The sequence below is a fragment of the Pantoea brenneri genome (genome assembly GCF_038594305.1).
GTDB classification, from domain to species: Bacteria; Pseudomonadota; Gammaproteobacteria; order Enterobacterales; family Enterobacteriaceae; genus Pantoea; species Pantoea brenneri.
This window is the reverse complement of the sequence record NZ_JBCGBG010000001.1, coordinates 294192-755564: the sequence shown is the minus strand read 5'-3', so window position 1 is coordinate 755564 and position 461373 is coordinate 294192. Positions and strand designations below refer to the sequence as shown.

Here is a 461373-nt window from a genome sequence, read left to right as displayed (position 1 = left end):
CCGACCTGTTTACCGCTACTACCGCGGCTAGCAGCTCTACAGCATTTAGCGCTACCACCTCTGGCAGCACCGTGGCAGGAAAATATGCGATTAATGTGACTCAGCTGGCACAGGCGCAGGTCCTGACCTCATCAGTGCAGAGCAGCAACACCGCCGCTCTGGGCGATAGTTCAGTGGCCAGTCGCAGCATTGCGATTACCTTAAAAGATGGCACCAGCAAGAGTGTGACGCTTTCCAGCGATCAGACTTCGCTGACCGGCATGCGTGACGCCATCAACAGCGCCAATGCTGGTGTCACCGCCAGCATTATTAAGGTATCGGACGGCAGTTTCCGCTTATCCATGAGCGCCAATAAAACCGGCAGCGACAATGCGGTGGCATCCATTGCCGTTACCGGCGACAGCACATTGCAGGGGATCATGGGTTTTGATGCATCTGCCAGCAGCAATGTAATGACAGAGAGCGTTAAGGCGCAGAATGCCCAACTGACCGTGAACAACGTGGCGATTGAGAACAGCAGCAATCAGATCAGCGACGCACTGGAAGGGATTACCTTAAATCTGACTGCGCAGACGGTTGGCGATCAGACACTGACGATTACCAAAGATACCTCAAAAGCTTCCAGCGCCATCAGCAGTTGGGTAGATGCCTACAATTCGTTGCTGGATCAGTTCAATACCCTGACTAAATACACCAAGGTTGATACCAATACGGATTCGCAGGACTCCAGCAATGGCGCACTGCTGGGTGACAGCACCCTGCGCACTATCCAGACCCAGTTGAAAGGCATGCTGACTAACGCGCAAAGCTCATCATCCTACAAATCACTGGGACAGATTGGCATAACCACCGATCCCCAGACGGGTTCATTGAAAATTGATTCCACTAAGGTTAGTGCCGCGCTGGATAAAGATGCCGCTGGCGTTAAAGAGATGATCGTGGGGGACGGGAAAACTACCGGCATTACCACCAAAATCGCTACCAACATCACAGGATGGTTGTCGTCCAAAGGGATTGTTCAGGCCGCCACCGATGGCGTCAGCAAGACACTGAATAACTTAACCACCCTTTATAACACTACTAGCGATCGCATTGACGCTGATATCGCACGTTATAAAACACAGTTTACCCAGCTGGATCTGGCCATCAGCAAACTCAATGCGACCAGTACTTATCTGACGCAACAGTTCGATACTTCAAATTCTTCAAGTAAATCATAGGAGTGACCATGTACAGTGCTACAGGCACCAAAGCCTATGCAAAAATCGGCGTGGAAAGCGCCGTGATGAGCGCCAGCCAGCAGCAGCTGGTGGTGATGTTGTTCGACGGCGCGCTCAGCGCGCTGATTCGCGCTCGTCTGTTTATGCAGGATGGCAATATTGAAGGCAAAGGTAATTCCATCTCTAAAGCCATCAATATCATTGAAGGAGGTCTGAAACAGGGCCTCAGTGAAAACAGTGGTGATGAGCTGGCAGATAACCTGCTGGGTCTTTACAACTACATGACGCGCCGCCTGCTGCAGGCCAACCTGCACAATGATGTTGAAGCTGTCGAAGAAGTCGAAGGCTTACTGCGCAACATCGCGGACGCGTGGAAAGAAGTGGTTCAACCTAACCTGATTCAGGACGCCGTTTAATGATTATTGCACCGCATCTGATTGCCGTTTACCAACAGTTACTCGATCTCAGCCAGGGAATGCTGCGTCACGCGGCGCAGGGCGAATGGGATGAATTGATCAGCCGGGAGATGGAGTATGTCAGCGCGGTGCAATCATTAGCGCAATCGACAGAGGCTGCCGCCCCATCGGTTCAGGTTCAGGAGCAACTGCGCCCGGTACTGCGCCATATTCTGGATAACGAAAGTGAAGTGAAACGCCTGTTGCAGGCGCGCATGGATGAACTGGCTTCGCTGGTCGGCCAGAACAGCCGCCAGAAATCGGTGCTTTCCGCCTACGGTAATCAGGGCGGTGTGGTGATGGTGCCACGCGAAACCCTCTCCTGATAATCTGCCCTCTCTCGCCGCGTTGAGATTTATTTTTCAGCGCGGCGCCTCTTTTTTGCCGCTTACTCCATACTTGATTCTCATCATCCCCCTGGAGTGCAGTAGATGCAAAACCCGACGTTATTACAGTTTTTCCATTGGTATTACCCGGATGGCGGCAAACTGTGGCCGGAAATCGCCGAGCGTGCCGCCTGGCTCAGTGAAATTGGCATCACCATGGCCTGGCTGCCGCCCAGCTATAAAGGGGAATCAGGTGGCTATTCTGTTGGTTACGACAGCTATGACCTGTTTGACCTCGGTGAATTCGATCAGAAAGGCAGCGTTGCCACCAAATATGGCGACAAGCAGCAGTTACTGGCAGCCGTCGAGGCGCTGCGCAGCCACAACGTCGGGGTAGTGCTGGACGTGGTGCTTAACCATAAAATGGGTGCCGATGAAAAAGAACAGATCAGCATCAACCGCGTCAATCCGGACAATCGCGACGAAATTTATGACGACGTGGTCGAATGCGAAGCCTGGACTAAATTCACCTTTCCGGTGCGCAACGGAAAATATTCAAAATTCGTCTGGGACCACAAATGCTTTAGCGGCGTAGACCATATTGAAAACCCGGATGAAAACGGCGTCTTCAAAATCATTAACGATTACACCGCCGAAGGCTGGAACGATCAGGTCGATAATGAGCTGGGCAACTTCGACTATCTGATGGGCGCGAACATCGATTTCCGCAACAAGGCGGTGAGCGAAGAGCTGAAGTACTGGGCGCGTTGGGTGATGGAACAGGTGCCATGCACCGGCTTCCGGCTTGATGCGGTGAAACACATTCCGGCCTGGTTCTATAAAGACTGGATCGATCACATTCAGGAAGTGGCTGAAGAGCCGATGTTTATCGTCGCTGAATACTGGTCGTTCGAAACCGATAAGCTGCAGGAGTATGTGCATCAGGTGGAAGGCAAAACCATGCTGTTTGATGCCCCACTGCACATGAACTTCCATCAGGCCTCCACCGCCGGCAGCGCTTACGATCTGAGCCAGATCTTTGCTAATTCGCTGGTGGTCGCCGATCCGTGGCATGCGGTAACGATCGTCGCCAACCACGACACGCAACCGCTGCAGTCGCTGGAAGCGCCGGTAGAAGCCTGGTTTAAACCGCTGGCCTACGCGCTGATTCTGCTGCGTGAACAAGGCGTGCCAACCATTTTCTATCCCGATCTGTTCGGTGCCAGTTATGAAGATACCGGCGGCGACGGCGAGAAACATAAGATTGAGATGCCGGTGATCCCGGAGCTGGAAGGGTTGATCCGCGCGCGCCAGCAGTATGGCTGGGGCGCACAGACCGACTATTTCGACCATCCCAACTGTGTCGCCTTTAGCCGCAGCGGCACCGAAACCCAGCCGGGCTGTGTGGTTATCATGTCGAATGGCGATGCAGGCGAGAAAAGCGTGGCGATGGGCGAAGGCTATGCCGGTAAGGTGTGGCGTGATTATCTGGCGAACCGCGAAGAGACCATTACCGCAGATGAACAGGGTAATGCGGTGTTTGTCTGCAACGCCGGCAGCGTCAGCGTCTGGGTGGTCGCAGACTAAGACTTAAAACAGAGGATCTGGCAGGGCTGACGCCCTGCCAGCGTCACTTATTGCGCTAATGCCGCCGCATTGTTTTCAGTGATGCGGGTATGCAACAGCTGAGGCTCAATATTCTGAATCACACTGGCCTTGGGTTGCTTCGCCACTTCGTCCAGCGCCTGCTGGCACTCCACGGTTGGACGTGCCACTTTACGCAGCGTCAGCCCGTCATAATTCAGTTCACCGTTATCAACCACCAGCGGCATCACCCGAACCTGACGCGTGACGTTGACATAATCGCCGCTCAGCAAGGTCAGTTTGCCCGGTTTGGCGATAACCCGCTGCCATTGACGGCAATCCAGTGTGCTGCCATCCGCATTGATAATCAGGCTGCCTATCGCCTGACCGCTAATCAGGCCACGCTGCGGACCGACCGTTTGCCAGTTACCCTGCAGATTAGCCGGTGCCGGCGTTTGTACCGCACTGTCATAGTCGTTGATTTGTGCACATCCGCTCAGCGCCAGCGCGGCAATCAGCATCCACTTTTTCATGTTTAATCCCTAAGATCGCATCAATGGCGGCTACGTTATAATTTTTCCCCTGAGGTGCGCAAGGTATCTGGCTGATCCAACCGCGCCCGGCGCGGTTTTTTTAGCGCTGCCGCGCAACTCAGGCAAACTCAGCCGATGCTAAGCGACATTTATCCGCTAACGCGCCAGTCTGCTTGCGCGCGTCCTGACAAGTCAGGCACAACCCGCTACACTGACGCGCTGCAACTGACTTTCAGGAACCTGGCTATGAAAACTCCAGAAGCGTATTACGCGCAGGCGCGCGAAATGTTCTTTACCGCCCATCCCGATTTCCAGGCGGCGCTTGATGAGCTGACCGAAAGCGATGCCCGCGCTGCCAATCTTTCCCTGCGCCAGCTGCGTGAATGGCACGCTGAACGCATCTATGCGGCCTTTTTACGTCAGAAGAATCTGGATGGAATGATTTTTTCGATTCAACTGGCTGAACCAGACAAAGCCGTGGCGGCTGAGGCAATCGAGACCTATCTCAAATCACATGCTGAATCACTGGGGATGAGCTGGGAAGAGTTTTGCATCAAAAACGAACTCTGATCGGGCGGGACTGGAAGGTGTATTTTTTATACACCTCCAACCAGTGGTTTAACCACCGATAAAGTTGTACAAGTACGAGGAAAGTGTATAACTTCATCGTACGACTTCGGTCGTGATTGTCCTTGAACGAATAGTGCTTTTGCACTGCCTCTGGAGGTGTTGCTGGATTTCCACCTCCAGAGGCGAATTTTTTTCCCGTCGCTACTCTTCTTCTGCCATCTTTCCTTTAACTTCCACATACTGTGCCACCGCCAGCAGACGATTAATGTGCGTCAGCAGCAGGTCAACGTCGGACTGCAAAAACTCGGTCGATGAACGTGAAGCCGTGACAATCGCATCCTGTACCGTCTCGGTGATGGTCAGCGTATTGTCCTGTTTGGCCTGCACCAGCAACGCAGCGACCAGCAGCGATTGCGCTTCGAGCTGAGCGGTCAGCTCTTTCGCGTCGACGTCCATTTTTGCCAGTTTTAGCAGAATATCAATGACCAGTTGTCGCATCGCACTTCTCCTGATGTATGGAGTGCCATTATGTCGCGATGATGCCGCAATAAGCCAGACCAGGATGCAGTCCGGCATAACATAAAAAAAATTAGCCGTAATCGGGCGCATCGCCTTGCCACTGTTTTTATTTACAGTATTATATCTCTGCGATTTTGCCCTGAATGGATTGCCATCATGTTTGTTGAGTTGATTTATGACAAGCGAAACGTAGCCGGTTTGCCGGGTGCTCGCGAGATGATTCTCGAAGAGCTGGAAAAACGGGTGCATCGGGTGTTTCCTGACATTGAAGTTAAGGTCAAGCCGATGGAACGTAACGCGATTGATACTGATTTGAGTAAGAACGATAAAGCGACGATTGCGCGGATAGTTGAAGAGATGTTCGACGAAGCGGAAATGTGGCTGGTGGCCGATTAATCCTTTAACGGCCACCGCATCAGTTAGCGGGAGGTCAATTAACTCTCCTGCTCACTGTGATTAATTTCGATTTCGATGTCCTGAATGGCGGCATCCAGATCTTCCAGCATCTTACCCTGCTTGTTGAGTAGTGCATCGATACGATCGGCGTTCACCTTATCTTTGTATTCACCCGCATCGAAGGCTAACCAATGAGTTGAAAGGGTCTCGGTGTTGGTTTGCGCGTAGTGTCGCATCTCTTTTAGCTGAGAGGTCACGTCACGTAGATAATCGTTTTTGGTCTTGGTTTCTGTTGAATCGCTCATGCTAAATGTCCTTCTGGTCAGTTATCCAAAGTGATTTGGCGTAGCGGTTCATCAACCGGCCAACCTGCGGGCGCCTTTCCTGCGAAAATCTCGAAAGAAAATGTCGCCCGGAGATTTAAATCTAGTCGATAATAGCGAAGCCGCACTAAGAATAATCGGAAGTTACGGTTTACGGCCGGAATGCGTCGCAGGCCCCTCACTTTCAATCACCACTTCCTTCACCTTATCGACCGTTTTGATCGCGGTGCGGTCCGGTATCGCATCGAGCTTATGCTGTAGCGCACTCACCTGATTGGTTAGCAAATCCACCCGCGCATCTCGTTTTGCGGCGACATTGCGGTAATCCTTGCGAATCTCCTCCACCCGCTTGTTGGCGGCATTATTGACGTAAAGAAACAGAATAGTCATCAGCACGCAGATCATCGAACAGCCGAGCATCACGCCGCCGAGAATAATCTTGCGTTTGAGGAGCATGGGTGTAACCGGACTATTTATCGTAACCATCGCTGCGATCCTCCAGAGTTGAGATAAGGCGATCGACTTCGTTGCGGAACTTATCGCTATGATCGGTCTCGGTCATGGCCAGCAAAATACCTAATGCATTTTTGATCAGCCGAAGATCGGTCTCGAGCATGGAGATACGCCGCAAATTTTTGTCGTGTCGTTCGCGTAGTTCATCGTTCTCTTCACGTATCAGTACGTTGCTCTCCTTCAGCAACACCACCTGCTCTTTGTAACTGGTTATAATTTCGCCGCCGGCCCGATTGCTGGTTACGATTGACGCAATGCCCGCCAATAACGGTTTCCAGAACAGTGCCGCCGCGCCCCCACCCAAAACCAACGCACCCATACTGGTAATTAAACTACTTTCCATGCCGCACCCCTCTACCCGGTAAGGTCACTGGAACACCACGGCGTGCTACAACAGGCACGTCCCCTGCCTGAAATTTAAGATTGCTTAAATACCAGGGTTAAGTATACTTAAGTCATTCTTAACCTGAATGTCAAGCAGATGAAAAACGAAACGCTGGGCGACCGTATTCGCCACCGAAGAAAAAACCTGGGGTTAACGCAGAAGCAGTTGGCGGAGCAGGTAAAAGTGTCCCATGTGGCGATCTCACAGTGGGAAAAAGAAGAGACGTTACCGCGCGGTGAGAATCTGTTGCGGCTGGCGGAATCGCTGGGCTGCGCACCGGCCTATCTGATAGATGGCGATGGTCCTGTTTTCAGCGAAAGTGGATTTGCCGGGCTGCATCAGATTCCCTTACTGAATCAGCGCGACGTGGTGCCGTGGCTGAAGGATGCCGGTACGGTGAAATGCGATTTTCTGATGCATAACGATATGGCACTTTCTCAGCGCAGTTTTGCCGTGCGGGTTGGGGAGCTGGCGATGGCGCCTGCCATTTTGCGTGATGATGTGGTGATCATTGATCCGGCGGTATCACCGATGCCGGGTGACAGCGTACTGGCGCTGCAGCAGAACGTTGCGCTGCTGCGCACTTACCGGCTGCGCGAGCCGGAAAACGGCATTACACAGTTTGAACTGGCACCGGTTAACGTCGATTTTCCTTTGATGCACTCTGGTCGCGATGGCCTCAGGCTGGCCGGCACGCTGGTCGAACTGCGTCGTTACCGTCAGCACTGAATAAAAAAACCCGCTGCGATGCGGGTTAATTACTTCAAATTACACACTTTACTACGGCAAATGACGACAAAGGTCAGGCAACTTACAATGCGTCAGTCAGCTTATCCACCACCACATTACCGTGCAGATCGGTCTGCGTGATGCGATAGCCGACACACCATGAGCGGCGGGTGCTCAGTTTGTCGAACAGGGTCACGCCGCCTTTTTTGACACCGTGCGGGTTAACGATGGTCCATTCGGTCACGTCTTCCTGTCCGCGATTTTTCAGGCTCACGGTGCCGTTTTTAATCAGCTGATCATCAGCTTCAATCTTTAAATAGTCTCGTAACATAATTTCAATCTCCTGGTAACGCTGGTCACTATATGCTTTTTACTAATCCGTTCAATCGAATTTATTAATCGATTAATTTGTGACCTGCCGCACGTGAGATAACAGATTTGTCCATTCACGCGTCTGCCTGGCACGGTTAGCATGGTCCCGCTGCACACAGACACGCAACGAATAATGCCGTGCACCACACGAGAGAAAACTCCGATTCAGCCCGCCTCGCGCGGGCTTTTTTTATTTCAGACCGCTCCGTCCCGTCAGGTTGACGACGGCTGGTCTAGACTTAAGACACTGAACAAAAGGAGTTAGCCATGTTTAAACATAAAACCAATGAAGAACGTAAACACGAAGGTGAAGTGAGCAAGAGCCTGCCGGAAGCGGCACCGCACGTAGGCAATGCGTATGAAGAAGACGATCATCCTGCTACTGACGCGCCGAAAGATCACGGCGAAGTGCCACGCAAGAATGACGACAGTCAGGATGATAAAAAAGATCCGTATAAAGCAAGTTGATACGCCGCAACGCGCCCCGTTCAGGGGCGCACCGCTATCGTGACCACGTTAGAGCTTATCGAGATAATTTTCCGGGAATGGCACGCCAGAATGTTCCAGTCGCGACAGCTTCTGCGTGATGTCGTTTCTTATCGTCTCATCGCCGTCCTGCCAGTACGACTTTACTACCGCTAACACCCGTTCAGCGGTTTGCTCAGTGAATCCGGACGGTTCGTCAGCCTGCAGCACCTGATGAATTTTCTCATTCATCTCTCGAAGATTGATCATTTCGCCCTCCTGTCAGAAAAAAGATAAGTATAGTTCAGACCACCCTGAGCGGGATTCGCGCAGTGGCGGGCTAAACAATTTTCACGCCGCACGCTGCTTGCGGATCGTCCTGTAAAGGGCAGTGAGATGAAGGCAAAAGTGACGGGATTTGAACCGATGAAGAAAATAATATTGCTGCTCATGTTGAGCATTACTGCTGGCTGCGTCGATACCGGCCGGGTCGGCTTACATCCGCATCTGCAAACCGCCTATTTTAATGCGCATCCTTATCAGGTGCAGTCCTGCCTGTTTTCAGCCGCGATTAATCAGCGTCTTTCGCTTGAACGGGATGATCCCCTGCCCGGCGGCGCGCAACGCTATAACCTTGAACAAGGTGATGGAACCGTTATCGCCTGGATCGAAACAGACAAATTCAATCACAGCGAAACCAGCGTGAATTTTTTTATGACGCCCAGGCGGCAGATATCCGCGCTGCGGTAGCGACGATGATTGCTGAGTGTAAGAGCGCTGTCTGAGTTCCCTACGCTATCAGGCCTGTTGCTGGTGGATCAGCGGCTGTCTGCTAAGAAATCGTAAGGGTACGATCAAGAATTTAGCTTTTTGTGCTTCATTTTGTCAGATTGCTCTGATAGGTTAGGCCGGTTTATTCTTTGGTGTGTTGTTACTCTGATGATTTATGACTGTTTTTTATACTATGACGAAGACCTGCTGCTGGAGATGCGTTTAAACACCCTTCAGCATGTGGTTGACCGCTTTGTCATTGTTGAATCGCTTTATACCTTCACCGGCAAGAAACGCGAGAAACTCCATTTCGATATCGAAAAGTTTAGCCGCTTCCGCGATAAGATTATTTATGTGGTGAATGATGCGGTACCGACTTTTCATCAGCAGGCGTTTAAATCAAACAGCTCTATGGTTAACGCGGGCGAAACTGACCCGTGGGAAAATGAAACCATTGCACGTAATACCATTATGCGCGGCCTGAAGGACGCCAAAGACGACGACATTATTATTGTGTCAGACGTCGATGAAATTCCGTTACCCGAGGCGATTGAGCAATTCAGCCACCATCATTTATGCACCACGCTGCATCAGCAATATTTCAATTTTAAATTTAACGTGCGGGTGTTAAATGATGACGGCACACCGCGCTGCGCCACCCTGGCAAAAATGGTGACCTATAAAACCCTGTGTCAGTTCTTTGAAGGACAACCGGAACTGCTGCGCAACGTAAAACGCCGTGGGACGTCGATCCGTGAAAACTGGCTTCGCTGGAAGTGGCTCAACTTACGCACCCGGGTGATTAAACAGGGCGGATGGCATTTTTCCTGGGTGATGAGTGATGAACGAATCAGTGAAAAAATGTCCTGTATTTCTCATACGGAGCATGACCGACCGGAATTTAACAATCCGGACCACATCCGACGCTGTGTCGAGAACAATATTGATATCTGGAACCGCCCGCGCAAAATGCAGATTCTGCCGGTGACAAGTGAGCATTTCCCACAGTGGCTGGTTGATAATCAACACCGCTTACGTCATTTAATCAAGTAACGCCGCGCCGCATTCAGCCGGCACTCGCTTCAGTGACTGCGCAGGTCCGGCTGCATTGCCAGGGTCACCGCTACCGCCTTACGCACACAGGCCGTTTTCGCAGGCGGCAGCACAGAATCTTTGCCGCCCTGCCGCGTCCATTATTTCTTTTCGCAATCGTAGCTGCCGCGGATCTTTATCTGACTCTGACTGGTGCGGACGATCTCAGCATCCAACAACGATTTCCCCTCACGGGTCACCAGATCCATATCGATCATGCCTGGCGCTTTGGCGTTTTTGACCCGCCAGTGCAACTTCACGTTATCGTAATCGTCTTTAGCCTTGAGAAAGGTGGTGCTCTTAATCTTCGCACTGTTGCCGTTAACCGTAACCGTCCCCTTCTGGTCGGCTTTCAGGTCGAAAGGCCCACATTGCAGCGCGGTAAATGCAGAAGCAGAAAGAGAGGTCAGTGAAAGTAACCAGATGAACGTTTTTATCATTGTCGCGGCGACCTGCTGATGGCTGATGAAATCGGAACGGCGCGGCGGGCAGTGGGTATGCGCACACTGTCGACGCGATCCTTGTCTGCCAGCAGTATAACTGATGAATATCATTGCAGCTGACGCGGTTACACATCGACTCGCCACACGATCCGCTACAGCATCTGGTTCGCCCGACTGCCGTCAGCTCGCAACAATAGCTGTGAGCAGGTCAGCGCGCTTAGCGCCCTGCGTGTGGATTACTCGCCTGAGATTCACAATACGCCTCAAGGAGTTAGGCTGTGTCTTATCTTGCTCTCTATAATAAATATCTTAGGAGCATTATACTGCCTATATTTCTAAGTTAATAAATGTAGTTATCAGTTTTCTTAAGCATTTAACATAATGTATATATTCTTTTCAAACTGGACCCACCTGTTACACTGCCGCAGCGTTGAGTGTAGTTGTCAGCCTCGAATCGGTGCAAATAGGCACTACTACTGCCCACCAATCGAGCTCACCCATTTTAGGTTATGATCTGCTCCAAAGCACTCGTGGTATAATTGCCTCTTTATGCGCCGAAACTGCCTTTAATAGGCTCTGTATGGATAACCAGTAGTATGGAACGATATCTTAATAAAGATAGGGAAATTCTTAAGGTGATAAAAGTGTGAAGGTAAGAGAAGCTATACATGAACTATCTCGAGGGTTAGTGACTAATCTCCATAAATCATGCCGCAGACTATTCATATAATGACATACTTCAACTACAGAAGTTTTTTACTAACCTGCATGCTAATTTTCATAATGTTTTTTCATTATTCTGCCCCTTTAGGGTATTATGGTTTTAAACGTTACTTATCTTTATTTAATATGTTTGGAATCCAGAAATGACACTTGTAACTAAGAAGAATATGGACATTCAGGCTTTGCGCGCAATAGCCATCATTATGGTTATATTGCAACACTACAGGAATCGGTTACCCTCTCCAGAGTGGTACACGCAAAGTTTTAATTATGTAAGCTATTGGACTGGCGTTGACATTTTCTTGGCGATCTCAGGTTATCTTATGTGCAAAACCTTATCCAGAGATATTAATAAAGGAGGTTCAACAACAGATGCTTTTATAGGTTTCTTCAAGAGGAGATTGTTTAGACTTTTCCCTTGCTTGCTGCTATGGGGTGTACTATCAATTATTTTTTCAGTCAGTGTGGGTTTTTCAGTAGAAAAATCGTTTATAAAGTTTTACACTTCAATTCTTGGATATTCGAACTTAAATTTTTATCAATGTGCTATTGCCAATGTTGATTGTGATCAGATGAATGCTGTTACATGGTCCCTATCTTTAGAGTGGCAATTGTATATATTACTTGCAGTGATAATGATATTTTTAGGCAAATCTAATCTCATTTTAAAATTCGTATTTATTATTATTGCTGCAACCTTCTTGCCTGTAAGCCCCACTTATATTTTATCAATTGGCTGGTGGATCCGGCCACAGGCTTTTTTATAGGCGCCATTATTTTCTTGGCTCAAAATAAAATAAAACCAGTTTCACCCCGTTACCGAACAGTAATAGCTATTATTGCTCTCACTGTTCTTTTTGATTGCTCCTCTCCATTTTAATTATCATTTGACCCTACCCATCATAGGTATCAGTGGTGCATTATTATTATTATTATTATTTCTAATGGGCGGAATTACTATTTTAAAGAATGGTTACCTTTACAACGCTCTAGATTGGATAGGAGATAGATCTTATAGCATCTATCTTTGTCATATCCCATTAATGCATCTTACAAGGGAGACATTGAACAGTTTTCTAATAGAGACTCCCTTTTATCAGAATGAGGTATTTTATTTCCTGATTTTTATATCCATTACAACAGCAAGCTCTAATCTTTCATATAAATACGTAGAGACTTATTTTATTAGTAAGATGAATAAGTTTAATTAATCTGGCACGTTTAGAAAGAACCCAATCATGGCGGAGGAAAATCCGCCTCGATTTTAATTCTCTACTCGACATAGCCCTCCTCATAGCCCATGTCAACCTTAAATAAATATTGATATTGAGGGCTATTTAGATTTAGATTTAGATTTAGATGCTGAACGATATGCCTTAAAAACCTCAGCCATTCTTATCTTTTTAAAAGTTATATTACTTATAAAGATATTAAAAAAGAACATTACGCTTCATCATAAGAGAGCCTGTAATATTACATGACTCCTTACCAGTCTTAATATAATACTCACATAATAAAAAATAATGCTATACATACTTATAATTCAGAAGGTAGGGTTAAGAATGGCACCCCGATATTCCTCTGCACTATGTAATAAATAATGGCATGTACTTTTGATAACATTCTGAGTTTGAACATAAGTCGTCATTCGCATTAAATGCTTAACACTTAATTGCTGAGCATGTGAAATAAAAATGATAAAAGTATAGCGACTTTTCTAACTTAAATTTTAAGTTGGATCAGACTTGCATCACTGACTTGGAATTAGACAGGTACTACTACTACTACTACTACTACTACTACTACTACTACTACTACTACTACTACTACTACTACTACTACTACTACTACTACTACTACTACTACTACTACTACTACTACTACTACTACTACTACTACTTTAGTATGCATCTACAATTATTTTAAGTGTTGATACTATATGCATCAATAAGTTAAACGCGATTTAAACACTAACCCAATAGAAGTTAATTGGTTTTACCAATATTTTTATTGAGGCAGTAACTATAAAGAAAAACACACCCTCATTCAGAACCGCCTAATGGTTTATTATAAAAATGAAGAATACTCATTCGTGACAAACTTACATAACCTCTTTGAATATCATCCGGATTTAGATTGCCTCGCAATACTACTTCATAAGCTGCAACCACTTCTGTTAATTAGAGATGTCCATTACCTCCTTATGATATACACATCATATATTTCGGCCATACGTAATACTACTAACTGATGGACTGGTGTGCAGCGATATCTGAAGCGGAAATCATAAAGTTAGTACCTGAAGTATGACGCAGTCTAACTTTTATTAAACTGTACTATTTACCGAGCGTTAAAACACTTGTTATTCCTCAATGCCATGTCTGTGGATGCTTATTAATAATTAAATTTATTTTTGCAGGCCAGAATTCTGAGCAAGAGTTTATCTATTTTTTTAAAAATATTGATTTCCCTACGTTTTTCAAAGCTTCCATGTAAGCTAAGTTTAACGCACCAAGTTCATTATAGACAAATGAAACCAAAGAAAAACTTTTCCCATTTAAATCATAATTGATCAATAATTTATGCATGTCCGGAGTTAAATTTGACAGAGGGTTTTCACCCGCTTCCATCAGCAACTTTATGATTTCGTGTTTAGAGTTAATCTCGGCTTTAAGTGTATTAAGGTGAACGATAGAATTTTCCATTTGCATAGCTCATATCATAATAGTCAACCCCTTAATTATACAATTAAGAAAGTTCTTATTGAAGGTATAAAAACTCACAATGCTGTGAGAAAAACTCACAACCTTTCTTATCCATTGAATTAACTTACTTTTATGAGTCAGACCACCTAAAAACACCCATAATTTATCATCATTATGGTAGGAGATCGTAAAAACCTCCTTAGTCGGAGGCCTTTGTGAAAAGACACCTAAGATGTATTATATGACTAAAATTGGCTGCACTTCAGTCGATGGCTAAAGATAATGCGAACGGACGTTTTTCTGCACCGATTATGGCTGTTTAAAAAGTCTCTCACGGTAATTGTATTAGCTGGTGGCGGGGGTAACTAAGTTTTATAAAAGTTCAATAAATCGGCAGTTTTTAGTTGTGGAGTAACAGCGCGGGGAGAATTGAACTCACCATCTACTTCAACCTATCGCCGGATCGGCAGAAGTCATTTTACTCGGTTAAACTACGGCGCTGTACTCCACTGCAGCTAGCTTACTTTCGTAATGAGCCAACCTCAATAGCAGCTGCTGATTTATTCCATGATTATCATCATACCAAAACATCCCTGCATCGTTTTTGTAACACTAGATGCGAGTGATTTTATCCGCAATTGAAGTGGTGACCTGACCCCAGCCTTAGATGCAACGATCAGTTAGTAATGTCGGTTTGATTACCTTCTAATTTTCTCTTTCTCCAGCCCGCTGCAAATTCAGATTGTGTCTGGTAATTCAGCGACGAATATGGACGGCACTCGTTATAATCCTGCCGCCAGTGATTAATGATTTCCCTGGCGTGAACAATATCGCTGAACCAGTGTTCATTCATGTATTCATCCCGAAAACGGCCGTTAAAGCTCTTAATCAATCCGTTCTGCTTTGGCTTCCCCGACTGGATTAAGCGCAACTCAACACCATGCTCGAAGGCCTATCGATCGAGCGCGCGATAGGTAAATTCCGGGTCCTGATCGGTTCTAATCATCGCAGGATAGCCGCGAAACAATGTAAATATATCCAGAATGCGTGTCACCCGAGCCTGTAATACCGAATGCAGTGATGATAGTCAGGCACTCCCTGGTGAAGTCATCCACACAGGTCAGGCACTTAATCCGACGGCCGCTCCCCAGTGCATCCAGGGCAAATCCATCGGCCAGGTCAGGTTCGGTGCATCCGTGTGCAGAAGAGCAAGCCGCTCAGTCGCCAGGCTTAAAAAGTGACGCTGAAATAGCATGCCTACAGCAGAGTTCCCGGGACGAAACCCCGGCTTCGGCCTCGCGGAGGATACTGATGATCTGTTCGTCGGAAAATCGCTTTTTCATGGGGATGTCCTCACGTGACTGATGAAGACATTACTAACATAGCGGTGTGTTAATCAACGGGGTGCAGGTCAGAGTCACTCGGACAGAAATGGACCGGCGCACAGAGGCGGGCAGGACTTCATTACCGGAAAGCCTATCAGTCCCGTCATACGTTCGCATGCTGGGCACTCTCAGCAGGCGCAAACCCGAACTACGTCGCTTCGCAAATGGGTCACTCCGATGCGCAGATGGTGTACCGGGTTTATGGCGCCTGGATGTCAGAGAACAATACGGACCAGCTATCACTCATCAACACGAAAATGAGCGATCTTGTGCTACATACGTGCCCCACTAAAGTGGTAGTATGATAAACCTTAATAGTTTCAGACAGTTAACCGCCTAAACCTGCATATTCATAATATCGCTATACGCCGACACCAGCTTGTTCCTGACCTGAATCCCCATCTGCATAGAAATAGACGATTTCTGCAGATCGACCATCACATCGTTCAGCGCGATACCGGGTTTCCCCATCTCAAAATCCTGCGCCTGGCTACGGGCGGTGGTTTGCGTCTCGCTGATCTTATCCAGCGCAGCTTTCATGGTGGCGCCAAAATCGATCTGGTTAGGGGCTTCGTTGCTGCGGTTGCTCGCCTGCAGCGAGGTGACCTGAAGCTGTTGCAGTACGCCGTCGATTGCCTGAATGGACATTAACGATACCTCATATAAAAGAGTGGGGTTTTTCTGTGTTCAAAAATCTAACACGTTGTCAATGAGACAAAGGCGCTAAATGACAGCAAAAAACCCGGCTTATCCAGCCATCGAATTTTTGGTTTCAACAAATAATGCCTGGCATTGAAGTGGAAATTTTATCTACGCAGGTCAGGGAGTCTGTTTTGCCATCTCAACTAACCCGGTCAATTACGTCAGGCAGGAATCGGTCATGAATGCGAGTGCAGCCGCCACACAAGATCAAGAAAAGAAAGGCTTCGGTGACCTTCTCGCTCGCCTGCGCGCAAATCCGCGTATTCCTTTAGTCGTCGCCGCCGCCGCCGTTATCGCTATCGTGATTGCGATGGTGCTGTGGGCCAAAGCGCCCAGCTACAGCGTTCTCTATAACAATCTGTCGAATGAAGATGGCGGTGAAATCGTCACGCAGCTGACGCAGATGAATATCCCCTATCGCTTCGCCGAAAATGGTGGTGCGCTGATGGTGCCGGATGAGAAGGTGCATGAGCTGCGTCTGCGTCTGGCACAGCAGGGTCTGCCGAAAGGCGGCTCAGTTGGTTTCGAACTGCTGGATAAAGAGAAGTTCGGTATCAGCCAGTTCAGCGAGCAGGTCAACTATCAGCGCGCGCTGGAAGGCGAGCTGGCTCGCACCATCGAATCGCTGGGTCCGGTAAAAACCGCCCGCGTCCATCTGGCGATGCCTAAACCCACCTTATTTGTCCGTGAGCAGAAAGCACCGTCGGCATCAGTCACCTTAACCCTGCAGCCTGGCCGTGCACTGGATGAAGGTCAGATTCAGGCCATCGCCCACATGGTTTCCAGCAGCGTGGCGGGTTTACCGCCGGGTAACGTTACCGTGGTCGATCAGACCGGTCGCCTGCTGACCCGTTCCGATAGCGTCGGCCGCGATCTGAATGATGCTCAGCTGAAGTATGCCTCTGATGTTGAAACGCGTTATCAGCAACGTATCGAAGCGATCCTGAATCCGATTCTGGGCCAGGGCAACGTGCATGCGCAGGTTACCGCGCAGATCAACTTCGACACCAGCGAGCAGACGGATGAGAAATATCAGCCTAATGCGAATCCATCTGCTACCGCGATTCGCTCGCGTCAGACCAGCACCAGCGATCAATCAGGCAGCCCTTATCCGGGCGGCGTACCGGGCGCATTGTCCAACCAGCCTGCGCCAGCCAACACCGCGCCGGTCAATGCACCCGCAGCTAACGGCCAGAATGCCAACGGTCAGAACGCCAATGGTCAGAATGCTAACGGACAGAATAATGCCGGCCAGACCACCAGCACCGCCGCGGCCAGCGGCACGCCGACCAACTCACGCCGTGATGATACGGTTAACTATGAGCTGGACCGCACTATTCGTCATACCAAGCTTAACGTCGGCGATGTCCAGCGTCTGTCGGTGGCGGTGGTGGTCAACTATCGCGAAGACGATAAAGGGAAAGCGGTTGCGCTGAACGAACAGCAACTGAAGCAGATTGAAGACCTGACCCGTGAAGCGATGGGCTACTCCCAGACCCGCGGCGACAGCGTGAACGTGGTGAACTCGCAGTTCAATACCACCGAACCGACGACCGGTGATCTGCCCTTCTGGCAGCAGCAAGCGTTCTTTGATCAGCTGATGAATGCCGGTAAATGGCTGTTGGTTGCTCTGGTTGCCTTCATTCTGTATCGCAAGCTGGTCCGTCCGCATCTGGTGCGTAAGCAGGCTGCGGAGAAAGCCGCTGCAGAAGCTGCTGCTGCCCGTGCCGCTGAACCGGCAGAAGAAGAAGCCTATAGCGTTCAGCTCAGCAAAGATGAGCTGGATCAGGAACGTAAGTCTAACAACCGCATGAGCGCAGAGGTGATGAGTCAACGCATCCGCGACATGTCTGAAAACGATCCGCGCGTTGTTGCGCTGGTGATTCGCGAATGGATGAGTAAAGAGCTATGAGTCTGACCGGAACCGAAAAAAGCGCCATCCTGATGATGACTATCGGCGAAGAGCGCGCAGCGGAAGTTTTCAAACACCTGAACCAGCGTGAAGTGCAGCACCTGAGCGCCGCGATGGCCAACATGCGTCAGGTCTCGCACAAGCAGCTGACGGAAGTGTTACGCGAGTTTGAAGCCGATGCCGAGCAGTTTGCGGCGCTGAGCCTTAACTCCAACGATTACCTGCGTTCGGTGCTGATCAAAGCACTGGGCGAAGAGCGCGCCTCCAGCCTGCTGGAAGATATTCTCGAAACCCGCGAAACCACCAGCGGGATGGAGACGCTCAACTTTATGGAGCCGCAGGCGGCTGCCGACCTGATCCGCGACGAGCATCCACAGATCATCGCCACCATCCTGGTCCACCTCAAGCGTGGTCAGGCGGCGGATATTCTGGCGCTGTTCGACGAGCGTCTGCGTCACGATGTGATGCTGCGTATCGCCACCTTTGGCGGTGTCCAGCCAGCGGCGCTGGCCGAACTGACCGAAGTGCTCAACGGTCTGCTGGACGGTACCAACCTCAAGCGCGCGAAGATGGGCGGCGTGAGAACCGCAGCCGAGATCATCAACCTGATGAAGACGCAGCAGGAAGAAGCGGTTATCGAAGCAGTACGCGACTTCGACGGCGAACTGGCTCAGAAAATTATCGACGAGATGTTCCTGTTCGAAAACCTGGTGGAAGTGGACGACCGCAGTATCCAGCGCCTGTTGCAGGAAGTGGAGTCCGAGCAGCTGCTGGTTGCACTGAAAGGTGCCGAACAGCCGCTGCGCGAAAAATTCCTCAAAAACATGTCAGCCCGTGCGGCCGATATCCTGCGCGACGATCTGGCCAACCGCGGTCCGGTGCGGATGTCGGCGGTGGAAAACGAGCAGAAAGCAATCCTGCTGGTGGTGCGCCGCTTAGCCGAATCGGGCGAGATGGTGATTGGTGGTGGCGAGGAAACCTATGTCTGATGCATTTTCTGCCCGCCCATGGCAACTGTGGCAGCCGGCCGATCTAGGCCGCTTCGACCAGCCTGAACCGGAGCCGCTGCCCGAGATCACCGAATTTGATTCCGGGGTTGATGAGCAGCAGCAGCTGCTCGAACGCCAGCAACAGCAGATGCGTAAAGAGGCGCAGGCTCAGGGCTACAACGAAGGTCAGCAGCAGGGTTTTGCCGAAGGTCAGAAAAGCGGTTATGAAGCCGGTTTTCAGCAGGGTCTGGCAGATGCTCAGCAGCAGCACGCGCCGTTACAGGCGCGGATGCAGCAGCTGGTCACTGAGTTCCAGAACACGCTGGAGTCGCTGGACAGCGTTATCGCCTCGCGCCTGATGCAGCTGGCACTTGAAGCCGCCCGCTCGGTAATTGGCCAGGCGACTGCGGTCGATGGCAGCGCCCTGCTGCGTCAGATTCAGGGATTACTGCAGCAGGAACCGATGTTCAACGGCAAGCCGCAGTTGCGGGTGCACCCGGACGATCTGCAACGTATCGAGCAGACGCTCGGCCCGACGCTCGACCTGCACGGCTGGCGTTTACTGGCGGACAGTACCCTGCATCCAGGCGGCTGTAAACTCAGCGCCGAAGATGGCGATCTGGATGCCAGCGTGGCGACGCGCTGGCAGGAACTGTGCCGCCTTGCCGCGCCAGGAGAAGTGTAATGACCACTCGGCTCAATCGCTGGCTGGGCGCGCTCGACGCGTTCGAAAAGCGAATTGCTCAGGTTCAGCCGGTTCGCCGTTACGGGCGACTGACCCGTGCCACCGGCCTGGTGCTGGAAGCGACTGGCCTGCAGTTACCGCTCGGCGCGACCTGCATCATTGAACGTAATGATGGCAAAACCATCAGCGAGATCGAAAGCGAAGTGGTGGGATTCAACGGACAAAAACTGTTGATGATGCCGCTGGAAGAAGTGGATGGCATTTTACCGGGCGCGCGGGTGTACGCACTGCAGAACGGTGAAAACCCGCAGGCCGGTAAGCAAATGCTGCTGGGTCCGCAGCTGCTGGGCCGGGTACTGGACGGCAGCGGACGCCCGCTGGATGGCCTGCCGTCACCGGATACCGGTTACCGCGCGCCGCTGATCACCCCGCCGTTCAACCCGCTGCAGCGTACCCCGATTACCGATGTGCTGGACACCGGCGTTCGCGCCATTAACGCCCTGCTGACGGTAGGACGCGGCCAGCGTATGGGCCTGTTCGCCGGTTCGGGCGTCGGTAAAAGCGTACTGCTCGGCATGATGGCGCGCTACACCGAAGCCGACGTGATTGTGGTCGGGCTAATCGGCGAACGTGGCCGCGAAGTAAAAGATTTTATCGAGAATATTCTCGGTGCCGAAGGCCGCGCGCGTTCGGTGGTGATCGCCGCGCCGGCTGACGTTTCGCCGCTGCTGCGTATGCAGGGTGCCGCCTACGCCACCCGCATCGCCGAAGATTTTCGCGATCGCGGCAAACATGTGCTGCTGATCATGGATTCCCTGACCCGCTACGCCATGGCGCAGCGTGAGATCGCGCTGGCGATCGGTGAACCTCCGGCCACCAAAGGCTATCCACCGTCGGTGTTCGCCAAGCTGCCGGCGCTGGTGGAACGCGCCGGTAACGGCATCGACGGCGGCGGCTCGATTACCGCCTTCTATACCGTGCTGACCGAAGGCGACGATCAGCAGGACCCGATTGCTGACTCGGCGCGCGCCATCCTCGACGGTCACATCGTGCTGTCGCGGCGGCTGGCAGAAGCCGGTCACTATCCGGCGATCGATATTGAAGCCTCAATCAGCCGTGCGATGACCTCGCTGATTGATGAAAACCACTATGCGCGCGTACGCCAGTTCAAGCAGTTGCTGTCCAGTTTCCAGCGTAACCGCGATCTGGTCAGCGTGGGCGCCTATGCCGCAGGCAGCGACCCGATGCTGGATAAAGCGATCAAACTCTATCCGCAGATGGAAGCCTTTTTGCAACAGGGCATTTTCGAACGCAGCGATTATGACGACGCCTGCCTGCATCTGCATGCGCTGTTCGGCTAATCGACGCGATTAACGCGAGGTAACGGCAATGAAAACTGCAAATGCCATCGACACGCTACGCGATTTAGCGGAACAGGATCTGGAACGCGCCGCCATCTATCTCGGCGATATGCGTCGCGGTCAGCAGGCTGCCAATGAGCAGCTGACCATGCTGCTCGACTACCAGGACGAATATCGCAACAAGCTGAATGACGATATGTCGACCGGGATTGCCAGCACCCGCTGGACCAACTACCACCAGTTTATTCAGACGCTGGAAAAAGCGATCGATCAGCACCGCAACCAGCTCAATAACTGGAACCAGCGTCTTGAGCAGGCGCTGATCAACTGGCGTGAGAAACAGCAGCGGCTGAACGCCTATCAGACGCTGATCACCCGGGCAGCGGAAAATGCATTACGACAGGAAAACCGTCTCGACCAGAAACGGATGGATGAATTTGCCCAACGGGCCGCTTTGAGGAGAGGCGAATGATTACGCTGCCAAACATTGCCATGAAAGCGGCGGTGAAAACCGACGCGGATACATCAGTTTCAACCGATGCAGCTGCCGGCACCGATGCCCTGCCGCACGACTTTCTGACCGCGCTGGGAAACCAGTTGCTGAGCCTGGCGAAACAGCAGGGAAAAGCGGCGCAATCGGCTGATCTCAAAACAGAAAGCGACACCGATGCGCAGCCTGGCGCACCACTGAATGCCCTGATCGCCGCACTGGATAATCCGGCGGCGCTAAGCGCACTGTTTAAGCCGGAAAATATTAAAGCCGGCACAAAATCAGCCGATGATAAAGACAAGTCAGAAGCCGCGCCCTTAAGTGCCAGCGATATGCAAAATGTGCAGGCGCTGTTCGCCATGTTACCGACCACGCCGGCCGCCACCAGCGCAGCCGTCAGCCCGGTCAGTGAGGCGCAGGGTGAACTGGCTGTCCAGAACGACAGCGCGCGCAAAAGCCTGACGTCACTGGCACAGATGCTCACCGGCAGCGATCAGGCGAGCAAAGAACCCGGCGCGGAGAGTTCGCCTGGGGTTAAAACCGCCGCGCTGAATGCGCCCGCGGTGAGTAGCACAGCCAGCCAGAGCAGCACGGCTGCGGTGAACAGTAACAGCCTCAGCCCCGAGCAGACGCTGGATAGCAGTTTTCAGCAGGTGCTGAGCAATTTAACCCGACAGGACGATCAGGCCGCCATCAAAGCCAGTGCCAGCGATAATTCGCTGATCGCCAGCACGCCGATCTCCAGCGCCAGCAGCCTGGCGCCGCCGGTAATGGCGTCGTCGACCACCAGCACGCCCTCGACCCCGATGCTGAATGCGCAGCTGGGCAGCGATGAGTGGCAGCAGGCGTTAAGCCAGCAAATTGTGATGTTCAGCCGCAACGGTCAGCAAAACGCCGAATTGCGCTTACATCCGGCAGACCTGGGCGCCATCCAGATCAGCCTGAAACTGGATAACGACCAGGCACAAATTAATCTGGTTTCCGGCCATAGCCACGTCAGAGCGGCGCTGGAAGCCGCGATTCCGCAGCTGCGCAGTGCGCTGGCAGAGAGCGGAATCCACCTGGGTGAGAGTCAGGTCAGCAGTGACAGTTCCGCGCAAGGCCAGAACTTCCAGCAACAGCAGGAGGCGCGCCGCGATGGACAGCATGGCCGCTTCTCTCTCGCTCAGGATAGTGACACCGACATCACGCCGATTGCCGTTCCCGCCGCTCTTCAGGCGCGGGTAAACGGTAATGGCGCGGTCGACACTTTTGCCTGATAGCGACAAACGCTGAAGGTAAGCGTAAAACCCGCGTCTTTTCTTCCCATTGTTTGACTTAAGACGCGGGATAATCTGTCCAAGTGAGCCGAGAGGCTTGCCCATAATTCACAGGAAGTAACTGCAAACATGTCTGATAACGCGAAAGCTAAAGGCCGCAAACGTAAACTCTTAATTCCGGTGTTGCTCATTGTGACGCTGGCCGCTTGCAGCGTGGCAGGCTATGCAGTCTGGCGAATGATGAATAAACATGAGGGCGATAAGCCGGAGGTGGCGAAAGTCGAACCGCCTCCCGCCCCGGTCTTTTTTGCACTTGATACATTTACGGTTAACCTGGTCAATCCCGACAACGATCCTGACCGCGTGCTGTACGTAGGCTTTACCCTGCGTCTGGCCGATGAGGATACACGGCGTCGGTTAAATGACTATCTGCCTGAGGTGCGCAGTCGTCTGCTGCTGCTGCTCTCGCGTCAGAGCGCTGCGGCGCTGGCGACGGAGCAAGGAAAGCAAGCGCTTGTTGAACAAATCAAACAGGCGCTGGCACCACCACTGGTAAAAGGTCAACCTCCGCAGGCCGTGAACGATGTGCTGTTTACTGCCTTCATTTTGAGGTGAATCAATGGGCGATAGCATTCTCTCCCAGGCTGAAATTGACGCCCTATTAAACGGCGACAGTGGCAGCGCGGAAGAAGAAAAGAAACAAAACGGGCCGGAAGGCGATATTCGTCCTTACGACCCGAATACCCAGCGCCGCGTGGTGCGCGAGCGTTTACAGGCGCTGGAGATTATTAACGAGCGTTTTGCCCGTAGTTTCCGTATGGCGCTGTTTAACCTGCTGCGTCGTAGCCCGGATATCAGCGTCGGCGCGATCAAGATTCAGCCGTATCACGAGTTTGCCCGCAACCTGCCGGTGCCGACCAACCTGAACCTGATCCACCTGAAGCCGCTGCGCGGTACGGCGCTGGTAGTGTTTTCACCCAGTCTGGTGTTTATCGCGGTTGATAACCTGTTCGGTGGCGATGGTCGCTTCCCGACCAAAGTAGAAGGTCGCGAGTTTACCCATACTGAGCAGCGCGTTATCCGTCGCATGCTGAAGCTGGCGCTGGACGGTTACAGCGACGCATGGAAAGCCATTTATCCACTGGACGTCGAGTATGTGCGTTCAGAGATGCAGGTGAAATTCACCAACATCACCACTTCACCGAACGACATCGTGGTTAACACGCCGTTCCAGGTGGAGATTGGTAACCTGGTGGGTGAATTTAATATCTGCATTCCGTTTTCAATGATTGAGCCGCTGCGCGAACTGCTGGTCAATCCGCCGCTCGAGAACTCGCGCCAGGAAGATAACCACTGGCGTGACAACCTGGTAAAACAGGTGCAGCACTCAGAGCTGGAACTGATTGCACACTTTGCCGAAACCTCGCTGCGTCTGTCACGGATTTTGCAGCTGAAGCCCGGCGACGTGCTGCCGATTGAGAAACCGGAACGCATTATCGCCCATGTCGATGGCGTGCCGGTCTTAACCAGCCAATATGGCACGATGAATGGCCAATATGCCCTGCGTGTCGAACACCTGATTAACCCGATTTTGAATTCGCTGAACGAGGAACAGCCCCATGAGTGACAGTAATAAGCCGTCTGACGATATCTCTGCGGACGATCTGTGGGCTGAAGCAATGAATGAGCAGACCGGCAGCAGCAGCGCCCCGCAAACCGATGACGTGTTTAAGTCATTCGAGAGCGGTAACGTTTCTGGCTCACTGCAGGATATCGATCTGATCATGGATATCCCGGTCAAACTGACCGTGGAACTGGGCCGTACCAAGATGACCATCAAAGAGCTGCTGCGTCTGGCGCAGGGTTCAGTGGTGTCGCTCGACGGCCTGGCAGGCGAACCGCTGGATATTCTGATCAACGGTTACCTGATTGCTCAGGGTGAAGTGGTGGTGGTCAACGACAAATATGGCGTGCGCATCACTGACATTATTACTCCGTCCGAACGTATGCGTCGTCTGAGTCGCTGAGAATGACTAGCCAGAATCAAAGTCTGCAACCTGCTGCGCCACACGCTCAGCCGATTTCCACCGGCTCAATGGTGGTGCAGGTCAGCAGCATGTTAGCGGTGATTATTTTATTGATTCTGGCCTGCGCCTGGCTGGCACGCCGCTTTGGCTTCGCGCCGAAGAAGGTGAGCGGCCAGGAGCTTAAACTGACCGCCAGCGTGCAGGTCGGCCAGCGTGAGCGGGTGGTGATTGTCGATACCGCCGATGCCCGTCTGGTGCTTGGCGTGACCGCACAGCAGATTACCCATCTGCATACGCTACCGCCGGGTGCGCCGCTGGAGAATACGCCAGCACAGGCTGCCCCACAGGATTTTCGTCAGCTGTTACAGAACCTGGTTAAACGTCCCGGAAAACCCCAATGATGCGTCGACTGCTTCCTTTATTGCCACTGCTGTTGCTGGCACCGGTTGCCCATGCCCAGCTTCCGGGCCTGGTGAGTCATGCGCTGCCAAACGGCGGCCAGAGCTGGTCGCTGCCGGTGCAGACGCTGGTGTTTATCACCGCCCTGACCTTTATTCCGGCGGTGCTGCTGATGATGACCAGCTTTACCCGCATCATCATTGTGTTTGGTTTGCTGCGTAACGCATTGGGTACGCCCTCTGCACCGCCGAACCAGGTTCTGCTGGGGCTGTCGCTGTTTCTGACCTTCTTTATTATGGCGCCGACCTTCGACAAGATTTATCAGGACGCCTACCTGCCGTTCAGCCAGGACAAAATCAGCATGGATGTGGCGATCGAGAAAGGCGCCCAGCCGCTGCGTGAGTTTATGCTGCGTCAGACCCGTGAAGCGGATCTGGCCCTGTTCGCTCGCCTGGCGAATACCGCGCCGATTGCCGGCCCGGAAGCGGTGCCGATGCGCATCCTGCTGCCCGCTTACGTGACCAGCGAGCTGAAGACCGCTTTCCAGATTGGTTTTACCGTGTTTATCCCGTTTCTGATTATTGACCTGGTGGTGGCCAGCGTGCTGATGGCGCTGGGGATGATGATGGTGCCACCGGCGACAATCTCACTGCCGTTTAAGCTGATGCTGTTTGTGCTGGTCGATGGCTGGCAACTGCTGGTCGGCTCACTGGCGCAAAGCTTCTACTCCTGATCCCCCCTATTCCCGGAGCACAACATGACACCCGAATCAGTAATGGTAATGGGCCAGGAAGCGATGCGCGTCGCGCTGATGCTGGCCGCCCCGATGCTGCTGGCCGCGCTGGTCAGTGGATTGCTTATCAGCCTGTTGCAGGCCGCCACTCAGGTCAATGAACAGACCCTGTCGTTCATTCCGAAAATTCTGGCGGTGGCGACCACCGGCATTATTGCCGGCCCGTGGATGCTGAATCTGCTGCTCGACTATATCCGCACCGTCTTTTCCAACCTGCCTTACATCATCGGCTGATGATTACTCTCGACAGCAGCCAGCTGGTACATTGGGTGAGCCAGTTCTTCTGGCCACTGGTGCGTATTCTGGCGCTGCTGGCCTCTGCGCCGCTGCTTAATGAACGATCTATCAGTCACCGGGTCAAAATTGGTCTGGCAGTGATGATCACCTGGCTGTTAATGCCGCTGCTGCCGCCGGTTAACGTGACGCTGTTTTCGCCGGCCGGCTTCTGGCTGCTGATCCAGCAGATGCTGATTGGCATTGCGCTTGGCTTTACCATGCAGTTTGCTTTTGCCGCGGTGCGGACCGCCGGGGAAGTGATTGGCTTACAGATGGGCCTGTCGTTCGCCACCTTTTTTGATCCCGGCAGCCGCCTCAACATGCCGGTACTGGCGCGTTTTTTAGACATGCTGGCGATGTTACTGTTCCTGACCTTCAACGGACACCTGTGGCTGATCTCGTTGCTGGCGGACAGTTTTCATACGTTGCCGATTGGCGGACATCCACTGAATGCCAATGCGTTTATGGCGCTGGTGAAGTCGGGCGGATTAATTTTCCTTAATGGCATGATGTTAGCGCTACCCTTAATCGTTTTGCTCCTCATGCTAAATCTGGTACTAGGTTTGTTAAACCGTGTTTCACCACAGTTATCAATCTTCGCAATTGGCTTCCCGATCACCTTATCAGTAGGCATTTTGACTATCAGTATGCTGATGCCACTGCTCGCCCCGTTCTGTGAGCATTTGTTCGGTGAAGTGTTTGATTTACTCGCCCTGTTCCTGACAGAACTATCCCGTCCCTGAACATTAAGTTTCTAACTATCTTTGCTTACTGATACTTAAGTAACGCAAAACCATCCGTGCATTTTTCAAACCATATTTTCCAGAATGCAACTAAGGAAATTCTGATAAATGTGCTGAGAGTCTGAAAATAATTCTTATTAAACCGGGCTTCGCGTATTTTAGTTGGGCGGTTCACAGCAGCGGTTAGACTGTGAATTTGTTGATAAAAAAGGCAATTCATTGAATTTGAACAAAAAAAATTCTTTAGTGATTTTTCTTGTTAAAAAATGTTTTTTCCGGCATTGTCAACACACGCTGAGACATCACACTTTCGTAAAACAAATGTTTTTAAGATTTGTCCTATCAGAAAACTCCGGGTTTTCAGCGATAGTGACAGCGCTCCCAAAAACAGAGTCTTACTTAACCTCCGGTTTTTCACTGGCATTCCCCGCCATAACCGGAGAATGTGTGACGTCAAAGCAGCACAATATTTTTGCAGAACGGGTCAGGGATGAAGACTTTTACAGGCGTTTGCCTGTTACCACACTGCACGAGCAGAATAAAAAAGTGCCTTAGAAATCTCTCTCGTACCGCAACGCGTAATTCATCGTTGATTTAAACGGATAACAAATTGGTGAGGGTCGCTATTATGCCAACGATTATTATGGATTCCTGCAACTACACACGCCTGGGATTATCGGACTACATGTCTTTTAAAGGAGTTAAGAAGAAAAATATCACTTCTGCCTCCGATATTGAGCAACTACAGCAAAAATGTGAACAATTAAAACCTGGTGTCGTCTTTATTAATGAAGACTGCTTTATTCATGAACCCGACTCCAGCGAACGTATCCGCAGCATTATTACGCAGCACCCTGATACGCTGTTCTTTATATTCATGGCGATAAGCAATATCCATTTTGAGGAATACCTCTACGTTCGTAAGAACCTGATTATTACGTCAAAATCGATAAAGACATCGACTCTGGATTCGTTACTTAGCACCTATTTGCAGAAAAAACTCAATCAGTCTGCGCGTATCTCTTCAGGAATGGATGTTCATCCATTAACGCTGAGCCAGACCGAGTCAAATATGCTGAAGATGTGGATGTCAGGTCATGACACCATTCAGATCTCAGATAAAATGCAAATAAAGGCGAAAACTGTTTCGTCACATAAAGGTAATATTAAACGCAAAATCAAAACCCATAATAAGCAGGTTATTTATCATGTGGTGCGTTTAACTGATAACGTCACGTCGGGTATCTACGTTAACGTAAGATAACGACCCGCAATGAAAACCGGCCAGGATGGCCGGTTTTTTTTTGCCTCAAACTGGGAGCCAGATCTCACTCCTGCCGCTAAGCCTTTCCGCTCTTTTGCCGATGTTAAGCCTTATAACAACAGCCTCAAGAGAGCAAGGATATGAACACTGCATTGGTTAATGATGGACAGAACACCTCGGGTATATGGCAGAACCTCCGCCTTGTCCCGCTGTTTAGCCTGATCTTCGGCGGCATTCTGCTGCTGTTTGCACTCTGTATTGGTGTCGCCAGTTACTTTCTTATTTCAGGTAATCACTCGCTCAGTGACGCCACTGACGAAATTCAGGTGCGGATGGGTATCTCGAACAGTTCAAACCACTTACGTACTGCCCGTCTGACGGTTATTCAGGCCGGCGCCGCGGCGCGTATCGGTGAGATGGATGAGTTTCGCGCTAATCTCGCGTCGGCAGAGAAACGTATTCAGCAGGCTAAAGACGGGTTTAAAGTCTACGCCGACCGCAAGGTGAAGTCGCCCGAGGATGTCGCGCTGGATGCCACGCTGCAGGCACGCTTTAACGACTATATTGAGAAAGGCCTGATACCGATGATTAACGCCGGTAAGCAAGGCAGCTTCGAAGGCATTATCGCGCAGGAAACCGACGTTACCCGCAAACTGGACGCCGACTACAATGCGGTGCTGCTGAAGGCGATCAAAATCCGTACCGACCGCGCCAATGCGATCACCGCCGAAGCCAACCATCAGTCGCGTATTGGCTTTATTGCGATGGCGGTGGCCTTTGGCGCTGCGCTGCTGCTGGTGCTGCTGACCTTTGTCTTCCTGCGTCGGGTGGTGATTAATCCGCTGCGTCAGTCGGTGTCACGCATTGAGCGTATCGCACAGGGCGACCTGACGGCACCACCGCTGCCACATGGTCGCAGCGAAATAGGCACCCTGATCCACAATCTGCAGTTAATGCAGCAGTCGCTGGTAAAAACCGTCGGCACGGTGCGTGAAGGTGCCGTCGCCATTTATCAGGGCTCCAGCGAAATCTCTGCTGGCAATACCGACCTCTCCTCGCGTACTGAACAGCAGGCGGCAGCACTGGAACAGACGGCCGCCAGCATGGAACAGCTCACCGCCACGGTGAAGCAGAACGCCGAAAATGCCCATCACGCCAGCCAGCTGGCCGCCGATGCCTCCGGTAAAGCCCGCAGTGGCGGCGACCTGGTCAGCGGCGTTGTAAAAACCATGACCAACATTTCCGGTAGCTCGAAAAAGATTGCCGAGATCACCAACGTCATCAACAGCATCGCCTTTCAGACCAACATTCTGGCACTGAACGCGGCGGTCGAAGCCGCTCGTGCCGGTGAGCAGGGTCGGGGATTTGCGGTGGTCGCGAGTGAGGTCCGTAATCTGGCACAGCGCAGTGCGCAGGCAGCAAAAGAGATTGAGTCGCTGATTGCCGAGTCGGTCACGCTGATTAAAGATGGTTCGCAGCAGGTCGGCGCTGCCGGTAACACTATGGGCGAGATTGTCGAAGCGGTACGTCGGGTCACCGATATCATGGCAGAGATTGCCGCCGCCTCTGACGAACAGAGCCGTGGGATTCAGCAGGTCAGCCAGGCCGTTACCGAAATGGATAATGTCACCCAGCAGAACGCCTCGCTGGTCGAAGAAGCCTCTGCGGCGGCTGCATCGCTGGAAGATCAGGCCGGTAAACTGACTCAGGCGGTATCGGCTTTCCGCCTGCAGGATACGCCGGTGCTGGCTGGCACCGCCAGCCGCGCCACCGCGCCGGTGAAAACCCCTGCCCTTGCGCCTCGTCCGGCACTGGCAAGCGGTAATGATAACTGGGAAACGTTTTAAGCGCAGTTGGAGTGCAGACAGAGAGTGCCGACAGGGAAGTGCAGAATTAATAGAGCAGTGATGCCGTCGGGTCAGTGACGGCGGTCTGGCTTTGCCTCCTCCCCGCCACGGGGAGGAGGATCGCATCAGCAGTGGCGCGACGTGCCGGCCGGTTTATTCTGTGCTGTAAGGCTCAACAAAAATCCCCTCCGGATGACCATCCTCGTTAAAAAACCAGATGCCTAACGGGTAATCTTCCAGCGCCACCAGAAACATGGTGCCTTCATTAAACGGCTCCATGGCCAGAATAGTTCCGACGCGGCGCGGGCCACCATCGGTTTTAACGCTGACGCGGTCATTCACCTTCATTTCGGTTCTCCTGATTATTTCCTGTTGCACAGTCTAAACGAAGAACCGCAGTGATGCCGAGCGTTAGCGACGGGCAATCACCCATACAGCGTGCACGATACCCGGAATGTAGCCACACAGCGTCAGCAGGATGTTCAGCCAGAAGGCACCACCGAAACCAACCTGCATAAAGACGCCAAGTGGCGGTAACAGGATCGCGATAATAATTCTTAAGATGTCCATAACCATTCCTTTAGGTATTGATAAAAATCAACTTTATCACGAACTATAGCCGATTCTGCTCTCAATGAGCGAAAAGTCAGGTAAATCTGAGTAAGCCTGCGTTTTTTCAATTCCTTAACACTTCGCCGCAAGACTTCTGACGCGCGCCCGCCTTACACTCTCCCTACTGCGCCAACCCCATAGGGGCAGTCAACCTAAAAGTAACAAGGATTTTGCCCGCGCAGCGCGGGCTTTTTTTTGCTGTGATCGCCCCCTCACCTCTTTCTGCACCAGCCACTATACTGATCATTCTGTCCGCGCGCGGGAGTCAGAAAATGACAGGCGAAAAACAGCATACCGAACCGTCTCAGTCAGCGATGAATGTTGATGTTGATCGTTTGCTGGAGGCGTTACAGGCCGGGAATGCCGCTGAGATGCACGAATCTATGGCGCAGCCGCCAGTGGCTGATGAGCGACCAGCACCGCAGCTGTTGCAGCGCGGAACTGAACTGGCCGACGCCTTTGAAATGGATATCTGTGACTGTCGTTCCTGTGAGGCAAACCGCTGAAAACGATTTCAAAAAAAATACCCGGCGGGATGGCCGGGTAAAAATTTCAATTCGTTACACCAGGGAATTCTTAACACCCTTGCAGACTACGCCTTCCCTTTTTTAAGACAAGTCTCTGCTATGCACATTTCTGCAACGAAACGGTGAATAAGGCGGCATATGTTACCGAAAACACCGCAGCAGACAGCGACTTAGCCGCTGCACACTTCATGCATCCCGCCGATCCACAACGTTTCGATTTAAGATTATTCCTGGATTTATCCGGCGGGCGCTTAAGAAAAAAGTGTGAGCCATATTCAACTATAATATTGAAAAATCGCCGCTTTAGCCGTGCTGACAGGAGCTGACCGATGCCCGATCTTCAACAGCCGTTAATGATTATTACCGATCTCGATGGTTCGCTGCTCGACCACCACAGCTATCGCTGGGATGCCGCCACGCCGTGGCTGACCACCCTGAAACAACATGACGTCCCGCTGGTGATCTGTTCCAGCAAAACGGCAGCCGAAATTATCCCGCTACAGAAGAGGCTCGGCATTGCCGGTGCGCCGTTTATTGCGGAAAACGGCGCAGTGGTCCAGAGCGGGGAGCAGCGAACTCATCTGCCCGACAATAGCCTGACCTATGAGGCGATCTGTAGCCGGCTGGCGGCGCTGCAAACGCAGTACCGGTTTACCGGCTTTCATGACTTTACCGATCAGGCGGTCTCATCAATGACCGGCCTGAGTGAAGCGGATGCCGCCCTGTCACGCCAGCGCGATGCTTCTGAAGTGGTGGTCTGGCGCGACAGTGACGAGGCTTTTGACCGTTTCCGCGCCGCGCTGACCGCTGAAGGACTGGCGCTGGCCCAGGGCGGCCGGTTCTGGCACGTCATGCCAGCCGGCAGCGGCAAAGGCGAGGCGGTGCGCTGGCTACTGGCACAACAGTCTGGTTCCGCCTTTACCACTATCGGACTGGGCGACGGGCCTAACGACGCGCCGATGCTGGACGCGGTCGACTACGCCGTCGTGATTAAAGGCTACAGTAAAACACCGGTCACCCTCAGCCGGACCGATCAGCAGCAGGTCTACCATACGGCGCACTATGGCCCTGAAGGCTGGCGTGAAGGGCTGGACTACTTTTTGACTCAACCTCTGTAAGCTGCCCACGGGCATTAAAAGGATGGTGCGATGAGTGATTTTTTTCAGAACGGCGTTATTACCAATTTTCATAATCTCACCCACCGCAGCGTGGAATCACTGGAAAAGGAGATGGTGCGCTTTGCCCGCAAACGCAAGATGGGGCTGATCCTGCCCTCGCTGTTTTCTGAACTGGAAGGACCGGCGCTGACTAAGATTGTCGATGAGCTGGCGAAGGTGCCGTACCTTGATGAGATCGTGATTGGCCTCGATCGCGCTGACCGCGATCAGTTTCTGTTTGCCCGCGAGTTTTTCTCACGCCTGCCGCAGCGGCACCGCATTCTGTGGAATGACGGCCCACGTCTCAAGGCGATTGATGCCGAGCTGGATAAAGAAGGCTTATCGCCTACTAATCCAGGCAAGGGACGCAACGTCTGGTTCTGCACCGGCTATACGCTGGCTTCTGACCGCACCAGCTGCGTCGCGCTGCATGACTGCGATATCGTCACCTATGAGCGCGGCATGCTGGCTCGCCTGCTCTATCCGGTGGCTAATCCGGCGTTTCAGTATGAATTCTGCAAGGGCTTCTATGCCCGCGTCGCCGACGGGAAGCTGAACGGCCGCGTCGGGCGTCTGCTGGTCGGTCCGCTGCTGCGTTCGCTGCAAAAAGTCTATGGCCATTCGGAATACCTCGATTATCTCTCCAGCTTCCGTTATCCACTGTCGGGTGAGTTTGCGATGCGCACGCACGTGCTGAACGGCATCAAAATTCCGGGCGACTGGGGTCTGGAAATTGGCGTGCTTTCAGAGATCTATCGCAACTACACCACCCGTCAGTCCTGTCAGGTGGAAATTGCCGATAACTATGACCACAAGCATCAGCCGCTGGCGGAGGAGGATGGTACCGGCGGGCTGAAACGCATGAGTAGCGACATCGTGCAGTCGCTGCTGCGCAAGCTGGCCACCATGGGCGTGCCGCTGACCAGCGACTCGTTCCGGGTGCTGAAAGCCACCTACTACCGTAATGCGCTGGATATGATGGAGATCTACAACCACGAGGCGGCGATGAACGGGCTGAAGTTTGATCAGCACGTCGAGGAAGCCGCGGTGGAAATGTTTACCCAGTCGATTCTGGAAGCCGGTCAGGCATTTATTGAACGGCCAAACGATAAGCCGTTTATTCCGAGCTGGAGTCGGGTGCAGTCAGCTTTCCCGGATATTCTGCAGCGCATCTATCAGGCGGTAGAAGAGGATAACGACGGCAACGTCTGAGGAGAATCAGGCACAGGGAGTGTGCCGGAAAAGGTAAAGGGAATGCGGTATAGCGGGGCCTGTCAGATCTCGCGACCTACAGGCCTGATCGCAGGCCGCTTAACTGGCAAGCTGTCGGGCGGGATTTGAGGCGCTAAGCTCTTCGCTGCGAAATGCTTCACGACGTACCGCGTAGCCATCATACCAGCGACACTCGACCATTCCGCTGGCGTAGCCGGTCACCACCATCGTCTGTCCGTCTTTCTTGTGCTGAACTTCTTCACTGATTGCAAAAACCATGTTGCGCCCTCCTCATTGACCCTGTGGTTTGATTATTTTCTTTATAGCAGTCAAAAAAGGTTTCTGCCTGTTAAGGCACGCAAATAAGCGGCAAATTCAGAATTAAACAGTTGGATATGTTGAAAATAAAAAAAGCGGATAATAATTATTATCCGCTTTGAATGGGGTTCAGGCTGGAATCAGATTTTGCAGCCTTCGCAATCCGCTTCGTCGCTCAGATCGTCCGGCACTTCGCTGGCCTTTTTCTCTGCTTTCGCTTCAGCCTGCTCAAGTTGCGCGTCGATATCAAATTCAAACATGTCGTCGTTCATCGTCATTCTCCTGACCGTAATTACAGTGCGCTTTATACCGATTTCCCGCGCAGTTTGGCAATAAGGTTCACCACCAACAGCACGATCGACCCAATGATAAAACCGAGCACCAGATTGGCGCCGTTGCTCAGCAGCATGGCGATCCAGCCGCTGAAACCGCTGCTGACTTCTTCAATCAGATGATGCAGCGGCGCAATGCCATGTACCACAATGCCGCCGCCGACCAGGAACATCGCAATGGTGCCAACCACGGACAGAATCTTCATCAGCCACGGTGCCGCTGCCAGCAACACGCTGCCGATGCCCTGAGCGATAGGTGAGGACTTCTCGCGCAGCCAGAAGCCGAGGTCGTCGATTTTAACAATCGCCGCCACAATGCCGTAAACGCCAATGGTGACCAGAATGGCGATGCCCGCCAGAATAATCACCTGATTGAGCAGCGGCGATTCCGACACGATCCCCAGGGTGATGGCCACAATCTCTGCTGACAGAATAAAGTCGGTGCGCACCGCGCCTTTAATCTTCTTCTTTTCAAACTCCGCCGCATCCTGCTTTGCCAGCGACTCGAGGCGCTGCTGACGCGCTTCCGGCGATTTATGCTGCTTGTCGTGTTGCAGACTGTGCATCACTTTTTCCACGCCTTCGTAGCAGAGATAAGCGCCGCCGATCATCAGCAGCGGCGTAATCAGCCACGGTGCGAAAGCGGAAATAATCAGCGCCAGCGGCACCAGGATCAGTTTGTTCAGAAACGATCCTTTGGCGACGCCCCATACCACCGGCAGTTCGCGGTTGGCTTTTACGCCGGTCACCTGCTGGGCATTCAGCGACAGATCGTCACCCAGTACACCAGCGGTTTTTTTCGCCGCCACTTTCCCCATGACGGAAATATCGTCCAGAAGTGTTGCAATATCATCAAGTAAAGTCAGTAAGCTGGTTCCCGCCAAAATCGTATCCTTAGTCTGGTTCGTTATGTTGACAACATGGGCAGCGCTCGATTTCCGTCACCGTCATCTCGGCGATGCCCTCACAATCCCACTCTACCCGCACCGCTTCACCCGCCGCGCCTTCAGCATGTAAATACTTACTGACCGGGCTTTCTGTCATGCCGGTGATCTCTTCCGTGGCGATCAGCCTGTCGCCGAGGTAAACGCGCGCGGTCGCTTTGGTGTTCACCATGCGCTCGTCGCGCAGCTGGTAGAGGCGTTTAACCGTCAGTTTAATGCTGCTCATGTCAGGCTCCTGGCCACGGAGAAAGCGCAGATCTAACCAATTATGTTGCTGATTAGCAAGGCTCACTCTTCGCAATAATGATGAATACCCTGATGGTCAATCTCGGCACTCTGCGTCATTGCCAGCAGCCACTCTTCCAGCCGCTCCAGCAGATCGCCATCCGCCAGCCGCAGTTTGCCGCGCAGGGCGCACTCCCAGATGATCAGGACCTTCCAGCCGCTCTCCTGTAGCTGACGCACATAACGCCGGTCACGTTCGACATTGCTGTTGATCTTGCCGGTCCAGAATTCGGTACGGGTGGCCGGCAGTTTGAAAAGATAGCAGTGATGCCGATGCCAGAAGCAGCCGTGCACAAAAATAATTGCCTGCTGCTCCAGCAGTACAAAATCGGGTCGGCCCGGTAGATTTTTATCCTGTACCCGATAGCTGAATCCGCGATCCTTCAGCAACAGCGCCACACGCTGCTCAATAGCAGTATCCTGCGCGCGAATGGCACGCATATTTTTGCTGCGTGTTTCGCTGGAGTGAACGTCAGCCATAAATTCTCCTTTTTTGCTGGTCCTTCAACTTTAGCCTGCGCCACGAAAAGCGAAAGCAGCAGAGGCTCGCTATCAGATTGCTGCCGTAAAAAATGTCCCTCCGGCCAATCGGTCCGGTGGCACACGCCGCCAATTTCCTCGCTGCGTCAGGAGTGATAGCATAGGCGGCTCACTGTTAAGGAAAAACGCATGCACCCCGCCGCCATTGCTGAACCACTCTCTGCTGCTCTTTCACCGTCTGATGCGTCTCAACTGTTACAGCAAGTGCTCGACATCTATTCGGTCCGGGATGTGACCACCCGACTGCACCAGGCCGGCTTTCTCAACTGGACGCCTGCGTTGCTCAACCGGGTGCGCCAGGGCAAAAGCGCGCTGCCGCCGCTGTGTGACGCTGAACTGGCGCTGCTGCAGGACCTGCTGCCCAGCCGGCCGGCTCATTATGACGCGCCTGAGTTTCGCTTTATCGATCTGTTCGCCGGTATTGGCGGCATTCGTAAAGGCTTTGAGGCTATCGGCGGCAAATGCGTATTCACCAGCGAGTGGAATAAAGAAGCGGTCCGCACCTATAAGGCCAATCACTATAGCGATCCGCTCGAACATCACTTCAACACCGATATCCGCCAGGTAACGCAGCCGGAAGGCCTCAGCGATGACGCCGACATTTACCGTGCGATTGATGCGGCGATCCCCGATCATCAGGTGCTGCTGGCCGGTTTCCCCTGCCAGCCATTTTCGCTGGCTGGCGTCAGCAAGAAAAATGCGCTGGGCCGCGCGCACGGCTTTGAGTGCCAGGTTCAGGGCACGCTCTTTTTCGATGTCGCCCGCATTCTGGCGGCGAAAAAGCCACCGTTCTTCGTGCTCGAAAATGTGAAAAACCTCAAGAGCCACGATAAGGGCCGGACCTTCGCCATTATCATGGAGACGCTGGATGAGCTGGGCTATGAAGTGGCCGATGCCGCCGCCAGCGGCCCGGATGCGAAGGTCATTGATGCGCGCCATTTTCTGCCGCAGCACCGCGAACGCATCGTGCTGGTTGGCATCCGCCGCGATATCAAAGGCTGTCAGGATTTCACCCTGCGCGATATCAAAAAGTTCTTCCCGCCGCAGGTGCCGAGCCTGCAAAGCCTGCTGGAACCGCAGCCAGATGAGAAATATATTCTGTCACCGGTGCTGTGGCGCTATCTCTACCAGTACGCCAAAAAGCACAAGGCTAAAGGCAACGGCTTCGGCTTCGGGCTTAACGATCCGCGTAATCCCGACTGCTGCGTGCGTACTCTGTCGGCACGTTACTACAAGGATGGTTCGGAAATTCTGATCGATCGCGGCTGGGATAGCGCACTGGGCGAAGCAGAGTTTCATCATCCGGCCAATATGGCGCGCCGTCCGCGCCGACTCTCACCGCGCGAGTGCGCCCGCCTGATGGGCTTCGACGTACCGGGCAGTGAACCGTTCCGTATCCCGGTGTCGGACACCCAGGCATATAAGCAATTTGGTAACTCGGTGGTGGTGCCGGTATTTGCGGCGGTCGCTCAGCTTTTGCTGCCCCATATTCGTCAGTTACGCGCTGATTAAGGTGCGCGGTTTCCGTTAAGAAAACCGATTCTGCTGTTCTGCCGTCATCCGGCCGGATTGTCACAAAGATGTCACGTAACCCCTTAATACTGCGCTTTTTCTTATTTCGGGTTGCGTGATGTCACTGCTTACTTTATTGCCGCTGCGCGGTCGTAATCGCCGGTTTTCCCTTACGCTGCCGGGCTGGCTGACCAGCCTGCGTGGCCATTTCATTCTGTTCGTGGTGCTGTTCTGCCTGCTGCAATCGGCCGGTATTGTGCTGCTGACCGCCCAGGTTAGCCAGGCGCAGCGCAGCCTGGCGCAGACCCATGATTTGCGCGAGCGGCTGGCGCTGCTCGATCGCGCCCGCATCGAACTGCTGACCGCCAGTGATGACAGTCATCGGGCGGGAATTTATCTGATGCAGGACCAGCAGAGCGGATCGGTCGACAGCTGGAAAAGCCTGGCGGAGAGTGCGAACGCCTCGCTGAGCGAGGCCGAACGGCTGTTCAGTCGCTACCAGCCTGCGCCTGACAGTGCGCTGCAACAGAGCTTTATTCTGCTGAGCCAGGGACTAACCGAGCAGCTTAAGGGGCTGGCCGCCAGCAGCACCGACGCCTTTTTTATGGTGCCAATGCAAGCCTACCAGCAGCAGTTTAACGATGCCTGGTTCGGCGAGATCAGCCAGGCGAATCGCCAACTGGCCGCCGTCAATCGCAGTTCGCTGGCGAGCTTAACCGGCACCCGCAATGTGTCGCTGCTGGTGACCGGGCTGCTGTCCGGACTGCTGGTGGCGGGCGGCGTGCTGCTGCTGCGCGGGGTGATTACGCCATTGCAGCAGGCCAGTCGCCAGCTCCAGGCTATCGCCACCGGCGATCTGCTGGCGTCTGCCGCCCCACTCCGCAGGCAGTCGCGTGAGACGTTACAGCTGTTCAATGCGATGGATGAGATGCGCCAGGGCCTGCGCCACATCATTCATGAGATTGACGTAGTGGCCGTCAGCGTGGCCGCCGCTGCGGGCGAGATGCAGCACGCTAACCAGCAGGCGCGCAAGCAGCATCAGGCGCAGAATGCCAGCTTCAGTCATCTGTCACAGCGTCTGCATCGGGTCTCTGAAGAGGTGGAGAACAGCACCCGCTTCTCGCTGCAGGCCACCGATCAGGCGCAATCCGCCGACCGCTTAATGCAGCAGTGCGCCGGTCAGGTCGATCAGATGGAAAGTCAGATGCGGCACATCGTGCAGGCTTCGGGTGACATTGCCGGCATAGTCGATTTGCTGGATAGCCTGTCGCTGCAGACCCGCCTGCTGGCCCTGAACGCCGCCATTGAATCGGCGCACGCTGGCATCTATGGCCGCAGCTTCTCGGTGGTGGCAAAAGAGATTGGCTTACTTTCGACCAAAAGCGGTCACTCGACGCGCCAGATTGATCAGCTAATCCAGCATACCCGACACCATGTTGATAGTGGCTTCAGCAAAGTGAAGTCGCTGGAAACGCTGTTCGGGCAGATCGGGCAGGCGGTCAGCGCAGTAGTGACGCGACTGAATGAGCTGCAACACAACGCCAGCGCGCAAAGCGCCCGGGTGTCGCACATTGCTGCCGAGGTGGAGGCGCTCAATCAGCAGTTACAGGCCAGTGAAGGATTAAGTGTGCAGCAGAGCAACGCGGCAGATGCGCTGCACCAGCAGGCCAGCCGGCTGGCGCAGACGGTGCAGCAGTTTCGCCACGGCGGTGAGGCGGGATAAAATAAAAAACCCGTCAGGCGACGGGTTTGCATTTACTTCTTCTTCTTGCCCTGCTTCTTCAGCAGCAGGCGAATCTGTTTCACTTCCGCACTGGTCAGCCCGTCGGGTGACGCTTCGGTCAGATCCTGATTATCAATCGCCGGATGCGGATGCGTTTCCAGACTGGCCTGCAAACGCTGCACAATTTCCTGGCTCATCGAAATCTGGTTCTCCAGCGCCAACTGTTTAATATTTTCTTTCAGTGCGGGATCAATTTTAATCGTCAAATTAACGGTTTCGGTCATCGTGCTGCTCCTTTTTGTTATTGCTTCCACGCTACCGGATGACCGTTTCGATTAACATACTGTCACAAAAATTTAATATTCGGTCCGTAATGGCGTGAAGTCCCGCAGCACGCCTTCGTCCATCCCGGTCAGATTGCCCTGCAACTCCGCATACAGCTTGGCCATATAGCGCACCAGGAAGTCAGCATTATGTTCCGCCAGCATCCGCCCGGTCTCGGTGTGCATGGTTTCCGGCAGCCGCAGCAGCTTCTTCTGGAAGTGATCCAGCGTCCATTTCACATCATTCAGCTCGCGATCTTTTCCCAGCGGATCGGCACTGTCGAACAGCGGACGATTCAATGCCCCGGCGGTATAGAACACCCGCGCCAGGCCAATGGCACCGAGCGACTCCAGCCGGTCGGCATCCTGAACGATTTTGGCTTCAAGCGTCTGCGGCGGGATGCCGGCGCTGAAACTGTGGGTTTTAACGGCGTGCATTACCGCCTCAATCAGCTCTGCAGGGAAGTCGGTAAAGTCCTGTTGCAGAATACGCTGCGTTTCCGTGGCGGCGTAGGTCGAAGCCAGATGGCGTTCAGGGTGATTTTTCGGCAGGTTGACCACATCGTGAAAATAGCAGGCGGTTAACACCACCAGCGGATTGGCGGCGCTGCCTGCCATGATCCGTTGTGCGCTCATCCATACGCGGCGTAAGTGCGCAATATCATGGGCACCGTCATCGTGGATCCAGTTGGCCTGAAACCAGCTTTCATAGCGAGATTGCCAGAGTGTGAGTGACATAATTTATCTCCCTGTAGTATTCAATCGCAAAACTGCGTCGCGATCGGTGCGCAAACGGCAAGCCATCATAGCGACTGGCTAATGACACTTTTCTTTCAGTGCTGAGGAAAAGAGCGGCGCTGCCAGGGTTTTCCGGCAGGAAAATGAGATCTGGATCATTTTTATAGCATCTCTTATACAAAATAACCGCAATTTCAGCGCTTTTCGGGCTTTCCTTATCGGATCGTCGCTAAGCGAATTAGTTTAATGGGTGTAATGTTTGTTCCAGCAGAAAAAAATCTGGCTGGCCGCATTGCGCGCGATCAAATTCCTTAAATAACGGAAAAACTGTCAATAATCACAGGTGAACAATTCCGAAAAGGTTCCTATTTTTACCGTTATAACGTACTGTATCCGGGCTATTCAGCGCTTTATGGACGTTGCATGATAAGCTTTGGTGCGGTTTTTGCATTTTGAGGTTTTTTAACACCAAAAGCGGCCATTGTCGCCTGAAGACCCATCGACAAATTATTAAGCAAAATGATTTATACCCTTTATGATAATCCTCTGAAGTGCAGCAAGGGGATGTTTACAGCAGTAACCGGGTTCTACTAATAAAAAGAGGTAATCCATGAAAGAACGGCCGATTCTTTTTTCCGAACAGCGTGTTCGTGCCCTGTTGGTTGGCCAGCAAACGCAAACCCGGCGCATTATGAAAACTCAGGCTTTCGGCCCGGGACAGGATCATCACGAAGGTGTGCATGCTTTCGATGTGAGTGCTAACCATCTGCATGGCTACAAAATGATGTCGATGACGGATATCAGTTATCACTGTCCGTATGGCAAACCCGGCGATGTGCTGTGGGTGCGTGAAACCTGGCGTGGTCCGCTGGTGCCCGAAGATGCGCTGGCAGAGTATGAGCGCGATCCGACGCCATTCCGCCAGCCGGCTTATTGCCAGTATCGCGCGGACAGTAACGAGCTGGGACAGCATATAATGAGCAGTCCGGAAGCCGAGCAGTTTGGCTGGCAGACCGCCATCCACATGCCGCGCTGGGCCAGCCGCATTAACCTGGAAATTACCGGGGTGCGGGCCGAGAAGATTCAGGACATCAGTGAAGATGACATTATGGCCGAAGGGGTGCAGACCGATTCGCACTTCCTCAACAATTTCTTCACTATGAACGTTAATTCGGAATCGCCTAAAGAGGCGTACCGTAAAGCCTGGCAAAAGCAGTACGGTGCCACCAGCTGGGAAGTAAACCCGTGGGTCTGGGTGATTGAGTTCCAGCGCATTGAGCGTAAGTAACACCTCAGGCCTGCGCTTTGCGGGCTGAATCACAGACAACGGCTGCGCTAACGGGTTGAATAGACAGCCTTAAGCCCTGCAGCCAGATCGATGGTGCCAGCATGCTGTTTTCGATGCTGGCATTTTTATATCTGGCGCGCCAGGATAGCGAGATAGTCCGGTTCTGTGCGGGAGTGACGATGTTTAAATGGCCGTGGAAAACGCATAACGACCCTGCACTGGGCGCGCTGCCGTGGCAGCCTGGTCTGGCGCAGCCGATTTTTACTCTGCTCAGTGAAGAGGAGCAGCAGGCGCTGGTGCACCTGGCGCAACGTTTCCTGCAACAGAAAAAGCTGGTGCCGCTCGGAGGGGTTCAGCTGGATGAGTTGCGCAGCGTGCGCATCGCCCTGCTGTTCTGTCTGCCGGTGCTGAAACTGGGGCTGGAGTGGCTGGACGGCTTTCACGATGTGCTGATCTATCCGGAGCCGTTTGAAGTTGACGATCTCTGGCAGGACGAAGCGGGTCTGGTGCACAGCGCGCCCGCGGTGCATGCCGGTCAGAGCTGGACCCAGGGTCCGGTGGTACTGAACTGGCTCGATATTCAGGACTCGTTTGATCTTTCCGGCTACAACCTGGTGATCCACGAAGTGGCGCATAAACTGGATGCCCGCGGCGGCGGTTATACCAGCGGGATTCCAGTGATACCGCTGCGTGAGGTGGCGCTGTGGGAGAAAGATCTGCGGGCGGCGATGGCGGCGATTGAAAGCGAAGTTGATCTGGTGGGCGAACAGGCGGCGAGCATCGATCCCTATGCTGCCAGCGACCCGGCCGAGTGCTTTGCCGTGCTGTCGGAATATTTCTTTACCGCGCCGGACCTGCTGGCCGAGCGCTTCCCGGCGATGTACCAGCATCTGCGCCACTTTTATCAGCAGGACCCGCTGACGAGAATCGTCGCCCTGTCAGCGCAAACTGCTTAAATCGCGATCGCTTTGCGCTAAAGCTAGCCAGTTGAATGATAATGTATTTTTTGCTGTTGACACCTTCGGGCGACGCCGTTAATATTCGCCTCGTTCAAACGATTCCTCTGTAGTTCAGTCGGTAGAACGGCGGACTGTTAATCCGTATGTCACTGGTTCGAGTCCAGTCAGAGGAGCCAAATTTAGAGAAGCCCGCTCAGGGAAATCTGAGCGGGCTTTTTGCATTTTATCTGGCGGTTCTTTTTTCTCAGACGTCCACTCTCCTGCAACAAACACTCTTCGGGACCATCGCCTTCTGCTGACAAAAGACGGGTCATGCCATTTCAATGGAATTTTATTGCTCCACGGGAGATGCCGTTATCCAGCTACTGATACCAGGAAAATGCCAATCCCCTTGATAAGCAATACAAGCTGACCGATGGCTACGATAAACAGCACCGCCCTTTGCCGACCAGTCACAGTAATACCGTCATACTCTGATCTCAGCCGTTCATGGCATCATACAGGCATTGAGTATTGATCGGCTGCTGTTAGCTGCCGCGACGTTAAGAATAAGACTGACACAAAATAGGCGCTGATTTTTGAAAAAGGATATTCAGATAGACGGGATGATAAAGATCGAGGTTACTAACAAATTAAGGCTCCCATGAAGCGCGCAGCCGCGACTACCGGAATGACGTGCCGCCTGCCGGCAGCACGTCTCATCTGCATCCTCAGAAGAAACCCAGTGGCTCAATGCTGTAACTGATCAGCAGGTTTTTGGTTTGCTGATAGTGATCGAGCATCATCTTGTGGGTTTCACGTCCGATACCCGATTTTTTATAGCCGCCAAAAGCGGCATGCGCCGGATAGAGGTGATAGCAGTTGGTCCAGACTCGCCCGGCTTTGATCGCCCGGCCCACGCGGTAAGCGCGGTTGATATCGCGCGTCCAGACGCCAGCACCCAGGCCGTAAATCGAATCATTGGCGATGCTGACCGCTTCGGCTTCATCTTTGAAGGTGGTAATGCCAATCACCGGGCCAAAAATCTCTTCCTGGAACACCCGCATGCTGTTGTTACCTTTCAGTAAGGTCGGCTGGATGTAGTAACCACTGGCGAGCGCGTCGTCCAGCTTCTCAACCCCCCCGCCCACCAGCACCTCTGCGCCTTCCTGCTGGGCAATCTCCAGATAAGAGAGAATCTTATCGAACTGCTGCTGTGACGCCTGCGCCCCGACCATCGTCTCGGTGTCGAGCGGATCGCCCCGCTTGATGGTTTTGACGCGTTTCATCACCGCCGCCATGAACGGCTCGTAAATGGACTCCTGCACCAGCGCCCGCGAGGGGCAGGTACAGACTTCGCCCTGGTTAAGGAAGCCCAGCACCACGCCTTCAGCCGCTTTCTCAATAAAACTCTCTTCCGCCTGCATGATGTCTTCAAAGAAGATGTTGGGGGATTTGCCGCCCAGTTCGACCGTTGAAGGGATCAGGCTTTTCGCTGCCAGCTCCAGAATATGGCCGCCGGTGGCGGTTGATCCGGTAAAGGCGACCTTGGCAATGCCCGGATGGGACGCCAGCGCTTCGCCCGCCTCTTTGCCGAAACCGTGCACCACATTCAGTACACCGGGCGGCAGTAAATCTTTAATCAGATCGACAAACAGGGTGATCGACAACGGCGTCTGCTCCGCCGGTTTCAGTACCACGCAGTTTCCGGCACCTAACGCCGGTGCCAGCTTCCATGCGGCCATCAGCAGCGGGAAGTTCCACGGAATGATTTGCGCCACCACCCCCAGCGGCTCATGGAAATGGTAGGCCGCGGTAAATTCATCAATCTCTGCTGCGCTGCCCTCCTGCGCCCGCACGCAGCCGGCAAAATAACGGAAATGATCGACCGCCAGCGGCATATCGGCGGCCAGGGTTTCCCGCACCGGCTTGCCGTTATCCCAGGTCTCGTTTACCGCCATGTATTCCAGATTCTGCTCCAGCCGGTCAGCGATTTTCAGTAGCAGCAATGAACGCTGTTGCGGTGACGTTTTACCCCAGGCATCGGCCGCTGCCGCTGCGGCGGCGACCGCATTATCCACATCCGCGCGGTCAGAACGCGGAAACTCACCTGCCGCTGAACCGTTTACCGGTGAAGTGTTGGTGAAGTAGTTGCCATTCACCGGCGCGACGAATTCACCATTGATAAAGTTGCCATAATTCTTTTGTAGCGTGATCAGAGAACCCTGTTCTCCGGGGGCGGCGTAACGCATGGTCATTCTCCTTACAGGTGACGAGATGCAACAATGATGAAACTTATTATTAACATGAAGGATCATTGCCAGCCTGTCAGATCTGTTGCCCGGAAACTGTGACCGCCCCGAAGGAAAAGCCGCATCGGCTGCCGCTACAGATAATTCCGACTTTTCCCGGTTGCGCTTATAAATAAGAAACTTGTCAGCAGGATGGGGTCAATATGAGGAAGAATTCATACTCGAGGTAAGCATGCTGGCTTCGGCTTTCACCTTAATGCGCGCAAAGGCAAACTTCGTGCATCAGTTCATCCGCAATCCGCGCAAGATGGGCAGTATTACGCCCTCATCCGATGCGCTGTGCCGCACCATGATCGAGTCGGTGGAATGGAATAATCAGCTGCGTATCGCCGAGCTTGGCGCAGGAGACGGTGTGTTGACCCGTCGGTTACTGGAACGAATGGCACCGGAAGCCACGCTGGATGTGTTCGAAATCAGCAGTATGCTGGCGGAGAAGCTTAATGCGTTAGACGATCATCGTATGACGGTACGCACCTGCTCCGCGGAGTATCTCAACGGCCAATATGATGCGATCTTCTCCGGCCTGCCGTTGTTGTCGCTGCCGCCTGCACTGCGTGAGGCGATTCTGCGCGCGGTCTACGCTGCGCTGGGCCCGAACGGAGTGTTTGTGCAATTTCAGTACACTTCGCTGACCCAGCCTGACCTGTCACGCTATTTTACCTGGGAGCGGCAACGGGTACTGAAAAACGTGCCGCCCGCCTGGGTTTATCGCTGTACCCGCCACTACGCTCCCTGAGCCTGCTCAATTGACGGGCGCGTCTGTTGCCAGAAGGTGGTTAACAGTTCACGCGCCCAGTCTTTTCCTTCCATCACACCAGCCACCTCACCACTGCCGTCCGGCAGACAGGCGCGCATGATGGTTGACGAGAATTCGGGATGAAACTGCACTGACAGCGCCTGCGGTGAATAACGAATAATCTGGCAACCATCGCGCTCAGAGGCGGCTAATACCTGTGCCTGCGACGGCGGCATCAGCACCGACTGTCGGTGCGACAGCCAGGCGCTGAAGGTCGGCGGCAGTTTCCGTAACAGCGGGTCGCGCTGCGCCTGGGCACCGCAGGTGACCGGCAGCAGACCGCGTTCCCAGCCATTCGGGTTATCTGCCACCTCGCCACCCAGCGCATACGCCATCAGCTGATGGCCGTAGCAGACGCCCAGTAACGGCAACGACGCGTCGATGGCCGCTCTGATCCACGCGGCGCTGCGTTCGCTCCAGTCGGCATGGTCAGTGACCATCGCCCACGATCCGCTGAGGATCGCCGCAGAAATCTGGTCGAAGGCCGGCAACGCCTCGCCCAGATGCGGACGGACGATCAGATACTCATCAGGTTGTAACTCTAACGCGTCAATGAACCAGCGTGGTTGTTCACCAATCTGCGCGACGACGTTAGCGGGCGGGACTTCAAGCTGAATCAATGCAATGGGCAAGGCGGGCGTGTGGGTCATACCGAATCGGGTCCTGTTCAAGAGGCGTTTCGGAAAATCAGTCTGACAGCAACGCGCAAAAAAGTCTTATGATTTTATTTTTCTCAGCGCGACAGAAAATTTCTAACCGCTGCTGCCTGAAATGCCCTGGTTCGTGCCATCATTAGCCAGCTAAGCAAAAAAAGTTAAGGATATTATTGTGGCGGTGCGGCATTTTTTTCTGGTTCTGATGGTGGTGTGTATCTGGGCCTTCAACAACGTGGCGGTGAAATGGGGCTTACTTGAGCTTCCGCCGCTGTTTCTGACTTTTATGCGTTTTGTGGTGGTCGCCATTGTGCTGGTGCCGTTCTGCCGCATCACCCGACAGCAGCTACCCTGGCTGTTGCTGCTGGCCTTTACCTTCGGCTTTATGCACTTCTCGCTGCTGTTTGTCGGTATGCGGTACACCGATGCCGGGACCGGCGCAATCGTGGTTCAGCTCGGTACGCCGATTGCCATGCTGCTGGCGATGGTGGTGTTAAAAGAGAAGCTGAAGCTGGTGCAGCTGGCCGGCATTATGATCTCGCTGAGCGGCGTGGTAGTGCTCTCCGGCAGCCCGACCATTCCTACGTGGTGGGTGCTGTGCCTGCTGTTGTGCAGCGCAACTGGCTGGGCGGTCAGCAACCTGATTGTCAAAAAATCACCGTCAATTAAACCGCTGACCATGACCGGCTGGATCGCCTTCCTCGCCATCCCGATTGTCGGTGTTGCCAGCCTGGTGATGGAGTCGCATCAGCTCTACGCCCTGCGTCATGCGGGCTGGCACGGCTGGTTTGCCATCCTCTACAGCGCCATCGCCTCATCGATTGTCGCCTATACGCTGTGGTATATGCTGCTGAAGAAATACAACGTTAACCTGATCATGCCCTACTCGCTGCTGACGCCGGTGCTGTCAGTGCTGATGGGGATTGTGGTGCTGGGTGACAGCCTTAACAGCTTCAAAATTATTGGTGCCTCGCTGGTGATCCTCGGCACGGCGATTGCGGTGATCAATCTGCGTAATCTGCGAATGCATGCCCGCTTCCCGCGTCTGCGGCGACGTTAATCACGCGTGCTATGCTTGAGTGATTGTCACTCGTCAGGAGCACAGCACATGGACCATCAGCTCGCCACGTCCCTCTGGCAGCAGATGTGGCAGGGATTGCGTGGCAACGCCGCAGCGCATCCGTTACCCACCTTTGTCGATAACGCCAGTTTCCCCGCCGCCTTTGCCGTCAGTGAACTGGCGGCCACCAGCATCGGCCTCGCCACGCAGGCCACAGCCGCCCTGATCAATACCAGCCGCCCGGTTGAGGTGAATGTCCGGCTGGCGTCGCGCTGGTTTCAGCACAGTTTTATGCCGCTTAATCGCCCTGCACCCGCAATGTGGGATGCCTTTGCCGGCGATTATGCCAGCCGCGATGGCTGGATCCGCCTGCATACCAACGCCGCCCATCATCGGCAGGCGATGGAGCGGGTGCTGGGCCAGCACGCTGACCGTCGCTCGCTGGCGCGTGAGGTGCAGCGCTGGTCCGCCGGTGAGCTGGAGCAGGCGATCGTTGATGCGGACGGCTGCGCCGCGGAGATGCGCAGCACTGCCGCCTGGCAGCAGCATCCGCAGGGCCAGGCCGTGGCTCAGGAGCCGCTGTTCGCCTGGCAGACCACCGATCAGGCCGCCGCGCCGCAGTGGCAACTGCCCGAGGCACGTCCACTGCTCGGCATTCGGGTGCTGGATCTGACGCGAATTATTGCCGGCCCGGTCGCCACCCGCTTTCTGGCCAGCCTCGGTGCCGATGTGTTGCGTATCGATCCGCCAGGCTGGCAGGAACCGTCGCTGGATGAGGAGATCACCTGTGGCAAGCGCCGGGCGGTGCTCGATCTGACGCGCCTTGCCGATCGCGAGCAGTTTAGCCACCTGCTGCGTGAGGCCGATGTGCTGGTACACGGTTATCGGGCGGATGCGCTGGAACGGCTCGGCTTTGATGCCGCTACCCGACAGGCGCTGGCACCAGGGCTGGTTGACGTCAGCCTGAATGCCTGGGGCTGGCAGGGTCCGTGGCGCAACCGGCGCGGCTTTGACAGCCTGGTGCAGATGGGCTGTGGCATTGCCGAACAGGGAATGCAGTGGCAGCAGAGTGATAAGCCGACGCCCTTGCCGGTGCAGGCGCTGGATCACGCCACCGGTTATCTGCTGGCAGCGGCAGTACTGGAGGGATTACGTCAGCGGCTGGCTAACGGATATGGCAGCCAGGTGCGGCTATCGCTGGCGCGCACCGCCTGGCTGTTGCAGCAGCATCCTGCGGCACCGGGCAGCGATCAATCAGCTATCCTGGCGAAGACAGAGGATAATCTGCCATTTTATGAGTTAACGCAGTGGGGGCTGGGCGTGAGGTTGCGGGCGCCATCCTGGCTGCCCGGCACCGCACAACTCTGCGCGACGCCGGGCTGTCTGCCGGGTACGCACCCGGCATCATGGTAAATCAGGCATCCTGCTGGGAGTCGGTGCTGTCGAGCAGTTCATTGTACATCGCCTGAATCGCCTCACGGCTGAGGGCGGCCAGCGTACGGTAAAACGCGGTGGTAGCGTGCGCTTCAACCTTACCGAGGAAAGTGCCGCACCACGGCAGCAGATACTCTTCAAACAGCGCCAGCTGGGCGCTGCTCTCATCTTCCGCTGACTGATCTTCCAGCCATGACGCCGCCAGCAGCAGTACGCCAAAATGATCGGCAGGCGCATCGCTCAGCGGCATGCCGCGTGAGGTCAGAAATGCGCGCACCTCCGGTTCGGTTTTTCCTTCCGGCCACTGTGACGCATACGGCGACACCTTACAGTCGCTGCCAACAAACAGCGCATTGTAATCGGCGGCCAGCGCCTGCGGATCGCTGTTCTGTTGCAGACGGGTCAGCAGTTCGTCCTGCTCCAGCGGCCACTGCGCCTGCAGTTTTCCCTCACGCAGCAGGGTAAACAGCGGCACCAGCAGCGGGTCCTGCGGCTGACGATTGAACAGTGAGCCGATCACGCGGCACAGAATGGAAAACTCATTCATGAGTCAGTTTCCTTGAGGCAAAGTAAATTAAAAGTCAGCCAGTTCAGCAATATGTTTGCCGGTACGCTGCTCGAGAAAGTCGAGCAGACGCCGCGGCGTGACATTTAACACCCGATCCTCTGGAAAATCCACTTCGCGGGTGATGCGCAGGCAGTGTTCAAAATGGCCGAGCGTAAAGGCGGTGTGTGAATCTGAGCCAAACGCCAGCCGTCCGCCTGCGTCACGCACCGCTTCAGCGATTGCACGGCAGTTAGGTTCACTGCCCGGACGCGAATGGGTAAAGGAGGAGTTATTGATCTCCAGCGCCACATCGTAGTGGGCTGCAGCCCCGGCGATTGCCGGGATATCCACCGGGAATTTCGGGTTACCCGGATGGCTGATGATATGCACCAGTCCCCCCGCCATCGCCGCAATCATCGCGTCAGTATGGTGTTTTCGGTCACGCGGCGCGTAGACCGGCTCATGAAAGCCCGCCACGATCAGGTCCAGCGCATCCAGCATCGGACCGGAGCAGTCAATCTCGCCCTGCTGGTTTTTAATATTGGCTTCAATACCGCGCAGAATCCCGACGCCATCAATCACCCGCGGCCAGATGCGCATATTGATGAAGTGCCAGTAATGCGGTGCATCGGCCATATCAGGCCCGTGATCGGTAATGGCAAACAGTTTCAGTCCCGTTTGCCTGGCCTGAGTGACGTAATCGTGCAGCGTACTGTAGGCGTGCGTACTGGCGATGGTGTGCATATGCAGATCTACCGGATACATCATCTTCTCCTGCTGATAGCCCCTGATTGGGCAGGGTAATTAGTAGCCACGTTGACGATCGACCCGCCCCTGCGGTGTTTCTCCCGCCTGATGCTGGTGAATCGCCCGGGCGATATAGTCAATAGCTTCGTCGATTAAGGTTACCGCAGCATTATGCGGCGTCAGCGTGACGCGCGGGTGAGACCAGAGCGGATGCGATTCCGGCAACGGCTCGACCTGGAACACATCCAGCGCGGCGGCTTTCAGCTGGCCGCTGTTGAGCGCCGCCAGTAAATCCGCTTCCACCACCTGTGCACCGCGTGCGATGTTGAGGAAGAAAGCGCCGTGCGGCAGCTGCTGGAAAAAGTCGTGATTGATTAGGTTGATGGTTTCCGCAGTGCTGGGCAGCAGGTTGATTAATACCCGGGTCTCTTGCAGAAAATCGTGCAGCGCCTCACGGCCGGCAAAGCTGGTTACGCCCGCGATCTGCTTCGGCGACCGGCTCCAGACCCGCACCGGGAATCCCCAGGGTTTAAGCGCTTCCGCCACGCTCTGCCCCAATACCCCGGCACCGAGAATACCGATGGTGAAGCTGTCGCGCGGATAAGCGGGCAGCGGCTGCCAGCAGCGCTGCTGTTGCTGTAACCGGTAATCGTCAAAGCGGCGGAACCAGCTCAGCACGCTGTGGACCGCATACTCCTGCATCTGCCGCGCCATACCGGTATCTTCCAGCCGGAACAGCGGCACCGTCTCCGGCAACATATCCGGATACTGCTGTAGCTGGCGGAGAATTTCATCAACCCCGGCACCCAGCGCAAACACCCCGCGCAGCCCGGCGCGCCCTCGCAGCATCTCTGCTGGCGGAGAACGCACCAGCGCATAATCGGCCGGACCCTCATCGCCCGGTTGCCAGGCGCGTACCCGCGCCTGCGGCAGACGCTGTTGTAAACCGTTAATCCATGTCGCGGCGGGTTGCGACGGGTGATACCAGATGATCTCCATCCTGCTCTCCTTTTTTTCTTTCAGCGTCAGGGAAAACCGGCATCAGGGCAAGCAAAAACCGGCTGGAAAAAACGCTTTTTTCAGTAAAAATTATTCACGTGGCTTCACATTTCCGGTTGGCTTCAGGGTGAAGCGGGCAGATAAGGTCTAAAGTTGGTCGTGTGGTCAATGCGTTACACGCGGCCGCGTTTCGGACAAGGAGAAAAACCGATGACAAAAATTGAGGTAAACGCCACTGAACGGCGTCAGCGTTATGCACCCCTTCTGCTCACGCTGCTGCTGAGCGTACCTGCCTTCACCGTTCACGCCGACGACACGTCGCGTATGCTGAATAATCAGCCGCAGCCGCCGGATGTCCGTTTAGGGCCACTGTTTAATGCCGTACAGCAAGCAAAGTTCTTCCCCGATCAAAAAACCTTTGCTGATGCAGTGCCAAAATACGATCCGGCATCAATTCTGGCCGACTGGCAGATGCAGAAGAAACAGCGCAACTTTGATCTGAAACGCTTTGTTGCCGCCAACTTCACGCTGCCCACTCAGGGCGATAAATATGTGCCGCCTGCCGGGCAGAATCTGCGTGACCATATCGACGGCTTATGGCCGGTGCTGACCCGCACCGCCAGCAGTGCCGGTCAGTATGACTCGCTGCTGCCGTTGCCGAAACCGTATGTGGTGCCGGGCGGCCGTTTCCGCGAAGTCTATTACTGGGACAGCTACTTTACGATGCTCGGCCTGGCGGAAAGTGGCCACTGGGATCGGGTGCAGGATATGGTGGATAACTTCGCCTCGCTGCTTGACCGTTACGGCCACATTCCGAACGGCAACCGCAGCTACTACCTGAGCCGTTCGCAACCGCCTTTCTTTAGCCTGATGGTGGACCTGCTGGCGAGCCACGATGACGGCAAAGCCTATACCCGCTACCTGCCACAGCTGCAGAAAGAATATGACTACTGGATGGCCGACAGTGACAAACTGGCCGCCGGCTCAGCCAGTAAACGCGCCATCAAACTCAGCGATGGCACGGTACTGAACCGCTACTGGGATGCGCGCGATGTGCCGCGTACCGAATCCTGGATGGATGATGTGACCACCGCGAAGAAAGCGCCACAGCGCGACAAGGCGGAGCTTTATCGCGATCTGCGTTCTGGCGCGGCATCGGGCTGGGACTTCAGCTCCCGCTGGTTCACTGATGCCCACAATCTGGCGACCATCCGTACCACCCAACTGGCACCGGTCGATCTCAACAGCCTGATGTTCCATCTGGAGCAGACGCTGTCGAAAGGCTATCAGATGAATAAGCAGGACGATCTGGCGAAGCAGTTTGCCGACCGTGCGGAGAAGCGTCAGGCCGCGATTAACCGTTACCTGTGGGACAGCAAACAGGGCTGGTATGCCGATTACGACTGGCAGAAAAAACAGGTGCATTCGCAGCTGACCGCCGCCACGCTGTTCCCGCTTTATCTGCGGGTTGCCAGCGATAAGCAGGCTGAAAGCACCGCCAGTGCGGTGGAAAAACAGCTGCTGAAACCGGGCGGACTGGTGACCACCACCGTCAATAACGGTCAGCAATGGGACGCCCCGAACGGCTGGGCGCCGCTGCAATGGGTGGCAGTGGAAGGTCTGGAACACTACAACCAACCTAAACTGGCGAAAGAGGTCGGGCTGCGCTTCCTGCAGAACGTGCAGAACACCTATGACCGCGAACACAAGCTGGTTGAAAAATATGTCGTTGAAGGCAAAAACCTCGGCGGCGGTGGTGGCGGTGAATATCCGCTGCAGGACGGCTTCGGCTGGACCAACGGCGTCACGCTGAAACTGCTGGATAAATATTGCCCGAAAGATAAAACCTGTAACAGCGCCCACGATATTCCTCAGGCGTCTGCCGCTCAACCCTGATGTTCTCTGGAGACCGTCGGCCTTGCCGGCGGTCTCTGCCCTCGCCTTTTAGCGAAATTTACTTGACGTTCTTCGATTGCCAGGCAAAATTGCAGCGAACTTACAAACGGTAATAATTCTCACTCTGATAATGAGAATGCTTATCGAGACTATTATTCACCTGCTGAACCTCTGCCATGAAAGGAATTTCAATGAGATTGCCCTCGCCGCTGAAAGGTTATGTCCCGTTCTGCACCCTGGCGCTGACCGCGCCGGCCCTGAGTTTTGCTGCTGATATGGTGGTCACAGCCCAGCCGCAGGAGCAAGCTGACTCCCCGACACAGGGATATCTTGCCACGACCAGCCAGGGCGCGATGAAAAGCGATCGTCCACTGATCACCACGCCACAGTCGGTGTCGGTGGTGACGCGCCAGCAGATGCAGGATCAGGGCGCGCTGACCCTGAATCAGGCGCTCGGCTATACCTCCGGCGTATTTACCAACTTCGGCGGTGCCGCGACCCGTTATGACACCATTGCCCTGCGCGGCTTCCACGGCGGCGATGTTGATAACACCTTCCTCGACGGATTACGGGTGATGAGCGACGGCGGCAGCTTCAACGTGTTGCAGGTCGATAACGCCTTCCTGGAACGGATCGATGTGATTAAAGGCCCCTCTTCTGCTCTGTATGGTCAGACGGTACCGGGCGGGCTGGTCAACATGGTGACGAAGCGTCCTCAGTTCAGTGAAGAAGGCCATATCCAGTTACAGGCGGGTAATAACGCCACCACCGGGGCGATGTTTGATTACACCAACGCGATTAACGATCAGTGGGCGTTTCGCCTGACCGGTGTGACCCGCAACAGCGATACGCAGTACGACCATACCCGTGAAGAGAAGTATGCGCTGATGCCACAGCTGATGTGGCAACCGGATGAAGATACCCATTTGATCCTCAAAGCCTATCTGCAGAAAGATCCGTCCGGCGGCTATCACGGCTCGGTGCCGGGCGACGGCAGCCTGAGTGAGCATAACGGCTATAAGCTGAGCAACGGTTTCTATGAAGGCAACAGCGATCTGGATCAGTTCAAGCGCCGTGAACAGATCTACAGCTACGATTTCGCCCATCGCTTTAACGACGTCTGGTCGTTCTCCTCCACCGGCAGCTACAGCCATTCCAACGTCGATCTCGATCAGGTTTATCAGATTGGCTGGAGTGCGGTAAATCCTGACCTGCTGAATCGCTACTATTCCGGTGAGCGCTCCTCTCTGGCCGGCTGGGCTACCGATAACCGGCTACAGGCGGAGTTCGCTACCGGGCAAGTGGAACATCGGGTGGCGATCGGTGCGGAGTATCATCGCTATAAGAATGAGATCAGCAGCGCGGCCGGCGGTGCCTCACAGCTCAATGCGGTGACCGGCGAACAGGTTGGCGCAATGCCGGCCTACAGCTGGAGCGATGAAACCCGCCGCTACTATCAGACCGGCCTCTACCTGCAGGATGAGATGAAGCTGGATCGCTGGCATCTCGATCTCTCTGGCCGCTATGACCGGATCGTCGCTAATAACAGCGGCAACGATCGGCGGCAGGATGACCACATCAGCGGCCGCGCGGCGCTGCTTTACGCGTTTGACAACGGTATCTCGCCTTATGTCAGCTGGAGCCAGGCGATCACCCCAACGGCACTGACCGATCCTGATAACAACCTGCTGAAACCAACCACGGCAGAGCAGTATGAAGCCGGGGTGAAATATCAGCCGAACGGCACCCGCGATCTCTATACGCTGGCGGTCTATGACCTGACGCAGAAGGATGTGGCTAACCGTAATGTCCAGGACGGCACCTATACGCCGTCCGGTAAAGTGCATTCGCAGGGGATTGAACTGGAAGCGCGTAATCAGCTAACGCCACGTCTGAGCACCGTCGCCAGTTACACCCTCAATCACCTGCGCTTTAAAGATTCAGTTGATGGCAATGAAGGTCACACGCCTTACGTGACGCCGAACAGCATGGCGGCCCTGTGGGGTCATTATCAGTTTGATTATGGCTTAAGCGCGGGCGCGGGCGTGCGTTACATCGGCAAACAGTGGGCAGACAACGAAAACACTACCCGTGTGCCGTCAGTTACCCTGTTTGATGCTTCGGTGCGTGCCGATCTCGGGGTCTGGAACAACAGTCTGAAAGGCGCGTGGCTGCAGGTTAACGCCAATAACCTGACTGACCGTAAATATGTGGCGGGCTGCTACGGCACCGGCTATTGCTACTGGGGCGCGGAACGCAGCGTGATGGCGACGATAGGTTACGATTTCTGATCGCCAGTGACTCGTCCTGATAAAGGTCGACACTCTTCACAGCCTCTAAAACGCCTGATGCATCGCATCGGGCGTTTTGTATTTCAGCGACAGATGCGGCCGCTGACCGTTATAGATCCTTACCGACTCCGCCACCATCTTTACCGCCTGACCGGGATCTGCCGGACGGTTGAGCAGCAGTTCGTTTTAAGTATGCCGTTGACCCTCTCCGCCAGCGCATTCTGGTCGCGGTCATAGCCATCCGCCATCGGGCAGGTGAGCCCGTGCTTTTCATGTACTGACTGATACAGCGTGGAGCACTGTGCTTTTACTTCGGATTCAGCCAGCTGCTGCTCAGGCTCTTTGATGCGCTGTTCCAGCGTAAGGGAAGGAATTTCGTTATGTGTCCTGCGTGGAGGCCGCGCTGCTCCGGAGTTTGCCAGTCCAGCTGGCCATATTTACGCAGCCACTTCAGAACGGTGGAGCATCCCTGTATACCGTAGCGCTCCAGGGCCTGACGATACGTCACCTCGCCTTTTTCAACCGGCTCGACGCGGCCAGTTTAAAAGACAAAGAGTCGTCCCGCTGAGTGCGTTTAACATACTGTCTCATCACATTCTTCTTAAAACCTGTAGAAATTGTGTCAACGCTCTTCAGGACGGGGCACAGATAACAAAAAGGCCCGCGCAGAATGGCGGGCCTTTAGGCGATTAAAGTACAACAGGGATTATTTTTCATGGTAGCGATGCAGCGCCGGATAATATTCCATGCCGTAAAGCTGGCTGAGGGGAAACAGCAATTCAATGTTGATATCGCGTTCCGCCGCAACCGGCGCCGATCCGCTCAGCAGTTGTTCAAACCAGGCTTTCAGTTTCTGTTTCATGGTATGCGCTCCGTCAGGGTTGATGAGACGAGTAAACCCGCTCTGGCGCGTAAACTGAACCAAAAATTTCTGCGCTGCTATGCCAGAAATTAACTATACCTTCCGCCCGGCCGTCGCTTTAGCCGGCAATTAAGGTGACCCAGTTAGCCCCTTTGCCGACGGGCGCTTCCGCCACTCGCCTGAGTTCGCCAGTGGCCGCATCGATGGCATAACTGCCGATCACCGCACTCTTCTCGCCGCTGGCAATCAGCCATTTTCCGCTGGCATCAATCGCAATACTGCGTGGCTGCTTTTCAACCCGCCAGCTGCCGATCAGCGTCAGTGCCCCGGACGCCGGATCGACCTGATAGCCGCTCACCGTGCTGGAAGTCCGCTCGGTGACATACAGAAACCGGCCGTCGGGCGTGATTTTAATGTCCGCTGCCCAGATGCGCGGCGTCGGATCGCTGTAGCCCGCCGGACGCTGTTCGCCATGCTGCAGGCCATATTTCCCGGCAACCGCATTCGGCCAGCGCTTCAGCTCACTCAGTGATCCATCGGCCGCGCGCCTGTACTGGGTAATGGTGCCGCTCATCTCAGCCAGGTTATACAGGAAGCGGTTATCCGGGGAGATCACCGAATGGCGCGCGCCGCTGTTTTTCTCGCCCTGAACATAGCCGGTACCGATTGGGGTGATAGCGCCATTGTCTGCGAAGCGATATTGCAGCACCCGATCGGCGCCGAGGTTACCGACGTAAAGCGAATGGTTGCTGACATCAGTGATCACCGAATGGGCATGCGGTCCGGTCTTAACCCGGCCGGTCACCTGCGGTGTCACCACGCCCTGCGCATCGATTCGGTTGCTGGTAACGATATCACTGTCATACGAGGCGGCGAGCAGGTAGTGCCCGCTTTTGTCGGTGGTGATCCACGGAAAACTGGCTTCAACCGGCGTTACCGCCAGCCGCTGCAGGTCGCCCTGCCGTGACATCACCCGCCAGCTGATGATCGAATAAGGCGGGCTGCGCAGCGCGCCATACAGCCGCTTGCCATCCGGGCTGGCAGCCAGCGGCATAATCTTTTTTCCGGCTGGCGTATCGCCGCGCCACTGCAGGCTGCCGGTGGTGTCATTGAGGTGATAGCGGGAAACGGTGCCGGAGTCGGCGTTCGAAACATAAACAAAGCTTGTCGCCCACAGCGGACTACTGCACAGCAGCGGCAGCAAGGCCAGCGCCGGTTTGAGACGGATCATAGGGTCACCTTTAGCATCGTTATTATTATCTGCTTCAGTCGGCAGGAGAGTAACGCTAACGGCGGAAATGCCGGCTGGCTTTGTGCAATTGACTGAAGATTGACTCAGAAGCCTGGAGATGTGACGGGGATGGGGTTTTTGACGATGGGGCAGCTCGCCGTAACGCCTTCCCCGGCTCAAGGGAAGGCGTTATCGGCTGCACTAGCCTGATTTGGCGATCATCCGGCGGTAGTTATTCAGCCATTTGCCGCTGTTGAGTCGCCACCAGAAAAAGACGCCGCGTACCGTCCAGTCGAGAAACATCCCCAACCAGACGCCGATGACGCCCATTCCCAGCTCAATGCCGAGCAGATAACCGGCCACCACGCGCGCGCCCCACATGCTGAACATCGAAACGTACATGGTGTAGCGTGCATCGCGCGCGCCCTTCAGACCGGCAGGCAGCACCCACGAGGCGGCCCACAGCGGCATAAACAGCGCGTTAAGCCAGATCAGCTGTTTCGTGACGTTAATCACTTCCGGATCGCTGGTGTAAAAGCGCGCCAGCAAACCGGCCAGCGGCACCGTCAGCAACGCCATCGCGGTCAGACAAATCGTCGCCAGCCAGAACACGTGCCGCACCTGCCGCTCCGCCTGAAACACCTGATTCTTACCCAGTCGGGTGCCGGTAATGATGGTCGACGACGAACCGAGCGCATTGCCCGGCAGGTTAATCAGTGAGGCGATGGAAAAGGCGATGAAGTTACCGGCGATCTCACTGGTACCCATTCCGGCGACGAACACCTGGGTCAGCAATTTCCCGCCGTTGAACAGCACCGACTCGATACTGGCAGGCACGCCGATGCCCAGTACCTCCATCAGAATGCTGCTGTTCCAGCGCCGGAAATAGCTCGACAGGGTAATCTTCAGCGAGGCGTTGAAGCCAATCATCAGCACGTAGATCACCGCAATCGCCCCGATATAGCGGGTGATGGTCAGCCCCAGTCCGGCCCCGATAAAGCCTAAGCCATCCCAGGAGAAGCAGCCGTAAATCAACACGCTACTGATGATGATGTTGAGGATGTTCATCCCGCCGTTAATCAGCATCGGAATTTTGGTATTGCCTGCACCCCGCAGCGCGCCGCTGCCGATCAGGGTAATGGCCGCCGCCGGATAGCTCCAGGCCGAGGTCTGCAGATAGCTCAGCGCCAGCTCTTTCACTTTGGGATCGGCGGCACCGGCTATCGCATCGATGATCAGATGCCCCCAGAACTCGATAGCGATGACCAGCACAAACGACAGCACCGTCATCATCCCCAGCGACTGTCGCGTGGCGGCACGGGCGCGTTTGCCGTTGCGTTTTGCCAGGCTGAACGCCACCACCACCGTGGTGCCGAGGTCGATGGCGGCAAAAAAGGAGATGATCACCATATTGAAGCTGTCTGCCAGGCCTACGCCCGCCATCGCCTCTTTCCCCAGCCAGCTGACCAGGAAGGTGCTCAACACGCCCATCAGTAACACACAGGCGTTCTCGAAAAAGATAGGCACTGCTAATGGCGATATCTCACGCCAGTAGAGCGTGCGGTAAGCGCGACGTTTCGGATACCACGCCGTGCGCTTGATCGCCTGCATCACTGCTACGCCGGGATTTTGCAAAGGATTACCAAATCAGAAGAGTCGGGACAGGAGATCTAATGATGATAGTGGGCAGAGAAATATGCAAAGTCTTTCCTGCCCAAATTAATCATCGTTACAAACTTTTTATTCCGCCGACGGCAGGTGCTGCTGCGCCGCCCAGATAAGCACTACGAACCTCTTCATTGTTCAGCAGTTCTGCCCCGCTGCCGCTTAAGCGAATTTCGCCATTCACCATCACATAACCGCGATTGGCCAGCTTCAGCGCATGGCGCGCATTCTGCTCCACCAGAAACAGCGTCATCCCCTGCGCCGTCAGCTCGCGCAGAATAGTGAAGATTTGCTTAACCACAATCGGCGCCAGGCCGAGGCTGGGTTCGTCCAGCAGCAGCAGCGCTGGCCGGCTCATCAGCGCGCGGGCAATCGCCAGCATCTGCTGCTCACCGCCGGAGAGCGTCATCGCACGCTGCCGACGCCGCTCCAGCAGGCGCGGAAACAGGCTGTACATCCGCGCCAGATCCTCTTTCTGATAACGATTGCCGATGGCAATGGTGCCCATCTGCAAATTCTCCTCCACGGTCATGTCGGCGAAAATACGGCGTCCCTCCGGTGCCTGAGCGATGCCACTGGCTGCAATAAAATGGGTCGACTTCTGGCTGATCGGCTGACCGCGAAAATAGATTTCCCCGCTGGCGATGCGCGGCTGACCAAAAATCGACATCAGCAGGCTCGATTTACCCGCGCCGTTGGCCCCAATCAGCGCCACTGTCTCACCCGCATTGACCGTCAGCGAGACGCTTTTCAGCGCCTGTAACGGGCCATAAAACAGATCGACTGCCTCGAACTGCAACAGCGGCTCAGCCATGGTTTTGCTCCTCCTCGTCATCGCTGCCGAGATACGCAGCAATCACCCGTGGATCGTGGCGAATTTGCTGCGGCGTGCCCTCGGCAATAACTTCGCCGTGGTCCAGCACCACAATGTGATCGGAGATACTCATCACCATCGGCATATCGTGCTCAATCAGCAGTACGCTGATGCGGTGATCGGCGCGCAGACGATGCAGAATGGCACTGAGCGCCTCGGTTTCCACCGGATTCAGCCCGGCTGCGGGCTCATCCAGACAGATCAATTCCGGCTGGGTACACATGGCTCGCGCAATTTCCAGTCGCCGCTGCTGGCCGTAAGAGAGCGTCCCGGCCAGCCGGTTGGCGCTGGTCGCCAGGTCCACCGTTTCCAGCCAGTAGAAAGCGCGATCGAGCGCGCGGTTTTCCGCTGCCCGGTAGCTGCGGGTATTGAACACCCCCGCCAGCAGGTTACGGTTCACCAGCATGTGCTGCGCCACCAGCAGGTTCTCAATCACCGACATCTCACGAAACAGCCGGATATTCTGGAAGGTGCGCGCCAGTCCGGCACGGTTAACCAGATGCGCACCACCAAACATTTTGTACCAGAGGCGGGACCCGAGCTGAGCCGGATTAAGCCAGTCAGCGACGTGAATTTTTTCACCCAGCACCTGAATCACATCGGTCGACCGCTGGTTGGCGTTGAGCTGTATTCGCCCCCCGCTGGCGCGATAAAAGCCGGTCAGACAGTTAAACACGGTAGTTTTACCGGCACCGTTCGGCCCGATTAAGGCGGTGACCGATCCGCGTTCAACCTTAAGGCTGACCTCGTTTAGCGCCCGGATACCGCCGAAGCGCATCATCAGCTTTTCGACCTGCAAAATGGCATCACTCATGGCGGGCTCCCTGACGCAGCGGGACACCGACCCGGCTGGTGCGCACCAGTCCACGCGGTCGCCAGATCATCATCAGCACCATCAGCATGCCAAACAGCAGCACGCGATATTCGGCAAAACTGCGCAGCAGTTCCGGTGCCACGGTCAGCACAAAGGCCGCCAGTACCACCCCCAGCGTCGATCCCATGCCACCCAGCACCACAATCGCCAGGATCAGCTCGGACTCAAAGAAGGTGAACGAAGTAGGATTGACGAATCCCTGATAGCTGGCGAAGAAGACGCCGGCGATACCGGCCGTCGATGCCCCCAGCATAAAGGCCGACAGCTTGACCAGCACGTGATTCAGCCCCATCGCCCGACAGGCGATCTCATCTTCACGTAACGCTTCCCAGGCCCGGCCGATCGGCATACGCGTCAGGCGATGCTTGATATACAGCACCAACAGCACCACCAATACCAGCACCGTGTAGATGAAGATAAACTTCATGTTGGGGTTATAGCTAAGGTGGAAAAACTCGTGGAACGGCACGCCGCCTTCGCGCGCACGGCGGCCAAACTCCAGCCCGAGAAAGGTCGGTGCCGGCACCGATACGCCATTCGGTCCACCGGTAAACGACAGCCAGTTATTCAGCACCAGCCGGATAATCTCGCCAAAGCCAAGCGTCACAATGGCCAGGTAGTCGCCGTGCATTCGCAGTACCGGAAATCCCAGCAGCGCCCCGGCACAGGCCGCCATCAGCGCCGCAATCGGCAGCATGCTCCAGAATCCCAGTCCAAGATATTGATAGCCTAACGCCAGGCCATAAGCACCGATGGCATAAAACGCCACGTAACCCAGGTCCAGCAATCCGGCCAGTCCGACCACGATGTTCAGCCCGAGGCCGAGTAGCACATAAATCAGCCCGAGTATGGCCACCGTCAGCAGATATTTGGTTGAAAACAGCGGGAACAGACAGGCGGCGATCAGCAGCAGCGGGAGGATCCAGCGCAGCCGGGAGCGATAACCGGGTTCACGCACGTACACCCCGCCACCTTCGCCGTCAAACTTGCGCAGCAGTGCTTTACCACTGCGGGTTTGCAGAAACAGGCTGAACAGCAGGCGACCCGCCATCACAATGCCCACCAGCACCGCCACCCGCAGCGGTTGTATGCGGAACTGGTAGCCCTCCAGCACAATGCCAACGATCGGGCCAAATACCACCAGTGCGATTAACCCGGCCAGCACCGTTTCCAGCAGCGCCTCGGCCACATTCACTCCCTGATTGGTTTGATTCATCTCAGCGTCCTCACACTTTTGCCACCAGCGGGCGACCCAGTAATCCCTGCGGGCGGAAGATTAAGATCACCACCAGTAACGCGAAGGAGAACACATCTTTGTAATCGGAATTCACCAGCCCGGCGAACTGCGCCTCCGCCACGCCGAGCAGCAGGCCGCCCAGCATCGCGCCCGGCAGCGAACCGATACCACCCAGCACCGCCGCGGTGAACGCTTTGATGCCAATAATGAATCCGGCGTAAAAATCGAAGGTGCCGTAGTTCATCGTCACCAGCACGCCGGCCAGACCGGCCATCGACGCGCCAATCATAAACACCAGGGAAATAACCCGATCGGTATTAATCCCGAGGATCGCCGCCATCCGCCGATCCTGCTGCACCGCCCGACAAATGCGTCCCAGCCGGGTGTACTGGATAATCCAGGTCAGCAGCGCCATGCCGCAGGCCGCCGCCAGCAGGATGAATACTTTGGTCCAGGTAATCTGCACCACGCCGCTTGCCAGCTCCAGCCGCAATACGCCGCTCAGCAGCGTGGGCACGCCCTGCTGGTTGGGCCCCTGGCTGAGCTGCACATAGTTTTGCAGGATCAGTGACATGCCGATGGCGGAGATCAGCGGTGCCAGCCGGGTGGAGTTGCGCAGCGGACGATAGGCGATGCGCTCAATGGTCCAGCCATAAACGGCGGTAATAACGATGGTGAACAGCAGCGTTCCGAAGATCAGCAGTGGAAAAGAGTGAATACCGAACGCGGAGAGCAGCGCCAGACCGATGGCGCACAGATAGGCGGACAGCATATAGACCTCGCCGTGGGCGAAGTTGATCATGCCGATAATGCCGTAAACCATGGTATAGCCAATGGCGATCAGGCCGTAAACTGCACCCAGCGTCAGGCCATTCACCATTTGCTGTAAAAAGAAGGCATCCATAGCAAAAGTCTCACTGCGGGAGCCCGTCGCACCGGCTCCGGAAAAGGTATACCTGAGTGACGCGTTGCCGCGTCCTCCGGCTGTCGCCCGACTGTTTCAGGCTGTAATCGCGGGGATTACAGCCTGGCGGTTTACTCAGAGCTGATGATATTTTCCTTTGTCATCCCACTGATACACCACGTAGTCAGAGACTTTTAAATCCCCTTTGCTATCCCAGGACTTTTTGCCCATCACGGTATCAACGCTATTGGCTTTGAGCCATTCGCTGGCTTTTTCGTTATCCTTGCCGGCGCCTTTGTAGGCAGCAGCAATCGCCTGAATCGAGGCATAGGCGTAAAGGGTATAGCCTTCAGGTTCGAAGCCGCCGGCACGGAATTTTTCAATCACCGCTTTGCCATCGGCAATCTGGCGTGGATCGTTGCCAAAGGTCATATAAACCCCTTTGGTGTATTGCGGCCCGCCAGCGGCGGTCACCATCTCTTCGGTCACGATGCAGTCACCGGAGAAGAAGTCCGCTTTCACTCCCTGCTCACGCATCTGACGCACCAGCGGCCCCGCTTCCGGGTGGCAACCGCCGAAGTAGACCACGTCGGGTTTTAACTGGCCGATTTTGGTCACCAGCGCGTTAAAATCTTTCTCGCCGCGCGATAAACCTTCATACATCGCCTCCTTGACGCCGCGTTTCTCCAGTGCGGCTTTGGTGGCATCTGCCAGCCCCTGGCCGTAGGTATCTTTGTCGTGGATCACCACGACTTTCTTCGCCTTCAGTTTGTCGAGGATGAAATCCGCGGCAATCGCACCCTGCTGGTCATCACGTCCACACATGCGGAACAGAGTTTTCATGCCCCGCTCGGTAATTTTAGGATTGGTGGAGCCTGGCGTAATCGCCAGTACGCCTGCTTCGTCATACACCTCTGAGGCAGGCATAGTGGAGGAAGAACAGAAGTGACCGACCACCGCATTCACTTTGTCCTGATCCACCAGTCGGTTCGCGACTGACACCGCCTGCTTCGGTTCACAGGCATCATCGCCCTGAACCAGCACAATTTTCTCGCCGTTAATGCCGCCCGCCGCGTTGATATCCGCCGCAGCCTGCGAGGCACCTTTCCAGTACTGCGCACCATAGGTGGCATTCGGACCGGAGAAAGGTCCGGCGACGCCAATTTTAATATCGGCGTGTGCCGATAACGCGGTCATTAAACATCCGGCCATGACGAGCTTGATAGGGAACTTGATCACTTTCACAGACATGCGGTCATCCTCAACAGGGTTAAGAGCCAATGCCAATCAGGAGAAATCAGTTTCTGAACAGAGAGTGGAGAGTGGTATTACCGGGTGCGGCCAGCCGCGCCACGGAAGATTTAAGCAATAATCTCGCCATAAAACCTGCGGCTGTGAAAATAATCCGCACGGCGGGTGAAGGCGACCTGCCACGTTAGTGAGGGTCACCGATCACTAACAATAGAGCGACGCGGCCAACACACCAGCACCAGGTTGGTGCAAAATGCGGTCGATCACAGATTCTTCACCAATCTCTGCAACAAACCCGCTAAGCTTGGGCAAAACGCGGTAACAAATGGAAGGAGAAACCATGCCGACACAACGGAAAAACCTGACCAGCCAGCAAGCGCTGGATGAACTTGAGCGCCTGTATGAGGGCGCGGTCGATGCGCTGCGCACGGCAATCAAAGCCTTCACCGAGGATGGCTCGCTACCGGATGCCGCCAAACGCGCACAGGGATTGTTTGTTTACCCTGAGTTGCGTATTAGCTGGCACGGCGAAGGGCCTCAGCAGAACCGCACCCGTGCATGGGGACGTTTTACCCACACCGGCAGCTACAGCACTACCATTACCCGCCCTGCGCTGCTGCGGCACTATATTGCTGAACAACTGGCGATGCTGGAGAAAGAGTATCGGCTGGAGATCGAAGTCGGGCCTTCCAGCCAGGAGATCCCCTATCCTTACGTGATTGACGGTTCCGATCTGTCGCTGGATCGCACCATGAGCGCCGGTATCGCCCGTCACTTCCCGACCACCGAACTGTCGCAGATTGGCGATGAGACCGCCGATGGCCTGTTCCATGCCGACGCCCGCTTTCCACTGTCGCACTTCGACGCGCTGAGAACCGACTTCTCACTGGCCCGTCTGCGTCACTACACCGGCACTGCCGTCGATCATTTCCAGCCGTTTGTGCTGTTCACCAACTACACCCGGTATGTTGACGAGTTCGTGCGCTGGGCGATTGAGCAGGTACGCGATCCCAACACGCCGTATGACAGCCTGGCCTGCGCCGGTGACGTGGTGCTGACGGCCGATACCGCCAACAGCGAGTCGATGCTCTCCGACCTCGCCTGGAAGAAGCATCAGATGCCCGCCTGGCATCTCACCTCGCCTGACCGCCGCGGCATTACGCTGATCAATATCGGCGTCGGCCCGTCGAATGCCAAAACCATCTGCGATCATCTGGCGGTGATGCGCCCGCACGCCTGGCTGATGATTGGTCACTGTGGTGGCTTGCGCGAGAGCCAGCGGATTGGTGACTATGTGCTGGCGCACGCTTATCTGCGCGACGATCACGTTCTCGACAGCGTGCTGCCGCCGGATATCCCGGTGCCGAGCATTGCGGAAGTGCAGCGCGCCTTGTATGACGCCACCAAGACGGTGAGCGGCATGCCGGGTGAAGAGGTAAAACAGCGCCTGCGTACCGGCACCGTCGTCACCACCGACGACCGCAACTGGGAGTTGCGCTATTCAGCCTCGGCACTGCGCTTCAACCTGAGTCGCGCGGTGGCGGTCGATATGGAGAGCGCCACCATCGCGGCGCAGGGTTATCGCTTCCGCGTCCCTTACGGCACCCTGCTCTGCGTCTCGGATAAGCCACTGCACGGTGAGATTAAGCTGCCGGGCCAGGCGAACCGTTTCTATGAAGGGGCTATTTCGGAGCATCTGCAGATCGGTATTCACGCGGTTGAGTTGCTGCGTGCCGAAGGCGATAAGCTGCATTCGCGTAAATTGCGGACGTTTAATGAGCCGCCTTTCCGGTAGGGGTTTGAGGTTCGCTGCGCGAACGGGGCTGGGAGAAGGTTTCGTTCGCTGGCTGGCTGTGGCAGTTTCAGTTTCGCCGCTGCCGGCGACCGACAAGGGGGCGCCAGTCGCCGCGCCCCCTTGACCCCGGGCTCCGGCCTGCTTCACCGCCGCTTCGCGGTCCCTTCGCCTCTTCCGGATTTCTCACGGAACACCGGGACGCGCCATCCATGGCACGATCCCGCCTCTTCGCGACCTCCCTGTCGCTCGTCCTGAAATCCCTCATTGGCTCAGCGGTTCTGACGGCCTCCCAACCCCTCGCTGTTATTTCTGCTTTTTATGTCGGGTACTTTATCGCTGTCGGTTTTTGGGATTGCCTCTGGCTTTCGGCTCAGCAGACAAAATGTTATTCAACCCACCCGCTGTTATCTCTTTTTTATGTTGGGTATTTTATCGCTGTGGGTTTCTGGGATTATCTTTTCTATCGGGTCGGCAGACAGCGCGGCTTTATAAATCGCAGCGGTTGTTTCGTCTTTTTCAAGTTGGGTTCGTCATCCCGGTAAATATTGAGGTTTGTCTTTGCAACGGGCCATCAGACAGCACGGCAATAGCGAAATGAAAAGATAATTACAGACGGGGGGTTTGTGAGAGGCGTCCGCAGCGCTGAGGAACAACCGGAGGCCAGGAGAGCCGACAGGAGGTCGGCGAAAGGACGGATCGCGCCACGGATGGCGCGTCCGGCCGGTCCGTCGGCCGCAGGGAATGACGAAGGGACCGCGCACAGCGTGGCGCGCAGGCCGCCGGACGCCGGGATTGTTAAGGGGCGGGCGTCCGCCCCTTGACGCGTCCGCCTGCTCAGGCAATCTGAAACTCCCCACTGCCCGGCGGGCGTAACCTTACTCTATGCCAGCCCGCAGCAAGGCGTAATCTGCTCGATTTCAGGTCTACGCGAGGCGAAACCTTACCCTATGCCAGCCCGCAGCAAGGCGAAACCTGCTCGATTTCAGATCAAAGCAAGGCGTAACCTGCTGAATGTCAGCCCGCTGCACAGCGTTAAACCACTGCCAGCCGGCCCCTGCGCATTCAGGCGCTCAGCCACCCCAACTTAATCACAAACAGAATCGACAGGATCACCAGCGCCGCGTTGACCTCTTTGGTGCGGCCACTCAGCAGCTTCACCAGCGTCCAGGTAATAAAACCAAACGCGATACCGTTGGCGATCGAATAGGTCAGAGGCATCGCCAGCGCCGTGACGGTTACCGGTGCGGCAGTGGTGATATCTTTCCAGTCAATCTCCGCCAGACCCGAGGCCATCAGCACGGCGACAAACAGTAAGGCAGGCGCAGTTGCATAGACCGGTACGCTGGAGGCCAGCGGTGAGAAGAACAGCGCCAGCAGGAACAGGACAGCGACCACAATTGCCGTCAGACCGGTACGGCCGCCCGCACTGACGCCAGCCGCAGATTCCACATAGCTGGTGGTGGTCGAAGTACCCAGCAGCGAACCAAACAGGGCGGCCGCACTGTCAGCGATTAGCGCCCGGCCCATCTTCGGCACGTTACCCTGCTCATCCGCCAGACCGGCACGTTTGGTCACGCCCAACAGCGTCCCGGTATTGTCGAACACATCAACAAACAGGAAGGCGAAAATCACGCTTACCAGCCCGACGTTAAAGGCACCGGCAATGTCCAGTTGCATAAAGGTCGGCGCGATCGACGGCGGTGCAGAGAACACGCCGGCAAAAGGTGACAGGCCGATACCCATCGAAATAAAGGTCACCAGTAAGATACCGATCAGCACTGCGCCGGTTACACGACGCGCTTCCAGCACCACAATCACGATAAACCCCAGCATGGCCAGCAGCGGCCCAGGCTTAGTCAGATCGCCAATCCCCACCAGCGTAGCGGGGTTATCGACCACAATGCCCGCCCCTTCCAGCGCAATCAGCGCCAGGAACAGCCCGATACCGGCACCAATACCGGCGCGCAGCGGCAGCGGAATGCTGGCAATGATCCATTCGCGGATTTTAAAAATCGACAGCGCAAAGAAGATTACCGCCGACAGGAATACCGCACCCAGCGCCACCTGCCAGGTGTAGCCCATGTGCAGCACCACGGTGTAGGTAAAGAAGGCGTTCAATCCCATGCCCGGTGCCAGTGCAATCGGGTAGTTAGCGATCAGCCCCATCAGAACGCAGCCAATCGCCGCCGCCAGACAGGTGGCCACAAATACCGCGCCTTTATCCATGCCGGTGGCACCCAGAATGCTCGGGTTCACAAACAGAATGTAAGCCATCGCCAGGAAGGTGGTGATGCCGGCGATAATCTCGGTGCGAACCGTAGTGTTGTGTGCTTTGAGTTTGAATAATTTTTCTAACATCATCATCTCTCGATACAGGAGACGTCACGAATGTGCGTTCTCACTTGCCAAAGGGGTTTGCATGCTGATTATTCTGTTTCCGGTACAGCGAAACGGGCTGCTGCATACTCGCTAGCCTGAATTCGGTGAAAAAACGTTTATTGACCCACAGCCCAAAGCAATTGCCATGCCATAAGCCGACGCAATCGATTACCTGGCGCGCTACAGAAGGGCTAAGACAATTCCGAACCAAAACAAGGCGCGATTATGGTGCAATGCACTGATTGTGCGCAATCGTTTTCCTGCGGCGACATTGACCGCCTGAAAAACTCTGCGCCAGCGCACGATTCCGCACTCTGCCAGGCGAAGCTGGTCACGTTTCAGCAGGCTCATACAGCAACCGTTGTTAGCCTGTGTACACTCCAGAATTAACTCTTTCGTAACATTGGGGCCGCGCAATGAAGCCAGCGATTTTGGTGGTGGATGATGATCTTGCCGTCTGCGACGTGTTGCAGGACGCGCTAAGTGAACATGTGTTCAATGTCTACAGCTGTCATCAGGGCAAAGAGGCCCTTACGATGCTCCATCAGCACCCGGAGATTGGGCTGGTGATGCTGGATATGATGCTGCCGGATACCAATGGCCTGCTGGTGTTACAGCAGTTACAGCGCCAGCGGCCCGATGTGCTGGTGATTATGCTGACCGGAATGGGATCGGAAGCGGAAATGGTGGTCGGGCTGGAGATGGGCGCGGATGATTATATTGCCAAACCGTTTAATCCGCGGGTGGTAGTGGCACGCGCGCGGGCGGCCCTGCGCCGGGGAGGACGCCTGCTGCCGGCCGAACAGGAACAGGAAGGCTGGCGCTTTAACGGCTGGCAACTCGACGAGAGCCGCTGCCAGTTATTTAATCCGCAACGTGAACTGGTGCCGCTGACGCAGGGCGAATATAGCCTGTTGCGTGCGCTGGTGCGTCATGCCCGCAAGGTGCTGACCCGCGATCAGCTGCTGGAGCTGACCCACAGCGAAACGCTCGACGTATTTGATCGCACCATCGACGTACTGATCATGCGGCTGCGGCGTAAGATCGAAACCAATCCACATCAGCCTAACCTGATCCGCACCATTCGCGGCCTCGGCTATGTCTTTTCCGCTGATGTGGTCAAACCCGATACGCTGGCGCGCACCAGCCAGATTGCCTGACTGACCGCGCCGTGCCTGCCCTGCTCACGGTAGCCAGTGCGCATAATCGTTGCACAGCAGCCAGCGCGGCGTCTCATCCTCCAGCAGTGGATTGAAACGTGCCAGCGGCGTCAGAAACACGTTGTCATTTTCATCATCATTCGGCATCGACACCTCACCCACCAGTACGTCCCCGAAGCCGTTCTCGCCCCAGAAACTGTGCCAGATGCCCGCTTCCAGCGTCACGCTTTCACCCGGTGACAGCCGCAGTTGCGAGCCGGCAACGTGCGACTGACGCATGCCGTCGAGCGTCACCGCGACCGCCGAATGTGCCAGTCCGTCGCCGTCGCGGTTATGTATTTCGATAATCAGATTGCCGCCGCCGCGATTGATAATGTCTTCCATTTTCTGCGGATGATAGTGCATCGGCGTCCGCTGGCCCTCACGCACGTGCATCACCTTTTCGGCATAGGGTTTGTGCCACGGATGCCCACCCGGTGAACCGTTACGCAGAGTGAACAGCGTCAGACCGGTGTGCAGAAAGTCAGCCGCGCCAAAGCTGGTCAGATCCCAGCCCAGCCGCAGCGCCAGAATCTCCTGCGCCTGCTGACGATCCTGAGCGCGCCACTGGCTGAGGCTGAAATCGGCCCACGGCGGCAGATGCACATTCTGACGCATCAGAAACTCGCGGGTCAGTTGCAGATAGTGATTCACCTGTGATCGCTGCATTGTGGCCTCCTGTGGGCGGCACCCGACGGTGCCGCCGGTGGCTTATTTCACCGTCCAGCCCTGATAGCTGCCGATGTTGTTACGATCGATCAGCTTCACCGGAATCAGCACCGGCTTATCGGGTGCCGGTTTGCCCTGCAGAATGTCATAGCCGATCTCAACCGCTTTGGCCGCCATCACCTGCGGGTCCTGCGCCGGTGTAGCGACGAACAGCGAGTTCTTACGTTTCAGCGCCTCTTCACCGTCCGGCGATCCATCGACGCCGACAATAAAGAATTCGTTACGTTGCGCCTGTTTGGCCGCCAGATCGGCACCAATCGCCGTCGGATCGTTGATGGCGAATACCGCATCGATCTTCGGATTCGCCGACAGCAGACCGGTCATCACTTCCAGCCCGCCTTCGCGGCTGCCTTTGGCGTTCTGGTTGTAAGAGAGCAGCTTGATATCCGGATGGCGTTTCAGCTCGGTCATACAGCCCTCAACGCGGTTCTGTACCGCCGAAACCGGCGGCCCGTTGATGATCACCACGTTGCCTTTGGCTTTCAGACGGTCAGAAATATATTTACACGCCATCACCCCGGCCTCGGTGTTATCGGAGGTGATGGTGGCGTTGGCACCATCGGCCGCCACGTCAACCGCCACCACCACGATGCCGGCGTCCCGCGCCCGTTTCACCGCCGGGGCGATGCCTTTGGAGTCGGCAGCGTTGAGGATGATCATATCGACTTTCGCCGCGATAAAGTTATCGATCTGGCCGACCTGCTGACCGAGATCGTAACCGCTGGAGACCAGCGTCACGTTGACCTTATCCCCCGCCAGTTCCCGCGCTTTCATCTCCGCACCTTTGGTGATCTGCACGAAAAACGGGTTAGCCAGATCGCCGACCGTCACGCCGATAGATTTGAGTTCTTTTGCCTGAGCCATGCCGGTACTGAACAGCGTCGCCGCCAGCAGTCCGGTTACAATCGGATTAAAACGCATAGACCTTCTCCTGCGGTTATCAAAGTGCCAACGACTAAATGGCGTTTTTATGGCGGCGGACGCGCGGCTGCGCATCCCCCTTTCCAGCCTTAACTCACGTGATGACGGGTGCGATATTTGTCGATCAGCACCGCAATAATGATCACCGCGCCCTTGATCACCAGCTGCCAGAAATAGGAGACGCCCATCAGCGTCATGCCGTTATTCAGGGTGGCGATAATCAGCGCGCCAATCAGCGTACCGGTAATGGTGCCGATGCCGCCGACGAAACTGGTGCCGCCGAGGATCACCGCAGCGATTGCATCCAGCTCATAGCCGACGCCGAGGTTACCGTTGGCGCTGTAGAGCCGTGAGGCGCTCATCAGTCCGCCCAGCCCCGACAGCAGGCCGCTCATGCCGTAGACAAAAATCAGCACCATGCCGACCTTGATGCCGGTCAGGCGGGCAGCCTGCATGTTGCCGCCCACCGCGTAGATATGTACCCCAAGCGTGGTGCGGCGCAGGATAAACCAGCAGATAGCGATGACAGCGAATGCGATCACAATCAGCCACGGCACCGGGCCGAGATAGCCGTTGCCGATCCATTCAAAATTGATATCGGAGTTGATTACCGTGGTGCCGTCCGCCAGCAGATAGGCCGCTCCGCGCAGCGCGGTATAGGTGCCAAGCGTGACGATAAACGGCGGCAGCCCTGCCCACGCCACCAGCACACCGTTGAACAGCCCCATCACCAGTCCGGCACCCAGCGCCATCGGAATGGTCATTGAGGCCAGCATTGGATCGAGCGACGCCACCAGCGCCACCACTGCGGTAGTGCCCAGCATTGATCCGACCGACAAATCGATGCCGCCGGTCAGGATGACAAAGGTCATGCCCGCCGCCAGCACGATATTGATTGAGGCCTGGCGGGTAATGTTCAGCAGGTTCGCTTCGGTAAAGAAGTTCGGCGTAACAAAGCCAAACACCGCCACGATCAGGATCAGAATCGGCAGGATACCGACGGTTTGCAGCAGATCGCCCATCAGCGCGCGTTTCAGCGTCGGGGCTTTGGTCCGGGCCAGTTGTGTCATGATGGTATCCTTATACCTCGAGCGGTGACGCGCTGTGCGCACCGGTTGCCAGCGTCATAATATTTTCCTGACTGATGTTGCTGCCTTCCAGCTCACCCACGATGGTGCCTTCGTGCATCACGTAAACGCGGTCGCTCATCCCGACCACCTCCGGCAGTTCGCTGGAGATCATTAAAATCGCCACACCCTGCCGCGCCATCTGCTGCATCATGCGATAAATTTCGCTCTTCGCGCCGACATCGACGCCACGCGTCGGCTCGTCGAGGATCAGAATGCGCGGGCCAATCGCCACCCAGCGCGATATCAGCAGCTTCTGCTGATTACCGCCGGAGAGTCCGCCAGCTCGGACCTGGGCATGCGGCACCCGGATATTGAGTGAAGCGATCGCCTCATTGGCAATCGACTGTCCTTTGCGACGGTCTAGCATGCCGTAGCTGGCATCACGTTCCAGCGTGGCCATCACGATGTTTTCCTGCGCCGCCATCTCCAGAAACAGCCCCTGCTCTTTGCGGTTCTCGGTCAGAAAACCGATCCCGCGCGCAATCGCCTCACGGGGTGAGCGAATCGTGACCTTCTCGCCGTCGATCCAGATCTCGCCGTCTTTCGGTGGGTGTACGCCAAATATCAGCTGCGCCAGTTCGCTGCGCCCCGCACCCACCAGCCCGGCCAGCGCCACGATTTCACCGGCCCGCACCGCCAGACTGCTGGGATGAATTTTGCCGCCGTCGGTGAGGTGATTCACCGCCAGCCGGATATCGCCGAGCGGAATAGTACGGTCCTTATTGAACAGATCGCTGAGCGGCCGCCCGACCATCATCCGCACCAGTTCGCTGGCGTTGAGCTGTTCGCGGGTCAGACTGCCGACATACTGGCCGTCGCGCAGCACGCTGACCCGGTCGGACAGCTCATAGACTTCGGCCATTCGATGACTGATGTAGATGATCGCCATCCCTTCGCTGCGCAGCCGTTTAATCAGCGCAAACAGCTGTTCGGTCTCACGGTTGGATAGCGCCGCGGTTGGCTCATCCATCACCAGAATGCGGCTGTTACGTTGCAGCGCACGGGCAATTTCTACCTGTTGCTGCTCGGCAATGCTCAGCCGGCTGACCAAATCCCAGGCGCTGAACTGCGCGCCCAGCCGGTCGATAACCCGCTGCGCCTGCTCCGCCATCTGCCGCCGCTTCACCAGCCCACCGGGCGCAATTTCGCTGCCGAGGAAGATGTTCTCCGCCACCGTCAGATTGGGCGCCAGATTGATCTCCTGATAGATCAGGGTAATCCCGGCGGCCAGCGCCTCTTTGGGCCCCTTCAGCGCATAGGGTTTACCTTCGATTAAAATTTCCCCGCTGCTGGCGGTATAGGCACCGGCCAGAATCTTCATCAGCGTACTTTTACCGGCGCCGTTCTCGCCCATCAGGGCGTGAACTTCGCCGGGATAGACGGTGAGATCGACCCCTTTCAGGGCATAAAAACTGCCGAAGCGCCGGGTGATCTCCCGCATTTCCAGTATCGGTGTGGCTGTCATCGGCCAGCTCCTGCTGATTATGAAGAGCCGCCAGTTAAGCAACGCCAGATAAACGGAAAATGTCAGGACCCGTTCATATTTGTCATATTCGTCCGCCTGTGCGCTCCTATACTCGGCCCATCGTTGCAGTGATGATGAGGTCGTGGGATGCAGCGCAGTTATCCGTGGCAGGCCGGGGCGCGCGGCCGCCTGTTACTGTTCAATCTGCTGGTGGTGCTGGTCACGCTGATGGTGAGCGTGGTGGCGATCTTTGGCTTTCGTCATGCTGGCGCGATTCAGGAACAGGCCCAGGCGCAGACGCTGGCCGACATGAACGGCAGTCTGGCGCTGGCGCGCGATACCGCCAACGTGGCCACGGCGGCGGTGCGGCTGTCGCAGGTGGTCGGGGCGCTGGAGTACCAGAGCGAATCACAACGCCTGAAACAGAATCAGCAGGCGCTGCAGCATTCACTGACGCTGCTGGCCAGTGCGCCGCTGGCAGCGCGCCAGCCGGAACGCATCGCCCGCATTCGCGCCCGCAGCCTGATGCTGGAACAGACCATCAACCAGTTACTGCTGACCGGCCATCAGCGCCACCTGCAACGTAACACCATGCTGAGCGACCTGTGGCAGGCGCAGCTGTTGCTCAGCCATATCGACCAGCTGGTTCGACGTGAACAGCAGACTCAGCCAGACGCCGCGCTGCGCCAGCAGACCGAGCGGCTGATCGGGATCGCCATTCGTACTCCCTCGCCCGTCGCGGTGATCGATCAGTTACAGCAGGTGATGATGCAGTGGCGCGCGGTGCCGTTGCAGGGCGTCACCGGCGAGAAAGTGCAGCGCCTGCTGGCGACTCAGCAGCGCCTGCTGCCGCTGGCCGATGCGCTGGAACAGAGCGATCTGGCGATTGCCTACGCCACCTATCGCATCAAAGCGCTGGTGGCGATGCTCAATGAGGACATCAGTGCCTCGGTGCAGCAGGTGGCGTTGCAGAGTGAGGCGCGGACCCTCGCCACCCACCGCGAGCTGGATTCGATAATCGGCTTTATTACGCTGTTTGCGCTGCTGGCGCTGGCGATCACCGGTTACGCCGGCATCTATATCTACCGCAATCTCGGTTCCAGCCTGACGGCGATTGCCGGGGCGATGACCCGGCTGGCGCAGGGTGAACAAAACGTCAGCGTGCCGGGGCTGCAACGGCGGGATGAGCTGGGCGAGCTGGCGCGCGCCTTCAACGTCTTCGCCCGCAATACCGCCTCGCTGGCCCACACTTCACGCCTGCTGAAAGAGAAGAGCAACCAGCTGGAATCCACTTTTCTGGCGATGCGCGACGGGTTTGCGCTGTTTGATAACGACGGTCAGCTGGTGGTGTGGAATGCGCAGTATGCCGAGCTGCTGGGCATTCCGCCGCGTGAACTGCACCGGGGCGTGCCGTGGCAGCAGCTGCTACAACCGCTGGCGGTTGATCTGCATGGACCCGGTGAACCGCAGGAGATCCGGCTGGCCGATGGGCGGACGCTGGAACTGCGCTTCAGCCCGATCCCCCGGCGCGGCATGGTCAATACGGTGCTGGAACGCACCACCCGCAAAGCGCTGGAAGAGGCGTTGCTGCACAGCCAGAAGATGAAAGCGGTCGGTCAGCTGACCGGCGGCCTGGCGCACGACTTTAATAATCTGCTGGCGGTGATCATCGGTAGCCTGGCGCTGACCGAAGGCCAGCTGACGCCTGGCCCACTCGCCAGCCGGATTGAGCGGGCGCGCCAGGCAGCCGATCGCGCTGCCCAGCTGACCCAGCGTTTGCTGGCCTTCTCACGTAAACAGGCGCTGTTTCCACGCGCGGTCTCGGTGGTGACGTTGGTGGATAATCTGCAGGGGCTGTTGCAGCACTCGCTGCTGCCCGGTCAGCAACTGGTTATTGATGCGCAGCGTCCCGGCTGGCCCGCCTGGATCGATGCCAGCCAGCTGGAAAACGCGCTGATGAATCTGGTGGTCAACGCCCGGGATGCGATGCAGCAGCAGAGCGGAGAAATCCGCATCCGCATCTGGAACCAGCGGCGACTGGAGCAGGAGGAGAAACGTGACCGTGTCACAATTGAGGTGATTGACCACGGTTGCGGCATGTCGGCCGCGGTGCGCGAGCAGGTATTTGAGCCGTTCTTCACCACCAAAGCCACCGGCAGTGGCAGCGGGCTGGGGCTGTCGATGGTGTATGGCTTTGTCCGCCAGTCCGGCGGTCAGATTGAACTGGAGACGGCACCGGGACAGGGAACCACGGTGCGGCTGCTGTTGCCGCGCGCGCCAGAGATGCCGGCCACCGCCCCGCTCCCGCCGGTCCAGCCGACGCCACCCGACGCGGCCAACGATCGGCTGGTGCTGGTGCTGGATGATGAACCGGCGGTGCGCCAGACGCTGTGTGAGCATCTGCACCAGCTAGGCTACCTGACGCTGGAGTGCGGCGACGGTGAACAGGCGCTGGCGCTGCTGCGTCAGACGCCCGATATCGATCTGCTGATCAGCGATCTGATGCTGCCGGGCGAGATCAACGGCGCTGAGGTGATCCGCCAGGCGCAGCAGAACTGGCCGCAGCTGGCGACCCTGTTGATCAGTGGTCAGGACCTGCGCCACCAGCCGGTCACCTTACCGCTGTGCGAACGGCTGGCGAAGCCCTGGCAGCAGGCGCAGCTGGTGCAGGCGCTGCAGCGCGCCTGGCAACGCAGCGAACGGCTTAATCGCGCCCAGCAGGCTGCCACAGCGGCACCGGTGTCCCGCTGATATAGCGCTTGCGCAGACGACTGGAGAGCGCATCCATCGCCATCACCACCACCACCAGGATCAGCGTCAGGAACATCACCACGTCCCAGTTCCACAGCCGCATATTCTCGGCATACACCAGGCCGACGCCACCGGCGCCGACGAAGCCCAGCACCGCCGCTGAGCGGGTATTGGACTCAATCTGATAGAGGCTGAGCGCCAGAAACTGCGGGAACGACTGGGTAAAAATGCCGAAACGGTGCTTCTGCAGACTGTTGGCACCGACGGCACCCAGGCCGCGGCTCGGCGAGCGCTCAACCGATTCGTGCCCTTCGGCATACAGTTTGCCCAGCAGCCCGACATCCTGCAGGATAATCGCCAGTACCCCGGCCAGTGGCCCCATGCCGACCGCCCGGACAAAAATCAATCCCCAGATCGCCATGTCGATGCCGCGCAGCAGGTCAAACAGCCGGCGCATCACAAAGGCAACCGGTCTGGTCGCCCGGCTGTGCATCACGTTGCGCGCCGCCAGAAATGACAGCGGCAGCGCCAGCAGCGTGGCGGTCAGGGTGCCGGCAAACACGATGCCCAGCGTAATCCCGACCTGCGAGAAGTAGTAGCCAAACGGCCAGTTGGCAAAATCCTGCCAGACAAACATCCGCAGAAAGTAGCGCCCCAGTTGCTGACAGCCGTTCAGCAGGCGCGACCACTCAATGCCATAAAACGAGAAGAAGAACAGATAGTAGAGCAGCAGCGCCAGCGCCAGCAGGCCAAGGCGGCGCAGATAGCGCGGTTGCGCGGCAAACAGCGCGCGGTGCTGCGCTCTGAGATGCGTGATATCCGGTACGACGCTGATCATGCGGTTTCTCCTACGACGCGACGGCGCAACTGGCCGGAGAGCGTATCCAGCAGCGACACCACAATCAGGATCAGCAGCAAGGTCATGCTCACCTGGTCGTAGCGATCGAGTTTGATATTGGTCATCAGCTCCTGGCCGATGCCGCCCGCGCCCACCAGCCCGAGGATGGTTGAGGAGCGGAAGTTGATCTCCAGCCGCATAAAGCTGTAGGAGAGAAAGATCGGTTTCACCTGCGGCCAGAAGGCGAAGCGCATCCGCTGCAGGGTGGTGGCACCACAGGCCGCCAGGCCGCGCACCGGCTTGTCAGACGCCGATTCAATCGCCTCGTAAAACAGTTTGGTCAGGCTACCTATCGTGTGCAGCGCCAGCGCCAGAAAGCCGGGGATTGCGCCGATGCCAAACGCCATCACGAACATCACCGCCCACGCCAGCTCCGGCATGGTGCGCAGAAAGGCGACAAAGGCGCGGATAGCCAGTCGCAGGCTGGCGGGCGTACGGGTATTGTCAGCGGCAAAAAAGGCCAGCATTGCCGCCAGCGCCACTGCCAGCAGAGTGGAGGCCAGCGCCAGCTGCAGCGTTTCCCAGATCAGCGGCAGCTGGATCGGCAGACGGTAGCCCCAGTAAGCCAGCGACCCTTCGGTTTTGCCATCCGCGAACAGCAGCGGCAGATGCAGCACCGGCATAATTTCATGCAGATAGTCGAAGAAGTGTGGCAGCGACTGCCAGACGGTCAGCAGATTGAACTCCGCCACGTTGCCCGCCGCCAGATAGAGGGCGACCAGCAGCAGTGACCAGAGCAGCGTGTCGCGCTTCTGCTGGTGTCGGATGCGTTGGTAGTAACGTTCGAATTCGGTCAAGAGGGGGATCTCCGGAGCTGAAGCAGCGGGACGCCGGCCGGTTTGCCGCGTCCCCCTTCCCCGGATAGTCAGGGAAGGAGGTAATGAGATTGCCGCCGCCGCGTTAGCCGCGGCTGCCTTTCATCAGGTCGCGCTTCATATCAATGATGTTCTGATAATCTGCCACGGTGGCATTACCGATATGCTGCTCACCGCCAACCGCTTTGACGAAACAGGCGTGATCTTCTTTATCCAGCTTCTTAATCGCCGCCACCACTTTGGCTTTAAAATCCGCCGGCAGTTTGTTGCTGACCAGCACCGGACCGTTGGGGATCAGCGGCGACTGCCAGATAATGCGGATCTGCTTCATCAGATCCGGATGGTCCATACGGATCAGACGGCCAAATGCGCCGGAGGTATAGCCGCTGTTGTAATCGCCGACCAGTGAGGTCCAGGTCACTGCGCCGTCGAACTGGTTGTTCAGCACGCCGAGAATGTCCTGCTCATGGCCGCCGGAGAAGGTCACGCTGGAGAAGGTATTGTTGTATTTATCGTCTACCGTGCCGCCAAACTGTTTCTTAAAGGTCTGGTTAGGCATCAGAAAGCCGGAGGTCGAATCGGGATCGGCCATGCCAAACGATTTGCCTTTCAGGTCTTCCAGTTTTTTATACGGGCTGTCCGCTTTGACGATCACCACCGAGTGATAGCCGCGTGACTGATCTTTGTCATCCACCACAATGCCGACCACATCGACCGCTTTCGGGTCCTGCAGGTAAACCGAGGCAAACGAGGCCGGTGACATGCTCAGCACCATATCAATTTTGCCGCCCAGCAATCCCTGGATCACCCCGGAGTAGTCAGAGGCGTTACGCATCTGCGTATCCACGCCCAGCTCTTTATCAAAGAAAGTCTTCACACACTGGTTATCACCAATCTGCTGGGTGGCGTTTTGTCCGCCCAGAATGCCGAGGTTGAGTTGTTTCGGCGCATCCGCTGCGTTAACACCAAAAGCCATTACACCCGTCAGTAGCGCTAAAGAAGTCAGTTTCATTCGAGGTTGTTCTCTTGCCGTGGAAGTTAGTGGATCTGATTAAGTTCATCGCCGTACAACTGATGCAGCAGGCTGTCGGTAAGCTGCGACGGATGGCCATCGAACAGCACCACCCCGCGCTGAATACCAATCACCCGGGTGCAGTAACTTTTTACCAGTTCGATTGAGTGCAGGTTCACCATCACGCTGATGCCCTGCTCGCTCACCTGACGCAGCACATCCATGATGCGTTTGGTGTTTTTCGGGTCGAGTGACGCCACCGGCTCATCGGCCAGCAGGATTTTGGGGTTCTGCATCAGCGCCCGGCAGATCGCCACGCGCTGCATCTGACCGCCCGACAGGTTTTCCGCGCGTTGCAGCGCCTGCGGCAGCATGTTCATCCACTGCAGCAGTTCAATCGCGTGGGCGCGGTCATGGTCAGAAAAAATTTTAAAGAACGATTTCAGCGTACTGGTCTGGCTCAGTCGGCCCAGCAGCACGTTGGTCAGCACATCGAGACGCGGCACCAGACAGAAATCCTGAAAGATCATGCCGCACTGGCTGCGCCATTCCCGCAGCTGGCGGCTGCTGAGTGCGACCACGTTGCGGTCCGCTTCGCCCTGATGCAGGCTGATAATCGCGCCGGAGCTGGCGGCAATGGTGCCGTTGAGCATGTGCAGCAGGGTCGATTTCCCGGCGCCGGAACGGCCAATCACCGCCACCAGTTCCCCGGCGTGCAGATCGAAGCTGACCTTATCCAGCACCTTGCTGTCGCCGTACGCTTTGCTCAGACTCTGCACCGACAACACTTTTTGTCCGCCGAGACTGGCCGGTGGCAGGTCGTTATCGACCACCGTTTTCAGAAGTGCCTGTGCCATATTGTTCTCCGTCATCACTGATTACGTTCTGCCGGTTATTAAGGCGTGGCGGCATGAAGGCGGCATGACAGTCAGATGATCAAACTGTGACAGGCCAGCCGGAGCCCGATGACAGGATCAGACCATCGCGCGCAGGCTGAACCGCCTCTGGCAGCGGGTGATCGGCTAACCAGTTGTCCATCTCGTGACTGAGGTGGGTTAACCAGGCCTGACGCGGCTGAAGCCGGTCGATGATCGCCAGCGCCAGGTTGAGATCGTTGTGATTGCGCGGCGCGGTCTGCGGCGGATCGTTACAGTCGATCACCAGCCGATCGAGCAGCTGACCGCGCAGAAAATCTTCGGTATCGGGCGGCAGGCCACAGGTATCGCACAGCCAGGCCAGCCGGCTGCCCTGCCAGTCGAACAGGTAGCCATGGGTCAGCCGTGAATGCTGCAACGGCAGCGGCGTGACCTGCAGTTCACCAAACGACTGGGCAACAAACGGGGTTAATGAGGGCCGGAAATCGAGCAGGCCGGGATGCTTAAACAGGTCATCGCTGCCGCGCGTGTCGGGCGGCCCCCACACCGGAATAGAGGCACCCTTGCCCCAGCGCAGCGCAAACAGCCCCTGCACGTGATCCATATGGTAGTGCGTCAGCAGAATGCGGGTCAGCTCACCGGGCCGGAAACGCGTGGCCAGCAGCGGCAGGCCGGCGTCGAGCAGGATGCGCTCGTTGCCCGCCTCAATCAGCGCACTGCACGGTGCACGATGATAACGCCGGTCCTGCTGCGCTCGCTGACAGGCGCGGCAGTTGCAGCCAAACAGTGGCGCGGCGGTGACCCCGCCAGTCCCCAGAAAAGTGAGCTTCATTGATACGCCTCCGGTCGCTGAAGTCGATGCCGGACTGTCTCCGCGCTGCCAGCAAAGGTCTGTTTCATTGATGCGCCTCCAGCAGCTGTCGAAGTTGCTGTACCGTGCGGTCCAGCGCCCCGTCATTATTGAGCAGCAGACACCCGTCCGGCTGGGGCTGGGCAGCACGCGCCAGCCGCCGGGCGATCGCCGCGTCATCTTCCCGTCCTCGCTGACGCAGCCGCACCGCCAGCACCGACGGTGTCACCTGCAGACAGAGCGGCAGCAGCTGCGGCCCGAATCGCGCCTGTGCCTGCGCCAGATGCAGCCGCGAGCCGTTAACCACTACGTTCTGACCGCGCTGCAGCCAGCTTTCCACTTCAGTACCGATGCCGTAATGAAACCCGTGCGCCTGCCAGCTGACCGCGAACAGCCCCAGCGCGGCACGCCGGGCGAACTCCGCCTCGCTCAGCGCCACATGGTTTTCACCGCCGGCATCGGCGGCGCGGGTGATGTAGCGATGGGCAATCAGCAGCCGTGCCGGCGGGGCATCGCGCAGCGCATTCAGCAGGCTATCCTTGCCCGATCCGGACGGCCCGATTAACCAGATAAGGCGCGCCATTAATAGACCTGCCGGCCTTTGCTCCAGACGTGGCGCACGTGCGGGTGACCGTGGGCGGTATGCGCCAGCACCAGATCGGCGCGGCAGCCTTCTGCAATCACGCCGCGATCTTCCAGTCCCAGCGCCCGCGCCGGATTACAGGTCACCAGCGCGATAGCCTGCGCCATGCCAAGGCTGTTGCGCTCATCCGCCGCCAGCCGGAACGACGCATCCAGCAGGCTGGCCGGGTAGTAATCTGACGACAGGATATTCAGCACCCCGTGTGACGCCAGCTCCCAGGCGGCGACGTTGCCGGAGTGAGAGCCGCCGCGCACGATGTTTGGCGCACCCATCAGCACCTGCATATTGCGATAACGCGAGGCGCGGGCCGCCTCCAGCGTGGTCGGGAACTCGGCGATACGGCTGCCCGCCGCATGTGACTCCTCAACGTGCGCCGCGGTGGCATCGTCGTGGCTGGCGATGGCGATGCCATGCTCACGGCACAGCGCAGCAATCGCCTGGCGGTTAGGCTGAGACCAGGCAGCCGCCAGCGTGAGCTGGTCATGCTCGAACAGGTTCATCTCCTGATCGTTGAGCTGATATTTGCCCTGATAGTACTCGCGATATTTTTCCAGCGAAGCGTACTGACGCTGCCCCGGTGAGTGATCCATCAGCGATACCAGCGCCAGTTCCGGCGTCCCCATCAGCGCCTCAAACAGCGGCACGGTGGTCGGATGCGGCAACTCACAGCGCAGGTGCAGCAGATGCTCGGCGCGGTTCAGCCCTTTACGGTTGCTGTCGCGGATGGCGTCGATCATCTTGCTGAGATTCTCCAGCCGGTGGCCGCCGTCGCGCACGTCTCCGACGCCAATCGCATCCAGCACGGTGGTAATGCCGCTGGAAACCATCAGCGCATCGTGGCTGCTCATCGCCGAATGGGCCGGCCAGTCCACTTTGGGCCGGGGAGTGAAAAACTTGTCGAGGTTATCGGTGTGCAGCTCCACCAGCCCCGGCAGCAGCCAGGCACCCTCGCCGTCCAGCGCGCCCGGTTGCTGACTGGCGGTTTCGCTGAAGCTGCTGATGCGGTCGTCACGGAACTCCAGCGATCCGGCGACCACCTCGTTTTCCAGCACCAGTCGGACGTTATTAATGATCATGCTTGTGCTCCTGTGGCGATCGGTTGCATCAGGTGCAGCCGATCGGCCACCCGGTCGCGCACCGCTTCATCGTGGAAAATGCCGACAATGGCGGCACCGCGGGCGCGCGCCTGTTCAATCAGTCCGACCACCGCGTCACGGTTAACACTGTCGAGTGAGGCAGTCGGTTCATCCAGCAGCAGCACCGGATAGTCGGCGATAAAGCCGCGCGCGATGTTAACCCGCTGCTGCTCACCGCCGGAAAAGGTCGACGGGGCCAGCGACCAGAGACGCTCCGGCACGTTAAGCCGGCTCAGCAGCTCACGGGCGCGCTTTTCACAGAAGGCGCGCTCGACGCCGCGCTCCAGCAGCGGCTGCATCACAATCTCCAGCGTCGGCACCCGCGGAATAACCCGCAGGAACTGGCTGACCCAGCCGACCGTATCCCGCCGGATGGCGATGATCTGCCGCGCCGTCGCCTGCGCCATATCGATCAATTCGCCCTGATGCTGCAGCCGGATATGGCCGCTGTTGGGCTGATAGTTGCCGTACAGCGCCCGCAGCAGAGTCGATTTACCGCTGCCGGAGTGGCCCTGCAGCACCACACATTCGCCCTGACTGACCGTCAGGCTGGCGTTCTGCAATACCGGCAGCGCAGCGCCGTTCTGGTTATGCAGCACAAAGGTTTTACACAGATTCTCAACCTGCAACATGGGGGTGTGAGTCATCATTTAATTGAGCACCGAAGAGACCAGCAATTGCGTGTAAGGATGATGGGGATCGTCAAGCACCCGATCGGTTAATCCGCTCTCCACCACCCGCCCCTGCTTCATCACCAGCAGCCGGTGCGCCAGCAGTCGCGCCACCCCGAGATCGTGGGTGACAATCACCACCGCCAGATTGAGTTCCCGCACCAGCGTGCGCAGCAAATCCAGCAGTCGCGCCTGTACCGACACATCCAGCCCGCCGGTCGGCTCATCCATAAACATCAGGCGCGGCTGGGTCACCAGGTTGCGGGCAATCTGCAGACGCTGCTGCATCCCGCCGGAAAAGGTGGTCGGCAGATCGTCGATACGGTTAGCGGCAATCTCTACCGCCTGCAGCCAGCGGCTGGCTTCGGCACGGATATCGCCATAGTGGCGCTGGCCGACCGCCATCAGCCGTTCGCCGATATTGCCGCCGGCGCTGACCTGCGGCCGCAATCCGTCCAGCGGATGCTGATGCACCACGCCCCATTCGGTGCGCAGCAGACGACGGCGATCGCTTTCGCTCATCTGATAGAGGTCGCGTCCCTGATAAAGAATGCTGCCCTGTTGCGGCGTCAGACGCGCCGACAGGCTGTGCAGCAGTGTGGTTTTGCCGGAGCCGGACTCGCCGACAATGCCCAGCACTTCGCCCGGATAGAGATCAAAACTGACCTGTTCGAACCCTTTGCCCGGCGCATAAAGATGGGTGAGCTGGCTGACCGCAAGCAGCGGCTGATCACTGTGCATGTTGCTGTTCCTGCTGCTGATGGCAAAAGTCGGTGTCGGAGCAGACAAACATCCGCGTTCCCTGATCGTCCATCACTACCTCGTCGAGATAGCTGTGGCGCGAGCCGCACAGCGCACAGGGTTCATCCCACTGCTGAACGGTGAATGGATGGTCGTCGAAGTCGAGACTTTCTACTTTGGTATAGGGCGGTAAGGCGTAAATGCGCTTTTCGCGGCCGGCACCGAACAGTTGCAGGGCCGGCATCATGTGCATTTTCGGGTTATCGAATTTGGGGATCGGCGACGGGTCCATGACATAACGATCGTTGACCCTGACCGGATAGGCATAGGTGGTGGCGATATGACCGTAGCGGGCAATATCTTCATACAGTTTGACCTGCATGATGCCGTACTCCTCCAGCGCGTGCATGGTCCGGGTTTCGGTTTCACGCGGCTCGATAAAGCGCAGCGGCTCCGGGATCGGCACCTGGAAGATCAAAATCTGGTCCTCTTCCAGCGGCGTTTCCGGAATGCGATGCCGGGTCTGGATCAGCGTGGCATCGGCGGTACGTTCGGTGGTCGCCGCCCCGCTGACCCGCTGAAAAAAGCGACGAATCGACACCGCATTGGTGGTGTCATCCGCACCCTGATCGATCACCTTCAGCACATCCTGATCGCCAATCACGCTGGCGGTGATCTGAATGCCGCCGGTGCCCCAGCCGTAAGGCATCGGCATTTCCCGTCCGGCAAACGGCACCTGATAGCCAGGGATCGCCACTGCTTTGAGGATCGCGCGGCGGATGGTGCGTTTGGTCTGCTCATCCAGATAGCCGTTGTTATAACCGTGGAGTTCAGCCATGGTTGCGCTCCTGATGATCCTGCCGCAGCCGTTTCAGCAGTTCCAGCTCGGCCTGGAAATCGACGTAGTGCGGCAGTTTGAGGTGGGAGACGAAGCCCGCGGCTTCGACGTTATCGGCGTGCGACAGCACAAACTCTTCATCCTGCGCCGGGCTGGTGATGCGTTCCTGCTGCTCACGGCTCTGCAGCGCCCGGTCAACCAGCGCCATCGCCATCGCTTTGCGTTCGGCGCGACCAAACACCAGACCGTAGCCGCGGGTGAAATGCGGCGCGCTGTCGTCGCTGTGGGCGAAGCCGTTGACCATTTCGCACTCGGTCAGCAGCAGTTCACCGATCTCCAGCTCAAACCCCAGCTCTTCCGGGCAGATGCTGACGCTGAGATAGCCGGTACGGATCTCACCGGCAAACGGGTGGGTGCGACCATAGCCGCGCTGGGTTGAATAACCGAGCGCCAGCAGAAAACCTTCATCACCGCGCACCAGTTGCTGTAACCGGGCGGCGCGTGAGGCAGGAAAGCTCATCGGCTCGCGGGTGATATCGGTCGGTTCGCTGCCGTCATCCTCTTCACGCACCGCCAGCCCTTCATTGCTCATCATGCAGAACATGTGCGGACAGGCGGCGTCCAGTGCCCGATCGTCGCGTGGCGATGCCGGCGTTTCACCGTTGGCCAGCAGCGTAAAGTCGAGCAGACGGTGGCTGTAGTCATAGGTCGGTCCCAGTACCTGGCCGCCCGGCAGATCTTTGTAGACCGCCGAGATACGCCGCTCGATACGCATCGATCCGGTCGCCAGCGGTCGGCTCTCCGCCAGTCGTGGCAGCGTGGTGCGATAGGCGCGCAGCAGGAAGATCGCCTCCACCAGATCGCCGCTGGCCTGCTTGATCGCCAGCGCCGCCAGTTCCGGATCGTAAATTCCACCTTCAGTCATCACCCGATCGACCGCCAGACCGAGCTGCTGTGCCACCTGATCGCAGCCCAGTTCGGCGACATCCCGATCGCCGCGCCGCAGATCGGCCTGCAGTTGATGGGCGTGGGCAATCGCCTTTTCGCCCCCTTTTACCGCAACATACATCAGCACACCTCCACAAGCGTGGTGCGCGGCACCGCCATCATCGCTTCGCCACAGGTAAAAATCAGATCGACGCCCTGCGGGAACGGATGTGGTCGGCTACGCAGATAGGCCAGCACGCTTTCCGGCAGCTGCGGCGCAATGGCGCGGGTTTCACGCAGGCCCGGTCCGGAGAGACGCAGCGTCAGGCCGCCATTCAGCGACGGCACTTCAATAATCAGGGTGGTGCTCTTTTCCGGCGCCAGATTATCACCGGCGGCAAAATGGGCCGGATCGGGATGTGAGCTGGCATGACTGAGCGCGAAAGGCGCATCCTGTTGCGCAGTAATCGGCGCGCCGGTATGGAAGCGCAGGTTATTGCGCAACTGTTCGTTATCGATCTGCGCATCCAGCCAGACCGGGCTTTCCTGATCGACCAGCGTCAGTAACAGTGCGGTGGCGGCAGGCGACAGTGCGCCCCAGCCCTGTTGCAGCGGCAGCGACACCATCACGCCAGGTTCGCTCATCGCCTTGAGGATGCGACGAAATGCGCGCTGTGCATCCGCCACCGGATGGTTAAAACTTGCCAGTAAAGTCATCAGTTATCTCCGCGTACCAGCGTAAAGAAGTCCACTTTGCTGCTGGCAATTTCACGCGCGCGCAGCTGACGCTGCTCATCACGCCATGCCGCCAGCGGGGTAATAATTTTCTCTTCCAACAGCGTCCGGGTTTCCGGCTGCTGTAACAGGGCATCGAGTAAGGCGCAGCGCTCGGCATGGGCTTTGTCACGTCCCAGGATGTAGCTGTAGCCCAGCGTGCCGTCGCTGAGCTGCACCACCGCGCGCGTCACCGTCGCATCCCCCATCACAAAGCGTTTACCGGTCGCGCCCATCCGCGCCTGCAGCCGGGTCAGGCCGATCTCTGCCGGACGAATCAGGGTGAACGCTGGCTGGAGGTTAAGCGCCTGCCAGTGCGCGTTAAGCTGTGCCGCGCTGCTGTGTGCCAGCACTGAAAGCCAGCGCTGGCGGGCCGTTTGCTGTTCCATTAATGCTCCAGAGTCAGTTCAATCATGTCGCCGCGCGTCAGGCTGACCGAGTATTCGGCCATCGCACCGTCACGGGTTTTATTCAGCGTCCGCACGCAGAGCAGCGGCGAATGCAGCGCGATTTCCAGCTGCTTGCACTCTTTCGCCTGCGCTCGCCGGGTGCTGATGCGGGTCTGGGTACGCACCAGCTGTTTGCCGGTGTGCTTATCGAGGTAATCGTGCAGCGAACCGCTGTTAAAATGCTGCAACTGCGGCCACCAGCTGAGATCGGCAAGGAAATGGTTGATGACACACAACGGCACGCCGTTGGCACGTCGCAGAGTGCGCAGGTGAATGACGTTGTCGCCCTCTTTGACGCCCAGTGCGCTGGCGACGTCCTGGCTGGCCGGACGCAACACCGCCAGCAGCCGCTCGCTGGTCGGGTGGCTGCCCTGCTCCATCAGGTTCTGACTAAAGCGCGCCTGAGCGTGCAGCGGATAGTCATAAGGCCGCATCAGCACCAGAATGCCGACGCCATGACGGCGTTGCAGCAGCCCTTTGTTCACCAGTTCATCCACCGCCCGGCGTAGGGTATGGCGGTTAACTTCATAGTGATCGGCCAGTTGTTGCTCGGAGGGAAGATAGTCGCCACAGCGGTAGCGTTGCTGTAGCGCCTGTTCGAGTTGTGCAGCGACAACCTGATAGACAGTGGTCGGATGTCTGGATAACTCCATCACGATGAAATCCTCACGGGTTACAGAGTGGGGACGCAGCGAAAAGTCACTGCGGGATGGCATTACCTTGACCGGATCAGATGACAGAACCGTGACGGAGGAGTGAAGGAGAGGTGAATTTGGGTGATGTGGGGCACATCAAAAAACCCATCACCCATAAGCCTGACTGGATTAAATCCCCTCAAGCCATCTTTTCCTTTCTGTCACAGCTGCTCCTGCTTCCCTCACCTTCACCGCAAAAACCATCGCCGGCTTCACTGTGCGTGAAGGTTTGTGTGGAAGACCCGTTACCGTCTGCTAGTTTTTAAGCTGTACTCCTGCTGCAGAGAAAAAATAAAAATGATAAACAGCCTTAAACTTTCTGGCGATTTCCGCCGCAGTTTTCTGCGTGAAGTGCTAGTGCCGCTGGTGGCGATTCTGCTGCTGACCTTTGGCGGCGCGGGCACAGCGTTGTTCATTGGCACCTCGCTGACCAACGCCGAGGCCCGGCAACAGCAGCAGCGGATGATTGAAGCCTCTTTCTCCCAGAGCCTGGACGAACATCTGCGCCAGCTACGCAGCCTGTCGCGCTGGCGGCCGCTTCAGCAGTATCTGCTGGATCAGGATACCGCGCCGGGCTGGCTGGATGAGAACATTGGCAACTGGCTGTTTGAGATGTTTGGCCATCAGCTGATTCTGGTGCTGGACCCGCAAAACCAGATTGTCAGGGTATGGCGTGATGGCCAGCCGGTCGCGCCACAGCAGGAAGCCACACTGATTAACGACATCCTGCAAAGCCCGGTGGTTCAGAGTCGGGGCCGTGAGGATAAGGTCGATTATGCCCGCTTAGCTGGTCGTGCAGCCGCGCTGGCGGTCGGTAATATTCAGCGCGACAGTGATGCCCTGCCGCGCTTCCGGCTGGTCAGCCTTAAGTTCCTCGACGATGGCTATCTGGCCAGCCTGGCCGAACGCAACCAGCTAAAAGGACTGCACTTCTCCAACGGGACGCCGCAGCCCGGAACCGAAGCGCGCTACCTGCTGATTGCGCAATCCGGTGATGCGGTCGGCTACCTCAACTGGGTGCCAGCCCGTCCCGGCGCGCAGATGTTGCGCACGATCGGCCCGTCAACCGGTCTGGCGGTGCTGGCGATCTCCCTGCTCTGCCTGTATATGGTGCGTCGCCTCTGGACCTCGTCGATCACTCTGTCGCAGTCGATGCTGAAGCTGGGCGCGTCTGAGGCGCAGGCGCAGCATCTGGCGTTTCACGATGTGCTGACCGGTCTGCCCAATCGTGCGCTGGTAGAAGATCGTCTGACTCAGGCTCTGGCGCTGGCCACGCGTCACGATCAGCGGGTGGCGCTGCTGCTGATCGATCTGGATCGTTTTAAAGCGATCAACGATACCCATGGCCATCATGCCGGTGACGAGCTGATCATTGCCGTGGCGCAGCGCCTGAGCCGGATGGTGCGCGCCAGCGATACCGTCGGGCGGATCGGCGGCGATGAGTTTATCGTGGTGATGCCAGAAGTAGAGATGCTTTCCCAGGCGCAGGGGCTGGCGCAGCGCATCATCGACCAGCTCAGCCAGCCGTTTACGCTGTTTGGCAGTGAGGTCTGGAGCGGTGCCAGCATCGGTCTGGCGCTGGCCCCCAAAGATGGCGTTGATCGGCTGGAATTAATGCGCAAAGCGGACATTGCGCTGTACGAAGCCAAAAGCGGCGGACGCGGCAAATATCGACAGTTTGAACGGGCGATGGATGAGTCGGTACGTACCCGTCAGACCATCGCCGCTGACCTGCGCAGCGCGCTGCAACGCCAGCAGGGGCTGGAAGTCTGGTATCAGCCGCTGATGGACATTGGCGGTCAGCAGATGGTCGGCGTCGAGGCGCTGCTGCGCTGGCATCATCCGACCCGTGGCCTGGTGGTGCCCGGCGAATTTATTGCGATTGCCGAAGAGACCGGGCTGATTATTCCGCTCGGAGAGTGGGTGCTGGCGGAAGCCTGCGCCACCCAGCAGCGTTTTCCCGGCCTGATGGTGGCGGTCAACGTCTCGCCGGTGCAGTTTCGTGCCACCGGCTTTGTTGAACGGATGACTGAAATTGTCCGGCAGCACGGCGGCGATCCGATGTGGATTGAGCTGGAGATCACCGAAGGAGTGTTGATCGAAGATGAGCAAGAGGCGCGCGCCATCATTATCGCGCTACGCGAGGCGGGTTTCCGCATCGCGCTGGATGATTTTGGTACCGGCTACTCAAGCCTGAACTATCTCAGCCACTTCCCGGTCGATAAGATCAAAATTGACCGCTCGTTTACGCAGTCGCTGGGCGTAGCGGAGAATTCGGTCGCCATTATTGAGTCAGTGGTTAAGCTGGGACATGCGATGGGCCTGATGGTGACCGCCGAAGGCGTTGAGACGCCAGGCCAGATGTCAGCGCTGGCAGATGCGGGCTGTAATCAGCTACAGGGTTATCTGTTCAGTCACGCGGTTCCGGTCGATCAGCTTGCCAGTCTGGTTGAGGCCAGCCCACAGCGCGATGCGCGGCAGAGCTGACCGACTGCGGGCCGCTGTGGGTTATCCACCGAGGCTATCCAGCAAGGCAGCCGAACTGGCAACCGCGCCAAAAATCCCGCCCTGCATGTGGATCATACTCAGCGCCGCTTCATGATGTCGCCGCTCGGTGGCGGCGCAGCAGTCAGACAGCACCAGACATTCAAATCCGCGATCGTTGGCTTCACGCAGCGTGGTGTGCACGCAAACATCAGTGGTGATGCCGCTGAGGATCAGATTGCGGATGTTGCGGCTGCGCAGGATCAACTCCAGATCGGTGGCGTAAAACGAACCTTTGCCCGGTTTATCAATCACCACCTCGCCCGGTAGCGGCGCCAGTTCCGGGATAATCTCCCAGCCGGGTTCGCCTCGTACCAGAATACGACCGCACGGCCCGGCATCACCGATGCCCGCCTTCATCCGTCGCGATCGCCAGTGCTTATTGGCCGGCAAATCGCTGAGGTCCGGCCGATGCCCTTCGCGGGTATGGATGATCGGAAACTGTCGGGCGCGCATCGCCGCCAGCACCTGCTGCAACGGCGCAATCGGGGCACGGGTCAGCGCCACATCGTAACCCATAGTATCGACGTAGCCGCCAACGCCGCAAAAGTCAGTTTGCATATCAATCACCACCAGCGCGGTATCGGCCGGGCTGAAACCGCCGTCAAACGGCCAGGCGTAAGGCACAGAGTTGACGCTGTAATCAGGCATTTTTATTCTCCATCACCGGCTGCGGCGCACGCGCCCGGCTAATCAGGCTGTAACTGAGGGCGGCGGTCACCAGGCCAATCACCGCCTCACCAAATTGCGGAAAGGCCAGATGAGCGATGACCGCGCACAGGCTGCCGATCGCCCAGGCCGCAAAGGCGGTAGCGCGAAAACGCTGTGACGGTCGCTGCTCGCTGATTTTCGCCATAAAAATCAGATCAACAATCATCACTGCGCCAAACGGCGGCACCACAATCCCCAGCAGACTCAGCCATTCAAGGAAGTAAGACCAGACGCCGGCCAGCGCCAGCGCCCCGCCAATCGCGCCCAGAATCAGCGTCCAGAGGCGCATTTTGCTGCTGAACAGATGGCTGAAACCCACTGCGCCGTTATACAGGCAGTGGGTGCAGACCGAGCCGAGGTTGATGAACACGAACAGGCAGGCCACTACCGATAAAAAGGCGCTGTGTCCCATCAGCATCGGCAGAAAGTTGCCGCCATTGGTCAGCGGATCGACCGCCGCGCCGACCGCGACGATCACCACCCCAAACAGATAGGAGATCACATTCGCCACCGGAAAGGCTGAGAATGCGGCGATCACCGCGGAACGGCCATTTTTCGACCAGCGGGTAAAGTCGGCGGTCATGGTGCCGGAGTCGGCAAAGCCAGCTACCACCATGGTGACGGCGGTACCCATACTCATCGCGCCCGCCGCACTGGCGCTGCCCTGCCAGTGGGTGACGGTTGTGAAATCATGCTGCTGGCTAATCAGCCAGAGCGCCACCCCGCCCAGCACCACAAACAGCGGCGCGGCGATCATCCCCAGTACCGACAGCGCACGCACCCCGAGAAAGGTAATGGCGGTATAAAGCACCATGGCAAAGGCGGTAACCGCCAGCGCATTCCAGCCAAAGGTCTGATTAATTACCGTGCCGGTCAGCCCGGTCTGAAACGCGTACCAGCCAATCACCACGGTCGAGAGAAAGCCGGAGACCAGAATGTAACCTTTACTGCCAAAAGTGCGGCGCGCCTGTAAGGCAAAGTTCATCCCGCTGTTACCGGCGTACCAGCTCAGCGCGCCGACGTAGGCGAACAGCACCAGATTACCGAGCAGAATGGCGATCAGCGCCGGCCAGAAGCCCAGGTGCCAGGTGATGATGCCGCCGAATAGCGCATTGGTCAGGATCATCGGAAAGCCGAACCAGACTGCCGAGACGGAACGGGTGGAGTGACGGTGCGTTAGCGGCACCGGCTGATGTTCAAATTCCTGTTCTAATGCAGGTGCAGAGGCGTTTTTCATTGGGCGATTCCAGGTTGGAGGTGGTTCCACGGCTGAATGCGCTCGAAAGCCGCGCTGGCAGCCAGCACTAAAGCATCATCAAGATGCCGTCCGACAATTTGCAGTCCCACCGGCAGGCCACTGGCGGTGAAACCGGCCGGCACCGAGGCCGCTGGCTGGCCGGTGAAGTTGAACGGGAAGCAGAACGACAGCCAGTGATCGCTGCGTACCATGCGGCCATCGATGATTTCCGGCCCCTGCATACCGAGCGCGAACGGCGGCACCGCCAGCGTCGGGGTGATCAGCAGATCGTAGCGCTGCATAAAACGCCACAGGCTATTGCTGACCGCTTTGCGGGTGGTGATGGCGTCGGTAAAGGTTTCGGCCCGCCAGTCGCGCTGTAGCATGGCGACCAGGTGCGGCGACATCCGATCGCCCTGCTGCTCCATCATCCTGCGCATCCCACTAAGATCGCTTTCCATCGCCACCAGCGCACCAAATGCCGCCGAGGGATCGCTGAAACCAGGATCGGCCAGCTCCAGCTCTGCGCCGATTTCCGCCGCAAAACGCTGCGCGGCGCCACTGACCACGGCGCGGACCTCAGGATCGACCGCCACGTAGCCAAAATCGGCGCTAAAGGCGATGCGCAGTTTTTCGACCGGCTGATCGGGCGCGCCCAGCCAGTCAACGTCGCTACAGGGAATCGAGTGGCGATCGCGCATATCCGGGCCAGCCATCAGCGACATCATCAAGGCGGCGTCGCGTACCGTGCGCGTCATCGGGCCAATGTGCTCCAGCGATTCCCAGCTCGAGACGCCCGGATAACGTTCATCGCGACAGCCGGGCCACAGCGGGACGCGTCCCATTGAGGCTTTGAACCCGTAAATGCCGCAGTGAGCCGCCGGAATGCGCACCGAGCCGCCGCCATCACTGCCAAGGGCGATCGGACAGAGCCGCGCCGCCACTGCCGCGCCCGATCCGGCACTGGAGCCGCCAGGTGTCTTCGTCAGATCCCACGGATTGCGGGGCGACGGGAACAGAGGATTGTGTCCGACGCCGCTATAACCAAACTCCGGCGCGGTGGTTTTGCCCAGCAGAATGGCATCGGCTGCCAGCAGTCGCTCGACCGTAATATCGTCGTCGTCAGGAATAAAATCCTGATATGCAGCCGAACCCGAGGTGGTACGTACGCTGGCGGTGCAGATCAAATCCTTTACCGCCAGCGGCACGCCTGCCAGCGCACCCAGCGTTTCACCGCGCGCCCTGCGGGCATCCAGTGCTTTTGCCTGTGCCAGCGCCCGATCCGGCGTCGGCGTACAAAACGCCTGAATGTCAGGCTCCCGCCGCGCCATACGCGCCAGCGCGGCCTGAGTCAGTTCGCTGGCCGAAACGTCACCGCTGCGGATCATCGCCGCCAGGGTGGTCGCATCTTCATCTAATAAGGAGTCAAACATGGTCTACCTCGCCAGTAACATCGCTGATGAGTAAGTGCAGGAAGCGTGCCAGAAAGCGGTGAACGGACCGGTCTGAAACGGGGATGCCAGACGGGATACGGACTGGGATACAAGATCGAATTCTTATGATGGCCTGAGACCACTAACGGATGCGGGGGCGGATTTTTTCAGCACGGCGATAGCGCACGGATGCGCGATAACGGGGCGCATTGCTGAGATGAAGTGCGGCAAGGGTCGCAAAATAAGGTCGATGCGCAGCAACAGCGACTATCACTCTGGAATGGATAACCCTAATTTTCATATGGGTGTTTGACGAGTCCGGGCAGCTACTGAAAAATCGCGGCTTAACGGCTTAAGGATTTACAGGCTGCATGCAGGGATGATAAGTGCGCATAGACGAAGAGGTTTTTCTCGAACACTACGACATCAGGCGAAAAAGATTCATTTTCGACCGGCGGGTTCATCACAGCTACGTGTTTGTTGCCGGTAATAAGTCTTACACCGTTATCGCTGGCAACCTGATTGATGAACATATCTTTACTCGTATCGGATATCGGATGCCACAAGGCATCTCCTTTCCGGTTAACGGCCTGGCTGAGGTCTGTTTTGACGTATTCGATGGTCTGGAGTGCCTGGGTGATTTTCGCCACATTAGCCTTGCCGGATTGGGCAGTGCTGTCGTTTTAAAGAACGTAGTACTGGCGTTAATTGCACACCATGAAAGCTGCTGTATTGGCGGTTTTGTTTTCCAGGCCGCGTCAGGAGAGATCGTTGACCGCAATCGTCCGACACCCCTGGAGGAGATTTACGATGCCATGCTTGGGTTAAAAAATGAACTACGCTACAATCGCCGAACAGGGTTGCCGAAGAAAGCACCGCAACCTTTAATCCCGGAATTTTTCCAGGCTTATAAAATAGTGACTACAGGGAGAGCTTGTTATGTCGTATTACGATAAACACGATGATACCACCGCTTTGGATCCGACTGAGGTCGGGAACCGGGAGTTAAAGGCACTGTTGATTGCTGAGTGGATGGCCAGACCCGATCTGCCCGCCATTAAAGCCCAGTTAGCTCAGGCGAAAAAACGCTCCTCCTCTGCCCTGGTGCGCCGCAAGTTGCAAGAGCTGCAGGTGCGCGAAACGCAGGAAATTTAGGCTCGCGCTTCGCGGTGAAAGGCCCGTTATCCGGGCCTTTCTGTTTTACCGGCTTCGGATTCAATTCCACATTCTGACGACTTCCCGCCATCCGCATTACAGTCACCTACTCAGGAAAATCGGTGTCCACCGACGTCTGTTTCCACGCTTCAATCTGCGCCAGACGTTCTTTGAGCTTACTGGTGACTGCCTCATAGCCCCATGCGCCCATTACCAGATGACGTGGCGGATTATCATGTTCGGTAATCGCAATCATCGCCTGAGCGGCACGGGCAGGATCGCCTTTCTGAGTGCCGCTGTATTCGGCGGTAGCTTTCATCCGGGCGGCAGCGGTATCAGCATATTCCGGCAAGGTGCTTGGGGTCTGATGCAGCGAGCGGCCGGCCCAGTCGGTGCGGAATGGACCCGGCTCGACGCAGGTGATGTGAATACCCAGCGGACCCGCTTCCTGTGCCAGCGAGTCGGACCAGCCTTCCACCGCATGCTTGCTGGCCGAGTAGTAACCGGAGCTGGCAAAGCCGATAAAGCCCGCCACTGAGGTGATGTTAATGATGTGCCCGCTGCGCGCCTTGCGCATCGCCGGCAGCACTGCCCGGGTCAGGGCAAACAGACCGAATACGTTGGCATCGAACTGAGCGCGGATCTCCTGCTCCTCACCCTCTTCCACCGAACTCTGGTAGCCATAACCGGCATTATTCACCAGAACATCAATGGTGCCGAACGCATTCAGCGCTGCCTGCACCGCCTGATCGATGCTGGATTGCTGAGTGACATCCAGCGCCACCGCCAGCGCATTGTCATGCCCTTCAACCAGATCGGCGACTTTCGCGGTGTCACGTGCCGTGACCACCACCCGGAAACCGCGCGCGATAGTCTGCTGCGCCAGTTCGCGACCAAAACCGGTAGAGCATCCCGAAATAAACCAGACAGGGCTTGTATCAGTAGTCATGGTAAGACTCCCGTTAGTTATGCTGAAGAAGGGGGAATACCCGGACGCGAGTGCGCCCGGGGAGAAAAGCGTAAGGGTAGCGGCGCAACATGGCCCGGCTTAACCCTTAATGCTTTTTATGCAACAGCTGACTGGCGGTATCACTGATGATTTGCGCCGCGCCACGGTCACCTTTCGCCATCGACGCCATAAAGGCTTTTGCCTGCTTAAATGTGATGTGCGGCGGCAGCGGAGCGACTTCCGGATCGGTTTTCACCTCCAGCAACACCGGGCGGTCGGCGCTCAACGCACGCTGCCAGGCGGCAGCCAGATCGTCAGGGTTGTCGACAAAAATGCCAGTTAATCCCAGCGACTCAGCAAACTCGGCGTATTTTACATCCGGCAGCTGCTGCGAAGCGTCAAAGCGCGGATTGCCTTCCATCACCCGCTGTTCCCAGGTCACCTGATTAAGATCCTGATTGTTGAACACGCAGACGATCAGACGCGGGTCGGCCCACTGTTGCCAGTATTTCTGAATGGTGATCAGCTCCGCCATGTTATTCATCTGCATTGCGCCATCACCGACCAGCGCCACCACCGGTTTTTCCGGGTGAGCAAACTTAGCCGCGATGGCGTAAGGCACAGCGGCACCCATACAGGCCAGCCCGCCGGAGAGCGAGGCGCGCTGTCCCTGTTTGACCCGATAATCGCGGGCAAACCAGTTGGCGCACGAGCCGGAGTCAGAGGTGACAATCGCATTGTCCGGCAGCTGTGGTGACATCTCCCACACGACGCGCTGCGGATTGACCGGATTCGCCGGTGCCATTGCTCGCTCTTCCATCAGCGTCCACCAGTCACGTACCTGAACCGCAATATCTTCCTGCCAGCTTCGATCCTGCTTATGCTCCAGCAACGGCAGCAGCGCGCGCAGGGTTTCGGCGGCATCGCCATGCAGGTTGACTTCACAGGGATAGCGCAGGCCGAGCATCGCCGGATCGATATCGATCTGTACCGCCCGCGCCTTGCCCTCTTCCGGCAAAAATTCGGTCCACGGGAAGCCGCTGCCAATCATCAACAGGGTATCGCAGTTTTTCATTAAATCTGACGAGGGTTTGGTACCGAGCAGGCCAATCGATCCGGTAACAAACGGCGCGTCGTCCGGCAGCACATCTTTGCCCAGCAGCGCTTTCGCCACGCCGGCACCCAGCACGTTGGCGGCCTGCACCACCTCAACCGCGGCGTTGCGCGCGCCGGCACCAATCAGAATCGCCACTTTTTTACCGGCGTTCAGTATGTCGGCAGCCCGTTGCAGATCCGCTTCATACGGAACCACTTTCGGCCGCTGATAGCCGCTGCCCGAATGGGTGAAGCCGTGCAGATGCTGCGGCGCCTGCCACTCTTCATCCTGGATATCTTTGGGGATGATCACCACCGCGACGCCGTTCTGGGCCTTCGCAATACGCACGCCGCGATCGATCAGGTGACGAACCTGAGCAGGCGCGGCCGCTTCCTGGACGAAATTCGCCACGTCCGAGAAGATGCGATCCAGATTCATCTCCTGCTGATAGCTGGCTCCCCGGGCCGTGGCTTCCGCCTGACCGGCAATCGCCAGCACCGGCGCATGGTCCATTTTGGCGTCATACAGACCGGTCAGCAGATGGGTTGCGCCAGGCCCGCCGGTTGACAGGCAAACACCCATTTCACCGGTGAACTTGGCGTGACCGGCCGCCATAAATGCGGCCATTTCCTCGTGGCGCACCTGAATAAATTCGATGCCATCACCCTTCTCATTGGCGCGCTGAATCGCCCCCAGCACGCCGTTAATACCGTCGCCAGGGTAGCCGTAAATCCGGGTGACGCCCCATTCTTTCAGGCGCTGGACAAAAAAATCACTGGTTTTCATGCTCATCGTCGCGTTTCCCTTGGTTGTCCTTGCAGACTTAAAGCGTAGTAGACGATGCCGCATTGCCGTTAGTTGTTCGCCATTGCCGGGTATCGCTGACGCAAATCACTGAATATTTGCGCCATATCCGCCGTTTCGCCTATTTCTTCCACCGCGCGGAATACCTGGGTTTTCAGGAAGTGCCGCCAGCTGACCGGCGCTGCGGCAAGAAAAACCGTAAGCAAGTGATACCGCTGCGCTGTCCAGAGCGATTCAAAGCGCTGACGCGCCGCGCCGTGCTCAAAATGCTGGCTCGCTTGCTGTGGCATCGCGGCGCGCAACCGGGCTGTCTCCTGCAGATCCAGCTGATCATCCACTATCGCCACGCCATACTGTTGCCGGGCCGCGTTAAGGCTGAGAAAGCCGCAGCGCACATCCTGTAGCACCGCTTGCGGGTCGCGCTGTGACGGCAAACCATAACCGCCTGCGCCCGGCCCGCGCACTTCCACCACGTCGCCCGGCTCTGCGCTGATCACATCGGTATTGCCGTGGTTAATCACTCTGCCGTCACGCAGAGTGCGGAAGTGCGACAGCGCCCCGCTCTGCCCGCCGACCACGCCGGCGGAGGCAAATACCGACCGGTTGCGGTTACGTGCGGTAATAGTGGTATTGGGCGAGAAAACTTCGAATGCCATTTCGGTGGCTAATCCGCCGCGATACTGGCCTGCACCGGCGCTGTCCTGGGCCAGTCCATAGCGGTGAAAACGAATCGGTACTTCCGCTTCATTAATCTCAATCGGGGTATTTTTCAGGAAGGCGGAGAGGCCACCCGAGCCGTCTGGTCCGTCATGACGCGGCGTGCCGCCTGCGCCACCGCCGACCGGACCGAGCGAGGCAACCACGCTGCGGTTTTGAGTCTGGGTGCGGATATTCATGATCGAGTTGCCGCCGGGCGAGTTAGCCGGCAGACGGTCCGGCATTGCCAGCGAGAAGACGCCGACGGTAGCAATCTGCGACAGCGCGCAGGTCAGTGAGCGCATGCCCACCGCCGCCGGTGCCTCACAGTTCATCACCGTGCCCGGCGGCAGTATCGCCCGGGTCGGCCGCAGCGTACCGGCGTTGAGCAGCAGCGAACGATCGAGCGTAGAGAGCACATAGGTCACGCCGACCAGCGCCAGCGGATGCCGCTCACGGCCGCCGGTCGGCATGTTCAGCGAGGAGGCCAGTTGGGGATCGCTGCCGGTGTAGTCCAGCTCCAGCCGATCGCCCTCTACCCGCAGCGTAATGGCGATGCGACAGGGATAACCGCCTTCGCCATCTTCATCGGCGTAGTCGGCATAAAAATAGTCGCCGTCAGGAATGGTGGTGATAATGCTGCGCGCCTGCGCTTCGGCGTAATCGAGAATCCCTTCAATGCCCTGCAGGAAATCATCAACGCCAAAACGGGCAATAATGTCGTGAATTTTGCGCTCACCCACGTTAACCGACGCCAGCTGCGCTTTGAAATCGCCCCAGTTCTGCTCTGGTGCCCGCACGTTGAGCCGCATGATGCGGGCCACATCGTCGTTCAGTTCGCCGTTGCTGACGATTTTCAGCGGCGGAATGCGGATCCCCTCCTGCACGATATCGGTCAGCGAACGCGACAGCGAAGCCGGTACTGCCCCTCCGACATCGGTGTTATGAATGTGGCCAACCACGAAGCAGACAATTTCGCCCTGATGAAACACCGGCTTCCAGATATGGATATCGGGCGAATGGGTGGCGACGTTACCGGCGTAGGCATCATTGGTAATGCAGATGTCGCCCTCGGCGTAATCCTCAATCAGCGCCAGCACCGGCGCATAGTCGATGCCGCTGTACCAGGGTGCGCCAAAGCTGCGCGGTGAGGCGAACGCCAGGCCAGTGCGGCTGACAATCTGGCAGGAGAAATCTTCAGTCTCTTTGACAAAAGTCGAGTGCGCGGTGCGCATCAGGGTAAACGCCATCGCATCGGCGGCGGCCGCGCAGTAGTTGGCGAGGATTTGCAGGTTACGTCCGTCAATTGCCATATTACGCCTCGCTCGCAGTGATCAGCAGGTTACCAAAGGGGTCGACTTTGACCCACATGCCGGGCGGCACGCAGGTGGTGCAATCATCCTGGGCGACGATCACCGGGCCGGTCAGCCGATGCCCGGCGCGCAGTTCCGACCGCAGCACCACATCCACCTGATGCCACGCGCCATCAATCCACGCCGTCACCTGCTTCAGCACCGCGACCGGTTCGGTGGCGGCTGGCAGGCGATTAATTTCTGGTTTTGGCACCGGCGAGGCGATCACCAGCCGCAGATTGATCAGCTGCACCGGCGCATCCGCGTCACAGTGACCGAACAGCTGCTGATGCTGACGATCAAACGCCTGATGCAGCGCCGTGACGTCAGCCGTCGTCAGCCAGGTCGCCTCCAGCGGCACTTCAATCTCAAACGACTGGCCGCGATAGCGCATATCCGCGCTGAATTGCAGCTGGTACGGCATCTCGCTGCCATGCTCCTGCACCAGCCAGCCACAGGCACGTTGCTGTAACGCCTGCGCTTCGCTGGCTAAGGTGTCGGCCAGCGCTGGCGTCAGGTCACTGTAAAGAGTGCGGATAAAGTCATTGCGGATGTCGGCCACCAGCCCACCGAGCGCCGAAAGGACACCAGGCGTGGGCGGCACGATCACCCCTTTCATGTTCAGCTCGCGTGCCAGGAAGCAGCCCATCATCGGCCCTGCGCCGCCAAAGGCGAGGAACCAGAATTCGCGCGGGTCGAGGCCAAACCGTGACAGCAAACCGCTGGTATCGCTGTACATGCTGGAGATCGCCAGCTGGATGGCGGTCTCTGCCGTTTCATGCACCGTCACCTTGAGCGCATCGGCCAGTGGCTGCCAGGCCGCGCAGGCGGCGGCTACATCTACGCTCACGGCGTTATAGCCGAGCGCGCCGTGGCCCATCATGCCGCAGGCGGCAAAGGCATCGGTGGCGGTAGGCTGCGTCCCGCCGCGCTGGAAGCAGACCGGTCCCGGCAGCGAACCGGCGCTGTCCGGTCCCATCTGCAGCACGCCCTGGCCGTCGATCCATGCCAGTGAACCGCCGCCCTGCCCGACCGAGGTCACGGCAACCGACGGGATAAAGATCGGGAAATCACCAATGATTTCGCCGTTGCCCTGCGCCACCTTGCCATCCACAATCACCGCCACGTCGGCACTGGTGCCGCCGATATCGAGGCTGAGAATTTTGTCGAAACCGCAGGCGCTGGCGAGATAACTGGCCCCGATCACTCCGGATGCGGTCCCGGAGAGTACCATCTGTACGCACTCGCGTTTCGCCTGCTCAATGCCCATCACGCCGCCATTCGATTTGGTAATGCGCGGCGGGGGCTTCACCCCGAAACGCTGCAGCGCCTGCTCAAACGATTCGAGGTAGTTGATCACCATCGGCTGGACATAGGCGTTGATGGTGGCGGTGATGGTGCGTTCGTATTCACGAATGATCGGCCAGATATCGGCCGAACAGGAGGTCAGCAGCTCGGGTGCAACTTCGTCAATAATCGCTTTAACGGCAGCTTCATTGTGCCGGTTGCGGTAACTGTGCAGCAGCGAAACCACAATGCCCTGACAGCCCGCCGCCCGCGCCTGCGCGATCGCATCCAGCACGCTTTGACGATCGACCGGTTGCAGCACGTTGCCGTGACAGTCGCTGCGTTCGCGGATAGCAAACACCCGACCGCGGCTAATCAGCGGTGCGGGACGCCGCGAGAAGAGGTCATGGATATGCGGAATTTTCAGCCGTGCCAGCTCCAGCACATCGCAGAAGCCTTCGGTGGCAAACAGCGCCAGCCGAACGCCGCGGCGCTGGATCACCGCGTTGATTCCGACCGTGGTGCCGTGGGTAAAATAGCCAATCTCTGTCGGTTCAATGCCATCACGCTGCTGAAACTGCGTCAGCCCGTTGACGATTTCGCTGCCCGGCCGATCCGGGCGCGACAGGACTTTGAGGGTATGAATCTGATTGGTTTGCTGATCAAGCACGGCGAAATCGGTAAAGGATCCGCCAATATCCACGCCAACGCGGTATCGCATCTCAGGGTAACTCCGGAGTCAGGAAGGAGGAAATTCCATCAGCGTCTGCGGATCTTGCACCACACGCCAGCCGAGTCGCTGGTAGACCTGATGGGCATCACGGGTTGACAGCATCCAGCGGTGCACCGTTTGCAGTTCGGGATGTTCACGGACGCAGGCGGCCAGCCAGCTGCCCAGCCCGTGCCCACGCCAGTTTTCATCGATCATCACATCACACAGCCAGCCAAAACGGGTGTAGTCAGTAATCAGCCGGGCGAAACCGATCTGCGCCTGCTGGTGATAGAGGCCAAACGGCAATGATCCGGCAATCGCCCGCTCGGTTTTGGCCCGCGGCTGACCCTGCGCCCAGTAGGACTTTTCAGCCAGCTGGCGATGGATCCAGTCAAGGTCCAGCTGCTGGCGCGCGGTGGACACGGTGAACGCATCACGTTGCCAGTGCTGGTCAGCAATGATTAATGAACTCATGACAACTCCTTGTATCGGTTGAAAACAGTGTAAAAGGGTTTGCGAAACGGTTAAGACCGTAGCGTGCATCAGAAGGTGTTGTAGCGCCTGAATTTCAGCGGCGAAAGAAATTTTATGCTGTGCGCCGGATTCCCGCTGCTGGCATGACCGGCCATCAGTTTCACTGTGGCGCGTCGACGCAGAAAACAGGGCTAAAATGACGGACGCGTTGGCGGGGGAAATCAGAACGGGAAATGCGGGGTTAAATAACAGGCACGTTGGCGAAGGCAAATCTGAACAAGGAACGCGGAGAATATGCCGTTAAGCCGCAGTCATGACCAGCGGCGGGATCGTTACTGACAGTGCAGCCGCCCCGCCTTCCCCGGTGATGAGGGAAAGCGGGGATGAGCGATCACAGACCGCCCGCTACACACCAAACTCGACCGAATTTTGTTTACCGATCAGCGATCGCAACGGCACGCTGCTTTTCATGATCGGTGACTTAATAACGATATAGCTGAAGTACTTATCGATGCCGATCTGTGCGTCGAGCATCTTCTCAATCACTTCCTGGTAATGTTCAATGCTGCGGGTAATAAAGCGCAGCAAATAGTCGTAACCGCCGGTGATCAGATGGCACTCCATCAGTTCATCCACGTCGCGCATCGCACTTTCGAATTTCATAAAGTCTTCGCGACGATGACCGGAGAGAGTCACTTCGGTAAATACCGTTACCGAATCGGTGATCCGCGTCAGGTTAATATGCGCTTCATAGCCGGTGATAAAGCCCGCCTGTTCCAGACGCTTGACCCGTTGCAGACAGGGGCTGGGGGAAAGGCCTACCGCATCGGCGAGGTTAACGTTGCTGATACGGCCATCTTTCTGGAGTTGCACCAGGATATTGATGTCGATGCGGTCAAGTTTCATTAAGCCGTTCATAGCACCCCTCATTGTCAGAGCCTATCCCAGTAGGCGTAATTGTTGCAGGCAGTCTGGGCACGAACAGCGCGGAACAACCGGAGCGTACCAGGTAGTACGGGAGGATTGTGAGCACTGCCCAGGTTCAGACTGACAAATGAAATAGCCTAATGGGATAGGCTCTTAATCAAATGTGCAGAACCTCCCGAAGGTATAACACGCTTTACGGTAAACGCGCCAGCGCTAAGCAGTGGTTATACCAGCGGGAGATTTTCAAATTACTTTAACAATATCAATGAGGAAGCTCGACTTACCCTAACCGTCCCGTGGCACGGGCCAGGGCAATATCGAAGATATGCAACGCTTCTTCCAGTTGCGAGTCGGTGGTGACCAGCGGCGCCAGAAAGCGAATAGTATTACGATGCAGCCCACACTTAATCAGCAGCAAACCTTCCTGGCAGGCGCTATCCAGGATCTTCTGCGTCAGTGCCGCGTCGGGCCGTCCGGTCTCAAAATCCAGAATCTCTACCGCCTGCATAAAGCCGACGCCACGCACGTCACCGATGCAGGCATATTTATCCGCCAGCTGCCGCAGACGCGCATTGAGCTGTTCGCCAAGCTGGCAGGATCGCTGCAGCAGGTTGTCCTGCTCGAACAGGTCCAGTACCGCCAGCGCCGCGGCACAGGCCAGCGCATTGCCGCCATAGGTGCCGCCCAGCCCGCCGGGAGTCGGCGCATCCATAATCTCTGCTTTACCGACTACGCCGGAAATCGGCAGGCCGCCGCCCAGACTTTTCGCCAGAGTAACCAGATCGGGTTTGATGTCGAGATGCTGGAAGGCGAACATCTTGCCGGTACGGCCAAAACCGGTCTGCACTTCATCACAAATCAACAGAATGCCGTGCTGAGCGGTGATGCGCCGCAGCGCCTGCATAAACGCCGGACCGGCCGGCAGGAAGCCGCCGTCGCCCTGCACCGGCTCGATAATAATTGCCGCCACCCGCTCCGGCAGGATCTGTACCGCAAACAGCTGATCCAGCGCTTTCAGGCAGTCCACTTCACTGATGCCATGCAGCGGATTAGGAAACGGCAGGCGATAGATATCGCCAGGGAACGGACCAAAATTCTGTTTATAAGGCGCAGACATGCCGGTCAGAGTGACACCCAGCAGCGTGCGGCCATGAAAGGCGCCATCAAAGGCGATGATGCCGGGGCGCTGGGTATGCGCACGGGCGATCTTCACCGCATTTTCTACCGCTTCGGCACCGCTGGTGAAAAAGACGCTTTTGTACGCGTCGTCACCGCCCACCAGCTTGTTCAGCCGCTGGGCCAGCGTAATGTAGCCCGGATAGGCGACCACCTGAAAACAGGCGTGGGACACCATGCCCAGCTGACGGGTGACGGCGTTGACCACCGCCGGATGATTATGACCGACATTCAGCACGCCAATGCCGCCAACAAAATCGAGATAGCGATTGCCTTCTACATCCCACACTTCGCTGCCTTTGGCTCGTTCGATCACCAACGGATGTGCGGTGACCACGCCACGCGGCACGTTCTGCTCGCGTGCATCCAGTAACAGGCTGTTATCGGAGTATGCTTGCTGCTCTGCCATGACATTCTGCATTTTAAACCCTCATCCACGTAACGTTCGGTTGGCTCAAGTATCGCAACCCGTTGGTTTCTTACGCTGCCGTAATTCCGCAGGCAGCGGCATTTCCTGTCAAAATCCTGCTGCATTCAGCAGGGAAATTTCTCTGCCAGCGCCTGACGGATCAGCGCGACAAATACCTGAATGCCATGCGGAATCAGCGCATCATTAAAGTCATAGGCAGCATGATGCAGTGGCTTACTGGGGGCCGATCCCAGCCACAGATACGCGCCGGGACGCGCCTGCAGCATGAAAGCGAAATCTTCGGAAGTGAGCGCCGGCTGCGGTGCGACGTCAGTCGGGATGCCCGCCTGACTCAGCGCCTGCAGACAGAACTGCGCTTCGGCGGCACTGTTGATGGTCGCCGGGTAATAGCGGTGATAGCTGACCTCGGCACGCAGGCCGTGCGCGGCGGTGATGTGTTCTGCCATCTGGCGCAGCCGCGCTTCCAGCGTCGCCTGTGCCGCCGGGTTGAAGGTGCGAACCGTGCCGGTAAGGCTGGCTTCGGCCGGGATCATATTGTGCGAGAAGCCGCCCTGCATCCGGGTGACGGTTAACAACCCGGTTTCGCAGGGATCGAGCGCACGCGCCACCAGGGTATTGAGCTGCACCACCAGTTCACTGGTGGCCAGCAGGGTATCGCGTGTCAGGTGCGGTTGTGCTGCATGACCGCCACCGCCGAACACCCGGATATCAAAGCGATCGGCCGCCGCCATAATCGGCCCGGGCCGGGTTTGCACCGTGCCCAGCGGCAGTTGCGGCCAGTTATGAATGGCATAGACGGCGTCACAGGGAAAACGACTGAACAGCCCGTCGTCGATCATCGCCTTCGCCCCGGCCAGTCCTTCTTCGGCTGGCTGGAAAATAAAGCAGACGCTGCCATCAAAGGCGATATCGCGTGCCAGGACCTCCGCGGCCCCCAGCAGCATCACGGTGTGACCATCGTGACCGCAGGCGTGACTGACCTGCTCCACCTGACTTTTCCACGCCGCCTCCCCCTGATCCTGCATCGGCAGCGCATCCATATCGGCGCGCAGCCCGATCATGCGGGAGCTGGTGCCCTTTTTCAGCACCCCGACCACGCCGGTTTTACCGATGCCGCGATAGACCTCAATACCCTGCTGCTCAAGAAAGGCGGCCACGATATCGCTGGTGCGTTGCTCCTGAAAACCGATCTCCGGATGAGCGTGCAAATCACGGCGCAGTGCGACTAAAGCGTCCATTTTAATATCCTCGCGAGCGGTCAATCAGCCCGTGCAGCGGCTCCCCGCGCTGATAGCGCCGCAGGTTATCCAGCAGGGCGACAATGGCACTTTCGTTTTGAGTCTGGCTGGCGATGTGCGGCGTCAGCCAGATCGCCGGATGACGCCAGAAGGGGTGCGACGGCGGTAACGGTTCCGGATCGGTGACATCAATCACCGCCGCGCGAAGCTGACCGCTCTCCAGTGCCAGCAGCAGATCGTCATGATTGAGCTGCGGACCGCGGCCAGCCTGCACCAGCGCGGCACCGTGCGGGAGCTGGTTAAACAGCGCGCTATTGAGGAGGCCGTGAGTCGTGGCGGTCAGCGGCAGCAGGCAGACCAGGATATCGCTGTGTGCCAGAAATTCGGCCAGTTGGTCGTCGCCGTGCCAGCAGCGTACGCCGCTATACTGGCGTGGGGTCCGGCTCCAGCCGGCGCAGTCAAAACCCAGCGCCACCAACTGTCGCAATGCCGCCTGGCCCAGTTCGCCCATTCCCATTACCCCAACCCGCCGCTGCGCGGCTGGCAGCGCACTGTGCGCCTGCCACTGTTGCTGGCGTTGCTGCTGGAAATAGCGCGGCATATCCCGATGCAGGCCCAGCACCGAGAAGGTGACATATTCAACCATGCCCTGCGTCAGGCCCGGTTCAATCATCCGGATGACCGGTAAATCGGGTGGCAAGATGGTCAGGTCAAACTGATCGGCCCCTGCGCCAACTGAAAACAGCAGTTTCAGATTGGGGAAACAGGCGGCTATATCGTCGGGTGGCTGCCAGGCGATCAGCGCATCAACCTGATCCGGTTCACCGGTTTCGGGCCAGATATGCAGCGTAATGTCTGGCGCATGTTGTGCCAGCCAGCGCTGCCACAGCCGGCCACGTTCCGGCTCAGATTTATAGACGAGCTGCATCAGGCCATCGCCTGCGTCATCAGGCCAAACGCCTGCATTCCCTGCGGCGTCCACGGTGTGCCGCGTACCATGGTGGTCGGCGCGTCAACCTGTTCCACTCCCAGAGTGCTGAGCCAGGCGGCCAGCGGCAGGCTGGCATCGGTATCAATGCGCAGAAACTGCCCCTGCACGCCCTGCATCAGCGCGGCGACCAGCGTCTGCGCCAGCGGGAAATCATCGGCAATCACCGGACCAATCGCCCAGCCGTGACCAAAGCGGCGCAGGCTGGCGAAACCGTGGATCTGCCGATCGGCATCCTGTAACAGTACGGTCTGCGTGTCGCTGAGCAGATGATCAAACAGCGCCGGACGGTGCATCCCGTGCGCCTGATAATCCAGCGCCACCAGCGACGATTTGTCGGCTGCGCTGGCGCGGCGCAGTTCCAGTCCGGCAGGCACGGTGACCTGCGGTACGCTTAACAGTGCGCGGGTCTGATGCTGGCGGATCTCACCGCAGCTGACAAAACCGAGTTTTTCATACAGTCCTTTGCCCATTTCCGTAGCGTGCAGACGCACGTTGTAGCCGGGCAGTTTTTCCAGTTGCGCCAGCATCAGCTGTTTGCCGAGCCCCCGTCCCTGCTGCTGATTGTCAACGATCACCAGACCGACGGTGGCCGCCTGTTCGCCCCAGCGCCACAGCACGGCGCTGGCAATCAGTTTGCCCTGCTCCTCAATCACCGTGCCCTCACCTAGTTGCAACGCCAGCTGCCAGTCTTCGCGGCGATGCGGCCATTTCAGCGCCTGGGTCATCGCGTAGCAGTTATCGAGGTCATCTGGCGTCATTGCACGTAGCGTTATGCTCATCGGGTCTCCTTACATCATGCCGGGGGTTTCTAAGCCGCTGCCGTCAACCAGACGGCTGTAGCGATAAGGTCTGGGATCGACGATCGGGGTGGCGTCAGTGGCGAGATCGGCGGCCAGCCGTCCGGCACCCGGCCCGATGCCGAAGCCGTGCGCGCTATAGCCGGCTGATAACACCAGCCCGGGCAGTTTTGCCACGGTCGAAATCACCGGGATCGCGTCCGGGGTGCTGTCGATCATGCCGCCCCACGACTGTGCCAGCCGCAGATTAGCCAGCGCCGGATATTCCCGACGCATCGCCGCCAGCCCCTCTTCGACGATATGCGCATCCGCCGCCGGATCGAGAATTCGCATCCGCTCAAAGGGCGACATGCGGTCAAATTCCCAGCGTCCCATCGCTTCCGGACCACGGAAGAACGGGGTAATGCCGAGGTTGAGGGTGAGATTTTTACGCCGGCTTTTAAAGGTCGGATAGAACTGACGGGCATAGCGCAGCCCCTGAGCCCCCGGCTCCAGCCGTCCCCGCCCGGAGACTGACACGGTGTAGCTGCCATCCAGCTGTGGCCGACAGGCGAAGCCCGGCGTGTAGAGCGGCATGGCAATCGCCTGCTCAATTGGCTGGGTGCGGAAGGCGGTGCCGATTACGTTGCCGAGCGGCAGATCGATACCGTGACGACGGCAGAACATCGAAGTCCAGGCACCCGCGGCACAGATTACCCGGCTGGTTTTAATCAGGCCGCGCTCGGTCCAGACGCCGCTGACCCGGCCTGCGGCAATATCCAGCCCACGCACCGCACATTGCTGGAACACCAGCGCGCCGTGCTTCTGCGCTCCCATCACCAGACCAGGTGCGGCAAGACGCGGTTCGGCATGGCCGTCGGTCGGGGATGAGACACCACCACGCCAGGCGGTGGTGCTGCCAGGCGTCATCGCTTTCGCCTGTTCGGCAGTCAGGATGTCGCTGCGGACACCGTAGCTTTTCGCCATCTGCCCCCACTTCTCCCATGCGGCGATATCCGCTTCAATCCGGGTGGCGTAAACCAGACCGCTGCGGCGAAAACCCAGCTCTTCACCGGTTTCGGCGTTGAGTTCACCCCAGCGTTGCAGGGCATAGATAATCAGCGGCAATTCACGCTCATCACGGTTTTGCTGGCGACACCAGCCCCAGTTGCGGCTCGATTGCTCTGCCCCCACCAGTCCTTTTTCGATTAACACCACCTTCAGTCCCTGTTTTGCCAGCTCCCAGGTGGCGGCAGCCCCGGCGATACCGGCGCCAATCACCACCACATCGGCGGCCTCGGGAAAGTTTGCACTGTCCTGTACATAACGAATCGGTGCAGGCATAGCATTGCTACCTCTGTTATTGGTTATCAGGCCGGGCGCGATCCGGTAAACCGGCCGCCGGCCCTGCTCCGCGCCTCTGCCACCGTGGGCAGAGACCTCTGTCAGATGCGCTTCGCTGCGTCTCTACCGCTGTGCGGCGAATGACGTAACGGGGCCTACTCCGCTTTCAGCACCTCTTCATGCTCATCCAGCCAGCCCTGACGCAGTTCCGGTACGGCCCGCTTCAGGCGCTCAAAATAAAGCTCACTGGTCGGCTTATCGTAATCGTTGCGCGCCAGCTGCGTGACGATACGTCCGCTCTTCATCACCACGATTTCATCACACACCGCGCGTACCGCATGCATATCATGGCTGATAAAGATCACTGAGAGACCCAGTTCGCGGCGCAGCTCGCTGATTAAGTCCAGCACCGCTGCGGCCACTACGGTATCCAGTGCCGAGGTCACCTCATCACACAGGATCAAATCCGGCTCAGCTGCCAGTGCGCGCGCCAGATTCACCCGCTGTTTCTGCCCACCGGACAGCGCCCATGGGCGACGCCACAACACGCTGCGCGGCAATTTGACCAGATCCAGCAGCTGCCAGAGCCGCTGTTGCCGGGCCGCACCGCTCAGACCGTGAAACAGGGTCAGCGGCCGCGACAAAATGCGTTCGACGCTGTGCGCCGGATTGAGTGCGGTGTCCGCCATCTGAAACACATACTGAATGCGACGCAGCTCGTTGTCAGGACGTTTTTGCATATCACCGGCAATGTAGTGGCCGTTGAACAGAATATGGCCGTGACTCGGCGCGTTCAGCCCGGCGATGGCGTGTGCCAGCGTGGTTTTACCTGACCCCGATTCGCCAATGATGCCGATTGCCTGCCCCTTCCACAGCTTGAGGTTGATCTCTTCCAGAATGCGTACTTTCGGGTGGCCGTCACTGCCGCGCGGACCGTAACCTGCATTCAGGTCGCGCACCTCCAGCAGTGGCTGAACATCAGCCGCCGCCGGGCACCAGTTGCTGGGCCGCTCTTTCTGTCGTGCCGCATCCATCAGTAACCGGGTGTACTCTGCCTGCGGCGCGCCAATCAGATGGGCGGTGGTGCCGTACTCCGCCATCTGGCCGCGCAGCAGCACCAGAATCCGATCGGCCATCTGCGCCACCACCGCCAGATCGTGGCTGACGTAAATGGCGGTGACACCACGCTGAGCCACCACGCGGCGGAACGCTTTAAGCACCTCCACCTGGGTGGTGACGTCCAGCGCGGTGGTCGGTTCGTCGAGGATCACCACGTCCGGATCGCCAATCAGCGCCATCGCCGTCATCAGGCGTTGCAGTTGCCCACCGGAAACCTGATGCGGAAAGCGGTCGCCAATGGTGTCCGGGTCGGGCAGCGCCAGTTCGCGAAACAGGCCAATCGCCTTGGCCCTGGCCGCTTTACGGGTCATGGTGCCGTGGATCACCACTGGCTCGATGACCTGGTCAAGAATCTTCATGCCGGGGTTAAAGGATGCGGCGGCGCTCTGGGCAATATACGAGACTTTATTACCGCGAAAGGCGCGTAGCTGGCCCGGCGACAGGCTGTTGACGTCAGTGCCCGCCACGTGAATATTGCCTTCGGCGATGCGGCAGCCGCTGCGGGCATAGCCCATCAGCGCCATGGCGATGGTGGTTTTTCCCGAGCCGGATTCGCCAATCAGCGCCAGCACTTCGCCTTTCTGAACGGTAAAGTGAATGTCGGAGACCAGATCGATCTCTTCGCCGCGATCGGTCTGCGCGGTAACACGCAGCTTATCCACCGAAATCACCGGCATTGCAGTATGTGGCGTCACGTTCATGCTCCCTCCTTCGCCAGCGTCATCGGACGCATCGCCTGCAGGCTGTCGATAAACAGGTTGGCCCCGATAGTCAGGCTGGCAATCGCCAGCGCCGGCATCAGTACCGCGGGCGAGCCATCAAACAGTCCCTGGATATTTTCGCGCACCAGCGTGCCCCAGTCGGCATACGGTGGCTGAACACCGAGGCCAAGAAAACTCAGGCCGCTCAACAGCAGCACGATGTAGACGAAGCGCAGGCCAAAATCGGTCAGCATCGGGTGTACCATGTTAGGCAGAATGTCATGAATGGCGATGTACCAGCGGCTTTCACCGCGCAGTCGCGAGGCGCGGACGTAATCCATGCTGCGCAGCGTGCTGGCCATGGCGAAAGCGATGCGGAATGCGCCCGGCCAGTAGGTGAAGACCGCAGTCAGGATCAGCATCGGCAGCGACGAACCGAACACCGCGACAATCATCAGCGACAGCACTTTGCCCGGCAGCACCAGCAGCGCATCGTTGACCCGTCCCAGCAGCTCCTCCAGCCAGCGGCCAGCTACCGCCGCCAGCAGCGCCAGCAGCGTACCAATCAGGCTGGCCAGCAGCGCGGCGCTGAGTGCCAGACCGATGGAGAACTTCGCGCCATACAGAATGCGGCTCAGCATGTCGCGCCCGAGGTAGTCGGTGCCCAGCAGGTTATCCGGCGTCAGGCCGCCCATTAGCGGTCCACCGCCGATATCATCAATGTTGTGCGGTGCCAGCTGAGTACCGAATGCCGCCATCAGCAGCCAGAACAGTGACATCAGCAGTCCCAGTCGTCCCGACCAGGAGAGCGACTGAAAAAAACGCACCGGAAGCAGGAGTGTATTCATGCGCTTCTCCATTTTGGGTTAAATGCGATGGTCAGAACATCAGCCGCCAGCAGCAGCACCAGATAACAGGCAGCAAACAGCATGACGCAGAGCTGCACCACCGGCAGATCGCGGTTGCTGACCGCGTCTACCAGCTGACTGGCGAGGCCGGGATAGCTGAAGATGGTTTCGATAATGATTACGCCGCCAAACAGATAGGAGAGACTGAGTGAAATGGCGTTGGCAATTGGCCCGACCGCATTGGGCAGTGCGTGACGGAGCACCGCCCGCAGTGGCGATACGCCCTTCAGCAGCGCCATCTCCAGATAGGGACTGTCGAGCTGATTGATGATTGCCGCCCGCGTCATACGCGCCATCTGCGCCACCAGCACGCAGCACAAGGTCAGCACCGGCAGTGCGTAGGCCTTGAGGTAGCTCAGCAGATCGCTGTCCGGGCTGCCGAACGACATCGCCGACACCCAGTGCAGCTTGACGGCAAAAATCAGTACCGCCACCGTCGCCACCAGAAACTCCGGCACTGCGACCGTCGCCATGGTGCCGATCACCAGCACCCGATCGAGCCGTGAACCACGGTTCATCGCCGCGATGATGCCGATAATCAACGCCAGCGGCACGCAGATCAGGGTGGTGATGGCCGCCAGTTCAAAAGTGGCCGGAATACGCTGCGCCACCAGCTGCGAGACCGGCAGATGGCTGGCAAACGAGGTGCCGAAGTCACCCTGCAGCATCCCAGCCAGCCAGCTGAAGTAGCGCATCAGCAGCGGCTGATCTAAGCCCAGTTGCTGACGTAACGCTGCGACCGTTTCTGGCGTGGCGTTCTGCCCAAGGATCATTTGCGCCGCATCGCCCGGCAGCAGGCTGGTGATAAAAAACACCACCGCCGAGACGATAAGTAAAGTCAGGATGCCGGCCCCCACGCGCCGGGCAATCAGCAGCATCATGTATCGGTTCATCGGCGTACTCCTTATGACGAGCCTGGCCCACCAGGCGTAATTGTTGCTGGCAGTCCGGACACGGACTGCGCGGAACAACCGGAACGTACACGTAGTACGTGTGGATTGTGAGCACTGCCCAGCTTCAGACTGACAAATAAAATCGCCTGACTGGATAGGCGCTAAGCCAGGATCAGGCGGTCAGCCAGGCAAACTCATGGAAGCGATAACCCATCATCATGCCCGACGGCCAGGCCTCCACACCTTTCACCTTTTTGTTGTAACCGTCGGTCGAGCTGATAAAGGTCGGGATAATGGTGCCGCAATGGTCATAAATCAGCGCCTGCATATCGCCATACATCTGCTTGCGCTTCGCCTGATCGCGCTCGCCACGTGCAGCAATCACCAGCTGATCGAACTGTGCGTTCTTCCAGCCTGATTCGTTATTCGGTGCGCTAGAGAGATAAAACTGTGAGAACAGCATGTCGAGCGTCGGACGCGGGTTTATCGAGCCGTATCCCACCGGATCTTTGGTCCAGTGCGAAGACCAGTAACCGTCATACGGCACGCGTCGCACTTTGAAGTTGATACCCGCCCCTCGCGCCACCTGCTGAATCAGCTGGCCGCCTTCGTTGGCGCCTTCAATATTCGGGGTGGTAATGATCTCCACCGTCGAACCGGTCATGCCGGCTTTTTTGATGTGGAATTTCGCCTTTTCGACGTCGAGTGGCCGCGGTTTGAGATCGGCGTTGTAGAGCGGGTGCCACGGCGGAACCGGCGTGTCATTGCTGACGTCGCCGTAGCCCTGCAGCACGGTTTTGACCAGCATTTCACGCGGTTGCAGGTATTTCATTGCCAGCACGAAATCTTCGTTGCTGCCCGGCTTGACGTCGGTGCGCACAATCAGGTTGGTGTACATGCCCGATTTACTCTCCAGCACGCCGAAGTCAGCGGTGGCCTTGATGCGTTTGCAATCGGCTGCCGACAGGGTGGAGACAATGTGCAGATCGCCCGACATCAGCGCATTGACCCGCGCCGCATTGTCGGTAACACCAATCAGCTCAACCTCATCCAGATGCGGTAAGCCGGGCTTGTAGTAGTTGGGGTTTTTGCTGCCAATCGAGCGCACGCCCGGCATAAAGGCTTTGCAGATGAACGGGCCGGTACCGATGCCCTTGCTGAAATCTTTGGTGCCATCCTGCACGATCAGAAACGGCGGCGTCGCCAGCATGTAAGGCACATCGAAGTTGGCGCTATTCAGCTCCAGCAGCACCTCATGATCGCCAACTGCGCTGATGGTTTTGAACTGATCGGCCAGCTTGAAAGCGTTGGAGGCGACGGCCGGATCTTTATGGCGGCTGAGCGAGTAGACCACATCTTTGGCGGTAAAGGGTTTGCCGTCGTGGAAGGTAACGCCCTGCCGCAGTTTAATATGCCAGCTGATGCCGTCACTGGACTCCAGCGATTCAGCCAGCGCCGGCTGCGCCATCAGGCTTTTATCCAGCTCGGTCAGGCCGCTGTAAAACATGTACTGGCGGGTGTAGTCGCCGCTGTTGTTACTTTTTGCCGGATCAAGGGTGTCCGTGGCGGAGGCGTTCGACATCGCCGCCCGCAGCTTGCCGCCTTTGACCGGCTTATCATCGGCCAGTGCCGCGCCGGAGAAACCGATCAGGCCGCTGCTCATCACTGCGCCGGCTGAAAGAATTTTCATCAGGCTACGGCGTGACAGCGATCCTTCAGTGATCATTCGCGTCAGTGCCGGATTGACCGCGTCAGGCTCTTTATTATCAAATTTGCTCATCTGTACACCCTCAATAAACCATCAAGCGAACGTGAAGTGACTCTTCCGGTGGCCGGAGGTGGCCTGAACCCGGCGGGAATTTATGACAGGCGATCCTTTGCTTTGTAATAGAGCCCGGCGAGGGGCAAAAACCATGGCTTGCCGTGATAACCGGGCAGCGCTGGCCATGACGCGCGCTGCCAGGGATTTTCAGTCTGTTTTTCGGCCAGCAGATCGGCCATCACCCGCCCCATCCACACCGACATCTGGGTGCCGTGGCCGCTGTAACCCAGCGAATAGAACAGGCCATCCTGCTCACCGGCATGCGGCAAACGATCGGCTGTCATATCGACCATGCCGCCCCAGCAGTAGGCCAGTGACGTATTGCTGAGCTGAGGAAACATCTGCGTCATGGCCCGACGCAGGATCTCGCCGCTGCGCGAATCGGAGGTCGGGTTGCTGACCGCAAAACGCGCCCGGCCGCCGAACACCAACCGACGATCGGCGGTGCTGCGAAAATAGTTACCGATGTTGAGTGACGTGACGTAGGTGCGATCGTGAGGCAACACCCGGCGCAGCAAGTCTTCATCCAGCGTCTCGGTCACCACGATAAAGCTGCCGACCGGCACGATGCGGCGCTGAAACCACGGAAAAGGCCCGACGTTGGAGCAGCCTGTTGCCATCAGTACTTTATCGGCCAGAATCACGCCCTGATCGGTATGCACCCGATGCTGATAACCACTGAGTCGCTCCAGCCGGGTCACCGGATGATGCGGGTAAATTTTTGCTCCGCTTCGGGCGGCGGCGTTGGCCAGTCCGACGCCAAACTTGCCCATGTGCATCTGTCCGCCGCGTTTTTGCAGCAGGCCACCGTGAAAATCATCGCTGCCGATCTCCTGCCGGACGGCCGCTTTGTCGAGCAGCTCAATCTCCGGGTCCACCGTGCGACGCATCAGCTCGGCGGCTTCACGCAGCCCGGCGAGGTGGGTCGCTTTGCTGGCCAGCTTGAGCTTGCCGCACAGGCGAAAATCGCAGTCGATCCGTTCGTCCCGCACCAGCTGTTCGACGTAGCTGACCGCGTCATCAAAAGCCCGATAGAAGCGACTGGCCTGTTCCAGCCCCTGACTCGCCACCAGCGCGGCAAAGTTATGCGCCACCCCGGTATTGCAGTGCCCGCCATTACGCGACGAGGCCTGACTCATCACCTCGCCACTCTCCAGCAGCACCACGCTGAGGCCGCTGCGCGCCAGGCTGAGCGCCGCCGAGACGCCGGTAAAACCACCGCCAATCACCACCACATCCGCCTGTGATGGCAGCGGGTCGCTGGCGGCCCCGCTAAAGGCCGGCGCGGTGGCTTGCCAGAACGATTCCAGTTTCATGGCGCTATCCTCAGAGTCCAACGACGCCTGGCAGGCCGCCGATGTCTTTAATTTCGGTGTACTGGTAGTACGGATTGGCCGGTTCGTGACCGCGGTTGACCCACACTTTGTTTTTGATGCCGAGATCGTGCGCGGTCATCAGGTCGTAGCGGAAACTGGAAGAGACATGGAGGATCTCATCCGGGCGACAGTCGAGCTTCTCCAGCATGTACTCGAAGCCTTTCATCTGCGGCTTGTAAGCCCCCGCCTCTTCTGCGGTGATGGTCATATGGATCGGCGCACCGAGACGCGGCACGTGATGCGGGATCAGGTCGTTCATCGAGTTAGTCAGCAGCACCAGCGGAAACGCCTCCGCTACTTTTGCCAGCCCGGCCGGCACGTCGGGATGCGGTCCCCAGCTGGCACAGTCGGTATAAATAAAGTCGCTGTCGGCTTTGTCCCAGCTGACACCCCACTTTTTACAGGTGCGCTGCAGGGCGTTGCTGACCACGTCGTAATAGGGTTTCCAGGCGCCCAGGACCTCATCCAGCCGATAGCTGGAGAAATCGGTAGTGAACGCGTGCATCTGCTGCGGGGCGATGCGGTCGCTGAAGCGACGCTGCGCGGCACCGGCCATGTCGAACAGAATCAGCGTGCCGTAACAGTCGAACGTGATGTATTTCGGTTTAAACAGTGCCATGTAACAACCTCGTCATTGTCAGTTGCGCTTAGAAATCGATGAGTACGCTTTTCTGGCGCTGGCAGGCCTGAAATGCCTGACGCCCTAAATCTTTCCCGATGCCCGATCCCAGGAAGCCACCGGTTGGAATAATGAAATCGCCGGAGCGGCCATAGCGGTTGATCCAGACGGTGCCGGCGTCGATGGCGCGCATCGCCCGCATCGCACGTGGCAGGCTGAGGGTGTGAACCCCCGCGCACAGGCCGTAAGTGTCGTGTGCCGCCAGCGCCAGACCCTGCTCTTCATCGTCGAACGGCTGGATGGTCAGCACCGGACCAAAAATTTCCTGCTGCACTGCCGGATTGTCCTGGCTGACGTGGCTTAGCAAGGTGGGTTGCCAGAACCAGCCGCCGTCGGTATCCGCGAAGCGTTCACCGCCCACCAGCACCTCGGCACCCTGCGCTTTGGCGGCTTCAATCACTGAACAGACCTTGTTGCCCTGACGTTCATCGATCAGCGGCGCATAGCGACTGCCTTCGTGCCAGGTCACGCCCGGAGTCACTTCACGGCACAGCCGCGCCAGCCGTTCAGTCAGTGCATCGGCAATGCCGCGCTGGACGATTAAGCGGGTGCCCGCCACGCAGGCCTGGCCGCCGTTGGCGGTGAAACCCCGCAGAATGCGCTGCGCCAGGATGTCCGGGTCACCGGCATCATCAAACACCAGCTGTGGACTTTTACCGCCAAGTTCCAGCGTGACCGGTTTCATGCCGAACTGCGCCGCATCGCTCATGATGCGCGCGCCGGTCAGGGTGGAGCCGGTGAAGGAGACTTTGCGCACCAGAGGATGTTTCACCAGCGCACTGCCGGTCACCGCACCACTGCCCTGCACGATGTTGAGGATCCCGGCCGGTAAGCCAGCCTGAATCGCCAGCTCGGCCATTCGCACGGTGGAAAACGGGGTCAGTTCAGAAGGTTTGAGCACCACGGCATTACCGGCTGCCAGCGCCGGTCCGCATTTCCATGACGCCATCGACAGCGGGAAATTCCACGGGGTGATGGCCCCAATCACGCCATAGGGTTCGGCCACCAGCATACCGAGACTGCTGTCGCGGGTCGGAAACAGGTCGCCGCTGTATTTGTCGGCGCATTCGGCATAAAAGCGAATCGCTTCGGCGGTGAACGGAATTTCGTGCAGTACCACATCACTGATTGGCCGGGTCGACCCGAGCGCTTCGAGCTGAGCCAGCAGCGGGTCCTGCTCGATCAGATCGGCCCAGCGCCGTAATACCCGACCGCGCTCACGCGGCGGACAGCCGGACCAGCCGCTGGTTTTCAGCGCCTGATGAGCCACGGTCACGGCATGGTCGACATCCTGCGGCGTGGCGTCATGCAGCGTGGCGTATACCTTGCCGTCGGAGGGACGCTTCACCGCAAAGGGCGCGCCCTGGCTCTGAAGATGCTGGCCGCCAATATAATGACCAACCGGAAGGGAAACTTTTTCAGGGTCGAAACTTAACATGGAAGAATCCTTATTTGTTACACCCGTCATTCGCTGGCTTATTAGCGTTTTAAACGTCACTTAGTTATCGCGTTAATAAGCTAATGCAGAAAGTATGCCAGCCGGGCAAAAAATAAAAATGCGTTTAAAACAGCGCAAAAAAATTTTCTGCCGTATTGGCGGAGGAATTTTTGCGGAATTGCCGAACAATTAAACAGATGATTTACTTCACAAAATTTATGCACTCTGCGGGTGCAACGCGCACGGAAATTGCACCATTACGGGTATCGCTGAGTCAGCGTTGCACCCGACGACAGAATTTCGCCTTCAATTTATCGACACAGTTCACATCATTGATAAATTTCCAGCTTTTTCAGAGTGCAGATAAATCAGAGCGCAGATAAATAAGTCAGCCGGTGAGAAAACATTCAGCAAAAAAAACGCCAGCCCGAAATGCAGGCTGACGCGTTTTTATTCACTGCTTATTCAGAGGCTGCCGATATGAAATGTTTTTTGTTCCAGGTACTCATCAATTCCATATCGCGAACCTTCCCGGCCAATGCCGGATAATTTCACCCCGCCAAACGGTGCCACTTCTAATGAAATTGCCCCGGTATTGAAGCCGACCATGCCGAACTCCAGCGCTTCCGCCACCCGCCACGCCCGGCGGATATTTTCAGTGAAGAAGTAGGCTCCCAGCCCATACGGCGTGTCATTAGCCATCGCAATTGCCTGCTCTTCATCATCAAAAATAAACAGCGGCGCGACCGGGCCGAAGGTTTCTTCATGGGCGATACGCATGCTACTGGTCACGTTACCCAGCACCGTCGGTTCAACAAAGGTACCGTTGTTGCGGCTGATCCCGCCGGTCAGCAGCGTGGCACCCTGACTCAGAGCATCGTCGATGTGTCCGTTCACTTTCTCTACTGCCCGGTTGTTGATCAGCGGGCCAATGGTGGTGCCTGGCGTAAAGCCATCACCGACTTTCAGGGTGGCGACCGCCTCCAGCAGTCTGGCGCTAAAGCGTGGATAGATGTCGCGCTGCACCAGAATCCGGTTGGCACAGACGCAGGTCTGGCCGGCATTGCGGAACTTGCTCACCATCACCCCGGCCACCGCTATCTCAATATCGGCATCGTCAAATACGATCAACGGGGCATTGCCGCCCAGCTCAAGGCTCAGGCGTTTGATGCTGTCAGCGCTTTGCTGCATCAGCAGTTGTCCGACCCGGGTAGAGCCGGTAAAGGAGATTTTGCGCACCGTGCGGCTGGCAGTCAGCGCTTCACCGATTTCGGTCGGCAGACCGGTAAGCACCTGCAGCACGCCAGACGGGAAGCCGGCACGCTCCGCCAGTACCGCCAGCGCCAGCGCTGAGAGCGGCGTCAGTTCAGACGGTTTGACTATGATCGGGCAGCCGGCGGCCAGCGCGGGGGCGACTTTGCGGGTGATCATCGCAATCGGGAAATTCCACGGCGTAATGGCGGCTGCCACGCCGACCGGCTGTTTCAGCACCAGAATACGGCGGTCATCGCTGGGGGCCGGAATGGTGTCGCCATAGATGCGGCGCGCCTCTTCAGCGAACCATTTAACAAAGCTGGCACCGTACAGCACCTCACCTTTGGCTTCTGCCAGCGGTTTGCCCTGCTCGGCGGTCATGATAATCGCCAGATCGTCGGCATGATCAATAATCAGCTGGTGCCATTTTTCCAGCAGCGCCGCACGCGTGGCATTGGGCGTCTTTCCCCAGGCAATGCGGACCGATTCGGCATGCGCAATCGCCTGCTCAGTCTCGGTTTTTCCCAGCGCTGGAATAGTGGCGATGGTTTCGCCAGTGGCAGGATCGGTAACCGGCAGTGTGACGCCCTGCTGTGCGCCCTGCCAGCGTCCGGCGAACAACGCCTGCTGGCGCAGTAGATCGCTATCTTTCAGTTGTAGTCGCGACATAACATCCCCTTGTGATCGGCTGATTCCACTTTATCGCGGCGGGTCAGCGCAGGATGTTGTTGTCAGAGAGGAGAAAGTGTCGGAAAGGAATTTTTCGCCGCGAAAAGAAATTTTATGCCGTGCGGCGAAATGCGCACCCCAGCGGATGCGCATCAGCGTTAAATCTGGAAGTCGATTACCGGTTCATCTTCATTACCGTAGGAGAGTGCCTGACGTTTGATCTCTTCCAGTGACAGGTTAGCGTTGCACAATTCAAGGAATTGCCAGACATAGTTACGCTGTAGCTGCCCGCGCTTGAGGCCGAGCCAGACGGTGCTGGCATCGAACAGGTGCGTCGCCTCGACCCGGACCAGGTCATCGTTCTCTTCGGTTTCACATGCCTGATCGGCCAATATCCCGACGCCTAAACCGAGTTTAACGTAGGTTTTCACCACGTCGGAGTCCTGTGCGCTGAGCACAATATCGGGTTTCAGTCCGGCCGACTGGAAAGCCCGATCGACGCGTGACCGTCCGGTGATCCCCTGACGATAGGTGATCAGCGGATAGCGGCTGAGGGTGCTGAGCGATACCGGCTGATTCTGCACCAGCTCATGCTCTTTCGGCACCAGTAAAGCGTGGTGCCAGCTGAACCACGGGAACGCCGCCAGGCTGCTGTTATTGACCAGCATTTCACTGGCAATGCCGATATCCGCCTCACCCGCCAGCAGCATGCTGACAATTTCCTGCGGCGAACCCTGATTCAGTTCCAGCCGGACGTTGGGATAGAGCTGACGGAACGCCTTAATGATTTTCGGCAGGCTGTAGCGCGCCTGAGTGTGGGTGGTAGCGATAGTCAGTATGCCGCTGGTTTCATTGGTAAAAACATCGGCCAGCCGACGCACTTTGCCGGCCTCATCGAGAATGCGCTCGGCGATGGTCAGTAATGCTTTTCCTGGCTCCGTCATGCCCAGCAGGCGTTTGCCACGCCGGATAAAAATTTCGACGCCCAGTTCATCTTCAAGGTCACGAATATGCCTGCTCACACCCGACTGGGACGTAAATAGCGTATTGGCGACTTCCGTTAAATTAAATTCACAGCGTGCCGCCTCGCGGATGATTTTAAGTTGCTGGAAATTCACGGTATTTACCTCCCTTTACGTAATCTGATTTGTTGATGGTAAGAACTATTATTGATAACAGGAAATACTAAAAAAGTTACTTATATGACAATAGGGAATAAAGGGGTGGGATTGAGGGGGGCGTGTTCGCTGCGCGAACGGGGCTGGGAGAAGGTTTCGTTTGCCGGCTGGCAGCGGGTATGCACTGAGCGGGTTTCGCCCGCCTGGCCCTGGGTTCGCTGCGCGAACGGGCTATGAGCAGGTTTCGTTCGCCGGCTGGCTGCGGCAGTTTCAGTTTCGCCGCTGCCGGCGACCGACAAGGGGCGCCAGTCGCCGCGCCCCCTTGACCCCGGGCTCCGGCCTGCTTCACCGCCGCTTCGCGGTCCCTTCGCCTCTTCCGGATTTCTCACGGACCGTCGGGACGCGCCATCCCTGGCACGACCCCGACTCTTCGCGACATCCCTGTCGCTCGTCCGGAAATCCCTCATCTGCTCAGCGCTTCAGATGGCCTCCCTAACCCCTCGCTGTGATTTCTTTTTTTCTTTGTTTGGTGCTTCGTCGCTGTAAGGAGTGAGCACCACAACTGTCAGCGCTTCTTTTAAGTTCAGAGGCGTTAACCGTCAGGAAAAAGAAAGTATCCATACAGCCACCAGATGTAATCCCTGCCACCAGCCAAAACCAGTCCATCTACAAGAAAGAGGATTACAGACGAGGATTTTACCAGAGGCGTCCGCAGCGCTGAGGAACAACCGGAGGCCAGGAGAGCCGACAGGAAGTCGGCGAAAGGACGGATCGTGCCAGGGATGGCGCGTCCGGCCGGTCCGTCGGCCGCAGGGAGTGACGAAGGAACCGCGCGCAGCGTGGCGCGCAGGCCGCCGGACGCCGGGACTGTTAAGGGGCGGGCGGCCGCCCCTTTACGCGACCGCCTGCTCAGGCAATCTGAAACTCCCCATCGCCTGGCGGGCGTAACCTGCTCAATGTCAGCCCATAGACATGTGAAACCCTGCTTTATGCCAGACCAGCCAGACGTCACTCTGCACAGCGCGCCCCCTGCTACAAAGCGCACCGCCGCCAGGCGTAATCCACCAGCCACCAGACGATACTAAGCCCTGTAACAAGAAAGAGAGATTACAGACGAGGGTTTCACCAGAGGCGTCCGCAGCGCTGAGGAACAACCGGAGGCCAGGAGAGCCGACAGGAGGTCGGCGAAAGGACGGATCGTGCCACGGATGGCGCGTCCGGCCGGTCCGTCGGCCGCAGGGAATGACGAAGGCACCGCGCGCAGCGTGGCGCGCAGGCCGCCGGACGCCGGGACTGTTAAGGGGCGGGCGTCCGCCCCTTGACGCGTCCGCCTGCTCAGGCAACCTGAAACTCCCCATCGCCTGGCGGGCGTAACCTCACTCAATGTCAGACCGCAGCAGGTCTAACTAACCCACCAGCCACCTGCCAAAACCAGTCCATATACAAGTCAGAGAGATTACAGACGGGGATTTACCAGAGGCGTCCGCAGCGCTGAGGAACAACCGGAGGCCAGGAGAGCCGACAGGAGGTCGGCGAAAGGACGGATCGTGCCAGGGATGGCGCGTCCGGCCGGTCCGTCGGCCGCAGGGAGTGACGAAGGCACCGCGCGCAGCGTGGCGCGCAGGCCGCCGGACGCCGGGATTGTTAAGGGGCGGGCGTCCGCCCCTTGACGCGACCGCCTGCTCAGGCAACCTGAAACTCCCCGTCGCCTGGCGGGCGAAACCCGCTCAATGTCAGACCGCAGCAGGTCTAACTAACCCACCAGCCACCTGCCAAAACCAGTCCATATACAAGACAGAGAGATTACAGACGGGGATTTTAGCAGAGGCGTCCGCAGCGCTGAGGAACAACCGGAGGCCAGGAGAGCCGACAGGAAGTCGGCGAAAGGACGGATCGTGCCAGGGATGGCGCGTCCGGCCGGTCCGTCGGCCGCAGGGAGTGACGAAGGGACCGCGCGCAGCGTGGCGCGCAGGCCGCCGGACGCCGGGATTGTTAAGGGGCGGGCGTCCGCCCCTTGACGCGTCCGCCTGCTCAGGCAACCTGAAACTCCCCATCGCCTGGCGGGCGTAACCCGCTCAGTGTCAGACCGCAGCAAACGCAACATTACTCAGTGTCAGCCCGCAGCAAGCGAAACCCGCTCAATATCAGACCGCAGCAAGCGTAACCTGCCCCATTAACTCACCAACATCAACTCACGCTCTTCGCTCATCGGCTTATTCAGCAGCGACAGCAGAATATTTTTTACTGCCTGCGCCGACGGCGACAACGGTAAACGGGCGGAGATATTCAGCGACAGCGGCAGGCTCAGTGACGGACTGTTGATCCGCGCCATCCAGGCATTGGTTGAGCCAACCAGCGAACGTGCGGCGGATTCCGGTAACACCGTGACGCCCATACCGCTGGAGATTGCCGCCGTCAACGTAGAGATCGATTCGATTTCGCCGATGATACGTGCACTCAGGCGACGCAGTGAAAACGCCTCATCGACACGTTTGCGCACTGCACTGTAGTCGCGCGGCAGGAACAGGCTCATCTGTGCCACATCAGCCAGATCGACACTGGCACCCGGACAGTCGGTGGCACCGACCAGATACAGCTCCTCTTTCATCAGCGGCATGCTGTTAATTCCGGCGGTCGGCGCACGATCGTACAACACCGCCATATCCAGCTGACCGTTCATCACTTTCTCATTCAGCGAGCTGCCGCTGTTTTCATGCAGATAAACCAGCACTTCCGGGAACTGATCGCGTACCGTCTGCAACAGCGGCATGGTCAGCGATGACGCCGCCGTACCCGGAGCCAGCCCAATCGAAACCTGACCGCTTAACACCTGGCCAGCATTGATCACCGCGGTTTGTGCCTGCTCACACTGGCGCAGGATGGTCCGTGCATGCGAGTAAAGAATCTTACCGGCTTCGGTCGGTGTGACGCCGCGCTTGGTGCGAATCAACAGTTGTTGATCCAGTTCGTTCTCCAGCGTCGCAACCTGCTGACTCAGCGCAGGCTGGGCGATGTGCAGCACTTCTGCCGCCTGAGTCAGACTGCCGATATCGACGATTTTAACAAAGTACTTCAGTCGTCTTAAATTCATCTTGCCTCCGTCACTAACCCCGAATAGCTAAATTGGTCTGAGCCAACCGCGTTGTTGCTAAGGAAATTGCAAGATGCAGGCCAGGTTTCATCCGGGCAGCCATCAGCCCAACCAGAATTTTCCTAACGCGCCGGAAAATAAGCGTTTCTGATTACCTCATAAGAGTTAATAAGCGGCGGCGATAGGCTGTCCGGCGACGAAACGGCCAGTCACGCACCTCGATAGTGCAGACGCTGCGAGTCAGGCGTGCATAAAAGTGATGACCTGCAGATCCGTTTTAGTGCAGCGGTAAGCGGATAAGGCACGCACAGCCTGGCTTCAGGCGCTGGCGTGGCGGCTCAGCGTGTAAACGTTATCAGTGGGATTTCTTATCGTTGGCGGGAATTCGCCGGGATCGGACTGAACATTGCCCTCTCTGCCAGGCAGCAGAGAGAGCAATGCATGCGCCAGGGTCCGGCGGCGCAGTACCGGTGGCAAATCAGCGTTTTTTACGGTTGCGATGCATATCAATCGAGACCGCAGCGACAATGATGATCCCTTTGATGATGTCCTGAATATAGGCATCGACACCGACAAAGGTGAATCCGCTTTTAATCAGGCCGAGGATCACTGCACCGATCAGCGTACCGGTGATGCGGCCGACGCCGCCCATCAGGCTGCTGCCACCGATTACGGCTGCGGCAATCGCATCCAGCTCATAGGACATCCCCATGCTCGACTGTCCGCTGCTGACACGGGCCGCCAGCACCACACCGGCCAGGCCAGAGAGCGCACCGGCAATGGTATAGACGATGATCAGGTACTTATTAACCTTGATACCCGAGACTTTGGCGGAGGTCATGTTACCGCCGATGGCGTAAACATATTTACCGTAGCGGGTATGCTTCAGGGCGATATGAAACAGCAGCGCCACCACCAGGAAAATCACCACCGGCATCGCGCCCTGGCCGATAGAGGTAAAGCCATCAGAGAGGAAGCTGATCGGGTTACCCTGAGTGTAATACTGTGCCAGACCGCGCGCCGACACCATCATGCCGAGAGTGGCAATAAACGGCGGGATACCGGTGCGGGTGATCAACACGCCATTCACCAGACCACACAGCAAGCCGACCCCGATACCGGCGGCGATCGGGATCACCGCCGGCATATTCACCAGCGACGGATACATCGGCGACAGGCTGTCCGAGGTTTGCGCCAGGCTGGCGGCGACGACGGCCGTCAGGGCGATAACCGACCCGGATGAAAGGTCGATACCGGTGGTAATGATCACCTGGGTCACGCCTACCGCGATAATCCCGATAATCGCCACCTGCAACACAATCAGGATCAGACGGTTGGTGTTGAGCAGGAAAGACTGGTCACGCACGTACCAGCCGAACATTTCAAAAATTAACGCTATCCCCACCATCACCACAAAAATGCCGGTATCTTTCGGCAATTTGTGACGCAGACTGGCGAAAAAGGAGGGTTGCTGCGGAGCTGCCGGGGTGGCAGTGGCTTTCATATTGCTCATAGTTGTCTCGCGCCTCACTCGGATGCCAACGACAGAATGGTTTCCTGATCGGCTTCTTCTTTATCGAGGATGCCGGTTATACGCCCGCCGTGCATCACCATTACCCGGTCGCTCATGCCGAGAATTTCCGGCAATTCAGACGACACCATAATGATGGCTACGCCACGGTTGGCGAGTTCACTGATTAAGCGGTAAATCTCCGCTTTTGCCCCGACGTCGATACCGCGCGTCGGTTCATCCAGAATCAGGATCTTGGGTTGCGCCAGCAGCCAGCGGGCAATCAATACCTTTTGCTGATTGCCGCCGCTGAGGTTGTTGATGATCTGATCCATGGTCGGGGTTTTGATGTTGAGTCGCCGGATTTGATCCATGCAGTCCTGCGCCATCTTCACATGGCTGACAAAACCACTTTTCCCGCTGTACTCCGGCATGTTGACGATGCTCATGTTCTCCATCACCGATAGCACCAGAAACAGCCCGGACTTTTTGCGATCCTCGGTGAGAAACGCCATCCCCTTCTCAATCGCGGTGGACGGCGAGTCGATATTGACCGGCACACCATCAATTAAAATTTCACCGCTATCGAAGCTTTCCATGCCGAACAGGCTTTCCATCACCTCGCTGCGGCCCGCGCCTACCAGACCGGCCACGCCGAGGATCTCGCCACGGCGAACGCTGAAGTTGATATCGGTGAAGCGGTCTTTACAGCTCAGATTACGAACCGTCAGCACATCTTCGCCGATATCGTTGTTGAATTTCGGGAACAGCTGGGTCAGTTCACGCCCGACCATCTGGGTGATTAATGACTGGCGGGTGTATTTCGCCGTCTGGTCGCTGCCAATCCAGCTGCCGTCGCGGAAAATACTCACTTCGTCGGTGATGGCGAAAATCTCATCCATCTTGTGACTGATATAGATGATGGCTTTGCCCTGCTCACGCAGGTCACGGATGATGGTAAACAGATGCGCAACTTCCGTTTCAGTTAACGCGGAGGTGGGCTCATCCATAATGACGATGTCGGAATCCCACGAAACGGCTTTGGCAATTTCCACCATCTGCTGCGATGCGATACTCAGATCGCCGACCATACGATCGGCTTTCAGGCGGATGTTCAGTCGGTTCAGCAGCGTCTGCGTCATCTGGTTCAGGCGGGCGTGATCGACAAAGCCAAACTTCATCGGTTCACGACCCAGCCAGATATTCTCGGCCACCGTCATGTACGGCACCAGATTCAGTTCCTGGTGGATCATCGAGACACCGGAACGCAAGGCATCCATAGTGTCCTGAAACTGCACCGGCTCCCCTTTAATGCGGATGGTGCCCTTATCGGGACGATACATCCCGATAAGGCACTTCATTAAAGTGGATTTGCCCGCGCCATTTTCGCCCATCAAGGCATGTACCGTTCCCGGACGCACCCGCAACGAGACGTTGTCGAGTGCCTTCACCCCAGGGAAGAACTTGCTGATGCCTTCGGCTTCAAGCGCAAAAGCGGTCATACATCACCTCCGTACAGCTGGGTCGGGAACGATTATTTCAGATTACGCTGGGTAAACTGGTCCATATTTTCTTTGGTAATCAACTGGTAAGGGATATTGATAACTTTCTGTACTTTTTCGCCCTTCGCCAGTTTCACCGCAGCCTGAACCGCGCCTTCACCCTGGCCCTGAGCATCCTGGAACACGGTGGCGATCATCTTGCCCTGCTTCAGCATCTGCAGCGCATCTGGCGTGCCGTCGACGCCAGCAATCAGGATTTTGTCCGGATTCTTGCCCAGCGCCTGTAAGGCACCGATTGCCATTTCATCGTTGTTCGAGGCGATGGCGTTGATGTCGTTGCCAGCGGTCATCCAGTTGCTGACCACATCCACCGCGTCGTTACGCATGAATTTTGCGGTCTGCTTCTGCACGATTTTGATGCCGGGGAATTTTGCGGCGACTTCTTCTACCCCTTTGGTGCGGTCACGGGTCGATTCATTCGCCAGGTCGCCCATCAGAATGGCGACGTTGCCTTTGCCGTTCATCGCTTTGGCGAGTGCTTCCATTTGTAAACGTCCGGCCAGTTCGGAATCGGAACCGACGTAGGCCATTTTGTCGGTCAGCTCAGCCTGTGGACGACGGTTAACGAAGATCAGCGGGATACCGGCTTTACTGGCCTGATCCATAATCGGCTTCACCGCGTTGGTGTCGACCGGGTTGACGATGATGGCGTCAACGCCCTGACCGATGAAGGTCTGAACCTGTTGCAGCTGTTGGGAAACGTCACCTTTGGCATCTTCTACCTGACCTTTAACGCCATCTTTCTGCATCTCTTTCTGCATTGAGGTGCGCAGGATGGTGAGAAAGTTGTCGTCAAACAGTGCCATAGAGACACCAACCGAGAGATCTTTTGCCATGACGGCGGCAGGCAACATGCAGGCTAACAGTGAGGCGACAATCGTTTTTTTTTAATGTTCATAGGGACCCTTCTTATTTGTTAACTTGCTCAGTGGCTGACACTGCGAATGAAAAATATCTTTTACATTCATCCAACCGGGCTGGCGTCTGTTTCGGTAAATTTGAGGTAAGACTTCCGCTTCTGGCTATTTTTGTGACCGACCACTCCTTTTCACAATCACTTGATTCACAAACAGTTAATTTCAAAATGACGTTTTACTTTTTCAGAAAGGTTGCGTCCGTGATGATAAGCAGTTTATTTATTCCATATAATCACGTTTTGAAATTTTTATCATAAAAGCACTGAAATGATTGTTTTAACATCGCCAAATAACAAAACTTTGACACGCATCTAACATCTGTGGAGAAATGCCTTTAAATTGAGATCCTGTTGGCAGTTTGAAAAGTCACCGAAAACCCTAAAAAAACGCCGATCCGCTGCTTTTACGAGCATCTGAACGCAATTCATCAAAGAGAGCTTTGACAAGCTGAACCCACGCCGCTAATATTCGCCCCGTTCCAGCAATTCCTCTGTAGTTCAGTCGGTAGAACGGCGGACTGTTAATCCGTATGTCACTGGTTCGAGTCCAGTCAGAGGAGCCAGAATTAGAAAAGCCCGCTCAGGGAAACCTGAGCGGGCTTTTTGCTGTTGTCTTTTTATGGCGGCAGCGTGCCGCAGCCGTGCTGCTTCATCAGCGCCTGCGCGGCATAGCCGGACAGGCGCGGTGGCGATTACTTCAGCGCAATCCGCACGATTTCGTCAGTGCCTTTGGTAGACGAGTCCTTATTAAACTCGGCCTTCAGGGTGACGTACAGCGTGGCGTTATCCGGTCCAATCAGCAGGCTGTTAGGGTTTTTATCAAACGACCAGCTCTTTTTCACCGCGTAGGTGGTGGCGTCCAGTTGCAGCACTTTTTTCGATTCACGCTGACTGATGTAGAGTTCATTACGCTGCGGGTTGAACTTAATGCCCAGCGCATCGCCTTCGATACGTTTGATCACCTTCCCGCTCCGTTCGTCGAACACCAGCGTGGTTTTGGCTTTGGAATCGTCAGTGACAAACAGACGGCCGGTAGCCGGATCTTCCGCCATATTAAGGAACAGGTACTCTTTGCCATCACCCGCGGTCAGGCGTTTTTCGATTTTGTGACTGCGCGGATTGATGACCAGGATTTCGCCGGAACCGTTGGCGGCATAAATACGTTCGGTCAGCGGGGAATAGATGATGCCGGTGACCCATTTACCGGCATTTTTAATCTCGGTTTTCAGCTTAAAGGTTTTGGTATCCACCACCGAGATATAGCCAGGATCGGCGACCCGGCCGACGTATAACTCGTTGCCGTGCCACAGCACTTCACGCGCACCGGCAGGATAACCCTCTTTGCTGATCTTGCCGGGGAATACCAGCCGCTGCAGCACTTTGCCGCTCTGCGCATCCACTTTGGAGAGCGCGCCATCCAGCGAGTTGGTGGTATAGAACACGCTGCCCTGCTGATCGATGGCGGTACCGAAATTTTTCAGGTCGGTATGGGTTTCGCCTTTGGTATCCAGCGTGGCTGGATCGAGGCGATAGATCATGCCGCCATTCACATCCTTAAACGCCTGAGCACTGGCAACAAACAGCGCTTTGGACGCCGGCGAATAGGCCATCTCGTACAGACCCTCTCCCAGCGCGCGTTGCGTTATCGCCGTATCAACCGGTTTTGCTGCTTCAGCAGCAGGCGCGTCAACTTTTTTGGCCGGCGCCTGACAGGCGGTCAGGCTAAAGGCCGCGGCAACGGCCAGGGCAACAGCGGCTTTGCGCGGACTAAACAACGATTTCATGCTGAACTCCATCAAGGGATGAATCGCGCCGGTCCAGTGTGGCCGCGCGGAAGAATGAGAATCATACGCATTAACAACCGGTAATCAACTTAACCGGCAGATTGCGGCCCGCATTTCCCGCTTGATTGATGTCCGATTCGGCTTTTGTTGCCGCTATTTAGCATCAGTCGCCCCTTTTTACAGCCCTGAAAACCTGTAAACATCCGTTACTATCCGGATTAAAATGCTTTTATCTGTTTGATTATCAAAACCTTTACATCTTCTTACACTTGGTGTTGATTCATTCCGAAAAAATATAAAGCAAATGATTATCATTGGCATTCGCAAATCATCATTCCCTGCTGATTTCACCAGGGTAAAGGCGCGCGAAGCTCACTGAAAAAGCGTAACGGCTTAAAAATAATAATCATTGCTTACGGAAACTATTATGTCTTTAAACGGCATGGAATCAGGCTTCAGGAAAACCTTTCGCGTTTCGTTGCTGGCAGTGGCGGTACCGGCGCTGTTCACTCCCCGGCTGGCACAGGCGGCTGAGGAGTCACAGCAGGATCTGGTGGTGAAGGCCGCCCCCGACGATGACAACCGCAGCTCTGAGCAGGACTATGCTGTTCAGACCACCCGGGCTGGTACAAAACTGCTGTTAACGCCGCGAGACGTCCCGCAATCGGTCAGCGTAGTGACCCAGCAGCGGATGAAAGATCAGGATCTGCAATCGGTTAACGATGTTCTGACCAATGCCACCGGTATCTCGACTAATCTGATCGACAGTGAACGTTCTGAATACTATTCGCGCGGCTTTAAGGTGAGTAATTTCACCTACGACGGCATCCCCACTTCGGTCAACGATGCGTGGAACTACGGCGATGCGGCCTCTGATACGGCGATTTACGATCGCATCGAAATCGTCCGTGGCGCTACCGGGCTGATGAGCGGAGCAGGCAGCCCTGCCGCCTCGATTAATATGGTACGTAAACATGCCGACAGTAAAACCTTCACCGGTACGCTGGATGCCAGCTACGGCAACTGGAATAAGCAGCGTTATGTGGCGGATCTCTCAGCCCCGCTAAACAGTGATGGCAGCCTGCGCGGCCGGGTCGTCACCGGCTATACCGATCAGGACAGCTGGCTGGACCGCTATCATAAAACCAAAAAGTTTGTTTATGGCGTTATCGATGCCGACCTGAGCGAACGAACTACCCTGTCGCTGGGTTACGATTATGAAGATAACAACACCGGCAATCCCACCTGGGGCGGTCTGCCGATGTTTTACAGCAACAACGCTACCACCCACTACGATCGCAGCCTGAATTCAGCGGCCAACTGGGCGCGTTACAACACCAATGCCCGCAAAGTTTTCGCCGATATCGATCACAACTTTGATAACGGCTGGAACGTTCACTTTAACGGGACCCACGCCGAGAATACCTTCAGCGATAAGCTGCTCTACGTAATGGGCAGTGCCGATCAGGATAGCGGCGAAGGCACCACCGGTTTCGGCAGCATGGACCGCGGAAAGCGTAAGGTGGATTCCTTCGATGGTTTCGCCAGCGGTCCGTTTGCGCTGTTGGGCCGTCAGCACCTGTTGATGGCGGGCATCAGCTACAGCCGCCAGCATAACGCGACCTGGAGTCAGGATGGGGTCAGCAATGCCGGGGCAGGCGAAATCACCGCTGAAGATATGGGCATCTTCAACAACAGCTGGAGTGGCAATATTGCCGAACCTGAATGGCAGGGCTGGTATCTCAATGCGAACGACACCATCCGTCAGAAATCGGCTTATAGTGCAGCACGCTTCTCGCTGACCGATCCGCTGTCGTTGATTATTGGCGCGCGTTATACCCAATGGAGCACCGAGGGCAGCAGCGGAGATATGACCAAAAACAACACCACGCCTTATGCCGGCCTGGTGTACGACATCAACGATACCTGGTCCGCGTATGGCAGCTATACCGCGATCTTCCTGCCGCAAACCTATCGCGATACCCGCGGGAAATATCTGGCGCCGGTCACCGGTAAAAGCTACGAGACCGGACTGAAATCGGCGTGGTACGACGGCCGGCTGACTGCAACCGTCGCGATCTTCCGCATTGAGCAGGACAACGTGGGTCAGGCGCTTGACGGGGTGTATCTCAGCGGCAGCGAGCAGGCTTATGCGCCGGCGAAAGGCGCAGTAAGTAAAGGTGCCGAGTTCGAACTGAACGGAGCGTTGACCGATAATCTGCAGCTGACCTTTGGCGCAACCCGCTATGTCGCACGGGACAAGAGTGGCCGCTTCAACAGCTATCAGCCGCAAACGTCCTTTAAATTCTTCACCCGCTACCAGTTGCCAATGCTGCCCGATCTTACGCTCGGCGGCGGCCTTAACTGGCAGAACCGGGTGTTCGAAGATTCCACCAACGCCAGCGGCGATAGCGTGCGCGTTTACCAGGGCAGCTATCCGCTGGCCTCGCTGTTTGCCCGTTATCAGATTAACCGGCAGGTTGCGCTGCAGGCTAACGTCGATAATCTGTTTGATCGCGAGTACTACAGCTATATGAACAGCTACGTTTACGGTGAGCCGCGCAACATCAACGTCAGCGTTTCCTGGCAGTTCTGATCCGCCGGGGTAGATACGCGCGTTGCCTGGTTTGCAGGTTTAAAAACGGCCGCAGCGCATCAGGCTGCGGCGGTTGTGGCGTCAGGGTTGCTGTTTACAGCGTCAAAAAGTCACAAAAGATCACGTTAAGGGGTAAAATCCGCTGCAATGCGCATCATTCCCGCGCGGGTCTCGCCCTGCCCCTGACTGCTGCAGGGAAGCATTATCTCTGCTGTGTTAACTGCGGAATATCACCCAGCGCGGCAATTGCCCGATCGCTATAACCGGCCTGCTGGAGCGGCTGCACAACTTCAGCAGCCAGATCCGGCACATAGCCAATCAATACCTCGCCCGCAGGCTGCAGGGTCACTTCATCTAACGCGGCGGGTAACAACACTGACTCCGCCCGCCCGATTTCCACCGTGACGCCATTAGCCGTTACCGTTAGCGGCTCACCGAGATTAGAGAGAATGCGCGCGCGATTGAAACTCAGGCGTTGTGGCTGGCTAAACTGCCAGCGTTCCAGCGCAAAATAGGGCCCGGCACAGCAAAACAGTCGGGTCAGATCCGCGCTATTCAACGCCAGACCGGGCTGAGGTTCACAGCGCAGTTCCGGCCGCAGCTCCTGTAACAGCGCATCAATATTCTTCTCCCACTCCGCCTGGCTCAGACGCGAGCCGTCTTCCATTTTCCACGGCATGGCGTGCTGCTGAATGTCGGAGGTTTGTTCGATTTCATAGATCAGTGTGTCGGGACCAAAGCTGTGCAGCATCCCGCCGGGAACGTAAAAAGTATCACCGGTTTTTACCGCCACCCGATGCATCACCGCATCGTAATCCTCTGCCAGCAGCGCCGCTTTGAGCCGATCATTATTCACACCCGCACGCACCCCTAACAGGCAGGTGGCATCCGGCGCCGCCGACAGAATATGCCAGGCTTCGGTTTTGCCATTCGGCTGCTGCTCCAGCCGCTGTGCCGCTTCATCATTGGCGTGCAGATGCACCGGCAGCATTCCGCTGCCATCAATAAATTTGCTCAGCAGCGGGAAGTGCGGACCGCGCCAGCCGGGTGCGACGATTTCATCGGGATAACGGGTGATCAACTCGCGCAGGCTGGTGCCCGCCAGCTCGCCGTTGGTTACTGAGGCGATCATGCCGTCGACATCGCTGATCTCCCAGGTTTCGGCCACCCGTGAGTCAGGCAGTCCAGCCTTACCCAGTTGCTGCCTGATGCGCTGACCGCCAAAAATATGGCTGGCGATTGGCGTGGTCAGCTTCAATGGATACGCTTTCATCATTCCCCCTTAGCCTTAATCAGATCACTGCGACACCACCGGTAACCGCAATGGTCGCGCCGGAGATATAGCTCGCTTCGTCACTGGCCAGCATCACCCAGGATGAAGCCAGCTGCGCCGGCTGCCCCATACGCTGCAACGGCACTTCACCGCCAAAGCTTTCCACCTGCTCGGGTGGCATGGTGGCCGGAATTAACGGTGTCCAGATGGGGCCAGGCGCCACGGCGTTGGCGCGAAAGCCTCTATCCGCCAGCAGCGCAGCCAGGCTGCCTGAGAAGTTAACGATTGCCGCCTTCGTAGCCGAATAAGCGATCAGCTTCGGCTTAGGCTGAATCGTTACTGTTTACGACAGTAAGTCTAGCAGCCCTTACTAAAGCGCAAGGACGATGACGTGGTGTAACAGTTTGAGTGGTCAACTATTTTAGTGCTAAGCGTGACTGCGCCGGGCAAAATTGAACGGCTTGAGTGCCAAACTGATTACGCTTTCTGCAATCGCGCGCAAAGGGTTAAAAAGGCCATTGCACCTGCGGCAGAAATCAGTAAACTGCGCGCCATCAACCGATTCCTCTGTAGTTCAGTCGGTAGAACGGCGGACTGTTAATCCGTATGTCACTGGTTCGAGTCCAGTCAGAGGAGCCAAATTAGAAAAGCCCGCTCAGGGAAACCTGAGCGGGCTTTTTGCTTTGGTGTCTGAATCGGATTCGGCATCTGCCTCGGCTCTCAGCTGACGTAACGCTTTGCCATAAACAGGAAGGCTACTGCTTTCTTAGTCTGTTTCGCTATCGGGCAGCGGATAGATCAATTCGATTTCAGGAGCATCCGCTAAATGCCGGCCTGACCGGGCCATCAAATAGCCTCCGATCTGTTCCGGACTCAGGTCGATAGCCATCATATCCGGGTTGCGGAACCATTCATCAGGCCAGTAGATGAGATCGGAGGGATTAGCGTCAAAATTCTTTTCCAACAGTGAAATGGCGAAATGCTGTTCAGCATCCTTACCTTCTGCGTTACAGATAAAATTGATTGTTTGCACCAGCTCATCCCAGCTCAAATCCGCGTAATATTTTATCGGGTTAATCGCGATACGGGTAAAGTCGCTGGCATCCATCGATGAAGAAAAATCTCTGAAGTCTGAATAGCCATAAGGATGGGTTACCTGAGCGTTCCAGTCAGCGATCATCATCGTTAATTCACTCTCCTGCGGGTCTGTTCCGGCATCAATTTTGGCGAGTATCTGCTGAGCCTGGCTGGCCAGCTGTGCGATTTTTTTTCGGCTTACGCTGGCGGGTTTCATACGTTCAGGTAGCGGCATTTTTACTCCTTTAAAATAGCCTGCAATAAAACAGCGTGATCAGCGGATTAGGTTACTCAAAATTTAACAGTCCCGATAGTGATTCAGATATACCGACTCCGGTTTGTCTGTGTGGTATCGGCATGCCAGCGTCATTGAGTCACATCACCACCCACAGTCGATTCCCGGCATGGCTCATGCCATACAAATGCGCGTCTGCTGCTGATCAACAGATGATTACTGCCCCGCCGGTGCCTATGTTTCGCCTGACACCGCTATCAACCGTAGCGGTGGTCACCTTTCACATGCGCCACCTGTGTAGAGAAAGGGGGTGCCGCATCGGTTGCCGCCAGTCAGCTCAGCATAAAATCATTCATAAACTGTCTGCGTGAGCCCGTTAAGCGCTCTCAGCTTAGCAAGCCAGGTACGGGCGTAGCCCTGAACGCATTCACTTTCTTATCCAGCAAAACCTGACTCTCACTGCCTGAATCCAGTACGGTATTTTGCAAAGAGGCTTTTTCGATCTGTACTGCGATAACCTCCAGAGCGACCAGCCCTTTTGTTGCCAGCAGTGCACTCACCTGAGTTGAGAAACAGGATCCGGTGGCCGCACTCTCCGCCGGTGAAGCTTCAGTGGTCGCGACAATATGGTTATCAGAAATATAATTCCTCTCACCCGACACCAGCCGGATTATCACCGGTGTTGCGCACTGCGGGATGATATGCTGAGAATCAATCGTTTCCGAAATATGATTAGCAATAATGGAGTTATTGTTACCGCTGATATAAAGCAGACCATACAAATCATCCAATCCATTATTATAATCCTGCATCGGTCCCCAGGGTTCACGCTCACGGAAAAAATGGTTAGCCGTGATCAGGTTTTCTGAACTATTGCCTTCCAGAACCAGCATTCCCGGATAAAATGAATGAAGTCTGTTGCTGGATATCGAAGAGCGAACTACCCCAGAAAAATGTACGCTGCTTTTGCCGCGCGGGAAAATATTATTGGCCGTAATCAGCAGGCCGCCAAAATTTTCTGCATAAATGGAATAGCCTCTGTAACCCGCACCTATCAGATTATCGGTAATTTTTGATGCCTGTCCCGAACCGCGCAACTCAATACAGTTCCCACATTCAGCGATGAAATTATTGTGTATCGCCAGCGCATCAGCGTTAAAAATTGTCACCCCATGCTCTAAATAGACCAGACCCATACCGCTGATACGGAAAGAGTCTTGCGCGCTCGCGATATAGATACCCGTTTTACCGTTCAGATAACTATTTTCGGGATCATCATTGCCTGATCCATCATCGACAAAATGTAAGCCATCAATACAAAAATCAGCAAACTCGACCGAACTTATGCGTGGCTCACCGCTACGTTCGACATAAAAGGCAGCACCGGCAGAGGGGTCAGCTCCGGCTGCGGGAGAGAGATTAACGCATAGTCGGCTTCCCCCCGGCCACACTTCATGCCAGTTCGCCCACTCACTTTCGGGCGTATTAAATCGAATACTTGAAGAGGTGAAACCATGCCCCGAACCAATAATCTTCAGATAGCTAATATCAATTAACACCTGGGTAAGAAGCGGATAATCGCCGGGTGGAATATAGATAACCGCGCCGGGCTTCCCGCCTTGATTGAGATCCGTTTCGGTTTGTCTTTTTTTAATATCAGAAATAATACTGTTTATAACCTCACCAATATCCTGATAAGGGTTACCTTCCTTCCATTCTGTAACATCGTAATAGTTTTGGCTTGTCATGACTAATTCCTTCGGTGACAGTAATAAGAAAAAATCGGCAGTAATTTGAGTTATGGCTGTGCGTAAGGGGAGTGATAACGGGTTATTTTTGCCTGTGCGCCAGAGAGCGTTATTTCAGTCAGTGAGCTGCATGAATAATAACGTCGCGTTCCACACACACTCCCCTGCTGAGCGAAAACTTCCACTATTCCGGCATCAAAACATAATGTCACATCGCCCACCTTGGCCAGCGGAGCCTGATAACGGCCGTCATCCCGATCTTTTTCCAGCAGACTCAGAGTGTGTCCATCGTGCGCCAGAATAATCTGCTGCCCGGTTTGACCGGTCAGGGTCAGGCAAAAATGCGAGGTTGGGGTAAAGGTAATTATGCAGGACTTACAGGCAGTACTGCCTGACCAGTGACTCCACGCATCCAGCCGTTCTTCACTGATGATCAGCGATGCTGGCGGCAATACCGGTGTCATACAGAGTTGTTGCCGGGCATTAAGATGAAAACGACGCGGCAGAGACATTTCGCCGGAATAGGCAGAATGAACACTCTTTTGTGTCGCCCAGTTGTATAACCAGGCAAACCCTGTGCGACTGTCGCTTTCACCCCAGGTCTGCAGGGCATAGAAATCGGTGCCGAAATCCAGTATCTGCAGCGGTTGCGCTGAGGGAGTGAAATAACCGTGCCGAAAATCACCCGTTTGTGCAAATAACAGATTATGTCGTCCGGTTGTCGGCTCGGTGTAACCCACAATACCGATAATCAATACCCAGATGCCGTCAAGGCAGAAAAAGTCCGGGCATTCGACGCAGCGGCCCCCATTTTCCCGAAAATAAGGGGGAGCGGTGTAGAGCACATGATGGAATTGCCAGCTGTCACTGTCTTCGGAGTGAAACAGCAGCATGGCTGGATCGCCGTTCACCGACGCGCCCAGGATCATATAAAAGGTCGCGTCCGCTTCCTCATACCAGACTTTCGGATCGCGGAAATCACAATCGACGCCTGCTGGCAGCGCTGTTAATACTGTTTTTATCAAAGCAGGCTTGTCGTAAGCAGGCTGCGGGACCGCCATTTTCTGGATTTCTCGATAACCGCGATAGAGATCGTAAGCCGGAAGCCTTTCGGTATACCAGAAACGCGTTTGCCCCTCGGCATCGATGAAAGCGCTGCCAGAAAATGCGCCGCCCGTTGCCCCAAGCGCGGATAAATTCTGCTCTGGCTGAAGGAAAACCGGATAGTGACGCCAGTGGTAAAGGTCCTGACTCACCGCGTGGTTCCAGTGCATCGGCCCCCATTGAGTACTATGCGGATGGTATTGGTAAAACAGATGCCACTCATCACCTTTCCGATGCAGACCATTAGGGTCATTCATCCAGCCGGTACGTGGAGAAAAATGTAATGCCGGGCGTAAGTCTTCCTGCTGATAGTGCTCTGCAACTGCGCGGTCATCTCGCAGGCAAAGGTCGTTATTTTCGATATCAATAAAGCTGATGCCCTGCTGAGGGAGCGTGTCAGGGTGCCAGCTGTAACACAACGAAATTTCACTGTGCTCCGGTAACCACTCCAGAGAGACAATACCCTGCTGCCATGCGGTCCAGGTAAAGTATTGATAATACGGCGGAGCTGTTTCTATTTTGAAAAGCACCGCATTTTCCATGTGGATAGCAAATAGGGGCTGACCGGCCGGCTTTGTTTGCTTTAGCCATAAATCAAGCCGCTGACCTTGCTTAACATTAATGGACAGGGACATTTTTAAACTCCTGCGATTGAACCGAACCTTTTTCAAGCTCGCGTTTTGCGAGATCGACTTTAATTTTTTCCAGGAAGAGGTTATCCAGTTTGAAGTAGCGCACCATAAATGCGCTGATGAAATAACTCACCATCGGCAGTAGTGAGAACATGATAATAATGCCCTCAAGGGTCTGCGCATTTTGTTGCGGTTTGTTAGCGACATAGCCGGTATAGGACAGAATCCAGGCGACGATTGCTCCAGCGACCGCCAGTCCCATTTTCAGCATAAACAGATTACCGGCAAACGAAATACCGGTGAGCCGTTTGCCAAATTTCCAGTCACCGTAGTCATCGACGTCTGACATCATTGCCCACAGGATAGGTCCGGACTGAATTAAATGCAGAATATTAATGATCACAAATAGCGTAAGCAGTGGCGTCAGCGATTTTGGGTCAACAAACCACAGCGCGAAAGAGAGAACACCAAGGATAATATTAATAATGCGGAAGAGCTTAATTTTATCAAACCGGTCAGTCAGTGGCTTAGCTATTACGCTTCCCAGCATATTACAGGCGACACCAAGCGCCATAAAAAAGGTAATAAATCCAACGGAGGCCTGCATTACATAGGTGGCATAATAAATAGTTACAGCTCCCCGAATAAAGGCCGGGAAGACATTAAGAAAGGTAATCGTAATCATCAGCAGCCATTGGTCATTTTTAGCAATGTCTTTCAAATCTTTCATTAACGAATCATCAGACTTAATTGAAACAACGCGCTCTTTAATACTGGCAAAACAGAACAGGAACATCAGCGTCGCGGCGCACCCCATGATCACCATGGTCAACTGAAAGCCTGAAGCGCGGTTACCGTTACCCAACCAGTCGGTTAACGGTAAAATGGAGGAAGAGACAATCAGCGTCGCCAGGCCATTCAGGAAGAACCGCCATGATAAACAGCCCAGTCGCTCTTTTTGATTCAGGGTGATCACCCCCGCGACTGAGCAATAGGGAATGTTGATCGCGGTATAGATCAGTGACATCACCAGATAGGTCACCCAGGCATAAATAATTTTTCCGTTCATGCTCAGGTCAGGTGTGGTAAACATCACGATGGCGCCCAGGCCAAAGGGTACCGCCATCCATAACAACCACGGGCGGAACTTACCCCATCGACTTTGCGTACGATCGCAGATTGCGCCCATGATCGGATCGCTGAAGGCGTCAAAAATACGGATGACCAGAAATAGTGTTCCAACGACACCAGGCGCTAATCCATATACATCGGTATAAAACCACGTCAGATAGAGCGCCAGTACACTCCAGATCATACAGGATCCCGCATCCCCCATCCCGTAACCGATCTTCTCTTTCAGACGCAGCTTTCCATAAGCGCTTTGTTTTTCCATTACCGTTGCGGACATAAAATCACCTCAATAATGCACAGCTCTAAAAATTAAACACAGAGCATTATCGCCAGCCCCTGTGCGGATGACTGAATAAAAATTTTCGACTCGTTTAAACAGGATTAAGTGGGAAAAGCAGAAATCAGACAGCCGTGATATTAAGCGCGATACTGCTCTCACGTATAATTAACCGTGAGACAATTTCATACATTTCGATACTCTCCTGCTTATGGGTATTATTCACCATCTGGAATGCCAGGTGGGCAATCTCGCCAATCGGTTGAGCCACGCTGGTTATTTTTTTGGTCTGCGCCAGCAAGGTATTGTCAAAACTGGCGATAGCAATATCCTGCGGGACAGCCACCCCTCTTTCCTTTAAGCCATCGATAACATAACTGGCAGCAACATCGTTATAGATCCAAAGAGAAGAGCATGCTTTTTTCCGGTCAGCTAATATCCCGATAATATCGTCCAGTATCCGAATATGGCCGGATATTTTTTCACCTTCGCCTTTCGCTATCCAGAATTGATTCTCTTTAGCGAGTGTTAAACCCTGACTGGTGATTTTCTTACTCCAGGCAGAGACTTTTCGATTATCGACGCCCTCCTGAGCAATAAAACCAAAAGTGGTATGCCCGGTCTGGATAAAATGCTCCGCAATAGCCTCTGCACCTTTCCTTTGATTGATAGAGACAGAATTAAAAAAACGAGAAACCTGCGTTACCACTGCCACCGGAATGCGGGTTGCGGTCAACCATTCCGCAAGTTCGCTTTCGGCCTCTGTCGGCACCCATAGCAGACTGTCGATCCCCATTCCGATTAGGCTGTGAATAATCTGCTTATCCTGTTGAGGCTGATTCTGATGGGTCTTAATAATTACCGATTTCCCGATGTATCTTGCCTCCTCTTCAAAGGTTGCCAGTAACTCAGAAAAGTGAGGATTCACCAGGTTTGGTAGCACCACGCCAATCAGCCCGGAACATTTACCACTCAGCTGAAACGCACTTTTGCTGGGGACATAGCAAAGGTAATCCATTGCATCACGTACTGCCTGGCGTGTTTCCGGCGTCACGCTGGGATGATGGTTCAGCACACGCGATACGGTCGCCGTAGACACTCCTGCTTTTTTTGCTACGTCTTTAATGGATGCCATGATAATGAGATGCGTCGTTTAATCAGGCGGTCACTATAAAGTGTGATGAAGGTCAAAAATGTAAGCCAGTTCACATGTTGCTGCGTTACATAAATCCCTGCTTATCCACTCAATTTAGCCTGAATCACGCTTTACCTTAAAAGAGAGACAACAGAGTATGTCATGGTTAGCCCGTTCCGCATTTGCTGGCGGCCAGGCAACACGCAGCCCCACAGCGGGCTGGTTAGACGGCGAGCACAACCGGCTGGCGTTCTGATCGCCCGCCATCCACCATTCGTCACATCAGGCAAAATTGGTTATTATCCGCCTCCCCTCACCTGCCGGTAGTCCGATGTCTGAGATAGTCGATAGTTTTGTTGCGCCGCCGTGTCATGACCCGATTGAGATCCTCTATCAGGATGAGCATCTGCTGCTGATCAATAAGCCCGGCGGGCTACTGAGCCTGTCCGGCAAAAATCCGCTGAATCTTGATTCGGTGCATCACCGGCTGGTGAAAAGCTTCCCCGGCTGCACGCTGGTCCATCGACTGGATTTCGGTACTTCCGGGTTGATGGTGATTGCCCGCAACAAGGCGATCAATGCGGCGCTCTGCCAGCAGTTCAGCCAGCGCAGCGTGCGCAAAATCTATAGCGCGCTGTTGTGTGGCCATCTGGCCGATGACGACGGAGTGATTGAGGCGGCGATTGCCAAAGATCCGGCGCGCTTTCCGCGGATGACGATTTGCGATCGCCACGGCAAGCCGGCACGTTCACATTATCAGGTGGTTGAGCGCGTTGATTACGCGCAGCAGGATGGCAGCACGGTGCCGGTTACGCGGGTGGTGCTGACCCCGGAAACCGGGCGCACTCATCAACTGCGGATTCACTGCCAGCTGCGCGGTCATCCGATTCTGGGCTGCGACCTGTATGGCGGGCTGCTGTTACCCGGCAGTGAAAAGACGCCGCGACTGATGCTGCACGCCAGCGAACTGCATTTTGTTCATCCGGTCAGTGGCGAAGCGATTCACGCCCGGCACGCCACTCCGTTCTGACCCGGCTGAGACGCAGCAGCGCCAGCTCTGGCCCGGCTGGCACTGCGCAACATCCGCTTTAACGCGGACTTACCACATCAGGTCATCCGGCACTTTGAAGTCTGCATACGGATCGTCCTCATCCTGCGCTTCCTGACTCAGCGCGCTGTTCAGTACGATGCTGCTGGCATCGCGCTGCGCAATTTTATCCGCCACGCTGGCCGGGATAATCGCATACTGATTCTCGCCGCCGTTCTCTGCCGCCAGACGGGCAATAGCAAGACGGCCGCTGATCAGCTGCGCCTGGGTCAGCTTATCGACATTAATTTTTTTAATCAGGTTGTTATCGGTGAAGTTAAAGCCGATATTGCCTTTTGAAATATCAATCTTATTCATTTCAATTAGCTGCTTGACCTGCGCTTTATACTCTTTGGATAAAACGGCTTGTTTCTGCTGCTCATTCAACTGCCTGTCGCGCTCAAGCTGCGCTTTTTTATTTTCTTCGACCGCCGCTCTGGCTTCACGCGCCTGAACCCGTGATTTCTTAGCGGTACGCTGCACTTTGTCCATCTTCTTGCTGCTGACTAATCCCGCTTTCAGCATCTGCTCTTGTAAGGTGAGTTTGGTCATTTTGGTTTCTGAGCCTGTTACGAAATTTCAGCGATTATACCTGTAAATTCCCGGCCTGTGTCAGGTTGCGGGCGTTGATCGCCGCGCACAATCTTCGGCGCTGCCTGCCGCGCCGCGCTGTCGGTTAAACGCATCCTTCTGCCGCTGTGCTACCATTCTCCGGTCAAAATCACCCTGTTGAGCACTATGTCGGAATTAACCAAACGTAAAAATGACCCTGAAGGGCTGAAGAAACGTATTATCGCGGGCGCACTGAAAACCTTTGCCGAGTTTGGCATGCAGGGCGCACGGCTGGAGCAAATTGCCGAACATGCGCAGACCACTAAACGGATGGTGGTGTATCACTTCGGCAGCAAAGAGCAGCTCTATATTGATGTGCTGGAACAGGTTTATCAGCAGATCCGCCAGCACGAAACCGGCCTCAACCTGGCGGCGATGGAACCGGAACTGGCCATGACCCGCCTGGTCGAAGCCAGCTTTGATTACCATGTCGCCCACCCCGACTTTATGCGACTGGTGTGCAGCGAGAACCTGTTACGTGGCCGCTATATCAGCCAGTCAACCCAGATTAAAACCCTTAATCGCAGCGCGCTGGACGTGCTGGATGACATTCTGGCCCGTGGTCAGCAGCAGGGGCTGTTTATCGAAGAGGTGCAGACGATAGACGTGCACCGCCTGATCAGCAGTATCTGCGTGCACCACGTCTCCAACCGCTACACCTTTAATGCGTTGTTCAGCCCGGATAACAGTGAAGAAGAGAGTATTCGCCGTAATCGTCAGCTGGCTGTAACCGCAACGTTACGTTATATCCGCAAATAATCTGGCGTCGTTCCGGCTTGGCTTAGTCATAGTCTACGCTTAGTGAATACCGTCATAAAATCGCCATAAAAGGAATGCTGTTGTGAGCAGAGACGCCCACCTTTATCCGCTTCGCCACACCGACGTTAATCCCAAAGATGACGTGCTATGGAACTGGGCGCAAAACGCACAGATCGGTAGCCGCCATCAGGTGCAGCGTCCCGCCAGTGAAGCAGAACTTCAGGCACTGCTGCGCCAGTCACAGGGCCAGATCCGGGTGATTGGCAGCAAGCTCTCCCCTGGCCGTATGCTGCACGTCAGCGAACAGGATCTGCTGCTGGATCTCAGCGCATTCAGCGGTCAGACTGCCAGCGATGAACATAGCGTGACCTTTGGTGGTGCGACCCCGCTCGATCAGGTTTACCGCACCCTGACCGGGATGAACCGGATGCTGGCATCGTCGCCAGGGGTGATTGCCATTCAGACGCTGGCCGGTGCCATGGCGACCGGTACTCACGGTCAGGGTCTGCAGCAAAGTTCGATTGCTGATGAAGCGCTGTCGATTCGCATGGTGCTGACCGATGGCAGCGTGCGGGAGTTTACGCGCGGCGAACCTGATTTCCCGGCGGCGCAGGTTTCACTTGGCGCGCTGGGTATCGTGACTGCCGTGACGCTGCGAACCGAACCGTTTCGCATCTTCACCTGCTACAAAAATGCGGTTTCTGCCGATACGCTGGAGCAGGATCTGCTGCGCTGGAATGATGAATATCCGCTCAGCAAAGCCTGGTGGTTTGTCGACGATAATCGGGTCCACGTCTGGAACGCTCACCAGGCGAGTGACGACGAACGTCTGCGCTATGAACAGCAGGATCGTCAGGTGGTTGAGCATGAAGGTCAGGCTGATGACAGTCTGAACGACACCATCGATCAGACGCTGGCGCACATGCATCGTGATACCCAGATCCAGGGCAAAGGCGGTAAGCAGTTTCGCACCGTGACCCGTTTTCGCGATTTCACCGATGTTACCGGTGACATCTACCAGCTGTTTTGCCGCGGCATCGCAGTGCCGCAGATCAATGTCGAAATCGGCGTACCGCTGGCGAAAACGCCTGCCATCATCAGCCGGATCAAGCAGTGGTATGCGGCAAACCGTCCGCATATGCACTACCCGATCATCCTGCGCTGTACCGGTGCCTCCTCTGCCTGGCTGAGTCCGGCGTATGACCAGCCAACCTGCTTCTTCGGCTTCGTGGTGTACTACGCGGATGACGGCTCGCTCTCGCCCGACGGTCTGCATTTTTTGACCGAAGTAGAAAAACTGCTGGCCGATGAGGGCGGACGCCCGCACTGGGGCAAATATTACGACGAAGAACGCTATCGCTGGCGTGAGATCTACCCGCAGTGGGATGCGTTCCGTACCCTGCGCAGCCAGCTCGATCCGCAAGGCCGATTAGGCAATGACTACATCGCCCCACTTTTTGACTGAATTAATAAGGGAAAATATGTTTGCCTGGGTAACGCTGTTAACTCAACCCGACTATCTGGTGGGCGTGAAAGCGCTGCACCATTCGCTGAAGCAGAGCAACAGCCAGTGGCCGCTGGTGGTGATGACCACCTCAGCGATTTCCGCCGAAGATTGCCAGGCTTTGCAGGCCGAAGGCTGCGTGATAGCGCCGGTTGAGCCGATCTACCCGCGCGCCGATCTGGATCAGCATTATGCTTCGGCGCAATTTGGCGAAGTGTGGACCAAGCTGCGTGCCTGGCAGCTGACTGATTATCAGCGCGTGGTGTTTCTCGATGCCGATATGCTGGTGCTGCAGAATATGGATGAGCTGTTCACGCTCGATCTCGGGGATAACCTGATGGCGGCGTGTCACGCCTGTCGCTGCAATCCGAACCAGATTGCCTCTTATCCGGCGGACTGGCAGCCCGAGCAGTGCCATTACACCTGGCAGGCGCGGGGTGAAGCCGCGCCTGCCAGCCTGGACTATTACCTGAACGGCGGTTTTCTGGTGCTGACGCCGGATAATGCGGTTTACGAGGCACTGGAACAGCGGATTGCGGCGATTGATGACCTGAGTGCGTATCCCTTCTCAGAGCAGGACCTGCTAAACGAGGCGTTCGCCGGCCGCTGGAAACCGCTCTCTTACGTTTATAATGCGCTGAAAACCTTACCGTTCCAGCACAGCGCGATCTGGCGTGACGACGAGGTGAAGAATCTGCACTTCATCCTGGCGAAGCCGTGGAAACGCGACCTGAATCAGCCGGAAAGCCAGCGCGACCGCTACTACGCGCTGGATAAGCTGTGGTGGGAAAAAAGCGGCCTCGCCTGATCTCTACCGGGCAGGAAGTCACCGCTTCCTGTCCGCTTAGTCCCCCACCGTCAGCGCTACACCGTCATCCAGCGACGCTCCAGCGCAGACAGCGCAATCGCCTCCAGCACCTTCTGCACCTGTAATCCTTCCGCAAAATCGGGCCACATACGATCGCCTGCCGCAATGCCGTTAATTAAATCGCGGATCTCAACCGTCTTCTGATCGTTGAAGCCGATGCCATGTCCGGCCGACACGCAAAAGTTGGCATAATCGGGGTGCGCTGGCCCGGTCAGCAGCGTTTTAAAGCCCTGCCGTCCGGCCGGTTCATCGTGAATATAGAGTTCCAGTTCCGCCATGCGCTCCTGGGTATAGCGCAGCATGCCTTTGGTGCCGGTGACGACATAGGTCAGCCCCATCTTGGCACCACAGGCGATGCGGGAGGTTTCAATTACGCCATGCGCCCCGTTGTGGAAACGCAGCAGCGCACTGGCCTGATCTTCGTTTTCCACCGGCAGCTGACGGCTGAGATCTTTCGGGTCCGGGCGTGAAGTGATGACCGTCATCATGTCGCCACTGACCTCGGCGATATCCCCCACCAGATAGTGCGCCATGTTGACGATATGCGCCGCCAGATCGCCGAGCGCGCCGAGACCGGCCAGCGCTTTCTGACAGTGCCAGTCGAGCGGCGTCTGCGGTTTTGCCAGATAATCTTCGTTATGGGTGCCGTAGAAATGCACCACCTCACCAATCTCGCCATTGGCAATAATCTCTCTCGCCAGCTGGCTGGTGGGGTTTTTCATATAGTTAAAGCCGACCAGGGTTTTGACGCCGGCGGCCGTGGCGGCGGCCACCATCTCTTCGGCATCAGCCACACTCAGCGACAGCGGCTTTTCGGAGTAGACGTGCTTACCGTGGCGGATCGCCTCCAGCGCCATCTCTTTATGCAGGAAGTTGGGGGCGCAAATGTCGACCACATCGATAGCCGGATCGCGCACCAGCTCGCGCCAGTCGCCGGTCGAACGGGCGAAACCAAAGGTTGCGGCCTGGCGGGCGGCCAGGTCCGGGTTCACTTCCGCCAGCATCTCCCGCACGATCTCGCCTTTCAGCGCAAAAACGGTGGGTGCCTGGGCATAAGCAATGGCGTGACAGCGACCAATATACCCACTGCCGATCATGCCGATTCTGACTTTGTTCATCTCAACTCCATACACGCATCATAAGGTTGAAATGAAATCTAAATTTCATTTATGCCGTTTACAAAGCCAGAATGAAATAAATGTGACGATGGTGGAAAACAATCCGCCAGAACCACTGATTACGCCGCCTGACAAGGACTGCTCTGCGGCAAAACACCTCATAAAAACCTCACTTTTGCCGGCCCGAGCTTTTTTACTTAGCGGCGGGAAACCGGCGAAAAGCGGACATTTCAGACGCGACCACCACCGGCAGTGGCGACTATTTCAGCAGTCAGGCGATTTTGTGAAAAAGAGCTTTGACATGGCCCGGACGGGCCGTTACTATGCGCCCCGTTCCAACAATTCCTCTGTAGTTCAGTCGGTAGAACGGCGGACTGTTAATCCGTATGTCACTGGTTCGAGTCCAGTCAGAGGAGCCATATTTAAGAAGCCCGCTCAGGGAAACCTGAGCGGGCTTTTTGCTTTGTGTTATTAGTGAATCAGTAACAAACTCAGTGGCTATCCATCAAATAACGATGCGCTTTGGACGCTGCACTAGCGGCCTTGAAAATATAGCGCTTGTCATTCTTCAGTGGTTTCAGCCAGGAAGCAATATCGCTTTAATGCTGACCCCTCCAGCGATCCCCAGATCCGCCATCAGGTACGCGCTTCCCGGCTTGGCGATCAACTCCTCAAAAGCCTAACTCGCACTGCCAAACTTCCCTTTCATTTCACGATTCAGGCGGCTTTTGCCCCAGTCCAGTGAACCAGCTCATGCAGACCGGTGGCGTGAAAATTGGCCGCATCAGAAAAAAGGTAACGCTCCGGCAACCATGTAAACATCCCGTAAAACCCGGCCACCTGATTTTAGATATCTTTCCTTAACGTGTCGTGATGTTCGCGAAGTCAGCTCCTGGCACGAGGCGGACTGACATACAGGCCAATATCCATGAGGAGCGGAAGTTATTTCTCTGCTTACCTAAACGACATAATGCAGTGTAACTATCAGATCATGCTAAAGTATTAGCAAAATACAGGCGTTCTAAAATAAATCCTCTTATCCAGAAGCCATTTTTATAATGAAAACATTTACTAAAAAAGTTAGCGTTTTTCACTTCAGTCCTTTTCGTTATCTGTTTGCTGCTCGCCTTCTTACCGTTTTGGGCAATGGTATTGCACCGATTGCATTAGCGTTCGCAGTGCTTGATATTGGCGGATCGGTATCTGATTTAGGTCTCGTTGTTGCGTCCCGCTCCATTTTTAACGTTTTATTCTTGTTGATCGGGGGCGTATTAGCGGACCGCTACTCTCGTAACAAGGTATTGGTATCCTCCTCTGTTATTGCGGCAGTTTCACAAGCTATTGTCGCATGGTCTGTGTTGGACGGATCAGCAACTGTGATGAGTCTGGCATTACCTGGAGCTTTGAATGGAGCAGCAGCTGGCATCGCGTTACCTGCCTCCTCCGCGCTGGTCCCCCAAACTGTTCCAGTGCAGAATTTGCGAGCAGCGAATGCATTAATTCAGCTTGGTATTTATGGCGGTACGATTATCGGCACTTCGCTTGGTGGGATCCTAATCAGTTCTGTCGGACCCGGTTGGGGACTGGCAATTGATGCGATTGGTTTCGCAGCCTCTGCACCGCTTTATTTCTTAATTCGTATTACATCAATCAAAGCATGCCCACCATCAGGTAATATCCTGCAGGACTTAAAAGAAGGATGGGAAGAATTCACAAGCCGAGCCTGGGTATGGGCAATTGTGGTCCAATTCACCATTATCAATGCAGCATTTAGTGGCGTAATGATGGTACTTGGCCCTGTGATTGCTGATGCTTCTTTTGGGCGAGCTAATTGGGGAATTATGGTTGCTGCGCAAAGCGTTGGCCTTATGACAGGTTCGTTCTTCGCCCTAAGATGGCGTCCACGACGCGATCTTTTTATTGGTGCAATGCTAGTAGCACTATGCTCAGTGCCAATTTTTATGCTTAGTCAACCTGCTTCTGCAGCGTGGCTTATTGCAGCTTTTTTTATTGCTGGCGTAACGTTCGGTCTATTCGGAGTCTCCTGGGCTCATTCATTACAAACTCATATTCCTCAGGAAAAATTGGCTCGCGTGTACGCCTATGACGCTGTAGGTTCGTTTGTGGCCATTCCCTTAGGTGAACTGGTCGCTGGGCCGCTGGCAATTCATTATGGCAGGAGTAATGTGCTTCTGGTTTCAGCGATAGCAGTAGTCATAGCAACTTTAGGAACCTGCCTGGTCCCTGGGATTAGACAGCTCGACAATTTTTCACAGGTGAATTCGAAAAAAGCCACCAGCTCCTCATGACAATATTCAAAAAATTACAAAATATGAAATGTAGATTATTGCTTGAGACTATATAAAACGATGAAACATTCCCAAGGGATTAGTATTCCCTGAACGCTTAAATCTCCGTTTTTGGCACACAGCGGTTGAGCTATCGAATCGGAAGGTCCGCTGTGAGCGAGAAGCGGACGTAAGTTGTACTCACGTTTTCGATTATGCCATCTTATTCATCTCGTATCGTTCAAAAAATGCGGCAACACTTTTGATAATCAAGCTATGTAATGACACATTTAAGGAATCATTATGCCTGGAATAACGCTCACATTGTCTGGTTGCAAAGATCAAAAATTAACCAAAAAGTGTGTACTTTTAGCTACTCAAATCACATGCGAGATATTGAAGAAAAACAGCTTCGAAACCATGGTCATAGTAAGACATGTGGACGATGATGACTGGTTTATTGATGGCAAGAGTCTGGCTGAATGGGGAAAAAATTCGTTCAGACTTGAAGTTACTGTCGTGGATGAAACCTGTAGCAAAGATCAGAAAGCAGCGTATCAAAAAGCAATTTACAACGCTATGGAACAAGCTATTGGTAACCTACATCCTCAGTCAAATGTGCATGTTATTGATTGTAAAGCTGCTTCATATGGATACACAGGGATAACGCAAGAATACAGATATCAGCATAAAGATGAGTTTTACTAACCAAAATTTCTTTTCTATCACCGTTAATGTGGCGCATTTTGATTGTGGACTTAAGGCGCTAACGTCCGCTTCTGGCACAGAGCAGACCGTCAGAGCTCTTTGACCACCATCACGCTTCGAGCCGACTTTTAGATGCTTGTTCTGAACACCCGTCTTTTGCAGAGAACCTCGTGGCACGATCAGCGATGAAGCGAAGTTTTAAACCTGTTTTACGTAACGAGCAACTATTGGTGGTCATTCTTGTGGTCTTGACAGAAAGATAACTCAGCTTTATCTTTCTTATCAGACAGTTACTGGCAAAGGCGAGTCCAGTCTGAGCAGCCATATTTAAGCAGCCCGCTCAGGGAAACCTGAGCGGACTTTTTGCTGTTACTGCCACTTAGCCTTTGGCAAAGTTCGCCTGGATACGCTGTTGCAGATAATCTTCAGCACTGATCGCCGGATACTTCGCCTGCGGGCCGAGGATCTCAACGTCTTTATTCGCCTGACAGAAGAAAGCCAGGCTGTAGCGCGCGCCCTGATATTCCCCCGGTAGCGGGCTTCTTACCCGATGGAAGTTTGACGGCAACTGGTCGTCACTCCAGCGCATCAGCATGTCGCCAATATTGCAGGTGATCACCTCTTCACGTGGTTCAATGCTGGTCCACTGCTGACTTTCGCGATCTTTGCCGGGACAGACCTGCAGGCCGCCCTGGCCGGGGCGCTGGAACAGCAGCGTCAGGCAGTCGAAATCGGTATGCGCACCGGCGCGCCACATCCCCTGCTCCGACTGTTCGGTGGCATAGTAGTGCAACATTCGCAGCGTGCTCTGGTAGGTATTCCGATCGGGATTGTGCGCCTGCTCGAAGAAGTGCTCAGGAAAACCCAGCTTAAGCGCAAAGCAGGAGAGCAACTTCATCCCCAGCTGCCAGCATTGCGACTCAAAGCTCAGCATGGTTTGCTTAAAGGCGGGCAGCTCCTGCTCTGTCGGCCACAGCGAATCCATTAACGGACGGGTAATCTGATAGGACTCTTTCTGGTCCGGGGTTTTGGTCGAGGGACGGACCTGCGACTTATTTTCCCAGCCGGCGTTGCGCGCCAGCGGATAGCGGGCTTTGACCGCTTCCGGCAGCGAGAAAAAATCCTCCGTCATGCTGAATGCCTGGCGGATATCGTCGAGGGCAATGCCGTGATTGCTGACCTGAAAGAAACCGATCTCTACCGCTGCCTGCCACAGTTCATCGGCAATCTCATGTTTACGCTGTTCGAAATCTGACAGGTCGATGCAGCGCACCTCGCGGGCAAAAGTCTCTTCACCCATTGCGCCCATTGCCGCTTCTTTCTCCAGTTCCTGCAGTGCATAACCTTGTGTCCGGGTTGATTGTGTCATGGTATTTTTCCTATACAGAAGAGGGTTAACCGGCGGCACGCTGTTGCAGCGTCCGGACGGCTGACATTGCCTGATGGCGCATGGCATCCAGATCGAGACCAGGAATGTGATCGTTTTCGACAATCACCCGGCCATTGATCATCAGCGCCTTTAACGAAGCCCGACCGCCGCAGGCCACCGGCCCAATTGCCATGTCATGCAGGCCGAAATAGCGCGGATCATCCAGCCGGTACACGGCGATATCGGCCAGCATCCCGACCTGCACGGTGCCGCTCTGCGGCAGACCGAGGATCTGCGCCCCGCCGGCGCTGCCCCAGCGCACCACATCTTCAATGGTTGCCGCATCGCCACCGCCTTCAAAAGTTCCACCGTCATAGCGTGGCGTGGCGAACATGCCTTTTCTGGCGCGCTGCAACAGCCACGCCGCATGCGCTTCACTCTGCATATCGGCTGCCTCGTTCGATGCCGCGCCGTCCACGCCCAGGGAAACCGGCACGCCCGCCTGCTCCAGCGCCAGCAGATCGGCAATGCCGCTGCCCAGTCGTCCGTTACTTTGCGGGCAGTGCGCAATACCGGTCCGGCTGTCACCCAGCAGCGTGATCTCCTGCGGCAACAGCTTCACCAGATGGGCAAACCAGACGTCATTACCCAGCCAGTCGTGTTCAGCACAAAACTGCACCGGCGTCATGTTGAAGCGGTCGCGCGCCGCATCCAGATAATCCACCGTTTCCGACAGGTGACTGTGCAACCGGATACCCAACTGACGCGCCAGCCTGGCCATTTCGCGCAGCTGCGCGCCCGGCGCTGAGTGCAGCAGCGTGGTCGGAGCCATCACCACCCGACACAGCGAGGTCGGCCGCGGATCGTGGTAGCGTCCCACCAGCCGTTCTATGTCGGCCATATAGTGATCAAAATTCTCCGGGCGCAGCGCCTGCGGTAAATCCTGCTCAATCGTCCGTCCCTGAGTCGCACCACCCCGGCACAGCACAATCCGCATGCCCAGCGCCTCGCCTTCACTGAACAAAATGTCGGAAGGATCAAACGGCATATCTGGCCAGTAGAGATAGTTATGATCGGCGACCGTGGCGCAGCCGGATCGCAGTAACTCGATCAGGCCGATACGAACCGCCAGCCGGAACGTCTGTTCGTCAAAGGTGGCGCGAAAACGATACGGCGTGGCGCTTAACCAGGCGGTCAGGCTTTTGTTCAGCCCCTGCGGCTCACCTTTCAGCAACGACTGAAACAGGTGGTGATGGGTATTGACCCAGGCGGGATAAACCACGCAGTCGCGGGCATCAATCAGCCGCTCGTCCGGCAACGCGGTCAGCGACCCAATGGCTTCGATCACGCCTTCGCGGATGCGAATATCGGGTCCGGCATGACGTGCCCGCTCGCCCGGCAGGCCGGTCAGAATGGCGTGCGCGTTTTTAATCAGTAATGATTGAGATGACATCGCAACGTTCCTCACGGTTTAACCTGCATCTGCTGAACAAACTCAGTGGTATAAGCCTGTTTCCAGTCGGTATCCGCTTTAAGCAGGCTGGCTTTGACCATAAAATCGCGGGTTTTTTGCCAGCGATCCTGCGTCATGGTGCCCCAGCCGGCTGTCGCGGCATCGCCACCATCAATCAGATGGTGCTGTTTGATCTGCGTGACGCCCCAGGCCAGCAAATCATCGGTCATTTTTGGATTCTCTTTTTTAATCAGCGCGTTGCCTGGTGTCGGATTAGTGAGATAGCTGACCCAGCCCTCCATTGAGGCACGTACAAATTTCGCCATCGCTTCGCTGCGGCTGCTGATCTGGTCCGGACGGGTAATCAGAATGCCGCCGTAGGGCGGATAGCCGTGCTCGGAAAACAGGAAGAAATTCGATTTCACCCCGGCCTTTTGCGCCTGGAAAACCTCAGAGCTGACATAAGCCTGCTGTGCCACATTCTGATCGGCGATAAACGGCTGGATATTGAAGGTATAGGGGCGCACCTGCCCATCGCTGAGCTGATACTGTGCCTTGAGCCACGGCCACCAGGTGGCTTGCCCGGAACTGGAGACCAGAATGGTTTTGTCTTTCAGGCCGTCGAGGGAGGTGACGGAGGCGTGGGTCAGCAGTCCCTGCGGATCATACTGAAACGGGGCGGCAATCGCTTTAGCCTGAAAGCCACGCTGCACCGCTTCAAGTAACTGCAGGTCATAACCGATGATCACATCGGCGCGCTTCGATAACAGCAACTGCATGCCGTTGATCTGCGGTCCGCCGGACTGAATGCTGACGTCCAGCCCGTAGCGCTGATAGATGCCGGTCGCCAGCGCCTGATAATAGCCGCCCTGCTCAGCCTGCGCGTACCAGGAGGTGAGTAAGGCAATCTTCTCTGCGGCATCGGCCGGCAGGATGAATGCGCCAGAAATCAGCGTGCTCAGCACGCAGCCAGACAGGGGAATGCGGGATCGTAACTTCATTGCTCCTCTCCTAATCGTCACCGGAGGGAGGCTGAGCAAAGGCGACTCAGCCCCCAGCCGGTTCAACATGAACCGCGAAATGGTGGCTGAGCAATGTCCCGCGCAGTTGCCTGCACTGACCGCTTCTACTCACAGTGAGTTATACAAAAAGGATGCCAGGTTAGCCGATCGGCGCGGCTTAAGGGCTGAGCGGCGATCGGCGGAGGCGGCGCTGCAACCTTTGATTCATTAAGGAGCAACCAGCACCATACTGGTGCAGCGTCAGGGCCGCTGGCGTCCGGGCGTCTGAATCTGGCTGAACAGCATCTCCAGCTGTTTGAGCATCATCGACGCCGCCAGCGACAGCTGCCTTGCCGGGGCGACGCACAGTGACAGGGTGAAGGTTTTGAGTTGCGGATCGGTCAGCGGAATAAACTGCAGTTCGTCGCTTTCCACCTCATCCATGATATCGAGCCAGCAGAGAATGCCGATGCCGATTTTCTCTTTGATCAGCGAGCGGATCATGTGGATATTATTGGAGACCGCCACCTCGTTGATCATCTCGCCATGGATGTTGATCAGCGCCTGCACCGGTTCAGCCAGCATCAGCGGGGCAGAAGGCAGGATAAACGGATACTCACTGCACTGGTTAAACCGCACCCCGCTTTTGCTGCTGAGCGGATGGCCGGTCGGGACCACAATCCCCAGATCGATCTCGGCAAAGGCTCGCACCTGCAGTTCGCGTGACGATTGCGGGTTCAGCATCACCCCGAAATCGGCATCGCCCGACATCAGCGCCTGCTGAATATCGACGTTGTTCATGGTGGTCAGGGTGAAAGAGATGTTCGGATAGTCGAGATGCACCTGTCTGAGCATTGACGAGAAAAACTGCCGGTTAATCGCGTCGATGGTGGCGATGCGCACATGGCCGCGTCGCAGTCCACGCAGGTCATCCAGTTGTTCGCAGACCCGTGAAAAATCCTTTTTCCAGTTACTGGCGGCGTGCAGCAGCAGTTCGCCCGCTGCGGTCAGCCGCAGGCCGCTGGGGTGACGCTCAAACAGCGGCATCGCCAGCTCTTTCTCAACCCGCAGGATTTGCCGATCGATCGACGACGCCGCCACGTGCAGGCTTTCAGACGCCTTGCGAAACGATCCCTGACGGGCCACTTCAGTGAAATAGAGCAGAAATCGGGAGAATGCAAACATAGGGAGTGCTCTCTTTTATGCAACGGGATGTGCGAATCAAAGCGCTGGACGCAACAGTTTTATCACAATAACGTAGATTTCATGGCAACGGGAACAATCGTTTCATCACTCAGCTGGCTGCAGTTGCGCAGCGCTGGGTGATAACACCGCCGGTCAGGCGGCAGCGACGATGACCTGCTTTTTTATCACTGCTCTCTTTAAGCACAGACGGTAAATAATGATGAAAGAGTCCGGACTTATTCCAGTCACGATCAGCGCTGTCAATATTAATGGTGTCGGCAATCTTTCATTACAGCTTATTGCCCGGCGCGGTGGTTTATTACCGGCTTATTTACCGGGCGCGCACATTGACGTTTTCATTCCGCAAATCGGGCCGCGCCAGTATTCACTTTGCAGCGAAAGCCACGGCGGTGAATATTACGAGATCTGCGTGAAGCGGGCAGACCTCTCCAGCGGCGGATCGCATTATATTCATCACCATTTACGGCCTGGCGATGCGCTGGAAATCTCAGCACCGCGCAATCATTTCCCGCTGCCCGACGCGGGACGCTATCTGCTGTTTGCCGGTGGAATCGGTATTACCCCACTGTTGCCGATGGCGGAACAGCTTGCCCGACAAGGGTTTGACTATGAACTGCATTATTTTATCTCGTCGCCAGAACAGGCGGCGTTTGTGCCGCGATTAACCGCACCGCGATTAGCAGACCAGGTTTATTTTCATCACAGCAGCGCAAACGATTCTCTGCGTGTGACTACGCCGCCGTGTTTATCGCAGCCCGATCCACAGACCCGGATAATAGCCTGCGGCCCGGACGGCTTTATTCAGCGTCTGCAGCACCTTATGCAGCAGCATGGCTGGCAACCGGATCAATTGATTTTTGAGCGATTCAGCAATGCAGCGCTAAATAATAGCGCCAGCGACAGCGCCTTTTATATCCAGCTCAATTCTACCGGCACCCGCTATTTAGTCAGCCCGCAGCAGACTATTGCCGAAGTCTTATTAAGCGCCCGGGTCGATATTATGCTGTCGTGCGAACAGGGAATATGTGGTTCCTGCATCACTGAGGTAATCGACGGTATTCCCGATCATCGTGACTGCGTGCTGACTGCCGAAGAGAAAGCGGAGAATACGCAGATAACCTTGTGCTGCTCCCGATCCAGAACGCCGGTTCTGGTGCTCGACCTTTAATCTCAGCGCGGAGTCTTATCATGTCTGTTGCCCGGTCCGATGCACCGCTTGCTGGCCTTGCCAGCGTTCGCCTCCCCGCCTGGCTGCTGCCGGCGGACTGGCCGCGTGAAGCCGGTGAGCCGGTGCTGGCCGATCTGCGCTTTGCGGCTGGCAAAATTACTGCGCTGACGCCAGCCCGGCCCGATCAGAGCGATCTGTGGCCGGTGGATGGCGCACTGGCGCTGCCGGGGCTGATTGAACCGCATGCGCACCTCGATAAAACCTTCACCCTCGCCCGCAGCCGTCCGTCAAAACCGGGCCTGCTGGCCGCCATTGAAACCCTGCATCAGGATCGCCAGCACTGGACGGCGTCGGACCTTCAACAGCGTGCCGGCCGGGCTTTCGGCTGGGCGGCCGCCAACGGCGTGACCCGTTTGCGCAGCCATATCGACTGGTTTGACCATCGCCCTCCGCTGGCCTGGACGGAACTGGCTGGCATGGTACCTCCCGGCATCACGCTGGAACGGGTGGCGCTGGTGCCGCTGAGCCTGTTCGCCGATGCCGGGAGCGCTGACCGCATCGCCCGCGCGGTGGCGCAGAGCGGCGCCGGTTGCCTGCTGGGCGGCTTTATCCACTCCTCAAACTGGGACCCGGTGGCGATGACCCACCTGATGCGCAGCGCCGCCCGCTGGCAGCTGGATCTGGATTTGCATATTGATGAAGAGCTTTCGCCAGTGGCCCACGGCCTGAGCTGGCTGGCGCACTACCTGGCTGAAAACAGCTTCAGCGGCCACATCTGTTGCAGCCACGGCTGCGCGCTGGCGTCCGGCAGTGAACTGCAGGCGCAGCAGGTACTGCGGCAACTGGCTGCCCACGCCGTCACGCTGATTGCCCTGCCGATGACCAACCTGCTGTTGCAGGATGCGGTAACCGGACGCACGCCGCGTCAGCGCGGCATTACCCTGCTGAAAGAGGCGCAGACGGCCGGCGTTCCGCTGCTGATCGGCTGTGACAACGTTCAGGATGCCTTTTGTCCGGCAGGCAGTTACGACCCGCTGGATACCCTGAGCTGCGCGCAGTTCGCTTTGCAGCTGAGCAACGTTTTTGACCAGCATTCGCGGCTGATTTGTGATGCCGCCGCCCTGACCGGCGCGCACTCAGCCCCACCGCCGCTGTCACCGGGCAGCGACGCTACGCTGGTGCTATTCCCGGGCAGCGACAGCGCCAGCTGGCCGTTAAACAGCGCAGCCCGCCAGGTTATCCATCACGGCAGGCTGACCCATCAACGTATCTGGCAGCAGGAGATATCCCATGAGTCTTGAAGAGGGTGCGGGCAAACCGCTCGCACACTATGCCGCCTGGCGTCGGGCCGGTGATTTTATCTTTCTCTCCGGCATCATTCCGGTTAATCCGCAGAGCGGCACTATCGTGCGCGGCTTTAAGGATATCCCGGTTGAAGTCCGTCAGTTAGTTGGCGAAACCGGCGAGTTCTCGACCGACGCCAGACAGGGGCCGATCCTCGCGCAGAGCTGGTATGTGCTGGAAAGCATTCGCCACACCGTGCAACAGGCGGGCGGACAGATGAGCGATGTGATCAAGCTGGTGCAGTACTTCCGCAATCTCGATCACTTTCCCTGCTACAGCCGGGTCAGAAAGCTGTTTTATGACGGACAACCGCCGGTTTCAACCGTGGTGCAGGTCAGTGAAATGCTGCCGAGCGCCGAGGTGCTGATTGAAGTGGAAGCCACCGCCTGGTTACCGCTACCCCCCTAATCTCCGACTACGAGGCACAGCATGATTAACGGTTATATTCCTGCAGCGCGTTTTCTGCCTTTTCTGAGCTGGACGGCCATCGCGGCTCTGCCCGACAAAGCCAACACGGTGATTGTTCTGCCGACCGGCGCGATTGAGCAGCACGGTCCGCATCTGCCCTGTTCGGTCGACAGCGTGATCGCCTCCGGCGTGGCGGGCCATGCGCTGGCCAGACTGCCAAAAACCATCCCGGCTTACGCCATTCCGCCGATCACCTACGGCAAATCGGATGAACATCTGAATTTCCCCGGCACGCTGACCTTAACCGGCGACACCCTGCTGCAAACCGTGCTGGAAATCGCTGAATCGCTTTACCGCGCTGGCTTCCGCAAGCTGCTGATGATCAACGGTCACGGCGGACAGCCGCAGGTGCTGCAAATGGCGGCACGGGAAATGCGTCTGCGTCACGGCGATATGATCATCATCCCGCACGACGTGTTTCGGGTGCCGAACGTCGAAAACCAGTTCCTCAGCGCCCGGGAGCAGAAAATGGCGATGCATGCCGGTCACAGCGAAACCGCGGTGATGCTGGCGCTGGCACCGGAATGCGTCCACCCCGACCAGGCGGTGGCCAGTTATCCGCCGGAATTCCCCTGCCCGACGCTCTCCTCCGGTCGCCCGGCAGCCGCCTGGGTCTCTTACGATTTTGGACCGAGCGGCGTGATTGGCGATCCGACCGGTGCCACCGCAGAACAGGGTCACGCAATCCTTGATTCGCTGGCCGCAAGCTGGGCGCAGGCGATCACCGAAATCCACCAGATGAGCTGGCCGGTGCGCAGCGAACCCACCTGGGGAAAACAGCACTGGAGCGGTTTTGTGCAAACCGGCTTTACTCCTCCGTCTTCTTTGGCCTCTGAATAGTGGAGTAGTTACGATGAAAATTGGGCGTAAATCGACTTTCTCCCTGCTTGCTCTGATGCTGGCCGGGGTCTCTGCTTCCGGCATGGCGGAAGAGAAGTTTACCTTCCTGACTAACTGGTACGCGCAGGCGGAGCACGGTGGCTTTTATCAGGCTCAGGCTAGCGGGCTGTACAAAAAAGCCGGGCTGGATGTCAGCATCAACATGGGCGGGCCACAGGTGAACGTGATGCAGCTGATGGCGGCCGGACGCGCAGACTGTACGCTGGGTGACAACGGCCAGGCGCTGGAGACCTGGGAGGCTGGGGTGCACGCCGTCACGGTCGCTACGGTGTTTCAGCATTCACCGACGGTATTTATCAGCCATGACAAAGTCGACCAGCCTCAGCAGCTGAAAGACAAAACTTTCCTGCTGGCCACCGAGGCTTATAACTCGTTCTGGCCGTGGGCAAAAAGCGAACTCGGACTGGAGAAGGTGAAAATCCGTCCCTACACCTTCAGCGTCCAGCCTTTCCTCGCCGACCGCAATCTGGTGCAGCAGGGATACGTCACCTCTGAACCGTTCTCGATTGAGAAAGGCGGCAAACCGTTTTACGTCTACATGCTGAGCGACTGGGGCTACCCGCCGTATGGCAACTCGATTATCTGCATGGCCGACACGGTTAAACAACGCCCGGCTGCGGTAGCCGCCTTCGTTAAAGCCTCCATGCAGGGCTGGAAAACTTATCTGCAGGACCCGACCGCCGGCAATGCATTGATCGCCAGAGATAACCCGCAGATGACCGCCGACCAGATCGCTTTTGGTATCGCGCAGATGAAGAAATATCAGCTGGTGACGGGCGGCGACGCACAAACCGGCGGTATCGGCATCATCACGGAATCGCGGCTGAAAAAGAGCTGGGACATGCTGGTTAAAAACAAGCTGATCGACGCGGAGAAAGTGCCGTTCGGCCAGACCTATACCCTCGATATGATTAAAGACGCGAAGGTTATGCCATGAATACTGTCCCCAACCTCACCGTGATGCGCGACGTTCGCGCAGCCACGCCGCAGGCAGAGCCGGCGATCGAAGTGCTGTCGGCAGAGAAGATTTACAGCAACGGCACCCGCGCCCTGCTGCCGGTCAATCTCACCATTCATCAGGGCGAATTTGTCACCCTGCTCGGTCCGTCGGGCTGTGGCAAAAGCACCCTGCTGAAAATGGTCGCCGGGCTGACCGAGCCCAGCGACGGCAAACTGGTGTTGTGGCGTCGTGACAGCCGGGAAAGCGCCCAGGTCCCGCTCTCCTTCGTGTTCCAGGAAGCGACGCTGATGCCCTGGAGCACGGTGCAAAACAACGTCCGTCTGCCGCTGGATCTGGCGGGCGTGCCGCGGGCCGAAGCTAATACCCGCGTTGCCGAGGCGCTGGAACTGGTCGGGCTGGGTAAATTTGCCCGGGTCCTGCCGCGTGAACTCTCCGGTGGCATGCAGATGCGGGTCTCGATTGCCCGTGGGCTGGTGACGCGCCCGAAACTGCTGCTGATGGATGAACCCTTTGGCGCGCTCGACGAAATCACCCGCAATAAACTCGACAGCGACCTGCTGCGGCTGTGGCGTGAACAGGGCCTGACGGTGGTGTTCGTGACTCACTCAATTCACGAAGCGGTTTTTCTGTCGCAGCGGGTGATCATGATGGCTGCCCGGCCGGGCCGGGTGGTGGAAGATATCGCCATCAATGAGCCGTTCCCGCGCAGCGAAGATTTCCGCGTCAGTCCGGCCTTTTCACGTTATGCGAAGCAACTGCAGGATAGCCTGCTGCAAGCCAGCCAATCGGGAATGGAGTAATACCATGCAGACGCAAAAATCTTCTCCGTGGATGGCTAATCCCGGCTTTCGTAAAGTGTTTTATCCCACCGTTGTGGCGGTGGTCGTGGTGCTGCTGTGGCAGGGATGGGTGAGCTATTTCAATATCCCGCAGTTTCTGGTGCCGTCACCGCTGGTGATGCTGCAAAGCCTGTGGACCCACTTCGGCTCGCTGATGATGGCGCTGCTTTTCACCCTGAAAATCACCCTGATCTCGTTTTTACTCTCGATCATCATCGGTGCCGCCGTGGCTTTCGTGCTGGTGCAGAATCGCTTTGTCGAAACCGCCCTGTTTCCCTACATCGTCTTTCTGCAGGTGACGCCGATCGTCGCCATCGCGCCGCTGATTATTATCTGGGTCAAAGACACCACCCTGTCGCTGGTGGTCTGTTCAACGCTGATGGCGGTGTTCCCGATTATTTCCAACACCACCCAGGGATTGCGCAGCGTTTCGCCGGGGCTGCTGAGCTACTTCAGGCTGAGCCGCGCCAGTCGTCTGCAGGTGCTGATTCGTCTGCGCATTCCGTCCGCGCTGCCCTACTTTTTTGGTGCGCTACGAATTTCCAGCGGGCTGTCGCTGATCGGAGCGGTGGTTGCCGAGTTCGTGGCGGGCACCGGCGGGAATAATACCGGGCTGGCCTACCAGATCCTGCAAGCGGGCTATCAGCTGGACATTCCGCTGATGTTTGCGGCGCTGCTGCTGATCTCCCTCGCCGGTATTGCGCTGTTTGGCATGATGTCGTGGATTTCCCGTCGCTCCCTCTCCGCCTGGCATGAGAGCGAAGCGGTTCAGTCTCATTAACTCCCTATTTTCAGGCAGGAAAATTATGCACAGCGAACACCGTCAGCACGCGCTTGCCCTGATACAGCAGGCGCTTCCCGATCTCGACTGGACTTTGCAGGCCGCCAGAGTTAAACGCCTGTCACGCGATTTTCACTGGTTCAGCCCGCTACTGAAACGGCAACTGGAAGATAAACAGGCCGATGCGGTGGTCAGACCGCGCAGTGAAGAGGAGCTGAGCCTGCTGGTCAAAGCCTGCGTCCGCCATCAGCTACCGCTGATCCTGCGCGGCGGAGCAACCGGTAACTATGGTCAGCTGGTGCCGCTGGCGGGCGGCATTCTGGTCGATATGACCGGCTTTAATCAGCTGTGTGAACTCACCCCTGGCGTGGTCCGCGCGCAGGCCGGGATGCGGCTGGCGGAGATTGAAGCCCTGACCCGTCCGACCGGCTGGGAACTGCGCTGCATGCCTTCGACCTATCGCCTTGCCACGCTGGGCGGGCTGTACGGTGGCGGCTTTGGCGGCATCGGCTCAATCAACTATGGCCCGCTGGCCGCCGCCGGAAACGTACTCAGCGTGAAAGTGATGACCGTGGAAGCGGAACCACGCATTCTGCAGGTTCCGGCACCGCAGGCGCTGCTGCTGCATCACGCTTACGGCAGTAACGGTATCGTGCTGGAGGTTGAACTGGCGCTGGCACCGGTACATGACTGGATAGAGCGGCTGGACGTGTTCGACGACTTTACCGACGCGCTGGATTACGCTAATGCCTTCGCCCGCTCACCAGGACTGGTGAAACGTCAGCTGGCGTTATTCGCCGCGCCGATCCCCGGCTACTTCACCCATCTCAGCGGCCATTATCAGGCGGATCAGCATGCGGTGATCAGCGTGATTGGGCAGGAAAGTGACGGGTTAGCGGCGGGCCTGCTGGAAAAATATCGCGGAAAGAGTGCGCTGCGGCAGTCTGCCAGCGCCGCTCGCGATGCGAATGCGTCACTGATGGAATATTGCTGGAACCACACTACCCTGCACGCGCTAAAAGTTGACAATACCCTGACCTATTTACAGACCGCGTTTAACCCGGCCTGTTATCGCCAGCAGATTATCGACATGGCCGCTCTGCTGGGTGATGAGGTGATGTCGCATATTGAGTTTCTGCGTGACGCTGACGGCAATCTGACCGCCAGCGGCCTGCAACTGGTGCGCTACAGCAGTGACGCGCGACTGAACGAGATCATGAACGCTTTTCGCGCCAACGGCGTCCGGATCAATAATCCGCATGTTTATCAGATTGAAGAAGGCAAACAGGGAGAGATCAAACCGGCGGTGGTCTCGGTTAAACAGTGTCTGGACCCGGATGGATTACTCAATCCCGGCAAACTCAAAGGCTGGGAACTGCGCGATACGCTGGTGCTGGATGACGATCCGCTGGGGTTGCGCCGCCCTTCACCCTGAGCGCGCCCTGATCAGCCGGCTGCAACGGCATCGCTGTCATCGCTGATATAAAAAAACCCGCTTATCACTAAGCGGGTTTTTGCCTTTCAGTGGTTAATCGCAAGCCATCAGAGCTCGAACCGATCCAGGTTCATCACTTTGGTCCAGGCAGCGACGAAGTCCTTGACGAACTTCTCTTTGGCATCGCTGCTGGCATAGACTTCTGCCGACGCGCGTAACACCGCATTGGAGCCGAATACCAGGTCAGCGCGGGTGGCGGTAAAGCGGACTTCACCGGTCAGGCGATCGCGTCCTTCGAACTGCTCGCTGGAGCCATCAATGGCTTTCCATTCAATGCGCATATCCAGCAGGTTGATGAAGAAATCGGTGTTCAGTTCACCGACGCTGCGGCTGAAGACGCCGTGCTGGCTGCCGTCATAGTTGGTTCCCAGCGCGCGCATCCCGCCAATCAGTACCGTTAATTCCGGCACCGTCAGCGTCAGCTGCTGTGCTTTATCAATCAGCAGGTGCTCGGTGGTGGTTTTGCCGTATCCGCGACCGTAGTTACGGAAACCGTCAGCGCGAGGTTTCAGCAACTCAAACGATTCGATATCGGTCTGATCCTGACGCGCATCGACCCGGCCCGGGATAAAGGGCACCTCAATCTCAACGCCGGCCGCTTTCGCCGCCTGCTCAACCCCGACCACTCCGGCCAGCACAATGACATCGGCCAGCGAGACTTTATTGAATTCCCGCTGCAGCGCTTCCAGCTTCGGCAATACCCGGGCCGCATTGGCGTTAACGTCCCACTCGCGTTGCGGCAGCAGCGCCAGGCGCGCGCCGTTGGCACCGCCGCGTTTGTCACCGCCACGGAAGGTTGAGGCTGACGCCCAGGCAACCGAGGTCAGTTCACTGACGCTCAGGCCAGCGGCCGCAATCTTCTCTTTCAGCTGCGCGATGTCGGCGCCGGTCGGATGATAAACCGGTGTCGGCAGCGGGTCCTGCCAGATCAGATCTTCTTTCGGCACTTCCGGACCGATATAACGCGCTTTTGGCCCCATATCACGGTGCGTCAGCTTGTACCAGGCGCGGGCAAAAGCTTCATTGAAGGCCTGCGGATCGTTGTAAAAACGACGCGATATTTTCTCGAATTCCGGATCGAAACGCAGGGTCAGATCGGTGACCAGCATGGTCGGCTTACGTTTCTTCGTCTGGTCAAACGCATCAGGAATGATCTCTGGCGCGTCGATCGCTTCAAACTGGATGGCACCGGCCGGGCTGCGGGTCTGCACCCACTCATATTTGAACAGGTTCTCGAAGAAGTAGTTGCTCCACTGGGTCGGCGTCTGCGACCAGATCACTTCCAGACCCGAGGTAATCGCATCGGCACCCACGCCAGTGCCGTGGCTGCTTGCCCAGCCCAGACCCTGTGCTTCAATCGGTGCGGTTTCCGGATCAACGCCTACATGCTCGGCCGAACCGGCACCGTGGGTTTTGCCCAGCGTATGGCCACCAGCGATCAGGGCAACGATCTCTTCATCGTTCATTCCCATATTGCCGAAGGTCGCACGAATGGCCGGAGCGGCTGACGCCGGATCGCCGCTGTGTTCCGGGCCTTCAGGGTTAACGTAGATCAGCCCCATTTCGGTCGCGCCGAGCGGTGAATGTGCCAGCGATTCCGGATGACGGTGTTCCAGCCAGGTGCTTTCATCGCCCCAGTTGACGTCCATATCCGGTTCCCAGACATCTTCACGTCCGGCACCAAAACCAAAGGTGCGGAAGCCGGAATTTTCCAGCGCCACGTTACCCGCCAGGATATACAGGTCGGCCCAGGAAATTTTCTGACCGTACTTCTGCTTCACCGGCCACAGCAGACGGCGCGCTTTATCCAGGCTGACGTTATCGGGCCACGAGTTTAACGGAGCGAAGCGCTGCTGGCCGCGGCCTGAACCACCGCGACCGTCTACTGCGCGATAGGTACCGGCGCTGTGCCAGGCCATACGGATGAAGAGACCGATGTAGCTGCCCCAGTCGGCAGGCCACCAGGCTTGTGACTCAGTGAGCAAGGCTTTGAGATCGGCTTTTAGCGCAGCGTAGTCTAATTTGGCAAATTCTTTACGGTAGTCGAACGACTCGCCCAATGGGTTAGAGCGGGATGAGTGCTGGTTCAGCAGGTCGACACGCAGCTGGTTAGGCCACCAGTCACGGTTGGACGTGCCGCCGCCTGATGTCTGATTGGCCTTTCCTGCATGAAAAGGACATTTACCTGCCGCTGCTTCGCGATCGGCTTCGACAATAGGCTTTGCATCTTTTGCATCTTCATCAACAGAATTGCTCATGGTCACACCTCTTTTATGTATTCTCAGCGCTACTCTATAGTGGCTTTTGAAAAAGGCACACCTGTCTCATCCTATACCTTTGATAGCCTGACCCTTTGAATATGCTTAGCTGAAAAAGGTTTTAACGATTAAAAAGAACCGCGCCGGTCAGTTCAGGCGAAGCGGTTAAAAATACCATTACCCTTGTCGCCAGGGATCGCGTCTGCCAAATAATAATCAGCAGCGTGACGGCGATCATGATTGGCAAAAGTGGCGCTATCGCCTGCTGATTCAGGCTGAAATGCCGGGCCAGCACCTGCGGTGTTGAAATCAGATCAGGGATAAAAGAGGATGCGGAGAGCGGCAGGGATCACTACAGAATGAGATGAACAGCGCCTTATCACTAAGGCGCTGGGTCGGGATCGATATTAACGCCAGCCGAGTTCCGGCGCGACATACTTCAGTATCGCCTCAATCACATGCGCGTTATACGCCACCCCAAGCTGGTTCGGCACGGTCAGCAGCAGCGTATCGGCTTCAGCAATCGCTTCATCCTGCGCCAGTTGCTTAATTAACTGCTCCGGTTCAGCGGCATAGCTGCGGCCAAAGATGGCGCGGGTTTTTTCGTCGAGGAATCCCACCGAATCCTGGTCGCTACCGCTGCGGCCGAAGTAGGCGCGGTCCATGTCATTGACCAGCGCAAAAATGCTGCGGCTGACCGAAACCCGTGGCTCTCGCTGATGGCCGGCGGCTTTCCACGCTTCACGGTAGGCACGGATCTGCTTCGCCTGCTGGATGTGGAACGGTTCGCCGGTTTCATCATCTTTCAGGGTCGAACTTTGCAGGTTCATGCCCATTTTTGCTGCCCACTCTGCAGTGGCGTTGGAGCCGGAGCCCCACCAGATGCGGTCACGCAGCCCTTCAGACAGCGGTTCAAGGCGCAGCAGGCCCGGCGGATTCGGGAACATCGGCTGCGGATTCGGTTTGGCAAAGCCTTCACCGCGCAGCACTTCCAGAAACTCTTCGGTATGACGACGCCCCATATCAGCGTCGGTCTCGCCCGCTTTTGGCTCAAAGCCAAAATAGCGCCAGCCATCCACCACCTGCTCAGGCGAGCCACGGCTCAGGCCGAGCTGCAAACGGCCGTTGGAAATCAGGTCGGCTGAACCGGCATCTTCCACCATATAGAGCGGATTTTCATAGCGCATGTCGATCACGCCGGTACCGATTTCAATATTTTTGGTACGGGCACCGACCGCCGCCAGCAGCGGGAACGGCGAACTCAGCTGGCGGGCAAAATGGTGCACGCGAAAGTAAGCTCCGTCTGCGCCCAGCTCTTCGGCTGCAACCGCCAGGTCAATCGACTGCAGTAACACATCCTGCGCCGAACGGGTGGCTGACTGTGAAGAGGGCGTCCAGTGACCGAAGGATAAAAAGCCAATCTTTTTCATCTGTTACTTCTCCTGGCGGGCAAAAGTGGCCCACACATGCTAAGGCGGTTTTCGATAGGCAAAGGTTACGCCGTCGTCGTCGCCACTGATAGTCAATATCTTTCAGCGCCATATTCAGGATTTTCGACATAGCTAAGAAAAATAACGTCTTTGTCTTTGCGCAGCGTTTATTTCACTGTGGCTCTCTGTTCCTCTTCTGCCAGGCCGATCATGCAAAAAAGCCGTGCCGCTTACCTTCATCCGCAGCAGCGCGCCCTGCTGCAACAGCTCTCGCGCAGCTGGTTATGGCGCACTGAACTGCCCACCTGGCTGCTGATCGTCGCGGTCTATGGCGGCTGGTTCGGCACGCTGCTCGGCTGGCAGATCCTCGGACGGCTGCCCGCTACCCTGCTGCTGACTGGCTTCACCGCCTGGTATATGTCGCTGCAGCATGAGCTGATCCACGGCCATCCGACGCGCTGGCCGCGGATCAATCAGCTGTTCGGCATCCTGCCGCTGGCGGTGTGGTTTCCGTTTGGCCTCTACCGCGATTCTCATCTGGCCCATCACCGCAATCACACCCTGACCGAACCGGATGACGATCCGGAAAGTTACTACCTGTCCGCCGCACGCTGGGCGCAGCTGTCGCCGTGGCAGCAGCAGCTGATCCACCTGCGTAATACCTTTTTTGGCCGTCTGCTGCTGGCTCCGTTGCTGGATATCTGCGGCACTTTCAGGGCGATGTGGCAGGCGTTTCGTCACGGTGAGCGGGCCGCCATCGGCATGTGGCTGCTGCACTGGAGCCTGCTGGCGCTGCTGTTTTACGGCATGGCGCAGTGCGGCTTCTCCCCGCTGTGGTATCTGCTGGCGGTCAGCTATCCGGCGCTGGCGCTGACCAAAGTGCGCTCATTTTATGAACATCGCGCGGCTGACGATCCGCTGGCGCGTTCGGTTAATAATGAGGCGGCGCTGCCCTGGCGGATCCTGTTCCTGAATCTGAACTACCATTCAGTGCATCACGATCTGCCCGGCGTGCCCTGGTATGGTCTGCGTCGCCTTTATCTGCGCGACCGTGAGCGCTATTACCAGCGCAATCACGGTTTCCGCGTGGCGGGCTACCGGGTCTGGCTGCGTCAGTTCTGGGCGCGGCCGGTCGGGGTCAATGCCCATCCGGGGCGTTCTGAAGAGGCTCGCCATGACTGACCTGCTGGCATTACCGATGTACGACATTGATCGCCCTGCCACTGAGGCGCTCAGCCAAGCGATAGTAACGTTACTGGCGCAGCACGGCACGGCGGCGCAGCCAGTCTGGCCCGACGATCTGCTTACCCACTGGCAGGATGATCGGCTGCTGCTGAGTCAGACCTGCGGCTATCCGCTGGTGACGCGACTGCCTGCGGTGCAGCTGGTCGGCGCGTTTCACTACAGCGCGCCAGGCTGCAGCGGACCCGATTATCGTAGCTGGCTGGTGGCGCGGGATAAGGGCGCGACGCTGAGCGATTTTCACGCCCGCCGGGCGGTGGCCAACGGCCTCGATTCACACTCCGGCTATAACGCGCTGCGCCTGGTGGCGGCCCTGTCGGGCGTGCTGTTTTCACGGCTGGTGCTGAGCGGCGGGCATCGTCAGTCACTGGCGGCGGTGCGTCAGCATCAGGCGGATATTGCCGCCATTGATTGTGTCAGCTGGGCCCTGATCGCCCGGTACGCGCCAGAGGAACTACAGGGATTGCACATTATCGACGAAACACCGCCTGCGCCTGGGTTGCCACTCATCACTTCGGCCTCCACCTCGGCGCAGCAGCGCCAGACGCTGCAGTCGGTGCTGGGCGAACTGGTGACGAGTCCGGCGTGGCGTGAAGTCTGTGCGGCCAGCCTGATTAGCGGATTCAGCCCGCTGCAGCGCCAGGATTATCAGACGATAATCCGCTTTGAACAGCAGGCGGCGGCGCATGGGGTGGCCCGGCTTTGAGCTGAAAGAAAGGCGGCTTCCCTGCCGCATCGCCCTATTTACGGGCGGCAATGATCTCATCGGCCACGTTGCGCGGTGCCTGCGCGTAGTGGCTGAACTCCATGCTGTAGGTGGCGCGCCCCTGGGTCAGCGAACGCAGGCTGGTGGAGTAGCCGAACATCTCCGACAACGGCACTTCGGCGCGAATAATCCGGCCGCCAAAATGCTCATCCATGCCCTGCACCGCGCCGCGCCGTGACGACAGATCGCCCATAATCCCGCCGGCGTACTCTTCCGGCGTCTCCACTTCCACTTTCATTACCGGCTCCAGAATCGCCGGATCGGCCAGTTTTGCCGCCGCACGGAAACCGAGAATCGCTGCCATGCGGAACGCCATCTCCGAGGAATCGACCTCATGATAGGAGCCAAACGTCAGGGTCGCTTTGATATCGACAATCGGATAGCCCGCCAGCACGCCGCTGTTCAGCGCTTCGCGGACCCCTTTCTCTACTGACGGGATATATTCGCGCGGCACCACCCCGCCTTTGGTGGCATCCTCAAAGACAAACCCGCTGCCCGCCGCACCCGGTTGCAGGCTCAGCACCACATGGCCGTACTGCCCTTTGCCGCCCGACTGGCGCACAAACTTGCCTTCAACATCCTGCACCGCCTTGCGCAGCGTCTCACGGTAGGTAACCTGCGGCCGCCCGATATTGGCCTCTACGCAAAATTCACGTTTCAGACGATCGACGATAATCTCCAGATGCAGTTCGCCCATACCGGAGATAATCGACTGGCCTGACTCCTCGTCGGTGTGCAGCCGGAACGACGGATCTTCTGCCGCCAGCCGCTGTAACGCCAGCCCCATCTTCTCCTGGTCCGCTTTGGTCTTCGGTTCTATCGACAGCGAAATCACCGGTTCAGGAAACTCCATCCGCTCCAGAGTAATTATGGCGTGCGGATCGCACAGGGTTTCGCCGGTCGTCGCCTCTTTCAGCCCGACGCAGGCGGCAATATCCCCGGCGCGTATCTCGTCGATCTCATGGCGGGCGTTGGCGTGCATCTGCACGATACGGCCAATGCGCTCCTTCTTGCCTTTGACCGCGTTAAAGACGCTGTCGCCCTTGCGCAACACGCCCGAGTAGACCCGTACAAAGGTCAGCTGCCCGACAAAGGGATCGCTCATCAGCTTAAACGCCAGCGCCGAGAACGGTTCGTCATCATCAGCGTGCCGTTCGGCGTGGTTTCCGGCCTCATCCACGCCGCTAATCGCTGGCACATCGGCCGGTGACGGCATCAGTTCGATCACCGCATCCAGCATCCGCTGTACCCCTTTATTTTTAAACGCACTGCCGCACAGCATCGGCTGGATCTGGTTGAGTAGCGTGCGCTGGCGTAAACCGGCAATCACCTGCTGCTCGCTGAGATCGCCCTGCTCCAGCCAGGCTTCGGTCAGGGTTTCATTGGCTTCCGCCGCCGCCGCGACCATTTTTTCACGCCAGCTCTGCGCTTCGGCCAGCTGATCAGACGGAATTTCACCATAGCTGAAGGTCATCCCCTGGCTCTCTTCATCCCAGTAGATGGCCTGCATGCGGATCAGATCGATCACCCCGACGAAATGCTCTTCGCGACCGATGGGAATCACAATCGGCACCGGATTGGCTTTCAGCCGTGACTGCATCATGGTGACCACGCGGAAAAAATCGGCGCCCTGCCGATCCATTTTGTTGACGAACGCCAGCCGCGGCACATGATATTTATTTGCCTGCCGCCACACCGTCTCCGACTGCGGCTGTACGCCGCCCACTGCGTCATACACCATTACCGCGCCGTCCAGCACCCGCATTGAGCGCTCGACCTCGATGGTGAAATCAACGTGGCCCGGGGTGTCGATAATATTGATGCGGTGCGGCTCAAAGCGCTTATCCATGCCCGGCCAGAAGCAACTGACCGCGGCAGAGGTGATGGTTATGCCGCGCTCCTGCTCCTGCGCCATCCAGTCGGTTGTTGCAGCGCCATCGTGCACTTCCCCCAGCTTGTGGCTCATTCCGGTATAAAACAGAATGCGCTCGGTGGTGGTGGTTTTACCGGCATCGATGTGCGCGGAGATGCCGATGTTGCGGTAACGTTCGATCGGAAGGGATCGGGGCATGATGTATCCTTAGTCAGTTTGACGGAAAGAGGTGCACACTTTTCAGGCACCCATGTCAGCAAGCTTAGACTAATGGTACGACTCCATACGAACAGATTGAGCTATAATTAACCGGATCATTCCCCTGACAGGAACGTTATGCTGAGTAATCACCCTGATACTGAACAGTTACGGTTAGAAAATGTGTTGTTTGCGCTGGGCAATCCGCTGCGGCTGGCTATTGTTGATGCGCTGGCGCGTGAAGGTGAACAGCCTTGCGGCCTGTTGCGTGGTGAGGTGGCGAAATCGACCATGACCCATCACTGGCGGGTTCTGCGTGACAGTGGCGTGATCTGGCAACGGCCGCTGGGGCGGGAAAATCTGATTTCGCTGCGCCGTGAAGATCTTGAACATCGCTTTCCAGGCTTACTCACCAGCGTGCTGACGGCTATCAGTCAGGATGCCTCACCGCACGGACCGGCTGGCAAGCCCGGCGATGACGTTTTAAGGTAACGGTTTTTACTTAAAGGGAAATTCTATGCGCATTCTGATAGCAGGTGCCGGCGCGACCGGTGGATATTTTGGCGCGCGACTGGCCCAGGCCGGCCAGGACGTGACCTTTCTGGTGCGCGAACGGCGTTACCGCCAGTTGCAGCAAAAGGGACTGGTGTTGCAGACCCCGAGCGGCACCGAAACGCTGCAGCCGCAGCTGGTGCAGGCGGCTTCTCTGCACGGTCACTATGACCTGATTATCCTGACGGTAAAAAGCTTTGCCCTCGAGCAGGTGATGCAAGATATTGCACCCGCCGTCGGCCCGCAGACGCTGATTATGCCGATCCTTAACGGCATGCGGCACATTGAAACGCTGCAACAGCGCTTTGGCCGCGAAGCGGTGATCGGCGGGTTGTGTAAAATCAACGCTACGCTGGGCGATAACGGCGAAGTGATCCAGATGACGCCGCTGCATCAGCTCTGTTACGGCGCGCTCGACGGTAATAACGATGCGCGCCTGCTGCGGGTCGATGCTGCACTGCGCGACAGCCAGGTTGATACCCGCTTCAGCGACAACATCATGGATGAGCTGTGGGAGAAATGGCTGCTGCTCAGCACGCTCGGCGCGGTGTGCTGTCTGGCTCGCGGCGATACTCAACAGGTGCTGCGATCCCACGGCGGTGAAGCGCTGTTACAGGCTGTTTTTAGCGAGATCCTGACGGTAATCAGCGCTGCAGGTTATCAACCGCGCCCGGCGGTGACCGCCAAAATCTTCGAGCTGCTGAACAATCCAGCCACACCGATAACCTCCTCCATGTACCGCGATTTATGCCAGGGATTCGATATTGAAGCCGACCAGATCATCGGCGATCTGCTGCTGCGCGCCAGTCACTATGGCCTGAGCACGCCCTTATTGAATGCGGTGTATGTCAATCTGCAGGTCTATCTGCAGAACCGTTAAGCGCCAGCGGGCCGCATCACGCCGGCCCGCCACTTTTCAGCGGCCCTGAATCCGCTGCTGCACCCCGGAAAGGCGCATCAGGCGCTGCCACGCCGCATCAATCTGATCAGGCAGTATCACTTCCGCGAAGAATCCTTTCCCGCGCGGTCCGTAGCCCTGCTCATCGTTTCGCAGCCGCTGCACCTCTCCCATCAGCAGGGAGATAAAGCGCTCCAGCGACCACATACCCTGCGGCGCGGCGCCGGTGATGCGCGGCTGGCCCGCCTCCAGCCTCAGTTGCGGAATGAAAACCGGCCAGTTGATAAAGCGGGGAGCCGCCGGCCGATCGCGCCACTGCCAGCGGAAGGTGGCGTCAGTACGCCGCTGCAGTAACGGGTCCTGAATCAGAATGACCTGCTGCGGCTGTATGCCACGGCTATCCAGTAACCGCTGGCTGAATGCCGCATTTTCGCCGCAGTTGCGCGATTCCCCTTCCAGCAGCAGCTGCTGTTGCGGCAGATCAGCCAGCCGATGCGCGATAGCCGCCAGCATCTGCGCCTCGCTCTTTCCCTGAGTCTCAAGCGGGTGAAAGCGCGGATCTGCCGCCATCGCCTGCGCTAACAGCGGCGTGGCGTGGCCGACGCCGCCACTGATCAGCAGCGGCAGACCGGAGGTTTTCGCCAGCGCCACCGCGCCCTCAATATTTGGCAGCACCGCATGGCCCGCCAGAATCAGCAGATCGGCGTCGGGGTGCTGCGGATCTGTCAGCTGATCAAGCGCCAGCCAGTTGGCGATCAGGTTGATGTCATCAATATCATGGTCAGTAAGCTGCATATTTTTCTCCTTATTGCTGAGCAGTGTAGCGCGCAGCAGCAGCGCTGCAGCCGGAAAATTTGCTACAATCGCCGCTTCATCTACTGGAGAGATCAATGACTTCCCGCTCTGTGACCCTTGATGATGTCGCTCAACTGGCTGGCGTCTCTTACCAAACCGTTTCACGGGTGCTTAATCGTTCTGAACAGGTCTCGGTCCGCACCCGGCAACGGGTCGAAGCGGCGATGCAGCAGCTCAATTACGTGCCGAACCGGGTCGCGCAACAGCTGGCGGGTAAAGCGACCCGCACCCTGGGTCTCGCCACCAGCGATCTGGCGCTGATGGCCCCGGCACAGATTGCTTCGGCGATTCAGCGGCGCGCAGCGGCAGCGGGCTATCATCTGGTGATCGCTATGCAGAGCGGCAATGACGCGGCGGCGACCATCAATGAACTGCTGGCGCAGCGGGTGGATGGATTGCTGATCAATCTGCCGCTGCAGGCGGAGGAAGCGCAGCAGATCCAGGCGCTGTGCGCTGCGAAACCGGTGCTGTTTCTGGACGTCGAGCCGCAGGCGGCCGTGGCGCAGTGTCAGTATCCGAATCATCACGGCGCGCGGGCGGCGGTAGAGCATCTGGTGGCGCTGGGACACCGGCAGATCGGCTTGCTGAACGGTCCGGAGCGGTCCGTGTCGGCGCGTCAGCGTGAAGCCGCCTGGCATCAGGCGCTGGCCGATCATCAATTAACGCCGCATTGTTCCCTGCGCGGCGACTGGAGTGCGCAATCAGGTTATCAGGCGCTACTGGCACAGTTACCGAATGCCTTACCTCAGGCGCTGCTGGTAGCGAACGATCAGATGGCGCTGGGCGCGATGCGGGCGCTGCATCAGCACGGCGTGGCGATTCCGGGGCAGATTTCGGTGATTGGCTATGACGATACCGCCGAGAGCGCGTGGTATCAGCCGCCGCTGACCACGGTGCGGCAGGATTTACAGCAGCTGGGCGTACTCAGCGTTGAGCAGCTGCTGGCGCGGTTACAGGGCGAATCAGTCAGTGATGAAGCGCTGGAAACCACGCTGGTGATCAGAGAAACCACCGCACCACCCGCCGATTCACACCGCGATCTCACTGCGCTGGCGCAGCAGCTTCAGGCGATTGCCCGCCAGCTGACCGAAAAATAATGCCTTCCTGCCGCCAGGCAAATGATGCTGCAGCGTCGATCCCGGCGATAAAAAAACCCGCCCTCCTGACGGGGAGCGGGTCTCTGTTAACCGAGCGGAGCGTTCACGCTCTGTTATCAGCCTCAGGCTTTCGGGTGTTCGCCGACGCCCATGGCTTTGATCTTTTTCGACAGCTCACGACGCTCTTTCGACAGATCGGCGTTTTTGATGATGTATTCATCAACGCGGTCTTCATAATCCACACGCATGCTGGCGATAATTTCCTGAATCGCCTCGACGCTCATGCCGGGTTTGATGTACTCGCTCAGGTTGTCTAACAGCAGGACGCGCTTCTGGTTGTCACGAATTTTCTTCTCGTTATCGACAATTTCACGCTGCAGTTTGTTTTTGCGGCGGAACATACGCACGAACTCCAGGACGTCCTGAAATGATTGCTTGGCATTTTCCATGATGGCACCTTTCTTTGAGCCTGCTGACGCAGGGAGAGAGACAAAACGATCAGCTTAGCGGCTAGCCAGCCTTATACGCAATTTTCACAGCTAATTTCGGACTGGCCCTTATCTTAGCGCAAAGAAACCCGGTTTCACATTAAGTCATTGTCTGAGGTGATTATTTGCGCAGCGCCATTCGCATCAAATCGGTCATCCGCTCCAGCTGTTTTGCCAGCTCAAGGCTTAACCAGACGTAACCGTAAATCGGCGTCTCCTCCAGTCCTTCACTGCCCGCCTCGGCAATCAGCCGCCGCAGCTCGCCGCTGATTTCGGTCAGCTCATGGCTGTTAGCCAGCACCTCGTCGGTTTCGCCTTCAATCGCCATCACCGACAGCGCACGCAGCGTGCTTTCGGTCATCTGCTGGGTTCGGCGTAATGCCGGGGCGTTAAGCAGAATCAGATGGCTCCGACGCGAGGCCCACCAGGCATCAATCTGCATCTCGATGGTGTACACCATATTACGGTTTATGGTCTGAATGGCTTCAAGCACCGATTTCGGGATGCGCGTCTCTTTGCTTGACGGTTCCAGCAGCGCCCGCATTTTGATCACGCTGGTCAGCAATTTGCCCAGCGGCTTGTTAAGGCGCGGCTTATCCACCAGGTTGGGCGAGAAACCGGCGTGGTAGATTTTCGCCATCTCCGCCAGCGTGTCCGAGAGCTGGATTCGCCAGTGAATGTAGGCGCGCTGCGCCCAGATGGCGGTAAACAGCAGCGCCATCAGCGAGCCAAGAATCACATCGCCGCCGCGCCACAGCGCCATGGTGAAATCGCCGGTGGGCGCGCCGACCACCACGCTGAGGGTGATGCCGATCAGCAGCGCCATATACGGATGTTTACCCAGCGTCAGGTAGCCGCTGATAAACATCGCTACGCCACACCAGGCCAGCATCATCGGCATGGAGATCAGCTCCAGCTTCAGGGCAATCAGTCCTGAGATCGACCCCGCCACCGTGCCGCAGATGCGCTGCAGCGCGCGCGGAAACACATTCCCCCAGGTTGAGATCGGCCCCATCACCACCACCAGCGTAATCAGCGGCCAGGTGCCTTCCGGAATATCCGTCGCCCGGACAAAAATAAAACAGAGCAAAAAGGCGATAGCGATGCGCACGCCGTGAACGGTGCGGTAATGGCGGTAGAACCAAAACTCAAGTTTTGATATGGGCTTATCAGATCGCAAATTGGTTTTCCGGTTGAGGGATCATTTCGTGCGCTATCTTAACCCCTGATGTTGCTAAGGCTTAGTGCGCCATCTACATTTCAAAACAGTTTTGACGTTCCCTTACAATTATCAACATCGCCTTTACATACGGCCCCGAACTCAAAAAACAAATTGCCAACAATTTTTAACCTTTAGCTTTTGTTAGTAACACTTGAGAAGGAAGCACGATGCGAAAAAGAGCAAAAACCCTGCCGGGCGTTACGCGGCGGCAGGTTCTGACATGGTCGACGCTGGGCGTAGCAGCGACTGTCAGCCAGGTCGCCGATGCCGTTTCGCTGAAAGGCAGTCCAGGCTGGACGCCATTCTCCGATAATCCTCCAGAAACTTACCCACAACAAGGCTGGCTGTTTTTTACCGATGCCGAAGCCAAAACCATCGAGGCGATAGTTGACCGGCTGATCCCGGCCGATGATCTTAGCGTGGGCGGCAAAGAGGCGGGCTGTGCCGTCTTTATCGATCGTCAACTGCACGGCTCCTACGGTACTTTTGAGCGCCTTTATATGCAGGGCCCCTTTCAGCAAGGCACCACCGAGCAGGGCGATCAGTCGCCGCTGGTGCCGCGTCAGCGCTACCGCCAGGGCATCGCCGCACTTAACCGCTACGTTCAGCAGACCTCAAATAAAAACTTCACTGACCTGACGCCGCAACAGCAGGACGAACTGCTGCAGGCGATGGAAGCCGGTAAGGTGCACTTCAGCGATTTCGATGCGCAGTCCTTCTTTCTCGAAGTGCTGAATAACACCATGGAAGGCTTCTTTGCCGATCCGGTGTATGGCGGCAACCGTGAGATGGTGTCGTGGAAGATGCTCGGTTTTCCGGGTGCGCGCTATGACTATCGCGATTACATCGAACGGCATAACGAAAATCTGCACTTCGAGCCGATCAGTATTGCGCAATGGAAGGCAAAGGACTAATCATGAAAAAACTTCCCAAAACCGATGTAGTGGTAATTGGACTCGGCTGGGCCGGATCGATTATTGCCAATGAGCTGGCCGATGAAGGCCTCGACGTGGTGGGCATTGAACGGGGTCCGTGGCGCGATACCGCTCGCGACTTTAATATCGGCACCGTAACCGATGAGCTGCGTTATGTGATGCGCGAAGAGCTGATGCTGCGCACCCGCCAGAACACCTGCACCATGCGTAATAATCCGTCGCAGACCGCGCTACCGATGCGGACCTGGGGATCATTTCACCCCGGCAACGGCACTGGCGGCGCAGGCAACCACTGGGCTGGCATCACCTTTCGCTTCCAGCCGGAAGAATTCCGCCTGAAAAGCCATCTGATCGAGCGTTACGGTGCCAGTGCCATACCTGATGAGCTGGTGCTGCAGGACTGGGGCACCAGCTGGGAGGAGATGGAGCCGCACTATATGCAGTTTGAACGTGTGGCCGGCACCTCGGGCCGCGCCGGCAACCTCAACGGTGAAAAACGGCCGGGCGGGAATCCCTTTGAGGGCGCGCGCTCCGGCGACTATCCGACACCGCCGCTGCGTCAGCCTTATGGTCCGACCCTGTTTGCCGATGCGGCAAAAAACCTTGGCTATCAGCCGTTCCCGGTGCCCTCTTCGCTGGTCTCTGAAGCCTATACCAATCCGTATGGCGTCACCATGGGGCCCTGCACCTTCTGCGGTTTCTGCACTAACTACGGATGTGCCAACTACTCCAAAGCCAGCGCCATCACCACCGTACTGCCGGCGCTGATGCGCAAGCCTAACTTCACCGCCTATACCAACAGTGAAGTGTTGCAGGTGCTGACTGACTCTACCGGCAAAAAAGCCACCGGCGTCACCTACATCGACTCGTCGGGTGATGAGTGGGAACAGCCGGCCGATCTGGTGATCGTCGCCGCCTTTACCTTCGAGAATGTGCGCCTGATGCTGCTGTCGGGCATTGGCGAGGCCTACGATCCGGTGACCAACACCGGCACCACCGGACGCAACTACGCCTATCAGACCGCCAACAACGTCACGCTGTTTTTCGATAACAAAAACTTCAATCCGTTTATCGGCGCTGGCGCGGTCGGCATGGGAATCGACGAATTCAATAACGATAACTTTGACCACAGCGGCCTCGGCTTTTTTGGCGGCGGCAGTATCCGCGTCACCCCGATTGGCGCGGCTCCGATTGGTTATCGTCCGTTGCCACCTGACACGCCAAAGTGGGGATCGAAATGGAAACAGACGCTGAAAGATAACTATCTCAGCACCATGTCGATCGGCTGTGAAGCCAGCAGCTATACCACCCGCACCAACTATCTGTCGCTGGATCCTAACTACAAAGATCCGCATGGCCGCCCGCTGTTACGAATCACCTTCGACTTCGCGCAGAACGACCTGAAGATGGCGCAGTACTGCACTAACAAGGTGGCTGAGATCGCTAAGGTGATGAACCCGCGCGAGATGATCGTTAAACCGATGACCGGCCACTGGAGCAGCGTGCCCTATCAGTCCTCTCACGTGGTAGGCGGCTTCATCATGGGTGCCGATCCACGGACCAGCTCGGTGAATAAACATCTGCAGGTGTGGGATGTGCCGAATCTGTTTGTGGTGGGCGCTTCCGCCTTCCCGCAGAATCCCGGCTATAACCCGACCGGCACGGTGGGCGCTCTGGCCTTTAAAGCGGCGCACGATATCCGTCGCTACTACCTGAAACGTCCGGGGGAGATGATTAGCGCATGAAAACGTTACCGCTTCTCTCCGCCGCCGCGTGGTTACTGGCCTGCAGCTTCAGCAGCCAGGCGCAACCGGAATATGATCAGATCGCCCGCGGCAGTTATATCGCCACGCTGGGCGACTGTACCGCCTGTCACACCACCGATGAGAAACAGCCTTTCGCCGGTGGCGTTAAGTTACAGACGCCGTTTGGGACGCTGCTCGGGGCGAATATCACCCCTGACCGTGAAACCGGGATTGGCGACTGGAGTTATGATGATTTCCGCCGCGCCATGAATACCGGTGTCGGCCATGACGGTAAGCGTCTGTATGGCGCGATGCCGTTTACCGCCTACACCAAAATGTCGGAAAAGGATCTGCAGGACCTGTGGGCATGGATGCAGACGCTGCAACCGATCCATCATCCGGTAGAAACCAATCAGCTACCCTTTCCGTTCAATATCCGTACCAGCCTGATGGTGTGGAACTGGATTAACTTTGATAAGGGCGAATTCAAACCGAATCCGGACAAATCGGCGGAATGGAATCGCGGGGCCTATCTGGTTGAGGGACTCGGCCACTGTGGCACCTGCCACTCACCGAAAAATCTGCTGGGCGGCGACAAAAATGGCCGCTTCCTTGGCGGCAGCGAGGTCGAGGACTGGTATGCGCCGAATCTGGACGCCAGCGATCATACCGGACTCGGTAAATGGACCCAGCAGGATATCGTCAGCTACCTGCGGACCGGCGTGAACCGCTATGCCATCGCTTCCGGTCCGATGGCCGATGCGGTGCGCCATTCAACCCAGCACTGGCGCGAGGACGATCTCAATGCGGTGGCGGTTTATCTCAAGGATGGCGAGAAAAAAGCCGACGAGAAGCCAAAACCGCTGGATGCTAATGATGACAGGATGAAGCTTGGGGCGACGATCTATGAAGCCAAATGCTCGGCCTGCCACAGTCCGGGTGGCCGTGGTGAGAAGAATATCTTCCCGCAGCTGGCGGATAATCCGCTGATCAATCAGCCGAATGCGACATCACTGATGCATGTGGTGCTGGCGGGCAGTCGCGGCGTGGATACCGATGCACGGCCAACGGCTCCGGCGATGCCCGCCTTTGCCGGTACGCTAAGTGATGACAATATTGCCGCGGTGCTCACCTACATTCGCAACAGCTGGGGCAATGCTGCCACGCCGGTTGAGGCCAGTGAGGTGAAGAAGATGAAGGAAGCGTTGCGTTAAGCAGTCAGGGGGCAGCCTGAAGGCTGCCCCCGATTACGCGGCCAGCAATGCCGATCAGAACTTCTGCTTGAGATAATCGGTAATGCGGGTAATGACGCCAGCAGGCTCAACTGCGCTCAGCGCCACCAGCGGATAGTGGGCAATCTGCTGATCTTTATCCATTACCTGAATTTCACCAATCACCTCATTGGCTTTCAGCGGCGCTTCCAGATCGCTGCGGTTAATAATGTATTTCGCCTTGACGTTCTGCACTTCACTGCGCGGCAGCGACAGGTAGACATCATTCGCGGTACCCACTTCGACCTGATGCGGATTGCCGTACCAGACATTCTCGCTGCCAATTTTCTTACCAGCATGGAACAGCTGTACGGTATCAAAGGTATTCTGACCCCATACCAGCAGTTTGCGCGCCTGCTCTTCCCGCCCTTTTGGACTCTTGCCACCCATCACCACGGCGATCAGACGATGTTTGCCCACCACGTTAGAGGCGATGATATTAAAGCCTGCGGTTTCGGTGTGGCCGGTTTTCAGCCCGTCCACATGCAGGGCGTTATCCCACAGTAAGCCGTTACGGTTGTTCTGGGTGATGCCGTTCCAGGTCAGGGTTTTCTCACTGTACATGGCATAGAAGTCAGGCTCGCCGTCGATAATCGCCCGCGACAGTTTTGCCATATCCAGCGCGCTGGAGAACTGGCCCGGCGCGTCCAGCCCATGCACCGTTTCGAAGTGCGTATTTTGCAGGCCCAGCTTGTCGACATAGTGATTCATCATTTTGACGAAATTGTCTTCGCTGCCCGCCACATAATCTGCCAGCGCCACGCAGGCGTCATTACCGGAATCGATGATTACTCCCCGGCTTAAATCACGTACGCTCAGCTTGTCGCCCGGCTTAAGGAACATCAGCGATGAGCCTTTAAATACCGGATTACCGGCTGCCCAGGCATCTTTGCCGACGGTGACCATATCATCGCGGCTGATTTTCTTTTGATCGATAGCGCGATCGACGACGTAACCGGTCATCAGCTTGGTCAGACTGGCAGGATTGCGGCGCTCATCCGGATTACCGGCGGTCAGGACCTGGCCGGTGGTGGCATCCATTAACACCCAGGACGCCGCATCAATCGCCGGTGGCGTCACGGGAAATGGCATGTCGTCAGCCTGTGCCAGCGAAGCCCAAAAAACAGTAGCGGTAACGGTAATCAACAGACGCCTTTTCAACACTTCATCCTTACCTGCACGGGAGAAAAATTCATATATGAAACGAAACGGAAACAGCCGCACGTTTTACGGCAAAACCGTTGTGAAGGTTTGAATAAATTGAAAAAAAGTATGAACTGCGGCGGCTAAGACACCGGCTGGCTGTTCGATGGATCACGGCGCGCGGTGAAAGCTGTTTACTTAATGACCATTTACCCGTACCTTTTGTACGGTTAAAAAAGGAACATCGACCTGAGGGATAAGGTTATGTATTACGCTGATGAGATTATCGATTTTCTGCAAACCAACAGGATACTGGCGCTGAAATTTGATCACGCCTTAACCGATGTGAATAACGCGCTCTCTGCTCAGAGGGAACTTATTGGAAAAGGTGCAAAACGCGCTTTGTATTACACATTACTAAATGATTATTTCCCTTAAGTTTAAAGGGTGGCAGGACACAGACTAACCATAAGGAAACGGTTATGTACTATAATAAAAACGTTATCAGTTACTTGAAGTCAAATAATATCCTCGCGTTAAAACTTGACCGCACATTTACCGGCGTTGGAAAAGCTGTATCTGATCAAATTGATATAATAGGCGCAGGCGCAAAGCGTGCACTGTTTTACACATCGTGCTTTACTGAGGAATATCAGGATGTTTGTCAGAAACAAAAAAATGAAGATCTAAGATTCATCGGAGGTATTTATAAGCTAGTGGAGCATGGCGATATTATATTTGATATGCTCAAAATATATTTTGAAGAAATATTCAGGCATAAAACCAGTAGTCAATTAGGAAAGATAAAAGAATCTCTGATGGCAGTAAATATTCACATTGCAGTAAGTCAATTTACAAAATACGGATTTATTTTGGCCGTGTCTGCTGCAGTAGCTGCTGGCATGAAGCTCAGCCTCGATATGAGTGTACTGGCTGGCCGAAGAGCTGGCGTTGCCATTGCCATAGCTGGGATGTATGGAGTTGTTCAGAAAGCAGCTGATAGCGCAAACCGCCTGCGTTATGCCTTACCTGAATATTATTCAGCATTGTATGCCAATGAACTGGAAATGATGTTTTTCTTGATTGAACCTCTATTCGAAAGATCTGATGCGCTTCTTAGTGCGTGGGCATCTGATGACGAAGTTTCCCGAATTATTACTAATATGATTCGGTAATAAAATTATGAAAAATTTAATGACGAGGTTTTTTAAAAGAATATTTAAATCTTTATTTTTTGTCTATGCACCGGTCATTCTCGTTCTTGCATTTGCATTATTTTATCTAAAATTATTTCCTGATGGGCCTTTGTGGCCTATACCAGTTTTTGTAGTACTGGTAATAATTTACTTCCCCCTGATTGTTAAATGGTAATATTCCATTTAACGAAAGCCTGATTACCTTTAAGGATAAAATAACATGTCTGCTCCCGCACATTTATGGCTTAACGATGAAAAGGGTTCTCCAATCGTCGGTAGTTGTCAGATGCCACTGCGTTCAGGCTCTATTGAACTCAAATCATTCTCCCACGGCGTTACTATTCCGGTCGATCCTAACTGGGGAAAACTTACAGGCACACGCATTCACCAGCCTGTTACGATAGTGAAAGAGTTTGATCAAACAACTCCACTTCTATACAGAGCTGTCTGCGAAGGCCGAATCATGAAGAAGGCGATAATCAGGATGTACCGGATAATTGATGCAGGAATTGAGACTGAATATTTTAATATCATCCTGGAAAACGTGAAGGTCACCACGGTATCGCCCTATCTTGCACCCAACGGCATGAGCAGCACGCATCTGGAAACGCTGGAATTACGCTATGAAGCGATAACCTGGAAATATACCGAAGGTAATATTATCTATCGAGACACATGGAACGATCGTGCTATAGGCTGACCGGTAAAACAGGTTCATTTTTGTCCCCTGACACTTCTCAGGCAGTTGTTATGCCTATCCCCGGGTGGTGCAGCAACTGCGCTAACCGCTCAGGCGCTGCCGCTCCACCAGCCGCGGTTTTGAGCCTCATTCCCGCTTTGTCAGAACCGTACAGCCTGCCCCCGCTACCATCCGAAACTTCAGGCCGGTCGGATTATGGTTTACCATATAGGTTGTGAAGCCTGATGCTGCCTGGGTGATTTTGCTCTGCACCGGCACATGCGCACCAGCAGTCAGGCGCAGATGAAGAAAAGCATCAAGCGAACGGGAAGAGTGACAACTTGCTGTTCATCAGTTTAGTGAATGAAATTAAGCGGATATGAAATTTGAATAACGATCGCGTCCAGGCCACCTTCCTCTTCCACGATTACGAGACCTTCGGCACCAGCCCTTCACGCGATCGGCCGGCACAGTTCGCCGGTCTGCGTACCGACAGCGATTTTAATCCGATTGGTGAGCCGCAGGTGTTTTACTGCCGTCCGCCGGATGACTATCTGCCGCAGCCGGAAGCCGTGATGATTACCGGCATCACGCCACAGGTGGCGATGGCGCGCGGTGTGACAGAAGCGGAGTTCGCTGAACGCATTCACGCCCTGTTTACCACCGAACAAACCTGCGTGGTCGGCTACAACAACGTGCGCTTTGATGATGAAGTGACGCGCAATATCTTCTACCGCAACTTCTACGATCCCTATGGCTGGAGCTGGCAGAACGGCAACTCGCGCTGGGATCTGCTCGACGTGATGCGGGCCTGCTATGCATTGCGCCCGGAAGGGATCAACTGGCCGGAAAATGAAGAAGGCTTTCCCAGCTTCCGGCTGGAACATCTGACCAAAGCCAACGGTGTGGCGCATGAAAATGCCCATGACGCGATGTCTGATGTCTATGCCACGCTGGCGATGGCCCGGCTGGTGAAAGAGAAGCAGCCTAAGCTGTTTGAGTTTTTGTTTACCCACCGTAACAAAAACAAGCTGATGAACCTGATTGATATCCCGCAGATGAAGCCGCTGGTTCACGTCTCCGGCATGTTCGGCGCGGCACGCGGCAACACCAGCTGGGTAGTTCCGCTGGCCTGGCACCCGGATAACCGCAATGCGCTGATTGTGGTCGATCTGGCCGGTGATATCTCACCGCTGCTGCAGCTGGATGCCGAGACCCTGCGCGAGCGGCTCTATACGCCGAAAAACGATCTCGGCGATCTGCCAGCAGTGCCGGTTAAGCTGGTTCATATCAACAAATGTCCGGTGCTGGCACCGGCTAATACGCTGCGTCCGGAGGATGCCGCCCGGCTGGGTATCGATCGTCAGCACTGCCTGGCGAATCTGGCGCTGCTGCGTCAGCAACCAGAGGTGCGTGAGAAGCTGGTGACGCTGTTTGCTGACGCTGAACCGTTTACCCCGTCGGACGATGTTGACACCCAGCTGTACGATGGCTTTTTCAGCGATGCCGATCGCGCGGGTATGAACATTATTCGCCAGACTGCACCCGCTAACCTGCCGGCGCTGGATTTAACTTTCGACAGCGCGCGCGTGGCGAAACTGCTGTTCCGTTATCGGGCGCGTAACTTCCCCGGCACGCTGGATGATGCGGAACAGCAGCGCTGGTTGCAGCATCGGCGCGAGGTGCTCAATGCTGAGCGGGTGCAGGCGTTTTTGCAGGAGCTGGAGTCACTGGCGAGTCTGCATGAAGCCGATCCGGAGAAGCTGGGACAGTTAAAAGCGCTCTATCTCTATGCGCAGGAACTGGTTTCTTAGCCCCGAAACTGCCCGGCAGTTTCTGCTGCCGACTTCGGTCGGGACCGCAACTGTTCGCGGTCCCGGCACGTTGCCGCATTACATCATTACCCATACCAGCCAGGTCAGCGCAAAACCACACAGTCCCATCATTGTGGTCAGTATTGTCCAGCTGCGTAACCCATCAGCCACCGACAAACCAAGATAACGGGTGACCACCCAGAAGCCGGAATCATTGACGTGTGACAAGCCCAGCGCACCAAAACAGGCTGACAGGGCGACCAGCACCAGTTGCAGCTCGCCAAGCCCCGTCACGGCAGTACTTAACAACCCACAGGTTGTGACAATCGCCACCGTTGCCGACCCCTGTGAAGCGCGCAGCGCCAGTGAAAGAATAAACGCAGCCGGGATCAACGGCAGATGAATCGTCTGCAATGAACTGGCCAGCGCTTTGCCTACGCCTGATTCCACCAGTACCTTGCCGAATGCTCCCCCGGCGCCTGAGACTAAAATCACCCCGGCAGCGGTGGATATCGCGTTATTTGACAGCGTCTCCAGCTTCTCTTTGGTCCAGCCACGACGCAGACCCAGCAGCCATCCTGCAAGCGCCAGGGTAATCAGCAATGCCACAGCTGGCGATGCCACTAACGTCAGAATCTTCAGTGGCAGGCTATCGGGGGTAAGATGCGGCGGCAATAACGTACCCAGCATGATCAGCAGAATCGGCAATAAGATTAAGCCCGAAATCAGCAAGGCGCCCGGCGCATCTTTACCGCTGGCAGATGTCGTCTGGGCGGTGGGTGCAGTAAGCTGCAGCTGCTCCAGTACCTGAACAGAAAGATGGTATTTTTTAAGATTTAGCGCCTTAGCCACGAAATAACCGGCAATGCCTGTCGGTATCGACAATGCTATCCCGGTCATCATTAACCAGCCAGGATCGGCATTCAGCAAACCGGCGGCGGCGGCCGGTCCTGGATGAGTGGGCACCGTAACATGCACCATCAGCATCATACCTGCCATTGGCAAACCAAACTTCAGCGGCGATACGCGCATCACTTTGGTAAAACCATAAATCAGCGGGACCACGATAATAAACCCGACGTCAAAAAACACCGGCAATCCCAGAATAAAGGCTACGGTGGTTAACGCCGCGACCATGCGCTGTGGTCCGCACAGCTGCGCGAAGCGGTTTGCCAGCCGATCAGCGCCGCCAGATGCTTCAATAATCGCGCCGAGTATCGCCCCCAGTACAATTATTGCGGCAATGCTGCCGAGCAGGCTGCCCATCCCGCCCAGGATCACTTTCATAATGTTTTCAGCCGGGATACCGGTAGTGATGGCGACAAACAGGCTGGCAATCAGTAACGCAATAAAGGGATGGACTTTGGCTTTGATTACCAACAGCAACAGCAGAATCACGCTGACCAGCGCGATGGATAACAGCAGCGTAGTGGACATCGGCAGACCTCTGATTAATTATAATTTTCAGTAAGTTATATTTTTATTGATTGAACACTGGTGTGATTAAGCTGCAGCAGGACTCACACCGTTTGTCTGACAATCGGTGTGAGTGGCCGTGCAGATGATTAACGGCGTGTACGCCAGCGGGCAAACCAGCCGAGGCCAGCGGTGGTGCTGGTTCGCGGGAAGTATTCGCAGCCGACCCAGCCCTGATAGCCGACCTCATCCAGCAGGGTAAACAGCCACGGGTAGTTAATTTCCCCCTCATCCGGCTCATGGCGATCCGGTGCTGAGGCGATCTGTACGTGACGATAGCGCCCGGCGTAGTGGCGAATCAGATGGCTGAGGTTGCCATCCACTAACTGCGCGTGGAACAGGTCGAGCTGGGTAAACACATTGGGCCGATCGATCTGCTCCACCATTTCCAGCGTCTGATACTGACTGGAATAGAGATAGTTCGGCTTAGTGGTCGGGTTCAGTGCCTCAATCAGCAGGTTGATGCCGTGCGGCGCAAAGCGTTCAGCGGCATAACGCATCGCGCTGATAAAGGTCTCAACATAGCGCTGGCGATCGGCTCCCGGCGGCACCGTGGCCGCCATGATATGCACCTGCGGGCAGTTGAGCGCCAGCGCATACTGCAGAGCGCGATCGATATCCGCTCTGGCTTCCGCTTCACGGCCGGGAATGGCGGAAACGCCCCACTCACCCGCGGCAACGTTGCCAGGCGCGGTATTGAACAGTACCAGCTGGAGCTGATTCTCATCCAGCCACTGCTTCAGCTGTTCTGCGGGATAGTCATAGGGAAACAGAAACTCCACCGCCTCAAAACCGGCCGCCGCTGCGGCAGCGAAGCGTTCAGCAAACGGCAGTTCGGTAAACTGGGTCGACAGGTTAGCAGCAAACTCAGGCATTATCGGCTCCTTAACTCGGCCACTTCGGCGTCATTGAGATAACGGATGGCGCGGTCGCCAAGGGTAAAGATCAGCCGGGCCGTCTCTTCCAGCTCCTCGGTGTTATCTGCCGCTTCACGCAATGATTTCCCCACTACCACCGGCCCATGGTTGGCCAGTAAAAAGGCGCGGTAGCGCGGTGCCAGCTGCGCCAGATCTTCCGCCAGCCGCTGATCGCCCGGCTTGTAGTACGGCACAACCGGTACATCTCCGACCCGCATCACCACATACGGCGTGAACGGACGGATGCAGTTTTCCGGGTCCAGCCCCTGTAAACAGGAGAGCGCCGTCAGGTAGTGACTGTGCAGATGCACCACCGCTTTGCAGTCGGGATTGTTCAGGTAGAGCGCGCGGTGAAACGCGATCTCTTTGGACGGTTTATCGCCAGAGAGCCACTCACCGTCAGGCGTGACTTTAGCGAGACGGTCACCCTGTAACTCACCGAGGCAGGAGCCGGTGGGCGTCGCCAGCAGATTGCCATCTTCCAGCCGCACGGACAGATTGCCGGCCGAGCCGGTGGCGTAGCCGCGCTGAAAGAAGGAGACGCCGAGCCGGACCATTTCGTCACGCGCCTGCTGCTCGGCTAAAGAGAAAGATTCAGACATGGGAAAACTCCGTTTGCGCGCGGCGGAAAAAGTCTTCATCGCCAAAGTTACCGGACTTCAGCGCCAGCGACAGCGGCTGCTGAATATCACGCACCCACGGCACGCCAGGCGAGATGGTCGGGCCGATATGAAACGCCGTAACCCCCAGGCTCTGGGCCACCACGCCGGAGGTTTCGCCGCCCGCCACGATAAAGCGCTGCCAGCCGCGCCGCTGCAGCTCACGGGTCACGGCGGCAAACAGCTGCTCGACCGCCTCACTGCTGCGCCGGGCACCATATTGTTGCTGAATCAGCTGCAACTGCTGCGCGTCAGCGGTAGCAAACAGCAGCGGCGCCAGGGCCTGATGACTGTTGGCTGCTACCCAGTCACACAGCTGCAGGGCGTAGCCGTCAGCATCCTGCAGACAGCGTTCGACCTGCACTTCCTGAGCGGGTGCCAGCTGGCGATAGACACTGACCTGGCGTTGGGTCATCTGCGAGCAGGAGCCGGAAAGCACCACCGCACGATCGCCCTGCGGTCGTCCTGCCTGCTCCGCCGCCGCTGCATCCACTCCGGCCATCGCCCACTGGCGCGCCAGCCCGATTGCCAGCCCGGAACCGCCGGTCACCAGCCGCAGATCGCGTAGCGCCTCGCCCTGGGTCAGCAAATGTTGTTCATTCAGCGTGTCGATAACTACATAGTTAATGCCCTGCTCCCCCAGCTGGCCCAGCGCCTGACGCACTGCCTCCGCGCCTTGATCGACCTGCGCGGCAGCGATCAGCCCGGCCTGACCGTTGGCCTGCGCCGTCATCAGACGCAGCAGGTTGCTGTCGTGCATTGGCGTGACCGGGTGATGGCGCATGCCGGAGTCCGACAGCAGCCGATCGCCGACAAACAGATGCCCCTGATACACCGTGCGCCCGTTCACCGGCAGCGCCGGACAGATCACCGTCAGGCTTTCGCCCAGTGCGGTCAGCAACGCATCGGTCACCGGGCCGATATTGCCCTGCGCGGTGCTGTCGAAGGTGGAGCAGTATTTAAAGTAGAAGCGCTCACAGCCCTGCTGTTGCAGCCACGCCAGCGCCGCCAGCGACTGCGCTACCGCCTGCTCTGCCGGGCAGGATCGGCTCTTCAGGCTGATCACTATCGCCTGCGCCCCGACGGCCCGATCGCCGGCCGGTACGCCGTTGAACTGAATGGTGGTCAGGCCGTTTTGCGCCAGAAAACTGGCGATGTCGGTCGCACCGGTAAAATCGTCGGCTATCACTCCAAGACGCATCAGGTATTCTCCTTACCCTGTGGCAGGCTGATGCCGCTGAAGATTTTAATCACCGCGCTGTCATCTTCACGGCCATAACCGGCGTTGCTGGCTTCGGTAAACATATTGAGCGCGGTCGAGGCCAGCGGCAGCGGGAAGTGCAGCGATTTGGCGGTATCAGCCACCAGGTTGAGATCTTTGACGAAGATATCGACCGCCGACTTCGGACTGTAGTCACCGTCCACCACGTGCCGCATGCGGTTTTCGAACATCCACGAGTTACCGGCGGCATGGGTAACCACCTGATACATGGTCTCCAGCGGAATGCCCGCCCGTGCTGCCAGCGCCATCGCTTCTGCCCCGACTGCGATGTGTACCCCGGCCAGCAGCTGATGAATGATTTTGACCGTCGAGCCGAGGCCGATGTCGCTGCCCACCCGATAGACTTTGGCCGCCACAGCATCCAGCACCGGTTGCAGCTGCGTAAAAGCCTCTTCGCTGCCGGAGGCCATTACCGTCATCTCACCGCTGGCGGCTTTTGCTGCCCCACCGGAGACCGGCGCGTCGAGCATCAGCAACTGATGTTGTGCCAGCCGCTGTTCAATCTGCTGCGCATCCTGCGCTGAGAGGGTCGATGACACCATCACCGCCGTGCCGGGCCGTAGCTTCGCGGCCAGGCCATCGTCACCGAACAGAATGGCGTTCACCTGCTGCGCATTCACCACCAGCAGCAGCACCGCGTCGAGCTGGTCAGCAAACCGGGCGGCGGAGGATTGCGCGTCACGAGCGCCCGCCTGGCGCAGGGTCTCCAGCGCGGCGGGATTCAGATCGACGCCCCAGGTGTTAAGACCGGCGCGGATACAGGATTGCGCGGCGCCCATGCCCATGGAACCTAACCCGATAACACAGATATTTTCGACTGGCACTGTCGGCCTCCACTGTTAAATTAAGTGATTATTTGTTTGTTACTGTTAATCCTGCCAGCTTTACCCCGGCAAAAACGTGTTGCAACTCACAAAAAAACATCTGTGATGTGATCAGGAACAATTCTTAACATCCACCATAACCCCTGACATACCCCGCTTTGCAGGCATTATCACCCGGCTTAACAACGGGCGCAGGCTGTTATTTTCTGTTCTTCCCGACCGGCAGATGCTCTACAATGTGAAAAAATGATAAATCTCAGGGAGCGAATATGATTCCGGTTGAACGTCATCAACAGATTCTGGCGCTGGTGGCCGATCGTGGCGTGGTGAGCATTGCTGAACTGACCGAGCGGCTGGGCGTGTCGCACATGACTATCCGGCGTGATGTGCAAAAGCTGGAGGAGCAAGGCGCGGTGCTGTCGGTGTCAGGGGGAGTACGTTCGGCGGATCGGCTGGCGGCCGAACCGTCACATCTGACCAAAAGTGCCTTGTACAACGATGAGAAGCGGGCGATTGGTCGCTATGCCGCTCAGCACATCCCGCGCAATAGCTGCATCTATCTGGATGCCGGCACCACAACGCTGGCGCTGGCGCGGGAAGTGGTGGATCGGGACGATTTACTGGTGGTGACCAATGATTTTATGGTGGCTAACCTGCTGATGGAAGCCAGTCACTGCCGGGTGATCCACACCGGCGGTACGGTCTGCCGTGAGAACCGTTCCTGCGTCGGCGAGTCGGCAGCGCGCAGCCTGCGTCATCTGGCGATCGACATCGCCTTTATTTCCGCCTCCTGCTGGGGGCCGCGCGGGCTGTTTACGCCGGATGAAGATAAGGTGACGGTGAAGCAGACGGTCAGCGAGGTGAGCAGTAAGCGGGTGCTGCTGAGCGACAGTTCGAAATACAACAAGATTGCGACCTTTCTGGCCCTGCCGCTGGAGAAGTTTGATCTGGTGGTGACCGACAGTCAGTTGAGTGAGGCGGGACGGATGGCATTGAACGCCGGACACTGGGAGCTGGTGCTCGCCAGTTAAGACTTTCGCCGCCCTCCCGTTTTTAGCGCGGGAAGGCGGCGAGGTTTAGCGCGATTAAATCTCTTCGCTGAACTGCGGCACCGGGTTACGGAAGCTGCGGGTCACGAACGCCAGATAGATAATACCAATGGTCGCCCAGATCAGACCCAGCACCATTGAACTCTCTTCCAGGTTCACCCACAACGCACCGACCGTCAACGCACCCATCAGCGGCAGAACCAGATACTGGAAGTGATCTTTCAGCGTACGGTTACGCTTTTCACGGATCCAGAACTGGGCAATCACCGACAGGTTAACGAAGGTGAAGGCCACCAGCGCACCGAAGTTAATCAGCGCCGTTGCGGTCACCAGGTCGAAGTTAATCGCCATCAGCGCAATCGCACCCACCAGCAGCACGTTGAGCGACGGGGTACGCCACTTCGGATGGACGTAACCGAAGAAACGCTCCGGGAACACGCCATCACGGCCCATCACATACATCAGACGTGAGACGCCGGCATGCGCCGCCATACCGGATGCCAGCACCGTGACCACCGAGAAGATCAGGATGCCGACCTGCAGCGCTTTACCGGCAACAAACAGCATGATTTCAGGCTGAGAGGAATCCGGGTCCTGGAAGCGCGTGATGTCCGGGAAGTAAAGCTGCAGGAAGTAGGAGGCGATGATGAAGATCACGCCGCCAATCAGCGCGGTCAGGAAAATCGCACGCGGAATGGTACGTTCTGCATCTTTGGTCTCTTCTGACAGTGAGCTGATGCCATCAAAGCCGAGGAACGAGAAACAGAGTATCGTCGCTCCGGTGATCATCGGCACCACGTGCGCGTTCTCAGACCAGAACGGTTTGCTGCTGACCAGCGTACCGGCACCAACGCCGTTCGCCACGCCGTAGATGACCATCGCCGTAATCCCGACCATGACAATCACCTGCAGTACCACGATCACGCTGTTAAAGTTGGCGACAGTTTTGATGCCCTTGAGGTTGGAGAGCGTCATAAAGCCGACCAGCAGCACCACGAAAATCCACGAAGGGATGCCGGGCACCAGCGATTCGAAATAGTTTTTCGCCAGCAGGATGTTGATCATCGGCATGAACAGGTAGTCCAGCAGCGATGACCAGCCGACCATAAAGCCGACGTGCGGACTGATCGCCTTCTGAGCGTAGGTATAAGCGGAGCCCGCAGAGGGGAAGCGGCGTACCAGCTTACCGTAGCTCACGGCAGTAAACAGAATCGCAATCAGCGCGAAAGCGTAAGCCGTCGCGACGTGACCGTCGGTCAGCCCGGAAACGATGCCAAAGGTATCGAACAGGGTCATAGGCTGCATGTAGGCTAAGCCCATCATGACGACCGGAAGTAACGTTAGCGTTTTTTTCAGCTGTGCACGCTGTGGTGCAGCGGAGGTGTTAAGCGACATGCTTCAGTCCCTCCTGCGCGACAACCTGACTGGGTTGGGTCACAGGACAACTGCGCATTAAGCGACAGGGAGTAAGGTTGGTGATCAACGCGGCGCCGTAGTCATCACGAAAACGCGCACCAGCCTGAGCTGGCAGTGTGGAAAACATCCCCATCTTTGTATCCTCAATCTCACGCTAACGCGTGTTTTCAGTGTTTATCTATCCGGGTGCGTGCCCGGCCTCGGTTAAGTCAGCGAAAAACTATTTGTTAAAACAGGATGCAAAAAAAATAACCGGCGCGGTAAGCGTCGGTTATGGTCTGATTTTGCAGGCCGCGTATTCTGCCTCATCCCAGGGCCGAAATACAAGCCACCGGGGCACCGGATGCAAAAAAAAGGTTATCAGGCGTTTTTCAGCATCCAGTCAATCTCCGTTGCGGTTATCAGCCGTTCGAACTGCATCAGTTCATAATTCTTGCAGCTATACCAGACGCTGGCAAAGCGTTCGCCGAGTAATTTTTGCAGCGGATAGCTGTTGTTGAACTCATACAGAGCGTCACTCTGCCGAATCGGCAGCGCCAGACCCTCGGCGTGATGGCCGTTGCCGGTCACCGGCTGTGGCAACGGCAGCTGGGTATCCAGACCGTGCAGCATCCCGGCAAGTATCGCCGACACCACCAGATAAGGATTGGCATCCGCCCCCGCTACCCGGTATTCGATGCGATGATTATCGATATCGCCGCACGGCACCCGCAGCGCCACGGTGCGATTGTTATGGCCCCACGACGCCTGCAACGGTACGTAAGCCTCCGGCACAAAGCGGCGATAGGCGTTAACGTTTGGTGCCAGCAGCGCCATCGAGGCGGGCATCAGGTCGATCATTCCGGCCAGCGCGCGCTTCATCAGCGGCGAGTCACTGCCGTCATCACAGGCGAAGGCGTTGTGATCGGCGGCATCCAGCATACTGATGTGGACATGCATGCCGCTGCCCGCATACTCCTCATACGGCTTGGCCATAAAGGTGGCGGTCATAGCGTGATTTTCAGCCACCTGACGGATCAGCCGTTTCAGCTGCACCGCGTGATCGCAGGCGCGCAGTACGTCGCCAGTATGATGCAGGTTGATTTCGAACTGACCCGGCGACGCTTCAGCCAGCGCGCCATCGGCCGGAATACCCTGCTGACGCGCCAGATCGTCAATATCACGCAGCACATCGGCGAAATGATCGAGATTATCGACCGAATAGACCTGGCTCTGCATATTGCGTTCATCGCTGCCCGGCGCGCACGGCGGCTGGATGAAGCCCTCGGCATCGCGCTTTTTATCCACCAGATAGAACTCCAGCTCTACCGCTACCACCGGAAACAGGCCTCGGTTACGCAACTGTTGCCACAGCCGGTTAAGGACATTTCGGGGTTCAACGTCAAAGGGAGTGCCATCTTGGTTGCACATGGTGAGCAGCAGTTGCGCGATGTGCTGAGGATCGGAAGCGGAGGGAACTAAGGTGCCCGCGACAGGCAGACAGAGGTTGTCAGGTTCGCCCAAAGACTGGCCGAGTCCGGCTTCTTCCACCGTGTTGCCGAGGATATCCATGGCGAACACTGAGGCGGGGAAGTAACAGCCCTTTTCCAGCTTTGGCAGCGCTGAGACGGGAATGCGCTTACCGCGAAAGACACCGTTTAAATCGTTTAACAGAATGTCGACATACTGCGTTTCAGGATGGCGCTCCAGCCAGGCTTTCACCTCAAGCTGGAACGCGCTGGTTCGTTTCTCTTCACTGTGAAGCGTGAAGTCTTCCACTTCTACCAGGTTAGTCATGATCTCACCCGCCCCTATTCGGTTTGCGCAATGCTCAAAATAACAGCCACTCCTCTAACATAGCGCCAACATAAAAAGTGTGCAAATGTAACAAATCTGTTTGAAGAACAAACAGCAGATTGCTAGATTGACAAAATATTGCACACTTAACCGCCAGACGTGCCCTTTCGGTAGATATTTCGAACAGCGATGCGAGGACGTGAGATGGGCATTATTTTTGACAAACCCTTGATTGGCGTAGTGATGTGCCAGAGCCACATCGGTGGCCATCTGACGCAAACGGTGCACAACAAATACCCCGACGCGGTGATCCTCGCGGGCGGCGTTCCGCTTGCCCTGCCCCACAGCCTGATGAACGCTCCCCACCTATTAGAAAACGCTATGACGGTGCTGGATGGTCTGCTGCTGACCGGCAGTCCGAGCAATATCGAACCCTGGCATTACGGTGAAGCCGGTGAAGAGCCGCACGCCGATCCGGGTCGCGATCGTCTCGCCTTCCAGCTGATTACCTGGGCCACCAGCCGAAAGATGCCGATGCTGGGGATCTGCCGTGGAATGCAGGAACTGGTGGTGGCTAACGGCGGTGCGCTGTGGCGCGATCTCAGCCAGCAAAAACAGTTCCAGCGCCATCATGAAGATGAGACCCAGCCGCTGGATCAGCAGTACGCCCCGGCGCATCCGGTGACTATTGAAGCGAATGGGCTGCTCAGTTCCCTGCTCGACAGCACGCAGCCGCTGCAGGTTAACTCGTTGCATCATCAGGGCATACGCGAACCGGGCCCGCAGCTGCGGGTTGAAGCACGCGCGCCGGACGGGCTGATTGAAGCGGTCAGCCTGCGCCATCATCCCTTCGCGTTGGCGGTGCAGTGGCACCCGGAATGGCAGGCGGATCGCACAACCGGCTCGCGTCAGCTGTTTGACGGTTTTATCCAGGCCGCAGTTCGCTTTCATAAGGAAAAAGATCATGAATGACGCCACGCTGGCACCCGGACGCCGGCTGTCGCAGATCCGTCAGGCGCTGGGTTTGTCACAGCGCCGCGTGGCTGAACTGGCGGGCCTGACCCACAGCGCCATCAGCACCATTGAGCAGGATAAAGTCAGTCCGGCCGTCAGTACCTTACAGAAGCTATTAAAGGTATACGGGCTCTCCCTGTCGGAATTTTTCTCAGAACCGAAAGCCGACGCCACGCCTAAAGTGATTGTCCGTCCGGACGATCTGCTGGAAATCGGCAGTCAGGGCGTCTCGCTGAAGCTGGTCGAAAATGGCAATCCGCAGCGCTCGCTGGGCATGCTGCTGGAAACCTATCAGCCTGGCGCCAGCACCGGCGAAAAACTGCGTCATCCCGGTGAGGAGACCGGCACGCTGCTGGCGGGCGAAATCACCTTAGTGATTAACGGCCAGAGCTTTCACCTGTACGCCGGTGAAAGTTACGTGATTGATACCGGCCTGCCGCACAGTTTTACCAATACGTCTGACGAACCCTGCCGCATTGTCAGTGCCCATACGCCTGCCAATTTCTGAGCGCATCAAGGAGGTAGTTATGAATTACGTGGAGAGTTATTACGCCGCGACCGCCAATCCGCACGCGCCGTGGCCGACGTTGCAGGAGAGCATTCAGTGTGATGTCTGCATTATTGGCGGCGGCTTCACCGGCCTGTCGGCGGCGCTGCATCTGACCGAAGCGGGTTACGAGGTGGTGGTGCTGGAAGCAGCGCGCATCGGCTTTGGTGCCAGCGGGCGCAACGGCGGTCAGGTGGTCAATTCCTACAGCCGCGATGTGGACGTGATCGAACAGCGTTACGGTAAAGAGAGCGCACGGATGCTGGGCAGCATGATGTTTGAGGGAGCAGAGATCATCCGCGATCGTATAGATCGTTACGCCATTGCCTGCGACTACCGGCCCGGCGGCATTTTTGCGGCACTCAATGCCCGCCAGATGGCGCACCTGCGTAAACAGAAAGCGTTATGGCAGCAGTATGGCAATCATGATCTGGAGTTGCTGGATGAGCGCGGGATTCGTCGTGAAGTGGCGACCGAGCGCTACGTCGGTGGGTTGCTGGATCGGCGCGGCGGCCATCTGCATCCGCTCAACCTGGCACTGGGTGAAGCGGAAGCGATTCGGCGGCACGGCGGACGTATCTATGAACAGTCCGCCGCAGTGAAAGTGGCCTACGGCTCGCCAAATCGGGTAAAAACCGCGCACGGTGAAGTCACTGCAAAATTTGTGATTTTCGCCGGTAATGCCTATCTGGCCAGTGAAGTTGAGCCCCGTCTGAGCGGTAAAAGCATGCCGTGCGGCTCGCAGATTGTGGCCACCGAGCCGCTGTCACCCGATCAGGCGCTGTCGCTGCTGCCGAATAATCATTGCGTGGAAGATTGTAATTATCTGCTCGACTATTTTCGTCTGACCGCCGATAACCGGCTGCTGTATGGCGGTGGCGTGGTTTACGGCGCGCGAGAGCCGGGCGATATTGAGGCGCTAATCCGGCCAAAGCTACGCCGCACCTTTCCACAGTTGCAGAACGTAAAGCTGGATTTCAGCTGGAGCGGTAATTTTCTGTTAACGCTGTCACGTATGCCGCAGTTTGGCCGGCTGGAGAATAATGTCTATTTCATGCAGGGCGACAGCGGCCACGGCGTGACCAGCACCCATCTCTCCGGCAAGCTGATCAGCGAAGTGCTGCGCGGCGATGCCGAGCGTTTTGATGCCTTCGCCCGCCTGCCTCACCTGCCGTTTCCCGGCGGACGACGTTTCAAGGTGCCACTGACCGCCATGGGCGCGGTGTGGTACGCCATTCGCGATCGTTTAGGGGTTTGATGTAGCGCCAGGCCCCTGCCCGGCGTGCTTAGCTGAAAAGCGGGATCGGGGCAGGCTCTGGCGTGCTTTCGCAGGCTTTAAGTATGTTGTAACTATGAGGTGGCCGGCGTGGTCTGCCTTGATGGCTGTTCCGGTGACGTGCGGCCGGAACAGCAGCTTCCGCTTTACTCCAGCGGCATTTTAACCGGATCGTCGTAGCGATATTCAAAGCCCAGCTCGGTGCAGATGCGCGAGCCATCAATCAGTTTGCCGCTTTCGTTAGCGGTTTCCGGCGCGAAGTGTGGCGGTTGCAGCCCCAGCTGACGGGAGACCGCCGGGTAAAAGGTATCACGCGACGGATGTTTTGCGGCGCACAGGTTATAGACCCGTCCCCCTTTTGGCGTCTGCAGCAACAGCGTAATCGCCTCAACCACGTCATCCAGATGTACCAGGTTAACGCCCTGTGACCCATTCGCTACCTGTTGCTTACCGGCCAGAAACCGGCCCGGATGGCGCTTCGGTCCCACCAGCCCGGCAAGGCGGACGATATCGACGCTGGTGCCCGGCAGATCGTGCAGCCAGTTCTCCAGTTTAACCAGCGTTTTGCCGGCCACGGTTTCGGGCGTCAGCGGAGTGGTTTCGCGTTTGATGCCCGATCCGCTGCCGTACACCGAGGTCGAGCTGGTAAAGATGATGCGCGGAACGTTATAGACCAGCGCGCTGTCCACCACGTTCTGGACCGCCTGCAGATAGGCTTCGCCCCCTTCCGCCGTGCGGCTGGCGGGTAACGTCACCACCAGCGCATCGACGTTGAACAGCGGCTCGACATCGGCGGCATCACAGATAAGTTCCGGCGTCAGCTCCAGCTGGAAGGCTTCGATGCCGCAGCGGCGTGCCGCATCCACCCCATCCGGCGTGGTTTTGCTGCCGGTTACCTGCCAGCCTCGTGCGGTTAACGCCGTGGCCAGCGGCATGCCCAACCAACCCAGCCCCACAATTGCGACCTTCTTCATTTTGACTCCTGGCGTAAAACATCAACCCTGACTTCAACGTAGTTTGCCCCCGGATTGCAAATCAGAACAACCTGTTTCAGTGCTTTCCGAACCACCTGGTTAAAAAAGGGTTGCCAATCGCGGCCATCTTCGCTAGGTTAAACCTCACAAATGAATACTCATTCATCTACGGAATTTTTTATGACACGCGTTCAGTTCAACCATCACCACCACCATCATCCTGACTAGTCTTTCAGGCGATGTGTGCTGGAAGACTTTTAAGATCTTCCAGTGGTGCGAACGCAAGAGAACCCCCGGAAGATCGTCTTCCGGGGGTTTTTTTATGGGCTGAAGCATATCCACCAACCAGGACAGGAATAATAGCCTATCCCATCAGGCTATTTTATTTGCCACTCTGGCCCTGGGCGGTGCTCACCATCCTTACGTACTGCGTGTACGTTCCGGTTGTTGCGCGCTGTCCGTGACCAGACTGACTGCAACAATATACGCCTACCGGAATAGGCTTAAAGAGGACAGGAACCATGTTAGATAACACCCGTTTACGCATAGCTATGCAAAAATCCGGCCGTTTAAGTGATGATTCACGCGAACTGCTGGCGCGCTGCGGCGTTAAAATCAACCTTCAGCAACAGCGCCTGATTGCGTTTGCGGAAAACATGCCGATCGATATCCTGCGGGTGCGTGATGACGATATTCCTGGCCTGGTGATGGATGGCGTGGTCGATCTGGGGATTATTGGCGAGAACGTGCTGGAAGAAGAGTTGCTGTCTCGCCGTGCCCAGGGTGAAGACCCGCGCTACTTCACGCTGCGTCGCCTCGACTTCGGCGGTTGCCGTCTGTCGCTGGCGATGGCGGTTGATGATGAATATACCGGTCCGCAATGCCTCGATAATGCCCGCATCGCCACCTCTTATCCGCACCTGTTAAAGCAGTACCTCGATAAAAAAGGCGTCAGTTTCAAAACCTGTATGCTGAACGGTTCCGTTGAAGTGGCAACCCGCGCCGGGCTGGCAGATGCGATCTGCGATCTGGTCTCGACCGGTGCCACGCTGGAAGCCAACGGTCTGCGCGAAGTCGAAGTCATTTACCGCTCGAAAGCGGTGCTGATTCAGCGCGACGGCGAGATGCCTGCCGCCAAACAGGAACTGATCGACAAGATGATGACCCGTATTCAGGGCGTGATTAAAGCGCGTGAATCGAAGTACATCATGCTGCACGCGCCAAGCGAGCGGCTGGAAGAGGTCATCAGCCTGCTGCCCGGTGCCGAGCGCCCGACCGTGCTGCCGCTGGCCGGTGATGTCAGCCGCGTGGCAATGCACATGGTGAGCAGCGAAACCCTGTTCTGGGAAACGATGGAAAAACTGAAAGCGCTGGGTGCCAGTTCGATTCTGGTGCTGCCAATTGAGAAGATGATGGAGTAAGCCATGGCCTTTTCTACCCCGATTGACTGGCAGCAATGCAGTGCAGAACAGCAGCAGGCGCTGTTGTTACGTCCGGCTATTGCCGCCTCAGAGAATGTGACCCAGACGGTACGTGACGTGCTGGAGCAGGTAAAGGCGAACGGCGATGAGGCCCTGCGCACCTTCAGCGCCCGCTTCGATAAGGCGCAGGTTGATAATCTGCGCGTTACGCCGCAGCAGATCAGCGACGCCAGTGCCCGGCTCAGCGATACGCTGAAACAGGCGATGGCGGTGGCGGTAGCCAACATCGAAACCTTCCATAATGCGCAGATCCTGCCGCCGGTCGATGTTGAAACCCAGCCGGGCGTGCGCTGCCAGCAGATTACCCGCCCGGTTCAATCGGTCGGGCTCTACATTCCTGGCGGCTCTGCGCCGCTGTTCTCTACCGTGCTGATGCTGGCAACGCCAGCGCGCATTGCCGGATGCGGGCGCGTGGTGCTCTGCTCACCGCCGCCGATTGCTGATGAGATCCTTTATGCTGCCCAATTGTGTGGCGTTGAAGAGGTGTTTCAGGTCGGCGGCGCGCAGGCGATTGCCGCCCTCGCCTTTGGCACCGAAACGGTACCGCGGGTAGATAAAATTTTTGGTCCGGGCAATGCCTGGGTGACGGAAGCGAAGCGTCAGGTCAGTCAGCGGCTGGACGGGGCGGCAATTGATATGCCGGCCGGTCCATCAGAGGTGCTGGTGATTGCCGATGCGGGTGCCACGCCCGCCTTCGTCGCCTCGGATCTGCTGTCCCAGGCCGAGCATGGTCCGGATTCGCAGGTTATCCTGCTGACGCCTTCGCGGACGCTGGCCGACGCGGTCGCTGACGCGGTTGAACAGCAGCTGGCGCAGTTGCCACGTGCCGCTACCGCGCGTCAGGCGCTGGAGAGCAGTCGTCTGATCGTGGCGCGCGACCTGCAGCAGTGTGTAGAAATTTCAAACCAGTATGGCCCGGAGCACCTGATCCTGCAGACCCGCCAGCCGCGCGAGCTGGTGGAGTCAATTACCAGTGCTGGTTCAGTATTCCTCGGCGACTGGTCGCCGGAATCGGCGGGTGACTATGCGTCGGGAACCAATCACGTGCTGCCGACCTACGGTTATACCTCGACCTGTTCCAGCCTGGGTCTGGCTGATTTCCAGAAACGCATGACGGTACAGGAGCTGACGCCGCAGGGCTTCCTTAACCTGGCCGCCACCATTGAAACGCTGGCTGCCGCCGAGCAGCTGGATGCCCACAAAAACGCTGTCACCCTGCGCGTTGCCGCACTGAAGGAGCAAGCATGAGCCAGAATATCGAGCAACTGGCGCGCGCCAACGTTCGCGCGCTGACGCCTTATCAGTCGGCACGCCGGCTGGGTGGTAATGGTGATGTCTGGCTCAATGCCAACGAGTTTCCGCTGCCGGTGCCGTTTGAGCTGTCGCAGCAGACGCTGAACCGCTACCCGGAATGCCAGCCCAAACTCGTGATTGAGCGTTACGCGGCCTATGCCGGCCTGAAACCGGAGCAGGTGCTGGTCAGCCGCGGCGCCGACGAGGCGATTGAACTGATCATGCGGGCGTTTTGTGAGCCGGGCCAGGACGCGATTCTGTTCTGCCCGCCGACTTACGGCATGTACAGCGTCAGCGCGGAAACCATCGGCATTGAGTACCGCACGGTGCCGGCGCTGGCCGACTGGCAGCTTAACCTGCCTGCCATTGCGGACCAGCTGGAGGGCGTTAAGGTGGTTTACCTCTGCAGCCCGAATAACCCGACCGGCAACCTGATCAATCAGGATGATATCCGTCAGCTGCTGGCGATGACCGCTGGCAAAGCGCTGGTAGTGGCAGACGAAGCCTATATTGAGTTCTGTCCGCAGGCGACGCTGACCGGCTGGCTGAAAGATTATCCCAACCTGGTGATCCTGCGCACCCTGTCGAAAGCCTTTGCGCTGGCTGGCCTGCGCTGTGGCTTTGCGCTGGCGAATCAGCCGGTAATCGATCTGTTGATGAAGGTGATTGCCCCCTATCCGCTGGCGACGCCGGTGGCGGATGTGGCCGGTCAGGCGCTGAGCGAGCAAGGCATCGCCCTGATGCGTGAACATGTGGCACAGCTCAACGACAATCGCAGCTGGTTACTGGCGGAACTGGCGAAGCTGGCCTGCGTCGAGCAGGTTTTCGCCAGTGAAACCAACTACGTGCTGGCGCGGTTTACCGATTCACCAGAAGTGTTTAAAACCTTATGGAATCAGGGCATTATCCTGCGTGACCAGAACAAAAATCCGGGCCTGTCGGGATGCCTGCGCATCTCCATCGGCACGCGTGAAGAGTGCGGACGTGTGATCGCCGCGCTGCAAGCCTTATCTGTGGAGCAAGCATGAGCCAGAAGACCCTTTTTATTGACCGCGACGGCACCCTTATCTCTGAGCCGCCTGAAGATTATCAGGTGGATCGCATGGACAAACTGGCCTTTGAGCCGGACGTGATCCCGGCACTGCTGGCGTTGCAGGCCGCCGGTTACCGTCTGGTGATGATCACCAATCAGGATGGACTGGGCAGCTCAAGCTTCCCACAGGCGGACTTTGACGGCCCGCACAACCTGATGATGCAGGTGCTGACCTCGCAGGGTATCGCGTTTGATCAGGTGCTGATTTGCCCGCACCTGCCGGAGGAAAACTGTGACTGCCGCAAGCCGAAAACCAAAATGGTGGAAGCCTGGCTGGCCGAAGGCGCGCTGGATACCGCCAACAGCTACGTGATTGGCGATCGCCTGACCGATGTGCAACTGGCAGAGAACATGGGCATTCAGCCGATCCGTTACGGTGCCGAAGGGGAAAACTGGCAGACCATTCAGCAGCGTCTGACCCAGCGCGATCGCCATGCGCTGGTGCAGCGTAATACCAAAGAGACCCAGGTGCGGGTCGAGCTGTGGCTGGATCGCGAAGGCGGCAGCAAAATCAACACCGGCGTCGGCTTCTTTGACCACATGCTGGACCAGATTGCGGTGCACGGCGGTTTCCGCATGCATATCGAAGTGAAAGGCGATCTCTATATCGACGATCACCACACGGTGGAAGATACCGGGCTGGCGCTGGGTGAAGCATTGCTCAAAGCGCTGGGCGACAAACGCGGCATTGGCCGGTTTGGCTTTGTGCTGCCGATGGATGAATGTCTGGCACGCTGTGCGCTGGATATCTCCGGCCGCCCGCACATCGAATTTAAAGCGGAATTCAACTATCAGCGCGTCGGTGACCTGAGCACCGAAATGGTTGAGCACTTCTTCAGTTCCCTCTCCTACGCCATGATGAGCACCCTGCATCTTAAAACCAAGGGTAAGAACGATCATCACCGCGTCGAAAGCCTGTTTAAAGCCTTTGGCCGCACCTTGCGCCAGGCAATCCGCGTTGAAGGTAATACGCTGCCGAGCTCGAAAGGAGTGCTGTGATGAACGTGGTGATCATGGATACCGGTTGCGCCAACCTCTCGTCGGTAAAATGGGCGATTGAACGTCTGGGGTATACCCCGGAAGTCAGCCGCGATCCCGATGTGGTACTGCGCGCCGACAAACTGTTTCTGCCGGGCGTCGGTACGGCGCAGGCGGCGATGAATCAGCTGGAAGAGCGTGACCTGATCGATCTGGTCAAGGCCTGTACCCAGCCGGTGCTGGGTATCTGTCTCGGCATGCAGCTGCTGGGACGCGGCAGTGATGAAAACGGCGGCGTGCCGACGCTGGGTATTATCGACCAGCCGGTCTCGCTGATGGACACGCACGGTCTGCCATTGCCGCACATGGGCTGGAACCAGATTACCGCGCAGGCGGGCAATCACCTGTTCCGCGGCATTGATGAAGGCTGCTACTTCTACTTCGTGCACAGCTACGCCATGCCGGTTAACGCCAGCACTATCGCCCAGTGCCACTACGGTGAAGCCTTCACCGCGGCGGTGCAGAAAGATAACTTCTTCGGCGTACAGTTCCACCCGGAACGCTCGGGCAAAGCGGGCGCGCAGTTGCTGAAAAACTTCCTGGAGATGTGATGATTATCCCCGCGTTAGATTTAATCGACGGCAAAGTGGTCCGTCTGCATCAGGGCGATTATGGCCAGCAGCGCGATTACGGCAGCGATCCGTTGCCGCGTTTGCAGCAGTATACGCAGGAAGGCGCCACGGTGCTGCATCTGGTGGACTTAACCGGCGCGAAAGATCCGGCAAAGCGGCAGATTGCGCTGCTGAAAACCCTGCTCGACGGCGTCGACGTGATTGTGCAGGTCGGCGGCGGCATTCGTCATCGTGACGATGTGAAGGCGCTGCTGGACGCCGGAGCCAGCCGCGTGGTGGTCGGTTCGACTGCGGTTAAACAGCCTGACGAGGTAAAACGCTGGTTTGCCGAGTTTGGCGCAGAGGCGATTGTGCTGGCGCTGGACGTGCGCATTGATGCTGATAACCGCAAAGAAGTGGCGATCAGCGGCTGGCAGGAAGCGGCGGGCGTCACGCTGGAGCAGGTGATCGCCGATTTTCAGCCAGTCGGCCTGAAACATGTGCTGTGCACTGATATTTCCCGCGACGGCACCCTGAGCGGCTCAAACGTTGCACTTTACCAGGAAGTGACCGCTCGCTTCCCGCAGATTGCCTTCCAGTCCTCGGGCGGCATTGGTGAACTTAACGATATCGCGGCCCTGCGCGGCAGTGGCGTCCAGGGCGTGATCGTCGGACGTGCGCTGCTGGAAGGTAAATTCACAGTTTCGGAGGCTATTTCATGCTGGCAAAACGGATAATTCCCTGTCTTGATGTACGTGACGGCCAGGTGGTGAAAGGCGTGCAGTTTCGCAATCACGAGATCATTGGCGACATCGTGCCACTGGCGCAGCGTTATGCCGCCGAAGGTGCCGATGAGCTGGTATTTTATGATATCACCGCCTCATCCGATGGCCGGGTGGTTGATAAAAGCTGGGTATCGCGGGTCGCTGAAGTGATCGATATTCCGTTCTGCGTGGCTGGCGGTATCAAGACCCCGGAAGACGCCGCGCGCATTCTGGAGTTCGGTGCCGACAAGATTTCGGTTAACTCACCGGCGCTGGCCGATCCCTCGCTGATTACCCGGCTGGCTGACCGCTTCGGCGTACAGTGCATTGTGGTCGGCATTGATACCTGGTTCGATGAAGCCAGCGGCAAGTATCAGGTCAATCAGTACACCGGCGACGAAGCCCGTACCCGGGTGACGCAGTGGGAAACGCTGGATTGGGTGCAGGAAGTGCAGAAGCTGGGTGCTGGCGAAATCGTGCTGAACATGATGAACCAGGATGGCGTGCGTAACGGTTATGACCTGGTGCAGCTGAAAAAAGTGCGTGAAGTCTGTCATGTACCGCTGATCGCCTCTGGCGGCGCAGGCACCATGCCGCATTTTCTCGAGGCATTTACCGATGCCAACGTCGATGGCGCGCTGGCGGCCTCGGTGTTCCATAAGCAGATTATCAATATTGGTGAGCTGAAAAGCTTCCTGATCGACAACGGAGTGGAGATTCGCGCGTGTTAACCGAACAACAACTGGCCCAGCTCGACTGGGACAAAACTCAGGGCATGATGCCGGTGATTGTGCAGCATAACGTCTCAGGCGAAGTGCTGATGCACGGTTATATGAACCAGCCGGCGCTGGAAAAAACCCTGGCCGAAGGCAACGTGACCTTTTTCTCGCGTACCAAAAACCGGTTATGGACCAAAGGCGAGACCTCCGGCAACTTTCTGCAGGTAGTCAGCATCACGCCAGACTGCGATAACGATACGCTGCTGGTGCTGGCGAATCCCATCGGTCCGACCTGCCATCTCGGCACCTCCAGCTGCTTCTCCCCGGCCGCTACGGAGTGGACCTTCCTCTATCAGCTGGAGCAGCTGCTGGCGTCACGTAAGAGCGCCGATCCTGAAAGCTCCTACACCGCCCGGCTCTACGCCAGCGGCACCAAGCGCATCGCGCAGAAAGTAGGAGAGGAAGGCGTTGAAACCGCCCTGGCGGCCACGGTTAACGATCGCCATGAGCTGACCAATGAAGCCTCCGATCTGATCTATCACCTGATGGTGCTGTTGCAGGACCAGGACTTAGACTTCAGCGCGGTAATTAATAACCTGCGCGCCCGTCATCAGTAAAATATGCAATAAGCTGCTCAAAATCCGGCTGAGTCGACGATTTTGAGCAGCATCCTTCTCAAAAACAACTCTGCCAGGGATGGGATTTGACTATCTCGATCAGCGCATTGAGAGCTGGCAACGATGAATAAAACACTGTCGCCCCTGGAACGAGAAGCCATTATGCTCACGCTGTGACAGCAGTTTATTCAGGAAGAGCTGACGCAGGGCGAGCTACCCAAGCTGCTTCGTAAAAAAGTGTTGGGGTTTTCTCAACAACGCTACGCGCTGCTGGCAGGAATTAGCCGACGGACGCTGTCCGATATTGAGCAGGATAAAGGCAACACCACCTTAACTACGCTGAATCGCGCCTTTAAACCGTTCGGTCTCAGGACAGGTCTATTACCGCGTCAGCCAGCCGCATCTGCTGCAAACCCTGATCCAGCAACGCACTGCGCCAGGAGAGCACCATGACAACCCATGAAAAACTGATCGCCCTGCTCGACCAGCACCTGGCACGCTATCGACTGATGGAACATCAGGCTACCGGTAAGTGCGAAGCGGTGGCGGCGATCCGCGGTACCGAGGTCGGTCAGGGTGCCAAAGCGCTGGTCTGCCACGTCAAAGGCAATGGTGTTAAGCAACATGTCCTGGCGGTGCTGCCCGCCGATCGTCAGGCGGACCTCAGCAAAGTAGCTGCCGCAGTGGGTGGACGTCGCGCCTCGCTGGCCAGTCCGGCAGAAACCGATGCCCTGACCGGCTGTGTGTTTGGCGCTATCCCGCCATTTAGCTTTCACCCCGCTTTAGCCCTGGTGGTTGATCCGCTGCTGTTTAAACGCTATCCGGAGATCGCTTTTAACGCCGGTCTGCTGGATCGCTCGGTGATCCTTAACACCGAAGATTATCGGGCGCTGTGCCGTGCTAACGTCGTGAAAATAATCCAGTAATTGCCATCAATGCGGGTCAACGTTACTCTGCGTTAACCCTCATCACGACAAAAGAAGACCTTAATATGGCAATGAACCGCTTTTCTACTCGTCTGCGTCAGACGCTGATGCTGGCTGTAATGGCTGGCAGTACCTTTGGTGCGCAGGCAAAAATCGACCAGGTACGCTTCGCCGTTGATCCCACCTATCCTCCGTTTGAATCCAAAACCCCGCAGGGTAAACTGGTCGGTTTCGATATCGATCTGGGCAATGCGCTTTGTGCCCAGATGCAGGCGAAGTGCGTCTGGGTTGAGAGCCAGTTTGACGGCATGATCCCGGCGCTGAAGGCGCGTAAGTTCGATGCCATCCTGTCGGACATGGGCATTACGGAAGAGCGTCTGAAGCAGATCGATTTCACCGTGCCACTGTACGACACCCACACCCAGCTGATTGCCCGTAAAGGTGCTGGCGTGCTGCCGACGGCGGAATCCCTGAAAGGCAAAACGGTGGGTGTTGAACAGGGAACGGTGCAGGAGCGTTATGCCCTGGCGAAATGGCAACCGCATGGCGTGAACGTGGTGCCGTATGGCGATCAGGCACAGGTCGAGAGTGATTTAGTTGCCGGTCGTCTGGATGCGGTGTTTACCGATGCGGCGCAGGCGGCAATTGGCTTCCTCAAACATCCGCAGGGGAAAGATTTCGAGCTGGCAGGCCCGATTGTTCAGGATCCGATTATCGGTCCCGGTACCGCTATTGGCCTGCGCAAAGGTGACGCGGAGCTTAAAACCGCGCTGGATAATGCCTTTAGCGAGATCAAGAAGAATGGCACCTTCGACCAGATCCAGAAGCGCTATTTCGCCACCGATATCTCTATTCAGCAGTAACGGCGCGAGCCGGCTTTTCCGTCATTGACTGCGATCCGGCACTATACTCTAACCTTTTCGGGACGGCGCACTGTCGTCCTTCGCCGACTACAGGACATTAACACGGTATGCATCAACAACATCATCCTCTGTTAAGCGCCTCTTTAGGCACCCAACGTGAAATCATCAGTTTCCATTTTGCTGAAAACCACTCGCGTCAGGTTTATATCCAGGCTGCGCTGCATGGCGACGAGTTGCCGGGCATGGCGGTGGCGTGGTTTTTAAAGCAGCGGCTGCAGGCGCTGGAGTCAGCCGGCCAGCTGAGAGCCGCTTTCACACTGGTGCCGGTCGCCAATCCGCTGGCACTGGGCCAGCACTGGCACGGCACTCATCTTGGTCGTTTTCATACCTTATCGGGACAGGATTTTAATCGCCGCTTCCCCTCGCTGGGCGAGACGCTGGCAACCGGGCTGGCCGACAGTCTGACCCAGAGCGAAGCGCAGAATAAAACGCTGATCCGTGAGGCGATCGATCGTCACTACCGCGATACGGTGCCAAAAACCGAGCTGGATGCACAGCGTTTTACCCTGATGCGCATGGCCAGCCAGGCGGATCTGATGATTGATCTGCACTGTGACTGGGAAGCGGTGCCGCACCTTTACACCACGCCGCACGCCTGGCCGGATATCGAGCCGCTGGCGCGCTGGTTAGGCAGTGAAGTACAACTGCTGGCGCAGATTTCAGGCGGCGAACCGTTTGATGAAGCCTGCTGTGAGCCCTGGCTGACGCTGGCCGAACGTTATGGCAAAGATTTCCCGATGCCGCGCGGCTTGCTGCCGGTCACTCTCGAACTGCGGGGTGTGCGCGATGTCTCACCGGAGCAGGCAGAGAAAGATGCTGATGCGATTATTTCGGCGTTGCAGGAAGGCGGCTATATCGGTTACAGCGAACCGGCGGTGTCGGTGGAAGTGGCGGCCCCGGTGATTGGCGGCGATGAACTGGTATCGGTGACCACCGGTGGCGAAGATGTGGTGGCAATTGGCGAAAACGGTACCGGCCTGAGCGCGCCTGAGGTGGTCGAAGCAGCCGATGAGCAGAGCATGATTAAAGAGCGCTACAGTGAAGGTTCAGCTACACCCTCGCCTGCCCTGAAGAATCTACCGACGCCATTGGCGGCCTGTGAATACATTCATTCGCCGGTTTCCGGTTTGATCCTGCACCGCAAGCCACTGGGCGCGCGGATTCGCGCTGGCGAAGTGGTGGCAGAAATTGTTGATCCGGTCACCGATCAGATCACGCCATTAATGGCTGAGCACGGTGGCATTCTGTATGCGAGGCACTGGGTACGGTTTGCAACGGCTGGCATGCTGGTGGTGAGACTGGCGGGCGAGAGTGAGATTCGGAGCGGGGATTTACTGGTGGGATGAAATCAAAAATTTGCAACTGATGAGATGCTTAATTGATACCCGGGGAAAAGCATTTCAGTTAAAATTGGTCAGTACTTAAAATGGCTTCCACACCTTCCTGTAATTTTACAGGAGAGTGGGCCAATTAATGTTGCATGTATAAAAGTATTCTTTTGACATGTTAATGTGTAAGACCTGAAGCAAGGCACTTAATGAGATATTTGATAAATCGACAAAACCACCGCATGACGGTAAAAATCTAAACATACAAATTCTCCGGGCTATAGCTATTATAATGGTTGTAATGCAACATTATAAAATCAGGATGCCAACAGAGAGTTGGTATCTTGAAATGTTCAGGTATATTCAGTTGTGGCCCGGAGTCGACATTTTTCTGGCAATATCTGGATATTTAATGTGTAAGTCTTTAAAAAATCAATCCAGCGGAAAAGGTGATTTTGTTAAGCATCTCAAGTCATTTTTATTAAAAAGATTTTTTAGATTATATCCTGTTCTGATGGTGTGGGGCACTTTGACCGTGCTAGCCTGCTTTTTCACAGCTGAACGGTTTTATACAAACCCGCTAAGCGAGTTTAAAACCTTTTTGACTTCATTGATGGCTGTATCGAATATATACCTTCATCACTGTGTAACAAACGGCTATATCTGTTCGAATGGCTCGGGAGGTGTAACGTGGTCTTTATCGTTAGAATGGCAGTTATATTTCCTTATAGCATTGATCTATATTCCGCTCAGCAGGAATATAAATATATTAGCTTTTATATTCACCATAATATGTATTCTCTCGATATTTATTCCTGCCGCCGAACCACAAAATATGGCCTATGCCTGGTGGATTAGACCAATACCGTTTTTTATTGGTGCCATTATTTATCTATATAATGACAAAAAAATACCTATCAACCCTTTATTATCAAAGTTATTATTTTTAATTTTTTTCATTACCCTGATAGCATCACCTTTATTAGTCGCGACACAATTCGTATCCTTATCAATAGGGTTGTCCGGAGCATTTTTATTTTATATATTCCTAAATAATATCACTATTAAAAGATCCCTGATTACACATATTTTAAACTGGCTTGGCGACCGGTCGTACAGCATTTATTTATGCCACATTCCTGTAATGTTAATTCTTGCCACCTTTTATGAATACATAAGCAAAACGTTAAATATGCATCCTGGTTACTTAACATTATTAATTGCCTATATTGGGACTATGTTATCAAGTGCTCATATAACATATGAATTGGTAGAAAAAAAAGGAATCGCAATAAGACTTAAATTAAATAATATAAAAAAAGGGCATAGCCCTTTTTTTTATATTTAAGCAAACCTAACTCTTAAACTACAGTTTTGCATTTGCGCTTTTGTATAACCCAACTGAAACCCAAAACTTCTTCAGGGATTTTTGAACTATGGGATCAATGTATTTTATCAGCACATATGCAATCAAAAACACCAGTAAAATTGCAATTATTGTCATGGTGTAATAACCGACATATTCTTTAAAAAATGCATATTTCCCCCACCACTTTCGTTCAAAGATAGCATGTGACCAAAAACCTAAATCTGCATGAATCAAGTATAAAGGATAGGTCATAGCGCCTAAAAATCGTACGAGAGGATAGTAAACACCCAAAGAACTAATATTTGAACCTATCCACACTAATACGATTAGGAAAAAACATGTAAACAGTATTGAAGCATGATCAAAATGGACATTGAAACTGTCTATCCATAGTTGATGCTTGACCATATTATTATAAACTAACACACTAGAAAGCAGCATTATTAACATATGAATAGGTTTAATACTCGATGTTCTAAGTTCAAAAAGCATTATTCCTAAAATGAAGTGTCCTGCATACTGTGTTATTAGCAAAGTTGACAAAAGAGCATTTTTAAATATAAACGAGTTCAGATAAGAAATAATAAGCCAAATAGCACAAACTAATAGCCTTTTCTTATCCCATAAATTCAAGCTCATTAATAGTGCAACTAAAATATAAAATGTAACTTCGATAGTTATAGTCCAGTAAACTGCACTAAAATATTCTTTCCCAAAAATTTTCGGAAAAAAAGATAGGCTATATAAAAGTGAAACGATTCTTTCTTTAGCGTCAATCATCGGCAGGCTTACACTAAACAAAAAAACAATCAATGCACAAGCGATGAATAAAGGAACAATCCTATTAAAACGTGCTATTAAAAAACCTCTGGCAGTACGGTTCTCTGAGGAGAGTGTTATTACAAAACCACTTATTAAGAAAAAAAGATCAACCCCATATTCTCCAAAGGAAAAAGCTTCAACAGCATAAGCTCTGGGAATAGACCCTTGCAATGGCGCAATAAATAAATAGTGATAAAACATTACCATAAGAAAAGCTATAAATCTTAACCCGTCTAAAGCCTCTATTCTATGTTTAGTATTTTTCATGTTTGCAAAAACAATAGGGTACATCAAAGAAATATAAATTATATTAATGCTTAAGTAAAGCAACTAATGGTATAAAAAAACCCGCGAAACGAGACGCGGGTTTGATTTAATACTTGTACTAATCTAACCACTCAGTGTGGAACACACCGTCTTTATCAATGCGCTTGTAGGTATGCGCACCAAAATAGTCACGCTGCGCCTGAATCAGGTTGGCAGGCAGCACTTCTGAACGGTAGCTGTCGTAGTAAGCAATCGCCGCAGAGAAGGTAGGCGTTGGGATACCGTTCTGAATCGCGTAAGAAACAACATCACGCAGCGCCTGCTGATACTGATCGGCGATATCTTTGAAGTACGGCGCCAGCAGCAGGTTAGCGATGCTTGCATCTTCAGCATAGGCATCAGTAATTTTCTGCAGGAACTGGGCACGGATGATGCAGCCAGCACGGAAAATCTTGGCGATTTCACCGTAGTGCAGATCCCAGTTGTTCTCTTCTGAAGCCGCACGCAGCTGTGAGAAGCCCTGCGCATAAGAGACGATTTTACCGAGGTAGAGTGCGCGACGCACTTTCTCGATAAACTCAGCTTTATCACCGGTAAAGGCTTGAGCTTGTGGACCGCTCAGGACTTTGGAAGCCGCAACACGCTGCGTTTTCAGCGAGGAGAGGTAACGGGCAAACACTGATTCAGTGATCAGCGATAGTGGCTCGCCCAGATCCAGTGAACTCTGGCTGGTCCATTTACCGGTACCTTTGTTCGCTGCTTCATCCAGAATCACATCAACCAGATAGTTACCTTCTTCATCTTTCTTGGTGAAGATATCTTTGGTTATATCGATCAGGTAGCTGCTCAGCTCGCCGTTGTTCCACTCGGTGAAGGTTTCCGCCAGCTCTTCGTTGTTCAGACCCAGTGCACCTTTAAGCAACGCGTAAGCTTCTGCAATCAGCTGCATGTCGCCGTATTCGATGCCGTTGTGCACCATTTTCACATAGTGACCCGCGCCGTCCGGACCGATGTAAGCTACGCAGGCTTCGCCATCTTCTGCACGTGCCGCAATCTTGTCCAGAATTGGAGCAACCAGCTCATAGGCTTCTTTCTGGCCGCCCGGCATGATAGATGGGCCTTTCAGCGCGCCCTCTTCACCGCCGGATACGCCGGTACCGATGAAGTTGAAGCCCTGGTCTGACAGCTCTTTGTTACGACGAATGGTGTCTTTATAGAAGGTGTTACCGCCATCGATCAGAATGTCGCCTTTATCGAGGTGTGGCGTCAGTGAGGCGATGGTTTTGTCGGTCGCTTCCCCTGCCTGAACCATCAGCAGGATACGACGTGGTTTTTCCAGCGATTCGACAAACTCTTCAACGGTGTAAAAAGGAGCAAGCTTCTTGCCCTGATTCTCCGCGATGACTTCATCCGTCTTTTCGCGTGAACGGTTAAAGATAGAAACAGTGTAACCGCGGCTCTCAATGTTAAGAGCCAAGTTGCGGCCCATCACTGCCATACCTACAACGCCGATCTGTTGCTTGGACATTTTTTACTCCTGTCTAATGAAATCATTGATACATTTTTAACACTTAGCTTATTAAAGCTCAACGTGCAACTTGTAAATAATTCATAAAATTCAAACTTCAATTAATTACTAACGCCGCTTTATTTTTCTCTTATAGAACACGGCAAGATCAATTATAGCTGCTAGCACATGGCGATGGATAAAACTTAAATCGTTTTTCCTTCTGACACCATCGCTCCACTGATTAGCTATAACAAAATCTATTAGCTCGTGTCTCTTTTTCCAGTCAAATAAGGATTTAAAAATATCAATTAATGAAGGAGTGTATTTTTTTGATACATAGCCTCCTAAACCAAATGTTTCATTATGATTTAAATTACTAAATGCATTGTTAAGAGAGTCATTGACACCAGTTATTAAATCACCCCAAATCTTTAAAGATAAAGGCCTTAAATCATCACTTGATATAATATATAGCGAAGTACCTTCGGCCCATTTTTTTATTGAAAACAAGATACCATCCTGGAAATCTTTCGTGAATGATTCCCACGCCTGATTCTCGCCTTTATCAATTTTCCTAACGGCTTTAATACTGTCTCCGTTATTTTGGTAACCTATTACGCTACCCGATGGAGAGTTAGAAATCATTTCAATCGGTGCGACTGAGTCTAAATAGTGAGGCAACTCCGGTGAAATGTTCAAATCAGGGCCGTATGCATATTTTTTACTATTATCAGGTTGTTGGTTTAAGAATTTTGCGAGTCCTAAATAGATACCATGAAATTTAACCTTAGGTAAACACAATGCTATGTTATCTTGAATCGTTCCCCGCCAACCTACATCAACAACGCAAATGTTTTCCGATAAATCATTAAGGCCTTTACTATTTAGATATGCTGTCAATAATTTTCTTTTTTCATCTCGATGGCTAATGATAATTTCTTTAAAATCATTATCCGAAAATAAAGACTGTATTCTCGAATCCTGCCATGGATATCGAATAACTTCTTCTGACGGGATATTATACTTCCCGAGTAACGTTTCAAATTTTGCTTTATCAATACTTAGCGTTTTGAAAAAAGCTTCCATTGATTGTGAGGAGTAGAGATTCCATATGCGCATCATTTCTGTTGTCGTGACTTCGGTGATCGATGCAGCAAAAGTAGCCAGACGACTTACTTCCAGAATATTAAATTCTGGGAAATTCACTTCGGGAAGATCAATTTTTAACCTGGACAACAGTAAGTTAAAAGCCTGAATAAAAAACTCACCTTCACGGGTAAAAAAATATATTTTTTTGCAGTCGCATTCTAACGCTTTTTCAAGAATGAATAACGAATAACCTAAAATGAAAGGAGATACTTTAATACCCAAATTAAAGTTTTCATTATACTTTTGATAAGAACTATCGCTTTCTGTTAATGAATTTTCAATGCCATTAATGGCATTTTCAAAAAGCTTACTCTTATCATGGAATAGAAGCTCCAGTTCTACTCTCTTGTTGTGCGCTTCCGGAGGAAGAAAATGAATGCAATTAACACCCTTTTTTCCCGGTTGTGTTACATCAGACCACTCATTATCGCCAATATGTAACCACTCAGTCGCATTTATTTTTAGCTCATCCTGAACATAGTCAAAAAGTCTGCCAGATCTTTTATTAAGCTTAATGTCTGCAGATGAAAACCCATCCGAAACGTAGGCACCAAGACCATTCTTATCTATTAGCTTTTTAAGACGATCCCCGGACATATAAAAATCAGAAAGGAATAAAGTCTGCTCCGATGGGTTATTTTCCAATAATTCGATAATACTTTTATCGGGCGATGTCAGGGACATTTCCAGATTAAATTCATATTTACAAAGTTCACTAACAGCTTCTTGCAAATTTTCTTCTGAAAAGCCCTTCAAAAAAAACTGGCACCACTTGTAAATAACATCTTCAAAAAGATACTCATCATCATATCCACTAAGTGCTGTCTCGCGGCCGATTTCCCTCTCAATTTCCACGCGCTTATCAAAAATAATTTTTATATTATTTATACCGTGAAATTTTATAAATTTAAAATACAGGTATTTTGCAGTTGCATATTTAATAGTATCTGGATGGCATTTTCTTCTTAATAAAGTATCCCAGACATCAACTGTTTTTAACTTGAATTTCATTATCATATTACCTTTTCACAATTCGGTATAATTTTTTCAATGGGCCTTGCAATCCTATAGGCAACAACATTGCTAATTTTCTTAATCGGGATGGGGATACTATGTGCAATGCTGCAAGAGTAGCTTGACGTGTTATTGCGGCCTCAACCAGCCTCCCCTGATACATTCTTTGAACAGGTTTCGAGTCTGGGGTTCCCCCTGCTAAAAACTTCTCCAGTGCAGACGAAAACTGCTCAGTCTCAACAGACAGGTTTCGGGATTCCATGAAATCTACACCGGCTTTTGACATCATTGCACATCGAGCCGGGTCAGCTAATAACTCAATAAGAGCTTCAGCCAGACTTTCGGGAGTCTGCTTAGCTAACAATGTAGCTGAATCAGGCAAATCATATAAATTATTATCACGCCACAATTCAACTACAGGTAGACCTGATGCCATCATTTCAAATGGTATACGAGAAGGATTAGATGAACTCAGACACAAACCAACAGTACACTTATTATATAAATCATTGCACTCTTTAAGGTTAATTAATCCTAAATTCTGATGTTCAAACCATACATTTTCTTTAACATCCGAGCCATATAGATATATTTTCACATCAGGGACTCTATGCTTAACAATCCCAAGTGCTTCTATACCTATCCTTGAACAACGGCGAGGTTTATCTGGTTGATAAATAAAACAAATGGCCTTTTCTTTTACTACCAGAACATCCTTTTTATAAATATCAAGATTTGCACCAAACTCAAAATGATAACCTTCAACATTGAAGCGTTCCTTCAGAGTATGCTTTAGCCAGCGGCCAATAGTTATTGGCGTAAGCCCATACTGGTATGAGTTCTCGGCCATTAAATAAGCATCACCCATCGGATTAAACCAGGCTTCATAATCCTGTACCAGATAAGCTTTCTTACAATTGAAAGGAAGTGAAGCTACGAATGCTGCGGAATACCACACGGTTGCAATTGCCACATCCGATGCAATAGCGTTTTTCCATCCGTATACAACGCTGTTAAAATGCATATTAAAAAGAGATAATATTTTGTCCGCAGGATTCCCAATACCATGTTCATCTTCCAGGTAAATGGTGCAACTATGCCCTTTGCTTTCAAGATAATGTGCATGCTGCAGAATAGTACGGTGCCCGCCTGATCCTTTTATCAAGCTAGGAATAAACCATGAGATGGTGGACATAATAAATTCAGGTCCTAATAATGATGTAAATTACGAAAAGCAAACCAATGCCCTTCATCGATAATTAAATTAAATTTTTAAGCTCAGATATAGTATTATCTCTTTCAATAATCATTTTTTCCATTTGCTGCATAGCGTCCCATCGTTCTTCAACGAGCTTTTGCTGTGATTTAATGACTAATTCAAGTTCATTTATAGCTTGCATACGCTCTTCCAGCATCCTACCCTGATCAACTATAGTATCGTCTCTTTCTTTAATCATGCTATTCATATTTTTAATAGCATCCATACGTTCTTTCAGGAGAGCTGACCAGGTCTGATCATTTAATAAAGGGATTATATTATCATGCTCACCCAAATTATTTTTCAGATTAGATAGCTTTATCAACCAGTCAATGATGTCATGATAAATAAAGAGAGTAAAAACGAGTGGTTTTTCTTGACTACCCAAAAGCTCTTTATAAGATACATTTAAAATATCTATACCTCTTTCAAGCCCTTCTGATAGATACTTTTCGCAGTTAATTGTATCTCCAGACGTATAAAGCATCATAGCAATATTATAATATGCCTGAAGAACTTTCGTACCTATAGTTGGACTAAACTTTTCGTATGGATAACTGAGCGCTGCAAGGTACAAATTTAACGCTTCGTTTTTCTTATTCTGCAATTTTGAAATTTCTGCGCCCAAAACTGAAAGTGATATTAACCATCTTATTTGATGCGGCGATTTTTTTTTGATTTGATTAACGACTTTTATATAATTATTAATTTCAGTAAGAACGAAGGGTATGCTATTTTTTTCTGAAAAAGCTTGATATCCGAGAATAGCAATAGCAGCGGCATAGTCAGGCAATTTACTATCATATTCTCTTAAGATTTTTTTAGCATATCGCTTTAGTGCAAATCGGTTCCTGTTTCTGGTTGGAAACTCGACTACTGCTTTGAGCAACCATGGATTAAGATAATCTCTTTCAAACATAATTAAGTTCTTTGGTGGAGAACTATATGAATATGTTTTTTCAATATATTCGAATTTTTGGATATCTATTAGAGGGTTTTTCATTGCAACAAAATAGCCATCCAGACTACCTTGGACTATATCACAACCGCTGGTGTTATCAGGAACCTGACGATCTTTACTTATATATGCAACTTCTAATTCGAACAACCGGTCTGGTGCCAAATCCTGAAAGTCATCAGATCTAAATATTATACGACCGCCCGGACATAAATTCTCTGTATATCTCACAAGAGAACTTAAATCAGTTATATCGTTTTCTTTATTTAAGACGAATATACAGTCAAAATACTTCTTTTTTTCCTTATCATTGACTTTGTTAATGTCGTTTATGATTCGGATGCCTTTAAAAAATGCCTCTGCACTCCTGAATTTTTTGATATCTTTAAATATACACCTTTGGGATAAGATACTAGCGAAAAAATCACCCCCCTCATATATTAAACATACATTTTCATGAGGTCTCACATATTGAGTCAATTCAACAATACTGTGTTCGGTTTTTTTATCATCTATATCGTAGGATTTTAAATTTAACGAAATCAGAGGAATACACAACTGGCCGAGAGCATGTAATTCCAAAAGTTCAGCTGTTACATCATCATATCTAAAACCAGATGATTTTATCATCGTGTGAAAACAAATGAAGTCAGATGTCTTCTGCATATCTTCATCTACAGTTATCAGTAGTTTTTTTACATGGTTTAAACTATGCAGACACCTGGAGATAAAGTCATTAAAGGCTATATTATCTATAACAGAACTATAGTTAACTACCATAAAGTCATATTTATAGCCTGCATTGAAGTTGCCGGCACTTAATTCTTTAACATTTAATACATTATAACCAGCTGATAAAAAATAACTCGAGAATTCACTGCTACAGTTAACAAATACGTAACTACCAACACCATAAATTTTATCAATGAATTCAGGATTCAGCATTTCATCACCACTTTGCAATCATTTTTAAATCAGTAATACCACCAAAGAAGTAGATATCCCTCAGCACGTGAACATGAAAAAAAGCGGCTTCATCGCGCCAATGAAGTATACGTTGTGAAAAATAGTCGGGCGTTTCTTCATATGTTACAGACGCCTGAATTTCATATAAATTGCTGCCAAGGGTACAATCAAACTCAAGATCGACAAAACCTTTATACCCTTTCTCAAATTTTTTCTGCCAAAATAAACCATCCTTAATGCCAGAGCTTATTTTGTACATATCCTGATTAAGTGTCCCCCAGGAATATATTTTCACACCTTCCTTGTTTCTTATGCGCACACCAATATTAAGTTTATCTGTGCCCTGATGAACGGAGAAATGAACTCTTATAGTTATTTTTTCTCCCGGATTGAAAACATTGCTAATTTCATTAGCTGCATTAAATAATTCAACACCATCTACAATAGCTTCGCCTTCCCCGAAAGAAAGTTTATCAGAGCGTAATACGTCAGACACTAACAGCTCAGCTTCGTTGTTATCATCCTCTAACTCGGAAGCATGCTCATTAATAGCAACAGATTCAGTTTCTAACTTCGTTCTTTCTGCAATATCGTTAGCTAGATTTGAATAGAATTTATTTTCTTCGTCGTGCAACAATCGCCTATACTCGAGCAGCACTTCTGAAGATAAACCAGTCATTAACTGTTTTCCACGATCTAACAGAACTGATTTATTAGTTAAAGTCCTGACTGACTCTTGATCATGCGATACAAAAAGAAGTGTTACACCATTACTGGTTAATTTTTCAATCTGTCGAAAACAACGTTTCTGGAAAAGCGCATCACCTACAGCTAAGGCTTCATCAACAATTAAAATATCAGGCTCAAGCTGAACCTGCACAGCGAACGCCAACCTAACCATCATTCCGCTCGAATAGGTTTTTACAGGCTGTTCAAGATGTGTTCCGATATCAGCAAAGCCAGCTATAGCATCGAATTTATTATCTATTTCTTTTTTCGATAAGCCTAAAACTGCACCATTGAGATATATATTTTCCCTGCCTGTAAATTCAGGATTAAAACCCGATCCTAATTCAAGTAAAGCTGCAATTCGCCCATTTGTTGTTACTGTCCCTGTAGTGGGTGTTAAAGTGCCGGTAATAATCTGCAGTAATGTGCTTTTACCTGAGCCATTACGCCCGATAATCCCTGCTGCCTCACCCTTTTTTATTTCGAAATTTATATCTTTAAGCGCCCAGAACTCATTATAGAAACTTCGGCTTTCGCGACCTAGCATGTTATCAAATCTAGGAAATATAAATTGCTTAAGACGATCGCGAGGATTATCGTATATTTGATAACATTTGCTTACATTATTAACAATGATTGCACTTTCGTTAGAGGACATCAGCAAACCCTTTTCTTACCTTTTGGAAAAAAGCATATCCAACAATACAAACAATCCCGCCAATGAGCAGGTTAATTATTAGCATCGTCCAGTCAGGGTTGACCCCCCAAAAAACCACCTTCCTTGCTTCTTCAATCATAAACGCTAAGGGGTTAAGCATAATTATTTTCTGAAAAGCGGCAGGTAACGCTGAGATAGGATAAAAGACTGGCGACATAAACATAAGCACACTTATAACAATACCAATAGTTTGTGCTATATCTCTAACAAAAACACCTAATGCGGAAAGAATCCAACTCAAACCTAAAATGGCGAGCATTAGTGGCAAAACAATGATAGGAAGAAGGAGTATGGTCAGATGTACCTGCTGTTTAAATACGATTATCGCCAGTAAAAGCACGGCAAAACTTACCAGAGCATGAAACAAAGCAGCAAAGAAATTAATAAATATGAGTATTTCGAGTGGAAATACTACTTTTTTGACATAGTTTACATTTGACGTAATCAACCCAGGGGCTCGTCCAATACATTCTGAAAATAAATTGAATATTATTAGCCCAATAAAAAGCACGATAGCAAAATCTGTCTTTCCAGCATTTGGATCTGTACCCCAACGTGTTTTAAAAACTACCGAGAAAACGAATGTATATACTACAAGCATCATTAATGGGTTAAACAGTGACCACGCTAACCCAAAAAAAGATCCTTTATACCTCCCCATTACTTCTCTCTTAGTCATTTGCCATATAAGGTCTCTGTTATGATGAAACCCTTTAAGCATATTTTTTAGAGCGGATAACATACTTATTCCTGTTAGACGTTAATTTATTTACATAATGCTTTTTTATAAACTTCGAGTGTTTTACCGATTATTATTTCTTTAGAAAACTTCCTTTTTATAATCTCTGAAGATTTAAATCCATAACTTTTTCTAATGCCTGGGTTTTGCGCTAAAAATTTCAAACTTGCACTCAATGCATCAACCGAATGTTGCTTGAGAACGACTCCATTGACTTTATCTTCAATGATGCTTTTGCAACCCGGCATGTCTCCTACAATACATGAACGACCAATTGAGCAAGCTTCTAATATTATGCGTGGTATTCCTTCTGCATATTTAGTTGGAAGAACCATCACATTGCACTCTTTTAAAAGGTTTTCAACGTCGTTCCGCATCCCTAACCATTTTAAAAGCCCTTCATTCTCCCATTCTTTGACTTGTTCTAAAGGAATTCGATCAGGGTCCTCTTCATCAATAATTCCGGCCACGAGTAATTCCAGACAAACACCCTCTGCTTTTAGCTTTTTGACACTTTCAACCAAAATCTCAAGACCTTTTGATTTAAGCAGTCTGCTGGCAAAGAGAATGGTAAAATCGCCATCTTTTTTTTCTGGATGATATTTAAATTTGTCAGTGTCAATTCCTGCCCCATCAATCACATATAAATTACATGGGTTGATAGAAACAACTTTCTGTAAAGTATTTTTGTCCGAAGCATGTTCAAAAATTATCTGCACTTTATTATTTTTATATATTACTGTTTTGTATAGCAATGTTACTATTTTTTTTAGTAAGTTATCTTTCAGGAAAACTCTACCCAGACCAACTATACTTATTATCTGAGGGACTGATTTAAACCTCGCAATTATTCCCCCGATTAAGTTAGGTTTAATTGTGATAGTATGTATCAGGTCAGGTTTAATACTGTTTAATAGTTTCATTACAGCTATTAAATTTTTAACATTAGAAAAAATATTTATTGAGAATCTATCTATATTAACATTCCAGCACTTGATTCCTAAATGCTCTAACCTTTTTTTTATGTTTATATCGGTAAAGCAGGTTATCAGATGAACTTCATAACCATCATCTACAAGCTTGTTAACACGGTCCAGCCAGTGAAGTTCGAAATACCAAGCCGTGTTAACAAAATACACTATCCTCATCAAAGCCTCAGATCATCATTACTTTAGACCACGCTACCGCCCTTGGCTTTAGCTACCAAATCGCTCATTTACAGCCATGTGTGCGGCTTTTAATCAATTGCCGGTTTATTATTCGGTTAACTCGATGATTATAATAACATCGTTAATTTTTTTGGGAAATCCTAACACTGACTCCAGGTCTATGAAAGAGACCTGGAACATATAATATTTTGTTTTAAAAATGCAAAAAGCCTGTCATTTGACAGGCTTTTGTTGTTTTAAACTCAACTACTTAAACCCATTCGGGTTCTTGCTCTGCCAGTTCCAGGTATCACGCATCATCTCGTCGATGCCGCGCGTCACGCGCCAGTCGAGTTCGCGGTTGGCCAGCGAGGCGTCGGCCCAGAAGGCCGGCAGGTCGCCATCGCGACGCGGTTTGATCTCGAAAGGAATCGCTTTGCCTGACGCCTTCTCAAACGCTTTGATCATCTCCAGCACCGAGAAGCCTTTACCGCCGCCGAGGTTGAAAGCGGTATAACCTTCAACCTTGCTCAGATGGTCCAGCGCTTTCAGGTGCCCTTCCGCCAGGTCGACCACGTGGATGTAGTCACGCAGGCAGGTACCATCTGGCGTATCGTAATCACCGCCAAACACACCCAGCTTCTCCAGACGGCCAATCGCAACCTGAGCAATGTACGGCAGCAAGTTGTTCGGAATGCCGGCAGGATCTTCACCGATTTCACCCGACTCATGCGCGCCGACCGGGTTGAAGTAACGTAAGGCGATCGCCTTGAACTTCGGTTCGGCTTTGGCGAAGTCACGCATCACCAGCTCGATCATCAGCTTGGAGGTGCCATAAGGACTGGTGGTGCCGCCAATCGGCGTGGTCTCAACGTACGGTACCGGCGCATCTGCACCGTATACGGTCGCGGAAGAGCTGAAGATAAAGTTCCAGACGCCCGCTTCGCGCATCTCTTCCAGCAGCACTACGGTACCCGCGACGTTGTTCTCGTAATACTCGAGCGGCATGCGGGTTGATTCACCCACCGCTTTCAACGCAGCGAAGTGGATCACGGCAGAAATGCTGTTTGAGGCGAACAGGTCACGCAGACAGGCGCGATCGCGGATATCACCTTCAACGAAGGTCGCTTTCTTACCCGCCAGCTTCTCGACGCGGTTAATGGCTTCCCGCGAGGCATTGCACAGGTTATCCAGTACCACAACGTCATCACCGCGCTGCAACAGCGCCAGCACCGTGTGGGAGCCGATGTAACCCGCTCCACCCGTTACTAAAATAGCCATGTGAACTCCTTTCTCTCTGCCGCGGGGTGCGCGGCGAATCTGTTAGTGTTGTTTGGCGAGAATCTTCTGAATCGCTTCGCGGAAATCACGGCCCTGAGCGTTGCTGCGCAGTCCGTAAGAGACAAACGCCTGCATGTAACCCAGTTTACGACCGCAGTCGAAGCTGTGGCCGGTCAGCAGCGAGACATCTACCGTTTTGTGCTTGCTCAGGCTGGCGATCGCATCGGTCAGCTGGATACGGCCCCACGCGCCTGGCTCAGTGCGCTCCAGTTCTGCCCAGATATCAGCAGAAAGCACATAGCGGCCCACGGCGGCCAGGTCAGAGTTCAGCTCAGCAGGATGCTCTGGCTTCTCAACAAAATTAGTGATGCTGCTGATGTCGCCTGGGTGATCAATCGGCTCTTCAGTGGTGATCACCGAGTACTCAGAGAGATCGGAGGTTGGCATGTGCTGCGCCAGCACCTGGCTGTGGCCGGTCTCTTCAAAACGGGCCACCATCGCCGCAAGGTTATAACGCATGTGGTCAGCGGTGGAATCATCCAGCAGCACGTCTGGCAGCACTACCACAAATGGATTGTCGCCAATCATCGGGCGGGCACACAGAATAGAGTGGCCAAGGCCCAGCGGCTGTGCCTGACGCACGTTCATGATGGTCACGCCTGGCGGGCAGATAGACTGCACTTCGCTCAGCAGCTGGCGCTTCACGCGCGCTTCAAGCAGCGCTTCCAGCTCGTAGGTGGTGTCGAAGTGGTTTTCCACCGCATTTTTAGAGGCATGGGTGACCAGCACGATCTCTTTAATGCCTGCAGCTACACACTCGTCAATGATGTACTGAATCATCGGTTTGTCGACGACAGGCAGCATCTCTTTCGGAATGGCTTTAGTCGCAGGGAGCATATGCATACCGAGACCCGCAACCGGGATTACTGCTTTAAGCTTGGTCATATTTATTCCGTTTAATAAAATGAAGATGTGGGTCGATTATGCAGGATCGGCCAGAACAGCAAGTATAATCTTTATCTGAAAATCGGACACTAACTCTCTGTCACACCATGGAAATTCGGCATTTTGCCCATTGCCAGCGATAGCAGAAACTGAATAAAGACAACCAGTAAACGTGATCGGCGTCGGCTGTTTCGGCTGTCGTTGCGCAACCGGCTGAGACCAGCGATAAATGAAAACGGGCGACCCTGAGGTCGCCCGTTACTGTCACTGCTGCTGGCTTACAGCCAGCCTTCAAACCACTCAGGCATCACGAACAGATTGAAGTGATTGACCAGCATCATTACGCCGACAAACACCGCTGAAACCGCGACCCACTGGCGGGCATACGGCATAAACCGAATGCCAATCACCGGCTTGATAAAGAACGGATGCGCCAGCGCCGAGATCAGAATCTGCGAGATGGAGAGCGTCAGCGCCACGTAGAGCACGTTCGGCCAGATAAAGGTGGTCGCCAGCACTGCCAGTACCACCAGGCTTGCCACGATGTTCCAGTAGAACTCGACATTGGTGCGCCCGTTAGCCTGCGAAATCGCCCCGGTCAGGCCACCCATCGGCCGCAGCATGCCAAACAGCAGCATCAGCGGAATCAGGTGATAGACCTGCTCATGCGCCGGTCCATACAGCACCCGGACAATCACCGGTGAGAAGATGCCAATCACCAGGTACATCGCGCTGCTGAACAGCATGATCCCCAGCGTGCCTTTGAGGAACAGTTTCTTCAGCTGTTCGGCATCGTGCTGTTTCTCGGCGAAACGCGGCAGCGCCAGGCGGTTAATCACCGGCGTGACCAGTTTCAGCGGTTGCAGCACCAGCTCTTTCGCCAGCGAGTAGACCCCCAGCATTTCAGCGCCCATTACCTTACCGACCACTAACGCATCGGCCTGGGTACGCAGCTGATTAATGGTCTGCGAGCCCAGCTGGTAGCTGCCGTAACGAATGGCACCAAAGAAGGTCGCTTTATCGAACTCCCAGGTCGGACGCCAGGACTTCTCACCCAGCGCAATCATGCACAGGATGCGGGTAAAGGCGTTGATAAACAGACCCAGAATCGCCGCGGCCACCGTCAGTGAGGTGAACTCCAGCATCGCCACCACGCAGAGAAAGGCAAACAGCTTGGTGCCCATCTCAATCTTCGCCAGCGAGACCATCCGCTTGGTTTTGATGTAGTGCGCCTGATACTGCGACAGATGTCCCAGCACCAGGAAGTTGAGGCTGGTCAGCATAATCAGCCCGACCAGTTCAGGCAGATGATAGAACCAGGCGACCGGGAAGGCGATCAGCAGCATGATCAGACCGGTACACAAACTCAGCGAGACGTTGACCCAGTAGATGGTGCTCTGCTCGCGGCGGGTGATGTTCTGGCGATGCACCAGATAGCTGCTCATCCCCATATCCTGCAACACCCCGGCCACCGCCAGAATGGCGTTGATAATCGCTAACAGCCCCAGCTCGTGGGTTTCCAGTTTGCGGGCGAGAAAACTGAGCTGCGCCACCTGCAGCACCGCAGAAAAGCAGGTGCTGCCGAACAGCCAGATCGCCTGTGACTTAAATCCACTCACGCCAGTCGCTCCAGAATCTGTGCCAGTTCGCCGTAGGCGATATGCTGATTGAATTCAGTTTCAACTTTATGGCGCGCCGCCGCGACCACCGGGGCGACGTCAACTTCACCCTGCGACAGCTTCAGCAGCGTTTCGGCCAGCGCCTCAGGATCGTCTTCTTCCACCAGCCAGCCGGAAACGTTGTTCTCAATCAGCTCCGGGATACCGCTGTGGAAAGTCGAGACCACCGGCAGACCAACCGCCATCGCTTCCATCAGCGCCACCGGGATGCCTTCCATATCGCCATCGGACGCAGTTTTGGACGGCAGCAGGAAGATATCCGCTTCACTTAAGGCGCGGCGGATTTCGTCCTGCGGCTTGAAGCCCGGCATGCTGACGCAGTCTTCCATCCCCTCGCGGGCGATGAAATCACGCATCATCTCATCCTGATCGCCGTTACCAATAATGGTGTACTGGAACTGACCGCCCCGCTGTTTCAGGATCGCACTGGCTTTCACCGCCACATCCAGCCCTTTCTTCTCGGTCAGACGAGCCACCGAGACGATACGCAGCGGTGAGTGAAACGCCTGGCGCGGCTGGAAGTTAAACTTCTCCGGCTCAATCCCCATGCGCGTAACGTGAATTTTTTCCGGCGGACAGCCCATCTCGATCAGTTTGTTCTGCCACAAATGGCTGATCGGTAACATCAGCTCACTCTGGCGGAACAGATTAACGTAATCGAGCTTGTGCTCTTCCAGAATGTGACGACGGGAAATGTCCGCCCCATGAAACACGGTCGCCTGCTTGCCCTTCAGCACACCCAGCTCACGCAGCTTGTTCGCCAGCGCGCCGGCATAGCCGAAGTGCACCAGGAACACGTCCGCGGTAAAGGTCTGGGTGGCGTTGGCGACGATCGACGGCAGCAGCAGCTTGCTCGACTGTGCGCCATAGCGGCGCACGTTAAGCGAACGAAGCAGCGACGGCTTAGTGACCTTCGGCAGCACCAGCCGCAGACGCTGGTTCAGCTTATCGACAATCGAGACCTTCTCTTCCGGCAGCAGATAGTGCGTCTTTGCCGCCAGGCCATACTCATCAAAGGCGGCATGCCGGTTGACTAAATCACCGGGAAACACCGAAATAATCTCCACCTCGTAACCAGCATCAATAAAATGGGTCACCTGATTTAGTACGAATGTCTCAGAGGCAACCGGGAAACGCATGGTGAAAAAAGTCAGTTTCATCACATTACCCTAATACTTTGAGAATCTCTGCAGTGATCCGGTTGCCAATTTCCCTTTCATTCGCAACGGCCGTGTCGACCTTTTGCTTGATGTTGTCGTAATCGGCAAGGACCGTCTGGACCTTGTCGATCAGCGAGCCATCCATCAGGCTTTTCACATCGGTTGCCATCTGCGGCAGACCTAACTGGTTCATCACACCCATCGACTTGTGCTCGTAGTTAATCGCCACGGCCGGGGTGCCAAAGTTCATGGAAATAATCGCGGAGTGCAGGCGGGTACCGATAGTCAGATGACAATGACTCAGCAGGATGCCCAGCTCCAGATCGTTAAACTCGTCCATGATGACATGATAATGCTCAGGTTGTGCCACATGGTCACGCAGCGTCAGCGCCACCATACGGTCATCCTTAGCGTAGCTGTCGATGCCGGTACAGGTCGAGAAGGCGACCACCTGATAGCCGTCGGCGATCATCGCGTTGATCACCCGGCCAAAGGCGGCTTCGTACTCTTTCTGGGTGACGCCCAGACGTTTATCAAACGGCGCCAGTTCACGCACGGTGATAGCGATGGTTTTGCGACCGCTGATAATGCCCTGCCAGTGCAGCAGGTTATGGCTTGGGTTTTCCACTTCACGCGCCCGTACCAGGAAGGCGGTATCCACCCCGGCGGCCACTTTAGAGCTGGTGACGCCATCGCGCTTCATCAGATCAAGGCTGACTGACTCACGTAGCACCAGGCTGTCGACGCGATCGAACACGAAGTTGGCCAGCGCATTAACGCGTGGGTTCTGGAACGGGCCGACGGAGTGACCAATCAGGTAGATCGGTTTTTTCGCCATCAGCGCACACAGCGCGTGGTCAAACTGGGTCACACCGTACAAATCGACGAAGAACGACCCGCCAACCTGAATAATCGCATCATACTTCGCCAGGCTTTCGGTAAACGCTTTCAGATGTGGCGGCACGGCGAACGACTTATACAGGCCGCCCTTGCCCAGATGCGCCATCATAATGTCGGGCATCAAGCGGTTCGCCACTTTACGCTTAAACGAACCGACCAAACCTTTGGCTGACTTGCTATTGTGCAGAAACAGCGAATCCTGCTGAATATCCTGCTGGAGCAAATAACCGGAGCTGGTTGGATAACGGCTAATCACATCAATGTCTAAATCACTGCGAGCAGACTTCATTGAATCAATCAGTCCACGAAGAATCGCGCCATCCCCACGATTCCCACACGTATGGTTACCCACCAATAAAATTTTCATAACAACTCCGAATGAATTTTTTTAATTCTGCAAGCCGCCCAGATCCGCAACGGGCAAAATGAACTCTGTTTAAATAACTGCAATACGGGATAACGCACCCAAAGGGTCCTGCTCCTGTTAAGACCGGCCGCCTCCTTTATGGCGGCCGTCATGCATCGGTGATAACTGAATCTGTTACGACTTGATGGCGAAGTAAGGCAGCGCAACCTGTTTACCGTTGATCACCACCGAGACAAAACCTTCCGGCTTGCTGGTATCAACCTGATCGGCCGACAGCGGCCGCGACGCCATCAGCAGGTCGCCCTGCTCGTTGGCACCGACGCCGGCTTTGCCGTTGTGCAGGCTGAAGCGCTGCGGTGCCCGTTTGGTGGCATCGCCGGCTGGCGGATTACCTGGCTGCATCCGGGCATTCACCCGCGCGCAGCGTCCGGTGACAAAACGGTCTTTACCGGTAGTTTTCACCAGCACCGCGGCCGCCGGGGTCCAGCCCGCCAGTTTGATAAAGATCCGTACGTCGGTGTCATGCTCAGCCACATAGCGCACGTCGACCACCGGCGAACTGCCTTCGGCAGACCAGCTCGCTTCCGAGCGCCCTTTCTTGCGCTGAACGTGGATCACCGCGCGGCCACCGGTGGTTTTGTCGCTGATCAGGTTCATCAGCGGCTGATCGCCACTGCCGTTGCTGAACTGCGCCTGACCAAAAATTTCAATCTCCCACGAATCACCCACCGTCGGTGAGTAGAGGCTGCCGAGATCGAACCAGGTTTCCTGATTGGTGTTGTTCTCTAACCGCCAGCGCGAGGTGATGTAGTTGTACTTCAGGCTGCCATCCAGCGCGACGCCGTACGACTCAACGCGGGTTGAGCCCATCTCCCAGATGCTGAGCAGACGATCGCCCTGGCTGGAGTTGTCAATCCAGCTGCCTGACTGCAGGCTGGTCTGACGCATATTGAGTCGGGTGTTGTGTGCGATCAGCGGATTCTTACAATCCTCAAGGCTCAGCGCATCGACGATCCACTGACCGTTCGAGATGTCGCCCGGGTTGTCGCAGTGCTCAATCCAGCCGTTGTGAATAATCGACTGACCGCAGCGCGGCAGGTTCAGTACTTTACCGCCACGGCAGTGCTGGGCATTGAAGTTAGATAACTCAATCGCGGTACTGTGGTCCCACTTGCCCTGCTTCTGCCCTGACCAGCCGGATTTGATCACGTCGCCGCTGCAGCGCGAGGCGTACCACTGGTCGATTTTACAATCCAGCGTGTCCTGCAGGCTGATGGCGGTACCGCCGACAAAATTGAAACGCAGGCAGGCGCCACGGAAGTACTGACCGCCAGGACAGGTATTGTGGAAGAAGCCCTGTTTGTTCGGGTTCTTGTCACTGTTACCGTTGAAAATCAGGTTGGAAAGCTCAACCCGGCGCGCATTCATCGAGAAGATGAACTCTGACTTACCGTCAGAGACCACGGTAGTGGCCGGGAAATAGCCGAAGTTGACCATCGCGCCTGACACGCGGAAGAAGTTGAGATATTTATCGCCAAAGTCGCAGACTGAGACAAAAAAGGTCCCGGCCGGGAACTGGACGCAGATTTGCTGGTTAGCCTGCTGCGACCAGGTAAACATCGCCATGATCGCCGGCGCGGTGTCGGTTTTGCCGTCGGCAATCGCACCGAAATCAAACAGGGTTAAGCGGTTGAAATCCTCAACCACCCGACGCCAGTGGAAACCCTGGCCGGCAAAGTTAACGCCGCCATCATCCTGCGCTGGCTGGAAGCTGCCGACAAACTCGCCGCCGCCGACTTCGAAGCCGTCGTGCCAGCTTTTCAGCTTCACTTTGGCCCCTTCGAACAGCGGACGGGTTTTACGTAACTCTTCCACTGACGGGATTTCACCAATCAGTTGGTAACCGGCCGGCTGCGCCAGACGCTGGCTGAAATCAGCCGCGCCAGGACGGCTGACGTCGGTGATGTTAAACAGCATCTGGCCGTTATTGTCTTCAACCGCCATCGAGTGCGACGGATCGGCGATCAGTGCCGCATTGTCTTTAATAAACTGCGAAAAATTGCCTTTATTCAGCGCCACCGGCTGGGCGATCTGCGACACGTTGCCGCTGGCATCGCGCAGGTAGACCGGGATCTGGTTGCCCGGTTTGCTGGCGTCGGTGCCAGCTTTACCGATCCACAGTTTGCCTTCAAAGCCCTGCCAGAACTGCGGCGGCATGGCGTAAACGTTTTCCGGCGTCAGGATCGGCACATCACCTTTCGGTACATCAGTGGCATCGACCGGCTTCAGGGCGATACCGTTACTTTTAGCAGCGTAGCTGGAAAAGGTGCTCACGGAGAGAGCCCCCACCAGAGCGGAGGCGGCGGTCTGTAAAACTTCTCTTCTTTTCATGCATCAATTCCCGTAGTCAATAAGGCCGGATAATCGGCCATGGCGGTGTCCCTGAGGCACGTCGCAAGGGTGCTTTTCCAGCACCGAATTACACCAACGCCAGCCAGCTTTGCTTGATTTGATTTCCGTCGAATTTCAGCGCGGTCTGTTTTGTTTTTTCGCTCATGGCATAGAACAGGGCGTCATCGCTGGCGAGTTGTTCCATCCGCGCCAGAAAGGTGCTTTTGTCATTCATCGGCACCAGGAAGCCATCTTCACCGTGATTGATGATTTCCTGCGGTCCGGTCGGGCAGTCATACGCCACCACCGGCAAAGACCAGGATTTGGCTTCCAGCAGCACCAGCGGCAGGCCTTCATAGCGTGAGGTCATCAGCGCCATGTCGCTGTCGCGGTAGTAATCGTTAATGTTGCTGACCTTGCCGACAAAGTTCACGCTGTCGGTAATGCCCAGCACCGCAGCCTGATCGTGCAACTGCTGACGCAGTTCGCCGTCACCGGCAATCACCAGCGTCCAGTCAGGATGGGAACGGGCAAAGTCGCGCCAGATATCCAGCAGCAAATCGAAGCCCTTCTGGTTATCCAGACGTCCCACGGCCAGCGCCTGACGATGACGCGTCTGGCGTTGATAACCTTTGTAGACCACCGGATTCGGGATTTGCTTGCTGGGAATGCGCCAGCGGTTGAACACCTGATGATCTTTATCGGTCAGAACAATCACGCGGTCGTAGTAGCGCAGCAACAGAAACTTGAGGAACTTGATCGGTTTGCTGAAGGAGTTAATGGCGATATGTTCGCAGGCGTAGGCTTTGCCACGCTTTTTCTTCATCGCCAGCAGGTTCCAGAAGGCGAACATCACGCTGAGGCGACCCATGCTGATCAGGAAAACGGTGTCGAAACCCTCTTCATGAATGCGGGCCACCGCGCTCTTAATCGGGTTGCTCTGCCCTTCAAAGCTGACGATCTGTTTGACGTGCTCAAACGGATAGAAGGTTTTTCCGCTGCCTTCCAGCGAGTAAATGGTGACGTCGTGCGTTTCGCCAAGACATTCTGACATGAAGTTACAGATGTTCTCGGTGCCCGCATACGAGTAGGCATCTTTGATCACCAGGACGATTTTTTTCATGAAACGCTATCCACCTCAAATAATAAAGACAATCCTGCCGATTGGCTTAACGATGCTTCAGGGTAAACAGCACGCCATTCACCATATACCAGCCGTAATAGTAATAGATTTTTAAAGGATTGTTTTTATAGATAATTCTTAATAATTCGAGGTGCCATTTCGCCGCTTTGTTCTTATTGCGGGAAAGGGAATCACCTAATTCGTAATAATTGACCAGAATGGTCTGAATCACGCGTGCCTGCTGATAGCGGGTGAACAGTTCATACAGGAAAAGGAAGTCTTCGTGACCCTTACGCTGGAAGAAGATGCCCTCTGGCGGACGACGGAAACAGACCGACGAGAAGCAGACGCGATACTGCTTCTTAACGAAGTTCTCCTGCTGCAGATAGGGCTTGCTGTAGGTGATATCGTGCTCAGCGTTGCGGGTTTTGTAGTGATATTCGGTGATGACAAAGTTGTCACCCGCGGCGATTGCCGCCACCTGCTGCGCCAGCTTGTCAGCGTGCCATTCGTCGTCACTGTCGAGAAACGCGATGATCTCTTCGCTGGAGGCCCGCAGCCCGACGTTACGGGTTTCGGCGGCGCCCATGTTGACGGCGTTGTCCAGAATGGTAATGCGCGGGTCCTGACACTGTTCCCGCACCCAGGCGAGTGAATCGTCGGTCGACTTATCGTTGATCAGGTAAAGGTGCCAGTCGGCATAACTTTGATTGATAACCGATTGCACGGCGCGTAATACCGTCTGACGTGCGTTATACATAGGCATGACAATGCCGACGGTTCCAACGTGATTATTCATCTTTAACCCAGAATAATAAGCAAAATAGAGAGAGAGCTGCTCCTGGCATCAGGAGCAAAGAGAAGCTGGCTGCGCATCAGGAGAGCGCTTTTTCACCGCCAAAACGCGCCCGGACCTTGTCTTTGACCCGGTTCATAAAGTAAGCGCGATTGTCCTGGTTGGTGAGGAAGAAGTAGCGGGCAAAGGTCAGGCTCGCCATCAATCCCTTGCCGTCCATCTTGTAGCGCAGCGGCAGCTTAAAGGCTTTGTAGGTGTGGATGTCACGCGGGGTCAGGTGCGGTTTCATTGCGTCGAGCCAGAACATCGAGTAATTCACCGACTCGCCTTTGTGTTTCGAGCCGAACTTCGTCACCAGATGGTAGTTGGCCAGCGGCGCAGCGATCATCACGAACTCATAGCCCATGCGATCGGCACGAATGCAGAAGTCGTAATCCTGATGGCGGATATAGCGGGTATCGAACTGAATTTTTGCCGCATCTTCGCGCTTCAGCACGATGGTACTGGTCTGGATAAAGCCGTAGCAACCGAACAGGTACTCTGCCACGGTTTCATTTTTACCCGGTGGCTGCATCGGCATCACTTTCAGAAAAGCGCCATCCTGATAGATGTTCACCTGGCTGAAAATCACCACGTTCTGCTTGCCCTGGGCCTCCAGCTGAGCAATTTTTTCGCTCACCTGACGCAGCTTATCGGCGTGCCACTCATCATCGGCGTCGAGGAAACTGACGTAATCGCCGGTTGCCAGCTCAATACCTTTGTTGCGCGCGCCTGCGCCGTTGAGTTTAACCTCGGAGAGCACCAGGTTAATGTTCAGGTCCTGATAGCGCTCGCTGCGCACCACTTCAGCCAGAGCGGCCGCATCGGCGGACTTATCATCAACGATGATCACTTCAAAATTGCGATACGTCTGCGCTTTAACGCAATCCAGCGTCGTCACAATCGATTCTGACGCATTATAAGCAGGAATTACGATGGAGAAGCGAATGTCCTTCATTGCCAGCACCTCATTAAAAACAGTTCCAATTTCAAAGATATAACGTTTGGACGTAGCAGGGTAACCGGTGATGTCCTAATTTGTCGGCGAGGTTTCGATCGCCACTTTTTTCTTATTGCTGCTGCCGATGAACGGTTTTTCCACATACAGATAAGTCAGCTTCGCCACGTAAAACGACACCACAAAAAACAGCGTGGAAAGCGCGGTATAAAGAACAAAATCGTGCTGCAGCGAAGGCAGCGGCAGCTGCTTGATAAAATAGAGCACCACGCCGTGCATCAGATAGAGGCTATAACTCACTTCGCCAACCGACATCAGGGTCTTATTTTCCAGCAGGCCAAAAAGCGCATTGCCGCTGCTGACGATGAAAAACACCAGCGCCAGGCAGCAGAGAAAGATCAGGTAGAAGAACTCGCTGCTGGTAAAGAACAGCGCCACCACGGCGAGCACAATCGCCAGTCCCGCAGCCCGAGCTGAGTTGCGGCCCGCTACCCAGCGGTCGCGGTACTGCCAGGCCAGATAGCCCATCGCAAACCCGAGCACCGGACGGGGATCGGTATAGGCGGTGCCCCACAGCCGCAGCGCCACCGCAATCACAAAAATCACCCCAATCGACCCGAGGATCAGCAGCGTTTTGTAGCGGCCGCCGGTCACGCGATTAAGCAGGTAATTCAGCGGAATCGACAGATAGAGCAGCCATTCCAGCCGCAGCGTCCATTCGACGCCAGAGTTAACATTGGCGGTCATAAACGACCCGATGTGGTAATTGCCGACAAACAGCAGCCACAGCATCGCCTGCTTCAGCGACGTCAGGTCCGGCACCAGGTCGCCCTGTAACCAGCCAATCGTCATCACTACCAGTCCCGAAAACCAGAACATCGGCACGATGCGGCGCAGGCGCGATTTCATCAGTTTGTGGGTCAGCTCGCCGGGCGTCAGACCGTCGTTATCCAGCCAGCGGTAAAACAAAAAGGCGGAGATCATAAAAAACAGCGCCACGCCAAACTTGCCGCTGTTGACAAAAAAGTTGCCCTGCGAAATCAGGGAAAAATAGTCTTTATCAAATATCCAGTCATGATCGCGTGCGTAGACATAATGCGCGAAGTGCGAAAAAGCCACGATGCTGGCCAGCAGCGCACGCAATCCGGAGATGCTTTTAATCCCGCTTTCGTTGTAAATGCCACGATGGAAAGAGAATGCGCGCAATACCAGCAGCGCCAGTCCCAGTGAAAGCACCATCATCAGTACGTACATTCCGCCCTGCTCCTGAAGTCCATAAAATCATAAAGTTAGCTGGTGGTTTTAAACACGCTGTCAAATTGCTGGCTTAGCAGCTCAAAAGTTTGTTCAGCTTTCTTTTTATAAAGTGTTTTGGTCGGGTGAATACAGTCGGCAGACATTTCGCTGCGCCAGTCATCCTGCTGCTTAATCAGCTGATACTGACGAACAATCGGCACCTGCTGCTGCTGCGCCACCTGATTCAGCTGCCAGACGTAAGGCCAGACGTTCCAGCGCTCGGCCCGTCCACACAGCGGATTCGGCTGTTGCAGCACCACCTGCTTGTGATGCGCTCGGGCGGTTTTAATCAGGCTGGTCAGGGTACGATTAAAATCCTCAGGACTTTCTGCCCCGGCCGGCCGGTTTTTCGCCGAGTAGATGCGCGCATCGTTAATGGCGTAATTGATCAGGATGATACGCGCATCGGACTGCGCCATGCGCTGCTCCCAGCTGACCGGCGACCTGATCAGCTCAGTGAGCTGGGCACCGGGCGAGCCGTGATTCTCGATGCGCACCGCCGGACCATATTTCTGCTGCAACATCTGCTGCAGATAGCTGATTTCGTTCTCTTTGCTGATGATATTGCGGCCGCCTGACGAGGTCACACCGGCGGTGGTGGAATCGCCATAGGCCGCGATAACAATCGCGGCCGGCGCGCTCGCCGCCTGTACCAGCAGCGGCGAAGCGATCAGCAACAGCGGCAGACAGCGTTTCATCGTCAGCCCCCGTTTCATCAGTGAACCAGTTTAAATTCGCGTGCCACCTCGTACCCCACCACAGCCTGTTTCAGGGAAATGGTGTTGTAGTAGAGGTAGTACATCTGGAAGAAGACAAACATGGCAAACATCGCCGGCTTCCAGACCCGTTTCGACTGGTAGATCAACAGCGTCAGAATGATCGGCTCCACCTGCAGCAGGTAGTTCGACAGACGCGCGCCGGAGGAGTAGTTGTAGAAGAAGATCCTGATGCCGCCGCCGATGGCAAAGGTGATGATCAACAGGTAGTTCATCCGCCAGGCATCGTAGTTATCGCGCTTGAGCTGGTTGCTCAGCATGAAATAAACAAAGATGAACACCAGCGCGACGTTTTTCAGGTTGGAGACCGAGAAAACGCTACCGGTGGTGGCCGCGGACGAGTTGTCGTTGTTGTAGTTGGCTGCCCTCTCCCCGAGTGCCCCGAGGTGACCGGCGATGATCGAGACGAAGCCCATTCCCCCGACTTTGGAGGCCGGAATACTCAGCACGATAATCACAATCGGCCACCAGCGGCGTTCACGCATGAACAGGAACGGGATCAGCGTCACCACCATCACGGCGGTGTTGTGACTAAGGAATGACAGCACAAAGAAGCCGGTCGCCAGCCAGTAGCGCTTCAGGTAGAGCGCCCAGATCACCCCAAGGAACAGGGCCGAGCTGAGACCAAAGCGAATCTGGTTCATATCTTTGTTAATGAAGATATGCGCCGAGTAGAGCGCCAGCGCCATCACCGGATACGGCGACATCTTTTTAAAGAAGATCGCGTTGGTGCCCACCGCCAGGATCGAAAAAACGAACAGGAAGGTGCTGGCGTTATGGGAAATCAGGCTGGTCAGGGTGGCGATAGCAAAAATCAGCGGCTCGTAGCGGAAGAACGCCACGGTATTGAAGAAGCCGTTGACCTGAATACGCCGGATAAAATCTTCAAAGAAGTTGCGGTATTGGTAGTCATCCATCCCGGTGCCGAGACCGCGTATGCCGCCGAACACAATCAGCGTTACGGTCGCGATGCAGAGCAGATACGTCAGAAGATGGTTGGTTCGTTCGTCTTTTTTCAGCAGGAGTTCAACCAGCGAAATCACCAGTAAAAACCCTGATACATACCAATATGGAGCCATGGTGTGATTCCTTAATTCCACAAGTTCTCATGCCAACAGTCGGCGACGCTGATTGCCTTCCCGGCTGACGTCTCAGCGTGCCCGGCGCGCCGGCCTTTCAGGGCGTGCGACAGGCTGATGCCATGCTGGTGATGAATTCTGTTGAGTGACGCTCGCCATGCGATTTATACCTTCATCGCTTTTGTTGGTTATATACAGAATCACCTGTGTAAATTGATGCGTGTCGTCATTCAAAGGTGCGATAAAAAGGGGCGGTCAGACCGCCCCTGCAACTCAGTGATTAGCTTTTGGTTGGTTTACCGTATTCGTAATCGTAATAGTCATAACCATAGCCATACGCATTGGCTGCTTTACGCACCACGGCGTTGAGGATCACACCTTTAATCTCAATACCGTTCTGGGCAAAGCGTTTGAAGCTGACATCCACTTCTTTGGTGGTGTTGGTTTCGAAACGCGCCACCATCAGCGAGGTGCCGGCCAGCTTACCGATAATTGACGCATCGGTAACCGCCAGAATCGGTGGCGTATCGATTAACACCAGGTCGTAGTTCTTGCTCGCCCAATCCAGCAGCTCACCCATACGACGATGCATCAGCAGTTCAGACGGGTTCGGCGGAACCTGGCCACGAGGCAGGAAGTCGAAACCGTAAACGCCCTGCTGAATCAGCGCCGGGCTGAACTCAGTTTTACCGGACAGCACGTTGGAGAGACCCGATTTGTTTTCCGCGCCCAGCAGTTCGTGGGTATAACCACGACGCATGTCGCCATCGATAAACAGCACGCGCTGACCCGCTTTCGACACCAGAGTCGCCAGGTTGGCACAGATAAAGGTTTTACCAATACCCGGGCTGGCACCGGTGATCATCAGGATGTTGTTTTTGGCTTCCATCATCGCGAAGTGCAGGCTGGTACGCAGGCTACGAATCGCTTCGATGGAGAGGTCAGTCGGGTTACCCAGCGCCAGCAGCGTTTCGTGCGGATCGGTTTTCACCTTGTTACCGCGACGCGCCAGGGCTTCGGTGTCCTTCTTACGCTGCCACTCTGACAGGGGAACGCTGGCGTAGACATTCATGCCCAGCTCTTCCAGCTGATCCGGGTTTTCAATGCCGTGATGCAGCAGCGCTTTCAGCAGTACCAGGCCGACCGACACGAACAGACCTAACAGCAGGCTGGCGGCGATAATCAGCAGTTTCTTCGGTGCTACCGGCGAGTTAGCGGTTTCGGCGCCATCGATGATGCGAACATCACCTACGGTGCTGGCTTTGCTAATGCCCAGCTCTTGCTGACGGTTCAGCAGCTGCATGTAGATCTCCTGACCGGACTGCACGTCACGGGTCAGACGCAGGATTTCCTGCTGAGTCTGTGGCATACCAGAGATTTTCTTGTTCAGCTGTGCCTGCTCACCTTCCAGCGTTTTGCGTTTTTCCAGCAGCGCGCGGTAAGTCGGGTGATCTTTGGTAAACAGCTGAGACACTTCGGCTTCACGGAACGTCAGTTCGTTCAGCTGGCTCTGCACGCTGACCGAAGAGTCGAGTGCTGATTTCGCTTCCAGTGACAGGTCAACCGATTCGTTCTGACGACGGAAGGTGTTCAGCTTGTCTTCCGCTTCATCCAGTTTGGCGCGAACCTGCGGCAACTGGGTGCGTAAGAACTCCAGGCTCTTCTCCGCCTGCTCAGACTTGCGCTCAACGTTCTGCAACAGATAGTTGTTGACGATCTGGTTCAGCACTTTGCTGATCTGCTCTGGATCTTCACCCAGATATTCCAGGCCCAGCACGCCAGTGTCTTTACCTTTGTCAGCAACGGTCAGGTTAGACAGGACCGAACGGATCGCCTGCAGGTTGTTCAGCTTGGTCACGGTGAAGCTGGTGCCTTCATCGGCGTGAATCTCGCTCACCAGCATGGTGATGTCGCCGTGCGACTCCAGCTGACCCACTTTACCTTTGAACAGCTCATCGCCATCTTTCGACACGGTGTAGCTGTCCGGACCGGTTACTTCCAGTTCAACGTTACGCTTGTCGATAGTGCGTGGGATTTCCAGCCGCGAAATCGCGATGTTTGACGGCTTGTTGCCCATCAGGCGTGACAGACCTTTACCGATTACCGGGAAGTAGTTCTGCTCAACCACGGTATCCAGACCCAGATCGTCAACGGTTTTGCCGATCACCATGCGCGATTCAAGAATCTCGATTTCAGTATCTGAAGCAGGTGTCGGTGGCAGAATGCTGTCCAGTTCGTTCAGAACGGTGCTGGCATTCTTCTGCTCAACCTGGACTAAGGCATCGGCGCTATAAATCGGTGTCGCAAACAGTGTGTAGAGCGTGCCCGCCAGCATAAAGAAAGCGGTAACGGCAACAATGATCCAGCGATGATCAATAAGCTGTCCCACAAGATGCGCCAGATCCCATCCATTCGAATCCTCTCCCGGCGCGGTTCTAACCTTGTTTTTTATATTCATGGATAATCCCAACTATCGGCTTAATACGTTGACCCATTTCTGGGTAGCGTTTTCCAGTAACCCGTAAACCTCTTCAAAGGCCTCACGGCTTTTTCTGTACGGATCCGCAATTTCTTTCTGATTGAGCCAGTGCCCAAGCAGCATGGTTTTGCCACGCGCGGCCGGGTCAATGCGGTTCACCTGTTCAATCTGACGCTTCTCCATCACCAGAATCAGGTCAACGTTGCGGCACATTTCTGCCGTCAGCTGTTGTGCCTGATGTCCTTCCAGCGACAGGCCATGTGCGGCCGCTACGTCGCTGGCAGTCTGATCGGCCGGACGCCCTACCAGGGCACCCAGACCGGCAGAACTGACCCGGATATTGGGAAGCGCGCGTTTAAACAAGCGCTCTCCGGTTGGAGAGCGGCAGATGTTGCCGACGCAAACGACTAACACGGACGTAATCATGGTGAAACCTTAGTTTGACCAGTTGCGGATACGCAGTGCGCTCTCGCTCACATCGTTGATACCCGCAATGGTTGGCAGTAATTGCGAGATCACACGGTTCCAGCGCGTAAGCGGCGTGGAGGTGACATAGACGATGTCGTACGGTTCCAGTTGGAATTCAGTACCCATGACCATTGATGCCGCATCTTTGGTATTCAACTGATAGATGTTGGCAATCTTGTTGCGATCGGTGCCGCGCAGTGGACGGATAACGAACACGCCGGTGGCGTCAGAGGTGGTTTGATCCATCCCGGCCGCATTGCCCAGCGCTTCAGCCAGCGTCATGCCGCTGCGATCCATTTTCAGGGTCGCCTGCTGCTTCACTTCGCCCATCACAAACACTTTCAGATCGTCATTACGCGGAACGTAAAGGATATCGCCTGGATAGAGCAGATGGTTCTGGCTCAGATCGCCGTTCTGCATCAGAGCCTGCAGTGAGACGCGCTGTTCGCGACCGTTGTGCGTCAGCACCACGTTGCGCCAGTCTGCATCCGCTGCCAGACCGCCTGCGGCGTTGATGGCATCCAGAATCGTCAACGGTACGTTGGTAATCGGCTGCTGACCTGAAGTGGTCACCGAACCGGTCACGTAGGTCTTCTGCGATTTGAACGAGGCGATGCTGACATCCACCTGCGGGCTTTCGATGTACTGCGCCAGGCGACGGGCGATTTCGTTACGCACTTCACCTACGGTACGGCCAGCGACGCGGACTTTACCAATGTATGGGTAGAAAATCGTACCATCGGAATGTACCCAGTTACCGGTGTCGCTGGCGCTACGGTACTGACCGGCCGGCGTGGTTAACTCAGGGTGATCCCAGACGGTCACGGTCAGCACGTCGCCGATGCCGATACGGTATTCATAGTTCTGAATTTCGTTCTGCAGAGAAGGGTTCGCCTGAGCCACCAGAGGCTTAGGACGCATTTTCTCTACCAGCGTTGGGGTTAACGGAAAGACGTTGACGTACTTATCGATGTCAAAGTTGCTGTCCTGCTGCTCGATGACATCTTTTCCCGATGTGGAAAGGCGCTGACCTGGTTCGATCGTACACCCGCTAAGAAAAGTGGCAGATACCAGCAAGGGTATCAATTTCATTTTGATTGTAATCATTTAGATCTTCGCTATCAGTTATTGATTGATAGAGGCGAATACGCCGCTGTGTAAGCGTCCAACAAAAAGTAAAACTAACTTAATTAAGCACTGAACCTGTCGTTCATTATCCTTTGCTCCAATTGTTATAAGTAGTAACCATCCATCAGGGCGGAATAACAGTAGCAGAGGATTACGCAACGGTAATGACAATCTACTTTCTCCCTGACGATGGCCGCTAACAACGACACGCCTGACAACGGCACCGAACCACGAGAGCGCGCGGTTAACGCGCTCTTATCGCCTCACAATCAATACGCACCGTCTCGCTTCAACACCACACCGACTGTTTTAAACAGAATGGCGATGTCATTCCACAGTGACCAGTTTTTCACGTACCACGAGTCGAAATAGACGCGGGTTTCGTAGTCAACATCATTACGACCGCTGACCTGCCACAATCCCGTCATGCCTGGCTTTGCCATCAGGTAATAATCAACATCACCGGCATAACGACAGAGTTCATCTTCAATAACCGGACGGGGACCGACCAGGCTCATGTCGCCGCGCACCACGTTCCACAGCTGCGGCAACTCATCAAGACTGGTTTTACGGATAAAATGGCCCACTTTGGTGATGCGCGGATCATTTTTCAGTTTGAAATCTTTGTCCCACTCCGCGCGCGCCACCGGGTCGGTACGCAGCACTTCTTCCAGCACTTCTTTAGAATTAATCACCATCGAGCGGAACTTCAGGCATTTGAATTTACGGCCATTCATGCCAACACGCTCGTGTCCATAAATCGGTGGTCCACCGTCACGGCCGACCAGGAAACCCAGCACCAGCAGCGCTGGCATCAGCATCAGAATAATCGACAGGGCACCGACGATATCAAAGGCGCGCTTCAGGAAACGCGAGGTGCGTTTCGCCAGATTGTTCTGTACGCGTAAAATCATCACTTCGTGACTGAAGATATACGCCATATCGGTGCCATACAACGGCACGCCGCGTAATGTCGGGATGACCGATACCGAACGACAATTGTGCATCGCCAGCGATTTCAGCCATTTATCACGGTACTGGCTCTGCTCGAACTCTACCGCCACGATAAACTGGGTTTCGCTGTTGGTCAGGCTCCACAGCTCCTGCTCATCACGCAACACCGGTACGCCGTCGAGAATGCTCTGCGGACAGGTGCCATCCACGTCGTAGAAGGCGATAACGTCAAAACCCATCACCTCTTCGCTCTGCAGAGCCTGCCAGGCTTCGTGGGCATTTTTGCTGCTGCCGATAATAATGGTTTGCTTTTTCCACATCCCGTAATGGTTAAGCACCCGCTTAGAAAGCGCGCGGCAGGTCGGGATGAAAATAAGCGCCAGTACCCAGGTCAGTAACCAGACAAAACGCGACATCTGCCACTGCGACAATGCGGTAATCGACAGATCAATAACCGAGAATATAAGAATGGTACGAAAAATTTCTTTTAATTCGAACCAGAAAGGTTTGCGGTATGTATAGTGGCGCAGCCTTACCCAGAACCAGCCAATACAAATTACTGACAGGCAGATGTGGGTGGCAATTTTTAAATTCATTTCTTTTTCAGAAATATCTGCCAGTGGCGAATCAGACTGCATATTAATTAGCATCATCGCCACAAAGAACGCTGCGTTGAAACAAATTAAGTCTGAGCAAGCCAGCATTAATTTGGTGATAAGACTTTTAAACGTAAATTCTGTATCGCGCATATTTAACTCTTTATTTTATTTCCTTAAACCCGCCACGTCTCTCACCTGTATATTTATTGAGCGGTATAAATTCTCAGGGCTGAGCCGTTTCTGAGGGGAGCTCCTGCGGCCTTTACGCCAACGATCTTAACCATAAAACCAGCATTATTGTGATTAATTCCAACAGATTACTCTGACTTTAATCGACCTTAACGGCGCTCAATTAATAAACGATAAACGCGATTCAGGCACGCTACCGCCCTTGGCTGTCGCTGCCAATACCGCTGTCATCATTCATATTGCTCTGCACGGGGCGTCGTATTGACGCTTAATGCATCAGTTATCGGACGAGATCACAATTCACAACATTTGACGTCGATGGGTCACGCGAATTACGACATGGGCGCAGACTTTTGCAAACTCGTTGCTATACTAGTTATTACTGGCTTGTTTACAAGTAGGCCCCGCCATCCCTGGACTATTTTAGGAAAAAGACTACCAGCCATTAGTATTGACGCCACAGCAGCAGTGCAATCCTTTCTTCATAATTCAGATTAATGCCATGTCGCCATTAGGATAAATCGCATAAGCAATACAGCGGGATATCCCTGCATTTGAAAATATTACCCGTCATCTGTGCTGCTAACTCAGTGTGGATTTAATCAAATCATCTTCAACGCAGAGACAAAATTATTGCGGCTAAATTGCTGCCAGCGGTTGCTCACCGCCGGTTCCGGCATTTGTACCGGGCGTCACACTCCACTATCATCAGACAAAATTCAATTAAAGACATTCAGGTGAATAACGCATGCTGGAGGTTATTGCAGATCCGTCGCTGTGGGCAGGATTAGTCACGCTAATCGTTCTTGAACTGGTTTTGGGCATCGATAACCTGGTGTTCATCGCCATTCTGGTTGAGAAGCTGCCTGCGACGTTGCGCGACCGTGCCAGGGTGATTGGCCTGCTGCTGGCGCTGGTGTGCCGTTTACTGCTGCTGGCCTCGCTCTCCTTGCTGGTTACGCTGACCCAACCGTGGGTGACGCTGGCCGGTCACGCGTTTAGCGCGCGCGATCTGTTACTGCTGTCAGGCGGGATTTTCCTGCTGTTTAAAGCCACAACGGAGTTAAATTCGCGCCTAGAAGGCCATGATGATGACGCCGGTCAACAAAAAGGCGGCGCTAAATTCTGGCCAGTGATAGCGCAAATCGTGGTTCTGGACGCCATTTTCTCGCTCGATGCGGTGATTACGGCAGTCGGAATGGTGAATGATTTACCGGTGATGATGATTGCGGTGACCATCGCCATCCTGCTGATGCTGCTGGCCAGCAAACCCCTGACCCGCTTTGTCAACAGTCACCCGACCATTGTCATCCTCTGCTTAAGCTTTTTACTGATGATCGGCTTCAGCCTGGTGGCGGAAGGCTTTGGCTTTGCGATTCCGAAAGGCTACCTCTATGCCGCCATCGGCTTCTCGGTGCTGATTGAGGCGCTGAATCAACTGGCGCAGTTTAACCGTCGTCGGGTGCTCTCGGCCGGCCGGCCGTTACGTCAGCGCACTGCCGAAGCGGTACTGCGACTGCTGCGCGGCGAGGCGGAACCGGCAGAGCTGGATGTCAAAACCTCCTCACTGATTGCCGACAGTGACGCCACGATGCTGTTCAACCGCCAGGAACGGGTGATGATTGCCCGGGTGCTGGGACTGGGACAGCGCCACGTTAACAGCATTATGACTTCGCGCCACGACGTTGAGCATATCGACCTGAGCGACGATCCGGCTGAGATCATGGCGCGCCTTGACCGTAATCAGCATACCCGGATTCTGGTTACCGACCACTCCAGCGAACCGCTCGGCGTGGTTCACGTTATCGATCTGCTGCATCAGTCGCTGCATAACAACTCCCTCGATTTGCGGGCGCTGATTCGCCAGCCGCTGGTGTTTCCTGAACGCCTGACGCTGCTTCAGGCGCTGGAGCAGTTTCGCCAGGCGCATACCCATTTTGCCTTTGTGGTGGATGAGTTTGGATCGGTTGAGGGGGTGGTCACCCTGAGCGACGTGATGGAGACCATTGCCGGTAATCTGCCGAATGAGGCGGGCGAAACCGACGCGCGCTACGATATTCAGGTTCAGGGCGAAAACCACTGGATCGCCAACGGGCATATGCCGCTGGATGACCTGGCGCTGTATGTGAAATTACCGCTGGAAGCACAGCGGGATTACCATACGCTGGCTGGCTTACTGATGGACCGGCTGCAACATATTCCGCAGGAAGGGGAAGAGGTGCAGCTGGGTGACTATCTGTTGCGGACGCTGCAGGTAGAAAATCACCGGGTGCAGAAAGTCGAAATTCTGCAACAGCCGGCGATGGACTATCAGGTCTGAGGCGCTGCGCCGGTTACGGGCGCAGCAGCTTCTGCATATTCTGTTTATTGTCGCTTTCCGGCTGACGCTCGATCCATTTGTCTAACCGCGACTTCGCCTCGTTCTGCAGCCGGTCGCGCAATACCTCATCCACCGGCAATGAATATTGCAGATCGTTCCAGCTGCCGTACATCCGCAGCGGGATTGGTTGATCGGAGAGCGCGGCCACCAGCTCTTCATCGCCTTTCCAGCCGCTGATCTTCAGCCCCAGCGTCACGTCGAGCTGCTGCTGCACCATGTTCACTTTGCCCTCTCCCTGCAGCGCCAGATGCTGACCGTTGCCGCTCAGCTGGCTGAAGCTGAGTTCGCCGCGGTTCAGCGCCAGCTGGCCGCTGATCTGATCGATGCCCTGATCCGGCTGGTCGTCGCTGCTGACGCGATTACTGGCCCGCGCCACCGCGCGGCGCACCATCTGCTGCAGATTGAGCTGTGCCAGTTTGAGATGGCTGGCGCTGATCGCCGCCCTGCCCTGCCAGCTGCGCTTCGCCTCGGCCACGCTCAGCGTGTCACCCGCCAGGTTGCCGTTCAGGCTCACCGTTCCCTGCAGGCTTTCCGGCAGTTCAAAGGCTTTAAGCAGCGGCTGAATGTCAATCTGACTCAGCGCGGGCTGCAGGCTGATGTGGGTCACTGGCTGACGGATATCAATGCTGCCCGGAATCGAGAAACTCCCCTGCCCCAGACTGCCTTTCAGGGTGTTAAGCGTCATCAGGCCGCGTTGATTGGTGGCATCAATGGCCAGCCCGGTCAGTGGTAATCCGCGCCACAGCGCCTTATCGGCCTGCACTTTGAGCGCCAGGTCAAGGCTGTTAAGGGGTGAATCTGCGTTACTTGTCTCGCGCGGCTGCGCAATCACCGGCGAACGGGCTACCGTCGCCCGCTGTGCGCCCGGCGCGTCAGCCACCGACGTATCGGTCAGTAAATTGTCCAGATTCAGGTTACTGGCTTTGAGGTCGAGCGCCAGCCGCTGCGGCATTGCCAGGCGACCATCGGCCTGACCGGTCAGGGTGCTGTCGTTGGCGGTTAGCTGCAGATTGCGCAATGCGAACTGCTGGTTATCGGCGTTCCAGTCAGCCTGGACACTCAGCGTACCTTTGATCCCCTGCGCCGGCATATCCGCACCGGAGAGGGTGTAATCGAGCTGCTCTATCTGACCGCTGAGGCGGTGCGGATACTGCGCCGCATCCAGCTGGCCTTTCAGGTTAACGGTGGCGTTGCGCTGATTGCGCGTCAGGCTGGAACTCAGGGTCAGCGTGGCTTGCTTACGCGCATCCTGTTCCAGATTGAGATTGAAATCGCGGAAGTTATATTCGTCGCCGCCCGGCTGTTGCCAGATCAGCAAACTGTCGGCTACCCGCAGCTGGGCGATATCAAAAGACCAGCCGGTGGACGGCGCAGAAGGCTCGGCGTTACGCGGTCCCTGCGGGGCGTTTTTCGCCGGTTGCGCGGCGCTGTCGGGCGTAACCCGCACCACCGCATTTTTCAGCATCACCTGGGTCACGCTCAGCTGATGTGACAGCAGTGGCCAGAGATCGACATCCAGTCGCATATTGTCCGCCGTCACCAGCGGCTGGCTGGCACCGGGCGCGGTCAGGCTCATGCGGCCGGCCAGAATGCTGAGCTGCGGCCAGACGTGCCAGCGCAGATCGCCGCTGACCTGAAGCTGATAACCACTGCGTTGTTCAACCTGTTGCACCATGTAGGCACGAAAGTCGTTGGGATTTACCAGCAGCACCAGTGCGGTCATTCCCGCTACGACCACCACTAACAGGATGGCCAGCGTGGTTATCACTCTCTTCATTACATCCTCAGTAAATCAGTCTTTGTCGATACGGCTCGCGTCAGCGCCCTGCTGACCACGGTATTTTGCATCTTCACGTCGGTTATAGGGACGCGCCGCCGGCCCGGAAAGCGGTTCGAAGCTCAGCGCACCGATTAACATGCCAGGACGCAGCGCCAGCGGCAGTTTACCTGAGTTATAGAACTCCAGCACGATGCGCCCCTGCCAGCCGGGATCGATACGGTGCGCGGTGACATGCACCATCAGACCGAGTCGCGCCAGCGAAGAGCGTCCATCCAGCCAGCCAACCAGATCGTCCGGCAGCGTGACCGACTCCAGCGTGACCGCCAGCGCCAGTTCACCGGGATGCAGGAAAAAGGCTTCGCCGTCCGGCAGCACGATTTCATCGCTCATGACCCGGTCCAGCGCCGCGCTCACTTCATGTTTCGGACCACTGAGATCGATATAAGCCGCAGTGTGGCCGCTGAACGTACGGAACTGATTGCCCAGCCGCACATCGACTGTGGCACCATTAATCCGCTCGACGGGCGGGCGTGGCTCAATGGCCAGCTTGCCATTATCCAGCCAGGCTTCAATATCGCGGTCGCATAATCTCATTGCGCTAACTCCATGACGTAAGTGTAGCGAACAGGCGCCATACTGCGTGCCGCCTGTGCGCATCACATCCAGACAGACGTGAATTATTCAAAAAACTGATTGATTTTGGCTTTAAGAATATCAATAGCAATGCGGTTTTTCCCGCCGCGCGGCACAATGATATCGGCGTACTGTTTTGATGGCTCGATGAACTGCAGGAACATCGGACGCACGGTTTTCTGGTACTGGCTCATCACCGAATCCATCGAACGGCCACGCTCATTCACGTCACGCTTCATGCGGCGCATCAGGCAGATGTCGAGCGGGGTATCAACGAAAATCGAGAAATTCAGTTCCTGACGCAGACGCGCATCGGTTAACAGCAGAATGCCTTCAAGGATAATCACCTTTTTCGGCTTCAGGTGCAGGGTTTCTGCGGTGCGGGTATGTTCAACGTAACTGTAGACCGGTAACTCAATATCCTGGCCGGCTTTAACCGCCTGCAAATGCTGCAACAGCAAATCATGATCCATCGCGCTTGGATGGTCATAATTGGTTTTAACCCTCTCTTCCATGGTGAGGTGACTTTGATCTTTGTAATAAGCATCTTCCGGGATAACCCCGATATGCTCGTCACCTACCTGATCACGGATTTCACGATAGAGCGTGCTGGCAATTAAACTTTTACCGGATGCGGAAGCGCCGGCAATGCCTACAATCACGCACTGATGAGACTTGTCAGTCATACTTTTTTAAGACCTGATAACTGGAGCCTGCCACTGGTCACGCATTACGCGTCCAGATGACGGGCCGAAATGGAGAGGGTGTGTTCGCGCTAAGTATAGGGATTTCGGCGTTTTGATGCCAGAGAAATGGCGCGGGTGACTTTTCAGACTTTCTCCTTTGGACGTCACTCATTTCACCGATAAACTAAGCACACACTGTAATATAAATAAAACCGCCTGTGCGGCGCGCTCAACGCGTGTCTGCCGGGTACGATCGATCCCATCAGGAGTTGTATGCTCTGGAAGACTTTGACCTATTTTGGCGACAGCATGCTGTTGATTCCGACAGCGGTGCTTATTGCGCTGATTTTGCCGTGGAAGAGTGATAACCGCCGGACGGTGCTCTATTGGGTGGTCGCCTTTGGCCTCGCCGGACTGCTGGTCAGCCTGTCAAAAATTTTGTTCCTCGGCTTTGGTATTGGCAGCGCACGCTTTAATTTTACCGGCTTCAGCGGCCATAGCGCGATGTCCGCCACCCTGTGGCCGGTGATGCTGTGGCTGATTTCGGGCCGCTGGTCCGCCCTGTGGCGCGGTGCTGCCATTGCCGTCGGCTATATGATCCCGCTGATGGTGGGCTTCTCGCGCCTGGTGATCCACGCCCATTCCAAAAGCGAAGTGGCGACCGGCCTGCTGCTCGGCTTCACCCTGAGCACCGCCTTCCTGATTTCGCAGCGTCGTACCGCGCTCAAAGGGTTCAGCTGGCCGCAGGTTGGCGCCGCGCTGTTAGTGCCGTTTGTCCTGTTAAGTCATGGCCGGGTAGCCACCACCCAGCAGTTCCTCGAACGTTTTTCCGCCAGCCTGGCCGGCCTGGAAAAGCCTTACACCCGCGCTGACCTTTTCCGCCAGTAATCAAAGGCTAACTTTCTCTGCCCGTCAATTCGCCGAATAACGGGCAACTTTGATTTCCCCCCTTTTTTCTTGACTGAATGTGCTAGCATGCTGAAAGAGAATGACTGGTGCATATTTCGCCGTTGCGGAACCCCTGCACCCTGCCGGACGTCTGCATGACCATAGAGATCCCCTACCTGCACAATCGACCGAACAAGCGCTGGATCTCTGCGCTTTTACTCGGCTGCTCGATGTTTGTCCTGACGCTGTTCTGCCTTGAACTGATCGTGGTCAGCGGTAAAATTTCGCCCCTATGGTTTCCGACTGCCGCCATGACGGTGGTGGTTTTCCGCTGCCCGTCACGCCAGCTCCCGCTCTACCTGGCGGCCTGCGTGCTCGGCACCGCCTGCGCCAATGCAATCATCATCGGTCCGGCTCTCTCCAACATCAAATTTGCCCTGCTTAACCTGCTGCAGGCGGGTCTGGGCGGAATACTGCTGCGGGCGTTACTCGATCGCCGAGCACCACTCAGTTCACTGCATGACTGGGCGCGACTGGTGCTGTCAGTGGGGATCGTTACGCCGGTGATCGGCGGGCTGATGGCGCTGTGGGTGCTGCAGGTCAGTGGTCACGCCTCGTTTCCCTTCTTTTATACCTGGGTGATCTCCGAGATTATCGGCATGCTGGTGCTGGGTCCGATGCTGCTGTTGCTGCCGTGGCCGGTGCGCCGTACCCAGCTGCGCGAACTGCGTCTGACTGAATTCTTCCTGACGCTGGCGGTGACGCTGGTGGCCAGCTATCTGGCCCTGCGCTATCTGCCGTGGCCGTTCACCTTTATTGTGGTGATTCTGTTCTGGTGCGCCGTCCGCCTGCCCAAGCTGCAGGCGTTTGTGCTGTTTTTCCTGAACGCCAGCTTTATGTCGATGCTGCTGGCCTTTGGCCTGGTCAGCGTGGTGAACAATAACAGTGCGCTGGGACCGGTCTCCAGCTGGCTGCCGTTCCTGCTGGTGCTGATCCCCAGCCACATCATGTCGCTGGTGATGGATGCGTTTCGCCGTGAGAAGAATCACATCAGCGAGAGCGAAACCCGCTTTCGTCACGCGATGGAATATTCGGCGATTGGCATGGCGCTGGTCTCCCCTCAGGGCGGCTGGCTGCAGGTGAACCATTCGCTCTGCCAGACGCTGGGCTATCCGGAAGAGGAACTGCGGCGGCTGACCTTTCAGCAGATTACCCATCCTGACGACCTCAGCAACGATTTGCAGCAGCTCAGTAAGCTGCTCAGCGGTGAGATCTACACCTACACGCTGGAAAAACGTTACTTCCGCAAAGATGGCGAGATTGTCTGGACCCGGCTGACGGTGTCGCTGGTGCGCGATCCCGCCCATCTGCCGCTCTACCTGATTGCCCAGATCGTCGATATCTCCGAGCTGAAACAGAGCGAGCAGGTCAACCGCCGGCTGATGGAGCGCATCACGCTGGCCAATGAGGCGGGCGGCATCGGCGTATGGGAATGGAACCTGCTGACCGGCGAAATGCTCTGGGACAAGCGGATGTATGCGCTGTTTGGCCTGGCACCGCACGAGTCACCCAGCTACGATTTGTGGATCCACCTGCTGCATGCTGGCGATCGGGAACATGCGGCGCTGACGGTGCAGCAGGCGATTGAACTGCGCAGCGCCTTCCATATGGAATACCGGATTGTTAACGACGACGGCCAGCGCTGGGTGCGTACTCAGGCCAACCGCATCCTGAGTAAAGAGGGACGGATTGAGCGGATGCTGGGGATTTGCCAGGACATCACGCCATTACGCAACCTGAACGAGGCGCTGTTCCAGGAGAAAGAGCGGATGGCAATCACCCTCGACTCAATCGGTGAGGCGGTGATCAGCACCGATGAAGCGATGCGCGTCGCCTTTATGAATCCGGTGGCCGAAAAGATGAGTGGCTGGTCGCAGCAACAGGCGGCTGGCAAACCCCTCAGCGAGCTGCTGCACATCACGCAGGGCCGCAACGGACCAGAGATAGACATTCTGCTGCTGTGTCAGCTACCGCGTGAGAAAATCACCCCGGATCTGGATCAAGATCTGGTGCTGCATACCCCGGATGACGGGCATATCGACATCCATTACAGCATTACCCCGCTGCGCTCTGAGGCCGGACTGGAACAGGGTGCGGTCATGGTCATTCAGGATGTCAGCGAATCGCGCCAACTGATGAAGCGCCTGAGCTACAGCGCGCTACACGATACCCTGACCCGCCTGCCGAACCGCGCCAGCTTCGATCATCAGCTAAAACGGCTGCTGTATGATGCAGCAGAACATCAGCATCACCACGTGCTGGTGTTTATCGATCTCGATAAATTTAAAGCGGTCAACGATAGCGCCGGTCATGCGGCGGGCGATGCGCTGCTGCGGGAACTGTCAGACCTGATGCTGCATCATCTGCGCAGCAGTGATTTCCTGGCACGGCTGGGCGGCGATGAGTTTGCGTTGCTGATGCCCGACTGCCAGGTTGAGCAGGCGTGCGAAGTGATTCAGCGCATTGTCACCACGGTCAATGATTACCGCTTCCAGTGGCTGGGCCGCCTCTATCAGGTCGGGGCCAGCGTCGGCGTCACCCAGATTTCGCCGGACAACTGCCAGAGCAGCGATGTGCTGTCTCAGGCCGATATTGCCTGTTATAACGCCAAACGCAGCGGACGTGGCCGCTATGTGGTTTATGAGCAGCACCGGTTGCCGCTGGCGGGCAATCATCAGGGCCTCGACGCCGCGATGATCGATTCGCTGCAGATAGAGCTGCCGGCCTGGGCTGTCGCCCCGCCGAATACGCCACAGTCAGCCTTTCTCTGGCTGCTGGAAGTGCAGCTGTTAACCCCGGATGGCCTGCTGATTGATGAAACGCTGCTGCGCAATAATCTGCCGGATGAAGGACTGCGGCGTCAGCTGGATAATAAAATCCTTGAGGCCTTCTTCCAGCACGATGTGCAGGGGCTGAATGAAAAAGGCATTGCGGTGGTTCTGCCGCTTAGCGCCCAGGCGTTGCTCGATGCCGATTTTATCCAGCAACTGTGTCGCCGTTTTGTGGCGGCCGGCCTGAGTGACAGCCGCTGTGGCTTCGCCTTCCCGGCTGCCAGCGTGTTAACTCAGGGCGATCGGCTGCACAGCGCACTGCTGCAGCTGCGTCAGAGTGGCTGCCGCATCGTGCTGCAGCACTTTGGCCGTAACCTCGACGCCTTCAATCAGCTCAGCGATGAGTGGGTCGACTGTCTGGTGCTGGCACCTGAACTGGTCTCCAATGTGCATAACAATCTGATGGATGAGATGTTGCTGACTATCATCCAGGGCCAGGCGTCGCAGCGCAACATTGCCCTGCTGGCCGGTCCGGTTTCGGTTCCGGCGGTGCTGACTACCCTCGCCAGCCTGGATGTGGATGGCGTCTGGGGCAGCGCGGTCGCCGAACGTCAGCCGCTGAGCGTACTGGCCGAGGCGCGCTTTTTTGCCATCCGTTAAATCCACCGTTGAGCGCTTGCTACCCTGCTAAAGCTGCGCTAAAGTCGCCCCCTTTTTTCCGGCATGGGGGCAAAAATGTTCATAGGATTCGATTACGGCACGGCTAACTGTTCCATAGCCGTCAGTGAAAATGGCGCGCCGCGTCTGTTAACGCTGGAAAACGGCCAGCGCCTGCTGCCGTCGATGATCTGTGCGCCTACCCGTGAGTCGGTCAGTGAATGGCTCTATCGTCATCATCAGGTGGCGACGCCCGACAGTGAAACCACCGCTCTGCTGCAGCGCGCCCTGCGTTTTAACCGCGAAGAAGATATCGACGTACAGCCCAACAGCGTGCAGTTTGGTCTGACCGCGCTGCAACAGTACATGGTCGATCCGGAAGATGTCTGGTTCGTAAAATCCCCCAAATCCTTTCTCGGTGCCAGCGGCCTGAAACCGCAGCAGATCGCCCTGTTTGAAGACCTGGTCTGCGCCATGATGCTGCACATTCGTCAGCAGGGCGAAAGTCAGCTTGATCAACCGATCGATCAGGCGGTGATTGGTCGTCCGATTAACTTCCAGGGCTTAGGCAGTGAAGAGGCCAACCAGCAGGCACAGGGTATTTTACTGCGTGCCGCGCAGCGGGCCGGCTTCCGCGACGTGGAGTTTCAGTTTGAGCCGGTAGCGGCCGGTCTGGATTTTGAAGCCACCCTCCAACAGGAGAGCCGGGTGCTGGTGGTTGATATCGGCGGCGGGACCACCGACTGTTCGATGTTACTGATGGGACCGACGTGGCGCGACAAAGCCGATCGCCGCGAAAGCCTGCTGGGCCACAGTGGCTGCCGCGTCGGCGGTAACGATCTCGACATTATGCTGGCGTTCAAAACGCTGATGCCGCTGCTCGGTCTCGGCGGTAATACCCAGAAAGGCATCGCCCTGCCCGCCCTGCCGTGGTGGAATGCGGTTGCGATCAACGATGTTCCGGCACAAAGCGAATTTTACAGCGCCGCCTGCGGTAAGTTACTGCGCGATTTAGTCCGTGACGCGGAACAGAGTGAGGTGGTCGCGCGCCTGCTGAAAGTGTGGCAGCAGAAGCTGGGTTATCGTCTGGTGCGGGCTGCCGAAGAGAGCAAAATCGCGCTGTCAGATCGCGCGGAACATGCGGCGTCGCTCGACTTTATTGCCGGATCGCTGCAGGCCGATCTCAGCGTCAACCTGCTGCAGGAGGCGATCAATCAGCCGCTGGAGAAAATCCTTGAGCAGGTCCAGCTGGCGCTGGCCACCAGCCAGATCAAACCTGACGTGGTCTACCTGACCGGCGGCAGTGCCCGCTCGCCGCTGCTGCGTGCGGCATTGCAACAGGCGCTGCCTGACACGCCGATTGCCGGCGGCGATGATTTCGCCTCGGTGACCGCAGGCTTAGCCCGCTGGGCAGAAGTGATGTTCCGCTAAGCGTGATCGCGCAGCAAAAAAAACGGCGCCCAACGGCGCCGTTACTGTTTTGACTGCGGATCAGAACGCGATATTGGCGCTGATGCCGCCGATAAACGCATCTTTCACTTCGCTGACCGCGCCAGGCGCCACCACATATTGCAGATTCGGGCGCAGCGACATCCAGTTGGTCACTTTGGCGTTGTAATAGACCTCGTAGTTATACTCCGAGCCGTCCTGAATCGGCAGATAGGTCGGGCTGTCAAAACTGCTCTCGCCGTTGGCCTGATTCTGCTGACGCAGCGAGCGGGTGTAGTCGCTATTAACATGAATACGCGCCGCGCCTACGCCAATTTCATCATCAGGACGCGCATCAAACGGCCCTTTCCAGGTAAAGGCGATCGACTGGTAGTTGTCGGTTTTTGAGGTTTTGTGATCGTTCATCACCGCCTGAACCCGCACGCCCAGACCGCGATTCACATCGCCATCCTGCGCCGTCAGCTGTTGCTGCAACAGCAGGTAGCCGCCATAGGCGTGATCCTGATCCTGATACGCGCCGTTGCGCCAGCTGCCATAGACATCGCCATTGGCTGAAGAGTAGTAATAGCCGATGCGGTAGTTACCCGGCAGCTTTTGCGCGCCCAGCGTCGGTTTCCAGCCCAGTTCGACCGGCACCAGATTGCCTTCAGAATTGCTGGTATCCAGACGGAAGCCGTCGCCGCGATCGTAGTTAGCCCGGTTCTGGTTATAGAATCCCACCTGGAAGAAAACTTCCGGGGTGATATTCAGTTTGATCCGGCCGCCCCACTGGGATACCGGCCAGTTAAACCAGCGGTCACCACGCCAGTTACCCGCCTGACCGCTGCCCAGCGCCAGGTTCTGGAACAGGTTGCCGTCGAAGTTATCAAAGTCCTCACCAACCGTCACCCGGCCAGCTTTCAGGTCGACCACATCGTTAAACAGCCCTTTGCGCAACCAGAACTGGGTCAGACGCCAGGTCTGGCCACGACCATACACTTCCTGCACCGAAGAGAGCATGCCGGTGCGCTTGTCCGCCACCTGTTCGGACAGGTTTTGTCCGTCACGGTTGGTGATAGTCATCTGGAATTCCGCATCCTGCCAGTCCAGCAGTTTTTCCAGATCGAAATTGGTGCCGAAGCTCCACTGATCGCTGTAACGCATGGTGGTGTTGGTATCGGCCCCGCCGCCTAAGTTGGCCGCGCTTTCCATGGTGTAATTTACGTCAAATTTAATGCCGTCGTTCTGCAACTGCGTTCGGTAACCACCCCAGTCACCAAACATCCACTCTGAATCAGCGCTCAGCGCGTCAGCGGCCATCGCATGACCGGTTAACATCGCCAGGATCAGGGTGCCGGTTGCCACACGGCGCAGCGGAAAACGCTGCTCTGCTTGTTTATTTTTCATCATGCTTATTCTTATGTGAGTTACGGGGGAATGACCCGCAGAGAATAGTGCTGAGAAAAGTTCAATTTTTGTAAATACGTGCGCACGAATAGTCAACTAACCAGTTTATTCGCGCAAATGTGAGCTGGATCTCAGTGTGGTTACTCTTGCAGCAGCGGAGGCGAAGCGTGAATGGATGGGGGCGAAACGGGGCGCAGCGGCCCCGTTCTGTTAGCGGCTGGCGTCGGCCAGCTGTTCAATCTGTTCCGGCGTCAGCGTCAGCCGGGTTGCCCCGACCAGATCGTCGAGCTGGGCCAGCGAGGTGGCACTGACAATCGGCGCGGTGATGCTGGGACGGGCAATCTGCCACGCCAGCGCCACCTGCGTCGGTGAAACCTGATGCGCTTCAGCGATTGCATCCAGCGCTGCCAGGATCTTCAGGCCGCGCGGGTTGAGGTATTTTTCCACCACACCCTGCCCGCGCTGACTTTTGCTGGCATCGGCCGGCTGGCGGTATTTACCACTCAGGAAACCGCTGGCCAGTGAGTAGTAGTTAATCACCCCTAACCCGTGGTGGCTGACCACCGGCTCCAGCTCTGATTCGTAGGGCTGGCGATCGTAGAGATTGTATTCTGGCTGCAGGGTTTCATATCGCGCCAGCCCTTCCGCTTCGCTGATTTCCAGTGCCTGCTGCAGGCGAGCCGCACTGTAGTTGGAGGCACCAATTGCCCGCACTTTGCCCTCTTTAATCAGGCCATCAAAGGCGCTCAGCGTCTCGGCCAGCGGCGTGTCCTGATCGTCACGGTGCGCCTGATAGAGATCGATATAATCGGTTTGCAGCCGACGCAGTGAGTCTTCCACCGCCTGGCGGATATACTGCGGTTTCAGTCCGGTTTTCTCCGGCGAAAGCTCCATCCCAACCTTGGTGGCCAGAACGATACTGTCGCGTTTGCCGCTTTTCTTCAGCCATTCGCCGATAATGGTTTCTGATTCACCGCCTTTATTTCCCGGTGCCCAGCGTGAATAAACATCGGCGGTATCAATAAACCACAGCCCTTTTTCCACCAGCGCGTCCAGCAGCGAAAACGAGCCAGGCCGATCCACGGTCCAGCCAAACACGTTGCCGCCAAACGTCAGTACCGGCACCGAAATGCCGCTGTCGCCTAACTGTCGGGTTTTATTCTGACTCATCATCTGCTCCTTAGTGGTGTATCGAAACGGTCTGTCACTGAGCATAGCAAAGCGAAACGGTTTCTTTATGACGATTGTGGTGTGATTAATGCCAGAAAAGGCATACTTACCCGGCCCTGACAGATATCCTTATTTCCTTCAACTTTTGCCCGTCAGAGGCGACTACAATCTGACGTTTGCAGGCTACCCGTTTGATGCCTGCGCCTGGGACTACATCACTGCTGGAGAGCAAGCAAAATAATGAGCACCCAACATCCTGTTATGAAAAAGAGCCTGATTGTGCTGGTGGTGATTGCCGCGGCCGTCGGCGGATATTACTGGTGGCAGCACGCTGCTGAGCCGCAGACCGACCAGCAGAGTGGCGCACGCACGCCGCGCGGCAAAGGCGGCGCTGACGGCGCCCGTCGTCCTCTCGCCCCGGTTCAGGCCGCCAGCGCCACCAGCCAGAGCGTCCCGCAGTACCTGAGCGGATTAGGCACCGTCACCGCCGCCAATACCGCGACGGTGCGCAGCCGGGTTAACGGCGATCTGGTGGCGATACACTTTACCGAAGGCCAGCAGGTTAAGGCCGGCGATTTGCTGGCAGAAGTCGATCCGCGTCCGTATCAGGTGGCGTTAACTCAGGCCCAGGGCCAGCTGGCAAAAGATCAGGCCACGCTGGCGAACGCCCGCCGCGACCTGGCGCGCTTCGAAAAGCTGGCGAAAAGTTCGCTGGTGTCACAGCAGGAGCTGGATACGCAGCGCTCGCTGGTCAGCGAAACCCTCGGCACCCTGAAAGCGGACCAGGGCAGCGTCGCCAGCGCCCAGCTTAATCTGACCTACAGCCGGATTACTGCGCCGATCGACGGCCGGGTCGGTCTGAAGCAGGTGGACGTCGGCAACTACGTTACCAGCGGCGACACCACCGGCATTGTGGTGATCACCCAGACCCAGCCGATTGACGTGGTGTTCACCCTCGCCGAAAACAACATCAGCCAGATTCTGAAGGCGCAGAAAAGCGGTGAGCCGCTGCCGGTCGAAGCCTGGGATCGCAGCAATCAGGCGCTGATTGCCAGCGGTAAACTGCTGAGCCTCGATAACCAGATTGATGTCACCACCGGCACCATTAAGATCAAAGCGCGCTTCGATAATCAGGACGGTGCGCTGTTCCCCAATCAGTTCGTTAACGTCCGGCTGAAGGTCAATACCCTGCAGGATGCGATTGTTATTCCGGCCGCCGCGCTGCAGATGGGCAATGAAGGCCACTTCGTCTGGGTGGTCAACAGCGATAATAAAGTCAGCAAGAAAAGCGTGATTGCCGGCCTGCAGGATAGCCAGAAAGTGGTGATCAGCGCCGGGCTGGAAGCGGGCGAACGGGTGGTGACCGATGGTCTGGATCGCCTGACCGAAGGCGCGAAAGTTGAGATTGTCGCGGCGCAAAGTACCGCACCGCGCAGTAGCCGTGCGGCGCTGCCGTCGAAGGGAGAGCGTGAGTAATGCAGGTAATGCCTCCCGATCACAGCGGTGGACCGTCGCGCCAGTTTATTCTGCGTCCGGTAGCCACCACGCTGTTGATGATTGCCATTCTGCTGGCAGGCGTGCTGGGCTATCGCTTCCTGCCGGTTTCGGCGCTGCCGGAAGTTGATTATCCGACCATTCAGGTGGTTACCCTCTATCCGGGTGCCAGTCCGGACGTGGTCACCTCATCCATTACCGCGCCGCTGGAGCGTCAGTTCGGCCAGATGTCGGGCCTGAAGCAGATGGCGTCGCAGAGTTCGGGCGGCGCATCGGTGGTGACGCTGCAGTTCCAGCTCAGCCTGCCGCTCGACGTGGCGGAACAGGAAGTGCAGGCGGCGATTAACTCCGCCACCAACCTGCTGCCCAACGATCTGCCCAATCCGCCGGTCTACAGCAAAGTGAACCCGGCCGATCCGCCGATCATGACGCTGGCCGTTACCACCCGCAGCATGCCGCTGACCCAGGTTCAGGACATGGTGGAAACCCGGGTGGCGCAGAAAATTTCTCAGGTCAGCGGCGTCGGGCTGGTGACCTTGTCCGGCGGTCAGCGTCCGGCGGTGCGGGTCAAAATGAATGCCCAGGCGCTGGCGGCGCTTGGCCTGACCAGCGAGACGGTGCGTACCGCCATCAGCGACGCCAACGTCAATTCGGCTAAAGGCAGCCTGGATGGGCCGACGCGCTCGATTACCCTGTCGGCCAACGACCAGATGAAATCGGCGGAAGATTACCGTCAGCTGATCATCAGCTACAACAACGGTGCGCCAGTGCGGTTGGGTGACGTCGCCACCATTGAGCAAGGCGCAGAGAACAGCTGGCTGGGTGCCTGGGCCAACCGCGACGCCGCGATTGTGCTCAACGTGCAGCGTCAGCCGGGTGCCAACATCATTGCTACCGCCGATAATATCCGCGCCATGCTGCCCGCGCTGACGGCGGCGTTGCCAAAATCGGTCGAGGTCAAACTGCTGACCGACCGCACCACCAATATCCGCGCCTCGGTCAGCGATACCCAGTATGAGCTGATACTGGCGATGGCGCTGGTGGTGATGATCATCTACCTGTTCCTGCGCAATGTGCCCGCCACGCTGATCCCGGCGGTTGCGGTGCCGCTGTCGCTGATCGGCACCTTTGCGGCGATGTATTTTCTCGGCTTTTCGATCAACAACCTGACCTTAATGGCGCTGACCATTGCCACCGGGTTTGTGGTCGATGACGCGATTGTGGTGATTGAGAACATCTCCCGCTACATCGAAAAAGGGGAAAAACCGTTAACCGCGGCGCTGAAAGGCGCAGGCGAAATCGGTTTTACCATCATCTCGCTGACCTTCTCACTGATTGCAGTGCTGATCCCGCTGCTGTTTATGGGCGATGTCATTGGCCGCCTGTTCCGCGAGTTTGCGGTGACGCTGGCGGTGGCGATTCTGATCTCGGCAGTGGTCTCGCTGACCCTGACGCCGATGATGTGCGCCCGGATGCTGAGCGCCGGGTCGCTGCGTAAGCAGAACCGTTTCTCACGCGCCAGCGAAGCGATGTTTGAGCGCATCATTGCCGTCTACGGTCGCGGGTTACGCCGGGTGCTTAATCATCGGTGGCTGACCTTATCGGTCGCGCTCGGTACCCTGGTGCTGACCGTCCTGCTGTGGATGATGATCCCGAAAGGCTTTTTCCCGCAGCAGGACAACAGCATTATTCAGGGCACGCTGCAGGCGCCGCAGTCCGTCTCCTACGCCAGCATGGCCGAACGCACCCGCGATGTGGCTTCAATCATCATGAAAGATCCGGCGGTGCAGAGCATGACCTCGTTTGTCGGGGTGGACGGCACTAATGCCGCGCTGAACAGCGCTCGGCTGCAAATCAACCTCAAGCCGCTCGACCAGCGTGAAGATCGGATCCCGGTGATTCAGCAACGGCTGCAACAGCAGGTGAGCCAGATTCCGGGCGTGCAGCTGTGGTTGCAGGCGGTACAGGATCTCACCATTGATACCCAGGCGAGCCGCACGCCCTATCAGTTTACGCTGCAATCGGGTTCGCTGGCTTCACTCACCACCTGGGTGCCGGCGCTGCTGGCCGAGCTGAATACCCTGCCGCAACTGCGGGATGTCAGCAGCGACTGGCAGGATCAGGGACTGGAAGCCTATATCAATGTCGATCGTGCCAGCGCCAGCCGGCTGGGTATCAGTATGGCGGACGTGGATAACGCGCTGTATAACGCCTTTGGTCAGCGCCTGATCTCTACCATTTATACCCAGGCTAATCAGTATCGTGTGGTGCTGGAGCAGGACAACCGCGCCACGCCGGGCCTGCAAAGCCTGGAGAGCATTCGTCTGGCCAGCAGCGACGGCGGCAGCGTGCCGCTGAGCACCTTTGCCCGTATTGAACAGCGTCATACGCCGCTCAGTATCAACCATCTCGATCAGTTCCCGTCGGCGACCTTCTCGTTCAACGTGGCTGACGGCTATTCGCTGGAAGATGCGGTCAAAGCGGTATCGCAGGCAGAAGCGCAGCTCGGTATGCCCGCCGAAATGATGACCCAGTTCCAGGGCAGCACGCTGGCGTTTGAAGCGGCGCTGAGCAGCACCGTCTGGCTGATTGTGGCGGCGATTGTAGCGATGTATATCGTGCTCGGGGTGCTGTATGAGAGCTTTATCCATCCAATCACCATACTGTCGACGCTGCCAACCGCGGGCGTCGGGGCGCTGCTGGCGCTGATGCTCAGCGGCAACGAGCTGGATATTGTGGCGATCATCGGCATCATTCTGCTGATCGGTATCGTGAAAAAGAACGCCATCATGATGATCGACTTCGCGCTGGCGGCTGAGCGTGAACAGGGGATGCAGCCTTACGATGCTATCTATCAGGCCTGCCTGTTGCGTTTCCGGCCGATTCTGATGACCACGCTGGCGGCGCTGCTCGGCGCATTACCGCTGATGCTCAGCACCGGGGTCGGCGCGGAACTGCGTCACCCGCTGGGGATTGCGATGGTCGGCGGTCTGATTGTCAGTCAGGTGCTGACGCTGTTCACCACGCCGGTGATCTACCTGCTGTTTGATCAGCTGGCGCACGCCACCCGCCGTCGCCTCGGCCGCACGGAGGCCGCAGAGTGAAGTTTTTTGCCCTGTTTATTCATCGGCCGGTCGCCACAACCCTGCTGACGCTGGCAATTGCGCTGGCCGGCATCCTCGGTTTTCGCCTGCTGCCGGTGGCACCGCTGCCGCAGGTCGATTTTCCGGTGATCGTGATTTCGGCCTCGCTGCCGGGTGCCGCGCCGGAGATTATGGCGTCGTCGGTCGCCACGCCACTCGAGCGCTCGCTGGGCCGCATCGCCGGCGTCAGTGAAATGACCTCAACCAGTTCACTCGGCAGCACCCGCATCATTCTGGTGTTTGATTTTGATCGTGACATCAACGGAGCCGCGCGCGATGTTCAGGCCGCGATTAACGCGGCGCAAAGCCTGCTGCCTACCGGGATGCCGTCGCGCCCGACGTATCGCAAAGTGAACCCTTCAGATGCGCCGATTATGATCATGACGCTGACCTCGGACAGCTACAATCCGGGTCAGCTGTATGACTACGCCTCAACGCAGCTGGCGCAGAAACTGTCGCAAATCGAGGGCGTCGGCGACGTCACCGTAGGCGGCAGCTCGCTGCCTGCGGTCCGCGTGGCACTGAATCCACAGGCGCTGTTTAATCAGGGCGTGTCGCTGGATGCGGTGCGCACCGCCATTTCCAACGCCAATCAGCGACGGCCGCAGGGCGCACTGGATGATTCGCAGCAGCGCTGGCAGTTGCGTACCAATGATGCGCTACAGACCGCCACTGAGTATCAGCCGCTGATAGTGCATTACAACAACGGCGCGGCGGTCAGGCTGTCGGACGTGGCGACAGTCGAAGACTCGGTTCAGGACGTGCGTAATGCCGGGATGTCACGCGGTAAACCGGCGGTGCTGCTGCTGATCCGCAAAACGCCTGAAGCTAACGTCATCGATACGGTGGACCGCATCCGCGCCGAAATGCCGCTGCTGCATGAGGTGATCCCGGCCGCCATCGACCTGCAGATCGCTCAGGATCGCTCACCCACCATTCGTGCCTCGCTGCATGAAGTGGAGCAATCGCTGGTGATCGCCGTGGCGCTGGTGATTCTGGTGGTGTTTGTTTTCCTGCGCTCGGGTCGCGCCACGCTGATCCCGGCGGTGGCGGTGCCGGTTTCACTGATTGGCACCTTCGCCGCGATGTACCTGTGCGGCTTTAGTCTCAACAACCTGTCGCTAATGGCGCTGACCATCGCCACCGGCTTTGTGGTCGATGATGCGATTGTGGTGCTGGAGAACATCGCCCGCCACGTCGAGGCGGGCATGAAGCCGTTGCTCGCAGCGCTGAAAGGGGTACGTGAAGTCGGCTTTACCGTACTGTCGATGAGTCTGTCACTGATCGCGGTCTTCCTGCCGCTGCTGATGATCGGCGGGCTGATTGGCCGCTTCTTCTCCGAGTTTGCCATCACCCTGTCGGTGGCGATTGTGATCTCGCTGTTTATCTCAGTAACCCTGACGCCGATGATGTGTGCATATCTGCTGAAACCGTCGGCACCCGGCAGCCAGCCCCGTCGGCATGGATCGGGCCGGCTGCTGCTGGCGATTCAGCAGGGCTATGGCCGCTCGCTCAATGTGGTGCTGAACCATGCCCGCTGGGTGCTGCTGCTGTTTTTCGCCACCATCGCCCTCACCGTCTGGCTGTTTATCAGCATCCCGAAAACCTTTATGCCGGAGCAGGACACCGGCCGGCTCTCCGGTTTTATCTCGGCCGACCAGAGCATTTCGTTCCAGGCGATGCGCAGTAAGCTGCAGGATTTTATGGAGATCGTCGGTGCCGATCCGGCGGTAGAGAGCGTGGTCGGCTTTACCGGTGGGATGCGCACCAACAGCGGCTCGATGTTTATCTCGCTGAAACCGCTGTCAGAGCGCAAAGAGAACGCGCAGGCGGTCATCGCCCGGCTGCGGGTTAAACTGGCAAAAGAGCCGGGTGCTAACCTCTACCTGAATGCGGTGCAGGATCTGCGGGTCGGCGGCCGTGAATCGAATGCCGGTTATCAGTACTCGCTGCTGTCGGACAATCTCGACGACCTGCGCAGCTGGGAGCCGAAAATCCGTCAGGCGTTCGCCGCCCTGCCGCAGCTGGCGGACGTCAACTCCGATCAGCAGGATAAAGGCAGCGAAATGGCCCTGACCTACGATCGTGAAAGTATGGCGCGACTGGGTATTAACGTCGCTGAAGCGAATGCCTTGCTGAATAACGCCTTTGGTCAGCGCCAGATCTCTACTATTTATCAGCCGCTTAACCAGTACAAGGTGGTGATGGAGGTCGATCCACGCTATACCCAGGATATCAGCGCCCTGTCGCAGATGTTTGTTATCAACAGCGAAGGCAAAGCAATTCCACTGTCGTGGTTTGCGCACTGGCAGCCCGCCAACGCCCCGCTGTCGGTCAATCATGAAGGGCTTTCTGCCGCCTCGACCATCTCGTTTAACCTGCCGGAAGGCGTGTCGCTGTCGCAGGCATCCGAGGCAATTGAGCGCACCATGACCTCGCTCGGGGTGCCTTCCAGCGTACGCGGCAGTTTTGCCGGTACAGCGCAGGTATTCCAGCAGTCGCAGAGCAGCCAGCTGTGGCTGATGCTGGCGGCCATTGGCGCGGTCTATATCGTGCTGGGGATGCTGTATGAGAGCTATGTCCATCCGCTCACCATTCTGTCGACGCTGCCGTCGGCCGGGGTTGGCGCACTGCTGGCGCTGGAATTGTTCGATACGCCGTTCAGCCTGATTGCGCTGATCGGAATTCTGCTGCTGATCGGCATCGTGAAAAAGAACGCTATCATGATGGTAGATTTTGCCCTTGAGGCACAACGCAACGGCCAGCTCAGCGCGCGCGAGGCGATTTTTCAGGCCTGCCTGCTGCGCTTCCGGCCGATTCTGATGACCACGCTGGCGGCGCTGTTTGGCGCGCTGCCGCTGGTGCTGACCAGCGGTGACGGCGCGGAACTGCGACAGCCGCTCGGCATTACCATCGCCGGCGGCCTGGTGATGAGCCAGTTGCTGACGCTCTACACCACGCCGGTGGTCTACCTGATGATGGATAAACTACGGCGTAAAAAGCGTCCGCTGGCGCTGGCGCAACAGCAATAACGGGGTGTGCGACGCCGCAGCGTCGCGCGAGGTGAAGAACGAAGCGACGCGATTTCGGGACTGAATGATGAGTACACAGAGCGCAAACGTCCGCTGGCAATTATGGATAGTCGCCATCGGCTTCTTTATGCAGACGCTGGATACCACCATTGTCAACACCGCTATACCGGCGATGGCGCACGATTTAGGCGTCAGTCCGCTGCATATGCACTCGGTGATTGTCTATTACGTGCTGACGGTGGCGGTCATGCTGCCGGTCAGCGGCTGGCTGGCAGATCGCTTCGGCGTGCGTAACATCTTCTTTAGCGCGATTGTGTTGTTCAGCCTCGGATCGCTGCTGTGCGCGCTCTCTACCACCCTCGACCAGCTGGTGCTGTCGCGGGTAGTGCAGGGAATTGGCGGCGCGATGATGGTGCCGGTCGGTCGCCTGACGGTGATGAAAATCGTGCCGCGCGAGCAGTACATGTCGGCGATGACCTTTGTCACGCTGCCGGGGCAGATCGGGCCGCTGCTGGGTCCGGCGCTGGGCGGCGTGCTGGTGGAGTACGCCAGCTGGCACTGGATTTTCCTGATCAATATTCCGGTCGGCATTGCCGGTGCCGTCGCGACCCTGATGCTGATGCCTGACTACGCGATGCAGACCCGACGATTCGACTTCACCGGCTTTATCCTGCTGGCGGCTGGCATGGCGACCTTAACCCTGGCGCTGGATGGTCAGCGCAGCAGTGGCGGTTCACCGTTGCTGCTCGGGGCGATGATCCTGATCGGCATGTTCTCGCTGCTGTTCTATCTGATGCATGCGCGCAGCAATGACAATGCGCTGTTCAGCCTGAAGCTGTTTGATAACCGCATCTATTCGATTGGCCTGCTCGGCAGCTTTACCGGCCGCATCGGCAGCGGCATGCTGCCGTTTATGACGCCGATTTTCCTGCAGGTCGGCATGGGCTACAGTCCGTTTCACGCCGGGCTGATGATGATCCCGATGGTGCTCGGCAACATGGGGATGAAGCGCATTGTGGTGCGCATCGTTAACCTGTTTGGCTATCGCAACGTGCTGGTGGTTTCGACCATTGCACTGGCGCTGGTGGTGCTGCTGTTCCCGCTGGTGGCGATCATGGGCTGGGTCTGGCTGCTGCCGCTGGTGCTGTTTCTGCAGGGGATGGTCAACGCCATTCGCTTCTCCTCAATGAATACCCTGACGCTGAAAGAGTTGCCCGATGAACTCGCCTCCAGCGGCAATAGCCTGCTGTCGATGATTATGCAGCTGTCGATGAGTATCGGCGTGACGCTGGCGGGCTTACTGCTGGGTGCGTTTGCCCAGGATGCCGCCAGCGACAGCAGTGCGGAACACCAGATGTTTATTTATGCCTACCTGTGCATGTCGCTGATCATTATCTTGCCCGCGCTGGTGTTCTGGCGTGTTCCGCAGCAGGTAAGTAAAAACGTCGACTTACGACGCCGGAGAAAGTCATGAGGGTTAACCTGCGCCTTGGCATTGGCGCCAAACTGTTTATGGCGATCTTCTCGACCTGCATGCTGGTATTGATCACCATGCACTGGGGCGTCCGTCTGAGCTTCGAGCACGGCTTTGTTGACTATATTAAACGCGGCAACGAGCAGCGGTTAAGCCTGCTGAGTGACGCGCTGGCCGATCAGTATCAGCAGCACGGCAACTGGGATTTCCTGCGCCACAACGATCGGCTGGTATTCAATATTCTGCGATCGCTGGAGCAGAATCCCGACAGCAATAATCAGCTACCGCCGCACGGCTGGCGCACCCAGTTCTGGATCCTCGATCAGCAATATAAAGTGATGGTCGGCCCGCGCTCACCGGTTCCGCCCGAGGGGTCGCGGCGTAATATCACCACCAGCACCGGCAAAGTAGTTGGCTGGGTGATCGGATCGCCGCCGGAGCGGCTGACGCGCAGCACCGACATCAACTTTGATCAACAGCAGCGGCGTACCAGTTGGTATATCGTCGCGCTGTCGACGCTGCTGGCCGCGCTGGTCACCTGGCTGATGGCGCGCGGCCTGCTGGCACCGGTCAAACGGCTGGTTGACGGCACCCATCACCTGGCGGCCGGTAATTTTGCGACCCGGGTTGAGGTGGGCAGTCAGGATGAGCTCGGCCAGCTGGCCGGTGACTTCAACCTGCTGGCCAGTTCGCTGGAAAAGAATGAAAGCATGCGCCGCGCGTTTATGGCGGACATCTCGCACGAGCTGCGCACCCCGCTGGCTATTCTGCGCGGCGAGCTGGAGGCGATGCAGGATGGCGTGCGTAAACTGACGCCGGAAGCGCTCGCCTCGCTGCAGAGCGAAGTGGTGGTGCTGACCAAGCTGGTGGACGATCTGCATCAGCTGTCACTCTCTGATGAGGGCGCCCTCGCCTACCGCAAGCAGGCAACCGATCTGGTGCAGTTGCTGGAGGTGACCGCCGGCAGCTTTGCTGAACGCTATCGCGCCTACGGCTTAAGCCTGAAACTCAACTTACCGGATGAAGCGCCGTTCTTTGGCGACCCTGACCGGCTGATGCAACTGTTCACCAACCTGCTGGAAAACAGCCTGCGCTATACCGACAGCGGTGGCCGGGTCGAGGTTAAACTCTGGTATGAAGCCCCTTACTGGCGCATCGATCTGGAAGACAGCGCGCCTGGCGTTGACGGTGAACATCAGAGCCAGATTTTCGAACGCTTCTTCCGCACCGAAGGGTCACGTAACCGTGCCAGCGGCGGGTCGGGACTGGGGCTGGCGATCTGTAAAAACATCGTTGACGCACACGGCGGGCGCATCGCTGCAGAGCACTCTGATTTAGGTGGACTGAAAATCGCGCTACACTTGCGCTACGTTCCCTCTGTGTAAGCGCTTATGAGCCAGGAAAACCACGACCCGCTGATTCTGGTGGTCGAAGACGAACCCAAACTGGCGCAGTTAATGATCGATTATCTGCACGCCTCTAACTATCGCACTCACCATATTGCCGATGGCAATGCGGTACTGGACTACGTTCGCCAGTCGCCGCCCGATCTGATGCTGCTGGATTTAATGCTGCCCGGCACCGACGGGCTGACGCTGTGCCGCGAGATCCGCCGTCATTCTGAACTGCCGATCATCATGGTTACCGCCCGTACTGAAGAGATTGATCGGCTGCTCGGGCTGGAGATCGGTGCAGATGACTATATCTGCAAGCCGTTCAGCCCGCGCGAAGTGGTGGCGCGGGTGAAAACTATTCTGCGACGGGTTAAACGCGCCACGGAAGCGGTGCCGGACAGCTCTCTGCTGACGGTTGATGAGGGCCGTTTCGTGGCCAGCTGGCGCGACCGGCCGCTGGATCTGACGCCAGCGGAATTTCGCCTGCTGAAAACCCTGTCGCTGGAGCCGGGCAAAGTCTTTTCGCGCGAACAGCTGCTCAACCACCTGTATGACGACTATCGGGTAGTGACCGATCGGACCATCGACAGCCACATTAAAAACCTGCGCCGCAAGCTGGAGAGCCTCGACAGTGAACAACCCTTTATCCGCGCCGTCTATGGAATGGGTTATCGCTGGGAAGCTGACGTCTGTCATTTGATCTAGTTTGATCCCGATCAATTTACATCCGTTTTCTCCCTGCCTACAATTCCGCACCTTTAGCAGGGCCATCAACCGGCCCTGCCGCTGTCGCCTGAGGCGGCATACTGACCTGACATCAGTGAGAACCCGATGAAACCCGAACTGCTTTCCCCTGCCGGCACGCTGAAAAACATGCGTTACGCCTTCGCCTACGGTGCCGATGCGGTCTACGCTGGCCAGCCGCGCTACAGCCTGCGGGTGCGCAACAACGAATTCACCCATGAAAATCTCGCCAAAGGGATCGATGAAGCGCATGCGCTGGGCAAAAAGTTTTATGTAGTGGTCAACATTGCCCCGCATAACGCCAAGCTGAAAACCTTTATTCGTGATTTAACCCCGGTGGTGGCGATGCAGCCCGATGCACTGATCATGTCCGATCCGGGCCTGATCATGCTGGTGCGGGAGGCCTTTCCACAGATGCCGATTCATCTGTCGGTGCAGGCCAATGCGGTTAACTGGGCGACGGTAAAATTCTGGCAGCAGATGGGGCTGAGCCGGGTGATTCTCTCTCGTGAACTGTCGCTGGAGGAGATTGCCGAAATCCGTCAGCAGGTGCCGGAGATGGAACTGGAGGTGTTTGTCCACGGCGCGCTCTGCATGGCCTATTCCGGTCGCTGCCTGCTCTCCGGCTACATGAATAAGCGCGATCCCAATCAGGGTACCTGCACCAACGCCTGCCGCTGGGAGTATAAGGTGGCTGAAGGCCAGCAGGATGAAGTGGGTAACATCGTCGGTATTCACCAGCCGATCCCGGTGCAGGATGTGACGCCAACCCTCGGCGTAGGTCAGCCGACGGATAAAGTCTTTCTGCTGGAAGAAAAGATGAAACCGGGCGAAGTGATGAGCGCCTTCGAGGATGAGCACGGCACCTATATCATGAACTCCAAAGACCTGCGCGCGGTGGCGCACGTCGAGCGTCTCAGTCAGATGGGCGTTCATTCGCTGAAGATTGAAGGCCGCACCAAGTCCTACTATTACTGCGCCCGCACCGCTCAGGTCTATCGCCGGGCGATTGACGATGCCGCCGCCGGTAAACCTTTCGATCCCTCACTGCTGGAGACGCTGGAAGGGCTGGCGCACCGTGGCTATACCGAAGGCTTTTTGCGTCGCCATACCCACGACAGCTACCAGAACTATCAGCAGGGCTTTTCGGTCTCCGATCGTCAGCAGTTTGTCGGTGAATTCACCGGTGAACGACGGGATGCCTGGGCGGAAGTGGCGGTGAAAAACAAGTTTATGCTGCACGATACGCTGGAGATCATGACGCCCGCCGGGAATCTGTTGTGCCAACTCGATGCGCTGCAAAACGGCCGCGGCGAGGCAATTGACGTTGCGCCGGGCGACGGCCACCGCGTCTGGCTGCGGGTGCCGGAGGAGGTTGATTTGCGTTTCGGCCTGCTGCTGCGCAACTTCGATCACGGTCAGGACACCCGCGATCCGCATGCAAATCGTTTACCATCTGAAACATTTTGACGAAGTTAGAACAGGATCACAGACCCCTGCGCGCCACTGCCTTATAGTCCCGCCTGCTGCTAACGAGTAACAATAATCAGCAGGTTATTACTGGAACCACCTCATTCACCCGCCCGGCTCCCCCGTGCGGGTTTTCTTTTTTCTCACTTTCGCCAATAATTTTCAGCTGTCAGCTGTGTTATAACCCCCCTCTCACTCTGGTGATCTTCAAGGAACAGATAATGGATAAAAAATCGCTTACGCTGCTGATCCTGAATGGAAAAGGCGCAGGCAATGACGATCTGCGTGCCGCGATCGGCTCGCTGCGTGAAGAAGGCTTTGATATCGCAGTGCGCGTGACCTTTGAAAAAGGGGACGGCGACCGCTACGTCAAAGAGGCGATTGCGCTGCAGGCAGAGACCGTGGTCGCGGGCGGCGGTGACGGCACCATCAATGAAATCGCCACCGCGCTGGCGGCGTCTGAGGCAGACCATCGTCCGGTACTGGGCATTCTGCCGCTCGGCACCGCCAACGATTTCGCCACCAGCGTCGGCATTCCCGAAGAGATGGAACCGGCGCTGCGGCTGGCGATCCAGGGCAAAGCCAGCACCATCGATCTGGCACGGGTTAATCAGACTCACTACTTCATTAATATGGCGACCGGCGGTTTTGGCACCCGTATCACCACTGAAACGCCGGAAAAGCTCAAGTCCGCCCTCGGTGGCGTTTCCTACTTTATTCACGGTCTGATGCGGATGGATACCCTGAAGCCCGATACCTGTGAAATCAGCGGACCTGACTTTCAGTGGCAGGGCGATGCGCTGGTGATCGGTATCGGCAATGGCCGTCAGGCGGGCGGCGGACAGCGCCTCTGTCCGTCGGCGCTGATCAATGATGGCCGGCTGGATGTCAGCATCGTTACCGCGCAGGAGTTGCTGCCTACCCTGCTGCATTCGCTGACTGGTGATGATGACAATCCGGGTATCGTCACGACCCAGCTGGAGTCGCTGACCATCCGTTCGCCGCATGAAATGACCTTTAACCTTGATGGCGAACCGCTGTCCGGGCGCGAGTTCGTGATTGAAGTGCTGGCGGGCGCGCTGAGCTGTCGCCTGCCGCCGCAGTGTCCTCTGCTGGCCTGATACGCAGACAAGGGGGCGAAAGCCCCTTTTTTTGGGCAAATGTAAATGCTTTGTGATTGCCTTCACAACTCTGCCCGGCCAACTTGTATGGTAGTATTAAAGCGCGTATTTTTTCATCATTGAATGCTGACTGAAGGCTACCAGGATGAAAATTGTTAACGCTGAAGTATTTGTTACCTGCGCAGGCAGAAACTTTGTCACCGTCAAAATCACCACCGATCAGGGCCTGACCGGGATTGGTGATGCCACGCTGAATGGCCGCGAATTACCGGTCGCCTCCTACCTGAAAGATCACGTTTGCCCGCAGCTGATTGGCCGCGATGCGCATCAAATCGAAGATATCTGGCAGTACTTCTATAAAGGCGCTTACTGGCGTCGCGGTCCGGTCACCATGTCAGCCATTTCGGCGGTGGATATGGCGCTGTGGGATATCAAAGGCAAAGCCGCCAACATGCCGGTTTACCAGCTGCTGGGCGGCGCATCGCGCACCGGCGTTATGGTCTATTGCCACACCACCGGTCATTCGATTGATGAAGTGATGGACGACTACGCGAAGCACAAAGAGCTGGGATTCAAGGCGATTCGCGCCCAGTGCGGCGTGCCAGGCATGAAAACCACCTACGGCATGGCCAAAGGCAAAGGTCTGGCCTACGAGCCGGCGACCAAAGGCAACTGGCCGGAAGAGCAGCTCTGGTCCACCGAGAAATACCTCGATTTCACGCCAAAACTGTTCGCAGCGATCCGCGACAAATTTGGCTTCGATGAACATCTGCTGCACGACATGCACCATCGCCTGACGCCGATTGAAGCGGCGCGTTTCGGTAAGAGCGTGGAAGATTATCGCCTGTTCTGGATGGAAGATCCGACGCCGGCTGAGAACCAGGAGTGCTTCCGCCTGATCCGTCAGCACACCGTGACGCCAATTGCGGTCGGTGAAGTGTTTAACAGCATCTGGGACTGTAAACAGCTGATTGAAGAGCAGCTGATTGACTATATCCGCACCACCATCACCCATGCGGGCGGCATTACCGGCATGCGCCGCATCGCAGATTTCGCCTCACTTTACCAGGTGCGCACCGGTTCACACGGTCCGTCCGATCTCTCGCCCATCTGCATGGCGGCGGCGCTGCACTTCGATCTCTGGGTACCGAACTTCGGTGTGCAGGAGTACATGGGCTTCTCTGAGCAGATGATGGAGCTGTTCGAGGCGAACTGGACCTTCGATCAGGGCTACATGCATCCTGGCGATAAACCGGGTCTGGGCATTGAGTTCAACGAGAAGCTGGCTGCGAAATATCCCTATGAACCCGCCTATCTGCCGGTGGCCCGTCTGGAAGACGGTACGCTGTGGAACTGGTAAGGAGAGCCTGATGAAAAGTGTGGTGATTGAACAACCGGGCGAGCTGGTGCTGGCTGAACGTCCTCTGCCGCAACCGACGGCCGGTGAAGTCCGGGTCAAAGTGGCCTATGCCAGCATCTGCGGTTCTGATGTGCATATCTGGCACGGCCACAACCCGTTCGCTAAATATCCGCGGGTGATTGGTCATGAGTTTTTCGGCGTGATTGATGCGCTGGGTGAAGGCGTCGATCCGGCCCGGCTGGGCGAGCGCGTGGCGGTCGATCCGGTGGTCAGCTGCGGTCACTGCTACCCCTGCTCGGTGGGTCGCCCCAACGTCTGTACCTCACTGCAGGTGATTGGCGTGCATCGCGACGGCGGCTTTAGCGAATATGCGCTGGCGCCGGCCAGCAACGCTTATCATCTGCCGGATGCGATCCCCGACCGGCTGGCCAGCCTGGTCGAGCCGTTCACCATCGCGGCTAACATCACCGCTTTCCTGCAGCCGCAACCGCAGGATGTGGCGCTGATTTACGGGGCCGGTCCGATGGGACTGACCGCCATCCAGGTACTGAAGGGCGTTTACAACGTCAGAGAGGTGATGGTGGTGGATCGTCTGCCGGAACGGCTGGAGCTGGCGCAGCAGAACGGTGCCGATCGGCTGTTTAACAACAGCGAGATCCCGCTGGCGGCGCAGCTGGAAGGCATTCAGCCGACGCTGATTATCGACGCGGCCTGCCATCCCACCATTCTGGCAGAAGCGGCCGCCCTCGCCTCTCCGGCGGCGCGCATCGGTCTGCTGGGCTTTTCCGGCGAACCCTGCAGCATTACCCAGCAAAGTCTCACCAGTAAAGAGTTGTCGCTGTTTACCTCACGTCTCAACAGCCACCGCTTTCCGCAGGTGATTGACTGGATGGAAAAAGGGTTAATCCAGCCAGAGAAGCTGGTCACCCACTATTTCCCGTTGCAGGAGATTGAACGCGCCATGACGCTGTTCGAAAAAGATCCGCGCACCTGCTGCAAAGTGATCCTTCAAATGGGTTAATGCCCACTGAACACCAGGTGTCCTCAGCCGGTGCGTACCCGCCGGCTTATTACAAAGAGAAAACAGATCACGGAGTTTTTATGTTCAAGAATCTGCGCTGGACCCTCGTTTTGCTGTTGTTCCTGGTTTACATGATCAATTACCTCGATCGTGTTGCCCTGTCACTGACGGTGCCGCTGGTGGAAAAAGATCTGGCGATCAATGCTGAGCAATTCGGCATGATCTTTGGCAGCTTCTTCTTCGGTTACGCGCTGTTTAACTTCGTCGGCGGTCTCGCCACTGACCGGTTTGGCCCGAAAATCGTGCTGGCCGTCGCGGTAGGCGCCTGGTCTATCTTCTGCGGCATGACTGCGCTGGCGACCGGCTTCTGGTCGCTGCTGATCCTGCGCGTGCTGTTCGGCATGGCTGAAGGCCCGATCTGCGCCTCGGCGAATAAAGCGATCAACGGCTGGTTTCCCAAAAAACAGGCAGCCACCGCGATGGGCTTACTCAGCGCCGGTTCGCCACTGGGTGGCGCGGTTGCCGGTCCGATCATCGGTTATCTGGCGCTGGCGTACGGCTGGCGTCCGGCCTTCATCATCGTCTGCTGCATCGGTCTGGTGTGGATGACCTTCTGGCTGTTCTTTGCCGCGGACAACCCGGCAAAAAGCAAACGGGTCAGCGAAGAGGAACGTCTCTTAATTGAACGCCTGAAAGCGGCTAACCCTAACGATGAAGCCGATCTGTCAGAAACTGCCCATCCGTTTGGCTACTACCTGCGTCAGCCAATCATCCTGGTGACCGCCTTTGCCTTCTTCTGCTACAACTACATCCTGTTCTTCTTCCTGAGCTGGTTCCCGGCCTATCTGGTGCAGGCCCATGGTCTGGATATTAAGTCGATGAGCATTACCACCATGATCCCGTGGATTGTGGGTTTCGTCGGCCTGGCGCTGGGCGGCTGGATCTCCGATAAAATCTTCAACATCACCGGCAAACTGTTGTTGTCACGTAAAATTGTGCTGGTGGTCTCACTGCTGGCGGCGGCAATTTGTGTGGCGCTGGCAGGTACGATAAAAGAGGTGGTTCCTGCGGTGATGATGATGTCGGTATCGATCTTCTTCCTCTACATTACCGGCGCAATCTACTGGGCGATTATTCAGGATGTGGTGCACAAGAGTCGTGTCGGCAGCATCAGCGGCTTTATCCACCTGGTCGGCAGCCTTTCCGGCATCATCGGACCGATTGTGACCGGCTTTATCGTCCAGCATACCGGTAAGTTTGACAGCGCCTTTGTGCTGGCCGGCGCTGTCGCTGCGCTGGGTGCCTTCCTGGTGCTGTTTGTGATCCGCAGCCCGAAGACCCAGGATAAGCCAGTTTCGGTGTAATCCTCATCACGCAACATGATCACTGATTTCGGGGCGCCTCGCGCCCCGTTTGCCATAAGGACGGACTATGTTACAGATCGATCGCCTGCCCGCTGAGATCCAGCGCCCTGCCTATGACCGGGCCCAGCTTAAAACCCGTATGGTGCATATCGGCTTTGGTGCCTTTCACCGCGCGCATCAGGCGCTGTGCAGCGATAAGCTGGCCGCCGAACACGGCAGTGACTGGGGTTACTGCGAAGTTAACCTCAACAGCGGCGAACTGATTCAGGCGCTGCGTGAACAGCAGTTGCTCTATACCCTGACCGAAATGGCGAATGATTCGCTGCAGACCCGGGTGATCGGCGTGATTACTGCGGCGCTGCACGGCAAAGGCGACGGCATTGAGGCGGTGATCAACGCCATGTGTCAGCCCGAGGTGGCAATTGTTTCGATGACCGTGACCGAGAAAGGCTATTGCCATCAGCCAGCCAGCGGCAATCTGAACCCGGATCATCCCGATATCGTGCATGACCTCGACAATCCGCAGACGCCGCGTTCGTTGCCAGGCCTGATTCTGGCCGCCATTAATCGCCGTCGGCAGCTCGGCCTGCCGCCCTTCAGCGTGATGTCGTGCGATAACATGCCAGAGAACGGCCACGTCACCCGCAACGTGATTGTGCAGCTGGCACAACGGCAGGATGCGGCGCTGGCGGAGTATATTCAGCAGCAGGTGACCTTTCCCTCAACCATGGTTGACCGGATTGTGCCGGCGATGACGGAGGCGGCGTTTGACGCGCTGGCCGGGCGGCTCGGCTCCCGTGACCCGGTAGCGGTTGAAGCGGAACCGTTCTTTCAGTGGGTCATCGAAGATAATTTTGTCAGCGGTCGTCCGGCGTGGGAAAAGGCGGGAGCAGAACTGGTCAGCGACGTATTGCCGTATGAAGAGATGAAACTGCGCATGCTGAATGGCAGCCATTCGTTTCTCGCCTACCTTGGCTACCTTGCCGGCTATCAGCACATCAGCGATTGCATGGCCGATCCGCACTTCCGCGCCGCTGCCCGTTCACTGATGGTCGATGAGCAGGCACCCACCTTGCGCACTCAGGGCGTGGACCTTGAAGCCTATGCCGATTCGCTGATCGCCCGCTACGAAAACCGCGCCATCAAACATCGTACCTGGCAAATCGCCACTGACGGATCGCAAAAATTACCGCAGCGCCTGCTGGACAGTCTGCGCTGGCATCTGAGCAATAACAGCCGCTGTGAACTGCTGCTGCTCGGCGTGGCTGGCTGGATGCGCTATGTCGGGGGGACCGACGAACAGGGTCAGCCGATTGAGGTTCGCGATCCGCTGAAGACGACGCTGGCAGAATGTGTGGCCAGCAGTGAAGAAGGTGAAGCGCGCGTGCGTGCGCTGCTCGGCCTGCGCCAGATCTTCGGCGACGATCTGGCAGACAACGCCGATCTGGTCGCCCGGCTGACCGCCTGTTATCAGCAGCTGACTACCCAGGGTGCGCGTGCGACGGTGCAGCAGTACATGACCCGCGCCTGATGCGATGATGACAAAGCACTGGCGCAGACGCAGCGTGCTGATTAGACTGACCCTTTCCCTTCGGGCTGGCACCAGCCAGCCGTAATATGGATATTGCTGCATGTCGATCGCCTATACCATTACCACCAGCGAACCGGTGAATCAGCAGATTTACCGGTTTTTGCGCAAAGATATCGTGACCTGTGTGATTCAGCCGGGTTCGCTGCTGTCGGAAAAAGAGGTCTCTGCGCGTTTTAACGTCTCACGCCAGCCAGTGCGCGAAGCGTTCATCAAGCTGGCCGAAGCCGGACTGGTACAGGTATTGCCGCAACGCGGCACCTTTGTGCGTAAAATTTCCGCCAAACGGGTGGCGGACGGCCGCTTCATCCGTGAAGCGGTGGAAGTCTCAGTGGTGCGCCGTGCGGCGCTGGAGATTGGCGACCCGGCGCTGATGATGCTGGAACACAACCTGCAGCTGCAACGCATGGCGGCTGAGCGGCATGACAGCCAGGCGTTTCTCAGCCTGGATGATGAGTTTCACCGGCTGATTGCCGAAAGTATTGATTGCAAGCTGGCGTGGGAAACCGTCGAGAACATTAAAGCGGCGATGGACCGGGTTCGTTTTCTGACCCTGAGTGAGGTTTCACCGCCGGAAAGCCTGATTCAGCAGCATGAGGAGATTTTTGCAGCGTTGAAACATCACGACGCAGACGCCGCCGAAGCCGCGATGCGCCGTCATTTGCAGGAGATGATTTTCTCAATTACCCCTATTGCCGAGCGCAACAGCGCATGGTTTGAAGCACCCTGACCCGGCAACGGTGCCGTCCCGCCGCCTCAGCGCGGGATGGCACATCCACCGCTACCACCACTGATGAAAATGGTGCACCGGCCCGATTCCCGTACCGACCTCCAGTGAATCCGCCTGTAACAACGCCTGCTGCAGCCAGGCTTTCGCTTCGGTGATCGTATCAGCCCAGTCGGCGTGACGCGGACGCAAAGCCGCCAGCGCCGCTGACAGCGTGCAGCCGGTGCCGTGAGTATGACGGGTATTAACCCGCGGCGTGCTGAACCGCTGCTGGCCCGAAGGGGTGATCAGCCAGTCCGGGCTGTTATCAGCCGTCAGGTGACCGCCCTTGATCAATACCGCCTGACATCCCGCCGCCAGCAACGCCTCGCCCTGCGCCCGCATCTGCGCTTCGCTCTCCGCCACCGCGCACCCCAGCAACGCTGCTGCTTCCGGCAGATTCGGCGTAATCAGCGACACCTGTGGTAACAGCAGTTCGCGGACGCTGGCAATCGCATCGGCGGATAACAGCGGATCGCCGCTTTTCGCCACCATCACCGTATCCAGCACCACGAAAGGAATTGCGCTACGTCTCAGCCGTGCCGCAACCTGCCCGACGATGGCGGTTTCCGACAACATGCCAATTTTCGCGCTGTCGATACGCACATCGTCCAGCACCGAATCAAGCTGGGCGGCCACAAAGTCAGCATCGATTCGGTAGACCGACTGGACGCCATGGGTATTTTGCGCCACCAGCGCGGTGATCACGCTGGTGCCATACGCGCCCAGCGCGGAAAAGGTTTTCAGATCGGCCTGGATCCCTGCCCCGCCGCTGGGATCGGTCCCGGCGATGGTCAGTGCATTAATGCGTTTCATGGTCCACCTCCAGCGTCCAGAGCGCATCAAGAAACGCCGTGGCAAAACTGCCGGGGCCGGCTGAGCTTGCCGCCGCCTGTTCACCGGCCCGCGCCATCACCTGACAGGCACTGGCGACGTTGAGCAGCCGATCGCCGCTCAGACTGCTGAAGCCAGCCACCACCGCCGACAGCGCACAGCCGGTACCGACCACCCGCGTCATTAACGGGCTGCCGCCGCGAATGGCAAAGGTGCGCTGACCGTCGGTGGCGTAATCTACTTCGCCGGTCACAATCACCAGCGTCTGATAGTCGCGAGCCAGCTGCCGGGCGGCCTCCAGCGCTGCATCCGCCTGATGCAGGCTATCCACTCCGCGTCCGCCGCTGGCCTGTTGCGCCAGCGCCAGGATCTCTGAGGCGTTACCGCGGATCACCGCTGGCTGCTGGCTCAGCAGCCGCTGGCAGAAGGTGGTGCGCAGCGTCAGCGCTCCGACCGCCACCGGGTCCAGTGTCCAGGGCGTTCCCGCCTGCCTGGCGGCCGTGACCGCCGCCTGCATCGCCTGCTGGCGCTCAGCGGTCAGCGTCCCGACGTTAATCAGTAAGGCATCGGCAAAGCCGCTGAACTGCGCGGCTTCCTCCGCATCAATCACCATCGCCGGTGAAGCGTTGAGCGACAACAGAACATTGGCGGTGAAGTTTTGTACCACGTCGTTAGTCATGCAGTGCACCAGCGGTGACTGACGGCGGAAACGGTGCAGAATGGGCGCGAATTGCGCAGCAGAAAGGTGTTGAGATTGATCTGTCATCATAGCTCCCAACCGGCGAATAAGAAGGCGAATGCGGTCAGGCATCAGACTTCCCTACGCTGGCATTATCCAGTTCAGGTCAGCGGGTTTTTCTCAGCCTTCACGTGGAAGGGCACCCCGAGTCATGTTGATTACATTTCTTTATTAATTAGTGAGTTATGTGAGTTTGCTTTTTGTCTACGGTTGTTTTTACGAATCTCACTACTGAGCATTGTACCCCAGTCTGTACCCCATTTTGTACCCCACAGGAAAGCAAAAAGCTTGATTCTTCTTCATCCATATAAAACGGTTATAGATAGAATCTATGGACAGAATTAATCATTATTATCGCCAAATGAAGTTTTGAATCATGTTTAGAAAATGAAGTAGATGCCCTACTTTATTAATTACTTACCGCTATGTAATTACCTTCAACAGAAATAATCTGTAGAGACAATAATTAACTGATATTTTCTCATGAAACAAGGTTTTTTTATGACCTATACTAAAATCTGGAAGCCAAATTTTATACACGTAGGCATTAAAATGAAAGTAAAAGAGAATTCAGAAATTGAAATATTATCTAATCTAAAAAGCCTGGAAGAAGAATATGATGAAATGATGTATTTCAACAATTCCCCACCAGATATGAGTATTGTTGCAACAAAATGGATGCAACAATATCTTAGCAAAAGAAAAAATAATGGAGAATAAAAATTGAAAAAAAGGGAAATACGCACCAATAGAAAGACGCTGAATAAATCAGTACGTAAAAAAACAATTGCATCAGAAATATCACTGACTTTTGATCAGTATGAAAACATTCTATGTAGCGATATGACCTCAGCACGAATATGTAACATATTAAAAGTGCGATTACCAAAAGGATACATAGAGAAGCTAAGAAATAACAAACTCACGAAATACAAAAATTGGTATCAAAAAATAAAATTTAAGCATTTACACAGCCCTCGGCGAAACAACTAATCTCTCCCCCCAAAAAAAAGCCGACTCACTCGCATGAATCGGCCTTTCTAAATTTATCAATATGGAGCGTGTAAATAATTAACCCTACATTTATTTTACCAAATTTAAGTGTGTATCTGCTGAGTATGGTTCAGGAAGAACATATATTTTATGTGATATAATTAATAAGTGTGCTAATGGAAAAAATATTAGAAACGATTAATGATTCTATCCTATATTAAGTATGCTGTCTGATAATACAATATAGCGTTAACAATAGCAAACAGCATATCAATTACTGAAAGATGACATTCAAGCTGGGATGGCAATATTTAAACTGTAATAAAAAAGCACCAGAATCTTTCGGTTATAATACTTTTGAAAATGGCATTAATGCCATCAACTAATGAATTGCAAGTTAAGAATGCAAAAGAAATAGCTGATGGTAATAAAGGAACAAGACATACATTATAAACTTATTTAATCATATCCGCTAATTAATAAAAAACATAATTATATTAGACTTGGTGGTTATAACAGGATTTTTTATGGCAGGCAAAAAACAAAATTTTAACAATGCTGAATTTAAAAATATAGCTGGTAACTTTAGTAGTTACAATGATCTTACATTAAATGGAAAAAAAATTGTTAATGAGATTATTACTAAGTGTTCTGGTAAGAAAGGATATCCACACAAGAAGGTATATTATGTACTTTTTAATATTTATGAAGTGAATACAGACACTATTAAGTACTCGTTAGATTACTATTCAGCTAAGTACAAAGAGGATTCACTACCAACTATTAATACTGTCCGTAAGTTTCTTACAATCATTAAACAGTTATCTGTAGCATTGGTCACAGCACATAAGAAAGGCGTAAGACTGTTTAAGGCAGCTCAGGATGGACACTATTACTTAACGCCAGTCGATAAGTACGAAATTGATAAGATATATGATAACGGGTCATCAGCACAGGAAATTATTGCAATACTTCAGAATATGATTGATGATTCTGCGAAATAATTGCTTCGCAGAATTATAGCCTTACTTCGCAAGATGAGTACAGATACGACCAAAAAACACCATGTAAACACGCTAATTCATTGATTTTATTACGGTATAATGTACCTTTCACTATCTTGCGACCTTATATTAATATTAACCGATACTCCGTTAATTCAAAGAATAGTGTCTTACTGATATTCAGCCTCTGAAGAGACTAACTTCGCTTCGCTCGTCAGCCTCTTAAAAACCAAATATTAGATCGTAACGTTGCGATTTTCTCGCGGTACTCGAAAAGACGCAAGGCGTTACTTCTCGCTTTGCTCGATTGGTGTTAGTACAGCAAGTGAAATACCTAAAGTGAATTGGTAAGTACGACGTGCCTTGTCAGTACTGGCCCGAGCGAAGCGACCCCGATCCGATTAATCCCCTTTCATGATGGTGCTGAGGACAAAACGCACAGGAAGCCCCTGAAGTGGAAGTAGCTAAAAACAGTAATCACGTATCTAATCTGTCAGAAAACGCCTCAGAAATGCACTGAGAGCGTTAAATTACAGTTGATTAAGTACTACCATTACTTCTCCCAGCACATCAAAGGAAGATAGTGAATCCTGATTGACGGTCATCGCACTGTATTTGATGTTATCACTGCTTAAATTGTATCCATCTGGCACCACTTGGACTCGTTTGTACAGGTAGTTTCCTTCTTTGTGGAGTGCTGCCACTTTACCATCCCGTAGCTGCTTTTGGTTCTGGTTTATAAGCAAGACGCTACCTACCATGAATGTTGGCTCCATTACATCAGTCTTAACGCGAAGGGCTGCAAGGTTTGCCCTTTTATCCCGCAAATCGGGGAAAGCATTCGAGTCCAGTAAAAGGAAATCTTTGCCATCAATAAAAGGAATTTTTAGCAGTTTTTCGACTTGGTCTGTGCTTGTCGTTTTTGAAAACTCTTTTCCCGTCGCCAGCCATTCAACCGACACGTTTCCTGCCTTAGCCAGTAGAATAAGATTTTCTAAAGTTGGGCTTGAAACAGCCTGAAGATAGTTATGTACAGTACTGTACCCTATGCCTGCTTTTTTGGCGAAATCTCGTCCTGTACCAGAAGGTACTATTGATTTTAGCCTTTCACTGAACTGTTCAACGCTTTCTTTTTTGCCAGACATGCACAACCCACCACATTAAAAGGAACTTTGTTCCTTATTTTTATTTGACGAATTCCTTTTAATGATCAATCATGTTCTCAATGTTAGTAACGAGTGGTCATTATGAGTATTCATAATCAATCAGAATCGCAGATAAAGGAGCAAAATGCCAGTACTGAGAACTGGCACAGAGCGGATATTTTGGCGGCTATCAGGAAACGAGGAGGAACATTGGCACAGCTTTCGAGAGACAACGGATTACATGAAAGAACACTTTATAACGCTCTTGAGCGAAATTGGCCTAAAGGTGAGGGAATTATTGCCGCTTATATAGGAGTAGCTGTAAACGTTATATGGCCTGAGCGGTATAGAAAAGGGGAAAATTAGTGCAAAAGGTTATAAAGGTTGGTATTTACTCAATTTGGGGCGTTTGTTTATTGCTTGCAGCAATAGAGAAATTTGGTGATTTTTTCGCTACTGGTGTTGGTTTCTGGTCGGTACTGATGCTTTTCGTCGCGGGAGCCAGCCAGCTTGGGGCTGCTCTTATCGCTATTGGATGGGCTGTGCTGGCATTTGGAACGCTGAGATCTAAGTACTTACCCTATAAATTCGTTAATAATTATACGGTGCCGGTACTAATCATTGTACTTGCTTTCGTGGCAAGTACTGCCAGATCGTCAAGTGACGAAGCCAGAGCACAAAAACTCGGCTTTGAAGACGGCAAAGAATTTGCTACCGCTCGCGAGAATAACATTAAAAACCCTACAGATTACGCAAAGTACTTAGCTGAACAGAAAGCTAATACGGAAGAAAAGGCCGCTCATGAGGCATCACTTGCAGTAGAGAAGGAACAAAAAGCAAAAGATGAAGAAGCTGAATGCCTACAACTTGATAATCCAGAGTGCTATATCTCGAAACATGAACGTGGGGATTATATGTGTGCAAAAGCTGTCGAGGATTCAGCTAAGTACGAATTTAAATGGACTGATGGATTTACAGAACCAAAATTTTCATCTCTTAGCTGGCACGATAGAAGCAGGAGATTAGTGACTCTTTACGGGCATCGGGCACAGGCTCAAAACGGTTTCGGTGCGTTCAAAAATATTGAGTACTCCTGCACATACAACGCTGATACTGGTGAAGTATTAAGTACTAATCTTCAATAAGGAAAGATAAGTGAAGAAATATTCAATTGCAGTACTCTTATTATGTTGCTCGATGTCTTCTAAAGCAGCAGTACCTGACGGAAAAATAGAGAAACCATTTGAATTTAATAACGAAGTTGTTTGTCTAAAAGAAATTCAGAAACAAATCACTCCTTATCTCAAATCATTTGAAGAAGAAAGTGGGGTTAAGTACAAATACAATGTTAAATCCGGTCTATCTTACAAGGACACTGTAGGGCTACGCTTACAGATAAACCGTGTAGATTCGGGGTTGAATGTGCGTGTAGCCGATCTTGATTACTACTGGTTACAGGAACGCGGCAGCATGTGCGAGCCAGCGTACATGGTACTTGATCGCTCTCAATGATTGCTGTGTTAAAAAAGGTCGCGTAAGCGGCCTTTTGGGACTTTATTTCTGAGGGTAACTTGCTGAAGTGAAACTGTCTGTCATCAGCAACATTTGATTCGCTTTAAGGGTTGTGAATGGAAATGCGACATAGTCCAAATTTCCTTGCGTCATATTGAAATATAAATTTTCGTCATTAATTTTTAACTTAGATGCATGTGCCGGATATGTCCCTTCATCTTTAAAAGTAATTAAAAAAGCCATAGGGAAGAAGTGCATACAGCTACAGTGGCATAGATGACCGTTGTTAAAAAACGAAGTTTGCTGAGCAGTTATCTGTGTTCTGTTAGGATAAAACCAATAATAGAAATCATGAGTATCTTCTATTTTTTTATTTTCCCCTAAAACAAATCTTCTTAATGGTGTGTAATATTCACTATCAATAAGAGCATTTTTGCATAATTGTACGGATGTTGCTGCGAGTAGATGACCCACCATTGCACGCAAAAAAGGTTCTGCATTCAAAGGCGTCGAGATAATGTTTCCGTAAAAATGAACACCAGCTAAATATTGCCTAATTAAACTTATGAAGTTCTCGATGGGAAGTTTGATCTCACGATCCAAACTCCCAAGTATGTTGCCATTACAATTCTTGCATATGGTTTTAAATGTCGCTCCGGCGTGGGCATTTATTGGTTTTATTTCATCAGAGGAATAATGTTCAGACACTGTTTTCTGAAACATTGGTTGAATAGTCGTTGCACAACGAGGTGGAACATGATCCTTACTTAATAGACCATATGAACCGCAAATGACGCAATACCCCTCACTCATTCTTGCATGTCTCAAACGTTCGGAAATTTTACCCATAAGAAACCTCGGAATAGCAATCTTGACTAATTTTATCGCAAATAGGTAACATATGCATTTCTATATTAATCTCCTTTACAGCCTTCGCGTTTAAGAATGTGGCTAAGGTACTCGCCTTTAGTGCAAAAAAATAATCAAAACCCTGGCATCTCGATTTTTGACAAAAAAGTTAAAGGGATTGTTTACTGAGATAAAAGTACAGCCAGCTTTTTTCCGTTTGATTTAAAATTTCGTTCGCGTTATCAGGTTCAACCCTGCCGACAAAATACCATCTACTCAGATCTCAGTGCCGAACTTTCCACTAACCCTGTATTGCCTAAAAACAGAACGAACAAGAATCTCTTTTGGGTACTCCCTAACGATACTCACTTTTCTCGTCTCGTTTAGTATCATTTAAATGTTGAATAGTCTTAAATGATACAGTATCATTGAATTAATACAAATGATACTCATCAACAAGTGAGGGCAGGAAAATGATTTTTGGGTATGCTCGTGTTTCCGACCGGAGCCAGAATATGGATCGCCAGTTGGCAGTACTGGGACCTGTTTGTGACAAAATCGTCACCGAGAAAGAGTCAGGTAAGTCCACCAGCGAAAGACCTGAATTATTGAACCTGCTTTCACACCTCCGCGAAGGTGACACGCTCGTGACTCACTCCATTGATCGCCTTGCACGTAATACCCGCGATTTGCTGGAAATGATTGATAACCTCGTTGCTCGCGGGATCACTGTTCAGTTCCTTGCTAACTCAATGAGTTTCGATAACTCCCCACAATCTCGCTTAATCTTAACCATGATGGGAGCCGTTGCAGAATTTGAGCGGGGAATGATCGCATCACGTCGCAATGAAGGAATTGCCCTTGCTAAAGAGGCTAAGAAGTACAAGGGCAAGCAAAAGAACAAAGAATTGCACCGTAAAATCATTGAGATGCTTCAGGCCGGAAAGAACACACCGGACGAAATCGCTAAGTTGTGCGATTGTGGCAGGGCTACAGTGTTTCGCGTGAAAAAAGAAATGCTCGCCAATATCAGCGGCATTGAACGCTGATATAGCTGAAGTGGGAGAATAAAAAAGGCTTGCAGTTTATAGCTGTTCAAATCCTCTCGATATCCTCAATAAGTCTATAAACAATTCGGTGTCACTGTATCAAAGGTGATCGCTCAGGCGGTACCGAACTCGCTCATAAAGCGGTTCATCGCCAGTAACCAGTTTGGGTCGCCATACTCCTTTTTGAAGCACCGTTGATCGTCAGATATATAACATCTCGCACTGGCTTTCTCGGTGAACACGTAATCAAAAAAAATCGTTTTAATGGCTGGTTTCTCTCTGTACATCATTGCAGGCTGGAAACAAAATATAAGCTACGTCTGCCATGTAATATCTCAACAGTGTATTGATTTGTGTGTTGCGATTTTTTTTAGGTATTACGCTGAACAAGCAATGATGACCACAAGCCCCACTCACGCTTTAGGAGCATGTTTGCTAAGTAGTGATTAAGGGTGTTAAATCGATACAATGATAGCCACTCTTCTTATAAACAAGACGTGTCATTGCTTGATGTGACTTCACACGTGGACTAAAATTGGCCGTTCATGAAAATTTATCATTTAATTAATAGACTCTGGTTTTTTAGTTTTATATGATACATTTTGCAATTTTTTGGTCAAAGGTAATATATGATGAATAAAATAGATATAAGCAAACTAAAAATCGTCCCTACAAAGCAGTTAGCAAATGAGGCACTACAAAAAAACAGAAAGACACTGTCTAAAACGACTTGGATTTTGAGAGAGAACATAAGAGCTGTCGATTTTTACTGTTATTTTAATGTAAGGTTTGGCTCCCCTAATGGATTATTTACAGCCTTAAAAAACAAACATGATTCCGATAATTTAATTCATTGGGATTATACCTTTGATTGCGAAGGACATAGGATTAATTTAATTTGTAAAAATTACTATATTGAAATCATGAAAGAGATATCTTTCGAAAATGAAACTGAAGCCAAGGAATTATTCATTGAGCAACTTCGTAATGACTTTAAAAACTATGGTCGTCAGCTTTCTGAGTTTAGAAAAAGTTTAGAACCGTGGTTGGTTTTTGTTAATCCTTTCAAACGATTAAAGCAAGTAATAGAAAATCAGCTAACAAAACTTGAAGAGTTAGATATTAGCAGCATTAAACCTAACAACATATCAGACCCCAGAATGAAAGCCACAAAGGAAGATCTCGAACACTGGCAAAAAAATGCGGAACAGATAGGTAAGAAATATGTTGAAGCTACTTCACTGGGCCTATCAATAAGCATGTTGCTTCCTGTATATGCTGAGTCTTTTGTGAATTTTTTAATTTTCATTTTGGCTAAACCAGAAATTAAAAATAACGTTGAACAGTACAACAAAGTACTAAGAATGCGAATTAATGAGCGAGTTAGTTCTTTACACATTAACTGCATCGGATTTTACCAACCTGTAGATTATAATGAGATTGACGCATGCAAGGCTTTTCATACGATTATGAATAAGAGGAATGAAATTCTTCATGGAAATATTAACCCTATGAATTATGCATTCGACTCTCTTTATTTTGACTATAGAACACCATTATTTGAAAACTTCCGAGATATTGAATTTGACACTTATAAAGCTTCAATCCGAGGAATAGAATTTGAAAAGTTAGAGTGTGATTATCAGCATGTACAAGATTTTATATCCTATATTTTGCTTTGTCTTGACGAGAAAATATTAAGCCATGTTAAAACTATAATTGATACAGTTCACCCTGGATGGAATAAAAAGACCAAAAGGTTGGGTGTGTTATTTGCTAATTATGGAGTGGAGGGTGTAATGATGTATGGAGATGATATTAATTTTTGTTGAATGATAATGTTATCTTTTATTTAAATACACTTTTTATAATATACAATAGGAAATATAATGGCTACAGATTTAATTACTACTCAGTTGATTACTGTCGGTGGTACCATTGGCGGTGCTTTACTCACAGGAATTGTTACGATTGCAAGCCAACACATTAGCAAAAAAAGCAAAGAAAATGAAATAAAACAACAACTCACCTTCAAAATTATCGAAGAAGACTTAAAAGAAAGAAAGTCATTAATTAAACCAATATTACAATATATTGACTCCTTCAACTTACCTGAACATCAAGAATTTTACGATGATAGTGGTGAGTGGCTTGAAAGAGCAATGATTCGTTCTTATCCTAAAATAAAGAAAGAGATCAGTAACTTCATGTTGAATTACACTTTATATATGAATGATAAGATCCGTGAATGCATATGGGATTTAACAACAGCTATAAATAAACTCTCTGAAATAGAGGGGCACTTATATGACACATCAAAGAGTTCTGAAGAAAATGATGATGCTGTATATATGAACTGCAAACGTGAACCTACAGAAATCTGGACTAACTTGCAGAATCTGAGAGATATTCTTTGCACCGAGATAAACATTCTAAAAATAATATAATTTCTCAACCCCCTCTTTTAAAATGTATCATATGGCAGAAGTGATTCTGCTATTAACCATCGCAGCTTTAACCATATATTAATAATAAACATATTCTTTTTGCAAAACTTACAACCGTCATACTATCCACTTTTCCTTCCACTTGACATATTTGACAATATAAATCTTTTAATTATACCTCTCTTATGAAACCCAATTTGTTGTATAATTAATTTAGAACCAACCAAAATTCATTCAGGATTTATTGTCTGACCCAACAAATCCCATCAATAACATAACAAACGGACGATAGTGGGAACGTATGTAAGTAGCGTTTGGTTATCCCTCCACTCTTCTCATGGCCTACTGTTTGTTGAAGATGCAGGATGTTCTTTACCCATCCAGCCATCGCAGTAGAGCAAACAGAATGACGAATGCTATGCAAAAGCCTCCGCTGTCCAAAATCGTCTAAGTACGGAATGCCGAGCTGATCACGCACAGCAGCAAATTCTTTACCGATTTTCGTCATGTTCGTACCTGCCACTTCTGAAAAAATCCGCTCTTTCCACTGGCGACCAACGTATTCCATGAAACCCCATTCGATCAACTTAGGGTGGATCGCTACTTGTCGAGTGGCATTTTCTGTTTTCCCCTGCCCTCCTTCTGCAATCAGAAAATAATACCGCTGGCTATCCTCATCATATTTGATTTGTGATTTTTCCAGTTTGGCAATTTCACTCCTCCTGGCTCCAGTATACGCCAACAACAATGTAATCCACTTCAGCCAACTATCTGGCTGCTTAAGTGCCCACTCTACAAACTTCTTCATCTCCGTCGAACTGTATGCACCAAATCTGGCTTTTGATGGTGCCGCTACTACGCCATCAGTTGGCGACTTAGATAAAATATCTTTGCTATCGGTGAGAAATGTTTTGAACAAGGATTTGTAGAGCTTAAGATGCTTATGGATAGCCTCAACACCTACAAGCTCATCAGGTGACACGTCATCACAATCTATCAACTGCTGAACATTCATTGAGCGATATGGTTGGACAACACGCTTAGGTAAATTCTCAACAACTTCCATCACCTGTCTAATGTCCTGTTTAGTGATCGCAGTTACGTCCGTAGTTTGCCCCAACGCTACAAACAATACTTCAATGTAACGTTCATACGCCATTGAGATCGATTTAGTCCAATTACGCCCCTTTTCGTCTTTGTACATAGCCCAAACATCAGAGAGAGTTAACACGTTTTCCGGCTCGACTTGTGCCGGTGACTCCTCGATTTCAGCAGGAACAACAATCGATAGGCTGGGTAACAGTGGAACTTTCGCAGCCCTACGTTCTGACAAAATCAGGTTTGACACAAATTCATCAAGCATCGAGATCGGAGTTGCTAATGATTTAACAAAAGGAAGATGTGGAGTGATGCGAACCATCAAAGCAGCGGCTTCACGATAGCTGTCAGTGAGGAGTGATTTTTTATACATCCGACCATTTGAAAGCCGGATCTGTAGGTAGTAGTTACCGTTTCGTTGAAAGGTGTATGGAAGGGTTTTGTACCTCATGATCACGCTCTTTTTGTACCTTAGGTGCACTACACACGGACAAAAAGAAATGTAACCACATGAATACTAATCGGAATCTTGGCAACCTACGCTGGCATTATCCAGTTCAGGTCAGCGGGTATTTCTCAGCCCTTTCCTGACGGAAAGCGGCACCCCGAGTCGTGTTACAGCCTGCAGCATAAGGAGGTGGCGTCGCGAAAGCAAGCCACAGTCGCGTCAGCCATCCTCGCGCCGGTGACACTTCACATGATCCTGATCAATTCTCGCCGCAGCAAAAACAGGCTTAATGCTGCGGGCCATAAAACTACCCCTTTCGAGGTAGCCATTTAAGCCAGAGATCAGGTGCTGCCGATCGCGGCATCGGTTTCCGCCCTTAAACGGTAGCCAGCCATAATAATTAGCCTGCTTACAGCATCGCCGAAAAAAACACCTCATTTCATGGAGTTAAACTACTCCAGGAGTGGAACTTCATACTATTCAGGATGTATGATGCGATTGTCAGCGCTTATTCCTCACCGCCATCGATGGCAGGACATTACTATCGAACGTCACGGTGCTATCGCACCAAATGGCAGACATTATCTTTCCACCTATATTTCCGCCCGCTGTCTGCGCTGCGGCAAAATAATTCATCGTGTCTATTACCGGGATATCAGCGATCAACAGGCGCGCCGCTGGCTGGGATAACTGTCCTGACGGCGAGCGGTTCAGACACCGTTAAAGTTAACAGTTAGTTAGCAATTTGTTAGTCTGGTAATTAATCATCGTCTGACCAGACTCTCTCTATGCCACTGCTGTTTGAAAGCTTAAGCCATCAAATCTATCTGTCCGCACCGCTGTTTATTCTGATCCTGCTGGGCTACGGCCTGACGCGACTGGGTAAATGGCCTGCCAGCATCAGCGAAGGGATGAACCGCTTCGTGTTCAACGTCGCGCTGCCCTGCATGCTGTTTGGCGTGATGAGCCATTTTTATCAAAGCCCGCCGGTTGATGCGCGGCTGCTGCTGGCCTTCTTTGGCAGCTGCCTGCTGGTGTTTATCGTCGGCCGGATAGTGGCCAAAAGGCTGTTTAAGCTGGATGGCGTTGCTGGCTCGGTCTTCGCGCTGGGCGGCATCTTTTCCAACAACGTGATGCTCGGCATTCCGGTGGCGACGGTACTGCTGGGGCCCGCGTCCCTGCCCTCGGTGGCGCTGGTACTGGTGTTTAACAGCCTGATCCTCTGGACCCTGCTGACGGTCTCGGTTGAGTGGGCGAAACAGGGCAGCTTTTCGCTGCAGGGGCTGGGGCGCACCGCGATCGGCGTGCTAAAGAACCCGCTGATTATTGGCATTCTCAGCGGTACCGGCTGGAGTTTTTTGCAGCGTCCGCTGCCGCTGCTGGCTGCTGAACCGCTGCGGATGCTGGGATCGATCGCCGCCCCGCTGTCGCTGGTTACCCTTGGCATGAGCCTCGCCCATTACCGGGTGCGGGAAGGACTGAAAGAGAGTTATACCCTCTGCCTGCTCAAGCTGGTGCTGCAACCGATGACGGTGTGGGCCATCGCCTGGCTGACCGGCCTGCCGCCGCTGGAGAGTAAAGTGGTGGTGCTGCTGGGATCGATGGCGGTCGGGGTCAACGTCTACCTGATGTCGCAGAAGTTTAATGTGATTACCGGCCCGGCTGCCGCCAGCATGCTGTTTTCGACGCTGTTTGCTGCGGTGACGACGCCGCTGTGGATGATGCTGATGACGCTGGCGGGATATTAAAAAAAAAGCCCCTCAACATCAGTCGAGGGGCTGTTGCGTGGCTATCGCAAAACTTATTCAGCCGCTTTGGTACGAATCAGGTAATCAAAGGCGCTCAGTGAGGCTTTCGCACCCTCGCCGCTGGCGATGATGATCTGCTTGTACGGAACCGTGGTGCAGTCACCCGCCGCGAACACGCCTTTCAGGCTGGTTTCGCACTTGGCATCAATGATGATTTCGCCCATTTTGTTGCGCTCAACCGCGCCCTCCAGCCATGGAGTGTTAGGCAGCAGACCGATCTGAACGAAAATGCCGGACAGCGCCAGTTCGTGAGTAGTCTGGCTGGTACGGTCGATATACTGCAGACCGGTTACCTTGCTGCCGTCACCTTTCACTTCGGTGGTCTGGGCATTCAGGATGACATCCACGTTTTTCAGGCTGCGCAGTTTATCCTGCAGCACCTGATCAGCGCGCATTTCACCGGCAAACTCCAGCAGCGTCACATGTTCAACGATACCGGCCAGGTCAATCGCCGCTTCAACGCCGGAGTTACCGCCGCCGATCACTGCGGTGCGCTTGCCTTTAAACAGCGGGCCATCACAGTGTGGGCAGTAGGTGACGCCTTTGGTGCGGTACTCTTCTTCGCCCGGCACACCCATGTTACGCCAGCGTGCGCCAGTTGCCAGGATGATGCTGCGTGACTTCAGTACCGCGCCGGAGGCAGTTTCAACCGCATGCAGGCCACCCACAGCAGCCGCCGGGATCAGCTTGATCGCGCTCTGGCTCTCAATCACATCGACATTATAATCATCGACGTGAGCGCGCAGTGAGCCCGCCAGTTTTGCCCCTTCGGTTTTCGGCACAGAAATATAGTTTTCGATATCAACGGTGTCCAGCACCTGACCGCCAAAACGCTCGCCCATCAGACCGGTGCGAATGCCTTTACGGGCAGAATAGATGGCTGCTGCTGCGCCCGCCGGGCCGCTACCAATAATCAGCACGTCGTATGCGTCACGCTTGTTCAGCTCTTCTGCGGCACGTTTATCGGCGTTAGTGTCAACTTTGCTGACGATTTCCGCCAGGCTCATGCGGCCCTGACCAAACTCTTTACCGTTGAGGTAAACCGCCGGCACGCCCATCACGTTGCGTTCCTGAATTTCATTCTGGAACAGGCCACCGTCAATCGCGGTGTGGCTGATGCGTGGATTCAGCACCGCCATCAGGTTCAGCGCCTGTACCACGTCAGGGCAGTTATGGCATGACAGCGAATAGTAGGTTTCGAAATGGAAATCGCCATCCAGCGCGGCAACCTGATCCAGCAGGCTTTGCGCTTCTTTTGACGGATGCCCACCGGTCTGCAACAGCGCCAGCACCAGTGAGGTAAATTCGTGACCCAGTGGCGAACCGGCAAAACGCGGACCGCTGTTCGAGCCTGGGTTAGTGATTAAAAACGACGGCTTGCGGACCTGACGATCGTTCTCTTCGCGGAAGCTGACTTTATCAGACAAGCCTGCGATGTCGACCAACAGCTCACGGATCTCGGTTGATTTGGCACCCTCGTCCAGAGTGGCAATCAACTCAACAGGTTTGGTTAATTTCTCAAGGTAGGCCTTGAGTTGCGTCTTCAAATTTGTGTCGAGCATAGTGATATCCTGGTCAAAAAATCGGGTGCCGTGGCACCCGATGAGAGAAAGATCGAAAGGCCGAAGCGGGATTAGATTTTGCCAACCAGGTCCAGAGATGGAGCCAGTGTTGCATCACCTTCTTTCCATTTCGCCGGGCACACTTCGCCTGGGTGAGAAGCAACGTACTGTGCCGCTTTCACTTTACGCAGCAGGTCAGAGGCGTCACGGCCGATACCTTCAGCAGTGATTTCGATCGCCTGGATGATACCTTCCGGGTCAACGATGAAAGTACCACGGTCAGCCAGGCCTTCCGCTTCACGCATGATTTCGAAGTTACGGGTCAGCGCGCCAGTCGGGTCGCCGATCATTGCGTACTGGATCTTGGCGATGGTGTCTGAAGAACCGTGCCAGGCTTTGTGGGTAAAGTGGGTGTCAGTTGAAACGGAGTAGATATCTACGCCCAGTTTCTGGAACTCTTCGTAGTGATCGGCCACGTCGCCCAGTTCGGTCGGGCAAACGAAAGTGAAGTCAGCCGGGTAGAAGAAGAACACACTCCATTTACCTTCAACGTCTTTCTCGGTTACGTCGATGAACTCGCCGTTTTTGAATGCTGCGTTTTTGAACGGCTTGATTTTGGTATTGATAATAGACATCTGATGGCCTCCGTTGAATTATGTGATGTACGTTACAGAATTTTCGGGCCAACATCTAATATGCAGTCGTTATCAATCAAATAAACGAAAGCTATCAAACGCGGAAAGCGGGATGCTCTCTGGCCCGCGAGGCAGTGTACAGGGAATGTCGGGACAATTAACCCGCTTTATACTTTTCAAATCTTTTCGGCCAATCGCTGCTAGCTTTGTAAGACCAGAGATAAAGGGAGCTGACTTGTGGAGATTCGTCCGTTTACTGAAGCCGATCGGCCTTTTTTGCGTACGCTGTTTCTGGCGGCGCGGCGGCATAACTGGCGCTGGCTGGATGGCAGCGACTGGCAGCTGGAAGATTTTGATGGCGTTATCCTCGGTGAAACCGTACTGGTAGCCGACTGTGACGGGCAGCGCGTCGGATTTGCCGGCCTGCTGGAGAATGATAATTTCCTGCATAGCCTGTATGTCGACCCCGACTGGCAGGGCCGCGGTGCAGGCAGTGCCTTGCTGGAAGCGGTTCAGGCGCGCTTCACCTCGACCGGCGCGCTGAAGTGTCTGACGATGAACAAAGCGGCGCAGGCATTTTATCTGAAGCATGGCTGGAAGATGATTGCGCAGGGCGAAGGGGAACAGGGAGGCTATGTGCTGATGCACTACCCGCTGGCGTCTGAATACACCAGCGGGTCGGGTCGGGCTTAAAGTGCGCGGAAGGCGATGTCGCCAGGAATGACCTCGCCCTGCCAGTAAAGCTGGGCGGCGACCCGTCCGGCAAGCTGGCGGTAGAGCGCGGTGAATTCACTGTCCGGCCGGCGGATTACCGTCGGCTGGCCCGCATCCAGATCTTCACGCAGGTTAATGTGCAACGGCAGCTGGGCCAGCAGCTGCGTGTGGTAATCAGCCACCAGCTTTTGCGCCCCGCCAGTGCCGAAAATCGGTTCGTGGAAGCCGCACTGGCTGCAGATGTGCAGGCTCATGTTCTCGACTACGCCCAGCACCGGCACGCTGACTTTTTCAAACATCACGATGCCTTTGCGGGCGTCGATCAGCGCAATATCCTGCGGCGTGGTGACCACCAGCGCGCCGGTCACCGGAACATTCTGCGCCAGCGTCAGCTGGATATCGCCGGTGCCCGGCGGCATATCCAGCACCAGATAATCCAGCTCCGGCCACATCGTCTCGTTCAGCAATTGCATCAGCGCTTTACTGGCCATCGGCCCGCGCCACACCATGGCGTTATCGTCAGTCACCAGATAGCCAATCGAGTTAGTGGCCAGCCCGTGCGCCATAATCGGTGCCATATGGGTCCCATCGGGCGAGGTAGGACGTTCATGTTCGGTGCCCAGCATGTTGGGCACCGACGGGCCATAGATATCGGCGTCGAGGATGCCGACGCGCGCGCCCTCTGCGGCCAGCGCCAGCGCCATATTGACGGCGGTACTGGATTTGCCCACGCCGCCTTTACCGGAGCTGACGGCGATAATATTTTTCACGCCGTTAACGCCAGGCTGGTTTTTCACCCGCTTCAGGGTGGCGATATCATGGCTTAAACGCCAGTCAATCGCGCGCGTGCCGGTCAGGCGCAGCAGCTCGGCGCTGGTCTGCGCTTTCAGTTCTTCAAAGGCGCTGGCCCAGGCGAACGGCATGATCAGTTCGATATGCAGCTTACCGTCCAGCTGTGCCACGTGATGCAACGCTTTCAGCGCAGTGAGATTCTGTTGCAGCGTCGGATGCTCAAAGCCTCTCAGTACGCCGACCACGATGGCGCGCAGGGCTTCAGGCGTATGCGGTTCCCGGGATTGTACTGTCATCCCCCACTCCTTTTTTATGCTGTTCTTACGCTGTGCTTCAGCGATGTATTTTCAATGATATCAGATGGCCACTGTTTCGCGGCGACTGCCGGTGGCGAATCCCTTGTGTTTACGCCAGCGGAGCCTTCGGTTACCATCTAAGCCCGTTTTTTCAATCAACAGAAAGCTACGCAAACTATGACTCAAGTCGCTAAAAAAATTCTGGTAACCTGCGCGCTGCCTTACGCGAACGGATCAATCCATCTCGGCCATATGCTCGAGCATATCCAGGCAGACATTTGGGTGCGTTACCAGCGAATGCGTGGCAATCAGGTTTACTTCATCTGCGCTGATGACGCGCACGGCACGCCGATTATGCTGAAAGCACAGCAGCTGGGCATTGCGCCAGAGCAGATGATTGCTGAAATGAAACAAGAGCATGAAGCCGATTTTGCCGGTTTCAACGTCAGCTATGACAACTATCACTCGACCCACGGTGATGAGAACCGCCAGCTGTCGGCGCTGATTTACGGTCGCCTGAAAGAGAACGGTTTTATTAAGAACCGCACCATTTCTCAGCTTTACGATCCGGAAAAAGGGATGTTCCTGCCGGACCGTTTTGTTAAAGGCACCTGCCCGAAATGTAAGTCTGCCGATCAGTACGGTGATAACTGTGAAGTCTGCGGCGCGACGTACAGCCCGACCGAACTGATTGATCCGAAGTCGGTGGTCTCCGGTGCGACGCCAGTGCTGCGCGACTCGGAACACTTCTTCTTTGATCTGCCATCGTTCAGCGCCATGCTGCAGGCCTGGACCCGTTCCGGTGCGTTGCAGGATCAGGTCGCTAACAAGATGCAGGAGTGGTTCGAATCAGGCCTGCAGCAGTGGGATATCTCACGTGACGCGCCCTATTTCGGTTTTGAAATCCCGGATGCGCCAGGCAAATATTTTTACGTCTGGCTGGATGCGCCTATTGGCTATATGGGCTCGTTCAAGAACCTGTGCGACAAGCGTGGCGATATCGACTTCGACGAATTCTGGCGTAAAGATTCCACCACCGAGCTGTATCACTTTATCGGTAAAGATATCGTCTACTTCCACAGCCTGTTCTGGCCGGCGATGCTGGAAGGCAGCGACTTCCGCAAACCGAACAACCTGTTTGTCCACGGTTATGTGACGGTCAATGGTGCCAAGATGTCGAAATCACGCGGCACCTTTATTAAAGCCAGCACCTGGCTGCAGCATCTGGACGCTGACAGCCTGCGTTACTATTACGCGGCAAAACTCTCTTCGCGCATCGACGACATCGACCTGAACCTGGAAGATTTCGTTCAGCGCGTCAACGCTGACATCGTCAATAAAGTGGTTAACCTGGCATCACGTAACGCCGGCTTTATCACCAAACGCTTTGACGGCAAGCTGGCGGCTGAACTGGCCGATCCGGCGCTCTATCAGACCTTTGTTGATGCGTCAGAGAAGATCGGTGAAGCCTGGGCGAGCCGCGAATACAGCCGCGCAATCCGTGAAATTATGGCGCTGGCCGACCTGGCAAACCGCTACGTTGATGAGCAGGCACCGTGGGTAGTCGCGAAGCAGGAAGGCCGTGACGCCGATCTGCAGGCAATCTGCTCAATGGGGATTAACCTGTTCCGCGTGCTGATGACCTGGCTGAAGCCGGTGCTGCCGTCGCTGAGCGCGCGCGCAGAAGGCTTCCTTAACTGCGAACTGAGCTGGGATGCGATTCCACAGCCGCTGCTGGATCATCAGGTTGCGCCGTTTAAAGCGCTCTACAGCCGGATTGAAATGGCGAAGGTCGAAGGCCTGATTGAGGCGTCGAAAGAGGATGCCGCAGCGGCCAGCGCCCCGGCGGTTAGCGGTCCGCTGGCGGATGCGCCGGTTGGTGACACCATCACCATCGACGATTTCGCCAAAGTCGATATGCGGGTAGCGCTGATTGAGCAGGCGGAGCTGGTCGATGGCTCAGACAAGCTGTTGCGTCTGCAACTCGACCTGGGTGGCGAGAAGCGTCAGATCTTCTCCGGCATTCGTGCGGCCTATCCCGATCCGTCCGTGCTGGTCGGCAAGATGACCATCATCGTTGCTAACCTGGCGCCGCGTAAAATGCGCTTTGGCATCTCCGAAGGGATGGTGCTGTCGGCGGGACCGGGCGGTAAAGATCTGTTTGTACTGTCGGTAGACAGCGGTGCGGTACCGGGCATGCCGGTTAAATAATCCCTCACGCTTCACTCCCCTTACGCCAGGTTGCCGGTGTAAGGGGAGATTCTGCTTTATCTCTGCGATTTCAGCCGTCACGTTTTCCCCCGCGCCGCTTCCCCCTGCTTTGCTGATATCCCGCTAAACCTGCTGATCCGGGCATCGGTCTGTCGGGCTTTTATGTGATCGCTAGCACGCTAAGCGGTTAATGCGTATGATGAACAACAGTGAAAACAGGAGCCTGTCATGCTCACCGTGCTGTCTGTCTGCGGGCGCTACCTTCGTGCCTTTATCATCATTTATCTCTGCTTATACAGTGGCAACGGCATCGCCTCGCTGCTGCCGATCACTATTCCTGGCAGTATTCTCGGGATGCTGATTCTGTTTGCCCTGCTGGCGTCGCAAATCCTGCCGGTCAACTGGGTGAAACCGGGCTGCCATCTGATCATCCGCTATATGGCGCTGCTGTTTGTGCCAATTAGCGTCGGCGTCATGAGCCATACCGATATTCTCAGCGCCCAGTTTGGTCCGATCGTCATCTCCTGCGTCGTCAGTACCTTTGTGGTGCTGGCGGTGGTCGGCGTCAGCGCCCACCAGTTGCACAGCCGTCGTCCGCTCCGGGAGCCAAACGATGAGTGATATCTGGTGGTCTCTGCCGCTGACCCTGGCGGCGTTCTTTCTGGCGCGCAAGCTGGCGCTGACCCTGAAAATCTCGCTGCTCAATCCACTGCTGGTGGCGATGGCGATTATCATCCCGATCCTGCTGCTGCTGCAGTTGCCCTACTCGCGCTACTTTGCCGGCAGTCAGATTCTTAACCAGCTGCTGCAACCGGCGGTGGTCGCCCTGGCGCTGCCGCTGTACGAGCAGATGCATCAGATTCGCGCCCGCTGGAAGTCGATCATTGGGGTCTGCTTTATCGGGAGCCTGACCGCCATGATATCGGGCACCGCTATCGCCCTATGGCTGGGCGCCACGCCGGAAATTGCCGCCACCATTATTCCCAAATCAGTCACCACGCCCATCGCAATGGCGGTCTCCGGATCGCTGCACGGCATCCCGGCGATCAGCGCCATCTGTGTACTGATCGCCGGCGTGCTGGGGGCGGTGTTTGGGCATATGCTGCTGAACCTGCTGGGCGTCAAATCGAAAGCGGCGCGCGGTCTGGCCATCGGTAACGCCTCCCATGCCCTCGGAACCGCCCGGGCGGCTGAAGTCGATTATCAGGAAGGGGCGTTCAGTTCACTGGCGCTGGTGATTTGCGGCATCATTACTTCTTTGCTGGCACCGTTTATTTTTCCGCTACTGCTGCACTGGTTTGGCTAAAACTTTGCGATAGATCTCGCAAAGTTGAAACATGCAACACAGGTTGCATTGTCAGAGCGACGGGGATCACATATAAACCGGTGACTGGCATATCGTCCTGCTGAATTTAATGAGGCTCTCATGCATTCACGTTTCCTCTCCGCCTTCGAGGCGTTGCCGTCAACTCTGCAAACCGCGCTGGCTCCGCTGCTGGACGCGCCTGACTTTCAGGCAGTGCTGCGCGCCGACCAGATCGCATCGCTGCAGCAACAGACTCAGATGGACGCCGATGCGCTGGCGCTGGCGCTGCTGCCGCTGGCAGCAGCCTGTGCGGTGGCCACGGTGTCGCACTTTAACGTCGGGGCGATCGCCCGCGGCACCAGTGGTAACTGGTACTTCGGCGCCAACATGGAATTTGTCGGCACCCCACTGCAACAGACGGTGCACGCTGAGCAGAGCGCGATTACCCACGCCTGGCTGCGCGGCGAACGCCGGCTGGAAACCATCACGGTTAACTACACCCCGTGCGGCCATTGCCGTCAGTTTATGAATGAACTCAACAGCGGTACCGGGATTCGTATTTCGCTGCCGCAGCGCGCCATCAGTACCCTGGCCGATTATCTGCCAGACTCCTTTGGCCCGCGCGATCTCGACATCACAACCCTGCTGATGGATGCGGTCGACCACGGTTACAGCGCTGAGGGAGATGCGCTGGTGCAGGCCGCCGTGGCCGCCGCCAATGCCAGCCACGCGCCGTACAGCCAGTCACACAGCGGCGTAGCGCTGGAAACCGAGTCCGGCACCATTGTGACCGGTCGCTATGCTGAGAATGCCGCGTTTAACCCCAGCTTTCCGCCGCTTCAGGCCGCGCTGGTGCTACTGAATATGCAGGGCGGGCACAGTGGTCAGATAAAAAGAGCGGTGCTGGCAGAAGTAGAAAATGCCACGCTCAGCCAGTTTGCCGCCACGCAGGCAACCTTACAGACTGTTGGTTGCAGTGAGCTGCTGTCGGTGAGATTGCACAAAGGATAACCCACTGTCAGAAAGGCCACAGTTTTGTGACCTTTTATGAACAAATGCTGTACTTCTGCGGGAAATTTCATAGGATCTGGCGCCAGAATTCACGTCATGACAAATTACTCTGAATAATTCGGGTTGCAGGATGGCAGCAAGTACGTGAATGATTCGCAGCGGAGACCTGCCGCTGCACTGCTCCTGCAGCCTGAGCTATAACGGGTAAGTAAACTGGCGCTACCTTTCCGGCGTGACGCCAGACAACACTGCAACCGGAGCATCACTGCATGGAACTCGACTACGAAAGTAAACGTCCGCTCTACATCCCTTACGCTGGCCCGATTTTGCTGGAATTCCCCCTCCTCAACAAAGGCAGTGCCTTTAGCATCGAAGAACGTAACGAATTTAATCTCAATGGTCTGCTGCCGGAAGCGGTAGAGTCGATTGAAGAACAGGCGCAGCGTGCCTGGCGTCAGTTCCAGGACTTCAAAAACAATAACGATAAGCACGTCTACCTGCGTAACATCCAGGACACCAACGAAACGCTGTTTTATCGCCTGCTGGACAACCATCTCGAAGAGATGATGCCGATCATTTACACCCCAACCGTCGGCGCCGCCTGTGAACACTTCTCTGAAATCTATCGCCGGGCACGCGGGGTGTTTATCTCTTACCCGAACCGCGACCGCATCGAAGATATGCTGCAGAACGCCACCAAACAGAACGTGAAGGTCATTGTCGTCACCGATGGCGAGCGCATCCTGGGTCTGGGTGACCAGGGCATCGGCGGCATGGGCATCCCGATCGGTAAGCTGTCGCTCTACACCGCCTGTGGCGGTATCAGTCCGGCTTATACCCTGCCGGTGGTGCTGGATGTCGGTACCAATAATCAGCAGCTGCTGAACGATCCGCTCTACATGGGCTGGCGTCATCCGCGTATTACCGGCGAAGAGTACGACGCTTTCGTTAATGACTTTATTCAGGCGGTTAAACGTCGCTGGCCGAAAGTGCTGTTGCAGTTCGAAGACTTCGCCCAGAAGAACGCCATGCCGTTGCTAAACCGCTACCGCGATGAAGTCTGCTGCTTTAACGACGACATTCAGGGTACCGCCGCGGTTACCGTGGGTACGCTGATCGCCGCCAGCCGCGCAGCCGGTAGCCGCCTGTGCGAACAGAAGGTGGTATTCCTCGGTGCCGGTTCCGCCGGCTGTGGCATCGCCGAACAGATTATTGCCCAGATGAAATCGGAAGGCCTGAGCGATGAAGAAGCGCGCAGCCGGGTGATGATGGTGGATCGCTTTGGTCTGCTGACCGACAAGCTGCCTAACCTGCTCGACTTCCAGAGCAGACTGGTGCAGAAGAGCGAAAACCTTCAGCACTGGGATGTCACCAGTGACGCGATTTCGCTGCTCGACGTGGTGCGCAACGCCCATCCGGATATTCTGATTGGGGTATCGGGTCAGCCAGGGCTGTTCACCGAAGAGATCATCCGCGAGATGCACAAACACTGCAAACGCCCGATTGTGATGCCGCTGTCGAACCCGACGTCACGCGTTGAAGCCACGCCAGCCGATATCATTGCCTGGACCGACGGTGCAGCGCTGGTGGCTACCGGCAGTCCGTTCTCGCCGGTCAGCTGGAACGGTAAAACCTACCCGATCGCCCAGTGCAACAACTCCTACATCTTTCCGGGAATTGGTCTGGGTGTTATCGCGTCAGGTGCCAGCCGCGTCACCGACACCATGCTGATGACCGCCAGCCGGGCGCTGGCCGACTGCTCGCCGCTGGTGAATGATGGTGAAGGTCCGGTACTGCCGGAAATCAAAGATATCCAGGGCGTGTCGAAAATCATCGCCATGGAAGTCGGCAAAGCGGCGCAGCTGGCGGGTGTCGCCGTCGTCACCTCCGAAGATGTGCTGTCGCAGGCGATTGCCAACAACTTCTGGCTGCCGCAATACCGTCATTATCGTCGTACCTCGATCTAATTGTGCGCTGCCGGACCGATTCTGGTCCGGCAATGCTCAAAAAGAGACCAGCCAACCGGCACTAACTTGCTTCGCTGCGGCGGCTCAAGTAGCCTTGTGCCATCTCAAATTTCTGACATCGAGTCTCCAGGCGCATGCTGAAACGCGTTTTCATTGGACTGCTTTTCATCATCCTGCTGATGGTGGCGACGGCGCTTGGCCTTGATCGCTGGATCAGTTGGAAAACTGCGCCCTTTATCTACGAGAATGTCTCTTCGCTGCCGCACCGCCAGGTGGGTGTGGTGCTGGGCACCGCTAAATATTATCGTACCGGGGTGATCAATCAGTATTACCTTTATCGGATGCAGGGCGCGCTCAACGCCTATAACAGCGGCAAAGTGAACTACCTGCTGCTGAGCGGTGACAATGCGCTGCAAAGCTACAACGAACCGATGACCATGCGTCGCGATTTAATCAAGGCAGGCGTCGATCCGGCGGATATTGTGCTGGACTATGCCGGTTTCCGGACGCTGGATTCGATTGTTCGCACCCGCAAAGTGTTCGATACCAACGACTTCATTATCATCACCCAACGCTTCCACTGTGAGCGGGCGCTGTTTATTGCCTTGCAGCTCGGCATTCAGGCGCAGTGCTATGCCGTGCCTTCGCCGAAAAACATGCTCAGCGTGCGTTTCCGTGAGGTCGGTGCGCGGCTGGGCGCGCTGGCTGACCTGTTCCTGCTGAAGCGAGAGCCACGCTTCCTTGGGCCGCTGGTGCCGATTCCGGCGGTGCGTGAAGTGCCGGAGGATGCACAAAGTTATCCGGCGGTCACGCCGGAACAGCTGCTGGAGCTGGAGCAGAAGCTGCGTAAATAGCTCACGCACTGCGGGCTTGTTTATGCTGTGCTGACACTTGTTACTCCAATGCTGTGGTCTGGTAGTCACGTGCCTGGCTCAGGGAGCAGTTTCAGGCGCTCAGAAAGTCGCTTCAGACGGCTGACAGACCTGAACTAATTTCTGATTTGCCCTTGTTCCCTGAGCAGTCCCGGTCTCACCGCTGAGCAGGCTTCAGGCAGCATACGCCTTGTGCAAAGACGCAACAACGCCAGCACTTTTTCCCATAAAAAAAGCGACCCGAAGGTCGCTTTGTTTTTTCTGACGTCATCGCCTGCGCATTATTTTTTGCGCGAGTATTTCAGCGAGTCGAGCGCCACGGCGAAGATGATGATGCCGCCTTTGATGATGTACTGCCAGTAAGGGTTGACGCCGATATAGGTCAGGCCGTAGTTGATTACGGTGAAGATCAGTACACCGGTCACCACGCCCGCCACGCTACCGACACCGCCGGCGAAGGAGACGCCGCCGACCACACAGGCAGCAATCGCATCCAGCTCATACATAAAGCCGAGGTTGTTGGTTGCCGAGCCGATACGACCCGCTTCCAGCATCCCGCCGAAGGCGTAGAACACACCAGACAGCGCATAGATCATGATCAGGTTCAGTGGCACGTTAACGCCGGACACTTTCGCCGCTTCCGGGTTACCACCGATAGCAAAAATGTTTTTACCGAAGCGGGTTTTGTTCCACAGCACCCAGACAAACACAATCGCAATCACCGCGTAGAAGGTGATGAAAGAGAGCTTGAAGTCACCGAAGCGTAAAAAGCCCTGAGCGAATTTCGAGAAACCGGTATCAAAACCGGCAATCGGTGATGCGCCAACGAAATCGTAATAGAGCGAGTTGATGCCGTAGACGATGATCATGGTGCCCAGAGTGGTGATAAATGGCGTCACCTTGAGGTAAGCAATGATCACGCCGTTCACCAGACCAATCACGCCGCCGATGATGCAGACGGTGAGGATCACCAGTGGAATTGGCACCGTATCCAGCGTCGGGAACACCTTGTTAGCGTTGTCCATCGCCTGCAGCAGCGTGGCCGCGACCACCGCTGCCAGACCGACCTGACGACCGGCCGACAGGTCAGTACCCTGGGTAACAATCAGCCCCGCCACACCCAGTGCAATAATAATGCGCACCGAAGATTGGGTCAGAATGTTACTCAGGTTCATTAAACTTAAAAATGAGGGGTCCTGGAAAATAATAATAGCCAGCAATACCAGCAGAACGACATAAATGCCGCCCTCTTTTAACCAGGTTAGCGCATTCTTTTTTGTAGTCGCTTTCATGTTAACAGCCCTTGCTTCATTAAAGGTGTAATGACGCTAAACGCAATATTTCGTTCTGCGTGGTGGTTTTGGTATCAACAATGCCGGCTACCAGACCATTACTCATCACCAGAATACGGTCGGTAATGCCTAACAGCTCCGGCATTTCGGAAGAGATAATAATGATGCCCTTTTCTCTTTTCGCCAGCTCAGCAATCAGCTGGTAAATTTCGAATTTTGCCCCGACGTCAATCCCGCGTGTCGGTTCATCAAGCATCAGGATTTCAGGCTGGGTCAATAACCAGCGACCAATAATCACTTTTTGCTGGTTACCACCCGAAAGCGAACCAATCTGCGTATGATGGCCTGGCGTTTTTACCCGCATTGAATCGATAACCCATTGGGTATCACTCTTCATGCGTTTATTATCCAGCAGCCCCATACTGTTTTTATATTTTTTAATATTGGAAATAAGCGAGTTAAAACCAATATCCAGAAAAGCATAAATCCCGGTCGAACGACGTTCTTCCGTTACCAGCGCAAAACCGTGGTTAATGGCTTCGTTGGCGCTGTGATTATTAATCGGTTTACCGTGCAGTTTAATGGTGCCGCCCGATTTTTCGCGAATGCCAAACAGCGTTTCGACGATATCGGTACGTTTGGCACCCACCAGCCCGGCAATGCCGAGAATCTCCCCTTTACGCAGATCAAACGAGATGTCGCGAATCGATGGCTGACGCAATGACGTCAGGTTACGCACCTCAAGAATGGTTTCACCCGGCACGTTGGTGCGGTCCGGAAAACGCTGGTTCAGTGAACGGCCGACCATCATCGAGATGATCTTGTCCATATCCAGCCCGTCCAGCGGCTGAGTAGTGATCCACTGTCCGTCACGCAGAATGGTAATTTCGTCACACAGCTGGAAAATCTCTTCCATCTTGTGCGAAATATACACAATGCCGCAGCCGCGATCTTTCAGTTTACGAATAATAGTGAACAGATGATTAACCTCTTTCTCGGTTAACGAGGAGGTTGGCTCATCCATAATCACAATTTTCGCATCATAAGAGAACGCTTTGGCAATTTCAATCATCTGCATTTGCGACACGGAAAGATGCGCCACTTTGTCGCGGGGATCGATATCAATATCCAGCTCGTCAAAGATCGCCTTGGTGTCGTTATACATTTTATCCTGATCGACAAAGAAGCCTTTACGGGGATAACGCCCCAGCCACATGTTGTCCATCACGGTACGCTGCAATACCAGGTTTAATTCCTGATGCACCATCGACACGCCATTTTCCAGCGCCTCTTTGGAGCTTTTATAATCGATCTCTTTACCCTGAAACAAAATACTGCCGGTATCTTTCTTATAAATACCAAACAGACATTTTAATAAAGTGGATTTACCGGCGCCGTTCTCGCCCATTAATGCATGAACAGAGTGAGGCCGCACTTTTAAATTCACATTATCTAACGCTTTAACGCCGGGAAATGATTTACTGACATTGGTCATTTCCAGCAGATATTCTCGCTGCGCGGTCGTATTATCACTGGCCATAATTTACCTGGCTAAAAAACGGTGGTGACGTAAAAAAGGCGCGACACTCGCCGCGCCCGTAATCGATATTATTTCTGGAACTGTGAGAGGTTTTCTTTATCAACCGGTACGTAAGGTACGCGGACGATTTTGTCGACCATCTTGAAGTTAGTACCTTCGGTGGCGGCTTTGCCGTCAGCCAGGTTTTTCGCCATATCCAGCGTCGCTTTCGCCTGGTTTTCCGCATCGTTCAGCACGGTACCGGCCAGTGCGCCCGATTTCACCAGCGCCAGCGCTTCTGGCAGTGCATCGACGCCGAACACCGGGATGGAGCTCATGTTGTGCGCTTTCAGCGCTTCAACCGCACCCATCGCCATCGCATCGTTGTTGGCAATGACCACTTCGATTTTTTTGGCGTTCGGGCCTGACAGCCAGGCATCCATCTTGTCTTTCGCCTGCGCGGTATCCCACATCGCTGTGTCCATCGCTAACTGCTGAGTTTTCAGGCCATCTTTGTTCAGGGTATCGATAACATATTTGGTACGCGCTTCAGCGTCCGGGTGGCCCGGCTCGCCTTTCAGCAGCACGAACTGAATCTGACCATCTTTGTTCAGATCCCAGGCTGGGGTCGCTTTCCAGTGCTTCTCAATCAGCTGACCCTGGATGATGCCGGACTCTTTAGAATCGGTACCGACATAATAGGCTTTGTCATAACCGGCCAGTACTTTGGCGTTCGGCTCTTTGTTGAAGAACACGACCGGCACATCATTTGCGCGCGCTTTGTCTACCACTACCGCTGCTGCAGCCGGGTCAACCAGGTTAATCGCCAGCGCTTTCACGCCTTTCGCCATCAGCACGTCGATCTGGTCGTTCTGTTTAGACTGGTCATTCTGCGAGTCATTCATCAGCAGCTGAACGCCACCGATGGTTTTCGCTTCTTTCTCGATGTCTTTGCGTACCATCGACATGAAGTTGTCATCATATTTATAAATGGTCACGCCGATACGGGTGTCAGCTGCGTGAGCGGTTGCACCAAACATCATGCTGGCAACCAGTGCTGTGAGCGTGAAAACCTTCTTATTCATGGTATCTCCGGTTTTTTTATGCAGGGTCTTTTTAGCTCTGCCGCGCTTCAGAGGCGGGAGAACAATCGGTAAAACTGATCGGCGACGCGGAATAGACACAACGTTACGCTAAGCCGCTGGACCGCCGTCCAAAATCTGACTTCCCTGTACGCAAACGCTTCCGTGAATATAAATATGTTGTGAACCATTTCATCCAGCGACTGAGACGGTGCCTGATGCGGTTAAGCGGGCGTTACATAATGTTTCAGTCCGGTAAGACGTTGCCATCATAGTGAGGGCAATGTTAATTAACTGTGAATGTAATCACAGATTGAAAACGGTTACATGGCTGAATCGCCTGAATTAGTGACGGACTCCACATTTTGCCGTTGCGCCACTGAATGACGGCGCACCAGCGTCGGCATAAAGATGTGCGTTGCGGTGTCATCCAGCAGCCCTGCCGCGCCCTGCAACGCCAGCTCTGTCGCCAGTTTTGCCATAGAAACAATGGGATAGCGAACGGTGGTCAGTTGTGGATCGGTGTAACGTGAAATCGGGATGTCATCAAAGCCAATGACAGAAAAATGCTGTGGAACCTGAATGCCGTTGTCTTTCAACGCAGTGAGTGCGCCCGCTGCCATGCCGTCGTTATAGGCAAACACCGCGCTCAGATTGAGGTTACGTCCCAGCAGTTCGACCATGGCGGCTTCACCGCCCTGCATATCTGGCTCGGCGCTGGCGATCCAGCTCTCCTGAGGCCGCATGCCCTGCTCCGCCATCGCCTGCAGCCAGCCTTCGCGGCGCTGGGCGACATCTTCAATCGGGTGGCTGGAACAGAGGTAGCCGATCCGGCTATGTCCCTGTTGTAACAGGGTTCTTGAAGCCATCAGCGCGCCGGTAACGTTGTCGAGGCTGACGCTGCGATGTTCAAAACCCGGTACTATACGGTTGATTACCACCATGCCCGGTACATGTTGCATAAACTCAGCCAGCTCCTGGTCTGAAAGCGTTTTCGCGTGCACCACCAGCGCACTGCAACGCTGGCGGATCAATACCTCAATCGCGTGGCGCTCTTTTTCTTCCTGATGCCAGGAGTTGCTGATTAACACATGCTTGTGCACGCGCTGCGCCACGGTATCGACCGCTTTGACCAGCGCGCCGAAGAAGGGATCGGAGACATCCATCACCACCACGCCGATGGTATCGCTGACCTGGGTGGCCAGCGCCTGGGCATTGGCGTTTGGACGATATCCTAGTGCATCAACGGCCTGTAACACGGCGTCACGGGTATCAGAGGTGACGGCGCTACTGTTATTGAGTACGCGCGAGACGGTCGCCACCGACACGCCAGCCTGACGGGCAACATCACGAATCGTTATCATGCAGCAGTTCCACAGAGGAAGAATAAGGCATCACGCCGGGTTGAACACCGGCGCTATTTTGTCAGGGGCGGGAGGCAGGCAGCGTGAATTGCGTCACATCAATGAAAACGGTTACATACAATTCTGCAACCTTTGTGATGGCGGTCATTATCTGGCGTTGTCAGTAACCGCTGGTTTACCGGCGGCCAGCAGCGTCAGGCGCCGCCATAGCCACTCCAGCGGACCCTGGGCGAAGTAATGTAACCAGATGAGTGAAAACAGAATGTTAATCAGCCATACCGCGGGTACCATCATCACCAGCTGCAGGCGAGTGAAGTGCATGAACAGCCCAAAGCGATAGAACAGCGTGGTACAGATCAGGGTCTGTAGCAGGTAATTGGTTAACGCCATGCGGCCAACGCACTGAATCGCATAGCTAATACGCCAGCGACTAATCCGCGACCAGTAACCGAGACAAAGCGCGGCATAGCCCAGGCTGATCAGCGGGCTGGCCAAATCGCGCGGGGTTTGCAGATAAAAGCCGGTCCAGCGAAACTCCCAATGTAACAGCCATTGCGCCGCGACCCCGGCCACCGCAATCGACAGCCCCATTGTCAGCAGCAGCGCTGCCGCCTGACGGTAATGCTGCGCTGAAAATTCGCCCGTCAGCCAGCCGCTGCGTAGCAGTGCGCCGCCAATCATCATCAGGCCGGCCAGCTGCCAGCCGTACTGCGCTGCCAGCGCCATCAGACCTGACGAGAGATGGTCGAGCCGGTTACTCACCGCTTCCCAGCCGCCGGTCAGTTTCCAGTATTGTTCATATTGCAGATCGGCCGCGCCCGGCAGCCAGGATCGGGTCGCCTGATGATCGGAAATCGATCCGAACACCAGCAATACGCCACAGCCCACCAGATAGAGCAGAATACCGGTGTTCATCAGGCTGCGGGTCGAAGGCACATCCCGCAACACCCGCCACACCACCAGGCCGATGATGCCGTAATCCAGCAGGATATCGCCTTCCCACAGCAACACGCCGTGCAGGAAACCGATAAATACCAGCAGCGTCAGGCGTGCCGTCAGCCAGCGACTGCCGCGCGGCAGCTGCATTTGCAGGCCCGCACCAAACAGCAGCGCAAATAGGGTCAGGAATTTGAGTTGAGCCAGCGCGTCAGAAACCGCCCATGTCCAGGCGTCGGACAGCGTGACGCTGCCCTGCCAGGCAGGATTCAGGTAGGCGGCTGACGGCAGACCGAAACCGACAATATTAAGCAGCAGGATGCCGAGAATGGCACATCCACGTATGAAATCCAGCGCAAGATAGCGTTGCATGCGGCACCCTGAATTGACGATGCGGGCCGCTAAGTGCGCCCGCCGTTGACTCAACTATGGCGTACCGCGCGCAGAAATTCCTGGCGGGTGTTTTGACTGGACTTGAACAGACCACCCAGCGAGGTGGTCGTGGTGGCGCTGGTGGCATCTTTGACGCCGCGCGCTTTTACGCAGTAGTGCACCGCGTCAATCGATACCGCGACGTTGTTGGTACCCAGCAGCGTTTGCAGCGCGACCAGTACCTGCTGCGTCAGACGCTCCTGCACCTGCGGGCGCTGGGCAAAGAACTGCACAATGCGGTTAATCTTCGACAGACCAATCACCGTATCTTTCGGGATGTAAGCGACGGTCGCTTTGCCGTCGATGATCACGAAGTGATGTTCACAGGTGCTGGTCAGGGTGATATCACGCACGGTCACCATCTCATCAACCTTCATTTTGTTTTCAATGACGGTGATTTTTGGGAAGTTGGCGTAGTCGAGACCGGAGAACACCTCATCAACGTACATTTTGGCAATGCGGTGCGGGGTTTCGATCAGGCTGTCATCCTGCAGATCGAGATTCAGCAGCTGCATAATTTCGGTCATGTGGCCTGCAATCAGGCTCTTACGCGTTTCGTCATCGAGGTCGCGCGTCGGTGCACGTAACGGCGTTTCCAGGCCACGCGCTAACAGCGCTTCATGGACCAGGGCAGCTTCCTGACTTAAGGTGCTCATCGTACTCTTCTCCGGCTGGTGTTGCGCCCGCCGGTTAATGCCTGCGGGCCCTGTTACTGAGCGCGTATTGTGAAACTTTCTTTGCGGGGAATCCAGCAATCAATCAGATTGGTGATCAACCCGCATCAGGCTGCACGTCGCCAGACCAGCAGACCGGCCCATACCAGACTGACTCCGGCTACCCACAACGCCGGTTCCAGCCGGTGCAGCAGCGCAGTGGACAGAAACGACAGCAGCGGGCCGACCAGCTGCCCGACCGCATAACCGGTGGTCAGTAAACCGGCCATGTAACGCAAATGCTGCGGCGCCAGTTCACGTGCATAGAGCAGCGACAGCTGCACCACGCTGAGAAAGCCACCACCGACCAGCAGCGCGCCGATCAACAAGCCACTGAAGCCCGGCAACAGCGCTGCCGCCAGTACGCCCAGCGCCTGCGCCCACAGCACCAGCGCCAGCCGTGCATGGCTGCTGCCCCAGCGCCGCGTCATAATGCCAATCACAATCCCGACCATCGCCGCTCCGCCGAATATCGGCCAGACGAACTGCGCGAATGCCCCATCAGGAAAGCGTGCCGCCGCCATCTGCGACAGAAAGGTGGCAGGCAAAATGTAGCCGAAGCCCGCCAGGCTGTAGCTCAGCACCAGCCGTTTCAGATTGCGGTTCAGCACCAGCGGTTCAGGTGCCTGATCCGGACGATGCAATTCGCCCCGACGCGGCAGATTACGGCTAATCAGCGCAATCAGCAGCAGCGCCAGCACGCCGTAAGCGGCCCATGCCAGCGACGCTGATACCTGGAAGCTGTGTAGTACCACTGCCAGTAGCCCGCTGACAAAAATACCGCAGCCGGGACCGGCAAACACCGCCGCCGATAAGCCGGCCCGGCCATGCCGGTGCAGCTGCTCATTGCTCCAGGCGGCCACCAGCACCATCGCCCAGCCGCTGGCCCAGCCAATCAGGAAGCGAATCGCCCCATGCAGCCAGGGACCGCTGACGCAGGCCGAGAGCAGCGTCAGGATCACCGCTCCCCAGACGCCAGCCAGTAACCGCAGTTCTACCCGGCGGTGTGCGCGCATCGCATCGAAGGAACCACACAGGTAACCGAGGTAGTTTAACGCCGCCACCAGGCTGGCACTGGTCAGCGTCAGCTGGTGCTCCTGAATCATCAGCGGTACCTGTGGCGTAAAGGCGAATCGCCCGATGCCCATCGCCACAAATAAGGTTAAAAATGTGCTAAGCGCGACGCGTACCGCCATTGCTGAACTCCTGTCGTGATGGCCTGGGATCTTTTCTGACTTGCTTACAGCATGCAGGATGTTTAAACTCACGGAAAGTGAATAATATTAACCAAGTTGTTTACGGGAAGAGAAGATATGGATTTAGTTCAGCTACGTATGTTCTGTTCCGTCGCCGAAAGCGGTTCGCTGGCGCGCGCGGCAGAACAGCTGCATCGCGTGCCCTCTAATCTGACCACGCGGCTGCGTCAACTGGAAGAAGAGTTAGGCGTTGATCTGTTTATTCGTGAGAAGCAACGCATTCGCCTGTCGCCAATGGGTCATAATTTCCTCAATTATGCGCAACGTATCCTGGCGCTGAGCGACGAAGCGATGAGCATGACCCGCACCGGCGAACCGGCCGGTAACTTCGCGCTCGGCTCCATGGAGAGCACTGCCGCCACGCGGCTGCCCGGCCTGCTGGCAGCCTATCACCAGCGGTTTCCGAAAGTGGCGCTGTCGCTGATCACCGGCACTTCTGGCGAGATTATCGATCGGGTGCGTGAAGGCACCTTAGCGGCAGCGCTGGTTGACGGTCCGGTTTCGCATGACGATCTCAACGGTTGTATCGCCTTTCGCGAGGAGATGGTGCTGATTACCGGTCTCGATCACGCGCCGATTAACAGCGCACGCGACGTGCAGGGTGACACGCTGTTTGCCTTTCGCAACAGCTGCTCCTATCGGGTGAAGCTGGAGACCTGGTATCGCGACAGCCAGACCGCGCCCGACAATGTGATGGAGATTCAGTCCTATCACGCCATGCTGGCCTGCGTGGCGGGCGGCGCGGGGGTAGCGATGATCCCGGCCTCGGTGCTGAAGCAGATGCCGGACCGCTCACGGGTGCAGGCGCACACGCTGCCGCCGGGCTACCGCGATACGGCAACCTGGCTGATGTGGCGACGCGACGCGTTCACCCCGAATGTTGAAGCCCTGAAGTACCTGATTATTGAACAATTTGACGATCGTCCGCTCAACGACGAGCTGATTCACCCCTTAGCGGCGGCGGAATAAGCGTTCCGCGCTATGTTTAAGAGCCTGGTGGGCCAGGCGTAATTGTTGCAGGCAGCCTGAACACGGACAGCGCGGAACAACCGGAGCGTACACGGAGTACGTGAGGATTGTGAGCACTGCCCGGGTTCAGACTGGCAAATAAGATAGCCTGGCTCACCAGGCTCTGAATCATCACCACCAACCGGACGCCCCTGCGCGTCACAATCTGACTGGAAGAGGGATTGCATGAATATGATCAAAACCCGTGCCGCTGTTGCCTGGGCTGCTGGCGAACCGCTGAAAATTGAAGAAGTGGATTTAATGCCGCCGCAGAAAGGTGAAGTGCTGGTACGTATCGTGGCGACCGGCGTTTGCCATACCGATGCCTATACCCTGTCCGGCACCGATCCTGAGGGCGTTTTCCCGGCGATCCTCGGCCATGAAGGTGGTGGCATCGTTGAAGCCGTCGGCGAAGGCGTCACCAGCGTCGAAGTCGGCGACCATGTGATTCCGCTCTACACGCCGGAGTGTGGCAAATGTAAATATTGCCTGTCTGGCAAAACCAACCTCTGCCAGGCGATTCGTACTACCCAGGGCAAAGGTCTGATGCCCGACGGCACCACCCGCTTCTATAAAGACGGTAAGCCGATTTTCCACTATATGGGCACCTCCACGTTCTCTGAATACACGGTGATCCCGGAAATTTCACTGGCGAAAATCAGCAAAGAAGCGCCGCTGGAAGAAGTCTGCCTGCTGGGCTGTGGCGTTACCACCGGCATGGGCGCGGTGATGAATACCGCCAAAGTGAAGGAAGGCGATACCGTGGCGATCTTCGGTCTCGGCGGCATTGGCCTGTCTGCGGTCATCGGTGCCAAAATGGCGAAAGCCGGTCGCATCATTGCCATCGACATCAACACCAGTAAGTTCGATCTGGCGCGCAAGCTGGGTGCCACCGATCTGATTAACCCAAAAGATTACGATAAGCCGATTCAGGAAGTGATCGTCGAGCTGACCGATGGCGGCGTCGATTATTCGTTTGAATGTATCGGTAACGTCAACGTGATGCGCTCCGCGCTGGAGTGTTGCCACAAGGGCTGGGGCGAATCCGTGATTATCGGCGTGGCCGGCGCGGGCGAAGAGATCTCGACCCGTCCTTTCCAGCTGGTGACCGGTCGCGTCTGGCGCGGTTCGGCGTTTGGCGGCGTTAAAGGCCGTTCACAGCTGCCCGGCATCGTGCAGGATTATCTCGACGGCAAGTTTGCGCTGAATGATTTCATCACCCACACCATGCCGCTGGAACAGATTAACGACGCCTTTGATTTGATGCACGAAGGAAAATCGATCCGCTCGGTAGTGCACTTTAACAAGTAATCAGGAGGCGTTATGGCATCCACTCTGGAGCTTCTGGAAGAACATCGCATTTTTGGCGGCTGGCAGCAGCGCTGGCGTCATCAGTCGGCGGTGCTGAACTGCCCGATGACGTTCAGCATCTATCTGCCGACCCCGCACGGCGATGCGCCACCGCCGGTGGTCTGGTTTCTGGCAGGGCTGACCTGCAATGATGAGAACTTCACCACCAAAGCCGGGGCGCAGCGGGTTGCCGCCGAACTGGGCCTGGTGCTGATCATGCCGGATACCAGCCCACGCGGCGATCGGGTGGCAAATGATGAGGGCTACGATCTCGGTCAGGGCGCGGGCTTTTATCTCAACGCCACACAGCAACCGTGGGCCAGCCATTTTCGCATGTTCGATTATCTGAGCAGTGAGCTGCCGACGCTGATCGCTGATAACTTCAAGGTCAGCGAGCGTCAGTCGATTATGGGTCATTCGATGGGTGGACATGGCGCGCTGATGCTGGCGCTGCGTCTGGGCGGCCGCTTTGCCTCGGCATCCGCCTTTGCGCCGATTGTGAATCCAATGGATGTGCCGTGGGGACAGAAAGCGTTTCAGGCTTATCTGGGCGACGATCGCGCCGCCTGGCGTGAATATGACAGCTGTCAGCTGATGGCGCAGGTCTCGCATCGGCTGCCGATGCTGATCGATCAGGGCGACAGCGATCAGTTCTTAGCCGATCAGCTGCAGCCGGAGCGGCTGGAGTCGGTGGCGCAGGAGACGGGCTTCCCGCTGACTCTGCGTATTCAGCCGGGTTACGATCACAGCTACTTCTTTATCGCCAGTTTTGTTGAAGATCACCTGCGCTTCCACGCGCAGCATCTGCTGGCCCGCTAATCTTCACCTCATCTTCCCGCGCCGGGAGGATGAGGTGCTTCTCCCTTGCTGCTGACCGCCCTCTCGCACCTGATTACACCAGCGCGTCGTGCACCAGTCCGTCGATCATCACCTGCGGCATTCCGCGACTACAGTGCTCAATCCGTCCTTCAACGCCATACACCTGAGCCAGCGTGGCCGGGGTAATCACCCGATCCGGCTGACCTTCGGCGACCAGGCTGCCCTGTTTCAGCATTAATGCATGCTGAGCGTGGCGCAGCGCGATATTGATGTCGTGCACCACCACTACCGTGACCATGTTGCGCAGTGCGGTTTCGCGCCGCACCAGATCCATCACGTGGAACTGGTAATTCAGATCGAGCGCGCTAAGCGGTTCATCCAGCAGCAGTAGCGAGGGGCGACGGATCAGTGACTGCGCCAGCCCGACCAGCTGCTTCTGCCCGCCCGACAGCTGATCGAGGTAGCGCATCGCCAGATGGGCAATCCCCAGCTGTTGCAGCAGATGCATCACTTCCGCTTCGCTGTTAGCGCTGTGCAGGCCACCGGAGGCGCGTTGCGCCACAATAATCGACTCCAGCACGTGCAGATGCACCCCGGCCGGCAGCGACTGCGGCAGATAGACCACATGCTTTGCCCGCTGTGCAAACGGCTGGGTCATCAGGTTTTCGCCGTTGAGCCACATTTCGCCACGGCCTTTATTCAGGCCGGCCAGCGCCCGCAGCAGGGTCGATTTGCCGCAGCCGTTTGGCCCGAGCAGCACGGTAATCTCACCGCGCGGCAGCGGCGCGATATTCAGGTTTTCAATCACCTTGTGCTTAGGATAACCGGCGCTAAAACCGCGTAAGGTCAGACCCTGTTGCATCAGACTGTCCCCCGATGACGCAAAATAATACTCAGGAAGAACGGCACGCCAATCAGCGAAGTGACAATGCCGACCGGAATGATCACGCCGGGGATCAGGTTCTTCGAGGCGACTGACGCCAGCGACAGCACCAGCGCCCCCACCAGCGCACTGGCCGGCAGATAAAAGCGGTGATCCTCACCGAACATCATACGGGCGATATGCGGTGCCACCAGGCCAATAAAGCCGATCGGGCCGACAAAGGCCACCGCCAGCGCAGAGAGAATACTGATGCGCAATAAGGTCGCCAGCCGCAGGCGGCGCACGTCAATGCCAAAGCTCACCGCGCGGTCTTCGCCTAAGCGCAGCGCCGTCAGCTTCCAGCTGCTCAGCAGCGAAAACGGCAGCAGGATGGCCAGCGCCACGGTCAGCACGCCCAGTTTCTCCCACGAGGCACGCGCCAGGCTGCCCATGGTCCAGAACACCAGACCCTGCAGCGTATCTTCGCTGGCGATAAACTGCATCATCGAGACCAGCGCATTAAAGGTGAATACCAGCGCGATACCGAACAGCACCACACCGGCTGACGACACCTGCGTCCAGCGGGTCACCGCATCCAGCATCAGGGCGGCAAACAGCGCAAACACGAAGGCGTTGGCGGAAATCAGCCACTGATCCGGGACGCCGGGAATGCCGATGCCGAGAATGATTGCCAGCGCGGCGCCAAAGGCTGCCGCAGACGAGACGCCAAGGGTAAACGGGCTGGCAAGCGGGTTATTCAGGATGGTCTGCATTTCTGCCCCTGCCAGGCCGAGTGACAGGCCGACCACGATCGCCATCAGCGCATACGGCAGACGAATGTCCCAGACGATAACCCGGGTTCCGGCATCGACGCTCTCCGGGCTAAGCAGGGTGTTCCACAGCGTTTGCAGTGACAGGCCCGCCGGACCGAGGGTGAAGTCGAGGATCAGAGAGGCGAGAATCGCCAGCAGCAGCACGCCAATCCACATCATGCGACGCCGAAGTACCTGATGATAGTTTTGCACGCTGTGTTCAGGCGATTCAGTGCCTGTCAGCAGCGAAGATTCTGTCGTCATGTTTAACCCTGTTGTGACTATCCGGTCAGAAAACGCAGCCACAATAGTGCAGGTGATAATAATTATCAATTCGTGAGCATAAGCGAGGCGTGAAAAAAGCAGAAAAAAGCGCGCTAACAGGCAGGATACTGACTCAGGGAAAATACGCCTTTCGCAAAGACGCCAAAGCGCCATCCGTGGCAGGCTCAGCGCGCGCGATTACGCACCTCATCCCTGAGGTGCGCCGGTAGCCGGGCCAATGCGTTGCGTTTTTGTCCCTGGCCCGCGCTGCTTTGCTACAGGCGTATGCTCCCGTCGCTTTACGTTTTACTGCGGTCATCCAAAACGACGGAAGGCACCACGCTTCAGCGCAGCATTAATCTTTATGGATCGGGAATTCCATTTCGCTGTACTTCACAAAACGGCTGCCGCGCGTCAGCTTGTAACCGAACCAGATAATCAGGAACAGCGGAATACCGATGTAGGTCGCCGCCACGCCGTACCAGTCGATGCGGTCATTGAGGAACGCCTGGTAGTTCTGACCGAGGGTAATGATCAGGCAGAGCACAAAGGCGAAGATCGGACCCAGCGGGAAGAAGCCGGAACGGTAAGGCAGCGCGTTCACGTCATGCCCTTGCGCCACATAGCCGCGACGGAAGCGGTAATGGCTGATGGCGATACCGAGCCAGGCGATAAAGCCGGTCATGCCCGAGGTGTTTAGCAGCCAGAGATACACTTCCTGGTTGCCAAATTTTGAGGTCAGGAAGCACAGCCCCGCCACCACGGTGGTGGCCCACAGTGCATTGCGCGGCACGCCGCCTTTTGACAGCCGGGCAAAAATCCGCGGCGCTTTGCCTTCGCTCGCCAGGTTGTAGAGCATGCGGGTGGAGGCATACATGCCGGAGTTACCGGCTGACAGCACCGCCGTCAGGATCACCGCATTCATCACCGCCGCCGCCGACAGCAGACCGGCATTACGGAACACCAGAGTGAACGGGCTGACGCTGATATCGTTGATATCATTGTGCAGCAGCTGCGGATCGGTATACGGCAGGATCAGGCTGATAATCAGGATGGCGAACACATAGAACAGCAGGATACGCCAGAAAATCTGCCGCACCGCCCGCGGGATGTTTTTGGCCGGATCTTCAGATTCGCCCGCCGCGATACCGATCAACTCGGTGCCCTGGAAGGAGAATCCGACAATCATCGCCACGCCAATCATCGCCGCAAAGCCGCCGGCAAACGGTGCGTCACCGACCTGCCAGTTCTGCCAGCCTGCGTGCTCTGCACCGCGCATGATGCCGGTGATCATCAGCACGCCCACCACGATAAAGATGATCACGGTCGCTACTTTGATCAGCGAGAACCAGTATTCCGCCTCGCCAAAGCCCTTCACCGAGATGTAGTTCATCAGGAACATCAGGCAGAGGAACAGCGCACTCCAGATCCAGCCAGGCGTGTCGGGGAACCAGTAGTTCATCACCAGTTGCGAGGCGACCAGGTCAACCGCAATGGTCACCGCCCAGTTGTACCAGTAGTTCCAGCCGAGCGCGAAACCAAAGCCCTCTTCAACGTACTTTGCGCCGTAGGTGGCGAACGAACCTGATACCGGCATAAATGCCGCCAGTTCACCGAGGCTGGTCATCAGAAAATAGACCATCAGTCCGATCAGGATATAGGAGAGCAGCGCGCCGCCAGGACCTGCCTGAGCAATGGTCGCGCCGGACGCGACAAACAGGCCGGTACCGATTGAACCGCCAATGGCGATCATCGTCAGATGACGCGCTTTTAACGCACGTCGTAACGCAGGTTGTTGTGTTGTATTTGAGTCATTATGCATGTGTAAACGCTACGCTGGGTAAAAATGAGGCGCGATTGTAGCAGCTAAGCCTGCGCTGTATAGCGAATGCCGCGCTGTTATAAGTTACGTTCATGATCGCGCCAGAATTATTAGTAATCACTCGCGACAATAGGATAAAAAACGTGTCAGTGCCTTCGAGATATGTTTTTGCCGGTGGTGAATGCGGTACAGAGTGCGGGTCAGACGCGGCAGCGGCAGCGCCAGTTCGACCAGCGTGCCGGCGTCCAGCAGATCGCTAATCACCCGTCGTGACAGGCAGCTGATGCCCATTCCGTGGCGCACCGCATGTTTGATCGCCTCGGAGTTGCCCAGCTCCATGCCCAGCTGAAAGGTCGGCAGATGCGACAGCAGCAGATAATCCACAATTTCACGGGTGCCGGATCCGCGTTCACGCAGGATCCACGGCGCTGCCGCCAGCGTTTCCAGCGTCACCGGCTGTTGCAGAATCGCCGCATCCGGTGCGGCAAACACCACCAGCTCATCCTCCAGCCACGGTTCGCTCACCAGTTCGGTCATGTGGCAGGGCCCTTCAATCAGCCCGACATCAACCCGGAAATCGGATACCGCATTGATCACATCCTGACTGTTGCCAACGCTCAGCTCCAGCGGCAAACCGGGAAAATCACGCCGGTAGGCCGCCATCATGCCGGGCAGCAGATAGTTGCCGATGGTGCTGCTGGCAAAGATGCGAATCGCCCCGTTGTCCTCTTTGAACAGCTGCTCAATTTCACCCGCCTGCTCCAGCAGACCCACCGCGCGCGGATAGAGCAATCGCCCATGCTCATTCAGCACCAGCCGCTTGCCTACCCGATCAAACAGCTGTACCCCGAGCTGGTTTTCCAGATCGGCCAGCGCGGCGCTGACCGCCGACTGCGATAGGGCCAGCAGTTGCGATGCCTGGGTGGTCGATCCGCTTTTTAACACTTCCGTGAACACTTCTATCTGCCGCAACGTAATGTGCATCGGCACTCCTTAAGTCATTTATTGCCTGATGAGATAGATCACCACCGCCAGCCAGATCAGCGCAATCAGCGCAATCCCGCCAGCAATCTTTTTGCCGCGCGAACGCTGGGTTTGCGCCCGCTGGCTGCTGCTGATACGCACCTCACTCGGCAGCAGGCGCAGCAGAATCATTACCCCGGAGGGAATAATCACCGCATCATCCAGTAATCCGACAAACGGGATCACATCCGGAATAAGATCGATCGGGCTGATGCCATAGGCAACCAGTCCCAGCATCGCCAGTTTGTTCCACCACGGGGTACGCGGATCGCGAAAGGCAAACCACAGCACCACCACGTCCCGTTTGATCAGCGTCGCCCATCGGCGCAGACGCGAAAATAGCATGATTGCCGCCTTATCGTTTATTCTGGTCAATTATAAATATATTATCAATTTCACTTTTAAGCCAGTCAGCGCCATGATCGGGTCTCAATCAGAGGGAGGGACCACTATGGCTGATCTGAGCATGACTAAAACCCACAATCCGATTCCGCGCTGGCTGCCTGGTTTGCTACTGACCGCGCTGATTGCCGCTGCGGCCAGCTGGCTGGCTGGCCAGCCGGCGATTGCCTCGTGGGGGCTGGGATCGCTGACGCTGGCAATTGTGCTGGGCATCATCATCGGCAACAGCGTCTACGCGCCGCTGGCCGCACGCTGTGACACCGGGGTGGTGCTGGCCAAGCAGAAACTGCTGCGGCTGGGGGTAATTCTGTTCGGCTTCCGCATTACGCTGCAACAGATTGCTGACGTCGGCGTCAGCGGTATCCTGATTGATGCGCTGACCCTGAGCAGCACCTTCTTTATTAGCTGCCTGCTGGGGATGCGCCTGCTGAAGCTGGATCGCGATACCGTCTGGCTGATTGGTGCCGGTAGCAGCATCTGTGGCGCGGCGGCGGTACTGGCGACCGAACCGGTGGTCAAAGCGGCACCGTCAAAAGTCGCGGTCGCCATCGCGACGGTAGTGCTGTTTGGTACCCTGGCGATTTTTAGCTATCCGCTGCTGTGGCTGCTGGTGCATACCCTGCTGCCTGGTGTTGATCAGGCGCAGTTCGGCGTATTTACCGGATCGACCATTCATGAAGTGGCTCAGGTGGTCGCGGCCGGACACAGTATCGGCCCGGATGCCGAGAACAGCGCGGTGATTGCCAAAATGCTGCGGGTGATGATGCTGGCCCCGTTCCTGCTGTGTCTCAGTGGCGTGCTGCGCCGCCAGAGCCCGGCGGCGACCGCATCGCGTCCGGTGACCTTCCCGTGGTTCGCGCTGCTGTTCATTGCCGTCGCGCTGTTTAACTCGCTGCACCTGCTCCCCGCTGGCCTGGTAGCGATGCTGAATCAACTGGCTGGCTTGCTGCTGGCGATGGCGATGGCTGCGCTGGGATTAACTACCCGTTTCAGCGCGTTACGTGAAGCGGGCGTGAAACCGCTGCTGCTGGGTGCCATGGTCGCTGTCTGGCTGATCGTCGGTGGCGGTGCCATCAATCTGCTGGTGCAACATTTCATGGGCTAACCGCATCGGGTATCATGCCTGCTCGTCAGTGCATAGCCCCTTCAGGAGAACGGCATGAAATATATCGGCGCACACGTCAGTGCGGCAGGTGGTGTGGATCAGGCAGTCATTCGCGCCCATGAAATAGACGCCACCGCCTTCGCCTTGTTTACTAAAAATCAACGGCAGTGGAAAGCCGCCCCGCTTTCCACTGAGGTGATTGATGCCTTTCGCGCCGCCTGCGAGAAATATCACTTCAGCTCGCAGCAGATCCTGCCGCACGACAGTTTTCTGATCAACCTCGGCCACCCGGTGGCCGAGGCGCTGGAAAAATCCCGTGCCGCCTTTATTGATGAGCTGCAACGCGCCGATCAGCTCGGCCTGACGCTGCTGAACTTCCATCCGGGCAGCCACCTGCATCAGATCGATGAGCAGGCCTGCCTGAAACGCATCGCCGAATCGATCAATATCGCCCTCGACCAGAGCCGTAACGTCACAGCGGTGATTGAAAATACCGCTGGTCAGGGTAGCAACCTCGGTTTCCGCTTTGAGCATCTGGCGGAAATTATCGACCAGGTTGAGGATAAGAGCCGCGTCGGCGTCTGTCTGGATACCTGCCACGCCTTTGCCGGCGGCTATGATCTGCGTACCGAAGCGGACTGCGTCGCCACCTTTGCTGAATTTGAGCGCATTGTCGGCTTTCGCTATCTGCGCGGCATGCACCTCAACGATGCGAAAAGCACCTTTGGCAGCCGTGTCGACCGCCATCACAGCCTTGGTGAAGGCAACATCGGCAAAACCGTATTTAGCTGGATGATGAAGGATGCGCGTTTTGACGGGATTCCGTTGATTCTCGAAACCATCAACCCGGATATCTGGAAAGATGAGATTGCCTGGCTGAAGTCAGAACAGCAGGGATAAAAAGGGAGCCTGCTGGCTTAATGCCGATCGGTTAAGGGACCGGTGATAACGCAGTCTGGTGCAGGCAGGGGCTGGCGGTCCTCGCGCCTCTGCGCGGTCCATTCACTTCATTCCTCTGCCTGACGGACCGCCGGGGATGGCACATCCTGTGCCGCCCCGCCTTTCACCCGCGTCCTGCGGGCTCTCCTGGCCGACTCATTCTGTTCAGCGCTGCGGATTGTCTGCCCCTGCCCGAACCCAGCCTGCTTAAAAGGGCACGAGAGTAGAGGCCTGAGCGCCCTGCTGCTGAAAGGGCTATCCGCAGCGCTGAGGCGTGACGCCGGGCCAGAACTCCACGCCGGGAAGCGTGGAGAGTTCGGGGCCGGCCAGGTAAGGCCGATCCCCGAACGGTTCGTCGGCACGACGTCAAAGCCGAAGGTACCGCGCAGCGGCGCGAGGACTGCCCGGCAGCAGCAGAGGCGCTCAGGCCCGCACTCCGGCACGCTCGCGTAGAAAAAAAGCTGCCACGTTTGACCGCGACAGCCTTTGCAAATTTAACCTTAACTGCCGAACATCAGTCGCGCAGGCGCCCCTTTTTTGCTTATTGCTATGCGACGCTATACTGCCTGAACCAGGCCAGTTTCCGGGCCAACGCTTTACGTTGTTCAAAAAACGCTCCCGGCGTTTTATCTCGGCGGCGCAACGCTTTACTCCAGGCGTATTCATCCATCGCGTTAACATTATTCACCGTCTGAAAAAGCAAACAGGGAGCCAGATGGCTCCCTGTTTATTTAACGTCAGCAAATCAGGCTTTCGCCAGCTGCTCTTCCGGACGTTTCAGTACCGCATAGCTCAGACCGGCAATCGCCGTACCGACCACAATCGCCACCAGATAACCGACCACCGGCGTAATCGCACCCGGGATCAGCAGGACAAACAGTCCACCGTGTGGTGCCATCAGTTTGGCCCCCACCGCCATTGAGATAGCGCCGGTGGTCGCGCCGCCGATGATGCAGCAAGGCAGAACGCGCATCGGGTCACGGGCCGCGAACGGAATCGCACCTTCAGAGATGAAGCACAGGCCCAGTACCAGCGCCGCTTTGCCCCCTTCCTGCTGACCTTTGTTGAATTTACGACGGGCAACCAGCGTCGCCAGACCCATCGCCAGCGGTGGCACCATACCGGCCGCCATAATCGCCGCCATCGGCGCATAAGTCTGTGAACTCAGCAAACCGACACCGAATGCGTAAGCCACCTTATTGACCGGGCCGCCCATATCGGTACACATCATGCCGCCCAGAATCGCGCCCAGCAGCACCGCATTAGCGGTACCCATGTTCGCCAGCCAGTGCGTCAGGCCGTTCATGATGCCGGCAACCGGTTTACCCACTACATAAATCATCAGCAGGCCGGTGATCAAACTGGCAAACAGCGGAATGATCAGTATCGGCTTCAGCGCTTCCATACTCTGCGGCAGTTTCACTTTGCCGCTGATCAGCTTCGCAGCGTAACCGGCGATGAAACCAGCGATGATCCCGCCGAGGAAACCGGCGTTAATGCTGGTGGCGATCATGCCGCCAATCAGGCCTGGGGTCAGACCCGGACGGTCAGCAATCGAGAAGGCGATAAAGCCCGCCAGTACCGGCACCATCAGCGCAAAGGCGCTGCCACCCCCGATTTGCATCAGCGCGGCAGCCAGCGTGCCCTGCTCTTTAAATGCGGTGATACCAAATGCAAAGGAGAGCGCGATACTCAGACCGCCCGCTACCACCATCGGCAGCATGTAAGAAACACCGGTCAGCAGGTGACGATAAGCGCCTGCGCCCTCTTTCTTCTCATTCTGGTTGTCGCTGCTCTGTCCACCCGCTGCTTTATACGGTTTCGCTTCAGCAACCGCTTTATCCAGCTCCTGAGCGGTTTTCTTCAGCGCCAGGCCGGTTGAGGTGCGGTACATCGGCTTACCGGCGAATTTCGCCAGGTCGACTTCGATATCAGCCGCCACGATCACCAGATCGGCAGCTGCCACTTCTTCAGGGGTGATGGCGTTACCGGCACCGACAGAACCGCGGGTTTCAACTTTTACCCACCAGCCGCGACGGGTCGCTTCAGCCTGAATCGCCTCTGCGGCCATAAAGGTATGCGCCACGCCGGTCGGACAGGCGGTAACCGCAACCACACGTTTCTGCGCGCCAGCCTGAGCTGCCGCAGGCGCACCTGCTGGTGCCGCAACCGGCACGGCGGCCTGCCACGGTTTAGCCTCGGCTTTGGCGCGGTTGAGGAAGGTTTCTGGCTCACGGATCGCCAGCTGAACATCGCCCTGCCACAGCGGTTTGCCATTCAGCGCCGCGTCGTCCGGTACGTTTTTCCCCAGCACGATGACCTGCTCGGCCTCGGCGGGATGATCAGTCAGCGTCAGGCCAGCCGCCGCAGCGGCGGCAGCCAGGCGCTGTTGCGCCATATAAGCGGAAGCCAGTCCCAATGAAGGATCTTTTATCAGCAGCGTTTTCATTATCGCTCTCCTGCTGTCAGTTAACGGGTTGTAAGTCGACGCGCGCCATCATTGCGGCCAACTGGGTACGATCGGAAACGCCAACGTTGCTCTGGCTGACGGCCATTGCCGCCACTGCCGTGGCAAGACGCAGCGTGTGTTCACTGGATTCACGCATTAACAGGCCATAAATCAGCCCGCCGACCATCGAGTCGCCGGCACCCACGGTGCTGACCACTTCGCACACCGGCGGTTTGGCAATCCATTCACCTGAGGCGTTGACCCACAGCGCACCTTCAGCACCCAGCGAGATCACCACGTGGGCGATGCCCTGCTCACGCAGCTGGTGCGCAGCATCAATCACATCCTGCAGGGTCGGCAGTTTGCGACCGGCCCAGATTTCCAGTTCACGACGGTTGGGTTTAACCAGCCAGGGCGCGGCTTTCAGCCCGGCCACCAGCGCGTCGCGGCTGCTGTCAAAAATAATGCACGGACAATGGGTACGCAGCTCGGTCATCCAGCGGGTAAAGGCGTCAGGATCGACGCCTTCCGGCAGGCTGCCGCTGACGCAGACCATATCGAACTGGCCCAGCCAGGTGAGTGAGTCGCTGGTAAAGCGATCCCAGTCCTGACCGTTGACCTGAAAACCAGAGAAGTTCAGGTCAGTGACATCGCCGGTCTGCTCAGTCAGTTTGACGTTGATTCGGGTACGGCCCGGCACCACCTGAAAACGGTTAGCGATGCCCAGCTCGCTGAACAGCTGTTGAAAGCCATCCTGGTTCTCTTTGCCGAGGAAGCCGCCGACGGTGACGTCAATACCCAGATCCTTCAGCACTTTCGCAACGTTAATACCTTTGCCCGCCGCGTGCAGACCGGTGGTTTTCACCAGATTGACTTCGCCGCGTTCAATTTCAGGGGTATAGCCCACCAGGTCATACGCCGGATTCAGCGTGATAGTCGCGACACGTCTGCTCATGCTGCCCCCTCGCCAAGTCCGCTGGTGATTGCTTCTTCAATCGCATTCAGCGCCTGTTGTGCATCTTCACCGCTGGCGGTAAAGCGCAGGCGATGGCCTTTCTTCACGCCGAGCGCCACCACTTTCATCAGGCTGCGGCCGTTAGCGGGTTTGCCGCTGCCATCGAGGTTGGTGACGGTAATGTCGCTGTTGAACTGCTTGATCACGCTGACCAGCGCGGTGCCCGGACGGGCATGCAGACCGTGTTCGTTACGGATGGTGAACTCGGCGGTCAGCACCTCGGCCTGCTCGTCAACTTCACTGGTGAGCAGCGCATAGACGCCTGCGGCATCGGCTTTCAGCAGACGGTCTGCTTTGCCTTGCTGCAACAGGGCGCTGAGGTAACCCAGCACCTCCAGCGGACGTTCATCGACGGCGGCGACGCTGATTAACAGCGCAGCGGATTCGCCCTGATGGTCAAACGGATGGGCCGCCCGGCTAACGGCGACGCCGCTGCGCAGGTTGCCGAGGCTGCTGTCGCTCAGCCAGATCCCCTGCCCGAGACTCAGCGGCGCGTTAGAGACCACGTCAGCGACGTAGCTGGCATCAACCACGCCCGCTGACTGCAGCCGACCGGCGTTCATCGCCTGTAAGGTGATCAGGTCGCTGGCGGCGACATTCAGGGTAATTAATGAGGTGTCGAAGCTGAATTCGGCGGCCTGTTTCTCGCCCATCAGCAACGCACGGAGATCTTCAGCAGAGGCGGTTTTGAGCTGTTCAGCGATGCTGTCATCGCTCAGAACGTGGGTTAACTGACGCAGCAGCGCCAGATGCTCATCCGATTTGGCGGCAATCCCGATCGCCACATAGGCAGTCTGATCGTCACCCCAGCTGATGCCCTGTGGAAACTGGAACACCTGGACGCCGGTTTTCAGCACCAGATCGCGGGTATCGGTGGTGCCGTGCGGAATCGCGATGCCGTTGCCAAGAAAGGTGGAGGTTTGCTGCTCACGCGCCAGCATACCGTTGACGTAGCCTTCGGACACATTACCGGCAGCGGTCAGCGCTGCGGCAACCTGGCGAATGGCCTCTTCTTTGTTCTGGGCGCTGGCTCCGGTATGGATGGCCTGCAATTCGAGCTGGAACATAATTCTCCTCGCTTGCTGAGATTGAATCGTTTCAGCCAGTGGAGAAATTATTACGCCATCTGTCGCAAAACAGGTGGCGTGGTCACCGCTGAAACGTTTCAAGGATTGTGGTACAGCACCTTTCAGCAGGCAAGAAAATGCGCAAACGGCGTAGCAGATTTTTGATGTTACGCACATTTCATCGACGTTTTAAGATTTTGCTGCCTGCCAGCTGACGCGGTTGCTGTAAGCCTGGGATAAACTTAGTCAGCATTTCAGCAACGTCAGCGCGTCAGGGCGCGGTGTCCGCTTCCAGCTGCAACAGATAGATCATCGCCTGCTGGCGCGAATCGCCGCACATGCTGTGCGACGGCTGCAGGCCGGCACAGACCGCGGGACGCAGGTCAGAGCCAAACAGTTTGCAGCGTAAGGCGTCGTCGAGCTGAACGCAGGGCGTGTTGGCGGGTTTGCCGTTGGGCATGCCGGGAATCGGCGAAGAGATGGAGGGCGCCGTACAACAGGCACCGCAGTGGCTACGGCATTGCATGCTGCGCTCCAGCAGAGAAAGTCGCGGCGACAATAGCAGTCCGCCGCCACAATTACCACGTCTGCCGCCGCCCGGGCTAAAATTTCATTCTCGCCATATTGCCAGTTTTCACCGGCGCGAGTAACGTGGCGCGCACTTCACTTCAGAGATAGCGAGAACAGCAATGCCAAAAGCGAATGAAATCAAAAAAGGAATGGCCGTTACCCACAACGGAAAACTGCTGCTGGTTAAAGATATTGATGTCCAGAGCCCAAGCGCACGCGGTGCCGCCACCCTGTATAAGATGCGCTTCACCGATGTACGCACCGGTATGAAGGTCGAAGAACGCTTCAAGGGCGATGAGATTATTGATGCGATTTCGCTCAGCCGCCGCAGCGTCACCTTTTCTTATATAGACGGTGACGAGTATGTCTTTATGGATGACGAAGATTACACCCCTTACAGCTTCAAAAAAGAGCAGATCGAAGAGGAACTGCTGTTCATTCCTGAAGGCGGCATTCCGGGCATTCAGGTGCTGACGATGGAAGGACAGGTGCTGGCGCTGGAGCTGCCACAAACCGTCGACATGGAAATTGTCGATACGTCGCCTGGCATCAAAGGTGCCTCGGCCAGCGCCCGTACCAAACCGGCTGGCATGAGTACCGGCTTGGTGGTTCAGGTACCTGAGTACCTCAGTAACGGCGACCGCATCCGCATTCATGTCGCTGAACGCCGTTATATGGGCCGTGCCGACTAACCGCACTTCCTGAACGTTGCCGTGGCGCTGACTGTTATAAAGTAACATCTTCCACGGCAAATACTGACAGGAGCCTGATTGATGACGCGGGTAAATCTGATAACCGGATTTCTGGGCAGCGGCAAAACTACGCTGTTATGCCATCTGCTGGCCGCAAAGCCCGCTAACGAACAGTGGGCGGTGCTGGTGAATGAATTTGGTGAGATTGGGGTCGATGGCGCGCTGCTGGCCGATCGCGGTGCCATCCTGAAAGAGATCCCCGGCGGCTGCATGTGCTGCGTCAATGGCCTGCCGATGCAGATCGGGCTGAACCGGCTGTTGCAGAACAAGCCCGATCGGCTGCTGATTGAGCCGACCGGGCTGGGCCATCCGCGCCAGTTGCTGCAGCTGTTAAGTTCGCCGACCTACCACGCCTGGCTACAACTCAACGCTACCCTCACCCTGCTGGATGCGCGCCAGCTTGCCGATCCGTGGGTCGTCGCCAATGAAAATTTCCGCGATCAGCTGGCGGCGGCTGACATCATTATCGGCAACAAGCAGGATCGCTGGCAGCCGGAAGATCATCAACGCCTGGCGGACTGGCAGCGTGATGCGCTGGATCAGCGTCCTTTTATCGCCACCGAATTTGGTCAGATTCCGCTGGCGCTGCTCGATACGCCGCGCGGTCAGCCGCGTGAGCTGCCGGTGCCACAGCATCATCACCCAGCCGCCGTACCGACCAGTGGCGTAGCGGTCATGCGGCTTGATCATCCGGCGCGCTGGCGTCGGGCGCTGAATCAGGGACAGGACTACAGCGCCTGTGGCTGGCTGTTCGACGCCGAAACGCAGTTTGACCGGGCGGCGCTGCTGGAATGGGTGCGCCAGGCGCCGGGCGATCGAATTAAAGGGGTAATGCATATTGAGGCAGGATCGCTGACGATTAATCGTCAGGGCGACGATCTGCAAATTGAAACGCGATCGCAGCCGCCCGCCGACAGCCGTATTGAGATCATTGATTCGCAGCAGGCTGACTGGAATAGACTACAATCGGCGTTGTTGAAGTGCCGTTTACGCTGACAAGGGTATTGTCGGCGGTTATTTTTTTAATCATGAGTTTAACTATGCGCGTAACTCGCCTTATTACCATCCTGCTGCTTAATGCATTGGGTGTGGTGCTATTCCTGTCGTGGTATCTGCCGCCTGAACATGGTTTCTGGTTCGGTATCGATAAAGCGATTTTCTTTGGCTTTAATAGTCAGATGATCATTCACTCCGGCTTTGCGCTGCTGGTGGCGATCACCAACTATCGTGGCTTTGATGCCGTCTCGCTGCTGGCGATGGGCCTGCTCTATCTGTCGATCTGGCGCGGTGAAACCCCGCAGGCGCGGCGTCGTATGCTGGCTATCGGCATCACCATGCTATTAACCGCGGTGGTCCTTAACCAGCTCGGTCACCTGCTGCCGGTGAAACACTCCAGCCCGACGCTGTTCTTCGAAAACGTACATCGGGTCAGTGAGCTGACCGGTATTCCGGCTAAGGATGCATCGAAAGACAGTTTCCCTGGCGACCACGGCATGATGCTGATGATCTTCGCCTGCTTTATCTGGCGTTATTTTGGCTTCGGTCGTTTTTTAATTGCGGCGGCGATTGTGGTTATTTTCTCGCTGCCTCGCGTTATGGCTGGCGCGCACTGGTTCACCGATATTGCCGTGGGTTCACTGTCGGTAGTATTAGTCGGATTAAGCTGGTGGTTATTAACCCCGGCCAGTGATGCGCTGGTAAATTGGTTTTATCGCAAATTACCGGGCAAATATAAGCCGCTAAGCTGAATGATAAGCGCGGGCGTAATAATGGCGTTATTCTTAACCGCCCGCGCTTATAAAAAAAGCCAGTACATTATTAGCATGCTAATTAAATCCATTAAAAGAAAAGGTTATGACCGGCTTGATTGGTTAAATAAACGCCACTTCTGATTGTCCATAAAGAAAATTCCCAAACAGCAGGCTATAGGCGGAATTAGCGCCCTTTTCACCCCCTGCTCTCACCATCATTTCCCCACAATTGTTGCTAAAGTAGTCAGTGTGTTAAGGTTTGATTTCACATCAGAAAAACCTATAAGAATTTAACGGAAAGCACTCGCCACGGCGTCTGTAATCGGTTAACCTCAGTCGCTGTGGGGTAACAGCAGCAGCAAATTCGCTTTTTTTTACAGTAAAAATGTGTCCATTAACACATTTTAGTAATTAAGGAATTGTCTTAGTCTGTTTCGCTTATTAATCTCCCTGTTTTGTCATCTGGCTGGCGACAATCTTGTCGTAAGGACATCGAAGGAAAACCCGAATAATGGTCAAGTCTCAACCAATACTGAGATATATCTGGCGAATCGTGCCTGCAGTGGCACTGGCAACTCTCCTCTCAGCTTGTAGCAGTACCCATAACGGTCAAAACGCGAATAACGAGAATCATGAAGTTAACAACCACAATGGTTTTTTACTTCAGGCGTCTCAGGATGAGTTTGAAGAAATGGTGCGTAACGTTGACGTTAAGTCACGCATCATGGATCAATACGCTGTCTGGAAAGGCGTGCGCTATCGCCTGGGTGGCGATACCAAACGCGGTATCGATTGTTCCGCCTTTGTACAACGCACCTTCCGCGATCAATTTGGCTTAGAACTGCCGCGTTCTACCTCAGAGCAGCAGGGCACCGGTAAAGAGATTTCACGCACTAAACTGCGTCCTGGCGATCTGGTACTGTTCCGCGCCGGCTCCACTGGCCGTCATGTTGGCATCTATCTCGGTAATGATAACTTCGTTCACGCTTCCACCAGCAGTGGTGTGATGATCTCCAACCTGAACGACGATTACTGGAAAAAGCGTTATCGTGAAGGGCGACGCGTATTAAGTCGTAACCCGACCTGATTACCGACTTTGATCTCCTTCTCAGCCAGAGAATATGAAACGCTGCTTACGCAGCGTTTTTTTTCGTCTGTTGCCATTGCCCGCCTCAGACTGATGGCTTAAAAACCATTGCCTTTCAGAAGAATAACGAGACATTCCCCGCCTTCTCGTTATATTCTCGGTCGCTTACACCGAAGCAGTCGTGCGCAATAACATAATAATAATTTTATCAGAGGAAGCACCTCATGCCACTGTCGGGGGCGCTGATGCGCCATGCAACCTATCCTCGTCGAATCGCATGGAGTAGCGCGATGGTCGGCTGCCTGTTCTTTTTACTCTTTACAGCGCTGTCGTTTAACCATCTCTGGCATAAGCGCGATCGACAGCACCAGCAATTAGTAGAGAATAGTCGAACGGCCCTGCAGCAAACGCTCTCTTCTCTGATTAACAGCACGCTCAGCCCTCTGCTTCCGTTTACGCAAACTCCCTGCCAGACCATCAACCGTGAACTGACCTCACGCGCCGCTTTTGCCGGTAATCTGCGCGCCATTCTGCTGATTAATGACGGTAACGCGTTTTGCTCCTCTGCCACCGGCAGCTTTAGCCTGCCGCTCAGCGTTATTGCGCCGCAGAGTGATACGACGCGCGACATCGATCTGCAACTGATGCGCGGCACGCCGCTGCAGCCCAATAAACCGGCGCTGGCGCTGTGGATCAGGAATCCCGGCAGCGTTCAGTCCGGGGTGTTCGCCACCCTCAATATCACACTGAATCCCTATCTGTTGCTGGCGTCGCGCCAGCCGGAGATTACCGGCATGGCGCTGGTGGCGCAGCGCACGGCGTTAACCAGCTGGCAGCCCGGCGTGGTGGAAAACCACGGGCTGCCACCGCCGTTACTGCAGCAGTCCCTGGCCGGTTACCCGCTGCAGTTTGTGTTATATGGCTCGACCCTGTCGCTCAGCGATTATCAAAATATTCTGCTAAGCAGCCTGCTGCTCTCCCTGCTGGTGACCGGCGGCTGCTGGCTGCTGCTGTCAGCCTATCAGCGCCCCGGAAAAGATCTGATACAGGGGATGAAGCGTGGCGAGTTTCATATTGAGTATCAGCCGCTGGTGACCTCACATGATGGTCAGCCCTACGGCATGGAAGCGCTACTGCGCTGGACTCACCCGACCGAGGGGCCGATCCCGCCGGATGTGTTTATCAGCTACGCCGAAGCGCAAAACCTGATTATTCCGCTGACCCGCCATCTGTTCCAGCTGGTGGCGCGTGATGCCCACCTGCTCTGTCACACCATTCCCCGCCATGCCAGCCTCAGCCTGAATATTTCTCCGCTGCACCTGGCGGATAGCTGTTTTCGTCAGGACGTGCTGCGCTGGCTCGACACCATGCCCGCGGCCCACTTCACTTACGTATTTGAAATCACCGAGCGTGCGATGGTGCGCGATGAGAATGTCGGCGAACTGTTTGACTGGCTGCATCAGCAGCAGATTAATATTGCGATTGATGATTTCGGCACCGGACACAGCGCGCTGATCTATCTGGAGCGCTACGCGTTTGATTACCTTAAAATCGATCGCGGTTTTGTGCAGAGCATCGGGACCGATACCCTGACCTCACCGGTGCTGGATACGGTGTTGCAGCTGGCGAAAAAGCTCAATCTGAAAAGCGTGGCGGAAGGCGTCGAAACCGGAGAGCAGGCCGCCTGGCTGATCAATCGTGGCGTGACGCATCTGCAGGGTTACATTTTTAGCCGTCCGCTGCGTCCTGAAACGCTGATAGACTATTTTCAGCGTCACAATGCCTGACGCGCGGAATCGAAAAAATCACAGGAGAGCGTAAACGTGGTGCTGCTTCGTGCTGGATTATTATTGCTGTGCGGCGTCCTGAGCGGCCCGCTGCTGGCCGCCAGCATTCAACAGAGCTTTGCCTTTACGCAGGCCGGCGAAGCGAAATATCCGCCGGACTTCAGCCATTATGATTATGCCGATCCGCAGGCACCCAAAGCCGGCAGCATCACCATGGCGGTGGTCGGTACCTACGACAACTTTAACCGCTATGCCTCTCGCGGTAATCCGGGCATCTACACTGAAGCCTTGTATGACGGGCTCTATACCAGCTCGGATGATGAGCCCGGCAGCTACTATCCGCTGATTGCCCACTCTGCCCGCTACGCCAGCGACTTTAGCTGGATCGAAGTCCGCCTTAAACCGCAGGCCCGCTTCCAGGATGGCAGCCCAATCACCGCTCAGGACGTGGCCTTTTCCTTTGGCAAATTTATGACTGAAGGGGTGCCGCAGTTTCGCGTCGCCTATCGCGGCGTGACCGTAAAAGCGCTGGATAGGCTGACGGTGCGAATTGATGCGCAGCAGCCGGACAAAGATCGGATGCTGGGATTACTGACGCTGCCGGTGCTGGCTGAAAAATTCTGGCACGATAAGAACTTCAACGAACCCCTGAGTTCGCCGCCGCTGTCGAGCGGGCCTTATCGCATCACTAAATGGAAGCTCGGCCAGTTCATTGAATACAGCCGGGTAAAAGATTACTGGGCAGCCGATCTGCCGGTTAACCGCGGACGGTTTAATTTTGATCGTATCCGCTACGACTATTATCTGGATGACAACGTGGCGTTTGAGGCTTTTAAAGCGGGCGCGTTCGATTTACGGGAGGAAACCTCCGCCAAAAAATGGGCCACCCAGTATCGCGGCCGTCATTTCGACGATCGCAGCATTGTGAAAGAGACGTTGCCCAATCAGGCCGCGATTGATACCCGCTGGCTGGCGTTTAACAATCAAAAACCGCTGTTTCACGATCGCCGGGTCCGCCAGGCGCTGACGCTGGCGTTTGATTTTGAGTGGATGAACAAGGCGCTGTTCTATGGTGCTTATCAGCGCGCCAGCAGCTATTTCCAGAATACCGGGTTTGCCGCCAGCGGTGTGCCCGATGCGCAGCAGCAGGCATTGCTGGCTCCGTGGCGGGCGCAGTTGCCGCCTGAACTGTTCACCCAGCCTTATCACCCGCCCGTTACCGACGGCAGCGGTTACGATCGCGCCCGTCTGCTTCAGGCGTTTTCCTTGCTGAAACAGGCGGGCTGGCAGATTAACCATCGCCGATTGGTGAACCAGAAAACCGGTCAGCCGTTTAGCGTCGAACTGCTGTTACGCAGCGGTACCAGTACGGAATGGGCGCTTCCGCTGCAGCACAATCTGGCGCGGCTCGGTATCACCCTCACTCTGCGCCAGGTGGACAGTTCACAGTATCTGCGGCGGCTGCGTGAGGGCGACTATGACATGATCGCCACCGCCTATTCTGCTATGCCGATCCCTTCCTCCAGCCTGCAGATTTACTGGCAGTCGGACTACATCGCCTCGTCGTGGAATACCGCGCGGGTTAAAGATCCGCTGGTCGACCATTTCGTCAAACAGATTGTGGCACATCAGGGCGATCTCCCTGCCCTTCGGCCGCTGGCACAGGTACTGGATCGCATTCTGCTGTGGAATGCCTATATGATTCCGATGTGGTACAACGCAGAGCAACGGCTGGCGTACTGGGATAAGTTTTCCCATCCGGCCGGCAAACCGGCTTACAGCCTCGGGCTGGAAAACTGGTGGTATGACGTGAACAAAGCTGCCCGGCTGCCGGCCAGCAAACGCTAAGGAGTGGACCGTTGGCAACTTACTTTCTGCGCAGGCTGTTGCTGATTATTCCCACTCTGTGGGCGATCATCACCCTTAACTTTTTTATCGTACAGATTGCACCGGGCGGTCCGGTCGATCAGGCGCTGGCCAATATCCAGTTCGGTCAGACCACGGGTCTGGCGGGCGGCGGTGCCGACAGCGCGGGGTCCCGCGCCAGCCTGAATGCACTTAACCCGGCGGATAATCAGTATCGCGGCGCGCGCGGGCTGGATCCCGAAGTGATTGCGGAGATTAAGCAGCGCTACGGCTTTGATAAGCCGATCTGGCAACGCTATGGCGAAATGCTGTGGGACTATGCCCGCTTTGATTTTGGCGACAGCCTGTTCCGCAGCGCCTCGGTGCTTCAGCTGGTTAAAGAGAGTTTACCGGTGTCGATCAGTCTGGGTCTGTGGAGCACGCTGATTATCTATCTGGTGTCGATCCCGCTTGGCATCCGTAAAGCGGTACGCAACGGCAGCGCTTTTGATATCTGGAGCAGCACCTTCATCATTATTGGCTACTCGATTCCGGCCTTTCTGTTCGGCATCATGTTAATCGTGCTGTTTGCCGGCGGCAGCTATCTCGACTGGTTCCCGCTGCGCGGCCTCACCTCACCGCAGCATGACAGCCTGCCCTGGTACGGTCAGGTGCTCGACTATTTCTGGCACATCGCACTGCCGGTGCTGGCAACGGTGATTGGCGGCTTTGCTACCCTGACCATGCTGACAAAAAACGCCTTTCTGGATGAGATCCGTAAACTGTACGTGGTCACCGCCCGCGCCAAAGGGGTGCCGGAGCGCCGCATTCTGTATCATCACGTGTTCCGCAACGCGATGCTGCTGGTGATTGCCAGCTTCCCCGCCACCTTTATCAGCATGTTCTTCACCAGTTCAGTGCTGATCGAAGTGATATTTTCACTTAACGGCCTCGGATTGCTCGGCTATGACGCGACCCTGCAGCGCGACTACCCGGTGATGTTTGGTACGCTCTATATTTTCACCCTGATCGGCCTGTTGATGAATGTTCTCAGCGACTTAACCTATACGCTGGTCGATCCCCGTATTGATTTCGAGGGCCGCTGATGCGCTTATCTCCCCTGAATCAGCAGCGCTGGCAGCGCTTTCGCCATAACCGACGCGGTTACTGGTCGTTGTGGATCTTCCTGTTTATTTTCCTGCTGTCGCTGGCTGCCGAGCTGATCGCCAACGACAAGCCGCTGCTGGTGCATTATCAGCAGCGCTGGTATTTGCCGGTGCTGTTTGACTACAGCGAGACCGATTACGGCGGCGTGCTGGCAACCGCCGCCGATTATCAGGACCCCTGGCTGCGGCAGCGGATAGATCAGCAAGGCTGGGCGATCTGGGCGCCGATCCGCTTCAGTGACAGCACCATCAATTTTGCCACCCAGGTGCCCTTCCCTTCCCCGCCTTCGGCGCAGAACTGGCTGGGCACCGACGCAACCGGCGGTGATGTGATGGCGCGCCTGCTGTACGGCACGCGTATTTCACTGCTATTTGGCCTGCTGCTGACGCTGTTTTCCAGCGTGATCGGCATGGTGGTCGGCGCGGTGCAGGGCTATTTCGGCGGCAGGGTTGATCTGATTGGACAACGGCTGATTGAAGTCTGGTCCGGCATGCCGTCGCTGTTTCTGCTGATTTTGCTCTCCAGCGTGATTCAGCCTGGTTTCTGGTGGCTGCTGCTGGTGACGGTGACCTTTGGCTGGATGAGCCTGGTCAGCGTGGTGCGGGCCGAGTTCCTGCGCACCCGCAACTTCGACTATATCCGTGCGGCACAGGCGCTGGGCGTCAGTGACAGCCGGATTATGCTGCGCCACATGCTGCCGAATGCGATGGTGGCCACCCTGACCTTTCTGCCGTTTATTTTGTGTGGATCGATTACCACGCTGACCTCGCTCGATTTCCTCGGCTTCGGCTTGCCGCTCGGTTCGCCGTCGCTGGGGGAACTGCTGCTGCAGGGTAAAAATAATCTGCAGGCGCCGTGGCTCGGCCTGGCGGGCTTTTTCTCACTGGCGATCCTGTTATCGCTGCTGATTTTTATCGGCGAAGCGGTACGTGACGCCTTCGATCCGGGCAAAGGAGTCTGAATGGCTGCGCCACTGCTTGCTATCAACCATCTTTCGGTCGCCTTTCGTCAGGGCGAGCAGCTGCATCGGGTGGTGGATGAGGTTTCATTACGCGTTGAGGCCGGTGAAACGCTGGCGCTGGTGGGCGAATCGGGTTCCGGCAAAAGTGTCACCGCCCTGTCAGTGATGCGGCTGCTGCCTCCCTCGACGGTCGCCTGGCCAGGTGGGGAGATCCTGTTCAACGGTGAGGATCTGTTGCGCGCCAGTGAGCAGCGGCTGCGCGGCATTCGCGGCAATCAGATCGCGATGATCTTTCAGGAGCCGATGGTGTCGCTGAACCCGCTGCATACCGTGGAGAAGCAGCTGTACGAAGTGCTGTCGCTGCATCGCGGTATGCGGCCTGCGGCAGCGCGCGGCGAAATTCTCAGCGTGCTGGATCGGGTCGGGATCCGCCAGCCCGCCGCCCGGCTGCACGATTTTCCGCATCAGCTGTCGGGCGGCGAACGTCAGCGGGTGATGATCGCTATGGCGCTGTTAACCCGGCCAGCGCTGCTGATAGCTGATGAGCCGACCACCGCGCTGGATGTGACGGTGCAGGCACAGATTCTGACCCTGCTGCGCGAGCTGCAACGCGAATTCAATATGGGGATGCTGTTTATCACTCATAACCTGAATATTGTGCGTCAGCTGGCGGATAGCGTCAGCGTGATGCGTCAGGGAAAGGTGGTTGAGCAGAATCGCTGTCGGACGCTGCTCAGTCAGCCGCAGCATCCCTACACCCAACAGCTGCTGGCGGCAGAGCCGGAAGGCAGGCCATTGCCGCTGCCCGCCGATGCGCCGGTGATCCTGCGGGTCGATCAGCTTCGGGTCAGCTTCCCGTTGCGCCGTGGCCTGTTCCGCCGCCAGGTGGGTGAAAAACGGGCGCTCTCTGCGCTGAGCTTTACGCTGCGGCGCGGCGAAAGTCTCGGGCTGGTGGGCGAGTCCGGTTCAGGTAAAAGCACCACCGGCCTGGCGCTGCTGCGGCTGATTGAGGCCGGCGGCGAGGTCTGGTTTGACGACCAGCCGCTGCATCAACTGTCACGGCGGCAATTGCTGCCGCTGCGTCGGCGCATTCAGGTGGTGTTTCAGGATCCGAACTCTTCGCTCAATCCGCGGATGACGGTGCAGCAGATTATCGCCGAAGGGCTGGCGGTGCATCAGCCCGAGCTGACGGCACAACAGCAGGAACAGCGGGTTATCGCGGTGATGCAGGAGGTCGGGCTGGATGTGGAGAGCCGTCATCGTTATCCGGCTGAATTCTCCGGCGGTCAGCGGCAACGCATCGCCATCGCCCGGGCGCTGATCCTTGAACCGGAGATGCTGGTGCTGGATGAGCCGACTTCGTCGCTGGATCGCACGGTACAGAAACAGATCCTGACGCTGTTGCGTCGGTTACAGCAGCAGCGTCAGCTGAGCTATCTGTTTATCAGTCACGATCTTGAGGTGGTGCGCGCCCTGTGCCACCAGCTTATCGTGCTGCGTCAGGGGGAAGTGGTGGAACAGGGGGAGTGTGAAACGCTGTTTGCCTCGCCCGCGGCGGAATACACCCGCGAACTGCTGCGCTCAGCGCAACTTAGCGAGGGATAAAGGTTTCGGCAATCGCCACGCCCTGATTTTTCAGGCAGCAGTTGGTGGCACTTTCGTCGCGGCGCTGGATAAACAGGCAAGGCTGCCCTTCGCACTCGGCGACTTTACAGTCGACCTGGATGTCAGCCAGCACCTCTTTCAGCTGCTGCAGGATCTCCCAGGCCGGAATGCCGTCGTGGCTGATTAACCGCAGCGCGATAAAATCCTGATCGTCCAGCGTGGTGTCATCCGCTTCGATGGCACTGTGATGATCGCTGGTCCAGCGAAAGCGCTGTGGTAAGCGATGCACAATCGAAAGTTGCAGCATAATTATCAATGTCCCCAGGAGTTTTACTTCGCCATCCCCTCAGTGGCTGACGCCCGCTTTGCCAGCATCAGTGTCCGGACGTCAAGGCCCGGCTTCTCATTTCCCACTAAAGCGAATCGCTGAATTTATTTTTTGCGAGTGGTATCGCAATTCAGGCTATATGTACCGCGTTCGGCAGCACTTAACAATCATTTTAGACGCAATGTGGTTACTTTATTAGCTAAATATTTTCACAATATAGAAACAAAGTGGCGCAACAGATCGGGCCGTGCGGGATAACCGGGACGGCCTGATCGATTGAACGCGCTTAATGTGTGGCGTGACGGGGACGGGAAGCGTAGAAGAACAGCAGCAGAGAGAGCGTGGCGCACAGGGCAATAGTGCCAACCATCGGCCAGGCACTGTTAAAACTGACCAGCGACAGCAGCGCGCCGACAAACGCACCCACGCCGAAGCGCAGCGTGCCGGCCAGCGAGGAGGCGGTACCCGCCATATGCGGGAACTCATCAAGGATTACCGCCATCGCGTTCGATGAGACCATCGACACGCAGCCGATAAACATCGCCACTCCCATCACCAGCGGTAAAAAGCCGAGATCAAAGGCGCTGACGATCAGCAGCCAGATGCCCATGCAGAACTGAATCAACAGACCCAGACGGAACATCGCCACCGGGCCAAAACGGCGCACTGCCCGGCTGTTAATCAGGGTTAAGATGAACAGAAACACCACGTTAAGGCCGAAGTAATAGCCAAAGTTTTGCGGTGAAACGTGGTTCAGCTCGATATAGACAAAGGGGCCGGCGTTGAGAAAGGTAAACAGCCCGGCAAACGAAAATCCGCTCGACAGCATGTAGCTGAAGGCGCGTTTGTGCCGGAACAGGATCACGAAATTTCCCAGCGTGGTGCGCAGATGGAAACGCTGTCGCTGCTCGGGTTTCAGGGTTTCCCGAATCTGCGTGGTAACCAGCACGGTGGTGACCACCGCCGCCGCCGACAGCGCCCAGAAAATGGCGTGCCAGTTCCAGATCAACAGCAGCCAGCCGCCAATAATCGGAGCCAGCAGCGGCGCAATGGTGGTAATCAGCATCACGAACGACATCATGCGCGAGAAATCCTCTTTCGAGTAACTGTCACGCATCAGGGCATTGATCACCACGCTGGCGGCGGCGGCCGATAATCCATGCAGAAAACGCATGGCGATAAGCTGATCGATGGTCTGCGACAGCGCACACGCTGCGGCAGCAACGGCAAAAATCAGCGTGCCGAGGGCAATCACCGGCTTGCGGCCGTAGCTGTCGGCCAGCGGGCCGTAAATCAACTGGCCGATGGCGAACCCGAGGATGTAGAGGTTGAGCGTCATCTGCACGCTGCCGGCAGAAACGCCAAACTCACGCGCAATTTGCGGCATCGCCGGCAGATACATGTCAATCGACAGTGGCATCAACATCGCTAACAGACCGAGGATTACCACCAATCCTACCGGCGAATTCTTTTCCTTGCGCACAGCCTCTCCTGCCCTTGCTGATTAAACCGATCGGCCGCTGCGCGCTTGCAGTCAGCCTGCTCTGTTATTTTGCCTGCAGCTCTTTCGGCACGCCGATACTGGCGATCTCTTCGGCGGTCAACGGCCGGTATTCACCCGGTTCCAGATCCGTATCCAGCGAAATATCACCGATTCGCTCGCGATGCAGACCCACGACCCGATTACCGACGGCAGCAAACATCCGTTTCACCTGATGGTAACGCCCTTCGCTCAGGGTCAGCAGTACCTCTGTTGGGGTAATCACCTCCAGCTGCGCCGGTTTAGTCAGGCTTTTTTCATTGTGCAGTTGCACGCCAGCCGTAAACTGCGCGGCGGTATCGTCGCTGACCGGCGACTCCAGCGTCACCCGATAGGTTTTTTCGCAGTGATGGCGCGGCGAGGTAATACGGTGTGACCACTGGCCGTCATCCGTCAGCAGCACCAGCCCGGTGGTATCAATGTCGAGACGACCGGCGGCGTGCAGTTTGAAAGCCATCGGCTCTTCGATAAAATAGATAATGGTCGGATGATCGGGGTCGTCGGTTGAACAGACGTAACCCTGCGGCTTATTCAGCATGAAGTAGCGTGGCCCGGTCTGCATCTGCAGTACGTTGCCGTCATATTCGACCTCGTGGTCGGGCAGCAGTTTGAAAGCGGTGTCGCGCACCACTTCACCGTTGACGGTGACACGCTGGCCACGGATCTCGCGATGGGCGATGGCACGGCTGATTTCCAGTTGCTGAGAGATGAATTTGTCGAGTCGCATGAATTCGTTTTGCCTGTTACTGCGGAGGGAACCTGAAACGGCCTGGTTAACCGTTGAAAATGTACGGGAAGTATAGCGTGATCCGCGCCCGCCTGACAGCGCGTTTACCGCGCTTTCGTGGCATAATTACCCTCAGTTTGCCAAAAGTGATAGCCATGTCTTTTACCTTACGCCCCTATCAACAGGACGCGGTCAATGCCACCGTTGCGCATTTCCGTCGTCATCACCACCCTGCGGTTATTGTGCTGCCGACCGGTGCCGGAAAAAGTCTGGTGATTGCCGAGCTGGCCCGGCTGGCACGCGGCCGGGTGCTGGTGCTGGCGCACGTGAAAGAACTGGTAGCGCAGAATCACAGTAAATATCAGGCCTACGGGCTGGAAGCCGATATCTTTGCCGCTGGCCTGCAGCGAAAAGAGAGTCAGCGCAAAGTGGTGTTTGGTAGCGTGCAGTCGGTCGCCCGCAACCTGGACCAGTTCGACAGCGCCTTTTCACTGGTGATTGTCGATGAGTGCCACCGCATTGGCGATGACAAAGAGAGCCAGTATCAGCAGATTTTTAACCATCTGCGGCAGCACAATCCGCAGTTGCGGTTGCTCGGCCTGACCGCCACCCCGTTCCGGCTCGGTAAGGGCTGGATTTACCAGTTTCACTACCACGGCATGGTTCGCGGCGATGAAAAGGCGCTGTTTCGTGACTGTATTTACGAGCTGCCGCTGCGCTACATGATTAAACATCAGTTTCTGGTGCCGCCGGAGCGGCTCGATATGCCGGTGGTGCAGTATGATTTCAGCCGCCTGACGGCACAGTCCAACGGCCTGTTCAGTGAAGCCGATCTCAACCGCGAACTGAAACAGCAGCAGCGCGTTACGCCGCATATCATCCGTCAGATCGTCGAGTTCGCTGAAGAGCGACACGGCGTGATGATATTTGCCTCTACGGTCGAGCACGCACGTGAAATTCTGCAACTGTTACCCGACAACAGCGCCCTGATATCAGCGGAGACCCCGGCCAAAGAGCGCGATGCGCTGATTGTGGCGTTTAAGGCGCAGCAGCTGAAGTTTCTGGTTAACGTGGCGGTGTTGACGACCGGTTTTGATGCGCCACACGTTGATCTGATCGCCATTCTGCGCCCGACCGAATCGGTCAGCCTGTATCAGCAGATTGTGGGCCGCGGCCTGCGGCTGTCGCCGGGCAAAACCGACTGCCTGATCCTTGATTACGCCGGTAACCCGCACGACCTGTTTACCCCGGAAGTGGGCGCGCCCAAAGGTGCCAGTGATAATCAGCCGGTACAGGTGTTCTGCCCCGCCTGCGGCTTTGCCAATACCTTCTGGGGCAAAGCCACCGCCGACGGCATGGTGATTGAGCATTTTGGCCGCCGCTGTCAGGGCGTGCTGGAAGATGACGACGGTGAGCGCGAGCAGTGCGACTTCCGCTTCCGCTTCAAAAGCTGCCCCGACTGCGGCGCAGAAAATGATATCGCCGCCCGGCGCTGTCACCAGTGCGACAAAATTCTGGTCGATCCGGACGACATGCTGAAGGCCGCGCTGAAATTAAAAGATGCGCTGGTGCTGCGCTGCGGCGGAATGACGCTGGAACAGGGCCGCGATGCCAAAGGTGAATGGCTGAAAGCGACCTATTACGATGAGGAAGGCACCAGCGTCAGCGAACGTTTCCGCCTGCAGACGCCAGCCCAGCGCAAGGCGTTTGAACAGCTGTTTATGCGCCCACACCAGCGCGCGCCGGGCGTGCCGCTTGGCTGGCAAACCGCGGCCGACGTGCTGGCGCTGCAGCCGTTACTGCGCCATCCCGATTTTGTGGTAGCGCGGGCCAAAGGCCAGTTCTGGCAGATCCGCGAGAAGATGTTTGACTATCAGGGGCGCTTCCGTCGCGCCAATGAGCTGCGCTAATGAGTGCTATCGGGTTCGGCTAACCGGATACCGAACCCGGCTGGCGGGTATATCGTTTGCTACCACCTGGCATAACGGCTATACTGCCGCCCGCTTTTGCATGTGCATCAGCGGTATTGAATAACCTGCCTGTTACTGGGTCGCCTGTAGCAGGAATTAAATAAAGAGATATATTAATGCTCACTATCAATGCAGTAGAACGTAAAGAGCAGGGTAAGGGTGCGAGCCGCCGCCTGCGTACAGCAAACCGTTTCCCGGCCATCATCTACGGTGGTTCTGAAGCGGCTGTTGCCATCGACCTGGATCACGACTCCGTAATGAACCTGCAAGCTAAGCCAGGTTTCTACGACGAAGTGCTGACCCTGTCTGTTGACGGTAAAGAAACCAAAGTGAAAGTTCAGGCTGTTCAGCGTCACCCGTTCAAGCCAAAACTGTTTCACATCGACTTCGTTCGCGCTTAATCGCGAGCTTCGTTGAAAGCAGAAGGGCCGGTTGCGAAACCGGCCCTTTTCTTTTGGCGCGGCCAGGTGAAAACGGTGGCGCGCAGGTAAAGCCGGGCTCAGCCCGGCTTTTTTATTTGCTGCTGGTCCGGCGCTGAAGCTGATCGCGCAGGTTCGGCGGCGTGCCTTTGATGGTCAGGGTATCGGTGGCCGGATCCCAGAAAATGCGCTCACCTAACAGCATCGCATCAAAATTCAGCGTCAGTCCCCCGCCGCTGCCGGCAAATTTAGTTAACTGCCGCAGCGTGCTGCGGTCGGCCGGGAAGCTCTCTTCCAGCTCGTAACCCTGTTCCTGGGTAAATGCCTGGAAGGTTTTTTCGCCCAGCGGCGGCAGCTCGCCCGACAGATCTTCCAGCGCAATTTCTTCACCCGCCTGCAACTGCTCGTTGCAGTAGCTGTAGACCTGCTGACGGTAGTTCTGACGCTCCTGCTTATCGAGATTCGACTCGCTGCAGTAATCATCCACCGCCTGTAACAGACCGCGGTTCTGCGCTTTGGTGTCTAAGCCCACCTCAGCACCGAGGAAATCCATAAAGAAGTCAGCCACTTTACGTCCGACGCGGCCACGCAGGAAGGTCAGGTAACGGGTTGATTCCGGGTTAGTTTCCCATTCGGTCAGGTCGATACGCGCCACAATATCGGCATGATTAATGTCGAGATAATGGGTACTGCTGATGTCCATCTGCTCGTTAACCCGCATGCTCGACTGGCTGTTGAGCACCGCAATCAGCAGATAATCCACGGCCAGATAGCGATAGTGAACAAACAGCACCACACCGCCTTCGGCAAACGGATATTTTGCCAGCTCATCGCGCAGGCGACCGGTGGCCGCGCGGCTAAAAGCGAGAAAATCATCGTTGCCCTGGCGACAATTACGCAGCGCGTCCGCCAGTTCACTCTCTGGGGTAAACAGGCCATAGGCTTTGCTTTTCGCGCTGTAAACCCGGTGCAGCTCCTCCACCATGGCGTTAACCGTGTTGGTGGCGGGTAACAGCGAATCGCGTAGCACCAGTTCAAGCTGGTTTTCATCGCGTTTAATTAACTGATGCAGGGCAATCTGGTCGATATCCAGACTCATGGTAGACTCTCCTTTTAGCACAGGCGCGTATTCAAACACCGCCGGCATCGGCTTTCAACTCAATGCGTAAAGCGAACAGTGCGCTTTCGATAAAATTGCGGAAAAAAGGTCGCTGTTCCGGTAATATATCGCCTTTTGAAATGAGCTCAGATAACGATATGCCACAATCTTCCCGTTACAGTGATGAACGCGTGGAACAACTCCTCGCGGAAATGGCCCAAATCCTGCAAAAGGACAAAGCCCCGACCGATCTCTCCCTGATGGTACTGGGAAACATGGTGACCAACCTGATAAACAGCGATGTCGCCCCTGCGCAACGTCGTTCACTGGCCCGATCTTTCGCTGATGCCTTGCAGGCGTCGGTACGTGACGATAACGCCCATTAATTTGCTGATTTGATCTCATAATATGGTAACCAACCGGCAGCGCTACCGCGAAAAAGTCTCCCAGATGATCAGTTGGGGGCACTGGTTTGCTCTGTTTAACATCCTTTTCGCGCTGATTTTAGGCAGTCGCTACCTGTTGGTCGCTGACTGGCCTTCTTCGCTGGCGGGGCGTATCTACGCCTATAGCAGCTGGGTTGGCCACTTCAGTTTTATCGTCTTTGCCGCCTATCTGCTGATCATCTTCCCGCTAACCTTTGTGGTGATGTCGCAACGGCTGTTGCGGGTGATCTCGGCGGTGGTCGCCACCGCCGGGCTGACGCTGGTGATGGTCGACAGTGCGGTATTCAGCCGCTTCCACCTGCACCTCAATCCGGTAGTGTGGGAGCTGGTGATCAATCCCGACCAGAGCGAGATGGCGCGTGACTGGCAGCTGATGTTTATCAGCGTCCCGCTAATCTTCCTGGTACAGATGCTGTTTGCCACCTGGAGCTGGCAGAAGCTGCGCAGCCTCAATCGCCGTTCATTTGGTAAACCGGTTGCCGCGCTGTTTATCAGCGCCTTCTTTGCCAGCCATCTGATGTATATCTGGGCCGATGCCAACTTCTATCGCCCGATTACTATGCAGCGCGCTAACCTGCCGCTCTCCTATCCGATGACCGCCCGTCGCTTCCTTGAGCGACACGGCTTACTGGATGCGCAGGAGTATCAGCGCCGTCTGGTACAGCAAGGCGATCCGGAAGCGGTGTCGGTTGAATACCCGCTGAGTGAGATTACCTTCCGCGACGCCGGGACCCGCAATAACCTGCTGGTGCTGACCGTCGATGGCCTGAACAACGCCACGCTGGCAAAAGCACTGCCGCAGCTGAATCAGTTTGCCAGTGAAAATGTGCGCTTTACCCAGCACTACAGCGCCGGTGATACGCCGGAAAAAGGGCTGTTTGGCCTGTTTTACGGTATCTCTTCCAGCTACATGAACGGAATACTGGCGTCCCGCACGCCGTCCGCCCTGCTTGGTGCGCTCAGCACCCAGGGCTATCAGTTTGGCCTGTTCTCGTCAGAAGGGTTTAATCCCCCACTCTATCGCCAGGCGCTGCTGACCGACTACTCGTTGCCTGCCAGCAACAGTCAGCCGAATGCCAGCACCGTCACCCAGTGGCAGAACTGGCTGGACAGACAGCACGATGCCAGCAACCCGTGGTTCTCGTGGGTGGCGCTGAATGGCCCGAACGTCACCGGTGACAACGCGAAAGCACGTCAGCGCAGCTATCTGCGTCAGGCACCGGCGGTTGATGAGCAGATTAGCGCGGTGCTTAACACGCTGCAGGCGCGTGATTTGCTGAAAAATACCGTGGTGGTGATTACCGCCCAGCGTGGACTGGCGCTGGAAGGGAATCCTGACAGCGCCGGTAATCGCGAAACCCTGCAGGTGCCGCTGGTGATTCACTGGCCAGATACTCCTGCGCAAACGGTGGATCGTCTTTCTGACCATCAGGATGTGATGGCGACGCTGATGCAGCGCCTGCTGCATGTCCGCACCAACCCGGTTAACTATTCACAGGGTGAAGATCTGTTTGCCGCGCGCCGTCGTCACGACTGGGTTGCCAGCAGCGAAGAGAACAAGCTGGTGATTACCACGCCGCAGGTAACGCTGGTGTTGAACAATAACGGCAGCTACCGTGCCTATGATGCCCAGGGCAAGGCGTTAAAAGATCATAAACCGGAGCTGGCGTTGCTGTTACAGGTGCTGACGGAAGAGAAGCGATTTATCGCTAACTGATTAATAATGAGGCAAATAGTTGGCTGGCGTCTTGCATTCATGGCGAGAACCAGTAGACTGATTGTCCAGAGTTCGGCACGTAGCGCAGCCTGGTAGCGCACGGTCATGGGGTGTCCGGGGTCGGAGGTTCAAATCCTCTCGTGCCGACCAAATTCCCTGAAGAAGCAGCCCAAAAGGCTGCTTTTTTTGTCGGTTAAACCGCCCGTCAGCAGAGTATCGCTTCCCTCCCCTGCGCTGTTCAGATCACCCACAATTGGCTTTTGCTTTATCAACGCCCTCTTCCCCAACAGAGAGTGACGCCCTGCGGCGGTTGTCTTTTTGCTGCTGTCCGCTGAACTGACCTCAAGCCGGCACCGCACAGAACCTGTTCCGCAAAATGCGCGATGATCGCCGCCCTTGCTGAACGGCCCCCGAAATAATCATGTTGATTTTGGTTAGGGTGGTGATCACCTGAAGCTGTACAGCGCCACTTTTGTCACAGTTGCCGCTGTGGGCAGGATGCGGCACGACTACCTAGCTGGTCAGCAATAAAGCAGAAGCGGCGTGGCGTGGCGTGGCGTGGCGCAGGACAGTGTTCTGCTCTGCCGCATTCAGACGCGGCAAAAACGTCACGCAAAGCGAAATAGCCGCGTTTTTGTCATCAAACGGTCACGTAGCTCGCGCTCTGAGGATTCCCATCTATACTGAAAAGCGTGTGGGTAACGATAGGAGAGTTCATGACAGTAATCGAAAAAGACGATCCAACCGAAGCACCAGAGTCCGGCGATAAGCAACAAACACCGCCAGACAAGAAGTAACCCACTAAGGCCGCGCCAGACGCGGCCTTTTCTATGGCGGTTGCCGCTAAGCTCTGTCAGATGTCGCCCGATCGCCCGGCTCATCCCGCATAACCTCCCGTTCAGCCAGACAACATCCTGCACGCTTTCAGGCAGTTACCTGTTGCAGCGAAATCCAGTCTGCCTCACAAAATAAGCACAACGCGACGCCAATTCATCAAACTGAAACAAAAATGTCACAGAAATTGCCTACTCTGGACTCCCCTGAAATTGATGGATAATTTTTATGGCGATCAAAGCGAAAAGCCTGAAGGATGCAGAAGCATTATTGCATTCAGGCATTAGCAAAGTGGAACTGGCGTACGACATTGGCAGCGACGATTTCTTTCGTCTGGCGAGCCACTGGTGCGACCGCGGCGCTCGCATCAGCAAAGGTCACCACCATTTTGTCGTTTCACTGAAAAGTTTTGCCATTCCCCCGAACGACTGATCCCTGCGGTCGGCTTGCCCCGGCTTCCTACGCCTGATTTAATGCCCTTTTGGCTTTGATTACGGCACCGCATGCGCTATCCCGACGTTCCGCTGCCGCCTCCTGCAGGCGGCTTTATCCTTTCTCAGCATCTGAGCGACAGCGATCCCTGGCTGGCGGTGAGCCGCTTTGATCCGCAACACTACAGTGATGCGCTTGCTGTTGCGTGGGGACTACCGCTGCCCGATCGCCTGCAGCGGGCGGTAAATAAGCGCCGTGCCGAATATCTCGCCAGTCGGCTGCTGGCCCGCTGTGTGATGGCGCGTCTCGGTATTGATGATTTTATTCTGACCAACGCCGCCGATCGTTCGCCCTGCTGGCCCGCCGGCGTGCAGGCTTCGCTGTCGCACAGCGCAGGCGTAGTGGTGCTGGCAGCAACCCGTCAGCCCGGTGGTGTCGGTGTGGATGTCGAACAGTTGATGTCAGACGCAACGGCCAATGAAACCGCTGACCTGCTGATGAATCCTCAGGAGCAGCAACTGCTGCGGGCGCTGCCCATCAGCTTCAACGCTGCCGCCACTCTGCTGTTTTCTCTGAAAGAATCACTTTATAAGGCGCTGTGGCCCCAGTTGCATCAGCCGATGGATTTTCAGCAGGCGGCGCTGGAAACGGTCGATCTCCGGCGTCAGTGCGCCACTTTACAGCTCACTCATCATTTCAGCGATCGCTTCACAACAGGGACCCGCTTGCAGGCGCAGTTTTTGTGGCAGGACGATCAGGTGATTACCCTGCTGACGCAGCAGGCATAAAAAAACCGGCTAAGCAATGCGGCTTAGCCGGGGTAAACACATGACGACAGAAGAAGTTTCAGGATGGCAGAGAGCCTGCTCTCTGCTGAATTCCAGCATAACGTGGTAGCCGCGCAGGCCGCCAATATGCCTTTTTGCTAAGCTTTGCCAGCCTGCATCAAAGCCCGGTATCGGTGCGTTCTACCGAGTCCAGCGTGGCCAGATCGCGTTCGCTGCCGGTCAGTTCACTCAGCTGCCCTTCTCGCATCTCCAGCAGTCGATCGGCGTGAATAAAGTAGTGATCATCGTGGCTGATGGCGAATACCGTTTTGCCGGACGCCTGCAACCACGGCAGCAGTTCACGATAGAAGATACGACGGAAATGCGGGTCCTGATCGGCGGCCCATTCATCCAGCAGCAGCACATCCCGCTCTTCAGCCACCGCCAGCAGCAGTGCCAGCCGTTTGCTCTGCCCTTTGGAGAGCTGCAGATTCAGCACTTTATTACCTTCGATCTTCAGTTTGTCCTGCATCTTCAGCCGTTCCAGCCACTGCTGCACTAACGCCGGGTTCGCCGGAATGCCTTCGTGGCTAATCAGCCGATCAAACAGATGCACATCAGTGAATACCGCCGAGAAGTGTTTACGCCAGTGATCGAGCCCGTCAGCGTCAATCGGTTGACCATCCAGCAGCAGACTGCCGGACTGCGGCTGATACAAGCCGGTCAGCAGCATCGCCAGGGTAGATTTACCGCTGCCATTGCCGCCAATCAGAAACACCAGTTCACCGCGGCGCAGGGTAAGGTTGATCGGGCCGACCTTAAAGCCATTTTCACCGTAGTGAAAACAGACATCCCGCAGCTCCAGCGTCTGCCAGTCAGCTTTGGACGGAGAAGCGTGGAATTCGGGCTGATAAGGTGCCAGATCAAAGGCATTGAGTTTGCGGAATGCCACCTGCGCGCTGAGCAAGGTGGGCAAAGCGCCGACTGCCGACAGCAGCGGCGTGCGCAGAAACAGCAGCGTCAGGGAAAAAGTCGCCGCCACCGCCGTGTTGGCCCAGCCGAGGCTGTTGGCCATAAAAAAGACCATGCCGATGGCGCCCAGCGTCATGATATTCGACCAGTTCACCGCACTGAGATGATAGGTATCGGCCCGCACAATATGGTGTCGCCAGGCGGTGGCATCTTCCTGATAGACGCTTTCATAGATCTGTCGGGCGCGCTCACGGTTAAGCTGCAACTCTTTGCGTCCGTCAATCACCGTCTGGTAGTCACGATAGAGGTGATCTTCGATTTCACGCAGCTTCGCCATGTGCTGATAAACGCGCGACACCAGCATCCAGCCACCCACCAGCGTCACGGCCAGCCAGCCGCTGGTCACCAGCAGCATTTTGGGTGACAGCCAGGCCAGATAGATCGCTGAACCCAGAGTGATGATGACGCCCTGAATCAGCTCCGGCAGACGCACAAAGGCCAGGGTAATGGCACGCACATCGCTGGTCAGACCCGCCAGCAGTTGCGCGCTGCCGAGTTGCTCAATCCGCTCCACCCGGGTATCAAGAATGCGTTTGATAAATTCACCGCGCATCCGCCAGACAAACTGATGGCCCAGCATCGTCAGCGCCAACTGGGAGGCCAGCGTAACCGCCATCAGTACCACCAGCTGCAACAGAAACTGCGGCAGTACCGCATAGGAAGTATTGATCGCGACGATCATTTCGCGGTTGATAAAGGCGATCATGCCAATACCCAACACTGCGCTCAGCAGCGTCAGCGCAATAACCCCGATAAAAGGCCAGCGAAACTGGCGAAAAACAACGCTTAACAACGTCATGCAGGCAATCCAGCAGTCAAAAAACAGCCTGCAGTGTAATGTGATGCAAAATGATAGCAATAGTTATTCGCACTGCGCCGCGCACCGCATGGTGAATTAAAAGGCGCGGCGGAAAGTCAGGTTATAGCGCCACGCGCCGACCAACGGGTGCACGCCCGGCTTGAGCGGCAGGATGCCGTGATAACGCAGGCGTGACGGCCCGCCCCACACCACAATATCGCCATGCTCCAGCAGCACCCGCTGGGTGGTGTCGCCACGTTCAAAACCGCCAAACTGGAATACCGCCGGTAATCCCAGCGAGACCGAGACGATAGGCTGACGCAGATCTTTCTCATCTTTGTCCTGATGCAGGGTCAGCTTCGCGCCAGGTTCATAGCGATTGAGCAGGCAGGCATCAGGGTTAAAATCGGGAAAGCCCGCTTCACGCGCTGCGGCCTGCGCCAGACTGCGAAACAGCGGCGGCATCGGTGGCCACTTGCGCCCGTTGAGGTTATCCTGCTGCTGATACTGATAACCGCGTGAATCCACTGACCAGCCGAAGTCGCCGCAGTTGGTCATCGCCACCGACATGCGGTGACCGCCCGGCGTAATGCGATGCGCAAACGGATTCTGGTCGGCGATGGCCAGAATCTGCTGATACAACGCTTCAGCCTCATCGCGCGCCCGGCGGCGCAGGATCACCGCGCCGTCAGCCAGCGGTTCCTGCCACGGTTGCTCTTCGCTAAACAGATCTAACATCAGGGTGCTCCTGTCGACTCGGGTTTAATCAAAAAGGCGGCAAACTGCGGTGACATCCAGCTCACAAAACCATCGCCTTCTTTACTGATCAGATAGACCGCCAGCTGCTGCTGGATTGCCAGCGCTTTGGCTTTTTTACTGCCCAGAACCATCAGGCCAGTATCCCAGCCGTCGGCCTCCAGCGCGGTGGTCGCGATCACGGTAGCCGAAACCAGTTTATGCTCAATCGGTCGGCCGGTAAGCGGGTCGATCACGTGAGAAACGCGCTTGCCGTCCAGTTCATAATAGTTGCGATAGCTGCCCGAGGTGCTGATGCCGTGTCCCTGTAGATCGACCCGCGCCTGCACCGCATTCTCACGGTCGGTCGGCTTCTGAATGGCGACCCGCCACGGCTGGTGCTGGGCGTTAAGCCCGCGGCTCAGCACTGCCCCGCCAACCGACACCAAATAATTATTAATCCCCAGCTGCTCCATCAGGCGCGCCAGATGATCGGTGGCAAAGCCCTCGCCTACCGTTGAGAGATCAACATACAAGCCAGGCAGATCCTTTTGCAGCCACTGGCCACCCGCGCCCTGCACTACCCGCAGATGCTGCAGACCAGTCTGCGCTTTGGCCGCCGCTATTTCCGCCTCATCCGGCGTATGGCTCGGCTGTTTTGTCGGGCCAAAGCCCCACAGATTGACCAGCGGTCCGACGGTGATATCCATCGCCCCTCCGGTTTTAGCACCAATGCGCAAGGCGAGCGTGACGATGTCCGCCATATTCTCGCTGACCGGCTGCGGCGTCAGCGCACGGCTCTGATTAAAGCGCGACAGCACCGAATCGGGCTTCCAGGTAGAGAGTTCGGCGTCGTCACTGTCGAGCTGCTGCTGAATGCGCTGCTGCAGTGCAGCTTTGCGGCCACTGTCGACGTCGGCCAGGCTGACCCGCCAGACCGTGCCCATGGTTTTGCCTTCCAGCACCATTGATGACGTCGCCGCTGGCTTATCACAACCGGCTAACAACAGGATGGCAAACGGCAAAGACAGCAGATTAATCTGATATCTCATTAATCCTCACTTGTAAAAATTTATCTATTCCTGCTACAAAGCATAAATCGCTGGTAAAGAGCGTAAAAGAGGGTTGAATCCTTCAGTCAATGACGCCAGTATCAACCGGTCATCTACTATGCATCCGCCCGTAACCGGGCGATTTACGTTTAACGGTTTGGTTTAATTAAGGAGCAGCAGATGATCTACGTGATTCTTGCCATCGCCCTGGGCCTGTTCATTTACAGCAGCTACAAAGTCTGGCATCAGCGCCGCCATCGTCACATGGCGCTGTCACGGCCGCGCCATTAACCCGCAGCGCTGCACCTGAACGGGGCAATGACCCTCTCAGCGTGCGCGGCAAGTTTACCAGAAGCGGCGGCAGGGCCGTGGCTATCAGAGCGGTAAAGCTGGCATGAATTCTGCACTGTTGAAACAGTGTTTATCTCTGAGAGGTGCAGAATGAAAACGTCACAGAACCTGCAGGCAGCCTGGCATCAGTGGCTGAGCTTTTCAGCCTTTTCTCTGGCGGGCGTGGCATTTGAAGGTGCCCGATTTGGCAGTGTGGTCTCACCGGTCACGGCAGTTGCGAAAGCGAAAAAGTGGCGAACGGCAGATGAGATAAAGGAAAAGGATTAATGACTCAGGTGCGCAGCCAGCGCTGCGCACCTGCACAAATCAGAACTGGTAAACCAGACCCAGTGCCACCACGTCGTCGGTATTAATACCGGCCTGGTCGGTGAACTCGTTGTCATCCAGCAGGTTGATTTGGTAATCCACATAGGTGGACATGTTTTTGTTGAAGTAGTAAGTCGCGCCTACATCAATGTATTTCTTCAGGTTTTGTTTACCCCAGCCCTGCACATCGGTGCCGCGTGAGGTGACATACGCCAGTGATGGACGCAGGCCGAAGTCGAACTGATACTGTGCCACCAGCTCCCAGTTTTCCGCTTTATCCGCATAACCAAACACCGGCGAATCGCTGCTACCGAAGCGGGTTGCGTTGTAAGACTTGGTGTACATCGCTGCCAGATAGATGTTGTTGGCATCGTATTTCAGACCGCCGGTGTAGGCTTCTGCTTTGTCGCCACGACCGAGGATACCCGCCTGGTTGCCGTTCTGATCGTTGGTACGGTCAGACTGGAAAGCCGACGCACCGATACCAAAACCGGAACCGAGATCGTAAGTGGTGCTCAGACCCCAGCCGTCACCGTTCTGGCCCAGCACATCACGACCGTTTGGTGACTCATCACCATTGCCGTTTTTGCCCTGATACTGCACCGCAAAGTTCCAGCCATCGACCAGGCCGAAGAAGTTGCTGTTGCGGTAGGTCGCCATACCGTTGCCGCGCTGGAACATAAAGTTATCCGAGCCATAGGTATCACCACCGAACTCTGGCAGCACGTCGGTCCATGCGCCGATGTCATAGGCTACGCCGTAGTTACGACCGTAATCGAATGAACCTGCATCGCCAAACTTCACACCGGCAAAGCCGACGCGGGTATAGCTGTCAGCTGTACCTTCAGATTCTGCATTGTTCAGCGCCGCCTGATACTCCCACTGGCCGTAACCGGTCAGCTGATCGCTGACTTCGGTTTCGCCTTTAAAGCCAAAGCGGACGTAAGACTGATCGCCATCAGAACCATCGTTATCAGAGAAGTAGTGCAGACCATCGACTTTACCAAACAGGTCTAATTTGTTGCCGTCTTTATTGTAGATTTCAGCTGCGTTTGCTGATCCTGCTGCGACCAGCAACGCAGGGATCATCAGGGAGAGAACGCGACGTTTCATTTTATTACCCTCTGTAATGTGCCTTTATTATTTGCCACTGCGAACTGAATGATTAAAAATTCAGCCGGCAAGCCATTGTTGTTTTATAACGGGCAATAATCCATCACGAAAATGCTACTAAATTTCCAAAACTGTTTCATAGTTCGAAACAGTTATTTCTGAATGTAAGTTTTGGGGAACTAATAACCAGCACATATCGATAAAAAATATGGCACAAAAAGCCAATCGAATTTCGCCTCGTTTGTTATCAACACGTTACATCGGAATGCTCTGAAGCACTGAATGATAAAACTTATGCGTCATCAGGTAATACAATAGATCCCGCTATCATCATTTATTTCATTATTACCTTCATTCACCCCGAATGAGATGTTTACCCTAATTTCCCGCCGGACATGTTTGTCCGGCATTTTTTTTGCCTGCGATCCGCCGTTGCGATTCGTTTTATGTAAACATGGTTTCCGGCGATTAATTAACTTTATTATTTTGCCGCACAGAAGGTTAATTTCCGCACTGCCTGCCGCTTATCTGGCGATATATCCGCCCACTTAATTTATCACCGTAACTAAGCACACTGCGATAATATCCGGACCGTGATTTTAGCGTTCGCGCATTGATTCTTTAACTTTATTCAGCGGTTTAAGCAGGTAATCCATCACCGATTTCTGACCCGTCTTAATTTCAACATTGGCCACCATACCGGGCACGATCGGGAATTTACGGCCGGCACGGTTCGTCAGTTCCGCTTTTTGGGTGCGAACATAGACCCGGTAGTAGTATTGATCCCGCTTAACCTCATCCTGCAGCGTATCCGGCGAGACGATTTCGACCTCACCCGGCAGATCGCCATAGATAGAGGAGTCGTAGGCGGTGATTTTGACGATTGCCGCCAGGCCGGGACGGATGTAAGCGATATCGCGCGGATTAATGCGGGTTTCAATCAGCAGCTGATCTTCCAGCGGCACAATCTCCATCAGCTTGCCGCCCGGCTCCAGTACCCCGCCCACCGTGGTCACCTGAATATCCTTAACGATGCCGCGCACCGGTGAATAGAGCGTGGCGCGCGTCAGCTGGTCCTCTTTCCCCGCCGCCACCTGCAGCTGCGCATCGAGTTCAGCATTGTTTTTCACCTGCTCTTCGTGAGCGCGCACCAGATAGTCATTGCGCGCCTCGTCAATTTTGCCGCGCAGGTCGCTGACCTGGCGACGCAAACGGATCACCTCGACCTGACCGGCCGCGCCTTTAGCGACCAGAGGCTCGGTCAGGCGCAGCTCATCCTGCACCAGCTTCAGCGACTGCTGCAGGTTGCTGATGGTTTCCGTCAGGTTGCGCCGCCGGGATTCATACAGCTGCCTTTCCCGCGTCACCAGCTGCGGCTCCTTCAGGGTTTCCGCGCTGAACTGCAGCGGCGTGCCTGATAGCTCCGCATCCAGCCGCTCCGAGGAGGCGCGCAGGGTGCGCACTTTCGCCTGCGCTTCACCGAAGTTGGACTGGAAGCGGGTTGGATCCAGCGTCGCCAGTATCTGCCCTTTCTCGACAATATCGCCTTCATGCACGTTGAGCTGTTTGACGATGCCGCCATCCAGGCTGTCAATAACCTGTGCGCGGCTGGAAGGGGTCACTTTGCCGGTGCCGACGGTTACCTCATCCAGAATGGCGAAGTGCGCCCAGATCAGGAATATCGCCAGCGCTGCCGTGCAAAGCCAGATAATAGCGGACGTACGGCGTTCATGGCGCGCCAGATCTTTATCAATCATCACCAGGCTCATGCAGCATCTCCTTTATTCGGCCCTGCCGCCGGTTGGGCGGCCGGAGTCGTGGCGCGGCGCAGGATCTCGTCACGCGGCCCATCGGCCACAATCCGGCCGTTATCCATCACCACAATGCGGTCGACCATCTTCAGCAGCGCCGGACGGTGCGTGACCAGTATCAGGGTGCGCCCGCTGATCCAGCCCTGAAGCTGACGGATCACATGCTCTTCCAGCTGCTCATCCATGGCGGCGGTCGGCTCATCCAGCAACACCACCTGCGGCTGACGCAGGATCAGCCGGCTCAGCATCACCATCTGACGTTGCCCGCCGGACAGGCCGCGCCCGCCTTCATTAATAATACGATCCAGACTGGCCGCATCCTGCTGTACCAGCGATAGCGCGCCGCTGATGCGCAGCGCCTGTAACATCTCCTGTTCGCTGGCGTGCGGATTGCCCAGCATCAGGTTTTGCCGCAGCGTGCCAAAAAACAGTCGCGAATCGTGTGACAACCAGCCGAGCTGGCGGCGGAGATCGATCGGATCGATGCGTTCAATATCCACGCCATCAACAATCACCTTGCCCTGGCTCGCCATCGCCTGACCGGCGAGAATTTTGAGCAGGGTTGATTTTCCGGCACCGACTTTACCCAGAATGGCAATCTTCTCGCCCGGTTTGATCTGCAACTGCTGCACGTTGAGGACGTTCTTTTCATTCTCTTCGTCGTAGCTGTAATGCACGTTACGCAGATCGTACTGGCCGGTCAGCGTCGGACAGTGCGCCAGGGTCGCCGCGTCGGGCTGATCGAGCGGCTTCTTCAGCAGCTCATCCAGCCCTTTCATCGCCATTTTGGCATGCTGCCAGCGGGAAAAGACCATGGTGAGCTGCATCAGCGGCGCGATGGTGCGTGACGACAGCAGACTACAGGCGACCAGGGTGCCGGTGGTGATTTGCGAATCGAGAACCAGATAGACGCCGAACACCAGCATGCCGGCATAGGTGAGCTGCTGCACCGTGGCGGCCCAGCCGGTCAGCCGGGCGCCCCATAAGCGTTGCTGATTACTGATAGCGGCGCTGACCTCATGGGTCTGTTCCCACTGGCGCTGGAAATAGGGTTCCGCCTGCAGCGCTTTAATATCTTCAATACCTTCAATGGTTTCCACCAGCACCGCATTACGCAGTGCCCCTTCGCGCAGCCCCTCCTTCGCCAGCCGCGCCATCGGGATCTGCACCAGCATGCCAGGGATCACGATCAGCGGTATCGCCGCCAGCGGAATCAGCACCAGCCAGCCGCCGATAAATGACATGATGATCAGGAACAGGATAACAAACGGCAGATCGGCGGCCGCACCCACCGTGGTGGAGGTCAGCAGTTCACGTACCTGATCGATTTCACGCAGCTGCGAAATGAACGAACCGGTCGATTTGGGTCGTGCTTCATTGCGAATGCTCATCGCCCGGGCGAACAGCATGGCAGAGACTTTCAGGTCGATGCGCTTGCCCATTAAGTCGGAGACCTGGGTACGCATCAGGCGGATCAGATACTCAATCGCCGCCGCGATCAGCACCCCGACAAACAGCACCCACAGCGTGGCCTGCGACTGCGCCGGGATCACCCGATCGTAGACCTGCATTGAGAACAGAATGCCGGCCAGCGCCAGCACGTTGCTGATCACCGACGCCAGCGAAATCTCGGTGATGCGCCGGCCCATGCCGCGAAAGTTCTTCCAGAACCAGTGCGGTTCATACGGCTGGACGAATTCATCGATGCGCGCATCGCGGCCGCGCGCTGCGACGCCAATCACCCCGACCTCGCCCTGTGCGCGGGCCAGCAGTTCAGACAGCGCGCCTTCACGCACCACGTCGCCGCCTTCGCTTAGCCAGTAGCGTGCGCTGCCGTCCGGGTCGATTCCTTCCAGTACCGCCACGCTGCTGTTTTCCAGTACCAGCACTACCGGGGTGATCTCCTGACGCCAGCGCAGCTTATTTTGCGGCACCATGGTCAGATGCAGCCCGAGCAGCCCGGAGAGCCGTTCCAGCTGCTGCGCCACCGGCAGATGTTCAAACCAACGCATCTGCTGGCGCAGTGTTTTGCCGTCGGCAGGTTTACCGAACCGCGCAGCCACGCGCAGCATGGCGGCAATCCAGTTATCGGTATTCAGGTTTTGTGCGCTCATGGTTAATGCCTTTTAATGCGAAAGCTCGCTATTGCAGCGAAGGAAGGAGATCGCCGCTGCTGCGCTGACGATCGATACCCAGGATATCGAGCAGATTGTCGATCGCAGCGGCATAGCGCACGGTGGCATCCCAGCCATCGTAAAGCGCGGTGATGCGTGAACTGTCCGCCTGAAACACATCCTGTTCCACGCTCAGCAGATCGTTCAGGCTGCGCTTACTGAGCCGGTACTCATCGGCATAGACATTGCGGGTATGGTCGGCGCTTTCCAGCTGCACTTCACCGGCTGCCTGGCGTTGCTGCGCGCCAATCATGTCGGCATAGGCGGTGGAGGCATTCTGATTGATAGTGAGTTTGGCCTGCTGAACCGCCGCCTGCGCCGCTTCACGATCGCCCTCGGCGGACTGGGTTTTAGCATTGACCATGCCGCCCTGGTAGAGCGGCGCTTCAACCTGCAGCTGGACCTCATCGTCCCAGTAAGACTGGCGATCGTTTTCGTAGCGGGTCCGGCCAGCCTGAACTTTGATAGTTGGCCAGTGGCCGGACTGCGCCTGACGCACCCGCTCGCGCGCGGCTTCCTGCTTCGCCTGGGCGCTGCGCACCGCGGCGCTGTTGGCGTAAGCGATTTTATCGAGGGTGATCTGCTGATTGAGTAACGCCTGCGGCAGTTCAGGCAGGGCCGCCGGCACCACGCCGGTCAGCACCGTCAGCTGGGCTTTGGCTGAACGCAACTGCGCCCGATACTGCTCCAGCGTGGCATGCATCGCGGCAATACGGGTTTCCGCCTGTAACACGTCCGACTGCGAGTTGAGTCCGGCGTCGGCGCGCAGGCGGGCGATATCACGTACCCGCTCCAGTGAGGCGATATTGGTGTGGGCGGTTTCCGCCAGCGCCTGATAACGTTTGACTTCGAGATAGGCCTGCAGCGTATCTTCTGCCACGGTGGTCATTGAGTCGAACAGGCCAAACAGGTAGGCCTCTGACAAGGCGTGCTGCTCGTCGATAGCACCGCCGGTGCGGCCAAAATCGTACAGGAGCTGGCTGAGCATAATGCCGCCGGAGCCATTGTTATTCAGGCTGCCGGCGGAATCGGTCTGATGCGATCGGCCTGCCGCGCCCTGTAGGGAAATCTGCGGATACCAGGCACTTTTGGCGGCGTCGAGATCGCCTTCGCCAACGTGGATTTGAGCCGCCGCTTGCGAGATTTTCGGATTACGGGCGAAGGCGCGGAGAATGGCGTCACGCAGCGTTAAGGTGGCTATCTGTTCTTCGCTGGGGGCGGCACGCCAGTTAAATTCAGCTTTGGGCAAGGGGGCGGCAATGGCCGCAGGCAACACTACGCCATTCAGGGCGCATAACAAAAAGGTCAATCGCACTTTGTTCATTATGTTTACCAACAGGGGTTCTTATCAGCATGGTGTTTTCCCGGTGAACAAAGAGTGCAAAACGGTGCGCCGTTGCGGGCTTTCGCCTCGTCAGACTGCGTCAATTAATTTATGGTTCGTAAGCCAGACGCTAAACGACCTTTAACATTATTAGATCATATCCCGCGCTTCTTCCTGCTAAATATCGATGAAATAATTAATTATTTTCTCAATCGCGCAAAATTTAATCGATGATGTTACGCCTGCCAATACAGACGGGATTAACAAACCCGTCCGGAAGGCAGTACGTTAACTAATGTGTTTCAGGTCAGACTAGCGGATGAACGGCGGGGTGTTGCCATAAGTGGTCGGCGAGCGTGTAAGGGGAATCGGTCACCAGATTGCTGTCGTGCGGCGCAGCAACAGCGGCAGACGCCTTCGCCGCCGGCAGCGTTTCGGCTGCCGCTGTCGGGCTGAGGTTATCCAGTAGCTGATCGACCGACAGCAGATTCAGCGTGGCAGCAGCGTCAGTATGTGAGGCCACCGTCACGGTCTGGCTGGCACTGGCCAGATTGCCGGCACTGTCTTTGGCGCTCACCGTCATCTGATATTCACCATCATCCAGCGGCGCCAGCTGTCCGCCCAGGATGGTCAGCGCCCAGCCGCCGTCTGCTTTCACGCTGGCGCTGTAGTGCTGATCGCCGAGGGTTAACTGCACCAGGCTGCCTGGCTCAAGGTGGGTCGAACTGCCCTGAATCAGATGCCAGCTGTTAACATCCGCAGCGTCAATCACGTTGTCGTCGAACGGCGTATCCAGCGTCAGGGTCGGACGCTGATGAGTAGCCACGGTGAACAGGCTGCTGTTGGTCTGGGTGTCGCTGTTGCCATACTCATCCCAGCGATGATAGGTGACGGCGACCGGTCCCTCCGGCAGCGCCTGCAGATCGCTGGCGCTCAGGGTCACCATCCCCTTCGCGTCCGGCTGGTAGGTTTTGCCATTGATCACCAGCTCGTTAGCGCCCTCAACATAGAGGCTGAGATCGTGCTGCGCTTCCTGATAGTTGAGGATCATATCGCCGCCGATATCCATTTCGACATAGATCGGGATAAAGCCGGTTTTGATATTCAGCTCATGGCTGGCGTCGGTATAGTTGTTGGCACCGTCAATCGACCAGGCGCGGATCTCGCCGATATTAATAAAAGCCTGCACATCCGCCGCCGGGATCACCACCTGCCAGTGTCCATCCTCACTCAGCGTGGCGGCATAATCTTTCTCGTTGGCGCCGGTGATCACCAGCCGATGGCCTGGCATCACGGTCGACAGCGTGCCGCTCAGCCGTAAATCCTGCTGGGTTTCCGCCAGATTGATCACATCATCCGCCGTCACCTTATCAAAGCTAATCTGCGGCAGGCTGCTCAGGTGGGTGATCAGCGTCAGCGGGTGAGATTCAGTGGTGGTGTTGCCATTCGGATCAACCGCACTAACCATCAGACTGTAGACGCCATCCTGCTGCGCTTTGAGATCGCTCTCGTGAAAGGTGCCGGTCCATTTGCCGTCGCCGCCAACAATCGCCGTGGTGGTGATGCTGCCCAGCGTCAGAGTTACCCGTGAGCCAGCAGGCAGATGGGTGCCGCTGCCGCTGATGTCGACGCCATACACACTCTCCTCAATGTTAACCGCGTTATCGCCGCTGATGGTGTCCACCGTCAGAGTCGGCTTAAGGCTGCGGTCGGCATAGAGACCAAAATCGACCGTGGTGTCGGTGCTGTTACCGGCTTTATCGGTGATGGTCAGCGTCAGGGTGTGATTGCCGTCCGGCAGCCCGTTCAGCACCTCGGCGGGCATCGAGGCGTTCCAGTAGCCCCACTGATTGACGGTGCTCTGCCAGCTCTGATCGTTGAAGGTCAGGGTGACGGTTGATCCCGCCTCCCCCACCGCCTGACCGCGCAGATGGACCGGGTTTTGCACTTCCCAGTTGGCGATCACCCCATCGCTGGCGATCGGTTCATACGGCCGCAGCGTGGCGGGCGGCTGAGTATCTGCGGCCGCGGTAACCGCCAGCGTCGTCAGCCCAATCGCCGGACTGAGCGCGCTGTCGGTGAAGAGATCGGCAGACGGCGTTGCGATGGTGGACGTCACTGCCGGAGCCAGGCTGCGCGCGGTGTTATCGGGAACGGCAAATTCACTCACCGCCGCCTGAAAAATGGATTCGAGCCGGACGGCACGAAACGTATCACGCTGGGACATAGGTAACCTCAATTCAGAACAGAAACGCAGGCGCAAACCATCAGATAAACTGATCGTTAAGGTTGGCGCAGTTATGTCAGGCAAGCGTAAGCTGCCCGTTTCCGCTGGTCGGAACCGGTTACCCGCAGGTAACAAGGATTAATGAATAGGCTGCTAAAAAAGCCGCTAAAGAATTTTAGATGTCAGATTTTTTGCATTAACCGGCGTGGCGCCGTTTGCTGCCCCTACCCTAATCTTTCACTCTGCTGATGAATAGTGGCGAAAATCTGGAAAATGGAATTATCACGGCCGGAAAATAAAAAATCAGCGGGCGCTCACACACCCGCTGATTCCATCAGGTTTACTGATATTTTAGCCGCACTACACGATATGCACCTGCAGGTTATGTTGCACCAGCACATCGCCCAGCGTGTTATCGCTGGTCAGCGCCGAATTGTGATAAACCTCGAAGGTTTGCCCCTGCACGGTACGCTCGCCGGTTACCGCCCAGATGCCGCCATTGCTGTTCGCCAGCGTCACCTGGCTGCCATCGGCACCCTTGATGATCAAATCATCACTTTGCTGGTCGGTAATGCTCAGTGCTTCATTCAGATCGAGTTTCACCGAGTTCGTCCCGGTTTTACCGAGGTCGAGTACTTCAATGTGCTCGACTTTCAGGCCCAGCGAGGTGAGATCCAGATTCAGATGCTCCCCGTTCAGCACCAGCGTATCGGTGCCTGCGCCGCCATCGATGTGCGTAAAGTTGAGATCACTGACCGTCACGGTATCAGCCCCACTGCTGCCGGTAACCGCTGCACCTTCCACCGTGCTGCCATCAGCCAGCGTGATCACCACGCCACCAATGGTGTAGCTGGCCTCCCCGCCTGGCGCAGCGGCGGCAACGGTTTCCGGTGCGGAAGCGCTTTCACTGCTGCTGGCCGGCGCGGTGATATCCGCGTCGGTGGTCAGGGTCGAGACCACCGCAGCATGGGTGACGTTTTCCTCACTGCTGTTGGTGTTGTGCTGCGTTTCACCGCCGGCACTGGCCACCGTGGCGCTGTCATCGGCCACCGGGAACAGTGCCACCGATTCGGTGGCGGCAGTCGTAATCGGCAACAATGACCCTAACAGCAGAGTATTGGTGGTCGAATAGCTGTTGCCTGCCACATCAGTGATGGTGATTTTTGCCAGCGTACCCAGCGACAGCAGCAGGCCGCCAACCGACAACAACGACGGCGCGAAGTTAGCGGAGTAACGCCCCAGCGCATCGGTGGTGGTATTGATCGTCGGTCCGTTGCTGCCGTTGGCGAGCAGCAGCGTGACGCTGACTTTCGATCCCTGCGCCGCATTCAGCGAGCCGCCCTGCACCGTCAGTCCGGTCAGCAACGACGTCACGATGCTGAGCACCGGATCGGCGCCCACCAGCGGTGAATTGTGTGACAGTGCGGTAAAGGAGCTGCTGCTGGTGACGGTATTGCCGCCAATATCAGCCACCGTTACGGTCAGCGGATGACTGCCATCAGAGATCCCTTTCAGGGTGGCTGACGGTACGCTGATGCTCCATGCCCCATTCGCGCCAATGGTGGTGGTGAGGATATTGCCCGCGAGGTTAACCGTTACCGTGCCGCCGGCGGCATTGGTGCTGGTGCCGCTGATGGTTTCGGCGGTATTGGCTTCGGCAATATTCAGGTAACCGTCACCGCCAAAATAGCTGCCCAGACTGACCGTCGGCGTGGTGTGACTGACTACGCCGAGTGCGGCCGAGCCGCTGCCGCTGCTGCCCGCGCCATTGGTGACGCTGGCGGTGACGGTGTACTGACCATCGGCAATTGCCGCCAGGCTGGCCGCCGGAATCGACAGGCTCCAGTTACCGTTGCTGTTCACCGTGGTGCTGTAGGTCTGTCCGCCCAGCGCCACGCGCACCACCGATCCTTCCGCATTGGTGGTACTGCCGCTAATGGTTTGCGCCGTTTTGACATCCACTGCGCTCAGCGCATTGTCACCAAACAGTGAGGTGATGGCGACCGTCGGCGCAGTATGCGCAATCACGCTCAGCGCACCGCTGCTGTTCGCCACGTTGCCATAGGCGTCGGTGCCGGTCACGGTCACAGTTTTGCTGCCGTCGGTGATTGCCGCCAGATCCGCTTTTGGTACGCTGATACTCCAGCTACCGCCGCTCACCACTTTAGTGGTGTAGGTCAGCCCGTTCAGCGTGGCGCTGACGGTTGAACCGGCCGCCAGGCTTGAGCTGCCGCTGATGGTCTGATTGGAGGCCAGATCCGCTGCGCTCAGCACGCCATCGCCAAACACCGTGTTCACCGACAGCGTCGGCTGAATCAGCCCCAGCGAGACACCGGCACTGGTGCTGCTGGTGTTGCCCACCGGATCGGTGACCGAGGCGCTGACCGTGAAGTTGCCGCTCAGCAGCGTCGAAAGAATGGCAGGCGATACGGTGGCAGAGAAGGTGCCATCCGGGTTAACCAGCGCGGTGGCGGTGGTATTGCCAATCGCCAGCCGGACGCTGCTGCCCGCCGCCACGCCTGATACCGTACCGCTGATGGTCTGCGTCACCAGCGATTCTGCCAGGTTCAGCACGCCGTCACCAAACAGCGGGTTAAGCGTCACTTTCGGCAGGTTGTGAATGCCGACCAGCGCGCCCGCCGAGGTGCTGCTGGTGTTGCCCGCGCTGTCTGTAACGCTGACGCCGACGGTGAGATTGCCATCGGTAATGCCCTGCAACAGCGTTGGCGTCAGCGAAACGTTGAAGTTGCCACTGGCATCGGTGGTGGTGGTGAACTGCTGCGATCCGACAGAGACCACCACACGCGAGCCCGGTTCTGCCCCGCCAACCACGCCGCCGATCACCTGGGTGATCAGCGCATCCGCCACGTTAAGCAGGCCGTCGCCAAACAGCGGATTAACGGTGATGGTGGGCAGCAGCGTATCGACCCGGATCCCGGCACTGGTGCTGGCGGTATTGCCCGCCGGATCGGTGACCGAGGCACCGACCGTCAGGTTGCCCTGCGCCAGCGTGCCCAGAATATCCGGCGTGACCGTCGCCGTGAAGGCACCGCCTGCGCCGACCGTGGTGGTGAGCTGGCTACTGCCAATGTTCAGCGTCACGATCGATCCCTGCGCCACATTGTTGACCACACCGCTGATCACCTGGCCGGTGGCGATGTCCGCCAGGTTCAGCACGCCATCACCAAACAGTGAGGTCAGGCTGATCGACGGCGTCTGGGTGAAGATGCCAATGGTCGCGCTGTTAGAAGCGACGTTACCGGCCCGATCGGTGACGCTCACGCCCAGCGTCAGGTTGCCATCCAGCAGTGAACTGAGATCGCCGCCCGGCAGGTTAACGCTCCATGTGCCGCCCGCCTGCACCGTGGTGGTGTAGGTATGGCTGCCAAAGGTGACGGTGACCTGTGAACCGGCGGCGGCGTTCTGAATCACCCCGCCGACTACCTGACCGGTTGCCGCTTCAGCAATGTTAAGAAGATTATCGCCACCAAACAGCCCGGCCAGGGTACCAACGACCGGCACGGCATTGACAATCGCCGTCACGGTTTCCGGGACGCTACGGACGTTACCGGCCGCATCGGTCAGGGTGACGTTCAGCGCCAGATCGCCATCACTCAGCAGCCCCAGTACGGAAGGCGGTACCACAATCGCCCACTTACCATCCTGGCCCACGGCGGCTGACAGCGTGGTTCCGCCCAGCACTACCGAGACCGTCGCGCCAACCCCTGCCGAGGTGGCCACGCCGCTGATGGTTTGTGCCACCGTGGTATCGATGGCGCTCAGCGTTCCGTCGCCAAACACCGAATCGACCACCAGGGTTAGCGCGCTGTTGACCAGTTTATTCACGGTCAGAGTGGCGTCAGTCTGGTTACCGCTGACGTCATTAACCCGCACGCCAAACACCAGCGCGCCATCATTCAGGCTCGACAGCACCTGTGGATCGACATCGAGACTCCAGCGGCCATCTGCACCGACCACCGCCGTGGCAATCGGTGCGCCATCGCCGAGGTAAAGGCCGACGGTCTGCCCTTCAGCGCCCTGGGCACTGCCGGTCAATACCTGGCTGAGCAGCAGATCCGCCGCGTTGATCAGGTTGTCGCCGAGGAAGGCGTCAATCAGGATCAGCGGTGCCGTGTTGTCCACCGTCACCGTTTCATTGACGGTGGTAACGTTGCCCGCCGCGTCGGACAGTTGCGCCGTAATCACCGGTGCAGAACCATCCTGCAGCGCCTGCATGTCGCTGGCCGGTACGGTAGTGGACCAGTTGCCGTTGCTCTGTACGATGGCGTTATAGCTTTTGTTATTGAAGGTGACGACCACCGTGCGCCCGACTTCGGCGCTATCGGCGGTGCCGCTGATCACCTGACTGGTGGCGCTTTCACTGCCGTTGACCCGATTGTCGCCAGCAAAGGTGTTGAGCGTCAGGGTCGGTGGCGTCAGATCGATCTGCACGCTGCCGCTGGTGGATACCGAGGTCGTGCCATTGTTAGCGATGACCGTAATGGCGACGCTGCCGTCAGCATTGCCGAAATCGCTGACCGGCAGGGCGACGGTCGACCAGCTACCGTTGGCGTTCAGGGTGGTGGAATAGTTGATGTCATTAATCACTACCGTGACCGAGCCGCCCGCACCAAGATTAGCCGAGGTGCCGCTCACCACTACCCCGCCCGCCTGATCGGCGGTACTGATGATGTTATCGCCTGAAATAGTACCCAGCGTCACCAGCGGTCCTGGAGGTGGCGTGAGATTGACGTTTAAGGTCAGATCCTGGCTGGTGGTGTTGCCCGCCAGGTCGCTGACGCTTAACACCAGGGTCGTCGTCGGCTGGCTGAAGGTGGCCATCTGTTCTGGCGTCAGGGTCAGGCTCCAGCTGCCGTTCGCGCCGACCACCGCCGTTCCGAGCGCCGTCGCGCCCAGCGAGACGCTGAGTACGGTGCCCGGTTCGGCACCGGCAGCCGTGCCGCTCAGCAGCTGCGGCTGGATGCTCTCGCTATAGCTGAGCGCGCCATCGCCGGCAAAGGTGCCGACAGTCAGCACCGGCGGCGTGGTATCAACCACCAGCGAACTGCTGATGGTGCTGCTGTTACCGGCCGCATCGGTTGCCGTCACGGTGACCGGATAGCTACCGTCAGTGAACACCGAGAGATCCGCGTTGCTCAGCGGCAGCGTCCAGTTGCCACTGGCATCGGCCAGCGTGTTGTACACCGCATCACCCATGGTGATCCGCACCGTCTGATTAGCACCGGTTTCGCCGGTGGTGCCGCTCAGGGTAAAGCCCGCTGCAACATCGGCGGCATTGATGTAGCCATCGAGGAACTGAGCATCAACGGTCGGCTGCGGTGCAGTGAGATCGGCGGTAAAGGCCAGCTCCGTGGTGCCGGTGTTACCCGCCGCGTCGACCACGTTAACCGTCAGTGTATGCGCGCCATCACCCAGTGAACTCAGCACGTTGGCCGGAATGTTAACCACCCAGTTACCTGCACCATCCACCGCGCCGTTGTAGCGCGAACCGTTCAGATCGACGGTGATGCTCACGGCCTGATTATCACCAATGCTACCGGTGGAGCCGGTCAGCGTAACGCCCGCCGCCGCTTCACTGATATTCAGCACGCTGTCAGCGCCAAATGCACCGTCGTTAAAGGTTGGGGTCGGGGCCGTGACCTCGGTCACCACGTTGAGCGCCGTGCTGTCGGTGTTACCGGCCAGATCGCTGGCGGTGACCGTGATGGTGTGGCTGCCGCTGGTAAAAGTTGCCAGTTGCGCAGGCGTCAGCGTCAGCGACCAGCTGCCATCGGTCTGTACTGTCGCGGTCAGCGGTTGATCGCCATTAAAACCTGAAATCAGCACGCTGACCGTCTGTCCGGCACCGCTAAGCCCGGTCGAGCCGCTCAGCACCTGCTCGCTTGCCGCATCAGCCGCACTGAGCGCACCGTCGCCAAACGGCAGATTAAGGGTAACGTCCGGCAGGTTATTCACCGCGACCAGCACGTTGCCGCCCACGCTGGCGCTGTTGCCGTTAACATCGGTGACCGTCACCGTGACCGGCCAGTTACCATCCGGCAGCGACTGCAATACCGCCGGTGGCAGATCCAGCGTCCAGCGGCTATCGCCGTCGCTCAGGGTGGCGGAATAGACGGTGCCATTAACGGTAACCTGCACCGACGCCGGATTGGTGACGTTGATGGTGCCGCTCAGTGCACCGCCTGCCGCCGCCTCGTCAGCGTTGATACGGCCATCAGTGAATGGCGTATCCAGCGTAGGCGCAACAAGCGGCGTCGTGGCGGTGATAAAGCTCTGGGTCGCTTCCGTGCTGTTACCCGCCCGATCGGTGGTGGTCACGGTAAGGGTGTGCTGCCCGTTGCCGAGAATAGCGATGTATTCCGGCGTCAGGCTGGCGGTCCAGTTGCCATTTGCATCGACCGTGACCGACAACGGAATGTTGTCGTTTCCGACCGTCACGCTGACCGTCTGACCGTCGTCCACCGCGGTGGTACCGCTGATAACCTGCACCGTTGCCGCTTCGCTGCTGTTGATCACATTGTCACCAAACAGCGTGGTGGCGAAGGTCGGCGTTACCGGCGGCGTCAGCAGAATTTCAATCCCGGCTGTAGCCTGCGCCGGGTTACCGGCGGCATCAACGGTGGAGACCACCACCTCGGTCAGGCCGTCTGGCTCACTGCTCAGCGCGCCAGGTGCCAGATAGAGCGACCAGTTCCCGTCCTGGCCCACGGTGGTGCTGAAGGTCTGCTCACCGACCTGGATCGTGACAATGGTGCCTGGGGTCACACTGCTGCTGCCGTTCAGCGACAGCTCGCCGGCCGCATCGGCGGCGCTCACCAGCCCGTCGCTAAACGGCGCCGCCAGGCTGATGGTCGGCAGGGTATTAAAGGCGACATCCAGCGAGGTAGTGGTATCGGTGGTGACGTTACCTGCTGGGTCGGTTACCGTCACGCTGATGGTTTGTGAGCCATCGGCTAACTGCTGGAGATCGGCGGCCGGAATGGTGACCGACCAGTTCCCGCCCGTTCCGGCGGTGGTGGTGTAGGTCACGTTGTTTAAGGTGACCGCCACCGGCAGACCTTCTGCGGTGTTACCGGTGATGGTCAGATCCTGCAACGACTCCGCCAGGTTCAGGCTGCTGCCGGCACTGAGCGCAATGTCCGTCACCACCGGCAAGGTGGTATTGACCGTGACATCATGGGTTGCCGTGGCCGGGTTGCCGGCCACATCGCTGGCGCGCACGCTGAAGGTCTGGGTGGAATCTGCCGGCAGGCCGTTGAAGACCGTCGCGGGCACGGTCACCGTCCAGTTGCCGTTCGCGTCGAGCGTGGTGCTGTAATCGACATCGTTGAAAGTGACTGTGACCGCGGTGCCACCAGCCAGCTGGGTGCTGGTGCCGCTGACCACCACGTCGCCGGTCGCTTCAGTGGCGTTGATCACATCATCACCGGCCACCACGTTGACGCTGAGCGTCGGCTGGGCCTGATCGCTGGCGACCACCACCAGACTGGTGCTGCTGCTGGCCGGGTTACCGGCGACATCAGCGGACACCACCACCAGCGCCTGCTCACCATCCGGCAGAGTAGCGATATCGGCCGCCGGTACGGTCACCGTCCAGCCGCCACCGGCCGCGACCGTGCCACTGTAGTCGATATTATTCAGCGTGACCGTCACCACCTGTCCCTCGGCAAGGTTGGTGCTGGTGCCGCTGACGGTCAGATCCTGCCCTGCTTCAGCCTGATTGAGGTAGTTATCACCGCTGACAGGCCCGATGGTCAGGGTCGGCAGCGTCGCGCTGTCGGCATCACGGGTCAGCGTCTGGCTGATGCTGGTCTGGTTGCCTGCGGCATCGGTCAGCGAGACCCCGACCGGATAGCTGCCATCCGTCAGCCCCTGCAGCACGCTGGCGGGCAGCGTCACCTGCCAGCTGCCGTCTGACAGCACCTGGGTCTGGTAATCCACATTCTGGAAGCTGACGGTGACAATCTGTCCGGCATCAGCAACCGAGGCGGTACCGCTGACCGCCACATCCTGCAACAGCTCCAGTGAGTTGATGGTGTTGTCGCCGCCAATCGCATTCACGTTCAGCGCTGGCGGGGTGAAATCGACCGTGACGCTGCTGGCGAGTGAGCCACTGTTGCCTGCGGCATCACTGACGTTGACCTCCAGGGTATTAATACCGTCGCTCAGGGTCTGCAACTGGGCTGGCGTCAGGGTCACCGTCCAGTTGCCCTGGGCATCAACCACCGCTGAATAGCTCTCGCCGCCCAGCGTCACGCTCACCGTCTGGCCTGCGCCCAGTAATCCGGTGGTACCGCTCAGCGTCTGGCTGGAGTCAGCTTCATTGCGGCTCAGATAGCCATCGCCGAATGGCGTGTCAATGCTGACCGACAACGAGGCGGTCGCCAGATTGATCTCTCGCGTTTCGGTGACCGGGTTGCCCGCGGTATCACGCACGGTGACGGTGACGGTATAGAGACCGGCCGGAATATCCGTCAGTGCGCCCGCCGGCAGCGTCAGGCTCCAGTTGCCCTCTCCGTTGACGGTGGTGGTCCAGACCTGGTTATTCAGCGTCAGGGTAACCAGCTGCCCTTCACCGGCGTCGCTGCTGCCGCTCAGGATAACCGGTGCCGTACTTTCGGCGATGTTGATGATGTCATCACCCGCCACCGCATCAAGGGTTAACACCGGTGGCGTGCGATCCACCACGACACTGCCGTCGGTGCTGGCAGTGTTGCCTGCCGCATCCTGTACCGTCACGGTGTAGCCGACGGTCTGTTCCGGCAGATCCGCCAGGGCGACCGCCGGGACAGAAACCGTCCAGTTGCCATTGTCGTCGGCCGTCGTGGTATAGGTGTTGCCGTTCAGCACTACGCTGACACTCTGGCCGTCTCCGCTGGCACCGGTGGTCCCGCTGAGGGTTTGCGCACTGGTGATGTCGCTGCTGTTGAGCGTGCCGTCACCAAACGGACTGGTGATGGTCGGATCGGGCAGATTGGTGGCCAGTACGTTGAGCGTCGCCGCGCTGCTGAGCGTCGCGCCTCCGCTGTCGGTAGCGGTCACCGTCAGGGTGTAGGCACCATCCGCCAGACCGGCCAGCGCGTTGGCCGGTACGATCAGACTCCAGTTGCCGTTGGCCGCGACCTGCGCGGTGTAGCTGACATCGTTAAGCAATACTGTCACCGTGCCACCCTGCGGCACATTGACCGAGCTGCCGGTTACGATCAGCGGCTCAGCCAGTTCCTGGGCATTCAGGTAGTTATCGCCACTCAGTGCATTGAGCGCCAGGCCGGAAGCGTTGCTGTTAACGTCGAAGGCCAGGGTGTTGGTGGCGGTGTTGCCCGCCACGTCACTGACGGCCACCGTGAAGCTGGCACTGCCGTCATTAAGCGCACTCAGCGCGCCCGCCGGTACGGTCAGGCTCCAGGCGCCGCTGGCCTGCACCGCGGCACTGTAGACGTTGCCGTCCAGCGTCACGGTCACCAGTTGCCCTGGCTCGACGTTGCTGACGGTGCCGGAGAGACGCTGATCGGTCAGCCGCTCTGCACCATCCACCACGTTGTTGCCGGCAAAGGTATCCAGCGTCAGGGTTGGCAGGCTGACAGGATCGACTTTCAGCGCCAGACTGGTGTTACTACTGGTGCTGTTGCCGGCGGCATCGCTGGCGGTAACGGTCAGCGGATAGTTGCCGTTGCCCAGCCCGCTGTAGATAGCGGCGGGCAGATCGAGACTCCAGTTGCCGTTCGCGTCCGCCGTGGTGCTGGCGCTGCTGCCGTTGAAGCTGGCGACGATCAGGGCATTGGCTTCGCTGCTGCCGGTCAGCGCCAGCGGCTGCTGGCTCTCTGCGGCATTAATGATGCCACCTGACGGCGTATTCAGGCTCAGCGGCGGAGGCAGCGTATCAACCGCAACCGTCCCGCCCGCCTGGCTGCTGTTACCGGCCACATCGCTGACCACCACGGTATACGGTGTTTCACCCTGCGGTAACGCTGACAGCACTTCAGCCGGAATCGTCACCTGCCAGTTGCCGGCCTGATCGACCGTGCCGCTGTAGCTGACGCCATCCAGCGTCACGCTGACCGCCTGGCCATCGCCGCTGACGCCGGTCGTGCCGGTGATGGTGCCGCTGGTCGCCGCTTCCGCGCCATTAAGCACCCCGTCCCCGAACGCGTCGCCTGGGGTGGCAACCGGCAGCGCGGTGGCGATCACCGTCACCACCGTGTCGGTAGTCGCCAGTGGCGTACCGTCGGCATTCGTGACGGTGGTGGTCACGGTCAGCGGGCCGTCGGCGACATTAGTCAATGTGCCAGCCGGTAAGGTCAGGTTCCAGCTACCGTCGGCCGCCACGGTGGTGGTGACGGTGGTGCCATTCGCGGTCACCTCTACGATGCTGCCTTGTGGCAGACCGCTGGTGCTGCCGCTGACCAGCACATCGCCAGTCAGTTCACTGGCGTTGAGGTAGTTATCGCCGGTGATCGGGGCCAGTGCAACGGAAGGCTGGGTATTATCCACGTTGAAGTTAAGCGGGCTGCTGCTGGTGTTGCCGACCGCATTGATCACGCTGACGTTCAGGGTCTGGCTGCCCTCCGCCAGACCGGCCAGCGCCCCAGCCGGCAGCACGATGCTCCAGCTGCCGCTGGCTTCGACCACGCCGCTGTAGTTGCTTCCATTGAGAGAGACGGTGACCTGCTGTCCTGCTTCCACGTTGGTGGAGGTGCCGCGCAGGGTAATCGGCTGCAGCTGTTCGGCAGCGCTGACAACGCCATCGCCGGAAAAGGCATCACTGTCTACGGTCAGCGTTGGCTGGAGTTCAGGTGCGTTCACCACATTCAGATCGATGGTCTGACTGGTCTGGTTGCCATTGGCGTCGGTGGCGGTGACGGTTACCGGGTTGCTGCCAGACGGCAGCCCGGTGAGATTGTCCGGCGCGATTTGCAACGACCACTGACCGTTGGCGCCAACGGTGGTGCTGTAGAGCGTATCGTTAAATTCAACCGTAACCCGATCGCCATTCTGACCGGTGCCGCTGATCACCAATGGCTGCGTCAGATCATTGACGCTCAGGGCGTTATCGCCGCTGATCGGATCGACCACCAGCAACGGTGCAGCGGTCGCAACGTTCAGCGTGCTGCTCTGGCTGCTGCTGTTGCCCGCCGTGTCGCTGACGGTCACCACTACCGGATAGCTGCTGCCGTTAGTCAGGCCCGCCAGGGCGGCTGGCGGCACGTCCAGTGACCAGTTACCGTCGGCATTGACCGTGCCGGTATAGGTTACGCCGTTCAGCGTCAGGCTGACCCGATCGCCTTCACTGCCGGTTCCGCTGAAGCTGATGCCCGCCGCCTGTTCTGCGCCGTTCAGCACCCCATCACCGGCCGGTGAATTGAGGCTGAAGTCCGGTGCGGCAGTATCGACGGTCAGCGGCAAGGCGCTGGTATTGCTGTTGCCACCGGCGCTGGTCACCGTGACGTTGAGATCGTAGCGGCCATCGGTCAGCACCTGCAGATCGGCGCGGGGTACGGTGGCGGTCCAGCGGCCATCGTCAGCAACAATGGCATCGTAGGTGACGCCGTTCAGAAGCAGGCTCACGCTGCTGCCCGGGGCGACGGTGCCGCTGATCGGCAGATCGGCGTCAGCTTCTGCGCCGTTAATAATGCCATCGGTGGCAATCGGATTAACCACCAGCGTTGGTGTGCCGGTATCGACCGTCAGCGGCACCGTGGTGCTGGCACTGTTGCCGGCCAGATCGGTGGTAGTGACGGTGATCGGATTGCTGCCCTGCGCCAGCGCTTGCAGCGCCGACGGCGGCAGAACCACGCTCCAGTCGCCATTCGCCGCCACCGTTGCCGGATAGCTGCTGCCGCCCACGCTAACGCTAACCGCCTGGCCCGGCGTCGTGGTGCCGGTCAGGGTTTGCGCCGCGCTGGCTTCTTCACTGTTGAGTATGCTGTCAGTAAACGGCGTATTGATGACCGGTGCGGTCAGCGGCGTGGTGGCGACCAGCAGCGTCTGGCTGCTGGAAACCTCGCCTGAGGTCACGGTTACCGTGGTGGTGCCCTGCGCCAGATTAGCCAGATCGCCGGCTGGCACGGTGATCGTCCAGGCCCCGGTTTCGTCGGTGGTACCGCTGTAAACGGTGCCGCCCGGCACCAGCGTAACGCTGACCACGCTACCGACGGCCAGGTTGGTTGAACTGCCGCTGAGGGTCAGATCGCTCTGCGCTTCGATCGCGTTGAGCTGATTATCCTCGGCGATTGGCGCAATCGACAGCAGCGGTGCGTTAGTGGTGATGACGGTGAACTGTCCGCTGGCAGGCTGCGCCGGGTTACCGGCGACATCGAGGATCGCCACGGTAAAGGTTTTCTCCCCGGCCGCGCCCAGCGATCCGGCCGGTAGCGTGACGCTCCAGACGCCATTTGCCTGGACCACACCATCGTAAGACTGACCGTTAATCGCCAGCACTACCGGCTGCCCGGCCGGTACGCCGGTGACGGTGCCGGTAACCTGAATATCACTCAGCTGTTCGGCACTATCGACCTGATTATCCGCCGTGACCGGATCAATGGTCAGCGCCGGTGGGGTCGCCGCCAGCACGGTAACATCCGACAGCACGCTGCTGCTGTTGCCGTACGTATCGCTGATCGACACGTTAACCGGATAGATAGCGTCTGCCAGCTGGCTGATTACCGCAGCCGGCACCGTGACGCTCCAGTTGCCGCTGGTATCGACCGTCGCGGTATAAACCGTGCCGTTAAAGTCGACCGACACCGCATCGCCTGCGCTGCCGCCACGGCCATCGATGGTCAGATCCTGACTGTGCTCAGCGATGTTGATATAGCCGTCGCTGGCTGGGGTTGAGACTTCGAGCAGCGGTGGCGTGGTGGCAAAGGTCACTAAATCCGTCGTCTGGCTGACGTTGCCATCACTGTCGGTGGCCACCACCGTCACTGCCTGGGCACCGTTCGGCACCAGAGCCAGATCGGCAGCAGGAACAGTGATACTCCAGGTCCCCTCCTGCGCCACCACGGCGCTGTAGGTCTGGCCGTTGAGCGAGACGCGAATAATATCGCCTTCATCACCGCTGCCGCTGACGCTCAGCGGCTGCTGCGCATCGGCAACGTTAATCACGCCATCATCGGTGAGTGGGTTGACGGTTAAAGCTGGCACTGCGGTAGCTACCCGCAGTTCGGTCGAGAGGTCACTGCTGTTACCGGCCGGATCGGTGACGGTAACGCTCACCGGATAGGTCTGGTTAGTGAGTGCGCCGAGATCGGACACCGGCACCGACGCGGTCCAGTTACCGTTGCCATCCACCGTGGCGGTGTAGGTTTTGTCGTTCAATACCACCGACACCGTATCGCCCGCCGTGCCGGTACCGCTGAACAGCAGCGGCTGCGTCAGATCGCCGTTGCTGAGCACACCGTCACCGCCCGGTGCCGCCACCGTTGCCTCAGGCAACTGGGTACTGACCGCCAGCGGCTGGGTTTGCGTAATGATATTGCCGCTAGCATCGGTCAGGCTGACGTCGAGACGGTAGCTGCTGCCATCCGCCAGCGCCTGCAGCGCGTCAGACGGCACGGTCACCGTCCAGTTGCCGGAGCCATCCACGGTGGTGGTATATGTCTGGTCATTCAGCGTGACCGAAACCAATTCCCCCGGCGCAGCGCCGGATCCGCTGACCGGCAGCCCGGCCGCCACTTCACTGCTGTTGAGAATGCCATCGCCACCGGCCACCGGTGCCACAATCAGGTTCGGCAACCGGGTATCGACGCTGAAGTCCAGCGTGTCCTCAACGCGGTTGCCTGCTTCATCAATCACCGTGATATTGAGGCTGTTGCTCCCCTGTGGCAGCAGGGCGAGATCGCTGGCAGGCACGGCCAGGCTCCAGCTGCCGTCAGGATTGACCGTGGCACTGTAGGTTTTACCGTTCAGTTCCAGTTCGACCTGTTGACCCGCCGCCGCTTTGCCGGTGCTGCCGCCGATCGCCAGATCGCTGCTGGCGTCGACGCGGTTGAGAATGCCATCCGTGAGCGCGCTGTCGTTAAGCGTGATCTGTGGCTGATTGCTGACCACCACGTTGAGCTGCGCTGAATCGGTCAGCAGGGTGTTATTGGCATCGATGGCGGTCACCGACACTGCCTGGACGCCGTCAGTAATATCGGTCAGATCGCTGGCCGGAACGGTGACGCTCCAGAATCCGTTGCTGCCGACCACGCCGCTGTAGGTGCTGCCGTTAAAGGCCACCAGCACCGACTGTCCTGCGGCGACGCCAACTGCTGAACCGGAGATCACCAGATCGTTGCCAGCCTCCTGCTGGTTGAGGAAGCCATCGCCGCTCAACGGTTCGCTGATGGTCAGAACGCCCGGCTCACCTGGCGCGGGTGTAATGTTGATCTCGCGGCTGTCAGTGGCAGCGGTCCCTGCCGCGTTGCTGACGCTCACCGTAAGTGTGGTGCTGCCCGCGGCCAGCGCGCTGAGCGCCGCAGACGGAATCAGAGCGCTCCAGTTCCCCTCAGGCCCGACCTGTGTAGTGTACGTTGCGCCAGCCAGCGTGATGGTGACCGTCTGGCCCGCTTCGACATTACTGGTGCTGCCGGTCAGGGTCTGATCGACCGCTTTTTCGCTGTTATCCAGCAGATCGTCTGCGGCAAAAACGTTGACCGTAATCGCTGGTACGCCAGGTTCAGGCGAAGCTACTACCGCGATACCGCGGCTTTCACTGGCCCCGGTACCTGCCACGCTGGAGACCGTAGCGCTGATGGTGGCGCTGCCGGCAGGCAGTGCGGCCAGTGCGCTGGCTGGCAGGGTCAGGCTCCAGTTACCGTCCGTATCTACCGCGGCGCTGAAGGTCTGATCGCCAACGGTGACGGTGACAATCTGACCGGCTTCAACGTTAGTGGTGCTGCCGCTCAGCAACTGGTCGCTGGCTTTTTCGTCATTGCTCAGCACATCATCGACCGCAAACGGATTGATGGTCAGAACCGGTGCATTCGGCACGGTGACCGGGGCTTCAACCGTGATCGGCAGGCTGTCACTGGCGGTGATGCCTGCTGCGTTGCTGACCGTGACCGACAAGGTGGTGGAACCGCTCGCCAGCGCGCCAAGCGCATCGGCCGGAATGCTGATATTCCAGCTGCCATCGTCGCCGACGGTGCCGCTGTAGGACTCTCCGCCCAGCGTCACGGTAACGATCTGGCCCGCTTCGACATTGGTGGTGGTACCAGACACCGCCTGCGCGTCCAGCTTCTCTTCGTTGCTTAACAGGTTATCGTCGGTAAACGCCGCCACGCTCAGGGTCGGCGTACCCGGCGCGATCACCGGGGCTTCTACCGCGATATCACGGGTTTCGCTCACCGTGGTGCCGGCCAGATCGCTGACCGATACGCTCAACGTAACGCTGCCAGCGGCTAAGGCTGCCAGCGTTGAGGCCGGAATGGTGACGCTCCAGCTGCCGTCTGCGGCCACGGTGGTGCTGAACGTCTCACCGCCGAGCGTTACCGTGATCGGCTGACCGGTTTCAATGTTGCTGGTGGTGCCGCTCAGCAGCTGATCGCCGGTTTTCTCACTGTTGCTGAGAATATCATCACCGACAAACGGGTTGATGGCGACGGTTGGCTCGCCCGGTAAGGTGACCGGTGCCGTGACGCTGATGGGCAGCGTGTCGTTGAGCGTGGTGCCGGCAGCGTTGCTGACCGATACCGTGATGGTGGTCTCGCCAGCGGCCAGCGCCGTCAGTGCCGCGGACGGCACCGTCAGGCTCCAGCCACCGTCAGCATCGACGCTGGCGCTGTAAACCTGGCCGCCAAGCGTCACGATGACGACCTGCCCCGCTTCAATGTTGCTGGTGGTGCCGCTCAGGATCTGATCAACGCCTTTTTCTTCGTTGCTGAGCAGGTTATCACCGGCGAAATCGTTGATGGTCAGGGTCGGGATGGCCGGACCGGTGCCCGCTGCCTCAACCGCGATATCGCGTGTTTCATTGACGGTGGTTCCCGCCAGGTTCGTGACGGCCACAGTAATGGCATTCGAACCGGCGGGGAGATTGCCCAGCGCCGCCGCCGGGATAATCACCTGCCAGTTGCCATCGACATCGATGATGCCGATATAGTTCTGCCCGCCGAGGTTCACAATCACCTCTGAACCCGCTTCGACATTGGTGGTGCTGCCGCTGAGCGTCTGGGCGGTGCCCTTTTCAGCATTGCTAAGGATGTCATCTCCGGCAAACTGACCAATCGAGATGGACGGTTCGCCCGGCTGGACAACCGGGGCGTCAATGATGATCGGCAGCGCGCTGGTCGCGGTGTCGCCGGCCGCATTACTGACCGATACGGTGATGGTGGTTTCACCGGCTGCCAGCGCCGTTAGCGCGGCGGCAGGCACGGTAAGGCTCCAGCTGCCATCTGCGCCCACGCTGGTGCTGTAAGTCTGACCGCCCAGCGTCACCGTGACGGTTTGTCCGGCCTCAATGTTGCTGGTGCTGCCACTCAGCGTTTGATCGGTGGTTTTTTCGACATTGCTTAGCTGGTTATCGCCGGCGAAATCAGCCAGCGTCACGCCGGGCGCGCCGGGCGTCACCGGAGTTTCCACGTTGATATCGCGGTTTTCGCTGGCTTCAACGCCGGCCTGATTAGTGACGACAACCGAAATAGCGAGGCTACCCGCAGCCAGCCCATTCAGTGCCTGGGCCGGTACGCTAATACTCCAGCTACCATCGGCACCCACCGCAGTGCTGTAGGTCTGATCGCCGAGCGTGATGGTAACTACCTGCCCCGCTTCCACGTTGCTGGTGCTGCCGCTCAGGGTCTGGTCACTGTTTTTTTCGTCATTGCTCAGGATATCGTCGCCGGCAAACGGGTTGATGGCGATAACTGGCGCGCCTGGCTGGGTGAGCGGCGCGTCAACGCTGATCGCCAGGCTGTCGGTGGCTGGCGTGCCTGCCGCGTTGGCCACGCTGACGGTAATGGTGGTGCTGCCCGACGCCAGTGCCGCTAACGCTTCAGCTGGCACGGTGATATTCCAGCTGCCATCGGCTGCTACGCTGCCGCTGTAGTTCTGGCCGCCGAGCGTTACGGTGACAACCTGACCGGCTTCGACGTTGGTGGTGGTGCCGCTCAGGGTCTGGTCGGCGGTTTTTTCGGCGTTACTCAGTACGTTATCACCGGTAAACGGGTCGATCTCCACCCCCGGCGTACCCGGCTCGGTGACCGGGGCCTGAACCTGAATCGGACGGCTTTCGCTGGCCTGGGTACCCGCCTGATTGCTGACGGTGGCGGTAATCGTCTGCGCGCCCTGCGTCAGTGCCGCAAGCGTGGCGGGAGGCAAAGTGATGCTCCAGCTTCCGTCGGCACCGACCGTGGCGTTGAAACTTTGGCTGCCCAGCGTAATGGTGACGATCTGGCCCGCCTGAACATTGCTGGTACTTCCGCTCAGCGTCTGGTCAGTGGTTTTCTCACTGCCGCTCAGCACGTCGTCACCGGCAAACGGGTTGATGGTGATTGTCGGGGCATCCGGCGTGGTATCGGGTTGCTGGACGGTGATCCCCAGACTGGCCGCGGCGGCGGTGCCGGCGGCGTTACTCACGCTGACTGAAATGGTGGTGCTGCCTGCCGCCAGCGCCGCCAGGGCACTGGCCGGAATACTGACGCTCCAGCTGCCATCGGCACCGACGCTGGCATTGTAGGTCTGACCGCCGAGGGTGATGGTTACAATCTGACCTGCTTCAACGTTGCTGGTGGTGCCGCTCAGCAGTTGGGCGGTTGATTTCTCCGCGTTATCCAGCACGTCATCGCCGGCAAATGGATTAAGGGTAATGGTCGGCGCGCCAGCCGTCGGGGGATTACCCGGCGTGCCGGGATCGACACCGTTGTTGTTATCACCACCGCCGCCGCCGCCACCGCCACCCCCTGCGCCAATCGCCAGACCGGCCAGGCCCAGCACGCCGAGACCGCCGGCAGTAATCACACCCATTGACGAGTTGGTGTTATCCGCCAGCAACAGCGGCTCTACGCTGTCGAGCGATTCATAGGTCGGTGTCACCGCGTTAGAGGCCAGTTCGGCCCCTTCTGCCGTTTGCGGAAACAGGGCGTGTTCCGGTGGATTAACCCCATCATCAAAAACCAGTTCGCTGTGTTCGCCTTCGGCATCATCAAAGAAAAATTTCTGATAGCGGACAGTACTGCCATCACGCATATGCAGAACAAGATCGTTTCCCTGGCGTTCGTACTGCGCCACCATTGCGCGCGTGCCGCTAATGCGGACCACGCTGGGTTCGGTGAGGTTAATGGTTTGTGATGAACCGCCTGTACTCTGCGAGATAAGCGTGCCGTTTTCGCGCGAAATGATATCGACCCGGCCCTGCGTGAGTTCTGCCATTTGTAACCTCTACTCCACCAGATTGGCTAATATACTGAATCTAAAAACATAAAATATTTTTATGCTTATAGTATTCACACATTCCTTCACCTTCTGTCAGACAGAAAGTGTCTTAGCCTGGTGTATGTAAAGGCAGTAAAGCCAGGTGACGCTACACGCTGAGGAAAATTCCCGGCGCGGCGCTATTTTTATTGGATTATTTGTGTGTAGTTATACGCAAAACGCAACGGTTTCGCCTGCTTAATCTTTAACGTAAGGGAGGTAAAAATCAATTTTAATGTGCAGATTTTATTATGTTTTAACATTCTTTCCATAAGCAACACTTGCAATAAGGCTTTCAGCAAATTTGCTTTATCGTTGTTTTTACATGTCAATTTGTTGCGGGAAGTTTCTATGACTGGGTTTAAAAGGTTAAAAAATAACCTCCACCTGAACTTTAGAGCGGAAAAAAGAATTTCTTAATTAAGCGATTCAGCCATCATTTATCGCTGGCCCTGATCGCCAATTTCGCTGACAAGTGGTTGAAAAATGGCGATCAAATTTGGCTTAAGTCACGTTACGTGCTGCGAGATTAACCAGGAAAGTTCTGGAAAAAATCCGCGCACCGCTAAAAGTCGGTAAACTCGCGGTTTTGTTACGCATCTGCCGCTGCACCACACCGGTAATAAATGGCGCGGCGGGTGCCAGTTTTCATGGCCGCAATGCTACACTTTTCCGCTTTGCCACTGATGAATCTGACCTATGACTGCACTGGACGCTGCACAGCAAAATAAACCCGATAGCCGCCTGAACTGGGGCACCCGCACGGTGTTTTTAATCAATGGTTTAGGCATGTCAGCCTGGGCACCGCTGGTGCCGTTTGCGCGCGACCGCCTGCAGCTTAACGGTGCCTCACTGGGCGCGTTACTGCTCTGTCTGGGCATTGGTTCGCTGGCGGCGATGCCGATCACCGGCACATTAGTTGCGCGATTTGGCTGCCGGCGGGTGATGTGTCTTTCGACAGTGCTGGTGCTGGCAATGATGCCGCTGCTGGCCACGGCTGATTCCCATCTGGTAATGGCCGCAGCTCTGATGTGTTTTGGTGCCGGTCTGGGCATGCTGGATGTGGCAATGAACTACCAGGCAGTTCAGGTCGAAAAAGCGGCCGGCAAGCCGATGATGTCTGGCTTTCACGGTTTTTTCAGCCTCGGTGGCATTCTGGGCGCCGGCGCGGTGAGTCTGCTGTTAAGCCTGAGTTTTACGCCGCTGAGCGCCGTGATGGTGATCATGGCGGTGATGCTGCTGCTGTTACTGTGGCGTCTGCCCGGCTTAATGAACCAGCGTTTGCATCAGCCCGATCAGCCCTGGCTGGTGATCCCACGTGGCTGGGTCGCCTTTCTGGGTGCGCTCTGCTTTATCCTGTTTCTGGCGGAAGGAGCGGTGCTGGACTGGGGCGCGCTGCTGCTGTTGCAGAACCCGGCCATGTCGCCGACCCATGCCGGTCTGGGCTATGCACTGTTCTCAACGGCGATGACGCTGGGCCGGTTTGGCGGCGATAAAATCATTCACCGCTTCGGTCGTTATCCGGTGATGCTGACCGGCGCGCTGACGGCCGCTGCGGGCATGAGCCTGGCAGTGTGGCTGCCGTGGCCGGAGATGGCGCTACTGGCTTTTCTGCTGGTCGGTTTCGGTTTATCGAATACCGTGCCGATGTTATTCAATGCGGCGGGGAATCAACAGGATATGCCGGCAAACCTGGCGATTTCTGCCATGACAACGCTGGGATATGCGGGTATTCTCTCAGGTCCGGCCTTAATCGGATTCATATCACAATGGATCAGCCTCAGCGGCGCATTTTTATTAATCGCGCTGTTGCTGTTAGCTGTGGCCGCCAGTGCGCGAAAAGTTGCGCGATAATTCAGGTATCAGACACGCTATGTTGCCTTATAAGTTTCCCCTGACATCCGGCAATGTCACCCGCTTCTTTGTGGTTTTCAATCTGGTGCTGCTGTTGGCGCTGGGCTTTATGGTGCATAACTCGGTCAATGCCTGGCTGACCAGCAAACGTTACGCCATGACCGATCTGGCGCGCGACGTGCAGAAACGCATCGACGCCTATCGTTTTGCCACCTGGCAGATTTATGAAAACCTTTCAACCAGCGCCGCGGGTGCCGCACCCAGCGCCAATCTGCAAGAGACGCGACTGCGTCCTGACGTCTATTATCTGGAAAAAACCCGCCGCAAAACCGAGGCGTTAATTTTTGGATCGCATGACAGCAGCACGCTGGACATGACCATGCGGATGTCGAACTATCTCGACACGCTGTGGGGCGCCGAAAATCCGACCTGGTCGATGTACTTTCTGAATGGTCAGGATAACAGCCTGATCATGATCTCTACCCTGCCGCTGAAAGATATGGCGACCCGCTATAAAGAGAGCGCCATCAGTTCCATGGTGGATGCCCGTCGTGCGGAGATGTTGCAGCAGGCTAATGCGCTGGATGAACGCGAAAGTTTCTCGGCGCTGCGCCATCTCGCCTTTCAAAACGATCACTACTTTACCCTGCGTACCACCTTTAATCAGCCCGGCCATCTGGCGACGGTGGTGGCCTTTGATCTGCCGGTCAACGATCTGATCCCACAAAACATGCCACTGGAAAACTTCCAGCTGCGGCAGGACAGCTCGGTGAGTGCCACCACCACGGATCAGCAGGAGACGGAAGATACCCAGATTTCGCTGGTAAATCCGAATGTGGAAATCGCCGCGACGCTGCCCAGCACCTCGCTACAGCTGGTCTATCGGGTACCGATTAGCCGGCTGATTATCGATACCCTGCATAACCTGCTGTGGCCACTGCTGATCAACCTGCTGCTTTTCCTGCTGTCGCTGGCCGGCATGGTGCTGCTGCGCCAGCAGTCACTGCGTCCCAGCGAGAACCAGAGCGCTGAACTGGACTCGTTGCGGGTTCTGAATGAAGAGATTGTGGCCAGCCTGCCGGTCGGCCTGCTGGTCTACGACTTTGCCAGTAACCGTACCCTGCTGAGTAATAAGATCGCAGAACACCTTCTGCCACACCTTAATTTGCAGAAGATCATTAATATGTCCGACCAGCATCAGGGCGTGCTGCAGGCGACCATCAATAACGAAGTGTATGAGATCCGCCACGCCCGCAGCGTGTTGTCGCCACATACTCAGCTGTTTATGATGCGCGACCAGGATCGTGAGCTGCTGGTCAACAAGAAGCTGCAAAAAGCGCAGCAGGTACTGGATCGTAATCACCAGATGCGTCAGCAGCTGCTGCATAACCTTGGCCATGCCCTGAATCAGCCGCTGGAGAAAATCGTGGCCCAGCTGGTGCAGCTCAGCCAGCGTGACAGCGATGAAACGGTGCTGGACGTGCTGGATGAGAGCCAGGGTCTGGCGCGACTGGTTGACGATATTGTGCTGCTTAACCGACTGGAGGCGCACGACTGGTCACCGGATGCGACGGTGTTCAGCCTGCAGGAACTGCTGGATGAGATTGCGCTGGAAAGCCTGCCACTGATGCGCCGTAAAGGGCTGTCGCTGGTGGTGAATAACCATCTGGCGAACGACGAGATGCGGTTTGGCGATCGCCGGGCACTGCGTAAAGTATTGATTACCCTGATGCACTATGCGCTGACCACCACGCGCTGGGGCAAAATCACGCTGGAGGTCAAAGCGGCCGATAAGCAGGCCGACCGGCTGATGATTGAACTGGTCGATACCGGTGCTGGCCTGACGGTCGATGAACTGGCGAATGTCGACTTCCCATTCCTCGGTGATACCAGCCAGGATCGCTATGGTCAGGCGTCAGGTATGGCGTTCTTCCTGTGTAAACAGCTGTGCAAGCAGATGGGCGGCAGCCTGGATATCGTGGCAAAAGCCGATATCGGCACCCGCTACAACATGCAGTTGCCGCTGGTGCTGGAACAGAAAACTGAAGAGGAAGAGGAAAAAATTCTTGATGGCGTCACCGCACTGGTGGAGATCGCTGTGGAAGACGTGCACAAAATCGTCTGCCGCCATCTGGAAAACTGGGGTGCGCGTTGTCTGACACCAGACGAGCGTATTTCCGGTCAGGATCACGATGTGCTGATAACCGATGATCCCACCAAACTGAGCGGCTGGTCACTGCTGCTGGCCGGGGATGAACCCGGTCATCACGCGCTGAATGACCAGCAGTATCGGGTTAATTTCAATCTCAGTAATGCGCTGCTCGATGCATTGCTGGCGCTGATTGAGAAGCAACTGTCACACGATGTGATGGAAGATGACGCTGAAGAAGAAGCGGCCACGCCATTGATGAGCGGCGGCTATTTCCAGCTGTTTACTGAGACAGTACCGGTTGATGTAAAGAGACTGTATACTGAGTCGGCGGAAAAGGACTACGCCTCGCTTGCTCAGACAGCGCATCGCCTTAAGGGCGTGTTTGCCATGCTTAATCTGACTCCCGGCAAACAGCTTTGTGAAGAGTTAGAACACCACATTAAAGCGTGTGACGATTCAAACATTACAAATACCACCAGTGATATTGACGCTTACGTCAATCAACTGCTGCAGCAAGGTAACCAATAAGATGAATAACTTAAACGTAATTATTGCCGATGACCATCCAATTGTTCTTTTCGGTATCCGAAAATCTCTGGAACAAATTGAATGGGTTAACGTTGTAGGTGAGTTCGAAGACTCAACAGCACTGATCAACAATCTGTCTAAGCTGGATGCGAATGTCCTGATCACCGATCTCTCTATGCCCGGTGAGAAGTATGGCGATGGCATCACGCTGATTAAATATATTAAACGTCACTATCCGGATCTGTCGATTATCGTTCTGACCATGAACAATAACCCGGCAATTCTGAGCTCGGTACTGGATCTCGATATTGAAGGGATTGTACTGAAGCAAGGCGCGCCAACCGACCTGCCGAAAGCGCTGGCCGCGTTGCAGAAAGGCAAAAAGTATACGCCGGAAAGCGTAGCGAAACTGCTGGAGAAGATCAGCGCTGGCGGTTACGGCGACAAACGCCTGTCTCCGAAAGAGAGCGAAGTGCTGCGTCTGTTCGCTGAAGGCTTCCTGGTTACCGAAATTGCCAAGAAACTGAACCGCAGTATTAAGACCATCAGTAGCCAGAAGAAATCAGCCATGATGAAACTGGGCGTGGATAACGATATCGCGCTGCTGAACTACCTGTCGTCTGTCAGCCAGACTCAGGTCGAAAAAGACTAGTATCACGAGGCGGTGCCAGCGGCACCGCCTTTACTTCTGCCCTCTGCTCTATCCTGCCCGCGTTTTACGTACCCGCTCCGCATAGATCGCCAGCGTTACCTTCAGCACATCCAGCGTCACCGGCTTCGACAGACAGTTATCCATGCCTGCATCCATACAACGCTGCTTCTCTTCAGCCAGCGCATTCGCGGTAACGCCAACCACCGGGAACAGATGTCCCAACTGACGAAGCCGCTGCGTCAGTCGGTAACCATCCATGTTCGGCATATTGACGTCGGTCAGCACGATATCAATCTCATTGCGGCTCAGAACGTTGAGCGCATCGACGCCATCCTGCGCCGTTTTGACCTGATACCCCAGCGTACCGAGCTGTTCTGACAGCAGCATGCGGTTGATTGGGTGATCGTCCACAATCAGTACCATGATGTCATCGTTATGCACTTTCTCTTCCACCGGTCCGGCCAGCAGCAGCGCGTCTGCCGCGTCGCTGTCCAGCGCGATGCGATAGATGCGCGCCAGCAGCGTCGGTACTTCGTGCAGCGTGGCGGTAGAATGGATCCAGCGTCCCGGCTGGCGTTCACGCGGCATATCGACATGCGATCCGTCAAAGGTCACCAGCGCCCGCAGCGGCAAGTCAATATCCAGTTCGTGGTCGGTCATCACCACATCGTCCGGACCGGGCTTGCCGTGGTACTCAGCCACCTGAATGCCCTGCTGACGTAACTGGCGCGCAATAAATTCCGCCAGGTATTCGTTGCACATCGCCAGCCAGATTTTCTTATCCTGCATTCCTTCCAGCAACGGCAGCGCAGGCTGCTGTCCTTTGTAGATCGGGATACGCACGATGAACTGACTGCCCATACCCGGCTCAGAGTCGACCTCAATATCGCCGTCCATCATGTTGATCAGCTTTTCACAAATCGCCAGCCCCAGTCCGGTACCCTGGAAATTACGCTGTACACCGTTGCCCACCTGGAAGAACGGATCAAACAGCCGCGGCAGTTCTTTAGCCGGAATGCCGACGCCGGTATCACGAACGCGGAACGCCAGATAACCCTCGGCAACGTAGGCATGCAGGATGATGCAGCCGGTATGGGTGAACTTGATTGCGTTGTTCAGCAGATTCGAGATCACCTGCTGCAGACGCAACGGATCGCCATCCAGCACCTGCGGCACGTCATGTTCGATGAAGCAGTAGAGCGTCAGCCGTTTTTTCACCACCAGCGACAGATAGTTGCCGACGATATGGGTAACAATTTCACGCGGGGCAAACGGGCGTGGCTCAATCTTCAGCTGTTCCGACTCAATTTTAGAGAAGTCGAGAATATCGCTGATGATTTTCAGCAGCAGGCTGGAGGAGTTATTCATCGCGGTTACCAGCGAATCAATGCCGCTTGGCAACTGCTTGGTCTGCAACAGGTCGAGGTTACCGATAATGCCATACAGCGGCGTACGCAGTTCGTGACTGACGGTGGCGAGGAACATCGATTTCGACTGGCTGGCCTGCTCGGCGGCGTGCGCCATCTCCTGCAGCGACTGTTCCATTCGGACGCGCGCCGAGACATCCACCAGCACGCAAATCGCCACATTCTCATTGCGATAGCGTGAGTGAACAAAGCTGATTTGCAGGTTGGTGTTACTGCCGGTCAGCACATCGACAAAATTCACCTGCTGACCGCCAATGATTTCGTTCAGCCGCTGACGATCTTCCTGGGTCAGCAGCGTCAGATAGTTGTGCGCCAGTTCATTACTCAGGATATTGGTGCCGTCGCTGGTGCGTAAAATACAGATACCGACCGGCGCTGAGGCGACAATCTTGCGGTTAAATTGCTCATGCTCTTCCAGCCGGTGCGCATTCTCTTCGGCGGGCAGAAACATCCGCCGCTCAAACAGCCAGGCGAGCGTAAACAGCATGACGGCACTGAAGATATTCAGCAGCAGCGCATTAATCATCATCAGTTTTAACTGATCGACCACCACGTCAGTGGGAATCGACCAGACGATGTTGAGATCGGACGGCGGCAGCGGTTTTTTCAGGACCAGTTGACGATAGCCGTTGAGGTAGCCAAACCAGGTTTTATCGTCAGGCAGATCATCCAGCGAAAAACCGAGACCGCCACGGCGTGAATTGATCAGCGGACGGTAATTTTCATCAGTGATAGAGGCAATAACCGGCAGGCTGCCGGGCTGAATAAACTCATCCAGACGGATATTTTGCTCAACGCCCAGCAGCGCCTGCAATTTGTTGGCGACATAAACCGGCACCACCATATAGAAGGTGCCCACGCCTGGCTGCGTGGTGCTGTTAATCCAGTACATCGGATTACGGCGCTCTTCTTCATTGCTGTTGCGGTAACGCAGCACGTTTTCGCGCAGGGATTTCAGACTGCGTTCACGATCGGCATTGCTGCTGCCGATAGTAAAGTCGGCCAGGCACTGATTTTCACCGCCGATAAAGAACACCCGATTCAGCTCGTACGACGAAGCGAAGTTACTTTTCCAGTAATTAATGTAGTAACTGAGCGAATCCAGCGAGTTACGCCAGGTATTGCTCATCGAGGTACAGTCTCCGTCGGAAAACAGCGGGGTAAACTGCGGCTGGGTCGATTTGCCCGGCATCATGCCGGTCAGCACATCCAGCCCGCTGCTGGCATTGGTCAGACGGTTCTCGGTGATATATTTCAGCTCTCGCATCATGTCGGCTGAATGCCGGACATACCACTCGATTGAGCCGTAATTGCTGGCGAACTCCTGGCGGACCTGGGTCTCTTTTTCATGCAACACGCTGATGATGTAAAAGGCGGTCAGCACGGCGCCCAGCGTCCAGATTAGCAGCGCCAGCGCGCGAAAAAGATAGCGCGAGATGCGAAGCGTGGTGCGGAAAGAGACAGGATATTTCAAGTGGAACTCGCAGTTGGCAAGGTTAGTCGCATCGTCATTTTTTAATGCCCATACACTAGCTTTATCGGGCAAAAAAAGCCAGTCGGACGCGGGCTTAGCACCCGGTTTGGGAATCTTTTAACGGCGCGTTGCTATCGTTTCTGAAGCCGCACCCGGCACGAAGACGGCGAGCAACGTCACACTCTGCGGCGATCCCTGAAACAGCCAGCCCGGTTTTCAGACCGCAATACCCGATATTCCCCATTACTGCCGCCATTAAAGCGCCAGCGCACAACCGCCAACCCGGAAAGGCCCGCTCCGCCCGTCTCCCTACCCATCACAATCAGCAGCCACCATAACCGCCAGCGCACAATCGTCTACCAAGAAAGGTCCGCTCTGCCCGAAGAGCAAAGCGTCCGCGCCACGGAAGGCGCGGCCGATCCGCAGGGAAGCGGGTTTCCTTAGCGATCGGGCAGTGCGGGCCTTTCGCCTCACCCCACTCACCGCAGCGCCCCTTTACCTGTTATCCACTCAGCCCTCTTTCCCACAGCTGCCAGCGCACAATCGCCTACCAGGAAAGGCCCGCTCTGCCCGAAGAGCAAAGCGTCCGCGCCACGGAAGGCGCGGCCGATCCGCAGGGAAGCGGGTTTCCTTGGCGATCGGGCAGTGCGGGCCTTTCGCCGCACCCCACTCACCGCTGCGCCCCTTCACCTGTTATCCACTCAGCCCTCTTTCCCACAGCCGCCAACCCGGAAAGGCCCGCTCTGTCCGAAGAGCAAAGCGTCCGCGCCACGGAAGGCGCGGCCGATCCGCAGGGAAGCGGGTTTCTTTTGCGATCGGGCAGTGCGGGCCTTTCGCCGCACCCCCACTCACCGCAGCGCCCCATCACCTGTTATCCACTCAGCCCTCTTTCCCACAGCCGCCAGCGCACAGCCGCCTATCCGGAAAGGCCCGCTCTGCCCGAAGAGCAAAGCGTCCGCGCCACGGAAGGCGCGGCCGATCCGCAGGGAAGCGGGATTCCTTGGCGATCGGGCAGTGCGGGCCTTTCGCCTCACCCCACTCACCGCAGCGCCCCATCACCTGTTATCCACTCAGCCCTCTTTTCCACAGCCGCCAGCGCACAATCGCCTACCAGGAAAGGCCCGCTCTGTCCGAAGAGCAAAGCGTCCGCGCCACGGAAGACGCGGCCGATCAGCAGGGATGCGGGATTCCTTGGCGATCGGGCAGTGCGGGCCTTTCGCCGCCCCCCTCTCACCGCCGCTCCACTTTCCACTTCACCACCCGTCACCTTTCCCACCACAATCAGCAGACACCACAGCCGCCAGCGCACAATCGCCTACCAAGAAAGGCCCGCTCTGCCCGAAAAGCAAAGCGTCCGCGCCACGGAAGGCGCGGCCGATCCGCAGGGAAGCGGGTTTCCTTTGCGATCGGGCAGTGCGGGCCTTTCGCCACACCCCACTCACCGCAGCGCCCCATCACCTCCGCTCCCCTTAATGCTTTACAACCTCGTCCGATCACCCAAAAAAAACGGCAGGCCGGGTTTCCCCTGACCTGCCGTTTCGACAACGTACTCAGCTAGCGCCCGAAGAATTACTCTTCGTCGTCTGCCGCCGCGTCATCTTCATCATCGATATCCGCTTCTGGCGCGATCTCTTCGTCATCAAGCTCCGCTTCTGGCGCGATATCATCCTCGCCTTCAGCTACGCTACCGTCGATTGAATCCAGCTCTTCTTCTTCAACCGGTTCAGCAACACGTTGCAGCCCGACCACGTTTTCATCTTCAGCCGTACGAATCAGAATCACACCCTGGGTATTACGACCCACGACGCTGACTTCTGAAACCCGCGTACGTACCAGCGTACCGGCATCGGTGATCATCATGATCTGATCGCCATCGACAACCTGCACCGCACCAATCACCGGGCCGTTACGATCGGTAACCTTGATTGAGATAACACCCTGCGTCGCACGCGACTTGGTTGGGTATTCGCTGTTAGCAGTACGTTTGCCGTAACCATTCTGCGTCACGGTGAGGATTGCACCCTCTTCACGCGGCACAATCAACGACACCACGCGATCGCCTTCGGCCAGCTTGATGCCGCGCACACCGGATGCGGTACGGCCCATCGCACGGACCGCGGTTTCCGCGAAGCGCACCACTTTACCGGCAGCCGAGAACAGCATGGCTTCGTCGTTGCCGTTGGTCAGCGCCACGCCGATCAGCTCGTCGTCGTCACGCAGATTGACGGCGATAATACCGGCACTGCGCGGACGGCTGAACTCTTTCAGCGCGGTCTTCTTCACGGTACCGCTGGCGGTCGCCATGAAGATGTTGAAGCCTTCGGTGTACTCGCGTACCGGCAGAATCGCGGTAATGCGTTCGTTAGCTTCCAGCGGCAGCAGGTTGACGATCGGACGTCCACGTGCGCCACGGCTCGCTTCCGGCAGCTGGTAAACCTTCATCCAGTAGAGACGGCCACGGCTTGAGAAGCAGAGGATCGTGTCATGGGTGTTAGCAACCAGCAGACGATCAATGAAGTCTTCTTCTTTGATACGCGCGGCCGACTTGCCTTTACCACCACGACGCTGCGCTTCGTAATCGGTCAGAGGCTGATACTTCACGTAGCCCTGATGCGACAGCGTCACGACCACATCTTCCTGATTGATCAGGTCTTCGATATTGATGTCGGCAGTATTGGCGGTGATCTCGGTACGACGCTCATCACCAAACTGATCGCGCATCAGTTCCAGCTCTTCGCGAATCACTTCCATCAGACGCTCGGCGCTTGACAGGATATGCAGCAATTCAGCGATCTGATCCAGCAGCGCTTTATACTCATCCAGCAGTTTTTCATGCTCAAGGCCGGTCAGTTTCTGCAGACGCAGATCCAGAATCGCCTGAGCCTGCTGCTCGGTCAGATAGTACTGGCCGTCACGAATACCGAACTGCGCATCCAGCCACTCCGGACGTGCGGCGTCATCACCGGCACGCTCCAGCATCGCGGAAACGTTACCCAGATCCCATGCCTGTGCCACCAGACCCGCTTTCGCTTCCGCCGGGCTTGGTGCACGACGAATCAGCTCAATGATCGGATCGATGTTAGCCAGCGCAATCGCCAGACCTTCAAGGATATGCGCACGGTCACGGGCTTTACGCAGTTCGAAAATGGTACGGCGGGTCACCACTTCACGACGATGGCGGACAAAGGCTTCCAGAATCTCCTTCAGCGCCATAATCTTTGGCTGGCCCTGATGCAGTGCCACCATGTTGATGCCGAACGAGGTCTGCAGCTGAGTCAGTGAATAGAGATTGTTCAGCACCACTTCGCCGACCGCATCACGCTTGATCTCAATCACGATGCGCATGCCGTCTTTATCGGATTCATCACGCAGCGCGCTGATGCCTTCGACACGCTTCTCTTTCACCAGCTCGGCGATTTTCTCAATCAGACGCGCCTTGTTAACCTGGTAAGGCAGCTCATGAATGATGATGGTCTCACGGCCGGTTTTGGCGTCCGCTTCGACTTCGCCACGTGCACGGATATAAATTTTGCCGCGCCCGGTACGGTAAGCTTCTTCAATGCCACGACGACCATTGATGATGGCAGCGGTCGGGAAATCAGGTCCCGGAATATGCTCCATCAGCCCTTCAATGCTGATGTTCTCATCTTCAATGTAAGCCAGGCAGCCGTTGATCACTTCACGCAGGTTATGCGGCGGGATATTGGTTGCCATACCCACGGCGATACCGGAGGAACCGTTAACCAGCAGGTTTGGAATTTTGGTCGGCAGAACTTCAGGGATCTGCTCAGTGCCGTCGTAGTTAGGGACAAAATCGACGGTCTCTTTTTCCAGGTCAGCTAACAGATCGTGGGCGATTCTGGACATGCGGACTTCGGTATAACGCATCGCCGCAGCGGAGTCGCCGTCGATGGAGCCGAAGTTGCCTTGACCGTCCACCAGCATGTAACGCAGGGAGAAAGGCTGGGCCATACGTACAATGGTGTCGTAAACGGCGGAATCACCATGCGGGTGATATTTACCGATAACGTCACCGACGACGCGGGCAGATTTTTTATAGGGTTTGTTCCAGTCGTTACCCAGTTCGCTCATCGCAAAGAGTACGCGACGATGCACCGGCTTCAGGCCGTCACGCACATCGGGTAAAGCTCGGCCAACGATGACCGACATGGCGTAATCGAGGTAAGAATTCTTTAACTCTTCTTCGATATTGACCGGTGTAATTTCTCTCGCAAGGTCGCTCATGGAGCCGCTATCCCTCTACTTAATCCCGGATTTTAAAGGTGCGAAAGTATATCACACTGCAATGCTCTGGTGAACGTTAACCACCGATTTCAGCCGCTTTTCCTTACGCCTGAAAGGTGTGCCATAACCGGTTAAGCGTTTATACTGATGGCACATTTTGTCAGGAGTTACGATTCAATGAATGCACAACCGCAGAATCATCAGCAGAACGTCGATGCGCAGGAAATTGCCAAATTTGAGGCCGTTGCCTCGCGCTGGTGGGATCTGGAGGGTGAATTTAAACCGCTGCACCGGATTAACCCGCTGCGACTGGGCTATATCGCCCAGCGCAGTAACGGTCTGTTTGGTAAAAAAGTGCTCGACGTCGGCTGTGGCGGCGGCATCTTAGCCGAAAGCATGGCGCGTGAAGGCGCTATCGTCACCGGGCTGGATATGGGTGCTGAACCGCTGGCCGTAGCGCGTCTGCATGCTCAGGAGAGCGGCGTAACGCTCGACTATGTCCAGCAGACGGTAGAAGCTCACGCCGAACAGTATGCTGGCCACTACGATGTGGTGACCTGCATGGAGATGCTGGAGCACGTGCCCGATCCGCGCTCGGTGGTTCACGCCTGCGCGCAACTGGTGAAACCTGGCGGCGAAGTCTTTTTCTCTACCCTGAACCGCAATCCAAAAGCCTGGCTGCTGGCGGTGTTTGGCGCTGAATATGTGCTGCGCATGGTGCCGCGCGGGACCCACGACGTGAAGAAATTCATCCGTCCATCTGAACTGCTGAGCTGGGTAGATGAAACCGCGCTGCGTGAACGTCACATCATCGGCCTGCACTACAACCCGCTGACCAATCGCTTCAGGCTGGCACCGGGCACCGACGTCAATTATATGGTGCATACCCACCGCGCCGTTTAAGCGCCCTGCCCGTCGGCAATCCGGCGGGCGACGTGCTGCGCTTGTTGGCCGGATGGCTCAGCACCTCGCTGCGCCTGCCCGGCTCCCGCTGGGCTCTGCATCCTCCTTTATTATGCTTATCGGGCTGATCTGTCGCCTATGCCTCTGGCTGTTGACAGGCGATAAGCTAGTCGGATAAGCCACAGCCGACCGGCCAGACTGGCGCTGCAGAAACCGATCGGCATCATTCTGTTGTCTGCCAACGGGTTAGGCTGGGCACATACTGAGCGGTTAAGATTTTCTCTTTTCCCGCATTTCCTGCCACACAACCGCTAGCGGGTTTTGGCGGTTTTTCACCCTTTCCAGGACCTGGCGCAAAGGATTGAATAAGAAATACGCGTCCGATCAAATTAAGAAAAAAAAGTAGGATCGGGTTGACATGATGGCGGGCCTTATAAGACGCGGGCCAGGAAATATCGCAGAAATTACAACCCCTCCTGACATCATTTTTTCCTCTTGTTAAGCGGCAGTAAAATACTAAAATATGCCTCCATATTGTTATGGCTTTTGCCAACACCCCCTAGATGTTGTGTTTATCCACAAATTATTCACAATGAATATGCTGTGTATAAACCGGGATTTCTTTTAATTTTTGGATACTCACGCAAAGGTAAAAACGCGACATGAACCAAAGTCTGCTCGTTACTAAACGCGATGGCCGCCAGGAGCGCATTGATCTCGACAAAATTCACCGTGTACTGGACTGGGCAGCCGAAGGGCTGAACAACGTCTCGGTATCGCAGGTGGAGCTGCGCTCCCACATTCAGTTCTATGATGGCATCAGAACATCTGACATTCATGAGACCATCATCAAGGCCGCAGCAGACCTCATCTCTCGCGAAGCCCCGGATTATCAGTACCTCGCCGCACGCCTGGCGATCTTCCATCTGCGCAAAAAAGCCTACGGCCAGTTTGAGCCGCCGAAGCTGTATGACCAGGTGGTTAAAATGGTCGGCATGGGCAAATATGACCGCCACCTGCTGGAAGATTACAGCGAAGAAGAATTTGCTCAGATGGACGAGTTCCTCGACCACTGGCGTGACATGAACTTCTCGTATGCCGCAGTGAAGCAGCTGGAAGGCAAATATCTGGTGCAGAACCGCGTCTCGGGTGAAATCTACGAGAGCGCGCAGTTCCTCTATATTCTGGTCGCCGCCTGCCTGTTCTCGGGCTATCCGCGCGACACGCGTATGGATTACATCAAGCGTTTCTATGATGCGATCTCAACCTTCAAGATCTCGCTGCCGACGCCTATCATGTCCGGCGTGCGGACGCCAACGCGTCAGTTCAGCTCCTGCGTCCTGATTGAGTGCGGCGACAGCCTCGACTCTATCAACGCCACCTCCAGCGCGATTGTGAAATATGTCTCTCAGCGTGCCGGTATCGGCATTAATGCCGGTCGTATCCGTGCGCTGGGCAGCCCAATCCGCGGTGGTGAAGCATTCCATACCGGCTGTATCCCGTTCTATAAGCACTTCCAGACGGCGGTCAAGTCCTGCTCACAGGGCGGCGTTCGTGGCGGCGCAGCAACGCTGTTCTACCCGATGTGGCATCTGGAAATCGAAAGCCTGCTGGTGCTGAAAAACAACCGTGGCGTTGAAGGCAACCGCGTACGCCACATGGACTACGGCGTACAGCTCAACAAGCTGATGTACCAGCGCCTGCTGAAAGGGGAAGATATCACCCTGTTCAGCCCGTCTGATGTGCCGGGCCTGTATGATGCGTTCTTCGCCGATCAGGATGAGTTTGAACGCCTCTACACCAAATATGAGCAGGACCAGAGCATCCGCAAGCAGCGGGTTAAAGCAGTCGATCTGTTCTCACTGATGATGCAGGAACGTGCCTCTACCGGCCGCATCTACATTCAGAACGTCGATCACTGCAACACCCACAGCCCGTTTGACGCCAGCATTGCGCCGGTTCGCCAGTCTAACCTGTGCCTTGAGATCGCGCTGCCGACCAAACCGCTGGAAGACGTTAACGACGAAAACGGTGAAATCGCCCTGTGTACGCTGTCGGCGTTCAACCTTGGCGCGATTGACAGCCTCGACGATCTGGAAGAGCTGGCTACCCTGGCAGTACGTGCACTTGATGCGCTGCTCGATTATCAGGACTACCCGATCCCGGCCGCCAAACGTGGCGCGATGGGCCGTCGTACCCTGGGTATCGGCGTGATTAACTTCGCTTACTACCTGGCGAAACACGGTGTGCGTTACTCCGATGGCAGCGCCAATGGCCTGACCCATAAAACCTTTGAAGCCATTCAGTATTACCTGCTGAAAGCCTCAAACGCGCTGGCTAAAGAGCAAGGTGCCTGCCCGTGGTTCAACGAAACCACCTATTCGCAGGGCATCCTGCCAATCGACACCTACAAGAAAGATCTCGACACCATCAGCAACGAGCCGCTGCATCTGGACTGGGAAAGCCTGCGTGAAGAGATCAAAACTCACGGCCTGCGCAACTCAACGCTCTCTGCACTGATGCCGTCTGAGACCTCGTCGCAGATCTCCAATGCCACCAACGGCATTGAACCGCCGCGCGGTCACATCAGCATTAAAGCCTCGAAAGATGGCATTCTGCGTCAGGTGGTGCCGGAGTATGAGCGTCTGAAAGATCGGTACGAACTGCTGTGGGAAATGCCGAACAACGACGGCTACCTGCAACTGGTGGGTCTGATGCAGAAGTTTATCGACCAGGCGATCTCGTCTAACACCAACTACGATCCGTCGCGCTTTGCCAACGGTAAAGTGCCGATGAAACAGTTGCTGAAAGATCTGCTGACCGCTTACAAATTTGGCGTGAAAACGCTCTACTACCAGAACACCCGTGACGGTGCTGAAGATGCGCAGGACGATCTGGCACCTTCTATCCAGGATGATGGCTGCGAAAGCGGCGCATGTAAGATCTAACGGGCGGGCGGGAGAAACTCCCGCCCCACTCCTTTCACGGGGCGGCTTCGCTTCGTTCACTTTTGGACATTTTTTATGGCTTACTCCACTTTCTCACAGAACAAAAATGACCAGCTGAAAGAGCCGATGTTTTTCGGTCAGTCGGTAAACGTGGCGCGCTTCGACCAGCAAAAATATGACATCTTTGAAAAGCTGATCGAAAAGCAGCTCTCCTTCTTCTGGCGTCCGGAAGAGGTCGATGTCTCACGCGATCGCATCGACTATCAGGCGCTGCCGGACCACGAAAAACACATCTTCATCAGCAACCTGAAATACCAGACCCTGCTGGACTCGATTCAGGGCCGTAGCCCGAACGTGGCGCTGCTGCCGCTGATCTCCATTCCTGAACTGGAAACCTGGATCGAAACCTGGGCATTTTCCGAGACTATCCACTCGCGCTCCTACACCCACATCATCCGCAACATCGTTAACGATCCGGCGGTGGTGTTTGACGATATCGTCACCAATGAGCAGATTCTGGCCCGTGCCCAGGATATCTCACGCTATTACGACGATCTGATTGAGATGACCAACTACTGGCATCTGCTGGGCGAAGGCACCCATCAGGTCAACGGCAAATCGGTCACCGTCAGCCTGCGCGCCCTGAAGAAGCAGCTCTATATCTGCCTGATGAGCGTTAATGCGCTGGAAGCGATCCGCTTCTACGTCAGCTTCGCCTGTTCATTCGCCTTCGCTGAGCGCGAACTGATGGAAGGCAATGCGAAAATCATCCGCCTGATCGCCCGTGACGAAGCGCTGCACCTGACCGGCACTCAGCACATGCTGAACCTGCTGCGCAGTGGTGAAGACGATCCGGAGATGAAAGAGATTGCGGCGGAGTGCCGTGAAGAGTGCTTCGAACTGTTTAAGAAAGCCGCTCTGCAGGAAAAAGAGTGGGCGGAATATCTGTTCAGCGGCGGTTCAATGATCGGCCTGAACAAAGATATTCTCTGCCAGTACATTGAGTACATCACCAATATCCGCATGCAGGCGGTCGGGCTTGATCTGCCGTTCCAGACGCGCTCTAACCCGATCCCATGGATCAACTCATGGCTGGTCTCTGACAACGTGCAGGTCGCGCCGCAGGAAGTGGAAGTCAGCTCCTATCTGGTCGGTCAGATCGATTCAGAAGTGGGCGAGAACGACTTCGACGACTTCCAGCTGTAATCATGAGCCGTGCCGTTGTTATTTTGCGCAGCTCCGGTGCCCGACTGGAGAGCGCAGACGATCACCCTAATCTGCTGACCCTGCTGGAAGCTAACAACCTGTGCGTGGAGTTTCAGTGTCGGGAAGGCTACTGTGGCTCCTGCCGGATGCGTTTGCTGAAAGGCGAAGTGCACTACCCGCAGAGGCCGCTGGCGTTTGTTCAGCAGGACGAGATCCTGCCCTGCTGTTGCAAAGCCAAAGGCGAGATCGAGCTTGAGTTATAACTGAAGCGGCGTTCCCCGGACTTACAGCCACCTGGGTTAAGTTGGTCAGCATTCTGAAACAAAACGGGCGCCTCAGGTGCCCGTTTTGTTTTCACTGAAATCACTGCCTGACCGTTTCAATCACATCAATCCAGCCGTGACCGGTAGTGACTTCACTGCCGTGCAGCCAGCGTCGCAACATATTCATCGCCATCATCGCCACCACCTTCTGCCGCGTCTCCAGATTATGCCGGCCGGTACTGAACTTCACGCGCTGGCCCCAGCTGCCTGCGGGCGCATGCAACGCCACCGCAATCTCCTCCTGCTGCAGGTCGCCAACCGAGAGCGCCAGCGTCGCCTGTTGCTGCGTCGCCAGTTCACGGGTTCTCGCCACCTGTTGCGTCAGCGTTTCCTGCTGCGGCGGCAGAATCTGTGCGCCACGCAGCGGCACGCCGGCTGCGGCCAGCTGCCAGTTAAGCAAGCCGGCGGTGTACTGCTCACTGAGCGTCAGCTGATAATCACGCTGCTGTAGCTCGCGGGCCAGCAGTGCCGGCAATCCCGCGGTGCCTTCATAAAGGGTGCACTCCGCCAGCTGCAGCCGCACCTGCTGCCACACCAGCTCCATCGCCACCCGCTGACTGGCCGGACCGGTCAGTTTGATCTCGATGATCGGCATTGAGGAGCGGTAACCCATCACCACGCCCTCCGGTAAGCTCAGCGGTTCGAGTTCCGCCGCGAGGTCGCTTTCGCCACGACCAAAAGTGGTCAGGCGCAGACAAATTGGCGGCTCGGGCGGGGAAAATCGGGCTTTCAGACGCGGAATGATCTGCTGCTCAACCATCACTTTAAATTCAGACGGCACGCCAGGGGTGAAGAACATCCAGCAGCGGTTCAACTGCAGGGCGAAGCCGCAGGCGGTGCCGACCGGATTATCAATCAGCTCGGCATTGGCCGGGATCTCCGCCTGTTTGCGGTTGCTGGCCGCCATCACCCGGCCGCGACTGGCGAACCAGGCTTCCATTTGCGTCAGCCACGCCTGTTGCAGCTCCAGCTCAACACCGCAGGCCTGCGCCGCAGCCAGCGCGCTGAGATCGTCACTGGTCGGTCCCAGCCCACCATTAACAATCAGCACATCCGCCTGCTGGCTGCGCGCCTGTAGCGTGCTCACCAGCGATTCAAGGGCATCGCCAACCGTGGTGCGGCTGGTCATCGGTAAACCGTGCTGGAACAAAATATCGGCCAGCCAGGCCGCATTGGTATCGACGATTTGGCCGTGCAGCACCTCATCCCCGGTTGAAAGCATCTCTACTCTGATCACGTTGGTTCTCCTTATGCCGGTCGCTTTACTGTAGGAAGTCCGCAGATGAAACACAATCAGCATCGCTGACCGCTGACCACCAACGGCGCTGACGGTCTGACCGCGAGGGAGTCGCACGCTGGCGGCACGGCGGGGAGATAGCTGATAGCGGGAGTCGACAAGGCACGGCGGAAACGACAACAAAAACGGCGGGGATCGCCCGCCGTTTTTATCATCAGTATGCTGTTACGGTGCCGTCAGAGGTAATCAGCGACGCGCCAGCAGCAGGCCGAGTACCAGACCGGCAGTCGCGCCGATACCGATGCCCTGCCACGGTTTCTCATGCACGTAATCATCGGCACGGTAGGCCGCTTGTTTAGCACGATAGTAATAGCTGTCGGACGCCTGGCTGACACGGGCTTTAACGTCATGCAGCGCCTGTTCCGCTTTGGTTTTAAGCTCGATATATTTTTGATCCGCCGGATCACCTGATGACTTCAACACTTCTTCCAGCGTTTCGGTCAGCAGCGTAATATCATCATCCAGGTTGGTTTCGAATTGATCAGTCTGATTTACCATCATTTCCTCCGTGTGAATTGCAAAGCAGTCCATTAACTATAGCCCCAATCTGGCGCTCTGCCGGTTTACCGCACCAGGAATCACCTGATAATTCATTTGCTAACGCCATCCAGACCAGCAGGATAACAGCTGTGCTTTCGCAAAGAAGTGTAAGACGCCGCGGCAAACACCGAATTTCGCTTCGCTTCTTTGATTAATCTGATAAATTTTCTCCGGACTGAATTTTCACGTCACCCGACTGTCGTACCCTCCTGTTGCCTGTGATTATCGGGCCATAAAAGTGCATTTCGCACGACAGTCACGACAAACTCGAACAGCTAAGGAATGATCTCTGGCATGAATCGAAGAATGTTTATGAAAGCGTCAATGGCCTTCTCCGCCGTCAGCGGCATGACCGGCCTGTCAACGCTGTTTGCGCAATCCGCCTGGGCAGAAGATGGCATTGCTGACGGAACCGCAGTACGCTTCGATTTCGACGTATTGAAGAAGAACGCGGCCGCCCTGGCGAAGCAACCCTGGAGTGGCGCGCCAGGCGCGTTGCCGCAGACGCTGGCGACACTGACCCCGCAGGCGTATAACGAAATTCAGTATGACGCCAACCATTCACTGTGGAACAACATTCCCGACCGTGAACTTGACGTTCAGTTCTTCCACGTCGGGATGGGCTTTAAACGCCGTATCCGCATGTTCTCAGTCGACGGCGAGAGCCGCCAGGCGCGTGAGATCCACTTCCGTCCTGAGCTGTTCAATTACAACAATGCCCACGTTGATACCAAACAGCTGGAAGGCAAAACCGATCTCGGCTTTGCCGGTTTCCGGGCGTTTAAAAAGCCGGAACTGGCGCGCCGTGATATCGTCTCCTTCCTTGGTGCCAGCTACTTCCGTGCCGTTGACGAAACGTTCCAGTACGGCTTATCCGCCCGTGGTGTCGCCATCAACACCTTCAGTAACGGTCAGGAAGAGTTTCCGGATTTCACCGCGTTCTGGTTTGAAACGCCGAAAGCGGAAGACACCACCTTTACCTGTTACGCGTTACTCGATGGGGCCAGCATTACCGGTGCCTATAAGTTCATCATCCACTGCGAAGATAAACGCGTGGTAATGGAAGTGGAAAACCACCTGTTTGCCCGTAAAGAGATCCGTCAGATTGGTATCTCGCCAATGACCAGTATGTTCAGCTGCGGCACCAATGAACGCCGCATGTGCAACACCTACCATCCTCAGATTCATGACTCCGATCGCCTGGCAATGTGGACCGGAAAAGGCGAATGGATTGCCCGTCCGCTGAATAATCCGCAGCGCCTGCAATTCAATGCTTATGAAGACGAGAACCCGCGCGGATTTGGTCTGTTGCAGCTTAATCACGATTTCAAAGATTATCAGGACGTGATTGGCTGGTATGACAAACGTCCGAGCCTGTGGGTTGAGCCGGTCGGTAAATGGGGTAAAGGCGCGATCAATCTGATGGAGATCCCGACCACCGGTGAGACGCTGGATAACATCGTCTGCTTCTGGCAGCCGGCTGAACCGGTGAAGGCAGGCAGCGAGCTGAACTTCTCCTACAAACTCTACTGGAGCGGTCTGCCGCCGGTTCGCAGCGGTCTGGCGCGCGTCGATGCTACCCGCACCGGTATGGGTGGTTTCCCGGAAGGCTGGGCACCTGGCGAACACTTCCCGGAAACCTGGAGCCGTCGCTTCGCCATCGACTTTATTGGTGGCGATCTGCAGGCTGCGGCGCCGAAAGGCATTGAACCGGTGATTACCGTTTCATCCGGCAGCGTGAAGCAGGTTGAGATCCTCTACGTGGAACCGCTGAAAGGCTACCGTATTCTGTTTGACTGGTATCCAAACAGCGATTCTACCCAGCCGGTGGATATGCGTCTGTTCCTGCGCAGCAAGGAGGAAACTCTGAGTGAAACCTGGCTTTATCAGTACTTCCCGCCCGCACCGGACCAGCGCAAATATGTTGATGACCGGCAGATGACGCCTGGCTAAGTCCGAAAGGCGAGGCACTGGCCTCGCCTTTTTTAACCTGCCGTGGCGGCTTTCTGCATATCAATGTGTGGAATGCCATCTTCAAGGTAAGTCTCACCGATCGGTACAAAACCGTGCTGGCCATAGAACGCCTGCAGATGTGCCTGCGCGGAGAGAAACAGATCCCGTCCCGGCCAGTGCTGCTGGCAGCTCGCCAGCGCCTCGGCCATCAGGCGTTTGCCCAGCCTGGCACCGCGCACGCTATCGGATACGATTACCCGGCCGATCTTTACCGGACTGGCCGCATCGGCCGGGGCCAGCAGCCGCGCATAGGCGACCAGCTGGTTGTCGTGCATTCCAAGCAGATGACGGTTGTCACCCTGTAGATCGTCGCCATCCACATCCAGATAGGCGCACTGCTGTTCCACCACAAACACCGCGCAGCGCAGTGCCAGCAGCGCATACAGCTCGGTAGTGGTTAGTTCACGATGATGTTTATCCATCCAGGTTATGTCCATAGGGTCTCCTTGTCAGCTTACTCACTTTAGCGGATCGACCTGTGGCGGAACAAATCTCCGCCGCGCGCAGGCAAATTGCGGGCAAAAAAAATCAGGCCCGCAGGCCTGATTGTCTGGTAAGAGTCGAACTTACATCAGCGGCTGGGCCATCTGTACCAGCGTAATCAGTGGCTGTGGGTAAACCCCTAACAGCAGCACCAGAATCGCTGAAATCAGCACCACTACACCGCCAGCGGTAAAGGCCCAGTTAGCAGGCGTATCGCGGGTATGCAGTTCCGGCGGGCTGAGATAGAGGCTCACCGTGACGCGCAGATAGTAGTAGAGGCCAATCGCACTGCCCGCTACCACCGCACCAGTTAACCACCACAGGTGCGCGCTGACGCCTGAGGCGATAACGTAGAATTTACCGATAAAGCCGAGCGTCATCGGGATACCGGCCAGCGACAGCATCATCACCGTCATCACGGCTGACAGGATCGGACGATGCCAGAACAGACCACGATAGGAGTAGAGCGAATCGGCATCCGGACCACGATACGGGCTGGACATCAGGCTGACCACGCCAAACGCGCCGAGGCTGCTGAACAGGTAACCGGCCAGATAAACCCCGGCCGTTTCCAGCGACAGCTGATGATCTTTCACCGCAATCAACGCCACCAGCAGATAACCGAGGTGGGCGATAGAAGAGTAACCCAGCAGACGCTTGATGTTGCTCTGCGAAATCGCCATCAGGTTACCGAACAGGATCGAGACAAACGCGATCACGCCCAGTACCGTCCGCACCGCTTCACTGTCGGTCACCGGCGCGTACATGAACAGACGCATAATCACGCCGAAGATAGCAATCTTGCTGGCGGTTGCCAGGAAGGTTGAAACCGGCGCAGGCGCACCCTGATAAACATCCGGCGTCCAGAGATGGAACGGCACCAGCGAAAGCTTGAAGCCGAGACCGATGATCATCATGCCCAGACCCACCAGTAACAGCGGCTCCTGAATCATGCTGTCGGTCAGGCTCTTGCCAAGCGTCACGAAGCTCAGGTTACCGGAGTCTGCGTAAATCAGCGCAATACCAAACAGCAGGAACGACGAGGCCGCCGCCGACAGGATGGTGTATTTCAGCGCCGCTTCCAGCGAACGTTTCTGGCGGAAAGCGTAGCCAATCAGACCAAACAGCGGCAGTGACAGCAGCTCAATCCCGATGAACAGCGCCGCCAGATGGTTAGCGCTGGCCAGCACGATGCCACCGAGTGCCGCAATCAGCACCAGCAGATAGAACTCATCTTTGTTGTCGGGGAAATCTGTCAGCCAGGGATAAGCAAAGGTACAGGTTGCCAGACTCGCCAGTACCACCAGCGCGGTATAGAAAATGGAATAGCCATCAACCCGCAGCAGCGGCGTGACATCCATCGCCCCGACCTGGCCGACAAAGTAGAGTGACAGCAGCGCCAGGTTCAGGCCCACCACCGTTAGCGTGGCGTTAACGAAGTGGTTGCGTCGCCAGGCAATGGACAGCATCACAACCACCACCGTCAATCCGACGATTAACAGCGGCAGCAACGCGATCAATTGTTGAGGAGTTATTGTCATGGCGAATTACGGCCTTGTAGTTGAAATTGAAGCGGTAAACCACTGCTGAATATTGCTCATGGCAGCGTGCGAAGTATCCAGAATCGGCTGTGGATAGACGCCCAGCAGCACCAGCAGCACCACCAGAACCCCGATGGTCAGAAACTCACGCGGCGACATGCCCGGCAGCGGATCTTTCGATTTCGCTTCGCCATAGTAAGCGCGCTGCATCATCACCAGCGAGTAGACCGAGGCGAACACCAGGCCAAAGGTGGCGATGACGATAATCACCGGCACCACCTGGAAGCTGCCGGTCAGAATCATAAATTCGCCGACGAAGTTACCGGTGCCCGGCATCCCGAGGTTAGCCACGGCAAAGAACAGCGACAGGCCAGGGATCCATTTAATCCGTGACCACAAGCCGCCCATCTGACGCATGTCACGGGTATGCAGACGCTCGTACAGCTGACCACACAGGATGAACAGTGCCGCGGCTGACAGGCCGTGCGCAATCATCTGCACTACCGCACCCTGGAACGCCAGCTGGCTGCCGGTGTAGATCGCAATCAGCACAAAGCCCATGTGCGAGATTGAGGTGTAGGCGATCAGACGTTTGATGTCGGTCTGCGAGAACGCCATCCAGGCACCGTAGAAAATACCGATGATGCCTAACCACATGGCAATCGGCGCAAACTCGGCGGAGGCGTTCGGGAACAGCGGCAGGCTAAAGCGCAGTAAACCGTAAGCCGCCGTCTTCAGCAGAATACCGGCCAGGTCGACCGAACCTGCAGTCGGTGCCTGACTGTGTGCATCCGGCAACCAGCCGTGCAACGGAACCACCGGCATTTTCACCGCGAAGGCGATAAAGAAGCCCAGCATCAGCAGATACTCGACACCGCTCGACATTGGCGTTTTCAGCAGCTGTTCGTAGTTAAAGGTCCAGACGCCGGTGGCGTTGTAGTGGACGAAAACCAGTCCCAGAATCGCAATCAGCATCACCAGACCTGACGCCTGGGTATAGATGAAGAATTTGGTGGCGGCGGTAATACGGGTTTTACCGTCAGAGGCTTTATGACCCCAGAGCGCGATGAGGAAGTACATCGGCACCAGCATCATTTCCCAGAAGAAGAAGAACAGGAACATGTCGATGGCAAGAAACACCCCGATCACGCCACCCAGAATCCACATCAGATTCAGGTGGAAAAAGCCCTGATACTTTGAAATCTCATTCCAGGAACAGAGCACCGCCATCAGGCCGAGCAGGCCGGTCAGTACCACCATCAGCAGCGACAGACCGTCGATGGCGACATGGAAGCTGATGCCGAAGCGTGGGATCCACGGTACGGAGAAACTTGACTGCCACTGCGGAATGCCCGCTGCCTGCGTCAGTGAATAGCCTCCCTGCAACCAGAGTTGCAGCGAAAGCGCCAACGTCAGCCCCATGGTGATCAGTGCGATCCAGCGTGGCACCTTCGCGCCGAGGCGCTCGGTCAGCCAGCAAATCAGACCACCGACGAAGGGTATGATAATTAGCCAAGGTAATAACACGGCACACTTCCCTTTTCTTTGTCTTAGTTCGGGCTATCTTACTTGCCATTTTGGCTCCAGGCAGTGCTCGCAATCCTCACATACTTCAGTATGCTCCGGTTGCTGTGCGCTGGCGGTAACCAAACTGGCCGCGACGATAACGCCCTTGCTCAGGACAATTTTTGACATTCTCAATGGGCAGATTAGCTAACCTGCCCCGCTCATCAATCTTTAAATCACCAGCATCAGGGCCAGCACGACCACGGCACCGACACTCATCGACGCAACGTACCAGCGCAGGTACCCGTTTTCACTGACCACCAGACCTTTATTGGCGATACGTGAGAACAGCGCGGGCAGGTTCATCAGGGCATTCAGTGGATCACGTTTCAGCAGCCACGCAATACCGAGGTAAGGTTTGACGAACACTTTGTCGTAGAGCCAGTCGAAGCCCCATGCAGCGAACCACCAGGTACCGAAGAAACGGCCCGGCGCACTGTTAGCGATCTTCGTTACCAGCTCACGTTTGCCCAGCCACAGCGCGGCAGCGATCAGAATGCCGACCACAGCGACCACGCCAGAGGTGATTTCAAGTCCCACTTTACCGGCTTCACCAAACTCATTGGCAGGCAGTACGCCAGCCAGCGGCGGCGTAATCAGCGCGCCGATGAAGGTGGAAAGCAGCAGCAGCACAATCAGTGGCAAATGATGGGTAATGCCTTTACCGGCATGCGCATGAATTTTCTCTTCACCATGGAACACGATGAAGATCATGCGGAAGGTGTAGATAGAGGTCAGGAAAGCGCCCACCAGACCGGCAACCATCAGGTTGATGTGACCGTTGGCCAGTGCGCCAAACAGGATCTCATCTTTACTGTAGAAGCCCGCGGTAATCAGCGGCAGCGCCGCCAGCGCCGCGCCGCCCACTAGGAAGCAGGTATAAACCAGCGGAATGCTCTTACGCAGGCCGCCCATCTTAAAGATGTTCTGCTCATGGTGACAGGCCAGGATCACTGAACCGGAGGAGAGGAACAGTAACGCTTTAAAGAAGGCGTGCGTCATCAGGTGGAAAATCGCCGCATCCCATGCCTGGACGCCCAGCGCCAGGAACATGTAGCCAATCTGGCTCATGGTGGAGTAAGCGAGTACGCGTTTGATATCGGTTTGCACCAGCGCGGCAAAGCCAGCCAGCACCAGGGTAATCGCCCCGATAATGCCGACCAGATGCAGCACTTCCGGCGTCAGCAGGAACAGACCATGACTACGGGCAATCAGGTAGACACCGGCGGTCACCATGGTCGCGGCGTGGATCAGTGCCGAGACCGGCGTCGGACCGGCCATCGCATCTGCCAGCCAGGTCTGCAGCGGTAACTGCGCCGATTTACCGACCGCGCCGCCCAACAGCATCAGCGTCGCCCACTGCAGCATGTGGTTGTCTGCGGCAAAGTGCGCCGGTGCCAGTTCCATCATCTCGCGGAAGTTCAGCGTGCCCAGCTCGTTGTAGAGAATGAACAGCGCGAACGCCAGAAACACGTCGCCGACACGGGTGATGATGAACGCTTTCATCGCCGCTTTGCCGTTGTCCGGATTGCTGTAGTAGAAGCCGATCAGCAGATAAGAGCAGAGCCCTACCCCTTCCCAGCCGAGATACATCAGCATCAGGTTATCGGCCAGTACCAGAACCACCATGCTGGCGATAAACAGGTTGGTGTAGGCGAAGAAGCGCGAGTAGCCCTCTTCACCGCGCATGTACCAGGAGGCGAACATGTGGATGAAGAAACCGACGCCGGTGACCACTGACAGCATGGTCAGCGACAGGCCGTCCAGCGTCAGGTTCACTTTCATATCAAAATTGCCGACATGCATCCAGGTCCAGAGCGCCTGAGTATAAGCCTGCTGGCCGTTGGCGAAGAAGTCGATGCCGACCATCACCGTGGTCAGCGCCGCCAGTCCTACCGATCCCATACCAATAGCGGCCGACAGATTTTCTGACCAGCGACCACGGGAAAACGCTAACAGCAGGAAGCCGATTAGCGGAAACAGTACTGTTAAATAGAGAAGATTCATCCGCGCATCTCGCTCACAGTGTCAATGTTCAGCGTCTGACGACGACGATAGAGCTGGAGCAGCAGCGCCAGGCCAATACTCGCTTCGGCGGCGGCCAGACTGATCGCCAGGATATACATCACCTGTCCATCGGCCTGCCCCCAGTAGCTCCCCGCAACCACCAGCGCTAAGGCGGCGGCGTTAATCATGATCTCCAGGCCAATCAGCATAAACAGCAGATTGCGGCGGATCACCAGCGAGGTCAGACCAAGGACAAACAGCACGGCAGCAAGTATCAATCCATGTTGTAACGGGATCATGCATTCTCCTTTTTCGCTTGCGCGGCGTCAGAAACGCGGTTGCTGAGAACTTCACCCTGACGATCTTCACGACCGACGTGGAACGCCACTACCAGACCCGCCAGCAGCAGCATTGACGCCAGTTCAACCGCCAGCACGTAAGGACCAAACAGGCTGATGCCGACCGCTTTCGCGTCGATAATGGTGCCGTCAATGCCCTGATCGTTAGCGGTCAGGATGGCGTAGACCATGACTACCAGCAGCAACAGCGAGACCAGGCCAGGCCCAATCCATAGTGACGGACTCAGCCACTCGCGCTCCTGCTTCTCAGTCTGTTTGCCCAGGTTCAGCATCATCACCACGAAGACGAACAGCACCATAATCGCACCGGCGTAAACGATGATCTCCAGCGCGCCGGCAAAATAGGCGCCCATAGAGAAGAAGACGCCGGCAATCGACAGCAGCGAAATGATTAGGTACAGCAACGCATGTACCGGATTAGTGTGGGTAATGACGCGCAACGTCGTCAGCACCGCCACCAGCCCGCAAAGATAAAACGCAAATTCCATGCCTTGCTCCTTAAGGTAATAAGCCTTTGACGTCGATAGGCTTAGCTTCATTTTCCGCTTCGCCTTTATCTTTACCGTCAATCGCCATACCCGCCATGCGGTAGAAGTTGTATTCCGGATATTTACCCGGACCCGAGATCAGCAGATCGTCCTTTTCGTACACCAGATCCTGACGCTTGAACTCACCCAGTTCGAAATCAGGCGTCAGCTGAATCGCCGTGGTCGGACAGGCTTCCTCACACATGCCGCAGAAGATGCAGCGTGAGAAGTTGATGCGGAAGAACTCCGGGTACCAGCGACCATCTTTGGTTTCCGCTTTCTGCAGCGAAATACAGCCGACCGGACAGGCAACGGCGCACAGGTTACAGGCTACGCAACGCTCTTCGCCATCCGGATCGCGGGTTAACACGATGCGGCCGCGATAGCGTGGTGGCAGATAAACCGGCTCTTCCGGGTACATCTGCGTTTCACGTTTGGCGAAGGCGTGCAGGCCAATCAGCCAGATACTGCGGACTGTCGTGCCGAAGCCAACGACAATATCTTTTAAAGTCATTTGTTAACCCCTTACTGCGCTGTGTAGAGAATCACTGCGGCGGTCGCCAGCAGGTTCAACAGCGTCAACGGCAGACACACTTTCCAGCCGAACGACAGCACCTGGTCATAGCGTGGACGCGGAAGCGCAGCACGAATCAGGATGAACATCATCATAAAGAACGCCGTTTTCAGGGCGAACCAGATGAACGGCGGCAGGAATGGGCCATGCCAGCCACCAAAGAACAGCGTGACGATCAGCGCCGACACGGTGGTAATCGCCACATATTCGCCGACAAAGAACAGGCCGAACTTCATACCGGCATATTCAATGTGGTAACCATCGGCCAGTTCCTGCTCGGCTTCCGGCTGGTCAAATGGATGACGGTGACACACCGCAACGCCAGCAATACAGAAGGTTACGAAGCCGAAGAACTGCGGAATGATGTTCCACAGGTGCGTCTGGCTGTTGACGATATCGTTCATGTTGAACGAGCCCGCCTGCGCCACCACACCCATCAGCGACAGCCCGAGAAACACTTCGTAGCTCAGCGTCTGCGCCGAAGCACGCATCGCACCCAGCAGCGAGTATTTGTTGTTACTCGACCAGCCAGCGAACAGCACGGCGTAGACCGCCAGGCCCGCCATCATCAGGAAGAACAGCAGACCGATATTCAGGTCCGTCACCATCCAGGTCGGCGAAACCGGCACAATCGCAAACGCCAGCAGCAGCGACACGAAAGCGATAACCGGTGCCAGGGTGAAAATGAAGCGGTCGGTAAACGGCGGGACCCAGTCCTCTTTAAAGAACATTTTGATCATATCCGCCACCAGCTGCAGCGATCCGCCCCAGCCTACCCGGTTCGGTCCGTAACGGTTCTGGAACAGGCCGAGCAGACGACGCTCGGCAAAGCTCATGAACGCGCCACAGGCCACCACCACCAGCAGAATGACGATGGCTTTACCGATGGCCAGCAGAATGTCGATAACATCCGGTGTTAACCAGCTCATTGCGCCGTCTCCTGCAGTTTGTCGATTTTTCCGTTCGCCAGGAACGGCGGTACACCCGGCATGCCCAGCGGCAGGCCAATCTGTCCCGCCTGCAGTGACGCTGAGAAACGGACCGGCAGACGTACGGTTTCACCGGCACAGGTAAACTCAACGGCTGCGCCGTTGTTAACACCCAGTTTCGCCGCATCATCCGGGTTAATCACCAGCATCGGCTGCGCCATGCGCTGCTGGAATACCGGCGAACGCTGTGACATCTCTTCACTGCCAAACAGCTGATAGTAAGGTGCCACGCGCCACTGCGTTTCGCTGACAAACGCCGCAGGGACGTTGCTGAACCACGGCAGTTGGGCGGCGCTGGCTTCAAACAGGCGTACGCCCGGATCGCCATTACGCAGTTTACCGCCCACTTCAACCTGGAATTTGTTCCACGCCTGCGGTGAGTTCCAGCCCGGTGCCCAGGCAAACGGAATCTGCGAACGTGGCGCGCCTGGCTGGTTGTTGCCTTCCATTGAGAAGGCGAACATGGTGTCCTGATCCTGCGGCTGACGCGGTTCGTGCACGCTGATGTTGGCGCGCGCGGCGGTACGGCCACTGGAACGGTGCGGTGAACGCGACAGTTTCTGCCCGCGAATACGGAAGCTGGCATCCGGTGCCGCATCCTTGATGCCGGCCAGCTGTGGCAGATGACTCACCACCGCATCGATCACGTGGTCCAGCTGCGTCCAGTCGACGTGACGACTTTCCAGCGTGCTGTGCAGCGAATGCAGCCAGCGCCAGCTTTCAAGCATCACAATGCTGTTGTCGTAATAGGAAGGATCGTAAACCTGGAAGAAACGCTGTGCGCGGCCTTCATGGTTAATCGAGGTTCCGTCACTTTCGGCGAAGCTGGCGGTCGATAACACCAGCCCGGCTTTCTCCAGCGTGGCGGTACGCTGATGATCCACCACAATCACGTTGGTGGTCTGTGCCAGTGCCGCATCAACCAGCGCTTTCGGTGCATGACGATAGAGATCGTTTTCCAGCACCACCAGCGCATCGGCTTCACCGTTGCTCAGTTGCTCCAGCGCGCTTTCCAGCGTATTGCCGCCCATCAGGCCAAGACCCACACTGTTGGCATGTCCCGCCAGCAGCGTAATCCCGACATCGGCACCGCGCGCTTTCAGCGCTTTGGCCACGTTGGCAGCCGCTTCGATCATCGCGCTGCTGCCGGAATGGGTACCGGAAATGATTAACGGTTTTTTCGCGCCGGCCAGCGCCTGCACGATAACATCCATCTTGCCGTTCAGTTTGCTGTCGAAATCGGTCACCGCCGGAGCAGTTTCATCCAGCGCGTTGGCGATGGCGAAACCGAGGCGCGCCTGATCTTCAACCGGTGCACGGTAGCTCCAGGCAGCGATATCATCCAGACGGGTTTCATCGACGTTAGTGATAAACAGCGGATGTTTGGCGTTCTGACCGATGTTGAGAATCGCTGCAATCTGCCAGTCTGCCACTTTCTGGGCGGCAGCCATGTCGCGCGCTTTGCCTTTAACGGCCTGACGCACTGACAGCGCCACGCGTGCGCCAACCTGGGTCAGATCTTCACCCAGCACCAGCACCGCATCGTAGCTTTCAATTTCGCGCAGCGATGGCGTGTAGATCCCGCCTTCACGCAGTACTTTGAGCATCAGTTCCAGCCGGGCCTGTTCGCCAGCCGGCATCCCGGTGGAGAAGTTTTCGGCGCCAACCAGCTCACGCAGCGCAAAGTTGCTTTCAACACTGGCGCGCGGCGAACCGATACCAATCACTTTTTTCGCCTGACGCAGCAGATCTGCGCCGGCATTAACTGCCTGTTCTGCGTTCAGCGTCACCCAGTCGTTGCCGCGCAGCAGCATCGGCTGGCGGGGACGATCTTTGCGGTTAACGTAGCCGTAACCAAAACGGCCACGGTCACACAGGAAGTAGTGGTTTACCGTGCCGTTGTAGCGGTTCTCAATGCGGCGCAGCTCCCCGTAACGCTCACCCGGACTGGTGTTACAGCCAACGCTGCACTGCTGGCAGATGCTCGGAGCAAACTGCATATCCCATTTACGGTTATAGCGTTCAGAGTGGGTTTTATCGGTGAACACGCCGGTCGGGCAGATCTCAACCAGGTTACCGGAGAATTCGCTCTCCAGCGTGCCATCTTCCGGGCGACCGAAATAGACGTTGTCGTGCGCGCCATAGACCCCGAGATCTTTGCCGTCGGCATAATCTTTGTAGTAACGCACACAGCGATAGCAGGCGATACAGCGGTTCATCTCGTGAGAAATGAACGGGCCAAGATCCTGATTGCGGTGGGTACGTTTGGTGAAGCGATAACGGCGGAAGCTGTGGCCGGTCATCACTGTCATATCCTGCAGGTGACAGTTACCCCCTTCTTCACAGACCGGGCAGTCGTGCGGGTGGTTGGTCATCAGCCACTCCACCACGCTTTCGCGGAACTCTTTCGCTTCGCCATCGTCGATGGAGATAAATGTGCCGTCAGAAGCCGGCGTCATGCAGGACATGACAAGACGGCCGCGGGTATCTTCGGCATTCTGGAATTGCTTTACCGCGCACTGGCGGCAGGCCCCAACGCTTCCCAGCGCCGGATGCCAGCAAAAATAAGGAATATCAAGGCCCAGAGAGAGACACGCCTGTAGCAGGTTGTCCGCTCCGTTCACATCATACTCTTTACCGTCTACATGGATTGTAGCCATAGTGACATGCTTCCGTAAGGCTCGTCAGAAACGAGCGTTAATCAAATTCTTGCCCCGACACACTGCGATTATCGGGGCGGCGGCACCAGGCCTGATTCCGTGTGCTGCGGCGAATTACCAGCGCGCTTTCAGCAGGTTTGGCTGAATCCCGCCAATCGCGCGGGTATTACCGAACACCTGCGGCGCAATGCCGGCTTCAAACTCTTCACGGAAATATTTAATCGCACTCTGCAGCGGCTCAACCGCACCCGGCGCGTGTGCGCAGAAGGTTTTACCCGGGCCGAGCTGACGGCAGAGTTGCTGTAAGGTTTCGATGTCGCCTGGCTGACCCTGCTTCTGCTCCAGCGCGCGCAGAATTTTTACGCTCCACGGCAGACCGTCACGGCATGGCGTACACCAGCCGCACGATTCACGGGCGAAGAACTCTTCAAGATTACGCACCAGCGAAACCATGTTGATTTCGTGATCGACTGCCATCGCCAGCGCGGTTCCCAGACGGCTGCCGGCTTTACCAATGCTGGCAAACTCCATCGGCAGATCCAGGTGCTCATCCGTCAGGAAGTCGGTCCCTGCCCCGCCTGGCTGCCAGGCTTTGAAGCGCAGTCCGTCACGCATCCCGCCGGCGTAATCTTCCAGAATTTCACGTGCAGTAATGCCGAACGGCAGTTCCCAGACGCCAGGATTTTTCACCCGACCGGAAAAGCCCATCATCTTGGTGCCGGCGTCGTCACTTTTCGAGATTCCTTTGTACCAGTCGACGCCGTTTGCCAGGATGGCCGGCACGTTTGACAACGTTTCCACATTGTTAACGCAGGTCGGTTTACCCCATGCGCCCGCACTCGCCGGGAACGGCGGTTTGGAACGCGGGTTAGCACGACGGCCTTCCAGCGAGTTAATCAGTGCTGTCTCTTCGCCGCAGATATAACGACCCGCGCCGGTGTGCACAATCAGTTCGAAGTCAAAACCGGTGCCAAGAATGTTTTTACCGAGATAGCCCGCTTCGGTGGCTTCAGCAATCGCCCGGCGCAGATGCACCGCAGCTTCAATGTATTCGCCACGCAGGAAGATGTAGCCACGGTAAGCCTTCAGCGCAAAGGCACTGATCAGCATCCCTTCCACCAGCTGGTGAGGCATCTGCTCCATCAGCAGGCGGTCTTTATAGGTGCCCGGCTCCATTTCATCGGCGTTACACAGCAGGTAACGGATGTTCATCGACTCATCTTTCGGCATCAGGCTCCACTTCAGGCCGGTGGAGAAGCCCGCACCGCCGCGCCCTTTCAGGCCAGAGTCTTTTACTGCCGCCACGATTTCGTCAGGTGACATGCTGTTTAACGCTTTTTCAGCGCCGGCATAACCGTTTTTACTGCGGTATTCATCAATCCACACCGGCTGCTTGTCGTCGCGCATCCGCCAGGTAAGAGGATGGGTTTCAGCAGTACGAATGATAGTTTTCAATGTCATTGATACTGCTCCAGCAAAGTGGCGATGCCTTCAGGCGTCAGATGCACGTGGGTGTCTTCATCCACCATCATCGTTGGCCCTTTATCGCAGTTGCCCAGACAGCAGGTCGGCAGCAGGGTAAAGCGTCCGTCCGCCGTGGTCTGGCCCGGTTTGATATTCAGATTCTGTTCCAGCGCAGCCTGAATGCCCTGATAGCCGGTGATGTGACACACCACGCTGTCGCAGTAACGGATCACATGGCGGCCAACCGGCTGACGGAAGATCTGGCTATAGAATGTCGCCACACCTTCCACATCACTGGCCGGAATGCCCAGCACCTCAGCGATAGCGTGAATCGCGCCATCCGGCACCCAGCCGCGCGCTTTCTGCACGATCTTCAGCGCTTCGATTGAGGCTGCACGCGCATCTTCATAGTGGTGTTTTTCGTGCTCAATGGCGTGATGTTCTTCCGCGCTCAGCACGAAGACCTCGTTGGGGTCGATCGTTTTAATGGCAATGTGTTGATCGTGCATAATTAGCGGTCCACGTCTGACATAACAAAATCGATACTACCGAGGTATACGATCAGGTCGGATACCAGGCTGCCGCGGATGACTGAAGGAATCTGCTGCAGATGCGGGAAGCTGGGCGTACGCACGCGGGTGCGGTAGCTCATGGTGCTGCCGTCGCTGGTCAGGTAGTAACTGTTGATCCCTTTGGTCGCTTCAATCATCTGGAAGGATTCGTTGGCCGGCATTACCGGGCCCCACGAGACCTGCAGGAAGTGGGTGATCAGCGTTTCAATATGCTGCAACGTCCGCTCTTTTGGCGGCGGTGTGGTCAGCGGGTGATCGGCTTTGAACGGCCCTTCCGGCATGTTGTTCAGGCACTGCTCAAGAATACGCAGCGACTGCCACATCTCTTCCATCTTCAGCTGGACGCGGCTGTAAGCATCACTGATGCCGGAACCGATTGGGATTTCGAAATCGAAGTTTTCGTAGCCGGAGTACGGACGCCATTTACGCACGTCAAAGTCGAGACCGGTGGCGCGCAGACCAGCACCGGTGGTGCCCCACGCCAGCGCTTCTTCCATGTTGTACGCGGCAACGCCTTTGGAACGACCTACCAGCACGCTGTTACGCAGGGCGGCTTTGTCATATTCCTTCAGGCGCTTCGGCATCCAGTCAAGGAAGTCACGCAGCAGACGTTCCCAGCCTTTCGGCAGGTCGTGCGCCACGCCGCCAATGCGGAACCACGCCGGGTGCATACGGAAGCCGGTAATGGCTTCAACCACGTCATAAATTTTCTGGCGATCGGTAAAGGCAAAGAACACCGGCGTCATGGCGCCAACGTCCTGAATAAAGGTCGAAATGTAGAGCAGATGGCTATTGATACGGAACAGTTCTGACAGCATCACGCGGATCACGTTAACGCGATCCGGTACCACGATACCGGCCAGTTTCTCTACTGCAAGCACATAAGGCATCTCATTGACGCAACCGCCAAGATATTCGACGCGGTCGGTGTAAGGAATGTAGCTGTGCCACGACTGACGCTCACCCATCTTTTCGGCACCGCGATGGTGATAACCGATGTCAGGTACGCAGTCGACGATCTCTTCGCCATCCAGTTGCAGAATGATACGGAAGGCCCCGTGCGCCGACGGGTGGTTAGGACCAAGGTTGAGGAACATGAAGTCCTCATTGGCGGTGCTGCGCTTCATGCCCCAGTCTTCAGGCTTGAAAGTCAGCGCCTCCATCTCCAGATCTTCTTTCTGTTTGGTCAGCGTAAACGGATCGAATTCGGTGGCGCGCGCCGGGTAGTCCTTGCGCAGCGGGTGACCTTCCCAGGTCGGCGGCATCATAATGCGGGTCAGGTGCGGGTGACCATCAAAGGTCACGCCAAACATCTCCCAGGTCTCACGCTCATACCAGTTGGCATTCGGGAAAAGGCGGGTGAGGGTCGGCAGGTGCATATCATTTTCAGATAACGCTACCTTGAGCATGATGTCGCGATTACGTTCAATCGACAGCAGATGATAGAAAACGGAAAAATCCGCAGCAGGTAAGCCTGCGCGGTGGGTACGTAAACGCTCATCCATGCCATGCAGGTCATACAGCATGACGTAAGGCTTGGGTAATTTACGCAGGAACTCGGTGATTTCCAGTAGCTGTTCACGCTTCACCCAGACTACCGGAATACCGGTGCGGGTCGCCTGAACGGTAAAGGCATCCGGCCCAAAACGGTTACGCAACTCGCCGATCACCGGGTCATCCAGGTGATCACGGGTTTGCCATGAAGGCTGAGCGAGATCTTGCGTGGTCAAATCTGTCATACGTTACTCACCATTCCGGCCTGATCTCAGGCACTCAAATGAAGGCGTCAGGATGGGGCCATGCATTAAATTGTGATGTTCTGCTGCAGGCGCGTTTTGCCATCCATACGGTTAACTTACACTTCGTCCGGGCTACGCAGGTTAGTGACCGCAATGCGCTCACCGCGTTTTCTCTCACGCTCGGATTGCATGTTGGCGCGGTAAACCCCCTGATCGCCGACCACCCAGGAGAGCGGACGGCGCTCTTTGCCGATCGACTCCTGCAACAGCAGCAGCGCCTGCATATAGGCTTCCGGACGCGGCGGGCAGCCAGGAATGTACACATCAACCGGCAGGAATTTATCCACGCCCTGCACCACGGAATAGATGTCATACATGCCGCCGGAGTTAGCGCAGGCACCCATTGAGATCACCCATTTCGGCTCCAGCATCTGGTCATACAGACGCTGAATCACCGGGGCCATTTTGGTAAACGGCGTACCGGCGATCACCATAAAGTCGGCCTGACGAGGCGAGGCACGCATAACTTCGGCACCGAAACGTGCCACGTCATGCACTGCGGTAAACGAGGTCGTCATCTCTACATAACAACAGGAGAGGCCGAAGTTGTATGGCCACAGGGAGTTTTTACGTCCCCAGTTCACCATGTCGTGCAGGGCATTTTCGAGTTTGCCCATGTAAACGCTGCGATGAACGTGCTGCTCCAGCGGATCGCTGACGATTTCCTGCTTTTGCAGAGGATAACGGTCGTTCTCACCACCGTTCGGGTCTATGCGGGTGAGCGTATAGTCCATCTTATTGCCTCTCTTTTACTGCTTGTGAGGATTGGTGTGACTGATCGTGGTGGTTTTAACCACGACGCGACGACGTGCAGGAGCCCAATCGAGTGCGCCGATGCGTACCAGATAGACTAAGCCCGCCAGGAGCACCAAAATGAAAATTGCGGCTTCCACAAAGCCGACCCAGCCGCTTTCGCGGATTGAGGTCGCCCATGCGTATAAAAAGAGGGCTTCGACGTCGAAGATGACGAAAAACATCGCAACCAGATAAAATTTTGCCGACAGGCGGATGTGGGTATCGCCCACTGACTCGATGCCCGATTCGAACGGCGTGTCTTTATGACGCGCGCGTGCTCTGCCGCCAAGCAGCCATCCTCCGGTCAACATGAAAGCACACAGGCCAAATGCGATGACGATAAAGACGATAAACGCCCAATGCTGAGCGATGATTTCGGTGGTAGTTGACATACTCATTGCTTACTCATCAAAAGTGGCGCTGGCATCCTGCACGCGTTTCCCGCAGCAAACTGACCACATCGATTCAAGGGAAGGATAAAAACCTTTTAAACGTCGCTGTTATTCTTAAATAAACAGCAATTTTATGGGGTTTTTTACTCCTTTCTATAACCTTTTGTCAACTTTGACAAAAGTATCCAAACATTATTTCACACCTGCATCATATTATTAACAAATGATGCCCCGCTTTCCAGCTAAATCGCTTCAGTCTGTGGGGTTAATTTTAGTGTAGCGGGTATTTACATGCATGGATCGTGCATTTAACAAACATATTTTGACAGGTATCACTGTGTTTTCCTTCCCCTTAGCAGGGGTATTTTCTTGATCCAGAACACACTTCTGCCCTTTTTGCGTTAAATTTCTCCGTTTTTTAGCACTAGCCGAAACATAACGTCCGTTTTTTTGGTGGGTAAATTTCAGATAGCGCAAAGATGAAATTAATTGCAACCGGTGACTATTGAAAAAGACGATCCAGGGGGAAATTCAGAGGGTCAGGAAGGTAGCGGCAGGCAAAAAAAAGCCTCTCGCTCTGCTTACAGAATGAAAGGCTTTTTTATCGGGGTTTTGATGCGCGCATTCTGCGCATTATTTGCGCAGCATGGAGGCAGCAAAATTATTCTTCGTCATCCAGTAACAGAGTACCGTCAGGATTAGCGCTCAGGTTGTACGGATCGTTGGTGGACTGCATGGCATTAAAGATCGCCAGCGCCAGTTCATTATCGCTGTCAGGATTACGACACAGCAGATACTGCGTATCCGGCAGAACCGGCAGCCCTTCCGCTGCGCCCATCACCCGCAGTTCCGGACTCATCATCTCTACCGGGCGTGCCGTCACACCCAATCCTGCTTTAACCGCAGCACGTACCGCAGCCAGCGTCGACGCGACATACGAAATACGCCATGGGATGCCCGCTTCGTTGAGGTGATCGATCGCCATATCGCGATAAGGGCTTGGCTCATCAAGCAATACCAATGGAATGGCTTCACCACGCTGGAAGATGTAATCCGCCGCGCAATACCACAAGGTTGGCGAGGTGCGCAGCACCTGATAGGTGAAATTGCCCGGGCTGGAGGTGGTGACCACAAGGTCCACTTCGCCCTGATTGAGCATTTCCATCATGAAAGGGTTACGTTTTACCCGTACATCAATCGCCAGTTTCGGATAAACCGAGGTTACGCGGTTTAGCAGGAACGGCAGAATGGTGTCAGAGGTGTCATCGGAAGCGCCAATAGTCAGCACACCCTGAATATTGCTGTACATCAGAGAGGTGCAGGCTTCGTCGTTAAAACGAAGGATTTTTCTGGCGTAACCTAACAGCTGGATCCCGTGCTCTGTTAACAGCTTATTACGTCCATGTCTGGCAAACAGCTCTTTACCTACCAATTGCTCCAGACGTTGCATCTGCTGGCTGACTGCTGACTGGGTTCTGCAGACCGCTGCAGCCGCCGCAGCAAAAGTATTCAGGTCAGCAACGGCAACGAAGGTTCTCAGCAGATCGAGGTCGAGATTCAGTATCGGACGATTTGCATTAGTCATGTTTTTTCTTCACTTATTAGATTTTTACGAACTACTACCCTGGTGTTATTACTAAGCTTATCAAAGTGATAAGCAGTAATGGTGCTCAATGACAGTCCTGTGTTGAGACTGACACAAAAAATTTCACGAACGTTTACAGACCGCTGATGACCCCTATAAAGCTAAAGATCCACAGGGTCGGAAGACAGATACAACTTCTGAACCGAAGGCGCGGGGTGCGCGTATGCAGGAAGCTGCGTAGTTGTCTTATTCCCACCCAAAAAGGCCAGGCGGGACAGAATGCGTGATGGGGCGACGCATTAAGCGGAGCGGCCATACACACTAAATAATAAATTATACTTAATCATTTTTGACTTCAAAATGGAAATGATTTTGTGAAAACCGCCGTAAATTTTGTGCTAAAGGCATTTCCAGCACATCCTGGCAGCGTATCGCTTTCTTTTCATCCCGCCGGTGAAAAAAATTTCAGCAGAGAAGCAACAGACGATACGCTGAATTGCGCTTATCTGCTGCCATCCGGCCCTGATCATGTGGCACTTCTCCGGGAATCACAGGGTGATAGCCGCACCAATCTTTAACAGTCTTAAGCCGTAAGTGAAATCGCCCTGCCCCGAACGGTTATTATTTAACCATCAATAAAATATCGTTTAACTATTTCACACAGTGTGTATTTCAAAAGCGAGGAAAGGTTCCGCCGCCATAAGTTCCAAAAATGTTTCATAATGTGCGAAAGGACAGCGGATTCCGTCTCCCATTATTAGCTCAAAATATCGTTTAATCATTCTAATGTGGATAGTTTAACTAATTATTACGTTAACAAATATCTTTTGCACTACACGCGACCGGAAAAGTTGCTGAACGCGCCAAAACCGAGCGGCACCCTTCTTTTGTGTCCGTGAGGAGAGTACATTGTGCTGGTTTGATTTCTGCGGCAGCCAAAAGGATTCTGCCCATTAAGGCGGTAACAATGACTTTTCAGATTGATAAATCCGGTAAGCTGGATAACGTTTGCTACGACATCCGTGGCCCGGTATTGAAAGAGGCTAAACGCCTCGAAGAAGAAGGCAACAAGGTTCTTAAACTGAACATCGGCAATCCAGCGCCGTTTGGCTTCGAAGCCCCTGATGAAATTCTGGTGGATGTGATCCGTAACCTGCCGAGCGCGCAGGGTTATTGCGACTCCAAAGGACTCTATTCCGCCCGCAAAGCGATCATGCAGCATTACCAGGCGCGTGACATGCGCGATGTCACCGTAGAAGATATCTATATTGGTAATGGCGTCTCTGAGTTAATCGTGCAGGCGATGCAGGCCCTGCTGAACAGTGGCGATGAAATGCTGGTGCCGGCACCCGACTATCCGTTATGGACCGCGGCCGTGTCGCTGTCGAGCGGTAAAGCAGTGCACTATCTGTGTGACGAATCGGCTGACTGGTTTCCCGACCTGGACGATATCCGCAGTAAGATCACCCCGCGCACTCGCGGCATCGTCATCATCAACCCGAATAACCCCACCGGTGCGGTTTACAGCAAAGAGCTGCTGTTAGAGATTGTCGACATTGCCCGTCAGCATAACCTGATCATTTTCGCCGATGAGATCTACGACAAAATTCTTTACGACGAAGCCCAGCATCACTGTATCGCCGCTCTGGCACCCGATCTGCTGACCGTCACCTTCAACGGCCTGTCGAAAACCTATCGCGTTGCGGGCTTCCGTCAGGGCTGGATGGTGCTGAACGGCCCGAAAAAACATGCTAAAGGCTACATTGAGGGGCTGGAGATGCTCGCCTCAATGCGTCTGTGCGCCAACGTACCGGCTCAGCATGCGATTCAGACTGCGCTGGGGGGTTACCAGAGTATCAGTGAATTTATCGTGCCTGGTGGTCGTCTGTATGAGCAGCGCCAGCGCGCATGGGAACTGATTAACGATATTCCCGGCGTCAGCTGCGTCAAACCCCAGGGTGCGCTGTATATGTTCCCGCGCATCGATGCGAAAAAATTCAACATCTTTGACGATCAGAAGATGGTGCTGGATTTCCTGCTGCAGGAAAAAGTTCTGCTGGTGCAGGGCAGCGCCTTTAACTGGCCGTGGCCGGATCACCTGCGCATCGTTACCCTGCCGCGCGTCGATGACCTGGAGATGGCGATCAATAAATTTGGCCGTTTCCTGCAAGGCTACCGTCAATAATCTCAGCCGCGTATACTGACGCTATTTGGGGAGAGCCGGTCTCTCCCCTGTCGGCTCACAGGAACGCTCATGACTCAAAGCCACTTTTTTGCCCACCTCTCCCGCCTTAAGCTGATCAATCGCTGGCCGCTGATGCGCAATGTGCGTACCGAAAACGTCTCTGAGCACAGTCTGCAGGTGGCGATGGTGGCGCACGCCCTGGCGGTGATTAAAAATCTAAAATTCAACGGTACGCTTAACGCCGATCGCATCGCTATGCTGGCGCTCTATCATGATGCCAGCGAAGTGCTGACCGGCGATCTGCCGACGCCGGTGAAGTATTACAATGCGCAGATTGCCCATGAATATAAAAAGATTGAAAAAATTGCCCAGCAGAAGCTGATCGAGATGCTGCCTGAGGAGTTTCAGGCGATCTATCGCCCGTTGATTGATGAGCATCTGCACAGTGAAGAAGAACAGGCGGTAGTGAAGCAGGCCGATGCGCTCTGTGCTTATGTGAAGTGTCTGGAAGAGCTCTCCGCCGGCAATAATGAATTTTTGCTGGCGAAGGCGCGGCTGGAAACGACGCTGGCGCAACGTCGCTCACCGGAAATGGATTACTTCGTTGAGGTATTCATTCCCAGCTTCAGCCTGTCACTGGATGAGATTTCACAGGATACGCCGCTCTGAATCTGGCGGCGCAGTGAGGCTATTACGCCTTGCGCCCAATGCTGAACTGGCCGCTGCTCTGTCGGTTGACTATTAACGACTCAAGCGACGACAACTGCAGCGTGACGTCATTCAGTCGCGGCGTTTCAGCCGGTGCATTGACTGCAATCACCGCACAGCCGGCATTCAGACCGGATAAAATCCCGGCGGGCGCATCCTCAACCACAACGCATGACGTTGCCGCTAAGCCAAGCTTTTCAGCGCCCAGCAGATAAGGGTCCGGTTCCGGTTTGCCCTTTGCCACCTGCTCCGCGGTGATAAACACCGCCGGCTGCGGTAAGCCAGCGGCTTTATGCCGCGCATGCGCCACCGGTACCGAACCTGAAGTGACAATCGCCCACGGGATCTGCAGTTCGTTCAGCGTGTTCAGCAACGCGTGGGCGCCAGGCAGGGCCTGAACGCCATCCGTATCGGCTGCCTCTGCTTGTTCCAGCGCAATAAACTCTGCCTGAATAGCCGCTTCCGGCTGACCAGCCATAAAGTGACGCAGTGAGGTGATCGCCTGTTTGCCATGAATAAACGCCAGGATCTCTTCCGCTGCAATGCCGTGGCGGGCGCCCCACTGGCTCCAGGCACGTTCAACTGCAGGCAATGAATCCACTAAGGTGCCGTCTAAATCAAATAGAAAACCACTGTAGGTCACGCGTCACTCCTCATCAGGCATTAATCACTTGCGCAATTTCATTGGCGCTTAAATGGTACTGTCGCGGACAAGTCTGCCATAAAGCCAGCATGCGTTGATACTTTTCCCACATCGGCGTCTGGGCATTAAAGCCGTGCGTGCCGGAATCAAAATGGGTATAGCGCCCTTCGCTGTTCACCATAAAGCGCACGTAGCCCAGATAGCGCGCTTCGGTTGCGGCATCAAAACCGAGGAACGCCAGACGCCGCTCCTCGAGCGTGCCGCTATCTTTGAGGTTCGACCAGGAGACGTGCAGCGCATGGTGCATCTCCATAATGTCGATGATGGTCCGGCAGGTCTCTTCGCTGAGTTCGCCGAACTCTTTGTCCAGCTCGCGCATCTGCAGCGCGTAGCCGCGTTCGATAATGGTTTGATAGCGGCGGAAGCGCTCGGCATTTTCTGGCTCAAGCATCGCCATGATTTTGTACTGGTTGGTAAGGATCAAACGCTGTGCATGGGTCATTTCCATCATTCACTCCCGGCCAGAGCCGCTCAGGTAACAGACAATGCGGAAATGATCACACAGCGTTAGCGATACGGAAATCTCCGTATCGCCTTTCTTTGATCTGGCTGCAGGTTAACCGGTATTTTAGTCAAAAACCCGGTATAACTCAGAGGTCGTCGAGGAAGGTGCGGTCCAGCTGTTTGAAGGCGCGTTTCAGCACGTCAGCCAGCGCCTGATAGGTTGGTTTGCCCTCAACCGGGGCGATCGCCTGACCCGCTTCTTCCAGCTTTGCGCGGACTTCGTGGAACCAGTTAAGCAAGGTGGGCGGAAGCGGCGTAATAGAACGTTTTCCCAGCCACCACAAGCCCTGCATCGGCAAGCTGCAGGCAAACAGCGCAGTCGCAACTGCCGGGCCAAGCTGACCGCCCATGGCAATCTGCCAGGTTAGCGTGAAAATCGCTAAAGGTGGCATAAAGCGAATGGCAAAGCGCGTCGCTGATGAGACACGGTTTTCAGGGAACACCGGTGCCAGGCGCTTGTCAGCCGGCCAGGTCTTCATGTAGTGCTGTCCGCGCTGAAACATCCGGAACCAACTGGTACTGCCCGATTCATTCGCCATGGCTCACCTCAACTAATACTGCAAAGATTAAAAAATAGTTATAACTACACAACTTTACGTGACATCCTTCAATTTTTTTTGTCTTTAAAGGTGACTCCAGCTATTCTGACGCCGTTTCGACACCTTTCTGGCAGCGACCAGCGCCTTTGGGAAGAGGAGAGGTCAGGTTTCGACAAATAAATTTCAAATTTTTGCGTAAAATTACCAAAATTTTTTGCGGAAAAGCAGAATTCTGACTACCGCATGATGTTTATCATTAATCTACCAGCTTTCATGGGCTACGCTGATAGTCTGATTGCGTTTTTTTTAGCCACTCTCTAAAAATAGGTACTTCCATGTCGAGTAAGTTAGTTCTGGTCCTGAACTGTGGCAGCTCTTCCCTTAAGTTTGCCATCCTCAATCCTGCCAGCGGTGACGAATTTTTGTCTGGCCTGGCGGAATGCTTTCATCTTCCTGAAGCGCGTATCAAATGGAAGCTGGACGGTCAAAAACAGGAAGCCCCTCTCGGTGCCGGCGCAGCGCATAGCGAAGCACTGAATTTCATTGTTAAAACCATTCTGGCACAAAAACCAGCGCTTTCGGCACAAATTGCTGCAATCGGCCATCGCATCGTTCACGGCGGCGAGAAACTGACCCAATCAGTGGTGATTACTGAAGAAGTGATCCAGGGCATTAAAGACGCCTCTTCCTTTGCCCCGCTGCATAATCCAGCGCACCTGATCGGTATCGATGAGGCGATGAAAAACTTCCCGCATCTGTCAGATAAGAATGTCGCGGTATTTGACACCGCTTTCCATCAGACAATGCCGGAAGAGTCCTACCTTTATGCGCTGCCGTACAAATTGTATAAAGAGCACGGCGTTCGTCGCTATGGCGCGCATGGCACCAGTCACTATTACGTGACGCATGAAGCGGCCAAAATGCTCAACAAGCCGCTGGCATCGCTCAACATCATTACCTGTCACCTCGGCAACGGCGGTTCGGTTTCCGCGATCCGCAACGGCGAATGCGTTGATACCTCAATGGGCCTGACGCCGCTGGAAGGCCTGGTGATGGGCACCCGCAGTGGTGATATCGATCCGGCGATCATCTTCTTCCTGCACGACACCCTCGGCATGAGCGTTGATGCAATCAACAAGTTGCTGACCAAAGAGTCTGGACTGTTAGGGCTGACTGAAGTGACCAGCGACTGCCGTTATGTTGAAGAAAACTACACCACTAAAGAAGATGCGAAGCGCGCGATGAATGTGTTCTGCCATCGCCTGGCCAAATACATCGGCAGCTACACCGCGCTGATGGAAGGTCGCCTTGACGCCGTTATCTTCACCGGCGGTATCGGTGAAAACGCCGCGATGGTGCGCGAACTGACGCTGAAAAAACTGGCGCTGCTTGGATTCGATGTGGATCACGATCGTAACCTGGCAGCCCGCTTCGGTCAGTCCGGCTACATCAATAAAGAGGGCACCCGCCCGGCGCTGGTTATCCCAACCAACGAAGAGTTGGTCATCGCCCAGGACGCCGCGCGTCTGACCGCGTAATCGCTTCTCTCCGTCAGCTCAGGCTGACGGAGTTGTTTTTGACACCCTGCAATTCCTGAGAGGTTCAATCGTGTCACGTACAATTATGCTCATTCCGACCGGCACCAGCGTCGGCCTGACCAGCGTCAGCCTCGGCGTTATTCGCGCCATGGAACGTAAAGGCGTGCGGCTTAGCGTCTTCAAGCCGATTGCTCAGCCGCGCTCTGGCGGTGATACACCGGATCAGACCACCACCATTATCCGTAAAAACTCGTCGATTCCTGCTGCTGAACCGCTGCAGATGGCACGCGTTGAATCTCTGCTGGGCTCTAACCAGCAGGACGTGCTGATGGAAGAGATCATCTCCCGTTATCATGCCAACACCCAGGATGCCGAAGTGGTGCTGGTTGAAGGTCTGGTGCCGACCCGTAAGCATCAGTTCGCCAACGCGCTGAACTATGAAATCGCCAAAACGCTGAACGCGGAAATTGTCTTCGTAATGGCGCTGGGTAATGACTCTCCGGCACAGCTGAAAGAACGCATTGAGCTGACGCAAAGCAGCTTCGGCGGACAGAAAAATAAAAACATCACTGGCGTGATCATCAACAAACTTAACGCGCCGGTGGATGAACAGGGGCGTACCCGCCCTGACCTGTCAGAAATTTTTGATGACTCGTCAAAAGCCAGCATCGCGAACATCGATCCGAAACAGCTGTTCTCCGATAGCCCGCTGCCGGTATTGGGCTGCGTGCCGTGGAGCTTTGATCTGATCGCTACCCGCGCCATCGATATGTGCCGTCACCTTAATGCACGCATCATCAACGAAGGTGAGATTCAGACCCGCCGGGTGAAATCTGTCACCTTCTGCGCCCGTAGCATTCCGCATATGCTGGAGCATTTCCGTCCAGGATCGCTGCTGGTGACTTCGGCTGACCGTCCGGATGTGCTGGTTGCCGCCTGTCTGGCCGCCATGAACGGCATTGAGATTGGTGCCATCCTGCTGACCGGTAACTATGAGATTGACGAGCGTATTGCCAGACTGTGTGAGCGTGCGTTCCAGACCGGCCTGCCGGTGTTTATGGTGAAAACCAATACCTGGCAGACCTCGCTCAGCCTGCAGAGCTTTAACCTTGAAGTTCCGGCTGATGACACCCAGCGCATCGAAAAAGTGCAGGAGTACGTCGCCAGCTACATCAACGCTGACTGGATTGAGTCACTGACCGCTACTTCGGAACGCAGTCGTCGCCTCTCTCCACCGGCCTTCCGTTATCAGCTGACCGAGCTGGCGCGCAAAGCCGGCAAACGTGTGGTGCTGCCAGAGGGTGATGAGCCGCGTACTGTGAAAGCCGCGGCCATCTGTGCCGAACGCGGCATTGCGACCTGCGTGCTGTTAGGTAACCCGGATGAAATTCAGCGCGTCGCCGCCGCTCAGGGCGTTGAACTGGGCAAAGGCGTTGAGATTGTCGATCCGGCTCAGGTGCGTGAAAACTACGTGCCGCGTCTGGTTGAGCTGCGTAAGAGCAAGGGCATGACCGAAGTGGTGGCGCAGGAGCAACTGGAAGACAACGTGGTGCTGGGCACCATGATGCTGGAGCGTGGCGAAGTCGACGGTCTGGTATCGGGTGCCGTACACACCACCGCTAACACCATTCGTCCACCGTTGCAGCTGATCAAAACCGCACCGAACAGTTCGCTGGTGTCGTCAGTGTTCTTTATGCTGCTGCCTGAGCAGGTGCTGGTTTACGGTGACTGTGCGATTAACCCGGACCCGAGCGCCGAGCAGCTGGCCGAAATCGCCATTCAGTCTGCCGATTCGGCTAAGGCCTTTGGTATCGACCCTCGCGTGGCGATGATCTCCTACTCCACCGGCACCTCAGGTGCTGGCAGCGACGTCGAAAAAGTCCGTGAAGCGACCCGTATTGCGCAGGAGAAACGTCCGGATCTGGTGATTGATGGTCCGCTGCAGTATGACGCAGCGATCATGGAAGACGTGGCGAAATCCAAAGCGCCAAACTCACAGGTGGCCGGTCGCGCCACGGTGTTTATCTTCCCGGATCTCAACACCGGTAACACCACTTATAAAGCGGTACAACGTTCTGCCGACCTGATCTCAATTGGTCCGATGCTGCAGGGCATGCGTAAACCGGTCAACGACCTGTCTCGCGGCGCACTGGTGGATGACATTGTCTACACCATCGCCTTAACCGCCATTCAGTCACAGCAGGCTGAAGGCTAAGCCTCACTGTGTCATACCGGGCATGCCACTGCGCATGCCCTTTTTTTGTCTGCGATACGCCACCGTCGCCGGTTGATATCAGGCCCGGTTCTCGCCGTTACGGCTCATCCACAGCGACAATGCCTTAAGCGAATCGTCGGTAAATTCGTCGCAACGCGCGGTGATTTCATCAGGCGTCATCCAGATAATCTCATCCACTTCCGTTTCCTGCATTGCGAAAGGACCGTGCGATACGCAGCTGAACAGTCCACCCCAGACGCGGCAATGCTCATCTTCGAAGTAGAATTTACCGTGTTCGGCAAACGGAACGTCGGCAATCCCCAGTTCCTCTTCCGCTTCACGTCGTGCCGATTCCAGCATATCTTCGCCGCTCTGCACCACGCCGCCTGCCGTTGCATCCAGCTTGCCCGGCATAAAATCTTTGGTCTCGGTGCGACGCTGTACCAGAATTTTCCCCATACCGTCATGAACCACGATATAGGTGGCACGGTGACGCAGACATTCAGCACGCATCTGTGCACGTGTCGCCTGAGCAACCACTTCGTTCTCTTCGTTGACGATGTCGACCCACTCGACACCCTCACCCGCAATGTGATCCACCATCCGTAACCCTTTCCTGTTTGGCGTGCCCGGATGCACGCGCTGTTTACCACGTTATTATCATAGTGTGGCGTAAGGTAATCACTTCCGTTAGCTTGAGCAAGCCTCGAAAGTTATCGATTTTTGCCGCTTTCAGCTAACCACAGTTGTACTGAGGCACGCTGCCACTGAAACTCAGCATAGTGTTGTAAGCGCGCGGGTAACGGATCGCCGTGCAGTACCAGCCGGTTAAGCATCACCGCCAGATCGGTATCGGCGATGGACCATTCACCAAACAGATTCTGCTGCCCATCGGGTAACAGCCGTTCAACCGCCGTAACCAGCTTATCCACTGCCTGCTGCGCCGAGGCGGTCAGCGGTGAAAATCGCTCGCCGGCGAACAGCACTTCCGTCGGCCGTTCCTGACGGATCCACATAAAGTCGCTGCGCAGCCAGGCCTGAATCTCTCTTGCCCTGGCGCGCTTCTCACGGTCGCGGGGATAGAGGCGCTCAAACTCGGGTGCCGGAAACCGCTCTTCCAGATATTCGCTGATGGCCGAAGACTCGCTCAGCAGAAAATCATCGATTTGCAGCGTAGGCACCCGGCAGGTTAACGACAGCTCACGATAGGCCGCAGCGAACTGCTGGTTTTGCGACAAATCGACACGTTTCAGGGTAAAAGGGATGCCTTTTTCGGTGAGAGCAACATAAGCCGACATGGCGTAAGGACTGAAAAATGATGAATCTGACCACAGGGTGATGGACGGATAATTCATCGGTTACCTCAATTGGCTGTCAGGATTGCATCATGTTTACCGATTTTTATTTCTGAAGGCAACGCTGAGCTGGTCCGATGTTTCGACCGATTGCAAGAAAGCGCGACGCGACTCACCTCACACTGGCCTCACTCTTCTATGCTGAAGAGAACAAATAACAAAAACGTCAAGGGAGCCGCAACATGCACATTCTTATTACCGGCGGAACAGGATTAATTGGTCGCCATCTGATTCCGCGCCTGCAGCAACTCGGACACCAGATTAGCGTGGTGACGCGTGATGTGGTCAGCGCGCGTGAAAAGCTGGGCGACGCCGTGGCGCTCTGGTCAGGTCTGGCGCAACAGCACGATCTCAATAATGTTGATGCGGTAATCAACCTGGCGGGTGAACCGATTGCCGACAAACGCTGGACCGAACCGCATAAACAGCAGTTGTGTGAAAGCCGCTGGCAGATCACTGAACAGATCGCCTCACTGATCAATGCCAGCACCACTCCACCCTCAGTGCTGATTTCCGGCTCCGCGACCGGGTTTTATGGCGATACCGGCGATCTGGTGCTGACCGAAGAGGATTCCGGCCACGACGAATTCACTCACCAGCTGTGCGCCCGCTGGGAGCAACTGGCGCTCAGTGCCGAAAGCGATCGTACCCGCGTCTGTCTGTTACGTACCGGCGTGGTGCTGGCAGCAGAAGGCGGCGCGCTCAGCAAAATGAAGCTGCCATTCAAACTGGGTATTGGCGGCCCGATCGGCAGCGGTAAGCAATATATGCCGTGGATCCATCTCGACGATATGCTCAACGCCATACTCTGGCTGCTGGATCATGACGATCTGCGCGGTCCGTTCAACATGGTTGCTCCTTATGCGGTACGCAATGAGCAGTTTGCCGCGACCCTGGGCCGGGTAATGCACCGTCCGGCCTTTATGCGCACCCCCGCCAGCGCGATTAAGCTGATGATGGGTGAATCAGCGGTGCTGGTACTGGGTGGGCAGCATGTGTTGCCTAAACGGCTGGAAGCCTCAGGATTTACCTTCCGCTGGTATGATCTGCAGCAAGCATTACAGGATGTGATTAAGCATTAACGCGGGCGGCGGAATGGGTCGGGCGGATAATCGGGCTTCGCTGGGGCCGATTACTCTGCTGCAATCGCAGCGTTGGCCAGTGAGAGCGCCGATTGCCGTTACCGGTCGGAGATTAAGGCCGAAACCGCCACGAACGCGACGATAAGCCACCGTTACCACCCGCGAAATCCGTACCAGTCATAAGTAGTGTCTGGTACCGTCCGGCCGGCAATAAAAGTTCAGCGAGAGTGCGATTTTCAGACTGAGCCGGCGCACCCTATCGTGATGCGCCGGCTGGCGGGACAGATGATCGACCACGGCTGCGGCATCCGCATTGCGGCAGCCCGCGCCAGCACGACGCGGACGCGGACGCGAACTTACTTCAGCGAGCCTTTCAGGAACTGCTGCAGGCGGGTACTCTTCGGGCTGCCGAACAGTTCCACCGGCGATCCCTGCTCTTCAATTTTGCCCTGATGCAGGAAAATGACATGACTGGAGACGTGACGGGCAAATTCCATCTCGTGCGTCACCACCACCATGGTTTTCCCCTCTTCCGCCAGTTTCTGCATAATGCGCAGTACTTCACCGACCAGCTCCGGATCGAGCGCCGAGGTGGGTTCATCAAACAGCAACACTTCCGGCTCCATCGCCAGCGCGCGCGCAATCGACACGCGCTGCTGCTGACCACCGGAAAGATGGACCGGGTATTTCGCCTGTGCCCGTGCATCAATCCCGACCTTATCGAGGTATTTGATTGCCCGTTCACGCGCTTCCGCTTTGCTCAGTCCCAGCACCTGAATCGGCGCTTCCATCACGTTTTCCAGCACCGTCATATGGCTCCACAGATTGAAGTGCTGGAATACCATGGTCAGGCTGGTACGCAGGGCGCGCAGTTGCTCTTTGTTTGCCACTTTCAGCTGACCATCTTTGTCGCGGACTAAGTTGATCTGCTGATTATTAACCACAATCGTGCCTTCGCTCGGTTTTTCGAGGAAGTTGATGCAGCGTAAAAAGGTACTTTTTCCCGAACCGGACGATCCGATAATGGTGATCACATCGCCCGCGTTAGCGGTTAACGAGACCCCTTTCAGCACTTCGTGTTCACCGTAACGTTTATGTAATTCGGTGACGCTTAATTTATTGTCAGCCATAGTTCTACTCAATGCGATGAAGAGGGTTTGACGTGGGCCAGCCAGCGCCGCTCCGCCAGACGGAACAGGCTGATTAACACGTAAGAAATAATCAGATACAGCACCGCGGCCAGGCCGAACGCGGTAAACGGCTGATAGGTCGCCGAGTTGATATCACGCGCAATTTTCAGCAAATCCGGCACCGTCGCGGTAAACGCCAGCGCGGTGGAATGCAGCATTAAAATCACTTCATTGCTGTAGGCCGGTAACGCGGTGCGCAGCGCCGACGGCAGAATAATGCAGCGATAGAGTTTGAAGGTGGAGAAGCCATAGGCCCGCGCCGCCTCGATTTCACCGTGCGGTACCGAGCGGATAGCCCCGGCAAAGATTTCGGTGGTGTAGGCACAGGTGTTGAGGGTAAACGCCAGTAAGGTACAGTTCAGCCCGCTGCGGAAAAAGGCATTCAGCAGTTCGGTGCCTTTAACAATTTCCAGTGTGTACATACCGGAGTAGAACACCAGCAGCTGCACATAGAGCGGTGTACCGCGAAACACATAGGTAAACAGCCAGACCGGAAAACTGATAAACCGGTTCGGTGAAACCCGCGCAATCGCCAGCAGGATCGCCAGCGATCCACCAATCACCACCGACAGGATCAACAGCCACAGCGTAATGGCGACGCCGGTAAAGCGGTAACCATCGGTCCAGAGCAGCGATTTCCAGTATTCCTGAATAATATCAATCATAGCTCGCCCTCTTCACGCCAACCGTATAGCGCCGGTTAAGCCACCACAGCACGCCATTCGACAGCGTGGTAAACACCAGATAGATCACGCCCGCCACAATCGCAAAGTAGAACGGTTGCCAGGTACTTTTACCGGCCAGCTGCGTGGCTTTCACCACATCTTCCAGCCCCAGCAGTGATACCAGCGCGGTGGCCTTGAGGATCACCTGCCAGTTGTTGCCGATACCTGGCAACGCATAGCGCATCATCGCCGGGAACAGAATGCGGCGGAACACCTGTGAACCGGTAAAACCGAACGCGGTGGCCGCTTCGATCTGCCCTTTTGGCACCGCCATAAAGGCACCACGGAAGGTTTCTGTGAAGTAGGCGCCATAGATAAAGCCGAGCGTAATGATACCCGCGACCATCGGGTCGATATCAAACTGGGCCATCCCCAGCGCGTCGGTAATCTGGTTAAGCACGATCTGCAGACCGTAGAAGATCAGCAGCATAAGAACGAGGTCCGGCACACCGCGAATCAGGGTGGTGTAGCCTTCAAAGATCATCGCCAGCAGCCGGTTACGTGACAGTTTGGCACCCGCGCCAATCAGCCCGAGCAGCACTGCCAGAACCACCGAGGTCAGCGCCAGCTCCAGTGTCACCAGCGTGCCCCGAAGAATTACATCAGAATAGCCATACAGCATCGAGAGGGTCCTGTCGTGGGGTGGAAACGGAACGCTGCCCGCCAGCAATCGACGGGCAGTTTTGCTCTGCTCAGCCATTCCGGACAGCAGCAGACCGTGCATTGCCGGTAAAGTAAACGCCGCTAGCTGGCGCTCTCTTTTCCCGCATCCGATCCGGCCTGCTAAGGTCCGTCATATTATGGGCAGAGCGACAGGATGGTTAGTCGCCGTACACATTAAAGTCGAAGTACTTCTTCGCAATCTTGTCGTAGGTGCCATCTTTACGCATTTCAGCAAAGGCTTTGTCGATGGCCGCTTTCAGCTCGCTGTCATCTTTACGCAGCCCCATACCGGTGCCGACGCCGAAGATTTTGTCATCTTTCACTGCCGGACCGGCGAAGGCGTAGTTTTTCCCGACCGGCTGCTTCAGGAACCCTTCGCTCGCCTGCACTTCGTCCTGGAACGCCGCATCAATACGTCCGGCATTCAGATCCTGATAGACCAGATCCTGGTTCGCGTACGGTGTCACGCTCACGCCTTTTGGCCGCCAGTACTGGTTGGCGTAAGTTTCCTGGGTGGTGCCCTGCAACAGACCGATGTTTTTGCCTTTCAGCGACTCAATCGTCGGTTCGATTTTAGACCCTTTCGGTGCCACTAAGCGCGCGTTGGCGGCGTAAAGTTTTTCCGAGAAGGCGATTTCTTCCTGACGTTTTGCTGTGATCGAGAGAGAAGAGATGATGGCGTCAATTTTCTTCGCTTTCAGCGAGGGGATCAGGGCGTCAAAGTCGCTCTCAACGTAAGTACACTGGGTATGAATGCGTTTGCAGATTTCGTTAGCGAGGTCGATATCAAAGCCCACTAACTGCCCTTGCGCGTTTTTTGACTCAAACGGTGGGTAGGTTGGATCTGTGCCGATACGGATTGAACCTGGTACCGCCGCAAATACGCTGGCAGCACTGGATAAACCCAGCATCAGGGAAAGAGCCAGAACACGCTTTTTCATAGATTACCCTCAAGTGAAGTGCTTTTTGTTATGTGGTACGTGATGTGTTTGCGCAAAGTAAGTTGCATGTTTCATGCCAGTTCTGCAAGTTATTCGCGCACTTAGCGTGACGTCCGACAGCCGAAAACGCTGAGCTTGTGAGGGGAATATAACAGTGAAGTAAAAGAGAAAAAGCGATGATGTTAACTTTTGGTGCATCAAATGCACGAAGAGTGATCCGAGGCGCGCTTATGCACTAAATAAGTGCGCCAGCGGAACTTTATGCACCTTGCCAGCGCGCGAACAAATCTTCTGGCAATTCGATATCAAACTGATCGATGACCCGATTGACCGTTTGATCAACCAGTTGCCCGATGTTTTCAGGGCGATGATAGAACGCCGGTACTGGCGGCATAATGATGGCGCCCAACTCGGCGGCGGTGGTCATCATGCGCAGGTGGCCAACGTGCAGCGGCGTTTCACGCACGCACAGCACCAGCTTGCGCTGCTCTTTTAATACCACGTCAGCCGCGCGGGTCAGCAGTGAATCACTGTAACTGTGGACGATGCCGGACAGGGTTTTCATTGAGCACGGCAAAATCGCCATCCCGAGGGTTTTAAACGATCCTGACGAAATGCTTGCCGCAATATCGCGCACGTCGTGCACCACATCGGCCAGCGCCTGCACGTCACGTAGTGAGTAATCGCTCTCCAGCCCTAACGTCTGGCGCGCCGCCTGGCTCATCACCAGATGCGTTTCCACCTCATCGACCTGCTGCAAAACCTGCAGCATGCGCACGCCATAAATCACCCCGCTGGCGCCTGAGATGCCAATGATGAGTCGTTTCATATTCCAACCTTGCTCTACCCGGATGCATCATCATAACGCGGCCTGGGGATTTCTGAAAACAAACAGGGCGGGATTGCTCCCGCCCTGCTTTATCTGCCCTAACGCTGGCGCTTAGCCTTCGTTGTGCAGCTCGAGGTTTTCCACCTCATTCTGACGCGCAACCGCTTTTGCATCGTCATTACGCAGCGACTGGAGGTATTCCAGATAGCGCTGGTCAACATCCTTCGTGACATAAATTCCGTTAAACACCGAGCATTCAAACTGGGTAATGTCCGGGTTCTCTTCGCGAACCGCTTCGATCAGGTCATCCAGGTCCTGGAAAATCAGCGCATCCGCTTTGATCAGCTGGCGGATCTCTTCGACTTCACGACCGTGGGCAATCAGCTCGGTGGCGCTTGGCATATCAATGCCATATACGTTCGGGAAACGAATCTCCGGAGCCGCTGACGCCAGATAAACCCGCTTCGCACCGGCTTCACGCGCCATCTCAATGATCTGCTCTGAGGTGGTGCCGCGTACGATGGAGTCATCCACCAGCAACACGTTTTTATCGCGGAACTCGGCGCGGTTAGCGTTCAGCTTACGGCGAACCGCGCTGCGACGTAACTGCTGGCCCGGCATGATAAAGGTGCGGCCGACGTAACGGTTTTTCACAAAGCCCTGGCGATACGGCTTATCGAGAATGCGCGCAATTTCCAGTGCGATATCGGTTGAGGTTTCCGGAATCGGGATCACTACATCGATATCCAGATCTTCCCACTCGCGGGCAATTTTCTCGCCCAGCTTGGTGCCCATGCGCACGCGGGCGCTGTAGACCGAAATCTTATCGAGGAACGAGTCGGGACGTGCAAAGTAGACGTACTCGAACAGGCAGGGATTGCTTTTCGGGTTTTCGGCGCACTGGCGGGTAGAAAGCTGCCCCTGCTCAGTGACATAGACCGCTTCACCCGGTGCGACGTCACGGATGAATTCAAACCCTAACGTATCCAGCGCCACGCTCTCCGAGGCCACCATATATTCGGTACGGCCATCGGCGATCACGCGTTTGCCCAGCACCAGCGGACGGATACCGTTCGGGTCGCGGAACGCTACCATGCCATGACCGATAATCATCGCCACCACCGCATAGGCTCCGCGCACCTGCTGATGCACCGCAGCGACGGCGGAAAAAATATTGTCGGCTTCCAGCGGATCGTTCTGGAAGCGATCCAGCTCCTGCGCGAAAATATTGAGCAGGATTTCAGAATCTGAGGTGGTATTCACATGACGGCGGCCCTTTTCGAACAGGTGCTTACGCAGTTCGTGGGCGTTGGTGAGATTTCCGTTGTGCGCCAGCGTAATACCGTACGGCGAGTTTACGTAGAATGGCTGCGCTTCAGAGGCACTTGAGCTGCCCGCGGTCGGATAACGCGCGTGACCAATGCCCATGTTGCCCTGCAAACGCTGCATGTGGCGTGCTTCGAAAACGTCGCTGACCAGGCCATTTGCCTTTCGCAGACGGAAGCACTTCAGCGCATCGATAGTACAAATGCCTGCGGCATCCTGCCCGCGGTGCTGGAGCACCGTTAACGCGTCATAGATCGACTGGTTTACCGGCATGAAACCGGTGATACCGACAATACCGCACATGTTGTCATTTCCTCATTAAGCCGCACTCCCGGTCGCATCACCGGGGTAAAAAACTCGACGTGCTTTTCAGGTAATCGAAAAACCACCTGATTATATAACTGAACTCGGGAATGAGTTGAGACTGTTGCCAGTCCGGACTTTTCGAAAAGCCGGTGAAAGTATCGAGGAAGAACAGCAGAGCGGCCACTATCAGCACACCACGCAACGCCCCGAAACAGACGCCCAACACCCGGTCGGTTCCCGACAGGCCGGTTTTTTCCACCAGCGAGCCGATCACGTAATTCACAATCGCACCGACAATCAGGGTGGCGACAAACAACACCCCAATGGCGATACCGTTACGAACCAGTTCGTCGTCAAAACCTGTAAACCAGACTGCAAGGTAGGCGTAGTAATGACTGGCGACAAAAAACGCGCATCCCCAGGTAACAAGAGATAAGGCTTCCCGGACAAACCCACGGATCAGGCTGACCAGAGCCGAAAAACCAACTACCGCAATAATGACGTAATCAATCCAGATCATGAACTCTTCCAGCGCCAGTGCCATTGCACCCCTGCATCCAGTTCGGGGCGCATTCTAACAGAAAAAGAAAACGTTTGCGTAGCGGTTTTCCTGTTCTGCATCCATAAAAAAGGCGATGAAAAAAACCTTCGTCGCCCGGTTGATTTCCCGACGGTCAGGCCGTTGAAAATCGTCATTTTTTACCCGTTTATCCGCTTTAACCCGCCGTGCTTTAGCCCAATTGGCGCTGCCTGTTACTGCTATTGGCAGCGCCAATTGATGAGTTTAGCGAGCGCTGTACGGCTTCACGACGCCGCCCAGCCCGGAGATGCTTTTCAGCTCGCCTACCGCACTTTGCATTTTGGCTTTTGAGGCGTCCGGTCCCACGTAAATGCGGGTGATCTGTCCCTGTACCGGCGTTGATGGCACGGTAAAGGCGCGATAGCCCGACAGTCGCAGCTGCGCGACAATCTCATTCACCTTGCTGGCGTTTTTCAGCGCACCCAGCTGTACCACATAAGCCTGACCGGCTGGTGCGCTCGGTTCGGCCGCCTTCGGCGTCTCGGCCTGCTTCGGCTGCTCCACGGTTTTCGGTGGCTCAACCGGTTTTGGCTTCGGCTGTTCGACCGGTTTAGGCTTCGGCTGCTCAACCGGCTTCGGTTTGGGCTGCTCGACCGGTTTCGGTTTCACCGGCGTCGGCTGATGCACCGGCGGTGGCGTCACAACGGCCGGCTCGCTCTCTTCGGTGGGTTTTGCGCGTCCCTGTTCAGCCGCTGCGGTGGTTTTTCCGCTGCTGCTGCTGACCGCATTACCTGCGCCTTCCGGCGGCTGGGCCGGCAGCGACTGGGTCACCGGCGGCACCATTTCGCTGTCCTGCTGATCGTCGGGTTTCGGCACCAGCGGAATGGCGGCGAACTCTTCTTTATAGTGCTTCTTCTGCCCATCCAGCAGCCCCGGCAATACAATCACGCCGACGGCCACCAGAATGACGGTGCCGACTAAACGGTTCTGAAACTTACTTGCCACGTCCTTTCTCCGTTTCAATCGATTCCATGACCTGTGCCACGGTGTGGAACGATCCACACACCAGCACAATGTCCTGCGGCTGCGCCTGCTGGCGCGCCTGCTGCCAGGCCTGCTCTACCGTGCTGAACGCCTCGCCCTGCGGCAGCCACTGCAGCAGCTGCTCCGCCGTCGCGCCGCGCGGGCCGTCGAGCGGTGCGCAGTACCAGGCATCCACCGCCGGTGACAACGCCGCCAGCGTACCGGCAATATCTTTGTCGTGCAGCATACCCACCACCGCGAGTACCCGGCCGGTTTTGGGCAGCGCGGCCAGCCGTGACGCCAGATAGTGCGCCGCATGCGGATTATGCGCCACGTCCAGAATCACCCGCGGCGATTCGCTGATGGTCTGAAAGCGGCCCGGCAGCATGGCTAACGGCAGCGTAGCGCGGATCTGCGCTTCACTGACCTGCAGTCCGGACGCGCGCAGCGCGACCAGCGCCGTCGCGGCATTCGGCAGCGGCACCTGCGGCAGCGGCAGATCGTTCAGCTCACCGTGCGCGTCACGCAGCGACCAGCTTTCCGGCTGCTGACGGTAACACCAGTCACGGTCGCGTTGCAGCAGCTGTGCGCCCTTCTCACTGGCTACTGCGGCAATGCTGTGCGGCATATCAGGCTCACCCACCACCGCCGGTTTGCCGGCACGGAAAACACCCGCTTTTTCGCGGCCAATGCTTTCCCGATCCGGACCGAGCCAGTCGATGTGATCGAGCGCAATGCTGGTGACCACCGCCACATCTGCATCCACGATATTGGTGGCGTCGAGCCGTCCGCCGAGGCCGACTTCGAGGATCACCACGTCCAGCTGCGCCTGTTGAAACAGCTTCAGCGCTGACAAGGTGCCAAACTCAAAATAGGTCAGTGAGATATCACCGCGTCCGGCTTCAATGTCGGCAAAGCTGGCACAGTGCTGCGCTTCGCTCAGCTCCTGCCCCTGAACCCGTACCCGTTCGGTATAGCGCACCAGATGCGGCGAGCTGTAAACGCCCACGCGATAGCCGGCCGCCATCAGCAGCGTTTCCAGGGTACGACAGGTGGTGCCTTTGCCGTTGGTGCCGGCGACGGTGAAGACGAAGGGAGCGGGTTTCAGCAGGTCAAGACGTTGCGCGACCTGGCGAATGCGATCCAGCCCCAGTTCGATGGCCTGAGTGTGCAGGTGCTCAAGATAATAAAGCCACGTGGCCAAAGGCGACGTGGCTTGAGGGAGGTGAAGATTGTCCATATGTCCCGTTTTGCTTATTTATACCCGACAGACTGGTGCTGAGGTATACGGTGCATTGGTGAAAGGCGCGACGGGCGCGCCTTTCTATCTCCTGTCAGGCCTCGTTGCTCTCCGGCTCAGTCGTCGCCGGGGCGGACTGTTCACCGTCGTGCAGCGGTGCTGGCAGGTTCATCATTTTTGCCAGCAGGCTTGCCAGTTTGTACCGCATTTCCGGACGGCGAATGATCATATCAATCGCGCCCTTTTCAATCAGGAACTCACTGCGCTGGAAGCCCGGCGGCAGTTTTTCACGCACGGTCTGCTCGATAACGCGGGGACCGGCAAAGCCGATCAGCGCTTTCGGTTCCGCCACGTTGAGGTCGCCCAGCATGGCAAAGCTGGCTGACACGCCGCCCATGGTCGGGTCGGTCAGTACCGAGATGTAAGGCAGACCGCGTTCCTGCATTTTAGCCAGCGCGGCGCTGGTTTTCGCCATCTGCATCAGCGACATCAGCGCTTCCTGCATACGCGCGCCGCCACTGGCAGAGAAGCAGATCAGCGGGCAGTTATCCGCCAGCGCCTGCTCAACCGCACGCACAAAACGGGCACCCACTACCGAGCCCATTGAACCGCCCATAAAGGCGAATTCGAAGGCGGCAGTGACAACCGGCATGCCATGCAGCTGGCCTTTCATCACGATCAGCGCATCTTTCTCGTTAGTCGCCTTTTGCGCAGCGACCAGACGATCTTTGTACTTTTTCGAGTCGCGGAACTTCAGCAGATCCTTGGGTTCCAGTTCACTGCCCAGCTCAACCAGGGTGCCCTGATCGAGGAAGCTGCCGAGGCGCTCACGGGCGTGCATACGCATGTGATGGTCACACTTCGGACAGACTTCAAGATTACGCTCCAGCTCGGCACGGTAGAGAACCTGGCCACAGCTGTCGCACTTGGTCCAGACCCCTTCCGGGATACTGGCGCGGCGCGCAGGCGTAACGTTGCTTTTATTAAGAATGCGTTCAATCCAGCTCATTGATGACCTTTCTGTTTAAAACTGACCTGGTCCAGTCGTCTTGATACTGCTGAAAACCGCTTCAGCAGACGGTAAATGTCGCTCATTAAACCACAACCCGTTCAGACTGTGGATAAAAATCTGGTCTTACCCCTGAGCAAAGCGGCCACTCAGGGCTGCTTCTGCTGCTTTGCCTGGCGGCGATGACGCCAGACTTCAATCACGCCCGGCAATACCGACACCAGGATAATCCCGACAATCAGCAGCTTCAGGTTTTCCTGCACCACCGGCAAATCGCCAAACAGGTAACCGGCATAGGAGAACAGCAGGACCCAGGCCAGCGCACCGGTGACGTTGAACAGCGCAAAGTGACGATAGGACATGTGGCCCATACCGGCAACAAACGGCGCAAAGGTGCGAACAATCGGCACAAAACGCGCCAGGATAATGGTTTTACCGCCGTGACGGGCGTAAAACGCATGGGTTTTATCCAGGTAGCTGCGACGGAAGATTCTGGAGTTCGGGTTACTGAACAACCGCTCGCCAAACAGACGGCCAATGGTGTAGTTCACCGCATCGCCAAGGATCGCCGCAACCACTAACAGCGCCACCATCAGATGCACATTCAGGTCGTTGCCAGGCAACGCCGCCAGTGCGCCCGCCACAAACAGTAACGAGTCGCCAGGCAGGAATGGCGTCACCACTAAACCGGTTTCGCAGAACAAAATCAGGAACAAAATAGCGTAAATCCAGACACCGTACTGCGCAACCAGTTCGGCAAGATGCACATCAATGTGCAAAATAAAATCAACCAGAAAATGGATGAACTCCATAACGCGCCCTTTTAAGCCCTAAAAGTGAATTAATCCGCGAGGAACAACGGTCCCATCGACGGCTGTGGTAACGCAAAGTGGGATGGATAATCCACCGCCACCAGATACAACCCTTCTGCCCGGGCAGTGGCTGCAGCCAATGTCCGATCCTTCGCCGCCAGCAGCGTGGCCATCCAGGATTCCGGCTGATTGCCACAGCCAATCTCCATCAGGCTGCCGACGATATTGCGCACCATGTGATGCACAAAGGCGTTGGCTTTAATATCGACAATCACGTAAGGCCCCTGACGCGTCACATTCAGGTGAATCACGTTGCGCCACGGGGTACGCGACTGACACTGCACGGCGCGAAACGAGGTAAAGTCATTCTCACCCAGCAGACACTGGCCGGCGCGATGCATCTTTTCAGCATCCAGCGGATGATAAAAATGGGTCACGCCCTGCGCCAGCACCGCCGGACGCAGCCGCTGATTGTAAATCAGGTAGCGATAACGACGGGCGGTTGCGCTGAAACGGGCGTGAAACGCCTCCGGCACCGCTTTCACCCAGCGTACCGCGATATCCGGCGGCAGGTTGGCATTGACGCCGAGTGTCCAGGCTCCGTCCGCCCGCTGCGACGTGGTTTCAAAATGCACCACCTGCCCGGTCCCGTGGACGCCCGCATCGGTGCGTCCGGCACAAAACACGCTGACCGGATGATCGGCGACTTTTGACAGCGCGCGCTCTAACTTTTCCTGCACGCTGCGCACTTCCTGCTGACGCTGCCAGCCATAATAGCGGCTGCCGTCATACTCGATGCCGAGCGCCAGTTTTTGCGTCTGACCGTCGGACATGGTTACAGATACTCCTGAACCAGTTTCTCAGCCGTTTTCACCGCCATCAACGCGCCGCCAAAACGAATATTGTCGGCCACTGACCAGAACTGCAGCAGCTCCGGAATACCGTAATCGTTACGCACGCCGCCAATGCTCAGTGCACCGTTACCCGACGCATCGGTGACCGGCGTCGGCACCGAATCCTCTTCGCTCAGCGAGATGTCTGACACCAGCGCCAGTTCGGCACGCGCCTCTTCAGCCGAAAGCGGACGCAGGTTTTCAATGTGGACAATCTGCGCATTGCCGTAAAACACCGGTGCCTGCACGCTGCTGACCGCAATCGGTAAGCCTTCATCCTGCAGCACTTTACGCACCTGATCGACCAGACGGCGTTCGCTTTCAACGCTGCCTTCCGCGTCCACCTGCTGCGGCATCAGGTTAAACGCCAGCTGACGACCAAAGTGATGTTCATCTGCCGGAATGCCGTTCAGCAGGCGGGCACTTTCACCGGCCAGCGCATCCACCGCCACTTTGCCGTAGCTGGAGACCGAGATCAGGTTGGTGACCTGCAACCGGCCTAATCCAGCCGCATCGACCAGCGGTTTGATCGCGGTCAGCAACTGACTGACCAGGTTGTCCGCCACGCTGATAATATTGCGGTTGCGGTAATCGGCCAGCACATGCGGATTTACATCCGGCACCACCAGCGGCACATCCGGTGACAGCGCAAACAGCTCGCTGCTGTCGATGACCAGACAACCGGCGTTCGCCGCATCATCGGCAAAGCGGGCGGATGCGTCGCGGCCGGCGACGAAAAAGGCCAGCTGCGCCTGCGACCAGTCAAATTCTGCCGCATTTTCAACCCGCACCGAGCGGCCTTCAAAACGTTTGATCTCACCGGCGCTGTTTTCACTGGCCAGCAAATACAATTCACCAACCGGGAACTGGCGTTCCGCCAGCAATTCCAGTACAGCGTTCCCTACTGCGCCTGTCGCGCCCAGTAGCGCAATATTCCAGCCGTCAGACATGTTGGTTTACTCCAGACAATGACATAAAAACAGAAGGCGGTGATCTCACCGCCGAGGGATTCGGATTTTTCCCTGCCCGCAGGCCGTTGTGCCAGGGCATCAACTATCGGGAAGAGAGCGTTGCGTTAAAACCCAGTTGGGTCAGCATCTCAGCCGTGCTGGCGTCGTCACAGATCACCTGCAAGGAGGACCATTCGCGGCGCTCCTGATACTGCTTACGCAGGCGATCAAATTCGCCAGGCTGAGCCGCCACTTTTCGCAGGGGCGCATCGTCGCGGCGCACATCATACACCAGATGCACCAGGCGTTTCAGCGTTGCCTGATCCAGCGGGCCATTCAGGGTGATTTCACTGAATTCCGGCACCGGCAGCAGGCTGCTGAGCGGGACCTGTTGCGGCTGACCGATAAAGTCACACCAGGCTTCAAACACCTGAGTAGTGCCGCGCGCCTTGCCTTCGAGGGTATAGCCCGCAATGTGCGCCGTGGCGATGTCTACTTTGTCGAGCAGCGCCAGCGACAGATCCGGCTCCGGTTCCCAGACGTCAAGCACTACGCTGAGATCGGCGCGCATCTTCAGCACTTCCAGCAGCGCGGCATTGTCGACCACCGGGCCGCGACAGGCGTTAATCAGAATGGTATTGGGCTTCAGCGCCATCAGTAATGCCGCATCTGCCAGGTGCCAGCTTTTATAGCGGCCGGCTTTAAACAGTGGCGTATGGAAGGTCAAAATATCGGCCTGCTCCACCAGCTGCTCCAGCGAAAGAAAATCGCCTTCGTCACCGCGATCGGCGCGCGGCGGATCGCACAGCAGGGTTTTCACCCCCCACGCCGCCAGCCGTTTCTGCAACCGTCCACCGACGTTGCCGACGCCGACAATGCCGACGGTGCGGTCACGCAGCTGGAAGCCGTCACGTTCCGCCAACAGCAGCAAAGACGAGAAGACATACTCCACCACCGCGATGGCGTTGCAGCCGGGCGCGGCGGAAAAGGCAATGCCCGCCTGCTGCAGCCAGTTTTCGTCGATATGGTCGGTGCCGGCAGTGGCGGTACCGACAAACTTCACCGGCTTACCGGCCAGCAGCGCTTCATTGACCTGGGTCACCGATCGCACCATCAGGCCATCGGCATCGGCCAGTTCCGCCGCCGGCAAAGGACGACCCGGAACCGCCACCACTTCGCCGGTCCGGCTGAACAACTCACGGGCATAAGGCATATTTTCATCGACGAGAATCTTCACCACGGCTTTCCTGTCTGTTGCATTGAAGGCCATTATTCTGGCACAAAGCGACGCGTTAGCCTAACCGCGCGCGGTAACGATCCGGTGTGGTTCCGGCCTGCTGCTGAAACATCACAATCAGCGCCGATGCCGAGCTATAGCCCAGTTCGTGGGCGATGCTCTGCACGCTGACGCCCTGCTCCAGCAGTACGATAGCGCGCAGAAAACGCAGCCGCTGTCGCCACTCGCCGAAGGTCATGTGCAACTGCTGCTGACAGCGCCGCGCCAGCGTGCGTTCGGTGGTAAAAACCCGCGCTGCCCAGCCGGCCAGCGTGGTGTTATCACCCGGATTAGCTTCCAGCGCATGCAGCACCGGTGCCAGAAATTTATCGGTTGAGGTCGGCAGGTAGCTCTCCTGTACCTGCGCCAGCGGCAGACGATCGCGTAGTACCTCACACAGACGCCACTGCGCTTCGGTGACCGGCTGCTCGATCTGCTGCCCGGCAAACTCATCCATGATGGCGTGCACAATCGGATCGACAATCAGCAGGCAGGCGCGCTGTGGCAGGCCGGTACACAGCGCGGCGGCGAGGTTAAAGGTACGGAACTGCGCCTGACGGTGGTTATAGCTGCTGTGCCGGTGGCCTGGCGGTATCCACACCGGGATATCGGCCGGAGTCAGCAGCCGCTCACCCTCTACCCGCATCTCCAGCACGTGACTTTTCACAAAGATCAGCTGTCCCCAGTCATGGGCATGCGGCAGATATTCGGTATGCGCGTTGGCCTGTTCGAAACGCATAAAGTAGTGCAGCTGTGGCGCATCCAGCGGCGGCTGGTAGGTAATCTGTAAGGTCATTATGTCCGGAGAGCGATTAATTTTGTCTGATATTAACTATCTGGATAAATCCGGACAAGCGTACACTGCGCCTCATCTAATGCTGTGGAGCGTGAACATGTTTTTCCTCTATCCGCTGTGTGCGGTGTTGATCTGGTCGATCAACTCGATTGTCAGCAAACTGTCGGCTTCCGCCATCGATCCGGCGGCGATCTCTTTCTACCGCTGGCTGCTGGCGTTGCTGGTATTGACGCCGTTTGTGCTGCCCGGCGTATGGCGGACGCGTCAGGCGATCCGGCCACATCTGTGGCGGTTACTGATCCTCGGCCTGCTCGGCATGGTGCTGTATCAGAGCCTGGCTTATTATGCCGCCCAGAGCGTCAGCGCACTGTTCATGGGCATTATCGGGGCGTTGATCCCGCTGCTCACCGTGTTGCTGAGCGTAGTGATCCTAAGGATCGCGCCGACGCTCGGCATTCTGCTCGGCAGTATCATCTCGTTTATCGGTCTGGTGTGGCTGGTGAGTCAGGGCGATGTGATGCAGTTACTGAGTCACGGACTCGGCAAAGGCGAACTGCTGATGCTGGCCGCCTCCGCCGCTTATGCGCTGTATGGCGTGCTGACCCGGCGCTGGGCGCTGCCGTTGCCGATCTGGCACAGCCTGTATGTGCAGATTTTATTCGGCGTACTGTTGCTGTTACCGGGCTTTCTGCTGGCGCCTGAGGTGTCACTTAACCGGCATAACCTGCCGCTGGTGGCGTTTGCCGGTCTGTTTGCCTCGATCATTGCGCCCTTTTTGTGGATCCACGGCGTGCAGCGCCTCGGGGCCAGTACCACCAGTATCTTTATGAACCTGATCCCGGTGTTTACCGCACTGATCGCGGTGCTGTTCCTGCATGAGCAACTGCACAGTTACCACTGGATTGGTGGCGGCCTGACCCTGTCCGGCGTGATTCTGGCCCAGCGGCTGCGTACGCCGCTAACCCGCGCTAAACCGGTCAACCTGCGTCGGTTGTAAACCGTATCGTCACGCGCAGCCCGCCCAGTTGCGGGCTGCGATCGAGCTGCATGGTGGCACCATGCCAGGCACAGATATCCTGCACCAGCGCCAGACCAATGCCGGCCCCTGGCTGAATACCAACATTATCCAGCCGCTGAAAAGGCTGTAACGCTTTTCGCTGTTCCGCCCCGTCGATGCCGGGACCGCTGTCTTCAATCTCCAGTTTGCCCGCCACCACCCGCGCGGTGACGACGCCGTGATGCGGGGTATATTTAATCGCATTATCCAGCAGGTTGGCGCACAGTTCGCCGAGCAGCACCCCGTCTCCGATCACCTGACTGCTCTCCTCGCCCTCATAACCGAGATCGATTTGCCGGGTGCGTGCCGCCGTGTAGCGGCTCAGGCAGGCTTCACGGACGATGGCCGCCAGATCGACCCGCATCATCGGCTTGTCTTCGCCGTGACGTGCCTTGATGCGTGCCAGTTGCAATAGCCGATCGGTGAGTAAGATGGTTTCATCCAGCGTATGACGCATGCCGAGTAAACTCTCCTGCCACTGTTCCGGACGTTCACTGTTGAGCGCCACGCTCACCTGGGTTTTGAGGATGGTCAGCGGCGTGCGCAGCTGATGTGCCGCGTCAGCGCTGAAGCGATCCTGCCGCGCCAGCAGGCCGCGCAGACGTTCCAGATAACGGTTAAAGGCGATGATCAACGGCTGCAGTTCTGACCACGGCAACGACGGCAGCGGGGTCAATTCGCCGCCGTCACGCTGTAATACAATGCGCGATAGCTGCCGCAGCGGACGTAATACCCGGCGCAGCATCAGGCTGGCCAGCAGCAGCGTCATCAGCACCAGCCCGCTCTGGCTGATCAGGGCGGTACGCATCAGTCCGCGGGCAAACTCCTGGCGGGAGTTAACAGTTTCAGCCACCAGCACCAGCGCCATCCCGTCGACGCCCGCCTCACTTACCGGTTGCCACAGTGCCGCCACCCGAATGCGATGCTGGTGATAGCGTCCGTCATAAAAGTGCACCAGCGCCGGATAAGCGGTCGACATTTTGCTGGCCGGCGGAATCGGTGGCAGATCGTCATAGCCCGACAGCGTTTTCCCCTGTGGCGAAATCACCTGATAAAACAGCTGGTCGTTCATATTGCGTTCGAAACTGTCGAGCACCACCCAGGGCACGTCCACCTCCAGATGATGCTGCCGCACCACCAGCCGTTCTGCCACGGTGCGCGCCGAGGCCAGCAGCGAGCGATCGTAAGCCTGATTGGCCGCCGCCAGCCCGCTCTGATAATGGGTGTAAACCGACAGCGCCCACAGCAGTAACAGCGGCAGACCCAGCCACGCCAGCAGTTCGCCGCGCAGCGAATGAATCAGCCGCACGGCAGCGTTTCCAGGCTGTAGCCGAGTCCGCGCAGCGTCACGATAGCCACGTCGCTACCCGCCAGTTTTTTACGCACCCGGTGGACATACAGCTCAATGCTCTCCGGGCTGGCCTCATCCGCCAGGCTAAAAGTCTGTTCATACAGATGCTGACGGGAAACCGGCCGGCCATGGCGCTGCATCAGGGTGGTGAGGATGCTCGACTCACGCGGCGTCAGCGCCAGCGGCCGGTCTGCCAGCAGGAAATAGCCTTCGCCATCCAGCACCAGCTGGCCCAGCGACTGGCTTTGCGCCGCCTGGCTCTGGCTGCGCCGCAGCAGCGCCCGCAACCGCGCTTCCAGTTCATCCAGCTCAAACGGCTTGGTCAGGTAATCATCCGCCCCGAGATTCAGGCCGCGCACCCGGTCATCCAGCGCGCTACGCGCCGTCAGCAGCAAAACCGGCACGCTCTGACCCCGCCGCCGCAACCGCGTCAGCACTTCCAGACCATCGATGCGCGGCAGCGAGACGTCCAGCACCACCAGCGCATAGGCTTCACATTGCAAGGCGTGATCGGCCGCGACGCCATCCGCCACCCAGTCGACGGCAAAGCCTTTTTGCGTCAGCGCTTTCTGCAACCAACACGCCAGGTCAATCGTGTCCTCTACCAGTAAGAGACGCATATCACATCCTGTTATTAAATCCGGGCAGTGAAAGGTAAATGAAAGGTAATTGTTTTAACAATTCAGCAACGCCAATATTTCGGCGGCAATCACACTCTGGAAGAATGAATGGAGCGCACGATGAAAAAAATAATCCATACCGCCCTGACCACTGCCCTGCTGTCGCTGATGGTGCCTGCTGCCATTGCCGCCGACGGCCCGGGCCGTACCGAATGTATTGCACCGGCTAAGCCGGGCGGCGGGTTTGACCTCACCTGCAAGCTGTTGCAGGTCTCGCTGCAGGAAACCAAACAGATTGAGACGCCAATGCGCGTTACCTATATGCCTGGCGGCGTCGGCGCGGTGGCCTACAACGCGATCATCGCTCAGCGCCCGGCTGAAGCCGGCACGGTAGTGGCTTTCTCGGGCGGCTCGCTGCTGAATCTGTCGCAGGGCAAATTTGGTCGCTACTCGGTTGATGATGTGAAGTGGCTGGCGGCAGTGGGAACCGACTACGGCATGGTGGCGGTACGTGAAGATGCACCGTGGAAAACCCTTGGCGAGCTGATGGCGGCGATGAAAGAAGATCCGACCAAAGTGGTGGTCGGTGCCGGTGCCTCGATCGGCAGTCAGGACTGGATGAAAACCGCCCTGCTGGCGCGTGAAGCTGGAATCGATCCGCGCAAGATGCGTTACGTCGCTTTTGAAGGCGGCGGCGAGCCGGTTACCGCGCTGCTCGGCAACCATATTCAGGTGGTCTCTGGCGACATGAGTGAAATGGTGCCGCATCTGCAGGGCGGCAAAATGCGGGTGCTGGCGGTAATGTCCGATCAGCGTCTGCCGGGCCAGCTGGCGCAGGTGCCAACCGCCAAAGAGCAAGGCTTTAACATCGTCTGGCCGATCATTCGCGGCTACTACCTCGGCCCGAAAGTCAGCGATGCCGACTATCAGTGGTGGGAACAGGCATTCAAAAAGATGGTGCAAACGCCGGAGTTCAAAAAGCAGCGCGATCTGCGCGGCCTGTTCGAATTTAACCTGACGGGTCAGGAACTCGACAGCTACGTCAAAAAACAGGTGGCGGATTACCGTGAGCAGGCTAAATCGTTTGGCCTGGCCAAATAACCGGAGCGAATCATGAGCGATCGTATTTTTGCTGGCCTGTGGCTGGCGCTGTGCCTCGGCGGCATGGTGGTGGCCTGGCAAATTCAGAGCGAATACAGCTACGAACCGGTGGGACCGCGCCCCTTCCCGATGGCGATCCTCGGCCTGATGGCGATCTGCGCCCTGCTGATGCTGTTTCGCAAACCCGACACCATTCACTGGCCGTCCGGCGGCACGCTGAAGCGGCTGGTGGCGCTGGCGCTGATGATGCTGCTGTACGGCTGGCTGTTTGAAACGCTGGGCTTTGCCATCTGCACCACGCTGCTGACCTTTGGCATCGGCCTGCTGTTTGGCGCGCGCTGGTGGGCAGCGGCGCTGGCCGGGCTGGCGATGGGCACCACCCTGTTTTACGCCTTTGATCGCCTGCTGGAAGTGTCCCTTCCGGTCGGCAGCTGGCTGAGTTAAGGAGAGCATCATGGATACCTGGTCCTTTTTGATGCAGGGCTTTGCCGTCGCCATGACGCCAGAGAATCTGCTGATTGCCCTGATTGGCTGCTTTATCGGCACCATCGTTGGCCTGCTGCCGGGCCTGGGCCCGATTAACGGCGTGGCGATTCTGATGCCGCTGGCTTTTGCTCTGCACTTACCGGCGGAATCGGCGCTGATTCTGCTGGCAACGGTCTACATCGGCTGTGAATATGGCGGACGTATCTCCTCGATTCTGCTTAACGTGCCGGGTGATGCCGGGGCGATTATGACCGCGCTGGATGGTTATCCGATGGCGCAACAGGGCAAAGCCGGCGTCGCACTGTCGATTTCGGCGGTCAGCTCGTTTATCGGTTCCACCATCGCCATTATCGGCATTATTCTGTTCGCCCCGCTGCTGGCCAGCTGGTCGCTGGCGTTTGGTCCGGCAGAATATTTTGCGCTGATGGTGTTCGCCATCGCCTGTCTCGGCAGCATGATGAGCCACAATCCGCTGAAGTCATTCCTCGCGGCACTGATTGGGCTGGGAATGGCTACCGTCGGCGTCGATGCCAATACCGGCGTCTACCGCTTTACCTTTGACAGCGTTCATCTCTCCGACGGTATTCAGTTTGTAGTGGTGGTGATTGGCCTGTTCTCGGTGAGTGAAATCCTGCTGATGCTTGAGTCGACCAGCAGCGGACAGAAGGCAGTGCGGGCCAGCGGCCGGATGATGTTCAATATGAAAGAGGCGGCGATGGCAACCGGTGCGACGCTGCGATCCTCCTTTATTGGCTTTTTTGTCGGCGTGTTACCGGGTGCCGGTGCGACCATCGCCAGCGCTATCGCCTACATGACCGAGAAGAAGATCAGCGGCAGCGACCAGTTTGGTAAAGGGGATATTCGCGGTGTGGCCGCGCCGGAAGCGGCAAACAACGCCTCAGCCTGCGGCTCTTTTATTCCGATGCTGACGCTGGGTATTCCCGGCTCCGGCACCACGGCGGTGATGGTCGGCGCGTTAACGCTGTATAACATTACGCCGGGACCGGCGATGTTTGTGGAGCAGCCGGATATTGTCTGGGGCCTGATCGCTGCGCTGTTAATCGGCAACGTAATGCTGTTGATCATGAACATTCCGATGATTAACGTCTTCGCCCGCATGCTGACCATTCCGCTGTGGTTCCTGGTGCCGGCGATTGCCGCCATCTCCGCCGTTGGCGTTTACGCGGTACACAGCACCACCTTCGACCTGCTGTTGATGGTCGGGCTGGGGATTTTTGGCTATATCCTGCGTAAAATGGACTTCCCGATGTCGCCGTTGATTCTGGGCTTTGTGCTGGGTGAGATGCTGGAACAGAACCTGCGTCGCGCCTTGTCGATCAGCAACGGGAATCTGGTGATCCTGTGGGAAAGTCTGATCTGCAAAGTGCTGCTGGTGCTGGCGATTGCGGTACTGCTGGTGCCGCCGATCTGGAAACGCTGGCGTCGTCATCGTCTGAAGCTGGCAGAAGAGTAAATCTCCCGCCGAAACGCGTGCGCCCCCGTGGGATTTCCCGGGGGCTTTTGCTATCATGGCGCATTCATTTTCCGGCGCACCCCACGCTGTTCTGTTTTCCCAAGGAATCCGCCATGCAACCTCTCAGCGGCCCCGGTGTGCCGGTCGGCGATCGTTCATCTGTCAATCCGCAAACCGGCGCAACGCGTCCCGGTTCGGTGGCCGGTGAACAGCCCCTCTCTCCTGCCCAGCGCACTACCTTAGAACGTCTGATCGTGCGTATTCTCTCGCTCAGTAATTTGAAAGCGCCTGAGCTGTGGGCCGGTGTGCGCCATGAAGTGGGCGTGAAGAGCGAAGCGGAATTACAGTCGCGCCATTTTCCGGCGGCGGAGCAGTATCTGAATGCCCGCCTGACGCAGGCGCAGACCGGTCATGCGACGCGTCAGCTGATGACGCAGCTGACCGACCTGCTGCCGAAAGGCAATAATCGCCAGGCGGTCAGCGATTTCATTCGTCAGCAATTTGGCCAGACGGTATTGAGCGCGCTGAGCCAGGACCAGCTGCGTCAGGTACTGACCATGCTGCAGAACGGTCAGATGGCGATTCCGCAGCCGCAGCAGACCCGCGTCAGCGATCGTAGCCTGCTGCCGGCTGAGCATCAGACCCTGAATCAGCAGGTGGTGCGCCTTGCGGCTGCCACCGGTGAATCAAGCGGAAAACTGTGGGCCGCGGCGTTAAAGCTGGTCAACCTGACCAGCGGCGATCCGATCCCGTCGCGCCACTTCCCGCTGCTGACGCAGTATCTGCAGGTGCGCCAGACCTTAAGTCAGCACAGCGCACCGACGCTGCAACTGCTGGAAGTCTCGCTGAAACAGCCGCTCGATCAGCACGAACAGCGTTTGCTGGAGGATTACAGCCAGCAGCGTTTCCAGGCGACGCCGCAGACGGTGCTCACCGCCACTCAGACTCAGGATCTGCTGAATTTCCTGTTCAGCCGTCGCGCCGAGAAGATGCACGAACAGCCGCTGGCCGCCAGCGAGATCAAACCGCAACCTATCTGGTCGCCGTTTGTCGCCTCACTGCCTCCGACGCTGCAGCCGCTGGCAAAACGGCCAATGCTGGGCGCATTTGTGGTGCTGGTGGTGCTGTTTTTACTGTGGCTGGTACTGTGAGTTAACAACCGCAGGCGACGTCGGGCGCGGCCACTGGCCACTCGCCCGGCGCATCTCCCCAGGTCAGCGGATGACCGTCACGTTTCCAGAAATCCAGCCCGCCAATCAGTTCCTTTACCTGAAAGCCCAGCGAAGCGAGCTTCCACGCCGCTTTGGTCGATCCGTTACAGCCAATCCCGTCACAATAGGTGACATAGACTTTACTGCGATCAAGCCGGGCAGTGCTGGCCGCGTCCATATCGCGATGGGGAAAATTGATCGCACCGCAGATATGGCCGGCGCGATAGACTCCGGATGAACGCGCGTCGATCACCACGATCGCCGGCTGGCGTTGCGCCAGATCTTCTGCCAGATCCCAGGCATCGGTATAGTAAGCGAGTTTAGCCTGTAAGTAGTCGAGACTTTGCTGCGGGCTGGCCGCCGGAACACGTAACACCAATGACATAGTGATTCTCCTGTTGTGGTATGCCGGCAGTTTACGGCAAAGTGGACTGCTCTCTGAGACCCATTTTACTTACCGGATAAGACCCTTATGCGCTCACCGCTGCTGCAACTTTTTCAGCATCAGGCCACCGGCGGCCTGCGCGAGCGGCTGTGTACCACGCTGCGGCTGGCGATTAGCCGCCACCATCTGCGCGCCGGACAACAGTTGCCCTCCACCCGCCAGCTGGCCGAGGATCTCAAGCTGTCCCGCGTCACGGTGGAGGCGGCCTACGCGCAACTGGAGAGTGAAGGCTACCTGCGGCGTGAAACCGGGCGTGGCAGCTTTGTGTCGATTACCATGCCCGAGCCGTCAGTGCCGCCTGCGGTTCATCAGCCTGCGCCTTTTTCGGCGCGCGGTCAGCAGGTGCTGGCAACCGGCGGCTGCCAGGATCCCCCTTTTCCCCATGCGTTTGCTGCCGGTTCGCCGGAGTTACGCGCTTTTCCTCATGAGACCTGGCGACGTCTGAGCAGTACCGTGCAGCGTTCACTGGGGAGCGCCGCGATGGGATATGGCGATCCCTGCGGCTATCTGCCACTGCGCCGCGCCCTGGCTGACTATCTGGCGCTGTCACGCGGCGTACATTGCCAGCCTGAGCAGGTGATGATCCTCACCAGTTCCCAGCAGGCATTACAGCTGCTGGCGCTGATGCTGCTGGATGCGGGCGATGAGGTCTGGCTGGAGGAGCCGGGCTACCCTGGCGCGCGCAACGCTTTTCTGGCGGCGGGCGCTCGGCTGCGCGCTATCGGGCTGGATGACCAGGGTGCGGTACCGATCGATGGCAGCCCGAAGCTGATGTATCTGACCCCTTCCCATCACTATCCGACCGGCGTTACGCTGAGCCTGCCACGACGGCTGGCCTGGCTGGCGTGGGCAGAGCGCAATCGCAGCTGGCTGATTGAAGATGACTACGACAGTGAATTTCACTATCACCAACGCCCGATCCCTGCCCTGCAGGGGCTGGACCGTCATCAGCGGGTGATTACCCTCGGCACCTTCTCTAAATCGCTGTTTCCCTCGCTGCGACTGGCGTGGATGGTGGTTCCGCCGGCGCTGGTGGCACCGCTGGGCCAGGCACGCAGCGTACTGGATGGTCACAGCGCCCTGCTGCCGCAGGCCATTACCGCCGCCTTCCTGCAACAGGGCCATTTCGCCAGTCATCTTCGGCTGATGCGACAGCTCTATCGCAGTCGGCGCGAGTTGCTGATCGAGCAGATTAACCAGCGGCTGACGCCGTGGATCACCCCGTTCGACAGCGGCGGCGGATTACAGTTAACGGTGAAGCTGGCGCAGGATGAGGCGCAGTTAACCGCCCGGGCCGCGCAGATCGGCCTGTTGTTGCCGCGTCTTAGTCCACTGTATGCCGGGCCGGCGCGTCAGCAAGGCTGGCTGCTGGGCTATGCGGCACTGACGCCGGATGAGATCGTGGCGGGTTGCGACAAACTACACTGGCTGCTGGCGGGGCAAGGCTGACAAGGAAGGAGGGGCAAAGAAAAGCGCGGATAAGCGGCAAAAAAAAGGACCGGCAAGCCGGTCCTTCTGGGATCTGTCAGCGCATTACGCCTGGTATTTACGCATGGTCAGGGTTGCGTTGGTGCCGCCAAAGCCGAAGCTGTTGGACATCACGGTGGTCAACTCTTTTTCCATTGGCTGAGTCACGATATTCATGCCTTCAGCCGCCGCATCCAGCGAGTTGATGTTGATGCTTGGGGCAATAAAGCCATGCTCCAGCATCAACAGCGAGTAAATCGCTTCCTGCACGCCTGCCGCACCCAGTGAGTGACCGGTCATGGCTTTGGTTGCTGAGATGTACGGCGTGTTGTCGCCAAACACTTCACGAATCGCACCTAGCTCTTTCACATCACCAACCGGCGTTGAGGTGCCGTGGCTGTTGAGGTAGTCGATTGGGGTATCTACGCCGTTCATCGCCATCTTCATGCAGCGAACTGCGCCTTCACCTGACGGTGCCACCATATCTGCGCCGTCTGAAGTTGCACCGTAGCCGACGATTTCAGCATAGATGTGCGCACCGCGAGCCAGCGCATGTTCCAGCTCTTCAACCACCACCATGCCACCGCCACCGGCGATCACGAAGCCGTCGCGCTCGTTATCGTAGGTACGTGACGCTTTTTCTGGCGTGTCGTTGTAACGGGTAGAGAGCGCGCCCATTGCGTCGAACTCACAGGCCATTTCCCAGCACAGCTCTTCGCCGCCGCCGGCAAAGACGATGTCCTGTTTGCCCAGCTGGATCTGCTCAACCGCGTTACCGATACAGTGTGCCGAGGTGGCACAGGCTGAGCTGATTGAGTAGTTTACGCCGTGAATTTTAAACGGCGTGGCGAGACAGGCTGAAACGCCAGACGCCATCGCTTTGGTGACCACATACGGGCCAACCGCTTTCAGGCCGCGTGGGCTGCGCATTGCATCAGCACCAAACACCTGGAAACGCGGTGAACCGCCGCCTGAACCGGCAATCAGACCCACACGTGGGTTGTTCTGATACGCTTCCACGCTCAGGCCAGAATCTTTAATCGCTTCTTCCATGGAAAGATAGGCATAGATGGACGCATCACTCATGAAACGCACGACTTTGCGATCGATGAGGCCGGTGGTATCTAATTTTACGTTACCCCAGACGTGACTACGCATGCCGGAATCTTTCATCTCTTCAGAAAAGGTGATGCCAGAGCGGCCTTCACGCAGAGATGCCAGCACCTCTTGCTGGTTATTACCAATACTGGAAACGATCCCTAAGCCAGTAATCACAGCACGTTTCATTCAATAATCCTCATCCACTTCTTCTTAATTGACCAGCACTCTAGCGTACACTTGTACGCCGAACAAGTCCGATCAGCCATTTCCTTTTGTAAATTTGCGTCATGTCACGCTGGTCGCTAAAATCGCGCCACTGCCTGAAAAATGAGCCTTTAGCGTGAAATTAACCCCGGTCGAACATGCACAGCTGAACTGGAATGAACAGGGTACACCTGTTTCCCGAGCGTTTGGTGACGTCTATTTCTCCAACGATAACGGTCTGGAAGAGACCCGCTATGTCTTCCTCGGGGGCAATCAGTTGCCGCAGCGCTTCGCTCAGCATCCGCGTGATGTGCTGATTGTGGCCGAAAGCGGTTTCGGCACCGGTCTCAATTTTCTCACGCTGTGGCAGGCTTTTGATGCGTTTCAGCGCCAGCAGCCGGACGCGATTTTAAAACGTCTGCATTTCATCAGCTTTGAGAAGTTTCCGTTAACGCGCGCCGACTTAACCGCCGCGCATCAGCACTGGCCCGAACTGGCCCCGTGGGCTGACGAACTGCAGGCGCAGTGGCCCGCTGCCCTGCCCGGCTGCCAGCGTCTGCTGTTTGATGGCGGCCGCATCACGCTCGATCTGTGGCTGGGTGATATTAATCAGCTGATGAGTACGCTGGATGACAGCCTGCATCGTCAGGTGGATGCCTGGTTCCTCGATGGCTTTGCGCCGTCGAAAAACCCCGATATGTGGACGCCACAGCTGTTCAGTATGATGGCGACGCTGGCACGGCCGCAGGCGACGTTTGCCACTTTTACGGCTGCCGGCTTCGTGCGGCGTGGATTGCAGCAGGCGGGTTTCAGCGTCACCCGCCGGAAAGGTTTCGGCCCTAAACGCGAGATGCTGTGCGGCAGCCTGCAATCAGCACCGCCGCTGCCTGCGACGCAGCCGTGGTATGCCCGACCCGCCAGTTCGTCGCGGGAAGCGGCGCTGATTGGCGGCGGCGTGGCCAGCGCCAGTTTAGCGCTGGCGCTGCTGCGGCGCGGCTGGCGCGTGACGCTCTACTGCGCCGATGAGGCACCGGCGCTGGGCGCGTCCGGCAACCGTCAGGGCGCGCTCTATCCGCTGCTTAATCAGCACGATCCGGCCATCGCCACCTTTTTTCCGGCGGCGTTCAGCTTTGCCCGCCGCCTCTACGATCTGCTGCCGCTGCCTTACGAACATCACTGGAGCGGCGTGTTGCAACTCGGCTGGGACCAGAAAAGCAGCAAAAAAATTGAACAGATGCTGGCCATGGGGTTACCTGACGACATTGCCTGTGCTGTTGATGCCGGCCAGGCAGAAGCGCTGGCGGGGGTGACGCTCGGCTGCGGCGGGATTTTCTATCCGCAGGGTGGCTGGCTGTCACCGGCCGAACTGACCTCGGCGATGCTGGCCCATGGCGAGACGCAGGGCTTGCGGATCCACTGGCTGCACCGCGTAACCGGGCTGGCGCATGACGGTGAACAGTGGACGCTGTCGTTCAGCGATCGTCCGGCGGTGCGCCATCCGACGGTGGTACTGGCGAATGGTCACGCCATCAGCGAGTTTACCCAGAGTGCGCCTCTGCCGATCTATCCGGTGGCAGGCCAGGTGAGTCACGTTCCGTCGACGCCGGAACTGAATGCGCTGCAGACCGTGCTCTGCTACGACGGCTACCTGACGCCGGTCAGTCCGCAGTTCGCTACGCACTGCATCGGTGCCAGCTATCATCGTGGCGAAACCGCCACCGCGTATCGGCAGCAGGATCAGCAGGAGAACCGCAGCCGTCTGCAACAGTGCCTGCCCGACAGTCGCTGGACCGACACGGTAGACATCAGTGCGGATGAGGCGCGTGTTGGGGTGCGCTGTGCGACCCGCGATCATCTGCCGATGGTCGGCAGCGTGCCGGATTATGCCGCCACGCTGGCGCGCTACGCCGATTTACCGGCACAGCAGGCGGCGGGCAGCGCGATCGCTGATGCTCCTGGCTTTAACGGTCTGTATCTGTTTGGTGCGCTCGGTTCACGCGGATTATGCAGCGCACCGCTGGCGGCTGAAGTGCTGGCGGCACAGTTGACCGGCGAACCGCAACCGGCAGATGCCGCCACGCTGGCTGCGCTGAATCCGAATCGTTACTGGGTCCGAAAATTGCTGAAGGGTAAACCGGTTTAAGCGGGGTTGCGGGCGGCATGCCGCCCTGTACCGTTATGCGGAGAGTTGACGAGCCTGGACAAACAGGTTGTCCCACATTCCGACCACTAAGGCCTGATCACGCGGCGACAACTCACCGGCGGCAATGGCATTTTGCAGACTACGGGTAACCTGAATCTGCAATGCTTCCGGCGTATGTTCGCCCAGTTGTTCGACTTCAGCGACCGCCAGCGTGAGGTGTCCACGCAGATAACCGCTGGCAAACAGCTCATCGTCACTGGCATGCTCAACCATGTCGTCAATCAGGGCCAGAATACGCGCTTCAAATTCTGCGATCATCTCAATTCCTCTTTTGATAATGCCTTGCTGCATCACAGATCGTCCGGCCAGGGAAACTGCGATGCGCTTAATGAAGGCCTGCCATAAAATTCCGCCAGGGCGGCAATAAAACGCGCGGGACGAGCGGGAATGCCCGACGTCAGATAGCTCATGACCTGAGCATGTACCTTACGCTGGAACGCAATGCGATCCGGCTCACAATCCCCGTCGAGATTGTCACAACTGACGTTGAAGGGAAAGCCTGCTGCAACACAAAACATCCATTCAAGCGCCTGCGGCTTCACTTCAACGGCTTCAAACTGACTCTGGGTGAGCGCATCGCGGCCATCCGGGCAGTACCAGTAGCCAAAATCGACCTGTTTGCGGCGCGCTTCACCGGCGATGCACCAGTGAGATATTTCATGCAGGGCGCTGGCATAAAAACCGTGGGCAAACACCACGCGGTTCCACGGCGACTCTGCATCTGCCGGAAGATAGATCGGTTCGTCGTCGCCTTTAATTAGACGGGTCTGAAATTCATCGCTAAAGCAGCGATCAAACAGCGTAATCAGCTGAGTGTAATCGTGTGTTGTGCTCATTGTTATCACGTAATAGTTACGGGTGCAGCGTGGCGAACCACGCCAGAACGGCGCTGCCGTGGCTGTCCCACAGCAATTTAACGCTCATGACGGCGGAGACGATCACCACCATCGGACGGATCAGCTTTTGCCCGCGGGTCAGCACCAGGCGTGCACCCAGTCGCGCCCCGCAGAACGCGCCCAGCATCATGATCAGACCGGTTCCCCACACCACTTTGCCGCCAAACATAAAGAACAGCAGGCTACCGAAGTTGGAGGTGAAGTTAAGGATCTTGGCATGCGCCGTCGCTTTAGCGAGGTTGTAGCCACAGAGGGTGACAAACGCCAGTGCATAAAAAGAGCCAGCGCCGGGTCCGAAAAAGCCATCGTAGAAACCGATGCAACCGCCGCCCACCAGCGCATAAGCGATGCCGTGCAGGCGACGGGCGCGATCTTCTTCACCAATCCGCGGCATCAGCAGAAACCACAAACCGATAGCAATCAGAAACAGCGGCAACATCTGGCGCAGAATGTCCGCCTGCAGACGCTGAATCAGCACCGCCCCCAGCACCGAACCGAGAAAAGTCATGGCGATATTCAGCCACTGCTCATTCAGCTTCACCGCACCGCGCCGGATAAAGTAGAGGCTGGCTGAGAATGACCCGCCCACCGACTGTAGCTTGTTAGTCGCCAGCGCCTGCGCCGGGGAAAGCCCGGCGGCCAGCAGTGACGGCACGGTCAGCAGACCGCCGCCGCCGGCAATGGAGTCAATAAAACCGGCCAGCATGGCGACAAAGAACAGCAGCCCGACCAGCAACGGGCTGATCACGAACCAATCCATGTGATCCCTTACAGTAAATGTTTATCCAGCAGCGCCTGACAGGCAGGCGGCAACGGTGGAGGTTCGCGTTTCACAGGCGCACCGCTACCCGGTTTTTTCGGCAGGAACCAGCTCTGCAACTCTGCGCCACAGCCATCACCCGCCGCCGGCGCAGGCTGATCTTCACAGCCGATGCTGCCGGCCGGACAGCGCAACCGCACATGCATATGGGCGCGATGGGCAAACCACGGGCGCACTTTACGCAGCCAGTCTCGATCCGCGCCAGCATCGGCACACAGCTGTTTCTTGATCGCCGGATTGACGAAGATGCGCGTGACGTCATCGTCTTTCGCCGCCAGCTTAATCAGACTGTCGATCTCCGGCTGCCAGTGACGGGCAATGACGTTTTTATCGCCCGGCCCCACCAGATCCAGCGGCTGCGGCTTCAGCAGCTGCTGCGCACTCCAGCGGGTTTTCGGCAGTTGCAGCCAGATATCCACATCCAGTCCGGTCTGGTGACTGGCGTGGCCGCTACTGAAGCGCCCACCTGCTGCCATGCCCATGTCGCCAATCAGCAGGTTACCCAGCTGCAGATTATGCACCTGGGTGCTGAGACGCTGAATGAACTGGATCAGATCGGGATGGCCGAAGTAGCGCCGCTGGTCCTGACGCATCACCTGATAATGAGGTGAATTCAGCGGCAGCGCCTGGGCACCAATGATACAACCGTTTGCAAAGCCGCCGACCGACTGCGGGGTACCGCTGATCGGCTGCTGGATTTGTTGCCATGGCGTGGCCGCCAGCATCGGGGCGCTGAACAACAGCGTGCTAAGCGTAAGCAGAAGCGCTTTCATGCGATCACCAGCGCGGCACGGGGCTGTTAACGTCCCCATTCTGCGCCCGCTGGCGCAGCAGATGATCCATCAGGACGATCGCCATCATCGCTTCGGCGATCGGCACGGCGCGGATCCCGACGCAGGGATCGTGACGACCTTTGGTGATCATCTCTACTTCATCGCCGTCGCGGGTGATAGTTTTGCCCGGCACGGTGATGCTGGAAGTCGGCTTCATCGCGATATTGGCGCTGATGGTCTGACCGCTGCTGATGCCACCGAGGATGCCGCCCGCGTGGTTGCTCTGAAAGCCGGTACGGCGAATTTCGTCACGATGCTGGCTGCCACGCTGATTAACCACCGCAAAGCCATCGCCAATCTCGACGCCCTTCACTGCGTTGATGCTCATCAGCGCATGGGCCAGGTCGGCGTCCAGACGGTCGAACACCGGCTCGCCCAGACCCGGCGGCACGTTTTCCGCCATTACCGTCACTTTGGCACCAATCGAGTCACCCTCTTTTTTCAGGCTGCGCATCAGTTCATCCAGCGCGTCCAGCTTGTCTGCATCCGGGCAGAAGAACGGATTTTGTTCGACGATCTCCCACTGTTTCAGCTCACAGGCGATATCGCCGATCTGCGCCAGATAGCCGCGCACCACCACGCCGTGCTTCATCTGCAGATACTTTTTGGCAATCGCACCGGCAGCAACGCGCATCGCGGTTTCGCGCGCCGACGAGCGGCCGCCGCCCCGATAGTCACGCTTACCATACTTTTGTTCGTAGGTGTAATCGGCGTGGCCCGGACGGAACAGATCTTTGATGGCACCGTAATCCTGGGAACGCTGATCGGTATTCTCAATCAGCAGGCCAATGGAGGTACCGGTGGTCACGCCCTCAAACACACCGGACAAAATTTTCACCTGATCCGGCTCGCGGCGCTGAGTGGTATAGCGCGACGTTCCTGGCCGACGACGATCGAGATCGTGCTGAATATCTGCTTCGGTTAGCGGAATGCCCGGCGGCACACCATCAACAATGCAGCCCAGCGCAAGACCGTGGGACTCGCCAAAGGTGGTTACTCGAAAAAATTGTCCGATGCTGTTTCCGGCCATTGTGGTTCCTTGTTACGGTTCGGCGGGCGATGCTTCGCCCCACTTTTAGTCTTTGTAAAAAGAGAAATGATGCTGTGCGTCGACGATCTGCTGACGGGTCAGCATAAATACGCCATCGCCGCCGTTATCGAACTCCAGCCAGGTAAACGGCACATCGGGATACTGTTCCATCATGTGCACCATGCTGTTGCCGACTTCGCAAATCAGCACGCCCTGCTCGCTCAGATACTGTGGCGCACAGGCCAGGATGCGGCGCACCAGCTTCAGGCCATCGCTGCCTGCCGCCAGTCCCAGTTCCGGCTCGTGGTGATATTCGCCCGGCAGATCGTCCATATCTTCCGCATCGACATAAGGCGGATTGGTGACGATCAGATCGTATTTCAGCGCCGGTAACTCGCGGAACAGATCGGCGCGGATCGGCGTAACCTGCTGCATCAGACCATGTTCTTCGATGTTCTGCTCGGCAACCGCCAGCGCATCGCTGGAGATGTCGACCGCGTCAACTTCAGCGTCAGGGAACGCATAGGCGCAGGCGATGGCGATACAGCCGCTGCCGGTGCACATATCCAGAATGTGGCGCGGTTTCTCGCTGATCAGACCGGCAAAGCGATTCTCGATCAGTTCACCAATCGGTGAACGCGGCACCAGTACCCGCTCATCGACATAAAATTCGTGGCCGCAGAACCAGGCTTTGTGGGTCAGATAGGCGACCGGAATGCGCTCATTGACGCGGCGAATAACCCGCTCGACGATCAGATGACGCTCACTGGCGGTCAGGCGCGCGTTGCGCATCTCTTCCGGAATATCCAGCGGCAGCCAGAGGGACGGCAGGACCAGTTGAACGGCTTCGTCCCACGGATTGTCTGTGCCATGTCCGTACCAGATTCCGGCAGCGGAAAAGCGGCTGACCGCCCAGCGCAGCATGTCCTGAATGGTGTGCAGCTCGTTCACTGCCTCATCGACGAAAATTTTGTCCACGTAGCCCTCCGCAGGCCATTTGCTAAATCGGCCGATAGTGTGCCATGAAGCCGGGGAGAATTCAGCGCAGCAAGGTGAAAAAGCTGACATTTAATGACACTTAACGGTAAGGTATCGCCATCTGCTGTCTGACAGCCTTTTCTGATATGACCGGCCCGCCATGAGTAAAAAAACGCCCTTGAGCCAGGATGATAAAGCGCTGTTTCGGCAGTTAATGACCGGAACGCGCCAGCTAAAACAGGATACCTTTGTGCACAAGCCGCGGGTGAAAACCCGCGAGGTGCCGGTAAAACGTCTGCTTTCAGAGCAGGCGGATAACAGCCATTACTTCTCGGATGAGTTTCAGCCGCTGCTCTCAACCGAGGGGGCGACGCGTTATGTGCGCGCTGACGTCAGCCACTTTGAATTGAAAAAACTGCGGCGCGGCGACTATACGCCAGAGATATTTCTCGACCTGCACGGCTTAACCCAGCAGCAGGCCAAGCAGGAACTGGGGGCGCTGATCGCCGCCTGCCGCCGTGAGCATCTGTTTTGTGCCAGCGTGATGACCGGCCATGGTAAACATGTTCTGAAGCAGCAAACGCCGCTGTGGCTGGCCCAGCATCCGTGGGTAATGGCTTTTCATCAGGCACCGAAGATGTTTGGCGGCGATGCCGCCCTGCTGGTGCTGATTGAGATTGAGGAGTGGCAACCGCCTGAATTGCCCTGAGAGGAAGGGCCGACGTTTCGGCCCACAGACGTTAAATCGCTTTTGCCAGTTTGCGCGGACTGACCTGCCACAGCAGTTTGCCTTCACTCTGTGCCGGATCAAACTCGACGCAGGCGATAGCGGAAGTGGCGAACATTGGCGGCGCTTCCTGCGGGCAAAGTTCAGAGACTAAATACCCCACCAACGGTAAATGTGAAATCACCAGCGCGGATTTCACCCCTTCATTTGCCAGGGTTTGCAGATAGCACCCCACCAGCCCCGGGTCGCCGCCCGGCGTTAATTCAGGTAACACTTCCTGGCCTTCAGGCAGAGGAAATGCCTCACGTACCGTGGCGAGCGTTTGCTGCGCACGCAGGTAGGGACTGACCAGCACACATTCTATGTCCGGCGTCTGACTGTTAAGCCAGTTCGCCATCTGGCGTGATTCATCACAGCCGCATAGCGTTAAAGGCCTGACTGAATCACTTGCTGCTTCCAGAGCTGCATCGCCGTGACGCATGATAAAAACTTGCATAAAGCACCGCTGTTGTTTGTCGACATCGCCCGACGCATCGCGCCTGACTCTTCACTCTGCGAATGAACGCTGTGTTGTACCCTAATGGCTTCAGTATAGTCAACCGGTTGTTTATTAAATAAGCACTTCTCAGATTCCTGCTGCGGCGCACACTCTGGCGACGCTTTTCTAACCCGCTGAATCGGAGTGGGTATTCCATTTCAGCCAAAAATGTAAAATTTCGTCTATTCTGCGGCGGCCTTAATCAGCGCTTCACACGGCGCGAAACGTTCGCCATGTTGCTGCATTAGCCGGGTTAATCTATTGACCTGCTCCGCCGCGCCCGATTGTTCCATATAATGGAACGGACCACCGAGAAACGGCGGGAAACCGATGCCGAACACCGCGCCGATATCGCCATCCCGCGCGCAGCGAATCACCTGCTCATCCAGGCAGCGCGCCGCTTCGTTCAGCATCATCATCACGCAGCGTTCGGCTATCTGCGCCTCACTCTGTCGCGCCTGCGGCGTAATTTTCAGTAAGGCATAAAGCGATGCATCCGGCTTTTTACGCTGCCAGCGCGGCTGATCGTAGCGATAGAAGCCTTTGCGGTTTTTACGCCCTTTGCGGCCATCATTCAGTACCGCCTCAAACGCAGCAGGCGCGGCAAAACGCTCGCCGTAAGCCTGCTGCAGAATC

The 461373-nt window shown here is 56.0% G+C and carries 395 protein-coding genes, 5 tRNA genes, 5 pseudogenes, 1 riboswitch and 1 other annotated feature (2 of these 407 running past the window's edge); of the genes and pseudogenes, 175 read left to right on the top strand and 230 right to left on the bottom strand.

Going from position 1 to position 461373, the window contains the following annotated elements:
* From fliD to amyA, 4 genes are all read left to right on the top strand, one after another.
* Positions 1 to 1220 carry the 3' portion of a flagellar filament capping protein FliD gene (gene fliD, locus AABB92_RS03425; RefSeq protein ID WP_031375093.1) on the top strand. 199 nt of this gene lie to the left of the window's left edge, so the window shows 1220 of its 1419 coding nt (coding positions 200–1419); its start codon lies beyond the left edge, outside the window; the stop codon is at positions 1218 to 1220.
* Positions 1221 to 1228: 8 nt separating this feature from the next.
* Positions 1229 to 1636: a flagellar export chaperone FliS gene (fliS, locus tag AABB92_RS03420; protein WP_031375092.1), complete on the top strand. Its 408-nt coding sequence runs from the start codon at positions 1229 to 1231 to the stop codon at positions 1634 to 1636.
* The gene (fliT, locus tag AABB92_RS03415; RefSeq protein ID WP_031375091.1) at positions 1636 to 2001 is read left to right on the top strand and encodes a flagella biosynthesis regulatory protein FliT; all 366 of its coding nucleotides are present in this window, start codon (positions 1636 to 1638) and stop codon (positions 1999 to 2001) included. The genes fliS and fliT overlap by 1 nt, the downstream gene beginning before the upstream one ends.
* Before the next feature lie 105 nt (positions 2002 to 2106).
* Positions 2107 to 3588 carry an alpha-amylase gene (amyA, locus tag AABB92_RS03410; protein WP_031375090.1) on the top strand — a complete coding sequence of 494 codons (1482 nt, stop codon included), beginning with the start codon at positions 2107 to 2109 and terminating at the stop codon, positions 3586 to 3588.
* Positions 3589 to 3635: 47 nt separating this feature from the next.
* Here amyA and yedD read toward each other — a convergent pair whose 3' ends face one another.
* On the bottom strand, positions 3636 to 4118 hold the full coding sequence (gene yedD, locus AABB92_RS03405) for a lipoprotein YedD (RefSeq protein ID WP_031375089.1): 483 nt from the start codon (positions 4116 to 4118) through the stop codon (positions 3636 to 3638).
* Positions 4119 to 4364: 246 nt separating this feature from the next.
* Here yedD and AABB92_RS03400 point away from each other — a divergent pair, with 246 nt between their 5' ends.
* The gene (locus tag AABB92_RS03400) at positions 4365 to 4688 is read left to right on the top strand and encodes a DUF6388 family protein (protein WP_031375088.1); all 324 of its coding nucleotides are present in this window, start codon (positions 4365 to 4367) and stop codon (positions 4686 to 4688) included.
* Positions 4689 to 4889: 201 nt separating this feature from the next.
* On the opposite strand, the gene iraP is transcribed toward AABB92_RS03400, so the two are convergent.
* Positions 4890 to 5186, bottom strand: coding sequence for an anti-adapter protein IraP (iraP, locus tag AABB92_RS03395; protein ID WP_031375087.1), 297 nt, complete (start codon positions 5184 to 5186; stop codon positions 4890 to 4892).
* A gap of 177 nt (positions 5187 to 5363) precedes the next feature.
* Between iraP and AABB92_RS03390 the strand changes: the two genes are divergently transcribed.
* Positions 5364 to 5603, top strand: a complete 240-nt coding sequence (locus tag AABB92_RS03390) for a DinI-like family protein (RefSeq protein WP_031375086.1) — start codon at positions 5364 to 5366, stop codon at positions 5601 to 5603.
* Between the two features lie 38 nt (positions 5604 to 5641).
* On the opposite strand, the gene AABB92_RS03385 is transcribed toward AABB92_RS03390, so the two are convergent.
* From AABB92_RS03385 to AABB92_RS03375, 3 genes are all read right to left on the bottom strand, one after another.
* Positions 5642 to 5908, bottom strand: a complete 267-nt coding sequence (locus tag AABB92_RS03385) for a hypothetical protein (protein WP_031375085.1) — start codon at positions 5906 to 5908, stop codon at positions 5642 to 5644.
* Positions 5909 to 6070: 162 nt separating this feature from the next.
* The gene (locus AABB92_RS03380) at positions 6071 to 6382 is read right to left on the bottom strand and encodes a hypothetical protein (RefSeq protein ID WP_342550261.1); all 312 of its coding nucleotides are present in this window, start codon (positions 6380 to 6382) and stop codon (positions 6071 to 6073) included.
* Between the two features lie 13 nt (positions 6383 to 6395).
* Complete coding sequence (locus AABB92_RS03375; RefSeq protein ID WP_031375083.1) at positions 6396 to 6782, bottom strand: hypothetical protein; 387 nt, start codon at positions 6780 to 6782, stop codon at positions 6396 to 6398.
* Positions 6783 to 6920: 138 nt separating this feature from the next.
* Between AABB92_RS03375 and AABB92_RS03370 the strand changes: the two genes are divergently transcribed.
* A complete protein-coding gene (locus AABB92_RS03370; protein ID WP_031375082.1) occupies positions 6921 to 7553 on the top strand; it encodes a helix-turn-helix domain-containing protein in 633 nt (210 codons plus the stop codon).
* 82 nt (positions 7554 to 7635) lie between these two features.
* On the opposite strand, the gene AABB92_RS03365 is transcribed toward AABB92_RS03370, so the two are convergent.
* Complete coding sequence (locus AABB92_RS03365; RefSeq protein ID WP_031375081.1) at positions 7636 to 7884, bottom strand: hypothetical protein; 249 nt, start codon at positions 7882 to 7884, stop codon at positions 7636 to 7638.
* A gap of 308 nt (positions 7885 to 8192) precedes the next feature.
* Here AABB92_RS03365 and AABB92_RS03360 point away from each other — a divergent pair, with 308 nt between their 5' ends.
* Positions 8193 to 8393, top strand: a complete 201-nt coding sequence (locus AABB92_RS03360) for a hypothetical protein (protein WP_031375080.1) — start codon at positions 8193 to 8195, stop codon at positions 8391 to 8393.
* Between the two features lie 48 nt (positions 8394 to 8441).
* Here the strand turns inward: AABB92_RS03360 and AABB92_RS03355 are convergent, their stop codons facing one another.
* The gene (locus tag AABB92_RS03355) at positions 8442 to 8660 is read right to left on the bottom strand and encodes a hypothetical protein (protein ID WP_031375079.1); all 219 of its coding nucleotides are present in this window, start codon (positions 8658 to 8660) and stop codon (positions 8442 to 8444) included.
* 156 nt (positions 8661 to 8816) lie between these two features.
* On the opposite strand from AABB92_RS03355, the gene AABB92_RS03350 reads away from it, so the two are divergent.
* Positions 8817 to 9140 carry a hypothetical protein gene (locus tag AABB92_RS03350; RefSeq protein WP_238585827.1) on the top strand — a complete coding sequence of 108 codons (324 nt, stop codon included), beginning with the start codon at positions 8817 to 8819 and terminating at the stop codon, positions 9138 to 9140.
* Positions 9141 to 9329: 189 nt separating this feature from the next.
* Positions 9330 to 10214, top strand: coding sequence for a glycosyltransferase family 17 protein (locus AABB92_RS03345; protein WP_031375078.1), 885 nt, complete (start codon positions 9330 to 9332; stop codon positions 10212 to 10214).
* Between the two features lie 140 nt (positions 10215 to 10354).
* Here the strand turns inward: AABB92_RS03345 and AABB92_RS03340 are convergent, their stop codons facing one another.
* Entirely contained in the window at positions 10355 to 10693 is a 339-nt protein-coding gene (locus tag AABB92_RS03340) for a hypothetical protein (protein WP_031375077.1), read from the bottom strand.
* Between the two features lie 869 nt (positions 10694 to 11562).
* Between AABB92_RS03340 and AABB92_RS03335 the strand changes: the two genes are divergently transcribed.
* Together AABB92_RS03335 and AABB92_RS03330 are read left to right on the top strand one after the other, a co-directional pair.
* A complete protein-coding gene (locus AABB92_RS03335; RefSeq protein WP_046288254.1) occupies positions 11563 to 12186 on the top strand; it encodes an acyltransferase family protein in 624 nt (207 codons plus the stop codon).
* A 991-nt stretch (positions 12187 to 13177) separates the two neighbouring features.
* Positions 13178 to 13345, top strand: coding sequence for a hypothetical protein (locus AABB92_RS03330; protein WP_342560936.1), 168 nt, complete (start codon positions 13178 to 13180; stop codon positions 13343 to 13345).
* Positions 13346 to 13863: 518 nt separating this feature from the next.
* Here the strand turns inward: AABB92_RS03330 and AABB92_RS03325 are convergent.
* The 3 genes and pseudogenes from AABB92_RS03325 to AABB92_RS03315 form a co-directional block, all read right to left on the bottom strand.
* Positions 13864 to 14124, bottom strand: coding sequence for a hypothetical protein (locus AABB92_RS03325; protein ID WP_152659082.1), 261 nt, complete (start codon positions 14122 to 14124; stop codon positions 13864 to 13866).
* A gap of 676 nt (positions 14125 to 14800) precedes the next feature.
* Positions 14801 to 15358 (bottom strand): annotated as a pseudogene (locus AABB92_RS03320) (integrase core domain-containing protein); the annotation flags it as partial.
* On the bottom strand, positions 15342 to 15467 hold the full coding sequence (locus AABB92_RS03315) for a transposase (protein ID WP_238585826.1): 126 nt from the start codon (positions 15465 to 15467) through the stop codon (positions 15342 to 15344). The pseudogene AABB92_RS03320 and the gene AABB92_RS03315, both read right to left, overlap by 17 nt.
* Before the next feature lie 74 nt (positions 15468 to 15541).
* Between AABB92_RS03315 and AABB92_RS03310 the strand changes: the two are divergent.
* Positions 15542 to 15814, top strand: a pseudogene (locus AABB92_RS03310) (site-specific integrase); the annotation flags it as partial.
* A 31-nt stretch (positions 15815 to 15845) separates the two neighbouring features.
* Here AABB92_RS03310 and fliE read toward each other — a convergent pair.
* Positions 15846 to 16157 (bottom strand): flagellar hook-basal body complex protein FliE, encoded by a 312-nt coding sequence (gene fliE / locus AABB92_RS03305; protein WP_031377086.1) that lies wholly within the window; start codon positions 16155 to 16157, stop codon positions 15846 to 15848.
* A 232-nt stretch (positions 16158 to 16389) separates the two neighbouring features.
* Between fliE and fliF the strand changes: the two genes are divergently transcribed.
* The 15 genes from fliF (at position 16390) to AABB92_RS03230 (ending at position 30256) form a co-directional block, all read left to right on the top strand.
* A complete protein-coding gene (fliF, locus tag AABB92_RS03300) occupies positions 16390 to 18123 on the top strand; it encodes a flagellar basal-body MS-ring/collar protein FliF (protein ID WP_046288252.1) in 1734 nt (577 codons plus the stop codon).
* Positions 18120 to 19112 carry a flagellar motor switch protein FliG gene (gene fliG / locus AABB92_RS03295; RefSeq protein ID WP_031377087.1) on the top strand — a complete coding sequence of 331 codons (993 nt, stop codon included), beginning with the start codon at positions 18120 to 18122 and terminating at the stop codon, positions 19110 to 19112. The genes fliF and fliG overlap by 4 nt, the downstream gene beginning before the upstream one ends.
* A complete protein-coding gene (gene fliH / locus AABB92_RS03290; protein ID WP_031377088.1) occupies positions 19105 to 19797 on the top strand; it encodes a flagellar assembly protein FliH in 693 nt (230 codons plus the stop codon). Before fliG ends, fliH begins: the two co-directional genes overlap by 8 nt.
* Entirely contained in the window at positions 19797 to 21158 is a 1362-nt protein-coding gene (gene fliI, locus AABB92_RS03285; RefSeq protein ID WP_046288251.1) for a flagellar protein export ATPase FliI, read from the top strand. Before fliH ends, fliI begins: the two co-directional genes overlap by 1 nt.
* 28 nt (positions 21159 to 21186) lie before the next feature.
* The gene (gene fliJ / locus AABB92_RS03280; protein WP_031377089.1) at positions 21187 to 21630 is read left to right on the top strand and encodes a flagellar export protein FliJ; all 444 of its coding nucleotides are present in this window, start codon (positions 21187 to 21189) and stop codon (positions 21628 to 21630) included.
* Positions 21627 to 22907, top strand: a complete 1281-nt coding sequence (locus tag AABB92_RS03275; protein ID WP_031377090.1) for a flagellar hook-length control protein FliK — start codon at positions 21627 to 21629, stop codon at positions 22905 to 22907. Before fliJ ends, AABB92_RS03275 begins: the two co-directional genes overlap by 4 nt.
* A 129-nt stretch (positions 22908 to 23036) precedes the next feature.
* Complete coding sequence (gene fliL / locus AABB92_RS03270; RefSeq protein WP_031377091.1) at positions 23037 to 23522, top strand: flagellar basal body-associated protein FliL; 486 nt, start codon at positions 23037 to 23039, stop codon at positions 23520 to 23522.
* 4 nt (positions 23523 to 23526) lie between these two features.
* Positions 23527 to 24534, top strand: a complete 1008-nt coding sequence (gene fliM, locus AABB92_RS03265; RefSeq protein WP_031377092.1) for a flagellar motor switch protein FliM — start codon at positions 23527 to 23529, stop codon at positions 24532 to 24534.
* Entirely contained in the window at positions 24527 to 24934 is a 408-nt protein-coding gene (gene fliN / locus AABB92_RS03260) for a flagellar motor switch protein FliN (protein ID WP_031377093.1), read from the top strand. Before fliM ends, fliN begins: the two co-directional genes overlap by 8 nt.
* 2 nt (positions 24935 to 24936) lie before the next feature.
* Positions 24937 to 25335, top strand: coding sequence for a flagellar biosynthetic protein FliO (gene fliO, locus AABB92_RS03255; protein ID WP_031377094.1), 399 nt, complete (start codon positions 24937 to 24939; stop codon positions 25333 to 25335).
* Positions 25335 to 26066, top strand: coding sequence for a flagellar type III secretion system pore protein FliP (gene fliP, locus AABB92_RS03250; protein ID WP_046288520.1), 732 nt, complete (start codon positions 25335 to 25337; stop codon positions 26064 to 26066). Before fliO ends, fliP begins: the two co-directional genes overlap by 1 nt.
* 24 nt (positions 26067 to 26090) lie before the next feature.
* Positions 26091 to 26360 carry a flagellar biosynthesis protein FliQ gene (gene fliQ / locus AABB92_RS03245; RefSeq protein WP_031377095.1) on the top strand — a complete coding sequence of 90 codons (270 nt, stop codon included), beginning with the start codon at positions 26091 to 26093 and terminating at the stop codon, positions 26358 to 26360.
* The gene (gene fliR, locus AABB92_RS03240; RefSeq protein WP_031377096.1) at positions 26360 to 27145 is read left to right on the top strand and encodes a flagellar biosynthetic protein FliR; all 786 of its coding nucleotides are present in this window, start codon (positions 26360 to 26362) and stop codon (positions 27143 to 27145) included. Before fliQ ends, fliR begins: the two co-directional genes overlap by 1 nt.
* A 628-nt stretch (positions 27146 to 27773) precedes the next feature.
* Positions 27774 to 28409, top strand: coding sequence for a transcriptional regulator RcsA (gene rcsA, locus AABB92_RS03235; RefSeq protein WP_031377097.1), 636 nt, complete (start codon positions 27774 to 27776; stop codon positions 28407 to 28409).
* A 140-nt stretch (positions 28410 to 28549) separates the two neighbouring features.
* Complete coding sequence (locus AABB92_RS03230; RefSeq protein ID WP_031377098.1) at positions 28550 to 30256, top strand: methyl-accepting chemotaxis protein; 1707 nt, start codon at positions 28550 to 28552, stop codon at positions 30254 to 30256.
* Between the two features lie 153 nt (positions 30257 to 30409).
* On the opposite strand, the gene dsrB is transcribed toward AABB92_RS03230, so the two are convergent.
* Positions 30410 to 30604, bottom strand: a complete 195-nt coding sequence (dsrB, locus tag AABB92_RS03225; RefSeq protein WP_031377099.1) for a protein DsrB — start codon at positions 30602 to 30604, stop codon at positions 30410 to 30412.
* 63 nt (positions 30605 to 30667) lie between these two features.
* Positions 30668 to 30826, bottom strand: coding sequence for a YqaE/Pmp3 family membrane protein (locus AABB92_RS03220; RefSeq protein WP_046288250.1), 159 nt, complete (start codon positions 30824 to 30826; stop codon positions 30668 to 30670).
* Positions 30827 to 31140: 314 nt separating this feature from the next.
* Here AABB92_RS03220 and AABB92_RS03215 point away from each other — a divergent pair, with 314 nt between their 5' ends.
* From AABB92_RS03215 to AABB92_RS03205, 3 genes are all read left to right on the top strand, one after another.
* The gene (locus AABB92_RS03215) at positions 31141 to 31374 is read left to right on the top strand and encodes a DUF2525 domain-containing protein (protein ID WP_031377100.1); all 234 of its coding nucleotides are present in this window, start codon (positions 31141 to 31143) and stop codon (positions 31372 to 31374) included.
* Between the two features lie 350 nt (positions 31375 to 31724).
* Positions 31725 to 32513 (top strand): mannosyl-3-phosphoglycerate phosphatase-related protein, encoded by a 789-nt coding sequence (locus AABB92_RS03210; RefSeq protein ID WP_031377101.1) that lies wholly within the window; start codon positions 31725 to 31727, stop codon positions 32511 to 32513.
* Between the two features lie 30 nt (positions 32514 to 32543).
* Positions 32544 to 33764: a glycosyltransferase family protein gene (locus AABB92_RS03205; protein ID WP_031377102.1), complete on the top strand. Its 1221-nt coding sequence runs from the start codon at positions 32544 to 32546 to the stop codon at positions 33762 to 33764.
* Between the two features lie 99 nt (positions 33765 to 33863).
* Here the strand turns inward: AABB92_RS03205 and AABB92_RS03200 are convergent, their stop codons facing one another.
* From AABB92_RS03200 to AABB92_RS03180, 5 genes are all read right to left on the bottom strand, one after another.
* Positions 33864 to 34043 carry a YodC family protein gene (locus AABB92_RS03200; protein WP_031377103.1) on the bottom strand — a complete coding sequence of 60 codons (180 nt, stop codon included), beginning with the start codon at positions 34041 to 34043 and terminating at the stop codon, positions 33864 to 33866.
* Positions 34044 to 34222: 179 nt separating this feature from the next.
* Positions 34223 to 34354, bottom strand: coding sequence for a hypothetical protein (locus AABB92_RS03195; RefSeq protein ID WP_255352405.1), 132 nt, complete (start codon positions 34352 to 34354; stop codon positions 34223 to 34225).
* A 32-nt stretch (positions 34355 to 34386) separates the two neighbouring features.
* Entirely contained in the window at positions 34387 to 35298 is a 912-nt protein-coding gene (locus tag AABB92_RS03190) for a DUF808 domain-containing protein (protein WP_031377104.1), read from the bottom strand.
* Between the two features lie 10 nt (positions 35299 to 35308).
* Positions 35309 to 35584 carry a hypothetical protein gene (locus AABB92_RS03185; protein ID WP_031377105.1) on the bottom strand — a complete coding sequence of 92 codons (276 nt, stop codon included), beginning with the start codon at positions 35582 to 35584 and terminating at the stop codon, positions 35309 to 35311.
* A gap of 62 nt (positions 35585 to 35646) precedes the next feature.
* Positions 35647 to 36123 (bottom strand): very short patch repair endonuclease, encoded by a 477-nt coding sequence (locus AABB92_RS03180; protein WP_031377106.1) that lies wholly within the window; start codon positions 36121 to 36123, stop codon positions 35647 to 35649.
* Positions 36124 to 36312: 189 nt separating this feature from the next.
* Here AABB92_RS03180 and dcm point away from each other — a divergent pair, with 189 nt between their 5' ends.
* Both dcm and AABB92_RS03170 read left to right on the top strand, forming a co-directional pair.
* Positions 36313 to 37695, top strand: coding sequence for a DNA (cytosine-5-)-methyltransferase (gene dcm, locus AABB92_RS03175; protein ID WP_031377107.1), 1383 nt, complete (start codon positions 36313 to 36315; stop codon positions 37693 to 37695).
* A 118-nt stretch (positions 37696 to 37813) separates the two neighbouring features.
* Positions 37814 to 39418 carry a methyl-accepting chemotaxis protein gene (locus AABB92_RS03170; RefSeq protein ID WP_031377108.1) on the top strand — a complete coding sequence of 535 codons (1605 nt, stop codon included), beginning with the start codon at positions 37814 to 37816 and terminating at the stop codon, positions 39416 to 39418.
* Positions 39419 to 39450: 32 nt separating this feature from the next.
* Here the strand turns inward: AABB92_RS03170 and AABB92_RS03165 are convergent, their stop codons facing one another.
* Together AABB92_RS03165 and AABB92_RS03160 are read right to left on the bottom strand one after the other, a co-directional pair.
* Entirely contained in the window at positions 39451 to 39702 is a 252-nt protein-coding gene (locus AABB92_RS03165; RefSeq protein ID WP_031377109.1) for a hypothetical protein, read from the bottom strand.
* A 72-nt stretch (positions 39703 to 39774) separates the two neighbouring features.
* On the bottom strand, positions 39775 to 40479 hold the full coding sequence (locus AABB92_RS03160) for a phosphohydrolase (RefSeq protein WP_031377110.1): 705 nt from the start codon (positions 40477 to 40479) through the stop codon (positions 39775 to 39777).
* Positions 40480 to 41089: 610 nt separating this feature from the next.
* Here AABB92_RS03160 and AABB92_RS03155 point away from each other — a divergent pair.
* From AABB92_RS03155 to AABB92_RS03145, 3 genes are all read left to right on the top strand, one after another.
* On the top strand, positions 41090 to 41767 hold the full coding sequence (locus AABB92_RS03155; RefSeq protein ID WP_031377111.1) for an ASCH domain-containing protein: 678 nt from the start codon (positions 41090 to 41092) through the stop codon (positions 41765 to 41767).
* A gap of 179 nt (positions 41768 to 41946) precedes the next feature.
* Positions 41947 to 42723 carry a DgsA anti-repressor MtfA gene (mtfA, locus tag AABB92_RS03150; protein ID WP_031377112.1) on the top strand — a complete coding sequence of 259 codons (777 nt, stop codon included), beginning with the start codon at positions 41947 to 41949 and terminating at the stop codon, positions 42721 to 42723.
* A gap of 103 nt (positions 42724 to 42826) precedes the next feature.
* Positions 42827 to 42902, top strand: a tRNA-Asn gene (locus AABB92_RS03145).
* Positions 42903 to 43436: 534 nt separating this feature from the next.
* Here AABB92_RS03145 and exaC read toward each other — a convergent pair.
* Entirely contained in the window at positions 43437 to 44957 is a 1521-nt protein-coding gene (gene exaC, locus AABB92_RS03140; protein ID WP_031377113.1) for an acetaldehyde dehydrogenase ExaC, read from the bottom strand.
* Positions 44958 to 45189: 232 nt separating this feature from the next.
* Here exaC and AABB92_RS03135 point away from each other — a divergent pair, with 232 nt between their 5' ends.
* A complete protein-coding gene (locus AABB92_RS03135; RefSeq protein ID WP_031377114.1) occupies positions 45190 to 45753 on the top strand; it encodes a class I SAM-dependent methyltransferase in 564 nt (187 codons plus the stop codon).
* Here AABB92_RS03135 and AABB92_RS03130 read toward each other — a convergent pair.
* Positions 45741 to 46463 carry a glutamine amidotransferase gene (locus AABB92_RS03130; protein ID WP_031377115.1) on the bottom strand — a complete coding sequence of 241 codons (723 nt, stop codon included), beginning with the start codon at positions 46461 to 46463 and terminating at the stop codon, positions 45741 to 45743. The two genes, AABB92_RS03135 and AABB92_RS03130, sit on opposite strands and share 13 nt — an antisense overlap.
* 178 nt (positions 46464 to 46641) lie before the next feature.
* Between AABB92_RS03130 and AABB92_RS03125 the strand changes: the two genes are divergently transcribed.
* Positions 46642 to 47526: a DMT family transporter gene (locus tag AABB92_RS03125; RefSeq protein ID WP_046288249.1), complete on the top strand. Its 885-nt coding sequence runs from the start codon at positions 46642 to 46644 to the stop codon at positions 47524 to 47526.
* Between the two features lie 48 nt (positions 47527 to 47574).
* The gene (locus AABB92_RS03120) at positions 47575 to 48939 is read left to right on the top strand and encodes a CoA transferase (RefSeq protein ID WP_046288248.1); all 1365 of its coding nucleotides are present in this window, start codon (positions 47575 to 47577) and stop codon (positions 48937 to 48939) included.
* A 1-nt stretch (position 48940) separates the two neighbouring features.
* Here the strand turns inward: AABB92_RS03120 and AABB92_RS03115 are convergent, their stop codons facing one another.
* The 3 genes from AABB92_RS03115 to ghrA are packed head-to-tail and all read right to left on the bottom strand — an operon-like array spanning position 48941 to position 51253.
* A complete protein-coding gene (locus tag AABB92_RS03115; RefSeq protein ID WP_031377875.1) occupies positions 48941 to 49507 on the bottom strand; it encodes a TorD/DmsD family molecular chaperone in 567 nt (188 codons plus the stop codon).
* A gap of 27 nt (positions 49508 to 49534) precedes the next feature.
* Positions 49535 to 50272: a phosphatase gene (locus AABB92_RS03110; protein WP_031377876.1), complete on the bottom strand. Its 738-nt coding sequence runs from the start codon at positions 50270 to 50272 to the stop codon at positions 49535 to 49537.
* A 39-nt stretch (positions 50273 to 50311) separates the two neighbouring features.
* Positions 50312 to 51253, bottom strand: coding sequence for a glyoxylate/hydroxypyruvate reductase GhrA (gene ghrA / locus AABB92_RS03105; protein ID WP_031377877.1), 942 nt, complete (start codon positions 51251 to 51253; stop codon positions 50312 to 50314).
* 210 nt (positions 51254 to 51463) lie between these two features.
* Between ghrA and treA the strand changes: the two genes are divergently transcribed.
* Both treA and AABB92_RS03095 read left to right on the top strand, forming a co-directional pair.
* Positions 51464 to 53149 carry an alpha,alpha-trehalase TreA gene (treA, locus tag AABB92_RS03100; protein WP_031377878.1) on the top strand — a complete coding sequence of 562 codons (1686 nt, stop codon included), beginning with the start codon at positions 51464 to 51466 and terminating at the stop codon, positions 53147 to 53149.
* A 191-nt stretch (positions 53150 to 53340) separates the two neighbouring features.
* On the top strand, positions 53341 to 55440 hold the full coding sequence (locus AABB92_RS03095; protein WP_031377879.1) for a TonB-dependent siderophore receptor: 2100 nt from the start codon (positions 53341 to 53343) through the stop codon (positions 55438 to 55440).
* Between the two features lie 45 nt (positions 55441 to 55485).
* Here the strand turns inward: AABB92_RS03095 and AABB92_RS03090 are convergent.
* From AABB92_RS03090 to AABB92_RS03045, 10 genes and pseudogenes are all read right to left on the bottom strand, one after another.
* A pseudogene (locus tag AABB92_RS03090) lies at positions 55486 to 55751 on the bottom strand (integrase core domain-containing protein); the annotation flags it as partial.
* Positions 55752 to 55849: 98 nt separating this feature from the next.
* A pseudogene (locus tag AABB92_RS03085) lies at positions 55850 to 56031 on the bottom strand (IS3 family transposase); the annotation flags it as partial.
* 115 nt (positions 56032 to 56146) lie between these two features.
* Entirely contained in the window at positions 56147 to 56302 is a 156-nt protein-coding gene (locus AABB92_RS03080; RefSeq protein ID WP_162836813.1) for a hypothetical protein, read from the bottom strand.
* 118 nt (positions 56303 to 56420) lie between these two features.
* The gene (locus AABB92_RS03075; RefSeq protein ID WP_031377881.1) at positions 56421 to 57533 is read right to left on the bottom strand and encodes a lactonase family protein; all 1113 of its coding nucleotides are present in this window, start codon (positions 57531 to 57533) and stop codon (positions 56421 to 56423) included.
* A gap of 201 nt (positions 57534 to 57734) precedes the next feature.
* Positions 57735 to 59144, bottom strand: coding sequence for an EmmdR/YeeO family multidrug/toxin efflux MATE transporter (locus tag AABB92_RS03070; protein ID WP_031377882.1), 1410 nt, complete (start codon positions 59142 to 59144; stop codon positions 57735 to 57737).
* A gap of 118 nt (positions 59145 to 59262) precedes the next feature.
* Positions 59263 to 60012, bottom strand: coding sequence for an ABC transporter ATP-binding protein (locus tag AABB92_RS03065; RefSeq protein WP_031377883.1), 750 nt, complete (start codon positions 60010 to 60012; stop codon positions 59263 to 59265).
* A complete protein-coding gene (locus AABB92_RS03060) occupies positions 60005 to 60886 on the bottom strand; it encodes an ABC transporter ATP-binding protein (protein ID WP_031377884.1) in 882 nt (293 codons plus the stop codon). The genes AABB92_RS03065 and AABB92_RS03060 overlap by 8 nt, the downstream gene beginning before the upstream one ends.
* On the bottom strand, positions 60879 to 62162 hold the full coding sequence (livM, locus tag AABB92_RS03055; RefSeq protein ID WP_342550259.1) for a high-affinity branched-chain amino acid ABC transporter permease LivM: 1284 nt from the start codon (positions 62160 to 62162) through the stop codon (positions 60879 to 60881). The genes AABB92_RS03060 and livM overlap by 8 nt, the downstream gene beginning before the upstream one ends.
* A 10-nt stretch (positions 62163 to 62172) precedes the next feature.
* The gene (locus tag AABB92_RS03050; RefSeq protein WP_046288247.1) at positions 62173 to 63087 is read right to left on the bottom strand and encodes an ABC transporter permease subunit; all 915 of its coding nucleotides are present in this window, start codon (positions 63085 to 63087) and stop codon (positions 62173 to 62175) included.
* A 135-nt stretch (positions 63088 to 63222) separates the two neighbouring features.
* Entirely contained in the window at positions 63223 to 64338 is a 1116-nt protein-coding gene (locus AABB92_RS03045; protein ID WP_031375104.1) for a branched-chain amino acid ABC transporter substrate-binding protein, read from the bottom strand.
* Positions 64339 to 64678: 340 nt separating this feature from the next.
* Here AABB92_RS03045 and AABB92_RS03040 point away from each other — a divergent pair, with 340 nt between their 5' ends.
* Positions 64679 to 66133 (top strand): AMP nucleosidase, encoded by a 1455-nt coding sequence (locus tag AABB92_RS03040; RefSeq protein ID WP_031375103.1) that lies wholly within the window; start codon positions 64679 to 64681, stop codon positions 66131 to 66133.
* A 209-nt stretch (positions 66134 to 66342) separates the two neighbouring features.
* Positions 66343 to 66675, top strand: coding sequence for a hypothetical protein (locus tag AABB92_RS03035; RefSeq protein WP_152659081.1), 333 nt, complete (start codon positions 66343 to 66345; stop codon positions 66673 to 66675).
* Between the two features lie 520 nt (positions 66676 to 67195).
* Here AABB92_RS03035 and AABB92_RS03030 read toward each other — a convergent pair.
* Both AABB92_RS03030 and AABB92_RS03025 read right to left on the bottom strand, forming a co-directional pair.
* The gene (locus tag AABB92_RS03030; RefSeq protein WP_218833860.1) at positions 67196 to 68494 is read right to left on the bottom strand and encodes an NCS2 family permease; all 1299 of its coding nucleotides are present in this window, start codon (positions 68492 to 68494) and stop codon (positions 67196 to 67198) included.
* A gap of 198 nt (positions 68495 to 68692) precedes the next feature.
* The gene (locus AABB92_RS03025; RefSeq protein ID WP_158087053.1) at positions 68693 to 68863 is read right to left on the bottom strand and encodes a hypothetical protein; all 171 of its coding nucleotides are present in this window, start codon (positions 68861 to 68863) and stop codon (positions 68693 to 68695) included.
* 65 nt (positions 68864 to 68928) lie between these two features.
* Between AABB92_RS03025 and AABB92_RS03020 the strand changes: the two genes are divergently transcribed.
* Positions 68929 to 69672: a response regulator gene (locus AABB92_RS03020; protein ID WP_031378040.1), complete on the top strand. Its 744-nt coding sequence runs from the start codon at positions 68929 to 68931 to the stop codon at positions 69670 to 69672.
* 24 nt (positions 69673 to 69696) lie between these two features.
* On the opposite strand, the gene AABB92_RS03015 is transcribed toward AABB92_RS03020, so the two are convergent.
* The 4 genes from AABB92_RS03015 to AABB92_RS03000 all read right to left on the bottom strand — a co-directional run bounded on the left by AABB92_RS03015 (position 69697) and on the right by AABB92_RS03000 (position 73956).
* Positions 69697 to 70380 carry a D-lyxose/D-mannose isomerase gene (locus AABB92_RS03015; protein WP_031378039.1) on the bottom strand — a complete coding sequence of 228 codons (684 nt, stop codon included), beginning with the start codon at positions 70378 to 70380 and terminating at the stop codon, positions 69697 to 69699.
* Between the two features lie 42 nt (positions 70381 to 70422).
* Positions 70423 to 71361, bottom strand: coding sequence for an ABC transporter substrate-binding protein (locus tag AABB92_RS03010; RefSeq protein ID WP_031378038.1), 939 nt, complete (start codon positions 71359 to 71361; stop codon positions 70423 to 70425).
* A gap of 89 nt (positions 71362 to 71450) precedes the next feature.
* Entirely contained in the window at positions 71451 to 72431 is a 981-nt protein-coding gene (locus AABB92_RS03005; RefSeq protein WP_031378037.1) for an ABC transporter permease subunit, read from the bottom strand.
* Between the two features lie 10 nt (positions 72432 to 72441).
* Positions 72442 to 73956: a sugar ABC transporter ATP-binding protein gene (locus tag AABB92_RS03000; protein WP_031378036.1), complete on the bottom strand. Its 1515-nt coding sequence runs from the start codon at positions 73954 to 73956 to the stop codon at positions 72442 to 72444.
* Positions 73957 to 74103: 147 nt separating this feature from the next.
* On the opposite strand from AABB92_RS03000, the gene AABB92_RS02995 reads away from it, so the two are divergent.
* Positions 74104 to 76707 carry an ATP-binding protein gene (locus AABB92_RS02995; protein ID WP_046288246.1) on the top strand — a complete coding sequence of 868 codons (2604 nt, stop codon included), beginning with the start codon at positions 74104 to 74106 and terminating at the stop codon, positions 76705 to 76707.
* Here AABB92_RS02995 and phnE (AABB92_RS02990) read toward each other — a convergent pair.
* From phnE (AABB92_RS02990) to phnF, 14 genes are all read right to left on the bottom strand, one after another.
* Positions 76661 to 77545, bottom strand: a complete 885-nt coding sequence (gene phnE, locus AABB92_RS02990; RefSeq protein ID WP_046288245.1) for a phosphonate ABC transporter, permease protein PhnE — start codon at positions 77543 to 77545, stop codon at positions 76661 to 76663. The two genes, AABB92_RS02995 and phnE (AABB92_RS02990), sit on opposite strands and share 47 nt — an antisense overlap.
* Complete coding sequence (gene phnE / locus AABB92_RS02985) at positions 77542 to 78402, bottom strand: phosphonate ABC transporter, permease protein PhnE (RefSeq protein WP_031377626.1); 861 nt, start codon at positions 78400 to 78402, stop codon at positions 77542 to 77544. Before phnE (AABB92_RS02985) ends, phnE (AABB92_RS02990) begins: the two co-directional genes overlap by 4 nt.
* Before the next feature lie 103 nt (positions 78403 to 78505).
* Positions 78506 to 79432 (bottom strand): phosphonate ABC transporter substrate-binding protein, encoded by a 927-nt coding sequence (gene phnD, locus AABB92_RS02980; protein ID WP_031377627.1) that lies wholly within the window; start codon positions 79430 to 79432, stop codon positions 78506 to 78508.
* Between the two features lie 26 nt (positions 79433 to 79458).
* Positions 79459 to 80289, bottom strand: coding sequence for a phosphonate ABC transporter ATP-binding protein (gene phnC / locus AABB92_RS02975; protein ID WP_031377628.1), 831 nt, complete (start codon positions 80287 to 80289; stop codon positions 79459 to 79461).
* Positions 80290 to 80368: 79 nt separating this feature from the next.
* Positions 80369 to 81139: a phosphonate metabolism protein PhnP gene (gene phnP / locus AABB92_RS02970; protein ID WP_031377629.1), complete on the bottom strand. Its 771-nt coding sequence runs from the start codon at positions 81137 to 81139 to the stop codon at positions 80369 to 80371.
* A 64-nt stretch (positions 81140 to 81203) separates the two neighbouring features.
* Complete coding sequence (gene phnN, locus AABB92_RS02965; RefSeq protein ID WP_046288244.1) at positions 81204 to 81740, bottom strand: ribose 1,5-bisphosphokinase; 537 nt, start codon at positions 81738 to 81740, stop codon at positions 81204 to 81206.
* Complete coding sequence (gene phnM / locus AABB92_RS02960) at positions 81740 to 82876, bottom strand: alpha-D-ribose 1-methylphosphonate 5-triphosphate diphosphatase (RefSeq protein ID WP_046288243.1); 1137 nt, start codon at positions 82874 to 82876, stop codon at positions 81740 to 81742. The genes phnN and phnM overlap by 1 nt, the downstream gene beginning before the upstream one ends.
* Positions 82873 to 83586, bottom strand: a complete 714-nt coding sequence (phnL, locus tag AABB92_RS02955) for a phosphonate C-P lyase system protein PhnL (protein ID WP_031377909.1) — start codon at positions 83584 to 83586, stop codon at positions 82873 to 82875. The genes phnM and phnL overlap by 4 nt, the downstream gene beginning before the upstream one ends.
* The gene (gene phnK / locus AABB92_RS02950; RefSeq protein WP_031377908.1) at positions 83587 to 84348 is read right to left on the bottom strand and encodes a phosphonate C-P lyase system protein PhnK; all 762 of its coding nucleotides are present in this window, start codon (positions 84346 to 84348) and stop codon (positions 83587 to 83589) included.
* Positions 84338 to 85186 carry an alpha-D-ribose 1-methylphosphonate 5-phosphate C-P-lyase PhnJ gene (locus tag AABB92_RS02945; protein WP_046288242.1) on the bottom strand — a complete coding sequence of 283 codons (849 nt, stop codon included), beginning with the start codon at positions 85184 to 85186 and terminating at the stop codon, positions 84338 to 84340. Before AABB92_RS02945 ends, phnK begins: the two co-directional genes overlap by 11 nt.
* Positions 85179 to 86255: a carbon-phosphorus lyase complex subunit gene (locus tag AABB92_RS02940; RefSeq protein WP_031377907.1), complete on the bottom strand. Its 1077-nt coding sequence runs from the start codon at positions 86253 to 86255 to the stop codon at positions 85179 to 85181. The genes AABB92_RS02945 and AABB92_RS02940 overlap by 8 nt, the downstream gene beginning before the upstream one ends.
* The gene (gene phnH, locus AABB92_RS02935; protein ID WP_031377906.1) at positions 86255 to 86830 is read right to left on the bottom strand and encodes a phosphonate C-P lyase system protein PhnH; all 576 of its coding nucleotides are present in this window, start codon (positions 86828 to 86830) and stop codon (positions 86255 to 86257) included. Before phnH ends, AABB92_RS02940 begins: the two co-directional genes overlap by 1 nt.
* Entirely contained in the window at positions 86830 to 87276 is a 447-nt protein-coding gene (gene phnG / locus AABB92_RS02930; RefSeq protein ID WP_031377905.1) for a phosphonate C-P lyase system protein PhnG, read from the bottom strand. Before phnG ends, phnH begins: the two co-directional genes overlap by 1 nt.
* Positions 87276 to 87989, bottom strand: coding sequence for a phosphonate metabolism transcriptional regulator PhnF (gene phnF / locus AABB92_RS02925; protein ID WP_031377904.1), 714 nt, complete (start codon positions 87987 to 87989; stop codon positions 87276 to 87278). Before phnF ends, phnG begins: the two co-directional genes overlap by 1 nt.
* Before the next feature lie 339 nt (positions 87990 to 88328).
* Here phnF and AABB92_RS02920 point away from each other — a divergent pair, with 339 nt between their 5' ends.
* Complete coding sequence (locus tag AABB92_RS02920) at positions 88329 to 90518, top strand: putative bifunctional diguanylate cyclase/phosphodiesterase (protein ID WP_031377903.1); 2190 nt, start codon at positions 88329 to 88331, stop codon at positions 90516 to 90518.
* Between the two features lie 21 nt (positions 90519 to 90539).
* Here AABB92_RS02920 and biuH read toward each other — a convergent pair whose 3' ends face one another.
* The 3 genes from biuH to AABB92_RS02905 are packed head-to-tail and all read right to left on the bottom strand — an operon-like array spanning position 90540 to position 93956.
* The gene (gene biuH, locus AABB92_RS02915) at positions 90540 to 91226 is read right to left on the bottom strand and encodes a biuret amidohydrolase (RefSeq protein WP_046288241.1); all 687 of its coding nucleotides are present in this window, start codon (positions 91224 to 91226) and stop codon (positions 90540 to 90542) included.
* Positions 91219 to 92523, bottom strand: a complete 1305-nt coding sequence (locus AABB92_RS02910; RefSeq protein WP_046288240.1) for a purine-cytosine permease family protein — start codon at positions 92521 to 92523, stop codon at positions 91219 to 91221. Before AABB92_RS02910 ends, biuH begins: the two co-directional genes overlap by 8 nt.
* Positions 92520 to 93956, bottom strand: coding sequence for an amidase (locus tag AABB92_RS02905; protein ID WP_046288239.1), 1437 nt, complete (start codon positions 93954 to 93956; stop codon positions 92520 to 92522). Before AABB92_RS02905 ends, AABB92_RS02910 begins: the two co-directional genes overlap by 4 nt.
* A 386-nt stretch (positions 93957 to 94342) precedes the next feature.
* Between AABB92_RS02905 and AABB92_RS02900 the strand changes: the two genes are divergently transcribed.
* Both AABB92_RS02900 and AABB92_RS02895 read left to right on the top strand, forming a co-directional pair.
* Positions 94343 to 94912 (top strand): hypothetical protein, encoded by a 570-nt coding sequence (locus tag AABB92_RS02900; RefSeq protein WP_031377803.1) that lies wholly within the window; start codon positions 94343 to 94345, stop codon positions 94910 to 94912.
* Positions 94896 to 95111 carry a hypothetical protein gene (locus AABB92_RS02895; RefSeq protein WP_031377802.1) on the top strand — a complete coding sequence of 72 codons (216 nt, stop codon included), beginning with the start codon at positions 94896 to 94898 and terminating at the stop codon, positions 95109 to 95111. Before AABB92_RS02900 ends, AABB92_RS02895 begins: the two co-directional genes overlap by 17 nt.
* A gap of 106 nt (positions 95112 to 95217) precedes the next feature.
* On the opposite strand, the gene AABB92_RS02890 is transcribed toward AABB92_RS02895, so the two are convergent.
* The 24 genes from AABB92_RS02890 to AABB92_RS02775 all read right to left on the bottom strand — a co-directional run bounded on the left by AABB92_RS02890 (position 95218) and on the right by AABB92_RS02775 (position 128357).
* Entirely contained in the window at positions 95218 to 96060 is an 843-nt protein-coding gene (locus tag AABB92_RS02890; RefSeq protein ID WP_031377801.1) for an oxidoreductase, read from the bottom strand.
* 106 nt (positions 96061 to 96166) lie between these two features.
* Positions 96167 to 97948: a thiamine pyrophosphate-requiring protein gene (locus AABB92_RS02885; RefSeq protein WP_031377800.1), complete on the bottom strand. Its 1782-nt coding sequence runs from the start codon at positions 97946 to 97948 to the stop codon at positions 96167 to 96169.
* A 62-nt stretch (positions 97949 to 98010) separates the two neighbouring features.
* Complete coding sequence (locus AABB92_RS02880) at positions 98011 to 99969, bottom strand: hydantoinase B/oxoprolinase family protein (RefSeq protein WP_031377799.1); 1959 nt, start codon at positions 99967 to 99969, stop codon at positions 98011 to 98013.
* 1 nt (position 99970) lies between these two features.
* The gene (locus AABB92_RS02875) at positions 99971 to 102016 is read right to left on the bottom strand and encodes a hydantoinase/oxoprolinase family protein (RefSeq protein ID WP_046288238.1); all 2046 of its coding nucleotides are present in this window, start codon (positions 102014 to 102016) and stop codon (positions 99971 to 99973) included.
* A gap of 18 nt (positions 102017 to 102034) precedes the next feature.
* Positions 102035 to 102481 (bottom strand): GNAT family N-acetyltransferase, encoded by a 447-nt coding sequence (locus AABB92_RS02870; RefSeq protein WP_031377063.1) that lies wholly within the window; start codon positions 102479 to 102481, stop codon positions 102035 to 102037.
* A 405-nt stretch (positions 102482 to 102886) separates the two neighbouring features.
* Complete coding sequence (locus AABB92_RS02865; RefSeq protein ID WP_031377062.1) at positions 102887 to 103399, bottom strand: Lrp/AsnC family transcriptional regulator; 513 nt, start codon at positions 103397 to 103399, stop codon at positions 102887 to 102889.
* 289 nt (positions 103400 to 103688) lie between these two features.
* A complete protein-coding gene (gene gabT / locus AABB92_RS02860) occupies positions 103689 to 105005 on the bottom strand; it encodes a 4-aminobutyrate--2-oxoglutarate transaminase (RefSeq protein WP_031377061.1) in 1317 nt (438 codons plus the stop codon).
* A gap of 113 nt (positions 105006 to 105118) precedes the next feature.
* Positions 105119 to 106252 carry a M20 aminoacylase family protein gene (locus AABB92_RS02855; protein ID WP_031377060.1) on the bottom strand — a complete coding sequence of 378 codons (1134 nt, stop codon included), beginning with the start codon at positions 106250 to 106252 and terminating at the stop codon, positions 105119 to 105121.
* A gap of 1 nt (position 106253) precedes the next feature.
* Complete coding sequence (locus AABB92_RS02850) at positions 106254 to 107180, bottom strand: 2-hydroxyacid dehydrogenase (RefSeq protein WP_046288237.1); 927 nt, start codon at positions 107178 to 107180, stop codon at positions 106254 to 106256.
* Positions 107180 to 108022, bottom strand: coding sequence for a GNAT family N-acetyltransferase (locus tag AABB92_RS02845; RefSeq protein ID WP_031377059.1), 843 nt, complete (start codon positions 108020 to 108022; stop codon positions 107180 to 107182). The genes AABB92_RS02850 and AABB92_RS02845 overlap by 1 nt, the downstream gene beginning before the upstream one ends.
* A gap of 9 nt (positions 108023 to 108031) precedes the next feature.
* Positions 108032 to 109363, bottom strand: a complete 1332-nt coding sequence (locus AABB92_RS02840; RefSeq protein WP_046288236.1) for an NAD(P)/FAD-dependent oxidoreductase — start codon at positions 109361 to 109363, stop codon at positions 108032 to 108034.
* A 155-nt stretch (positions 109364 to 109518) separates the two neighbouring features.
* Positions 109519 to 111183, bottom strand: a complete 1665-nt coding sequence (locus AABB92_RS02835) for an ABC transporter ATP-binding protein (RefSeq protein ID WP_031377058.1) — start codon at positions 111181 to 111183, stop codon at positions 109519 to 109521.
* The gene (locus AABB92_RS02830) at positions 111180 to 112031 is read right to left on the bottom strand and encodes an ABC transporter permease (RefSeq protein WP_031377057.1); all 852 of its coding nucleotides are present in this window, start codon (positions 112029 to 112031) and stop codon (positions 111180 to 111182) included. The genes AABB92_RS02835 and AABB92_RS02830 overlap by 4 nt, the downstream gene beginning before the upstream one ends.
* Positions 112028 to 112984: an ABC transporter permease gene (locus tag AABB92_RS02825; protein ID WP_031377056.1), complete on the bottom strand. Its 957-nt coding sequence runs from the start codon at positions 112982 to 112984 to the stop codon at positions 112028 to 112030. Before AABB92_RS02825 ends, AABB92_RS02830 begins: the two co-directional genes overlap by 4 nt.
* Before the next feature lie 172 nt (positions 112985 to 113156).
* The gene (locus AABB92_RS02820) at positions 113157 to 114764 is read right to left on the bottom strand and encodes an ABC transporter substrate-binding protein (protein ID WP_031377055.1); all 1608 of its coding nucleotides are present in this window, start codon (positions 114762 to 114764) and stop codon (positions 113157 to 113159) included.
* 80 nt (positions 114765 to 114844) lie between these two features.
* A complete protein-coding gene (locus AABB92_RS02815) occupies positions 114845 to 116122 on the bottom strand; it encodes an NAD(P)/FAD-dependent oxidoreductase (RefSeq protein WP_031377054.1) in 1278 nt (425 codons plus the stop codon).
* Positions 116123 to 116132: 10 nt separating this feature from the next.
* Positions 116133 to 116801 (bottom strand): haloacid dehalogenase type II, encoded by a 669-nt coding sequence (locus AABB92_RS02810; protein ID WP_031377053.1) that lies wholly within the window; start codon positions 116799 to 116801, stop codon positions 116133 to 116135.
* A 28-nt stretch (positions 116802 to 116829) separates the two neighbouring features.
* Positions 116830 to 118299: an aldehyde dehydrogenase family protein gene (locus AABB92_RS02805; RefSeq protein WP_046288235.1), complete on the bottom strand. Its 1470-nt coding sequence runs from the start codon at positions 118297 to 118299 to the stop codon at positions 116830 to 116832.
* 465 nt (positions 118300 to 118764) lie between these two features.
* On the bottom strand, positions 118765 to 120222 hold the full coding sequence (locus AABB92_RS02800; protein ID WP_031377052.1) for an NAD-dependent succinate-semialdehyde dehydrogenase: 1458 nt from the start codon (positions 120220 to 120222) through the stop codon (positions 118765 to 118767).
* 158 nt (positions 120223 to 120380) lie between these two features.
* Positions 120381 to 121340 carry an HTH-type transcriptional regulator Cbl gene (gene cbl, locus AABB92_RS02795; RefSeq protein ID WP_031377051.1) on the bottom strand — a complete coding sequence of 320 codons (960 nt, stop codon included), beginning with the start codon at positions 121338 to 121340 and terminating at the stop codon, positions 120381 to 120383.
* 2173 nt (positions 121341 to 123513) lie between these two features.
* Complete coding sequence (gene nac, locus AABB92_RS02790; RefSeq protein WP_031376306.1) at positions 123514 to 124431, bottom strand: nitrogen assimilation transcriptional regulator NAC; 918 nt, start codon at positions 124429 to 124431, stop codon at positions 123514 to 123516.
* Between the two features lie 478 nt (positions 124432 to 124909).
* Entirely contained in the window at positions 124910 to 125935 is a 1026-nt protein-coding gene (locus AABB92_RS02785; protein WP_176035913.1) for an ABC transporter permease, read from the bottom strand.
* A 23-nt stretch (positions 125936 to 125958) separates the two neighbouring features.
* Positions 125959 to 127443, bottom strand: a complete 1485-nt coding sequence (locus AABB92_RS02780) for a sugar ABC transporter ATP-binding protein (RefSeq protein WP_031376308.1) — start codon at positions 127441 to 127443, stop codon at positions 125959 to 125961.
* Between the two features lie 32 nt (positions 127444 to 127475).
* Positions 127476 to 128357, bottom strand: coding sequence for a sugar ABC transporter substrate-binding protein (locus AABB92_RS02775; protein WP_046288234.1), 882 nt, complete (start codon positions 128355 to 128357; stop codon positions 127476 to 127478).
* Between the two features lie 549 nt (positions 128358 to 128906).
* Between AABB92_RS02775 and AABB92_RS02770 the strand changes: the two genes are divergently transcribed.
* Positions 128907 to 128982: transfer RNA gene (locus AABB92_RS02770), tRNA-Asn, on the top strand.
* Between the two features lie 129 nt (positions 128983 to 129111).
* On the opposite strand, the gene AABB92_RS02765 is transcribed toward AABB92_RS02770, so the two are convergent.
* Positions 129112 to 130203 carry a YncE family protein gene (locus AABB92_RS02765; protein ID WP_031376310.1) on the bottom strand — a complete coding sequence of 364 codons (1092 nt, stop codon included), beginning with the start codon at positions 130201 to 130203 and terminating at the stop codon, positions 129112 to 129114.
* A 427-nt stretch (positions 130204 to 130630) separates the two neighbouring features.
* On the opposite strand from AABB92_RS02765, the gene fhuE reads away from it, so the two are divergent.
* Complete coding sequence (gene fhuE / locus AABB92_RS02760) at positions 130631 to 132799, top strand: ferric-rhodotorulic acid/ferric-coprogen receptor FhuE (RefSeq protein WP_082097562.1); 2169 nt, start codon at positions 130631 to 130633, stop codon at positions 132797 to 132799.
* A 202-nt stretch (positions 132800 to 133001) separates the two neighbouring features.
* Here fhuE and AABB92_RS02755 read toward each other — a convergent pair whose 3' ends face one another.
* Both AABB92_RS02755 and AABB92_RS02750 read right to left on the bottom strand, forming a co-directional pair.
* Positions 133002 to 134075: a class I mannose-6-phosphate isomerase gene (locus AABB92_RS02755; protein WP_046288233.1), complete on the bottom strand. Its 1074-nt coding sequence runs from the start codon at positions 134073 to 134075 to the stop codon at positions 133002 to 133004.
* A 16-nt stretch (positions 134076 to 134091) separates the two neighbouring features.
* Positions 134092 to 134406 carry an SDR family oxidoreductase gene (locus tag AABB92_RS02750; RefSeq protein WP_152659080.1) on the bottom strand — a complete coding sequence of 105 codons (315 nt, stop codon included), beginning with the start codon at positions 134404 to 134406 and terminating at the stop codon, positions 134092 to 134094.
* 229 nt (positions 134407 to 134635) lie between these two features.
* On the opposite strand from AABB92_RS02750, the gene AABB92_RS02745 reads away from it, so the two are divergent.
* A tRNA-Asn gene (locus AABB92_RS02745) sits at positions 134636 to 134711 on the top strand.
* A 127-nt stretch (positions 134712 to 134838) separates the two neighbouring features.
* On the opposite strand, the gene AABB92_RS02740 is transcribed toward AABB92_RS02745, so the two are convergent.
* From AABB92_RS02740 to AABB92_RS02720, 5 genes are all read right to left on the bottom strand, one after another.
* Positions 134839 to 135384 carry a hypothetical protein gene (locus AABB92_RS02740; RefSeq protein WP_031376312.1) on the bottom strand — a complete coding sequence of 182 codons (546 nt, stop codon included), beginning with the start codon at positions 135382 to 135384 and terminating at the stop codon, positions 134839 to 134841.
* Positions 135385 to 135770: 386 nt separating this feature from the next.
* The gene (locus AABB92_RS02735) at positions 135771 to 137132 is read right to left on the bottom strand and encodes a NosD domain-containing protein (protein ID WP_031376313.1); all 1362 of its coding nucleotides are present in this window, start codon (positions 137130 to 137132) and stop codon (positions 135771 to 135773) included.
* Positions 137133 to 137182: 50 nt separating this feature from the next.
* A complete protein-coding gene (locus tag AABB92_RS02730; protein WP_238585825.1) occupies positions 137183 to 138907 on the bottom strand; it encodes a glycoside hydrolase family 32 protein in 1725 nt (574 codons plus the stop codon).
* A complete protein-coding gene (locus AABB92_RS02725; RefSeq protein ID WP_031376315.1) occupies positions 138855 to 140276 on the bottom strand; it encodes a glycoside-pentoside-hexuronide (GPH):cation symporter in 1422 nt (473 codons plus the stop codon). Before AABB92_RS02725 ends, AABB92_RS02730 begins: the two co-directional genes overlap by 53 nt.
* 124 nt (positions 140277 to 140400) lie before the next feature.
* A complete protein-coding gene (locus AABB92_RS02720) occupies positions 140401 to 141411 on the bottom strand; it encodes a LacI family DNA-binding transcriptional regulator (RefSeq protein WP_046288232.1) in 1011 nt (336 codons plus the stop codon).
* Positions 141412 to 141742: 331 nt separating this feature from the next.
* Here AABB92_RS02720 and AABB92_RS02715 point away from each other — a divergent pair, with 331 nt between their 5' ends.
* The gene (locus tag AABB92_RS02715; RefSeq protein ID WP_031376316.1) at positions 141743 to 142441 is read left to right on the top strand and encodes an RluA family pseudouridine synthase; all 699 of its coding nucleotides are present in this window, start codon (positions 141743 to 141745) and stop codon (positions 142439 to 142441) included.
* A gap of 69 nt (positions 142442 to 142510) precedes the next feature.
* On the opposite strand, the gene AABB92_RS02710 is transcribed toward AABB92_RS02715, so the two are convergent.
* Positions 142511 to 143050, bottom strand: coding sequence for a DUF2058 domain-containing protein (locus AABB92_RS02710; protein WP_031376317.1), 540 nt, complete (start codon positions 143048 to 143050; stop codon positions 142511 to 142513).
* 186 nt (positions 143051 to 143236) lie between these two features.
* Between AABB92_RS02710 and AABB92_RS02705 the strand changes: the two genes are divergently transcribed.
* The 3 genes from AABB92_RS02705 to AABB92_RS02695 all read left to right on the top strand — a co-directional run bounded on the left by AABB92_RS02705 (position 143237) and on the right by AABB92_RS02695 (position 146181).
* Positions 143237 to 143869, top strand: a complete 633-nt coding sequence (locus AABB92_RS02705; RefSeq protein ID WP_046288231.1) for a TetR/AcrR family transcriptional regulator — start codon at positions 143237 to 143239, stop codon at positions 143867 to 143869.
* 82 nt (positions 143870 to 143951) lie between these two features.
* Positions 143952 to 145334, top strand: coding sequence for a D-arabinono-1,4-lactone oxidase (locus AABB92_RS02700; protein ID WP_031376318.1), 1383 nt, complete (start codon positions 143952 to 143954; stop codon positions 145332 to 145334).
* A gap of 16 nt (positions 145335 to 145350) precedes the next feature.
* A complete protein-coding gene (locus AABB92_RS02695; protein ID WP_031376319.1) occupies positions 145351 to 146181 on the top strand; it encodes a glycosyltransferase family 8 protein in 831 nt (276 codons plus the stop codon).
* 56 nt (positions 146182 to 146237) lie between these two features.
* Here AABB92_RS02695 and AABB92_RS02690 read toward each other — a convergent pair whose 3' ends face one another.
* Complete coding sequence (locus AABB92_RS02690; RefSeq protein ID WP_031376320.1) at positions 146238 to 147359, bottom strand: Gfo/Idh/MocA family protein; 1122 nt, start codon at positions 147357 to 147359, stop codon at positions 146238 to 146240.
* A 343-nt stretch (positions 147360 to 147702) separates the two neighbouring features.
* Here AABB92_RS02690 and AABB92_RS02685 point away from each other — a divergent pair.
* A tRNA-Asn gene (locus AABB92_RS02685) sits at positions 147703 to 147778 on the top strand.
* Positions 147779 to 147850: 72 nt separating this feature from the next.
* Here the strand turns inward: AABB92_RS02685 and AABB92_RS02680 are convergent.
* A pseudogene (locus AABB92_RS02680) lies at positions 147851 to 148172 on the bottom strand (zincin-like metallopeptidase domain-containing protein); the annotation flags it as partial.
* Between the two features lie 245 nt (positions 148173 to 148417).
* On the opposite strand from AABB92_RS02680, the gene AABB92_RS02675 reads away from it, so the two are divergent.
* Together AABB92_RS02675 and AABB92_RS02670 are read left to right on the top strand one after the other, a co-directional pair.
* Positions 148418 to 149668: an MFS transporter gene (locus tag AABB92_RS02675; RefSeq protein ID WP_031376321.1), complete on the top strand. Its 1251-nt coding sequence runs from the start codon at positions 148418 to 148420 to the stop codon at positions 149666 to 149668.
* A 282-nt stretch (positions 149669 to 149950) separates the two neighbouring features.
* Positions 149951 to 150355 (top strand): tautomerase family protein, encoded by a 405-nt coding sequence (locus tag AABB92_RS02670; RefSeq protein ID WP_031376322.1) that lies wholly within the window; start codon positions 149951 to 149953, stop codon positions 150353 to 150355.
* Between the two features lie 379 nt (positions 150356 to 150734).
* Here the strand turns inward: AABB92_RS02670 and AABB92_RS02665 are convergent, their stop codons facing one another.
* The 4 genes from AABB92_RS02665 to AABB92_RS02650 form a co-directional block, all read right to left on the bottom strand.
* Positions 150735 to 151724 (bottom strand): isopenicillin N synthase family dioxygenase, encoded by a 990-nt coding sequence (locus AABB92_RS02665; RefSeq protein ID WP_031376323.1) that lies wholly within the window; start codon positions 151722 to 151724, stop codon positions 150735 to 150737.
* Between the two features lie 25 nt (positions 151725 to 151749).
* On the bottom strand, positions 151750 to 153177 hold the full coding sequence (locus tag AABB92_RS02660; RefSeq protein ID WP_031376324.1) for an amidohydrolase family protein: 1428 nt from the start codon (positions 153175 to 153177) through the stop codon (positions 151750 to 151752).
* Positions 153178 to 153188: 11 nt separating this feature from the next.
* Entirely contained in the window at positions 153189 to 154178 is a 990-nt protein-coding gene (locus AABB92_RS02655; RefSeq protein WP_046288230.1) for an ABC transporter substrate-binding protein, read from the bottom strand.
* 261 nt (positions 154179 to 154439) lie between these two features.
* Complete coding sequence (locus tag AABB92_RS02650; RefSeq protein ID WP_031376326.1) at positions 154440 to 155363, bottom strand: LysR family transcriptional regulator; 924 nt, start codon at positions 155361 to 155363, stop codon at positions 154440 to 154442.
* Between the two features lie 220 nt (positions 155364 to 155583).
* Here AABB92_RS02650 and AABB92_RS02645 point away from each other — a divergent pair, with 220 nt between their 5' ends.
* The 8 genes from AABB92_RS02645 to AABB92_RS02610 are packed head-to-tail and all read left to right on the top strand — an operon-like array spanning position 155584 to position 163280.
* Positions 155584 to 156552, top strand: a complete 969-nt coding sequence (locus AABB92_RS02645) for a PDR/VanB family oxidoreductase (protein WP_031376327.1) — start codon at positions 155584 to 155586, stop codon at positions 156550 to 156552.
* A 20-nt stretch (positions 156553 to 156572) separates the two neighbouring features.
* Positions 156573 to 157853, top strand: coding sequence for an amidohydrolase family protein (locus tag AABB92_RS02640; RefSeq protein WP_046288228.1), 1281 nt, complete (start codon positions 156573 to 156575; stop codon positions 157851 to 157853).
* Positions 157843 to 158304, top strand: coding sequence for a RidA family protein (locus tag AABB92_RS02635; protein WP_031375214.1), 462 nt, complete (start codon positions 157843 to 157845; stop codon positions 158302 to 158304). The genes AABB92_RS02640 and AABB92_RS02635 overlap by 11 nt, the downstream gene beginning before the upstream one ends.
* Positions 158305 to 158325: 21 nt before the next feature.
* Positions 158326 to 159204, top strand: coding sequence for a creatininase family protein (locus AABB92_RS02630; protein WP_046288227.1), 879 nt, complete (start codon positions 158326 to 158328; stop codon positions 159202 to 159204).
* A 13-nt stretch (positions 159205 to 159217) separates the two neighbouring features.
* On the top strand, positions 159218 to 160201 hold the full coding sequence (locus AABB92_RS02625) for an ABC transporter substrate-binding protein (RefSeq protein ID WP_031375215.1): 984 nt from the start codon (positions 159218 to 159220) through the stop codon (positions 160199 to 160201).
* Positions 160198 to 161025 carry an ABC transporter ATP-binding protein gene (locus AABB92_RS02620; RefSeq protein WP_031375216.1) on the top strand — a complete coding sequence of 276 codons (828 nt, stop codon included), beginning with the start codon at positions 160198 to 160200 and terminating at the stop codon, positions 161023 to 161025. Before AABB92_RS02625 ends, AABB92_RS02620 begins: the two co-directional genes overlap by 4 nt.
* 4 nt (positions 161026 to 161029) lie before the next feature.
* Positions 161030 to 161845: an ABC transporter permease gene (locus AABB92_RS02615; RefSeq protein WP_046288226.1), complete on the top strand. Its 816-nt coding sequence runs from the start codon at positions 161030 to 161032 to the stop codon at positions 161843 to 161845.
* 25 nt (positions 161846 to 161870) lie between these two features.
* Positions 161871 to 163280, top strand: a complete 1410-nt coding sequence (locus tag AABB92_RS02610; protein ID WP_031375217.1) for an FAD-binding oxidoreductase — start codon at positions 161871 to 161873, stop codon at positions 163278 to 163280.
* A 107-nt stretch (positions 163281 to 163387) separates the two neighbouring features.
* Here AABB92_RS02610 and katG read toward each other — a convergent pair whose 3' ends face one another.
* A complete protein-coding gene (gene katG / locus AABB92_RS02605; protein ID WP_031375218.1) occupies positions 163388 to 165598 on the bottom strand; it encodes a catalase/peroxidase HPI in 2211 nt (736 codons plus the stop codon).
* A 407-nt stretch (positions 165599 to 166005) separates the two neighbouring features.
* On the bottom strand, positions 166006 to 167028 hold the full coding sequence (locus tag AABB92_RS02600; protein ID WP_031375219.1) for an LLM class flavin-dependent oxidoreductase: 1023 nt from the start codon (positions 167026 to 167028) through the stop codon (positions 166006 to 166008).
* 210 nt (positions 167029 to 167238) lie between these two features.
* Here AABB92_RS02600 and AABB92_RS02595 point away from each other — a divergent pair, with 210 nt between their 5' ends.
* Both AABB92_RS02595 and AABB92_RS02590 read left to right on the top strand, forming a co-directional pair.
* Positions 167239 to 168210 carry a fatty acid desaturase gene (locus AABB92_RS02595; RefSeq protein ID WP_046288225.1) on the top strand — a complete coding sequence of 324 codons (972 nt, stop codon included), beginning with the start codon at positions 167239 to 167241 and terminating at the stop codon, positions 168208 to 168210.
* A complete protein-coding gene (locus AABB92_RS02590; RefSeq protein ID WP_031375220.1) occupies positions 168203 to 168976 on the top strand; it encodes a phosphate/phosphite/phosphonate ABC transporter substrate-binding protein in 774 nt (257 codons plus the stop codon). Before AABB92_RS02595 ends, AABB92_RS02590 begins: the two co-directional genes overlap by 8 nt.
* A gap of 34 nt (positions 168977 to 169010) precedes the next feature.
* Here the strand turns inward: AABB92_RS02590 and fusA are convergent, their stop codons facing one another.
* Positions 169011 to 171107: an elongation factor G gene (fusA, locus tag AABB92_RS02585; RefSeq protein ID WP_031375221.1), complete on the bottom strand. Its 2097-nt coding sequence runs from the start codon at positions 171105 to 171107 to the stop codon at positions 169011 to 169013.
* A 138-nt stretch (positions 171108 to 171245) separates the two neighbouring features.
* Here fusA and AABB92_RS02580 point away from each other — a divergent pair, with 138 nt between their 5' ends.
* Both AABB92_RS02580 and AABB92_RS02575 read left to right on the top strand, forming a co-directional pair.
* A complete protein-coding gene (locus AABB92_RS02580; protein ID WP_046288224.1) occupies positions 171246 to 171599 on the top strand; it encodes an ArsR/SmtB family transcription factor in 354 nt (117 codons plus the stop codon).
* A 25-nt stretch (positions 171600 to 171624) separates the two neighbouring features.
* Positions 171625 to 172539: a ketopantoate reductase family protein gene (locus AABB92_RS02575; protein ID WP_031375223.1), complete on the top strand. Its 915-nt coding sequence runs from the start codon at positions 171625 to 171627 to the stop codon at positions 172537 to 172539.
* A 36-nt stretch (positions 172540 to 172575) separates the two neighbouring features.
* On the opposite strand, the gene AABB92_RS02570 is transcribed toward AABB92_RS02575, so the two are convergent.
* On the bottom strand, positions 172576 to 173352 hold the full coding sequence (locus AABB92_RS02570; RefSeq protein ID WP_031375224.1) for a YdcF family protein: 777 nt from the start codon (positions 173350 to 173352) through the stop codon (positions 172576 to 172578).
* 95 nt (positions 173353 to 173447) lie between these two features.
* On the opposite strand from AABB92_RS02570, the gene AABB92_RS02565 reads away from it, so the two are divergent.
* Positions 173448 to 174509, top strand: a complete 1062-nt coding sequence (locus AABB92_RS02565) for a LacI family DNA-binding transcriptional regulator (RefSeq protein WP_031375225.1) — start codon at positions 173448 to 173450, stop codon at positions 174507 to 174509.
* 122 nt (positions 174510 to 174631) lie between these two features.
* Here the strand turns inward: AABB92_RS02565 and tmaR are convergent, their stop codons facing one another.
* Complete coding sequence (tmaR, locus tag AABB92_RS02560; protein WP_004571340.1) at positions 174632 to 174958, bottom strand: PTS system regulator TmaR; 327 nt, start codon at positions 174956 to 174958, stop codon at positions 174632 to 174634.
* A 160-nt stretch (positions 174959 to 175118) separates the two neighbouring features.
* On the bottom strand, positions 175119 to 176177 hold the full coding sequence (locus AABB92_RS02555) for an FUSC family protein (RefSeq protein ID WP_031375226.1): 1059 nt from the start codon (positions 176175 to 176177) through the stop codon (positions 175119 to 175121).
* 209 nt (positions 176178 to 176386) lie between these two features.
* Between AABB92_RS02555 and AABB92_RS02550 the strand changes: the two genes are divergently transcribed.
* Genes AABB92_RS02550 through AABB92_RS02540 form a run of 3 tightly spaced genes read left to right on the top strand, consistent with a single transcriptional unit; the run spans position 176387 to position 180113 of the window.
* Positions 176387 to 177133, top strand: coding sequence for a gluconate 2-dehydrogenase subunit 3 family protein (locus tag AABB92_RS02550; protein WP_031375227.1), 747 nt, complete (start codon positions 176387 to 176389; stop codon positions 177131 to 177133).
* Positions 177133 to 178899: a GMC family oxidoreductase gene (locus AABB92_RS02545; protein WP_031375228.1), complete on the top strand. Its 1767-nt coding sequence runs from the start codon at positions 177133 to 177135 to the stop codon at positions 178897 to 178899. Before AABB92_RS02550 ends, AABB92_RS02545 begins: the two co-directional genes overlap by 1 nt.
* Positions 178896 to 180113: a cytochrome c gene (locus AABB92_RS02540; RefSeq protein ID WP_031375229.1), complete on the top strand. Its 1218-nt coding sequence runs from the start codon at positions 178896 to 178898 to the stop codon at positions 180111 to 180113. Before AABB92_RS02545 ends, AABB92_RS02540 begins: the two co-directional genes overlap by 4 nt.
* A gap of 54 nt (positions 180114 to 180167) precedes the next feature.
* Here AABB92_RS02540 and dacD read toward each other — a convergent pair whose 3' ends face one another.
* Positions 180168 to 181331, bottom strand: coding sequence for a serine-type D-Ala-D-Ala carboxypeptidase DacD (gene dacD / locus AABB92_RS02535; RefSeq protein ID WP_031375230.1), 1164 nt, complete (start codon positions 181329 to 181331; stop codon positions 180168 to 180170).
* A 246-nt stretch (positions 181332 to 181577) separates the two neighbouring features.
* Here dacD and AABB92_RS02530 point away from each other — a divergent pair, with 246 nt between their 5' ends.
* The 4 genes from AABB92_RS02530 to sbcB all read left to right on the top strand — a co-directional run bounded on the left by AABB92_RS02530 (position 181578) and on the right by sbcB (position 185002).
* Positions 181578 to 181751, top strand: a complete 174-nt coding sequence (locus AABB92_RS02530; RefSeq protein ID WP_158087036.1) for a hypothetical protein — start codon at positions 181578 to 181580, stop codon at positions 181749 to 181751.
* A 44-nt stretch (positions 181752 to 181795) separates the two neighbouring features.
* Complete coding sequence (locus AABB92_RS02525; RefSeq protein WP_031375231.1) at positions 181796 to 182488, top strand: hypothetical protein; 693 nt, start codon at positions 181796 to 181798, stop codon at positions 182486 to 182488.
* A gap of 241 nt (positions 182489 to 182729) precedes the next feature.
* Positions 182730 to 183209 (top strand): Hcp family type VI secretion system effector, encoded by a 480-nt coding sequence (locus AABB92_RS02520; protein ID WP_031375232.1) that lies wholly within the window; start codon positions 182730 to 182732, stop codon positions 183207 to 183209.
* Between the two features lie 365 nt (positions 183210 to 183574).
* Entirely contained in the window at positions 183575 to 185002 is a 1428-nt protein-coding gene (sbcB, locus tag AABB92_RS02515; RefSeq protein WP_031375233.1) for an exodeoxyribonuclease I, read from the top strand.
* A gap of 78 nt (positions 185003 to 185080) precedes the next feature.
* On the opposite strand, the gene AABB92_RS02510 is transcribed toward sbcB, so the two are convergent.
* The 5 genes from AABB92_RS02510 to ltnD form a co-directional block, all read right to left on the bottom strand.
* Positions 185081 to 186439, bottom strand: coding sequence for a GntP family transporter (locus AABB92_RS02510; protein WP_031375234.1), 1359 nt, complete (start codon positions 186437 to 186439; stop codon positions 185081 to 185083).
* A gap of 128 nt (positions 186440 to 186567) precedes the next feature.
* Positions 186568 to 187353, bottom strand: coding sequence for an HPr family phosphocarrier protein (locus AABB92_RS02505; protein ID WP_046288223.1), 786 nt, complete (start codon positions 187351 to 187353; stop codon positions 186568 to 186570).
* On the bottom strand, positions 187353 to 187997 hold the full coding sequence (otnC, locus tag AABB92_RS02500; protein ID WP_031375235.1) for a 3-oxo-tetronate 4-phosphate decarboxylase: 645 nt from the start codon (positions 187995 to 187997) through the stop codon (positions 187353 to 187355). Before otnC ends, AABB92_RS02505 begins: the two co-directional genes overlap by 1 nt.
* Positions 187990 to 189255, bottom strand: coding sequence for a 3-oxo-tetronate kinase (gene otnK / locus AABB92_RS02495; RefSeq protein WP_046288222.1), 1266 nt, complete (start codon positions 189253 to 189255; stop codon positions 187990 to 187992). Before otnK ends, otnC begins: the two co-directional genes overlap by 8 nt.
* Complete coding sequence (gene ltnD, locus AABB92_RS02490; RefSeq protein WP_031375365.1) at positions 189255 to 190160, bottom strand: L-threonate dehydrogenase; 906 nt, start codon at positions 190158 to 190160, stop codon at positions 189255 to 189257. The genes otnK and ltnD overlap by 1 nt, the downstream gene beginning before the upstream one ends.
* A 269-nt stretch (positions 190161 to 190429) precedes the next feature.
* Between ltnD and ygbI the strand changes: the two genes are divergently transcribed.
* Entirely contained in the window at positions 190430 to 191191 is a 762-nt protein-coding gene (gene ygbI, locus AABB92_RS02485) for a DNA-binding transcriptional repressor YgbI (protein ID WP_031375364.1), read from the top strand.
* A 54-nt stretch (positions 191192 to 191245) separates the two neighbouring features.
* Here the strand turns inward: ygbI and AABB92_RS02480 are convergent, their stop codons facing one another.
* A complete protein-coding gene (locus tag AABB92_RS02480; protein ID WP_031375363.1) occupies positions 191246 to 192604 on the bottom strand; it encodes an APC family permease in 1359 nt (452 codons plus the stop codon).
* 381 nt (positions 192605 to 192985) lie between these two features.
* Complete coding sequence (locus tag AABB92_RS02475; protein WP_046288221.1) at positions 192986 to 194401, bottom strand: glutamine synthetase family protein; 1416 nt, start codon at positions 194399 to 194401, stop codon at positions 192986 to 192988.
* Between the two features lie 204 nt (positions 194402 to 194605).
* Here AABB92_RS02475 and puuD point away from each other — a divergent pair, with 204 nt between their 5' ends.
* Genes puuD through AABB92_RS02460 form a run of 3 tightly spaced genes read left to right on the top strand, consistent with a single transcriptional unit; the run spans position 194606 to position 197220 of the window.
* Positions 194606 to 195373, top strand: a complete 768-nt coding sequence (puuD, locus tag AABB92_RS02470; RefSeq protein ID WP_046288220.1) for a gamma-glutamyl-gamma-aminobutyrate hydrolase — start codon at positions 194606 to 194608, stop codon at positions 195371 to 195373.
* Entirely contained in the window at positions 195366 to 195923 is a 558-nt protein-coding gene (puuR, locus tag AABB92_RS02465) for an HTH-type transcriptional regulator PuuR (RefSeq protein ID WP_031375362.1), read from the top strand. The genes puuD and puuR overlap by 8 nt, the downstream gene beginning before the upstream one ends.
* A gap of 19 nt (positions 195924 to 195942) precedes the next feature.
* On the top strand, positions 195943 to 197220 hold the full coding sequence (locus AABB92_RS02460) for an NAD(P)/FAD-dependent oxidoreductase (RefSeq protein WP_031375361.1): 1278 nt from the start codon (positions 195943 to 195945) through the stop codon (positions 197218 to 197220).
* Between the two features lie 164 nt (positions 197221 to 197384).
* On the opposite strand, the gene AABB92_RS02455 is transcribed toward AABB92_RS02460, so the two are convergent.
* Positions 197385 to 198212, bottom strand: coding sequence for an SDR family oxidoreductase (locus tag AABB92_RS02455; RefSeq protein ID WP_031375360.1), 828 nt, complete (start codon positions 198210 to 198212; stop codon positions 197385 to 197387).
* A gap of 180 nt (positions 198213 to 198392) precedes the next feature.
* On the opposite strand from AABB92_RS02455, the gene hisL reads away from it, so the two are divergent.
* From hisL to AABB92_RS02385, 14 genes are all read left to right on the top strand, one after another.
* Positions 198393 to 198440: a his operon leader peptide gene (gene hisL, locus AABB92_RS02450; RefSeq protein WP_100396937.1), complete on the top strand. Its 48-nt coding sequence runs from the start codon at positions 198393 to 198395 to the stop codon at positions 198438 to 198440.
* Positions 198416 to 198536, top strand: a sequence feature (His leader region). It overlaps the preceding gene by 25 nt.
* 197 nt (positions 198537 to 198733) lie before the next feature.
* Positions 198734 to 199633, top strand: coding sequence for an ATP phosphoribosyltransferase (gene hisG / locus AABB92_RS02445; protein ID WP_031375359.1), 900 nt, complete (start codon positions 198734 to 198736; stop codon positions 199631 to 199633).
* Positions 199634 to 199636: 3 nt separating this feature from the next.
* Complete coding sequence (hisD, locus tag AABB92_RS02440; protein ID WP_031375358.1) at positions 199637 to 200941, top strand: histidinol dehydrogenase; 1305 nt, start codon at positions 199637 to 199639, stop codon at positions 200939 to 200941.
* Positions 200938 to 202014, top strand: coding sequence for a histidinol-phosphate transaminase (gene hisC / locus AABB92_RS02435; protein ID WP_031375357.1), 1077 nt, complete (start codon positions 200938 to 200940; stop codon positions 202012 to 202014). Before hisD ends, hisC begins: the two co-directional genes overlap by 4 nt.
* Positions 202011 to 203078, top strand: a complete 1068-nt coding sequence (gene hisB, locus AABB92_RS02430) for a bifunctional histidinol-phosphatase/imidazoleglycerol-phosphate dehydratase HisB (protein WP_031375356.1) — start codon at positions 202011 to 202013, stop codon at positions 203076 to 203078. Before hisC ends, hisB begins: the two co-directional genes overlap by 4 nt.
* Positions 203078 to 203668, top strand: a complete 591-nt coding sequence (gene hisH / locus AABB92_RS02425; protein WP_031375355.1) for an imidazole glycerol phosphate synthase subunit HisH — start codon at positions 203078 to 203080, stop codon at positions 203666 to 203668. The genes hisB and hisH overlap by 1 nt, the downstream gene beginning before the upstream one ends.
* Positions 203668 to 204405 (top strand): 1-(5-phosphoribosyl)-5-[(5-phosphoribosylamino)methylideneamino]imidazole-4-carboxamide isomerase, encoded by a 738-nt coding sequence (hisA, locus tag AABB92_RS02420; protein WP_031375354.1) that lies wholly within the window; start codon positions 203668 to 203670, stop codon positions 204403 to 204405. The genes hisH and hisA overlap by 1 nt, the downstream gene beginning before the upstream one ends.
* The gene (gene hisF / locus AABB92_RS02415; protein ID WP_031375353.1) at positions 204387 to 205163 is read left to right on the top strand and encodes an imidazole glycerol phosphate synthase subunit HisF; all 777 of its coding nucleotides are present in this window, start codon (positions 204387 to 204389) and stop codon (positions 205161 to 205163) included. Before hisA ends, hisF begins: the two co-directional genes overlap by 19 nt.
* Complete coding sequence (gene hisIE, locus AABB92_RS02410; protein WP_031375352.1) at positions 205157 to 205768, top strand: bifunctional phosphoribosyl-AMP cyclohydrolase/phosphoribosyl-ATP diphosphatase HisIE; 612 nt, start codon at positions 205157 to 205159, stop codon at positions 205766 to 205768. Before hisF ends, hisIE begins: the two co-directional genes overlap by 7 nt.
* A 237-nt stretch (positions 205769 to 206005) precedes the next feature.
* Positions 206006 to 206221: a helix-turn-helix domain-containing protein gene (locus AABB92_RS02405; RefSeq protein WP_238585824.1), complete on the top strand. Its 216-nt coding sequence runs from the start codon at positions 206006 to 206008 to the stop codon at positions 206219 to 206221.
* Complete coding sequence (locus tag AABB92_RS02400) at positions 206218 to 206694, top strand: YbaK/prolyl-tRNA synthetase associated domain-containing protein (RefSeq protein ID WP_031375351.1); 477 nt, start codon at positions 206218 to 206220, stop codon at positions 206692 to 206694. The genes AABB92_RS02405 and AABB92_RS02400 overlap by 4 nt, the downstream gene beginning before the upstream one ends.
* Before the next feature lie 71 nt (positions 206695 to 206765).
* Complete coding sequence (locus AABB92_RS02395) at positions 206766 to 207557, top strand: ABC transporter substrate-binding protein (RefSeq protein WP_122983646.1); 792 nt, start codon at positions 206766 to 206768, stop codon at positions 207555 to 207557.
* Between the two features lie 107 nt (positions 207558 to 207664).
* Positions 207665 to 208963 (top strand): succinylglutamate desuccinylase/aspartoacylase family protein, encoded by a 1299-nt coding sequence (locus AABB92_RS02390; protein ID WP_031375349.1) that lies wholly within the window; start codon positions 207665 to 207667, stop codon positions 208961 to 208963.
* Between the two features lie 196 nt (positions 208964 to 209159).
* The gene (locus tag AABB92_RS02385) at positions 209160 to 210293 is read left to right on the top strand and encodes an acyltransferase family protein (RefSeq protein WP_342550272.1); all 1134 of its coding nucleotides are present in this window, start codon (positions 209160 to 209162) and stop codon (positions 210291 to 210293) included.
* An 18-nt stretch (positions 210294 to 210311) separates the two neighbouring features.
* Here AABB92_RS02385 and AABB92_RS02380 read toward each other — a convergent pair whose 3' ends face one another.
* From AABB92_RS02380 to wbaP, 24 genes are all read right to left on the bottom strand, one after another.
* Positions 210312 to 211403 (bottom strand): acyltransferase family protein, encoded by a 1092-nt coding sequence (locus AABB92_RS02380; RefSeq protein ID WP_031375347.1) that lies wholly within the window; start codon positions 211401 to 211403, stop codon positions 210312 to 210314.
* Between the two features lie 118 nt (positions 211404 to 211521).
* Positions 211522 to 212931 carry an NADP-dependent phosphogluconate dehydrogenase gene (gene gndA, locus AABB92_RS02375; protein ID WP_046288219.1) on the bottom strand — a complete coding sequence of 470 codons (1410 nt, stop codon included), beginning with the start codon at positions 212929 to 212931 and terminating at the stop codon, positions 211522 to 211524.
* A gap of 108 nt (positions 212932 to 213039) precedes the next feature.
* Positions 213040 to 215073: a hypothetical protein gene (locus AABB92_RS02370; protein ID WP_342550255.1), complete on the bottom strand. Its 2034-nt coding sequence runs from the start codon at positions 215071 to 215073 to the stop codon at positions 213040 to 213042.
* Positions 215074 to 215080: 7 nt separating this feature from the next.
* Positions 215081 to 216271, bottom strand: a complete 1191-nt coding sequence (locus tag AABB92_RS02365; RefSeq protein WP_031375344.1) for a glycosyltransferase family 4 protein — start codon at positions 216269 to 216271, stop codon at positions 215081 to 215083.
* 64 nt (positions 216272 to 216335) lie between these two features.
* Positions 216336 to 218237, bottom strand: a complete 1902-nt coding sequence (locus AABB92_RS02360; RefSeq protein ID WP_342550254.1) for a hypothetical protein — start codon at positions 218235 to 218237, stop codon at positions 216336 to 216338.
* A gap of 4 nt (positions 218238 to 218241) precedes the next feature.
* Positions 218242 to 219645: an ABC transporter ATP-binding protein gene (locus AABB92_RS02355; protein WP_031375341.1), complete on the bottom strand. Its 1404-nt coding sequence runs from the start codon at positions 219643 to 219645 to the stop codon at positions 218242 to 218244.
* A complete protein-coding gene (locus AABB92_RS02350; protein WP_031375340.1) occupies positions 219635 to 220447 on the bottom strand; it encodes an ABC transporter permease in 813 nt (270 codons plus the stop codon). Before AABB92_RS02350 ends, AABB92_RS02355 begins: the two co-directional genes overlap by 11 nt.
* A gap of 23 nt (positions 220448 to 220470) precedes the next feature.
* On the bottom strand, positions 220471 to 221592 hold the full coding sequence (locus AABB92_RS02345) for a glycosyltransferase family 4 protein (RefSeq protein WP_031375339.1): 1122 nt from the start codon (positions 221590 to 221592) through the stop codon (positions 220471 to 220473).
* Positions 221593 to 221859: 267 nt separating this feature from the next.
* The gene (gene galE, locus AABB92_RS02340; protein WP_031375338.1) at positions 221860 to 222873 is read right to left on the bottom strand and encodes a UDP-glucose 4-epimerase GalE; all 1014 of its coding nucleotides are present in this window, start codon (positions 222871 to 222873) and stop codon (positions 221860 to 221862) included.
* Between the two features lie 42 nt (positions 222874 to 222915).
* Positions 222916 to 223818, bottom strand: a complete 903-nt coding sequence (gene galF / locus AABB92_RS02335) for a UTP--glucose-1-phosphate uridylyltransferase GalF (protein ID WP_031375337.1) — start codon at positions 223816 to 223818, stop codon at positions 222916 to 222918.
* 278 nt (positions 223819 to 224096) lie between these two features.
* Positions 224097 to 225437, bottom strand: coding sequence for a lipopolysaccharide biosynthesis protein (locus AABB92_RS02330; RefSeq protein WP_031375336.1), 1341 nt, complete (start codon positions 225435 to 225437; stop codon positions 224097 to 224099).
* Positions 225434 to 226657 (bottom strand): glycosyltransferase, encoded by a 1224-nt coding sequence (locus tag AABB92_RS02325; RefSeq protein ID WP_031375335.1) that lies wholly within the window; start codon positions 226655 to 226657, stop codon positions 225434 to 225436. The genes AABB92_RS02330 and AABB92_RS02325 overlap by 4 nt, the downstream gene beginning before the upstream one ends.
* 4 nt (positions 226658 to 226661) lie before the next feature.
* The gene (gene wcaK / locus AABB92_RS02320) at positions 226662 to 227924 is read right to left on the bottom strand and encodes a colanic acid biosynthesis pyruvyl transferase WcaK (protein ID WP_031375334.1); all 1263 of its coding nucleotides are present in this window, start codon (positions 227922 to 227924) and stop codon (positions 226662 to 226664) included.
* A gap of 174 nt (positions 227925 to 228098) precedes the next feature.
* On the bottom strand, positions 228099 to 230315 hold the full coding sequence (locus AABB92_RS02315; protein WP_031375333.1) for a phage tailspike protein: 2217 nt from the start codon (positions 230313 to 230315) through the stop codon (positions 228099 to 228101).
* A gap of 88 nt (positions 230316 to 230403) precedes the next feature.
* On the bottom strand, positions 230404 to 231438 hold the full coding sequence (locus AABB92_RS02310) for a glycosyltransferase (RefSeq protein ID WP_031375332.1): 1035 nt from the start codon (positions 231436 to 231438) through the stop codon (positions 230404 to 230406).
* Positions 231439 to 231484: 46 nt separating this feature from the next.
* The gene (locus tag AABB92_RS02305; protein WP_031375331.1) at positions 231485 to 232237 is read right to left on the bottom strand and encodes a glycosyltransferase family 2 protein; all 753 of its coding nucleotides are present in this window, start codon (positions 232235 to 232237) and stop codon (positions 231485 to 231487) included.
* Between the two features lie 76 nt (positions 232238 to 232313).
* The gene (locus tag AABB92_RS02300; RefSeq protein WP_031375330.1) at positions 232314 to 233231 is read right to left on the bottom strand and encodes a glycosyltransferase family 2 protein; all 918 of its coding nucleotides are present in this window, start codon (positions 233229 to 233231) and stop codon (positions 232314 to 232316) included.
* 75 nt (positions 233232 to 233306) lie between these two features.
* On the bottom strand, positions 233307 to 234485 hold the full coding sequence (locus AABB92_RS02295) for an acyltransferase family protein (RefSeq protein WP_046288214.1): 1179 nt from the start codon (positions 234483 to 234485) through the stop codon (positions 233307 to 233309).
* Positions 234486 to 234520: 35 nt separating this feature from the next.
* Positions 234521 to 235225: an SGNH/GDSL hydrolase family protein gene (locus tag AABB92_RS02290; RefSeq protein WP_031375329.1), complete on the bottom strand. Its 705-nt coding sequence runs from the start codon at positions 235223 to 235225 to the stop codon at positions 234521 to 234523.
* A gap of 17 nt (positions 235226 to 235242) precedes the next feature.
* Entirely contained in the window at positions 235243 to 236382 is a 1140-nt protein-coding gene (locus AABB92_RS02285; RefSeq protein ID WP_031375328.1) for an EpsG family protein, read from the bottom strand.
* A gap of 280 nt (positions 236383 to 236662) precedes the next feature.
* Positions 236663 to 238840 carry a tyrosine-protein kinase Wzc gene (wzc, locus tag AABB92_RS02280; protein ID WP_046288213.1) on the bottom strand — a complete coding sequence of 726 codons (2178 nt, stop codon included), beginning with the start codon at positions 238838 to 238840 and terminating at the stop codon, positions 236663 to 236665.
* Positions 238841 to 238852: 12 nt separating this feature from the next.
* Complete coding sequence (locus AABB92_RS02275; RefSeq protein ID WP_046288212.1) at positions 238853 to 239287, bottom strand: arsenate reductase/protein-tyrosine-phosphatase family protein; 435 nt, start codon at positions 239285 to 239287, stop codon at positions 238853 to 238855.
* A 9-nt stretch (positions 239288 to 239296) separates the two neighbouring features.
* Positions 239297 to 240436 (bottom strand): polysaccharide export protein, encoded by a 1140-nt coding sequence (locus AABB92_RS02270; protein WP_031375327.1) that lies wholly within the window; start codon positions 240434 to 240436, stop codon positions 239297 to 239299.
* 290 nt (positions 240437 to 240726) lie between these two features.
* The gene (gene wbaP, locus AABB92_RS02265) at positions 240727 to 242160 is read right to left on the bottom strand and encodes an undecaprenyl-phosphate galactose phosphotransferase WbaP (protein WP_031375326.1); all 1434 of its coding nucleotides are present in this window, start codon (positions 242158 to 242160) and stop codon (positions 240727 to 240729) included.
* Between the two features lie 787 nt (positions 242161 to 242947).
* On the opposite strand from wbaP, the gene AABB92_RS02260 reads away from it, so the two are divergent.
* The gene (locus tag AABB92_RS02260; RefSeq protein WP_031375325.1) at positions 242948 to 244519 is read left to right on the top strand and encodes a TerC family protein; all 1572 of its coding nucleotides are present in this window, start codon (positions 242948 to 242950) and stop codon (positions 244517 to 244519) included.
* A 13-nt stretch (positions 244520 to 244532) separates the two neighbouring features.
* Here the strand turns inward: AABB92_RS02260 and asmA are convergent, their stop codons facing one another.
* The 3 genes from asmA to udk form a co-directional block, all read right to left on the bottom strand.
* Positions 244533 to 246356 (bottom strand): outer membrane assembly protein AsmA, encoded by a 1824-nt coding sequence (gene asmA, locus AABB92_RS02255; protein WP_031375324.1) that lies wholly within the window; start codon positions 246354 to 246356, stop codon positions 244533 to 244535.
* Positions 246357 to 246371: 15 nt separating this feature from the next.
* Positions 246372 to 246953, bottom strand: coding sequence for a dCTP deaminase (gene dcd / locus AABB92_RS02250; protein ID WP_031375323.1), 582 nt, complete (start codon positions 246951 to 246953; stop codon positions 246372 to 246374).
* An 83-nt stretch (positions 246954 to 247036) separates the two neighbouring features.
* Positions 247037 to 247678: a uridine kinase gene (gene udk, locus AABB92_RS02245; RefSeq protein WP_031375322.1), complete on the bottom strand. Its 642-nt coding sequence runs from the start codon at positions 247676 to 247678 to the stop codon at positions 247037 to 247039.
* A gap of 273 nt (positions 247679 to 247951) precedes the next feature.
* Here udk and AABB92_RS02240 point away from each other — a divergent pair, with 273 nt between their 5' ends.
* The 3 genes from AABB92_RS02240 to yegD all read left to right on the top strand — a co-directional run bounded on the left by AABB92_RS02240 (position 247952) and on the right by yegD (position 253485).
* A complete protein-coding gene (locus AABB92_RS02240) occupies positions 247952 to 248566 on the top strand; it encodes a phosphatase PAP2 family protein (RefSeq protein ID WP_031375321.1) in 615 nt (204 codons plus the stop codon).
* Positions 248567 to 248721: 155 nt separating this feature from the next.
* Positions 248722 to 252057: a diguanylate cyclase gene (locus tag AABB92_RS02235; RefSeq protein WP_031375320.1), complete on the top strand. Its 3336-nt coding sequence runs from the start codon at positions 248722 to 248724 to the stop codon at positions 252055 to 252057.
* Positions 252058 to 252132: 75 nt separating this feature from the next.
* Entirely contained in the window at positions 252133 to 253485 is a 1353-nt protein-coding gene (gene yegD, locus AABB92_RS02230) for a molecular chaperone (RefSeq protein WP_031375319.1), read from the top strand.
* Between the two features lie 60 nt (positions 253486 to 253545).
* Here the strand turns inward: yegD and AABB92_RS02225 are convergent, their stop codons facing one another.
* Positions 253546 to 254889, bottom strand: a complete 1344-nt coding sequence (locus AABB92_RS02225) for a carbohydrate porin (RefSeq protein WP_031375318.1) — start codon at positions 254887 to 254889, stop codon at positions 253546 to 253548.
* A 210-nt stretch (positions 254890 to 255099) separates the two neighbouring features.
* Positions 255100 to 256059, bottom strand: a complete 960-nt coding sequence (locus tag AABB92_RS02220; RefSeq protein WP_031375317.1) for an aldo/keto reductase — start codon at positions 256057 to 256059, stop codon at positions 255100 to 255102.
* Positions 256060 to 256299: 240 nt separating this feature from the next.
* Here AABB92_RS02220 and AABB92_RS02215 point away from each other — a divergent pair, with 240 nt between their 5' ends.
* The 13 genes from AABB92_RS02215 (at position 256300) to AABB92_RS02155 (ending at position 275994) form a co-directional block, all read left to right on the top strand.
* On the top strand, positions 256300 to 257535 hold the full coding sequence (locus tag AABB92_RS02215) for an MdtA/MuxA family multidrug efflux RND transporter periplasmic adaptor subunit (protein WP_046288211.1): 1236 nt from the start codon (positions 256300 to 256302) through the stop codon (positions 257533 to 257535).
* Complete coding sequence (locus AABB92_RS02210) at positions 257535 to 260657, top strand: MdtB/MuxB family multidrug efflux RND transporter permease subunit (RefSeq protein ID WP_031377171.1); 3123 nt, start codon at positions 257535 to 257537, stop codon at positions 260655 to 260657. Before AABB92_RS02215 ends, AABB92_RS02210 begins: the two co-directional genes overlap by 1 nt.
* Positions 260654 to 263728 (top strand): multidrug efflux RND transporter permease subunit MdtC, encoded by a 3075-nt coding sequence (mdtC, locus tag AABB92_RS02205; RefSeq protein WP_046288210.1) that lies wholly within the window; start codon positions 260654 to 260656, stop codon positions 263726 to 263728. Before AABB92_RS02210 ends, mdtC begins: the two co-directional genes overlap by 4 nt.
* Before the next feature lie 67 nt (positions 263729 to 263795).
* Positions 263796 to 265202 (top strand): MFS transporter, encoded by a 1407-nt coding sequence (mdtD, locus tag AABB92_RS02200; protein ID WP_031377172.1) that lies wholly within the window; start codon positions 263796 to 263798, stop codon positions 265200 to 265202.
* Positions 265199 to 266587, top strand: coding sequence for an envelope stress sensor histidine kinase BaeS (gene baeS, locus AABB92_RS02195; RefSeq protein ID WP_046288209.1), 1389 nt, complete (start codon positions 265199 to 265201; stop codon positions 266585 to 266587). Before mdtD ends, baeS begins: the two co-directional genes overlap by 4 nt.
* Positions 266588 to 266593: 6 nt before the next feature.
* Positions 266594 to 267301, top strand: a complete 708-nt coding sequence (gene baeR, locus AABB92_RS02190) for an envelope stress response regulator BaeR (RefSeq protein ID WP_031377173.1) — start codon at positions 266594 to 266596, stop codon at positions 267299 to 267301.
* Positions 267302 to 267427: 126 nt separating this feature from the next.
* Positions 267428 to 268810 carry a prephenate-dependent tRNA uridine(34) hydroxylase TrhP gene (trhP, locus tag AABB92_RS02185; protein WP_046288208.1) on the top strand — a complete coding sequence of 461 codons (1383 nt, stop codon included), beginning with the start codon at positions 267428 to 267430 and terminating at the stop codon, positions 268808 to 268810.
* A 221-nt stretch (positions 268811 to 269031) separates the two neighbouring features.
* On the top strand, positions 269032 to 269931 hold the full coding sequence (yegS, locus tag AABB92_RS02180) for a lipid kinase YegS (protein ID WP_031377174.1): 900 nt from the start codon (positions 269032 to 269034) through the stop codon (positions 269929 to 269931).
* 145 nt (positions 269932 to 270076) lie between these two features.
* Complete coding sequence (manD, locus tag AABB92_RS02175; RefSeq protein WP_031377175.1) at positions 270077 to 271291, top strand: D-mannonate dehydratase ManD; 1215 nt, start codon at positions 270077 to 270079, stop codon at positions 271289 to 271291.
* 10 nt (positions 271292 to 271301) lie between these two features.
* The gene (locus tag AABB92_RS02170; protein ID WP_031377176.1) at positions 271302 to 272312 is read left to right on the top strand and encodes a Zn-dependent oxidoreductase; all 1011 of its coding nucleotides are present in this window, start codon (positions 271302 to 271304) and stop codon (positions 272310 to 272312) included.
* Between the two features lie 80 nt (positions 272313 to 272392).
* On the top strand, positions 272393 to 273676 hold the full coding sequence (locus tag AABB92_RS02165; protein ID WP_031377177.1) for an MFS transporter: 1284 nt from the start codon (positions 272393 to 272395) through the stop codon (positions 273674 to 273676).
* 67 nt (positions 273677 to 273743) lie between these two features.
* Positions 273744 to 275207: a mannitol dehydrogenase family protein gene (locus tag AABB92_RS02160; protein WP_031377178.1), complete on the top strand. Its 1464-nt coding sequence runs from the start codon at positions 273744 to 273746 to the stop codon at positions 275205 to 275207.
* Positions 275208 to 275307: 100 nt separating this feature from the next.
* The gene (locus AABB92_RS02155) at positions 275308 to 275994 is read left to right on the top strand and encodes a GntR family transcriptional regulator (RefSeq protein WP_031377179.1); all 687 of its coding nucleotides are present in this window, start codon (positions 275308 to 275310) and stop codon (positions 275992 to 275994) included.
* A 51-nt stretch (positions 275995 to 276045) separates the two neighbouring features.
* Here AABB92_RS02155 and thiD read toward each other — a convergent pair whose 3' ends face one another.
* A complete protein-coding gene (gene thiD, locus AABB92_RS02150; protein WP_046288206.1) occupies positions 276046 to 276846 on the bottom strand; it encodes a bifunctional hydroxymethylpyrimidine kinase/phosphomethylpyrimidine kinase in 801 nt (266 codons plus the stop codon).
* Complete coding sequence (gene thiM, locus AABB92_RS02145) at positions 276833 to 277630, bottom strand: hydroxyethylthiazole kinase (RefSeq protein WP_082097594.1); 798 nt, start codon at positions 277628 to 277630, stop codon at positions 276833 to 276835. The genes thiD and thiM overlap by 14 nt, the downstream gene beginning before the upstream one ends.
* A 34-nt stretch (positions 277631 to 277664) precedes the next feature.
* Positions 277665 to 277760, bottom strand: a riboswitch (TPP riboswitch).
* A 344-nt stretch (positions 277761 to 278104) separates the two neighbouring features.
* Here thiM and AABB92_RS02140 point away from each other — a divergent pair.
* Both AABB92_RS02140 and AABB92_RS02135 read left to right on the top strand, forming a co-directional pair.
* Entirely contained in the window at positions 278105 to 278323 is a 219-nt protein-coding gene (locus AABB92_RS02140; RefSeq protein ID WP_046288204.1) for a hypothetical protein, read from the top strand.
* Positions 278324 to 279123: 800 nt separating this feature from the next.
* Positions 279124 to 279600: a hypothetical protein gene (locus AABB92_RS02135; protein WP_031377148.1), complete on the top strand. Its 477-nt coding sequence runs from the start codon at positions 279124 to 279126 to the stop codon at positions 279598 to 279600.
* 530 nt (positions 279601 to 280130) lie between these two features.
* On the opposite strand, the gene AABB92_RS02130 is transcribed toward AABB92_RS02135, so the two are convergent.
* Positions 280131 to 280745, bottom strand: a complete 615-nt coding sequence (locus AABB92_RS02130; protein ID WP_031377147.1) for an XRE family transcriptional regulator — start codon at positions 280743 to 280745, stop codon at positions 280131 to 280133.
* A 102-nt stretch (positions 280746 to 280847) separates the two neighbouring features.
* Here AABB92_RS02130 and AABB92_RS02125 point away from each other — a divergent pair, with 102 nt between their 5' ends.
* From AABB92_RS02125 to AABB92_RS02115, 3 genes are read left to right on the top strand one after another with little or no spacing between them, the layout of a single operon-like run.
* Positions 280848 to 281111, top strand: a complete 264-nt coding sequence (locus tag AABB92_RS02125) for a helix-turn-helix domain-containing protein (RefSeq protein ID WP_082097559.1) — start codon at positions 280848 to 280850, stop codon at positions 281109 to 281111.
* Positions 281111 to 281890, top strand: a complete 780-nt coding sequence (locus tag AABB92_RS02120; protein ID WP_031377146.1) for a hypothetical protein — start codon at positions 281111 to 281113, stop codon at positions 281888 to 281890. Before AABB92_RS02125 ends, AABB92_RS02120 begins: the two co-directional genes overlap by 1 nt.
* A gap of 10 nt (positions 281891 to 281900) precedes the next feature.
* Positions 281901 to 282257: a hypothetical protein gene (locus tag AABB92_RS02115; RefSeq protein ID WP_031377145.1), complete on the top strand. Its 357-nt coding sequence runs from the start codon at positions 281901 to 281903 to the stop codon at positions 282255 to 282257.
* 42 nt (positions 282258 to 282299) lie between these two features.
* Here the strand turns inward: AABB92_RS02115 and AABB92_RS02110 are convergent, their stop codons facing one another.
* On the bottom strand, positions 282300 to 283106 hold the full coding sequence (locus AABB92_RS02110) for a chaperonin (RefSeq protein ID WP_072050972.1): 807 nt from the start codon (positions 283104 to 283106) through the stop codon (positions 282300 to 282302).
* Between the two features lie 473 nt (positions 283107 to 283579).
* On the opposite strand from AABB92_RS02110, the gene AABB92_RS02105 reads away from it, so the two are divergent.
* The 3 genes from AABB92_RS02105 (at position 283580) to AABB92_RS02095 (ending at position 286602) form a co-directional block, all read left to right on the top strand.
* Positions 283580 to 284155 carry a recombinase family protein gene (locus AABB92_RS02105; protein ID WP_031377144.1) on the top strand — a complete coding sequence of 192 codons (576 nt, stop codon included), beginning with the start codon at positions 283580 to 283582 and terminating at the stop codon, positions 284153 to 284155.
* Between the two features lie 629 nt (positions 284156 to 284784).
* On the top strand, positions 284785 to 285987 hold the full coding sequence (locus AABB92_RS02100; RefSeq protein ID WP_152659077.1) for a hypothetical protein: 1203 nt from the start codon (positions 284785 to 284787) through the stop codon (positions 285985 to 285987).
* Between the two features lie 57 nt (positions 285988 to 286044).
* Positions 286045 to 286602, top strand: coding sequence for a hypothetical protein (locus tag AABB92_RS02095; protein ID WP_046288203.1), 558 nt, complete (start codon positions 286045 to 286047; stop codon positions 286600 to 286602).
* A gap of 241 nt (positions 286603 to 286843) precedes the next feature.
* Here the strand turns inward: AABB92_RS02095 and AABB92_RS02090 are convergent, their stop codons facing one another.
* On the bottom strand, positions 286844 to 288151 hold the full coding sequence (locus AABB92_RS02090; protein ID WP_031377142.1) for a tyrosine-type recombinase/integrase: 1308 nt from the start codon (positions 288149 to 288151) through the stop codon (positions 286844 to 286846).
* A gap of 489 nt (positions 288152 to 288640) precedes the next feature.
* Here AABB92_RS02090 and AABB92_RS02085 point away from each other — a divergent pair, with 489 nt between their 5' ends.
* Both AABB92_RS02085 and AABB92_RS02080 read left to right on the top strand, forming a co-directional pair.
* The gene (locus AABB92_RS02085; RefSeq protein ID WP_031377141.1) at positions 288641 to 288838 is read left to right on the top strand and encodes a hypothetical protein; all 198 of its coding nucleotides are present in this window, start codon (positions 288641 to 288643) and stop codon (positions 288836 to 288838) included.
* A gap of 98 nt (positions 288839 to 288936) precedes the next feature.
* The gene (locus tag AABB92_RS02080) at positions 288937 to 289896 is read left to right on the top strand and encodes an AEC family transporter (protein ID WP_031377140.1); all 960 of its coding nucleotides are present in this window, start codon (positions 288937 to 288939) and stop codon (positions 289894 to 289896) included.
* Positions 289897 to 289949: 53 nt separating this feature from the next.
* Here the strand turns inward: AABB92_RS02080 and ahpF are convergent, their stop codons facing one another.
* Positions 289950 to 291518: an alkyl hydroperoxide reductase subunit F gene (gene ahpF, locus AABB92_RS02075; protein WP_031377139.1), complete on the bottom strand. Its 1569-nt coding sequence runs from the start codon at positions 291516 to 291518 to the stop codon at positions 289950 to 289952.
* 71 nt (positions 291519 to 291589) lie between these two features.
* Positions 291590 to 292153: an alkyl hydroperoxide reductase subunit C gene (ahpC, locus tag AABB92_RS02070; RefSeq protein WP_010617942.1), complete on the bottom strand. Its 564-nt coding sequence runs from the start codon at positions 292151 to 292153 to the stop codon at positions 291590 to 291592.
* A gap of 237 nt (positions 292154 to 292390) precedes the next feature.
* Here ahpC and AABB92_RS02065 point away from each other — a divergent pair, with 237 nt between their 5' ends.
* On the top strand, positions 292391 to 292846 hold the full coding sequence (locus AABB92_RS02065; protein WP_031377138.1) for a GNAT family N-acetyltransferase: 456 nt from the start codon (positions 292391 to 292393) through the stop codon (positions 292844 to 292846).
* Here AABB92_RS02065 and apbC read toward each other — a convergent pair.
* Entirely contained in the window at positions 292843 to 293955 is a 1113-nt protein-coding gene (gene apbC / locus AABB92_RS02060; RefSeq protein ID WP_046288202.1) for an iron-sulfur cluster carrier protein ApbC, read from the bottom strand. The genes AABB92_RS02065 and apbC overlap by 4 nt on opposite strands.
* Positions 293956 to 294132: 177 nt before the next feature.
* Between apbC and metG the strand changes: the two genes are divergently transcribed.
* The 6 genes from metG (at position 294133) to sanA (ending at position 301304) form a co-directional block, all read left to right on the top strand.
* Positions 294133 to 296166, top strand: coding sequence for a methionine--tRNA ligase (gene metG / locus AABB92_RS02055; protein WP_031377137.1), 2034 nt, complete (start codon positions 294133 to 294135; stop codon positions 296164 to 296166).
* 228 nt (positions 296167 to 296394) lie between these two features.
* Positions 296395 to 296787: a CidA/LrgA family protein gene (locus AABB92_RS02050; RefSeq protein WP_031377136.1), complete on the top strand. Its 393-nt coding sequence runs from the start codon at positions 296395 to 296397 to the stop codon at positions 296785 to 296787.
* Positions 296780 to 297472, top strand: a complete 693-nt coding sequence (locus AABB92_RS02045) for a CidB/LrgB family autolysis modulator (protein WP_031377135.1) — start codon at positions 296780 to 296782, stop codon at positions 297470 to 297472. The genes AABB92_RS02050 and AABB92_RS02045 overlap by 8 nt, the downstream gene beginning before the upstream one ends.
* Before the next feature lie 120 nt (positions 297473 to 297592).
* Positions 297593 to 298483 (top strand): cytidine deaminase, encoded by an 891-nt coding sequence (gene cdd / locus AABB92_RS02040; protein WP_031377134.1) that lies wholly within the window; start codon positions 297593 to 297595, stop codon positions 298481 to 298483.
* Between the two features lie 269 nt (positions 298484 to 298752).
* Complete coding sequence (locus AABB92_RS02035; protein ID WP_031377133.1) at positions 298753 to 300450, top strand: NAD-dependent malic enzyme; 1698 nt, start codon at positions 298753 to 298755, stop codon at positions 300448 to 300450.
* Between the two features lie 134 nt (positions 300451 to 300584).
* On the top strand, positions 300585 to 301304 hold the full coding sequence (sanA, locus tag AABB92_RS02030; protein ID WP_031377132.1) for an outer membrane permeability protein SanA: 720 nt from the start codon (positions 300585 to 300587) through the stop codon (positions 301302 to 301304).
* 299 nt (positions 301305 to 301603) lie between these two features.
* On the opposite strand, the gene mglC is transcribed toward sanA, so the two are convergent.
* From mglC to AABB92_RS01995, 7 genes are all read right to left on the bottom strand, one after another.
* Positions 301604 to 302614: a galactose/methyl galactoside ABC transporter permease MglC gene (gene mglC / locus AABB92_RS02025; RefSeq protein WP_031377131.1), complete on the bottom strand. Its 1011-nt coding sequence runs from the start codon at positions 302612 to 302614 to the stop codon at positions 301604 to 301606.
* Positions 302615 to 302633: 19 nt separating this feature from the next.
* Positions 302634 to 304154 (bottom strand): galactose/methyl galactoside ABC transporter ATP-binding protein MglA, encoded by a 1521-nt coding sequence (gene mglA / locus AABB92_RS02020; RefSeq protein ID WP_046288201.1) that lies wholly within the window; start codon positions 304152 to 304154, stop codon positions 302634 to 302636.
* A 68-nt stretch (positions 304155 to 304222) separates the two neighbouring features.
* On the bottom strand, positions 304223 to 305218 hold the full coding sequence (gene mglB / locus AABB92_RS02015) for a galactose/glucose ABC transporter substrate-binding protein MglB (RefSeq protein WP_031377130.1): 996 nt from the start codon (positions 305216 to 305218) through the stop codon (positions 304223 to 304225).
* 320 nt (positions 305219 to 305538) lie between these two features.
* Entirely contained in the window at positions 305539 to 306579 is a 1041-nt protein-coding gene (galS, locus tag AABB92_RS02010) for an HTH-type transcriptional regulator GalS (protein WP_046288200.1), read from the bottom strand.
* A gap of 147 nt (positions 306580 to 306726) precedes the next feature.
* Complete coding sequence (gene yeiB, locus AABB92_RS02005) at positions 306727 to 307887, bottom strand: DUF418 domain-containing protein YeiB (protein ID WP_031377129.1); 1161 nt, start codon at positions 307885 to 307887, stop codon at positions 306727 to 306729.
* Between the two features lie 50 nt (positions 307888 to 307937).
* Positions 307938 to 308603 carry a GTP cyclohydrolase I FolE gene (folE, locus tag AABB92_RS02000; RefSeq protein WP_031377128.1) on the bottom strand — a complete coding sequence of 222 codons (666 nt, stop codon included), beginning with the start codon at positions 308601 to 308603 and terminating at the stop codon, positions 307938 to 307940.
* Between the two features lie 125 nt (positions 308604 to 308728).
* Positions 308729 to 309856, bottom strand: a complete 1128-nt coding sequence (locus AABB92_RS01995) for a YbfB/YjiJ family MFS transporter (RefSeq protein WP_031377127.1) — start codon at positions 309854 to 309856, stop codon at positions 308729 to 308731.
* A 117-nt stretch (positions 309857 to 309973) separates the two neighbouring features.
* Between AABB92_RS01995 and ptrR the strand changes: the two genes are divergently transcribed.
* The 3 genes from ptrR to fghA all read left to right on the top strand — a co-directional run bounded on the left by ptrR (position 309974) and on the right by fghA (position 313093).
* A complete protein-coding gene (ptrR, locus tag AABB92_RS01990; RefSeq protein WP_031377126.1) occupies positions 309974 to 310885 on the top strand; it encodes a putrescine utilization regulator PtrR in 912 nt (303 codons plus the stop codon).
* Positions 310886 to 311110: 225 nt separating this feature from the next.
* Positions 311111 to 312235 carry an S-(hydroxymethyl)glutathione dehydrogenase/class III alcohol dehydrogenase gene (locus AABB92_RS01985; protein WP_031377125.1) on the top strand — a complete coding sequence of 375 codons (1125 nt, stop codon included), beginning with the start codon at positions 311111 to 311113 and terminating at the stop codon, positions 312233 to 312235.
* A gap of 12 nt (positions 312236 to 312247) precedes the next feature.
* Positions 312248 to 313093: an S-formylglutathione hydrolase gene (gene fghA, locus AABB92_RS01980; RefSeq protein ID WP_031377124.1), complete on the top strand. Its 846-nt coding sequence runs from the start codon at positions 312248 to 312250 to the stop codon at positions 313091 to 313093.
* 73 nt (positions 313094 to 313166) lie between these two features.
* Here the strand turns inward: fghA and AABB92_RS01975 are convergent, their stop codons facing one another.
* The 5 genes from AABB92_RS01975 to AABB92_RS01955 all read right to left on the bottom strand — a co-directional run bounded on the left by AABB92_RS01975 (position 313167) and on the right by AABB92_RS01955 (position 318221).
* Positions 313167 to 313955 carry an ABC transporter ATP-binding protein gene (locus AABB92_RS01975; protein ID WP_031377123.1) on the bottom strand — a complete coding sequence of 263 codons (789 nt, stop codon included), beginning with the start codon at positions 313953 to 313955 and terminating at the stop codon, positions 313167 to 313169.
* Positions 313955 to 315031, bottom strand: a complete 1077-nt coding sequence (locus AABB92_RS01970; RefSeq protein ID WP_031377122.1) for a FecCD family ABC transporter permease — start codon at positions 315029 to 315031, stop codon at positions 313955 to 313957. Before AABB92_RS01970 ends, AABB92_RS01975 begins: the two co-directional genes overlap by 1 nt.
* Positions 315032 to 315386: 355 nt before the next feature.
* The gene (locus AABB92_RS01965; protein WP_031377121.1) at positions 315387 to 316853 is read right to left on the bottom strand and encodes an amino acid permease; all 1467 of its coding nucleotides are present in this window, start codon (positions 316851 to 316853) and stop codon (positions 315387 to 315389) included.
* A gap of 117 nt (positions 316854 to 316970) precedes the next feature.
* On the bottom strand, positions 316971 to 317837 hold the full coding sequence (gene yieE / locus AABB92_RS01960; RefSeq protein ID WP_031377120.1) for a DNA-binding transcriptional regulator YeiE: 867 nt from the start codon (positions 317835 to 317837) through the stop codon (positions 316971 to 316973).
* Positions 317838 to 317855: 18 nt separating this feature from the next.
* On the bottom strand, positions 317856 to 318221 hold the full coding sequence (locus AABB92_RS01955) for a YkvA family protein (RefSeq protein WP_031377119.1): 366 nt from the start codon (positions 318219 to 318221) through the stop codon (positions 317856 to 317858).
* A gap of 106 nt (positions 318222 to 318327) precedes the next feature.
* Between AABB92_RS01955 and AABB92_RS01950 the strand changes: the two genes are divergently transcribed.
* Positions 318328 to 319383 (top strand): YeiH family protein, encoded by a 1056-nt coding sequence (locus tag AABB92_RS01950; protein ID WP_031377118.1) that lies wholly within the window; start codon positions 318328 to 318330, stop codon positions 319381 to 319383.
* Between the two features lie 54 nt (positions 319384 to 319437).
* Positions 319438 to 320283, top strand: coding sequence for a deoxyribonuclease IV (nfo, locus tag AABB92_RS01945; RefSeq protein WP_031377117.1), 846 nt, complete (start codon positions 319438 to 319440; stop codon positions 320281 to 320283).
* A gap of 784 nt (positions 320284 to 321067) precedes the next feature.
* Here the strand turns inward: nfo and fruA are convergent.
* The 4 genes from fruA to AABB92_RS01925 form a co-directional block, all read right to left on the bottom strand.
* Positions 321068 to 322771, bottom strand: a complete 1704-nt coding sequence (gene fruA / locus AABB92_RS01940; protein WP_031377222.1) for a PTS fructose transporter subunit IIBC — start codon at positions 322769 to 322771, stop codon at positions 321068 to 321070.
* Between the two features lie 16 nt (positions 322772 to 322787).
* Positions 322788 to 323726, bottom strand: a complete 939-nt coding sequence (fruK, locus tag AABB92_RS01935) for a 1-phosphofructokinase (RefSeq protein ID WP_031377223.1) — start codon at positions 323724 to 323726, stop codon at positions 322788 to 322790.
* Positions 323723 to 324853, bottom strand: a complete 1131-nt coding sequence (fruB, locus tag AABB92_RS01930; RefSeq protein WP_031377224.1) for a fused PTS fructose transporter subunit IIA/HPr protein — start codon at positions 324851 to 324853, stop codon at positions 323723 to 323725. Before fruB ends, fruK begins: the two co-directional genes overlap by 4 nt.
* A gap of 271 nt (positions 324854 to 325124) precedes the next feature.
* Positions 325125 to 325379 (bottom strand): zinc/iron-chelating domain-containing protein, encoded by a 255-nt coding sequence (locus tag AABB92_RS01925; RefSeq protein WP_031377225.1) that lies wholly within the window; start codon positions 325377 to 325379, stop codon positions 325125 to 325127.
* 163 nt (positions 325380 to 325542) lie between these two features.
* Here AABB92_RS01925 and yeiP point away from each other — a divergent pair, with 163 nt between their 5' ends.
* The 9 genes from yeiP (at position 325543) to yejF (ending at position 336378) form a co-directional block, all read left to right on the top strand.
* Positions 325543 to 326115: an elongation factor P-like protein YeiP gene (yeiP, locus tag AABB92_RS01920; protein WP_031377226.1), complete on the top strand. Its 573-nt coding sequence runs from the start codon at positions 325543 to 325545 to the stop codon at positions 326113 to 326115.
* An 81-nt stretch (positions 326116 to 326196) separates the two neighbouring features.
* Positions 326197 to 327171 carry a CobW family GTP-binding protein gene (locus AABB92_RS01915; RefSeq protein ID WP_031377227.1) on the top strand — a complete coding sequence of 325 codons (975 nt, stop codon included), beginning with the start codon at positions 326197 to 326199 and terminating at the stop codon, positions 327169 to 327171.
* A 44-nt stretch (positions 327172 to 327215) separates the two neighbouring features.
* Complete coding sequence (locus AABB92_RS01910; RefSeq protein WP_031377228.1) at positions 327216 to 327923, top strand: phosphatase PAP2 family protein; 708 nt, start codon at positions 327216 to 327218, stop codon at positions 327921 to 327923.
* A gap of 514 nt (positions 327924 to 328437) precedes the next feature.
* Positions 328438 to 329013 carry a bifunctional murein DD-endopeptidase/murein LD-carboxypeptidase gene (gene mepS / locus AABB92_RS01905; protein ID WP_031377229.1) on the top strand — a complete coding sequence of 192 codons (576 nt, stop codon included), beginning with the start codon at positions 328438 to 328440 and terminating at the stop codon, positions 329011 to 329013.
* A 224-nt stretch (positions 329014 to 329237) separates the two neighbouring features.
* On the top strand, positions 329238 to 330800 hold the full coding sequence (locus AABB92_RS01900) for a cyclic di-GMP phosphodiesterase (RefSeq protein ID WP_031377230.1): 1563 nt from the start codon (positions 329238 to 329240) through the stop codon (positions 330798 to 330800).
* A 39-nt stretch (positions 330801 to 330839) separates the two neighbouring features.
* Positions 330840 to 332648, top strand: a complete 1809-nt coding sequence (locus AABB92_RS01895; protein ID WP_031377231.1) for an extracellular solute-binding protein — start codon at positions 330840 to 330842, stop codon at positions 332646 to 332648.
* Between the two features lie 11 nt (positions 332649 to 332659).
* Positions 332660 to 333751, top strand: coding sequence for a microcin C ABC transporter permease YejB (locus AABB92_RS01890; RefSeq protein ID WP_031377232.1), 1092 nt, complete (start codon positions 332660 to 332662; stop codon positions 333749 to 333751).
* Positions 333751 to 334773 (top strand): ABC transporter permease, encoded by a 1023-nt coding sequence (locus AABB92_RS01885; RefSeq protein ID WP_031377233.1) that lies wholly within the window; start codon positions 333751 to 333753, stop codon positions 334771 to 334773. The genes AABB92_RS01890 and AABB92_RS01885 overlap by 1 nt, the downstream gene beginning before the upstream one ends.
* The gene (yejF, locus tag AABB92_RS01880) at positions 334774 to 336378 is read left to right on the top strand and encodes a microcin C ABC transporter ATP-binding protein YejF (protein WP_031377234.1); all 1605 of its coding nucleotides are present in this window, start codon (positions 334774 to 334776) and stop codon (positions 336376 to 336378) included.
* On the opposite strand, the gene AABB92_RS01875 is transcribed toward yejF, so the two are convergent.
* The 3 genes from AABB92_RS01875 to rsuA form a co-directional block, all read right to left on the bottom strand.
* Positions 336365 to 336685, bottom strand: a complete 321-nt coding sequence (locus tag AABB92_RS01875; protein WP_031377235.1) for a YejG family protein — start codon at positions 336683 to 336685, stop codon at positions 336365 to 336367. The genes yejF and AABB92_RS01875 overlap by 14 nt on opposite strands.
* Positions 336686 to 336992: 307 nt before the next feature.
* Positions 336993 to 338189, bottom strand: coding sequence for a Bcr/CflA family multidrug efflux MFS transporter (locus tag AABB92_RS01870; RefSeq protein ID WP_031377236.1), 1197 nt, complete (start codon positions 338187 to 338189; stop codon positions 336993 to 336995).
* 64 nt (positions 338190 to 338253) lie between these two features.
* Positions 338254 to 338973 carry a 16S rRNA pseudouridine(516) synthase RsuA gene (gene rsuA / locus AABB92_RS01865; protein ID WP_031377237.1) on the bottom strand — a complete coding sequence of 240 codons (720 nt, stop codon included), beginning with the start codon at positions 338971 to 338973 and terminating at the stop codon, positions 338254 to 338256.
* 155 nt (positions 338974 to 339128) lie between these two features.
* Between rsuA and radD the strand changes: the two genes are divergently transcribed.
* Both radD and rplY read left to right on the top strand, forming a co-directional pair.
* Positions 339129 to 340883: a DNA repair helicase RadD gene (gene radD / locus AABB92_RS01860; RefSeq protein WP_046288514.1), complete on the top strand. Its 1755-nt coding sequence runs from the start codon at positions 339129 to 339131 to the stop codon at positions 340881 to 340883.
* Between the two features lie 176 nt (positions 340884 to 341059).
* Positions 341060 to 341344 carry a 50S ribosomal protein L25 gene (rplY, locus tag AABB92_RS01855; protein WP_013358540.1) on the top strand — a complete coding sequence of 95 codons (285 nt, stop codon included), beginning with the start codon at positions 341060 to 341062 and terminating at the stop codon, positions 341342 to 341344.
* A gap of 112 nt (positions 341345 to 341456) precedes the next feature.
* Here rplY and yejK read toward each other — a convergent pair whose 3' ends face one another.
* Entirely contained in the window at positions 341457 to 342461 is a 1005-nt protein-coding gene (yejK, locus tag AABB92_RS01850; protein ID WP_031377238.1) for a nucleoid-associated protein YejK, read from the bottom strand.
* A 158-nt stretch (positions 342462 to 342619) separates the two neighbouring features.
* On the opposite strand from yejK, the gene AABB92_RS01845 reads away from it, so the two are divergent.
* The 5 genes from AABB92_RS01845 (at position 342620) to AABB92_RS01825 (ending at position 346678) form a co-directional block, all read left to right on the top strand.
* Positions 342620 to 342847 carry a YejL family protein gene (locus tag AABB92_RS01845; protein ID WP_009089108.1) on the top strand — a complete coding sequence of 76 codons (228 nt, stop codon included), beginning with the start codon at positions 342620 to 342622 and terminating at the stop codon, positions 342845 to 342847.
* Between the two features lie 22 nt (positions 342848 to 342869).
* Positions 342870 to 344624 carry an LPS biosynthesis-modulating metalloenzyme YejM gene (gene yejM / locus AABB92_RS01840; RefSeq protein WP_031377239.1) on the top strand — a complete coding sequence of 585 codons (1755 nt, stop codon included), beginning with the start codon at positions 342870 to 342872 and terminating at the stop codon, positions 344622 to 344624.
* 73 nt (positions 344625 to 344697) lie between these two features.
* Positions 344698 to 344774, top strand: a tRNA-Pro gene (locus AABB92_RS01835).
* Positions 344775 to 345686: 912 nt separating this feature from the next.
* Positions 345687 to 345890 (top strand): hypothetical protein, encoded by a 204-nt coding sequence (locus AABB92_RS01830; RefSeq protein WP_031377240.1) that lies wholly within the window; start codon positions 345687 to 345689, stop codon positions 345888 to 345890.
* 71 nt (positions 345891 to 345961) lie between these two features.
* Positions 345962 to 346678: a 4'-phosphopantetheinyl transferase family protein gene (locus AABB92_RS01825; protein ID WP_031377241.1), complete on the top strand. Its 717-nt coding sequence runs from the start codon at positions 345962 to 345964 to the stop codon at positions 346676 to 346678.
* 157 nt (positions 346679 to 346835) lie between these two features.
* Here the strand turns inward: AABB92_RS01825 and AABB92_RS01820 are convergent, their stop codons facing one another.
* From AABB92_RS01820 to apbE, 3 genes are all read right to left on the bottom strand, one after another.
* The gene (locus tag AABB92_RS01820) at positions 346836 to 348488 is read right to left on the bottom strand and encodes a multidrug ABC transporter permease/ATP-binding protein (RefSeq protein ID WP_031377242.1); all 1653 of its coding nucleotides are present in this window, start codon (positions 348486 to 348488) and stop codon (positions 346836 to 346838) included.
* A 96-nt stretch (positions 348489 to 348584) separates the two neighbouring features.
* Positions 348585 to 349226 (bottom strand): DNA oxidative demethylase AlkB, encoded by a 642-nt coding sequence (gene alkB / locus AABB92_RS01815; RefSeq protein WP_031377243.1) that lies wholly within the window; start codon positions 349224 to 349226, stop codon positions 348585 to 348587.
* The gene (gene apbE, locus AABB92_RS01810) at positions 349226 to 350275 is read right to left on the bottom strand and encodes an FAD:protein FMN transferase ApbE (RefSeq protein ID WP_031377244.1); all 1050 of its coding nucleotides are present in this window, start codon (positions 350273 to 350275) and stop codon (positions 349226 to 349228) included. Before apbE ends, alkB begins: the two co-directional genes overlap by 1 nt.
* Before the next feature lie 180 nt (positions 350276 to 350455).
* Between apbE and AABB92_RS01805 the strand changes: the two genes are divergently transcribed.
* Together AABB92_RS01805 and AABB92_RS01800 are read left to right on the top strand one after the other, a co-directional pair.
* Positions 350456 to 350566, top strand: coding sequence for a response regulator (locus AABB92_RS01805; protein ID WP_193387668.1), 111 nt, complete (start codon positions 350456 to 350458; stop codon positions 350564 to 350566).
* Between the two features lie 150 nt (positions 350567 to 350716).
* Positions 350717 to 350893 (top strand): hypothetical protein, encoded by a 177-nt coding sequence (locus tag AABB92_RS01800; protein ID WP_162836812.1) that lies wholly within the window; start codon positions 350717 to 350719, stop codon positions 350891 to 350893.
* A 39-nt stretch (positions 350894 to 350932) separates the two neighbouring features.
* Here AABB92_RS01800 and ompC read toward each other — a convergent pair whose 3' ends face one another.
* The 6 genes from ompC to AABB92_RS01770 all read right to left on the bottom strand — a co-directional run bounded on the left by ompC (position 350933) and on the right by AABB92_RS01770 (position 377950).
* Complete coding sequence (ompC, locus tag AABB92_RS01795) at positions 350933 to 352045, bottom strand: porin OmpC (RefSeq protein WP_031377245.1); 1113 nt, start codon at positions 352043 to 352045, stop codon at positions 350933 to 350935.
* Positions 352046 to 352644: 599 nt separating this feature from the next.
* On the bottom strand, positions 352645 to 353814 hold the full coding sequence (locus tag AABB92_RS01790; protein WP_031377246.1) for a beta-barrel domain-containing protein: 1170 nt from the start codon (positions 353812 to 353814) through the stop codon (positions 352645 to 352647).
* A complete protein-coding gene (locus AABB92_RS01785; protein WP_046288198.1) occupies positions 353811 to 355970 on the bottom strand; it encodes a type I secretion system permease/ATPase in 2160 nt (719 codons plus the stop codon). Before AABB92_RS01785 ends, AABB92_RS01790 begins: the two co-directional genes overlap by 4 nt.
* A gap of 28 nt (positions 355971 to 355998) precedes the next feature.
* A complete protein-coding gene (locus AABB92_RS01780; protein WP_046288197.1) occupies positions 355999 to 357354 on the bottom strand; it encodes a TolC family outer membrane protein in 1356 nt (451 codons plus the stop codon).
* A 307-nt stretch (positions 357355 to 357661) separates the two neighbouring features.
* Positions 357662 to 359581, bottom strand: a complete 1920-nt coding sequence (locus tag AABB92_RS01775) for an Ig-like domain-containing protein (protein ID WP_046288196.1) — start codon at positions 359579 to 359581, stop codon at positions 357662 to 357664.
* 360 nt (positions 359582 to 359941) lie between these two features.
* Positions 359942 to 377950: an Ig-like domain-containing protein gene (locus tag AABB92_RS01770; RefSeq protein WP_046288195.1), complete on the bottom strand. Its 18009-nt coding sequence runs from the start codon at positions 377948 to 377950 to the stop codon at positions 359942 to 359944.
* Positions 377951 to 378691: 741 nt separating this feature from the next.
* On the opposite strand from AABB92_RS01770, the gene AABB92_RS01765 reads away from it, so the two are divergent.
* The 3 genes from AABB92_RS01765 to rcsB are packed head-to-tail and all read left to right on the top strand — an operon-like array spanning position 378692 to position 383178.
* Positions 378692 to 379846: an MFS transporter gene (locus AABB92_RS01765; protein WP_031376600.1), complete on the top strand. Its 1155-nt coding sequence runs from the start codon at positions 378692 to 378694 to the stop codon at positions 379844 to 379846.
* A gap of 22 nt (positions 379847 to 379868) precedes the next feature.
* A complete protein-coding gene (gene rcsD / locus AABB92_RS01760; RefSeq protein WP_031376601.1) occupies positions 379869 to 382526 on the top strand; it encodes a phosphotransferase RcsD in 2658 nt (885 codons plus the stop codon).
* Between the two features lies 1 nt (position 382527).
* Positions 382528 to 383178 carry a response regulator transcription factor RcsB gene (gene rcsB, locus AABB92_RS01755; RefSeq protein WP_031376602.1) on the top strand — a complete coding sequence of 217 codons (651 nt, stop codon included), beginning with the start codon at positions 382528 to 382530 and terminating at the stop codon, positions 383176 to 383178.
* A gap of 48 nt (positions 383179 to 383226) precedes the next feature.
* Here the strand turns inward: rcsB and rcsC are convergent, their stop codons facing one another.
* Complete coding sequence (rcsC, locus tag AABB92_RS01750) at positions 383227 to 386079, bottom strand: two-component system sensor histidine kinase RcsC (protein ID WP_031376603.1); 2853 nt, start codon at positions 386077 to 386079, stop codon at positions 383227 to 383229.
* 1569 nt (positions 386080 to 387648) lie between these two features.
* A complete protein-coding gene (gyrA, locus tag AABB92_RS01745; protein ID WP_031376220.1) occupies positions 387649 to 390324 on the bottom strand; it encodes a DNA topoisomerase (ATP-hydrolyzing) subunit A in 2676 nt (891 codons plus the stop codon).
* Between the two features lie 177 nt (positions 390325 to 390501).
* On the opposite strand from gyrA, the gene ubiG reads away from it, so the two are divergent.
* From ubiG to yfaE, 4 genes are all read left to right on the top strand, one after another.
* Positions 390502 to 391227 (top strand): bifunctional 2-polyprenyl-6-hydroxyphenol methylase/3-demethylubiquinol 3-O-methyltransferase UbiG, encoded by a 726-nt coding sequence (ubiG, locus tag AABB92_RS01740; RefSeq protein ID WP_031376221.1) that lies wholly within the window; start codon positions 390502 to 390504, stop codon positions 391225 to 391227.
* A 662-nt stretch (positions 391228 to 391889) separates the two neighbouring features.
* Complete coding sequence (gene nrdA / locus AABB92_RS01735; RefSeq protein ID WP_046288194.1) at positions 391890 to 394175, top strand: class 1a ribonucleoside-diphosphate reductase subunit alpha; 2286 nt, start codon at positions 391890 to 391892, stop codon at positions 394173 to 394175.
* A 75-nt stretch (positions 394176 to 394250) separates the two neighbouring features.
* Positions 394251 to 395381 (top strand): class Ia ribonucleoside-diphosphate reductase subunit beta, encoded by a 1131-nt coding sequence (nrdB, locus tag AABB92_RS01730; protein WP_031376222.1) that lies wholly within the window; start codon positions 394251 to 394253, stop codon positions 395379 to 395381.
* Between the two features lie 2 nt (positions 395382 to 395383).
* A complete protein-coding gene (yfaE, locus tag AABB92_RS01725) occupies positions 395384 to 395644 on the top strand; it encodes a class I ribonucleotide reductase maintenance protein YfaE (RefSeq protein ID WP_031376223.1) in 261 nt (86 codons plus the stop codon).
* A gap of 100 nt (positions 395645 to 395744) precedes the next feature.
* Here the strand turns inward: yfaE and AABB92_RS01720 are convergent, their stop codons facing one another.
* The gene (locus AABB92_RS01720) at positions 395745 to 396941 is read right to left on the bottom strand and encodes a nicotinamide mononucleotide deamidase-related protein YfaY (RefSeq protein WP_031376224.1); all 1197 of its coding nucleotides are present in this window, start codon (positions 396939 to 396941) and stop codon (positions 395745 to 395747) included.
* A gap of 246 nt (positions 396942 to 397187) precedes the next feature.
* Positions 397188 to 397499, bottom strand: a complete 312-nt coding sequence (gene elaB / locus AABB92_RS01715) for a stress response protein ElaB (RefSeq protein WP_031376225.1) — start codon at positions 397497 to 397499, stop codon at positions 397188 to 397190.
* A 336-nt stretch (positions 397500 to 397835) separates the two neighbouring features.
* Between elaB and AABB92_RS01710 the strand changes: the two genes are divergently transcribed.
* Positions 397836 to 399494, top strand: a complete 1659-nt coding sequence (locus AABB92_RS01710; protein WP_031376226.1) for a glucan biosynthesis protein D — start codon at positions 397836 to 397838, stop codon at positions 399492 to 399494.
* A gap of 32 nt (positions 399495 to 399526) precedes the next feature.
* Here the strand turns inward: AABB92_RS01710 and AABB92_RS01705 are convergent, their stop codons facing one another.
* The 15 genes from AABB92_RS01705 to lrhA form a co-directional block, all read right to left on the bottom strand.
* Entirely contained in the window at positions 399527 to 399991 is a 465-nt protein-coding gene (locus tag AABB92_RS01705; RefSeq protein WP_031376227.1) for a GNAT family N-acetyltransferase, read from the bottom strand.
* Positions 399992 to 400120: 129 nt separating this feature from the next.
* Entirely contained in the window at positions 400121 to 401578 is a 1458-nt protein-coding gene (gene nuoN / locus AABB92_RS01700) for an NADH-quinone oxidoreductase subunit NuoN (RefSeq protein WP_031376228.1), read from the bottom strand.
* Between the two features lie 6 nt (positions 401579 to 401584).
* Positions 401585 to 403105 (bottom strand): NADH-quinone oxidoreductase subunit M, encoded by a 1521-nt coding sequence (nuoM, locus tag AABB92_RS01695; protein ID WP_031376229.1) that lies wholly within the window; start codon positions 403103 to 403105, stop codon positions 401585 to 401587.
* Positions 403106 to 403315: 210 nt separating this feature from the next.
* Positions 403316 to 405151, bottom strand: a complete 1836-nt coding sequence (nuoL, locus tag AABB92_RS01690; RefSeq protein ID WP_031376230.1) for an NADH-quinone oxidoreductase subunit L — start codon at positions 405149 to 405151, stop codon at positions 403316 to 403318.
* Positions 405148 to 405450 (bottom strand): NADH-quinone oxidoreductase subunit NuoK, encoded by a 303-nt coding sequence (gene nuoK, locus AABB92_RS01685; RefSeq protein ID WP_003854236.1) that lies wholly within the window; start codon positions 405448 to 405450, stop codon positions 405148 to 405150. Before nuoK ends, nuoL begins: the two co-directional genes overlap by 4 nt.
* Positions 405447 to 405998: an NADH-quinone oxidoreductase subunit J gene (nuoJ, locus tag AABB92_RS01680; RefSeq protein WP_031376231.1), complete on the bottom strand. Its 552-nt coding sequence runs from the start codon at positions 405996 to 405998 to the stop codon at positions 405447 to 405449. The genes nuoK and nuoJ overlap by 4 nt, the downstream gene beginning before the upstream one ends.
* Before the next feature lie 10 nt (positions 405999 to 406008).
* Complete coding sequence (gene nuoI / locus AABB92_RS01675; RefSeq protein ID WP_031376232.1) at positions 406009 to 406551, bottom strand: NADH-quinone oxidoreductase subunit NuoI; 543 nt, start codon at positions 406549 to 406551, stop codon at positions 406009 to 406011.
* An 11-nt stretch (positions 406552 to 406562) separates the two neighbouring features.
* Positions 406563 to 407540: an NADH-quinone oxidoreductase subunit NuoH gene (gene nuoH / locus AABB92_RS01670; protein ID WP_046288193.1), complete on the bottom strand. Its 978-nt coding sequence runs from the start codon at positions 407538 to 407540 to the stop codon at positions 406563 to 406565.
* Positions 407537 to 410260: an NADH-quinone oxidoreductase subunit NuoG gene (nuoG, locus tag AABB92_RS01665; protein WP_031376233.1), complete on the bottom strand. Its 2724-nt coding sequence runs from the start codon at positions 410258 to 410260 to the stop codon at positions 407537 to 407539. The genes nuoH and nuoG overlap by 4 nt, the downstream gene beginning before the upstream one ends.
* A gap of 114 nt (positions 410261 to 410374) precedes the next feature.
* Entirely contained in the window at positions 410375 to 411715 is a 1341-nt protein-coding gene (gene nuoF, locus AABB92_RS01660; protein WP_031376234.1) for an NADH-quinone oxidoreductase subunit NuoF, read from the bottom strand.
* Between the two features lie 2 nt (positions 411716 to 411717).
* On the bottom strand, positions 411718 to 412233 hold the full coding sequence (gene nuoE, locus AABB92_RS01655; RefSeq protein WP_046288191.1) for an NADH-quinone oxidoreductase subunit NuoE: 516 nt from the start codon (positions 412231 to 412233) through the stop codon (positions 411718 to 411720).
* A 2-nt stretch (positions 412234 to 412235) separates the two neighbouring features.
* Entirely contained in the window at positions 412236 to 414035 is a 1800-nt protein-coding gene (nuoC, locus tag AABB92_RS01650) for an NADH-quinone oxidoreductase subunit C/D (protein ID WP_031376236.1), read from the bottom strand.
* 116 nt (positions 414036 to 414151) lie between these two features.
* Entirely contained in the window at positions 414152 to 414829 is a 678-nt protein-coding gene (locus AABB92_RS01645; protein WP_009089012.1) for a NuoB/complex I 20 kDa subunit family protein, read from the bottom strand.
* A 15-nt stretch (positions 414830 to 414844) separates the two neighbouring features.
* On the bottom strand, positions 414845 to 415288 hold the full coding sequence (locus tag AABB92_RS01640; protein WP_031376237.1) for an NADH-quinone oxidoreductase subunit A: 444 nt from the start codon (positions 415286 to 415288) through the stop codon (positions 414845 to 414847).
* 655 nt (positions 415289 to 415943) lie between these two features.
* A complete protein-coding gene (gene lrhA, locus AABB92_RS01635; protein ID WP_021509211.1) occupies positions 415944 to 416867 on the bottom strand; it encodes a transcriptional regulator LrhA in 924 nt (307 codons plus the stop codon).
* Between the two features lie 374 nt (positions 416868 to 417241).
* Here lrhA and AABB92_RS01630 point away from each other — a divergent pair, with 374 nt between their 5' ends.
* The 3 genes from AABB92_RS01630 (at position 417242) to yfbR (ending at position 419721) form a co-directional block, all read left to right on the top strand.
* The gene (locus tag AABB92_RS01630) at positions 417242 to 417445 is read left to right on the top strand and encodes a hypothetical protein (protein ID WP_152659076.1); all 204 of its coding nucleotides are present in this window, start codon (positions 417242 to 417244) and stop codon (positions 417443 to 417445) included.
* A gap of 389 nt (positions 417446 to 417834) precedes the next feature.
* On the top strand, positions 417835 to 419052 hold the full coding sequence (locus tag AABB92_RS01625) for a pyridoxal phosphate-dependent aminotransferase (RefSeq protein ID WP_046288189.1): 1218 nt from the start codon (positions 417835 to 417837) through the stop codon (positions 419050 to 419052).
* 69 nt (positions 419053 to 419121) lie between these two features.
* Positions 419122 to 419721, top strand: a complete 600-nt coding sequence (gene yfbR / locus AABB92_RS01620; protein WP_031376238.1) for a 5'-deoxynucleotidase — start codon at positions 419122 to 419124, stop codon at positions 419719 to 419721.
* A gap of 22 nt (positions 419722 to 419743) precedes the next feature.
* Here yfbR and AABB92_RS01615 read toward each other — a convergent pair whose 3' ends face one another.
* The 3 genes from AABB92_RS01615 to yfbV form a co-directional block, all read right to left on the bottom strand.
* A complete protein-coding gene (locus AABB92_RS01615; protein WP_031376239.1) occupies positions 419744 to 420403 on the bottom strand; it encodes a sugar phosphatase in 660 nt (219 codons plus the stop codon).
* A 13-nt stretch (positions 420404 to 420416) separates the two neighbouring features.
* A complete protein-coding gene (locus AABB92_RS01610; protein ID WP_031376240.1) occupies positions 420417 to 420911 on the bottom strand; it encodes a YfbU family protein in 495 nt (164 codons plus the stop codon).
* Between the two features lie 142 nt (positions 420912 to 421053).
* The gene (gene yfbV, locus AABB92_RS01605; RefSeq protein ID WP_031376241.1) at positions 421054 to 421506 is read right to left on the bottom strand and encodes a terminus macrodomain insulation protein YfbV; all 453 of its coding nucleotides are present in this window, start codon (positions 421504 to 421506) and stop codon (positions 421054 to 421056) included.
* 335 nt (positions 421507 to 421841) lie between these two features.
* On the opposite strand from yfbV, the gene ackA reads away from it, so the two are divergent.
* Together ackA and pta are read left to right on the top strand one after the other, a co-directional pair.
* Positions 421842 to 423044, top strand: coding sequence for an acetate kinase (ackA, locus tag AABB92_RS01600; RefSeq protein WP_031376242.1), 1203 nt, complete (start codon positions 421842 to 421844; stop codon positions 423042 to 423044).
* Between the two features lie 70 nt (positions 423045 to 423114).
* The gene (gene pta / locus AABB92_RS01595; RefSeq protein WP_072050970.1) at positions 423115 to 425259 is read left to right on the top strand and encodes a phosphate acetyltransferase; all 2145 of its coding nucleotides are present in this window, start codon (positions 423115 to 423117) and stop codon (positions 425257 to 425259) included.
* A gap of 78 nt (positions 425260 to 425337) precedes the next feature.
* Here pta and yfcD read toward each other — a convergent pair whose 3' ends face one another.
* Together yfcD and yfcF are read right to left on the bottom strand one after the other, a co-directional pair.
* The gene (gene yfcD, locus AABB92_RS01590; RefSeq protein WP_031376244.1) at positions 425338 to 425862 is read right to left on the bottom strand and encodes an NUDIX hydrolase YfcD; all 525 of its coding nucleotides are present in this window, start codon (positions 425860 to 425862) and stop codon (positions 425338 to 425340) included.
* Between the two features lie 110 nt (positions 425863 to 425972).
* Positions 425973 to 426614, bottom strand: coding sequence for a glutathione transferase (gene yfcF, locus AABB92_RS01585; protein WP_031376245.1), 642 nt, complete (start codon positions 426612 to 426614; stop codon positions 425973 to 425975).
* A 182-nt stretch (positions 426615 to 426796) separates the two neighbouring features.
* Between yfcF and AABB92_RS01580 the strand changes: the two genes are divergently transcribed.
* The gene (locus AABB92_RS01580) at positions 426797 to 427696 is read left to right on the top strand and encodes a TIGR01777 family oxidoreductase (RefSeq protein ID WP_046288188.1); all 900 of its coding nucleotides are present in this window, start codon (positions 426797 to 426799) and stop codon (positions 427694 to 427696) included.
* 356 nt (positions 427697 to 428052) lie between these two features.
* Here AABB92_RS01580 and hisP read toward each other — a convergent pair whose 3' ends face one another.
* The 15 genes from hisP to AABB92_RS01505 form a co-directional block, all read right to left on the bottom strand.
* Positions 428053 to 428826 carry a histidine ABC transporter ATP-binding protein HisP gene (hisP, locus tag AABB92_RS01575; protein WP_031376246.1) on the bottom strand — a complete coding sequence of 258 codons (774 nt, stop codon included), beginning with the start codon at positions 428824 to 428826 and terminating at the stop codon, positions 428053 to 428055.
* Between the two features lie 8 nt (positions 428827 to 428834).
* Entirely contained in the window at positions 428835 to 429551 is a 717-nt protein-coding gene (locus tag AABB92_RS01570) for an ABC transporter permease (RefSeq protein WP_031376247.1), read from the bottom strand.
* Positions 429544 to 430233, bottom strand: coding sequence for a histidine ABC transporter permease HisQ (locus AABB92_RS01565; RefSeq protein WP_031376248.1), 690 nt, complete (start codon positions 430231 to 430233; stop codon positions 429544 to 429546). Before AABB92_RS01565 ends, AABB92_RS01570 begins: the two co-directional genes overlap by 8 nt.
* 199 nt (positions 430234 to 430432) lie before the next feature.
* Complete coding sequence (argT, locus tag AABB92_RS01560; protein WP_046288187.1) at positions 430433 to 431215, bottom strand: lysine/arginine/ornithine ABC transporter substrate-binding protein ArgT; 783 nt, start codon at positions 431213 to 431215, stop codon at positions 430433 to 430435.
* Positions 431216 to 431474: 259 nt separating this feature from the next.
* Positions 431475 to 432044 (bottom strand): UbiX family flavin prenyltransferase, encoded by a 570-nt coding sequence (locus AABB92_RS01555; protein ID WP_031376250.1) that lies wholly within the window; start codon positions 432042 to 432044, stop codon positions 431475 to 431477.
* Positions 432045 to 432155: 111 nt separating this feature from the next.
* Positions 432156 to 433673: an amidophosphoribosyltransferase gene (purF, locus tag AABB92_RS01550; RefSeq protein WP_046288186.1), complete on the bottom strand. Its 1518-nt coding sequence runs from the start codon at positions 433671 to 433673 to the stop codon at positions 432156 to 432158.
* Between the two features lie 37 nt (positions 433674 to 433710).
* Positions 433711 to 434196, bottom strand: a complete 486-nt coding sequence (gene cvpA, locus AABB92_RS01545) for a colicin V production protein (protein WP_031376251.1) — start codon at positions 434194 to 434196, stop codon at positions 433711 to 433713.
* Between the two features lie 264 nt (positions 434197 to 434460).
* Positions 434461 to 435201: a cell division protein DedD gene (gene dedD / locus AABB92_RS01540; protein WP_031376252.1), complete on the bottom strand. Its 741-nt coding sequence runs from the start codon at positions 435199 to 435201 to the stop codon at positions 434461 to 434463.
* Positions 435191 to 436459, bottom strand: a complete 1269-nt coding sequence (folC, locus tag AABB92_RS01535; RefSeq protein WP_046288185.1) for a bifunctional tetrahydrofolate synthase/dihydrofolate synthase — start codon at positions 436457 to 436459, stop codon at positions 435191 to 435193. Before folC ends, dedD begins: the two co-directional genes overlap by 11 nt.
* Before the next feature lie 94 nt (positions 436460 to 436553).
* Positions 436554 to 437468: an acetyl-CoA carboxylase, carboxyltransferase subunit beta gene (gene accD, locus AABB92_RS01530; protein ID WP_031377194.1), complete on the bottom strand. Its 915-nt coding sequence runs from the start codon at positions 437466 to 437468 to the stop codon at positions 436554 to 436556.
* A 149-nt stretch (positions 437469 to 437617) separates the two neighbouring features.
* Complete coding sequence (locus AABB92_RS01525) at positions 437618 to 438280, bottom strand: DedA family protein (RefSeq protein WP_031377193.1); 663 nt, start codon at positions 438278 to 438280, stop codon at positions 437618 to 437620.
* Positions 438281 to 438309: 29 nt separating this feature from the next.
* A complete protein-coding gene (gene truA / locus AABB92_RS01520) occupies positions 438310 to 439113 on the bottom strand; it encodes a tRNA pseudouridine(38-40) synthase TruA (RefSeq protein ID WP_031377192.1) in 804 nt (267 codons plus the stop codon).
* A 2-nt stretch (positions 439114 to 439115) separates the two neighbouring features.
* Positions 439116 to 440123: an aspartate-semialdehyde dehydrogenase gene (locus AABB92_RS01515; RefSeq protein WP_031377191.1), complete on the bottom strand. Its 1008-nt coding sequence runs from the start codon at positions 440121 to 440123 to the stop codon at positions 439116 to 439118.
* Positions 440124 to 440226: 103 nt separating this feature from the next.
* Positions 440227 to 441360, bottom strand: coding sequence for a 4-phosphoerythronate dehydrogenase PdxB (gene pdxB / locus AABB92_RS01510; protein ID WP_031377190.1), 1134 nt, complete (start codon positions 441358 to 441360; stop codon positions 440227 to 440229).
* 55 nt (positions 441361 to 441415) lie between these two features.
* Positions 441416 to 442195, bottom strand: coding sequence for an AraC family transcriptional regulator (locus tag AABB92_RS01505; protein WP_031377189.1), 780 nt, complete (start codon positions 442193 to 442195; stop codon positions 441416 to 441418).
* Between the two features lie 97 nt (positions 442196 to 442292).
* On the opposite strand from AABB92_RS01505, the gene AABB92_RS01500 reads away from it, so the two are divergent.
* A complete protein-coding gene (locus AABB92_RS01500; protein ID WP_046288513.1) occupies positions 442293 to 443192 on the top strand; it encodes a DMT family transporter in 900 nt (299 codons plus the stop codon).
* On the opposite strand, the gene AABB92_RS01495 is transcribed toward AABB92_RS01500, so the two are convergent.
* A complete protein-coding gene (locus AABB92_RS01495; protein WP_046288184.1) occupies positions 443173 to 444561 on the bottom strand; it encodes a sensor histidine kinase in 1389 nt (462 codons plus the stop codon). The genes AABB92_RS01500 and AABB92_RS01495 overlap by 20 nt on opposite strands.
* Positions 444552 to 445223 carry a transcriptional regulator TctD gene (gene tctD / locus AABB92_RS01490; protein WP_031377188.1) on the bottom strand — a complete coding sequence of 224 codons (672 nt, stop codon included), beginning with the start codon at positions 445221 to 445223 and terminating at the stop codon, positions 444552 to 444554. The genes AABB92_RS01495 and tctD overlap by 10 nt, the downstream gene beginning before the upstream one ends.
* A gap of 120 nt (positions 445224 to 445343) precedes the next feature.
* On the opposite strand from tctD, the gene AABB92_RS01485 reads away from it, so the two are divergent.
* The 4 genes from AABB92_RS01485 (at position 445344) to flk (ending at position 449435) form a co-directional block, all read left to right on the top strand.
* Positions 445344 to 446324: a Bug family tripartite tricarboxylate transporter substrate binding protein gene (locus AABB92_RS01485; protein WP_046288512.1), complete on the top strand. Its 981-nt coding sequence runs from the start codon at positions 445344 to 445346 to the stop codon at positions 446322 to 446324.
* A gap of 12 nt (positions 446325 to 446336) precedes the next feature.
* Positions 446337 to 446768 carry a tripartite tricarboxylate transporter TctB family protein gene (locus AABB92_RS01480; RefSeq protein WP_031377187.1) on the top strand — a complete coding sequence of 144 codons (432 nt, stop codon included), beginning with the start codon at positions 446337 to 446339 and terminating at the stop codon, positions 446766 to 446768.
* 10 nt (positions 446769 to 446778) lie between these two features.
* Positions 446779 to 448284 (top strand): tripartite tricarboxylate transporter permease, encoded by a 1506-nt coding sequence (locus AABB92_RS01475; RefSeq protein WP_031377186.1) that lies wholly within the window; start codon positions 446779 to 446781, stop codon positions 448282 to 448284.
* A gap of 113 nt (positions 448285 to 448397) precedes the next feature.
* The gene (gene flk, locus AABB92_RS01470) at positions 448398 to 449435 is read left to right on the top strand and encodes a flagella biosynthesis regulator Flk (protein WP_031377185.1); all 1038 of its coding nucleotides are present in this window, start codon (positions 448398 to 448400) and stop codon (positions 449433 to 449435) included.
* A 1-nt stretch (position 449436) separates the two neighbouring features.
* Here flk and AABB92_RS01465 read toward each other — a convergent pair whose 3' ends face one another.
* Positions 449437 to 449880: a rhodanese-like domain-containing protein gene (locus AABB92_RS01465; RefSeq protein ID WP_031377184.1), complete on the bottom strand. Its 444-nt coding sequence runs from the start codon at positions 449878 to 449880 to the stop codon at positions 449437 to 449439.
* Positions 449881 to 449967: 87 nt separating this feature from the next.
* Between AABB92_RS01465 and pdxR the strand changes: the two genes are divergently transcribed.
* Positions 449968 to 451389 (top strand): MocR-like pyridoxine biosynthesis transcription factor PdxR, encoded by a 1422-nt coding sequence (gene pdxR / locus AABB92_RS01460; RefSeq protein WP_031377183.1) that lies wholly within the window; start codon positions 449968 to 449970, stop codon positions 451387 to 451389.
* 84 nt (positions 451390 to 451473) lie between these two features.
* On the opposite strand, the gene fabB is transcribed toward pdxR, so the two are convergent.
* Entirely contained in the window at positions 451474 to 452694 is a 1221-nt protein-coding gene (gene fabB / locus AABB92_RS01455) for a beta-ketoacyl-ACP synthase I (protein ID WP_031377182.1), read from the bottom strand.
* Between the two features lie 154 nt (positions 452695 to 452848).
* Between fabB and mnmC the strand changes: the two genes are divergently transcribed.
* A complete protein-coding gene (gene mnmC / locus AABB92_RS01450) occupies positions 452849 to 454855 on the top strand; it encodes a bifunctional tRNA (5-methylaminomethyl-2-thiouridine)(34)-methyltransferase MnmC2/FAD-dependent 5-carboxymethylaminomethyl-2-thiouridine(34) oxidoreductase MnmC1 (protein ID WP_046288183.1) in 2007 nt (668 codons plus the stop codon).
* Positions 454856 to 454888: 33 nt separating this feature from the next.
* Here the strand turns inward: mnmC and AABB92_RS01445 are convergent, their stop codons facing one another.
* From AABB92_RS01445 to prmB, 6 genes are read right to left on the bottom strand one after another with little or no spacing between them, the layout of a single operon-like run.
* Positions 454889 to 455173, bottom strand: coding sequence for a YfcL family protein (locus tag AABB92_RS01445; RefSeq protein ID WP_010257960.1), 285 nt, complete (start codon positions 455171 to 455173; stop codon positions 454889 to 454891).
* Between the two features lie 32 nt (positions 455174 to 455205).
* Positions 455206 to 455751, bottom strand: coding sequence for an elongation factor P hydroxylase (locus tag AABB92_RS01440; RefSeq protein WP_031375923.1), 546 nt, complete (start codon positions 455749 to 455751; stop codon positions 455206 to 455208).
* Positions 455752 to 455767: 16 nt separating this feature from the next.
* A complete protein-coding gene (locus AABB92_RS01435; RefSeq protein WP_031375922.1) occupies positions 455768 to 456571 on the bottom strand; it encodes a sulfite exporter TauE/SafE family protein in 804 nt (267 codons plus the stop codon).
* Between the two features lie 8 nt (positions 456572 to 456579).
* Positions 456580 to 457404 carry a penicillin-insensitive murein endopeptidase gene (gene mepA, locus AABB92_RS01430; protein ID WP_031375921.1) on the bottom strand — a complete coding sequence of 275 codons (825 nt, stop codon included), beginning with the start codon at positions 457402 to 457404 and terminating at the stop codon, positions 456580 to 456582.
* 4 nt (positions 457405 to 457408) lie between these two features.
* Positions 457409 to 458494, bottom strand: coding sequence for a chorismate synthase (gene aroC / locus AABB92_RS01425; RefSeq protein ID WP_031375920.1), 1086 nt, complete (start codon positions 458492 to 458494; stop codon positions 457409 to 457411).
* Positions 458495 to 458539: 45 nt separating this feature from the next.
* A complete protein-coding gene (gene prmB / locus AABB92_RS01420) occupies positions 458540 to 459472 on the bottom strand; it encodes a 50S ribosomal protein L3 N(5)-glutamine methyltransferase (RefSeq protein ID WP_031375919.1) in 933 nt (310 codons plus the stop codon).
* A 160-nt stretch (positions 459473 to 459632) separates the two neighbouring features.
* Here prmB and smrB point away from each other — a divergent pair, with 160 nt between their 5' ends.
* The gene (gene smrB, locus AABB92_RS01415) at positions 459633 to 460181 is read left to right on the top strand and encodes an endonuclease SmrB (RefSeq protein ID WP_031375918.1); all 549 of its coding nucleotides are present in this window, start codon (positions 459633 to 459635) and stop codon (positions 460179 to 460181) included.
* A gap of 31 nt (positions 460182 to 460212) precedes the next feature.
* Here smrB and sixA read toward each other — a convergent pair whose 3' ends face one another.
* Positions 460213 to 460695 (bottom strand): phosphohistidine phosphatase SixA, encoded by a 483-nt coding sequence (gene sixA, locus AABB92_RS01410; protein ID WP_031375917.1) that lies wholly within the window; start codon positions 460693 to 460695, stop codon positions 460213 to 460215.
* Positions 460696 to 460919: 224 nt separating this feature from the next.
* On the bottom strand, positions 460920 to 461373 hold the 3' portion of the coding sequence (gene fadJ, locus AABB92_RS01405; RefSeq protein WP_031375916.1) for a fatty acid oxidation complex subunit alpha FadJ. 1643 nt of this gene lie beyond the right edge of the window; the window shows 454 of its 2097 coding nt (coding positions 1644–2097); its start codon lies off the right edge, out of view — the gene reads right to left on this strand; the stop codon is at positions 460920 to 460922.

Bases quoted from the DNA above. Each gene is read 5' to 3' on its own strand.
- fliS (WP_031375092.1), top strand. From the start codon at position 1,229: ATGTACAGTGCTACAGGCACCAAAGCCTATGCAAAAATCGGCGTGGAA.
- fliT (WP_031375091.1), top strand. From the start codon at position 1,636: ATGATTATTGCACCGCATCTGATTGCCGTTTACCAACAGTTACTCGAT.
- amyA (WP_031375090.1), top strand. From the start codon at position 2,107: ATGCAAAACCCGACGTTATTACAGTTTTTCCATTGGTATTACCCGGAT.
- yedD (WP_031375089.1), bottom strand. From the start codon at position 4,118: ATGAAAAAGTGGATGCTGATTGCCGCGCTGGCGCTGAGCGGATGTGCA.
- AABB92_RS03400 (WP_031375088.1), top strand. From the start codon at position 4,365: ATGAAAACTCCAGAAGCGTATTACGCGCAGGCGCGCGAAATGTTCTTT.
- iraP (WP_031375087.1), bottom strand. From the start codon at position 5,186: ATGCGACAACTGGTCATTGATATTCTGCTAAAACTGGCAAAAATGGAC.
- AABB92_RS03390 (WP_031375086.1), top strand. From the start codon at position 5,364: ATGTTTGTTGAGTTGATTTATGACAAGCGAAACGTAGCCGGTTTGCCG.
- AABB92_RS03385 (WP_031375085.1), bottom strand. From the start codon at position 5,908: ATGAGCGATTCAACAGAAACCAAGACCAAAAACGATTATCTACGTGAC.
- AABB92_RS03380 (WP_342550261.1), bottom strand. From the start codon at position 6,382: ATGCTCCTCAAACGCAAGATTATTCTCGGCGGCGTGATGCTCGGCTGT.
- AABB92_RS03375 (WP_031375083.1), bottom strand. From the start codon at position 6,782: ATGGAAAGTAGTTTAATTACCAGTATGGGTGCGTTGGTTTTGGGTGGG.
- AABB92_RS03370 (WP_031375082.1), top strand. From the start codon at position 6,921: ATGAAAAACGAAACGCTGGGCGACCGTATTCGCCACCGAAGAAAAAAC.
- AABB92_RS03365 (WP_031375081.1), bottom strand. From the start codon at position 7,884: ATGTTACGAGACTATTTAAAGATTGAAGCTGATGATCAGCTGATTAAA.
- AABB92_RS03360 (WP_031375080.1), top strand. From the start codon at position 8,193: ATGTTTAAACATAAAACCAATGAAGAACGTAAACACGAAGGTGAAGTG.
- AABB92_RS03355 (WP_031375079.1), bottom strand. From the start codon at position 8,660: ATGATCAATCTTCGAGAGATGAATGAGAAAATTCATCAGGTGCTGCAG.
- AABB92_RS03350 (WP_238585827.1), top strand. From the start codon at position 8,817: ATGAAGAAAATAATATTGCTGCTCATGTTGAGCATTACTGCTGGCTGC.
- AABB92_RS03345 (WP_031375078.1), top strand. From the start codon at position 9,330: ATGATTTATGACTGTTTTTTATACTATGACGAAGACCTGCTGCTGGAG.
- AABB92_RS03340 (WP_031375077.1), bottom strand. From the start codon at position 10,693: ATGATAAAAACGTTCATCTGGTTACTTTCACTGACCTCTCTTTCTGCT.
- AABB92_RS03335 (WP_046288254.1), top strand. From the start codon at position 11,563: ATGACACTTGTAACTAAGAAGAATATGGACATTCAGGCTTTGCGCGCA.
- AABB92_RS03325 (WP_152659082.1), bottom strand. From the start codon at position 14,124: ATGGAAAATTCTATCGTTCACCTTAATACACTTAAAGCCGAGATTAAC.
- AABB92_RS03315 (WP_238585826.1), bottom strand. From the start codon at position 15,467: ATGAAAAAGCGATTTTCCGACGAACAGATCATCAGTATCCTCCGCGAG.
- fliE (WP_031377086.1), bottom strand. From the start codon at position 16,157: ATGTCCATTCAGGCAATCGACGGCGTACTGCAACAGCTTCAGGTCACC.
- fliF (WP_046288252.1), top strand. From the start codon at position 16,390: ATGAATGCGAGTGCAGCCGCCACACAAGATCAAGAAAAGAAAGGCTTC.
- fliG (WP_031377087.1), top strand. From the start codon at position 18,120: ATGAGTCTGACCGGAACCGAAAAAAGCGCCATCCTGATGATGACTATC.
- fliH (WP_031377088.1), top strand. From the start codon at position 19,105: ATGTCTGATGCATTTTCTGCCCGCCCATGGCAACTGTGGCAGCCGGCC.
- fliI (WP_046288251.1), top strand. From the start codon at position 19,797: ATGACCACTCGGCTCAATCGCTGGCTGGGCGCGCTCGACGCGTTCGAA.
- fliJ (WP_031377089.1), top strand. From the start codon at position 21,187: ATGAAAACTGCAAATGCCATCGACACGCTACGCGATTTAGCGGAACAG.
- AABB92_RS03275 (WP_031377090.1), top strand. From the start codon at position 21,627: ATGATTACGCTGCCAAACATTGCCATGAAAGCGGCGGTGAAAACCGAC.
- fliL (WP_031377091.1), top strand. From the start codon at position 23,037: ATGTCTGATAACGCGAAAGCTAAAGGCCGCAAACGTAAACTCTTAATT.
- fliM (WP_031377092.1), top strand. From the start codon at position 23,527: ATGGGCGATAGCATTCTCTCCCAGGCTGAAATTGACGCCCTATTAAAC.
- fliN (WP_031377093.1), top strand. From the start codon at position 24,527: ATGAGTGACAGTAATAAGCCGTCTGACGATATCTCTGCGGACGATCTG.
- fliO (WP_031377094.1), top strand. From the start codon at position 24,937: ATGACTAGCCAGAATCAAAGTCTGCAACCTGCTGCGCCACACGCTCAG.
- fliP (WP_046288520.1), top strand. From the start codon at position 25,335: ATGCGTCGACTGCTTCCTTTATTGCCACTGCTGTTGCTGGCACCGGTT.
- fliQ (WP_031377095.1), top strand. From the start codon at position 26,091: ATGACACCCGAATCAGTAATGGTAATGGGCCAGGAAGCGATGCGCGTC.
- fliR (WP_031377096.1), top strand. From the start codon at position 26,360: ATGATTACTCTCGACAGCAGCCAGCTGGTACATTGGGTGAGCCAGTTC.
- rcsA (WP_031377097.1), top strand. From the start codon at position 27,774: ATGCCAACGATTATTATGGATTCCTGCAACTACACACGCCTGGGATTA.
- AABB92_RS03230 (WP_031377098.1), top strand. From the start codon at position 28,550: ATGAACACTGCATTGGTTAATGATGGACAGAACACCTCGGGTATATGG.
- dsrB (WP_031377099.1), bottom strand. From the start codon at position 30,604: ATGAAGGTGAATGACCGCGTCAGCGTTAAAACCGATGGTGGCCCGCGC.
- AABB92_RS03220 (WP_046288250.1), bottom strand. From the start codon at position 30,826: ATGGACATCTTAAGAATTATTATCGCGATCCTGTTACCGCCACTTGGC.
- AABB92_RS03215 (WP_031377100.1), top strand. From the start codon at position 31,141: ATGACAGGCGAAAAACAGCATACCGAACCGTCTCAGTCAGCGATGAAT.
- AABB92_RS03210 (WP_031377101.1), top strand. From the start codon at position 31,725: ATGCCCGATCTTCAACAGCCGTTAATGATTATTACCGATCTCGATGGT.
- AABB92_RS03205 (WP_031377102.1), top strand. From the start codon at position 32,544: ATGAGTGATTTTTTTCAGAACGGCGTTATTACCAATTTTCATAATCTC.
- AABB92_RS03200 (WP_031377103.1), bottom strand. From the start codon at position 34,043: ATGGTTTTTGCAATCAGTGAAGAAGTTCAGCACAAGAAAGACGGACAG.
- AABB92_RS03195 (WP_255352405.1), bottom strand. From the start codon at position 34,354: ATGAACGACGACATGTTTGAATTTGATATCGACGCGCAACTTGAGCAG.
- AABB92_RS03185 (WP_031377105.1), bottom strand. From the start codon at position 35,584: ATGAGCAGCATTAAACTGACGGTTAAACGCCTCTACCAGCTGCGCGAC.
- AABB92_RS03180 (WP_031377106.1), bottom strand. From the start codon at position 36,123: ATGGCTGACGTTCACTCCAGCGAAACACGCAGCAAAAATATGCGTGCC.
- dcm (WP_031377107.1), top strand. From the start codon at position 36,313: ATGCACCCCGCCGCCATTGCTGAACCACTCTCTGCTGCTCTTTCACCG.
- AABB92_RS03170 (WP_031377108.1), top strand. From the start codon at position 37,814: ATGTCACTGCTTACTTTATTGCCGCTGCGCGGTCGTAATCGCCGGTTT.
- AABB92_RS03165 (WP_031377109.1), bottom strand. From the start codon at position 39,702: ATGACCGAAACCGTTAATTTGACGATTAAAATTGATCCCGCACTGAAA.
- AABB92_RS03160 (WP_031377110.1), bottom strand. From the start codon at position 40,479: ATGTCACTCACACTCTGGCAATCTCGCTATGAAAGCTGGTTTCAGGCC.
- AABB92_RS03155 (WP_031377111.1), top strand. From the start codon at position 41,090: ATGAAAGAACGGCCGATTCTTTTTTCCGAACAGCGTGTTCGTGCCCTG.
- mtfA (WP_031377112.1), top strand. From the start codon at position 41,947: ATGTTTAAATGGCCGTGGAAAACGCATAACGACCCTGCACTGGGCGCG.
- exaC (WP_031377113.1), bottom strand. From the start codon at position 44,957: ATGCGTTACGCCGCCCCCGGAGAACAGGGTTCTCTGATCACGCTACAA.
- AABB92_RS03135 (WP_031377114.1), top strand. From the start codon at position 45,190: ATGCTGGCTTCGGCTTTCACCTTAATGCGCGCAAAGGCAAACTTCGTG.
- AABB92_RS03130 (WP_031377115.1), bottom strand. From the start codon at position 46,463: ATGACCCACACGCCCGCCTTGCCCATTGCATTGATTCAGCTTGAAGTC.
- AABB92_RS03120 (WP_046288248.1), top strand. From the start codon at position 47,575: ATGGACCATCAGCTCGCCACGTCCCTCTGGCAGCAGATGTGGCAGGGA.
- AABB92_RS03115 (WP_031377875.1), bottom strand. From the start codon at position 49,507: ATGAATGAGTTTTCCATTCTGTGCCGCGTGATCGGCTCACTGTTCAAT.
- AABB92_RS03110 (WP_031377876.1), bottom strand. From the start codon at position 50,272: ATGTATCCGGTAGATCTGCATATGCACACCATCGCCAGTACGCACGCC.
- ghrA (WP_031377877.1), bottom strand. From the start codon at position 51,253: ATGGAGATCATCTGGTATCACCCGTCGCAACCCGCCGCGACATGGATT.
- treA (WP_031377878.1), top strand. From the start codon at position 51,464: ATGACAAAAATTGAGGTAAACGCCACTGAACGGCGTCAGCGTTATGCA.
- AABB92_RS03095 (WP_031377879.1), top strand. From the start codon at position 53,341: ATGAGATTGCCCTCGCCGCTGAAAGGTTATGTCCCGTTCTGCACCCTG.
- AABB92_RS03080 (WP_162836813.1), bottom strand. From the start codon at position 56,302: ATGAAACAGAAACTGAAAGCCTGGTTTGAACAACTGCTGAGCGGATCG.
- AABB92_RS03075 (WP_031377881.1), bottom strand. From the start codon at position 57,533: ATGATCCGTCTCAAACCGGCGCTGGCCTTGCTGCCGCTGCTGTGCAGT.
- AABB92_RS03070 (WP_031377882.1), bottom strand. From the start codon at position 59,144: ATGCAGGCGATCAAGCGCACGGCGTGGTATCCGAAACGTCGCGCTTAC.
- AABB92_RS03065 (WP_031377883.1), bottom strand. From the start codon at position 60,012: ATGGCTGAGCCGCTGTTGCAGTTCGAGGCAGTCGATCTGTTTTATGGC.
- AABB92_RS03060 (WP_031377884.1), bottom strand. From the start codon at position 60,886: ATGAGTGATGCCATTTTGCAGGTCGAAAAGCTGATGATGCGCTTCGGC.
- livM (WP_342550259.1), bottom strand. From the start codon at position 62,162: ATGAATCAAACCAATCAGGGAGTGAATGTGGCCGAGGCGCTGCTGGAA.
- AABB92_RS03050 (WP_046288247.1), bottom strand. From the start codon at position 63,087: ATGGATGCCTTCTTTTTACAGCAAATGGTGAATGGCCTGACGCTGGGT.
- AABB92_RS03045 (WP_031375104.1), bottom strand. From the start codon at position 64,338: ATGTCTGTGAAAGTGATCAAGTTCCCTATCAAGCTCGTCATGGCCGGA.
- AABB92_RS03040 (WP_031375103.1), top strand. From the start codon at position 64,679: ATGCCGACACAACGGAAAAACCTGACCAGCCAGCAAGCGCTGGATGAA.
- AABB92_RS03035 (WP_152659081.1), top strand. From the start codon at position 66,343: ATGGCACGATCCCGCCTCTTCGCGACCTCCCTGTCGCTCGTCCTGAAA.
- AABB92_RS03030 (WP_218833860.1), bottom strand. From the start codon at position 68,494: ATGATGTTAGAAAAATTATTCAAACTCAAAGCACACAACACTACGGTT.
- AABB92_RS03025 (WP_158087053.1), bottom strand. From the start codon at position 68,863: ATGAGCCTGCTGAAACGTGACCAGCTTCGCCTGGCAGAGTGCGGAATC.
- AABB92_RS03020 (WP_031378040.1), top strand. From the start codon at position 68,929: ATGAAGCCAGCGATTTTGGTGGTGGATGATGATCTTGCCGTCTGCGAC.
- AABB92_RS03015 (WP_031378039.1), bottom strand. From the start codon at position 70,380: ATGCAGCGATCACAGGTGAATCACTATCTGCAACTGACCCGCGAGTTT.
- AABB92_RS03010 (WP_031378038.1), bottom strand. From the start codon at position 71,361: ATGCGTTTTAATCCGATTGTAACCGGACTGCTGGCGGCGACGCTGTTC.
- AABB92_RS03005 (WP_031378037.1), bottom strand. From the start codon at position 72,431: ATGACACAACTGGCCCGGACCAAAGCCCCGACGCTGAAACGCGCGCTG.
- AABB92_RS03000 (WP_031378036.1), bottom strand. From the start codon at position 73,956: ATGACAGCCACACCGATACTGGAAATGCGGGAGATCACCCGGCGCTTC.
- AABB92_RS02995 (WP_046288246.1), top strand. From the start codon at position 74,104: ATGCAGCGCAGTTATCCGTGGCAGGCCGGGGCGCGCGGCCGCCTGTTA.
- phnE (WP_046288245.1), bottom strand. From the start codon at position 77,545: ATGATCAGCGTCGTACCGGATATCACGCATCTCAGAGCGCAGCACCGC.
- phnD (WP_031377627.1), bottom strand. From the start codon at position 79,432: ATGAAACTGACTTCTTTAGCGCTACTGACGGGTGTAATGGCTTTTGGT.
- phnC (WP_031377628.1), bottom strand. From the start codon at position 80,289: ATGGCACAGGCACTTCTGAAAACGGTGGTCGATAACGACCTGCCACCG.
- phnP (WP_031377629.1), bottom strand. From the start codon at position 81,139: ATGAAGCTCACTTTTCTGGGGACTGGCGGGGTCACCGCCGCGCCACTG.
- phnN (WP_046288244.1), bottom strand. From the start codon at position 81,740: ATGGCGCGCCTTATCTGGTTAATCGGGCCGTCCGGATCGGGCAAGGAT.
- phnM (WP_046288243.1), bottom strand. From the start codon at position 82,876: ATGATCATTAATAACGTCCGACTGGTGCTGGAAAACGAGGTGGTCGCC.
- phnL (WP_031377909.1), bottom strand. From the start codon at position 83,586: ATGATGACTCACACCCCCATGTTGCAGGTTGAGAATCTGTGTAAAACC.
- phnK (WP_031377908.1), bottom strand. From the start codon at position 84,348: ATGCACAGTGATCAGCCGCTGCTTGCGGTCAGCCAGCTCACCCATCTT.
- AABB92_RS02945 (WP_046288242.1), bottom strand. From the start codon at position 85,186: ATGGCTGAACTCCACGGTTATAACAACGGCTATCTGGATGAGCAGACC.
- AABB92_RS02940 (WP_031377907.1), bottom strand. From the start codon at position 86,255: ATGTATGTTGCGGTAAAAGGGGGCGAAAAGGCGATTGCCCACGCCCAT.
- phnH (WP_031377906.1), bottom strand. From the start codon at position 86,830: ATGACTTTACTGGCAAGTTTTAACCATCCGGTGGCGGATGCACAGCGC.
- phnG (WP_031377905.1), bottom strand. From the start codon at position 87,276: ATGGAACAGCAAACGGCCCGCCAGCGCTGGCTTTCAGTGCTGGCACAC.
- phnF (WP_031377904.1), bottom strand. From the start codon at position 87,989: ATGGAGTTATCCAGACATCCGACCACTGTCTATCAGGTTGTCGCTGCA.
- AABB92_RS02920 (WP_031377903.1), top strand. From the start codon at position 88,329: ATGATAAACAGCCTTAAACTTTCTGGCGATTTCCGCCGCAGTTTTCTG.
- biuH (WP_046288241.1), bottom strand. From the start codon at position 91,226: ATGCCTGATTACAGCGTCAACTCTGTGCCTTACGCCTGGCCGTTTGAC.
- AABB92_RS02910 (WP_046288240.1), bottom strand. From the start codon at position 92,523: ATGAAAAACGCCTCTGCACCTGCATTAGAACAGGAATTTGAACATCAG.
- AABB92_RS02905 (WP_046288239.1), bottom strand. From the start codon at position 93,956: ATGTTTGACTCCTTATTAGATGAAGATGCGACCACCCTGGCGGCGATG.
- AABB92_RS02895 (WP_031377802.1), top strand. From the start codon at position 94,896: ATGTCGTATTACGATAAACACGATGATACCACCGCTTTGGATCCGACT.
- AABB92_RS02890 (WP_031377801.1), bottom strand. From the start codon at position 96,060: ATGACTACTGATACAAGCCCTGTCTGGTTTATTTCGGGATGCTCTACC.
- AABB92_RS02885 (WP_031377800.1), bottom strand. From the start codon at position 97,948: ATGAGCATGAAAACCAGTGATTTTTTTGTCCAGCGCCTGAAAGAATGG.
- AABB92_RS02880 (WP_031377799.1), bottom strand. From the start codon at position 99,969: ATGGCAATTGACGGACGTAACCTGCAAATCCTCGCCAACTACTGCGCG.
- AABB92_RS02875 (WP_046288238.1), bottom strand. From the start codon at position 102,016: ATGCGATACCGCGTTGGCGTGGATATTGGCGGATCCTTTACCGATTTC.
- AABB92_RS02870 (WP_031377063.1), bottom strand. From the start codon at position 102,481: ATGAGTTCATTAATCATTGCTGACCAGCACTGGCAACGTGATGCGTTC.
- AABB92_RS02865 (WP_031377062.1), bottom strand. From the start codon at position 103,399: ATGAACGGCTTAATGAAACTTGACCGCATCGACATCAATATCCTGGTG.
- gabT (WP_031377061.1), bottom strand. From the start codon at position 105,005: ATGCAGAATGTCATGGCAGAGCAGCAAGCATACTCCGATAACAGCCTG.
- AABB92_RS02855 (WP_031377060.1), bottom strand. From the start codon at position 106,252: ATGGACGCTTTAGTCGCACTGCGCCGTGATTTGCACGCTCATCCGGAG.
- AABB92_RS02850 (WP_046288237.1), bottom strand. From the start codon at position 107,180: ATGCAGCTCGTCTATAAATCTGAGCCGGAACGTGGCCGGCTGTGGCAG.
- AABB92_RS02845 (WP_031377059.1), bottom strand. From the start codon at position 108,022: ATGAGCATAACGCTACGTGCAATGACGCCAGATGACCTCGATAACTGC.
- AABB92_RS02840 (WP_046288236.1), bottom strand. From the start codon at position 109,363: ATGCCTGCACCGATTCGTTATGTACAGGACAGTGCAAACTTTCCCGAG.
- AABB92_RS02835 (WP_031377058.1), bottom strand. From the start codon at position 111,183: ATGAACGTGACGCCACATACTGCAATGCCGGTGATTTCGGTGGATAAG.
- AABB92_RS02830 (WP_031377057.1), bottom strand. From the start codon at position 112,031: ATGAATACACTCCTGCTTCCGGTGCGTTTTTTTCAGTCGCTCTCCTGG.
- AABB92_RS02825 (WP_031377056.1), bottom strand. From the start codon at position 112,984: ATGAACCGATACATGATGCTGCTGATTGCCCGGCGCGTGGGGGCCGGC.
- AABB92_RS02820 (WP_031377055.1), bottom strand. From the start codon at position 114,764: ATGAGCAAATTTGATAATAAAGAGCCTGACGCGGTCAATCCGGCACTG.
- AABB92_RS02815 (WP_031377054.1), bottom strand. From the start codon at position 116,122: ATGAAACTGGAATCGTTCTGGCAAGCCACCGCGCCGGCCTTTAGCGGG.
- AABB92_RS02810 (WP_031377053.1), bottom strand. From the start codon at position 116,801: ATGGCACTGTTTAAACCGAAATACATCACGTTCGACTGTTACGGCACG.
- AABB92_RS02805 (WP_046288235.1), bottom strand. From the start codon at position 118,299: ATGTTAAGTTTCGACCCTGAAAAAGTTTCCCTTCCGGTTGGTCATTAT.
- AABB92_RS02800 (WP_031377052.1), bottom strand. From the start codon at position 120,222: ATGTCGCGACTACAACTGAAAGATAGCGATCTACTGCGCCAGCAGGCG.
- nac (WP_031376306.1), bottom strand. From the start codon at position 124,431: ATGAATTTAAGACGACTGAAGTACTTTGTTAAAATCGTCGATATCGGC.
- AABB92_RS02785 (WP_176035913.1), bottom strand. From the start codon at position 125,935: ATGAAAGCCACTGCCACCCCGGCAGCTCCGCAGCAACCCTCCTTTTTC.
- AABB92_RS02780 (WP_031376308.1), bottom strand. From the start codon at position 127,443: ATGACCGCTTTTGCGCTTGAAGCCGAAGGCATCAGCAAGTTCTTCCCT.
- AABB92_RS02775 (WP_046288234.1), bottom strand. From the start codon at position 128,357: ATGTTGCCTGCCGCCGTCATGGCAAAAGATCTCTCGGTTGGTGTCTCT.
- AABB92_RS02765 (WP_031376310.1), bottom strand. From the start codon at position 130,203: ATGAAATCGTTGTTTAGTCCGCGCAAAGCCGCTGTTGCCCTGGCCGTT.
- fhuE (WP_082097562.1), top strand. From the start codon at position 130,631: ATGTCTTTAAACGGCATGGAATCAGGCTTCAGGAAAACCTTTCGCGTT.
- AABB92_RS02755 (WP_046288233.1), bottom strand. From the start codon at position 134,075: ATGATGAAAGCGTATCCATTGAAGCTGACCACGCCAATCGCCAGCCAT.
- AABB92_RS02740 (WP_031376312.1), bottom strand. From the start codon at position 135,384: ATGCCGCTACCTGAACGTATGAAACCCGCCAGCGTAAGCCGAAAAAAA.
- AABB92_RS02735 (WP_031376313.1), bottom strand. From the start codon at position 137,132: ATGACAAGCCAAAACTATTACGATGTTACAGAATGGAAGGAAGGTAAC.
- AABB92_RS02725 (WP_031376315.1), bottom strand. From the start codon at position 140,276: ATGTCCGCAACGGTAATGGAAAAACAAAGCGCTTATGGAAAGCTGCGT.
- AABB92_RS02720 (WP_046288232.1), bottom strand. From the start codon at position 141,411: ATGGCATCCATTAAAGACGTAGCAAAAAAAGCAGGAGTGTCTACGGCG.
- AABB92_RS02715 (WP_031376316.1), top strand. From the start codon at position 141,743: ATGTCTGAGATAGTCGATAGTTTTGTTGCGCCGCCGTGTCATGACCCG.
- AABB92_RS02710 (WP_031376317.1), bottom strand. From the start codon at position 143,050: ATGACCAAACTCACCTTACAAGAGCAGATGCTGAAAGCGGGATTAGTC.
- AABB92_RS02705 (WP_046288231.1), top strand. From the start codon at position 143,237: ATGTCGGAATTAACCAAACGTAAAAATGACCCTGAAGGGCTGAAGAAA.
- AABB92_RS02695 (WP_031376319.1), top strand. From the start codon at position 145,351: ATGTTTGCCTGGGTAACGCTGTTAACTCAACCCGACTATCTGGTGGGC.
- AABB92_RS02690 (WP_031376320.1), bottom strand. From the start codon at position 147,359: ATGAACAAAGTCAGAATCGGCATGATCGGCAGTGGGTATATTGGTCGC.
- AABB92_RS02675 (WP_031376321.1), top strand. From the start codon at position 148,418: ATGAAAACATTTACTAAAAAAGTTAGCGTTTTTCACTTCAGTCCTTTT.
- AABB92_RS02670 (WP_031376322.1), top strand. From the start codon at position 149,951: ATGCCTGGAATAACGCTCACATTGTCTGGTTGCAAAGATCAAAAATTA.
- AABB92_RS02665 (WP_031376323.1), bottom strand. From the start codon at position 151,724: ATGACACAATCAACCCGGACACAAGGTTATGCACTGCAGGAACTGGAG.
- AABB92_RS02660 (WP_031376324.1), bottom strand. From the start codon at position 153,177: ATGTCATCTCAATCATTACTGATTAAAAACGCGCACGCCATTCTGACC.
- AABB92_RS02655 (WP_046288230.1), bottom strand. From the start codon at position 154,178: ATGAAGTTACGATCCCGCATTCCCCTGTCTGGCTGCGTGCTGAGCACG.
- AABB92_RS02650 (WP_031376326.1), bottom strand. From the start codon at position 155,363: ATGTTTGCATTCTCCCGATTTCTGCTCTATTTCACTGAAGTGGCCCGT.
- AABB92_RS02645 (WP_031376327.1), top strand. From the start codon at position 155,584: ATGAAAGAGTCCGGACTTATTCCAGTCACGATCAGCGCTGTCAATATT.
- AABB92_RS02640 (WP_046288228.1), top strand. From the start codon at position 156,573: ATGTCTGTTGCCCGGTCCGATGCACCGCTTGCTGGCCTTGCCAGCGTT.
- AABB92_RS02635 (WP_031375214.1), top strand. From the start codon at position 157,843: ATGAGTCTTGAAGAGGGTGCGGGCAAACCGCTCGCACACTATGCCGCC.
- AABB92_RS02630 (WP_046288227.1), top strand. From the start codon at position 158,326: ATGATTAACGGTTATATTCCTGCAGCGCGTTTTCTGCCTTTTCTGAGC.
- AABB92_RS02625 (WP_031375215.1), top strand. From the start codon at position 159,218: ATGAAAATTGGGCGTAAATCGACTTTCTCCCTGCTTGCTCTGATGCTG.
- AABB92_RS02620 (WP_031375216.1), top strand. From the start codon at position 160,198: ATGAATACTGTCCCCAACCTCACCGTGATGCGCGACGTTCGCGCAGCC.
- AABB92_RS02615 (WP_046288226.1), top strand. From the start codon at position 161,030: ATGCAGACGCAAAAATCTTCTCCGTGGATGGCTAATCCCGGCTTTCGT.
- AABB92_RS02610 (WP_031375217.1), top strand. From the start codon at position 161,871: ATGCACAGCGAACACCGTCAGCACGCGCTTGCCCTGATACAGCAGGCG.
- katG (WP_031375218.1), bottom strand. From the start codon at position 165,598: ATGAGCAATTCTGTTGATGAAGATGCAAAAGATGCAAAGCCTATTGTC.
- AABB92_RS02600 (WP_031375219.1), bottom strand. From the start codon at position 167,028: ATGAAAAAGATTGGCTTTTTATCCTTCGGTCACTGGACGCCCTCTTCA.
- AABB92_RS02595 (WP_046288225.1), top strand. From the start codon at position 167,239: ATGCAAAAAAGCCGTGCCGCTTACCTTCATCCGCAGCAGCGCGCCCTG.
- AABB92_RS02590 (WP_031375220.1), top strand. From the start codon at position 168,203: ATGACTGACCTGCTGGCATTACCGATGTACGACATTGATCGCCCTGCC.
- fusA (WP_031375221.1), bottom strand. From the start codon at position 171,107: ATGCCCCGATCCCTTCCGATCGAACGTTACCGCAACATCGGCATCTCC.
- AABB92_RS02580 (WP_046288224.1), top strand. From the start codon at position 171,246: ATGCTGAGTAATCACCCTGATACTGAACAGTTACGGTTAGAAAATGTG.
- AABB92_RS02575 (WP_031375223.1), top strand. From the start codon at position 171,625: ATGCGCATTCTGATAGCAGGTGCCGGCGCGACCGGTGGATATTTTGGC.
- AABB92_RS02570 (WP_031375224.1), bottom strand. From the start codon at position 173,352: ATGCAGCTTACTGACCATGATATTGATGACATCAACCTGATCGCCAAC.
- AABB92_RS02565 (WP_031375225.1), top strand. From the start codon at position 173,448: ATGACTTCCCGCTCTGTGACCCTTGATGATGTCGCTCAACTGGCTGGC.
- tmaR (WP_004571340.1), bottom strand. From the start codon at position 174,958: ATGGAAAATGCCAAGCAATCATTTCAGGACGTCCTGGAGTTCGTGCGT.
- AABB92_RS02550 (WP_031375227.1), top strand. From the start codon at position 176,387: ATGCGAAAAAGAGCAAAAACCCTGCCGGGCGTTACGCGGCGGCAGGTT.
- AABB92_RS02540 (WP_031375229.1), top strand. From the start codon at position 178,896: ATGAAAACGTTACCGCTTCTCTCCGCCGCCGCGTGGTTACTGGCCTGC.
- AABB92_RS02530 (WP_158087036.1), top strand. From the start codon at position 181,578: ATGTATTACGCTGATGAGATTATCGATTTTCTGCAAACCAACAGGATA.
- AABB92_RS02525 (WP_031375231.1), top strand. From the start codon at position 181,796: ATGTACTATAATAAAAACGTTATCAGTTACTTGAAGTCAAATAATATC.
- AABB92_RS02520 (WP_031375232.1), top strand. From the start codon at position 182,730: ATGTCTGCTCCCGCACATTTATGGCTTAACGATGAAAAGGGTTCTCCA.
- AABB92_RS02510 (WP_031375234.1), bottom strand. From the start codon at position 186,439: ATGTCCACTACGCTGCTGTTATCCATCGCGCTGGTCAGCGTGATTCTG.
- AABB92_RS02505 (WP_046288223.1), bottom strand. From the start codon at position 187,353: ATGCCTGAGTTTGCTGCTAACCTGTCGACCCAGTTTACCGAACTGCCG.
- otnC (WP_031375235.1), bottom strand. From the start codon at position 187,997: ATGTCTGAATCTTTCTCTTTAGCCGAGCAGCAGGCGCGTGACGAAATG.
- otnK (WP_046288222.1), bottom strand. From the start codon at position 189,255: ATGCGTCTTGGAGTGATAGCCGACGATTTTACCGGTGCGACCGACATC.
- ygbI (WP_031375364.1), top strand. From the start codon at position 190,430: ATGATTCCGGTTGAACGTCATCAACAGATTCTGGCGCTGGTGGCCGAT.
- AABB92_RS02480 (WP_031375363.1), bottom strand. From the start codon at position 192,604: ATGTCGCTTAACACCTCCGCTGCACCACAGCGTGCACAGCTGAAAAAA.
- AABB92_RS02475 (WP_046288221.1), bottom strand. From the start codon at position 194,401: ATGACTAACCTGGTAGAAGTGGAAGACTTCACGCTTCACAGTGAAGAG.
- puuD (WP_046288220.1), top strand. From the start codon at position 194,606: ATGGGCATTATTTTTGACAAACCCTTGATTGGCGTAGTGATGTGCCAG.
- puuR (WP_031375362.1), top strand. From the start codon at position 195,366: ATGAATGACGCCACGCTGGCACCCGGACGCCGGCTGTCGCAGATCCGT.
- AABB92_RS02460 (WP_031375361.1), top strand. From the start codon at position 195,943: ATGAATTACGTGGAGAGTTATTACGCCGCGACCGCCAATCCGCACGCG.
- AABB92_RS02455 (WP_031375360.1), bottom strand. From the start codon at position 198,212: ATGAAGAAGGTCGCAATTGTGGGGCTGGGTTGGTTGGGCATGCCGCTG.
- hisG (WP_031375359.1), top strand. From the start codon at position 198,734: ATGTTAGATAACACCCGTTTACGCATAGCTATGCAAAAATCCGGCCGT.
- hisD (WP_031375358.1), top strand. From the start codon at position 199,637: ATGGCCTTTTCTACCCCGATTGACTGGCAGCAATGCAGTGCAGAACAG.
- hisC (WP_031375357.1), top strand. From the start codon at position 200,938: ATGAGCCAGAATATCGAGCAACTGGCGCGCGCCAACGTTCGCGCGCTG.
- hisB (WP_031375356.1), top strand. From the start codon at position 202,011: ATGAGCCAGAAGACCCTTTTTATTGACCGCGACGGCACCCTTATCTCT.
- hisH (WP_031375355.1), top strand. From the start codon at position 203,078: ATGAACGTGGTGATCATGGATACCGGTTGCGCCAACCTCTCGTCGGTA.
- hisA (WP_031375354.1), top strand. From the start codon at position 203,668: ATGATTATCCCCGCGTTAGATTTAATCGACGGCAAAGTGGTCCGTCTG.
- hisF (WP_031375353.1), top strand. From the start codon at position 204,387: ATGCTGGCAAAACGGATAATTCCCTGTCTTGATGTACGTGACGGCCAG.
- AABB92_RS02400 (WP_031375351.1), top strand. From the start codon at position 206,218: ATGACAACCCATGAAAAACTGATCGCCCTGCTCGACCAGCACCTGGCA.
- AABB92_RS02395 (WP_122983646.1), top strand. From the start codon at position 206,766: ATGAACCGCTTTTCTACTCGTCTGCGTCAGACGCTGATGCTGGCTGTA.
- AABB92_RS02390 (WP_031375349.1), top strand. From the start codon at position 207,665: ATGCATCAACAACATCATCCTCTGTTAAGCGCCTCTTTAGGCACCCAA.
- AABB92_RS02380 (WP_031375347.1), bottom strand. From the start codon at position 211,403: ATGAAAAATACTAAACATAGAATAGAGGCTTTAGACGGGTTAAGATTT.
- gndA (WP_046288219.1), bottom strand. From the start codon at position 212,931: ATGTCCAAGCAACAGATCGGCGTTGTAGGTATGGCAGTGATGGGCCGC.
- AABB92_RS02370 (WP_342550255.1), bottom strand. From the start codon at position 215,073: ATGAAATTCAAGTTAAAAACAGTTGATGTCTGGGATACTTTATTAAGA.
- AABB92_RS02365 (WP_031375344.1), bottom strand. From the start codon at position 216,271: ATGTCCACCATCTCATGGTTTATTCCTAGCTTGATAAAAGGATCAGGC.
- AABB92_RS02360 (WP_342550254.1), bottom strand. From the start codon at position 218,237: ATGCTGAATCCTGAATTCATTGATAAAATTTATGGTGTTGGTAGTTAC.
- AABB92_RS02355 (WP_031375341.1), bottom strand. From the start codon at position 219,645: ATGTCCTCTAACGAAAGTGCAATCATTGTTAATAATGTAAGCAAATGT.
- AABB92_RS02350 (WP_031375340.1), bottom strand. From the start codon at position 220,447: ATGTTATCCGCTCTAAAAAATATGCTTAAAGGGTTTCATCATAACAGA.
- AABB92_RS02345 (WP_031375339.1), bottom strand. From the start codon at position 221,592: ATGAGGATAGTGTATTTTGTTAACACGGCTTGGTATTTCGAACTTCAC.
- galE (WP_031375338.1), bottom strand. From the start codon at position 222,873: ATGGCTATTTTAGTAACGGGTGGAGCGGGTTACATCGGCTCCCACACG.
- galF (WP_031375337.1), bottom strand. From the start codon at position 223,818: ATGACCAAGCTTAAAGCAGTAATCCCGGTTGCGGGTCTCGGTATGCAT.
- AABB92_RS02325 (WP_031375335.1), bottom strand. From the start codon at position 226,657: ATGAAACTGACTTTTTTCACCATGCGTTTCCCGGTTGCCTCTGAGACA.
- wcaK (WP_031375334.1), bottom strand. From the start codon at position 227,924: ATGAAAATTTTATTGGTGGGTAACCATACGTGTGGGAATCGTGGGGAT.
- AABB92_RS02315 (WP_031375333.1), bottom strand. From the start codon at position 230,315: ATGAAAAGAAGAGAAGTTTTACAGACCGCCGCCTCCGCTCTGGTGGGG.
- AABB92_RS02310 (WP_031375332.1), bottom strand. From the start codon at position 231,438: ATGAAAAAAATCGTCCTGGTGATCAAAGATGCCTACTCGTATGCGGGC.
- AABB92_RS02305 (WP_031375331.1), bottom strand. From the start codon at position 232,237: ATGAATAATCACGTTGGAACCGTCGGCATTGTCATGCCTATGTATAAC.
- AABB92_RS02300 (WP_031375330.1), bottom strand. From the start codon at position 233,231: ATGAAGGACATTCGCTTCTCCATCGTAATTCCTGCTTATAATGCGTCA.
- AABB92_RS02295 (WP_046288214.1), bottom strand. From the start codon at position 234,485: ATGTACGTACTGATGATGGTGCTTTCACTGGGACTGGCGCTGCTGGTA.
- AABB92_RS02290 (WP_031375329.1), bottom strand. From the start codon at position 235,225: ATGAAACGCTGTCTGCCGCTGTTGCTGATCGCTTCGCCGCTGCTGGTA.
- AABB92_RS02285 (WP_031375328.1), bottom strand. From the start codon at position 236,382: ATGGCTCCATATTGGTATGTATCAGGGTTTTTACTGGTGATTTCGCTG.
- wzc (WP_046288213.1), bottom strand. From the start codon at position 238,840: ATGAATATAAAAAACAAGGTTAGAACCGCGCCGGGAGAGGATTCGAAT.
- AABB92_RS02275 (WP_046288212.1), bottom strand. From the start codon at position 239,287: ATGATTACGTCCGTGTTAGTCGTTTGCGTCGGCAACATCTGCCGCTCT.
- AABB92_RS02270 (WP_031375327.1), bottom strand. From the start codon at position 240,436: ATGATTACAATCAAAATGAAATTGATACCCTTGCTGGTATCTGCCACT.
- wbaP (WP_031375326.1), bottom strand. From the start codon at position 242,160: ATGCGCGATACAGAATTTACGTTTAAAAGTCTTATCACCAAATTAATG.
- AABB92_RS02260 (WP_031375325.1), top strand. From the start codon at position 242,948: ATGCTGGAGGTTATTGCAGATCCGTCGCTGTGGGCAGGATTAGTCACG.
- asmA (WP_031375324.1), bottom strand. From the start codon at position 246,356: ATGAAGAGAGTGATAACCACGCTGGCCATCCTGTTAGTGGTGGTCGTA.
- dcd (WP_031375323.1), bottom strand. From the start codon at position 246,953: ATGAGATTATGCGACCGCGATATTGAAGCCTGGCTGGATAATGGCAAG.
- udk (WP_031375322.1), bottom strand. From the start codon at position 247,678: ATGACTGACAAGTCTCATCAGTGCGTGATTGTAGGCATTGCCGGCGCT.
- AABB92_RS02240 (WP_031375321.1), top strand. From the start codon at position 247,952: ATGCTCTGGAAGACTTTGACCTATTTTGGCGACAGCATGCTGTTGATT.
- AABB92_RS02235 (WP_031375320.1), top strand. From the start codon at position 248,722: ATGACCATAGAGATCCCCTACCTGCACAATCGACCGAACAAGCGCTGG.
- yegD (WP_031375319.1), top strand. From the start codon at position 252,133: ATGTTCATAGGATTCGATTACGGCACGGCTAACTGTTCCATAGCCGTC.
- AABB92_RS02225 (WP_031375318.1), bottom strand. From the start codon at position 254,889: ATGAAAAATAAACAAGCAGAGCAGCGTTTTCCGCTGCGCCGTGTGGCA.
- AABB92_RS02220 (WP_031375317.1), bottom strand. From the start codon at position 256,059: ATGAGTCAGAATAAAACCCGACAGTTAGGCGACAGCGGCATTTCGGTG.
- AABB92_RS02215 (WP_046288211.1), top strand. From the start codon at position 256,300: ATGAGCACCCAACATCCTGTTATGAAAAAGAGCCTGATTGTGCTGGTG.
- AABB92_RS02210 (WP_031377171.1), top strand. From the start codon at position 257,535: ATGCAGGTAATGCCTCCCGATCACAGCGGTGGACCGTCGCGCCAGTTT.
- mdtD (WP_031377172.1), top strand. From the start codon at position 263,796: ATGAGTACACAGAGCGCAAACGTCCGCTGGCAATTATGGATAGTCGCC.
- baeS (WP_046288209.1), top strand. From the start codon at position 265,199: ATGAGGGTTAACCTGCGCCTTGGCATTGGCGCCAAACTGTTTATGGCG.
- baeR (WP_031377173.1), top strand. From the start codon at position 266,594: ATGAGCCAGGAAAACCACGACCCGCTGATTCTGGTGGTCGAAGACGAA.
- trhP (WP_046288208.1), top strand. From the start codon at position 267,428: ATGAAACCCGAACTGCTTTCCCCTGCCGGCACGCTGAAAAACATGCGT.
- yegS (WP_031377174.1), top strand. From the start codon at position 269,032: ATGGATAAAAAATCGCTTACGCTGCTGATCCTGAATGGAAAAGGCGCA.
- manD (WP_031377175.1), top strand. From the start codon at position 270,077: ATGAAAATTGTTAACGCTGAAGTATTTGTTACCTGCGCAGGCAGAAAC.
- AABB92_RS02170 (WP_031377176.1), top strand. From the start codon at position 271,302: ATGAAAAGTGTGGTGATTGAACAACCGGGCGAGCTGGTGCTGGCTGAA.
- AABB92_RS02165 (WP_031377177.1), top strand. From the start codon at position 272,393: ATGTTCAAGAATCTGCGCTGGACCCTCGTTTTGCTGTTGTTCCTGGTT.
- AABB92_RS02160 (WP_031377178.1), top strand. From the start codon at position 273,744: ATGTTACAGATCGATCGCCTGCCCGCTGAGATCCAGCGCCCTGCCTAT.
- AABB92_RS02155 (WP_031377179.1), top strand. From the start codon at position 275,308: ATGTCGATCGCCTATACCATTACCACCAGCGAACCGGTGAATCAGCAG.
- thiD (WP_046288206.1), bottom strand. From the start codon at position 276,846: ATGAAACGCATTAATGCACTGACCATCGCCGGGACCGATCCCAGCGGC.
- thiM (WP_082097594.1), bottom strand. From the start codon at position 277,630: ATGACAGATCAATCTCAACACCTTTCTGCTGCGCAATTCGCGCCCATT.
- AABB92_RS02140 (WP_046288204.1), top strand. From the start codon at position 278,105: ATGACCTATACTAAAATCTGGAAGCCAAATTTTATACACGTAGGCATT.
- AABB92_RS02135 (WP_031377148.1), top strand. From the start codon at position 279,124: ATGGCAGGCAAAAAACAAAATTTTAACAATGCTGAATTTAAAAATATA.
- AABB92_RS02130 (WP_031377147.1), bottom strand. From the start codon at position 280,745: ATGTCTGGCAAAAAAGAAAGCGTTGAACAGTTCAGTGAAAGGCTAAAA.
- AABB92_RS02125 (WP_082097559.1), top strand. From the start codon at position 280,848: ATGAGTATTCATAATCAATCAGAATCGCAGATAAAGGAGCAAAATGCC.
- AABB92_RS02110 (WP_072050972.1), bottom strand. From the start codon at position 283,106: ATGGGTAAAATTTCCGAACGTTTGAGACATGCAAGAATGAGTGAGGGG.
- AABB92_RS02105 (WP_031377144.1), top strand. From the start codon at position 283,580: ATGATTTTTGGGTATGCTCGTGTTTCCGACCGGAGCCAGAATATGGAT.
- AABB92_RS02100 (WP_152659077.1), top strand. From the start codon at position 284,785: ATGATGAATAAAATAGATATAAGCAAACTAAAAATCGTCCCTACAAAG.
- AABB92_RS02095 (WP_046288203.1), top strand. From the start codon at position 286,045: ATGGCTACAGATTTAATTACTACTCAGTTGATTACTGTCGGTGGTACC.
- AABB92_RS02090 (WP_031377142.1), bottom strand. From the start codon at position 288,151: ATGAGGTACAAAACCCTTCCATACACCTTTCAACGAAACGGTAACTAC.
- AABB92_RS02085 (WP_031377141.1), top strand. From the start codon at position 288,641: ATGCGATTGTCAGCGCTTATTCCTCACCGCCATCGATGGCAGGACATT.
- AABB92_RS02080 (WP_031377140.1), top strand. From the start codon at position 288,937: ATGCCACTGCTGTTTGAAAGCTTAAGCCATCAAATCTATCTGTCCGCA.
- ahpF (WP_031377139.1), bottom strand. From the start codon at position 291,518: ATGCTCGACACAAATTTGAAGACGCAACTCAAGGCCTACCTTGAGAAA.
- ahpC (WP_010617942.1), bottom strand. From the start codon at position 292,153: ATGTCTATTATCAATACCAAAATCAAGCCGTTCAAAAACGCAGCATTC.
- apbC (WP_046288202.1), bottom strand. From the start codon at position 293,955: ATGACAGTACAATCCCGGGAACCGCATACGCCTGAAGCCCTGCGCGCC.
- metG (WP_031377137.1), top strand. From the start codon at position 294,133: ATGACTCAAGTCGCTAAAAAAATTCTGGTAACCTGCGCGCTGCCTTAC.
- AABB92_RS02050 (WP_031377136.1), top strand. From the start codon at position 296,395: ATGCTCACCGTGCTGTCTGTCTGCGGGCGCTACCTTCGTGCCTTTATC.
- AABB92_RS02045 (WP_031377135.1), top strand. From the start codon at position 296,780: ATGAGTGATATCTGGTGGTCTCTGCCGCTGACCCTGGCGGCGTTCTTT.
- cdd (WP_031377134.1), top strand. From the start codon at position 297,593: ATGCATTCACGTTTCCTCTCCGCCTTCGAGGCGTTGCCGTCAACTCTG.
- AABB92_RS02035 (WP_031377133.1), top strand. From the start codon at position 298,753: ATGGAACTCGACTACGAAAGTAAACGTCCGCTCTACATCCCTTACGCT.
- sanA (WP_031377132.1), top strand. From the start codon at position 300,585: ATGCTGAAACGCGTTTTCATTGGACTGCTTTTCATCATCCTGCTGATG.
- mglC (WP_031377131.1), bottom strand. From the start codon at position 302,614: ATGAAAGCGACTACAAAAAAGAATGCGCTAACCTGGTTAAAAGAGGGC.
- mglA (WP_046288201.1), bottom strand. From the start codon at position 304,154: ATGGCCAGTGATAATACGACCGCGCAGCGAGAATATCTGCTGGAAATG.
- mglB (WP_031377130.1), bottom strand. From the start codon at position 305,218: ATGAATAAGAAGGTTTTCACGCTCACAGCACTGGTTGCCAGCATGATG.
- galS (WP_046288200.1), bottom strand. From the start codon at position 306,579: ATGATAACGATTCGTGATGTTGCCCGTCAGGCTGGCGTGTCGGTGGCG.
- yeiB (WP_031377129.1), bottom strand. From the start codon at position 307,887: ATGCAACGCTATCTTGCGCTGGATTTCATACGTGGATGTGCCATTCTC.
- folE (WP_031377128.1), bottom strand. From the start codon at position 308,603: ATGAGCACCTTAAGTCAGGAAGCTGCCCTGGTCCATGAAGCGCTGTTA.
- AABB92_RS01995 (WP_031377127.1), bottom strand. From the start codon at position 309,856: ATGGCGGTACGCGTCGCGCTTAGCACATTTTTAACCTTATTTGTGGCG.
- ptrR (WP_031377126.1), top strand. From the start codon at position 309,974: ATGGATTTAGTTCAGCTACGTATGTTCTGTTCCGTCGCCGAAAGCGGT.
- AABB92_RS01985 (WP_031377125.1), top strand. From the start codon at position 311,111: ATGAATATGATCAAAACCCGTGCCGCTGTTGCCTGGGCTGCTGGCGAA.
- fghA (WP_031377124.1), top strand. From the start codon at position 312,248: ATGGCATCCACTCTGGAGCTTCTGGAAGAACATCGCATTTTTGGCGGC.
- AABB92_RS01975 (WP_031377123.1), bottom strand. From the start codon at position 313,955: ATGCAACAGGGTCTGACCTTACGCGGTTTTAGCGCCGGTTATCCTAAG.
- AABB92_RS01970 (WP_031377122.1), bottom strand. From the start codon at position 315,031: ATGACGACAGAATCTTCGCTGCTGACAGGCACTGAATCGCCTGAACAC.
- AABB92_RS01965 (WP_031377121.1), bottom strand. From the start codon at position 316,853: ATGCATAATGACTCAAATACAACACAACAACCTGCGTTACGACGTGCG.
- yieE (WP_031377120.1), bottom strand. From the start codon at position 317,837: ATGCACATTACGTTGCGGCAGATAGAAGTGTTCACGGAAGTGTTAAAA.
- AABB92_RS01955 (WP_031377119.1), bottom strand. From the start codon at position 318,221: ATGCTATTTTCGCGTCTGCGCCGATGGGCGACGCTGATCAAACGGGAC.
- AABB92_RS01950 (WP_031377118.1), top strand. From the start codon at position 318,328: ATGGCTGATCTGAGCATGACTAAAACCCACAATCCGATTCCGCGCTGG.
- nfo (WP_031377117.1), top strand. From the start codon at position 319,438: ATGAAATATATCGGCGCACACGTCAGTGCGGCAGGTGGTGTGGATCAG.
- fruA (WP_031377222.1), bottom strand. From the start codon at position 322,771: ATGAAAACGCTGCTGATAAAAGATCCTTCATTGGGACTGGCTTCCGCT.
- fruK (WP_031377223.1), bottom strand. From the start codon at position 323,726: ATGAGCAGACGTGTCGCGACTATCACGCTGAATCCGGCGTATGACCTG.
- fruB (WP_031377224.1), bottom strand. From the start codon at position 324,853: ATGTTCCAGCTCGAATTGCAGGCCATCCATACCGGAGCCAGCGCCCAG.
- AABB92_RS01925 (WP_031377225.1), bottom strand. From the start codon at position 325,379: ATGCAATGCCGTAGCCACTGCGGTGCCTGTTGTACGGCGCCCTCCATC.
- yeiP (WP_031377226.1), top strand. From the start codon at position 325,543: ATGCCAAAAGCGAATGAAATCAAAAAAGGAATGGCCGTTACCCACAAC.
- AABB92_RS01915 (WP_031377227.1), top strand. From the start codon at position 326,197: ATGACGCGGGTAAATCTGATAACCGGATTTCTGGGCAGCGGCAAAACT.
- AABB92_RS01910 (WP_031377228.1), top strand. From the start codon at position 327,216: ATGCGCGTAACTCGCCTTATTACCATCCTGCTGCTTAATGCATTGGGT.
- mepS (WP_031377229.1), top strand. From the start codon at position 328,438: ATGGTCAAGTCTCAACCAATACTGAGATATATCTGGCGAATCGTGCCT.
- AABB92_RS01900 (WP_031377230.1), top strand. From the start codon at position 329,238: ATGCCACTGTCGGGGGCGCTGATGCGCCATGCAACCTATCCTCGTCGA.
- AABB92_RS01885 (WP_031377233.1), top strand. From the start codon at position 333,751: ATGCGCTTATCTCCCCTGAATCAGCAGCGCTGGCAGCGCTTTCGCCAT.
- yejF (WP_031377234.1), top strand. From the start codon at position 334,774: ATGGCTGCGCCACTGCTTGCTATCAACCATCTTTCGGTCGCCTTTCGT.
- AABB92_RS01875 (WP_031377235.1), bottom strand. From the start codon at position 336,685: ATGCTGCAACTTTCGATTGTGCATCGCTTACCACAGCGCTTTCGCTGG.
- rsuA (WP_031377237.1), bottom strand. From the start codon at position 338,973: ATGCGACTCGACAAATTCATCTCTCAGCAACTGGAAATCAGCCGTGCC.
- radD (WP_046288514.1), top strand. From the start codon at position 339,129: ATGTCTTTTACCTTACGCCCCTATCAACAGGACGCGGTCAATGCCACC.
- rplY (WP_013358540.1), top strand. From the start codon at position 341,060: ATGCTCACTATCAATGCAGTAGAACGTAAAGAGCAGGGTAAGGGTGCG.
- yejK (WP_031377238.1), bottom strand. From the start codon at position 342,461: ATGAGTCTGGATATCGACCAGATTGCCCTGCATCAGTTAATTAAACGC.
- AABB92_RS01845 (WP_009089108.1), top strand. From the start codon at position 342,620: ATGCCACAATCTTCCCGTTACAGTGATGAACGCGTGGAACAACTCCTC.
- yejM (WP_031377239.1), top strand. From the start codon at position 342,870: ATGGTAACCAACCGGCAGCGCTACCGCGAAAAAGTCTCCCAGATGATC.
- AABB92_RS01830 (WP_031377240.1), top strand. From the start codon at position 345,687: ATGGCGATCAAAGCGAAAAGCCTGAAGGATGCAGAAGCATTATTGCAT.
- AABB92_RS01825 (WP_031377241.1), top strand. From the start codon at position 345,962: ATGCGCTATCCCGACGTTCCGCTGCCGCCTCCTGCAGGCGGCTTTATC.
- AABB92_RS01820 (WP_031377242.1), bottom strand. From the start codon at position 348,488: ATGACGTTGTTAAGCGTTGTTTTTCGCCAGTTTCGCTGGCCTTTTATC.
- alkB (WP_031377243.1), bottom strand. From the start codon at position 349,226: ATGTTAGATCTGTTTAGCGAAGAGCAACCGTGGCAGGAACCGCTGGCT.
- apbE (WP_031377244.1), bottom strand. From the start codon at position 350,275: ATGAGATATCAGATTAATCTGCTGTCTTTGCCGTTTGCCATCCTGTTG.
- AABB92_RS01805 (WP_193387668.1), top strand. From the start codon at position 350,456: ATGATCTACGTGATTCTTGCCATCGCCCTGGGCCTGTTCATTTACAGC.
- AABB92_RS01800 (WP_162836812.1), top strand. From the start codon at position 350,717: ATGAAAACGTCACAGAACCTGCAGGCAGCCTGGCATCAGTGGCTGAGC.
- ompC (WP_031377245.1), bottom strand. From the start codon at position 352,045: ATGAAACGTCGCGTTCTCTCCCTGATGATCCCTGCGTTGCTGGTCGCA.
- AABB92_RS01790 (WP_031377246.1), bottom strand. From the start codon at position 353,814: ATGAGCCTGGTGATGATTGATAAAGATCTGGCGCGCCATGAACGCCGT.
- AABB92_RS01785 (WP_046288198.1), bottom strand. From the start codon at position 355,970: ATGAGCGCACAAAACCTGAATACCGATAACTGGATTGCCGCCATGCTG.
- AABB92_RS01780 (WP_046288197.1), bottom strand. From the start codon at position 357,354: ATGAACAAAGTGCGATTGACCTTTTTGTTATGCGCCCTGAATGGCGTA.
- AABB92_RS01775 (WP_046288196.1), bottom strand. From the start codon at position 359,581: ATGTCCCAGCGTGATACGTTTCGTGCCGTCCGGCTCGAATCCATTTTT.
- AABB92_RS01770 (WP_046288195.1), bottom strand. From the start codon at position 377,950: ATGGCAGAACTCACGCAGGGCCGGGTCGATATCATTTCGCGCGAAAAC.
- AABB92_RS01765 (WP_031376600.1), top strand. From the start codon at position 378,692: ATGACTGCACTGGACGCTGCACAGCAAAATAAACCCGATAGCCGCCTG.
- rcsB (WP_031376602.1), top strand. From the start codon at position 382,528: ATGAATAACTTAAACGTAATTATTGCCGATGACCATCCAATTGTTCTT.
- gyrA (WP_031376220.1), bottom strand. From the start codon at position 390,324: ATGAGCGACCTTGCGAGAGAAATTACACCGGTCAATATCGAAGAAGAG.
- ubiG (WP_031376221.1), top strand. From the start codon at position 390,502: ATGAATGCACAACCGCAGAATCATCAGCAGAACGTCGATGCGCAGGAA.
- nrdA (WP_046288194.1), top strand. From the start codon at position 391,890: ATGAACCAAAGTCTGCTCGTTACTAAACGCGATGGCCGCCAGGAGCGC.
- nrdB (WP_031376222.1), top strand. From the start codon at position 394,251: ATGGCTTACTCCACTTTCTCACAGAACAAAAATGACCAGCTGAAAGAG.
- yfaE (WP_031376223.1), top strand. From the start codon at position 395,384: ATGAGCCGTGCCGTTGTTATTTTGCGCAGCTCCGGTGCCCGACTGGAG.
- elaB (WP_031376225.1), bottom strand. From the start codon at position 397,499: ATGGTAAATCAGACTGATCAATTCGAAACCAACCTGGATGATGATATT.
- AABB92_RS01710 (WP_031376226.1), top strand. From the start codon at position 397,836: ATGAATCGAAGAATGTTTATGAAAGCGTCAATGGCCTTCTCCGCCGTC.
- AABB92_RS01705 (WP_031376227.1), bottom strand. From the start codon at position 399,991: ATGGACATAACCTGGATGGATAAACATCATCGTGAACTAACCACTACC.
- nuoN (WP_031376228.1), bottom strand. From the start codon at position 401,578: ATGACAATAACTCCTCAACAATTGATCGCGTTGCTGCCGCTGTTAATC.
- nuoL (WP_031376230.1), bottom strand. From the start codon at position 405,151: ATGAATCTTCTCTATTTAACAGTACTGTTTCCGCTAATCGGCTTCCTG.
- nuoK (WP_003854236.1), bottom strand. From the start codon at position 405,450: ATGATCCCGTTACAACATGGATTGATACTTGCTGCCGTGCTGTTTGTC.
- nuoJ (WP_031376231.1), bottom strand. From the start codon at position 405,998: ATGGAATTTGCGTTTTATCTTTGCGGGCTGGTGGCGGTGCTGACGACG.
- nuoI (WP_031376232.1), bottom strand. From the start codon at position 406,551: ATGACTTTAAAAGATATTGTCGTTGGCTTCGGCACGACAGTCCGCAGT.
- nuoH (WP_046288193.1), bottom strand. From the start codon at position 407,540: ATGAGCTGGTTAACACCGGATGTTATCGACATTCTGCTGGCCATCGGT.
- nuoG (WP_031376233.1), bottom strand. From the start codon at position 410,260: ATGGCTACAATCCATGTAGACGGTAAAGAGTATGATGTGAACGGAGCG.
- nuoE (WP_046288191.1), bottom strand. From the start codon at position 412,233: ATGCACGATCAACACATTGCCATTAAAACGATCGACCCCAACGAGGTC.
- nuoC (WP_031376236.1), bottom strand. From the start codon at position 414,035: ATGACAGATTTGACCACGCAAGATCTCGCTCAGCCTTCATGGCAAACC.
- AABB92_RS01645 (WP_009089012.1), bottom strand. From the start codon at position 414,829: ATGGACTATACGCTCACCCGCATAGACCCGAACGGTGGTGAGAACGAC.
- AABB92_RS01640 (WP_031376237.1), bottom strand. From the start codon at position 415,288: ATGAGTATGTCAACTACCACCGAAATCATCGCTCAGCATTGGGCGTTT.
- lrhA (WP_021509211.1), bottom strand. From the start codon at position 416,867: ATGACTAATGCAAATCGTCCGATACTGAATCTCGACCTCGATCTGCTG.
- AABB92_RS01625 (WP_046288189.1), top strand. From the start codon at position 417,835: ATGACTTTTCAGATTGATAAATCCGGTAAGCTGGATAACGTTTGCTAC.
- yfbR (WP_031376238.1), top strand. From the start codon at position 419,122: ATGACTCAAAGCCACTTTTTTGCCCACCTCTCCCGCCTTAAGCTGATC.
- AABB92_RS01610 (WP_031376240.1), bottom strand. From the start codon at position 420,911: ATGGAAATGACCCATGCACAGCGTTTGATCCTTACCAACCAGTACAAA.
- yfbV (WP_031376241.1), bottom strand. From the start codon at position 421,506: ATGGCGAATGAATCGGGCAGTACCAGTTGGTTCCGGATGTTTCAGCGC.
- ackA (WP_031376242.1), top strand. From the start codon at position 421,842: ATGTCGAGTAAGTTAGTTCTGGTCCTGAACTGTGGCAGCTCTTCCCTT.
- yfcD (WP_031376244.1), bottom strand. From the start codon at position 425,862: ATGGTGGATCACATTGCGGGTGAGGGTGTCGAGTGGGTCGACATCGTC.
- yfcF (WP_031376245.1), bottom strand. From the start codon at position 426,614: ATGAATTATCCGTCCATCACCCTGTGGTCAGATTCATCATTTTTCAGT.
- AABB92_RS01580 (WP_046288188.1), top strand. From the start codon at position 426,797: ATGCACATTCTTATTACCGGCGGAACAGGATTAATTGGTCGCCATCTG.
- hisP (WP_031376246.1), bottom strand. From the start codon at position 428,826: ATGGCTGACAATAAATTAAGCGTCACCGAATTACATAAACGTTACGGT.
- AABB92_RS01570 (WP_031376247.1), bottom strand. From the start codon at position 429,551: ATGATTGATATTATTCAGGAATACTGGAAATCGCTGCTCTGGACCGAT.
- AABB92_RS01565 (WP_031376248.1), bottom strand. From the start codon at position 430,233: ATGCTGTATGGCTATTCTGATGTAATTCTTCGGGGCACGCTGGTGACA.
- argT (WP_046288187.1), bottom strand. From the start codon at position 431,215: ATGAAAAAGCGTGTTCTGGCTCTTTCCCTGATGCTGGGTTTATCCAGT.
- AABB92_RS01555 (WP_031376250.1), bottom strand. From the start codon at position 432,044: ATGAAACGACTCATCATTGGCATCTCAGGCGCCAGCGGGGTGATTTAT.
- purF (WP_046288186.1), bottom strand. From the start codon at position 433,673: ATGTGCGGTATTGTCGGTATCACCGGTTTCATGCCGGTAAACCAGTCG.
- cvpA (WP_031376251.1), bottom strand. From the start codon at position 434,196: ATGATCTGGATTGATTACGTCATTATTGCGGTAGTTGGTTTTTCGGCT.
- folC (WP_046288185.1), bottom strand. From the start codon at position 436,459: ATGGACAATCTTCACCTCCCTCAAGCCACGTCGCCTTTGGCCACGTGG.
- accD (WP_031377194.1), bottom strand. From the start codon at position 437,468: ATGAGCTGGATTGAACGCATTCTTAATAAAAGCAACGTTACGCCTGCG.
- AABB92_RS01525 (WP_031377193.1), bottom strand. From the start codon at position 438,280: ATGGAGTTCATCCATTTTCTGGTTGATTTTATTTTGCACATTGATGTG.
- truA (WP_031377192.1), bottom strand. From the start codon at position 439,113: ATGTCCGACGGTCAGACGCAAAAACTGGCGCTCGGCATCGAGTATGAC.
- AABB92_RS01515 (WP_031377191.1), bottom strand. From the start codon at position 440,123: ATGTCTGACGGCTGGAATATTGCGCTACTGGGCGCGACAGGCGCAGTA.
- AABB92_RS01505 (WP_031377189.1), bottom strand. From the start codon at position 442,195: ATGACCTTACAGATTACCTACCAGCCGCCGCTGGATGCGCCACAGCTG.
- AABB92_RS01500 (WP_046288513.1), top strand. From the start codon at position 442,293: ATGTTTTTCCTCTATCCGCTGTGTGCGGTGTTGATCTGGTCGATCAAC.
- tctD (WP_031377188.1), bottom strand. From the start codon at position 445,223: ATGCGTCTCTTACTGGTAGAGGACACGATTGACCTGGCGTGTTGGTTG.
- AABB92_RS01485 (WP_046288512.1), top strand. From the start codon at position 445,344: ATGAAAAAAATAATCCATACCGCCCTGACCACTGCCCTGCTGTCGCTG.
- AABB92_RS01480 (WP_031377187.1), top strand. From the start codon at position 446,337: ATGAGCGATCGTATTTTTGCTGGCCTGTGGCTGGCGCTGTGCCTCGGC.
- AABB92_RS01475 (WP_031377186.1), top strand. From the start codon at position 446,779: ATGGATACCTGGTCCTTTTTGATGCAGGGCTTTGCCGTCGCCATGACG.
- flk (WP_031377185.1), top strand. From the start codon at position 448,398: ATGCAACCTCTCAGCGGCCCCGGTGTGCCGGTCGGCGATCGTTCATCT.
- AABB92_RS01465 (WP_031377184.1), bottom strand. From the start codon at position 449,880: ATGTCATTGGTGTTACGTGTTCCGGCGGCCAGCCCGCAGCAAAGTCTC.
- pdxR (WP_031377183.1), top strand. From the start codon at position 449,968: ATGCGCTCACCGCTGCTGCAACTTTTTCAGCATCAGGCCACCGGCGGC.
- fabB (WP_031377182.1), bottom strand. From the start codon at position 452,694: ATGAAACGTGCTGTGATTACTGGCTTAGGGATCGTTTCCAGTATTGGT.
- AABB92_RS01445 (WP_010257960.1), bottom strand. From the start codon at position 455,173: ATGATCGCAGAATTTGAAGCGCGTATTCTGGCCCTGATTGACGACATG.
- AABB92_RS01440 (WP_031375923.1), bottom strand. From the start codon at position 455,751: ATGAGCACAACACACGATTACACTCAGCTGATTACGCTGTTTGATCGC.
- AABB92_RS01435 (WP_031375922.1), bottom strand. From the start codon at position 456,571: ATGGATTGGTTCGTGATCAGCCCGTTGCTGGTCGGGCTGCTGTTCTTT.
- mepA (WP_031375921.1), bottom strand. From the start codon at position 457,404: ATGAAAGCGCTTCTGCTTACGCTTAGCACGCTGTTGTTCAGCGCCCCG.
- aroC (WP_031375920.1), bottom strand. From the start codon at position 458,494: ATGGCCGGAAACAGCATCGGACAATTTTTTCGAGTAACCACCTTTGGC.
- smrB (WP_031375918.1), top strand. From the start codon at position 459,633: ATGAGTAAAAAAACGCCCTTGAGCCAGGATGATAAAGCGCTGTTTCGG.
- sixA (WP_031375917.1), bottom strand. From the start codon at position 460,695: ATGCAAGTTTTTATCATGCGTCACGGCGATGCAGCTCTGGAAGCAGCA.